The organism is Butyrivibrio sp. XPD2006, from assembly GCF_000420865.1.
GTDB lineage: Bacteria > Bacillota > Clostridia > Lachnospirales > Lachnospiraceae > Butyrivibrio.
In genome coordinates this window covers 1-435104 of the sequence record NZ_ATVT01000002.1, presented here as the reverse complement: position 1 = coordinate 435104, position 435104 = coordinate 1, and the positions used below count along the sequence as shown (strand labels likewise).

The following is a 435104-nucleotide window of genomic DNA, read 5'->3' as shown; positions in this document are numbered from 1 at the left end:
ACTTTTGGTGCAAGGCCATTTGTGATAAAGGGAGGGGTGATCAAGTCGATCAACCAGCTTTACAACAAGGAGATGAAAAGACTCTCTTCCTGTGCCATGACATGTAACAAGAGGTACAGGACAAGAAAGATGAATGCTCTTACCGAGAAGAGGAACAGAAGGATAAAGGATCAGTTCCATAAGGTGAGCAGACAGCTAGCAGACTATGCAAGGGATAACCATGTCGACGTTGTTGTGATGGGACATAATACATACCAGAAACAGGAGATAGGTATAGGACATGTCAATAACCAGAACTTTGTGCAGATACCAATGCTGATATTTGCAGACATGCTCAGATACAAACTTGCTGAATATGGTATAAAGTTTGTCCTCACAGAGGAAAGCTACACATCAAAGGCAGACTTTCTTGCAAAAGACTATATTCCTGTGTATAAAAAGAATAGCCTGGAAAGCTACTCTTTTTCAGGAAAGCGGATACAGAGAGGACTTTACAGGCACTACGATGGTACAATAACAAATGCAGACATAAATGGAGCTGCAAATATCTTGAGGAAAGTATTCCCAAAGGTAAGCCAATGGGATAGAGGCATAGTGGACATGCCCTGTTCTGCAGGATGCATAGAGCATCGTGCAGGTTCATGCCGCTCTGCGGCATAACAGAAACCCTTTCCGACGTGGAGTCGGTGAGGATAGTTCATGGAGTATGCTAGAGATAAGGGCCTTGATAACGTTCTGCTAAGTCTTGGAGGTAATATTTCCTGCAATGAAAAAGAATGATGTGATCCTCATCGCGGTTTTGCTGGTGGCAGCAGTGCTTACAGCGGTCGGTATGAGGATCTGGCAAATGAATAATACCAAGGATGCCGCGAAAGTTGTGGTGACCATAGACGGGCGGGTTTACGGAACTTACCCTCTTTCAGAGGACAGGACCGAGAAGATTGAACTGCCTGATGGCTCATACAATATCCTTACCATTTCAGACGGATATGCCGATGTGACGGAAGCCTCATGCCCCGATCAGATCTGCGTTAAGCACAACCATATCAAGTACTCCAAGGAGTCGATAGTATGTCTTCCAAACAAGGTTGTGGTAACGGTAGAAGGCGGCGAGGATAATGAAATTGATGGGTCGACATTTTAATATGCACCACGGAGTAGTTTGCGATGAATAACAGGAAGATAGCCTTTTTAGGACTTTTTGTGGCGCTGGCATTTGTACTTTCATACATTGAGTACATGCTGCCACTCAATATAGGAATACCCGGTGCCAAACTGGGACTGGCCAATCTGGTGGTCATGGTGGCACTCTATACGGTTGGCGAGAAGAATGCCATAGCTCTTTCCATCATAAGGGTGGTTCTGGTGGGACTGACCTTCGGAAATATCTCTATGATGATGTATTCACTGGCAGGGGCGGCTCTGTCTCTTTGCGCCATGCTGATTGCCAAAAAAATAGGCAAGTTCTCGGTTACAGGTGTAAGTGTACTTGGCGGTGTTTTCCATAACATCGGTCAGATAATAGTGGCCATGCTGGTTCTTGAGACACAGAGTCTTCTTTATTACCTCCCGTTCCTGATGGTGATAGGAACAATCACCGGTGTGCTCATCGGATTTGTTGCAAACCTGATCACAGTCAGGGTTAAAGGCGTTTTTAAGATGTGAGATATTGGCAAATAAGAAGAGAGCGTACAGAAAAACTGTACGCTCTCTTGTATATGTATAGCGTGTTTTGACAGGATTTATGATTTGAAGAACTGCATTTCGTTATTGAGCTGTTCTGCAATTTCTTTCAGGTTGTTTGCGGAACCTGCAAGTGTTGTAACTGTTGCGGAGAGTTCCTGCATGGATGCGCCTGTCTCTTCTGAAGAAGCTGCGTTCTCCTCGGAAATGGCAGAGAGTGCGCTCATGGTATCAACAACTGCATTTTTGGATGATTCGCATGTGTCTGCGCCATCGGAGATGAGCTGTACACCGCCTACAGTGCTGTTGATGTCGCCCAGCATTCCGTTTACGGCATTGAGTGTCTCGCCGAGAGCTATCTGCTGATCCTGGTTGCCCTGTTTTACATCCTCTGCGGCTTGAACTGCAGCTTTGGACTGTTCGAGAAGGACATCCATTTCTTTTCTGATATCGTCTGCCATAGCCTTTGAGTCATCGGCAAGTTTACCAATCTCTTCAGCAACAACCGCAAATCCTTTTCCTGCTTCACCTGCTCTTGCAGCCTCGATGGAAGCATTAAGTGAAAGGAGGTTGGTCTGTGTTGCGATGGAGGCAATTCCTTCTACCTTGTCATTGATATTTGTTACGGCATCCTGAGTTGCGCCGATAGTTCTTGAGATCTCATCGATCTTGGCTGTCATCTCTGATGAAGAATCCTGCAGGGATGCAAGAGAACTGCTGGAAACTTCAGATGCTTCTTTCATCTTGCCGGCAAGATCTGAAAGACTTCCTGTTGATGTCTGAACTTCGCCTACGGCATCACCGATCTTTCCGACATTCTCGGATGCACTCTGGATTTCATCAGCCTGCTGTGTTGCTCCTGATGCAATTTCCTGTACTGCATTTGATACATCCTCAGCCGTCTGTGAAATCTGGTTGGCCATGTCGGAGAGTTCCTCGGAGGATGTTCCTACCTCTGAAGCAGATTCTTTGATCTTGGCAACTATCTCCTTCAGTTTGTCTATTACTGAATTGGTGTTGTTGATCATCAGGCCAAACTCATCTTTGCGGCTGTTGTGTTCGTTGATATTCTTGAAACGTCCGTCTGCGAGTTGTGATAAAGAATCGCTTACATGATTGATTGGTTCTACAAAAACTTTACCCATCATAACAGAGATTACTGCAGCTATAATCGCCATGATGATACCGATTATTATGATGATCCTTGCAGTGGTTCTTGATGAAGCAAGAACAATTTTTGAGTTTGATGCTACACAGATCGTGTACCCGGAAGTGGGTTCTTTTATGTAAGAAACATATGCATGATAGCCTTTGCCTGTGTCTACGAAATAGAAGCCCTGGTTTTTCCCGGAAGTCATGAATTCAGATTTTGATCTGTCATCTTCTTCATGTGCACCTTCGCCGATTTCATACTGTGAGTGAGCTGCAACAAGACCTGCTGTATCAACGATGAAAGCATCATCTGACTCTTCGGCAAGTAGCTTATGGAAATCGTTGAGGTCGTAGTTTCTCTGAACTATTCCGTATATGTTTCCGCTGCCGTCAGTTACAGGAGCTGCAAATGTTACCTGTCTGACACCGGTTGAACTGCTTACAATGACATCAGATACATTGGGAGTTCCTGCCATGGCCTTTTTAAAGTAGTCTCTTTTACTTACATCAACAAGCTTGCCGTTATCAGAACGCATTATCTGCATTCCGTCTGCTCCCGTAAGGGTTGTGTTATTGCCGTCATTTAAAACGTCATCAACACTTTTAAGAGTGGCGAAAATGACATCATCACTAATACCGGCCTCGGGTGCTGTAATATAAGCTATGATAGTCGGGTTTTCACCAACCTGACGGCATAAGTTGAGGTTCTGGGTTACCAGTGATGAAAATCTGGATTGTATATATTGCGCTTGCCATGCCATGGAATCCTGAGCATCACTCATCGCTTTATTTGTAGATGTCGTATAACTGATGATGATCGACACTGTAAGTGGAATGATGGCTACGGCCAACATGATTGCTACAATTTTCGTCCTTACACTGTTAAAAAATGAAATGCCTGAACCTGAGTTGTTTGTCTTTGCTTTTTTTTCTTTTGCCATAACACGCCTCCATGATATTTAGATAATTCATGCACTTTATATTATACAACTCGGCGCGGAAAACGAGGCGGTGATATACGTAAATATAATAATGTTTTAATGATTTAATATATATTCATTTTTGCGTGACGACGATGAATTCGCGGTGGGGAGCGGCTTTCTCTCTTAAATAAAAAAAGAGCGTACAGAAAACTGTACGCTCTATTTTGTATATTTATAGCGTGTTTGACCGGATTTATGATTTGAAGAACTGCATTTCGTTGTTGAGCTGTTCTGCAATTTCCTTCAGGTTGTTTGCAGAACCTGCAAGTGTTGTAACTGTTGCGGAGAGTTCCTGCATGGATGCGCCTGTCTCTTCTGAAGAAGCAGCGTTTTCTTCGGAGATAGCCGAGAGTGCACTCATGGTATCTACTACTGCGTTCTTTGATGATTCGCAGGTGTCTGCGCCTTGGGAAATGAGCTGTACGCCGCCTACTGTGCTGCTGATATCGCCAAGCATTCCGTTTACTGCATTCAGCGTCTCGCCGAGAGCTATCTGCTGATCCTGGTTACCCTGCTTAACATCTTCGGCTGCCTGAACAGCTGCCTTGGACTGTTCAAGAAGTACATCCATCTCTTTTCTGATATCGTCTGCCATAGCCTTTGAATCATCAGCAAGTTTGCCGATTTCTTCTGCAACAACCGCAAAGCCTTTTCCTGCTTCGCCTGCTCTTGCAGCCTCGATTGAAGCATTCAGTGAGAGGAGGTTTGTCTGTGTTGCGATGGAAGCGATACCCTCAACCTTGTCGTTGATGTTTGTAACAGCGTCCTGAGTTGCGCTGATGGTTCTTGAAATATCATCGATCTTTGCAGTCATCTCAGCTGAGGAATCCTGAAGTGAAGCGAGGGATGTGCTGGAAACTTCTGAAGCTTCTTTCATCTTGCTTGCCAGATCTGAAAGGCTGCCTGTAGAGTTCTGGACGTCTCCGACTGCATCGCCGATCTTTCCTACATTCTCTGAAGCGCTCTGGATCTCGTCTGCCTGCTGAGTCGCTCCGGAGGCAATTTCCTGTACTGCATTTGATACATCCTCAGCCGTCTGTGAAATCTGGTTGGCCATGTCGGAGAGTTCCTCGGAGGATGTTCCTACGTCTGAAGCGGATGCCTTGATATGGGATACTATTTCTTCAAGTTTGGAGATGACTGTGTTGGTGCTTCTTACCATTCCTCCAAATTCATCTTTTCTTTGGTGGTGCTTATCTACCGGCTTAAATCTACCGTCAGCAAGAGCTGAGAGTGAATCATTTACATCGCCGATAGGATCTGTAAATGCTTTTGACATGAAGAATGAGATAATACCTGCACCTATTGCAAGTATGATACCGATGATGATTACAAGCCAGGCAGCTGATGTGGCGGTTGATTTGATCTGCTTCACGCTTCTTGCGCACGCGATAACAAAGCCTGATGAAGATGATCTAACCCAACATATCATGGACTCGCCGTTACCTGCATTCTGCTGATACATTCCGCTCTCGCCTGTGTCACTCATAAAAGGAGCACCTGAGAGATCGATATCTTTTTCATTTTCAGGAGTGATCTCCATGGCGGACATGGCTGCTACCATACCTGTTCTGTCAGAAACAAAGGCATCTTCAGCTTCTGCTGCAAGGATTTCATGAAGAGCATCCATGCTGTAGTTACGCTGAACCATACCTACGATAGTTCCGTCGTCGGCATATACCGGAGCAACGATGGTGATCTGTCTTGCACCTGTTGAAGCGGAAGTTATAACGTCTGATACATAACAGTTTCCTGCCATAGCCTGCTTGAAATATTCTCTTTGAGATACATCTACAAGTTTTCCGGAAGCGCGAAGCAGCTGCATTCCGTCTGCACCTGTCAGAACGGAGATGTTTCCGTCGTTAAGAGATGCATCAACGGTATTCAGATAAGCCTGAGCTTTGGAAGCCGCTGTGAGATCCGTTGGATTAATATAAAAGGTCTTTGTAGAAGGTGCTGCTGCAATAGCCTGCATTGCAATGATGTTTTTCTGGATCACGGTTTCGAATGATGACTCTATGTACCATGCCTGCCAGTCCAGAGCATCAACAGCGTCGGCTGTAGCTTTTTTGGTGGATGTTACATAGCTCACGATTATTGCGATCACAAGAGGAACGATCGCAACAAGCATCATGACAGATATGAGTCTGGTCTTAATGCTGTTGAAAAATGAAATACTGTTTGAAGATTTACTTTTTTTCTCTTTTGCCATAACACGCCTCCATGATATTTTGATAATCCGTGCACTTTATATTATACAACTTTGAGCGGAAAAAAGTGCAATATCCTTCATAAATATAATGAATATTTAATGATTTAAAGAGTATGCACATTATGATATTTCGGCAATTTCACAAAAAGCTTTATACCCTCTTTTATATTTGGAATATTTTTTGTAAAATAGCGGAGTTGATATCATGAATTTTGGGGAGAAAACATAATGGTTAAGGTTTTATACAGTCTTGATGAGGGAGTATTAAGAGCCTGTGAAGCAGAGCTTGCGGCGCTGGGAGCCAGGGAACTGTCAGGGTGTGAGAATCTTCTCAAGCCTGAATATATTGACGGCGATGTTACCTGCAGTCTTGTCGCTGACGACAAGCAGGTAAGGTTTATTGTGGCCGGAGCAGAAGGCGTGTTTAAAGATGTCTTTTTACCGCTTAATAAATCGGTGAAGTTCTATGCAGGTGATGCCTACGATTTTATCTGTTCACTTGAAAAGAAGCTTATTCTTACCATAAAAAACGACTCATATACTGAGGGAAACAGGGAAGCACTCATAGCTTTTCTGAGGGCAAGAAGCGGTGATATGACAGATGCGGAGATAGCGCAGCAGAAGGCACATCAGGAAGCGATGGAGCAAAATGAGCAGAGGAAGAACGCTGAGAAGTTTTATCGACCCAAGGAGGCCAAAGGCTCACTTCCAAGAAACAAAACTCAGTTAAAGGACAGATTCAGGACTCAGGGATATTTTGCAATAGCTTTTGCGATTTTTGGGATGATCGATAGCATTGACGGCATGTTTTTTGGGCGTGGCGTGTTTGATCCGATGAATACCCTGTTTGCCGGGTTAAGAGGCCTGGTGATAGGTTTCTTTTTCAGTTTTACATACACATTTTTCAGGGCCTGGTTTGATAATCAGAAGGAGAAAGTGAGGATTGGCTCCATAGTTCTTTTCTTCATAACATTTCCTGCCTTTACCATAATGGGCGTTCTGGGGGCTATTCCCTACAGCGTATATCAGATTGTTGATGGTAAAAGGACCAGAGGTGTGACAAGGGTTATAAACATAGCCGTTCCGATTTTTATGGGTCTTGTGCTCATTGCTGAGCTTGGACTTTTGTACTTTATATTCGGTATGGGAATGTTTTTATAAAAAATATAGATTATTTTTATTCGTTGTGATATAATCTTTTAGCGACTGTGCCCGGACGGGTAATTTAGCATTATATTAAAGGAGAAACAAAAATGAGCGTAACAGTTGAGAAGCTTGAAAACAACATGGCCAAGCTTAAGATCACAGTTCCTGCAGAACAGCTTGAGAAGGCTATTGAGAAAGCATACCAGAAGAACAAAAACAAGATCCAGATTCCTGGATTCCGTAAGGGTAAGGCTCCTCGTAAGATGATCGAGCAGATGTACGGCAAGGGAGTATTCTATGAGGATGCTGCCAACGATCTTATCGAGGAAGAGTATCCTAAGGCAGTTGAAGAGTGCGGCGAGGATGTCGTATCTTCACCTAAGATTGATGTTGAGGAGCTTGAGGCAGGTAAGGATTTCGTATTCACTGCTGAGGTAGCACTTAAGCCACCTGTTAAGCTTGGAAAATATAAGGGAATCGAAGTTGAGAAGATGGACCTCGATGTAACAGATGACGAGGTTGACGCTGAGATCGACAAGCAGAGAAACATGAATGCAAGATCAATCGACGTTACAGACAGAGCAGTTAAGGACGGCGATACAGTTTCTCTTGATTTCGAGGGATTTGTTGATGGTGTTGCATTTGACGGCGGTAAGGGAACAGATTATCCTCTTACAATCGGTTCAGGCGCATTCATTCCCGGATTCGAGGAGCAGCTTGTAGGCTTCGAGATCGGTCAGGAAGGCGATGTAAACGTTAAGTTCCCTGAGGACTATCAGGCAGAGAATCTTGCAGGCAAGGATGCAACCTTCAAGTGCAAGGTTAATTCAATCAGAGCTAAAGAGCTTCCTGAGCTCAATGACGAATTTGCATCAGATGCAGGTTTCGATACAGTAGCTGAGTACAAGGAAGATGTTAAGAAGAAGCTTGAAGAGAAGAAGGCAGCTGATGAGAAGGCTAAGAGAGAAGATGCAGTTGTAAGAGCTGTCATCGAGGATTCTGAGATGGAGCTTCCTGAAGCTATGATCGAGACCCAGCAGAGACAGATGGTCAATGAGTTCGCTCAGAGACTTCAGATGCAGGGCATGAACATGGATCAGTATCTTCAGTACACAGGCGGATCTGTAGATCAGATGCTCGCACAGGTTAAGCCACAGGCTATCGAGAGGATCAAGAGTAGACTTGTTCTTGAGGCAGTTGCTGAGGCTGAGAAGATCGAGGTTTCTGATGCAGATGTTGATGCAGAGATTGAGAGCATGGCTCACCAGTACAGAATGGAAGTTGAGAAGCTCAAAGAGATGATGTCAGATGCTGAGAAGAAGCAGCTTAAGAGCGATCTTGCAGTTCAGAAGGCAGCAGACTTCCTTGTAGAGAACGTTAAGGAAGGCGCCAAGAAGGCAGCTAAGAAGACAACTGCTAAGAAGGCAGCTGCAGCTGATGGCGAGGAGAAGCCCAAGAAGACAGCAGCCAAGAAGACTACTACCAAGAAGGCAGCTGCTGAGGATGGCGAAGAGAAGCCAAAGAGAACAACAAGAAAGAAGAAGACTGAGGAAGAGGCTTAATCAATTCCCGGTTCGATAAATAAAAACAAAGATAAACCGCGGTAGTTACAGGAAGTAACTATCGCGGTTTTTGATTAATTTTATAAGTATCCGTTTTCTTCCAGGAGTTTCTTCATAAATCCTGTATATTCCTGCAGAGCATCTTCACAAGGGCCCATCATTTCTGCGTTCAGATCAATGGCTTCCTTTGAATCCTTGATCTTGTCGAAGGCGTCCTTGCTTCTTCTGAAGTACTTGGTGTAGTCAACCTTGGACGGATCAATTGCATGGGAAGCTCTTGCTGCACACATTACCAGCTTGTTGTCCTTGTTGAATAGACCGCCGGCTTCCTTTGGGTAGATGATTACATCCCAGTTTTCAGTGGCCGGAAGAACAATATACTCAAGATCGCCATTTCGCTTTGTGGTGGTTCCGAATTCTGACATGTTCTCTCTGTCCCAATGTGCCTCCATAAAATGGAGAATATCATCGGGGGTCATGGACCTGTTTATCTTAATAGTCTGACGTCCCTTCATTTTCGTTATCCTTTCTTGATCATCACTGGCGCTTTCCGCTCATAACTCCTTCGGCAGTATACTGCGCTGTTGTATAACTGAATGGAGCAGTTACATAAGTGATGTTACCATTGGAATCATAGGAGAAGGTGAAGGTTACGCTTACCGGTATACCTTCCATTTCCAAAGTACAATTAGTTACACCTGTTGATTCGTTGTAGTTTGCCATGATATCACTGGTGATGAGGATTACAGGGAAATCTTCCTCGCCTTCAATAGTCTTTGTTTCACCGTTGACTTCACCGGTGAGTTTCATCTTTCCGTGCTGTGTAAAGATTTTGCCTTCAATTTCGGATTTAGGCGGATGAGCAGGTCTTTCAGCCTCTGTCTTGGCAGGTTCTGTGGCCGTATTATCAGCTGCAGCATTGGTCTTCTCTGAAGAAGCACTGTCTGTCTTCGCAGAAGTACTGTCTGCCTTTTCAGAAGTACTGTCAGTCTTGGTCGAAGCCTCTTTATCATCCTTGCTTGCTTCTGAGGATGCTTCTGTGGATGCATCAGCCTTGGCTTCTGCAGTTTCTGTGCCTTCTGCGGTGTATTTGACATCTGACAAAAGATTTGCCAGCAGTGTCTTGCTGGTCTCGCCAACCAGATAAGGTTCGGTGATGCCATAGAAGTAGTACTGGTTCTCAACAATGAACATATAGCAGAACATGGTCAGAGGGATAGGGAATCCATCCGGTGTGAAAGCCATCTCAAAGCAAAGAGCAGGATTTCCTGCAAGTTTGAATGATTGCTTTCTGAGAACATCATCACCTTCATCTACATAGCTGTCTGCCAGATCTGAAAGTATACTATCCGGATCAACTTCGTCGAAACCTGAATTGGCATTTTCTATGTAATTGTACATTACAAATGAAGCAAGAGTGTCTTCCGGGAATCTGTAATAGTGGGCGTTTTCGCTGTCGTCCTTTGTCCAGACAGAAGGCATCTTGTAGGTGATGTTGATAAAGCTTTCGTCCTGATCAAACTTAGGGATGCTGACGATGTAATCAACCTGAGTCAGACGGAAATTATTATCAACACTTTCCAGACGGAATGCGTATTTCTGGAAATCCTTGGGCTGGAAAGCCATTGATGGCATTCCATAGTCGGCTTCATACCCGGTATATACTCCGAATACTCTTACGAACTGATCTACAGTCTTTTCTACAAGCTTGTAGTAATCATCTGTTCCTGAGGCGCCAACTGACACGATCCAGTCGCCGTCCTTAGTCTTTACGGTGATAGCCTTGGCCTCTTTGTCATAGCCGGTAACTTTGCCCTGTATCCAGATCCTGCTGCCTGACTTTACACTGCTGTCTTCGAGGTATGCAGAGTAGTCTTCGACTTCATCAAAATCGTCAGTGAACTGGGGCTCAACCACGTTATCGGGCTCTTCCAGTTCCGGCTCTGCAGGTTCTTCTTTGACTTCCTCCACAGGGGCTTCAGTTGCAGCTTCAGTTGCTTCTTCTACAGCGGTATCTTCCGGCTCGGGAGCGGCTGGTTCTTCCTTGGCTCCTGCACAGGCTGTGGATGCAACCACCAGGGCCATTATTAAGGCTAAGTATCGTAGTCTGTTTTTCATGGGAGCCTCCTTTTTAATTAAAAATTCATAAGTGGGGACCACTATTTCAGTTATACTATTAGTATAAACGGATAATTATACATGAAAATATCGAAGATACAAACATTGTCTTAATTTTTTATAAACAGGAGAAGGTTTATGTATAGACCAAAACACACTGTTTCAAAACGTAGAGCGGGCAGGATTCTAAGGGGAATCTATGCCTGCTTTTTTGCTGCGCTGGTGATTGCCTTTCTGACGATGCCATCAGGAAATGTAAAGGCAGCCGGGGGTGGAAAAGGATACCCGGTGGATGCCTTTAATGGGGTATGGAACCTACACCTATAATGAGGAGACCGGTGAGCTGATATCAAATTGTATTTCAAACAGTCTTGATCTGGCCATGGGAACAATGACCGAGAAGGATGCCTGGTATTTGACTGATATCAATACCCTGGAGCATCATACTCTGGAATTTAACGGAAACGTAGGAGGAGATGTCGTTTCTTATTACACACGACTATCATGTAAAATAGGCCAAAAACGAATTAATGGTGTGACAAAAGTGTGATATGAGGTCTGATAATATCAAAATCGAAGCAGACTACCAGAAATAGAATGAGAGAAAAGCCAGGAGGTAAAGGAAATGGCAGAAACAGGAATGGTATGGACAGAAGACTTCGAGATGGGGTATTGCAGGTTTGGTTTTGGTAACAAGACCTTTGTGATCCTGCCGGGGCTCAGCGTTCAGAGCGTGATAAGGGCAAAAGAGGCTGTGGAAGCAAGCTATGCTATGATGGGCGGCGATTTTACCACATATCTTTTTGACAGAAAATATGAGGTATCAGAGGGGTACACTATATATGACATGGCGGATGATACAGCGAAGGCTATGAAAGAACTGGGCCTTAAGGATGTATATCTTTTTGGCGCATCCCAGGGTGGAATGATCGCAATGACCATAGCGATTAGGTATCCTGAACTTGTTAAAAAGCTTGTTCTTGGAAACACATCGTCACATGTTAAGCCTGAGCAGCGCGCTGTCATCGATCATTGGATCGAGCTTGCCAGAGACAAGGCCCCCAGAGAACTGTATCAGGATTTCGGAAAAGAGGTCTACCCTGCCGAAGTTTATGAGCAGTACAGGGAGTACTTTGACAACGTGGCAGAGACTGTCAAGGAAAAAGATCTGGAGAAGTTCGTGGTCCTTGCAGAAACGATCAAAGATTTTGACGTCACAAATGAGATTGAGAAAATTAAGTGCCCTGTACTTATCATCGGAGCATTTGACGATGCGGTCCTTGACAGTGATGCTACGATGGAAATTGCTGAAAAACTGGATAACAGGACCGACTGTGCGCTTTATATGTACAACGGATACGGACATGCATCCTTTGATACGGCGCCTGACTACAGGAAAAGAGTGTATGACTTTTTGATGAAAACAGATGATAAAACTGTCTGAGTACTGTATATTATAGGTACTATGTTAAAGACAGTAATTAAGCGGATCCTTGATGATCTGTATCAAAACAAAACACCAATAATTGCCCTGTTTATATTGTGGGCCATAACAGAGCTTATTTTCCACAGATTCTGTCCGGTGGTGATAATGTTCGGGTTCCCTTGTCCGGGCTGCGGCCTTACGAGAGCTCTTTTCGAACTGATCACATTGCACCCCATAAGGGCACTTGAGTTTAATCCTTCATATCCGCTCTGGGTGGCGCTGGCAGTGGCATTCTTTATTCGCAGGTACGTACAGGGCAAGAGTGTAAGCGTACTTAGACATCCTGTGATAGCTGTTTGCCTTATTACTATAGGGATTTACATATGGAGAATGACACATGTTTTTCCGGGAAAAGAGCCTATGGTGTATTTTCACAGCAATGTTTTTGCAAGGCTTATTCCATTTTATGATAGTGTGGTGACACGCTTTATTCGTTAAAAAGTTTACAAATGTATAATTATCAATATATAATATCTTAGTGAATAAAAATATATGTTTAGAGGAGATGGATATTATGGACGACATGAACAATCTTAATCAGAACCCACAGCAGATGCCAACTTACAGCCAGCCTGAGGTTGAGCCTGTAATAACACTTGGTGAATGGGTACTCACAATTCTGATCACATGCATTCCTTGCGTGAACATCGTAATGCTTCTTGTTTGGGCATTTGGAAGCAGCACACCCAAGACAAAGGCTAACTGGGCTAAGGCACAGCTCATCTTTGTTGTTATCGGAGTTGTGGTTTCAATAATCCTTTCAGCTGTTATGGGTGCTTCTTTAGCTGCTCTTTACGACTGATACCGGTATTTTGAACAGACAATAAAAAGCTCCATCCGTACTATAAAAGGATGGAGCTTTTTTATGCTTAAATCACTGATTTATAACTCAATCTTTGAGAGCCATTTGAGCATTGCATCTGCTTCTGCATCATCTGCGCCGGAGAAAGTAATGAACATACCGTAATCTCCGTTTATCAGAACAACCTGTCTCTGGGAGATGGTGACCTCGCCTATTGTTACAGATGTTGCAAGGATATCATGTTTACTGCCGGCTACTTTTTTGTTCAGGATTTCTATTTTGTTTAAAGTGATACCTTCGGATAAGTTTGCTTTTACATCAGCCATACCTTCCTCAAGAACGGATTTTTCCGTATAACCGGTGGCACCGTTTGTAAGGATTATGTTCATGTTGGCGATGCCGGTAGTGGATTCGGCTTCTATGATGGTTATTCCTGCACCGCTATTGACCAGAGCCATCGCTGTTTCCGGGCTGCCGAGCTCTGAAGCACAAAAAACATAGCCATCGGGAAGTGTAATGCGATATCCGAAGTAGCTGTTTTCGTATGTGTTAACAGTTGCTGTTCCGAGATCGAATTCTGCAGCGCTTATCTTCTGGGCAGGAATAAGGCACAGTACAATTGCTGCCGAAATGATAATTGCAAATCCTTTTCTTAATACATTTCTCATAGCGTGACTCCTTTCCAAAATATTCCGATCATGATATTAGGTATATTTATTCTTACATTATGAGGGCTTAATATCAATTAACCTGATATAAACAAATCCAATTATTCTATGTCATATCATAAAAAAGTATAAATTTTGGGTAAATGGCGGCCATCATAGGATATATGGGCAGGGCCGCCTGTCATGTGAACTATGATAAAGTTGTAAAGGGTGCATAAAATGCGGTATAATATAATTTGGTTTAGAATGTAATCTAAGCAGACTGGAGGAATAGTAAGATTATGAGTTTAATACCTTATGTCATTGAACAGACCAGCCGTGGAGAGAGAAGCTATGATATCTATTCAAGGCTGTTAAAAGAGAGAATCGTATTTTTGGGGGAGGAAGTTAATTCAACTTCTGCAAGCGTTGTTGTAGCACAGCTTCTTTTCCTTGAAGCAGAAGATCCCAACAAGGACATTCACATGTACATCAACAGCCCCGGAGGAGAGATCACATCCGGAATGGCTATTTACGACACGATGAATTACATCAAGTGCGATGTCAGCACAATCTGCATCGGTATGGCAGCCAGCATGGGAGCATTCCTTCTTTCAGGCGGTGCTAAGGGCAAGAGAATGGCCCTTCCCAATGCAGAGATCATGATCCATCAGCCACTTGGCGGAACACAGGGACAGGCTACCGAGATTGAGATCGCAGCTAAGCATATCCTGAAGAACAAAGAGAAACTCAACAGAATGCTTGCAGCCAACACAGGTAAGCCTTACGAGGAGATCTGCAAGGATACTGAGCGTGACAACTGGATGGATGCTCAGGAAGCTCTCGACTACGGCCTCATTGATCAGATCGTTGAGAACCGTCCAAGAGAGAAGGATGACAAGAAATAATTAAGGAGAAATTATGGCAAAGAATTCCGGAGAGATCAGGTGCTCTTTTTGTAACAAGACACAGGATCAGGTAAAAAAGCTTATCGCAGGACCTGCGGGTGTTTATATCTGCGATGAGTGCGTAGACATATGTGCGGATATCATCGAGGAAGAGTTTGAGGATGAACCTGTTCAGGCCAAAGACCAGCAGATCAATCTCCTTAAACCTGTTGAGATCAGAAATTTCCTTGATGAGTATGTAATCGGTCAGGAGGAAGCCAAGAAGGTTCTGGCTGTATCTGTTTACAACCATTACAAGAGAGTTCTTGCACCAAGGAATGATGACAGAAATGATGTTGAACTTCAGAAGAGTAACATCATCATGATCGGACCTACAGGTTCAGGTAAGACTTATCTTGCACAGACTCTGGCTAAGATCATCAATGTTCCTTTCGCCATCGCAGATGCCACAACTCTTACAGAGGCAGGCTATGTAGGTGAGGACGTTGAGAACATTCTTTTGAAGCTTATCCAGAATGCAGACTACGACATAGAGAGAGCTCAGTACGGTATTGTTTATATCGATGAGATCGACAAGATAACCAAGAAGAGCGAGAACGTATCCATCACCCGTGATGTATCAGGTGAGGGCGTTCAGCAGGCACTTCTTAAGATAGTAGAGGGAACTGTTGCATCTGTTCCACCTCAGGGCGGAAGAAAGCATCCGCATCAGGAGCTTATCCAGATCGATACCAGCAACATCCTCTTTATCTGCGGAGGAGCTTTCGACGGTCTTGATAAGATCGTCGAGGCAAGACTTGACCGCAACTCCATCGGCTTTAACGCTGAGATCGCAGACAAGTCAGAAAGAGAGATCGGAGAAGTTCTCAAGGAAGTAACACCTCAGGATCTTGTTAAGTTCGGACTTATCCCTGAGTTTGTAGGTCGTGTGCCTATCACTGTAACCCTTGAGGGACTTTCCAAGGAAGCACTCGTAAGGATCCTTACAGAGCCCAAGAATGCTCTTGTTAAGCAGTACCAGAAACTCTTTGACTTCGACAACGTTAAGCTCACCTTCGAGGATGAGGCAGTGCAGAAGATCGCAGCCATGGCTTACGAGAGAGAAACCGGAGCCAGAGGACTTCGCTCTATCATGGAGAAGTCAATGATGGATGTAATGTATGAGATTCCATCAGATGACACCATCAGCGAGTGCGTCATCACAGACGCTTGTGTAGACGGCACCAGCCAGCCTCTCATCGTAAGAGGCAAGGAGCCCAAGAAGCTTAAACCGGCTAAATAATCAGAAACGATCCCCGGCTATACAGAATGGCCGGGGATATTCTTACTAAGTATGAATAAAGACAACACCTTGTTTACGAAAAGTATGCGGAAAACTCATACTATATATATGCCTGATATGCTGCACTATCACAATGAACTCCTTGGTGCGGCTTTTTCACTTGGCGGATACAAATTGGATGTTGTGCCGGAATATGAGCATTTCCCGAAGGAGATGCTCTCTTTGATTAATCCGAGTTACTGCACCTGCGCTATGGATATAATAGGAAACCTGATGGCGCATCTAAAGAACCCGGACATTGATATTAACAGCGTAGCGATTCTGGAACCTCAGGCCGGAGGCGCATGCAGAGCGGGAAACTACTATGACCTGATCATCCAGTGTGTGAAAAAGAGCGGCTACAGGATTCCTGTTCTATCTTTGAATTTCACCGGCGCGGAGTCCCACCCGGGATTTAAGATAACGCCGATGATGCTCTTTGGCGCTGTGGCAGGGGTGTGCTACGCGGATCTTCTGATGGCTCTTTTTCAGCAGATAAGACCCTATGAGAAAGAGAAGGGAGCTACAAAGAGAGTCTACGACAAGTGGATAAAGGCCTTGTCCGAAGACGTTTCTGCTCGCCGTAATCTCTTTTTCAGGGAAAAGAAATATCAGGAGATAATAGATGATTTCCTTGAGATTCCAAGGTTCTCCCGGGAGGAAAAAACCCTTAAAAGGGTGGGCATCTGCGGAGAGATTTACATCAAGTGCTCTCCCATAGGAAACAGGCACCTGGAGGATTTTCTGCATGAGAATGACATGGAATCCAGGATGGAAGGGTTCCTTAACTATTGCACCTATGTTGTCTATACCGAGATGAAGTCGGCAGAACTAAAGGGTGCGTCAAAGGCCATGCTCAAGGCATATGCCTTTGTGATGAATTACCTGATTGGGGCACAGACACAGGTGAGAAAAGCTCTTTTGCAAAACGGATTTCTCGCGGATGGCCTGTTTGATAATATGAAAAAGAAGGCAACACCGATACTCAGTGAGTACTACAACATCGGTGACGGCTGGCTTGTGATGGCGGAGGCCATGGACATGATAGAGCAGGGGTATGACAAGATACTGATCGTTCATCCGTTTGGCTGCCTCGTCAGTCATGTGGCAGAGCGCGGAGTCCTTAAGAAGCTGCGTCAGCTTTACCCCGGAGCCAATATCAATACAATTGAGTATGACTACGAGCAGTCCAAGGCACTGAGGGAGAGCAGGATCATGCTGGCAACTTCGTGAGGCGGGGGTATGAAATAAATGGTATACTGTTAGTATGTTAAGAGAGGAAATATAAATATATGGTAATTAAGAATGTAAATCTTGAAACAGTCTGTGGTATAACCAGCACACTTCCGGATAATGCGCTTCCGGAGTTTGCTTTTGCCGGCAAATCCAACGTGGGTAAGAGTTCACTCATCAACGGTCTCATGAACCGCAAGAACTATGCAAGAACATCCCAGGAGCCTGGTAAGACACAGACCATCAACTACTACAATATAAATGGAGAGTTCTACCTGGTGGATCTGCCGGGGTACGGTTTTGCAAGGGTTTCCGAGAAGACCAAGCAGCAGTGGGGCAAGATGATCGAGAATTATCTTCACACCTCAAGGCAGCTTCGAAGGGTCTTTTTGCTGATAGATATAAGGCACGACCCTTCTGCCAATGACGTGCAGATGTACAAATGGATCGTACATCAGGGCTTCCAGCCTGTCATCATTGCTACTAAGGCTGACAAGATCAAGCCTTCCCAGATGGAGAAGCATCTGAACATGCTCAGGCAGGGACTGGGGCTTCCGGAGGAACTCAGGATCTATCCGTACTCGGCGCTTAAGAAAACCGGAAGAGATGAGATTTACGAGCTAATGGACAGCATTCTGGCTGAGGATAAAGAGACTGATGAAGGAGGCACAGAACAGTGAAGGATTTTTTCAGAAAAGTGAAGATGGAATATGTGGTACAATCTCTTGTTATTATCGCGATAGGCGTTGTGCTCATAGCATGGGCGCCAGCAGTTATTCCACTTATGGCAAGGATTCTTGCTGCTCTTCTTTTTGTTGTCGGAGTACTGTTTGTGCTTTCATATTTCTTTAAAAAGGAAAGAGGCTTTGTGGATTCCGGTTCCTTTGCTTTCGGAATCATAGTGGCAGCAGTCGGCGTTTGGATTTTCCTTAATCCTGTTGCATTCACGGATTTTATTCCTAAGATCTTCGGTGCTTTTATTCTTCTTAGCGGCATTAGAAATCTGGGACAGACATTCTCGCTTGTGAGATATAAATACGGCCTTTGGTGGCTGTCTCTGATATTTGCACTGGCAACTGTTGGACTTGGCGCAGGACTGATCTTCAAGGCATCACAGGCCAACGAACTGATTGTAAGGCTTATCGGCGGATTCCTGGCCTATGACGGCGCATCAAACCTCTGGACTGCATCAAGGCTTGGAAAGTATGGAAAGGCATTTGAGGCGGCTAAGCAGGAGGCTGAGGCCATTGATGTAGAAGCTGAGATCGTGGACACGAATGACTCAGCGGAGAGATAAGATAGAAATTTAAGATGAAGATCGGAAACATAAATCACATTTTTGTCGGTTGAATCGCATTGATTTGCCGACAAAAATGTGATTTAATTTTTATAGGAGGAATTTATCCTATGAAAAAATATATAACTCCTGCCAAGATAACTTCAGATGAGATCAAACTGCTAAGAGAGATCACAGGCATGACCCAGAAAGAGTTTGCCGAGTTTGTCGGCGTATCCAAGCGCACAGTAGAGCGCTGGGAGTATTCGGATGATGAGATAACAGGGCCGATCACTCTGATTGCTGACATGCTCATCAAAGACCATGATCTTCCGCAGAGGCTGCAGGTGCCGGAGAAAAAATACAAATTGAGACTATGGTACATGTATCACAGCTTTGTCTGTTCGATAATTGATGTGGATGAGATGGAACGGAAGGTTGAAGTTCACAATTTCATTTCCAATCCGCTGTATCGTGCAATGGGCGTGAACACAGAGCCCACGTTTGAAGAATACGAGGACTTTGTAAAATCAAGATGTTTTCCTGAAACCAGAGACAAGCTAAAGCTTGAACTTAAGAGGTTGGACATACCGTTCTATGACCCCATCATGATTATAGAAAAGACTGAGGGTCGCATGGCGGACGATGATTTCTGGATAAGAATAGAGAGATGATATATGGTGAAGCTGTTTGATGAGGACATTAAAACTACAGATCGAAGGTCATCTAAGGGAAACCAGCTGAAATTCGAAAGAGACGGATTCTGGTACAAGGCCGATAACCTGGGTTATGAGGGACTCGCTGAGTGCGTTGTATCATCTCTTTTGCATAAGTCTTCTCTTGATGAAAAAGAGTTTACCGACTACGAGCAGGAATCCATAGAATACAACGGCAATATATACAGGGGATGTAAAAGCCCGGACTTCACTGATGGATGGAAACTTATTACTTTGGAGAGACTCTTTTTACAGACATATGGAACTTCTCTTAATAAGATGATCTATAGCACTGCTGATCATACTGAAAGACTAAGACTTATCGTTGGTCAGACAGAGAGGATTACCGGCATTAGTGATTTCGGCCCTTATATGAACAGGCTTCTTACTTTGGATGCGCTCTTTCTTAATGAAGACAGGCACACTCACAATATGGCGGTTCTTATGAATGATAGAAAAGAGTTCCGCTTATGCCCGATATTTGATAATGGAGGAGCTCTGCTTTCGGATACCAAAATGGATTATCCGTTGGGACGGGATGTCTATGAACAGATGGGGCACGTGAAGCCCAAGACTTTTGGCGAAACCTTTGAAGAACAGCTCGAGATTTCAGAGAAACTGTATGGAAACAATATCTCTTTTACCTACTCGGAAAAAGATATTGATATGGCCATGAAAGGCTTGCCGGATTACAGCACGCAGGAAAAAGAGCGCGTTAAGGAGATAATACTTCAGACAAGAAGAAAGTATGGATATCTCTTTTCAAAATAGGTTGACGCTCACTCACTTTAGTGCTACAATTTGCTAAACCAATGAGAAAGAAGAGTACTTCATTTGTGAAGCTCACAGAGAGTATCCGGTGGTGAGAGGATGCAGTGGATGGATGAAGGAATGGACTTTTGAGGGCGAAGCGAAAGGGAAACAGCCTTAGTAGTATTCGACGGGAACTCCCGTTACAGAGTAGAGGAAGTGTTGGCTTTCTCATGAGAGATCGGATATTCCGATAAGCAAGGTGGCACCGCAGGATAACAGTCCTGTCCTTGTATGAAACTTCATACAGGGACAGGATTTTTTTATTACATAAAAAATCACTCCCTGTACCAACACATTTTGATAGCCGCATAGACGGCAAGGAGGATTAAAAATGGACGTACAGAGCACAGCAAAAAGAGAAGTATTGGTTGAGGAAAAGAAGGGACTTGCTAACACAAGAAACCTTATCCTGGTTGGAGTTATGATGGCGGTAGGCATCGTTCTTCGTATGTTTGCGGGAGTTATCGCACTTGGTAACATGCACCCTAACTTCCTGATCGCAACATACTGCCTGGCTATTTTCATCATTAAGCCAAACCTCAAAGAGGCAGCAGCTATCGGTCTTATTTCAGGAGCAATCTCACAGATCGGAACATCAATGCCATGGCTTGGACTTGGCTCTGAGACACTTGGAGCAATCGCTATGTGCCTGCTTATAAGGCTTGCACTTCCTAAGTATGTTAAGCCTGTTGTATGCACATTCCTGGCAACACTTATCTCAGGATTTGCATTTGTCGGCCTCGCAGCACTTACATATGCTAAGCCGATGCCCGGTGCACAGTTTGTAAGCATGGCTATTGTGACTGTAGTGACAGCACTTCTCAACATGGTCATCGTTACAGTACTCAGCATTCCGGTTAACAAAGTTATGGGAAATAAGGAAGAAGAATGATTTCAGTTAAGAATTTAGGTTTTGTCTATAAAAACAGTAAAACAGCAGCTCTCGATGACATCAATATCGAGATTGCAGACGGAGATTTCGTAGGAATTACCGGCACTTCAGGTGCCGGTAAAACTACGTTTACCTTTGCGTTAAACGGAATAATTCCCCAGAAGATAAAAGGGGATTTTTACGGAGCAGTGACCATTGACGGTGTTGATACTGCTGAGCACCCGGCTGAGGAGTTTGCAAGGAAGGTCGGAGAGGTTTTCCAGGATATCGACTCACAGATGGTGGCTTCAGTAGTAGAGGACGAGATACTTTTTGGACTTGAGAACTTCGGCGTTCCTCACGAAGAAATTGGTGAGCGCGTAGACAGAGTGCTCAGGGATCTGGGAATTGAGGATCTTCGTGACCGCGAGATTTCAAGCCTCTCAGGAGGTCAGAAGCAGAAGGTGGCAATAGCATCAATGCTTGCGCTTGAACCGGAAGTGATAGTTCTGGATGAGCCCACAGGCGAGCTGGACCCCGAGAGCAGCAGAGAGATCTTTAAAATACTTACTGCCCTTAATAAAGAGAAGGGCATCACTGTAATTATTGTCGAGCAAAAGATCATGCTCCTTTGCGAGTATGTTAAACATATGATGGTTCTTGATAAAGGCAAGGTTGCCTTTTACGGAACTCCGAGAGATATGGCAGCATCCATCGATACCTTCAAGGACCTTGGCATAAACGTGCCAAGAGTAACCGAGCTTTCAGCAGAGCTCATCAGGGAAAAGATATATGACGGTGAGGTTACGCTTACCGTGGACGATGCAGAAAAGATGGTCAGGAGGATCCTTGAATGATACGTTTTGAAGATGTGAGTTTTGGATACTCCGAGAAAAGACCTATTTTGAAAGACTTAAACTTCCATATTGAAAAGGGAGATTTTGTGGCACTGATCGGTGCCAACGGTGCGGGTAAGAGCACCATAAGCCGCCTTACCAACGGACTTTTGCATCCCACGAAGGGACATGTATATCTTAATGGAAAAGACACTTTAAAGACCCCTTCGAGTACGCTTGCAAGGGACTGCGGATTTCTTTTCCAGAATCCCGACAGACAAATCTGCGAAAACACTGTAAGGGATGAGATAGCTTTTTCTATGAAAGCCCAGGGCTGGGATGAGGAGCGGATTAAAGAGAGGACAGAGAAAGTTCTTGAGACCTTTAATCTTGATCCCGAGTGGTTTCCTTTTTCAAGAAGCCGAGGAGAGAGGCAGAGGATTGCACTTGCAGGAGTGATTGCCTGTGAGCCCGAGCTGCTTATTCTCGATGAGCCTACAACAGGACTTGATTACCTTGAGTGCATCCGCATCATGGACTATGTTACAAGGCTCAACGTGGAAAAGGGTGTGACTGTCCTTATGGTCAGCCATGACATGGAGCTTGTGCAGTCTTATGCAAAGAGCGTTCTTGTGCTCAATCATGGCGAAATTCTGGGACAGGGCCCTACAAAAGAGATGATGAAAAATGTAGATATCCTCAAAAAGGCCAGAGTTCTGCCTGCTCAGATTCCGGAGCTTGCGCTGCGCTTCGGTGATGAGTTTAAGGATGTCTTTACAGTAGAAGAGATGCTTGACGCCCTTCGAGGGAAAGCTCAGAAGGGAGGCGCGTTATGAATCTTTTGAACTATGTGCCGGGAGATAGCTTTCTTCATAAGTTAAATCCCGTGACCAAACTGGCTGCGGCTTTTATGTATGGAATCGCAGCAATACTGTGTGAGAATGTTTTTGCGGAAGTTTTGTTTATCGTGGCGATGATTCTGATATCCGCTACAGCTGGGCTTTTTAAGAGAGCTCTTTTCCTTACGAGAAACCTGATGATTCTGGGACTTATTATGTTCGTGATACAGCTCTTTTTCGTAAGAGACGGAAGTCCCTTATTGGTGATCGGGGGCGTGGTGCTGTTCACGACTGGTGGACTTAAGAGTGCGCTGCTCTTGTCACTTAGAGTTATCGCTGCGATGCTTCCTCTTATGCTGCTCTTTGCCATCACAAGGATGAATGATCTGTGCAATGCGCTGGTTAAGAGGCTCCATCTGCCATACAGGTATGCGTTTATTGTTACCACGGCCTTCAGGTTTGTGCCGATATTTGCAACCGAGTTCCATGACATTCAGGATGCACAGAAGGCCAGGGGCGTGGATTTTGATACAAAAAACATCTTCAGGAAACTGGGACTTATTGCGCCGCTGTGTGTGCCTCTTTTGGTATCAAGTCTTAAGAAGGTGGATGTATCTGCTATGTCTGCTGAGATGCGTGGATTTGAACTGAGGGGCTATAAGAGCGGGTACAAGGAGTATCCCTTTGCAGCAAGGGATGTGGTCACTGTCCTGGTGCTTGTGTCGCTTATTGTGGCTGTTGTTGTTTTTAAAACTGTTTTGTGAGTGAGAGAAAGTTATGGATAAATCTGTTAGTTTGAAGTATGGAACTGAAGTGGTGGATATCGAGATAAAGGGCGCGAAGTCCATTGAGTTTTTAAACCCTGATCCGATGCCTGAGATAGAGGATGTTTCGGAGGCTTTCAGAGCGTGTGTAGAGGAGGGGGCGATTGGTTCTGCTCCGCTTCGCGAGAAGGTTTCGGCAGGTGATGAGGTTACGATAGTTGTTTCCGACATCACCAGGAGCTGGATGCATCAGGGAGATATAGTAACTCTTCTGGGGCATTATCTTCATGATACTTGTGCTGTTCCTTTTGAAAATATCTGCGTGCTTATCGCACTTGGTACTCACAGGAAGTCTTCTGAACAGGAAAAAGAGATAATTGCAGGCTCCTACATGTACCGGAATGTTACCGTTGTGGATCATGACTGCGACGGAGAATGTGTGCTTGTCGGGCAGACTTCAAGAGGCACCGATGTCCGCGTAAATCCTTTGGTTGTGGGCAGAAAGGTCATCGTAGTCGGAGGAACCGTGCACCACATGATGGCAGGCTTTGGCGGCGGAAGAAAGAACATCCTGCCCGGAGTTGCTTCAAGGCAGACCATAAGACAGAACCATCAGAGGGCGCTGGATCCCAAGCTTGCTCATTCAGACCCCAGGGTTGGATGCGCTCTTTTGGATAATAATCCTATTAACGAGGATATGAATGAAGCTGCAGCTCTGGTGGAAGTGACTTACGGTATCAATATCGTGGTTGCTACCAGTGGCAGGTACAGCGGACTCTTTGGCGGAGACTTATACGAGGCCTGGAAGGAGAGCTGTCTTTTCCAAAAGAAGTGTTACGAGAAGTGGATCGACGAGGAAGCTGACATTGTCATTGTCAGCAGCGGCGGAGCACCCAAGGACATGAACCTGTACCAGGGCTGCAAGGGCATGCTCAACGGTATGAGAGCCATGAAGGAAGGCGGACAGATGCTTTGGCTCTGTAAGTGCCCGGAAGGATGCGGAGCGCCGGACTATACAGCATGGCTTGCACCTCTTAAGGAAGGCAGACTCGATGAGGCCCTTCGTGCAGACTTCACCATCGGCGGATTTATCTTTTACCTGACTGTCGAGAACCTGAGGAAGGGTGAGTGCAGGATTCTCACCACCATTGACGGGGATACGACAGGGCCTATGGGAATGGAGGCTTATACGGATGCAGCGGAGCTTGTGAAGGGCGTTGATTTCACAGATAAGAAGGTTTATGTGATTCCCTATGGCGGATCTGTAGTGCCCATGGTTGAGGGGAAGGACTGATGAACTTTTAAATGCCATTTATGCTTTTACATCTGAAAATGTGATATAATCTAACCAAGAAGCAAAGACGCTTACTGAAAAGTTGGCGTACTTTGCTTTTTTATTTTGTTCAAAAGGAGGTGTTGGCTATGGCAGCATTTGAACGTATACTGTCAGGAATACCGGAATTTGATAAGGCTCTTGATAACATCAGGCTTGGTGATAATGTTGTTTTCAGGGTTTCTGACCTTTCAGAGTTTAAGCTGTTCGTGGATCCGTACATAGAACAGGCCAAGAAGGATAAGCGAAACATAATCTATTTCAGGTTTGCCAGCCATGAGCCGCTGGTGGAAGACTGTCCTGAGGTAAAGACCTGCCTGGTACCACTGAGCCATCATTTTGAGACGTTTACCGTTGAGATACATAATATCATCGAAAAAGAGGGAAAGGATGCCTTTTATGTATTTGACTGTCTGTCAGAATTGCAGATACGCTGGGCAACCGACCTTATGATGGGAAATTTTTTCAGGGTTACATGTCCGTTTCTTTTTATTTTGGATACGGTTGCGTTCTTCCCGATAATCAGAGGAAAGCACTCTTTTCATGCAGTCAACAAGATCCTTAATACAACACAGCTTTTTCTTGATGTTTATTCTGATTCCCAAAAGGTGTATGTCCGTCCTGAGAAGGTCTGGAACAGAGACTCGGAGACGATGTTTCTTCCGCATGTATACAACAAAGAGGAAGGAACCTTCAGGCCTATTTTGGACGGAGTGCAGTCCAGCCGTTTTTACCAGCTTCTGGACAATTTTCAAAGACCCGGGGAAGACCAGTACATTGATTTCTGGGATAAGTTTTTTAACACGGCAAAAATGCAGTTTGACAGTCATATGGACATGACAGAGTCATGCAATATTATGTGCAATATCATGATGACCAGGGACGATAAGATGAGACTTATGGTAAAAAAGCATTTCAAACCGGAGGATTATTTTGTAGTCAGAAATCATATGATAGGAACGGGGCTGATTGGTGGAAAGGCCTGTGGAATGCTTTTGGCCAGAGCAATTATCCGCAATTTGAACCCGAAGATAAATGATGTATTGGAACCTCATGATTCATTCTTTATGGGCTCTGATGTCTACTATACCTATATTGTAGACAATGAATTCTGGGATCTGCGTATCCGCCAGAGGACAGATGAAGAGTATTTTTCGCTGGCAGATGAGTTCGCGGAAAAGCTCAGGCAGGGCTCTTTTTCCGAAGAACTTCGAACTCAGTTCAAGCACATTCTTGAATACTACGGACAGGATCCGTTTATCGTAAGGTCAAGCAGTATCCTTGAGGATGGGTTTGGAAATGCATTTGCGGGAAAGTATGAATCGGTATTCTGCGCAAACAGGGGAACGCTTGAGGAGCGTCTTGAGGAATTTGAAGACGCCATCAGGACAGTCTATGCAAGTACAATGTCTCTCTCTGCGCTTGATTACAGAAAAAGAAGGGGACTTGATAAAAGAGATGAGCAGATGGCGCTGCTTATTCAGCGTGTGTCCGGTTCCTATTATGGTCCGTACTATATGCCATGCGCTGCAGGTGTTGGCTATTCCTACAGCCCGTATAAGTTCCTGGCGGACATTGATCCTAAGGCAGGAATGCTCAGGCTGGTCATGGGACTTGGAACATCTGCTGTGGACAGAACCATGGGCTCGTATCCCCGATTAGTGAGTCTTGATATGCCTGAAGCGACATCAGCGGTTACAGTAGCGGAGAAACATCAGTTTTCGCAGAGAGCTGTTGAGGCCATGGATGTAAGTGAACATGTGCTAAAGAGGCTTGAACTTAAAGATATTGAAGACAAGCTGCCAAGGTATCTGATAAATACGCTGCTTGAGCACGACTACGAGGTCGAGGATTCGCTGAAAGAACGAGGAATCTATAGGGATATAAGATTTATATCCTGCAGGGGTCTGGTGAAAAAGCAGGAAATAATGGATCAGATGAGGCAGCTGATGCAGTTGATCCAGGAGGAATATGAGCAGCCGGTAGATATTGAGTTTACTATGAATCTTTCAGAGAACGGCGAATATTCAATAAATCTTTTGCAGTGCAGACCGCTTCAGGTCTTCATGGATAACGGAGGGGTAGTGATACCCGATAGTGTACCAAAGGACAGTATTATCCTTGAAAGTATAGGTTCTTCAATGGGACTTTCGAGAAATGTTTCAATTGATCTGATAGTCTATGTCGATCCGAAGGCCTACTACAATATGCCATATGCTGATAAAACAAGGATTGCAGGGATAATCGGCAAGGTGAACTGGACATTCAGGGAACAGGGGCGGCATATGATGCTGATTGTCCCGGGACGTATAGGTACATCATCTCCTGAACTTGGTGTACCGACAACCTTTGCTGATATCAGTGAATTTGAGGCTGTATGTGAAATGGAGGAAAAAGAGGCCGGCTATAACCCTGAGCTTTCCTACGGAAGCCATATTTTCCAGGATCTGGTTGAAGCTGACATTCTGTATACAGCTGTTTTTGTCAATGAAAAGACACTTCACTTTTCGCCGGATAAACTATCGACATTTAAAAATATTACTTCGGAATTTATTGAAGCCGGCAGCGAGGCAGATATCGTAAAGATATTTGATCTGAAAGATAATGAGGGAACTCTTTTTTATGATCTTGAAAAGAATCATCTGTTGTTACAGATATAATGGTGATAAATGGTGATAAAATTATTGTTAGCACTCTCTTGACGAGAGTGCTAATTTGTGTTATACAAAGAATAGAACAAAGAACACAAAGCAGGAAATCCCTTTTGCCTGCGGAGAGGAGTGTTTATGAATATACAGAAGTTTACCCAGAAATCAATTGAAGCTGTGCAGAACTGTGAGAAGGTCGCGGTTGAGTACGGCAATCAGGAAATTGAACAGGAACACCTTCTATATTCTCTCATGACAATTGAGGATAGCTTAATTGCCAAGCTTGTAGAGCGTATGGGGGTCGACACAAGGTCTTTTATCATGAGGATAGAAGAGGCTATCGGCAAGAGGACCAAGGTATCCGGAGGCCAGCCGTACATCGGCGCAGATCTTAATAAGGCGTTGCTGTCCGCTGAGGATGAGGCCAAGGCTCTTGGAGATTCATATGTTTCCGTTGAGCATCTGTTCATGGCAGTGATCAAGAAGCCTAACAAGGCGGTCAAAGAGCTTTTGGCGCAGTTTGGAATTGACAGGAACAGATTTCTTCAGGTGCTGTCAGAGGTTCGAGGCAACAGAAATGTAACAACGGACAATCCTGAGGCTACCTACGATACTCTTAATAAATACGGAACAGAGCTGGTTGATAAGGCAAGGAAGCAGAAGCTTGATCCTGTAATCGGCAGGGATACTGAGATCCGTAATGTTATCAGGATTTTGTCCAGGAAGAGCAAGAACAACCCTGTTCTCATCGGTGAGCCGGGTGTTGGTAAGACTGCAGTTGTAGAAGCTCTTGCCCAGAGAATAGCAAGTGGCGATGTTCCGAGTGCGCTGAAGGACAAAAAGATCTTTTCCCTTGATATGGGCGCGCTGGTGGCAGGTGCCAAGTACAGAGGTGAGTTCGAGGAGAGGCTTAAGGCTGTCCTTGAGGATGTAAAAGAGTCGGATGGTGAGATCATTCTTTTCATAGATGAGCTGCATTTGATTGTCGGCGCAGGTAAGACTGATGGCGCAATGGATGCGGGCAACATGCTTAAGCCAATGCTTGCAAGGGGCGAGCTTCACTGCATCGGTGCTACAACTCTTAATGAGTACAGGCAGTACATTGAGAAGGATGCGGCTCTTGAGAGACGTTTTCAGCCCGTTATGGTGGATGAGCCTACCGTCGAGGATACCATCAGTATTTTGAGAGGCCTTAAGGAGAGGTACGAGGTCTTTCACGGAGTAAAGATCATGGACTCGGCGCTGGTGAGTGCTGCGGTTCTTTCTAACAGATATATTTCGGACAGGTTCCTTCCCGATAAAGCCATCGACCTGGTGGATGAGGCCTGTGCGCTTATCAAGACCGAGATGGATTCAATGCCGGCAGAGCTTGATGAGATGAATCGTAAGATCATGCAGATGCAGATCGAGGAGGCGGCTCTTAAGAAGGAGGATGATTCTCTTAGTATTGAGCGTCTTAAGAATCTGCAGAAAGAGCTCTCGGAGCTGCGTGAGGAGTTCGATACCAGAAAGGCTCAGTGGGACAATGAGAAGCAGGCGGTTGATAAGCTGGCTGCCATGCGTGAACAGATAGATACCATAAATTCTGAGATTGCGATCGCTCAGAGAGACGGTGATTACGAGAAGGCCGGAGAGCTTCAGTATGCTAAGCTCCCTGCTCTTAAGAAACAGCTGGAGGAGGCTGAGGAGGCTGTTAAGGCCGGTGAGAACGAGACTCAGCTTGTGCATGAGAGAGTATCCGATGAGGAGATCGCAGGTATCATCAGCAGATGGACAGGCATTCCTGTGAATAAGCTGACTGAGAGCGAGAGGAACAAGACTCTGCATCTGGCAGATGAGCTTCATCATCGTGTCATCGGTCAGGATGATGCTGTGACCAAGGTTTCTGAGGCTATCATGAGATCCAAGGCAGGAATCAAGGATCCTAGTAAGCCAATCGGTTCCTTCCTGTTCCTCGGACCTACCGGTGTAGGTAAGACAGAGCTTGCCAAATCGCTGGCACAGGCACTGTTTGATGATGAGAACAACATGGTCAGAATTGATATGAGTGAGTACATGGAGAAGTTCTCCGTGTCCAGACTCATCGGAGCACCTCCCGGATACGTCGGATATGAAGAGGGCGGACAGCTGACAGAAGCTGTAAGGCGTAAACCTTATGCGGTAGTTCTTTTCGATGAGATTGAGAAGGCTCACCCTGATGTATTCAACGTACTGCTTCAGATCCTTGACGACGGACGTGTTACGGATTCACAGGGCAGAACTGTGGACTTCAAGAATACAATCCTTATCATGACTTCAAACATCGGCGCCCAGTATCTGCTAGATGGAATCAGGGACGACGGAACAATCAGCGAAGATGCCGAGAATATGACTATGGAAGACCTGCGCGGCCACTTCAGACCTGAGTTCCTCAACAGACTTGATGAGATCATCATGTTCAAGCCTCTGACCAAGGACAATATTGGAAATATTGTAGGCCTCATTGTTGATGACCTCAATAAGAGACTTGCCGACAGAGAGATCAGCGTGCGCCTGACTCCTGCAGCAAGACAGTTCGTCATCGACAACGCGTACGATCCGATCTACGGAGCAAGACCTCTTAAGAGATTTGTTCAGAAGTATGTTGAGACACTTTCGGCTAAGCTGATCCTTGAAGACAGGGTAGCTCCTCATGATATAATTGAGTTTGATGTACAAGGCGGAGAACTTGTCGCTTCCGCAGTGAAGGGCTGATAAAAAATGGTCCCTGGGGACGGAGTCAAGGGGTCATTTTTTCAAAAGAATCGCACTAATGCAAAGTTTTTCTCAAAAAATGACCCCTTGACTCCGTCCCCAGGGACCAAAATTGCAACCCACTTATTCACAGGTTCTATCAAGAGAAAGGAACATGCAATATATGGACAACAGCTGCAAGAGATGTCTGCTCAGAGATATGGCGGGCAACGAGGACATCAAATCCCAGCTTGAGAAAACCAGAAGCCTTATGTCTGATGAAGAAAAGGCTTCCGATGAGAAATATGAAAAAAGGTTGTCACAGTGTAAAAGCTGTGACAACCTTCTTGATGCTACATGTTTAAAGTGTGGCTGTTATGTTGAGATAAGAGCCCTCGCAGACGGCGCAAGGTGCCCTGCGAAAAAGTGGTAATTATTTCAAATGTCTTTTTATTAGATTTCTGTTGATCCAAGGATTGACATAAGTCTTAAGAATCCACAGTAACCAGATTCATCGAGGAGAGATTCAACATCATATCCGGCAGGGATAGTAACCTTAAGTCTCTTTCCACCGTATGTAAATACTACATTTACGTCAATGTCAGGACGAGCCTTGATTGCTGCGATCATTTTTGCATCGAAGCATGCAACTCTGTCTGTCTGGATGTTCAGTGCGCCGCCCTGAGGTGCAGCAGCTACGTTAGAAATGATAGCTTCCTTGTACTGGATCGGAGTGATCTGTGACATATTGAAGCTAACCATTTTAGCAGGCTTATCACCGCTGATTGCAGCTGATGCTGCAGCCTGTTCAGCTGATGCTGATGTGTTTGTTACTACGATTGCGCCGGCAGGAGCCTGGTTGGGGTCAGCATATGCAGGTGTAGGGTTAACTACAACTTCTGCTGTGTTGCCATCCTCTGAAGGACGTACAACTGCCTTGATAGTTACATTGATACCGCCTCTGATATCAGTGAGTACAAGTGTGTATGTACCATCGCCATTTGGTGTAACTGTGACATTGTTGTTGTCGCCACCGCTGAGCTCATATCCCTCAGGAACGTTAGCTGCCATTTTGAAGGCTTCGTTGATGTTTACTGTCTTGAATTCTTTTCCGTTAGCAGCTGTGACAGTCTTTATGTTCTCATTACCATCGGCAAAGCTTACATCATCGCTCTTTTTGATGATGAAGTTAATGGCATTTATAACGTCGTTATATATTTCCTCACTAGTGACTGTTGTGTCTTCTGTAGTTCTATTAACGCTTACAAAAGGCTTATCCATTTCATATATGGTAATTTCAGGAATGGAATCAAGGAGTTCCTGCTTTGTGGCATATGTAGCTGTTACCATCTGTCCTGTTGTTTCGTCATATGAATTGTGGTTGCTGATATTGATTCTCAGTTGATTATCTGAAGAGTTTGCAATTGTGCCCTCAATCACGATTTTACCTGAAGGCTCATTGTTCTGCTGATCTTCTCTGCCCTTGAATATTCCAACAGATGCGGTTCCTATTCCAATGACATTTCCACCGACATAGATATTGGCGCTGCCATCGGTCTCTATACCTGCTCCGGAGAAAGTTTCCCATTCTCTATCATAGGTATGTGTATCGGGATTCCAGTTACCGGCAGACATTTTATTATGCATACCTGTAGAAATGGCATCTCCCGCAACGATAACTTTGGATTGATCTTTTGCGTATATTGCATCATCTGCGGAATTTACGTTGCCGTTCACAGTAACTTCTGAGCCATAAGCCGTTATACCTGCAGCGTTCGCAGAAACATTTGCACCTACAGTTACCTTTGAATCATTTGCGACGATACCTTTCTGATCATCTCCGTTTGCATTTAAGCTGCCTTCTATTGTAATGTTGCTGTTGTTGGCAATAACAGCGTTGTCAGAATTGGAATATGTTTTTGGCCCATCTGTATATGATACAGAATACTGAGTGCCGTCATTGCCTGATGATGTTACATCACCTGTAACGGTAACTACATTATTAGTGGAATTGATTGCAGTCTGACCATTGTCAACTGTAATGCTTTCAACAGTAACTGAAGCATCGGTTGGTCCGACAATTACCTGAGTATCCTGCGCAAATGCAGTTATACCAGGTGCAACAATCATAGAAAATGCTGTTGCAGTTGCTGTTAATGAAACTAAAATATTCTTTTGCATGACACTTATTCCCTCCTTAGAATTAAATGTGCATATTTACTCGCTAGTGATGGGAAGATTATCACAGCGCAAAATAAAAAACAATAGAGCAATTGTTCGTGTTAAACTGAAAGTGGCATGGTACCTGAATTTGTGCATGGATATTAAATTGTGATTAACTAAATATTATGAATTTATAAACAAAAGTTGACACTTTTTCGTGGTAAAATGGTACTGAGATGAAGATTAATAAAAACTGTTTGGCATGGATATACATATTGGCGGTATTCTTTGTGGTGCCTCTGTACAACGAGGGATCCTTTGATAACATTACCCAGCGTAAGATTGTGGCATATCATGTGATATGCATCTTTGCGCTGATTTTTTATTTTGTTGTTTCGCTGATCGGAGATATAAGAAAGTCAGATGACGGCGAACCCGGGAAACAAAAAAAGCCACTGCTCATGACTGATATCATGATGGCGGCCTTTGTCGGTGTATCTGCGGTCTCGACACTTCTTTCGGATTTCAAACAGGAAGCAATCTACGGCGTTCCCGGGTTTGGAATGGGTCTTTTGACAATAGTGCTCATGGCGCTTTCATATTTTCTTATATCAAGGGAGCTGGTCTGTGACGACAGGATATTGCATATTATTGCAGCTTCCTCTGTGATTCCGACTGTGCTTGTTATTGTGAATCGCCTGGGCTTTGACCCGCTTCACATGTATCCTGAAGGCGCAGATCCCGCGTATCATCTGTATGTTTCGACAATAGGTAATTATGGCTGGTACAACCAGTACATGTCAGTTATTATCCCGATTTCAATTTATATGATCTTTGTGGCAAAAGAGCTTTTGGTGAAGGCTATGTATGCTGCCCATCTTTTGCTGTGTCTTGTTGCATGGTGTCTTGCAGGAACAAAATCGCTTATGATTTCCGTGGTGGCGGTTCTCTGCGCCATGCTGCTTTGGAAAGTTGTTTGCAGAGACGGAGTTAAAGTGACATCAAAGCTACTTACTCTGCTGATGACATCTTCTGTTATTTCTTATATAGGTATTATTCTGGTCTGTATGTCCAATGACAGCTATGCCAACGGCCGCGGATATATCTGGAAACTTTCGGGAGGACTTCTTAAAAACTTTAATATCAGAGAATTACTGCTTGGCGTGGGGCCCAACTGTTACACCTACGCTTTGGATGAATTTCTTTTGACGGATCAAAATCTTCTTGCGGAGTTTAATGCTAATTTTGGCGGACTTGCATTGACATCGTCCCACAGCGAATATTTTGATTATCTTATTGGAATAGGAATCATCGGCGTGGTTATTTATATTGTCATGCTCGGGGTGTTCATCAATTCTTTTGTCAAAAGAGATATTACATCCCGCTGCCAAAACGCAGCAATGCTTTGTGTCATTTCATATATAGTATATGGAATGCTCAGCTTTTCTGTTGTGGTGGCGACACCGATGTTTTTCATCATGCTCGGAATTGCAGGCGGAGACAAAGAAAACCGTCCCCGATGACTTTATAAAAATGGTCCCCTGACTCCGTCCCCAGGGACCAAAAATGGTCCCTTGACCCCGTCCCCGGGGACCATTATGATTATGCTATGACTAAGAAGAAGCTTGCTCTTGAGGTGATCGAGAGATTAAAAAAAGAATATCCGGATTCCAACTGTACCCTGGCGTATGACAAGGCGTGGCAGCTGCTGGTGAGTGTGAGACTTGCTGCGCAGTGCACAGACAAAAGAGTGGACATGATCACACCGCTATTATATGAGAAGTTTCCAAGCGTTGAAGCGCTGGCTGAGGCGCCGGTGGAAGAGATAGAGGAAATAGTTCGTCCCTGCGGACTTGGTAATTCCAAGGCAAGGGACATTTCGGCATGCATGAAGATGCTGCATGAAACCTATAATGACAAGGTCCCGGATACCATGGAAGAGCTATTAAAGCTCCCGGGAGTTGGCAGGAAGAGCGCTAACCTCGTCCTCGGTGATGTCTATGGCAAACCAGCCATCGTGACCGATACCCACTGCATCAGGCTCTGTAATCTGATCGGCCTTGTGGATGATATCAAGGAACCTGCCAAGGTGGAAAAAGAGCTGTGGAAGATAATCCCGCCGGAAGAAGGAAACGGACTTTGCCACAGATTTGTTGACCACGGAAGAGCGGTGTGCATCGCTCGTCGCCCCAACTGTGCTGAATGCTGTCTCAAGGACATCTGCAAGACCGGCAAGAAGGCATGACAGGCGTTGGACCGGCGCCGGATAATCCAAAATCACAGCTGACAAAAAGATAACGAGAAAACTTGACCAGACTCAAAGACCAGCAAACGTTTTCGTAGAGATAATTTATGATATAGATGTCAAAAAGTCATAAATTTCTGTTTGTTAACGGGGGATATTATGAAAAATATCGAGTATCTGCGTCTACTTAGTAAGGAGTTTCCCAATTCAAGGAAGGCAGCAGCGGAGATCATCAATCTTCGTGCAATCTGCGCGCTCCCTAAGGGAACTGAGTATTTCTTTTCCGACATTCACGGCGAGTACGAGGCGTTTTCGCATCTGCTTCGAAGCTCGTCCGGTATCATAAGGGCCAAGATTGAAGAGACCTTCGGCAATCAGATGACGGAGGCGGAGCAGCTTCAGCTGGCCAATCTTATTTATTATCCCAGAGAAGTTATAGATGAAATAAGGCATGACGACAGCTATTCCCTGAAGGACCTTCAGGAGCATCAGAAGATAACCATAAACAGGCTTATCTCTATTTGCCGTGTGGTGAGCTCCAAGTACACAAGATCCAAGGTCCGCAAGAAAATGCCTGCAGATTATGCATATGCAATAGATGAGCTTCTTCACCTCGACATGAACGACTTTAATAAGAAGCTCTATTACAGCGAGATCATAAACGGCATCATTGAGATCGATTTTGCCGATGAGTTTATCATAGCGCTCTGCGAGCTGATCCAGAATCTCACCATCGATTCTCTTCACATCATCGGAGACATTTTTGACAGAGGTGCAAGACCCGACCTTGTTATGGAAGAGATCATGAACTTCCACGATGTCGATATCCAGTGGGGCAATCACGACATAGACTGGATGGGTGCTGCCTGTGGCAATACAGCCTGCATCGCCAACGTGCTACGCATCGGAACAAGCTACAACACCTTTGATGCGCTGGAGGACGGCTATGGTATCAACCTTCGTCCGCTTTCCATGTTCGCTGCGGAAGTTTACGGCGACGATCCCTGCGAATGCTTTAAGACCCACATCCTTGACGAGAACAAGTACGATGCGGTAAACCCCAAGCTTGCTGCCAAGATGTGCAAGGCCATCAGTATCATTCAGTTAAAGCTAGAAGGACAGCTCATCAAAAAGCACCCCGAGTACGGCCTTGAGGAGAGACTCCTTCTGGACAAGATCGATTACGACAAGGGCGAGATCACCATCGGGGAAAAGACCTATAAGCTTAACGACACAAACTTCCCGACCATCGACCCGTCAGATCCCTACAGGCTGACAGAAGCAGAAGAAGATCTCATGAGAACTCTGAGATTTTCCTTCATGCACTCGCAGCTCCTTATAAAGCACGTCCAGTTCCTGTACTCCCACGGCGGAATGTACAGAATAGTCAACGAGAACCTTCTTTACCACGGCTGCATTCCCATGGATGAGAGCGGAAACTTTGTTCCCATGACCACAACCGACGGAAGTTTTTCGGGAAAAGAGCTGATGGACTACATCAACAAGAAGGCGCACGATGCGTTCTTTTTGGACGGAAGGGATGATCCGAAGAAAAAGCAGGACGCAGTTGATCTTATGTGGTATCTGTGGTGCGGACCGTATTCACCACTCTTCGGAAAAGACAAGATAACCACCTTTGAGCGCATGTTCCTGAAGCATGAAAAAGAGCTGACAAAAGAGAACTTTAATCCTTATTACAAGTTCTCCGGCATGGAACCTTACGCTGAAAAGATATTAAAAGATTTTGGCCTTGATCCTGAATGGGCTCATATCATAAACGGCCATGTTCCCGTAAAGACCGCAAAGGGTGAAAGCCCCGTCAAGGCAAACGGCAAGCTCTATATCATAGACGGAGGAATTTCCAAGGCATATCATGAGCAGACCGGAATTGCCGGCTATACTCTTATCTATAACTCCCATCATCTGGCTCTTGCCCAGCACAAGCCTTTTGTTAAGGGAAAAGAGAATACACCGACCATTCAGATAACTGAGAAAACCAAAAGACGAATACTGGTCCGTGACACCGATATAGGTAAGGGTTTGCAGCGCCAGATCGATGATCTTAAAGATCTTTTAAAAGCCTTTGAGAGCGGACTTATCAGAGAAAAGAACTAGAGTATTAATATACTGTTTATAAAAATGTTATTTGACGATATATAGAGTGAATAAGTAAAATGCTATTAGGAAAAGTTTGAAAGGAAGCTCAGCACATGGATGCAAACGGATTAAGCCCTGAACAGCAGGAACTTCTTGCCAGCATAATGGGAAAATCTTCACAGGCCGGAGGCGGCGGTGGTTTCAGCCCGGCTTCTGTTCCTACGCCTGCAGCTTCGGCACCGGCAGCAGCTGCGCCTGCTGACCCGGGCAAGATGCTTTCACAGGCAGAGATCGATGCGCTGATTGCGTCGATGGGTAATTAAATACAGGATTATGGCCCCTCGTCAATTTGGTTGGCGAGGGGATTTTTGTCTTCCGGATTATCGGCTGAGTGTTTATTAAATTATTGTAAAAACGAACAAAATTAATATATATGCATTATAATGTAACTTGAGAGGGTGTAACTATGCCCTCATGCCGAAACTGTTAAATTAGCTACTAATTTAAAGGAAGGTGTATTTCATATGGAGAATAAGGTCAAGAAGGCAAAAAAGAGTGTCAGCGGTAAGCTGCTAAGGATTGTGATTCCTATGATCGCAATTTCTATCATCGTGATCATGCTCATCGTGGCGACTCAGGCAAGGAGTGTGATCATTGAACTTGCCGAGAACAATCTTGAGAAAGAGTCTGAGTATTATACAGAGAAGATTGGACGAGAGATAACCAATATTGTTGAGTACCTCGATGCTTCGGCAGAAGCCCTTGGCGCTGTGTCATTCCCGAATGACAATGCTATGGCCAGCTTTCTTATTCCCACGCTGACCAAGTCTGAGTACATGCCTAACGGTATGTATCTTGCGACATCGAACGGTGACTGGATCGATCCTTCCGGATGGGTTCCGGATCCCGATTATGTTCCTCAGGAGAGAAGCTGGTATATTGAGGGACTTGAGCACAAGACCTTCCTTCCCGGCGAACCCTATGTGGATTCAGATACCGGCAGCACCGTTGTGTCTTTTACCAGAACTGTCAAAATTGCAGATGCAAGAGCTGGTGTTGCGGCAGCAGACTATACCCTGGACGGTATTGTTGAGGAGATCGGTGCTATCAAGCCTGTCAAGACCGGCGGCGCAATGCTTCTTTACAATGACACGGTCCTTTCATATTTTGATACAAGCTTTAACGGGACAAGTGTGAGTCAGCATCCGGAGGCTCTGTTCCTTCAGAATGCATATAAACTTGCCCAGAGCGGATCAACAGATGTAACTGAGCTGAAGAATGAACATGGTGACACTTATTATGTTCGCGCCAGCATAATCCCGGGAACTGACTGGACTTTGATCTGTTCAGTTTCCAAGAATGATGTCCTGGCGGGACTTAACAGATTCCAGATCATAGCTTACGGTCTTATGATCATCATGGTGGTTGTTATTTCGGCAGTTCTTTATATGCTCATCAGAAATATCGTATCCAAGCCTGTGGGAACACTTACAGAGAATATCATCAGGATCACAGACGGTGACTTTACTGCTGAGATTCCTGAGGGCGGAGATGATGAGATCGGCCTTATGAACAACAACATGAGAGAGTTCATAAGTCATATGAGAGGAACTCTCGGAAATATCAAGGACGAGACTGACAGACTTGCTGTTGAAGCAGAGAACAGTAAGGATGCATCGGGCAAACTCAATATTCAGGCTACAGAACAGTCTACAAACATGGGCCAGATCAGAGACGCCATGAACGGAATGGCAAGTGCTGTAGCAGAGCTTGCAGAAAATGCTACAGAGCTTGCTAACGAGGTTGCGGATCTTACCGAGCAGGGCAATGCAGCCAGCGAGACCGTCAACAACCTGGTTGTTAAGGCAAAAGACGGACAGCGCGACATGGAGGTTGTTCAGAGAGGCATGGAAAAGATTTCCTCATCCATGGGCGATATGAACACCGACGTTCAGGCAGTAGGAGAGTCTGCGCAGAAGATCAATTCCATCATAGAGATCATCAATTCCATCGCATCGCAGACCAACCTTCTTTCACTGAATGCTTCAATTGAGGCAGCAAGAGCAGGAGAGGCAGGAAAGGGCTTTGCGGTAGTTGCTCAGGAGATCGGACAGCTGGCAGCAAACTCAGCAGAATCCACCACAGAGATCGGCAAGATCATAGCTGAGATCACACAGCAGATAAAAGACCTTTCGGAGAAATCCCAGGCTAACATGGATGAGATCACAGCAAGTTCAGAGGCTGTACAGACAGCCGGCAAGACCTTTGAGGAGATCTTCTCAAGTCTTGATGAGACAAGCGAGACCTTCAGGGAGATGATCGACAAGATAGGCAATGTAGATACTATAGCTACATCTGTAGCGGCTATTTCGGAAGAACAGTCCGCAAGTACACAGGAAGTTACAGCAACAACCGATAACCTTGCAGTCAGCGCTCAGCAGGTTGCTGACGAGAGCCAGGGTGTCGATGAAAGTGCAACAACAGTTTCATCAGCAGCAGCAACTATTGAAGACTTTGTAAAAGACTTTAAGATCTAACAAAAATGGAGGTGAACCATGTATATTTCGATGCAATGCTCAGATAACAGTGGAATGCTGAATACAGAGATATGTACCTTCTATGGTATCAGGTATGTACCAAGATTCAGATCGGCCGTGATCTCTACAGAGCATCTGAATCATGAATACGTAATCCCCATGACTCCACAGGATTATGAGGCTGCAGTCAAGCAGATAAATGAGGCTATGAAGGCTCATGCGACCATGATCTCAATTGAAAGTGGAATGGTTTGCCGCGGCCGAAAGGGCGAGATAAGAAATATGGAGCCGCAGAAGCTCACAATAGCTGCTGTATAAATTAACAGGACAAAATAAAACCGTCACTTTTTTAAGTGGCGGTTTTGATTTTCAGTCCAGTCTGAAGACCTGTTTCATTTGCTTTTGTGCCCCGGTCTTTTCGTCCTTTTCAAGGATGAGGATTCCTTTCATGCTCTCATCCCATCTAGCGACGACATCGCTCTCTGCCTGGTATCTGCCGGCATATTCTATGCCCTTTTCGCACTCATAATATCCAAATACCTCAGCGTCAAATTCGGCATCGTCAAGCTCGTACATGTAGATGCTGTAGTTGCAGATTCCGGCGGCCTTTAAGACTTCCTTCATCTCAGGCCATATCTCGTCATGTCTTTTGATATATTCGTCTTTCCTGCCCTTTAATACCATGCCTTTCCATGCATATCTCTCCATTGTCATTCCTCCTTAGGCTGTCCGTAACTGCTTCTTGGACACTTTGTTATATTTTCAAAAACAGGATCTGTTGTATATTCAACATGGATATCCTCTATGCCTTCTGCAGGCTCTTCCAGCTCGATGTCCCTGAAGGTAATGTCCTTAAGCTCATGCCCCGGCTCATCAAAACCGCAGAGCTCGATGGAAGGGCAGTCGTGCCAGTCATTTTTCCCTGCGTTGTTATCAAGAAATCTTCCGAGAAGATGCATCCTCTCAAAGTGGCAGTCCTCGATGACGGGAGAGATTCCGGCACTTTCGCCATCGTCGTTGAAGGTGACAGAATGTATCATTACGTGGGAAGCTGCTATATCTCTGACGGATACGCCCCTTACATAGCCTCCGCGTTTTTTGGTGGATTTGATCTCAATGCCTGACCAGGTGGGCCTCATGTCACAGTCCCATAAAAAGACATTCTCTACGCCACCGCTCATTTCGCTTCCGATGCACAGTCCGTGACCAAAGTGGCATATGCAGTCAAAGACCCTTATGTTCTCAGTGGGACGGGCAATAACGTTTCCTTCAGGGTTCTTACCTGATTTGATGGCAACTGAGTCATCCTCGGTGTAAAAATCACAGGCGTAGATGGTGGAATTTGTTGAAGAATCGGGATCCCATCCATCGCCGTTCCACACGCCCTGTGACTTGATGGTGCAGTGGTCCGTGACAACCTGATCCGAGTAAACAAAATGCAGGTTCCAGGACGGAGCAAAACCAAGGATAAGGTTGTGTATCCAGATGTTTCTGCAGTTATTCATGCCTATGAGTCTGCCCCTGACTCTGTGAGAGATGGTCTCGGGCTTCTCATACTCTTTTATTTTATCACCAAGTGATGCGATATAGTCCTTGAGCCTCTCTGCTTCCAGCTTGGCGCAGGCCTTGGCAAGAGTCCAGCCTCCGCCCATTATGGTTCCGCCACCGCGTATCACCACGTTTTCGCAGTTGTAACCTGAGGCGTGATCGAGCCTTCCGAGGTTTAAAAGACTTCTGTAGCACTCCCTTTCATATCCCTCAAACCTGCTGGGTATCATAGGCAGGTAATCGGAAGGATCATCGCTTCCCTGAAGAACAGCTCTTTTGTCAACGAAGAGTTCTGTTCCGGAGTGCATATCAAGTGCGCCTGTAAGGAAGGTACCCTCAGGAATATACACGTACGAGTTCTCATCGCAGTCATCCAGCGCCTTCTGAAGCGCCTTCGTGTTCATGGTCCTGCCGTCGCCAACTGCATTGTAGGGCGGGAAAGTCACGTCGATAGGGCGCTTTAAATGCATAGTCCTGACGGTGATGGTCCCAAGCTGTTTGGAATTGCCCCTCGGACAGTGCATCAAAACATCTACCTCATATTCTTTATCCGGCAAAAGACCTTTAAGCGTGAAGTGGGTTTTGCCGGTGCCTCCCGCAAATTTGCCGTCCACATGGATGCGGTAGGAACAGCGCATATCAGCGCCATCCGGAAGATCCCAGAATATTTCGGCCTCGCTTCCTGTTGCTCTGTAGTCTAACAAAAATTCATGCTTCAAAGTTTATGCTCCTTGTTTTTATGCCCTCGGCCAGGTCTATGAATCTTGCAAGGGCTGTATATACTTCGCCTCTGGAGATCCATTTGCCGGGTGCGGTATTGTTTCTTGTATCGATACCGAGTTCCTGAGCTTTCCTGACGCATTCATCGAGTGAGATATTTCTTTTGCCCGGATCGTTCTCTAAAAACCTTACGAGAAAACTGTCCAGTTCCTCGTAAGTAAGGGATTCATCGGGACGGAAAAAGAGCTTGTCCTCTTCACGGCGGATTGTAGCAGGATCAATAAGATTCTCATTGATGAGCGTCTCCACGTATCCGCTGTCCCATTCGTCAGGCCTGAGGTCTGAAAATCTTCCTGTGTAAGGCCGTGTGCCTGCTATGCGAAGAGCCTTGAACAGGACCATTAGAAGCTGAGCTCTCGGCATTGGAGAATCGGGGTGAAGATGCATCACACACGGGTCTAACAGGCAGTACCTGAAGGCTTTTTCAAGGCCCTTTTTGTCCTCGAAGCCTGCAATGTCCATGTAGGGCAGGTTGATTGCAAATATGTCGGGTTCCGGCTCCTGGGCAGGAATATCCTTTGTGTCGGAGTTTGGACTCCAGAAACTGCAGGTAAGTCCGTTGTCGCAGCGGCCGGGAAGAGTCTCTTTTCCCTTATCGGTGCTGCGGAGTGTGTTCATAAACATGTCGGAGATCATGACACTTCCGTATTCGTTGGTGTGTGTCACATCGCCCGGCATGAAGAAGTCTTTTGCTTTTTCGGAGAATTCCACCCATTTCTCAAATGTCTGTCCGTGCAGATCTATGAAGGGTACATCGAGCTCTTTTGCAACCGTTTCTGTAGCCCTTGCGTAATCTGAAAGGAGAGAGTAATGGGAGCCGAGTGAGAGAGTCTGTGCCTGTCCCGGGGAAAGGGATAATGGTATCCGGCTGATTGGAGAGCACAGGATAGCCTCAGCACCCATTACTTTGGTGAAACTTATGAAACTGCGAAGATTATCTGAGTAGCCGCCAAAGGCCGCGAGATTTCTGCGCTTCTGGTCATTGTGACCAAACTGCAGGATCAGGCAGTCTCCGGGCTTTATCATCTCTTTTATAATGTCGAAGTGGCCGTCGTCCCTGAAACAGTTTGTTGTAAGGCCTGAGTGGGACATATTGCAGACAGCTGCGCCCTGAATGTACCTTGGCAGTGTCTGAGCCCATCCTGAGAAGCTTCCGTAAGGATAATATGGAATCCCTGCGTTTTGATCCGTTACTGTGGAATCGCCTCCTACCCAGATCACAGGGACTTTTTCCGAGGTTACGGTCACTTCTGCTGTCAGGTTTTCGGAACCGATATTGCTGCCCGAATAGCTTATAAATATATCTTTATCTTCACATCTTACTGATGAAAGTGCAGGGATGAAGGGTGTTACGGCGGTATGATAGGTCTTTTCCCAAGTGTTGCCTGCGGGGATGGATATATCCCGGGCTATCATGGCCCTTCTTGAGGAAAAGAGCGTCAGGTTCTCTATATCGTTGTCCATGGCGGTAAGTCTTACAGTGACCCTGTAGGTGCCAAAGGCAGGAACCGATACCTTTATTATCTGCACCTGCCTGCCTTCGTCAGATACCTCTTCATAGAAGTGTCTGGTGTTCCAGCCTCCGCTCTTTAGGGCCTCTTCATGGGCAGTACCGGAGGTGGTGACAGCCATCTCCGGTGTAAAAAGGCCATAGCCTCTCTCCTTGGAGTAGAGGCTATCGGTATATGGATTGTGAAGTTTAAAGTGTGTTGAAAACATTACATTTCCCCAAATGAACATGTTTTAAAGTTTGTAAATTGCTGTGGCCAGAGGAGCAAGGTCTTTTACCTCAAAAGGCCCGTTGTCAGTGGATATGGATACTGACTGCGCCTCCTCCGAGTTGTTGATTACTATTAGGCTGTTGCTGCCGGCAAAGTAAGCACATTCCACCATCGGATTGTCAGAGATGTACTTCTGATCAGGGGAAAGGCCTGCGCCGTACAGCAGGATATTGAGAAGCAGTCTGTAGTTCTCGGGTGCGTTTTCAAAGGTTGAAAGATAGATGCCTTTGCCGCGACCGAAGCTGTTGACTGTCAGGAGCGGATAACCATCCTTGGATTTTACTACTTTGGCTGCTCCGTCGGTCAGATGGACTTTGCCCCTTAGCGGGATACTGCTTACAGCAGGAATCAGGCCGTCTGAGTTATCGTCAACAAAAGCCCATTTGCCCATGCAGGACTTGTAGTCACTGTCTCTGTTGACGCCGAGAACGCCTGACATCTTAAATCTGAAATCCTTCTCGCCGGTGGAAGAGGGCTCGTTGACGCCGATAAAGCATCCGCCTGCGCTTACCCACTCGGTGAGGACTTCTTCAACTACAGGATCGTTCCAGCTCTCTGCTCCGCACCAGGCGGTTCCTGCTGAGCCTGCGTTGATGATAACGTTTGTGTCACTGAGATCCATGTTCTTGAGATCGTCAAAATCAATGTATGTAACATCCACAGGCAGACCTGAGAGGGTCTCGTTGATGTGGATGAGGTCGTGCATATAGGTCTCGTGGAAGTGACCTGAAAGGGTCCAGCTCCTGAGCTTACCCCAGGAGTGGAGCACAGCAACCTTGATCGGGAGGACGTAAGGTTTGCCTTCTTCATGCAGTTCCTTTATTTGTCTGAACTCATCTGAGATGGTTGCGATATATTCAACAAAGTCAGGGAAATCCTGCACCAGATGCAGGTATCCGCCAAGACCTATCCTGTCGATTTTGGCTCTTAATAGGGCACGGCGTGCGCTTCTCCAGTAGAGAGCGGCGTCTTTTGCCGGATCTCCGCCCTTTGAGAAGGTGGGAAGTCCGCCGAGTCCCACAGGGAAAAGATACGGATGAAGTCTTATCTCATGAACGGGAACATCAACTCCTGCACAGAGCCTTACTTCATAGCCTGAGAAAATGCACTTGATCAAGCCGTCAAAGCCAAATTCCTTAAAGCGCTTTCCGTATGGTTCAACACCAACCCAGCTGTCATCGTAAAAGACATATGCCTTTTTGCCGAAGCTGTGAACGATGTCCACGAGCTCTTTTCCGAATGAAACAACGAACTGATTGACGAAGTTCATGTAGTCGCGTTGAGTCTTGACCGGCGGAAGATGTGTGGGATGGAAGAGCCCTGTGTTGATGAAATCTTCGGCAGTAAGCTTGTAGCCATAGCTCTCGGCGAAGTCATCCAGCATCTTGGGGCTGACGGTGAAGTCGTAAGAACCCCAGTCGGTAAAGAGATAGCGGTTTCTCACATCGCTTCCCCACATCCATACAAAGTTGTAGAACATGGAAGTAAAGCGCACCACGGTGGTGGCGGGATGTTCCTTGCACCATTTGGTGAGCCAGTCCTTGAGGTACTCTCTGGTCTGAGGGTATACAGGATCGATCTGCATGAGATGCTCCTTGTCCCAGCCGTTGGTGACGTGGTTGTACATTGAAATCTCTTCCCAGATCCTGTAAGCCAGAAAGCTCACGGTATATTTGTGCCAGGGGATAATGTTGTTGACTATGACGTTCTGGGCCTCTTTCTCGTAGGTCCAGAAATTTCTGTTGACTTCTCTGCCTGTGGTGCGGTCGTAGACCTGCCAGTACTTCATGGAATCAGCACTGTCATTGACTTTGAACTGCTGATCGAAGAAATCGTCCATCAGGTGGAAGGTGAGAAAAGACTCCTCTGCAACCTTGGGAGCTGTCATAAGGAAAGTCTGCTGAAGCTTGTCTTGATTGGCTCTGGCCCACTCGTTGTGGTCCCTGATTATGCAGATGGTGGAGTAGATCCCGTATCCTGAATTTGTTATTTCGTCTGAAAGGACAGTGCCGTCACTGTCTCTGATAACATCAGCGCCCCATTTTTGGGCAAGGTCAAGGGTGAGCTCTTCGTATCCCGCCTCCCCCGGCAGGGTAAAGCTCCCCGTTGTATGCTTTAAGATGTTCTCCATTTTTGTAACCCCCACAAAATTATAATGCGCCGTCGCTTCGGATCTTGTCGTAACTGAGAATTCCTGCAAAATATGCAAGGGCAAGACCCTGTCCCCAGCCCTGAATCCAGTCTCTTGAAATGTTCCTGTAGCCATCTCTGTCCTTCATGACAGCGGTGCCTCCGGAGACGTTGAGCACACGTCCATCGGGAGATACATTCTCCAGGATTCCCTTGGTTGACTTGTTGATATATTTGATGTGAAGAGGATTGCCTTTGTTTATCATGGCAGCGGCAATACCGCAGCTGGCTGATATTTCTTCATAGGACTCCTCGTCATCAAGTATTGTTCTGAAAAGACCGTCCTTGGTCTGAAGGAGCTTGATGCTTGCAAGCTGCTCATTGAGTGAACCTACGATGTCCAGGAACTTGGGATAGAGGTAGCACTCCGGAAGGATACGACCCACCTCTGACATTGTGTATGCTGCCCAGGCGTTGGCTCTTCCCCAGAAGAAGCCCGACATGTGGTCCTTCGTGATGTTGTTGTATCCATGGTAGAAAAGACCTGTCGCCGGATCCTGAAGATATTTGATGTGCCAGTAGTACTGGTTTAGAGCATCGTCAATTAGCTTTTCATCTTTTAAAAGAACTCCCGCCCTAAGCAGGAAAAACGCAGCCATAAAAAGTGTGTCAGCCCAGCACTGCTCAGGGAAATCGTTGTTCACCGAAACCGTGTGCTGAAGGACGTTGTCGCCAAAACGAAGCGCTTCATTCTCCAGATAGTCGATTTTGCGCTTGGCTATATCAAGGTATTTTTCATCGCTCGAGTACTCATAAAGTGACAAAAGAGCATGTCCCATGGCACAGGTATTTACTGTAAAAGAAGGAATGCCGAGCTCGTCGATATACTCATCGATCCTCTCCTTGAGAGCAAGGATGTACTCCTCTTTGCCTGTAGCCTTAAAAGCTTCGCATACACCGTAATACGCAACTCCGCCCGGCCAGTCCCAGGTCAGGTCCATTCGCATGGTGCGCTTTACTATAGCGTCAACTGCTGCTTCGATTTCTTTTTTGTCATATATAAGATTGCCCATACTATCGCCCCTTTATGGATATTTACAAAAAGTATATTTTCATATGGTCGAAAAATCTCTCCAGATACCAACAAAAACTTTGCAATTTCAACTATTTGAGGTTAGAATTTCTTTTAGGTGAAAAAGTCGCCGGTTTGAAATGTATATTTATTTAAATAATTAATTAAGGAAAAGACATGTCGAAACCAAAGAAAACCGTAATTGAGTACAGAAATTATGAGCTTCCCATCAATTTTCCCGTGCTGGTGCTGACGGGAGACAGATGGTACATATCGGATGTAAAGTCAGGCAAACTCCACTTTCACAACTGCCTTGAAATCGGCATATGCCACCAGGAAAGCGGCTTTATAGAGTTTGCTGACACTCCTGTCCCCTTTAAGGCCGGGGATGTCACTTTCATTTCCAGGAATGTGGCACACACGTCATACAGCACCAAAGGCCAGTCGAGCCTATGGTCCTACATCTTCCTTAATCCGGATGAGCTGTTTAAGGGAATCTTTGGGCCTGCATCGCCCTATGGAGAGATATATTATGATATGACGCAGAATCTCCAGATGATACTTCACGGGGATGAGCACAAGGAGATATACAGCCTTGTAACCCAGATCCTTGCTGAGCTTGTGAACAAAGAGATGAATTATCAGATGTCTGTTAAGGGACTGATGCTGGCTCTTTTTATGAAGCTTATGAGAGTGTATGCGGGGCAAAAGAAGGAGAACCTTGCTCAGAGAGTGGCGCATGACAACGATATCGCAATAATGCCTGCGCTGGAATATATAAGAGAAAACTACATGCAAAACTTTCCTATAGAAGACCTGGCAAACATGTGCCATCTCAGTCAGACTCACTTCAGAAGAGTGTTCCACGAGATCATGCAGACAAGCCCTTTGGACTATCTCAACACCACCAGGATCCTTCAGTCATGCATTCTTTTAAGAACTACAGAGGAGTCTATCCTTTCCATATCGGAGCAGGTGGGGTTCCGCTCTGTGTCCAGCTTTAACAGGCACTTCTCTGAGAAAATGGGTGCACAGCCGGGAGAGTGGAGACGGAAGATGGTCAAGATCGATAACGCCTCAATAATGAAGTATACAGGCTGGACTCAGGCTGAGAAGCTGACTGAGCCCAAGAAATAATATGCAGTTCTTATGAATATCGAATGCATAAAAAGAGCCGATGAGGCTCTTTTGTTTTGCGCATGACGGGAAATCGGTGTTTGTGCAAAATGCACAATTTAGAAAACGATTAAGTATAAATAATAAACATATCAACAATAAAACTCAAAAATAAATGGTTGATAATGCAAAGCTTTTTCGACTAAGTGATTAGATGGAGAGTCTAAATTACTTTAGTATTGACCGTAGAAAGGGGCGAGATATATATGGGAGCAAAAAGTAAAAGTAGGGGAGCAGTCGCTACAGGGTCAACCTGGAAGCATTCTCTGAAAAGAGACTGGCAGTTATATCTTCTTCTGCTTATTCCACTGATTTTAGTTGTAGTATTTAGCTTTGGCGCATATCCGGGCCTGCGAATGGCCTTCATGGATTACAAGCCGGCCAAAGGTTATGCGGGTTCCAAATGGGTAGGCTTTGATACCTTCAGAAAGGTATTCAGAGATGCAGACTTCTCAAGAGCCCTTAGAAATTCAATAGTATTTAACTTGCTTGATCTTTTCGTGGGATTCCCGATGCCGATCATCCTGGCGTTGATCCTCAACGAACTCAGGTACAAGAGATTCAAGAAGGTTTCACAGACAATCCTGTATCTTCCGCATTTCTTATCCTGGGCCATCATCGGAAGCGTGGCACTTACAATGTTCAAGCCTACAAGCGGTCTTGTAAACATAGCCATGATGAAGATGGGAATGATCAGTCAGGGAATACCGTTCCTCAATGAGAAATGGCACTGGGCAATAACCTATCTCCTCATCGGAGTGTGGCAGTCAATGGGATGGGGCACGATCCTGTACCTGGCAGCCATAACCGGTATCAGCGGAGAACAGTATGAAGCAGCCATGATCGACGGCGCAAACCGCTGGCAGAGAATGCTTCATATAACACTTCCGGGAATCAGGAGCACAATTGTAACGCTTCTTATCATGAACCTGGGACGTGTAATGGGAAGTAACCTCGAGAGGCTTACATCCCTCGGAAATACTCAGGTAAAAGAGTTCCAGTATCAGCTTGCTGTATACATCTTCAATAAAGGTATTGGAAATAACAAGTTCAGTATGGCTACTGCGGTAGGTCTTTTCCAATCGGTTATAGGTGTGGCACTGGTTCTTTTATCAGACAGAATAGCCAAGAAGCTTGGCGAAGACGGATTACTGTAGGAGGAACTTTAAAGTGGCAAAGACAAAAGAAATAAACAGAACCGAAGAGAGTTTCTCCGCAGGCGGAGCGCATGCAGTCAACAAATTCAGAATAAGCGATGCCATCATGATGCTGGTAATCATCCTGCTCTGTGCAACCTGTGTGCTTCCTTTCCTGCATGTGGCAGCCAAGTCGATCTCAGGCAACACAGCAGTAATGAGTCAGTCGGTGTACTTCCTGCCCAAGGACATCACCTTTGATGCTTTCAAGCAGGTGTTCGCGGATTCGTCCATGACTTACTCGATGATATTTTCAGTAATCGTAACACTTGTGTTTACACTTCTCGGAATGATCGTCTGCACCTGTGCAGCGTATCCGCTTTCGAAAAAGAGACTTAAAGGACGCGGAGTTCTGGCATTCATCCTGATGGTGCCAATGTACTTCTCGGCGGGAATCATTCCTCAGTACATTCTTTATTATCAGCTGGGAATTCTGGATACCGCATGGGTACTGATTCTTCCGCTTATCTATTCACCTTACAACATGCTGATCATGAAGAATTTTTTCCAGAGCACAATTCCTGACAGCTTGGAGGAATCAGCATTTCTGGACGGCGCAACCAACTTCCAGATTCTTTGGAAGATCGTGCTTCCGCTTTCAAAGCCAATCCTGGCTACACTGTCACTGTTCTATGCAGTTGGAAGATGGAATGCATACGCAGACAACATGTACTACACAAGATCTTCAGAGCTCAAGATGATCCAGTACAAATTGTATCAGCTTGTTGCATCTGCCACTGAAGCACAGAACGCATCACTGGCAGATACCGGCGGAATCACACAGGCTACACCCGAGGTTCTGCAGGCAGCATGTATCATGTTTGTTACGGTACCGATCATCATAATATATCCGTTCCTGCAGAAGTACTTCGTACAGGGAACTATGATTGGAGCGGTAAAGGGCTGAGAGGACTTGACGAGGTATTTTCGAGTCTAGTCCGAACGTGTTCCGGCGAGGCAGCTCTGCTGCCGAGAGCGGAACTACCTTGTGAATGTAATGTGCATTATTCAAAACACTTTTCAAATATTAAGGAGGATCACTATGAAGAAGAAAGTTTTAGCATCCATACTCGCAGCAAGTATGGTAATGGGGCTTGCAGCCTGCGGAAACAACGGACCTGTTCCTACAGCGTCTGATGATTCACAGCCTGCACAGACAGAAGCGCCGGCAGCTGATGCACCTGCAGCAGATACTGCAGAAGCACCTGCAGACGTGGTTCCCGGAGTTGACGGATTTGAGCCTTTTGCAGATCAGGTTACTCTGAGAGTTGCTGTTTACGACAGAGGAGATAACGGAAACGGATGCTCTGATGTTGAGAACAACTACTGGACAAACTGGGTTCAGGAGAACTTCGGCGACAAGTACAACATCAAGGTTGAATACGTTGGCATCACACGTTCAGACGTTATGACTGACTACGCTATGCTTGCATCAACCAACACACTTCCTACTCTTTGCATGGAGTACGACTATGACAAGCTTGCTACATGGGCATCAGACGGATATCTTCAGCCCATCGATCTTGAGCAGTTCAAGACCATTGCTCCCACATACTGGGCAAACATGGAAGAGAACGGCCTTACAGGCTACACACAGTTTGACGGCGAGGACTACATCGTTCTCGGCAAGAGACCTTACGGTAACACAAACTACACCTTCGTAACATGGTACCGCAAAGACTGGCTCAAGGAAGCCGGCTATGACGGATCATATCCCGCAACAAACACAGAGCTTCTTGAGGCTCTTGGCAAGATGGTAGAGAACGGACATCAGTATCCTATGAGTGGATCAAAGGTAGCAGGTGCCGGAGCTGACCAGAACTATTCATTCAGAGATTATCCTCAGGATGAGCTTACATGGGCAACAACAGGTGACTATCAGGTACCGGCTCTTTCAACAGAAGCTCAGAAGAGACTTCTTAAGTGGAACAACGAGCTCTACAACGACGGTTACCTCAACCCTGAGTATTACCTCAGAAGCACAGATGACGTAAATGCTGACTTCATCAACGGTAAGGCATTCCAGTGGTCAGGTTACGTTTCATCAACAATGGACGTTCTCAATTCCTTCTATGAGACAAATCCTGATGCAGAGCTTGGCGTAGTTGTTTGCGACAGCAAGTTCGTTCAGGATCCTACATGGGGATCAAGCAACGCATTCAGACCTAACAACATCTTCGGTGCAATGGTTGGTTTTGCTAACAACGCAACACCTGATGAGGTTAAGGCCGGTGAGATGTACCTTGAGTGGATGGCTCAGGATGAGAACCTCTTCACAATGACATGGGGTATCGAGGGTGTTAACTTCAACTATGACGAGAACGGAAATCCTGTAGCAGTAGGTGATCAGTCAGGTCTTCCTGAGCAGCAGGGTCACAACAACAACGTTGACTACTGGATGGTAGTTACAGCTTCCAAGTCCTTCGGCGACATCGAGTCAGACATCAAGGCTATAAATCCTCAGGGACTTCCTCAGGACTTCTACGAGGACATCCTTGCTAACTACAAGGGACAGCTTGCACTCTATGAGTCAGGCAGCGTTAACGTAGATTGCCTCTTTGGTGGCGCTCTTGAGTCAGTAACAGAGTATGGCACTTCCCTCAAGGAAGAGATCTACCCTGAGTACCGCGATCAGCTTGTAATGTGCAAGCCTGATGAGTTCGATGCTCTTTACGATGAGCTTTCACAGAAGTACCTCGATGCAGGTTACCAGGAGATCATCGACGAGAGACAGGAAATGTTCGAAGCAGGCGAGACAACCAAGCTTCAGTAATTCTACTTTAAATCTGTAATTGCATAACTCCTATCTACATAAAGAGCCTCCGCGGGACCCCGATTCCCGGAGGCTCCCTTTTTGTGACTAAATCAGTGAAAAAATCGCCCGGATAAGTGTAAAGGCAGATAGATCTGCCCTTTTCTGATATTATTTGAGTCACCGAGGACGTTTCAGATTGACTCATTGTTGGCCTGCGCCGGCGCTGGGAGTTATCTGTGGCAGAATGGCAGGTTATCGCGCCCGGGACATGAGAAAAGCAAGCATAAGGGTCTTATCCCGGCCGAGATCTGTGGCAAAATGGCAGGTTATCGCTCCCGGGACATGAAAAACAGTAAGCATCAAGAATCAAACAGAAACAGCGGTGGAAATTCATATGACGCATAACCTGAATTCTGTTACCATATATAAAAAAGATGAGAACTGATAGTGGAATAGCAAAGCAAGATGAAGGAAGGCATAATCCATGAAACTACGGGCATACGAAAAAGGCGATTCACCAATCATAGCAAAATGGCTTCGCACCGAGGAAGAGCTGTACAGATGGTCGGCTGACAGGTATGGATTCTTTCCGCTAAAACCTGACAGCGTAGATGAAAACTACGCTCCGGCACTCAAGACCGGAAGATTCTTTCCGCTGACGGCAATAGATGATTATAACAATGTCATAGGACACCTGATCATAAGGTATCCCAATGATAACGATGATTCTTCAGTCAGGTTCGGCTTCGTGATCGTGGACCCGGAGATTCGCGGAAAGGGTTACGGGCAGGAGCTGTTGAAGCTTGCAATAAATTATGTTAAAGAGAATTTGACCGCCACCAGGATTGACCTGGGCGTATTCGTCAATAACCCAAAAGCCAGGAAATGTTATGAAGCAGTAGGTTTTACCGAGTATGGTGCGCACGTCATAAACACGCCCTTCGGACCATGGGACTGTGTCGACATGGAGTTATTCCTGGCGTGATAATTAACAGGAGGCATAAAGATGGTCATTTGCAGTGCAAATGCTCCTTTTTCAACAAGATAATTCAGGAAAAAGGAGCGAATTAAAATGAAAAACAGAATAAAGAATTTAAAAGATTTTTACGTGCTTTGGAGTACACAGAGCCTGTCACAGCTTGGAAGTGCCATAACGCAGTTTGCGCTGACACTCTGGATTTATGAAAAGACAGGATCGGCGCTGAGCACGGCGACGCTGACAATCTGCACTTATGCGCCGTACGTTATAATGAGCATTTTTGCCGGCGCACTTTCAGATAAGTTTGATAAAAAGAAAACCATGCTTATCTGCGACCTTTTCGCGGCGCTTACAACGGTGGTTGTATTTGTGCTTTATAAGACGGACCTATTGTCCATGTGGCATCTGTATGCCATTAACATGGTGTCGGGACTTATGAATACCGTTCAGCAGCCGGCTTCCGAGGTAGCATACACGCTTATTGTGCCCAAAGACGATTATCAAAAGACAAGCGGGCTTCAGCAACTGAGCAGATCACTTGTATCAATCGGAAACCCGATCATTTCAGCGTCTCTTTATGCGCTGGCGGGGCTTGATGTTGTTATCGCTGTTGACCTTCTGACCTTTGCCGTTGCCTTCTTTTCACTGCTGCTTTTCGTGAGAATTCCCGAAATCAGCAGCAAGGCGAACACAGAAGGAAATGTTCTGACGCTTGCAAAAGAGGGACTTGTCTTTTTGAAAAAGACACCGATGATACTCCATGTGATATTGTTCATGTCGGGAGTTAACCTGATTGCATCTGCGTTTGACGCAGTGCTTCCGGCACTTGTAATTCCAAAAGCCGGAAACAGTGTCTTTGGAATAGTGACTGCATGTTCCGGCATAGCCATGGTTGTAGGCAGCTTTTTGCCGACTGTTCTTCCAAAGCCCAAGGACAGAGTAAGAGTGATATTCCTCACAATGCTCTTTTCCCTGGGAACGGAAAACTTCGTTCTGGCGTTTTCGGAAAACCCGGTGATATGGTGCATCGGACAGTTTGTGGGATGGTTTTTTGTCCCGCTCATGGCGGCCAATCAGAACGTCATCATGCGAAATACCATACCTGTTGGACTTCAGGGAAGGGTATATGCGTGCAGAAATACACTGCAGTTCTTCACGATTCCGATAGGTCTTTTCCTGGGAGGGCTCTTTGTTGACAAGGTCTGCGAACCGTTCATGGCTATAAGAGCCGGCAGCGCTTTCTGGACCACGTTGTTTGGTACTGGCAAAGGCTCGGGAGCTGCTCTTATGATGCTCATACTGGGCATAGCCGGTGTGGTAATGTGTCTGGTTTCCAGAGGGTTTATCAGGAAATATACCTATATTGAAGATTGAAATTGACAGACATTTAGGAGAAAACCCTGCATTTTTTCTGAAAAAATGGTATAATAAGAGATGGTTACGTTATTTATTTAACAATATTTTAAAGGAGGGTTTTTTCTTATGTCACGTTTTACACTGCCGAGAGACGTCTACCACGGAAAGGGCGCACTTGAGGCGCTTAAAACACTTGAGGGTAAAAGAGCTATCGTATGCGTTGGTGGAAGCTCAATGAAGAAAGGTGGATTCCTTCAGAAGGTAGAGGATTACCTTAAAGAAGCAGGTATGGAGGTTGAGCTGTTTGAGGGTATTGAGCCCGATCCTTCAGTTGAGACCGTTATGAAGGGTGCTGAGGCTATGCAGAAGTTCCAGCCTGACTGGATCGTAGCTATCGGTGGCGGATCACCTATCGATGCTGCCAAGGCTATGTGGATCAAGTACGAGTATCCTGAGACAACATTCGAAGATATGTGCAAGGTATTCGGACTTCCCAAGCTCCGTACAAAGGCTCATTTCTGTGCTATTCCTTCAACTTCGGGAACAGCTACAGAGGTTACAGCTTTCTCAATCATCACTGATTATGACAAGGGTATCAAGTACCCTATAGCTGATTTCGAGATCACACCTGATGTTGCTATCGTTGATCCCGAGCTCACACATACAATGCCTATCAAGCTCGTTGCTCACACAGGTATGGATGCTATCACACACGCTATCGAGGCTTATGTTTCAACAGCTAACTGCGACTACACAGATGCACTTGCAATCCATGCAATCGAGATGATCCAGGCTAACCTGGTTAAGTCATACAACGGTGATATGGATTCAAGAGATGCAATGCACAACGCACAGTGTCTTGCAGGAATGGCATTCTCAAATGCTCTTCTCGGAATCGTTCACTCAATGGCACACAAGACCGGTGCTGTATTTGCTGACAAGGGTGCACACATCATTCACGGCGCAGCCAATGCTATGTACCTTCCTAAGGTTATCGCATTCAACGCCAAGGACGAGACAGCCAAGAAGCGCTACGGCGTTATCGCTGATTACATGAATCTCGGCGGATCAAACGACGACGAGAAGGTTAAGCTTCTTATCGAGTATCTGCGCAAGATGAACGACGACCTCAACATTCCTCACTGCATCAAGAACTACGGTGCAGACGGACTTCCTGCAGAGCAGGGCTTTGTTGCTGAGGACGTATTCCTTGACAGACTCCATGACATCGCAGCAAATGCTATTCTTGATGCCTGCACAGGATCCAATCCTCGTCAGCCAAGCCAGGAAGAGATGGAGAAACTCCTTAAGTGCTGCTACTACGACACTGAAGTTGATTTCTGATAAAAAACAAAATGCTAAAAGCGCTCTGCATATGCAGGGCGCTTTTTTATGACCCCTAACCCCCGTCCCCAGGGCTCATTTCGGGTGGATCATGTTGCGATACTGGGTGGGTGTCATTCCCTTCTCTTTCTTGAAGAGCCTGGTAAAGTAAGTCATGTCGGTGATGCCGCAGACTGATGCAATGGTGTGGACGGGATAATCTGTGGTGTTGAGCATGAAGATTGCATGATCTATACGCTTTTTATTAACATAATTTGTAAAGGTGCTGCCTGTCTCCTTCTTGAAGAGGGATGACAGGTAGCTTTTATTAATGCCAAGTTCAAGAGCCGTACTCTGAAGTGTAAGATCAGGCTCTGACAGATACTGCGATATGTGGTTCATGACCTTTTGCATAACGGGAGAGAAGCCGGAGGTTGAATGCTGCTGAACCATCAGACAGTATTTCCTGAGTATCTCGCGGTGAACTTCCTTATCTTCGCCGGGAGCTGTCATGTTTTCGATACGGATTGCCATACGGCGGGACATCTCATCAAGATATACAGGGTGAACATTGCCTCTCTGGGCGGCTTTTCTGCAGAGCGTGTTAAAAACAAACAGGAAGTTTTTTCTGCTTCTGAGTGTGCTGGATGCTCTGTTGTCAAGACCACTGAAAGACTTATCGGTGCTGTAGTGCATGGCCTTGTCATAATCTCCTTTTGCGATGGCATCCATCATCTTTTCTTCCAGCACGTATCTGTGTTCCAATTGCTGGACCGTGCTCTCGTTGGAAGTGCTCTCTGCGCTGGAGAGATACTCAGTATTTTCTGAAGAGTCCTGCTTTAAGTATTCAATGCTGTAGTTGCTCGCTCCATATATCTTTTCCGCAACAGTCTCAATGAAATACTCCAGTGATGAAGTGTTATCCAGATAAGTGGTGGAGGAGTAGTACTGATTGATAAACTGTGTAAGTCCCTGTGGAATGCCATGCTTTTTGCATATATCCTGAGTCCTCTGTATACTCGGTATCTCAGTAAGATAAGGCCCGAGGATCATGGCAACAGGAAGCTCCTGTTCGGGAACAGGGATAAAGATATAGTGGCAGCTGTAAATGTCTTCGGCGAAGTATATGCTGTTGTTTTCGGCAAAAGACTCTGCGATGTCTTTTAAGGATACTGCTTCATTATCTCTTTTGCTCACAATGGTCTTTCTGAGCCCCATATCAATTTCATCCGAAAGGGGCTCGCTCAGATTGGCAATATGAGTAGGAATCCCCATTTTATCGAAAAAACTCTTGGTAAACTCCAAAAATGCGTTCTGCATATTCTCTCCTAATAAAACAATATTTGTAAAATATAGTACTAAATTTATTATTTCGAAAGAACTGTAAATATAATACTACAATTAACAAATATTGTCATTGTTACGCTCCGCCCTCATGAGTATTATGAGAATACAAAAAAGTGCTCTGAACTGCAGCAGAGCATGAAAATCGTTAAAGGATAACGCGGAGGAAAAATAATGGGAAACAGTAAATACGATGTCGGAAACGGAATACACAGAGTTCCGACATGGCGAATTGCAGGATATGCGCTTAACAACACAGCAACAAATCTTTATTTATTTCTGATGAACTTCATCGCCTACTACATCACCGGATGGGTTGGCCTGGGAGTTGTTCTGGCAGGAAGCTTCTCAATGATCATGAGAGTCTGGGACGGAGTAACAGATCCGTTCATCGGTTACATCGTAGACAAGACAGACGGCAAGCTCGGTAAGAATCGTCCGTTTATGATAGCAGGAAATCTTATCCTTGCACTGGCAAGCTTTTTGATGTTCTTTGTAACACCTTCTCTTCCTGAAGGCGCACCGAGGATATTCTTCTTTATCCTTATCAACGCCATCTACTACATTGGTTACACTTTCCAGTGTGTAGTTACAAAGTCAGCTCAGTCATGTGTTACAAACGATCCCAAGCAGAGACCTTTGTTCACAGTATTTGATGCAATCTACAATATGATCCTTTTCACAGGCGGACAGGTTTTCGTTTCATCATACCTTGCACCTAAGTACCACGGTCTTGGAAAAGACATTGCGATGTTCCATGAGTTCTGGGCAATCGTTGCACTTATCTCAGCAGTATTCACAGCTATCGCAGTAATCTCAATCTGGCCTAAGGACAGAACAGAATACTTCGGAACAGGTAAGGCACAGAAGATCACCTTCAAGGATTACTTCGAAGTTATCAAGAACAACAAGGCTATTCAGATGCTGGTTGTTTCAGCTTCAACAGATAAGCTCGGTACAGCAGCAAGAACATCTACAGTTACACTTATCATGTACGCTATCGTAGCAGGTAACTACGCTCTTTCAGGCGGCTTCCAGATCTATACAACCATCGGTAATGTCCTGTTCATCATCCTTGGTGTCGGCGTGATCGCAACCAAGTTCGGACAGAAAAAAGCAATGGTTATAAGCAGCTGGATAGCTCTTATCGGAAACGTACTGATGATGCTTCTTTGGGGCTTTGGAGATCCTACAACACTCAACCTTCCCGGCTATGAGGGATTCACAGGATTCAGCTTCTTTACAGTAGCTCTTTTCATCCTGACAGTTGTAGCAGGCGGATTCCAGCAGGTAAGTTCAAACATTGTTATCCCTATGACTGCTGACTGCGCAGATTATGAGACATACAGATCAGGCCGTTACGTTCCCGGACTTATGGGTACACTCTTTAGTTTTGTAGATAAGCTTGTTTCATCACTGGCACCTTTCGTAGCAAGCCTCTGTCTTGCAGCTATCGGATTTACAACAGTAATGCCTGACGTTGATACACCTTATACACCTCAGCTCAAGGTAGTGGGAATCTTCCTTATGTACGGACTTGTTTCAATAGGTCTTTTGGCAAACGTTATTGCTATGAAGTACTATCCGCTTACCGCTGAGAAGATGGAAGAAGTAAGAGAAAAGATTTCTGAGATCAAGAATCAGAACGCATAAAGAAAGGAACGACAAATGAGAGTAATGAGCACAGAAAAAGATAAAAGACTCTGGGTCAGACTCGGAGAGAAATACTTTGAGCTAAAAGAAAAACTTGATGAGCCTAAGACTGTAAACAGAAAGAAATATCTCTGGCTCTGCGCTCTTTCAATTGTCGGCGCAAACCAGTTTTACGCCGGGCACTTTGCGAAAGGCGTGTTTTATCTGATCCTGTCATGGACAGGAATCTCGGTTGCCATGGGACTTTTGGACTGGATGACAGCAGTGCCCAAAGAAGCTGATGAACACGGAAACATAGAGATCTGAGAGGAGGAAGAAAGATGTTATATCCGATAATTACAGGCTCAAGAATGGTCATGGACCTTTCGGGAGTATGGGATTTTGCGCTGGATAACGGAAAAGGCTTTGATGAGAAGTGGTATGAGAAGCCGCTGGAGAATTCGATAACCATGCCTGTTCCCGCTTCATACAATGATCTTAAAGAGGGCGCTTCTTTAAGAGATCACTACGGTTTCGTTTTTTATCAGAAGAAGATTTCTGTTCCGAAGGCAGTGCGAGAGGGACAGAGAGTAGTGCTAAGGTGTGATGCAGTGACGCATCACGCCATAGTGTATTTAAACGGAAAAGAGCTTGTAAGGCATGAAGGCGGTTTTCTCCCCTTTGAAGTTGAGATCGGGGATGAGCTTACAGACGGTGAAAATCTCCTGACCATAGCTGTATCAAATATCATAGATTACACAACCCTTCCCGTGGGCGGAGATGCCCCTATGATGGGCGGACCAATGGCTTCGCTCGCAGGCACAGAGAAAAAGAAGACCAACAATCCAAACTTTGATTTCTTCAACTACTGTGGAATCACAAGACCCGTGCGCATCTACACTACTCCAATGAACTACATTAAGGACATATCTCTTTTGCCAAAGATAGAGGGCGAAAACGCAGAGCTGTCCTACAGCGTGGAAACGGTCGGAGAAGATGAGAAATGCCTTGTTGAGATCTATGATGAAGCAGGCGCAAAGGTCGGAGAGTGCAATGGTGCAACAGGAAAGATTGAGGTTAAGAACGTACACCTCTGGCAGCCTCTTAATGCATATCTCTACAACATAAAGATCACTTTCGGAGAGGATGTTTACGTGCTTCCTTACGGCTTCAGAACCGTTGAGGTAAAGGGCAAGCAGTTCCTCATTAACGGAAAGCCTTTCTATTTCAAGGGCTACGGCAAGCACGAGGATACCTTCCCCAACGGACGCGGAATCAACATTCCGATGTACATCAAGGATGTCACCCTTATGAAGTGGCAGGGAGCAAACAGCTTCAGATGCAGCCATTATCCCTACAGCGAAGAGATGATGCGCATCGCGGACAGAGAAGGTTTTGTTGTGATAGATGAGACCACTGCCGTTGGTATCAATTTTGATTTCGGCGGCGGCGCGAATTTCGGCGGACAAAAGGTTGGAACCTATGACAAGGAACATGGGGTAAAGACTTTTGAGCATCACAAGGATGTTATCCGCGACCTGATAAACAGAGATAAGAACTACGCATGCGTAGTCATGTGGAATATAGCAAACGAGCCGGATTCCTACTCAGAGGGGGCTTACGAATATTTCGAGCCTCTCTATAAGCTGGCAAAAGAGCTTGATCCGGAGAAAAGACCTTGTACCCTCACCAGCGTGCAGATGGCAGGCGGAACTGACAGAGACATTTCTGCAAAGCTTTCCGATGTTATCTGCCTGAACAGATACTATGGCTGGTACTATGCAGGGCCTGATCTGGAGGCGGCTGAGACAGCTCTCAGAAAAGAGCTTGAGCAGTGGAAAGAGCTTGGCAAGCCGCTTATGTTTACCGAGTACGGAGCTGATACGGTCATGGGGCTTCACGATACAACACCTGTGATGTTTACCGAGGAATATCAGGTCGAGTACTACAAAATGAACAACGCAGTCTTTGACGAGAATGATTTCGTTGTGGGTGAGCATGTCTGGAACTTTGCAGACTTTGCCACAAGTCAGAGCATCGTAAGAGTTCAGGGCAATAAGAAAGGTCTTTTCACAAGAGACCGCAAGCCCAAGCTGGCTGCGCATTACTTTAAAGACAGATGGACAAAGATTCCGGATTTCGGATACAAGAATTAAGAAAGAACGGTGGAATAATGGTAGATCTTAAGGCAAAGCCTTTTAATCTTGATGATAAGAAAATTAAATGGGTCGAGGATACGATTAAGGACATGACCATGGATGAAAAGATCGGTCAGCTCTTTATCAACCTCACTCTCAGAAGGAATGAGAAGACCCTGGATGAGCTTGTGAACAAGTATCATATCGGTGGCGTTCGCTGGCAGGGAGGAACTCTTGAGGAAGTCTATGAACAGAACAGATTTTTCCAGGAAAAGAGTAAGGTTCCTGTGCTGATTGCAGCAAACTGCGAGGCCGGTGGAAACGGAGCCGTAGGTGAGGGAACATTTGTGGCAACAGGTGCTGCCTGCGGAGCGAGTAAAACCCTTGATACAGTAAGAGATATGGCCAAGGTCGGCGCAGCAGAAGCCAAGGCTGTCGGCTGCAACTGGAGCTTTGCGCCGGTGTGCGATGTGGTATCCAACTGGAGAAATACGATTGTTAATACCAGAGGCTTTGGCAATGATCCGGAGGCTGTGGCAGAGAGATCCCTTGCCTACATGGAGGAGATGACAAAGGCAGGAATTGCCTGTGCTGCCAAGCACTTCCCCGGAGACGGAAGCGAGGAGAGAGATCAGCACCTTGTGATGGGCTGCAACGATCTGTCTGTTGATGAGTGGGATGCGTCCTTCGGAATGGTTTACAAGAAGCTTATAGATGCAGGACTTCCAAGCATCATGGTTGGTCACATTGCTCAGAGAGCTTATACAAAGAAGTTTAATCCTGATATTAAGGATGAGGACATTATGCCTGCTACTCTTTCACCTGAACTGCTTCAGGGACTCCTCAGAGGACAGCTTGGATTTAACGGACTTATCGTTACCGATGCTACTCATATGGCAGGACTTACGGCAGCAGCTGACAGAAAGAATGCAATGCAGAAGGTGATTGCGGCAGGCTGTGACATGATCCTGTTCTTTAATGATCCTGCAGAGGATATCGAGTATGTAAGAGAAGGAATTGAGGATGGCACGATCAGTGCAGAGAGACTTGATGATGCTCTTCACAGAATCCTTGGACTCAAGGCTCACCTTGACCTTGACGAGATGTCTTTTCCTAATAAAGACATGCTCTCGGTGGTGGGCTGTGATGAACACCACGCACTAGCAAGAAAGGCTGCGGATGAGAGTATCACTCTGGTAAAAGACACTCAGCATATTTTGCCGGTTACTCCTGCGGATAAAAAGAGAGTTGTGCTGTACTTTGTGGAGAGCGCACCTGTATCGCTGGCCGATGGTCCTGACCCTGCTAAGGCTCTTTTGGTAAAAGAGCTTGAGAAGGCGGGATTTGAAGTGAAGGCGTCGAAGGACTACTACGAATACGAGATGGAAGGCCCGTCGAAGTTTAACAGATTCAAGATGATGGAGCACGAAAACAGGGAAGAGTTCAAGAAAAACACAGATCTCGTGTTGTTTGTCATCAGCATGAAGGGCTATGCCAAGGAGAACAACACAAGGCTTACCTACTCGGTTTCACACTCCTGCGAGATTCCGTGGTTTGTACATGAGGTGCCCACGGTTGCAGTGTCGCTCAATTACACCAATCATCTCTTTGATGTGCCTATGATGAAGACTTTTATAAATGCTTACAGCGGAAGCGCTGAGTACATTGAGGCGCTGGTGGAGAAGCTCACCGGACAATCTGAGTTTAAGGGTGAGGCGAACGACCTTGTCTGGTGTGACAGATGGGATACAAGGCTTTGATGAAGGAAGGATATGTTATGTCCGGTTTGGATTTTGAAAAGAAACATGATCATATAGTCTGCATCGATTCGGACGGATGCGCCATGGATACCATGAACATCAAGCACTTCAGGTGCTTCGGTCCCTGCATGATCAGGGAGTGGGGGCTTGAGAAATGGGAAAAAGAGATCCTTGATAAGTGGAATGAGATCAATCTCTTTTCCATGACAAGAGGTATCAACAGGTTTAAGGGACTGGCGCTTTGCCTTTTGTATGTTGATGAGAATTTTACTGAGATTGAGGGAGTCAAGGCACTTAAGACCTGGAGCGATGATGCGCCGGAACTCAGTAACAATGCGGTTGCCAGGATGACTGAGGTTTCGCCTGTGTTTGGAAAAGCACTAAGCTGGAGTAAGAGCGTCAATGAATCGATTGAGCAGCTTCCCGAGGAAGAGATAAAGCCCTTTGACGGAGTGAAAGAGGCTTTTGATGCAATTTACGGAAAGTGCGACATCGCAGTTGTTTCCAGTGCTAACCCCGAGGCTGTAAGAGCTGAATGGGGGAGGTTCGGGCTTCTTGATATGGTTGATATCGTCTGCACCCAGGAGATGGGCTCAAAGAGCGCATGTCTTGGAATGATCAGAGACAAAGGGTATGAAGCCAATCATATTCTGATGATCGGAGATGCCCCCGGAGATCTTCAGGCTGCTTTGGAGAACGGAGTGTTCTTTTATCCGATCCTTGTAAGGCACGAAGCAGAGAGTTGGAGCAGGTTTAAGGATGAGGCGCTGAAGAAATTTGCATCAGATAACTACGCAGAATACGGCGCTCAAGTGATCGAAGAATTTAAACAGAACCTTGCCTGAATGGCCCCTGGGGTCAGGGTTGCGGTTCAGTTTTGGTCCCTGGGGACGGGGGTTAGGGGTCATTTTCATACAATTAGCTTGAAATGGCATGATTTTTCTGAAAATGACCCCTAACCCCCGTCCCCAGGGACCATTATGTCAGGGTTTTGAACTTCCATTTCCCTGAGTAGTATCTGACAACAGGAATAACACATCCGCAGGCCCAGGAAAATGGCGTTGAGATCCATATTCCGAGAGGCCCAAGGAAAGGCGCAGCCGCGTAGGCGAATATTATCTTGCCTGCAAGCTCGGTCATTCCGGCGACCATACAGGTGTTGACATCACCCGCGCCTTTTATTACGTTCTGATAACTCTGCATGATGGCGCAGATAAGATAGGCAACGCCTACGATTGAGAGGTACTGGGCACCTGTATTTAGAGCAATCGGATTGGCATCGGCATCCAGGAATATCCCAACGATGTAGTATCTGAATGTATAAGCACATATAGCAATTACAATGGCACTGAAGAACATGATTATTCGTGACTTCTTCAGTGCCTTTTCTATTCTGTCAAGATTGCCGATCCCGATGTTCTGGCCCGTGAAGACGCACAGTGCATTGCCGACGGAGAGGATCACCTGAATTGCCAGTGAATCAACCTTGTTCGCTGCAACATATCCCGCCATTACATCGCTGCCGAAAGAGTTGATAAGTCTCTGAACAGAGATTCCGCCAAGAGTGATGAGGGATGACTGAAAAGTCGAAGGCAGGGACGTTCTGATGATCAGAAGTGCGGTGTGCGCATCAGGCAGCAGGCTTCCGGTACCGTTAAAACCGAGGTCAGCTCTTTTCCTGATTATGATCACAAGGCAGATAAGGCCGGATACAAACTGGGAAATCACTGTTGCGTAGGCTGCACCGGCAACGCCCATACCGAGCTTCAGGATAAAGAAAAGGTCCAGTCCGATGTTGATAAAGGACGCGGCGATGAGGGCGTAGAGCGGAGTTTTGGAATCGCCAACGCTTCTGAGGATCGATGATGTGAGGTTGTAAAGGACAGTGCCGATAGAGAATACGAAGATGATCCTGATGTAAGTGACGGAGTACTCCAGCACGTTCTCCGGCACCTTCAGGAACACCAGGAATTTTCTTGAGAAGATGAACCCGGCAAAAGACATAACGGCTGCCAGAAGCAGCATGATATAACTCATGGAAATGATGGTGCTGCGCAGCTTTTCATAGTTTTTGCTGCCATAACACTGCGCGATGATAAGACCTCCGCCGGCGCCCATTCCAAGCGCTATGCAGAGCATCAGAAATGTCAAAAGGCCTGTTGCACCAACTCCTGCCAGGGCATCAGGTCCAAGGTATCTGGACACAATATAAGTATCCACCAGTGAGTACAACTGCTGGAAGATGCTTGAAATCAGCATTGGTACAGAAAAAGAAATGATGGCACCTATAATGCTGCCCTTTGTCATGTCTTTCATGAGGTTTCCTCTTTTGTTGGTGACTCTTATTTGGCGTAGACTACTGTCCCGCGATAAATTTGTTCTGGAGACAGTAGTGAATTACACTTTATCTGGTACAGGGCTACTGTCTCATGAGAATTTTAATTCGCAGACAGTAGTGTTTACTCAAACATAATGATCATAGCTACTGTCCCTGAACAAATCTCAATACCAGACAGTAGTATCCGATGAAAAAACAAAATAAGAATAAATAGCAAGACATATTCCAATTGGCATATTCTACTATTAAATAGTCTAAATCATTAACAGGTATCTTTTAGTTCATTCAGAATTGAAATCTTATAAAAAACGACCAAGTTAGCGTTAAACAATTATGTAAATTGGGGGCATCTGTTATCCTTGAATATATAAGAAATTCTATAAAGTTATTTGTTTAATTTACCGCGCCGGCAGGAGGCAAAAGAGCTATGATCATCAATTCAGATTTAACAATAATAACAGGCAAGGCAAGCGAGCAGGTTTTACATGCATTAGGACACTTAAAGAGAGATTTTGGTGAGTCATTGGGGACGTTACAGATTGACTCATTGCGTGCAATGAGTCAATCTGTAACGTCCCCGGTGACTCATCCGTTGACTCCAAAGCTTGTCCTGGAGAAAGACAATTCCCACGAAGCTGAAACCTACACACTCTCATGCGCAAATAATACCCTGACTATAACAGCCTCCGACGATCTTGGCTTCATCTACGGAATCTATGAGATAAGCAGACGCTTTCTAGGTATACAGCCGCTGTGGCTCTGGAATGACCAAAAGATCGAGAAGCGTAAGAGCGTTGAAATACCGGAAGGCTTCATCTACAGGGCACCAAGGCCAAGAGTCCGCTACCGTGGATGGTTCATCAACGACGAAGTTCTGTTGGCAAAATGGAGCATTGACGGAGATCCGGAAAAACCCTGGGAAATGGCCTTTGAGGCACTTCTGCGCCTGGGCGGAAATATGACCATTCCGGGAACGGACAAGAATTCAAGAAAGTACCGCAACCTCGCAACCAGGATGGGCCTGTATATAACGCACCATCACGCAGAGCCTCTTGGTGCAGAGATGTTTATCAGAGCCTATCCGGATCTAGAGCCCTCTTTTGCAAAGCACAGCGATCTCTTCATCGGACTTTGGAAGGACGCGATCAAGGAGCAGTCAGATAGCAACGTGATCTGGAACATTGGATTTAGAGGACAGGGAGATAAGCCCTTCTGGGCAGACGATCCAAGATATGACACGCCTGAGGCCAGAGGGGAACTCATGAGCCGCATTATCCGTATGCAGTACGACTTGGTCAAAGAAAACGACAAAGCCGCCGTCTGCTGCACAAACCTCTACGGAGAGATTATGGCGCTTTACCGAGACGGCTATCTTGAAATCCCTGAAGACGTCATAAGAATCTGGGCTGACAACGGCTATGGCAAGATGGTGTCACGAAGGCAAAACGACGATGACCCCAGGGTCTATGCACTTCCTACAGAAAGCGATAACGGAAGACACGGAATATACTACCACGTATCCTTCTACGATCTTCAGGCCGCAAACCACATGACCATGATGCCGAACTCTCCCTCTTTTATAAGAAAAGAGCTTACAGATTGCCTTTCCCACGGCGCAGAGGACTTTTGGGTCATTAATTGCTCGAACATCAAACCACACGTGTATTACCTTGATTTTGTGGCAAAACTCTGGCAGCAGGGTGACGCCAATGAAGCGCACTTTGCGCCGGATTACGCGAAGACGTACTACGGTCCTAATAATGCAGAGGCTGTTTCAAAGCTCTTTTCCCTGTGGCCCGAGTATTCGGTGAAATTCGGCCCTCACGAGGATAACAGAGCCGGTGAACAGTTCGCAAACCACATCACCAGGATGCTTGCAACGAACTTTGTTGTAGACAGAAATAGGCCTGCGCCACATCTTAATTGGGCCACAAGCGCTACCACCTTCCGCGATCAGATCATTTGGTATAAAGAGCTTGTGGAAGCGGCAGCTAACAACTATGAACAATATTTAAAACAATGTGAGACTACAGAAAAAGCTCTCTCCGATACAGGAAAAGAGCTTTTCAAAGATTCTCTGCTGATGCAGGTAAAATATCTGTACTATGGCTACCTCGGAGCAACCCTTGCCTGTGGGAGCATGCTCCTTGGACTTTCCGGAGAATACAAAAAAGCCTTCTATCAAGCCGGCCTCGCCCGTGAAGCCTTCCTCGCAGGAGACAAAGTTCAGCGGGAAAGAGAGCACGACAAGTGGCGGGGATTTTATGAGAATGATTGCGAAGCTGATATCAAACAGTCCGCATATGTTATGGAATACCTCATGTCTACCTTAAGGGCAATCGGTGACGGCCCTCATTACTGGGCCTGGCAGCGCGATGTGCAGGACAGCACAGAAGACAGGAAGGTGACGCTTCTTCTTAGCACCACCAATCACCTGAAAGATTCTGAATTGTTTGAGCTCATGAAACTGAGGAAGCTTTGATACTTAAGCTATAAGCTCCATGAAATTGACTCTGAACAAAAATTTCCTGATGATATCCTCGTAACGATCTGCGTCAGTAAGAATGTTACGGGTATGATCGGCGCCTTTAAATATGTGTGTTTCAGTGTAGCCTGTAGTTGCGCTTTCAAGTTCCATAGTATCTGATACAGGTACAACGCAGTCGCTGTCGCCTTGAATGAAGCATATCGGAACTGTATTACCGCCAAGGCTGTCTTTTGTAAAGATCTTTTTATAGGAGAATCCGAACATCAGCTTGAAAAAGATCACAGCCGGATCAAAAAGTACCGGTGATACATGTGCTATCTGCTGAGCAAGCTTGCAAAGAAGTGAATAAAGTGAGTTGTAGCAGCTGTCAGCGATTACAAAAGAGATATTGGGATGATACTTAAGAGCGGTAAGAGCAGTTACGCCTCCGAGGCATTCGCCGTGTACGCCGATCTTGATATCATCGCCGAAACGGTTAACAGTATCGTTTATTACACAGAGAAGATCCTTGCTTTCCTTGATACCCCATGTTGACGGAGACTTTTTGTTATCACCGTGACCGCGAAGATCAAAGAGAATACCGTTATAACCCATTTTCCTGAATATGTTAAAGTATTTGATTCCTCCGATCCTGCAGTAGGTTGATGAGTGAACCAGGATGACAAATCTTTTGGAGGGAACGGCTGAAGGAATATAAGTCGTATGAAGTTCATAACCGTCAAAAGATTTTATTATGTATTCTTCACTTTTCCAGTTCTTATAGCCATCAAGAAAATGTCTTTTGTTTTCTTTCTGATATGCCTTGATTGGATCGATGCACTTAACTATTCCCATTGATCTTGCGAATATTGCACAGACTAAAAGATATAAAACCACTAGTATTACTATGTTTGTTATTGCGATTACCATATAACGTTACTTCCTTCTAAAAAATCAAAATGTTTCTTTGCCGACAAAGTATAATATCACGAAATTTAAAAAATGCAAGTCCCGATTGTTGTCAATTTATCATTTAAAACTTGCCATATACAGACGAATTGAGGATAATAGCATCTATAGAATAATAGGACTAAAGGTAATTAAATGAAGAAGCATATTATTTGCGCTGTCTTGCTGGCATCACTCATGCTGTGCAGTTGTGGCAACGGTGATCAGCAGGGAAAAGATATTTCTGAAGAAGATAAGATTGCAGAACAGGCAGCCGATGAAGCTGCGGCCAAAGAGTCTTTTTCCTCAAATGACAATCTTGAATTCCTGCCGGAGAACCTGGCAGCGCTATATGAAAACAGAAAAGCGGTAACAACTCCGTCAGATTTTTTGGGAACATGGAACAGGACAGCGGTACACTCTTCATGTGAAGCAAGCATTGAGATTTCTGCCCCGGACGAAGATGGGTTTGAGTTCTCGGGAGAGTTTTATTATTATTCTCATTCAGGAGAAGTATCCGGAAAAGCCTATTTTGTTTCTGATGATGAAGCTGTTTTTAAGCAGTTTGATGAAGGCGACATCGATGGTGAACCGGCCTATATCGGATTCAAGCTCAATGAAGCTGCATTGTATGTGATCACTGATGGCTTTGTCGAAGGGCTGGGCATGAATGTCTCAGTGGATGGCGACTATATAGATGATGAGCCGTTTTACACTAATGCCAACATCATAGATGAGACATTTACGCAGGATGACCTCGATACCATGAAGGAGCTTCTGGGAGAAGATTCCTATCGTGACCTGTTCATAGCTGATACTGAAACAGGCGGTGTGACTACATCTCTTGTTAAGCTGACAGATGATTCCATCGCAAGGTATATAAGCTGCGTGGTTCCGACCATGGGCGGTTCTATGGGCTATGAAATGCTCATATCCGAAGACGGACACTATTACTTCCTTCATGAGACAGATATCTTCGTTACCAATGATACCGATTATGAAGACTGGAAACTTCCCGACTATACTGCGCTGGAAGATGAGGAAGCCGATGCGGATATGTCTCCGTTTATCCTGTGGGAATATGTAGGATATCTTGATGAATGTGAGGGATATATCTGGCGGGAAGAATTCATGGACTGCGATTATGATGGTGACAGTCTGTATGACAGGGTAAACAGAAGCTGGAATGAGCAGGAGGAGACTGCAGTTTATACGATAGAATTTGGAAATGGCGACAAACTGGTCACTCCAATAGGATGGGAGACGGGTTTCCCGCATGTACAGAGCGGTGACCTTGACGGAGATGGGGTAAAAGAGATCCTTGTAACCCTTACATATGACACCAGCACAGACCCCTTATCCTTTGGCGATATGTGGCTGTTTGATAAAGATTCTTCCGGAAAATACAACGAGGCAGAGCTGCCTCTTGCAAAGGGAGAAAACGGTGCAAAGTGTCTTACGATAAACTACGAAGAGCCGGATGGATGTGTCATCAGATACTCAATCCGGGAAGCCGGTCTTACAAGAAGCGAGGATGTGGGAGATGACTATGTAAACTACTGGTGGACAGAGGATGCAACAACCATGTTGAGAAGTGTTTACTGGGCGGAGATCATAGAAGGAACCAATCCGGCGATAAGATGCTATGTAGAGCCTCTTCCAAGAGGCGGTGCAAGCATGGGCTTTAATCTTTCATACAGAAACGGGAAATATGAAATAGGATATATGGAACTTGATTCTCCGGATGATTTTGGATAAGCCGGTTAACTTTCTATCCCAGCACACTGACCTTCTTACGGTAATCCCTGGGTGAGCAACCGTACTTCTCTGAGAACTTCCTGTAGAAGTAAGCGCTGTTCTCGTAGCCGATCTTCTCGATGATCTTCTCGGTGGTAAGTGTGGTGTTCTCCAGATAATATGCGGCTTGCTGGAGTTTACGTGTCTGCAGGAGCTGCTTGAAATTGCTCCCGGTGTGGCTCTTTAACAGGCGACTTAAATAAGCTGTTGAGTAGCCGGTGACAGATGCCAGCTCCTCAAGAGTTCCGTTCTTATAGTTGTGATCGATGTATTCAAGAGCGCTGATGGTGGTCTGCTGGCCCTTGGAGCCCATGTCTTTTAACGTATCCGAAGACAGCGCGGAGAGATTCATCAGTAAAAGATTCATCGTAGTATTTACAATCTGGTTCATGCCCTTGTGGCCTGAAGTGAGTGTCCAGATAAGATTTTCAACAAGATTATCCACAGCGATCATATCTTTTGTGTGATACAGAAGATAGTCGCTGTGATTTTTTTTCTCCGACAGCGAAGTGATGATGAAGTCGCGAAGCACGTTTTCGCGGTCGTAGGAGACATCGCTCCTGGAAAAGAACTCCGGGAGGATAATAATGTTTACCGCTATATCATCGCTGCTGCAGGGCATGATCTCGTGTCTGGTGTGGCGGTTCATCAGCAGGATATCGCCTTCTGATAAAAAGAGTGTATCGCCGTCCACAATCTTCGTGGTAAGATTCCCCTTTATCATAACCAGCATTTCTATATAGTTGTGCCTGTGCACAGGAAAGTATGCAAACCTCGTGTGTGGGCGGATCGCAATAAGCTTACCCTTCTCAAGGAGCTTGGCGGCATCGATGACAAACTCATCCTCAGAGGTGTAAAGCTCTTTTGAAATAGCGCCGTTTTCTTTGAGGATACGCTCCTCTTCCTCAGTCATTTTGCTCAGGGTTTCAACAAGTTCTTTTCTCATAAAATCACCAATAAAAATTATGTCAAATAAGGTCCTGTTTTGGGAGAGATTTGGTCCTAGAAAGTCCCTCACATATCCCATATTATAGCATTGTTGACACTAAATGTATTGGAGTTTCGATATGAATAAATATTTTCTTGCAATTGACATAGGCGCATCCAGCGGACGCCACATAATCGGGTGGCTGGAAAACGGGCAGATGAAGCTTAAGGAAATGCACAGATTTGAGAACAGGCAGCTTCAGAGAAACGGGCATCTTGTGTGGGATACAGATAATCTTTGGAGCGGGATCATAGACGGACTTAAGGCCTGCAAGGCTCAGGGCATGATTCCTGAAGCCATCGGAATCGACACCTGGGGCGTTGACTACGTGCTCCTTGATGAAGACGGGGAGATGCTTGGTGATGCGGTTGCTTACAGGGACCTTCGAACAGAGGGCATTGAGGAAGAGGTTTTTTCCCTGATCGGTGAAAAAGAGCTTTATGAGAGGACAGGAATTCAGAAGCAGCCCTTCAACACGATATATCAGCTGATGGCTCTTAAGAAAGAGAGCCCGGAGCTTTTAGAGAAGGCTAAGGCTCTTTTGATGATGCCTGATTACCTGGGCTACAGGCTGACAGGCGTGCGCAGGCAGGAATACACCAACGCCACGACATCAAACCTTGTAAATGCAGCAGGCAAGACCTGGGATATGGAAGTTATCAAGAGGCTGGGACTTCCCGAGAGACTCTTTGGGGAGCTTTCGATGCCCGGCACAACAGTCGGTAATCTGGCAAAAGACATACAGGAAGAAGTCGGATTTGATGCAAAGGTGATCCTTCCCGCAACCCACGATACTGGCTCAGCATTCCTCGCAGTTCCTGCAAGGGATGACTCATCGGTGTTCTTATCAAGCGGAACCTGGAGCCTTTTGGGACTTGAGAACAAAGAGCCTATAACAAGCGAAAGCGCAAGGCAGTCAAACCTCACCAACGAGGGCGGAGCCTGGTACAGATACAGATTCCTTAAAAACATCATGGGACTGTGGATCATTCAGTCCATCAGGCGTGAGCTTAACGGCACTGAGTACGTGGAAGGCAGAAAGAGCAAGTACGCAGACGGCAGGAATTACAGCTTCCCGGACCTCATCGAAGAGGCAAGGAAATGTGCGGACTTCGGGGCAGAGATAAATGTAAATGATGATGCATTTCTTTCGCCCGAGAGCATGATCGATGCCATCAAAGAACACTGCAGAGAGCATGGACAGCCGGTTCCGGAGAAAGTGGGAGAAATCATGCAATGTGTCTATCGCGGACTTGCAAAATGCTACGCGGACACCATACAGGAAATTTCCGCCATCACAGGAAAAGAGATAACTTCAGTGAATATAATCGGCGGAGGATGCCAGGATGCCTACCTTAACGAGATGACGGCAAAGGCGACAGGTCTTAAAGTCTATGCCGGACCCATCGAAGGAACGGCCATCGGAAATATTGCCATTTTGATGATCGCATCAGGAGAGCTTCCTGATCTTAAGGCAGCCAGAGATGTGATCTATGACAGTTTTGAGATTAAGGAATTCAGAGCATAAAACTATTTAAACGGAGGAAACACGAAATGAGTTACGAACAGGCAAAAGAGAGATACGCTGCAATAGGCGTTGATACAGAAAAAGCGATCGAGAAGCTTAAAGAGGCTGAGATCGCGCTTCACTGCTGGCAGGGAGACGACGTAAGAGGTTTTGACACAGACCCGAGCAAGCCCCTTACCGGAGGAATCCAGACAACAGGTAATTATCCCGGAAGAGCAAGAACTCCCGAGGAGCTCATGGCTGATATCGACGAGGTTTTAAAGCTGATTCCCGGACGCGCCAAGATGAATCTTCACGCAAGCTATGCAATCTTTGACGATGAGAACGGCGGATGGGTAGACAGAGACAAGCTTGAGCCCAAGCACTTCAAGAAGTGGGTAGATTTCTGCAAGGAGAGAAAGCTCGGATGTGACTTCAACCCTACATTCTTCTCACACCCTAAATGCGATCCGCTCACTCTTTCTTCTCCCGATGAGGAGACCAGAAAGTTCTGGATCGAGCACGGCAAGGCATGCATCAGGATTTCCAATTACCTCGCTGAGGAGCTTGGCGAGACCTGCGTTATGAACATCTGGACAGGCGACGGCTTCAAGGATATCCCTGCAGACCGCAAGGGACCGAGAGACCGCTACAAGGATTCCATCGAGCAGATCCTCTCAGAGCCCTTTGATTTTAACAAGGTTAAGCCCTGCGTTGAATCCAAGGTTTTCGGAATCGGCGTAGAGTCATATACAGTAGGCAGCGCGGAGTTCACATTGTCTTTTGCCGCAACACATTCTGACAAGTGCATTCCGCTTATGGACAACGGTCACTACCACCCGACAGAGGTTGTAAGCGACAAGATCCCTGCACTTCTGTCTTTCTATCCCAACATCGCACTTCACATCACAAGACCTGTGCGCTGGGATTCAGACCACGTTGTACTCTTTGATGATGAGACAAAAGAGATCGCGAAGGAGATCGTGCGCTGTGGCGGCCTCGACGGCAGAGTATTCATGGCACTTGATTACTTCGATGCATCAATCAACAGGATCGGTGCCTGGGCAACAGGCTTCAGGAACACTCAGAAAGCTCTTTTGAATGCCTTGCTGATGCCTCATGAGGAGCTTAAGAAGTTACAGGATAATTCGGAGTTTACAAAGCTCATGATCACACAGGAAGAGCTTAAGACCATGCCGTTTGGAGATGTTTGGAACGAGTACTGCAAGAGATGTGGCGCTCCGGAAGACGGCAAGTGGTTTGAGGAAGTTGAAAGATACGAGAAAGAAGTTCTCTCCAAGAGAGTTTGAACTTTGAATGATAAATGATAGGAGATGAGTATTACGATGAAAGTTTTAGACGCAGAGTTTACACAGGGCTTTATCCGCATGGCAAACGACGGATGGGAGCAGGGATGGCACGAGAGAAACGGTGGCAACCTCTCCTACAGAATGAAGCCTGAAGAAGTTGATATGGTAAAAGAGGAATTTGCTGCAGGCGAGTGGAAGGAGATCGGAACAACAGTCCCTGACCTTGCAGGTGAGTTCTTCATGGTTACAGGATCCGGTAAGTTTTTCAGGAACGTTATCATCAAGCCCGCCGAGAGCTTCGGCATCATCGAGATCGATGACAAGGGTGAGAAGTACCGCATTATGTGGGGCCTTGAGGGCGGTGCAAGACCTACCTCAGAGCTGCCTTCACACCTCATGAATCACGAGGTTAAAAAGCGCGTAACAGGCGGTAAGTACAGAGTAATTTATCACGCTCATACAACCAACACCATCGCTCTTACCTTTGTGCTTCCTCTTACAGATGAGGCTTTCACAAGAGAGCTTTGGGAGATGGCAACAGAGTGCCCTGTAGTATTCCCTGACGGTATCGGCGTTGTGCCCTGGATGGTTCCGGGCGGTAGAGAGATCGCAGTTGAGACCAGCAAGCTCATGGAGAAATATGACGTTGCAATCTGGGCTCATCACGGAATGTTCGCAGCAGGAGAGGACTTTGACCTGACCTTCGGCCTTATGCATACAGTTGAGAAGTCAGCAGGGATCCTGGTTAAGACTCTTTCCATGACAGGCGCCAAGAGACAGACCATCACACCTGATGATTTCAGACATCTTGCTAAGGACTTCGGAGTTACACTTCCTGAGAAGTTTCTTTTTGAAAAATAATTTTATATAAAGGAGGGTTTCAAAATGGCAGATCGTATCGTTTTAAACACCGTGTCTTACCACGGAGCGGGGGCAATCAAGGAGATAGTTGGCATTGCTCAGCAGAAAGGATTCAAGCATGTATTCGTTGCTTCAGATCCTGACCTTATCAAGTTTGGGGTAACAGCTAAGGTTACAGATCTTTTGGACGAGGCTAAGATTCCTTACACTGTTTACTCAAACATCAAGCCCAATCCCACAATTGAGAACGTTCAGAGTGGTGTTAAGGCATTCAAGGAGTGCGGTGCAGATTCAATCATCACCATCGGCGGCGGATCCTCAATGGATACAGCCAAGGCTATCGGCGTTATCATCACAAACCCTGAGTTTGAGGATGTAAGAAGTCTTGAGGGCGTTGCTCCTACCAAGAACCATGCGGTTCCTACAATCGCAGTTCCTACAACAGCCGGAACAGCAGCTGAGGTTACGATCAACTACGTTATCACAGATGTTGAGAAGAAGCGTAAATTCGTTTGTGTAGACACCAACGATATCCCTGAAGTTGCTATCGTTGATCCCGATATGATGAGCTCAATGCCTAAGGGCCTTACAGCTTCAACAGGTATGGATGCACTTACACATGCTATCGAGGGCTACACAACAAGAGGTGCCTGGGAACTCACAGATATGTTCCACTTAGAGGCAATCAAGCTCATCGGTGCTAACCTTCGTGATGCAGTTGAGAACAAGCCCGAAGGAAGAAAAGGAATGGCTATGGCTCAGTACATCGCAGGAATGGGCTTCTCAAACGTAGGTCTTGGAATCGACCACGCTATGGCACACACTCTTTCAGCATACTATGACACACCTCACGGTGTTGCCTGCGCTATGTTCCTTCCAATCTCAATGGAATTCAACCGCGACTACACAGGCGAGAAGTACAGAGAGATCGCAAGAGTTCTCGGCGTTAAGGGTGTTGATGAGATGAGCCAGGAAGAGTACCGCGATGCTGCAATTAACGCTGTTAAGCAGCTCTCCAAGGACGTTGGAATCCCTGAGAAGAACGAGAAGATCAGAGAAGAGGATCTTGACCAGCTCGCAACAGATGCTCTTGCAGATGCATGCTATCCCGGAAATCCGAGAGAGGCTACAAAAGAGCAGGTTATCGAGATGTTCAGAATGCTCATGTAATATTTTGACTGACAGTTATTGCGCGCTCCGCTCATGGCGGGGCGCGTTTTTTATGTGCCTGATTTTGGTCCCTGGGGACGGAGTTATGGGACCAAAAAAATGAGCCCTCGACTCCGTCCACGGGGGTCATTTTTGACTCGTAAATGAGTCTTTTCCTACGAAATTGTCCTAAAATATGAAATGCAGTGGCTGTCAGACGGGCATATAGAATGCTTTTTCCACTGCATATGAGATAACGAATCAATTGTAGTGGACGAAAAGCCGCAGGTCTTTATTCGTGATAAAATAAAGATGAATAATGTATGGTCGGAGGGTAGTACATGAAGCTTAACCTGAAAAGACTTATACTTGTCTATGCTGCGATGCTGGCGCTGGTAGGAACCTGCATGATGGGTGGTTGTGGAGGAAAAGAGACAGCTGAAGAAACTTTAAGTGATACAACAAGCAAAGCATCAGAGGCAGAGCAGTTTAATACAGAAGACAGCACAGACGGTAAGTCTGAGGATAAAACGGAAGACAAAGAAAAAGATGATATAGAAGTCGATCCAATTGACGAGAAAACAGATAAGAAGCTTGACAAAGTCGTCGCCGGAATGTCTATGGATGAAAAGATCTCTCAGATGATAATTCCTGCGATCCGCACCTGGAATGATGTCAACGTAACTGAACTTGGCGCAGCTCCTGAGCTTGCCAGTGCGCTCAGAAACCACCAGTACGGCGGGATCATACTCTTTGGCGCCAATATCACAGGAGCTGAGCAGACTACAAGACTTGTTTATGACCTTCAGGAGAACAACATGCAGATAGAGGATGCATCTGCCCACATTCCATACCTGATGCCCATTGATGAAGAGGGTGGAATTGTCATCCGGCTAACCACCGGAACCAGAATGACCGGAAACATGGCAATCGGAGCTACGGAAGATGCAACTGCAAACGCAGAAATGACAGGCAGCATCCTTGGTGAAGAGATGGCTGCAATCGGCTTTAATATTGACTTTGCGCCGGTAATAGATGTGAATAATAATCCGGCAAACCCTGTCATAGGAACAAGGTCTTTTTCCGATGATCCACAAACCGTGGCGAGCCTTGGAGCCGCTTATTCAAAGGGACTGGCTGGGAACAATATAATCGCTACCTACAAGCACTTTCCGGGACACGGCGATACTGAAGTGGACAGCCACATAGGAACGCCTTCGGTGGAAAAGACCTATGAAGAGCTTCAGCAAAATGAACTTGTACCGTTCAAAAAAGTAATAGAAGATGGCGCAGATATAATAATGACGGCGCATATAACTTATCCTCTGATCGACGAGGAAAAGACCTTTGGCGATGGGAAGACAAAGGGATTTTTCCCGGCCACCATGTCAAAGAAGATGATTACTAATATTCTTCGTACAGATCTTGGATTTGACGGCGTAGTTGTTACCGATGCACTTGAGATGGATGCAATTGCCACAGCGGGTCTTGTTCCGGGAGAAGAGAATTCGGCGGAATACGGAGTAGGAATTGCCACAGAGGTTATAAAAGCAGGGGTGGACCTGCTTTTGCTTCCGCTTGATCTTAATTCGCCCGAGGCTGCAACTTATTACGATGAGTACATAGCAGGGATTATCGCAAAGGTCGAATCTGGAGAGATCAGTGAAAAGAGAATAGATGAGAGTGTAAAGCGCATCTTAAACCTCAAGGCTGAGTACGGAATCTATGATCCTTCAGGAGTGCAGAAAGATGACATTTCTATTGATGATAGAGTGGCAAAATGTAAGGAAATTGTTGGATCAGCAGAACATCATGAAAAAGAGATGGAGCTTGCAAGGCAGGCTATTACTGTAGTTAAGAATGACGGAGATGTCCTGCCGATTAAAGATGATGCAAAGAGAGGCGTGATCTTAGGGCGCCAGTCCGGCGATGCAACGGCCATAAACTTTGCGCTAAGTGAGCTGGAAAAGCAGGCAGATGTTGATTATTACTATGATTCTTCTTTGGCTATGACGCATTACACAGATACTATCAGGAAAAAGATTTCTTCTGCTGATTATGTTCTGGCCTTTTCTTATGCATCCGGCAGCAGTGTGCTTAATAAGGATGACCCTCAGTTTATCGCCCTGCACGAAGCGATGTCTGACACACATAAGGCAGGAGGAAAGTTCATCTTTATCAGCGAGAATCTGCCTTATGATGCAGCAGTTTATCAGGACGCCGATGCAATTGTAATTGCATATCTGGGGGCCGGTCTTAACATAGACCCGACAAAAGACAAAGAGAGCGCCACAGGAATGAGTGCCAGAAACGCCAACGTGGTCGCTGTCATTGAGACAATCTTCGGGGCCAATACGCCAAAGGGCCATCTTCCGGTAAATATTCCTGTTGTCGAGGAAGCGGAAGACGGCACCCTTAAGTATGGCAGTGAATTTCTGTATAAAAGAGGCTTCGGCCTGACATATTAATGGTCCCATACCTCCGTCCCCCGGGACCATTATTTATATGTGTCGGCTGTGATGTTATCCAGGTCGGCATCCTTAGTCTCTTTTACCTTAACAAGCAGAATTACAAGGCTGAGCACCATGAACGGCAGGCAGATGATCATGAAGAGAATGTCCATAGGCAGAAAGTTCTGGCATACAATAAAGATGGCCTGGCCGAGGAACATTCCGGCTCCGATGAGAACAGAGATGGTACCCATAACTGAGGAGCGCATGCCTGATGGAGTTGACTCTGCGGGCATTGTCAGGATAAGCGTATCGGACATGGACCAGAGACCGCCGATTGAGCAGCCGTAGGCAATCCCGGCAGCGACAGGACCAAAGCCAAGTCTGCAGGAGAGGACAAATGCCAGGAGCCCTGCAATTGTCAGTCCGCCTAAGATAAGACAGACCTTTTTGCGCCCGAGCTTGTCGGAAAAGAATCCGCTGAGTATGGTCACAAGTCCGTTGAAGATGGGATAAATAACCAGCGCTGTTGCCACCATATCTGTGGACATGGCACCTTCCAGAACAGTTGCATAATATGATGTGTAGAAGGTTGTTGCAAAAAAGATAAAGCCCGCGATCAGTATCCACCTGAGCTGTCTGTTGGTAAAGATGAAGCGGATAGCTTTGAAGACGCCGCCCTCTTCTGATGTACCGTTTGCATGATCCTCTTTTTTCTTCTGCTCGCGCTCTGCATCTGTCAGCGAAAGATAGCTGATGCGCTGCTCCACAAATACCGGAGTCTCACGCATAAAGAAATATGAAAGAAAGCCGATAACCAGGGCAGATACCACCGGTATCAGATAGACCAGGCGCCAGCTTGAAGGAACAGTTTCCCGGAGGAACATTCGTGAGAACACACCGATGAGTGATACGCTGACAAGCGCAATTCCCTTTGCGATGAAGCTGTAGGTAGCTCTTTTTTCCTTGGGCGCTGTCTCCATGATGTAGAGAACCTGCATGTCATTTGGCGTAAAGAACATCATAAACAGCATTCCCAATATGTACCAGACCACGTTCTGTGCGGTCATGACGATGCACATTCCAAGCCCCATGCCAATTGTGTTTAGCATTAAAAAGAGCTTTCGGCCGTACTTGTCAGACAGTGCCTTGTAGAACGGAGTTATGATAAGAAGCAGGTTGGAAAAGACCTGGATCGGAGCCACAACGTTAAACGCACTTGTGTACTCCGGTGAATTGACGTTTCTTGAAGTGATGTTAAAAAGATCGAATAACACGTAAGGCTGCATTGCAGCATTCATGTTAGAGGTGATCTCATCTACGATGTAAATAATAGTGAGAACCACCATAGCCAGTCCGATGTAATGGAGTGGCTTTTTTCTTGCTGCCTCAGCCTTTAGCTTTGACAGCTGTTTTAGTTCTTTTTCGTTATTTGCCATATGTTTCCCCTTCCCCCTTTTTGGCGGTTTTCCGCCTACTACTATTATATTCTTTTTTGAAAAAACAGGAACCAAAATTATTTTTTAAGTTTCTTTTAGGTTCGGGTGTGATAATGCATTCAAGATCAAATACGACATGTTTCAAACATGGATGAATAGACAAGGAGATTTGGCATGAAGAAAAGAGATATCAAAAGAATTTTATCAATAGGAATGGTTACTGTTATGTGTGCGGCAGTTACTGCCTGTGGCGAGGCAGGGGCAAGCACAGCCGGTACGGCAACAACTGTTTCGGAAGACACTGCAGCTCCGACAGGAGAGGTGACGGATGGTCAGTCATCCGACAAAGAAGCACCCGAAGGCGGAGCTCCTGATGGACAGGCTCCTGATGGACAGGCTCCTGATGGACAGGCTCCGGGCAACCCGCCGGAAGGTGGAGCTCCGGACGGACAGGCACCCGGAAATCCTCCCGGAGGCGGATTTGGCGGCGGAAGCAGCAGTGCAGATATAGATTACACAGGAGTTGAAGAGATTACTTCAGCAGACACACAAGAAGATAAGACTTACGCCAGCACAACAGCAGATGAAAGTGCACTTCTCATCAGCACATCAGATGATGTGACAATTACCAATCCCACAGTCACCAAGACCGGCGACTCAGATGGCGGAGATAACTGCAACTTCTACGGACTTAATGCAGCAGTTCTTGTAAAAGACGGTTCCACAACAACTATTACAGGCGGAACTGTGACATCAGATGCCGATGGCGCCAACGGTGTCTTTTCCTACGGCGGAAACGGCGGCCAGAACGGTGCTACCGGTGACGGAACAAAAGTTATTATCTCAGATACCAAGATCACAACAACAGGCGATGGATCCGGCGGTATCATGACTACCGGCGGCGGAATCACAGAAGCTTATGACCTCACGGTTGAGACCAGCGGAAGATCTTCAGCAGCCATCAGAACAGACAGAGGTGGCGGAACAGTTACGGTTGACGGCGGATCATATACAACAAACGGCCTTGGATCACCTGCAATATACTCAACAGCAGATATCACAGTATCCAATGCAACACTTACTTCAAATCTTTCAGAAGGCGTATGCATTGAGGGTATCAATTCAATTACACTTAATGACTGTGATATGACAGCCAACAACACCGACACAAACGGTAATGCAACATTCTACGATACGATCATGATCTACCAGTCAATGTCGGGTGATGCAGACAGCGGAACTTCTACATTCACCATGAACGGCGGAAGTCTTACCAGCAAGAACGGTCATGTCTTCCACGTTACAAACACATCTGCTGTGATCAATTTAAGCGGTGTGAATATCATCAATAAAGATGCGGACAACATCCTTCTCTCAGTCTGCGCAGACGGCTGGACGGGCGATACCAACAAGGCTACTTTAAATACCGATGCTCAGGACCTCGAAGGAACAATTCTTGTAGGCAGTGATTCAGAGCTTACACTTAACCTCACAAATGGTTCAAGCTTTACCGGAACTGTTGACGGCAACATAACAAATGCCAAGGGCGAAACAGTATCAACAGAAGTCGGAACTGTCTCCGTCTCCATCGACAAGGACAGCACCTGGACTCTTACGGCAGATACCTACATCACATCTTTTGATGGTGATATTTCAAGCGTAAATACAAACGGATATACTCTTTACGTCAACGGCGTAGCAATGTAAAAAGACAAGCCGGTTCCATGATATGGGGCCGGCTGTTTTTACGCTGATAGGATTTTTATTCGGCGGAGTAGTAGGCGCCGGAACCATCGTGTGCGTTGCGCTGGTGGGACCTGTCGCCGGATTCTTCCTGCCAATCAATGAGAAGATGATAAAAAAGATACTGGTGCATTGATGCAAACCGGTATGAAAAACAGTTTACAATTTCATCGTGGTATGTTACAATACCGACAGGTTGTCGGTGATACTGTTTCTGTAAAAGAAATTGCATCTTTCCTAAAGGAACTCAGATCAGATGAGAGTTGTAAAAACAGCAGAAGAGAGAAAAAACGAAATACTTGATGTGGCTGAGCAGCTGTTTGCCGAGAAAGGATTTGATGCTGCCAGCACAAACGATATCATCAATCGGATCGGAATTGCGCGCGGAACTCTTTATCATCATTTCGCGTCCAAGGAAGAGATCCTGGATGCAATAGTTGACAGAATGACCAGGCTGGCAATTTACAGAGCAGGGATCATCATAGCCGACAAGAGACTTAGTGTCATTGAACGCCTCACGGCTACGGTGAAAGCGCTGAATATCAAGAGTGATACCGGAACAGAAGTACTTGAGCAGCTCCATAGGCCGCAGAACGCACTTCTGCATCAGAAGATGCAGGATAGGCTTGTAAAAGAGGTGGTTCCTCTTTATGCAATACTTATCAAGGAAGGTAATAAGGAGGGAATTTTTAATTCCAAATATCCTGCAGAAGCGGCTGAGATGATCATGATTTACAGTAACGCAGCGTTTGATGATCTCGCAGAACTTACGCCGGGGGAAAAGCTGTCCAAGGGCAAGGCTTTTGTCTATCACATAGAGAGGATCCTCGGAGCCGAGGAAGGAAGTCTTAGTAAGACGATAATGAGTGCCTTTAAGAACTGACACAATTGTATAAACAGCATGACAAGGGACTTGTATGCTTGATCGCAAGCAGGTCCCATATTTTAAACACGCTGACCGACAGGTTGTCGGTTGAAGCGCAAGTGGAGGTAAACCATGGATCGAAAATCAAACTTTAATAAATTTCTGCTCCTTTGGAGTGGCGAGATCATATCGGCAATAGGCGGAGGACTCACAAGCTTCGGCCTTAGCGTATATGTATTTAAACAGACCGGGAGCGCCGGATTTCTGGCAGATGAGATCGCTAAGTTGAGACATGTAGGCGTTGGCCGCGGAGCAGCAGTTGTGATCATGGCTTCAGGTGCACTGCTTACTGCAACAGCAATAATACTTTACCTGTTTAAAGATGTCAGGGCCTTGGAGGGCAATGAACAAAATGAAGAAACAACTACTGATTAACAGCATAAAATCCGAGAGATTCGTGGCGGCTGCAACATGTCTTTTTATGGCGGCATCGGCCATGCTCCTTAGCCTCTCGATCATCTTGTTTGCAGGATTGATGGGCTCTGTTGACAGGCTCATGGAAACGGCCGGTACGCCTGATTTCCTGCAGATGCATGCAGGTGACATATCGGCAGAAGACATCTCGGAATTTGCCGGAGGCAGAAACGATGTAGAGGAAATGCAGATCGCCGGATTTCTGAACCTTCAGAATTCAGACCTTAGTCTGGGAGAGAAATCTCTCTCTGAAAATACGCAGGATAACGGCCTTTGCACACAGAGCGATAAGTTTGATCTTCTGCTCGATGCTGAAGGCAACGTGATCTTCCCAAGCGAAGGGGAGGTCTACATTCCTGTCTGCTACAGAGAGGAATACAAAGTGGAAATCGGCGACACAATGCATATAGGATCTGAATCGCTTACCATAGCAGGCTTTCTTCGCGACTCCCAGATGAATTCCATGATGGCTTCATCCAAGAGGTTTTTGGTAAGCAAACAGGATTATGAAAGGCTGAGACCGCATGGCAGCGAGGAATACCTGATCGAATTCAAACTCCGCGAGGGCAGTGACCTAAACGCTTTTGCAACAGCTTATCACGAGGCACAGCTTCCCGAAAACGGCCCGACGATCACGTTTCCTCTTATCCGCATGATGAACGCGCTTTCCGACGGAATTATGATCCTTGTGATACTGCTTGTCAGCGCTGTTATTTTGTTCATTTCTGTTTTGTGTATCCGAACACTGATCATGACACAGCTTGAGAAGGACAAAAGAGAAATCGGAATAATGAAAGCTGTCGGAATCTCCGGGGGCGGGATCTGCAGTATGTACTTTTCGAAATATCTTTTGCTCTCAGCCGCGGGCTCGCTTATTGGGCTTGGCGCAGCTATGATCATCTCGGGACCCCTTGGCGCCAGGATGAGAGAGTTGTACGGCAATCCGGGTAATATGGCGATGATCATCACCGGGGCGATCCTGGGAGGTGCAGCGGCAGAGGGCATCATTCTTCTGTCGGTACTGCGGACGCTTCACAGGATGGACAGGCTATCAGCGGTGGAAGCACTATATGGTCGGGGTGCCTTTGGTCGGGAAAAGAGCTTGCTGCTCCCTGTCAGTGTGATCACGGCAGCAGCGGTATTTATCATCCTTGTGCCCTTCAACATGAACAGTACAATAGCTTCTCCGGGATTTGCTACATACATGGGCATTGGAGAGAGCCAGATCAGAATTGATATCAGGCAGAATGCCAATACAAAAGTGAATGTAGATGCAGTTACCGGGACATTGGAGAAGGATGAGAGGGTAAGTGGCTTTGTCCTGATGCAGACTTCCGCGTATGGAGTCATGCTTTCCGATGGCACAACTTATGACCTGATGATAGAGACCGGAGACCATGGCAGGTATCCTGTGAAATACACGGAAGGAAGATATCCGGAAAAAGAAAATGAGGTAGCCCTGTCAATACTCAACGCAAGAGAGATGAATATCAAACTCGGAGATGAACTTCAGATTATCAGAAACGGTGACGGCGCAGGAGCTGAGACGATCACATGCAGAGTATGCGGAATATACTCCGATATAACCAACGGCGGAAAGAGTGCAAAGGCGTGCTTTAGCAAGTCGGAGAACACAGGCAGCGTGATGTGGAGTATTATCTACCTCTCGCTTAAGGATGGCTACTCACCGGGTGACTGGGTGCGCGAGTACAAGGAGAGTGGTTTTGTTGCAGGCTCTGACAGAATAAGTGACGGACTGCGCATCACTCTTATAGAGGATTATCTTCAGGGAACATACGGACAGACAATCAGGAAGATATCTTCAGCCTCTGTCATATGCGGAACACTGGCATGCCTCATACTCTTTACGGTAATCCTTCTCATGACCCGCCTCATGATCTGGAAGGAGAGAGGTGAGAGTTCTTTGATGAAGGCCCTGGGATTTACGGCAGGCGATCTTAAAAAGCGCTATGTAAAAAGAAATCTTGCAGCTGTAGCCATAGGACTTTTCTTTGGAATCTTTGCGGGCATTGTACCGGGCGAAACTCTGGCGGGACTTCTTCTTGGCACAATGGGAGCGTATGGCTTTCATTTTATCTTAAAGCCGGCATTCATATTTACGGTGGTCCCGCTTGTGATATTGATAACCGTGCTGGCAGCTCTTTTTATAAGCCTTCGTGAAGTTGACGGTATAAGAGCTTATGAGTGTCTTGGCGAGTGATCGTGCATTGGCGGGATGTGAATAGAAAGGAATCGATATGGCAGAATTACTACGGGTAACTAAACTTGGGAAAAGAGGCATACTGGAAGCGGTCAGCTTTAGCATGCAGGAGGGCGAGATGATTGCTGTCATGGGGCCTTCCGGGTCAGGAAAGTCAACGCTTTTATATAATGTATCGGGAATGGACCGGGCAGATGCCGGAGAATCCGTGCTTGCAGGTCAAAATCTAACCGGACTTAATGAGGATGAAAGAGCAGCGCTGAGGCTGACAGAAATGGGCTTTGTCTTCCAGCAGATGAACATGATCAAGAACTTAAATCTTGTGGACAACATTGTTCTGCCGGCTGTTCACGCTGACCGGAAGAATAAGAAAGAACATTACAGACGCGCAGCCATGCTGATGGAGAAGTTTGGAATCGGAGACCTTGCAGAGAGAAGGATAAATGAAGTCTCCGGTGGACAGCTCCAAAGAGCCTGTATTTGCCGGAGTATGATAATGAATCCGAAGATTCTTTTTGCGGATGAGCCAACAGGAGCATTGAACCAGGCTGCAGCCACAGAAGTCATCGATGCCTTTCTTGAGATCAACCGTGAAGGCACCGGAATCCTTATGGTCACCCATGATGGAAGGATGGCCAGTATGTGCGAGAGAATTCTCTATATATTGGATGGTGAGATAAGGGGAGAGCTAAGGCTTGGCAAGTTCAGCCCCGAGCATGCAAAAGAGCGCGAAAAGAAAACCACCGGGTGGCTGGAAGCTATGGGATGGTAAGGTACCATTCCTGACTCACAATACAAAGTCTGCGAAGTGCGGATTGGCGCTGAGCGGGTGCCGTGCTTCGTTGAGCATCCTGAACTGAGATGGCGGATAGCCGGTGCTTTTCTTGAAGGCTCTGGTAAATGCAGTACTGCTGGCAAAGCCTGCCTGATATGAGATGTCAGTAATTGAAAACTCCGGATTTGAGAGGAGCGTCTGGGCGTAGTTTATGCGCATCTGCTGGAGATACTGATAAAAGGTCATGCCTGTATAATCGCTGAATATCCTCTCAAAATGATATTTGCTGAATCCTGCATATGCAGAAATGCTCTCAAGAGTTATATCCTCGGTAAAGTGCTCCGAAATATATGCGCATACTTTGCTTAAGGATATGCTGTTCTTGAAAGTCGCTGTGGTAGTTGCAGAATCCGATTCATGGAAAAGACCTATATTCTTGCCGCAATATGCAATGAATTGTAAAAGCACAGAATATATCTCAAGTTCAACATACGGTTCGAGCTCAGAAAAAGTAAGAATGCTGTCGTCATCTGGAACTTCCTGTATCTGCGAGTTGAGTGCGGAGCCAAAATACAGATGCATTATCTTATCAATATAGTTACAGATCCTGTCGTATACATCCTGTGGGCAGGAATTTTTCTTTATGTGAAGAGCCGGCGACATAAGCCTGAATGCCTTCTCAATCTCTTTTAACGTAATTATTCCTGAAAAATCGGCCTGAATGTACACTCTGGAACCCGGAGTCGGAGAAAATATCTCATGAAGAACAGCCGGGCAGATCATAAGGATATCACCGATCTCAACATTATAGGACTGATTGCCGCAGACCACTTTGTAAGGGGCTTCTTTGGGAATTATTATCTCAATGTCTGTGTGCCAGTGAGGCGGAAAATCAGCATGCAGACGGTTGATGAACATGCGAAGATTGGTGTTTTTCTTATGATTGACGGTTTCTTTGGCACTTGATGATAGTTCAAGCTCGCTTTTCATACTTATGGGTCCTCCATAGGCTAAAAATTGCCATAATTATAAAGAAATTGTTAATGAAAAACTCAAAACATGTCTGTTTAATGGGTATTATAACATACAAATAACAGATTCATTTCAAAAATATAAGCATATTGTACATCCAATATAGCAATTTTTGCGTGTTGCGTAGCAATTTTTTGTGAGCGCAAATCCGTAAACTAATTTAGAGTTATAGATATATCGGGGGCAGAGATAATCTGCGAACAAATAATAGGAGGTATAGTATGAGAAGGAATAAAGTATTAGGTATTTTCTTTGCAACAGTGTTAACTGTAACTACTCTGGCAGGCTGCGGAAGCCAGCCAACAGCTCCGGCAGCAGGCGGATCTGACGGTGGACAGACGCAGAGCGCACAGACAGATACAGCTAAGTCAGAGGCTACTACAGCTGAGGCTCCGGCTGCTACATCGGGGAAGCAGACGGATGGCAAGAACGTTCCTGAGCTTACAACAGAGCCTATGACCATCACTCTCTGGGACATCTCTACAGAGGATCCCAACAAGGGAATTTCAGAAGGTGCCGTAGCAAGATTCATGGCTGACTATCCAAACATCACAGTCAACCAGGTTCATCAGCAGAACGATAACTACAAGCAGCAGCTGGTAGTAGCAATGAGTTCAGGCCAGTGCCCGAACATCTATTGTCACTGGGGCGGCGGTCCTATGGCTGAGTACTACAAGTCAGGCTTTGCAAATGACATCACAGATATGTATGCAAAGTATGATCACCCTGAGTTTGTTGACGCTGCTGTTGCACAGTCAACCTACGATGGCAAGATGCTTGCCATTCCTTTCAGCGGACTTACAGGCTGCGATATTTTCTACAACAAGACAATATTTGCACAGCTCGGAATTGAAGTTCCTACAACCATCGATGAGCTTGAGGCAGTTTGCGAAAAGCTCAAAGAAAACGGAATCATTCCTTTCTCACTTGCTAACGCATCCAAGTGGACAGGATCCATGTACTACATGTACCTTGTAGCACGTCATTCAGGAAATGCTGAGTTCGATGCAGCTTACACACAGGAGAACGGCGGATCATTCACAAGCCCTGCATTCATCTTTGCAGGTGAGAAGATCCAGGATTGGGTAAAGAAGGGATATTTCCCTGATGGTGTTAACTCACTTTCAGCTGATGATAACCAGGACAGAGCACTTCTCTATGACGGATCTGCAGCAATGATGCTTCACGGCTCATGGCAGGTTGGCGGTATCAAGTCTGATAACGAGGAGTGGTACAACGAGAACATCGGCGTATTCCGTTTCCCTGAGGATACAGAAGCTAAGGCAGCAGGCGTTCCTCAGAACGTAGAGATCGGAACAGCTATCGGTATGGGACTTACATTCAACTGCTTCAAGGAAGACGGATCAGTTGATCAGGATATGCTCGATGCATGCTATGTACTTGCAACACAGTATTTCAACGATGACACTTACAATGCTGAGCAGGTTGCAGCAGGAACAGTTCCTTCAATCAAGGGCTTCAACGAGAACATCGAAGATCCTAACAACAAGTACATCATCGATGAGTTCTTTAAGGCATCAAACGTTCAGCTTTGGTACGACCAGTATCTTCCTGCATCTGTAACAGAAGTTCACAAGAACTGCATGACAGAGCTCTTTGGTCTTGAGAAGACTCCTGAGGAGATCGGACAGGAACAGGATGCAGCAATGCAGAAAGCACTTGCGGAATAACACACATCTTAATATATAAGACGACTGCCCACGGGGGAGATGTTTCCTGTGGGCAGTTTCCCATGATAAGAATACTAACGCTTTAATCAGGAGGATATATATGGGGAAGGGGAGTAGTAATATGGGGCTTGCTAAGGCCAAGGCCAAGAGTACAGCCCGGGCAGCAACGGTATTTCTTTTACCTGCGTTGATACTTATAGCTGTTTTCATCGTATATCCCGTCATCGATACTTTTTTGATCAGCGGATTTAAATGGAACGGCATTTCATCAGACAGAGTTTATATAGCTCTGGATAACTGGAATACTCTTATTCATGATGAGATGTTCTGGAAGTCTTTTACACATAATCTCATCGTAATGGTTTTCTCAATTCTTTTGCAGATTCCTATTGGTATGCTTCTGGCTACGTTTCTTGATGCCGGAGGCAAGAAATTCAATATTTTTAAGATCATATGGTTTTTGCCGTATCTTATGAGTTCGGTTGCCATCGCATTCCTTTTTGTATATGCACTTGCAACCAATGGGGGACTTATTTCCTCTCTTGCAACGATCATTCAGGGCAAAAGAACTACCATCGACCTTCTGGGTACTGCACCCAATGCTCTTTATACCATTATCGGGGTTATGGCATGGCAGTTCACACCTTTTTACATGGTTTACTTTATTGCCGGTTACGGAAATATCGACACGACCATCTATGAGGCTGCAATCATCGACGGAGCAACAAGAGGACAGTACATCCGCCACATCGCAATACCTCTTCTCGGACCAATCTTCAAGACAGCCTGCACCATGTCACTTATCGGATCACTCAAGTATTTTGACATGATCTGGAACATGACACAGGGCGGACCTGCAGGCACTACAGAGCTCATGGCAACTTACATGTATAAGCTCTCATTCCAGCAGTTCAATATGGGCTACGGCTCAACGGTTGCTGCAGGAATGTTCATACTTATTACAGCCATTGCTCTTGTCTTTAACAGGGTATTCAAGGTTACGGAGGACTATTGATATGGGGGAAAAGACATTTCAGGATGATTATCGTGCATCCAAAATAAAATCAAGGATTGCCTGGACCATAGCGATTATTTTAGCTCTGATTTGGCTCATCCTTACGCTTACGCCGTTTTTCTTCATGATAATGAACTCGTTCCGTAAGCAGTTTGATATGCTTCAGCAGGGTGTTTTCCATCTTCCGGATCCCTGGTTTTTTGAAAACTACGTTGAGGTTGTTACACACGGATTCTTCGGATATTTCCTGCGAAGCGTTGTCGTAGTTGCAATTTCACTCGTGCTGATGCTGGTGATATCTGCGTTTGCAGCATATCCGCTGGCAAGAATGAAGTTCAGATTCAATGCGCTTATATATGCGGGCATCGTGGCCATGATGTCAGTACCGATGCATGTTACGCTGATCCCTATCTTCAAGCTTACAACATCGGTGGGACTCTACGATTCACTCGGATCTCTGATCGGCCCCTACGTTGCATTTGCACTGCCGATGTCAGTCTTTATCCTGACTGCATTTATGAAGACAATACCAAAAGAGATCGAGGAGTCCGCAGAGATAGACGGATGCAATCGCTATCAGAATTTCTTTAAGATGATACTTCCGCTCTCCAAATCGGGACTGTCGACACTGGCAATTTATAACGGTGTTTCAATGTGGAATGAGTTTGCTTTTGCCAATACATTCCTTATTACACCTGAGAAAAAGACTCTTCCTCTGGCGCTGGGTCAGTTCAAGGGTGAGCACTCCCTTAATATTCCAATCAACATGGCGGTTCTGACACTTTCGGTTCTCCCCATGATCATCCTGTTTATTGTTTTCCAGGATAAGCTTGTCAAAGGTATGATGGCAGGAGCAGTTAAGGGCTAATACAAACTAATCGAGAAGAAAGAGGTCTTTTTATGATAATTTATGTTGATGTCAATGCGAAACATGACGGTAACGGAAGCAAAGAGCTGCCATTCAGAAGGATTAACGAGGCAGCAGCTGTTGCACAGCCCGGGGATGAAGTGCTGGTTGCACCGGGTATCTACAGAGAGTATGTAAATCCCGTCAATGCCGGATGCGAGGATGCGCGCATTGTCTATAAGAGTGAGAAGCCACTTGGTGCGGTAATCACAGGTGCAGAGAAGGTTGGCGGCTGGACGAATTATAAGGGTGACGTTTGGACTGCAAGAGTTAAGAACGGAATCTTTGGCGGATATAATCCTTATACCACGCTTGTTTACGGCGACTGGTACTTTGCAACTCCCAACAAGCATACGGGATGTGTGTGGATAAATGACAGGGCGCTCTATGAAGCGCTGAGTGTCGAAGAGTGTGTGGCAGCAGAAGTCTATGACTGCTCCTGGGATCCGGAGAATTCCAAGTGGAAATGGTTCGCTGAACAGGACAAAGAGAATGATGAAACCGTATTCTACGCTAATTTTGGCGGCGCAGATCCGAATAAAGAGAACGTTGAGATCACGGTGAGGCGCGAATGCTTTATGCCTGAAAAAGAGGGCATTGGATATATTACAGTAACAGGCTTTAATATCAACAAAGCAGCCACAACATGGGCTCCGCCTGCAGCTTATCAGGATGGAATGATAAGCCCTCACTGGAGTAAGGGCTGGATCATCGAGGACTGCGAGATCTGGGGAAGCAAGTGCGCTGGAATCTGTGTCGGACGCTACTACGATCCGGAGAACAGTAATTTCTATACAACCAAACACGTTAAGAGTCCTACCCAGATGGAGAGGGATTCTGTCTGCCGCGGTCAGTACTATGGCTGGCTCAAAGAGAAGATCGGCGGACATATAATTCGCAGAAACAATATCCATCACTGTGAGCAGGGCGGAATCATCGGACGTATGGGCGGTGTATTCAGCATTATCGAGGACAACCACATTCATCACATCAACAATATGATGGAGCTTGGCGGTGCTGAGATTGCAGGAATCAAGATGCATGCAGCCATCGATGTTGTTATGAGAAGAAACCACATCCACCACTGCACCATGGGAATCTGGTGCGACTGGGAAGCACAGGGCACCAGGATCACACAGAACCTGCTTCATGATAATGAGCGTCCTTCCTTTGCCAAGCAGCTCCAGGGCGGAATGACCTGTCAGGATATTTTCGTTGAGGTCAGCCACGGACCGACACTTATTGATAACAACATTCTTTTGTCTGATGTTTCACTCCGCATCGCAACTCAGGGTGTAGCTATGGTGCATAACCTCTGTGCCGGTGCCTTTACCATGGTGGGCGAGGGAACGACCTGGAGATACACACCTTACCATATGCCTCACAGAACCGAGGTTATGGGCTTTATGACAATACTTCACGGAGACGACCGCATCTACAACAACATCTTTATTCAGAAATGGCCGTCTGAGGATCTTGTGTTGGAAAATGACTCAGACCCGAGCATGAAGCAGATTGAGAACAGAAAAGTCGGAACGTACTGCTTTGATGAGTATCCTACCTATGATGAGTGGATAGAGCAGTTTGATATGGATGAAGAGCATCCAAACATGATGAAGCATGCTGAGCCACACTTCGGACATCTTCCTGTCTGGATTGACGGAAACGCATACTTCGACGGCGCAAAAGCCTGGAAGAATGAGAAGAGCTCTTTTACCGACAATTCAGGTAAAGTATATGTCGACGTTGTGGAGAAGGATGGAGGATACTTCCTCGATACCAATATCTATGAGGTACTCGGCGGCTTTAAGACTGACATGATCTCTACGGATGTGCTGGGTGAAGCCTTTGAGCCTTCACAGAAGTTTGAGAATCCCGACGGAACATCTATCACCTTCAATGTGGATTATCTTGGCGGACATCGCGGAGCTGATGTGATCCCCGGCCCGTTCGCCACAGCAGATGCGGCTAAGGAAAAGCTGTACTAAATTGAACATGTTTATGTTATATCTCGCCCGGTCATTTCGACCGGGCGATTTTTGGTCCCTGGGGACGGAGGTAAGGGACCATTTTGCGGAGCGCAGGCCTATCAGCTTGTCGCCTGAATGTAGAATGCAACAAATCAATTTGTAGAATTGTGTAGTTAATGTATAATAAAGCACGATTGACGAAGGCAAGGGAAAACATATGAACAATAAGAAGAAATTGAAAAAGTGGCATAAATACATACTTATAATACTGCTGCTCCTGATCGGTATGACGGCGTGGTATGAGATCCCCGTCACTGAGTACATCACGATCAGCGGCGGTGGCAAGGTAAAAGAGCCAGTGAAGCTCGCCCTGGTTACAGACCTGCATTCGGGGTACTATGGCAAGGATGAAGCCGAGCTTATAAATATGATCGACAAAGCAAATCCGGATGCGGTCCTGCTTTCGGGCGATATATTTGATGACAGGCTCAGCATGGACAACGCCAGGATTTTCTGTGAGCAGATCGCCGGCAAATACCCGTGCTTCTATGTAACAGGTAACCACGAGATATGGAGCCCGAATGAAAACAAGATAAAAGAGTACTTAAGATCCATTGGGATTACTGTCCTGGATGGAACAGCTGAAACTCTTACGATAAATGGATCCGTGATAAGTTTCTGCGGAGTAGATGACCCCACGTACATGACAGACGCCGAATGGGAAGCACAGCTGACAAGCTCCGAGACAGCCGCAGATTCAGCAAGTGAAAGCGCCCAAGCCCCCTACAAGGTCCTTTTATCTCACCGCCCGGAGAGGACTAAAACCTATGAAGCCTACAACTTTGACCTTATCGTGTGTGGACATGCACATGGTGGGCAGTGGAGAATCCCTTTTACCAAGATGGGAGTGCATGCACCGGATCAGGGGCAGTTCCCGCGCTTTGTAGACGGACTGTATGAACTCGGTAACGGAAGCAATATGATAGTAAGCCGCGGGCTTGCCCGTGAGAGAATGCCCTATCCGAGATTCTTTAATCATCCGGAAATTGTGGTCATCACAGTTGAATAACAGATAGTAATGAATTGGAAGGTAATATATATGGAAAAAGAAATTCTGAAAGCCATTGCAGGAGTTATGGCCGCAACGCTTTTTATATCAGGCTGCGGAGTGAAGGAAAAACCGGATACCATTGACGAGGCAGATGAGCCAAAAACAACGGAAGTCGCTGCAGAAGCATCAACAGAAGCATCAACAGAAGCAAGTGATGATACTGCCAATAAAGAGGACGAGCCTGCAGATCTTTTGCCGGAAGTACAAGAAACCTTTGCAGATTCCGATGAAGAAGTTTTGCATCCGGAAGTTGGTTCAGAGCTTTCATTCCGCGGCTACTACAGCTACCAGGGACCGGAGATGCCAAGATTCTTTGTGTTTGAAGATTCTGACTATGACGTTGATTTTGATTCCATGATCGGTGTCGACCTTACAAGTGAGCAGGGAGATTTTGTACTTGCCAATCCATATGAAGAATTTGAAATAACCTTTGTTCTCACAGAAAAATCAATGTATGGAGGTGAGATTTACCATGTGACAGCTGAAAACATCGAAATTGTAAGAGAAAGTCCGGCCGCCGCAGCATACTACGATGCATCAACGGACCCGCTAAACGGCCTTGTTGCGGACGATATTCTTACAAAATTCCGTGCCACCAATCGTGTGAAAGATATGGATTCCGTCAGCGAAGAAGGTATAGCACTTGGCCACTGGGCCCAGAGGACGATCGGAAAAGACGGTTTCTCCGATGAGGTCAGAGAGATGGGCAGACATATAGGAAACCGTTACGAATTCTGTTTCGGAACAGATATAGGCAATAATTTTGACAACAACGTTCCCTATATGTACGGAGTTTACTACGCTCTCAAGGACTACTTCACCTCAGACGGTAAGAACAGCAAAGAGTACTATGAGGGCCTTGTAGAAGACAATGAAGGCCTTGGAACCGGTGATCCCGAGTGGATAAAAGATATGTATCTTGATCTTCAGGAGATCATCTCAGTATTCAACGGCATTATTAGAGAGCAACAGTAAAAAATGAGCCCCTGACTCCGTCCCCAGGGACCAAAAAATCATCAAAGCTTTAGGGCTTTTCTGCCGGGGCACAGTCTTGACCTGATCTCCTTTTCATCAAGGCCCTGTCCGATGACCACGCATTGGCACTTGTCGTCGGGAGAACCTGAAATGATGTACATCCTGTCTGTCTGATAAGCTCTTTTATAAATGTGGTCTTACCTGCTCCCAGGAATCCCGAAATAAGTAAAATCTTCATGTACTAACTCCCAAAACAAAATCTATTATAAAAGGACGGCCAAAGACCGTCCTTCTGATTTTTAAAAGATTGCCTTTTCTATCAAGGCTGGTTGTCAAGAATAACTACAGGCTTGATAAGATCAGCAGGCTTGTCCTTCATAAGCTGAAGAGCTTCCGGGATATGCTCCCATCCGTGGAATACGTGAGTTGAAAGTTTGCTTACGTCGAGCTTTCCTGAAGTAACAAGTGCTCCGAGCTTCTCCATACGAAGTCTTGCGCCGGCTACTGACATAAGACCTACAGGTCCGATACCGATAACAAGAACTGACTCACACATGCTATAATAGTTCCCAGAGGAGAAAATTGTATTATGAAGATTAAATGTGATTATTGCGGAAACACATACGAGGATACCCTGCATCAGTGTCCTGACTGTGGAGCTCCCAACCCATCTCACAAAAATGAAAAGGGACCAAAGACCATTGAGGAGCTTAAGCAGTGGTACAAGGACAGGAATCTCCCTGCACCTGAAGTTACGCGCTTTTTTATAGGCGAGGATTACAAAGAGCCCAGAGCCTTTGGTATTTATAAAGATGACAATGGAGGTTTTATTGTCTACAAGAATAAGGGTGATGGCTCAAGGGCTGTCCGTTATCAGGGCAAAGATGAGGAGTATGCTGTAAATGAGATTTATCAGCGCCTTAAGGATGAGATTGTTCATCAGAAAGCAAGCAATAAAGGCGGCGCAGGCACCCGTTCCATAGGAGGATCATCCTCCGGCGGCGGTTCCGGTTCCGGCGGCGGATTATTTCGCGGTATAAAGAGCCTCTTTTACATAGTAGTTGTCATCATAATGATAAGTGTCTTTTTCAGCAGTCTTCGTGAAAACAGGCACAGAGGCTATTATAAATACGATAATGATGTCTACTACTACATCAGCGATGACTGGTACATGTATGATGATGGCTGGCATGAAGTCAGCAGTACTGCCCCCGGGCCTGCAACGATATCGGAAAACTATGATGAATACTATGTTTCAGATACCTGGGATTCTTCCATGGGAACAACTGACTGGGATAATTCGTCATACTATGACAGATATCATTCCTCAAGTGATGACAATGATTCAGACTATGACTGGGGTAGCGATGACAGCTGGGATTCCGGCGGAACAGACTGGGATTCCGATTGGTAATACATGCATTTAGGGGGGACTGACATGTCCGAAAAATACAGCCTTATCTTTCCTGATCAGAAGCTTGAATACAAGAAATTAAGTGATCTCACTGTCCATGACATAGGCATGGACAGTGTTCTTTTGAAGCTCTCCAAGGAAAAGAATGAACAGACCTATATCACAAATGTCATGAAGCTTGTTACCTGCGATGCCCACAACGCGCAGTACAGAAGCGATGTCTTTGACGACATTTACAGGAACAAGGCTATGAGAGATGAGCTTTTAGAGCTCCTGGACAGAGTTAATTTCCTGAAAGAGTACGGAAGCTACAAGCATGACGGCGACCATGAACCCGGCATCTGGGATCTGGTCCACAGGCTTGAAGAAATAAGGGATTATATAGACAGCATCGAGGCAATACAGAAGTGCCTTGGCAGTGCGGATCTTCATTCGGAAGGACTTCTTGGACTCAAGAAATATGTCAGCGACCTCTATGAAGATAACGGCTTTGAGGGTCTCAAAAAAGACATTGCAGAGCTCAAGGCAGACACCAACAATTTAAAGAGTGTAACCGTCGGCATTAACTTAAACGAGAGATTCGAGGCCAGTGGAATAGGCCTTATTTCCGTAAACAGCAAGCCTTTTTCCAAGTCCACCATGGTCAAGCATTTTGTGGACAAGGTTTCGGCAAAAGACATTGTCAGGGACGATACGGACTGGAACGAAAATTACAAATTCGATGAAATTCAGGCAAAAGGACCTCTTGGTGGAAGAGATGAGTTTATTCCTCCTGTTTTCAGCCCTCTTGCCATGATGAGCATGATGAAGGTGTCGGAAGCTGATGATACGACAAAGTCCGTCACAAACTACATGGACAAGATTACCGACAGGATGCTGGGCCAGACGGTCAAGCACCTTCGAAACGTACTGAACAAATATACCATGGTCACCGTGACCGATATAACCGACCTGATGCCCGAGTTTATCTACTACATCCGCTGGGCTGAATATGTCGAGAACATGACGGAAAAGGGCGCAGTCTTTTGCAAACCCTGTGTCATTGAAGCCGGCAGCAGTACTAAATCTATGGATGCCCGTGGCATATACAACATCAAGCTCCTGACTGAGCATGCCGGCGAGACCGCTGCGGACATAGTTAAGAACAACCTTGATTTTACAGACGAGCACACTCTCTACATACTGACCGGTGCCAATATGGGCGGCAAGACTACGATAACCCAGACCATCGGACAGCTCTTTTTCATGGCTCAGGGCGGAATCTATGTGCCCGGAACCAGATTCGAATATGTGCCGATAGATTCCATTTATACGCATTTTCCTGCGGATGAGGACAAGACTATGGACCTCGGACGCCTCGGTGAGGAGTGCAAGCGCTTTAAGGAGCTGTATGAGCAGGCTACGGGAAAGAGTCTTTTGCTGCTGAATGAAACCTTCTCAACCACATCCTTTGAGGAAGGGTATTTCATTGCCAAGGACTGCTCTAAGGCAATCCTGAAAAAAGGCATCAGAACCATCTACAACACTCACATGCACAAGCTTGCCATCGAGATAGACGAGCTCAATGACGACACAGTTACTGCCAAAGCCGCTTCTCTGGTGGTCAAAGCCGATGAGGGACGCCGCCTTTACGAGGTGGAGGTTGGTCCGCCGAAGGGTCTTTCTTATGCAAAAGACATTGCGGAAAAATACGGCGTAACTTATGATATGCTATGTGATTAAAAAGCTGTGGGAGTGGTAGAGAAAAATGGTTTTGTTACAGCAGATGATAGTTCTGTTCATTCTGATGGGGATCGGATTTTTTTGCGGGAAAAAGAAATTTCTGACGGATGAGGGTTCCAAGACCCTGTCCTGGATTGTGGTGAATGTCGCCACTCCTGCGATGATCCTGTCGGCAGGAATGAATTATGAGAGCGCCATCAGAGGGAGACAGCTGGCTGTCGGATTTTTGGTGGCTGTTCTTGTGTATGTATTTTTGATCGTTATGTCTTTTATCATATTGCCGCTTGTCAGGGTGCCGGCTGAAGATAAGGCAGTCTATCGCGTGATGGCAATATTCTCAAACATTGGATTTATGGGGCTTCCGATTATCCGTGCCGCCTACGGAGAAGAGGCGGTTCTCTTCGGAGCTCTTTTCCAGTTTCCTTATAATTTCCTGATGTACACCTATGGAATAGCGGCCATTAAAGGTGAGAATCCCTTTAAGGGCGGAAGTCTGAACAAGATTCTTAACGTCGGAGTTATCTCAAGTACGCTGGGAATCCTGCTTTTTGTGTCCGGAGTACACATGCCAGAGGTCCTCAGAATTTCGGCAAAGCACCTGAGCAACCTGGCTGCACCCCTTAGTATGATGGTTATAGGTCAGTCCATGATCCATTTTAAATTTAAAGAAATGTTTGAAGATGTAAGGCTTCTTGTCTTTTCACTGATAAAGCTTTTGTCTCTTCCGATTATCGGTGTGCTTCTTCTAAGGCTCTTTATAGATGATCCCATGATCATAAGCGTCTGCTACATAATGCTTGCAACGCCCATCGGATCAATGACAGCCATGGTGGCGCAGCAGTACGATAGCAATTACGGACTTGCATCGAGAGGAGTGGCCTTGTCCACTGTTCTTTCAGTTGTGACTATACCTCTTTTGTCCCTTGTGCTACAATAGGTAAGAATGTGCTTTGAGTACATATCTTCTTATTAAATGAAAATCGAGAAAGAGAGGAATATTTTAATTGAAAACACTTGCAATAATCCTGTTTGTGGCAATGTACGTGGGGCTGATCACATTTCCCAAGAGACGTGCGATCATAGCGCTGGCTGTTGCTGCAATATATATAGTAACGGGGATTCTTCCTTACAATACGGTATTCTCCGTTGTCGACTGGAACGTGCTCCTGATGATCTTTGGAACACTGCTGCTGGTTGATTATTTCATTGAATCCAAGATGCCGAACCTGATTGCGGATTACCTGCTGGATCTGGCACCCAATGTAATGTGGGTTACAATCTTCATGTCACTGTTCTCAGGACTTATTTCAGCATTTATCGATAACGTGGCAACACTTCTGATGGTTGCACCTGTTGGTCTTGCGGTTTGCAAAAAGCTTAAGATCAATCCGGTACCGATGATCATATCCATCGCTGTTTCTTCAAACCTTCAGGGAGCAGCAACACTTGTCGGTGACACAACATCAATCATGCTTGGCGCATATGCCAAGATGGACTTCAACGACTTCTTCTGGATGAACGGAAGACCCGGTATCTTCTTTGCTGTAGAGCTGGGCGCACTGCTTACAGTACCGATCATGATGATCCTTTTCAGAAAAGACAAAGAGCCTGTATCCGCAGAAGAAAAGACAAAGGTTACAGATTATGTTCCTACAATCATGATGGTTGCTCACGTCGTTCTTCTTATGGCTGCATCATTCATTCCCGAGAAGCCTGAGATCACAAACGGTCTTATCTGCCTTGGATGCTCACTTGTTGGTATGGCCTGGGAGTACCTTAAGGACCACGATGCTGACCGTATCGTGAGAGTTGTCAAGAACCTTGACTATGACACTGTACTTCTTCTTACAGGTCTTTTCATGGTAATCGGTGGTGTTACAAACGTTGGACTTGTTGATGACCTTGCAGGCTTTATTGTTAAGGCCGGCGGAAACAACCTGTTCCTGCTGTTTACAATTGTAGTATGGGGATCAGTTCTTATTTCAGCGTTTATTGACAACATCCCTTACGTTGCAACAATGCTTCCGGTTCTTCAGGGAGTTACAGCATCTCTTGGAATTGCTCCTTACCTTCTGTATTTTGGACTTTTGTGCGGAGCAACCCTTGGCGGAAACATCACTCCTGTTGGCGCAAGCTGCAACATCGCAGGTGTGGGAATGCTCAGAAAGGAAGGCCACGAGGTTTCCTTCTGGGATTTCGCAAGAATTGGAATTCCATTTACTCTGGCAGCAGTTATCGGAGCTTATGTTTTCCTTTGGGTTTTGTGGAGATAATGGTATAATCGATTTTAATATTTTGAATATAAAGAGGAGTTAAGTTATGGCAGAAGTTTACAACCATCACGCCATTGAGAGTAAGTGGCAGAAATATTGGGAAGAGAACAAAACTTTTAAGACAGATGTTTGGGATTTTTCAAAGCCCAAGTATTACGCACTTGATATGTTTCCATATCCTTCAGGAGTAGGCCTTCACGCAGGCCATCCCGAAGGTTATACAGCTACAGATATTATGTCCCGTATGAAGCGCATGCAGGGATACAACGTGCTTCATCCCATGGGATACGATTCCTTCGGACTTCCTGCTGAGCAGTACGCTGTAACAACAGGTAATCATCCTGCAGGATTCACAGAGAAGAATATTGAGACTTTCTCCAAGCAGCTCAAAGAGCTCGGCTTTGACTACGACTGGTCCAAGATGATTGCAACAAGTGATCCCAAGTTCTACAAGTGGACACAGTGGATATTCAAAAAGCTCTATGAGGCAGGATATGCCAAGCACATCGATATGCCTGTTAACTGGTGTGAGGAGCTTGGTACAGTTCTTTCCAACGACGAGGTTATCGACGGCAAGTCAGAGCGTGGCGGATACCCTGTTGTCAAGAAGATGATGAAGCAGTGGGTAATCGATCAGCAGGCTTTTGCTGAGGAGCTTCTTGACGGACTTAATGAGATCGACTGGCCTGAGTCAACCAAGGAGATCCAGAGAAACTGGATCGGCAAGTCAACAGGTGTAGAGGTTGATTTCAAGATCGTTGGCGGCGGAGAGTTCTCTATCTTCACAACATGTATCGAGACAATTTACGGTATCACATTTATGGTTCTTGCTCCCGACGGAGAGATTGTCAAGGGACTTATGGACCGCGTTGAGAATCCTGAAGAAGTTCAGGCATATATCGATGAGACACTTAAGAAGAACGACCTTGACCGTACAGATCTTAACAAGACCAAGTCAGGCTGCCCTCTTAAGGGGGTTTACGCTATCAATCCTGTAAACGGCAAGGAAGTACCTCTTTTCATCGGTGACTTCGTACTTGCAAGCTATGGTACAGGTGCTGTTATGGCTGTACCTACACATGACCAGAGAGACTTTGAATATGCTGAGGTTCATCACCTTCCTCTTATTCAGGTTATCAATAATGCAGAGGGAACAGTTGATGTTTCCGGACATGCATTTGAAAAGCAGGATTACCTTGGCAAGGGCTGCGTCCTTATGAATTCCGAAGAGTTTGACGGAATGGTTGTTGAGGATGCCAAGAAGGCTATTACCAAGAAGCTCGTAGATATGGGCGTTGCCAGAGAGAAGGTCAACTATCACTTCCGTGAGTGGATCTTTGCAAGACAGCGTTACTGGGGCGAGCCTGTTCCATGTATTTATAAAGAGGACGGAAGCATTGAATTCCTTGATGACTCCGAGCTTCCTGTTGTTCTTCCTGAGCTTGAGGACTACAAGGGCAAGAACGGACAGGCACCTCTTGAGAATGCAACTGAGTGGAAGGCCTATGACAAGAACGGACTTAAGGGCACAAGAGAGACATCAACAATGCCCGGTTCTGCAGGATCTTCCTGGTACTACTTCAGATATATCGATCCCGATAACGACAACGAGTTTGCTAATCAGGAACTCCTTAAGCACTGGATGCCTGTTGACCTTTACATCGGTGGTCCTGAGCACGCTGTAGGACACCTTATGTACTCACGTATCTGGAACCGCTTCCTGTATCACAAAGGTCTTTCTCCTGTAAAAGAGCCTTTCAAGAAGCTTGTACATCAGGGAATGATCCTTGGTGAGAACGGAATCAAGATGGGTAAGAGATTCCCTGAGTTCGTTGTTAACCCAAGTGATATCGTCAAGGAGTACGGTGCTGATACACTTCGTCTCTACGAGATGTTCATGGGACCTCTTGAGGTTTCAAAGCCCTGGAACTCCGCAGCAGTTACCGGAGCGAGAAAGTTCATCAACCGTGTATATACATTCTTCACAGAGCCTGCAAACATCACTGACGGTGGCAATGCAAACCTCGAGAAGGTTTATCACCAGACAGTCAAGAAAGTTTCAGGCGACTTCGAGGCACTTGGCTTTAACACAGCCATCGCTCAGATGATGATATTTGTAAATGCAGTTTACAAGGAAGGCAGCTGCCCAAGAGAGTATGCTGAGAGCTTCATCAAGATGTTCTCCTGCATCTGCCCTCATGTAGGTGAGGAAATCTGGCAGTATCTCGGACATGACAAGACTATTGCATTCGAGCCATGGCCAACCTATGATGAGTCCAAGTGTGTAGAGGACACTGTTGAGATCGCAGTTCAGATCAACGGTAAGGTAAAAGAAAAACTCTCCATCTGCAAGGAAGATCCTAAGGACGAAGTTATCGCCAAGGGTAAAGAGCTCATTGCTGATAAACTTGAAGGCAAGACTATTGTAAAAGAGATTTATGTGCCCGGCAGGATTGTTAACATTGTTGTAAAGTGAGCCATGCAAATAAGTGAAAAAAGTGCGACTTGAGTTTACTCAGTAGTCGCACTTTTTTTGCTTATTTATACGGCGAATGCCGTCAAGCGAGGAACAAGCGCAGCGGTTCCGAGCGTGCATGGCGGGGTAGTGGGAATCGCCGCGCGATTTCGAGCGTGCATGGCGGGGTGAGAAGCCCTAATCCTGAAATTACATTACAGACTTTGAAGCTATATTGCATAATGGGCTGTGGAGTCATGTTTTTGGCCTTTTTTTCTAAAAACATGACCTGCATTGATCCGATGAATTAGGAAAAGTCATGTTTCTAAAGGTTTTTGATTATAACATGACTTTTGAACCATCAAAAAGTCATGCTCAGTAGGAAAACTCTAAAAAACATGACTATAGAGTCATGCTACAGAGAACAAATGCAAATAACATGACTTTTTTTGCAAATTAATTCATGTTTATAAGAAAAAGGCCAATAAACATGACTGCAGCAATTTTGCTAGTCATGTTTTTAGAATATTTTCTTATGAACATGACTTCTATTAACATAATATCGTACGCTATTGATCATAGAGCTCTTTTAACATAATTTTACTTATATCTAAGGCCTGGCATGCCATAATAGTGTGCAGTTAATATCCTGTCCATGGCTAATATTGATGCAATCCCGCAAATTTCTTAAGATTACCCTCCGTAAAATTAATAATTCTTCATAGAATCTTAAAGACTATTCAATCCCAATTGTGCTAATATCATCATCAGTCCTATACAGGCTGAGAATCAGCTTGGTCTTAATCAAACTTGATACCGGTAGTGGTGCTCTGCCATGATTCATCAAATTTCTCTTTTATGCATTTTCGTGTTTATCTCAATATGCATTACATGAGAATCATCCGGATTACCGGCTTATCCACGATTAAAAAAATATTAAAATCAAATAAAGCAAAGGAACAACTATGGATGATAACAAGAGAGAACTGGAAAAACAACTTATGCTACTGAAGAGATTAAAAAAGCTCTCAGATGAGCATTTGAAAAAGCTGAAGAATGTGCCTGATGAATGCATCCGTACGTCTTCAAGAGGAAGTTTTCATCAATATTATCGAATAGATCCTGATTCAGGCAACATGATCTATTTAAGAAGAAACAATCTAAATGAGATACGCCAGATTATCCAGAAAGAATACGAGTTAAAGGTCAGCAGAGAAATAAATGATCTGATTGGCAGATTCGAGAAATTTATAAAGAACGGTAATATAAATTCCATTATGAATATCTATGAAAATACCTGCAATGCCAAGAAGGCTCTCATAACTCCGATCATTTCATCTGATGAAGACTATATCAACAACTGGCTTGCATCACATCCCGGGTGCCAGAATCCGTATCCGCCGAAAAAGCCGCATGAAACCATGAACGGTGAAATCGTAAAAAGTAAGAGTGAACAACTAATCGCCAATACGCTGTTTTGCAGGAAGATTCCATATGCGTATGAGCCTCGTCTGATTTTAGACAATAATACTGTCAGATATCCGGATTTTGTGACTTTGAATGTAAGAACGAGAAAAACCGTGTATTGGGAACATTTTGGCAGACTGTCGGATGCCGCATATTGCGCGGATAATTTTCCAAAGCTGATGCTCTATGAGCAAAATGGAATTATCCTTGGGGACAACCTTGTTATAACAATGGAGTCCGATGAGGAGGTGCTGGATATTCACAGCGTATACAGAAATATAGAAAAATATTTGATGTAAAAAAGTACTTGAATTCTAAAATAAATGTGATACAATTAGATTGCGTAAAATACAAGACTGCAATCAGGAGGCAACGCAATGAGCACATTAGTAACATTTTTCAGTGCAGAAGGCACAACAAAGGCTGTGGCAGAGGAATTTGCAAGGAAGATCGGAGCAGACTGCTTTGAGATCATTCCGGAAGAGCCTTATACAAAGATGGACATTAACTACCTCAATCCACTTTCAAGATGCAACAAGGAGCAGATCGGTAAAAAGGATGTTCCTGTAATGGGCAAGGTTGAGGATTTCGATAAATACGACGTTATCTACATTGGTTTCCCTATCTGGTACGCAGCAGCGCCAAGAGTAGTATACACATTCTGCAAGGATTATAACTGGGAAGGCAAGAAGGTTTATGCCTTTGCAACATCCGGCGGAAGTGGAATCGGCAAGACAGCCGAGAAGCTCGGAGAGTATATCAAGGGCGCTGCAGTATTGGATGCCAAGATCGTTCATAACGCAGACGAAGTAGCTAATTGGTAAAAGAGATATTATAACAATAAACATTCAGGAGGAAAGATAATGATCTACGATTACACACTTAAGACAGGAGAGGGAAAAGAGCTAAAACTTGCAGATTACAAGGGAAAAGTCATCATGGTTGTAAACACTGCAACAGGATGCGGATTTACACCTCAGTATGCTCCGATTGAGGAGATGTACACCAAGTACCATGACAAAGGTCTTGAAATCGTTGATATCCCATGCAATCAGTTCGGTGCGCAGGCTCCCGGAACAGATGAAGAGATCCATGAGTTCTGCACCCTTCATTACAACACAACCTTCCCTCAGATGGCTAAGTCTGATGTAAACGGAGAGAACGAGCTTCCTCTTTACACATATCTTAAGTCACAGAAGGGCTTTGAGGGCTTCCAGGAGCACGAGTTCAAGGCACTTCTTGAGAAGATGTTCGCTGAGGCTGATCCTGATTGGGACAAAAAGCCTGATATCAAATGGAACTTTACTAAGTTTATCATTGACCGCGAAGGAAACGTGATTGCAAGATTCGAGCCTACAGCCGATGTGGCTGATGTAGAGGCTTGCATCTGCTCACTTCTTTAATAATTTACACATCACACACAAAAAAGCTCACGGATTATTGTCCGTGAGTTTTTTGTTGCAATCAGATTTCATAATTCTTTAAGATTTATCTCCTGTTAAGTGGTGTAACATATATACTGTTGTGATTATTTCGATGAGGAAAGTGTTATGAAAAGGAAATTAATATTAGCAATGGCTTGCTGCATGGTACTTGGTCTTGCAGGCTGCAGTTCTGAGACAGCACAGGATACAGACAAGACTGAAAATACAGAGAAATCAGGCCTCATCACAGAGGATCAGGCGTGTGAAGCAATTAAGAAATACTGTATCGAAGGCTTCCCTGATCTTGCTGACATGGTTGATTCAGATGACTACACCATTTACTGGGATGCATCTACAACCGAGGATGGCGAAATTTGCGTTCTCTACAGGGCATATACCGGTGCTCTTATCCGTTACTATGTAAATCCTGAAACCGGCGATACCTATGTGACAGAGCAGGTTCCGGGCATTATCGATGACGAACAGAAAACGGAAGAAACTCTTAATGTAAAAGACTATATAGAATAACGCATAAATACTTATTTTTCCTTTCAACAATTCTTGACTAACACGCTTTAAAGCGTTACAGTATTAAATAGAATGTTTGTTGGAGGGAAAAACTTATGATTATCAAAGCACTGTTACTGGTGGTGTTCTTTGCTGTGATGTTGACAATCGGCTTCATCTGCAGAAAGAACTCCACTGATGTCAATGGTTTCGTTTTGGGCGGAAGATCTGTTGGCCCCTGGGTTACAGCTTTTGCATACGGAACATCTTATTTTTCAGCGGTTATCTTCGTTGGTTACGCCGGACAGTTCGGATGGAAATACGGAATAGCATCCACCTGGGTCGGAATCGGCAATGCCCTTATCGGATCGCTTCTGGCATGGGTGATCTTAGGACGTAGGACCAGGATCATGACCCAGCATCTTAATTCAGCAACAATGCCGCAGTTCTTTGCAGCAAGATTTGGCGGAAGATCTCTTAAGATAGCAGCATCTATCATTACCTTTATTTTCCTGATCCCATATACAGCATCACTGTATAACGGCCTTTCAAGACTTTTTGGAATGGCTTTTAATATTGACTATTCAATCTGCGTTATTGTTATGGCAGTTCTCACCGGAGTTTACGTTATTGCCGGCGGTTACATGGCTACAGCCATCAATGATTTCATTCAGGGTATCATCATGCTGATCGGTATCTGCGCAGTTATTTTATCTGTTCTTAACAGTCAGGGCGGATTCATTGCAGCACTTGACGGTCTCGCAAGGATAAGCGATGAGAGTGTTTCAACAACACCCGGTATATTCGCATCTTTCTTTGGTCCTGATCCGCTTAACTTACTTGGAGTAGTACTTCTTACATCTCTGGGTACATGGGGACTTCCTCAGATGGTTCAGAAGTTCTATGCGATAAAGAGTGAGAGAGCAATCTCCAAGGGAACCATAGTTTCAACATTCTTCGCATTTGTAGTTGCAGGCGGATGCTATTTCCTCGGCGGCTTTGGAAGGCTCTTTTCCGATAAGGTTGATATCGCAAACGGAGGATACGACTCAATTATTCCTGCAATGCTTTCGGGTATGCCTGATATCCTCATAGCGGTTGTGGTTGTCCTTGTTCTTTCTGCATCTATGTCTACACTGTCATCACTGGTTCTTACCAGCAGTTCGACCCTGACCCTGGACCTTCTTAAGGGCCATGTTTATAAGGAAATGGATGAAAAGAGACAGCTCCTTATCATGAGAGCTCTCATAATTGTATTCGTTGCTATCTCAGTTGTTATTGCGATCATTCAGTACAAGCAGAACGTGACCTTTATTGCTCAGCTCATGGGTGTTTCGTGGGGAGCACTGGCAGGCGCATTCCTTGCTCCTTTCCTCTATGGACTGTACTGGAGAGGCACAACCAAGGTTGCTGTCTGGGTTAACTTCGTATTCTCAACTGTTGTGATGCTGGCTAACATGATGGTAAGAAGCAGCTTCCCTAAGCTTCTTCAGTCACCTATCAACGCCGGTGCATTCTGCATGCTGGCAGGACTTATTATCGTTCCTGTGATATCTCTTTTCACAAAGAGACCGGATGCTGCGCTTGTGGATGGAGCCTTTGCTTGCTACAACAAGGAAGTCATGGTTCATCAGAGCACATCACTTTCAGACGACGAGGAGTAATACAAGAGTCTATGACGTCGCCCCGGGGAGACCTGGGGCGATTTTATTCTGATTCAGGATGAATTTTGCGATACGGATGGAGCGGTTAAAAGACATGGTGATTGATATTCACACACATACATTTCCGGATAAGATTGCAGCCGGAGCAATAGATGCTCTGAGCAGGGAAGCGCACATAATACCTCATACAGATGGGACTATCAGCGGGATTCTCTCTTCGATGGATGATGCTGACATTGATGTCGCAGTGGTGGTGCCTGTGGCGACAGCGCCCTCGCAAGTGGTAAAAGTCAATGATTCATCGCTAAGAAACAATGAGAAGTACTTCGATGGCCATGAAGTCGGAAAAAGAAGAGTTCTCTCCTTTGGATGCATCCATCCCGAGTTTGAGGATTACAGAGCCGAGCTTAGAAGGATTGCAGAGCATGGGATCAAAGGTATCAAGCTTCATCCTGTTTATCAGAAATGTGATATAGATGATGTGAAGTTCCTTCGCATCATTGATTGTGCAGCGGAGAACGGGCTTATTGTCATTACGCATGCGGGAATAGATATAGGATTTCCGGGTGTCGTGCATTGTTCGCCGCAGATGTGCAGAAATGTATGGGATAAGATTGGTGATTTTAAATTCATCCTTGCCCACATGGGGGGATGGACTAACTGGGATGAGGTTCCGGGGCTTTTGGCCGATACCGGAGTGTATCTGGATACATCTTTTTCTTCGGAATCTATAGAGCCGTTGAACGATGGATACTGGGATGACAAAGATACGAGGATGATGGACGAAGATCAGTACATGGAGATCATAAGGGCATTTGGTGCGGAGCGCATTTTATTTGGCTCCGACAGCCCCTGGACTGACCAAAAAAAGAGCAGGCAGTTTATTGAAAAACTGCCTTTATCTGAGAGAGAGCTAATGCTTGTTCTTGGTGGTAATGCAGAAAAAATAATATTTTAAACGTGCTATAATGGTGATTGTATTTTTCAATGAGGAGAAATGTTATGAATAGAAAAGCAATAGCCATTATCACAGCTGCATCACTTATAGCAGTATCGCTATCAGCCTGCGGCAAGAATACAGCAGATACAGATAATGCTCCTGAGAATGTCACAGCAGAGAGCAGTATCGAAAATCCGGAAGGCAGCACAGAAGCTTCGGGTGCAGGCGAGAGTATTGCGGATGAAGCTGAAAAGGATAAGCCCATCACTATCGTGACTCACCCCGTAAGCTGCGAGGTTTCGGGAAAAGAGGTTGCGACAGGAAGCTACCCTGAAATCGTGATGACTCCTGAGTTTTCCGGTCAGTACCTGAATCTCTTTTCCGAAGTATATGATCTCAATTCATATTGGAAAGACTCGGTTGAATACAGCGTAGGTGAGTACGGCTACTATCAGATTGACAGTGCAGAGCCGATTGAGAATCCATACTCATCTGAGATTACTGCAGATGTAGTAAGGGCGGACGATGCGCTCTTTTCCGTTATGGTCAGTTACTATGACTACTCCGGTGGAGCTCATCCGAATCACAGCACAGGATCTGTCAATATTGACCCTGCCACCGGCAAAACTCTTGAGATTAATGAGGTTATTAATGACAGCACCGCTGCGGCCAAGGCAATCAAGGACGAGCTTTACGCCGCATACCCCGATCTTGTAAGCGAGTTTGAGTCCTTCATTTATCTTGAGGAGGGCGAGACTATCCTTGATGTTTATGAAGCTAAGCTGGACAACAATCTCTACACCTGGACCATTGACACAGAGGGGATGAGAGTTTATTTTTCGCCCTACGAAATGGCGTCATATGCTGCCGGATATCAGGAGATTCTTTTACCATTCAGTAAGTATCCTGACCTGATAAAGCCTGAGTACATTCCGACAAGTGACCTTGACAAAGAGGCTATGGTAGGGACAAGAGAGCTGGAAAAAGAGATGGTTGCAGCCGCTGAGCCCTCTTATGAGGAGGATGAGAACGGCGAATTCCACGTAGTAAATAATGAGGGCAGCACTCAGGTTGTCAACAAGAGCTGGAATGCCTTTACTGAGGACGGAAGAGGCCCTGATGACGGTACTCATATTACACTTGCCAAGACCAAGGAGGAAAAGACAGACTGGCTCGACACAGAAGTCTGGGCAGATCAGCACGGGTTTGAGGTTGAAATGCTTCCATACTCGGATGATGACTACACCTACGTGGGCGATATGCCTATGGATTATCCTTACATGTATAACCGCCTTGATGTTTACGACAAGGCCGGTACCAGGATGATATACAGCCTTGATCTGTATGCTCTTTGCAACGGACCTGACGAGGAGACCGGCACATATTCAAGGACAACCCAGTTCATCAAATGGGCCAAGATATATGACGGAACACTTTACGTATCTCTCATACATAACGGATATTCATCAGAAGAGCCAAACAGCAACTACATGGTCGCCATTGATCCAAGCACAGGATATGTCCTTTGGAGAAGTGAGCCGCTTGTAGCCAACAGCGACAACTTCCTGCTGATAAATGACACGATCGTGTGCGGATACGGATTTACAGCGGAGCCTGATTTCATATATCTTCTGGACAGATTCACCGGACAGATCATGGAAAAGATTCCCGTAAATTCCGCGCCTGATCAGTTTAATGCTGTTGGGGACACTCTTTATGTGGCAACATACAATACAGCATACGAGTTCAAGATATCGACTTATTAAAAATATTATTGTTTTTTAATACATTTAGCATTCCAAATATCGTACAATTTTACTGTGGCAAACTATGTAAACTGCTGCGCCGAAATGGATTTATAAGGCGCATAAACGGAGAAAATACGTGGGATATTGGATTGCTGTTGTAGATGATGATGCATTACTGCTCAGAAGCGCAAAGAATCTTCTTGAAGGATATGCTATGCGCGTTAGTTGTTTGCGCTCCGGGCCTGCACTTCTGAAATTCATAGAAAATAACACACCGGATCTGGTAATCCTGGATATTCTCATGCCTGATATGGATGGATTTGAAACATTCCATGCACTCAGGGAGCTTGAGGAGAAACTGGGAAGAAATACCACTCCGGTGATTTTTTTGTCCGGAGATAATGATTCGGCTACAGAGAGGCGAGGCCTCAGGGATGGAGCAGCGGATTTTGTAAGGAAACCGATAGATAAGGAAATCCTTATAAACCGTATCTTCAAAACGATCGAAAGTCACAAGACCATAGAGATACTTACTGAAAAAGCGACTTTGGATAAACTGACCGGCTTTATGAACAAGGCCAGCGGAACAGAAAAAATAGCGGAGATGTGCCTTGATCATACGGGGGCACTCATGCTCTTTGACCTGGACAATTTCAAACTGGTCAATGATATCTATGGCCATGACATGGGAGATGAGGTGTTGATCGCCTTTTCTGAGATCCTGAAGCATAACACCAGAGATGAGGATGTCGTAAGCAGGATAGGCGGAGATGAGTTCCTGGGGTTCTTTAGCGGTGTAACTTCCGAAGTTGCCGTTAAGAGCCTGACCGGCAGACTGAATGTGCAGATTATCAGCAGATGCATTGAGCTGATGGGGGATGATTTTGATCTGCCAATAGGCATCTCGGTAGGTGCAGCTTTTGTTCCAAAGCATACCAGAGACTACACGACGCTTTTTAAATGCGCCGACACCGCCATGTACGGGGCAAAAGAGAACGGAAAGCACGGAGCTCAGATATATAATGAGGAGCTCGTGGTAAAAGAGTCTGAGAACGAAAATGATCTGGCTGCTGACCTGGCAAGAATAAGCCGGATCATGGAAGAGCGAAATGAAGCAGACGGCGCAATGGTTATAGGAAAAGAAGCTTTTTACCAGATGTACCAGTTTTCAATACGTTTTATCCGCAGGTACAAAAAAGGCGCAGCCAAAATGCTCTTCAGCCTGTCAGTCGGTGAAGACGACAATTTGTCCGAGCTTTCATCCAGGTTTATTGAAATGCTCAGAAAGAAGCTGAGAATAAGCGATGCCATTGTACAGATAAAGTCAGACCAGGTTTTAGTATTTCTTCCGATCATCACCAAAGATGAGACAGAGATTGTTATAAAGCGAATAGAAGAGTCTTTTGCTGAGATCGGTATAGGATCGGCAAAAATGGAGTATGTAACTGAACACATATCTTGTGATGCTAATGAGGAATAATGATGAACCAGAGAAATAACGAGAGATTTATCATTCTGATAATATCCATCGGCTGCATGGGACTTTCAATCGAAAGCATTCTGTTGGGATGGGAATTCTGGGTTCCGCCGCTTATTCTTGTCGGAGCTGTAATAGTCTGGGGAATGCATATTTCCGGAAATCCTGAATACAAGACAAGGCAGCTTGCGTATCTTGGTTATGTGATGCTGCTTGTATTTTATCATGGTGTCCACGGAAGCTCTTATTACGATGTCGGTATAGTAATAGTCCTTGCTATGGTGGCTCTTACGCTGTTTGACCGCGTTTATATGTTAAATCTGCTTTTCGGAGAATACTGGATTATTCTTGCAATCCAGCTCTTTATTGTAAGCAAAGAACACAATGTTGTCTTCGATGATGTCAATATATCCAGATTATTCCTCCATATGAGTATAGTATTTATGGTCTATTTTATCTGCGTGAAACTTGTCCGAGACAAGATTGATATGGATAACAGCGATGCTGAAAAAGAAGCGCGTATAGAGGCCGTAGATGCTGATATGGAGGACTTTCTTTCTAACATTTCCCATGAGCTGAGAACGCCTGTAAACGTTGTCCTCGGAATGAGTGAGATACAGCTCAAGAAGAATCTTGGCGAGGAAGCCTTCTCAATAAAGCAGGCGGGAACCAAGCTTGCTTATCAGATTGAAGATATCCAGGATTACACTGAATGCAAACGTGACAACATCATCCTTGAAGAGGATGAATACACATGCACGTCACTTATAAATGATGTGGTTGTGGAATTCAGAATGCTTGAAAATGAAAGAAAGCTGGAACTTGTTGTTGATGTGGATCCAAGGGTTCCGCTAAAGATGCGCGGAGATATAAAAAAGCTTCATAAGATATTCAGGCATCTTTTGGATAATGCTGTAAAATTCACCAAGAAGGGGGGAATCTACGTCAGGGTATTTGCTGAGGATACTGATTATGGAGTAAATCTTTGCATTGAAGTTACGGATACAGGAATAGGTATTGAACGTAAATTCATAGCAATGGTATCTGAGGGCATGTATCAGGTCAATAAAAAGAGAAATCGCAGTTCGGGAGGAATTGGACTGGGACTGTACATAGTTTATGGATTTGCGCATAGCATGGGAGGCTTTGTCAAGATTGAGAGCATACCCAAAAACGGAACCACAGTCAGGGTGACAATCCCTCAAAAGGTTGTGGATGCTTCTCCGTGTATGTCTTTGGCTGAGAATTATAGTGGAGATATTATATTCCATTCACGTTCTGAGAAGTTCAAGGTTCCCAAGGTGCGTGAATTCTATAAGGAGATGGCTATGAATCTTGCATCGGGATTGAAAGTCACTCTGTATTCAGCCGATTCAAGGAAAGAAATTGAACAGCTTATCGAGAAAAGAGAGATATCTGCCATCTTTATGGGGCAGGAGGAATATGAAGACAATACCGCGTACTTTGAGGAACTTAGTAAAAGCGATATTGTGGTTGCTGTATCTGCAAAATCCGATTTCAAAAAGGCTTTGGGAAGTACTGTTATGGTATTGCCAAAACCGCTGTACGGATATCCTGTTACCAAAGTCATTAATGAGGGTTATAACGCACAGAATCTTGACAGTGAAGATAATATCGCACACCCGAATCTCGCCGGGCTGAAGGTACTTGTTGTTGATGATGAGCCAATGAACCTGATAGTTGCGGAAGGCATTTTCAGGAATTTTGGTATGAGTACCGATCTTGCGGGAAGCGGACAGGAGGCTGTCGCCAAATTCAGAAAGAGCAACTATGATGTTGTGTTCATGGATCACATGATGCCTGAAATGGACGGTGTGGAGGCTATGAAGCTCATCAAAACAGCGGCAAAGGAGAGAAATAAAAAAGCCATCGTTATTGCACTTACAGCCAATGCTGTCTCGGGTGCAAGAGAGATGTTCATGAGGGAAGGCTTCGATGGGTTTATTGCCAAGCCCATGAGTATTCCGGAGTTTGAGCATGTTATGCTCAAGGTACTTGCCCAAAACGGCAAAGGCAGAGGAGGGCAGGCATCATGAAGAAAGACAATTTTATTTCCAGAGTAATAAAAGCAATAGAGGATCCGAATAGGGAGGTTAAGGAAAGAGTATATCTGGCATTGACCATTGTCTGCGAGATAACGATATTTGCTGCCCTTATAGGTGACATAATCACACAGGAGAACCCGTATGAGATATGGTTTATTGTTGTGACGCTTGTCTGTACACTGGCCATTATGATCATATGCTTCCGCAAAAAGAAGGTCGGACATGCGATAAAGCTCACTATTACAGGCATGGTGTTTTTAATACTTCCGGGAGTTTACTTCTTTGGCGGAGGTATAAGGGGAGGTGGTGTTTTATGGATCATCTTTACCTATACATACGCAGGACTTGTGCTTACAGGGGCATGGCGAATAGTGATGTTTATAGGCATCACACTGATGGCCTTTGTTTTTTATACGATTGAGTATTTTTACCCGCAGCTTGTATATCAGCACTCCAAAGAAATGTTCTTTATTGACTCGTTTATATCGCTGGTTCTCGTAGGTACTGTATGTTTTTCCATGACGTGGATTCAGAACAGCCTGCATATCAGAGCGAATAAAAGAGCTACAGATGCAGCCAAAAAGGCAGAAGATCTTTCAAAGACACAGAACAGATTCTTTTCCAGCATGAGCCATGAGATCCGTACGCCCATAAATGCAATTCTCGGGCTAAATGAACTTATCCTCAGAAATCAGAATGCGCCCGACGAAGTTGTAAAGGAAGCAATGGGAATACAGGGCTCAGGTAAAATGCTCCTGACTCTTATAAATGATATTCTGGATTTTTCAAAGACAGAAGCCGGAAGCATGGAGATTGTTCCGGTCAACTACAGTGTTGGTGATCTCTTTTCCGAGATCATAAATATGTTCTGGGCCCGCGCCAATGAAAAGGGACTTAGATTCAATGTCATTATAGATCCAAAGACACCTGCGATGCTGTATGGCGATGAGCTTCGTATTAAGCAGATCCTGGTAAATCTGATAAACAATGCTGTTAAATATACAGCTGAAGGTTCTGTTGATATTCGTGTTGAAAGTGAATTTTTAGATGAAAAGACAGTTGATCTGACTATATCGGTATCCGACACCGGAATTGGCATCAAAAAGGAGTCGCTCCCGTATATTTTTGATGTCTTTAAGCGCGTGGATGCAGATAAGAACCGCTTCATAGAAGGAACGGGACTGGGACTTTCGATAGTAAAAAGACTTACGGAACTAATGGGCGGAAAAGTAACTGTAAACAGTGTTTATGGCGAAGGATCCACGTTTACGGTTTCGTTTAATCAGGGGATTGCAGATACTGCAGCTATTGGTGAGTTGAACATCCACAATGAGGCTGATGTTAAGAGAAAGGCGTACGAAAGTCTGTTCAGGGCGCCTGAGGCGAAGGTACTTATTGTTGATGACAATGAGATAAATCTTGAGGTGGAGATGAAACTCCTTGAAGGCACGGAGATGGTGATTCATGGTGCCATGAGCGGAAAAGAAGCTCTGGAGCTCTGCCTTAAGGAAAAATATGATGTAATCCTTATGGACCATATAATGCCTGAGATGGATGGCATAGAGTGTCTTAATAACATCCGTAATCAGGAGGGCGGACTTAACAGATCCACGCCGATAGTGGTTCTTACTGCTAATGCCGGATCGGTTGACAGGGATACCTATTACAGAGCAGGATTCGATGGATATCAGGTAAAACCTGTTTCCAGCGAGTCTCTTGAAAGTACGCTGATAAAATTCATAACTCCCGACAAGGTTATTGTAAAGAGCCATAAGATCATGGTGGACAATACGGAAATCAATACCGCTGCAGGGTATTCAGGGAAAATGCCGCTGCTTATAACATCCACCAGTATGTGTGATCTGCCGGATTCCCTTACCGAAAGGTTTATTCCTCTTTTGCCTTTCCTTATAAAAACTGAGGAAGGCGTGTTTAAAGACGGTATCCAGATGGGAGCCGATGAACTTATCCGTTACATAAGTACCGGTAAAACCGCCGAATCCATGCCTCCTGACGAATCTGCTTACAGGGATTTCTTTGCTTCTCAGCTTAAGCAGGCTCATCACATTATTCATATTGCGATAACCAGCAGTATGAGTGATGATTACAGACTTGCCAGGGAGGCAGCAAAATCTTTTGATAATGTAGTAGTCGTAAATTCAGAGGCTATTTCATCAGCAACGGGAATTCTGGTCCTTGTTGCCATCAAGCTTGCCAGAATGAATATTTCCGTTGAGGACATTGTTGCTGAGCTTGAGGAAGTTAAGAAGAGACTCAGATGCAGCTTTATCATCGGAAATACGGAATTCATGGCCAGAAAGGGCTTTATAAGCAATGAGATGGATCAGGTTGCCAGGAGCTTAAGTCTCCATCCATGTATGAAAGTACAAGATGACAACATTAAAATCGGTGGTGTCTGGATGGGAAGAAGAAAGAGGGCATACCGCAAATATATAAACAAAGCATTTCCGGTGGATGTCATTCCCGATCCTGAAGTTGTATTTGTAACTTATGTTGATGTTCCGATTGAAACCCTCAGATGGATCAAAGAAGAAATAAGCAAGAAGGCATATTTCGAGAATGTTGTGTTCAAGCAGGCTTCCGCAGCTATCTCCACCAACTGCGGACCCGGCAGTTTTGGTATTCTTTACTTTGTTAAGTCTAACAAGTCCTATAATCTCAATGCATACTTTAACGAAAGTATGCGCATGTTCGGTGATGAGCAGGAAGAGGACGAAAATGAGCAGGAAGAGCCGGAGATCATTGAACCTTTAAAATGGTATGAGTCCATAGAAGGAATTGACGGCAAGATAGCCATTAAGAACAGTGAATCTGAGGAAGGCTTTAAGACCATCCTTAAGTTTTTCTATGATTCAATAGACAGCAAAGCCGAGGAACTTGATGGATACTATGAAAAGGGCGATTTTGACAACTATGTCATCAAGGTACATGCGCTAAAGAGTTCATGCCGGCTTATAGGAGCCACGGGCACTTCAGAAAAAGCGCAGCTGCTTGAAAATGCAGGAAAAGAAGGAAGATTTGAATATATCAGACAAAATCATGCGGTATTTATGCGCGAATATCGTGGATACAAGAATTCTCTGAGTGAGATATTTGATGAGGATACTGCAGAACAAGAGGATAAGCCGGCAAAACCTGTTGCTGACAAATATCTTATGGAGAGCGTTTATGAGGGCCTTCAAAGCGGTGCAGAGGCCATGGACTGCGATGCCATAGATGCTGTTTTCAAGGAAATAGAAGACTATGAAATTCCTGAAGATGAGGCAGGTAAGATCAATGACCTTCGAAAGATGGCCGATCAGTTTGATTATGATGGAATACTGGAGATATTAAATGGAGACGGTAATTCGGCTGAATAATGCAGTAAATGAATTTGCATGGGGGTCCTTTGGCCTTGCTCTGATCGTAGGAGCAGGGATTATCTGCACGCTGGCAACAGGCTTTTTTCAGATTACAAAAATCGGACACTGGTTTAAGAATACCTTTGGAATAATAAACGGCAGAGGAAGGATCATCAATGACGCCGGCGCTCTGTCGCAGCGCAGAACTTTTTGGACAACTAATATACTCTGGGCTATAGGAGCAGTTCTGATGATCGCCATGGCAGCTATCCTGATAGGAGGATTCAGACGTCTGGCTGCAATATCGGAAGTGATCATGCCGTATCTGTGCGCAGCGTACGTAATAGGCTGCTTGCTGGTTGTCACAGTAAATATAGCAAGGTTTCCCGAGGCATTTGCATCAATATTCAGATTTGCTTTCAGAACCAGAGCGGTTGCCGGAGGAACAGCAGGTACAGCACTTGCCATGACTATCAATACTATACAGCATGGCTGTAAAAGAGGAGTCTTTTCCAATGAAGCAGGAATGGGATCTTCGGTTATGATACATGTTACCAGCTGTAACAGAGAACCGGTTCATCAGGGACTCTGGGGTATTGCCGAAGTCTTCGTCGATACCGTTGTTATCTGTACATTCACTGCGCTTGTTATATTGTGTTCGGGATTTATTGACCTTCGGACAGGAGTGGCGCATGATATAGTTAATGATGCTACACTTGTGACAGAGGTTTTTGGAGCAAGCCTGGGTAAGCCCGGAGAGTGGTTTATTGTGATCATCATTACGATGTTTGCTTTTACATCAGTTCTGGGATGGTCATATTACGGATCCAAGGTCACAGAGTATTTGTTTGGCGTTGTTGCATCCAAAATATACAGGGTTGTATTCCTGCTTTTGATAGTTGCAGGAGCAGTCATGGAATCATCCCTTGCCTGGGATATATCGGATACGTTTAACGGTCTTATGATGATACCGAATCTGATAGGAGTGCTGTCACAGATACCGCTGATCATAAGACTTACAAAGAACTACACAGACAGAAAGATAAAGGGAAAAGACATTGAACCTGTTCTTTCATATAACAGCGATATACAGGCTGAGGCACTGAGGGCTATACAAAAAGGGGCAGACTGACATTTAAGCCTGGAGTGCCATTGGAGGACTGATATGGTAGGAGTTAATCTTAACATCATAATGCTTTTGTTCCAGCCGAGTGTTGTGGCAAGGGGGCTTGCAAAAAGACTTGCTGAACTGGGCCATAATGTCACGCCTATTGTAGGCGACGTTATGAATCTTGATCAATATATGGATACAACGGATATTTTTATATTTAATCTTCCCACGATGATAGTAGAATACAGTGATGAAATTGAAGCGCTCCAGGTGGTTTGTGACAGGATGATTCAGAAGAACAAGAAAATGATACTGGTCGGAGAAAGAGAGCTGCATCAGGAACTTGAGAGAATATATCACGATGTCTACAGATTTGGCTGGGTATCCAGACCTGTTGAAACTCAGGATCTTCTTAATGCAATAGATATGGCTCTTTTTGGAACCACTGCTCCTGATGTGGATATAAAAAAGAGAGTACTGATAGTTGATGATGACCCCGACTACGCCAAAGTAGTCAAAAGCTGGATCGGGGATCATTATAAGGTAGACATAGTCACTGCGGGAATGCAGGCTATAAGCTTTCTTCTTAAACTGCCTGAGAATGAAACGGTAAATCTTATTCTGCTTGACTATGAAATGCCGGTGGTCAATGGCCCTCAGATGCTTCAGATGCTGAGACAGGATCCCGCAACAGCGCATATTCCGGTGGTATTCCTTACGGGCGTGGATACAAGGGACGCCGTCGCCAAGGTAATGGCGCTAAAGCCCGACGGATATATCCTTAAATCAGCAACAAAAGATGAACTGCTGAACTATCTTTTTAAAAAGCTGGGGCAGTAGTATCAGGAACCGGCTCTTTCACGATATCTGCTGGCATTCATTCCGTAGTACTTTTTGAATGCAGTTGAGAAGTGTTCAACGGATGAATAGCCAAGTTCATCAGCTATATCGGTTATGGTTTTTTCCGGAAGTCCAAGCATGAGTGCGGCAGCGCTCATCTTGGCTTCTGTTTTTTTGCTCTGAAAATTCATGCCGTAATGCTCGGTCAAAAGCCTCTGCGTCTGCCGTGAGCTAAGACTCAGTCTTGCTGAAAGATCTGTCAGTGTCAGGGTGGCGTACTCGTAGAGAAAGGCCTCCTCTATGATGAGATACTGGCTCTCGGCGGTTTTGAGGAGTTTTAAATCTTTTTTCTCTGTCTCGACAGAGTAGTTCCTCACGCAGGAGATTATGATCTGTTTTATAAGTGACTCCACAACTGTTCTGTATCCAAGGCTCTGTCTTTCCAGTTCTGAGAAAAGAGATTTCATAAGGCTGTGGATATCGCATTTATCACTGCCATACCAGAAGCTCATATTTCTGAAAGCGCTCATAGGGGATAATACTCTTTTACCTGCATCTTTGTCCGCTGATAATTTGAGGTATACGCAGTATTCAGACAGAGGGTTGTTCTTATCGGGAACCATGGAATGTTTGATATGAGGACCGGTGATATACAGTGTTCCGGGCAGAGTATCGTATTCTTTTCCCTCTACAGTTACCTTCCCATGGCCGGAGGATATATAGTGTATCTCATAGCTGTTGTCGGAGTGGGAGTGCATGGGTATGGATCTGTGGAAGCATTCATACACTATGTTGCCGACATATACTGATTCTCCGTCCATCATAAAGGCAATGCCACTGTCATGATATGCAATTTTGTCACTGCTTTTTGGGATGTCTTTTTCCAATGAATTCTTCATGCGATTATCATAACATATTACCTGCGCAAATACGACATAACAAAAAAGAACCTGTCACAATAATCTCTTATTAATCTAGCCCGGAATTCATATACTTCCAATTAGGGGTACAAAGTTTTCTGTCTGAAAGGAGGAGGTATTATGGCAGTAAAAATGAGAGGAGCTATCCTTCCGGGGAATTCCACTGTGGAACTCAAAGACTTTGAGATTCCAAAGCCCGGATTTGGACAGGTTCTTATTCGCACGAAGGCAACCACTATATGCGGAAGCGACATAAGATGCATATACAGAGAGCATACGGGTAAAGGTGCCGAGGGGTATATTCCCGGAATGATCGCAGGACATGAGCCATGCGGACTTATCATCGAGGAAGGGGAAGGGCTTAAGCGGTTTAAAAAGGGTGACAGAGTTATTGTCTATCACATCTCAGGCTGTGGAGTGTGCAATGACTGCAGAAGAGGTTATTACATTTCATGTACTTCAAAATTCCGCGCAGCATACGGATGGCAGAGAAACGGAGGTATGGGAGAGTACATACTTGCAGATGAAAAAGATCTGATTGCTCTTCCGGACGAGCTTACCTATAAGGACGGAGCTCAGGTTGCCTGTGGATTCGGTACGGTTTATGAGGCTATCGAGAAGATCGGAGTCAGCGGAAATGACGCAGTTCTTGTAACGGGTCTTGGGCCTGTGGGACTGGCTGCACTTATGCTCTGCAAGGCACTTGGAGCAAACATGCTTATCGGCATTGAGATGAACGATTACAGAATAGATCTGGCTAAAAAGCTTGGCCTTGTCGATCACGTATTTAAGCCGGGAGAGGATACTCTTGATGAAATATTAAAGCTGACCCGTGGACAGGGCGTTGAAAAGGCTATCGACTGCTCGGCTTCAGATCCCGGCAGACAGCTTGCAATACGTGCGACTCGCTCGTACGGCAAGATTGCATTTGTCGGAGAGGGCGGAACCTGCACATTCAATCCAAGTCCCGACATTATCCACGGTCAGAAGACTATATACGGATCATGGGTGACTTCTCTGTGGAAGATGGAGAAACTTGTGGATAAGCTGGTTCGCTGGAATATCCATCCGGATAAGCTGATAACACATGAATTTCCGCTTGCTCAGGCGCCTGAAGCCTATGCACTTATGGCATCCGGAAATTGCGGAAAAGTAGCCGTTGTTTTCGGAAATCAGGATGAAAAATAAGGAGGGACTGATGAGCGAATTTATCACAAATGTCCCGACATATACGCTTAATACCGGAGCAGTTATGCCTGCTGTGGGACTTGGCACTTTCGGATCGGATAAGTATACGCCGGATCAGATAGCAAATGCGGTATCCGGTGCAATTAAAGCCGGTTACAGAATGTTGGACTGTGCATCTGTATATCAGAATGAAGAGCAGATAGGAGGAGTATTAAATGGTTTATTCAGAGAAGGAATCGTTAAGAGAGAGGAGCTGTTCATAACCTCCAAGGTATGGAACGACCGGCACAGGGAAGTAAGAAAGGCATGTGAAAAGAGCCTTAAGGACCTGGGACTTGACTATATAGATCTTTATTTTGTTCACTGGCCATTCCCCAATTACCATGCGCCCGGATGTGACGGGGATTCACGCAATCCGGATTCGAAGCCGTTTTCTGTTGATGAGTTTATGGATACGTGGCGGCAAATGGAAGAGTTATACGATGATGGACTTGTGAAGGCCATAGGAATGTCCAATATGACTATAGCCAAGCTGGAGAAGGTACTGCCTCTGTGCAGGATCAAGCCTTCGGCTCTGGAGATGGAATGTCATCCTTCATTCCAGCAGCAGGAGCTTTTTGGCTATGCAAATGCACATGGCATTGTTCCTATAGGTTTTTGCCCTATAGGCTCTCCCAGCAGACCGGAAAGAGACAGGTGCAGTACAGACGTTGCGGATACTGAGCTTCCTGAGGTGGTGAGTGTTGCCAAAAATCATGATGTACATCCGGCCGTTATCTGCATAAAGTGGGCTGTTCAGCGCGGTATGTGCACGATTCCGTTTTCGGTCAAGGAACCTCAGTATATTTCAAATTTAAAATGTACAACTGAGGATCCGCTTTCGGACGAAGAAATGGAACTGCTTAAAGCTGCTGAGCGAGGCTGCCGACTTGTAAAGGGACAGGTGTTTTTGTGGCCCGGAGCTACAGAATGGACACAGCTTTGGGAGTAGGACATCACACTACAGGAGGACTTGAAATGCTAAAAGGAATACCTAAAATTTTATCTCCGGAGCTTCTAAAGGTTTTGTGCGAGATGGGACATGCTGACAGAATTGTGATATCAGACGGTAATTTTCCGGCAGAGTCTGTAGGAAAAAATGGGATTGTGGTACGACTTGACGGGCACGGGGTTCCGGAAGTGCTTGATGCCATACTTACAGTATTTCCGCTTGATACCTATGTTGAACATCCGGTAAATCTCATGGAAGTCATGAAAGGAGATCCGGTGGAAACACCGATATGGGATACATATAAGGATATACTAAAAAAGCATGATGACAGGGGAGAGAGCATGATAGGCCAGATAGAGCGTTTTGCTTTTTATGAGGAGGCATCCAAGGCCTATGCCGTTGTTACTACAGGTGAATCGGCCCTTTATGCAAATATAATGCTGCAGAAGGGTGTTGTTACTTCATAAATTATCCCTTTATACATAGTTACCCACATTAAAAGGCACAGGATATTGGTCAAAAGACCTGATCCTGTGCCTTATAGTTTTGAATATAAATGAATTAAATGTTTGAAATGTCTTCCTGTGTAAGGATCTTGACGCCGGCGCTGGTAAGCCTTGCTTCAGCTGCCTTGGTGTCAGCTACTCGGAAGATCATGCAGGCTCTGTCGGTGTTCTTGCCACCGGGGAAAGCATACATATACTCGATGTTTACGGATTCATCGGTAAACTTATCAAGGAGTTTGTCCAGTCCGCCTGCTTCATCCGGAATCTCGATCGCAAGTACAGGCGTAAGGCTTGCAACAAAGTCATGCTCTTTCAGAGTACTTACAGCTTCAAGAGCATCGTCCACGATCAGTCTTGCAATACCGAAGTCCTTGGTCTCTGCAAGGGAAGTGGCTCTCATGTCTATTCCGTGAGCTGCCAGAACACCTGTCATTTTTTTGAGAGTTCCGGGTTTGTTTTCAAGAAAAACAGAAATCTGCTGTACGCTCATTCTTTTATCCTCCTGAATTAATTATAACATCAGATCTTTCTCTTATCGACTACTCTAACGGCTTTTCCTTCGGATCTTGCAATGGACTTGGGCGCAAGGAGTGAAACCTTGGCCTTGATTCCAAGCATGGACTTGAGGTCTGCCATAAGCTTCTTTTGTCTCTCCTCGATTTCACCGACGTTATCGTTGAACATCTCGGGAGTCATTTCAACCTGGACATCAAGTGTATCAGTGTTGTTTACGCGGTCAACAACAATCTGGTAGTTAGCAGCATAACCGTTGTTGAGAAGAACTGTCTCGATCTCGCTCGGGAATACGTTGACACCTCTGATGATGAGCATGTCATCTGATCTTCCCATGGGCTTGGCCATTCTGACATGGGTTCTTCCGCAGGAGCACTTCTCTCTTGAGAGCCTGCAGATATCCTTGGTACGATAACGGATCATCGGGAAAGCTTCCTTGTCAACTGCGGTGAAGACAAGTTCGCCCTGTTCACCCTCGGGAAGCACTTCGCCTGTATCGGGATCGATTATCTCTGCAATGAAGTGGTCCTCGTTGATGTGCATGCCGTGCTGAGCTGAGCACTCAAATGCAACACCGGGACCGGAGAGCTCTGTGAGACCGTAAATATCAAAGGCTTTGATTCCCATGGTCTTTTCGATGCTCTGTCTCATTTCTTCGCTCCAGGCCTCAGCACCGAATATACCGGCCTTAAGAGGAATATCATTGGGACCGTAACCAAGTTCCTGCATTCGCTCACCAAGGTAAGCAGCATAGCTTGGTGTACAGCAAAGGATAGTAGCATTAAGGTCTTTTATAAACATGATCTGTCTGTCGGTATTACCGGAACTCATGGGAACGGTGAGACTTCCTACCTTGTGTGAACCGCCGTGGAGTCCTGCACCACCGGTAAACAGACCATAGCCGTATGAAACCTGCACAACATCCTCATTGGTTCCGCCTGCAGCCATGATGGCTCTTGCGCAGCAGTCTTCCCAGAGGTCTATATCATGCTGTGTATAAAAGGCAATTACTCTTTTTCCTGTTGTGCCTGACGTTGAGTGGATCCTGACAACTTCGTCCTTGGGAACCGCCAAAAGTCCGTCCGGATAGGTTTCTCTAAGATCGGCTTTTGAGAGGAAAGGAAGCTTGTGAAGATCATCAACGGACTTGATGTCATCGGGTGTGACTCCCTTTTCTTCCATCTTTTTGCGATAATAGGGGACGTTGTCCCAGACATGTTTAACCTGTTTTACAAGCTTTTCCGACTGAATCTTCCTTATCTCTTCATAAGGGGCACATTCAATCTCGGGTTGATAATAATGCTCCATAAGATACTCCTCCCAAATAAAAGAATTACTGATTCTTACCAAGCTCGAATGCTTTCTTGTTCATCTCCAGGAACTTGGCGGGTACATTTGCCTCAAGAGACTTCATCCATGCTTCTTCCGGAAGATCGAAGTAGTGAGAGAGTCTTCCGAGAAGAACAATGTTTACGGCCTTGGCTGAGCCTGCCTCTTCTGCAAGTGAGAGACAGTCGAGAGCATCAACTTTGGCTCCGGAATCTTTCAGCTTTTTAACCAGGTCAGAAGGATACTCCGCTGCGCCTGTGATAACGGGCATTGGATCGATCTGCTGGGTGTTTGTTACGATCTGTCCGTCCTTCTTGAGGAACGGAAGCCATCTTGCGGCCTCCAGTATCTCGAAGGATACGATATAGTCTGCCTCGCCCTTGTCTATTACAGGGGAAAAGACCTTGTCCCCATATCTTACGTATGTGACAACGGATCCGCCTCTCTGGCTCATTCCGTGTACCTCTGAAACCTTAACGTCATATCCCTGGCTCATGAGAAGGTGACCAAGGAGTTTACTTGCAAGAAGTGAGCCCTGTCCGCCAACGCCCACGATCATAATGTTCTTTGTTTCCATCTTATTATTCTCCTTATTCTTGTCCCGCTGCACTAAACTCGAAAATACCTCGTTAAGTGCACGTGACTGGTTCGCACTAGGCTCGATAATACCTCGCCAAGTGCTCTACACAAAAGCCCCTACAGGACAAAGCTGACTGCAAACGTTACATCCTACGCAGAGAGTATTGTCGATGGTTGCCTTGCCATCCTTCATGGAGATGGCGGGACATCCGATCTTCATGCAGCTCTTGCAGCCGACACATTTGTCTCTGTTAATGCTAAGAGGCGGATTGTGCTTGACGTACTTAAGAAGTGCACAGGGACGTCTTGAAATGATAACTGAAGGAGCGGCAGCTGCGAGTTCTTCCTTGAGGACTTCATCGCACTGCTTGAGGTTGTAAGGATCAACAACTCTTACACGCTCAAAGCCCATAGCCTTGCAGAGAGCTTCAAGATCGATCTTGCCTGCAGGATCACCCTTGATGTTGTAGCCTGTTGTGGGATTCTGCTGATGGCCGGTCATACCTGTAATTGAGTTATCTACGATGACGATTGTTGAGTTTGACTGGTTGTAAGCTACGTTTGCAAGGCCTGTCATGCCTGAGTGCATGAAGGTTGAATCGCCGATTACGGCAACAGTCTTATTCTCGCTTTCAGCGCCTCTTACCTTGTTGAATCCGTGAACAGCACCGATTGAAGCACCCATGCAGAGTGTCATCTCGATTGCTCCGAGAGGAGGAACGGCACCAAGTGTGTAGCATCCGATATCACCAAGAACGGTGCAGTTGTTCTTTTTGAGTGTGTAGAAAAGGCCTCTGTGAGGACATCCTGCGCACATTACAGGAGGTCTGTTGGGAATTGCATCTTCAAGTGCAAAGGAATCTGCAGTGTCTTTTCCGAAGGCCTTGGCAATGAGATTCTGTGAGAACTCATCGCATACAGGAAGAAGGTCTTTGCCTGTAACAGAAAGTCCCAGAGCCTTTACGTGATTCTCGATTATAGGATCAAGTTCTTCCACAACAAAGAGTTTGTCTACCTTGGCTGCGAAGTCCTTAATAAGCTGATTGGGAAGAGGATTGGTCATGCCGAGCTTGAGAACAGATACGCTATCACCAAAAACCTCTTTTACATACTGATAGGAAGTTGAGCCTGTAATGATACCAATTTCTGTACCACCCATTTCAATGCGGTTAAGAGGGCAGTTCTCAGCGTACTCGATGAGCTTGGCTGTGCGCTCTTCAACGATGGGGTGACGCTTTTTGGCATTGCCGGGCATCATAACATACTTGCCGATATTCTTTTCATATGGGAAATCCGGAACGTTCCTGTCACCTGTCTCTACAAGGGACTGGGAATGAGCAACTCTTGTGCACATCTTAAGAAGGACCGGAGTATCGAATTTCTCTGAAATCTCGTAGGCGAGCTTGGTGTACTCAAGGGCCTCGGCTGAGTCGGAAGGCTCGATCATGGGAACCTTGGCAGCGATGGCGTGATGTCTTGAATCCTGCTCGTTCTGGGATGAGTGCATTCCTGCATCATCAGCAACTACGATTACCATTCCGGCATTTACACCGGTATAAGACATTGTATAAAGCGGATCTGCTGCAACATTAAGTCCAACGTGCTTCTGGGCACAAAAGCTTCTGCGTCCCGCAAGAGATGCGCCAAAGGCCGATTCCATGGCTACCTTCTCATTGGGAGCCCACTCACAGTAGATCTCGTCATATTTAGCAGCTTCCTCAGTAACTTCAGTACTGGGTGTTCCGGGATAGCTGGAAATAAAGCAGACTCCGGCCTCATAAAGACCCCGGGCAACAGCCTTATTGCCCAGCATGAGCTGCTTGTTCTCATTATTGTTCATTACATAAACCTCCTACCTTCATATCCGTGCTTTAAAGCACTAAAGTAAAGTATACATAATTAATGTAAAAAGGTCAAACCGGAAATGAGTGCAATTTGATCAAATTACGGTTTCAAGTGTTTGATATTTGCATTTTTTGTAAAAAGAAGGTATACTCTACTTTAGTGCTTTAAAGCGTATTAGTGCGCTTGCGAGTTTTTATTTTAGGGGGTTTTACAAAAAATGCCAATTACAGATTTACTTGAGAGAAACAGTAAGCTCTACGGGGATGAAGTGGCTCTTGTGGAGATCAATCCTGAGATCAGGGAAGAACAGAGGGTTACCTGGAAAGAGTACGAGCTTATCCAGCCGACATCAACCAATTATTACAGAAGGCAGATCACATGGTCCGTATTTGATGAGAAGGCCAATCGTGTTGCCAATATGCTTATTGAGAGAGGAATCAAGAGAGGGCAGAAGTGTGCCATTCTTCTTATGAACTGTCTTGAGTGGCTGCCTATCTACTTTGGAGTGCTTAAGGCCGGAGCGGTGGCAGTTCCGCTGAATTTCCGTTTTGATTCTGAAGAGATTGATTACTGTCTGAAGGCTTCAGATTCAGACGTTCTTTTCTACGGCCCTGAGTTCATCGGCCGTATCGAAGATATTGCCCAGAAACTGAAAAAAGAGATGCTGCTTCTCTTTGTAGGAGATCAGTGTCCTTCATATGCTGATGACTATTACAGATACGCATCCAACGCTTCATCGCAGGCACCCAAGATCCTGGTTGAGGACAAGGATGATGCAGCAATCTATTTCTCATCGGGAACGACAGGTTTCCCCAAGGCTATCCTTCATATTCATACTGCACTTATGCAGTCTGCCAAGATGGAAGCTATGCATCATGAGACAACACACGCCGACAACTTCCTGTGCATTCCGCCTCTGTATCACACAGGCGCCAAGATGCACTGGTTTGGTTCGTTATACACAGGTTCGAGAGCAGTTCTTTTGAAAGGTAATTCGCCAGAGGCTATTTTCAGAGCTGTATCCGAGGAGAGATGCACAATCGTATGGCTTCTTGTTCCGTGGGCACAGGATATTCTGGCAGCCCTGGATTCAGGCAAGCTCAAGATGGAAGATTACAAGCTTAAGCAGTGGAGACTGATGCACATCGGTGCTCAGCCGATCCCGCCGTCACTGGTTCGCCACTGGCTTGAGTACTTCCCGAATCACAAGTACGACACCAACTACGGACTTTCAGAGTCAACAGGCCCCGGCTGCGTACACCTTGGAATGGAGAATGTCCACAAGGTCGGCGCCATCGGTATTCCGGGATATGGCTGGAAGGTTAAGATCGTCGATGAGGACGGCAATATTGTTAAGCAGGGTGACATCGGAGAGCTCTGCGTAAAGGGACCGGGTGTTATGGTTGAGTACTACAAGAACCCTGAGGCTACCGCAGAGATACTGAAGGACGGATGGCTCTTTACCGGTGATATGGCCCGTCAGGATGAGGACGGATTCATCTTCCTTGTTGACCGTAAGAAAGACGTTATCATCTCCGGAGGTGAGAACCTGTATCCTGTACAGATCGAGAGCTTCCTGATGAAGAACAACAAGATTCACGATGCAGCGGTTATCGGACTCCGCGATCAGCGTCTCGGTGAGATAGCAGCAGCTATTATTCAGGTAAAAGAGGGAATGACTCTTACAGAAGATGAAGTAGAGGAGTTCTGCCTTGATCTTCCAAGGTATAAGAGACCTCGAAAGATTATTTTTGCAAATGTTATAAGAAATGCTACCGGAAAGATAGACAAACCTAAGCTCCGTGAGATATACTGTGGATTGCATATTGTAGAAGAGCAAAATCAGTCATGATATTTATAGGCTGATTTGAATGATTGGAGCTGTATAAATGGGTAGTTTTGAACCGGTATCACTACTTAAATGTGAGACATATGAATACAGTGAAGTGAGAAAGGCTCTTGAAAAGAGCCTTTCTTTTATTCATGGGCTGGATTTTGTTAAGGCCGGCATGAAGGTTGGTATCAAGGCCAATCTTGTTACCGGAATGGCACCTGAAAAGGCTGTAACAACACACCCGATATTGATCAAATGTCTGTGTGATATGTTAACGGAAAAAGGAGCAACGGTTGTTATTGGTGACAGCCCGGGAGGTATTTATACATCAGCCTTTTTAAAGGGTGTTTACAAGAATTGCGGACTTTTTGAACTGGAGAGTGACAAGGTTAAGCTTAACGACGATTTCTCTGTTAAGGATGCTGAGTTTCCGGAAGCTGTATCCATCAAGAACTTCATTTATACCGGATGGCTTGATGAGTGCGATGCTATTGTCAATATCTCCAAGCTCAAGACCCACGCCATGATGGGTATGAGCTGCGCAGTCAAGAATATGTTCGGTACGATACCCGGAACCACCAAGCCTGAGTATCACATGAGATTTCCTGTGGAGAAGGCCTTTGCCAACGTCATGGTGGACCTCAACGAGTTCTTTAAACCTGTGCTCTACATCGTTGACGGAATCGATGGTATGGAGGGCAATGGTCCTACAGCCGGGGAAAAGAGACATGTAGGAGTTCTGCTTACTTCTAAGAAGCCTTACGCTCTTGATATGGCTTGTGCAGACATCATCGGAATGACTATGAATGATGTGGCAACCATTGGCGCTGCTTACGAGAGAGGCCTTGGCCCCAAGGATATCAGTGAGGTGGAGATGCTCGGCGATATTGCCCTTTCTGACGTCAGGATTCCTGATTTTAAGAGAGCTACCGAGCACCAGAGCATTACCTTTGAGGGGAACGGAGCATTCAATGCTGTTAAGGCATTTGCTTTTAAGATTGCTTTCAGTTCCAAGCCACAGGTTAAAAAGAATGAGTGCATCGGCTGCAGGAAATGCTTTGAGACCTGCCCTGCCTCTGCTATAACAATGGTTGATGCAGAAAATAAAAACGGCAAGAACGGCAAGATTCCACAGATTGACAGAAGTAAGTGCATAAAGTGCTTCTGCTGTCAGGAGTTCTGTCCTGTAGGAGCCATGAAGGTCAAGAATAACGTCCTTGGCAGACTCGTTAAGAAGATAGGTTGATCTGTATGTTCACGTATGAGATTAAGTCTGATAAAAAAGATGAACATAAGTATATAGAGATTACGGGCTACGAGGGAAGCGTAGCCCATCTTAATATTCCGGATGAAATTGATGGGATTAACGTTGAGGCTATCGGCAATCACTCTTTTTCCGGAAGAAGCGACCTCGTCAGTGTTTCACTTCCTGAGAGTATTAGGACTCTTTACGGCTTTGCGTTTCATAACTGCAGAAATTTAAAAAAGATTTCTCTTTATGACAGCATCGATGATTACTACGACGGAGTCTGCAGGCAGTGCGACAGCTTAAGGGATATCGAGATTGTTTTAAACCGTGGGTGGTTTGAGGTTGTCAGAAACTTCCTCGCGGATTATGATGGTAATCTACGCTTTATGTTGACTCTCCCTGATGGAGAAAAAGCGCTTCTTACATTCCCTGGGTATGTCTATGACTTTAACGAGAACACCATGGCCAGGACCATTCAGTTCTCTATTGCAGGTTCGGGAATGTTTTACAGGGAGTGCGTAGACAGGCGTTCCATGGACTACCGCGGCTACGACAGGCTTTTTGAGAAGGCGCTTATTGATGGAAACGCGGTTTCCGAGGATATTGCTATAGGAAGGGTACTTTATCCTGTGGAACTTGCAGATGGTTTCAGTGACATGTACGAGAGCTATATCGGCAAGAACTCGGAATCGATACTCCTGAGGCTTGTGGAGAACTTTGAGACCGAGCCGGATACATTGGAGCAGATTAAAGCTCTTTTGACATATAAAAAGAAATCTCCGGAGGGAGAGATGCTGCTTAGTGATGACGGCATTGATAAGGCCATAAGAATGGCTGCTGACAAAAAGCTGACGGTTCTTTCGGCATTACTTATGGAGTTTGGAAAGAGCGGACCCGGTTCCGGACCGGAAGTATTTGAATTTTAAGAAATTAGTTTTAGAAGGATTGGATTTGTTTTATGAATAGTAACCAGCGTGAGGGCTTCGGCTCAAGACTCGGATTTTTGCTTGTTAGCGCAGGATGCGCAATTGGAATCGGAAATGTATGGAAGTTCCCATATGTTGCGGGAGAAAACGGCGGCGGAGTATTTGTTGTGTTTTACCTGCTGTTCCTCCTCATTATGGGAATACCGGTTCTGACTATGGAGCTTGCCATCGGAAGATCCAGCAGAATGACTCTTGTAAAGGGATATAAACTCCTGGAGAAAAAAGGCCACAAGTGGCACATCCACGGATGGGTTTCCATGGTTGGAAGCTATCTTCTTATGATGTACTACACAACGGTTTCCGGTTGGATGATGAACTACTGCTATAAGTTTATGGTGGGTGATTTCAGGGGCCTTGGTGAGGGGCAGGTTTCAGAGGTGTTTGATGCGATGCTTCAGAATCCCATTGAAATGGGAATCTTCACGATAATAACAATTGTTACCGGATTTTTGGTGCTTTCCTTTGGAGTTCAGGGCGGACTTGAGAAGGTCAACAAGTTCATGATGATGGGACTCCTGTTGCTTATCGTGATTCTGGCGGGAAACAGCCTGACCTTGAAAGGCGCTGCGGAAGGAATGAAGTTCTTCCTTCTTCCTGATTTTGAGCAGGCAAAGAGCGTTGGCCTGCCACATGTGATAACAGCTGCTATGAACCAGGCGTTCTTTACTCTGAGTGTCGGTATGGGATCCATCGAAATCTTCGGAAGTTACATGTCCAAAGAAAAGACTCTGATGGGTGAAGCCAGACGTATTGCGGTTCTTGATACTATTGTTGCCATTGCTTCAGGTATCATTATTTTCCCTGCATGCTTTTCCTTTGGAGTTGCACCAAGCCAGGGACCTTCACTTATATTTGTTACTCTGCCCAATATTTTCATCAACATGCCCCTTGGTATGGTTTGGGGAACGCTGTTCTTTGTGTTTATGTCTTTTGCCAGCTTCTCAACTGTAACGGCTGTTTTCGAAAATCTTGTTGCATGTGTTACCGATAACTTTGGAATTGAAAGAAGAAGAGCAATTGTTATTAACTGCATCTTTATGATATTTGCCAGCCTTCCTTGTGTACTGGGATTCAACAAATGGAGCGGCATTAATTTCTTTGGAAAAGGAAATGTTCTCGATTTTGAGGACTTTATCGTAAGTAACCTTATTCTTCCTATAGGATCTCTGATCTTTGTCCTGTTCTGTGTGACAAGCCTTGGTTGGGGTTTTGATAAATTCCAGGAAGAAGTCAACACGGGTGATGGCTTTAAAATGCCAAGGGCACTTAAGCCATACCTGTTATTTGTCCTGCCGATCATGATCCTTGTGATCATCATCAGAGGGCTGATGTGAGTCAATGGGGTCAGAGAACCAAAAAACGCCTCCGGCAGTGATTTGCCGGAGGCGTTTCTTTTATCTTTCTTTTCCGTAGAAGAACAGGCCGAGCATTCCCGGGCCTACGTGGGCGCCGGAGAAGGGCTCATGCATTGCGATAGTAATTGGAACATTCGGAACAATCTCTTTTACCATCTTCTCAAGAGCCTTGGCATCTTCAAGGCAGTCGCCGTGGGAGATGCAGATGTGCTGATCAGGAGTATCCATTACTTTTTCTTTGAATTTCTTGACCAGAGCACTGATAGCCTGGCTTCTGCCTCTTACTTTGCCGCAGGTTACAATATGACCTGTGCTGTCTCCGTAGAGAATAGGTTTGATGTTGAGCACAGTACCAATGCTGGCTGCAACACCGCTTACACGTCCGGTTCTCTTAAGGAAGTTAAGGTCATCAACTGTAAAATACTGACAGGCATGAGGAACAGCGTCATCAAGAATAGATGCAGCTTCCTTTACATCAGTTCCGCTTCCTGCCAGTGCAGCTGCCTTAACAGCAAGCAGACCGTTTCCGAAACCGCAGCCGTGTGAATCAACGATATGAATAAAACGTTCCGTGAACTCCTCCATAAGTTCATCTGCTGCGATCTTGGCAGCATTGTAGGTTCCGCTGATACCTGAACTCATGGAAATATAAATGATATCCTGTCCCTGCTCAAGTTCGGGACGGAAGTGTGTCTCAAAAAGGTGAGAGTTTAGAAGAGATGTCTTTGCGACTTTTCCTGATCGCAACTGATCATAAAATGTGTGACCATCAAAATGATCTATATCTCCTGAATAAACCTGTGGCACATCATCCAACAAATAGTCGTTTGGAATCAGTTTGATTCCTTCAAGCATTTCTTTTGGAAGATTTGCACAGCCATCTGCAAATACAACAAAACTATAGCCCATAATAATCCCCATTTCTTTTGATTAATTCTTATTGAACATATAGTATTATAATGCATAGAGCAATGATGATACACATAAAAGTTAAAAAAATGGTGTAATAAATGACGGATAAAGACATTGGGCTTCGGGAAAATCTGGAACAGACAGGCAAAAGCGTTCTCGGAGCATCCAGAACAGAACTGTATATAGATATGAGATTTATGGCTTCGGCCTTGTCTTCTCTCGGCTATGAGATGGACCTCTCAACAACTTCCGTGGGAACCGATGCGGTAAACATCAGGTTTAATCCCACTTATGTGCTAAGGCTCTTTGTGGAGGAGCCGGGAAAGCTCAACAGGACTTACATACACATGCTTCTTCACTGCATATTCAGGCATATGTATACGTCCAAGAATTATGAGGATACAAGGCTCTATGACCTGTGTGCGGACATTGTGGTGGAGTCAATTCTTGACGGGATGGACTATCAATGCATTTACAGGGTGGCGTCAGACTATCGCGATCGCTGGTACACTCTTTTGGAAAAAGAGCTGAAGGTCCTGACGGTACAAAAACTCTACCGCTACTTCTCCGATCCCGGGCATGAATTAGAGACAAAAGAATATGAGAAGCTTGAACGCGAGTTTAAGCTGGATGACCACAGCTTCTGGCTGCGCCTTCCCGAGCAGGATCCTGAAGAGGAAAAAGACAAGCCTCCTTTGGATGAGGATATGGACTCGCCTGAAGGAAAGCCTGAAGACAATCCGGACAATGGCCCCAAAAAGGAAAAGTACATAACTCCCAGGCGCCTTAAGCAGATAGAGAGAAAAGAAAAGGACTGGGACAAAGAGGCAAAGCGCCTCCAGACTGAGATAGAGACGATAGGCAAGAATGCATCCGACAGACTTGGTAAGCTTGACTGGATACTGAAGTTTGAGAATACTAAAAGAACCGATTACAGAGAATTCCTGAAGCGCTTCAAAGTCCTGCGAGAAGAAGGCGGGATCGACATGGACAGCTTCGATTACGGAATGTACTCTTTTGGCCTTGAGCACTATGGCAATATGCCTCTTATCGAGGAGAACGAGTTCAGGGAAGTCAAGAAGATACAGGAACTTGTGATCGCCATAGACACCTCCGCTTCCTGTAAGGATGAGATGGTACAGCAGTTCCTCAATGAGACTGCATCACTTCTTCTGACCGGTGACAGCTTTTTTCAGAGGATAAAGATAGTTATCATGGAGTGCGACGATCAGGTGCAGCGGATTGAGACCATATCTTCGATAGATGATATGAAAAGATATTCCGACGGGATTCACGTTGAAGGCGGCTATGGAACGGATTTCAGGCCGGTGTTTGAAAAGGTTGAAGAGCTCCGCAAAGAAGGAGAGTTCGAGAATCTTAAAGGGCTGATCTATTTTACCGACGGTTACGGAACCTTTCCGGATACACCTACCGGGTATGACACAGCTTTTGTGTTTGTGGAAGATTCGGATTATGAAGATGAGAACGTGCCGGACTGGGCATACAAATTATACGTATAAAGAGGAAAAGACATGAACATAAATCAGGCAAAAGAAGAAGTTAAGAACGCAGTGAGGGTGTATCTTCAGAAGGACGAGGCGGGGCAGTATGAGATTCCTGTTGAGAGGCAGAGACCTATCCTTCTTATGGGACCTCCCGGAATCGGTAAGACAGCCATCATGGAACAGATAGCCCATGAACTCTCTGTAAATCTTGTGGCGTACACAATAACTCATCACACGAGGCAGAGTGCCATTGGTCTTCCGATGATATCTGAGAAGGAGTTCGGAGGAAAGGTTTATTCTGTAACCGAGTACACCATGAGTGAGATAATCGGTGCTGTATACGAGCAGATTGAAAAGAGCGGAGTGCAGGAAGGTATTCTTTTCCTGGATGAGATAAACTGTGTGTCTGAGACGCTGGCGCCCACTATGCTGCAGTTTTTACAGTATAAGACTTTCGGAAGTCACAAGCTCCCTGATGGATTTGTTATTGTAACGGCAGGAAATCCTCCTCAGTACAACAAGTCTGTAAGGGATTTTGATATCGTTACTCTGGACCGTGTCAGACAGATAAACATCGAAGAGGACTTTGATGCCTGGAAGGACTACGCTTACAAGGCTTCTGTTCACGGCGCTATCATGGCTTATCTGGAGATCAAAAAAGACAACTTCTATAGTATAAAGACTGATGTCGAAGGCAGGAGCTTTGTGACGGCACGAGGCTGGGAGGATCTTTCAAGAGTCATGAAGGTCAGGGAAAAACTTGGTATTCCCATCGATGAGAACCTGACAGCACAGTATCTGCAGAACAAAGAGATTGCAAGAGATTTTGCTACTTATTATGAGTTGTATCAGCGCTACAATGAGCTCTACAAGATCCCGGATATTCTGGAAGGCAGATTCCCTGAGGATAAAGAGAGCATCAGGAAAGGCTCTTTTGACGAAAAACTCAGTATTATCGGACTTCTTACAGACAGGCTGATGGAGGAGTTCAGAAACTACAGCCAGCAGCAGGCTATTCAGAAGTTGTTGTTCGAAACGATCAAGGAATTCGGCACATTCTCTGAGGATGAGGAGTCCAAAAAAGCTAATGCTGCCAGATGGTTTAAGGACCGCATAGGAGTCATGGAGCTTAGACTCGAAAATGACAAAGAGGCGAAAATGGTGAGCCGCGAGGATGAAAAGATAAGAAGCATGGCTGTTATGGCGCTTGAGGACTGCGTATCATACCTCACATCCAACATGGGTCCTACGCCTGAGGTGACGAGCGCCTTTGTGCTTGCCAAGAACTGGTTCACCAAGAGGGAAAATGTAAGACAGGAAAATATCAAAAAGACAGGAGAGCATCTGTCCAACAGCTTTAAGTTCCTGGAGGAGACCTTCGGGGATAAGGAGTCTCTCACGGGAAGCCAGGAGATGGTCATCTTCCTCACAGAGCTTTCAAGTGCATATCACAGTCTTAAGTTTGTAAAAGAGACGGGGAACGATGCGTACTATGAATATAATAAGCTCCTTCTTTTATCGGACAGAAAATCAGAGCTTAAGGAAATAGCTGAGAGCCTCATTTTTGAGTAAACCATTAAAAATTTAATGATAAACATTAAAAAATAGTTGACAAAGGATAAAAGTAATTGTATTATCTATTTAACGATAAACATTAAATTATAAATGTTTTTTGTTAAACCCGGGATTGAAGTTCTGACAATACAACATGAATTTATTTGACATTAGGAGGAAACATCATGAACAAAGATAATACAATCAGCAAGATTAACAAAATCGGAAAAGCAGGAAGGGTCCTCAGCAAGATAGCGATGATTGCCATTGAAATAGGATGTGTGGCAACAATTGTCAGCGGAATAATCTTCCTTACAATACCAAAAGAAGATTTTATGATGAAGATGGGCAATGAGGCTACTCTGACAGTAAATACCAGATCCAAGATGCTCGGCGGTTTGACCGGAGATGCAACAAGTGATCTTCCGCAGGGCAGTATAGATATCAACGGAACAGATTATTCTTTTACCGATGTTGCCATTAATGAGAGCGATGCGATAGCTACTTATCAGCTCAATGGCAAAGATGCAGTCATAACACCCGGCAGAATAGCAGCTGTGTGCTTTGTGGGAGCAGCATATTTGGCGATATACGCAGTTTTGTTCTTCTATGTAAAAAAACTCTGCAAGTCCCTGGAAGTTTGCAATTCACCTTTTGAAGAGGAAATCATAAAAGGCATTCAGAACTGCGCGTGGGTACTGATCCCCTGGTGTGTACTCGGAGGCTTGCTTGAGGGTATTCTGACTACAGCGTTTACAAGCAACATAAGGACCGGATTTAACATAAGTATCCCAACTGCAGTTGTAATCCTGCTTCTCTTCGGACTTGCATATGTTTTCAAGTACGGTGCTGTTCTTCAGACAGAATCTGACGAGACACTTTAAGGAGGCGCTTATGGGTAAAATAGTTTTAAGACTGGACCGTGTTATGGCCGATCGCAAGATGAGCCTTAACGAGCTCTCTGAAAAGGTCGGTGTCAGCAACGTAAACCTCTCCAAGATCAAAACCGGCAAGATAAGCGCTGTGCGCTTTTCGACTCTGGAGGCCATATGCGAGGCTCTGGACTGTCAGCCGGGAGATATCCTTGAATATGATAAAAATGAATAGAGAAAATAAAAAGGCAGCAGGGAATCATAACGTTCCCTGCTGTCTGTTTTAATTATCTGAATTATTACCTGCTGCTGCTTCTGTACTGAACAGGAGTCATTCCGTATTTTTTCTTAAAGAGTCTGTTAAAGTGCTCGACGTTCTGATAACCTGCTGCCTCAGCAACCTTCTCAACCTTCATGTTGCCGTTCCGAAGGAGCGTGCTGGCTTTGTTGAGCCTGATCCTCTTTACATTCTCGCCGAAGGTCATACCTGATTTCTCCTTGATGTACTTGGAGAGATAAGGCTTGGAGAGATAGAACTGGCTTGAAAGGTCGTCAAGTGTTACGGTCAGGTAATTCTCCTGAATGTAATTGATGATGGAATTGATCCTCTCATCTTTGCTGTTCTTAATGCTCTTAACAGCGTCAATCTGGTTGACGGCGATTACAAGAGCTCCGATTGATGATTTGATGATATCTTCATCTATTCCAACACCCCAGAACTTCTGGCCGTTGTATGTGATTCCCACATATGAGCAGGCCTTTGAAGATGATCCTCTTGAGAGGGCGTGCTCTTCGTAGGTTGAAAGCTCGTAGCTGATATTGAAGTACTGCTTGATCGCATTACTTACCGCATCAAGACGTCCGTTACCGTTGGCTTCAACAACGTGATCCTTGTCTGCGTGAGAGATTGTAACTTCAGCCAGGATACCGTCTATCTGTTTAAAGTGTACTTCAGGGATTCTGAATACATTGTCATTGTGTACGTATTTATCTTCAAAGATCTGATAGATCCTTGCAGGTGAAAGCTCAGCATGCTCTCTGTCTGAGATATCCTTGATGGTGTAGCTGACATCTGCCTGCATCTCCTTGGGAACCATCATGCCGTAGTTGGTCTTGAGGATGTAGCTTACGCCGCCCTTACCGGACTGGCTGTTGATCCTGATAACATCGCCGTCGTATTCTCTTCCGAGATCCTTGGGATCGACAGGAAGATAAGGTACGGACCAGATGCCTTTATCCTTCTTCTGGTCATGCCAGGAGAAGCCCTTTGAAATGGCATCCTGATGTGAACCTGAGAAAGCTGTAAACACAAGCTGTCCTGCGTATGGCTGTCTCTCGTAGATGCGCATTCTTGTAAGTCTTTCGTAGGTCTCGCCGACTTCCATGATATGTGAGAAATCAAGTCCCGGATCTACGCCGTGGGAGTACATGTTGATGGCAAGAGTAACAATATCAACGTTACCGGTCCTCTCGCCGTTTCCAAAGAGTGTACCCTCGATTCTGTCTGCACCTGCAAGGCATCCGAGCTCTGCATCGCTGACTCCCGATCCTCTGTCATTGTGAGGGTGGAGTGAGAGAGTAACAGCATCGCGGTACTTGAGGTTCTTGCTGATGTACTCAACCTGTGTTGCAAACACGTGAGGCATAGCAATCTCAACGGTTGTAGGGATGTTGATGATAACTTTATTCTTCTTGGTCGGTTTCCATACATCAAGAACTGCGTTGCAGACTTCAACTGCGTAGTCAACTTCTGTTCCCGGGAAGCTCTCGGGTGAATATTCAAAAGAGAAATTACCGTTGGTCTCTTTTGCAAGCTTATCAAGGAGCTTGGCTCCGTCTACGGCAATCTTCTTGACTTCTTCCTTGCTCTTTTTGAATACCTGCTCACGCTGAGCGACCGATGTAGAATTATAGAGGTGGATGATAGCCTTTGGAGCGCCCTTGACGGCTTCAAAGGTTCTTTTTATGATATGCTCTCTTGCCTGAGTAAGAACCTGGACTGTTACGTCATCGGGAATCATATTCTTCTCGATAAGAGTTCTTGCGAATTCAAACTCAGTCTCTGAAGCTGCCGGGAAGCCTATCTCGATCTCTTTGAAACCGAGGTTAACCAGCATTGTAAAGAACTCAAGCTTCTCATCGAGACTCATGGGCTCTATAAGGGCCTGGTTGCCATCACGAAGATCAACGCTGCACCAGATTGGCGGATGATCTACATAGTCCTTCTTGACCCAGTCATATGTGGGCTTGGGCGGCATAAAATACTGACGCTGGTACTTCTCAACATTCTTCATAACTGTGCTCCTCTTTCTGTCATTCATTTGCTAAATCTTGATTTATTTTCATCTGCCACATTAAATATATCGTGTAATTTTTGATATATATTACAGCAGATGTATAAAATTTAATCAATTTAGCTGATGGATATTATCATAGCACAATTATGCACAATTACATCATGGTGAAATTAATCACTTTTCTTGATATATTTTAACAAAATGAGTCAAAGTGAAACGTCCCCAGTGTCTCATTTTGAGACAACGGGGACGTTTCACTTTGACTCATTCATCTTTATGAACTATTACTACAGTTCCTATGTCGATCATATTGAACAGCTCCTCTGCCTTGTCATGAGGCAGGTTTACGCATCCGTGGGAGCCGTTGGTCTTGTAGATCTCTCCGCCGAATTTCCTGCGCCAGGTGGCATCGTGCAGTCCGCAGCCGCCTCTGGTAAAGGGCATCCAGTAATCAACCCAGTTGTGCCAGGTGGGGCCTGTGAGATAGGTTCCTGCCACGTGGCCAAATACCGCGTAAACTCCGGTGGGAGTGCTCCTTCTCTTACTGACATCGCCTGATACGCAATCGCTTTCCCACACCGGATTTCCGTCCAGAACATAGACTACGTGCTGGGTTGTGAGATTGATATCTATATATGTGTTCAGAGGGGTTCCTGCCGCTTCTTCCGCAGCGTTCTGATATCTGCCCTCACCGATTCCAAAAGTAAGATAGTGATTTATAAGTGCCTGCTGGCTTGTGCCGACAGCTGCTGCAACATCCGGATATCTTTCGGCATAGTAGACGGGATCAAATCCGCTTGCAAAAGCCTGAACCGGGAAAAGAATGACTGTAATAAATGCAATCATACAGCTTAAAGCCAGACTTAGAAGTCTTTTCATCATTTTTGCGCTCCCTGTATTTGAGTAGTAAGACAGTGAATCAAATATTCATTTAAAAATAATCGATACACCGCAACAAAATTATATCGCAATATTTCTAAAAAATGTATTAATATTGACTGTTTGAGCCTCTTTTGACATCTGCGCCTCAATGGAAATTATGTACGAAATTTGGTATAATACAAGTCTACCGGTTGTTGCACAGACGATTAAGAGGTGATCGTTTTGGATATAATAAGGAAACAGGAAACAAGGTCCGGGTTGGAGAAGACTATAACAATGCTAGCCCTGGTCATAGTATGCATTTTTATCAACAGCGGAGGCGCGTGGATATGTAATCGCCTGGGGCTTCCACTGTATCTTGATCTTATAGGTACTATGATAGCGTCCATGCTGGGCGGATATATTCCGGGAATACTGGTGGGGCTTGCAGGACCTCTTTTAACAACTGTAACCTCTGACCCCATGGCTATTTCATATGGCGCACTGAATGTCTCTGTTGCTGTTGTTACAACATTCTTCCACAATCGTGATTGGACTAAAAAGCTTGCCGGAGTCATTTCCATGATCATCATCGATGCTTTTATCGGTGGTGTGGGCGGAGCTCTCATTACCTGGTATCTGTACGGCTTTGGAGCTGAGGATACTTCTTCTTCGCTTGTCAGGTCTATCCATGCTCTTGGTATTTTTTCTGCTTTTACGTCAGAACTCATAGCGGATTTTCTTATTGATGTGGTTGATAAGATTATCAGTGTCTCTTTTGCCCTGATAGTCATACAGATACTGCCTGCCAAATTTAAGGGGCGCTTCCATGTACATGCCTGGAAGCAGGCTCCGCTCACATCGGAGATCGTAAGGGAATTCCACAAAAAGAAGAGCAGGACCATGTCCCTGAGACTAAAGCTGGTGTCCCTCCTTACCGTTGCGTCGTTTCTAATCGGAGCTTCGGCCATGCTCATAAGCTATTACATCTACTATAACAGCATGGTTGACAGAGAGACTGAGCTTGCAGAGGGCATCGCCCAAAGAGCTGCCGCCTGCGTTGACGGCAACCGGATAGATGAGTTCATCGAAAAGGGCGAGGCAGCAGAGGGCTATAATGACACCTATAAAGAGCTTGAGGAGATACTTAATACTTCAGACTCCATAGTGGAGTATGTCTATGTATATAAGATCATGGAAGACGGATGCCATGTCGTTTTTGATGTGGATACGGAAGATGTTCCCGGCGGAGAGCCCGGAGATATAGTGGGCTTTAAGGAAACAATCGGTGAGTACAGATCGGGCCTTTCTGAGGCTGAAGAGATGGAGCCCATAGTGGTTAACGATAAGTTCGGATGGGTTCTTACGGTGTTCGAGCCTGTCATGGATTCGTCGGGAAAAGTCAGAGCACATGCGGGCGTTGACATATCCATGCATCAGATAATGATGCAGGCAAGAAGCTTCAGGGTGAGGATGATTTCGCTGTTCTTTGGAGTCTTTGCACTTATTCTTGCCGTGAGTCTTTTCTTTGTTGAGTATCAGATGATCCTCCCTCTGAACACCATGGCCTATACGGCATCTATTTTTACCCAGGACAGGGAAGAATCGCTTCATGATACCGTAGAGCTCTTTAACAAGATAGATATCGAGACCGGTGATGAGACTGAAAATCTGTATCTCGCATTTTCCGAGATGACGGAAGATAACCTGAATTATCTTGATGACATAAAGCGCAAGAACGAGACCATAAATGATATGCAAAATGCTCTTATTCTGGTGCTTGCAGACATGGTGGAGAGCAGAGATCAGAATACCGGAGAGCATGTTAAAAAGACTGCGCTCTACACCAGGATCATAATGGAAGAGTTGAGAAAAGAGGGAATTTACTGTGATAAGATTACTGACAAGTTCATGTCGGATGTATTTAAATCAGCGCCTTTACATGATATCGGCAAGATCAAGGTGTCAGACAGAATATTAAATAAACCTTCGAGACTGGACGATGAAGAGTATAAGAAGATGAAGAATCACACAATAGCCGGAGCAGAGATCATAGATCAGGTTATTGAGAAGGTTCCCGAATCGGATTATCTGAATGAAGCAAGAAATCTTGCTCTTTATCACCATGAGAGATGGGACGGCAAAGGTTATCCTATGGGACTGTCCGGAGAGAACATTCCGCTGTCCGCAAGGATCATGGCTGTGGCGGATGTCTTTGATGCACTGGCATCTGACAGATGTTACAAAAAAGCATTTTCAATTGAGGAGTCCATGGATATAATATTGGAGGGCTCCGGAACACACTTTGATCCAAATGTCGCCAGGGCGTTTGCCAATGCGGCGGACAAGGTGAGAGAAGTGGTAGAGAGCACCAAAGCAATTAAGAGGAGTATTTATGACTAAGAATTATGATGTAGTAATTATCGGCGCAGGTCCCGGAGGAATTTTCTGTGCCTACGAACTTATGGAGAAAAGACCTGATCTTAAGGTTCTCATTGTTGAGAAGGGCCGTTCAATAGAGAAAAGAAATTGCCCCAAGCGCGTGACCAAGACCTGTGCAGGTTGTAAGCCATGTTCCATCACCACGGGCTTTGCAGGTGCGGGAGCTTTTTCCGACGGTAAGCTTTCTCTTTCGCCGGACGTTGGAGGAAATCTACCTGAGATCCTTGGATATGACAAAGCCACTGAACTCATTCACGAGTCTGACGAAATATACCTTAAGTTTGGCGCAGACAAGAACGTATACGGAATAGATAAAGAGCTGGAACTTCGCGAGATCAGAAGAAAAGCCATCGGAGCAAACCTCAAGCTCGTAGAGTGCCCCATAAGGCACCTCGGTACCGAGGAGGGCTACAAGATCTACTCAAGGCTCCAGGAACACATTCTTTCAAAGGGTGTGGATATTGAGTTTAACACCATGGTGACGGACATTGTGGTTGAGGACGGAAGAGCCACAGCTGTAACCACCGATAAGGGTGATACATTTACGGCAAAAGAGATTGTCAGCGCTGTTGGACGTGAAGGCGCCGACTGGTTTAAAGACAAATGCGAAGAGATCGGGATTGAGACCAAGCCCGGTACCGTTGACGTGGGCGTAAGAGTCGAGGTCAGAGATGAGGTTATGCAGTTCCTCAACGAGAATCTCTATGAAGCCAAGCTCATCTATCACACACCTACCTTTGATGACAAGGTAAGGACTTTTTGTACCAATCCTTCCGGAGAGGTTGCAACCGAGTACTACGAGGGCGGACTGGCTGTCGTTAACGGTCACGCCTACAAGGGAAAAGAGTTCAAGACCAGCAACACTAACTTTGCTCTTTTGGTGTCCAAGAACTTCACCAAGCCTTTCAAGACACCTATTGAATACGGTAAAAAGATAGCGGAGCTTTCAAACATGCTCTGCGGCGGCAAGATCCTGGTTCAGACCTACGGAGATTTTAAGAGAGGCAGAAGAACCACAGAGGAGAGACTGTGCAGGAACAACCTGATCCCGACACTTAAAGACGCTGTTCCCGGAGATCTTTCACTGGTATTCCCTCACAGGATCATGGTTGATCTGGATGAGATGATCCAGGCTCTGGACAAGGTTACGCCCGGTATTGCATCTGAGGAGACGCTGCTTTACGGAGTAGAGGTCAAGTTTTATTCGAACAAGGTTATCGTAAACAAAGACTTCGAGACCAGTATCAAGGGGCTCAGAGCCATAGGAGACGGAGCCGGAGTCACAAGAGGACTTCAGCAGGCAAGCGCCAACGGATTGTCGGTTGCGCGCAGCATCATAAAGGATCTTGAATCATGAGAAGACTGATACCTGTACTGACACTTTGCTTAATGCTCATGATGACCGGATGCTCCGCGGCGCTGCCTTTTAACAAGGTTGTCTTTACAACCGGCTTTGAAAAGGATGAGGTCTTCAGGATCGAGGATTCCACCTGTACTCTATCGGAAGCAATGGTTTACCTTGTCGGCACTCAGGGCGGATATGAGAAGACCTTCGGAAAAGACATCTGGAATGCCGATACGGACTCGGGGACGGTTGAACAGAGATTAAAAGATTCGGTCCTTGCCAAGATAGCACAGATAAAGGTGATGAATCTCCTGGCTCGTGAAAACGGCATTGAACTCGATCAGTCTGAAGAACAGCAGGTTCTTGAGGCAGCACAGGAGTACTACGATACGCTTACGGATGCGGACATAGCTGCTATGAACGGCGTGACTGTTCAGGATATGGAAGGGATCATAAGAGAGCAGGCGATTGCCGATAAGCTCTATGATTACATCATAAGGGATATAAATCCCGAGATATCCGACGATGAAGCCAGGACCATTACGGTTGAGCAGATATTTATAAAGACATATTCGCTCGATGGCGAGGGCAACAAGGTTCCTTTCAGTGACGACGAGAAGGATGCTGCATACAGAAGATGCAGGGAGATTTTCAAAAACCTCTTGAACGGTGGCAGTTTTGAGGAACTTATGGCCCAGTACAATGAAGCGGATGAAGGCACAATCTCTTTTGGTAAGGGCGAAAAGGATGCTGAGTTTGAGACGGCGGCCTTTAATCTTGGAACAGAGCAGACCAGCGAGATCATAGAGACACAGGACGGTTATGCGATATTAAAGTGCATCAGCACCTTCAACAGGGAGGAGACCGAGGCCAACAAGGTCAAGATAGTTGCCCAGAGAAAGAGAGAAGTCTTCGGGGCACAGTACGATGCGTTCGTCGCAACACTGACCAAGCAGCTCAACCAGAAGCTCTGGGACAGTGTGGAACTGGTTGATGATGAAAATGTGACCACCACCGGTTTTATGGAAGTCTATGAACAATATTTCCACTCTTAAGCATTTTTTTGACCTTTTTATGACATTATGAACAACGGTTTAGCACTTGTGTAAAAACAAGTGCTTTTCTTTTTGTGCAAAGCGCATAAAAAATGATAATAAAGAATGAACTTTCTGTTAAAGAAGTAAAAAATGTGCTAAGAGAGGTAAAAGAAATCCATTCTATCTGAAAACTTGATTGGATATATTGTAATTGTATTAAGTTTTACATCTGCAGTGGGGAAAAGAGTATGAAGAAAATCAAAATATATTCCACGTTAATTTCAATTATTTTTATTATGAGCCTTCTTGGCGGATGCGGAAGTAAAACAGAGAAATGGGCTTACAACCATGAGCCGCTTGTTGCTGTAATTGCTCTCTCGGATAACGGTAAGGCTACTTATAAGGGGAATGAGTATACTTACACCAAGGATGACACTTACATCACTCTTAAGAATGAGAATGGAGAGCAGAGCATCAGGTATGAGATGGACGGAGACAATATGACCCTGTATGAAGAGTCAACCTATACCCGCGTCGGTACGGGTGAGGGAGTTGTTGGGACCTGGACACAGTCAAACGGCTGGTCTTATGTGTTTACTGAGAACGGCGAGTTCAGTGAGGAGGGTATTTTCTACGGACATTACACGGTAGAGGAAGAAAACTCCAGAATTAAGCTCATGTATGACGACCCGATCGAGGATGCGTATCTGTATTACACTCTCGACGGCGACAAACTTACGGTTGCTTACCCATGGCCTATGGTCAGGGTTCAATAAAATAATAATATATTTCAACAAAGGAGAGGTGTGTTATGAAAATGAAGCGAATTGTTTCAACCTTGTTGGCGGGAGTTATGGCTATGTCTCTCGTCGCATGTACCGGATCTTCAGCACCTGCTGATACCGGAGCAGCTGAGCAGCCTGCAGCTGAACAGCCTGCAGCAGAGCCTGCAGCTGAACCCGCAGCAGAACCAGCTGCAGTAGAGAGTACAGACTCATCAGAGCCTATTTCTCTTACAATGTGGTGTATCGCAACTGAGAGTGATTCAAACCGTCATTCTTATGAGGCAGCTATAGCTGATATGCAGGCTAAGTATCCTGATATCAACTTTACATGGGAAGCTTTTGAGAACCAGTCTTACAAGACCAAGATCAAAGCTGCTGTATCTGCTAACGAGATGCCTGATATCTTCTTTACATGGTCATGTGCATTCCTTGGTGACTTCGTAGAAGCAGGCAAGGTTTACTGCCTTGATGATGCTTATGAGAACTACAAGAGTGAGCTTCCTGAGGTTATGCTTGGCAACTCAACATACGACGGCAAGCACTACGGTGTGCCGCTTACAATGAACATCGTTGGTCTGTTTGCTAACATGGATCTGCTTAAGCAGGTTGGCTATGATGAGATCCCCGGAACATATGAAGATTTCATCGCATGCTGCGACAAGCTTAAAGCTGCAGGAATCATTCCTTTCGGATGTGCAGGAAAAGAGACATGGTGTGTAACAGAGTATCTTGAGTCAGTTATCGAGAAGAGCGCAGGCGCAGATACACTTAACGACATTTTCCTTGGAAAGAGCACATGGAACAACCAGGACGTTGCAGATGCTGTTGATACATTCCAGTCACTTGTAACAAACGGTTACTTCGATCCTTCAGGAATCGGTCTTACAAACGACGAAGTTAAGAACAACTTCATGGCCGGCAAGTACGCATTCTACATGAACGGAACATGGAACTGCGCAGACTTCGCAGCAAACGAAGAGTTCAAGACAAAGGTTAAAGTTGGTGAGTTCCCTGTAATCAATGCTGACAAGTCAAAGCTTGGACAGCTCATCGGTGGACCTTCAGATACACTTGCAGTAGCAGCTTCTTCACCTAACGCTGAGAGAGCAGCTGATTATGCTTTCGAGCTTGGTAAGTACATCTGCCACTACGGATATCTTGATGGATGCGGACTTCCTGCATGGACACCTTACGGTGACACAAGCTCAGTTAACGAGCTTACACAGACTGTAGCACAGATCGTTGCAGGCGCAGATTCAATGGTTCTCTTCGGAGATACAGCTATGAGTGCTGATTCTGCAAATACATATCTTTCATATGTAGATCAGGTTTACGGATGCCTTCTTGATGGAACACAGTTCATCGAGGGCCTGGCTAAAGACATTCAGTAAGAATTAGATTTTTTAGTCCTTCCTGTTTCCCCGGGGGATACGGGAAGGACTATTTTTTGGAAGGTTGTGTATGAATGAAGACTAATAAGATAGATTTTAAAAAGGGGATCACCATCTTTTTGTTCCTTCTTCCGGGACTGGCTCTTTTTGTCAGCATACTTATAGCTCCTATTGCTGTGTCTTTGTACAGAAGTATGTATGACTGGAACGGCTTTTCCGAGGGAACATTCATAGGATTTAACAACTACGTCGAGCTGTTTACAAACGGCTCAATCAAATTTGTTACAGCCCTTAAGAATTCTATGTGGCTGGCATTCTTTTCTGTATTTGTACAGCTTCCGTTTTCTCTTTTCCTGGCACTTCTTCTTGGAAGAAAGCCAAAGAAGGAGAGGGCTTTCCTTTCAATTTTCTTTATGCCCGTGCTTATTTCGACGGTAGTTATCGGTCAGTTATGGCTCAAGATCTACAATCCTGACTACGGTCTTTTGAACAGATTCCTTGATGCCGTAAGACTCGGAAACTTAAAGCATGTATGGGTAGGAGATGTTAAGACAGCTCTTGGAAGTATCATTGTGCCTACAATCTGGCAGTACATCGGTTATCATATGCTGCTTATGTATGCGGGTGTAAAGGGTGTTTCAATGGATCTTCGTGAGGCAGCAATGCTTGACGGAGCAACACCATGGCAGGTTGACAGATATGTTGTCATCCCGATCATCAAGCCTATTATCAGAGTAAGCGTTATCTTTGCGGTAACAGGATCTCTTAAGGCTTACGACTTTGTTCGCATACTTACTGAAGGCGGTCCTTTCCAGTCTACAGAGGTTCCGAGTACTCTTCTTGAGAACATGCTGTTCCTCAGAAACAGATATGGAATGGGAAGCACAATATCCGTTATGCTTATCTTCCTGTGCTTTGCCTTTGCGTTACTTATAACTGCAGCATTTAGGGAAAGGGATGTATGATTATGGAAAACTCTAAAGCCCTGACGGTCAAGGAAACAAATCCCGCCGTCAAAGTGTTAATGTATATATTCCTGGTGTTCTGGGCAGTGGTCAATCTCTTCCCTATCTACTTCATGTTCACGTTTTCACTGAAGTCCAATGAGGAGATCTTCGGCCAGAATATCATAGGTCTTCCCAGAGAGTGGCTGTTTAAAAACTATGTATCAGCCATGAACACAGGAAACATGGGACTTTACTTTGTAAACTCCCTTATAGTCACGATTTCGGCTATCGCAATATCAATGATGGCTGCCATGATGGCAACCTACGCCATCACAAGAATCAGCTGGAAGCTTAATAAGCTGACCAACGCATTCTTTATGCTTGGACTTACTATTCCTATACAGGCATCAATCGTACCTGTTTACGTAGTTTTATCCAAGCTTCACTGGCTCAATAAGTACTCAACACTTATCGTGCCATACTCAGCATTTGCGCTGTCAATGTCCATACTTATCTGTACGGGCTTTATGGTAGAAATACCGAGTGCGCTTGACGAAGCAGCAAGAATTGACGGCTGCGGACTTGCCGGAACCTTCTTCAAGATTATCCTCCCGCTTATGAAGCCGGCAGTTTCAACAGTTGGTGTTTATTCTTATCTGCAGTGCTGGAACGAGTTCATGTTTGCCAACGTTTTCATTTCAGATTCCGTTCACAGAACTCTTCCTGTTGGTATCAAGGCACTTTCCGGACAGTACACGACAGAATGGGGACCTATCGGTGCGGCCCTGTGTATTGCGACATTCCCGACATTGATCTTCTACCTGTTCCTCAGCGGCAAGATTCAGGAGAGCTTTATCGCAGGAGCAGTTAAGGGGTGAAAACCTCCGGGAAAAATGTTATTCTTTTATTTATGAAAACAAACACTTCAAACAAAAAGACGATTTCTCTTTCATTAAGATTACAGAGATTGATTTTCAGTATTGTCTTTGTAGTAACTGTTACATTCCTGATATCCGTGTACCTTATCACTGCCAAAGAGAGAAGGGACTATGAGATCAGGGAGTCAGAGAGGGTTCTCAGGACTCTCTCCAATAACATTGCTTCAGACATAGACAGCTATCGTGAAATCTCGAGACTGATAATGACAGAGGATCGTCTTGTTTCTTTTTTAAGAGCAGATGTAAATCAGGTGGATATCAGTATGATAAATGATGCAAGATACGGCATCATGGATATCCTTAATGTAACCGAAGGTGTTGATACGGTCATGGTCTTCAGAGAGGACATGATCATGCTGTCCACCAACAGATTTACATATGTATATGACTATGATCTTATGCAGAAGGACTCGTGGCGAGGTTACATCTACGATGCCAAGGGTGCTGCTGTTGTCTCTTTAAATTCCAACGGAGTTGCGCATAAGCTTGGAAATAAGCCCATGGTTACCATCGGAAGGGCCATCTATGATATCGATACCCAGCAGAGAAGCGGACTGATGCTTATGAACATCAGCGCCAGGGTATTTGAGAAAATGCTGGGAGATCTGAGGTACAATGATATCTGTATCATGGGTACCGATGGCTCTTTTATCGCGGGTAACAGGAAACTTGCGCCCTATTATGAGAGCTCTTTTGTCTCAACGGGCATAACACATAAGGATATAACAATAGAGGGCGAACGCAGTCTTTTATCCGGCTGCAGAGTTGCCAATATGCCAATTGTTATCTTGAAGACCTCCTCCTATGGCAACGAGGGAGTACCTTTTACTGCGATCAACGTAATGATCTTTATGCTGATAATCTTCATTATCCTTGCGTTCTACACAGGCTCTTTTATCAGTAAAAACGTAACGGATCCGGTGTTCGAGCTCTCTTCGGCCATGGATAAGAACAGGTCATCGGGAGATCTCAAGAAGATTGATGTAAAGGTAAACAGCAGTGAGTTTGAGATGCTTGAGGGCGATTACAACAACATGATCGACCATGTTAACGAACTGATCGACAGACTTATGGAGAAGGAAAAGACCCTTCAGAGAGCTGAGATGCGCGTGCTTCAGGAACAGATCAAGCCGCACTTTCTGTACAATTCCATCGAGACCATCGGTTTTATGGCGCTGGATGCAGGCGCTGATAAGGTCCATGATGCTCTGGAGACCATGGGAAGCTTTTACCGTAACTTCCTGAGCAAGGGAGGAAGAGAGATCCCGCTCTCAAGGGAGATCAGTATAGTTAAGGACTACCTGTCCCTGCAAAAACTCAGATATGGGGATATAATAGAGGATGAATATGACATTCCGCCTGAAGCGGAGTACTTTATTGTGCCCAAGCTGATCCTTCAGCCACTGGTGGAAAACAGTATCTATCACGGCATAAGGCTTAAGGGCGAGAAGGGTATGATCAGTATTTCGGCGTATGTCGATGAAATCGAAGGAGAGGAATACCCTGAGAGAGAACTCCACATTGTGGTCAAGGATACCGGTATCGGAATGGATCAGGACAAGATCGACAAGATCCTCTCAGCAGATGAGAAGGACAGACCGCAGGAAGCTGATGAGAGCTTCGGACTTTGGGGAACCATTCAGAGGATCAGGATGTACACCGGCAAAAAGGACTGCGTCAAGATTGAGAGTGAACAGGGTGAGTACACTCAGATAGAGATAACTATTGGAGCAAAATAATGAACAGAGCAATAAGGGTAATGATAATAGATGATGAAGAATCCGCAAGGAAGCTGATGCGTGCTGCAATTGACTGGGACAGCCTCGGAATGGAGGTTGTGGGTGAAGCTGCAAGCGGTATCGAAGCTATCAATATCATTGATGATCTTCGTCCGGATATAGCTTTTGTGGATATTTCCATGCCCTTCATGGACGGCATTGAGTTTACAGAGGTTGCAACAAGCAGATATCCCAATCTGATAATTATCATCATGACTGCCATTGATAAATTTGAATACGCCAGAAAGTGCGTAAGTCTTCCGGTTTTTGACTATATGTTAAAGCCTATGGTAAGGGCAGAAATCACTCCGGTTCTGGAGCGCGCAGCGGAGAGGCTTAAAAAGGAAAAAGACTACTGGGAAGATCAGAAGGAGAGCGAAGAGGCACATTCCGAAGAGAGTGATACCGATCTGATTACCAGATATCTGGAGGAGAATTTTACGGACAAGGAACTCAACCTTGCGTTTATAGCCCAGCACTTTGGCTTTTCGGCAAGCTATTTGTCCAGGAAGTTCAAGCAGGATACGGGGAAAAAATTCGTTGAATACCTCACGGATCTCAGAATGAAAAAGGCCATGGAAATTGCCAAGGGCAATGTTAAGATGTATCAGGCGGCAGCAGAAGTCGGAATACCCGATCCCAATTATTTCAGCAGGTGTTTCAAGAAATATACGGGAATGAGCTACTCTGATTATGTGGCTGAACATACCAAATAAATATGAAAACACATTTGTTAGCACTCGCCATTGGTGAGTGCTAAATTTTTATTGACTTTTGGTTGTCGGGGTCTTAAACTATTCTCTGTACGGCGATAGATGTACATATTTTGCCTTGATGGGCGAATGCAATATATAGAAAAGGGAGTGAGAATTATGGCTTCAAAAAAAGGTAACTTATCAATCAACAGCGAGAACATGTTTCCGATCATCAAGAAATGGCTCTATTCAGACCACGATATCTTTTACAGAGAAGTGATCTCAAATGCCTGCGATGCCATCACCAAGATCAAGAAGATGGACATGATGGGCGAGTACCAGCTTTCCGATGAGTTCAAGCCTCGCGTGGATATTATATTAAATGACAAAGACAAGACCATCAAGATCACTGATAACGGTATCGGTATGACAGCTGAGGAGGTTGAGGAGTACATCAACCAGGTGGCTTTCTCAGGTGCTACAGACTTCCTTAACAAGTACAAGGACAAGGCCAATGCAGATCAGATCATCGGTCACTTCGGACTTGGATTCTATTCTACATTCATGGTTTCAGATTCAGTAGATATTGATACTCTTTCATATAAGGGAGGTACACCGGTACACTGGACATGTGACGGCGGATCAGACTTCGAGATGGAAGACGGCACCAAGGCAGAGGTTGGAACAACAGTAACACTTCATCTCTCTGAGGACTGCCTTGAGTTCTGCAACGAATACAAGGCTAGAGAAGTAATCCAGAAATACTGCTCATTCATGCCTTATGAGATCTATCTTTCAAAAGAGAATGAAGAAGGAACAGAGACTATCAAAGCTTCAGAGAAGCTAGATTCAGATACTGTTATAGAAGAGGTTCATCCTGAGAAGAAGGAAGGCGAGACAGAGGAGCCTGAACTTCAGTACAAGATAAAGAGAAGACCTGAGCTTTTAAATGATATCCATCCTCTTTGGGCCAAGACTCCCAAGGACTGTACAGATGAGGAGTACAAGGAATTCTACAGAAAGGTCTTCAGAGATTATAAGGAGCCGCTTTTCTGGATCCACCTCAATATGGACTATCCTTTCAACTTAAAGGGTATCCTTTACTTCCCTAAGATCAACATGGAGTTTGAATCCATCGAGGGAACAATCAAGCTTTACAACAATCAGGTATTCATTGCTGATAACATCAAGGAAGTAATCCCTGAGTACCTTATGCTTCTTAAGGGCGTTATCGATTGTCCTGATCTTCCTCTTAATGTATCAAGATCAGCCCTTCAGAACGACGGTTTTGTTAAGAAGATTTCCGAGTATATCTCCAAGAAGGTTGCGGAGAAGCTCGCCGGTCTTTGCAAGACTGACAAAGAGAACTATGACAAGTACTGGGACGACATCAGTCCATTCATCAAATATGGCTGTCTTCGTGATGACAAGTTCTGTGAGAAGATGACAGATTACATCCTCTTTAAGAACCTTGACGGCAAGTACCTTACAACACCTGAGGCTCTTCAGATCAATAAAGAGGCTGAGGAAGAAGCTAAGAAGGCTGAGGCCGTGGATGAGAACGGCGAGAAGGTAGAGGCTGAGGTAGTAGACGAGGGCAAGAAACCTGAAACAGCAGATGCTGATAAGAAGGAAGAAGAGGACAAAGAGCCCCGTACCATCTACTACGTAACAGACGAGCAGCAGCAGAGCCAGTACATCAACATGTTCAAGGCTCAGAAGATGGAAGCTTTCGTAATGAAGCACAACATCGATGTTCCTTTCATGGAGCAGCTTGAGCGCAAGAACGAGGGCATCCGCTTTAAGAGAATCGATGCTGATCTTACAGATACCTTCAAGTCAAGAACAAGCAAGAAGGCAGCAGCTGAGCTCGAAGAGAAGGAAAAAGAGCTCGCTGAGAAGATCAAAAAGGCTCTTAAGAACGACAAGCTCACTGTTAAGCTTGAGAAGCTCAAGGACAAGAAGGTTTCATCAATGCTTACCGTCTCCGAGGAGTCACGTCGTATGGCTGAGATGATGAAGATGTATGCCATGAACGGAATGGGAATGGGAGATTTTGGAGCAGAGGGACAGACTCTTATCCTCAATGCCAACCATCCTCTTGTTCAGTATGTGATGGAGCATGAAGACAGTGATAATACCAAGACTATCTGCGAACAGCTCTATGACCTGGCACGCATCCAGAACGCACCTCTTGAGGGCGATGCAATGACAAAGTTTGTTCAGAGAAGTAATGAGATCATGATGATCCTTGCAAAATAATTTTAGTTAGTTTAGGGAAACGCTCTCTAAAGCGTTTCCCTATTTTTAGATTGGAAATTTATGTGGAATTATATTAAAGGACTGTTAAGAATAGGAATACCATTTGACGTGGGGATAATAGGCTTTATGACTCTTTTTGCAGATGTCATGGCACTATCTTCTGCCATAAGCTTCTTTACAAATCCAAAGACAATGTTAGAGGCTGCTATATTGTTTCTGGTGATGTGTCCTGTTGCTGTGTTATTTTCATACGCTTTCTTTATGGGGTTCAAGGACTCTTTATCCCCTGTTCCATACTGGGGCAAACATTTTGGCAAAGATAACATTTTTAAGCTCCTTGCGGAGGATAAGTTTTCTCCTTATGTAACCAGAGATGGCTATGTATGCCACGACCTCAAGGTCAGCGAAAGCGGCAGATGGATGAAGATTGCGGGACGTTACTATCCAATCCCTCTCGTTAAGGGCCTTAATGTGCGGGAAGACCACCTGGAGCTGATAAACGGTGATTCTATTGAAATTCGCGGAATGAAGTCAAGGGCAACACTGCTGAAGGAAGGACTTAAGGAGATGTTTCCTCCTACCATGTCTCTTGCTGCTACTTTGAGCTATGACGATATTCCAAGCAATGCAGCGGAAGCTTTTAGGAGAGTATGGAAAAAGGATTATAAAGAGCTGGCTCAGGCAGACTGGTTCGAAATCAGATACTTGTGGGAGGAGGAATACTCAAAGCTTCTTGCCAAAAGGGTTCCGGGCAAAAAACGCAAGAAGGCACTTGATGACATCACCGAAGAACATCTGGTTTATAAGCATATGTTTCGCAGAGTTTTGTATGACGATGAAATTGCTGCTGTGGCGAAAGCTGTTAAGAATAATGAAATTGAAAGACCATATGCGTTGTTTGACATCACTAACTATGATGATGAATATTGCGTATGTAATGCAATAAAGGTTCTTGGCGTTGTTGGATATCCGGATAATATGGAGTGGATAGAGTTTTTGTTTAAATGCCTTAAAGATGTTCAGAAGTCATACTGTGATGATGCAGTACTGGTATTAAAAGAAAACTATCCAAGAGAAGTTCTTATTGAGCACATCGATGCTGAAATCTTAAAGGCACATGAAGCAAATGACCTTGTATGGGCAGCAGGCCTTATCAGTCTTGCCAAGGCAATTGACTATGAGATATCTCTGGAAGATAATAAGGCGGATAAAGATAAGGAAAAAGAAGTAAGTGTATGTGGAACTATTTAAAGAGCTATTTTAAGATCGGAGAATTATTTAAAAAAATATTTTGGATAGTTGTTTCGTTTGCAACTGTTGGGGGAGTTTTTTTCTCACTTCCTTTAGGTTTATTTGTTTTGGGACCTGCAGCCGTGGCGGCTATCAAGCATACGGCCAAGAAGTTTACTCAGGATGCGGTTGTACCTTATTGGGGAGAGTGGTTTACCAGAAAAGAGATATTCAGGCTGCTTTCAGGAGAGAAATTTAAGCCTTATGTCACCTCGCATGGGGAAACTGTCAGACAGGTCAAAGTGAGCAGCAGCGGAAGATGGGTATGCATAAAGGACAGATACTATCCGCTCGCTTTAGTAAAAAGGTTTTATTTCAGCGGTGGCGTGAACAAATGCAATGTGTGCATGATCGATGGCACAGATATCGGAATGCAGGAATGGAGCGGAAGTAGTGAGATTAAGGATGCGGTTACTGAGCTCATGGGTACAGTCGCGGATTACCCGAAAGATTTGTGTAAATCTGCATTTAATGCCGCCAAGGCTGATATGCGCGTTAGTTACTATAAACTGGCCACTGCAGACTGGGGCGAATTCAGGTACCTCTGGGAACAAAAATGTCGCGAGCTGGATTTTGGGAAAGGAGGAGAAAAGGTTGGCAAAAAACGCATCAGAAAGCTGACTGATCCTAACAATATAAAGGACTCGCTGTACAACAAGACACTTTCGGAAACAGAATTGGATGCGATATGCAACAGAATAAAATTCGACAAGGATTTGGATGTACGCGCGTTCTCATATTTGAACCGGTATCAAAAGGATATCTATGTGCTCAACGGAGTAAAACTTTGTGAGAAACTGGGATATCCCGAGAATATAAAGGCTGAGGATTTCCTCTTTGACTGCATCAGGGATATCGAGAAGCCTTACTTTGATGATGCTGTCAGAGTTTTGTCGAGATTCCCGAGAGAACATCTTATTTCAGAAATAGAAAGGCACGTGGAAATAGCGCATGAGAAGGGAGACTTTGTCTTTGGCGCAGGTCTTTTGGCTCTTGCCAGATCAATAGATTATGAGATCAGTCTGGAAAGAGAGACTGATGAAAAAGTTACAGATGAAGTCTCTGAGAGTAGCGGAACTTTGGGAGGCTCATCTGAGGCTGTAGCTCAGCAGGGCGGAGTGGCCGTGAAATTTGAATTGTAACGGAAAGTCAGTGTGAGTCAGTGGGGACGTCCTCACTGACTCTCGTAATTTACTTAAACTGATTCGCTTCGGCGTCATACTTATATCCAACGCCTTCAAGCTTATCCACAATCTCTTTTATCTCATTCTCACTGAGATCAAGTCCGTCAGCAAGCTTATCGAGGCTGCTGTAGTTGTCTCTTAGCTGTGTATTTACATAGCTTAGAAGTATAACAGGATCCTGAGGAATCATAGCATTTTTCTCCTTTTTTCTTACATGGTTTTGATCGCAAATTAATCATACCATATCTTGATAAAATTTCTATAAATCACCACAGAATGTTGAAACCACGCGATTTGCTGTAGTATAATTATTATGATATATTGTATTATTTTATAACAATTTATGGTGAGGAATTTCTTTTCATCCATTTATGAGTAATTTACAGCCGACTATTGATATACATTGTCACATCATGCCGGGGGTTGATGACGGATCTCCGGACATGGCCACCAGCCTGGAAATGCTGAGAATTGCTGATAAGAATGGGATCACGCATCTGATACTGACGCCGCATCACAAGCCCATGCATCACAATGTCAGCCCGGAGCATAACGTGGCTTATAGGAAGAGGCTTCAGGAAGCCGCTACAGAAGCCGGGATCAAGGCAAAGCTCTTTTCCGGAAATGAGATCTACTATAGCGATGAGACCATGGAAGAGCTGGAGGCAGGCAAAATATGCTCTCTCGCAGGTAGTGACTATGTTCTGGTGGAGTTTCATCCGACAAATCCTTACAAGGCAATTCAAAATGCTGCAAACAGAGTTCAGGCAGCAGGTTATATTCCGATAATAGCCCATGTGGAGCGGTACAGCGACATTGTATCCCATCCGAACAGAGTCGGTGATCTTATAGAAATGGGATGTTTTATACAAGTCAATGCATCAAGTGTAATGGGTAAGTATGGCTTTGGCATAAGCCATTTTACGAAGAAACTTCTCAAGGAGAAAAAGGTGCATTTCATTGCATCGGATGCTCACGACACAGGGCGAAGAGCACCACAGCTTCTTGACTGCAGGAATTACGTAGAGAGAAAATTTGGCGAAGATTACGGGAAAAAGCTCTTTTTCACAAATCCCGCCAATGTGATAAGAAACGAACTAATCTAAGAGGAGTGTCCATGGGGAATAGGGACGACATAATTGAAATCAATCTGGGGGAACTATTTTCGGTACTTCTGGGCAGAGCATTTCTGATAATCAGCGCCGGAGTCTTTTTTGGACTGGCGGGTCTTTTTATCAGCAAATTCATCATGCATCCTGTCTATGATTCAACCACCAAGATCTACATCCTCAACAAAGAGGAGAATCAGACGGTAACATATTCCGATGTGCAGATTTCCACACAGCTCACTCAGGACTATGCTGAGCTCATAAAGAGCAGATACGTTATTGAGGAAGTTATCCAGAGACTCAATCTTGTGGATGCGGACTATGAGGACCTTTCGAGGGTTCTCAAGGTTGATACTCCTTCGGATACCCGAATAGTTGCAATAACCGCCAGGGACGAAGATCCGCTTATGGCGATGCAGATAGCAAACTGCATCAGGGAAGTGGCCAGTGAACATATCACAAACGTTATGGATATTGATGCCATCAACGTTGCTGAGACGGCCAATGTTCCCACGCAGAAGTCAGGCCCCAGCGTTACGAGATGGACCATAATCGCAGGCTTTTTGGGAGCAGTGCTGGTGGCATTCTTTGTAATACTGGAGTATCTTCTCGATGATACCATCAAGAGTAATGACGATGTTGAGAGATATCTTGGCCTCAGCACTCTGGCTCTTGTTCCTTTAACCACAGAGGAGACCGACAAAAAGAAAGCCAAAAAGAAATCAAAGAACAAGACTAATAAATAAAAGGGAGGGTATATGCAGAACGCCAAGCTTCATTTCAGTCAGTCGGAAAACAACTATCAGATAAAAGAAGCATATAAGACCCTCCGAAGCAACGTGGAATTCAGCGGACAGAACGTCAAGGTCGTTTCTGTTACCAGCTGTACTCCCGGAGAGGGCAAGACAACCGTGGCTATGGCCCTTGCCAGAGCTTTTGCGGAAGCAGGTAAAAAGACAGTACTGGTGGACGCCGATATGCGTAAGTCCGTGCTGGTCGGAAGATACCGCACAGGTTCCGTAAGACTGGGGCTTACACACTGTCTGGTAGGAAGAGAGAGGCTCTCCAGTGTAATCTGTGAGACCGACACTCCTAATCTCTATGTTGTTTTTGCCGGGCCTGTTCCGCCAAACCCCAGTGAACTTCTGGGCGGAAGGATTTTTGGAAAAGTCCTTGAAAATATGAAACAGGTATTTGATTATGTCATCATCGATACTCCGCCTCTCGGAAGTGTTATTGACGCGGCGGTTGTCGCCAAACAGTGTGATGGCACGATCATGGTAATAGAGAGCAATTCCATCAGCTACAGATTTGCTCAGAGAGTCAAGGATCAGCTGGATAAAGCCGGAGCCAAGATGCTGGGCGTTGTGCTCAACAAGGTTGATATCTCCGGTAAAGGGTATTACGGTCATTACGGCAACTACTATGGCAAGTACTATGGCAAGTATTATGGCAAGTACTACGGCAAGTACGGAGAAGATAATTCAGAGACTGCAGGAAGGCCAAGACCTGCACCGGCAAAAGACATTGAACCTGACGACGATGATTTAAATGAGCTTAACTATTTAGCCGGAGTCACAAGAAAAGACTAAGGCGTCTAAGGAGGAGCAGGTGAGAGGAAATATTCTTGGAATATTCTTTTCTATATTGAGTGGGGTACTGATCTTTCTCATAGTGGTGGCTTACGGAAGAAGTGATCGCTCCGCACCTGAATTCAGGTTTTCGGCGACGGACATCATCTATGATTCAAAGACTACGGACAATAACCTCAAGGTGGGGATCAACGCATATGATTCCAAGGACGGAGACCTTACCGGCAGGATTGTTGTAGAAAAGGTAGTGCTTAACAGGGAAAAAGAGACAGCGGTTGTCTATTATGCAGTCGCTGATTACAGCGGAAATGTCACCAAGCAGTCAAGGGTTTTTCCGGCTGATATCGCAGACATAGACAGTTTAAGCGATGCCTCCGAGACTGCGGAAGAACCGGCGTTTCCATTCATAGTTCAGCCCGAGGGAGAAGAAATGACAGGTGAAGCAGAGCCGGCTTTTGGGGAGCAGCAGGACAGTACGAACAATACAGACACCGGTAGCGGTACCGAAAATCAGGAGCCATAAATATGCGAGGAAAAGGCAGAGTTTTTCTCATTATCTGGGCCAGCTTAATGACTTTAATTGTTTTGGGCATGGCAGGGTTTGAGGTGATGAGGATCTTTGGAAAATCGAATTTGAGTTCCAAATCTGCAACCAGCACACCTATGCTTGTGCAGGATGAACCCGTCGCGGCTGCGAGTACGGACGTGGCATGGCAGCCGGACTGGGTGAGATATAACGGATCTGTTTACGATTACAACGAGGATATAATAACCTTCCTTATCATGGGTATAGACAGACGTGATGAGACCATGACGCCAGTTGCCGAGGGCACCGATGGCGGACAGGCAGATTCATTGTTTTTGCTGGTTTTAAATCCTCATACCCAGTCCATCAAGGTGATAGGTATCAACAGAAATTCAATGACGGATGTTGATGTTTATGATGAGTACGGGCGTTATCAGACAACGGTAATTGCCCAGATTGCAACTCAGCACGGGTTCGGGGACGGAATGGAAAAGAGCTGTGAATATCAGGTAAAGGCTGTTTCAAATATGTTCTATCAGCTTCCGATCCATGGATATGCTGCAATCAACATGAGTGCTATTCCCACTATCAATGACAAGGTGGGGGGAGTTGATGTAGTGGTGCTTGAAGACCTTACTAAGTATGACAAGGTACTAAAAGAAGGTGAAAGCGTACATCTTGAAGGCAGAGACGCATTATACTATGTCAGGACCAGAGATACCAGCGTATATGGGTCCAGTGATACAAGACTCGAGAGGCAGCAGCAGTATCTGAACGGTTTCATTGAAGCGGCAAGGAAGACTGCCAGTGAGAACAACAATGCGGCGGTTGAACTATTTCAGGCAATCAGTGACATGATGGTCACTAATATTTCTGCAGATGAGATAAGTTATCTCGCACCATACATTGTAAACTACAGCTTTGACAGCAGTGATATTAAGATGATAAAGGGTCATAATCAGAAAACGGGTGAGTTTGAGGAATTCATTGTTGATGATGATGATCTGTATCAGACAATAATCGATGTTTTTTACGAAAAAGTTGACAACGTGGACTAAAGATATGAGGACTTTTGGCCGAAATATAAAAGTAGATGGGATAAGTGCGCTCAGAATTGCTGTGTGCGTATTTTCGTTAATTTCTTTGGTGAGCTGTGGGTTAAAGACATCAAAGGAGGATGAAGGCGCTGTTAAAGGCGGAAGAGATGAGTCTGCGGCTGATTCACACATTGACATCGCAGAACTTAAGAAGACTAACGGAGATATATTTGCATGGCTGTATATCCCGGATACGGAAATTGATTATCCTATTCTTCAAAGCGATCAGGGAGATGACTCTTTTTACAAGGATCACAATCTGCTAAAAGAGCCGGATCCAAAGGGAGCATTATACATCGAAGCGGCTAATCTGACCAATATGTGTGACTTTAATGAAGTTGTGCATGGATCAAGTCCAAGCGATGGAACAATGTTTGCCGGACTGAGTAAATTTTTGGACAGAACGTATTTTGAGGATCGGCCTTATATTTATTGCTATATAGAAGGAAATGCGCTGATCTATTATACCTTTGCCGCTTATACAAGAAATAGTAACAGAATACTGGAACAGTACGATTTTACGAATGCTTACGGATGCCAGGAATTTCTTAATGAAATATACAGTTCCAGAAGTATGAACAAGATAATCAGAAACGGCTGGGAATACGCTGTGACGCCAAAGAACTTTATCATTACGTTAACGACGCAGGACCCGGCAGATCCATCCAAAGAGATAGTGCTTGTTGGATGTCTTGTGGGAGATGTCGCAGGCACAATTGACAGAGATATTGACTATTCAGACCCAGACTCTGAGTCCGGATGGTAACAATATAGGAGCATAAACAAATATTAGATATGGAGGCGTGTTTATGAAAAGGATACTAGCTACTATTCTTACATCTGTCATGTTGGTTTCTTCTACCCTGGCAGTATGTGCTGCGGAACCGGCAACGGGTTCCAATAGTATTACTGCGGAAGACATCCAGAAGCTTGTGGAAGCCATTGAAGCTCTTCAGAAGTCCAATGAGAATCTGCAGCAGTCTAATATGAATCTGCAGCAGTCCAATTTGAATTTGCAAGAGTCCAATTTAAACTTGCGGGAATCCAATTTGAATCTAAGAGAATCAAATCAGGATCTGATGAATTCAAATCAGGATCTCGTAAATTCCAATGATGCTCTGATCAGTTCAAATGCTGCTCTCCAGTCAAGTGTGGAGAGACTTACGTCAGCCATTAACGGAAAGCCTGCACCTTCAGGTGGCGGCTCAGGCGGCGGCTCAGGAAAAGTATCAAGCTCCGGAGGCAGTAGCAATTCAGCATACTACAACGGAAGTGTTATCTATCCGGTTAGAAAGATTGAAATCAACGGCGTTAAAAGTAATGCCACATTTATGGTGGCTCAGCCCGATGGTGGAACAGTTACTTCTGCCAAGAATCTTGCTGCCAGTGTTGGTGGAAACCTTATCAACACAGTAACAACAAGTTCGCCAGGTGTAAATTTCGCAACTGCCAGAGTTAATTTCTTTGTCGGTGGCGTTACAGATAACGACAATATTGCTGTTTATCAGCTTCAGAATGGCAAATGGGTTCAGCTTACGGTATCTGAGATCCGTAAGGACCACGTTATTGTCAATATGACAAGACATGGTGTGCTTGCGTTTATAAGAGTTCCGGCTCTGGCAAGTACAAACTGATAATACGCGCTTCCTGTTTATAAATAAAATGATAGACCCGGCATTTAAGTATGCCGGGTCTTCTTGATGTTATTGCCTTGACAGTGGTATGGCAATCCCGTAATATTAATTTTGAAATCGGTTTCACAAAAACTTATGACGGAGTTTTTTATGGACAAAGACAGGACAGGCAACTCAAAAACGATGACAATCTATGATATAGCTGAGGAAGCAGGTGTTTCTGCGTCAACAGTTTCGCGTGTTCTCAACGGAAGTGCTTCAGTGCGCAAGGAAAAGAAAGAAAGAATACAAAAGCTTATTGAGAAGTATAACTTTAAGCCTAACGCACTTGCAAAGGGCTTGTCCGATACCGCCACCAAGAATATCGGTATTATAGCTGCTGATGTCAGAAACCCTTACTATTCCGCACTTTTTGTAGCCTGCGAGCTGGCAGCTGAGAAGGCCGGATACAGTGTTGTGCTATCTAACAGCCTTGGCGAAAACGAAAGAGAACGAGCTCAGCTTGATATCATGCTGCAGCAGAAAGTAGATGCCATCATCCAGATGGGCGGAAGAGTTGATGACCTCATTACAGACGAGGACTATGCTCTGAAGGTCAGAGGCATCTGCGAGAAGACACCGGTCATTGTAACAGGTAAACTGGATAAGACCTCTGTCCACAGCGTAGTCATCGATGAATCCGGAGCCATGGATACTGTAATGGAGCATCTTATCCGGCTTGGTCATGAAAAGATTGCTCTGGTTGGCGGAGAGATGAGAGTAACCTCCACCTATTACAAGTACCTCAAATATCAAGAGGTTCTCAGAAGACATGGGATAAAAGAAAAGGGTGAATATGTAATAAACGGTACATACGATCCCGAATCCGGCTATGAGTGTACTAATCAGATACTGGAGCTCGAAGACAGGCCGACAGCCATTGTGGCTATCAATGACTTTGCTGCCAGTGGAGCAGTAAGGAGCATCCGTGAGCACGGCCTCAGGATTCCGGAAGACATATCTCTTGTCAGCTTTGATAATACTTATATTGCGGAACTTACTATTCCCAAACTCACCAGCATTGACTATGATTACGAGAATTATGGCAAAGTCCTCATCGATACAGCCATAGCAGCTGCAAGGGGAGAAGAGGTTGAGCAGGTTCAGATCATTACTCCTAAGCTCGTAATTAGGGAGAGCTCAGGTGTGGCTAAAAAATAATATTTGCAAACGATAATTTGATATTGGACATAATTACGGCGAAGTCAACAAATTGGCTTCGCTATTTTGTTGCATATCGCTAAAATTGCAATCGGTTTCAGAAAATCTGTTGACTTATCTAGTGCAAATATGATTAAATCAAAATATGAAATCGGTTGCAAATAGTAATAATGCACAATAAATATATCGTCAATGTGCATGCGGCCGTAAACATGGCAGTGGGGAGGAAGATATGAGTAACAAGACAGAGAAGGCTTCTGCGGGTGTTAAAAAACGTGGGATTTTGGAAACGATCTGGAGATACAGAGTCCTTGAACTTATGTGTCTGCCTGCGATAGTCTTTTTCTTTATGTTCAGTTATATGCCGATGCCGGGCATCTGGGTTGCATTTGTTAAGTACAACTACCGCAAGGGCATATTCGGAAGTAAATTTGTGGGACTTCAGAATTTTGAATTCCTGGCAGAGTCGGGAAAGCTCTTTTCCCTTACAAGAAATACTGTTCTCTACAACCTGGCGTTCATTATTCTCGGTAATCTGGTAGCGGTTATCATCGCAATCCTTCTAAATGAGATCAGAGCCAAGATGTTCAAGAAGGTGTCACAGACACTGATGTTCCTGCCGTATTTCATCTCACAGGTTCTTGTAGGTCTTCTGGTTTACTCTCTTTTGAACTATGATACAGGTTTTGTTAATGAGATACTTGTAGCTTTGGGCAAGGCTAAATGGCAGCCGTACTCAGATCCGTCGGTTTGGCCGTGGCTTATAGTGCTGATCCATCTGTGGCAGCAGACCGGTTACAATTCAGTTGTTTATTTTGCAGCCATCTGCGGAATTGACGCCGAGATAATCGAAGCTGCCAAGGTTGACGGAGCCAATGCTTTCCAGCGTATCAGGTACATCATCCTGCCATCGCTTCGTCCTACAATAGTAATCCTTATCCTGTTTGCTTTGGGCGGAATTGTAAGAGGTAACTTCGGACTGTTCTGGAACATAATCGGATCCAATTCGGTTCTCTACGAGACAACGGATATCATCGAGACCTTCGTTTACAGAGCTACGATGTCAGACTTTAATTTCTCGACTGCATCTGCGGTTGGTTTCTATCAGTCTCTGGTAGGTTTTGCAATTGTAATGCTTGCCAACTTTGCGGTTAAGAAGATAGATCCGGACTATTCATTATTCTGATGATAAAGGAGCTTTTAGATAATGGCTAAGAATAAAGATATTGAGTTTGAAGCTTCAAATTCAAAGATAAAACTTGGAGCGTCGGATTACGTAGTAAGAGGCATCGGATATGTTCTTGTAACACTTTATGCTGTAGCGTGTGTTTTTCCATTCCTCATCATAATCGGCACTTCATTCACCAGTGAATCATATATAAGAAACAACGGTGTTCAGCTGATTCCGAGGGACTTTACACTCAAGGCTTACGAGATGGTAATAGGAAGCGGTAATATCTGGAAATCTTATCTGCTTACAATCATTCTGACGGTTGTAGGTACTGTATGCGGCCTTTTGATCATCGCCATGACAGGTTATGCGCTTCAGAGAAAAGACTTTCCGTTTAGAAATGCAATCTCTTTCTACATCTATTTTACGAGCTTATTCAGTGCTGGACTTGCACCCTACTATCTGCTCATGACACAGACCTAAAAGCTGCTTGACAGCTACCTGGCAGTATTGTTTCCGCTTATGATGTCACCATGGCTCATTATTCTTATGAAGAATTTCATCAAGCAGATTCCTCATGAAATAACTGAGTCCGGCAAGATTGACGGCGCGGGGGATATGACGATTTTTGTGCAGCTTATCCTGCCAATGATCAAACCTGCCCTTGCTACAATAGGTCTTTTCCTGGCTCTGGGTTATTGGAATGAGTGGTATCAGTCTTCACTGTTCCTTACAGCTAAGGTAACGGTTAAGCCTTTGCAGTACACACTTTATGAGATTGTTAATAAGCTTGATGCTCTGCGCAATTCAGTTGCCGGTCAGTACGTAACTCTTACAGACATTCCTGAGCAGAGTGTTAAGATGGCCAATGCGGTTCTTGCCACCGGCCCGATCGTACTTCTTTATCCTTTCGTTCAGAAGTACTTTATCGGCGGAATTACAGTTGGAGCTGTAAAAGGCTGAGAACACTTGCTGAGAACACTTCCTTGTAAAACAAGGTAGAAATATAAAAGAAAGTTTCAAAGGAGGAAAGAAATGAAGAAAAAGTTATTGGCAACATTACTTAGCGTAAGCATGGTAATGGGAATCGCTGCCTGCGGTTCATCTACTGCTGACAGCACAACGACAGGAGCTGACAATACAGCAGCACAGACTCAGTCAGCAAGTACAGAAAATGCGGATACATCTGCCGGGGCAGATGCTGCTGCAATCGATACATCCGAGCATGTGGTTATCTCTTACATGACCACAGGAGATCCGCCGGAGTCAGGAAGTGAGAAGGAAGCCAATCTTAATGCAATGCTTGATGAGCTCAATGCTATTCTTACCGAGAAGGTAAATGCAGAGCTTGAGATCTACTATATTCCTTGGACGGATTATCTTTCAAACTACAACCTTACACTTGCACGTATGGACGGAAGTGTAGACCTTGTAGGAACAGCTTCTGACTGGCTTGATGCATGGCCAAATGCTAAAAACGGAGCTTTCCTTGAGCTTTCAGAAGATATGCTCAAGACATACGCACCTCAGACATGGGCAAGTGTTCCTGCAGACCATTGGGAGCTCTGCAAGTACAATGGTGATATTTATCTGATGCCTGAAGATAACTATGCACAGTGGACTAACCATGGCTGGATCTATCGTCTTGACTGGGCTAAAGAAGCCGGTCTTGCAAACGGTGTTCATAGCTGGGAAGATATGACAACCTATGTTAAGTGGTGCAAAGAGAACAAGACAGATCTTAAGTATGTATGGGATTCAGACGGAACACAGTACTCACAGATGGCTAACGGATGGATTGCTTCACATACAGACTTCGTGCCTATCGATGGTATCTGCTCAGGTGCTCTTTGGGGCGGCTCTAAGAATGACCTTTACACAATCACAACACCTGCTCTTACTGAGACAGATTCACTTGTTGAATATGCTAAGCTTATGAAGGAATGGGCTGAGGCAGGAATATGGCCTACAGACGTACTTAACAACACATCAGGAAGCAATCGTGATGAGTTCCGTGTAGGCGATGTTGCTGTTGAGCAGCACCACACACAGACATGGACAGATCTTTGCTCAGCTACACCTGCAAATACCATTTTCCAGGATGATCCTAAGGCTGAAGTTGGAATGTTCTACTGGGGCGAAGAGACAGGTAATGTGATTGCACTTTCAATCACACACGGTGCAATGGCTGTTTCTGCAGGAAGTGATCACCCTGAGCGCGCTCTTATGGTTTATGACCTTCTGAGAAACGATCCTGAGTGCTATGATCTCTTCTGCTATGGTATCAAGGGAGTTTCATGGGATCTTGATGACAACGGACTTCGTATTACACCTGAGGGATTCAATGCAGATACACAGAACATCAATGGTATGACCAACTACTGGTGGGGCAGAAATGATGATCTTGAGATCAAGGATGCTACAAGAAACTGGGATGCAATCGATAAGCTTTACGCTGAATACGACAAGATCAAGATCGACTACCCATACGGACAGTTCGTTCCTGATGTAGACAGCATCCAGGGCAAGATTGATAACTGCAATGAACAGTATACAAACTACATGAAGCAGATTTCTTATGGCCTTTACAATGGAAGCGCTGAGGATATCGTAGCAGAGATGCAGGCAGCTCTCAAGACTGCAGGTATCGAAGATGTTACAGCAGAGCTTCAGGCTCAGTTTGATGAACTCTATAAGTAATTGACTGCCAAAAAACATAAGTAAAAATAAAAAAGGAATACTGTTTCATCATTGGAGCAGTATTCCTTTTGTATAGAGTAGAGAAAAATGGGAAAATTTGAGATCAGAGATACTTTTTACCTTAATGATAAACCTTTTAAAGTGATAGCAGGCTCTTTTCACTATTTCAGAACTGTGCCTGAATACTGGAGAGACCGACTGGAAAAACTGAAGGCTCTTGGATGCAATACGGTTGAAACTTACATTCCATGGAACCTGACAGAGCCAAAAAAAGGCGAGTTTAATTTCAAGGGGCTGGCTGATGTGGAAAGCTTTATTAAGCTGGCAACTGAGATGGGGCTTTATATTATACTAAGGCCCTCACCATACATCTGTGCAGAGTGGGAATTTGGCGGACTTCCGGCATGGCTTCTAAAGGATAGGAACATGCGCCTGAGGGTCAGTTATAAACCCTTTATGGATGCGGTGGAAGATTATTATAAAGTACTTATGCCTGTGATCACCGGATACCAGATCGACAATGGCGGCAATGTTATTCTCATGCAGGTCGAGAATGAGTATGGATACTATGCCAACGACCATGAGTACATGAGCTTCATGGTGGATCTTATGAGAAAGCTGGGCGTTACTGTACCGCTTATTACCTCAGACGGACCATACCATGAAAGTTATCGCGGTGGTTATGCAAAAGACGCTCATCCTACCGGGAATTTCGGATCAAGAACCGAAGAGAGATTTAACGTATTAAAGGAATATACCGGTGATGGTCCTTTGATGTGTGCAGAATTCTGGGTTGGCTGGTTTGACCACTGGGGCAACGGCGGACATATGAAAGGCAACCTTGTCGAGAGCAGTAAGGACCTTGATAAGATGCTGGAGCTTGGAAATGTGAGCATCTATATGTTCCAGGGCGGCACTAATTTCGGATTCACGAACGGATCAAATTATTATGACGAGCTTACCCCTGACGTTACTAGTTATGACTATGACGGTATCCTTACAGAGGATGGAAGGATTACCGAGAAATATAAAAAGTACAAAGAGATCATTTCAAAATATGCGGATGTTCCGGAAGTAGAGTTTACTGCAGATATTAAGCGAAAAAGCTATGGCAGGCTGACTTGCAAAGATAAGGTAAGTCTGTTCTCTGTAGTAGATGATATCAGCAACGCAGTGCATCTTCCGTATACGGTAAACATGGAGGAACTTGATCAGAACTACGGATATATTCTGTATAGGACAACGCTGCATTCCGAGGCAGGAATTGCCAGGTTAAAACTCTGGGAGGCAGCAGACAGAGCTAACGTATTCGTCGATGAAAATCCTCTTATTACTCTTTATGATCATGAACTGGATGTTGAACACAATATCCCTCTTGGGAAATATCTTGCATGCAGCAAACCCGCGCAGTTCCTCGCCGGTAAGTTTATGATGGAGAGGGGACTGACTCAGGAGGAAGCTCCTGCAGCAATAGGTGAGGCCGGACTTTCTACAGGTTCACTTGTTGGACTTAACGAGAAGTTTGATATTCTGGTTGAAAATATGGGAAGAGTCAATTTCGGCCCACGTATGGAAACACAGAGAAAAGGCATTGGAAGATGCGTTCAGATCAACGGCCATATCCACAACGATTGGGATATTTACACGCTTCCCCTTGATAACGTGGATAAGGTGGATTTCAATAAGGATTATAAAGAAGGAACTCCTGCTTTTTACCGCTTTACATTTGATGTAGACGAAAAAGGCGACACATTTATTGACTTTGAAGGCTGGGGAAAGGGTGTTATTTTCGTAAATGGATTTAACCTCGGAAGATTCTGGGAGATCGGCCCTCAGAAGAGATTATATCTTCCTGCACCGCTCCTTAAAACAGGAGAAAACGAGATCATTGTCTTTGAGACTGAGGGAAAACACACAGACAGCATAGAACTAAAGGATGAGCCGGATATAGGTTGAGACTATGGATACAAAGAGAATTATCCTTACAGATAACTGGAAATTTCATTATGGCGACTGCGAGGATGCCTGGTACAAGGGCTATGATGACAGCAGCTGGGAGAAGGTTACGCTTCCTCATGATTTTTCTGTGATGGCGCCTTTTTCAAAGGAGTATTCCAGTGGAACGGGATATCTTCGCGGCGGAATCGCATGGTACAGGACGAGCATCTGTATTCCGGAGGAGTACCGCGGCAAGAGGATCACACTCATATTTGATGGGATCTACAAGAACAGCTATGTATGGGTTAACAGTTATTTCCTTGGGAAAAGACCCAGCGGCTATGCGCAGATCAGCTATGATATTTCCGAGCAGGCATGCTTTGGGGATGAACCTTTACAGATCAGTGTCAAAGTGGTTCATACAGATATTGCGGATTCAAGATGGTTTACCGGCAGCGGCATAACGCGCAAGGCCAGTCTGATGATCTCTGAGAAGACTGCACCGTCTGTGGATGGGATATTCTTCAGGTGTGACAGTGTTGAGAGAGACGGCGATTTGTCTTTTGCCAAAGTATCTGTCAGAAATGAATTACTGATAGATGCGGCTGATCGTGAGAAAGAACAGGAAAGCGTTGTCGTACAAAATATGCTCTTTGATGAGGAAGGAAATGCTGTCCTTACCATGGAGAGTGAGAAGGTGCCGGCAGAAGGTGGTACGGGAGTGATCGAGGTTTTCGGGGAATTAAGCGATCCAAAGCTGTGGAGCCCTGATTCTCCGTATCTGTACACGCTGGAAACAAGGATCACTTTGGGAGATACGAGCTATGTTGCCGACAGGAAAAAGGTTGGCTTGAGGACATTTTCTTTTGATCCGGATGAAGGTTTTTTTCTTAACGGAAAGAGCATGAAGTTCAAGGGCGTATGTGTTCACCATGACGGTGGATGCCTGGGCACTGCCATGAAAAAGGAAGTGTGGAGAAGACGCCTTGAACTTCTGAAAAGATCGGGATGCAACGCAATAAGGTGCAGTCACAATCCGCACATGCCCGAGCTATATGACCTGTGCGACGAACTTGGTTTTATGATGATGGATGAGGCTTTTGACGAGTGGGAAAATCCGAAAAACAAGTGGTCCACAGGACATAATGTATATCCGCCCAAACATCAGGGATATTACGAGGACTTTCCCGCGTGGCATGAGGCAGACCTAAGGACTATGGTCCGGAGAGACAGAAACCATCCTTCAGTGATCCTGTATAGTATAGGTAACGAAATAGATTACCCCAATGATCCTTATTGCCACCCGATGTTTTCGGAGATGACAGGTAATAATGACAAAAACAAGCCGGCTGCCGAGAGACAGTATGATGCCAATAAACCTAATATGGAGAGACTTAAGGTTCTGGCACGTGAGCTTGTATCTATAGTAAAGGATGAGGATGACACAAGGCCTGTAACCTTAGCGGCTGCATTTCCCGAGCTGTCAACCAGGATCGGATTTATAGATGAAATAGATGTTGTAGGCTATAACTACAAAGAGCATCTATACGCTGAGGACCACAAGCGTTTTCCGCAGAAGACCTTTCTTGGAAGCGAAAACGGTCATAGCCCTGAAGCTTGGAAGATTGTAGAAGATAACAGATACGTGTGTGGACAGTTTATCTGGACAGGAATTGATTATCTGGGTGAAGCCGCCGGATGGCCCATCAGAGGATCTTCTGCCGGATTTATCACTACTGCGGGCTTTGCCAAAAAAGAGTTTGCAGAAAGAAGCAGGCTTTGGGAAGGTGTGGGCGTTTCTGAAGAAAAAATTGATGAAATGTCTGTAGAGCTTTGGAAGCCTGAGCTTTTGAACACTGCTGAAGCAGATACGGAATTCGCGGAGAACTCCAATGATATAGGATATCTTTATCAGATACTTCTAAAAGTTCCTGACAGTCTTCCGGAAAAAGATATTCTGGTACAGGTGAGCGGAGCAGGAGAACTAGCGGGAATCGACAACGGCGATTTATCCGACCTTACCCCTTATACTTCGGATCACAGGAAAACATTGGATGGAAGGCTTGCGATATATATAAGGCGGATGGCTGCCGGAGATATAGATGTTTCTGTCAAGGAACTGTTAAGTGATAAGACGGAGCTTATTACAACGGTAAATATATAATGAAGAAACTGAAATTAGAAGAGACTGCTCAGCGGCTCAGGGCTAACATTGGTTTCGTATACTGCAGAGCCCTCTTTGTTTACATGCAAAATCCCCGACATTCTTGCGAATGCCGGGGGTTCTTTATGTATATATGAAAGAGATTCCGTTGTTATTAATAAGGAAGTTAGCCCTTTACCGCACCCTCAATCATTCCTTCCATAATCTGTTTCTGAGCGATAAGGAAGATGATGATCATCGGGATGATAGCAAGCAGTGCAGCGGGAAGAATTCTGTCCCAACGCTTTACGTATGATCCAACGAACTTCTGGATGGCGATAGGAATAGTCATTACTTTGCCGTTCTGTCCAAGCATCATGGATGGAAGAAGGTAGTCGTTCCAGATCCACATACCGTTAAGGATTGTAACGGTTGTGATAACCGGTGTAAGCAGCGGGAAGATGATCTGGAAGAATGTCTGCTCCGGTGTACATCCATCGATTGAAGCAGCCTCTTCAAGGTCGAAAGGAACGCCCTTGATAAAGCCGTTTAGGATGAATACTGTCATAGCTCCGCCGAATCCCAGATAAGCAAATACAATTCCGGGTACTGACTGAAGCATCGGGATTCCGATGAACTTACCCACATCACGGAAGGTAGAGATAAGTGGAAGCATTACTACCTGGAATGGGATGATCATTGATGCGATGAATGTAAAGTAAATGATTGTTGACCAAACTGTCTTGTTTCTGCAGATAACCCATGCTGCCATTGCTCCGAATAAAGAAAGAAGAACAAGGGATACAACGGTGATCAGTGCTGAGTATCCGAAGGATCTCCAGAACAGGAAGTTAGGATCGTTGATAACTTCGTGTATGTTGAACTTAAACTGTCCAAGGCTTGATCCTACAAAGCTTACAGGATTAGCTGTAATGTTTGATGTCTCTTTTCCTGAGTTAATAACCAGAAGGAAGAATGGGAACAATACATAAGCTGCGATGATTACTGCAATAACAAGTCTGATTGCAACGGTTACGGGCTTTTCTTTTGTATGCATTATAATTCCACCTCCTTCTTATTAGATATACGTACCTGCATGATAGATACAGCTGCCAGGATGATAAAGAACAGGACTGCCTTGGCCTGGCCCAGTGCATAATCGTTATTGATTACCGCTGTGGAGTAGATGTTAAGTGCGAGCATCTCTGTACCGTTAGCGATATACTCACCGAGGAACTGAACTGATCCCTTACCGTTTGTGAGTGCAAGGTTTACATCGAACTGTTTGAATGCTGATGTAAGTGTAAGGAATGTACATATTGTAATAGTAGGAGCAATCATAGGAATCTTGATGTTGAAAAGAGTCTGCAGAGGATTTGCTCCGTCGATGGCTGATGCCTCAAGCACATCTCCCGGGATGGTATTAAGTCCGGTGATGTAGATGAGCATTATGTAGCCTGCATACTGCCATATATATACGATGATGATAGCAACAAATGCTGTCTTTGTGTCCGAAAGCATTGAGTATGTACCGGTAAACTTGGTGACAACGTTACTGAAAATGAACTGCCAGATGTAACCGAGTACGATTCCTCCGATAAGGTTGGGGAGGAAGTAAGCAGCCCTGAAGAATCCAAGGCCTTTGATCCTTGATGTGCACAAAAGTGCAAGCAGGAAAGCTACCAGATTAACAAGGATCATGTTAAATACAACGAATAGGAATGTAAGAAGTATTGACCACAGGAAAGCTGTCTGGCCAAACATTCTTGTGTAGTTGGCGAATCCCACGAACTTGTGCATTATGATTCCGTTCCAGTCGGTGAAGGAATATCCGATACCAAGGAACAGAGGAATGATTACTGTTACTCCGAATGCAAACAGCAGTGGGAACAGGAAAATAACGTTTACAATGGCGCGGTGATGTTTAAATGTCGGGAAAAGATACAGGCCTACGAAGAACAGGACTATACCAATTACGAACATAGCACCTCTTCCGAATATAATAGGTGTTGGTGTTCCGTTAATGGGCAACGTACCTAAGATAAGGTCGCCTGCTCCGGTCATGGAAAGTCCAAGCCCGGCAATCGTAAGCACAAGTCCCAGGATAAGGCTACCAAAAGAAGCAACCTTTCTGCCGGTAGAAAATGTACCCATTAGAAAATCCCCCTTTCTGAGTTTGGAAATAAATAATTAGTTGATATTTATATAAACGGGCAGGGTAGAAAATATCCCTGCCCGTAAATATACCCTATAGTTTAGAAATACCTTGTGAAAAAAGACTTATTACTGTGCGTAGTAGCTTGAGATTACCTGAGCCATTGTAGAAACAAATCCGTCAGCGTCAAGCTTGCCCTTTGCGTAATCTGCAAATACGTTACATGTCTGGTTCTGAAGGCCGTCCTTCTTGAGCATTGTGTGCCATCCTGAGTAGTTGCCTGCTGTGATGTAGCTGTTCATGCTCTTGTAGAATGGGTTAACTGCCTCATACTGGCAATCATCGAAAGGTGATACAAGACCTGCATCGTTTACAAGGATGTTCTGAGCTGAATCGCCTGCGCACCAGTTGAAGAATGCCTTAGCGCCTTCAACGTTACCGTTTGAATATGCTACCCAGTATGAAGGTGGTCCTGCGATGATTGTGTTGATTCCATCCTCAAATGCATAAGGAGCGAATCCGCACTCGAAGCTTACATCATCAGGAGATGTTACACACCAGTTACCCTGTGTGATGAATGCATACTTGCCTTCCTTAAATCCTGCAACCTGTGTGTCATATGTTCCGTCGATAAGAAGAGCAGGATCTGAGTACTGGTTCATCATTCCGATGAACTCTGCAAAGTTCTTCATTCTTGCTTCATCAATCTTTCCACCGTCGTTAAGAAGATCGATGTATGTTGTGTCGTCGGCCTTAAGACCTGCATCAAGATACTGACCAAATACGTGTGTACCTGAAGACCATCCAAGGTTTGTAGGCTCTGCGCACCATCCGAATACTGCTGTGAGACCAAGTTCATCCTTCTTGGAATCAAGTGTCTCGCAAGCTGCCTTCCAAGCATCAGGGCTTGTAAGAGAAGCGGGATCTACACCTGCAGCCTTAAGGACATCAGCGTTGTAACCAAGAGCTGTAGCCTCAACTGTGTAAGGGAATCCGATTGTTCCCATTGTCTCGTTTGTAAGTTCGAAACCTGTCTTGTTTGTCCAGTCTTCACCTGAAAGATCAGCAAGCATGCCGTCCCAGTTAGCTGCCTGGTTAGCTTCGATTACGAAGATGTCAGGCATGTTGTCAGCCTGATACATTTTCTTGAGCTCGTCAGAAGCGTTTGTGTCGCCACCGATTGTCTCAACGATAAGAGTGTTTCCTGTCTCCTCGTTGTACTTAGCTGCAAGAGCCTGCATCTGATCATTGATCTCAGGCTTACCGTTAAGAAGACGAACCTCTCCGAGATCACCTGTAGCTTCTGTGGCAGCGGGAGCCTCAGTAGCTGCTGTGTCTGCAGGAGCTGCTTCCTGTGTTGTAGCATCTGCGTTTTCAGCAGGTGCTGCTGTTGTGTCGGTACCGGTAGTACCTGTAGTTCCACAAGCTGCAAGTGAAAGAACCATTGCGCTTGCAAGAACTGCTGAGATGAGTTTCTTTTTCATTTCTTTTCCTCCTTTTGTGCATTCTGCCATAACATGCAAAAGTTTTGGCGGTTACTTTTGCGCATAAGTTGTACGCTAAATTCAAAATATCACACATCTGCACAAAATTCAATAGAACAAATCTAAAAAGTCTTGTCTCTTTGCATACTTTTGCGCATAAGTTGGCGTGCCTAGTGGGCTTAAACGATTACGTTAAAAACTAAAAAAACAATAAAACATTTATAAAATTTATGAAAAAGCATAAAAAAGACCAACTTATGCGCATAAGCTTAAGTTGGTCAAGTTTAACAATGGGTTATGGATCTTTTAGTCAATCTTTCTGACAGTATCACGAATAACCAGGTGAGTTGGAAGCTTTATCTGGTTAGGGGTCTTATGCCCTGCAAGCTGTTTGAGAAGTGTGTCTGCAGCAGTGATACCTTTTACTTTTACATCCTGATGGACAGTGGTGAGCGCCGGTCTGTGGAGCTGCCCCAGCATATTGTCATCAAATCCGACAATGGAAATTTCCTCGGGAACGTTAATGCCTCTGTCTGTCAGGGCACTTATAAGAGTTACTGCATAGAGGTCTGATACGCAGAAGATAGCGGTAAACTCTTTTGACCTGTCGCAGATCTCCGCGAGGGATTCGTCAATCTCATCACTCTTTGGATGAATCTGTAAGAAGTTTGAACTCTTGTACTTGATGCCTGCATCCTTCAGGGCTTTTTTGTAGCCGTTCAGCCTTGCCAGGTCGACGCCGCTCTGGTTATCTGAGAGGAATGCGATCTTTTTGTGACCCTGGGAGATCAGATATTTGATCATGTCGTAGGTACCCTGCTCATCATCGAGTCCGACATTGGTGAAGTGCTTAAGGCCTTCAAGTGAATAGGTGTCGATACAGACGATGGGCTTTTTGTATTTCTCGCTGACTCTTATTCCGTCATCGTTTAGCATACCAAAGAGGATCAGTCCGTCTACGTTCCAGGTTGATACATGTCTCATGATCTCATCTGTATCACTTGAGATATAAAGCATCATAAAGTATCCGGCATTTCTGATGGTCTCCTCAACACCTCCGATCAGTACCGAAACGAAGGGGTCCATTATCAGGTTTTCGTATTTATCAGCACGGGCCTTCAGGGCAAGTCCGATGATCTTTGATTCATTCTGTGCGAGATTTCGGGCGCTTATGTTTGGAACATAGTCGACCTTTTTTAGAAAATCCTCGACTTTTTTCTTGGTGTCATCAGAGACTTCGCCGGCTTTTCCGTGAATAACATTTGAGACCGTCGTAGTGCTCATATTTAGTTGTTTGGCGATTTCTTTGATCGTGATCATTTTTTCAATTGGCTCTTTACAAACAAAAAAAGTTAGTGTATTTTGTCATCAGCACGAGGGGAATTTTTTCACCCCGTCTTTTTTTTCAACATAACATGCAATAATATGAGTTGTCAAAAACTAAATTTCAAAGAGGAGAAATCAAAAAACATGAACACCAAATATAACAAAGTGACTGTTTTTAAAGACACTGAAGATAAGCTTTCAAAAGCTGCAACAATTGTTACTGATATAAGTATTCCTGATGACATTCCTCACGGCGATATGCCCGGAGATAAGATAGAGATCGGAGAGAGCCACATCGCCAAGGCCAAAACAATCTTTCCTTTATTGGTAAAAGAGCTTTCTGAAAAAATGGCAGCTAATCCTTATAAAAGAGCAGTCGTTGCTGTATGCGGAGGATCCGGAGTAGGAAAATCCGAAATTGCATCACTTCTGTCATATTTGCTTGAAAGTGCCGGAATAGGCAGCTACACAATGTCCGGTGACAATTACCCACACAGAATTCCAATGTACAATGATGCTGAAAGACTTCATACATTTAGAAAAGAAGGCATCAGAGGAATGGTTGACGCTGGTGTCATGAATGCTGAAACTGTAGCTAAGATCAGAGAGTGGCAGGCAGCTGACGATGATGCAAACAAGGCACATTTGGAGACTGACACATGGTTCAGAAGTTACCTTGAGGCCGGTTCAAAGGGACTTGATGAGTACCTTGGTACACCTAAAGAAACAGACTTTGCAGAAGTAGATCAGATAATGAAAGCGTTTAAGGACGGAGCAGACAAACTCTGGCTTAAGAGAATGGGACGTGATGAGGCATCCCTCTGGTACGACGAAGTGGATATGTCAGAGAAGCAGGTTCTTATAGTAGAGTGGACTCACGGCAACAGTGACTACATGAGTCAAGTTGATATTCCGGTTCTTTTAAACAGCACTCCTGCTGAGACTTTGGAGCACAGAAGATCAAGAAACCGTGATGGCAAGCTGGATAGCCCTTTCACAATGCTGGTTCTTGAGCTTGAACAGGCTAAACTTGTTAAGCAGGCTCACAAGGCTAAGATAATCATTTCAAAGGCTGGAGAGATAATCAGTTTTGATGAATTCCAGAAACTTATGAAATAACATTTTGACAGGTTTTGATCTGCCAAAATCAGCAACATAAACTGCCTTATATAAATAATGGAGTAAATAATTATGAAAAAAAATTTCGTAGACAATGGTCCGATGCTGAATGCCTACCCCGATAGTATGGGTGGCACCATGGGAGATATCGTTTCTGTTCTTTCAAAAAAAGAATTTGAAGATGTTTTTCAGTCTTTTTATATCCTGCCCAGTATTTTTAATACAGATCTGGACAGAGGCTTTTCTGTAATTGACTACAGTATAAATGAGGAGATGGCTAAGGCTTCGGATATAGACAAGCTCGGTGAGCTCGGAATTGACTTAAAGCTTGATTTCATCTTAAATCATGCATCGGTTCTTTCGCCTCAGTTCCAGGATCTTCTTAAGAACGGTGAGAATTCCAAATACAAAGATTTCTTCATTAACTGGAATAAATTCTGGGAAGGCTACGGAGAAATGACTCCGGAAGGCTACATTCAGCCTGATGAGAAATACATTAAGGACATGTTCTTCAGAAAGCCGGGACTTCCTATCCTTATGGTAAGAATGCCTGACGGCAAGGATGTTCCGTACTGGAATACCTTCTATCAGGAAGTACAGTATAAGCGCCCTGATGCTCAGGATCTTATGGAGAAGATGGATATTCAGTATCTGACTGCTCAGAAGATTTCCGAGAGAGTATGCGCAGCGCTTGATGAGGGCAAGAAGCCTTCAGAGATTGATTTTACCGGATATGAGAAATACAAGGATGCGGTTGTTGAGCTTCTTGAGTCCGGCAGACGTTATCTTGGTCAGATGGACCTCAATATCAAATCGGATCTTGTTTGGGAACACTACAGAAATACACTTAAGGCTCTTTCAGGATACGGTGCAAGGATTGTAAGACTGGATGCCTTTGCTTACGCACCCAAGGAGCCCGGCAAGAAGAATTTCTTAAACGAACCTGACACCTGGGATGTTCTTGAGAAGGTAAAAGAGCTTGCTGATGAATTTGGAGTATCACTCCTTCCTGAAATACATGCAAGCTACAGTGAAAAGATATATGAAACAGTTGCAAATAAGGGATATATGACCTATGATTTCTTTCTTCCGGGACTTCTCATCTATGCAATCGAGAATAAGGACGGGTCGGTTCTTAAGAAGTGGGCTGAGGAAATCCAGGATAAGAAAATTCGTGTAGTCAACATGCTTGGATGCCACGATGGAATTCCGCTTCTCGACCTCAAGGGAATCCTTGCTGAGGAAGATATTCAGAAGATGATTGACACTATCGTTGGAAGAGGCGGATTTGTTAAGGATCTCCATGGTGCCAAGAATATGTACTATCAGGTTAATGCAACATATTACAGCGCTCTTGGAGATGATGACAAGAAGATGCTCTTTGCAAGAGCAATCCAGATGTTCATGCCCGGTAAGCCTCAGGTATGGTATCTTGATCTGTTTGCGGGCAAGAATGACCATGAAGCTGTTAAGAGAGCAGGAGCCGGCGGACACAAGGAGATCAACAGAACAAATCTTACCATGGATCAGATCGCTGATGCCATGAATAAGGATGTTGTTAAGAAGCAGCTTGAGCTCCTTAAGTTTAGAAACACAAATCCTGCATTTGGCTTTGATTCAAAGCTGGATATAAAGACAGAAGGCAGCGCTATGACCTTCACCTGGATAAGCGGTGATAATAAGGCAAGCCTTAAAGCAGACTTCTCAGACTACAGCTATACAATAGAATAAATGAAAAATGGCCCCTGCAGGGGGCCATTTTTGTTTTTCAGAACTTACCTTGTGCCTGAACCATGGGCTCAGGCTTATCGCGGAAGATTGCTGCTATTGGGTCATCCAATGCAACACTGCCCTGTGCCAGAGAAATCGTATAACCGATCCTCTTTGAGAGGTATAAAAGGCCTGCGCCCCAGAGTACATCTCCGGTGGCGTGGGCTGTTTCTACGTGGCTCTCTATTATTGGCACGAGCTCATCTATAGGGAACTTTTCAAGCGTGATCACAGCATCTTCAAAATATGGCTTTTGAATATCACGAAGGCAGTCAAAGAGGAACAGAGTTCCAACTTTGTTCGTGGGATAACCCAGATCTTTAAGGAGCGAGACTCCGTTACAGACACACATATCGTCCTTGAAGGCATTAAGTTTAAACCAGTCTGAGATGTCTTTTATCTCATCATTTCGAATTGCATGTGCAATAACGTTTATTTCTTCGTCCATCAGAACTCTGGTATGAAGAGCTTCACCTGCAATACTTTTATCCCTGAGTGCCTTGGCGTGATCTCTGGTGTTCATCCTGTTCAGGTTAGCTACTTTGATTTCCGAAAGCTCTTTTTCCCATCTGTACCTGAACTCGTCCCAGTCTGAAGTTGCCAGGTCTTCATAGTTTCCCTGAAGGATCCTTTTAAAAGCTCTCGAGCAGTCACCGGTAGTGATCATGTCATGACTGGTGTTATCAAGCCTGAGATTTCTGTCAGTGTTAAGATATTCGTTAAGAGCCTGGGTAATCTGGTAATCGTACTTCCAGTCTCCTGAATCAATCTGAGTTCCGTCAATCATAGTGATCTCAGAGGAACTGCGGTTGTAATCAAAAACCAGGTAAGTAGGGTAGTACTGCCCGTTTATGCAGAACCACCTTCCGCTTTCGCTTACGGAAAAACCGCGAACCTTCTGGCCTTTTTTATTCACATAAGGTTTGAATTTATCCTCCGATAAGAGTCTTATACAGATGTCGCGACCGAATTTGTTGCCCCAGTAGGGGACGGTCTCCACATTTTTAAAGAAGTTTGTAAATCGGTCCTTGTAACGTTTGAATGCGGCGAATCCACCGATGGCAAGGAATGAAACTGCATCCTTTCCGGAGTTGTTCGCCAGCGCCAGAAAAGTCACTATCACAATAAATAAAAGCGAACCTACTAAAAATTTGGACAATAAACTTCCGTTCCTGATAAGTCCTTTTATATAGTTCCACATTGATACGATTGTTCCTTTCTTTCGAGGGATATCTCATAACCGATCCTCTTAGACAGATATATTAGGCCTGCACCCCAGAGTACATCTTCAGTGGCGTGGGTCTTTTCTACGTACTGCTCAATAATGGCAATAAGGTAATGGTAGGGAAGCTTCTCTAAAGTAAGAACAGCATCCATAAAGTAAGGCTTTTGGATGTCCCTTAGACAGTCAAAAAGAAAAGGGGTTCCCATACTGTTATTGGGATAGCCCATAGCTTTGAGTATTTTGATACCGTTGCTTACACAAATCTCGCTTTTGTAGGAATCAAGCTGAAACCATTTTTCTATGTCATTTATACTGCCGGAGGAGATGGCGTCCGCGATGACCTGTATCTCTTTATCCAAAAGAGCTCTTGTAAAGATGGTATCACCTGCAAAATCTGCGTTTTCAAGAGCTTTGGCATGTTCTTCGGATTCTGCGGGGGTAAGCACTTTGACTGCCAGATTTGATATCGTAAGCTCCCAGATATACCTGAATTCATCCCAATCGGCTTTGGCCAATTCCTTGTAATTTCCGCCTGCGCATTTCTCAAAAGCCCAGGCACATTCATCGGGGGTTATGTCAAGATGGTATTCGTTATCGATTTGGAAGGCTTTGGCGCCATTTATATATTCTTCAAGAGCTCTTTTGATCTGCTCATTATCTGCCCGGCCTCCGACATATACCTTGGCACCGTCAACCATTGTAAGTTCACCTGTAGATGGATCGTAATCAAAAACCAGATAAGTGGGGTAGTATTGACTTGCAATCTTAAACCATCTCCCGCTCTCACTGACCTCAAACCCTTCTATGGGGTCGCCTTCTTTGTCTACATAGGGTTTGAAACGATCTTCGGCCAACAACCTGATACACTGCTTTGTGCCAAACTTTTCGCCCCAGTATGGAACGACGGGACGCGTTTCTTCCGGGGGATCGATGGCTAGGTTAAAACCAAAAAAACCTGCCACAGCAAGAGCGCAACAAAAGGCTTCCATCAAGCCCATTTTGACCGTCGGTGATACCAAAAATAAAAAGAAGAGGCCGGATATAGCAAAAATAAGTGATGTATATAAACCACGAGTGCTATGTATAAGCCCCTTTAAATAATTCCACATTTCTAAACAATCAATCCTTTAAATAAATCAAATAATACATTGCTCCCACGCAGAGAGCGCCACCTATTATATTCCCAAGTGTAACGGGAATCAAGTTGGTGACAAAATATCCAAAGAGCGAAAGTCCGTCTGCAGCGATTCCGTAAACTGATGTTGCAATCATGCCTGCAGGAATAAAGTACATATTTGCAACGCAGTGCTCAAAGCCGCCTATGATAAAGAGCATTACAGGAAGCCAGAGTGCCAGAACCTTACCTGCCAGTTCGTCTGCTGCAAAGGAGCACCATACAGCCATACATACAAGGATGTTGCAGAGAATTCCCTTAAGTACTCCGTCGGCAAAAGAGATACCGGACTTGGCCACAGCTGTGCTGACAACAGCATTAGCCAGAGCACCGTCAGCAAATGCATAGGTGTGTGAGTAATTTGCAAGGAGAGCTATAAGAAGTCCTCCCACCATATTTCCGAAATAAACTATAAGCCAGTTTCTCAGCATTCCCGAGAGCTTAGCCTTTTTACTAAGAACCGGAATGATGATAAGGCAGTTACCTGTAAAGAGCTCAGCACCACCCACAAGCACCATGAAAAGACCTATCGGGAAAACCACGCTGCTTACAAGCCTTGCGGTAGAGGGATCCGGAGCACATACAGATGCGATCTGGCTTCCAAGCCCTCCAAGAGCAATGAATGCGCCTGCCAATATTCCTAAAAGGAACGTCTTTCTGAAATTCATGTTGGTCTTGGCGGTTCCGATGGTTTCATAGGTGGTTGCTATAGCAGCAGGTGATTTCATGGAGTTCTCCTTTCGGCTTTTGGTCCCCAGGGGCCATTTCTTATACATCATATAGTAGCTTAAAAAACGATAAAACACAAGATATAGTTATCGCTCCTTTTTTCGCAGCTGCTTCATGACGAAAACATAGAGAATGATAGAGAACACGCCTGCTGTGACCCAGGCAGCAGCATCACCTGCAACAGCCATATTAAAGCTGTGGAGTTTCATAGACAAAAATGCAGTTCCGAATCTGGCAAGGAGCTCCACGATGCCAAGCATAAGAGCAGTCTTACCATATCCACAGGCCTGCATAGCGTTTCTGTAAATGAAAATCATGGCAAGCGGAATGTAGAAAGGAACACATGCATAGACATAAGCTCTTGCATATGGCAGATAGGAAGCCACATCAACACCGGGATCAAAGAAGAATCCGATGATTATCGGCAGTAAAACCACGCTCAAAATACCGTTCACTATAGAATAAACAGCTGCAATTTTCATGGCATCCCGTGTTCCCTGATCCACTCTGTCCAGATCTCCGTAGCCAAAGTTCTGCCCGGCGTAGGCTGCGATGGTCTGACCGATAGATGGCATTCCGGCGGTCATGAGGTTCACAACTTTGCCGGCAGCAGTAAATCCTGTAACCGCTGTTGAACCGTAGATGTTGATCGATGACTGCATGACCATGGTTCCCGAAGCGGTTATACCAAACTGGAGCGCCATAGGAATACCGATGTTAAGCTGCTTAAGTGAATACTCTTTGTGCAGATGCCAGTCCTTGGCCTTGGGACGAAGCACTTTGACTTTCCTTACAATGTAGATCATACACAGGACTGCGGAGGCTGCCTGGGAAAGATCTGTAGCAAGTGCGGCGCCGAATGTTCCAAGGTGGAATCCGACTATAAATACAAGATCCAGCACTATATTCAAAAGAGCTGAGAATATCAGAAAGTACAGAGGGGTTCTGCTGTTTCCGATGGCTCTTAAGGATGCTGCCAGAAGGTTATACCCGATCAGCGCTATACTTCCTGCGCAGATTGTTGAGATGTAAGCATAGGCATCATTGTAAATATCTGCGGGGGTATTCATGAGCCTAAGCAGTGGGTGCATTACAGAAAGTGCTGTAACAGTAACCACTGCGGTACTGATTATTCCGAGAAGTATGGCATTTACAAAGGCAATCCTTGTGCCCTCCGGATCGTCCGCACCGTATCTCTGGCTGATCAGAACCGTGTAGCCTGTAGTCATCCCATTGGCGAGACCCATTATCATAAACATGATGGTTCCTGTTGAACCAACAGCCGCAAGGGCAGTGGGAGACACATATCTGCCTACAATTACTGTATCCACCATGTTGTAGAATTGCTGAAAAATGAACCCCAGAAATATGGGGAGAACAAACTTTAGTAAAAGAGTAAGCGGCCTACCCTTGGTCATAGATGATTCCATAACATTCCTCCGAAAAACAGTCAGCTGATTCTGTCCAAAATAGTATCAAGTGCCTTTTTGTGATAGTCTTTCTTATCATAGGTCGACCACTTTGGCAGTTCTTTTTTCTGCTTCAGAGCCTTCTCGATATGACCGTAATAATCAAGCTTCTTAAGAATATGCTCATAGGACTCATAGGCTTCTGCAAACTCCTCCAGCATGATCTCGCTCCTTCTGCGAAGAAGACGCATCATATCATCAATGCTTTTAGCCTCGTCTTTTTCATATTCAAAAAAGTCCCTTATCTCATTTATTGACATTCCGGCCTTTTTGAAGCAGTTTATTGCCTCGAGCTTTCCGACATGATCGTCTGAATAAATTCTATGTCCGCTTTCAGCTCTTTCGACATTACGCAAAAGTCCAAGGTCTTCATAGTATCTTAGAGTAGACGCTGCAACGCCGAATTTCTCTGATATCTGCGCTATTGTATAAGTCATTTTGGGCCTCCCTGAATTTACCTGTTGACTTCAAGTGTACTTTAAGTATTATGCTTTGTAAAGAATCGAAAAAATGACATAATATATATCTATAAGGGAGGTTTACAATGTATACAGCAAACGAAAACAGATACGACAAAATGCAGTACAATCGCTGTGGAAACAGCGGACTCAAGCTCCCGGCAGTTTCTCTGGGACTTTGGCATAATTTCGGAGATACCGGTAATTTTGAGAATATGAAGCAGATGTGTTTCACAGCTTTTGACAACGGTATCACACATTTTGACCTGGCCAACAACTATGGACCAGCAGAGGGAAGTGCTGAGAGGAACTTTGGTAAGATTTTAAAAGAGGATATGGCAGCCTACAGAGATGAGATGATCATCTCCACCAAGGCAGGCTACTACATGTGGCCGGGACCTTACGGTGAGTGGGGAAGCAGAAAGTATCTCATCGCCAGCCTCGATCAGTCCCTTCAGAGAATGGGCCTTGAATATGTTGATATTTTCTATCATCACAGACCCGATCCTGAGACTCCGCTTGAGGAGACCATGGAGGCTCTGGCGCAGATTGTAAGAAGCGGAAAGGCAATATATGCCGGACTTTCAAACTACGATGGTCCAAGGCTTGAGAAGGCAACAGAAATTCTGACAGATCTCCATGTGCCCTTCGTGATCAATCAGAATCGTTACAATATCTTTGACAGGACCATCGAGAAGAACGGTCTTAAAGAGAAGGCAAAAGAGCTGAACAAGGGTATCATCTGTTTCTCACCTCTTCAGCAGGGACTTTTGTCCGACAGATATCTTCAGGGAATTCCGCAGGACAGCAGAGTCCGTACAGACGGAAGATTCCTTCAGGAGAGCAGGATAAATGAGGAGGTTCTTGCCAAGGTAAGAGCCCTTAACGATATCGCAGCAAAGCGCGGACAGACTCTTGCTGAGATGGCACTTGCATGGATTCTTAAGGACGGCTATGTGACTTCTGTACTTGTTGGAGCTTCCAAGCCTTCGCAGATCCTTGACAACATCAAGGCTATCGAGAACATCACATTCACTGAGGAAGAACTCAAAGAGATCGACAGAATCTCTCAGGGCTAACTTAATAGCGAAGACAGTAATAAAGGGGCTATCGCTATAGATGATTAAATCATCTGGGCGAAGCCCTTTCTTCATACCATGAATTCTGGATTTGATGAATGGATATCTTTCCTGTTGTTAAAAATAATGTACTTTAATAAGCCGATGTACTAATCGGGGCAACGTTGACTTTTCTATTTTGAAGTATCAAAAATTATGAGGCTTTTTTCAATTCAAACAGGTGTGTTCCTGTTCGCTCAGCAGCAATCTTATGATGTAGCTTATTTATATCATAGCCGATTGCCAGAAGTATGCTCTGTGCAAGAACATTTTCTTTTCCACGATACAGATATCTTCTGAAGTTCATGTCTTCTTTCACGTTTGCGAATGATTCTTCCGCCTGAAATCTCACCAAGTTCCAGCAGTATGGTTCCTACCTGTGCCATGATCTGCTTGGCGCACTGTGAGAGATGAATTGATATAAATCTTGCGATGGTGGAATGGTCAGGAGCAGGCGCTCCGTCCAGAAGGTACATGAAATTGATGTCTCTCTTGCAGGCAGACTCAATATCACGACTTGAATATATTCTGTTCATTGCTGCATAGATGACAATCTTAAGCATCTGACGCGGTGTGGCCTGATTCTTTCTGGTACTGTCATAAGTCCCATATAGATCAGAAAGATTCATTTCCTCCACAAATGCACTAACCAGGCGTACCGGATCATCGGATGGGATAGAAATCTCTATGTCGAGCGGAAGTTTGATTTGATGATACAAGGAAGAAACGGTATAATCTCCTTGTAAGATTTTGTTTAGTCGCATAAACATATTTTACAGCAAAAACCAGGCTTTTCGAAGTCTGGTTTTTGTGTTATATGAAGATATTTATTGACATAACAGCCCCTTCAACTAAAGTGACAAGAAAATGTCAATGACAAATGCATGTCACAAACGATGTCGGTACACTAATTTGACTAAAATATTTATAGGGGAAGCTGTCAAGATGAGGTCGTCAAATCAAACGATACAGACCAATAGGTCTTTTGACAGATAACCAGGAGGAACTTACATATTTCAAGAGAAAGGCGTGAAGAATGATAAAAGTACAGATGGGTATACGAGCTGGATATGTTGAAAAATCCCATAATTCTTTTTACAATCTGGCAGGCTCTGGGTATTTCCATATTGATCATGGCATTAATTTTGTTTCTTATTGAGCTTTTTGATGGCAACGTAAAAAACTGGATTGATGGTTTCCTTCTTACCCCGGAGCTTCTTATAATCGCGGGAGTAATTCTGCTGCTGTCTCTTATAGGTTATGCAATTGTTGCAATCATGTATGGATGGAAATACATGGTGCTCTTCGAGATGGATGAGAATGGGATTGTTCATAATCAGATGCAAAAGGAGTTCAAAAAACCAGAGGCTATGTCCTGGCTTACGATTATGGCAGGTGTTGTAGCCGGTAATCCAACCACCATGGGAGCAGGGATTTTGTCAGCTACAAAAACCGCATCTTCCTCATCATTTAAAAATGTAAAAAAGTTATCTCCAAAAAGAGATTGCATATAAATGCAGCATAGACACTATGTCGGAAAGGGAAGTGAAATATGAAAAAAGCATTTAGCATCTTTATCTGTATTACAATTGTGACGGTTCTTCTTTACGGCTGCGGAAGTTCTGCATCAGGTGACACGTCTTCAATAGGACAGGGAAGCGGTGCGCAGTCAGGAACAACAGCTGCGGACGAAGTATCAGGCACAGGTTCATCAGATATCGTCAGCATAACCGAAGTTCAGATCCCAAAGCTCGCCAGGGATCAGCTCCTTGTAATGGATGCCGTGAGCATGTCTGTAAAGGCACACGCCAATGCCATGATATGGACCGAGAGGCTCTGCCGCATGGAGGAGGAATCACTTAGCGAAGAGGAGAAATTGCAGATACTCGATAACTGCATCGAGGCCTGGAGGATTACAGATTCTGTTGCAACTACTGCTGAGAGCATGGCAGATGTCCTTGCTGAGGCAGAGGAGCTTCCCGAGTATGAGGGACTAATGTCCATGATCATAAAGGAGGACGAGGGAGGTAACCTCTATGGTGCAGTAAAGAACGATATTGCTGGTGATATAGAGGATCTCTTTTTTACTAAAGTCTACGCTGCTGATAATGAAAACAGAATGGATGCCAAGACATGGGCTGAAAGCATTACAAAAGCCTATGACGAGGGAAAGAATGGGCAGAAACTTAAGCATATCGCAAACACGATGGGGCTTAATGGCGATGACAAGGAGGACTGCAGGAAGGCATACAAAGCACTCCAGACAGCCCAGGGCATCATGAAAGGCGTATATGAAGGAGAGCAGGCCCAGGCAGAGGCAGCAAAGTGGGATGATCTGTATAAGACAGCAAAGGTTCTAAAGACAGCCGGAAAGGTTGCAGGCTTCGCTGCAGGAGTTTTAAGTCTTGGAACAACATCAGGACTTTCAGCGGCACTTGAAGTCGGAGGCGTGGCAGTTGACGGCGTAGATGCCACCCTTGAAGTGGTGGATACGGGAGCCATGTTGATCATTGGGGAGAATAATTCTATAAGTGCAAAGGCACAGGACCTTAGCAACAAGCTGGCACCAATATCTGCGACTTTGGGACTTGCAAACGTAGGAAGAACACTAATAGGTTTAAAATGGAAAGACGGTCTTAGTGCCATAAATAAGGGACTTTCAGATAATGATGGCTACTGCACAATGGCATACCTTGGAAACAGCCTCTATGATTACCTGACTGAAGGAAAGTTCATGGGAGGTGCATTTACGCAGGCTGCTGACGGAACATTCAAATGTAATATCGTTGAGATTTACTCCAATCCTAAGCCTGAGGATAAAGCAGCAATTGAAGAGAAGCTCAAGTCTGCAGGATTTAAGGAGGATACCATCACTGAGATCATGAAGCCTGCATCAGAAGCATCCCAGGAAGCCTCCCTTAAGGGATTTGATGAGCTCACAGCAGACCAGCTTGAAGAGATCGCCATTATCACAGATGTTCTTAAAGAGGAGAACAACCCAGAGAAAACTGTAGCAGATCTCTATAACGAGATGAAGGACATCATGAAAGAAAGCTACAATATCGTTGTTGGAGGGGATGTTGAGAGGTTTGTTGGTTTGTATGAGGGTAGCTATATTACAACTGAACAGGGATCGAGAAAAGGGGAACAAAGGAGCCACAGCGATTCGATGGGAGTTGAGATCGTGGAAGATTATCCAATTTTTTTCCGCACGTACTATCTGGATAGCGATAATGTATTGAACAAAGGATTAGAGAATCTGTTTGATAGTACATCATTGAAATATGATTCAGAATCAGGTACTTACTATGGTGACAGATATGTAAGCAATACGTATCGAGTAGTTACTACCTGGCATTTTTCAGAATCTGCTGACGGGGGAATTCAACTACATTTTGAAGAAAGTGGCTATTTTGCCAATGACAACGAGTGGCACAGTGCCGGCGATCTGGATTATACGACCGTTGGAGATTATCATAAAGTCAGTGATGAATACTAATAGTGTCAATGAAAATGCAGCTTACAGAAAATGTGGGCTGCATTTTTACGATTAAGATTTTCCTTGCCTTATTGCAAATATGAACTTACAGGGATTGTTCACGTTTTCAGCATTTCTATCTATATGGGAAAAAGTTGCCCGTGGGTGTAGAAAATCTTTGATCATGGAATTTTCTGTATATATGAGAAAAAGTGAGCTTGTAGTATGGAAAAAGCCGTGATTGTCTCATGTAGCCTCTTTTAATCGGTACCATTCATCTATGACTTTACCCATATGTTTGTAAATCTTGGCGGTTACGATGCCTTTATCGTCTTCAAACATTGACTCGATACCTGACACGGCTCCGGCACCGGTTGAATCGAATGAGTAAGCTTTATCATCTGAAAAATAAAATCTTACGCTGCTTGAGAGCTCATTGCTGGATACTGACTTGTCATAGAGATTAGCCAAATCCCAGGTTTCTTTTACGCAGGCTTTCATAGCGGCATCATCGCCGAGACAGGAGAGCCACCAGGACTTAAGCAGGAGCATGATGGATTGCAATTTATGAAAATATGTCACCTGGTCGGGTTTACTGTAGAGCTTTGTGAGAGCAATGTTCATGTCAGCCAGCTCGATTGCTTTTTCAAGGTCTTTTTTACGACCGCTGGCTGCAAGAGTCATGGCCATGTTGGTGATGATGCCGTATTGATCGGCGCATAACCTGATCATGGCTGCTGTTCCGTATTTTAAGGATTCCTCAAATTTGCCGGAGTTCATAAGGACGGAAGCAATGGAGCTGTTGTTACATCCGTCGTAATTGATCTGTTTGAGCTCCTCCAGAGCTTTCTCCGGATCTTTTTTTGTATAGAGCTTCGCAATCCTGTAACGGATGGAATATTCGCTTATCTGCGGATCCGTATTCTGCGAAAGGTGTTCCATACTGCGCTGGTAAAGGCTTATGGATGTATCCCGGTCCTTCTCGTCATCACCTTCTATATATTTAAGGAAAAAGAGCTCTGCGCAGCAGTACAGTATCTTGAAAGTGTGAGGATAGCGTACCAGCGCATTGTTTGCTTCACTCACTGCCTCGTCAAATCTGTAGGCATGATACAGGTCTTCTATGGAATCAACCATGTCATCAATATTCTTCGAGGACATATCGTAGCCAAGAAGTTCATCTACAGATACGTTAAAAAAGTTTGCCAGCTCCATCAGTGTCATGATATCCGGTACATTATTGCCGTTTTCCCACTTGGAAACCGCACCTATGGTCACTCCGAAAGCTTCAGAGAGTCCTTCCTGTGTGAGACCCATTTCTTTTCTGTGTTTTTTGATGTTGTCCGATAGCTTTAGCTGCATAGTATCCTCTTTTACATTATTGTCCTTGATCTCATGGAGTAGTTGAAACCACCGTTCATGAGGCTTCTGTAATTTTCCTGTTCGCGGCTCTTATCTGCTGCAAATCCGTTTGTTAAGTTCCTGATCATTGTCTTGAAATTTACCATCTTTGTCATAACCTTCACCTCATCCTTTCGTGTGCTCTCGTGAGCAGTTCTTTGTTATGACTTAATGATACAGGGCTCTATAAGGAATATTAACACACTATTTGTACAATTGGTATATAAAAAACTTTCCGATACGGAAAGTTATTAAACCGGTGCATTTTATAAAATTTTAATATGTTTGTAAACGTTTTCGCTTTCATTTATTATAGTAATGAAGTAAAATGATAAGTTGTACACAATCTACATTGCGAAAATGTGGATATGGCGCGGCTTTTTGCTTTTACAGTACCGCGATATGTTATAGAGGAGAATTATGAAGAAACTTGTAGAGATAAAGGATGTATGCAAGATATACAATCCCGGAGAGAATGAGGTCAGGGCTCTTAACCATGTGTCACTGACCATAGGCGAGGGTGAGTTCGTTGCAATTATCGGACAGTCAGGTTCCGGTAAGTCAACTCTTATGAACATGCTCGGATGTCTCGATACGCCCACCAGCGGCAAGTATTTTCTGCATGGCCAGGATGTATCCCATATGACCGATGACGAGCAGTCTGATATCAGAAACAGAGAAATCGGATTTATTTTCCAAGGATTCAATTTAATACCTTCTCTCACAGCGCTTGAAAATGTTGAGCTTCCTCTTATTTACAGGGGAGTCAGCAAGAAGGAGAGAGTAAGGCTTGCCAGCGCGGCGCTTAACAGCGTAGGACTGGCCAAACGAATGACTCACAAGCCCAATGAGATGTCCGGCGGACAGCAGCAGAGAGTTGCAATAGCAAGAGCTATAGCTCAGGCGCCGCCGATACTTCTTGCGGATGAGCCCACAGGTAACCTGGATACAGGCTCAACCAAAGAGATAATCACGATAATAAAGAGGCTTTACCATGAGGGCAGAACTGTGATCATCATCACACATGACCCCGGCATTGCCAAGCAGGCCAAGAGGATAATTACAATATCCGACGGAATGATAAAAAGTGATGTTATAAATCCGGATTATAAGGATGAAATCTGATAAAGAAAAAAGTTTTGCCAAATGAAAGTAATGGAGGAATATTGATGTCTGAGAATAAGAACAAGAATAAAGACATACAGAATGAAACTGTGGAAAAAGAGGTAGTGCAGAACACTGAAAGCGCTGTGACTGCTGCTCCCGAAGTAAGCAATGAAATCAAAGAGACCACCGGCGTAGACATGGAAGTTTATGACGATTACGATGCAACAGATCTTGCGGATTCTGTTAAGAAGAAAAAGAGATTTAAGAAGAGATACGTGGTCCTCGGAGTTGTGGCACTTATTATTGCAGCATACATTATTTACAGCCTGAATGCTGCCAAGAATGCCGTAGTCATGGTTGAGACTCAGGACGTGGCGCTGGGAACCATCGAGAACGTTCTGTCAATTTCAGGTACCGTGCAGAGCGGCGAGACCAAGAACTATTATTCGGATGTTACCGCTCCTATTGCATCTCTTAACGTTAAGGTTGGAGATAAGGTATCAGAGGGAGATGAGCTCTTTTCCTATGATACAGAGGCACTGGATCTTGCACAGAAGAATGCAGAGCTGGCAATCAAGCAGGCTAAGGGCAATTACAATGCTCTATACAGTCCTGTTGGAACTGCTGACAGAAAGTATGCAGAAGGAATGTCAGCCCAACAAATCAATGACAGAATTGATGCCATAACTGCAGAAATAGATGCTCTCAACAATAAGATTACTGAGAAAAAGAATCGTATTAGTCAAACGTTGACTGATCTTCAAAAGACAGCAATGGATATTAACCAGAATGGTGTAGCGGATGGTACATTGGGCGACAATGATTATTTAAACAGGAGAGAAAATGACAACAATAATTCAGATATGTCAGAGAGTAATCGCCAGATGTCCCTGGCTGTTCAGCAGTCAATTCAGGATGTGACATACGCACTGAACAATGATCCTGAGATGCAGGAATGGAGTAATCAGATTACTGCACTTAAGGAAGAACAGACACATCTTAGTTCAGCAAAGGCAGCCCAGGTTAATCCCGGATCTGCATCAGCCTCAAAGGCTACACTGGAATCAACCCAGCTTACTCAGGAGGATACAATCTCCAAGATTGAAGCGGCCAAAGAAGGTATCAAGGCAGAATTTGACGGCGTAGTTACAGCAATCCCCGCAACTGTTGCTGAGGGAGCAACTGTCGCAACAGGTACTCAGATCCTTACAATGGCAAACCTTGAGGATGTGCAGGTTACAATTCAGGTGTCAAAGAGTGATCTTCCCAAGATTTCAATGGGACAGAAGGTTGACATCACTATCAACGGTAAGCCATATAACGGAGAAATTACCAAGATTTCAGGAAATGCCACCAAGAACGCCAACGGTGTTGCAGTGGTAGATACTGTTATCAAGGTTCTTAATCCTGACTCAGATATTATTTTCGGAGTTGAGGCAAACAACAAGATCCATGCTCAGAAGGCAGATAACACCATCGTGCTTCCTTATGAGTATGTTCAGACGGATTCAACAGGTGACTATGTGTATGTTCTTGCAGCAGATGGCACTGTACAGAGAAAAGACGTTGTGATCGGAATTTCAACATCTACTGATGCTCAGATTACAGAAGGTCTTGAGGTTGGCGACAAGGTCATTACCTCAGATGTTTCTACTCTTACAGAGGGCATGGCAGTTGTAGAAATGCCGGTACAGTAAAGCGTATTTATCATGGGAAAAGTATCAGAGTATTTAAAAAGTGCAATTAAACAGATAATAGGTAACGGGTACAGGACCCTGATGACAATGCTGGGTATTGTCATAGGTATTGCAGCGGTTATCGCGGTAGTCTCTCTCGGAAACGGCATGAGCAGCTACGTTAAGAACTCTCTCAACGATCTTGCCGGCAATTACGGTATGCTCAACATAAATACTGCCAAAACATCGGAGAGGTTTACCAGAGACGATATGCTTGCGATTGAGGAGGCGCTTCCTGATGCCAAGGGAGTTTCGCCCAATCTTTATGCCTACGGCAAAGTTAAGGGCAGAAAGGGAACCTTCAGTGCAAGCGTAAACGGAGGTACCGAGGCACTTCGCTACTCGCTCAGCAACGATATTGTAAAGGGACAGTATTTTACCAGATCTCAGGTGGATTCAGGGCAGAGAGTGTGCGTCATGCTTCTGGATGATGCCAAAACGATCTTTGGAACAGAGGACGCGGTCGGCTTTGAGATAGAGCTGACAATCTGGGGCAAGACAGCCAATTATACGATAGTAGGTCTGCGCGATCACATGAATGATATGTACCAGTTCATCATGGAAGGGCAGGACTATTCTGCTCAGATTGAAGTACCCTATACTGCTCTTGCTGCGGACTTTGATCTGGAGTCGGATAACTTCACTCAGCTTATTCTCTTTGATTCTCAGGATACCCTGTCGAAGTCGGTTGATACGGCAAAAGACATCCTGATAAACGCCCACGGACTCAGAGGATCCTCGGCGCTCACAGCACAGAGTATGGCTGACTTTTCGGATCAGCTCAATCAGATTTTGGGCTATGCCAGAAGCTTTCTGCTCCTTGTATCTGTTATATCCCTTATTGTTGGCGGAATCGGTGTTATGAACATCATGCTGGTTTCGGTTACAGAAAGAACAAGGGAGATAGGTATCAGAAAGTCTATCGGTGCCAGTACAGGGGCTATCATGACTCAGTTCCTGGCAGAGGCGGCTATCTTAACTCTCCTCGGGGGAATTGTGGGAATCATCCTCGGAATAGTAATGGCTACAGTTATCTGCAGCGCAATCGGATTTGATGTAATAATCACACCGACTTCTGTTATAGGCGCTGCGATATTCTCGGTGCTTATAGGTCTTTTCTTCGGAATCTATCCCGCAAGAAAAGCTGCCAAAATGAAGCCTATTGATGCACTGAGATTGTAAATGCACTTATGCTGTGATGAGCTTAAAAAAGGAATTATAGATGGGAACATTTGGAGAGTATATAAAAAGTGCTCTGTCAAGCATTCGAAACAATAAGGGAAGATCGTTTCTAACCATGCTTGGCATCATCATAGGAATTTCGGCTGTCCTTACCGTGCTGATAATCGGAGATGGCATGAAGGCTACCGTCAACAGTGAGATTGATTCACTTGGAGCTGCCACGATCACAGTATCACTTGACGATACCAAGACTGACAAGACTTTTACAAGAAGTCAGATGAAAGAGATAGAAGCGAGTATCGACAATATCTACGGAGTATCTCCCAGCTTTTCGGTGTGGGGAACCGTCAAAGGTAAGAAGCAGGACGAGTACGAGCTGTATATAGATGGAGGCGATGTTGCCACTGAAAAGCAGGCAGGCATAAAGATGCTTCATGGCAGATACTACAGTGAATCCGATGTCGATGACGGTAAAAAGGTTCTGGTAGTGAGTCAGACATTTGCCAATACTGTTTTTGGTTATGAGGAGGTTGTAGGACAGACTTTTGAAATGACTGCTTATGACATCACGCAGGAGTTTACCATAGTAGGAGTCAGAGAGGACACGACTCTTGATGTGGCTTATGCGAGCTTCGGTGAAGACGCTATACTTACTGCCGGCGGCCCGTACACATCTCTGGCGGAAGCCTTTAATTTCGATGTGGATTCATCGTTCAGTTCATTCAAGATATACCTTGACAGTGATTATAAGGATGAGGTTCTTGCTAAGACCAGATCTGTTGTTGAGAATGTTACAGACCTTCGCGGAGAAAACTGCGTGAAGATCTCTTCGGGAGCAGGATTTGACCAGACTACCAACAGTATTCTTAACATAATCACATCTGTTGTAGCCATAATAGCTGCGATCTCTCTTCTTGTCGGCGGAATCGGAGTTATGAATATCATGACGGTTTCTGTCACTGAGAGAACAAGGGAAATCGGTATAAGAAAATCTCTTGGTGCAAGGACTTCTTCAATACTGACACAGTTCCTTGCAGAGGCAGCAATCCTCACCTTTACCGGCGGTATCATAGGGATTATTTTCGGGATCAGTGTTTCGTTTATCATATGCAAGGTGATTGATTTTACCTTTACAGTAAATCCGATGCTTGTAATCGCAGTTGTTGCAATATCCACGGCCATTGGCTTGTTCTTCGGTATTTATCCCGCCAAAAGGGCGGCCAACCTTGATCCGATAGAGGCACTTAGAACGGAGTGAAAATTATTTCCCACGGCTGAAAAAACACGTATAGTTCAAGGCGAAATCTTTGGCTAATATATGGTATACTATACTGTATAAATTGTTTTTTGGGGTGAGTCGTGAGAGAGATTATTGATCAGCTTTTACAGGGGAAATATATGTATGCCCAGAGGAGCCTGGACTTCTCAACGGGCCGTGTTGAGCTGAGCTTGGAGCCCGGCGAGTCTGTCGAAGGCTCTTTTACCATATTCGGTCCTGAGAATACGCCGGTATATGGTCATATTTCATCAACAGAGATTAGAATGGAAGTCCTCACGGGGGATTTTTCGGGATCCCCCTACGAGGTCTCTTATAGATTCAGCGCCAAGGGAATGTCCCAGGGGGATGTTCTTAAGGGGCAGTTCAGAATCATTTCAAACCAGGGAGAGTATGTTATTCCCTTCGTAGCCACTGTTCGCCTGGATCACATTGCATCCAGCCTCGGTGACATCAAGAATTTATTTCATTTTGCAAATTTAGCCAAGACAGATTGGGATGAGGCGGTAGACCTCTTTTATTCACGTGACTTCATTTCTGTATTCAAAGGAAATGACGCGCAGTTTGAGAGTCTTTACAGGGGACTTTGTGTCAATCCTGACAATATCCAGAATGTGGAGGAGTTTCTTATTTCCATCAACAAGAAACAGCCTGTTCAGTTCATGCTGGATCAGGAGGAGATGCAGATTGATTTCACGGGGCTTTCCCATGAGCATGGCATCATAATAACAAGAAGCGGCTGGGGATATACGCATCTGCTGGCGGATGTCGACGGAGATTTCATATCCCTGGACAAGTATGAGATCGGTGAGGATGACTTTACCGGATCCTCCTGCAGACTTAAGCTCCGCCTCAGGACCGACAAGCTCCATGAGGGCAACAACTTTGGACGGATCACCTTCTACAACAACTTTGTAAAGGTGGTATTTCCTGTAACCGTATCTGTTGAGCTTGAGCAGAGACACCTTACAGCTGACTATCAGGAGATGAAGAAGCTCACTGTTGAGCTGGTCAAGGTGTATGAGAATTTCAGCTGCAAGAAGATAACTTCAAGAGCGTGGCTCTCAGAGACCGGCAAGATAATCGCCAAGATGAATGCCATCGATGACAAGAATCTGGAAGTAAGGCTCTATACAGCGCACTATTACATCACAGCCGGCAGGACCAATGAGGGTAAGTGGATCCTTGATCAGGCAGCAGGGGAGGCACTGGATGCCCCGGGAGATACACTTTACAGTTATTATCTCTACCTGACAACACTCTGCAGCAGAGAAGATGCTTTTATAAACGATGTTTCCGAGAGACTTGAGGGAATTTTCAGGAGAAACCCCGATAACTGGCGAATTGCCTGGCTTCTCCAGTATATTTCGGAAGAGTATACGTCCAGCACCCCGAGAAAGTGGATGATGCTGGAAGAACAGTTCTCACTGGGCTGCAGGAGTCCGATACTGTATCTGGAGGCGATGAATCTTCTCAATGATTCACCTTCAATACTGACACATCTGGACGATTATGAGCTCTATGTTTTGGAGTATGGCGCCAAGAAACAGATAATAAGTCTGAACCTGATAGACCAGATTGTCTATCTCTCTATTCGTGTGCGCAACTTTAATCCGAGGCTTTTCAGAATACTCAAGGCTTGTTATGAGATCAAGGAAAACGACGAAGTACTTGAATCCATCGTTTCCCTGCTGATCAAGGGCGGCAAGACCGACAATTTCGCCTTTGAGTGGTACAGAAGAGGCGTTGACAGGGAGCTTCGCATAACAAGGCTCTACGAGTACTATATGATGTCCATCTATACTGACGAGGACGGTCTTTTGCCGTGCGAGATCAATAAGATGGTGCTGATGTATTTTTCGTACCAGAGCGATCTTGAATATGACAAAAATGCAATACTTTACAGATACATTCACGAACACAGAGAGGATTATCCTGAGCTCTACGAGTCGTACGTTCCTCAGATAGAGAAGTACCTCATGGCTCAGCTGGACAAGGGAAGAGTAACCAAGGACCTGGGTTATCTTTACAAGAACCTTCTCACAAGGCAGATGGTCGATGCCGCCAATGCATCCAAGGTGCTCTCGGCTCTTTATACCTCTCAGATCGTTGTTCATGACAAAAGAGTTAACGGCGTAATTGTAGTCTATGACAAGTGTGAGAGAGAAATGCGCTATCCGGTAGTTGACGGAGAGGCCTTTGTTCCGCTCTATGGCAGTGATTATGCGGTTCTTTTAACTGATCACGAAGATAACAGGTATGCTTCCAGCATTCCATATTCCAACATAAGGCTCATGCTTCCGGGTAAACTTGCCTCTTATGCTATTCCGTACATCCAGAAGGGAAAAGAGAATCTGGATCTGTTTTTGTGTGACCTGGGCAAGAATGCCTATACCATCGATATGGATAATGTGGGCAGGTACCGCGATCTGGCGAGTTCAGAGCTTGTGCGCGGCAGCTGCAGAAATGAGATCAGAGGCAACCTCGTTCACTTCTACTACGACAACGACTTTACAAGACAGCTCACTGAGTATCTGCTTGATATAGACCCACGAGACCTTACGACTGCTGAAAGGGGAGAGATCCTGGAACTCATGGTAATGGCAGGACTCTACGAGAGATCTCTTGAGTGGGTCAAGGAATACGGAACCTATGGCATCGACGCCAGAGTTATCTTAAGACTGTGCGTAAGACTTATGGACAGAGGATTGTTTGAGTACGGGACAAAAGAGCTTGAGATTGCCCACTACTCATTTGTCAACGGCAAGTATGACGAGCAGCTCCTTGGCTATCTTATAGCAGGATTTAACGGAACCATCAAGGAGATGAGGGATATCTGGAAGGCTGCCGAGTCCTTCAGCCTTGACAGCTATTCGCTCTCGGAGCGCATGCTGGTTCAGATGCTCTACAGCGGTTCTTATATAGGTGAGAAGATTGATATCTTCAGGAATTACGTAAACAGCGGTGCCAATACCGATATCGAGATGGCCTTTCTGACACAGAGTTCCTATGATTACTTTGCTCATGGCACGGTCACTGACAAATATATCTTTGACCGCGTTGAGAAGCTTACGCAGGAGAACCTGCCGCTTCCTGAAGTTTGCAAGCTGGCATATCTGCGCTACTTTGCAACAGACAGAAAATCAGACGAAGAGATCAATGAGGAAGTGGCTAAAGGCTTCATGAGGAAGCTTTTATCCAGAGATATCTTCTTCCCGTTCTATACGGAGTATGAGGATCTGCTTCCTGATATGGTGCAGTTTATTGATAAGACCATGATAGAGTACAGGACTGCTCCCGGAAGACACTGTATCGTGCATTACAGGTTGGACAATGATGCTTACGGAGAATACAAGATTGCGGAGATGAGAGAGATGTTTGACGGTATTTTTGTAACGGAATTCATTCTCTTTTTCGGCGAGCAGATGCAGTATTACATCACTGAGGACGGACAGGAGGAAGGTGCTCTTACAGAGAGTGGAACCATTCAGAAGAGTGATATCATGGGTGGCCATTCTGTGGGCAGATACAACCTTATAAACGATGTCATGATAGGTGAAACTCTTCAGGATTACGATACTGTTGATAATCTGATCTCGGAGTATTTCAAGAAGAAATTCATTTGCGAGAAGCTGTTCACCCCGCTTGATCAGCAGGATGAATTGCAGTAAGCACCCTGAGGCGTTATCTGCAACTGAGGAAGGATGATACTTTATGCTTTTTGGAAATTCTGATACAAGGCGCTTTGTGCTGGGATATGATCTGGGAGAGAAGGTCTCTCAGATAAGCTATCTGGCGTCCGATGCGGACATGCCTGAAACCCTCTCAGTACTGGCCGGCTCAGAACTTTATAATATTCCCACTGTCCTCTGCAAGAGAAAAGAGGTTAATCAGTGGTTTTATGGCAAGGAGGCCGTAAGACATATCGATGACGGCGACGGATATGAAGTCAGAGGGCTGCTTGCGGCGGCCAAGGACGGCAAACCTGTTAAAGTGGGGAACACGGAATATGATCCGATAGCTCTTTTGACATTGTTTGTAAAAAGAAGCTTATCCCTCCTTTCAATGGAGGTCTCACTCGATAACGTTGATGCGATAATGTTCACCGTAAGAAGCCTGGATCACAGGATGGTACAGGTACTCAATGCTGTAACAACAGCTCTTGAGCTGGGAACTTCAAATGTCTTTTACCAGAGCCACGAGGAGAGCTTCTACAACTACATGCTATATCAGCCGGACGATCTGACCCACCACACGATCCTGGCATGCGACTATGACCATGAGGATCTCTCTGTTTATGAGATGGATCTCAACTACAATACCAAGCCGGTGGTGGCAACTATAGATGTTAAAACCTTTGATGATCTCCGGATGGATGAAGAGGGCTTCCCTACGGATGCAGCTCTTTTCCACAAGACATGTGAGAGGCTGGATGATGAGTTCCTGACAATAATGCAGAAAGTCTGTGGTGAGAAGGTGATCTCTACGATTTTCCTTCTCGGAGATGGCTTCAGGGAGAAGTGGCCCAAGAGGTCCCTTGAGTTTCTCTGCAGGACCAGAAGAGTTTTTCAGGGCAACAATCTCTTCAGCAAAGGGGCCAGTATTGCGGCGAGGGAGAGAATTCGTCCCAGCGGCAATGCATCAAGGTTTGTATTCCTCGGAGAGGACAAGCTCAAGGCAAATCTCGGAATGAAGTTATTGAAGTGTGGAACGGAAGTGTACCATGCGCTTCTTGATGCCGGTGTAAACTGGTATGAGGCAGGTACAAGCTTTGACATAATCATGGATCCCAGCGGGATTCTGAATATTGAGGTGACTCCCCTTACCGGCAAGATGCCAAGAATAGTTCAGCTGTATCTTGACGGACTTGAAAAGAGGCCACCCAGGGCTACAAGGCTTCGCATAGCGCTCAGCATGGGAAGTGTAAATGAAGTGAACGTCAAGGTCACTGACCTTGGCTTTGGTGAGCTGTTCCCGGCTACAGGCAAGGTGTGGGAACAGACGATAGAGGTGTGACAGTTTATGAGCAAACCAATTCTTTGCATAGGACGATATGCAGAAAATCCATATCACATAGAGAAGATTGGCAGAAATGTGTACTGCATAGAAGAGCTTTGCTACTGCATAGTTCAGAATGCATTCCTTCTTGATGAGGAGAGCTTTGACAGAGAGCTCTTTGACTGGATCGACAGGGAATGCTGCCTGGAGAAGCTTGCCGATGAATTAAGAGCCATGTCCGCCAAGCACTGCTCCATGGCTTCCCTTGCAGGAACCATCCTTGATTATGTCGGCTACAACACCAGGAAAGAGGTGGATAAGACTGAGGAGATTCTCAGGGGCAATGCAGGAATGGATATCTACAAGAAAAAGCTCCAGAGGGCGGATTTCCTCATGAAGAACGACAGGTATACAATGGCCTTCAGGGAGTATGAATTTCTTTTGAATAACACTCCCGATATTGATCGCAGTTTGCGAGCGCATATTGAGCACAATGAAGGTGTGATGTACGCAAGGCTCTTTTTGTTCGAGAAGGCAGCGGAGAGATTTAAGGCGGCCTATGAGGACAGCGGAAATCATGAATCCTATTTACAGTATCTCTCAGCTATCAGGATGAACCTGACAAACAAGGAATATGTGTCTTTTATCGCAGATTCCGATGAGGCTTATGAGGCTTCAATGGAGCTTGAGAGCAGGATGAATGAGGCAGAAGAGCTCTACGCAGCAAGTAAGGACAACCTGATGCTGAGAACTCTGGCACTATATAAAGCAGAGAGTAAGATGCATGAGTACTACGACGGGGTGGGCGAGATCACCGAAGAAATGAAACTCACATACAGAGATCTTGTAAAAGATAAGGTGAAATGATGGGCTTATTTGATTTCTTTAGGAACGAAGACAAACAGGAAGATTGGGTCAAGCAGACTAAGCTCCAGGATTGGAACGATATTGTCTATACCAGAAAGGATGTGGATATAGATGATCCGGTTCAGCGAAGGGAGTATATAGGAAGCTGCCTTCAACAGATGCAGGAGGCATCAAAAGAGCTTGATGCCCTGGAAATGGAGTACAACGATGTCACTTCACATCTTCGCGACATGGAGGAGATCGATGCGCTTCCGCCTGAACAGAGGGCAGAGATCAACGAATGCGCCAAGAAGATCCTCGAATCCCAGGAACAGCAGGAGAAATTCGACAAGCGCAAGAGTCGCATGAGCGATGAGGAATTTGAGCATATGGAGAGACTTCAGTCAGGAGCCAAGGAGGGCGCCAAGAAACTGGCTGAAGCTGAGGAATACCAGAAGAAGATAAGGAACGATCTCAAGCGCCTCGACAGTGAGCATGAGGCCTATCTGTTCCAGGAGGATGAGATCCTTACAGCGGTTGAAAACGACAGAAAGCTTATCATTGCCATATCCATTGCACTGGTGGTGATCGTGGCATTCCTTCTGTTTTTACAGCTGGGACTTGGGCTCAATGTTATCTACGGATTTATGGTGACCTTCCTTTTGGCAGCAATATCAGTTACTTATTTATATATTCATCAGAGTAATGCGGCATCTGAACTCAAGGTGGTTACCAAGTCCATCTCAAGGCTCATCATGCTTCAGAACCAGGTCAAGATCAGATATGTCAACAACACCAATCTTATTGATTATCTGTGTCTTAAGTATGGTGTAAGTACGTCCAAGGAACTTACAGGCATGTACAGTAAGTATCTTCAGGAGAGAAATGAGAGAGCCAAGGTCGAGGATGCCAGAAAGCTTCTGGATTCCAATCAGAAGGACCTCATCTACATGCTCCGTCATTTCAGGGTCAAGGATCCTGATATATGGATACATCAGGTAGAGGCTCTGATTGACCACAACGAGGAGGTTGAGATCAGACACAGCCTCAATGTACAGCGCCAGTCCCTCAGAAAACGCATGGAGTACAACCGCGACATCGTAGCCGGCAATGCCAAGGCGGAGATTGAGGACATGGCAAGGCAATACCCCAAGTATACTCAGGAAATTCTGGATATGGTCTCAAGGTATGAGGACTAAAACTATTTAATAAAACCGGAGCTTTTGGCTCCGGTTTTTTGTGTGACAGTTGTGTGATAATCGCGGTGATAACATTACATCAAGATAAAACAAATCAAACAAACCATTCAAACACCGCAAAGAAAGGGAGAACAAATTATGAAGAAGATTATCACATTGGCATCGGCAATTATCGCATCTGTAGTTATTGCATTACCGATCATTCCACCAATGACAGCACTGGCAGCATCATCTGTAACAGACAAGATAGTTAAGACAGTAGCTCCTATGAAGGATACAGGAGTAGCCTCCGGAGTCACAAAAATGCAGGCTCTTGACATAGCATTAAAGCATGCAGGCTATGAAATGGATGACACACTCTATACAAAAGTTAAAAAAGACTATGATGATGGCATGGAAGTTTACGAAGTAGAATTCAGAGTTGGATTCGTTGAGTATAACTATAATATTGAAGTAGCTTCCGGTCAGATCATAGACTTTGAAATAGATGATTGAGAAAATCTCAACACTACTTAAATTTACGGAATTACCATACACTTCTTAATCATAATTTTTCTCTCTCTTAAGGAAGCAGGGAGCACCTGATTGGTGCTCTCTGTTTCTGCTTGGGCATGATATTTTATCATTGGGGTAACATCTAAATTACGTTTGTGATAAAATGATATATAGATAATGCTTTGCAAAATGTCGGAGGCGTTAAGTGGAAAGATATAAATATGACAACACGACATTCAAAATATTGGAGAGCACCAGTGTACCTTACGCAGTCTATCAGTATTTAGACAAGCGTCTGGTGACGATTCTCTTATCTCAGGGTTTCCTTGATTTTTATGGCTATGAGAATAAACAGGATACCTATGACCTTATGGATAACGACATGTTCAGGGATATTCATCCGGATGATGTGGCGTTTATTGCTGATGCTACTCATAGTTTTTTAGAGGATAATGCGCCCTTTGATGTTATCTACAGATCCAAGATTCATGAGGAATACAGGATAATTCATGTCAATGGAAGGCATATCTACAAAGAAGACGGCACAAGACTGGAAATGTGCTGGTACACAGATCATGGTCCGTTTATAGAGAATGCGGAATTTGAAAGCGATGGAGGACTCTCCACAGCACTCAGTATTGCCATAATGGACAGGACCGCAAACAGGACTCTGAGCTATGACTATCTGACCGGCTTTCCTTCAATGACCAATTTCTTTGAGCTTGCAAATGCAGGCTGTAAGGGAATGAGGGAAAAAGGCAGGATACCTGCTATTCTGTTCCTTGATTTCAACGGAATGAAGAGCTATAACCAGAAATACGGAATGGAGGAAGGAGACCGTTTTCTGGTTGCTTTTTCAAAGATTCTCATAAAGCATTTCAGCAATCAGAACTGCAGCAGATTCAGCGCAGATCATTTCTGCGTCTTCACTGATTCCGAAGGAGTCGGAGAAATCTGTGAATCTATAATCGAAGAGTCCAAAAATATCAACGGCGGCAAGAGCATGCCTCTCAGAGTCGGCGTCTATTACTATGACAGTGATGATGTCACGATCAGTGCGGCCTGTGACAGAGCAAAGCTTGCCTGCGATTCCGACAAAAAAACCTTTGATGGCCACGTATACTATTTTGACAAATCAATGGTGGCTCAGCTCGAGAAAGAAAGGTATATTGTTGAGAATCTGGACAGGGCTCTTGAAGAGGAGTGGATTCAGATATATCATCAGCCGATATTCAGGGCTGCCAATGACCATGTGTGTAATGAAGAAGCTCTTGCCAGATGGATAGATCCCGAAAGAGGAACTTTCAGTCCCGATGAGTTTATTCCCGTACTTGAGGAGGCCAACAGCATTTATAAACTCGATCTTTATATGGTCGACAAAGTTCTGGAAAAGCTGCAGGGACAAATGGGGCATGGAGTATTTGTTGTGCCCGAGTCTGTAAACTTCTCAAGATCAGATTTCTATACCTGTGATCTTGTTGAGGAGATTAGAAGACGTGTTGATCAGTCAAAGCTTGGCAGAGACAAGCTGATCATAGAGATAACAGAGAGCGCCATTGCTGATGATATCGACTATATGGCTCAGCAGGTGGCGAGATTTAAGGAACTTGGTTTTACGGTATGGATGGATGACTACGGAAGCGGATATTCATCCCCTGTTGTTTTGCAGAAGATTCCCTTTGATCTCATTAAGATAGATATGCTTTTTGTCAGTCAGATCGGTGAGACAAAGAGCAGTAAGATCATAATCACAGAAATTGTAAGAATGGCTATGGCTCTTGGAATGGAAACCATTGCTGAGGGTGTTGAGAATGAAGAGCAGATGGATTTCCTAAAGGAAGTAGGATGTACCAAACTTCAGGGATTCTATTTTGCAAAGCCTCTTTCTATGAAGGAAATACTTGATAAGAGACTGACTATCGATGCTGAGATGTTTGAAAATCCTGCAGAAACGGATTACTACGTTCAGATAGGTAATGTCAACCTGTATGATCTTTCGATATCAAGGTTCGATGATGATACGCTTTCCAACTACTTCGATACAATGCCAATGGTTTTGATGGAAGTGGATGATAAAACCATGTCCATTATCCGTTGTAATCAATCCTTCAGGGAGTTTTTTGAAAAAGCATTCCCGGGACGCCTTTCAAGAAAACAGTTTAAGATAGGCGAATACACCGGATTTCCGGGAGGCTATACATTAAAATCGATAGTTCAATGTGCGCGGGACGGTCGCAGGAACTTCATTGACGATATAAGTGCAAACGGCATGAGTATTCAGATGTTCATGAGAAGAATTGCAGTAAATCCCATAACGGATGTGGCGGCAGTAGCGCTTGTCATTTTGTCAATTACTGACAATTCCAAGAGTAATGCAGGACTCACATATAATTATATAGCAAGAGCCCTGACGGAGGACTATGTAAACCTGTACTTTGCAAACATAGAATCAGGAGAATTTACCGAATATACACCTGACGGCCTCAACCGCGAAGTTACTGTCGAAAGACACGGTAGTAACTTCTTTGAAGAGTGCAAAAAAGATGCTGTGGATAAGATCTTTAAGGATGATCTTGATGAGTTCTTCAGGGTTTTCAATAAAGAAAACATCGTAAATAGCCTTGATACAAACGGCAGCTTTACGCATACCTACAGAATCGTGACAGATGATAATCCCGTTTACGTCAACATGAAAATAGTTCCTGTCAGAGACAGAAGAAACGAGATCATAATAGGCATAAACAATGTTGATGCTCAGATGAAGCAAAAAGAGGCAATGGAAAAGCTCAGGGAAGAGAGCCTTATTTATTCCAGGATCAGTGCTCTTTCCGGAGATTACATGGCTATTTATATTATTGACCCTGTTAGCGAAGACTTCTCTCTTTACAGTTCAAAAGAGTATTATGATACGCTGGGTACTTCTGCACAGGGAACAGACTTTTTTGCAGAGACAATTAAAGCCGGAGAAAGAGTGATATTCAAGGATGATTATCCGGTTTTCTGCAGCAGACTTCAGAAAGAAATTGTATTAAAGCGCATAGAGGAAGATGGAATTTTTACTTTGAATTATCGGCTTGTGCTGGATAAAAAGCCTGTATATGTACAGATCAGAGCAAATCTGATCCATGAAAACTCAGAAGATAAGATCATCATGGGCCTTTTAAATGTCGACCGTGAGACAAGGAAAGAACAGGAATACAATTTCAATCTTATGGCAGCAAGAGAAGAGGCGAATATTGATGAGCTTACAGGCGTTAAGAACAAGCATGCCTACGCGGATATGGAACAGAGTATAGACAAAGAAATCTCCCAGGGGGCATGTCCTGAATTTGCAATTGCGGTATTCGATCTCAATGACCTTAAACTCATAAATGATACAAAAGGCCATCAGGCCGGTGACAGGTACATCAAGGATGGCTGTAAGATCATTTGCAAGACCTTCACTCACAGCCCGGTATTCAGACTCGGAGGCGATGAGTTTGTAGTTGTTGTTGACGGAGAGGATTATGAGAATCTCGATGAAAAAATGGAAAAGATTGAGAAGATCAACCGGAAGAACAAAGCAAACGGAAAGGTTGTGATCGCAGCCGGAGCCGCCAGGTACAGGAGGGATAAGAAGGTATCCACCGTATTTGAAAGAGCGGACAAGAACATGTACAAGAATAAAGCGGACCTGAAAAAGTAAACAGAACTGATACAAAAAAGCAGCCGATCATTTCGACTGCTTTTTGATCTTATACATCTGTTCATCTGCATAGTTTATTGCTTTGTTCAGGTCAAGTTCGTTGTCAAACTTTGTGACGTATACTCCGATGCTGGCGGAGACCACAATGCCAAGTCTTTCGGTATCCTTTTTCAGGCCCTCGTCAATGCCTGCCTTTATCCTGTCAGGATCACAGGGACCAAGTATCAGAGCAACCATTTCGTCGCCGCCGTGCCTAAGACACAGTGCATCTTCAGGACAGTTTTCTTTTAATCTTGTTGCCACAGCCTTGATCGCTTCGTCACCCGCTGAGTGTCCAAAGTTATCGTTTATCTTTTTCAGGCCGTTTAAGTCGGCCATGATAACAGTGACGTCCTTTCCAATGTTGGAAGGATCTTCTTTGAGATCCTCATATTTGGAGTAGAACGCAAGCCTCGTATAAAGACCTGTAAGAGCATCGTTTTGGTACATACGCTGGATCTTATCTCTGATAAAGAGCTGGTAGCGCATGTTTATATAACTTCCAAGACCCATGCTGATGGTGCTGGTAAGAGAGGCGGTCTTGGAGTAATCGATCATCTCATATCCGGTAAAAGAGTAGCATATAAAGCCAGGAGACTTTCTCATATATTCAAGGGCATTGAATATCAGAGGATAACCCTTTTCAAGCAGCTCATCCAGGTGAGGTACTACGCAATCCATATCAAAAGGCGTTACCCTGTCTTCATCGATATAGGAGTCATAGATAAGAACCTTTTTATCGGTATCGGTGTCCTCGAGGAAATAGTTGATTTCCTCGTTCAGGCAGGCAGCGTCCAGTACAATGCACATGTTGTTTGAAATTGGGCTGCGCAGGTAATCAAGGCAGTCCTCAAGCGATTCGCTGCTGATGATCCTTGATGTGAAGTCCTGCATGATATGTTGATCATCCTGATGATGATAGAATCTGTTGTTAAAGCTGTGCACTGCAGAGATGGCGCTGGGAGCGCAACGCGGACAACCGCAGGACTCATTTGGGAGAAATTCCGGAATGACATCTATGTGCCGCACAGGTTTGCCTTCAAAAGCATCTTTTACAGCTTCTATGACGGCTTTTGCCAGATCCACGCTGCTGCATTTGGCCGTAGTGACACCCGGAGTTGCAAGAGAGGCTTCATCAAGCCCGTCAAAACCTGTGACCATGACTTCTCCCGGAACCATTTTCATGTGGGTAGTCAGGACATCGCAGACATTGATGGCCATGATGTCGTTTGCACAGATGATCGCATCGGGAAGGACGTCTCTTTTCAAAATCTCCTCCGTTGCTGCACGCGAAGGAATAGACCAGAAATCTCCGTAGCTGAGCATCGAATCGTCATAGGGGATGTTATTATCGGCAAGAACTTCCTTGAAAACTTCAAATCGCTCAATGGAATACTTATTGTTTCTCTTACCTGCCATGAAATGCGGACGGATCGATCTGTGGTCCTCAATGACGTGTCTTACAACAGTTTCAAATCCTGTCCTGTAGTCAAAGTTTACGGTATATACATCTTCGTACTCGCCGTCTACGACTATGACGGGAATATCAGCTTTTTTGGCATTTCCTATGATCTTAAGAACAGTCTCCCGGCTCTTTATCTTCTCATCCATGATCACGACCAGATCTACTTTGTCAAAGGGGATAAGGTCATATACTGAAGTCTCTGCAAGGAAACCGCATCTGTTGCCAATCTCAGCGTTTATGGCATAGACAAACAGACCGGCGTCAAGCTTCTTTAAAAGGTCATTGAACTCCGTTATAAAGGTAAAAACCTGGGAATCATGTATTCTATATGTGCATAAAGCAACTATTTTTTTGCCGTTTATCATGACAATTACCTCTGATAAAAATTATAACACAAAAAGCGCAGAGTAAGATTTCTCTACGCTTTAGTGTAATAGTTTTTATCATGATCTGAGCATAAATTTTCTGACCAGGTTTATACCGATCTTGTAGGGAAGAGGACGTATAACTCTGTCAGCTTCCTTAAGTTTTTCCCTGATAGGAATGCTCTGAGGGCAGTGCTGTTCACACTTTCCGCAACCGATACACTGAGTTGCAAATGCAGGATCTTTTTTCAGTCCGACATACTGGGCATATTCGAATCTGGCGGCTGATTTGCCCTCTACTGTGGTCATGTTGTAGCTCCTGAACAGCGCCGGGATGTCAACGCCTCTTGGACATGGCATACAGTATCTGCATCCGGTACAGCCGACAAGTTCGGTCTCAGAGATTATCTGTTTTACCTTGTCTATAACTTCAAAATCTTTTTCGGTAAAAGAGTCTGCTTTTGCCGAAGATGCGATCCTGCAGTTTTCCTCTACCATATCGATTGAATTCATTCCTGAAAGAACACAAGTTACTTCCTTCTGATTCCAAAGCCAGCGAAGGCCGTATTCTGCAGGAGTGTAACCGTTGTCCTGGGAAGCTATAAGCTCTTTTGCCTTCTCGGGAAGCTGGTTTACAAGCTTACCTCCGCGAAGAGGTTCCATGATGACAACAGGGATATTCTTCTCTGCTGCATGCAAAAGACCCTTTCTGCCGGCCTGTGTGTGTTCATCAACATAATTGTACTGAATCTGGCAGAAGTCCCAGTCGTATGCATCAAGGATTCCTATGAAATCCTCTGTGTTTCCGTGGTAAGAAAAGCCTATGTTCCTGATCTGGCCTGATGCCTTCTTCTCGGCCACCCACTCTCTGATACCGACGTTCTCAAGCTTGTCCCACTGGTTCATGGCAGTCATGTGGTGCATGAGATAGTAGTCAACATGGTCGGTGCGAAGGCGCCTGAGCTCCTCATCAAAATACTTATCCAGTGCAGCTCTGCTCCCTACAAGATACTGCGGAAGCTTGGTTGCAATATTTACCTTGTCTCTTATGCCGTTTCTCTCAAGAATCTCGCCAAGGGCTGCTTCACTTCCCGAATAAACATAGGCAGTATCATAATAATTGACGCCGGCGTTATAAGCCGCCATTATCTCTTTTTCTGCCTTATCAATGTCAATGCCGCCACCCTTGGTGGTGAATCTCATACAGCCGTAGCCCAGTATTGATATGGGCTCTCCGGTTTTGCTCTGCCTGTACTCCATAACCTGAATTCCTTCCTGAATTATCAAACATAAACGTGCCGAGATGTGTACAATATAATTGCACAAAATATATGAATCATTATATAATATTAACCGGTCATATTCAAGGTGATAATCATGGCAGTATGACAAAAAATAGAAGCGTATTTATATGCAAATTGATATGATAAAATATTATATACAGTAGCCCTTTAACTGCGGAAAGGACAGATAAAAGGAGAATGACTATGAGTATTGATCTGAGCAAGATGCCAAAGCTTGGCTTTGGACTTATGAGACTGCCTGAAAATGACGGTGTTATCGATCATGAGCAGGTATGCAGAATGGTAGACAAGTATCTGGAGGCAGGGCTGACCTATTTTGATACTGCTTATGTTTACCACGGAGGAAAGAGTGAAGTTGAGGCGAGAGAAGCTCTCGTTAAGCGTCATCCCAGGGACAGCTTTACACTGGCAACCAAGCTTCCTGCATGGGAGATCAAGAAGGAAGATGATGTCGAGAGAATCTTTAACGAGCAGCTCGAGAGAGCCGGAGTAGATTATTTTGACTTCTATCTGCTTCACTCCATCGAGGAAGGAAACAACTACGATACTTACGTTAAGTACAACTGCTTTGAGTGGGGTGTTAAGAAAAGAGAAGAGGGCAAGATAAAGCACTTCGGATTCTCGTTCCACGGAAGCCCTGAGCTTCTTACAGAGATTGTTGATAATCACCCTGAGATTGAGTTCGTACAGATCCAGTACAACTATCTGGACAGAACAAATCCTGTTGTAAGGAGTCAGGAGCTCTATGAGATCCTCCGTGCAAGAAACATTCCTATGGTCATCATGGAGCCTGTCAAGGGCGGAGCTCTTGCAAAGATGGTACCTGAGGCAGAGGCAATGTTTAAGGCAAAGAGACCTGATAAATCAGTAGCTTCCTGGGCTCTCAGGTTCGTAGCTTCCCAGCCGGGGATCATGACTATCCTTTCAGGTATGTCAGATGAGGCACAGATGGAGGATAACTTAAATACCTTTAAAAACTTCGAGCCTCTTACAGATGAGGAAACAGCTGTAGTAAATGAAGTTACTGCAAAGCTCCTTGAGGTTCCTCAGATCGGATGTACAGCCTGCAAGTACTGCACTCCCGGATGCCCTATGCAGATCAGCATTCCTGATGTATTCAGGACTATCAACACGCTGCGCCGTACTCCGGATGACTGGAGATCCAAGAACTTCTATTCAGGACTTATCCAGAGAAGCGGTAAGGCATCAGATTGTATTGCCTGCGGACAGTGCGAGGGAGTATGTCCTCAGCATCTTCCTATCATAGATCTTATGAAGGAAGCCGCAGAAATACTGGGTGAGTAAACAATTAATGCATATAAAGCGGAGAAGGTCTTGCGGCCTTCTCCATTTTAGTGCTTTAAAGTATAGAAATTTCACCGCAGTGGTTATATAATTGTTTTCATATAGTATATAAGGGGGAGAAATAATATGTTTGTAAACAGCTTCTGGTCACTTCTGCCGGCGATCATTGCCATCGCTCTGGCTCTCATCACCAAAGAGGTTTATTCATCTCTTTTTATCGGAATTGTTGTCGGAGGAATGCTCTATTCGGGCTTTTCATTCACCGGCACAATCGAGCACGTCTTTGTAGACGGTATGATCACCCAGCTCTCCGACAGCTGGAATGTGGGTATTCTCATATTCCTTGTGGTTCTCGGAAGTATGGTAATGCTTATGAACCGTGCAGGAGGCAGCGCAGCCTTCGGAAAATGGGCGGTTGAGCACGTTAAGACCAAGGCGGGTGCTCAGATTGCCACAATTCTTCTCGGTGTTCTCATCTTTATCGACGATTACTTCAACTGCCTCACAGTAGGATCGGTTATGAGGCCTCTCACAGACAAACACAAGATTTCAAGAGAAAAGCTCGCGTACCTCATTGACGCAACAGCAGCTCCTGTCTGCATCATCGCACCTATCTCATCATGGGCGGCAGCAGTTACAGGCTTCGTTGACGGGGCAAATGGACTTACTCTTTTCGTAAGGGCTATTCCCTACAATTTCTATGCGCTCTTAACAATTGCAATGATGTTTACGCTTACTCTTGCTGACTTTGACTTTGGTCCAATGAAGAAGGTAGAGAGAGATTCGCTTAAAGAGCTTAAGGAAATGGCAGAAGGCAAGGAGCCGAGTTCAAGTATGACAGGAGCTACAGATCAGCCTCATCCACCGGTTTCTTCAAAGGGTAAGGTTATACACCTTGTACTTCCGATCATCACACTTATTATCTGCTGTGTTATCGGAATGATCTATACCGGCGGTTTCTTTGACGGTGAGAATTTCGTTGATGCTTTCTCAAATTCAGATGCTTCTGTCGGACTGGTTTACGGTTCGGTAGTAGCTCTTTTGATAACAGTTATATTCTATCTGGCAACCAGAGTCCTGAGCTTCTCGGAGTGCATGAATGCCATACCGGAAGGCTTTAAGAGCATGGTTCCCGCTATTCTGGTTCTTACATTCGCATGGACACTGAAGACAATGACAGATTCTCTTGGTGCCAAGGACTATGTTGCCGGAATGGTACAGAATGTAGCTGGTAACGGAGCGTTTATGAACCTTCTTCCGGCTATCGTATTTGTGGTTGGTGCATTCCTTGCATTTGCAACAGGTACTTCCTGGGGAACTTTTGGAATACTGATACCTATCGTTGTTAATGTTTTTGGCGGAGATATGAACAATGAGCTTATGATCATTGCGATTTCAGCATGTATGGCAGGCGCTGTCTGCGGAGATCACTGCTCACCGATTTCCGATACAACGATCATGGCAAGTGCCGGTGCTCAGTGCAATCATATCAGCCACGTTTCAACGCAGCTTCCTTATGCGCTTACAGCAGCTGTGGTTTCCATGGTGGCATACGTATTTGCCGGATTTATCAGGAACTGGCTTATATGCCTGCCTATAGGTATTGCACTTATGGTTGTAACACTTCTTGCGATCAAAAAGGCTGATGTTTAGGAGTCTGTAAATGGTCAGGATAGATCTGATAACAGGTTTTCTCGGATCAGGGAAAACGACATTTATTAAGGAATATGCAAGGTATCTCATTGAAAAGGGTGAGAGGATATGCATCATTGAAAACGACTACGGAGCCGTGAACATCGATATGGTGATGCTTCAGGACCTTCTGGGGGATAACTGTAATCTGGAGATGATTGTTGGCGGAGACGGTAAGGAAGCTCACAGGAGGCGCTTTCGCACCAAGCTGATATCCATGGGAATGAGCGGATACGACAGGGTTCTGATCGAACCTTCGGGTATTTATGATGTAGACGAGTTCTTTGATGTCCTTTACGATGAGCCGCTGGACAGGTGGTATGAGATAGGCAACGTCATTTCACTGGTGGATGCCACGGCGGTGTCTGATCTTGGTGATTTCGAGAGATATATATTTATGTCCGAGGTTGCCTGTGCCGGGAAGCTTGTCTTTTCCAAAATGTCTGAAGATGATGATCCTGTCAGGATCCTTGGCACAGTCAATAGGATCATGGAAGAGTTTGGAGGCAAGAGTTTTGATGCGGCAAAAGACATTGTGGCAAAGCCTTTAAGCGATCTGACCAAGGCAGATTTTGATGTGCTTAACAGCTGCGGATACCGGCATGCGTCCTATGTTAAGCTGCCGATTGAGGACAAGCAGTTTACACCTCTTTTTTATTTCGATGTTAAGATGCCGCTTGATAAGTTAAAAGAGATATCGAAAGGTCTTTTGGCAGATAAGAGAGCAGGGCATGTCATCAGGATCAAGGGCTTTGTACAGATTTCAGATGATGCTCAGACGGAGCTCAATGCCACTGAAAAAGAGATAAAGCTGAGCCCCATAGTAAGTAGCAGAAATGTTCTTATCATTATTGGGGAAGGTCTGGATAAGGAATACATTAACAGTATTTTCAAGGATTACTGTTCAGTAGTGTCATTATAAGAAATACGGATAGACAAATGGGAGTCTTTGCCTGGCAAAGACTCCCATTTTATGAGGGTTGTGTTATGTGGAGTGTGTAGTGAAAAGCTAATTAAAGTGCCTCATCAAGCATTTTAGCAAGTGCTGCCTGAGACATTGCTCCTGTTGAGCTGTTTACAACTTCACCGTTTTTGAAAACCATGAAGCTGGGGATTGACATTACACCGTACTTGCCGGCAATAGCGTTGTTTTCATCAACGTTGAGCTTGCCAATCTTGATCTTGCCGTCGTATGCTTCTGCCATCTTCTCGACAACAGGCATCATCATCTTGCAAGGTCCGCACCAGTCAGCGTAGAAATCTACGAGAACAGGTGTATCACTGCCAAGTACTTCTGTATCGAAATTTTCTTCTGTAAATCTATATTCCATTTTGATAACCTCCTAAATTACTGTGTGTTGTTAGTGGTTTTTGTTTCGTTGTGATGTAAATGTAACACACAACAATTAAATTGTCAACAATTAAATTGCAAATAATTTTAAAAATGTTATAATAGGGTTGTAACCGCCGATGAATCAAGGAGGTAACCAATATGATAAGAGTATTTCATACAGGATACGAAGAGATAAAAGAACCTGATGTTTACAGAGGACGCAAGAATGCCGATCTTGGACAGGGATTTTATACAACAGATAACAGTGAGTTTGCAAACAGATGGGCCAGAGAAAAGAACGGATCTGATACCGTGGTAAACACATATGAGCTGGACCTTGACGAACTGAAGGTAAAACGCCTTGAAAGAAATGAAGAATGGTTTAGATATGTCTTTTCCAACAGAAGATCCATGCCTGATAAATTCAGCGAGTATGATGTGGTAATCGGTCCTATTGCCAACGATACAATATTTAATACTCTGGGAATCATTACCAGCGGATATTTAGCTGATGATGAGGCAATGAAGCTTTTATGTATCGGACCCTGCTATCAGCAGATTACTTTAAAGACAAAGAAGGCAGTAGAGAATTTAAAGTTTGTATCTTCGAGAATCCTTGAAAAAGCTGAGCTTTTAAGCAATAAAAAGATAATTGAGGCTGAACAAGAGCAGTACCTAAGCGAATTTGCGAAGGTGATGGAGGAATTAAGTTAGTGTAATTCGCAAAATTAGGGGTTCTATTTATAGCAATCTCTTGTATAATCAAGTTTATAAAAAATAAACTTGTGTTATGAAAGGGGAAAATACATGGAAGATATGGCAGTACTTGCAGCACTTGGAGGATTTTTAATGGTTCTTTTTCTGATCCTGATTGCTCTTTATCTTGTGGATGCTATTGCAAGATACAAGTACCTTAAGGTTCGTAATTATCCAAATCCTTGGATGGGATTCATTCCGATTGCAAACGTATATGCTTGCGTAGAAGCTACTTACGGACCTGTAAATTACATCAACCTTTACGGTTGGAGAGCACCGGCAGTACTTTTAAAACTCTGGGGAATAGTTACATATGTTTTAACTGTAGTATGTAATCAGATTCCATATGTTGGTGGATTTCTTTCTTTAGTAGTTACAATCATCAATATAGCAGTTCTGGTGCAGATATTCAGAGATATGATGGAGAGACTTGATGATCCTCAGACTGTAGGATTTGCAGTTCTTGCCAACATTATCAGCATCATCGCCAGCATCAAGCTCCTTACTACAGCCGGAAACAGAGCACCCGGATCACAGGATTGGCAGACAGATCCAAGAGTGCTTGAGTCACAGAAAGTAATTGACGGACCGCTTAGCTTCATGAACGGATCAAACGGTGGAGCACAGGCAGGCTACACATATACAGCACCTCAGAATCCTGTAGCACCTGAAGCACCTGTAGAGCCTGCAGCACCTGCAGAATTTACACCAGCTGCACCTGAAACTCCTGTTCAGGGATTCACAGCAGATGAGGCACCTGTAGCACCGGAAGCTCCGGAAGCACCGGAAGCACCCGTTGCACCTGAGGCACCTGCAGCTCCTGAGCTGAACTTCACAACAGACGATACAAATCAGCAGTAATCGGCTGCAAATATGAATTATGGGAGCGTGACACCAATCGGTGCCACGCTCTTTTTTGCAATTATTAATGTATTAGCAGTCGTTAAGTTTGATATAATATAGGTGTTAACGCAAGTGGGAGGCGACTGTCATGGAACAGGATGTAAAAAAGATAACCAATCAGATGGCTTTTGTGGGAATTCTGGGGAATGTGTTTTTGGCGGTGTTTAAGCTGATAGCCGGAATTGTCGGCCATTCTACGGCCATGATCTCTGACTTTGTACATACGCTTTCCGATGTTTTTGCTACATTCATTGCGTATATCGGGGTTATCCTTTCAAGAAAAAAGGCGGACGATAAGCACCCTTACGGTCACGAGAGAATAGAGTGCGTGGCTTCGCTGATCCTGTCATTTATACTTTTTGCAACAGGTATTGAAATAGGGAAAAAATGTCTTGGAGCTATAGTGGATGGAAGCTACAGGCAGTTCGCTACGCCCGGAATGCTGGCTGTTATAGCAGCTGTCGTTTCCATTGCCACCAAAGAAGCTATGTACTGGTACACCATGTACTATGCAAAAAAATTAAAGTCCAGTGCCTTCAAAGCTGACGCATGGCATCATCGTTCCGATGCACTTTCCTCAATAGGAGCACTTATAGGTATTGTAGGAGCAAGACATGGATTCCCGGTTCTTGATCAGGTGGCGGGTATTGTGATCTGTCTTATGATCATGTGGGTGGCCATAGAGATATTCCGCGGAGCAGTGGACAAGATGCTTGATACATCGGCGGACAGGGAAATTGAGACGCAGATAAGGGATTTGGTTTATAACTTCTCAAGGGATGAGAAACTGGGAGTCGGAGTAGATCTTCTCAGAACCAGGACTTTCGGAGAGAGAGTATATGTTGAGATGGAGATCAATGCGGACGGGAATATGACTCTGCAGCAGTCTCATGATATTGCCGAGAGAGTCCATGACAAGATAGAAGAAGAATTCCCTGATGTTAAACATGTTATGATCCATGTAAATCCTACGGGCTATAAGCATCACTCAGATGAGAATCGATAAAGGAGTTTACTTTATGCCAAGAAAGTATAGTAATGATGATCTGTTTATATCGGATTCCGGAGTGACAACCTCCAAAAAGCGAATGCATATCTCGCTTTTTGTGTTTGTTTGCAGGTTACTTAGCGTAATTTTGGCTATTCTTGGAATTTTTTGCTTTTGGAAAGGAACTTTTTAAACTCACACCATATACTTTTGCAGCGGAGGCCTATGGAAGCGATTAAGAGAAGAACGTATGAAGTAATTGAAGTATCAAGTATAGGTGATGCGTCCAGCAGAGCCTATGATGTTTTGATGACGACGACGGTTATTGTCGGTCTTGTTCCGCTTACTTTAAAGACTGATAACTTCTACACTACGATCATTGAAATAATGACTGCTGTGATCCTGTTCATAGATTACTGCGCTAGGGTTTACACGGCTGATTATAAAATGGGATATAAGAGCATAAAAGCTTATATCGCTTATATTTTTACGCCTCTTGCAATCTTTGACCTTCTGTCAATAATCCCGGTCATTTACCTGATCTTCCCGATAGCATCATTGAGACTTTTAAAGCTCTTCAGGATATTCCGCGTGCTTAAGCTGATCAGATATTCCAAGACAATGATCGTCATAGCAAATGTCCTCAGAAAAGTAAAAACACAGCTCCTGGCTGTGCTTATACTCATAACAATCTATATTTTTGTTTCGGCAATGCTGATATTCCAGCTGGAACCGGATCTTTTCGATGGATTTTTTGATGCTCTTTACTGGGCTACGATTTCCATAACCACCATTGGCTATGGAGATATTTATCCAACAACTGATATAGGCCGCTTTATAACTATGATATCAGCACTGATGGGAGTGGCTGTAATAGCACTCCCATCAGGTATGATCACTGCTGCTTATATGAACGAGATTAGTAAAAAGAAATCCAAGTATGAACTCTGATTCTGTCAGAGGAGTCTGTTTGCTACTCTGTGCTCTGCCTTACCTGTCTGGTAGAAGTGTGTAAAGAGTGCATCTCCGTTGGTTCCGAATGCGTTCTGAAGATCAGGGTAGTTCATGTAGTAATCGTATGCATTGAACTCACCGTTGTTGTTTGCGTACCACTTAAGTGGTGCTGCCATATCTGCTTTCTGTGCGTAGGTAGGATCGATATTCTGTACGTAAACTTCGATGCAATCGTAAAGGCTCTTGTCGTCTACCTGTTTGTCATCAACGTAGAAGTAGAAGAATACGTTCTTTTCCTGCTCATCAGGACCGATATGAAGAACTACGCGCTGTGAACCTGATTTCTCAGAACATTCAATATATGTCTTGCTGCTGGTGTGGCTGCCAACGTATGCGTCGTAGTTGTAGGTTGCTCTCATTCCGAGGTCGATTGAACTTCCGGCATTAACTGATACACAGCACTGCTCGAAATCGAAGTATTCCGGAATCTCACTGTATGCCAGTGACTTGAAATTAAAAGCTGTAATGCTAAGAGCGATAATAAATACTGTTGCGATTATTCTTTCAATCTGTTTTCTCATAATGAACACCTCCATACTTTCATAATTTTTATTATTGGTAACGTCTTTGTTTTTCTCTCTTGTTTGATTCTGATTAAACTATACTCCCCTGTTTATCACAAAATTATCACACTTAAAATTGCGGTTCTTCATTGCGACATTATGATTTTGTGATATATTCTTTTAGGAAAAGATTTTGCTGACCATAAGGTCGGTATATGGGGGAGAGGGAAATATAATGATCAACCACTTTAATGCCTTTATTTCTTACAAGCATGCTGATCTGGATAATAAGATAGCTGCGTCTATTGTGAGAGACCTGGAGCACTTTCATATTCCGAAGAAGATACAGAAGGCAACAGGAGTTAAAAAGATAGAAAGAATATTCAGGGACAAGGATGAGCTGCCTATTACAAGTGATCTTAATGACACTATTTCTATGGCGCTTCATAACGCTGATTATCTTATAGTAATATGTTCAACAAATACCAAGTATTCTACATGGGTAGAAAAAGAGATCGAGGTATTTCTGCAGAACCATTCCATGAACCAGATTCTTACGGTTCTGGCCGATGGTGAACCATATGAAGTTATTCCAAAGATTCTTTTGACAGGAAAAAAAGAAGTTGTGGATGAAAACGGTGAAGGGCACGTTGTGGAAATGCCCTTTGAGCCGCTGTCCTGCGACTACAGGCTTCCTTACAGGAGAGCCAAGGCTGAGGAGCTTCCCCGTATGGCGGCCGCTATCATCGGCTGTTCTTATGATGAGCTGATCAACAGGCGCCGTCAGTACAAGATGAGGAGGCTTACTGCCATCACTACAGGTATTATGGCGCTTTCTGTGGGCTTTGCAGGCTACATGTTCTATAGCAATACCCTTATTCAGAAGAACTATCTGGAATCCCTTAAGAACCAGTCCAGAAACCTGGCTAATCAGTCCACACAGCTGCTTGAGGATGACAGATGCCTTGATGCGATGCAGCTGGCGCTGGAGGCCCTTCCTAAGGATGAGACTGATGAAAGACCTGTTACTCCGGAGGCGATAAAGGCCATAACTTTGGCATCCAGGGCCTATGAGACTATTACCGGCAGTAATGTTTCGGCTGTATGGAACTACAAGATGCCCAATCATGTCAGTGAGTTCAGTCTTTCTCCCAAGACAACATATCTTGTGGGGCTGGATCAGAGCGGCGTAGTCATCGGATGGGATACCAAGACTCATAAGCAGGTACTTTACCAGGATAACTACGGCGATGATACTCAGAAGTTTTTCTTTTACGGGGATGACAGGCTCCTTATTCTGTGCACTCATAAGCTTTCAGCCTATGACCTGGTTACGGGAAGAGAGATCTGGACCCTTGAGGACAAAGATTACGACATTCTCTATACAAAAGAGATATTCCCTTATGGGGATGAAACAATCCTTCTGGTCGGAAGCCGTGGAAATGTGGATATTGTTTCCATGCAAAACGGCCGTGTTAAGGATAGCTTTATGATAGATGATGTGGAAGCCAGAGAAGGCTATTCCTTCCTTACAAACTTTGCCATTTCAGAGGACAAAAAACATATCGCCTGTGTCCTGGAGGATCGCGGCGATTTTACAACAACAGATTACTACCTGCTGGAGTATGACATTGAAACCGGGACACTCAGTATGAAAGAGGATGTCATAAACGGATGGATCGCTGCTCTTAAATATGTGGGAGATAAGATATTCATCGCCTGCAATGATGAGGGCAATGATGGCAGCGTTAAGGGATATGACTTCCACTATATCACCGAGAATAAGGTCTATATCAAGTGTATCTCATCAGGGGATCTGAACCTGTTGTGGGATTCCGAATTCACATACTCAGATGTGCCTGAAAAGACAGATTTCCTGGCTCTTTCTGATGACAAAGTAGCATTCTATAAAGCAGATACCTGTGAGATCTGGAATATAGAGACCGGTGAAGTACAGGGTGTGTACGGAGTCAATGATATTATCGTTGATGTCAGCGATGTGGACCGAGACGGCGTTCCCATGTTCATAACCAATAAAGGAGCCACCGGAATGCCTGCTGATACAGAAGAAAAAACCGCGGTGTCACTGATAACAAGATTCCAGGACAACATCGTGGATGCATGTGTGGGTAATGGTGTTTATACCCGTGGCTATCTCAGCAGCGAGATAATCTTCTACAACTCGAATGTTCACGATGAGGAATGGACTCCCATTGAAGATGTCCCTGCTTTCAGCACAGCCTCCAACTACTACATGGATGAGAAGGTCCTTGCCATCATCAATAAGGAGAATGATGGGTCAAAGGCAATCCTGATAGATCCAAAGGACAAGAAAGTTCTTGGAGAAGTTTCTTTAAGCGACAGTATCATGCCCTCCAAATACAGGCTCCTTGGAACCTTTGAGGAAAAGCTCTATCTGGCGCTTTGTGACAACAGATGCCTTGAGATCATAACCATTGATCTTGGGACACTTAAGATGGAGCACGAGGTTATAAACAATGACTTCTCCGGCTATGATCCGGTATGCGCCATGGGCGGTGGAAATCTTGTCTACTATGACATGGTGAGCTTTGAGCAGTACTATGTTGTTAAAAGAAATCTTGCTACCGGAGAGGAAACGAGAGTAGATTTTGAAGGCGACATAAATAACTTGTTCTACTTTGCAGACCAGGATCGCGCTTATCTTGTGGCAGATCAGTCCTATTCACTCTCCATTAAGACAGATATTCTGATAAACTTCGCAGACGGATCAATGACAGAAATTGAGATGCCTGAGGACTGGGGAAAGACCACTTTCTGTGCCATGGATAAAAAAGGTGAGAGACTTGCCATCACCAACAATGTTTCAGTAAGACTTTTAAGCGCTGGAAATGAGAATCTTGGGGAGGCGTCCTGCCATAACGTAGAGCCTCTTGCCATGAGCTTTTTTGAGGAAGATGGAAAAGATCTGTTGCTGGTAGCCTACGCGGATGGAACCCTCTACAGATATGATGCGAAAAACCTGCAGTTTGTAGGAAAGAGCGATCTGACAGTTTATTCAACAGCATCTATGTATGAATCGTCCATCGACTATGATTCTGCTTCAGGTTATCTCTATGTACAGTGCGGAAATCTGATGGATATTATTGAGACCAATACCTGGATAGAGCTTACAAGAGTTGTATCCTGCTTTGGACATGAAAAGACAACTGATACCTTCATAACTGCCAGTTATGAAAGTTCATCCAATGAGGCAACAGCGGGCTACTTCAGACACTATACGGTTGACGATCTGATCCGCAAGACCAAAGATTATCTTCAGGGCGAAGAGATGTCTGAGGACCAGAAGTCAATGTATGGTATAGATGGTTAAGACGTTTTTTTATAGAGACTATCAAACAGTCTTGCTTTGATAATGTAGATATCGTGGGGATCATCGGCTCTGCAGGCGATGTAATCCCCTACATTACCAAGGAAATAGTTTTCGTTATCAAAGGCGGTAAATACCTTCACACTCTTTGTAACAGGCTTCGCATATATCTTTGTTGAATCTGTGGTGCCTGCTGTTTTTACAAATTTAAGAAGGTTTCTTTTTTCGCTGGTATACAGGTCTTTCACGCAGGGAGGATACTCAAAGGTATTGATATAGGGAGTATCCTTTCTGATGTAACTCTTAAACAGTTTATCCTCATGAATGGGATAGACCTCACCTTCGATTCCGATCATGATGTACAGGTCTTCTTCAACCGTAACATCTATATCACCTTCCAGAGTTCTTATAAATACAGGCCTTCCCACAGGGAAGATATCTGAAAGCTTTGCATATCCCCTGTCATGAGGGATTTTTTCATATAACTGCATATCAGATGTATCAAGAGTGGCGGAGCTTGCATATATTGTGTCAAAACTCTCAAAGTAATCCCGCATCCTTTTATTAAAGACTTCTTCTGCGGACTGATTTCCTATATTTTCGGGGCGAATAGAGCCGCCGGCTTTATAGATGTGACCGCCTCCACCGCCGATTCCGTCCGCTATAAAAGCAGCCAGCTCGTTTGCGTGAACTTCTTTGGTGCAGCTTCTTACAGAGAATTTGATCTCTTCATGTCTCTCATAGTAAGCAAGGCAGATATCAACACCTGCCGTCTCCAGAGAGAAATCACTCATTACACCCAGAATATTCGGGTCACAGGGCTCGGCCTTGATTATCATATATTGTCTGTCACTGAAATACTCATAGCCGAGAATGGCTTTTCCTGTTATCTTAAGTTCTTCCAGAGAAATATTGGAGTTGGTCATTTTTACGATCAGACCTTTGTCCACATATAGCTCATCTCGCATGTCTTTGTCCAGAGGATGAGAGATTTCCGACATTTTTCCTGTGTCTGTATAAAGACCGTAGTACAGGGCGGTAGACAGATCCCTGTTGGAGCTTATCAGCTCTTTCCCCTCTTCGGAGTCATGACAGATCATGTCCCAAACAACAGTAGAGGCGCTTCCTATGTTGCTGCGAACCTCTGAGAGAGCAGGGAGATCCACTGTTTTCTGGTGATGGTCGATTATGGCAATATTTTTGGCCCTGGTAGTTGTTACGTTTCGCTGTCCGTACTGGCAATCTACAGTAATAAGCAGCTCGGGTTCCTCATCAAAGTCAGGTTCATAGCTGATGGGAATATTGAGCTCTTCAAGCATGATCATCAGATTGCTCTTCTGGATCTTATTATTGCCTCTGTAAATAAATCTGACGTCTTTTCCCTTGGACTTAAAATATGTATAAAGACCAAATCCTGATGCCAGAGCGTCCGCATCCGGATTATCATGGCACTGGATGACTATTTCGTTGAATGAGCTTAAATCTTTTAATTTCATGTGTTCTATCCTTTTTTCATGGTTAAAGTAAAGTAGATTTTAACACATCAAACCAACCATTGCCACAACCTTCAAGATTTGCTATTATGTTCGTGTTTGTGGCAGTTTTTTTCTTTATATAAAGAGGAGAAATATGAAAGATTTAAACAGGACTGAGCCATACAAGCACTTAGGGGAAGAGTGCGGTGTATTTGGCATGTATGATTTTGACGGCGGAGATGTTGCTGATTCCATATATTATGGACTGGTCTCTCTGCAGCACAGAGGTCAGGAGAGCTGCGGTATAGCAGTCAGTGACACAAATGGGCCAAAAGGGAAGGTCCTTAGCTTTAAGGATATGGGCCTTGTAAATGAGGCTTTCACCCCGGAAGAGATAGACAAGCTCAAGGGTGATATCGGCGTGGGACATGTGCGCTATTCCACAGCCGGAAGCAGTACCAGAGAGAATGCGCAGCCCCTTGTTCTCAATTATGTAAAGGGCACGCTGGCAATGGCGCACAACGGCAATCTTATAAACGCACCGGAACTGCGGCACGAGCTTGCATATACCGGAGCGATTTTCCAGACCACTATTGATTCTGAGGTCATAGCTTACCACATTGCAAGAGAAAGACTGCTTTCCAAGTCTGTAGAGGAAGCGGTCGGAAGAGCGATGCTCAAGATAAAAGGTGCTTACAGCCTTGTGATCATGTCTCCGAGAAAACTTATCGGAGCAAGGGATCCTTACGGCTTTAAGCCACTGGTTATAGGAAGAAGAGAGAACTGTTATATTCTTGCTTCCGAGACCTGTGCCCTTGATACGATAGGAGCTACCTTTATTAGAGATGTAGAACCGGGAGAGATCGTGACCATATCTCCCGAATATGGAATACAGTCGGACAAGAGCCTGTGCATAGATAAGAACAGACAGGCCAGATGTATATTTGAGTATATTTACTTTGCAAGGCCCGACAGCACTATAGACGGCATCAGCGTTTATGATGCCAGAATTGCAGCCGGCAGATTCCTTGCCAAGGATTCGCCTGTTGATGCAGATATGGTTGTCGGAGTTCCGGAATCGGGAAATGTAGCTGCTCTCGGCTATGCCCTTGAGTCAGGAATTCCTTACGGACAGGCCTTTGTCAAGAATTCATATATTGGAAGAACCTTTATAAAACCTAAGCAAAAGAATCGTGAATCCAGTGTTCAGGTCAAGCTGAACGCACTGAGAAGCGCGGTTGAGGGCAAGAGGATCATCATGATAGATGACTCTATTGTCCGCGGTACTACCTCTGACAGGATTGTCCGCATGCTTCGTGATGCGGGAGCCAAAGAGGTTCACATGAGAGTAAGCTCTCCGCCGTTCTTGTGGCCATGCTACTTTGGAACGGACGTGCCGGCAAGGGATCAGCTTATTGCATACAACAGGAATGTAGATGATATCTGCAAGATCATCGGAGCAGATTCTCTGGCATACCTTGAACTTGGCAGACTTGAAGAAATGGTGGGAGGCAAGCTCTCCATCTGCAAGGGATGCTTTACAGGAAAATACCCTATGGATCCGCCAACAGAGGATATCAGGGGAGACTTCGAAAAATAACTATACAGAACATAAACCATAAACCAGGAATATCAGGAGGATAAAAATGAGTACAGATCGTTACACCAGCCCATTGTCAGAGCGCTATGCAAGCAGCCAGATGCAGTATATCTTTTCACAGGACATGAAGTTCAAGACCTGGAGAAAACTCTGGATTGCCCTTGCTGAGATTGAAAAAGACCTTGGTCTTAACATCACACAGGAGCAGATTGATGAACTTAAAGAGCACGCTGATGACATCAACTATGATGTTGCAAGAGCACGTGAAAAGGAAGTACGTCATGATGTTATGAGCCATGTATATGCATACGGACAGCAGTGCCCCAAGGCCAAGGGTATCATTCATCTTGGCGCAACAAGCTGCTACGTTGGCGATAACACCGACATCATCATAATGACTGATGCTCTGAGACTCGTCCGCAAGAAACTTATAAATGTAATAGCCAAGCTCTCCGAGTTTGCTGATAAATACAAGGACCAGCCAACTCTCGGATTTACACATTTCCAGCCTGCACAGCCTACAACAGTAGGTAAAAGAGCCTGCCTCTGGCTTCAGGATTTTACAATTGACCTTGAGGACCTTGACTATGTGCTGGATAACATGAAGCTCCTCGGATCCAAGGGAACAACAGGAACACAGGCATCCTTCCTTGAGCTCTTTGACGGAGATCTTTCCAAGGTTGACCAGCTCGATCCCATGCTTGCCAAGAAGATGGGCTTTAAGGGATGCATGGCTGTTTCCGGCCAGACCTACAGCCGTAAGATTGATATGAAGGTTATCAATGTTCTTTCAGGAATCTGTGCTTCAGCCACCAAGATGGCTCAGGATATCAGACTTCTTCAGCACCTCAAGGAGGTTGAGGAACCTTTTGAGAAGAGCCAGATTGGTTCATCAGCTATGGCTTACAAGAGAAATCCTATGAGAAGTGAGAGAATCTGTTCGCTCTCAAGATACGTAATGATAGATGCTTTAAATCCTGCAATCACCGAGGTTTCACAGTGGTTTGAAAGAACTCTAGATGATTCAGCCAACAAAAGAATTTCAATTCCCGAAGGATTTCTTGCAACAGACGGAGTCCTTGACTTGTGTATTAATGTAGTAGATGGTCTGGTGGTTTATCCTAAGGTCATTGAAAAGCACATGCTTGCTGAGCTTCCTTTCATGGCAACAGAGAATATCATGATGGATGCTGTTAAGGCAGGTGGTGACAGACAGGAGCTTCACGAGAGGATCAGAGAGCTCTCAATGGAAGCCGGTAAGACTGTCAAGGTAGAGGGAAAAGACAATAATCTCCTTGAACTTATCGCTGCAGATCCTGCATTCCACTTAAGTCTGGAAGAGCTTCAGGCTTCAATGGATCCCAAGAAGTATGTCGGATGCAGTGCACATCAGGTTGAGAAATTCCTTGATGAAGTAGTAAGTCCTATTCTTAAGGCCAATGAGAAAGACCTTGGTGTGACAGCAGAGATAAACGTGTGAGATATGGGGATAAGTATGAAAATAAGTGATTTATTCAAAGAAAAAGAAGTCACTCTCTCTTTTGAGGTATTTCCTCCCAAGACAGATGCAGGCTTTGAAGCTGTAGAAAAAGCAGCTTCTGATATTGCGGCTCTTTCACCTGATTTCATGAGTGTTACCTATGGAGCAGGTGGCGGAACCAGCAAGAACACCGCAAGGATTGCCGGGGATCTTCAGGACAGATATAACGTTCCGGTTCTGGCACACCTGACCTGTGTTTCATCCACCAAGGATCTTGTGAGAAGCGTGGTGAATGAATACAAGGAGAGAGGCATAGAGAACATCATGGCTCTTAGAGGAGATATTCCTAAAGAGGGAAGGATCTGCTTTGACTATGATCATGCAACTGAGCTTATCTATGACATCAAGTCCATAGATGACAGCTTCTGTATCGGCGGAGCCTGCTACCCGGAAGGACATATTGAGTGTGCAAGGCAGTCAGAAGATATCGCGCATCTTAAAGAAAAAGTAGATGCGGGATGTGACTTCCTCACAACACAGATGTTTTTTGACAACTCCACTCTCTATCAGTTCCTCTACAGGATAAGGGAGAAAGGAATTGAAGTCCCGGTGGTTCCCGGAATCATGCCAATAACCAATGCCAAGCAGGTTGCAAGGAGCGTTGCGCTTTCAGGTTCAACAATTCCGCAGAAGATGAAGATCATGGTGGACAGATTTGCCGATGAGCCTGACAAGATGAAGGAGGCAGGTATTATATATGCCTGCGACCAGATAATAGATCTTATCAGCAACGGAGTCAGCCACATACACGTCTACTCAATGAACAAGCCTGATATAGCTGCCGGGATCATGGATAACTTAAGGTCAATAATCAGGTAAAAGAGATTTAGAAACAATAAAGAAAACGGAGAAATAAGATGGAAGTACAAAGCAGTAACATAACAATCACAGAAGAGGAGTTCGGCTATTCACAGCAGGTTATCAGGAAGCTTTCCGATTACTTTGATGCCAAGGTTGTGGGGCAGCAGCAGCTGAAGTTTTCGCTGATCGGTTCAATACTGGCAGATGGACATATCCTTATTGAGTCAGTTCCCGGTCTTGCCAAGACAACAGCAGCCAAGGCAATTTCGGATGCTGTTGATGGTAAGTTTGCAAGAATCCAGTGCACACCGGATCTTTTGCCCGGCGATATTATTGGTACACAGATTTACAATCAGGCAACAGGTAAGTTTGAGAATATCTTAGGACCTGTATTTGCTAACTTCGTACTTCTTGATGAGGTTAACCGTTCCAGTGCCAAGACTCAGTCAGCCATGCTGGAAGCGATGCAGGAAAAACAGGTTACCATCGGTGGCAGGAGCTATCGCATGCCTGAGGATATTTTCATTGTTATCGCAACTCAGAACCCTATTGAGCAGGAGGGAACATATCCTCTTTCTGAGGCTCAGACCGACAGATTCCTGATCAAGGAAGTAATAACATATCCTACAGCAGCCGAGGAAGTTGAGATTTTAAGCCGTATGGAGACAGGCGCTATTTCAAGAGTTGATCCTCCGGTTCTTGCTATCAAGGATATTGACAGGGTTCAGGACATCGTTGATAAGGTCTATGTTGATAATGCCATCAAGTGGTATATCTCAAGCATTGTAGTTGCCAGCAGACGCGCAGGACAGATACAGGGACTTGAGGTTGGCAGATATGTCCGCATCGGAGCAAGCCCGCGTGCTTCCATAGCATTTCTTAAGATGGCTAAGGCTACCGCTCTTATCCAGGGCAGAACCTATGTAACACCTGAGGATGTTAAGCAGGTAAGCCATCAGGTACTGCGCCACAGAATCGGACTTAATTATTCGGCAGTTGCAGATAATGTGCCTGTAGAGGCAGTTATCGATGCACTGGTTAATTCAGTGAAGGCACCGTAATGAAAATTGATTATGAGTATTTATCCAAGATAAGGAGAGCAGTAGCTCTTTATACAAAGAGGAAGACCTCCAATATCCTTGACGGTGATTTCCACTCAATCCACAGAGGAAGGAGCATGGAATTCGACGACCTGAAAGAGTATGCGGTCGGTGATGATGTCCACGATATCGACTGGAAATCTTCATCCCGAATGGGCACTATCCTTGTGCGCCGATATATGACTGACAGAAGACACAACGTTATGTTTATCTGCGACAGAGGAAGCAAAATGCTGGGTGATACCACCGGAGGAGAATCCAAGAAAGAGCTTATGCTCATGACCTTCGGAACCCTTTCCTACATAGTCGGAAGGAACGGGGCTGATTATGCCATGGCTGTTCCCGGAGAACATAATGCCGGTATCAGTTTTTTTAAGTCCGGAACTGATCACCTGGAAAAGCTCCTCTATGACTATGAGAGCAAGGTAGCTGTGGATTGTCCGTATACATTGCCACAGACACTTACTGAGGTTCTTAATACGGTACACAAGAGGATGATCATATTTCTTTTGACTGATATGGAAGGCCTCGCGCAGTTAAACGAGGGAATGATCAGGAGCATAACCAAGGAACACGATCTTCTGATCATAAATGTCGACGACGCTTTCCTTACGGGAGACACCGTATTTGATAATGATATAAGCCGCTATGAGAGATTTTTCCTTTCTCACAGCAAAGCTCTTCACAGGGAAGAAATGCGAATTCGAGAAGAGATCATTAAGACGACTTCCGAAATCTGCAAGAGGAACAAGGCCTGCCTTGTGACTATTTCCAAAGAAGAGGAGATAATCGAGAGCACGATTTCGCTGCTCGAAAGGTACAGAAATGGTTACTACGGTTAAATTACAACATCCATTTGAATATAGCTGGTGGGTTACACTCATCGCAGTGGTTTTGGGACTTATAGCTCTGAGCGCAATTGTCTTTTTCCTGATAAAGCTCTTTTCCGCACTAAGGAAAAAGAAGGAGGCTCCAAGGCCTGTTGCCAGAAAGATAGCTATGTCTCCCGAGATGATTGCCAGAGTCAAAACACAGTATATCGGTAAGGTTCAGGCTCTGCTTGGCAGCTATAATCAGAACCGGATTGAGAAAAGAGAAGGATACCAGCAGCTCAGTGCAATCATCAGAGAGTTTGTGCACGAGGTTACGGGTATCAACGTTGAGAATTTTACCATCAGGGAAGTAAAGGCTTTTGGGATCAAAAAGCTCGATACCCTTATGGAGGAGTATTACGTGCCCGAGTTTGCTGAGGATGAAAAAGCGCAGGACAAGGATTTTCTGCAGTCCTGTAACAGGGCAATGGGAGTGATCAAGGCATGGAGTTAATGTATTTGAATGTTGTCATCATCGGCATTGTGATTCTGATGGTGACACTTCTGGTTATCTATTTATTACACAGGCGATACAAGGCCAGCTATACAAGCGGAATCAAGGCAGCCAATACTGCCAGGATCAGAAGCTCCAAGCTCTACAAGAGCCTCAATATAAGATACAGGCTTTTGTCGGTAATTATGCTTGTGGGAATGATCGGAAGCATTGTGGCATCTCTTTTCCTGGCTGCAAGGCCGTACAGGACTGATGATGTTGTCAGTGGGGTCAAAAAGAGAGATATCATCCTGTGTCTGGATGTTTCTTATTCATTGTATGATCTTAATTCTGAAATTACTGATTACCTTAAGAATGTAGTTTCGGGGCTTGAGGGTGACAGATTTGGAATAAGCATTTTCAACACATCTTCGGTAACATACGTTCCGCTTACAGATGATTACGACTATGTTCTTGACAGACTGGATGCCCTTCATGAGTACTTTGTTATGCAAAAAGAGTACGAAGAGGGCTATGTAGAGCTCTATGAAACCTACGATGAGATCCCTGATGATAAGAAACAGAGATTTGATGAGCTCCAAGACAAGCTGGACTACTTCGAGGCGGGAACTCTTTACGACAACTATTACAGAGGTTCCTCGCTTATTGGAGAAGGCCTCGGCACAGCTCTTTACTCTTTTCCCTATCTTGGAAATTCCGAGAGGACAAGAGTTATCATCATGTGTACCGACAATGAGCTCAACGCTTACGGACGAGAGGTATTGAATCTCAAGGAGGCATCAGAGTACTGCAAAAAGAACAAGGTGACGGTATTTGGAATCTTCCCCTCCGAGGAGAAGTTCTATATGCCTGATGAATATGACTATTCATCATGCCTGAACGGCTTTAAGAATGCGGTTGAGTATACAGGCGGTAAGTTCTACATCAGGACTGCATCACAGTCTGTGTCGGAGATTGTTCAGGATATACAGAAACAGGAAGCCATGCTGGTCAAGATTGTTATGACCAGACAGACTGTGGACCTTCCTAGAGTTCCGTTTATCATTATGTTTATTTGCCTTGCGTTTGGATGCGCGGCAGGATTGGTATTACAGAAATGAGCATACAACCTATTTTTCCGCTGGGCGCAATGCTGGCTGTATTTGCAGTATTGTTTTTGGCTACAGCGTATTTAGTAATCAGAAATAAAACAAAGACCGGTGACAGGATTGCGACACTTGCACGCCTTAGCTTTATTTATGTGCTTGCACTTATTATCGGCATCAGACCTGTTCTGGTGGAGACCAAGTATGAGTTTGCCACCAAGAACCTTGATGTTTTGTTTGTTGTAGATAACACCATCAGTATGTGGGCGCAGGATTACAACGGCAAAAAGGAGAGAATGGATGGTGTCAGGAAGGATGTGAATTTCATCATTGACGAACTGGCCGGAAGTAATTTCGGACTGGTGACTTTTGATGATACGCCTCATGTCCTGGCTCCGTTTACGCAGGATCTTCAGTACATCAGGGACCTGATGGATACCTTCACAACTCCCGACAGCTACTATGCCAAGGGAAGTGATCTGTCCATTGCCTATAAGGACATAGAGAGCCTTCTTCTGTCATCTAACAGAAAAGAGAACCGCAAGACAATTGTCTTTTATATCAGCGACGGTGAGATCACCAACGGCAAAGAACTCAAGGATTTCAGTGATCTTGGCCAGTACGTGGATGCAGGAGCTGTTCTTGGTTACGGAAGTGCTGATGGCGGCAGGATGAAGGACAGCTACGGCAGTGGCTATATATACGATTACAGTACTCACAGGGACGCGGTATCCAGGATTGACGAAGAGAATCTGAAGAAGATCGCCGAAGGCCTTGGTGTTGAGTATATGAACATGAATAACGGCAATTCATCTCTTGTCGGCAGTGTAGAGCTGATAAAAGAGAGCAGCAAGACCATCATTGAAAACGGAAATGGTGCAGAGGTGAAAAAAGATATCTATTTCTATTTTGCATATCCTCTTATGCTTATGATCCTGGTTGAGATCATACTGGTTGCCAGAAGGGGGAGGCTGTAATTATGAGAAAAATTCCTCTGAAGTATTATTTTATTGCACTGGTGGGAATTATCATTCTTATCGTGGCAATAATGCTTGGTACAAGACTGGTTACAAATCATTTATTTGTTAACGCATATAACAAGGGCGAGTATGAAACGGAAGCCGAGGAGAAGCTCCTTAAGATGAACTTCCCGGAGAGCTATCTTCCATATTACAACCTTGGTAATGCAGCATACAAAAAGGGTGATTACAATTCGGCTATCGGCTACTATAATCAGGCTTTGCAGAACTATCCGCCGGAAGATAAGGACTGCCTTATCAGGATCAATCTGGCGCTTTCTCTGTGCAATACAATAGATTTTTACAATCTGGATTCACAGGAAAAGATTGATACGGCTCTTTTCATACTGTATAAGGCACGAGATGTGCTTCTTGAAAATGGCTGTGCAACCAATGAGGGCGACGGACATAATGCAGATGCCCAGCAGCTCAAAGAAGATATCGATGCAATGATCGAAAAGCTCAAGAACCCCGACAGCACAAGTGGCTCTGACCAGCCTCAGGATCAGCCCCCTCAGGACAACAGTGACGGAGACTCTTCCGGCAGCGGTAAGGGCGGAAACGACAGGGAAAAGAGAATCCAGAACGAGCTCGAGGAAAATAAGAAGGGCGCTCTGGAAGACAGAAAAGACCAGCAGGATGACCTTCAGAAATGGTCTGACTACGTCGGCGGCGATGAGGACAGCTTCGGAGGCGGCGATGACAGCGACGGCTCCGGCGGAAACGGAGACGAAGAAGGCGGCAGCTCAGGCGGCAAGAATAATCCTTGGTAATAGGACAGGATAAATGAAATTGCAGCGATAAGCTTAAATATATTGTGTTCGACAAACTGATATCACCCTACTTCACAACATACCACAATATGATGTATAATTTATCTGTAAAATATTGATATTTTGTGTGTGAAGTTGCGAAGGGGGTTCTATGAAGAAGATAAATTCTATAATGATGAGTGTGGTATTACTGTTATCCTGTGTGGTTTTGGGACTGATCCGACTTCCTGCAACATCTTTTGCTGCGGAAATGACTTATTCCGGAACGGTTTCAGATAAGACCACAGCTGATAAGCTATACCTTTCAACCAGTGGAGGTACAGTTGAGATTAAGCTTGATGGAAATACTGAAATTGTAAATGCCAAATTCCTGTTGCCCGGCAATACAGTAACGGCAAATTGCTATGTGGGCGGCGATGAGTACTGGCATGCATCCAAGATTACCGGCAATTCATCTGTCGGAAAGGTTGCTGTTGACAGTTCCAACAAGGCTACGGTAAAGGGAACGATTGCAAAGGGAACAACAGAAGAGCTTCTCTATCTGGTAGTTGATAACGGAACCATGCAGATCAAGATAGACGAGAGCACAGATGTAAGCAATGTTAAGCTTCTTATTATCGGTAAGACTGTGCAGGTTGTTGTGGCAAGAGGCTCAGATGCATATATGCATGCGTTGTCAATTTCCGATGTTGCAGGATCTTCAACTTCTGCCGGATCATCAACAGGAGTTGCAGCTTCAGGTTCAGGTATAAGCGGAACAGTTGAAAAAGGCACAACAACTTCACTTCTCTATCTGAATACATCTGGCGGAACAATGCAGCTTGTGCTTGATCTTGCTACAGATGTCAGCGCATCAAGAGTTCTTATCCCGGGACAGAATGTAACTGTTAATTTCTACAGAGGAAGCGATGCATGGAATCATGCTTCCAAGATAGTCAATAATAATGCGAGTGCAGCTGAGGAAGTTACACTTGACTCCAATACCAGATTTACTGTATCCGGTACTGTTACAGGTGATACAACGGAGAATACACTTTTCCTCAATACCAGCGGGGGTGTGATGCAGATAAGACTTGATGCTGCAACAAACTTCTCAAGATGTCCCGTACTTTTGCTTGGCAAGAATATCCAGGTTACATGCGAGCGCGGAAGCGACGAATATAATCACGCAGTTTCAATAATTGCGAATTAAGGAGAATAAAATGGCACAGAATCCAATAGTTACAATAACAATGGAAAATGGAGATGTTATAAAGGCAGAGCTCTATCCGGAGATTGCACCTAACACAGTTAACAACTTCATTTCACTTATTAACAAAAAGTTTTATGACGGACTTATTTTCCACAGAGTCATTAAGGGATTTATGCTTCAGGGCGGAGATCCTGAAGGAATCGGAATCGGTGGTCCCGGATACGGCATTAAGGGAGAGTTTTCATCAAACGGATTTAAGAATGATCTTAAGCACACCGAGGGTGTTCTCTCAATGGCAAGATCAATGATGCCTGATTCAGCAGGTTCACAGTTCTTCATCATGCACAAGACATCACCTCACCTTGACGGTGATTATGCTGCTTTCGGTAAGGTTACTGAGGGCATGGATGTCGTAAACAAGATCGCAGAAACAGATACTGACTGGAATGACAAGCCTGTTAACGAACAGAAGATGAAGACCGTTACGGTTGAGACCTTTGGTGTTGAGTATCCTGAACCTGAGAAGGTTTGATGTAGTTAGTCGGAGCGATATGATATAAGAAAGATGGGCCATAGCTTTGAGAAATTCTTGAAGCTATGGCTTTTTTTGTGGCAATGGGGAATTTGTTTGGATTGTGGTAGACGTTAGGAATGGTTTATGGCAGGAAGGCGCTATCATGGCAGTTAGACAGGTAAAAGACTTGCACAAAATCTTTTTCTGGGCTGTATTTTATGGCAAGAGGGAACAGTCTTGGTAGCTAGACAGGTAAAAAGCTTGCACAAAATCTTTTTCTGAGCTGTGTTTTATGGCAGAGAGGAGCCTTCTTGGTGCATAGACAGGTAAATTTCAGAGGAAGAACTTTTTTACAATCTCCTCGACCAGCATAGGATCCAGAAGATGCTTGCTGTCCTCGTAGGTTGTGATGAAGTTTACTCCTGGCAGATAACCGGCTCGGATATATCGATACATTTTAAAATCAACAGTCTTCTGGTAGCCTGGATCATCGCAACGTCCAAAGTGCTCCCAAAGAATGATCTGACCGGTCTTTGGATGCATTACAGTAAAATCAGTTGCGATGGAATATCCGTATATATCATGTATTTCTTCGTATCTGTAGGGAATACCGTGAGAGTATAAGATGTAGGCAATAGTTGCTTCAGATTTTGATCGGACTAATTCATTTTTTGGAGCCGGAGTGTTGAGATGCTCTGGATGGTCAGTGCTTTTGTTGTAAGGGAGATATTCCCAATTGTCTAATAAAGGATCATTTTCCAATAACAGCTTTCTATAAGGCGAGCCTATGGACAAGAGTTTTGAAGAATCCTCAAACTTACGATTGTTGATATAGTAATTTACACAAGTCAGCTCGTTTTGCATATCTGCAAGTTGTTTTGAAAGTAATAGTTTATGCGCCAGAATTTTAGTTTCGGCAGTATTCTTATGCGAAAGATACTGTCTCCTTGCTTTTCCGTTTGCCACAATCTGTTTGTAGAATTGCGGGTATTTCTTATTACCAATCCTATGTTTATAACATACAATAGTTCCTTCCGGCATTGAGGATAGCTGACTCTCAAGCTTCTTGATGGATGTTTCCAATTCCAGTTTACGTTCAATATAGATTTGCGTTTGATTCAATAGTACATACCCTTTCTAATGATTGCTTTTCAATAAGAGGCATAACCTCTGGTAAAAGTTGGAATGTTCCTGCGAATGCAGGTGGACATCTGGTGTGTGTGGTTGAAGCACCGCACATGGATACACCGGAACACAATATAGCAAATGTTGAGAGGAAAGTAAATGACATTAAGAAAATCTTAAGTAATTTACGATATAGCGGAATTTATAGAAAATTTACTATGTTTTCTGACGAATTTGGGCGATAATATATGTGTGTAATTCCGACTATTAATACTTTCAAATATAATTGCTAGCATGAAAGGAGAATCAGCATGGAAGGCATGAGCACTCAGGATATTCTTAATGGACAGGATCTTTCGACTGCGAATGTAGATGATCTTTTAGCGGCTATGGGAGCGAATGAAGCTCCGGCAGAGGCTGCGCCCGTTGAGGAAGCACCAAAGCCTAAACGTGGGCGCAAGAAAGCTACAGAGCAGGCACCAATAGAAGATATCCCTAATCTTGAAGATATTCTGGCGGCTCCGGGAGCTGATGCTCCAAGTCCGGCAGAAGCAGCAGAAGCAGACGCTATGGCAGCTGCAATGGCAGCAATGGCTGACGCAGGAGCAGCTCCTGCAGAAGAAGCACCTGCTGAACCTGTCGATGTTGATGCAATGATGGCAGCAATGGCAACAGCTGAGAGTGCGACTGATGTTGATGCGATGATGGCGGCAATGGCAGCAGCGGAAGCAGCGCCTGCAGCGGAAGCTCCGGTAGAGATGCCGGCTGATGTTCCTGTAGCAGAGGCAGCACCTGCAGAAGAAGCGCCTGTAGATATGGATGCAATGATGGCGGCAATGGCGGTAGCAGAGGCAGCACCTGCAGCGGAAGCGCCGGTAGAGATGCCGGCTGATGTTCCTGTGGCAGAAGCAGCGCCGGCTGAAGAAGCGCCTGTAGATATGGATGCAATGATGGCGGCGATGGCAGCAGCAGAAACAGCGCCGGCAGCGGAAGCGCCGGTAGAGATGCCGGCTGATGTTCCTGTGGCAGAAGCAGCACCGGCAGAAGAAACACCTGTAGATATGGATGCAATGATGGCGGCGATGGCAGCAGCAGAAACAGCGCCGGCAGCGGAAGCGCCGGTAGAGATGCCGGCTGATGTTCCTGTGGCAGAAGCAGCGCCGGCTGAAGAAGCGCCTGTAGATATGGATGCAATGATGGCGGCGATGGCAGCAGCAGAAGCACCGGTAGAGATACCGGCTGATGTTCATGTGGCAGAGGCAGCACCTGCAGAAGAAGCGCCTGTAGATATTGACCCTGTGATGGCAGCAATGATGGCAGACGCAGCTGCGGCGCAAGCAGCAGAGGCAGCTCCCGCAGCGGAAGTACCGGTAGAAATGCCGACTGATGTTCCGATAGCAGAAGCACCTGCAGAGGAAGCTCCTGCTGAGATGGACGCTGTAATGGCAGCGATGATGGCGGCAGAGACAGCACCTGCAGAAGAAGTTCCGGCAGAGGCCCCAGTTGAAGAGGCACCTGCAGATATGGATGCCGTAATGGCAGCAATGGCAGCGGCAGAGGCAGCACCGGCAGCAGAAGCACCGGTGGAAATGCCTGTAGATATCCCTGCATCTGAACCTGAGATCCTTGTAGTGATGCCTACTGAAACACCTGTAGAAGCCCCTGCAGAGGATGCGGCAGCAGGCGAGAATCTTGATGCTATATTAAACGCAGAAGTAGATGCTCTGACTGAGCCCGTTATTGAGGAAGCACCTATGGAGGAAACTCCTGTAGAGGAAGCACCGGCTGAGATGGACGCTGTAATGGCAGCAATGATGGAAGCAGAAGCAGCCCCGGCAGCAGAGATGCCGGCAGATGTTCCTGTAACAGAGGCAGCCCCGGCAGAGGAAGCACCTTCAGAAATTCCTATGGAAGACTTCGCGGCAGAAGCAATTACCGAACCTCCTGTAGAGGAGACTCCGATGCCTGAAATTCCTGCAGAGGAGATTCCTGCAGCTGAGACCGCAGATCTTGATCCTGTGGCAGCAGCAATGATGGCAGCTGAACAGGCAGCAGCTGAGGAAGCACCGGCAGAGATGCCTGCTATTGAGGAACCTGCAGCAGAAGCTCCCGTTATCGATGTCGATACTGCAGAGATAGATCAGACCCCTGTTCCGATGGATATGGATGCAGCTGCTGATGCTATGGAAGGTGCGGTTGAGGATATTGAGAGCTTCCTGTCTTCGGAAGATTACGAATACACTACTGTAAAGAGTGGCGACAGGACCCTCTTCCTGATGAAGACTTCTGATAATAACTCAATGGCAATAGTTTATGAAGGCAATGATTTTGACTCACTTGAGACCTCTTTTAACAAAGAAGGCAAGACCGGCTACAACGACATCATGAATGCATTCGTCAAAGAAACGATCAAGAATGGTGGATGCAGTGCCATCGTAAGGCACAAGGGCACAAAGGTTGTGGCTAAATAAATGAGCGAAAAAGGTCTGGCTTTATGGCCGGACCTTTTTAGGTACATTATGATAAAAGTAAGACGCTGCTTTGCATTGACAATTTTAGCAATGATCATTATTGTTTCCTGCGCGCCGAAAGCCCACGCACAGGATGACTTAGAGCGGCAATTTCGAGTTCTTTTTATATCTTCTTACAGTTATTCTAACGCCACTGTTCCCGATCAGCTCGAGGGTTTTAAAAAGGGAATGGAAGGCATCAATTCGGACATCACCTATGAATTCATGGATTCAGACAAATACTACGGAGCCATTGATATTCAGAATTTTGATAAGTACGTTAAGTACAAGGTCTTTTCTGCAAGAGATTACGACCTTATTGCGGTGGCAGATGATACTGCACTGAGATACGCCATAAATAACAGGTCTATGATGTTTCCGGATCTTCCCATGGTCTTTATGGGAATAAACAACAAAACAGAGGCTGTTACGGCTGCAGCTATGAAAAATGCAACGGGAATCGCTGAAAGTCCGGACTTTGAGGGTAACTATGCCCTTATGAGAGCTCTTTTCCCGGAGAGGTACCATATGGTGGTGGTCCTGGACTCGTCAGTTGCCGGTCAGGGTGATTATGTAGAGTTCATGAAGTTTAAAGAGAATCATCCGGATCTTGAGTACAACATCGTAAACACATCTTATTACACGGCGAAGGGCCTTGAAGACGTGTTTAAAGAGCTTGGGTCAAAAGACATTATCCTGTTTCTTGATTTTACAACAGACGGGGAAAAGAATAATTACTCCCTTCAGAATGCAGCTGACTTTATAAGTGACAACGCTCCAAAAGTGCCAATCTTCAGGCTCTCATCCGCGAACATTGAGCATGGCGTTTTTGGCGGAATCTCATATTCTAATTACGAAGCAGGGAAAATAGCGGGAGAGACAGCTAAAAGGATCTTAAACGGAGAATCTGCAGACAACATGCCGCTTCAGACTGATATGCTGACTGATACATATTTTGAGCAGAGTGTACTGGATAAATTTGGAATCAAGTATTCCCAGCTTCCTTCCGATTCGGTAATCCTTAACGAGCATTGGCACTTTACCAGATTCTATCGTGATAACAAGATGATAAGCAATCTGGTGTTTGTAATACTGATCCTGCTTGTGGTGATGATCACTTTTCTTTACTCTTCAAACAGGCGCAGGAAGAGAATGCTCAGAACAGATTTCCTTACAAAGATGCCTAACAGGATGAAGATAATTGAGGACATGAATCAGGCAATAGGACAGTCTCAAGCCTATGGCCTTATCATGCTGGATGTCGACCATTTTAAGGATATCAACGACACCTACGGTCACAGCGTTGGCGACGAGGTAATAGTAGGAGTTGGTCAGAGGCTGAAAAAGCTTACAGACAGGAATCTGACATTTGCAAGGCTCGGAGGCGATGAATTCTGCGGATTATTTACTAAACCCGATCATCAGAAGGCAAGAAAGATCTGCGAAGAGATATTGGAGAGCACAAAAAAGCCCTTCAAAACATCGAAGGGCGATTTAAAGCTAACTGTAAGTATTGGCTGCGCGATGTATCCGATTGACACCGATGATTCGGAAACTGTTCTTGAATGCGCGGATAAGGCTCTTTATGTCACAAAGGGAAAAGGTCGAAACGGTTATACTTTATTCAACGGCGTAGATTAAACCTGCGCCGTTTCTTGCGTAGTAGCCGGTATCGAACAGTTCCTCCTCCAGATTGTCTTTTGTTACAGTGATCGGACTTAGGAGGAAAGAAGGAACAATCTTGCTTCCGTTGTCGTAATCAGTAGTGTTATAGGTGCAATCAAACCCCCAACCTGAGTTCGTTATAAGCTGTCCGTCAGGAGTATCATCCGATAAGATTGCAAGGCCCAAAGCAACGGCTACAACAGACTCGTCTCTGAGGGCTTTGAACACGGTCATACTCTGCTTTCCTTCAATGATGCTGTAAATGTTGGGAACATCGGCATCCTGACCGGTAACTATCACTTTGTTGGTGCCGGTATAATCTGATTCAAGCGCTCTTGTTGCGCCCAGGGCAGTGGAATCGTTGGCGCATAGAACAGCATCAAGTTTAACATTTTCCGGATAATATGAGTTTAATATGATCTGAAGTCTCTGCTGTGCGATGTCAGTTGACCACTGTGCAGTTGAAGTCTCATAAAAGCCCTGTTGATTTGAAATCACCCGGAGTTTGCCGTTTTCCAGATAAGGATGCAGGGTATCAACCGCGCCCTGATAAAAATATCTTGCATTGTTATCTACAGGATCCCCGGTTACAAATTCTATGTTTTTACTGTCTCTTGAAGTCTTAAGCCTCAGGGCTTCAATGATATATTCTGCCTGTAAAACTCCGACCTTATAGTTATCGTAGGACACATAATAATCCACTGCATCTGAGTTCATCAGAAGTCTGTCGTAAGCTACAACTTTTATACCCTGTGATTTAGCCTCTTTAAGAATCGAAGAAAGAGCGGCACCATCCACGGCTGTTATCACCAGAAGATCTGCTCCTTCATCAATCATTGAACGTATATCGTTTATCTGTGTGTCTATCAGATTGTTGGCAAATTTTAAAACAACTTCGCAACCCTCTTTTTCAAAGTGTTCTTTCAAAAAAGTTCCGTCGTGATTCCAGCGTTCAAGCAGCTTATCAGGCATAGATATGCCAATTACGGTTCTGCCGTCGTCAGGGCGCACTTTAACAGAACTCTGATCGTAGGTCTTGGGCAGGGGTTCGTCTGTGGACTCGGATGCCGAAGGCTTCTGCACAGCGGAGTTAGTGCCTATTTCCCCTGCAACTTGTGTAGAACCGCAGGATGAGAGTATCAGAGAAAGTATAATTGTAATTGCGATAAAATTTATCTTTTTCATAGTTATAATTATATCATTACAAGGCGCTATATTGCTTTTTTTATAGATATTTTATGGACAAATAGTGCCACAGGTCATATAGTAGTACTATGCCTGGAAAACGCTTTCCTGGCAGATCTAAAAGACAATCCGGCAGGTGGGGTAAAAATGGTTTCAATCAAAGATGTGGCCAGAGAGGCTGGAGTTGCCATTTCAACAGTCTCCAAGGTCCTTAACAATTATCCAAACGTCAGCGAGAACACCAAAGCCAAGGTAATGGAAGTGGTGGACAGATTAGGCTTTGTGCCCAATGCAGTGGCAGCAAGTCTTTCTTCCAAGAAAACCGGCAGAGTAGCGCTCCTGATAAAATTCAATTTAAATACTGAAGCCAGCGATGAGATCAGCATGCAGTATATCTCCGGTGCGGTTCACCGGGCAAAAGAGCTGCAGCTGGATGTGATCACTGTCTTCACATCGATGATTGAAGACATGAATGTGGAGGAGGTCACAAGTTACTTTGAATCCCAGGGTATCAAGGGCATTATAGTATACGGCCTCACAACCAAGGATAAAGTGGTCCACAAGCTGATAAAGAGTGAGCACTTCAAGATGGTGGTTGTGGATGCGCCAATGACGGGAGCTTCGACATCATGCATAAGTGTGGACAACGTACAGGCTCAGTATGACGTGGCCAAAAAGACCATCACTGAGAACAAGTGTAAAAAGGTTCTATATATTTCCGGAGATGAAAACGGCTATGTTACAGCACAGAGGCTCGAGGGCATCAAGAAGCTCTGCAGTGAAAAGAACCTTAAGCTCACTGTACGCAGTGGCAAGTTTTCCGAGCTCAAAGCCCGGGAGATCACAATGAAGTTTGCCAAAAACCACCATTGCGTGGTTTGCGCATCCGACCTTATGGCCATCGGAGCCATGAAAGCACTTATTGATATGGATATATTCCGCCCGGTATGCGGATTTGACGGAATAATACTTATGGGGTATGTGGGGAAACAGATGAATACGGTGAAACAGGATTTCGTCAAGATATCCGAAGAAGCTCTGGATGAGCTCAGCCGCCTGATGCAGGGGCAGCCCGGCAGAGAAGTTATCCTTCCTCATACTCTCGTGAGAATGAAATATGAGGACATAATCAAATGAAGCTGATAAAGAAATTTATACCGTATTACAAGCCGTATATCGGCGTGTTTTTAATGGATCTTTTGTGTGCATCCATTCTCTCAATCATAGACCTTACATTTCCTCAGTTCCTCAGGATACTCAGAAGCACTCTTTTCCTGGAAGAGAGCAGTGTGATACTGAGCAGACTCGGGATTATAGCATTCCTGCTTATAGCGATGTATGTGGTAAGGCTTTTGTGCAGATACTATGTTACTTACCAGGGACACATGATGGGAGCGAGGATCGAGTCTGGGATGAGGAGTGAGCTCTTTGACAGGTTTGAAGCATTCTCTTTTTCCTATTACGATACGCACAATACCGGCGAGATGATGAGTAAGCTCGTTTCCGATCTGTTTGATATATCGGAGCTTGCACACCACGGCCCTGAGAACATTTTTATTTCAATAATCAAGATAATCGGATCATTCATACTTCTGATGCGCATCAATGTGCCGATGACAATGTGTCTTGTTTTTGTTGTGGCATGCATGGCTGTATTTGCCGTGACGCAGAATAAACGCATGAGAGCAACATTTTCCGATAATCGTAAGAAGATAGCAGGTATCAATTCTTCTCTTCAGGACACTCTTGGAGGAATCAGAGTTGTTAAGTCCTTTACAGGAGAGGATATTGAGAAAAAGAAATTTGACCGTTCCAACACAGCGTTCCTTGATTCAAAGAAAGCTAACTACAGGCAGATGGCGCTGTTCTTTTCGGGCAATAACTTCTTTGAAGGAATGATGTTTGTAACTGTCCTGGTGGCCGGTGGTTATTTCATTGCCAAGGGACAGATGACCGGCGAAGATCTGGCAATCTATGCCCTGTACATCAACATTTTCATCAATCCTGTAAATGTTCTCGTGGAGTTTACGGAGCAGCTTCAGAAGGGCATGGCGGGATTTGAGAGATTCTGTGAAGTAATGGATACCATGCCCACGATTGTTGACAGACCTGATGCAAAAGAGCTTTCGGACGTCAAGGGCGTTATAGATTACAAGGATGTGTCTTTTTCCTACGAAAAAGAAGAGACGGTCCTTAACCATGTTGATCTTCATGTGGATGCCGGCAAAAACGTGGCTATCGTCGGACCTTCCGGCGGCGGAAAAACCACGCTTTGTTCACTCCTTCCGAGGTTCTATGAGGTTACCGGCGGAAGCGTGATGATAGACGGAACCGATGTAAGAGATGTTACACAGAAATCACTGAGGTCGTACATCGGTATTGTTCAGCAGGATGTATATCTTTTTAACGGCACCGTAAAAGAAAACATCGCCTACGGCAAAGAGGGTGCAACAATGGAGGAAATTGTGGAGGCGGCGAAAAATGCTGACCTTCTGGATTTCATTGAAACTCTTCCAAAGGGCTTTGATACTGAAGTTGGAGAGAGGGGAGCAAGACTCTCGGGCGGACAGAAACAGCGAATCGCTATAGCCAGAGTTTTCCTGAAGAACCCGCCTATACTTATTCTTGATGAGGCTACAAGTGCTCTTGATAATGAGAGCGAGAGATATATTCAGGAGAGTCTTGAAAAGCTCTCTGTGGGCAGGACGACTATCACCATCGCTCACAGACTCTCCACTATCCTCGGAGCCGACGAGATCATTGTTCTTGACGGCGACGGAATTAAGGAGAGAGGCAGGCACAAAGAGCTTATCAAGCAGGGCGGCCTGTATGAGAAGTATTACAGGATGCAGCTTGGCAGTGTATAAACAGCAGTCAGCACTGTGTTGTAGATTTTTGAAATGATACTTGCGGAAAACGTTTTCCTGTGGTATTCTTAGGAAGTCAATTTGAGAAAACGTTTTCCACAGTAATATGTTTTATAACACTATTGCTAAGGATTCATATGAGAGGAGATACGCAATGGCAAAGCACACAAACATGCAAAGGGATGTACTTGTAACCAATCTTGAGGGACAGCTTGAAGACATCGCTAATGAGAAATTCGGAAAGAATCTTAAGGAGCTGTCAGATCAGGAGACATACTATGTACTTCTCGAGATGACAACACGTCTTATGGATGTGGCAGAGGTTTCCAACGGAGAGAAGAAGGTTTACTACATTTCAATGGAGTTCCTTATCGGTAAGCTTCTTTCCAACAACCTTATCAATTTAAGAGTTTATGACAGGGTTAAGGAGATCCTTGAGAAGAACGGCAAGAGCCTTGCAGCTATTGAGGAGTGCGAGCCTGAGCCATCTCTTGGTAACGGCGGACTTGGAAGACTTGCAGCATGCTTCCTTGACTCAATTGCAACTCTTGGCCTTGCAGGCGAGGGAATCGGACTTAACTATCACTTCGGACTCTTTAAGCAGGTATTCAAAGATCATCTTCAGTGCGCAGAGAAGAACGACTGGATCGAGGATCAGTCCTGGCTTGAGAAAACCGACACTACCTTCGAAGTGTCTTTTGGCAAAGAGAAGGTAACATCACGCCTCTACAACATGAACGTTGTCGGCTATGACACAGGAGTTAACAAGCTCCGTCTCTTCGATATCGAGACAATCGATGAGAGTCTTGTTAAGAAGGGTATCGACTTCGACAAGACCAAGACTGATAAGAACCTTACTCTGTTCCTGTATCCCGATGATTCAGATGAGAACGGAAATCTTCTTCGTATTTACCAGGAGTATTTCCTTGTATCAAACGCAGCTCAGCTCATCTTAAGAGAGCAGAAGGAGCGTCAGTACGACCTTCACGAGCTTCATAACCACGCCGTAATTCAGATCAACGACACTCACCCTACAATGATCATTCCTGAGCTCATCAGGATCCTTGTAGAGGAGAAGGCATTCTCAATGGATGAAGCCATCAATGTCGTAAGCAAGACCTGTGCATATACAAACCATACAATCCTTGCCGAGGCTCTTGAGACATGGCCTCTTGAGTACCTTGAGAAGGTTGTTCCTCAGCTTGTACCTTATATCAAGGAGCTTGATAAGAGAATTCGCGAGAAATATAAGAGAAGACCTAAGATCCAGATCATTGATAAGGATAAGAGAGTCCACATGGCCTTCATCGATATCCACTACGGCTTCTCAATCAACGGTGTAGCAGCTATCCACACCGATATCCTTAAGGACTCTGAGCTTCACGAGTTCTACAAGATCTATCCTGAGAAGTTCAACAATAAGACCAACGGAATCACCTTCAGAAGATGGCTCCTTTCCTGCAACCATCCTCTGGCTGACTTCCTTTCACAGACCATCGGCGATGGCTTCAAGAAGGATGCAAATAAGCTCGAGAAGCTCCTTGATCATATAGATGATCCGACAGTTCTTGATAAGCTCGAAGAGATCAAGATGGGCAAGAAAAAAGAGCTTGCTGCTTATCTCAAGGAGCACGAGGGAGTAGAGGTTGATCCTGATTCTATCTTTGATATTCAGGTTAAGAGACTTCACGAGTACAAGAGACAGCAGATGAATGCTCTTTACATCATTCACAAGTATCTTGAGATCAAGGGCGGCAAGAAGCCTGCAAGACCTATCACCTTTATCTTTGGTGCCAAGGCAGCTCCTGCTTATGTTATTGCAAGAGACATTATCCATCTCATTCTTGTTCTTCAGGAGATCATCAATAACGATCCTGATGTTAACAAGTATATGAAGGTTGTCATGGTAGAGAACTACAACGTAAGCTATGCTGAGAGACTGATTCCTGCCTGCGACGTATCAGAGCAGATTTCACTGGCATCCAAGGAGGCATCCGGAACAGGTAACATGAAGTTCATGCTTAACGGTGCTGTAACTCTCGGAACAGATGATGGCGCTAACGTAGAGATCCATGAGCTTGTAGGTGATGACAATATCTACATCTTCGGTGCGAGTGCAGAAGAAGTTATCGAGCACTACAAGAAGGCTGATTATGTTTCTAAGGATTACTACAAGAAGAGCAAAGTGGTTAAGCAGGCAGTAGACTTCATCACAAGCAAGGAAGCCCTCAAGGTTGGTCACAAGGAGAACTTAAAGAGACTCCATGACGAGCTTCTTAACAAGGACTGGTTCATGACTCTCCTTGACCTCGAGAGCTACATCGCCAAGAAGGATGAGATCTTTGCAGATTACGAAAACCGCGATAAGTGGAAGAAGATGATGCTTACCAATATCGCTAAGGCAGGTTACTTCTCATCAGACAGAACTATAAAAGAGTATAACAGAGATATCTGGCATCTTAACTGATAAGATCAGACAGGAAATTTGGCAATAGAAGCCGGAATACAAACCAGTAAAATGGGATGTATTCCGGCTTTTTATTGGACGAAATCATTAAATACTTTAGACCAATAAAAACGTTTTAATAAATAATACACCGTTAAATCGGGAGATAATTGTGCGATATTAATAAAATGTTAACTGTATATTGCAAACTATAAAACGTTATGGTATGATTCATATCACTTAATCATAAAAACGTTTTTATTTTGTATTTGTGTTTGAAGTTTATGAGGTTTTATGAAATGAAGAAGAGGTTTTACAAGGCATGTAAATCTATAGCGCTAATGAGCCTTACAGCATTTATGCTGGTTTCACAGTTTAGCACAACAGTTTATGCAACAGAAGATATTGATCCTAAGCAGGATATCATAGAAGAGCCTGTTACAATTCCTGCACAGGATGATGTAGTTGTATTACAGCAGGTTCAGCCTGCTCAGAATGTAGTACCTGAGGAGGATAAGGTACCTGAAGGAAATTCATTTCCTGAAGAGAATCCAGTACCTGCTCAGAGCACAGAGCCTGTTTCGAATATTCAGAATCCTGCAGATGACACGAAAGATGAAAATAAGCAGGAATTGAATGGTCAGAACAATGCAGATGGTCAAAGCGGTGATAATGCTCAGAACAATGGAGAAGGTCAGATAACATCATTATCTCTGGAACCGGAATACACACTCGTTGAGAACGAGGAGCAGCTTCGCGAAGCACTTAAGAAGGGTGGAGCGATAAAGCTCACTCAGGACATAACAGTTCAGCAGGGATGGGTTAAAGTCGGAAGCGGCCTTGATGGCGTAGCAGGCAAAGATGAAACAATTCTTAACCTTGATGGCAAGACGATTACTGTAGCTCAGTCCACAGCTACTTTTGCTGTTGATGAAGGAAAGAGCCTTACTGTACTGAATGGTACTGTAACCGGACAGCAGGAATCTGAGGATGTCGGAGCTGCATTTGAGTGCAACAACGGTTCAAGCGTAAGCCTTCAGGGAGTTACTGTTTCAAAGCTTAACAATGCCGTGTTTGCAAACAATGCGCAGCTTAAAATTGAGAACTGCAATTTTACAGATAACAGCAATAAAACAAACGGCGGAGCTATTTTCGCAACAGGATCCACACTCACAACACTGGGAAATAACACTTTTTCGGGTAACAAGGCAAAGGTTGATGGTGGTGCTATCTACGCCGAGAAATCAGTGTTTTTATCTGATGCCGAAACGAAAAACAGCTTCACGGATAATACTGCCGGATTAAAAGGTGGTGCAATCAGCTTACGTGACTTTGAAGATGATCTTGTGCTCAGTCAGATGACTTTCACAAACAACTCTTCGTATCAGGATGGCTGGGGATCCGGTGGTGGAGCCATTTATTACAAGGGACAAAAGAATCTTACAGTTGATCAGAGTAATACCTTTGCAAATAACTATGCGCTTTCCAGCGGAGGTGCGATTCTTTTCGAGGGAAATGAGCTTTATATCAACGGAACTTATAGCGGTAATATCGCTGAGAAACATGAAGGCGGAGCAATAGCAATTATCGGTAATTTCAGAGGTGGTAACAATTCAGCATCTCTTGAAAGCGGATTACTCGAAGGTAATAAGACCGGATACGACAAGAATGGAAATCCGAATGAATCCTATCAGGACTGGGGCGGCGGAGCAATCTTCGTATCTGACGCATCAAGCATAGTCGTACCTTCAGAAACTCTGATAACAGGTAATACTGCAGGAGGCTTTGGTGGCGGACTTGCAGGCTGTTCAACAGGACGTGTATTTGTCTTTGGTGATGATGACAGTCTTGCCATGGTATTTAACAACAAAGGCGGAGACAGGAACAACATACATGTTTCCGGAGAAGGATCAGCCAAGCATGATGATCACACTTATGCAGAGCAGAATCCTACATTCATGGAGAGCGGATACGATGACTATTTCTGTGCTCTGAACAGTATTGTAGAAAAGTCTGTATTTGGAGGTGCCGATGTAAAGGGAAGCGTAGATCAGTCTCAGATTTCAGAAGATGACAGCCTCTATGTTGCCAGCTATGTTATGGGAATTACCGCTCAGCTTGTAGGTGATGATGCGCTTCAAAAGGCAAAGAAAGATGCTCTTGTTAAGATCATAAATAATGAATCATATACACACGGTGGGGGTATTCTCAGTAACGGATATATGATAGTGGGTAACCCCAGAGCAAATGCTATCTCCGTAGGTAAGTCACTGCAGATTTCAGCCACAAAAGCGCTCTTCACACCGGAGGGAGAACAGCTTTCCATGGAGAACAGAGTGTATTCATTCTCAGTGACTGATGAAAACGGCGAGAAAGTGCTCAGCGGAATGAATGATTCTCAGGGACAGATCGGATTTTCCGGCAAAATCTCTTTTAACCAGAAGAATTTCACCGGAGAAGGAGATTCTGCAACATACAATTACTTCCTTGCTGAAGATGAAGTTGAGGACAGTAATGTTATAAGAGATGAAACAAAGTACAGACTTGAAGTTAAGGTCCACAAAAATGCCACTGCCCAGAAGGTCGGAGGTAAAGAATTCAGTCTTGATAAATATGAGATAGAAAAAGTAAGTATTTACAGAATATCAGATGGCACCGAGACTTTGATGGATGAGAGCGATTATTCTTTCAAGGCAAACGATGAGATGCACGCAGCGCTGATCTCTTTCCTTGGTACAAACAGAGCTACATTTAACAATATCCTCAAGCCTGAGGACCCTGTTGATCCTGAGGACCCTGAAGATCCGGTCGACCCTGTAGATCCTGCAGACCCTGTAGATCCAATAGATCCTGATGATCTGATTGACCCGGTTGATCCTGTTGATCCTGAAGATCCGGTCGATCCAATAGACCCTGCAACTCCGGTAGACCCTGTTGATCCGGTAGATCCAATTGATCCGGTAGATCCCGTAACTCCTGAAGATCCGGCAGATCCTGTAGTTCCTGTAAGCCCTGCAGAACCTGCTCAGACTGAGAATCCTTCATCTCCTCAGGAGCCAGTAACTTTCGAAATCCCTGATGGGGAGCCCGTTGCGCTGGCAAGTGAGCCTGTTACGTTGACCGGTGAGCCTGTTGCGTTGGCAAGCGAGCCTGTTGTAATGGGAGCAAGCAGAAGTGCAGACCTTCCGGAGGTACTTGGTGCAAGAAGAGGTGTGACCTCAGATGACGCCATGGGATATATCAGAGTGGTCATCATCATAATGGCAGCTGCAGCAGCCCTGATAATGGCAATTCAGAAAAAGAAAGACTAAGCAAAATAAACGATTCTAAGGTCGGAGCATAAGTGTGCTTCGGCCTTATTATTTTCTTGCATCCGTACCGATTTAATCATAAAATCTTAGTGTACCCATTAATGATTTACTGTTTCTTTTTGTTCGTTATAGCGAGGTGAATTTATGGGAAAAAGGTTTCATGACGCAGGTATCAGTGGTATTATTCCAAAAGGTCTGCCGGGAGGATTTTTTATCTATGAGGCCACGGAGATCGAGAGCGTTTTGTATGCCGGACCCAATGTTCTCGAAATGTATGAGTGCGAGAATATGGGCGAATTCATAGAACTCACCGGTGGAACATTTAAGGGTATGGTGCATCCTGATGATTACAAGAGAATCGTCAATCAGATCCAGGCCCAGACTATATTTGGGGAAAAGAAACATGACTATGTCCGCTACCGTATTGTGACCAAAAGCGGGAAGGTACGTTATGTGGAGGATTTTGGACATCTTCTTCACAGGGATGACGGCAAGAGCTATTACTATGTCTATATCGTTGATGTAGATCAGAACGAGTACTTCAATAAGAATCGTAATTCCTTCGCCGAGGCAGAAATCCTCTCTGCCAATCAGGAGACGGATGATCTTACGGGACTTCTTAACATGTCCTTTTTCTATCAGAGAGCTCAGATGTTCCTTGGGTCCTATGAGAGCTGGCATGAAGATATTTCTTTTATCCATTTTGATATCCCAAACTTTAAACTGTTTAATGAGAGAAACGGATTTAAGCTTGGCGATGAGCTTTTATGCGATCTTGCCAAAGCTATCAGGGAAACCTTCCACATTGGAGGTATATGTGCAAGATTTTCAGACGATCACTTTGTGGTATGTACAACAGGCTCAAGAGAGAGCGTGGTTGAGAAGGTTGAAAAAGTCTACAGGACCATGCTTCTAACTGAAGATGTAAACAAAAAGGTAAGGATCAAAGCAGGTATCTATTACCTCGATGACAGGCGCGCTGAGATTGGCCTTGCCTGCGATCATGCCCGTCTTGCCTGTAACAGCATCAAGCACAGACATGACGTCAATTACTGCGTATACGATGAGATGCTAAGAGAGAATCTGCGCAAGCAGCAGTACGTCATAGACCATATTGATGAGGCAATCGAACATGAATACATAAAGGTCTTTTACCAGCCCGTTATCCGTGTTAAGACCGGAGAAATCTGTGGTTATGAGGCGCTTGTTCGCTGGATAGATCCCAGAATGGGAATGCTGTCTCCCGGCGATTTTATCAACACTCTGGAGCAGTTCCATCTGATCCATCTGGTGGATACTTTCGTGGTCAAGCGCGTATGCAAGGACTATGTGCAGATGAGAGATGAGGGAAAAGAGCTTGTTCCTATCTCTGTAAATATCTCAAGACTGGATTTCGAACTGTGCGATATTTTCGGAGTTGTGGAAGAAACCAGGGCTGGGTATGATGTTCCGAGGAATATGCTGGATCTCGAGATCACTGAGAGCTCTCTGAATGAGAACGAGGGCTATATCAGATCTCAGTGCGATAAGATGAGAGAGATGGGATATCACGTATGGATCGATGATTTCGGAAGTGGATATTCGTCCCTGAATACAATAGCAAACTATAATTTTGATGTACTGAAACTCGACATGGTATTTCTCCGCAGCTATGATAATAATCCGAAGACCGGTAAGATTATGGGGTATATAATAAAGGGAGCCAAGGCCATGGGCGTATCTCCTTTATGCGAAGGTGTTGAGACTCAGACGCACTTTGAATTCCTCAAAGAGATTGGCTGTGAGAGAGCGCAGGGCTATTATTTCGGAAAACCGATGCCTATGGAAGAGAGCAGGAAGTTTACTTCCGAGAAGGGCCTTGTCTGGGAGAAAGTTAAAATCTGAAAAAGAAAAGCCGGTGCACACTTTCATGAATAGAAACAAATCTGTAGTATTAGCTGTGATTATTGCTCTTTTGTTAAGTGCTTGCGGAGCCACGTTACAACCGGAACGCGACTATGGTGTATTCCTTGGCCTTGAAGGCCATGCCGATAAGCTTAAGGAGTACAATACCGTTGTCATAGATGCGCAGTATTATTCGGAAAAAGAGATACAGGAAATAAAGGACAGCGGAACAAAAGTTTACAGTTACATCAATGTCGGATCGCTGGAAAACTTCCGCGACTACTATGACGAATATAAAGACCTGTCTATCGGAGTTTATGAGCACTGGGAAGATGAGTGCTGGATCGATGTTTCTGACGACAGGTGGCAGAGATTTATTACAGGCAGGCTTATGCCTGAGCTTTTGGAAAAGGAAATTGACGGATTCTTTGTAGACAACTGTGATGTTTATTATGTAAACAACACGGAGGAAATCCTGGAGGGACTTGCAGGCATCATGAGAGCTCTTGTGGATACAGGCAAAGAAGTCGTGATCAACAGTGGGAATGACTTTCTTGATGCGTATTGCGCCGGGGACGGAGACTGGGATGATGTTATAACCGGAATCAATCAGGAGAGCGTGTTTTCAAAAATAATCTGGGATGAAAACAGATTTGGAACGGCAGATGAAGATGACAGAGAGTTCTTCACTGATTATATCGAGAGGTATGCTGCCAAAGGTGCAGATATTTATCTTCTTGAGTACACAAAAGACAAAAAGCTGATTGCTGAAATAGATGAATACTGTAAAAACAAGGGTTTTAAATACTATGTTTCCGATTCGCTTGAATTAAAATAGTGGCGTGGATGACTATCGGATCAGTCCGGTTCATCCCGCCACTTTTACGTTCATTTTCCTGTTATATTCAAGTCTTTTCTCTGCGACATACAGGGTGATGTCACTGTCGATGTCACTTATAACGCACCCTGCAGCGTTGTAGATTCCTACCTTGAAGAGCCTTACTACTTTGCATCTGGTATTGATCCTCTTCATGGTTCCGGCTTTGAAAAAGCTAAGGTTTATCTCGTCGCCCATGTTTATGGACTGGTCCTTGCCGATAAGGAGAGAAATTCCGCGTACTGAAATGTCATTAACAATGACATTTATGGTCTTTCTGTGATTGACCACTGCCTGTCCCATGACCTGGACCATGTATCTCTCAGCCTTTCTGTTCCTGTCGGAGAGAATGATCTCTTTTCCCCTGATGACATGAAAATCAGTGCCGTTGAAATCTGTCCTTGCTATGGAATCCGACTCAAAGATGTGCTTAAGTCCCGTGGCTGGCTCTGTATATTCAATCCTTGCCTTGGAGCAATAATCAACGGTTTGATTTCCGCAGGTAATCGGTGTTACCAGGATTCCCTCGCCGTAGGTTGTAAGCACTCTTGTCTTGACCGAACACTCGGAATTGTTATGAACCATTTTTATGGTTATTTCTGCCATTTGTGGTATCTCAACTATTCTCATGATCACAATGATAATACATTGTCAAGTAAAAGTCTTCTAAAATTTATTAAAAAAATACTAAAAAACGCCAATTTTGAAACTGCGTTTCATCAGCATTGCACCGGATGAAATTTATTTATTTCGAGTGCCTTGATTTTATGCTCAAAAGAATCATAATTAGAGTATTGGTCTACTGAATAAATAATGTATACAGAAAAGGTGACATGCTATGACAACAGATTATTCCATAAGAACGGCTACGCCGGATGATGCAAAAGAGCTTGTGGCTATCTATGATTACTATGTAAAAGAGACTGCCATTACCTTTGAATATGAAACACCTTCCATCGAAGAATTCAGAGGAAGAATAGAGAAGGTTCTTCAGAAATATCCGTATATCGTTATAGAGAAGGGAAAAGAGATCCTGGGATATGCCTACGCGAGTACCTTCAAGGACAGGGATGCCTATCAGTGGAGCGTTGAACTTAGCATATACCTTGCGAAGGATGCAAGGCGTGCGGGGCTCGGTCGCATGCTTTATGAAGAACTGGAGAAGAGGCTTAAAGCGCAGGGAATCTTGAACCTGTATGCGTGTATCGGTTATCCGGATGATGAGGATGAACATCTTACATTAGACAGCGTTAAATTTCATGAGAGGCTTGGCTATTCCATGATAGGCAAGTTCAATAAATGCGGCTATAAATTCGGTACCTGGTACAGCATGGTCTGGATGGAGAAGCTGATAGGAGAGCACAAATAATTAATTGATTTATTGCATTAAAGTGCTTGGATTGTTATGATACTACTAACGGTTTTTTGATTGGAGGTAATTTAATGAGCACAATACCATATAAGATCTATCTTGAAGAGTCAGAGATGCCAAAGGCATGGTACAACGTCAGGGGCGATATGAAAAAGAAACCCGCTCCGATTCTCAATCCTGCAACACTTAAGCCTGTGACCATAGATGAGCTCTCAGGAATATTCTGCCGTGAGCTTGCAGAGCAGGAACTTGATGACACTTCAAGATTTATTGAGATACCCGAAGAGATCAGAAACTTCTACAGAATGTATCGCCCGTCACCGCTTGTACGTGCATACTGTCTTGAAGAAAAACTGCAGACACCTGCACATATTTATTACAAATTTGAAGGAAACAACACCTCAGGAAGCCACAAGCTCAATTCAGCTATTGCTCAGGCCTACTATGCCAAGAAGCAGGGCCTTAAAGGTGTGACAACAGAAACCGGTGCCGGCCAGTGGGGTACAGCTCTTTCAATGGCATGCTCATACTTTGACCTGGACTGCCAGGTGTATATGGTTAAGGTTTCTTATGAGCAGAAGCCTTTCAGACGTGAAGTTATGCGCACTTACGGTGCCAAGGTAACACCTTCTCCGTCAATGGAAACAGAGGTAGGAAGAAGGATCAATGCCGAGTTCCCCGGAACAACAGGATCTCTGGGATGCGCTATTTCAGAGGCCGTTGAGGCTGCTACAAGCCAGGAAGGTTACCGTTATGTTCTGGGATCTGTTCTTTCTCAGGTACTTCTTCATCAGTCAGTTATAGGTCTTGAGACAAAAGCGGCTCTTGATAAATACGGAATTAAGGCAGATATGATCATTGGTTGCGCAGGTGGCGGATCTAACCTGGGCGGACTTATTTCTCCTTTTGCAGGAGAGATCCTCCGAGGAGAAGCTGATTACGAGATAATCGCAGTTGAGCCTGCATCATGCCCGTCACTTACAAGAGGAAAATATGCTTACGATTTCTGCGACACAGGTAAGGTTTGTCCTCTTGCCAAGATGTATACTCTCGGAAGCGGATTTATTCCATCAGCCAATCATGCCGGCGGACTTCGCTATCACGGCATGAGCAGTGTTGTATCTGAGCTTTATGATCAGGGAATCCTCACTGCAAGATCCGTTGAGCAGACAAGTGTATTTGAGGCAGCAGAGATGTTCGCAAGAGTTGAAGGTATTCTTCCTGCTCCTGAGAGCAGCCATGCAATCCGCGTTGCTATCGATGAGGCACTTAAGTGCAAAGAGACCGGAGAAGAGAAGAACATTGTATTTGGTCTTACTGGAACCGGGTACTTTGATATGGTCGCATATCAGAAATACAATGACGGTGAGATGACAGACTATGTTCCTACCGATGAAGAGCTTCAGAAGTCTTTTGCAAAGCTTCCTAAGGTAGAATGATCAGAATTACAGGGAGGGAGTTACTATGGCTAAGATAGCTAATCCTGAGCAGTATGCACAGTCAACTGAGTCCAAGGGAGAACTCAAATACAGAGAGCGCAGCAGATGGCTCTTATTCGGACTTCCATGGACATTTACCAAATATGAGATAAGAGAGAATGACTTTACCATAATCAAGGGATTCTTTACCGTAAGGGAGAATGACTGCTACATGTACAAGATCAGTGACGTGGAGATCACAAGCAGTCTCCTTCAGAGAATGGCAGGTCTTTCAACTATCGTTCTCTACACTTCGGATGTTACGGACAGAACCATTATCATGAAAAACATCAAACACGGTCGTGAGATCAAGGACTTTATTCTTCAGGCATCAGAAGCAGCGCGTATTAAACGCCGCACCATGAATATGCAGAATATTGGATTTGGAGCAAATGACATCCACGATGTCGATGAGATGGATGAACTTAGCTGATTGATTGGGCTTAGCATGTTTTGCATGCTAAGCCTTTTTTAGAAATTTCAAAATTCCTCTTGCATTTTTTCTCCGGATATGTATAATCATTTTTCGTCGGTATTCAATCGACAAGAAGTCACAGGTGTTCACCTGATGATTTTTCCACTTTTAAACAATTTAACTATTAACGAGTTGGCGCAGAGCCATGTCTTTTTTGCTCTCTGCTGCCAAAAACAGAAAGGGAGATGTTATGAATTTTAAGGAGAAAATGTCGAAACAGAACAATTCAGTTAAGGTACTTCTCAAAAAACTGAAGAGACATGACACTGTTGTAGTTGCGATTGCGGTAGTGATAGCGCTTGTTTTATGCGGAGGTCTGATCTACCTGACAACTCCGGCAGTTACGGCTACAGCCAAGGAGGAATTTGAAGAGGCAGAAAAAGAGAACAATGAGAAGACAATTGAGAAGCTTGATGAACTGGGCAATTACCTGACAGGAATTGACAAGTCAATCGAAGAGAGTCAGAAGAGCATAAATACATTCAGTGAAAAGAACGGAACAGATTCAAATCTTGTGAGTGAAAAGGTGACAGGTCTTGGTAATGACATGAGTACTCTCCACACAACCATTACTTCAACTCAGACAAACATTGAGAAGCTTAAGGAAACTATCGAGAAGGGGACAGAGCAGTCAAGCAAGGAAAGAGCTGACAGCCTCGCTCAGATCGATAAAGAACTTGATTTAATAAAGGATCAGTATGCTTCAACTCAGGAGAGCACAAAGAGCCTTATTGATGAGATTCAGTCCAAGGTGAAATCAGGGGATGAGAGCATTTCACAGGAGATGAACGATCAGTACAATGACCTCCTTGATAAGCTTGCTGCATTAAACGTAAAACTTACTGAGGATAACAGTAAGACAATCAACAATTTCAAAACTGAGATTTATAATCTTGATTCCGAGATCAAAGAGCTCTCTGAGAAAATGGCTTCGGATACAAGTGCAACCAACAACAAGATAGACCAGATCAGAGAGAATCTTGGAAATGGTATCAGTGCCATGAACGATAAACTTGGAAAAGACATCTTTAACATGAACGAGAGTCTTGGAAAAGACATCAGTAGCATGAATGAGAATCTTGGAAATAACCTTGATACCATGAATGAGAACCTCGGCAATAATATAAACAGCATGAACGAGAGCCTTGGGAACAATATTAACACCATGAATGAAAGCCTTGGAAACAACATAAACACCATGAATGAGAATCTTGGAAAAGACATCAGTTCAATGAATGAAAATCTTGGTAAAGATATCAGTTCAATGAATGAGAGTCTTGGAAGCAATATAAATTCTATGAACGAGAACCTTGGCAATAATATCAGCTCTTTAAATTCGAGCATGGATGATAGTTTCAGCAACCTTAACACAAGTATTTCAAATCAGTATAACAGCATTGTTCAGGGTCAGAACACCAACACACAGGAATTAAAGCAGCTTCTTTCAGAGTATCATCAGTCGGTAAAAGATTCTTTTACATCTGTCGCTAATGGAAAACAGTTGGTGGCTTCTGCATTAGCGACAAAAAACATCCAAGTTGCCAGTGATGCTACTTTTGAGGAATTAAGCAACGCTATAATGAGTATTCAGACTGAAGTAAAGGTTGAAGAACTGGTGGGCAATGTAAGTTATACATATCATCACCACACAAACGGCCAGGATGGAATAGGAGATAATGGTGATATGCATGGTGATCAGTATGGAGACGATTATTTATCTCCTGTACAGGGTGGCTGCTTTACAAGACCATACTATCATGTCAGTTATTCGGGTCCTGTATACAGATATTATGAGCTTATGACTACGACGGATGACAGACAGAATGAGTTCCAATACTGGGGATGCAGATACTGTGCTTCGACAAAACGTGCATGGGATGATTATTACGGCTGGGATATACCCGATACTCATCTGTGCGGAACGGAAACGGTGGATAAATGGACTTTTGACCTTTCCGGAGAAGATTCTGCAAATGTAGTTGAAGTTATGTATGCACGTGGATGTGAAAAGGTTGCGAATCAGATAGTTGGTGCAAGCGTATCGTACTGATGCGATGTTATGGGCTTTCTTGACATTCAGAATCCATCTGCATAGAATAAATGTGTTGTAGTGGTTATAGCACAAAAATGTGCAGATTGGAGAAAACATGACAAAAATAGATATTATTTCAGGCTTTTTGGGAGCCGGAAAGACTACTCTTATAAAGAAACTTTTAAAAGAGGCTCTCGCCGGAACTAAGGTAGTACTTATAGAAAATGAATTTGGTGAGATCGGCATTGACGGCGGATTTCTTAAGGAATCAGGAATCGAGATCACAGAGATGAACTCAGGTTGTATCTGCTGCAGCCTTGTGGGAGATTTCGAGACATCCCTTAAACAGGTAATGGATCAGTATGCACCTGAGAGAATCCTCATTGAGCCTTCAGGTGTAGGCAAGCTTTCTGATGTAATGAGAGCTATCCAGAATATCGCCGATGCCGATGAAAACATGGAGCTTAACAGTGCTGTTACGGTTGTTGATGCAACTAAGGCTAAGGTTTATATCAAGAACTTTGGTGAGTTCTTCATTAATCAGATTGAGAATGCAGGAACTATTATTCTTACAAGAACTGACAAGGCTGATCAGGCCAAGATTGAAACTGCTGTAGAGCTTATCCGTGAGCACAACAAGAAAGCAACTATTATCACAACACCTCTTGCTGATATTACAGGAAAAGAAATTCTGGATACTTTTGAAGGTAACAATGATCTTGAGGCAGAGCTCTTAAAGCTTGTTATGGAACAGGAGCATCATCACCATCACCATCATCATGATCACGGCAGCCATAAGATCGTAGCTGAGGATGGCTCTGTAATCTACAGTGCGCATCCCGACGGAGAGTGCGATGATGAGGAGTGCGAGTGCCATCATCACCATGATCATGACGAGGATGAGCACGATCACGAGCATGAGCATGAGCATGAGCACCATCATCACGACCATGACCATGATGAGCACGATCACGAGCATGAGCATGAGCACCATCATCATGACCACGACCACGATGAGCACGATCATGATGAGCACGAGCATCATCATCACCACGATCATGACGAGGATGAGCACGAGCATGATCACGACCATGAGCATCATCACCATGATGCAGACGATATCTTCATGAGCTGGGGTATGGAGACTCCGCTTAAGTATACTAAGGAAGAGATAGAAGGAATGCTCTCAAAGCTTGAGGACGATGAAACATACGGCATTGTTCTTCGTACTAAGGGTGTAGTTCCATCTACAGACGGATCATGGATTGAGTTTGACTATGTTCCCGGAGAGTCTGATGTCAGAACAGGAGCAGCTGATGTCACAGGTAAGTTCTGCGTAATCGGATCTGAACTCAATGAAGATAATCTTCAGAAACTCTTTAGAAGGCTTGCATAAGGTCTTTTACAAGTGATTAGCAGAATTATTGAGGTATGAGATGATGAAACCTGTATATATTATTAATGGATTTTTGGATGCGGGAAAGACTGACTTTTTCCGCTATACAATAGCTCAACCTTACTTCAGGACAAAGGGCAAGACTCTTCTTATTGTCTGTGAAGAGGGTGAGAATGATTATGAAGAGAAGCTCCTTAAGAGCACCAATACTGTGATTGAGCGCTTTGAAGAGGAAGATGAGTTTACTCCCGAAGCACTTATAGCCCTGGATGCCAAGCATAACCCTGAACGTATTCTTATCGAGTACAACGGTATGTGGAATTTCAAGGAGATGAAGCTGCCTGTAATGTGGAATCTTGAGCAGCAGATCACAGTTATTGATTGTTCAAGTTTTGAACTCTATTTTAGCAATATGAAGTCTCTTCTGGCTGAACAGATAAGAAATTCTGATCTGATCCTGTTTAACAGATGTGACGGACTTACGGATAAACTTCCCTCATATAAGAGAAATGTTAAGGCCATCAATCAGAAGGCAGATATTATCTTTGAGGACAGGGACGGAGAAGTGGATGTAACTCTTGATGAGGACCTTCCTTTCGATCTTAACCAGGATCCTATCGAACTTAACAACTACGGATACGGAATGTTCTATCTTGATGCGCTTGATCACGTTGAGAGATATGAGGGTAAGAACGTCAGGTTCAAAGGCCTTGTGCTCAAGCCTGAAGAGTTCCCTGACAACAGATTCGTGCCGGGTAGAATGGCAATGACATGCTGCGCTCAGGATATGCAGTTCTTGGGCTTTGCCTGTGAGTACGATAAGACTGATGAACTTAACGAGAAAGACTGGGTTACTGTGACAGCCAAGGTGGTTAAGCAGTTTGTCCCGGAATATAAGGGCGAGGGCCCTGTTCTTCAGGCTATATCTGTTGAAAAGACAACAGAGCCTGAGAATCCTGTTATAGATTTTTCAAATCCACAGCAGTGACCGTAGGAGAACGAGATGTTTAATTATCAGCCAATGCAGTGGCTTTTCCTGTTCTTTTTTTACAGCTTTTTTGGCTGGATTTTTGAGACAATTTATGTATCTGTACATGAAGGGCATTTTGTAAACAGAGGGTTCATTCGTGGACCCTTTTTGCCGTTGTATGGATGTGGCGGAATCATGATGCTGCTGGCATCCAAGCCTTTTTATGAAAATATAGTTCTGGTATTTATTTCCGGATGTATCGGGGCAACGGCGCTTGAATATATAACAGCCGTTGTGATGGAAGCCCTTTTTAAGGTCAGATACTGGGATTATTCTCACAAGAAAATTCATTTTCAGGGGCGAATCTCACTTGAATCAACACTTGCCTGGGGCTTGTGTACTGTGGTTTTCACACACTGGCTTCAGATCCCTATTGAGAGGATTGTATTGTCAATTCCTTACAATATAGTTACCGTTGCAACCACTATCGTTGTGGTGATGTTCAGTGCCGACTTTATGCTGGCATTTAAGACTGCTCTTGATCTTAAGGATGTGCTCATATATATGGAGAAGGCCAAGAGCGAAATGGCGAGGATGCAAAAGAGACTTGATGTCATCATTGCCTTTAAAGGCGAGGATGTACGCGAGAGCATCGGAGATAAGATCGATGGAATCGGCGACAAGATCGGTGGAATAGGAAGTACAGTGGGAAATACCGTAGGAGCTATCGGCTCGGGTATTTCAGTAAGACTGGACAGCCTCAGCGATTCTCTTGAGAATTCATTTAAGACCATCAGGGATAAGATAAATCTGGATCCCGCAGCTTATGTCGGCAATGCGAGAGAAGAAGTTCTGGAACTCTATGCCAAGTACAGAGTTATCATGGCCAGATTTACACCCGGACCTGTTAAGAATTTCTTCGTGTGGTACAGAGAACGTACTATTGAGGGAAATCCTACAATGTCATCTGAATCTTATAAGGGAAACCTTGAAGAAGTGAAGGAAAAAGTAAAGAAAAGAAGAAAAAAGTAAAAAAATAAGACCTTAAGCAGCAGCCATGCTTAAGGTCTTTTCTTTATCGTTATGATTATGAAAGCTTGTTTACAGCAAGAGCGAGTCTTGAAACTTTTCTTGAAGCTGTGTTCTTCTTGATAACGCCCTTTGACTCAGCCTTGTCGATTGCTGATGTAGCAGCAAGAAGTGCCTTAGCAGCCTCTTCCTTGTTACCGGCCTCAACAGCAGCTCTAACCTTCTTGATCTCTGTCTTAACTGCAGACTTGATCATCTGGTTCTGTGCAGCCTTCTTCTCGTTTACTAAAACTCTCTTCTTGGCAGATTTGATATTAGCCATAATTACCTCCGATAATAATCAATGTAATAGTTTTTATAATAATGTTCGTGTGTGCATTAAGCCGGACACGGACAGTTAATGCCACATACGTAGAAATATTTTAGATGAAAATGATGGCGATGTCAATAGAGTTTGTGTTATAATTCAGCGTACGAGATTTATTAAATAACATACAGAGGAATAAATTGTGGATCAGAGTAAGATAAGAAATTTTTGTATTGTTGCCCATATTGACCACGGCAAGTCTACATTGGCTGACCGTATGATCGAGAAAACAGGTGTGCTTACACTTAGAGAGATGCAGGCGCAGGTTCTGGACAACATGGATATAGAGAGGGAGAGAGGTATCACCATCAAGTCCCAGGCTGTAAGAATGATCTATAAGGCGAAGGACGGGCAGGAATATACCTTTAACATGATCGATACTCCCGGACATGTGGACTTTGGATATGAGGTTTCAAGATCTCTTGCAGCCTGTGACGGAGCTATTCTTGTAGTTGATGCTACCCAGGGTGTCGAGGCCCAGACCCTGGCCAATGTATATATGGCACTGGATCATGATCTGGATGTATTTCCTGTCATAAACAAGATTGACCTTCCCAGCGCGATGCCTCAGGAGGCCAAGGATGAGATTGAGGATGTCATCGGAATTGAGGCTCAGGATGCGCCTCTTATTTCAGCCAAGAACGGCATTGGAATCGAGGAAGTACTTGAGGCTGTAGTTCACAAGATCCCTGCACCGCAGGGCGATGCATCAGCTCCTCTTAAGGCTCTTATTTTTGACAGTATATATGATTCATACAGAGGAGTTATCGTATTTGTAAGAGTCAAGGACGGCGTTGTCAGAAAGGGAATGAAGGTCCGCTTTATGGCAACAGGAGCAGAGGCAGAGGTTGTTGAGGTCGGATATTTCGCACCCGGAAGTTTTGTTCCGAGTGATGAGCTGACAGCGGGAGAAGTTGGATACTTTACTGCGTCCATCAAGAATATTCAGGATACCCGTGTGGGTGATACCGTTACTGATTCTGCAAAGCCATGTGCAGAGGCACTTCCCGGATACAAGAAGGTCATGCCTATGGTATACTGCGGACTTTACCCTGCAGACTCGGCTCACTATTCAGATCTTCGTGACGCACTTGAGAAACTTCAGCTTAATGATGCATCTCTTTTCTATGAGCCGGAGACTTCACAGGCGCTCGGATTTGGTTTCAGAGCAGGCTTTTTGGGACTCCTTCACCTTGAAGTTGTGCAGGAGAGACTTGAGAGAGAATATGACCTGAACCTTGTTACTACAGCGCCTTCTGTTGTTTACAAAGTTCACAAGACAGACGGAGAAGTGTTCGATCTTACCAACCCGACCAATCTTCCTGATCCGTCAGAGATAGATTACATGGAAGAGCCTATCGTAAACGGCGAGATCATGGTAACAACAGATTATGTCGGTGCCATCATGCAACTTTGTCAGGAGAGACGAGGCAAGTACCTGAGTACCGATTATATAGAGCAGACAAGAGCAATCCTTAAGTATGAGCTTCCTCTTAACGAGATCATCTATGATTTCTTTGATGCGCTTAAGTCAAGGTCCAGAGGTTATGCATCCTTTGACTATGAGCTCAAGGGCTATGAGAAGTCAGATCTCGTTAAGCTTGATATCCTCATCAACAGAGAAGAGGTTGATGCCCTGTCCTTTATCGTTCACAAGGACGGAGCATATGAGCGCGGTCGCAAGATGTGTGAGAAACTCAAAGAGGAGATCCCAAGGCACCTGTTTGAGATTCCTATTCAGGCTTCCGTGGGTGGCAAAGTCATTGCCCGTGAGACTGTCAAGGCATATCGTAAGGATGTCCTTGCCAAGTGCTACGGCGGTGATATAACCCGTAAGAAGAAACTCCTTGAGAAGCAGAAGGAAGGTAAGAAAAAGATGCGTCAGATCGGTAACGTAGAAGTTCCGCAGTCCGCATTCCTTAGTGTCCTTAAGCTCGATAACGTAGACTGACCGGGGATATAGATGATTAGTATGTTACCAAAGACTTTGTCTTTATATGTACACATACCGTTTTGTGCGAGGAAGTGCAATTATTGCGACTTCCTCTCTTTTAATGCGGAAAAAGAGCTGATGGATGAATACTTTGATGCTCTTGAAAAAGAGATATCGAAGTCGGCGAAAGAGTATAAAGACAGAACAGTTACTACGATATTCTTTGGAGGAGGCACTCCTTCTTTTGCAGATGAAAAAAGAGTTTGCGGCTTACTTCAGAGGATCAGGGATGAATTTAATGTCAGCGCGGATGCGGAGATCAGCATTGAGGTCAACCCTGCATCAGCTATGAGAGATAAGCTTGTTTCTTACAGAGCAGCAGGCTTCAACAGGCTCAGCATCGGATGCCAGTCCCTAAGTGATGATGAACTTAAGATTCTGGGAAGACTCCATAGCAGCAGTATGTTTGTTGAGACCTTTAATAACGCCAGAAATGCAGGCTTTGACAATATCAACGTGGATGTTATGAGTGCTCTTCCGGGGCAGAGTCTTGATTCCTATGGCAGTACACTGAAAAGGGTGCTGGAGCTGGAACCGGAGCATATCTCGGCCTACAGCCTTATTATCGAAGAAGGTACTCCTTTTTATGACATGGAATTGGATATTCCTGATGAGGACACCGACAGGGCAATGTACCACGAAACCAAGAGGATTCTGAAGGAACATGGTTTCCACAGATATGAGATATCAAATTATGCCCTTGGTGCCGGTGATGATGATGCCTATGAGTGTCGTCACAACAAGGTTTACTGGCAACGCGGCAATTACCTTGGCCTTGGCCTCGGAGCTGCTTCAATGGTGGACAATGTCAGATGGAGTAACATCCGGGACATTGGTACTTATGTAAAAGAACTTGCGGACGCCGAAAGCTCTTTTGACAAAATAAGAGAGAATGTGGAGGAGCTAAGTGTCAAGGCCCAGATGGAAGAGTTTATGTTCCTGGGGCTTCGCCTTGTCAGAGGCGTTAATGTCCGGCAGTTTAAGGAAACTTTTGGAAAAGACATCTCGGATGTATACGGCAATGTGATAGATAAATATCTTGGGATGGGGCTCTTGCAATACGCCGGAGATGAGGAAAATTATTTGAGCCTTACCGATGAGGGCCTTGATGTCAGCAACACAGTCATGGCAGATTTTTTGTTATAATGGATATTAGCTTCACATTTATGAAAAGGTATGAAGGGGGATTACTATGAACTACAATTTTTTCGCGCTTATATCAAGAATGAAATATATAAACCGCTGGGCACTTATGAGGAATACCAGGGAAGAGAATCTTTGCGAGCATTCCATGGAGGTTGCGATGATAGCCCACGCGCTCTGCACTATAGGTAATGTCAGATACGGCAGGAATCTTGATGCCAACAAGGCTGCGCTTATAGGTCTATATCACGATGCGTCCGAGATCATCACGGGCGATATGCCTACACCCGTTAAATACTTTAATGCCGATTTAAAGCACGCCTACAAAGAGGTTGAGGCAATTGCCGATGATAAGCTTCTTGAAAAACTCCCCGACGATCTGCGTCCGTCCTTTGAAGAGATTTTCAAACCTGAGGATTCAGAGGAAGAGAAATACATGAGAAAACTTGTCAAAGCAGCAGATAAGCTCTCTGCACTCATTAAGTGTATCGGCGAGACCAATGCAGGCAACTCGGAGTTTCGAACAGCCAAAGAGAGTACAGGTAAGGCAATAAGGAGCCTGTATCAGGAACTTCCTGAGGTTCTGGATTTTGTAAATGAGTTCCTTGCCTCTTACGGAAGCACCCTGGATGAGCTGACCTGAATATAATCTTTGTTTTAGCGATATTTAATTGATTTTTTGGCGATTTAGCATGATAATTAATTATGAGTAAGTTTATACAGTTAAAAAGCCATCTTCATTAAACGGAGCAAACAGGATGAAATTCATAAAATGTGAAGAGCTTAAGCCGGGTATGCGCCTTGCGAAACCCATATACAGTAAGAAGGGAGTTCTTTTGTATGATCGTGCTTCTGTGCTTAAAGATATGCAGAGCATTGAGAATATCAAGAGCTTCGGTCTTATTGGTCTTTTTGTCTTAGAACCTGCTGAGCCTGTTCCGCCGATGACTCAGGATGATCTGGAGTTTGAACGTTTCCAGACTGTTATGTATAACGAGATCATGGAGGAACATGCCAGGATCATCAAGAACCGAAAGCAGGAAAAGTTCCCCAATATATGTGCACAGATAATTAAAAACTACGGTAATCTCAAGAAAAAGATAACATTCCAGCAATCGCTCAGAAGCGCGGATGACTATATTTATAAACACTCTCTCAATGTTGCAATACTTGCTGCCATGATAACTCATACAATGAATGTTCCTCTCTCGGAACAGAATGAAGCGGTAATGGCAGCTGTAATCCATGATATAGGAAAGCTTACCCTTCCTGTGGAGCTGCAGTCCAAACAGCAGACAACGGAGGATGAGCGAGCCATCATTGACGGCCACGAAGTTCAGGGATATCCAATAATTGATGAGGCCTTTTCTACTCAGCCCAACATTAAGAGAGCATGTAATCAGGCAAGAAGAATACTTCTGGATTACTGGAATGGAAATCCGATACAAAACCAGAAGACGCTGACCGCGGCCAAGGTTCTCGTGGTTGCCGGAATATTCGACAAGGAAACAGCTGTGAGAATTGATGATTCACCGGTTTCGGAGGTCATGGTCATCAGAAAGATGATGCATAGAAGTGATGTCTTTGATCCGAAGGTTGTAAACGGCCTTATCAATTCGCTTAATATTCTGATTCCGGGAATCAGTGTAGAGCTCAATACAGGAGAGAAGGCGCTGGTAATAAGGACCAATGATGATGATTTCTTAAGACCCACGGTACTCAGCTTCAGAGATAATTCCATCATTGACCTGTCAAACAGAAGAGCCTACGGAGATCTGGAGATTGTTGATATCATGAAGACCATGGACAACAGATGCATAATGGACACCTCCAGGATGAAGGCTTTGGGCATTGCGGTGGAAGAACCGGAATACGTATAAGGAGAGTTTATGTCACAGATTACAGATATACTGAAGAAGGCAAAGGATGAGGGAGCATCTGACGTACATATCACGGTAGGTATTCCGCCCAAAATGAGAGTAAACGGCAAGCTGATCACCATGGATGAATATGGTAAAATGCTGCCCAAGGATACAGCAGCTATCGCTGAGGAGATCATGTCGGAAAAGCAGCAGGCTGCTCTTGATGAAAAGGGCCAGCTTGATATGTCTTTTTCCATTCCTCAGGTCGGAAGATACAGGTTGAATGTTTTCAAGCAGAGAGGCTCTACAGCCATGGCTTTCAGAGTAGTGGCTACGCAGATACCATCGGCGGAGAGCCTTGGAATTCCCGATTCTGTAATAGATCTCTATCAGAAAAAGAGAGGACTGGTGCTGGTTACAGGCCCCACCGGAAGCGGAAAGTCTACAACTCTGGCATCCATCATTGATACGATAAACGCTAACAGGGAAGCCCATGTTATCACACTGGAGGACCCTATCGAGTTTACATATCAGCACAATATGTCAATCGTCAATCAGCGTGAGATTGGCACGGATTCAAACAATTATGCCAGCGCTCTGCGCGCAGCTCTTCGTGAGGATCCGGATGTTATCCTTGTTGGAGAGATGAGAGATCTTGAGACTATCAGTACAGCTATTACTGCAGCCGAGACCGGACATCTGGTGCTTTCGACGGTTCATACAATCGGCGCATCCAATACTGTTGACAGACTTATAGATGTATTTCCGTCGCATCAGCAGCAACAGGTCAGAATACAGCTGGCGGGTGTACTTGAGGCCATCGTGTCACAGCAGCTTATTCCCATGAACGATGGTGTGTCCAGAATCGCAGCTTTTGAGGTGCTCCATATCAACAGTGCCGTAAGAAACCTTATCCGTGAGGGAAAGAGCCATCAGCTCATTACCTATATGCAGACCTACAGAAAGCAGGGTATGATCACGATGGATGATGCAATCCTTGAACTTTACAGGGCTCAGAAGATCGGACGCGAGGCGGCTCTTACCTTTGCACAGGATCCGGATACCATGCAGAATAAGATGCTCAGATAAAATCATAAAATTTTTCAATCTTAAGAAAATCTTAAAGATTTTTAAGGTCGACCTGTTGTATAATCAGCAGGTCGATTTTTGTTTTATATCTAAAATTCTGATATTTCTGTGTTTGTCTACAAGGGAATCCCACTATTTGTAGAAAAGAGGAAATTTAATGTTTAGTTCTGTAACTTCGGGAGCCGTGGGTGGTATCTCTTCCTACCTTATGCAGGTAGAAGTGGATGTCAGTGACGGACTTCCGAGCTTTAACATGGTTGGCTTTATGAGCGGAGACGTGAGAGAGGCCGGCGAGCGTGTCAAGGTGGCACTGAGAAATGCCGGGACAAAGATTCCGCCCTCAAAGATAACCATCAATCTGTCCCCTGCGGATATAAGAAAGAGCGGCGTTGTGGTGGACCTGCCGATAGCTGTGGGCATCATGGCAGCCATGGGCGAGATAGATACTGATTCTTTAAAAGACACAGTGGTTCTCGGAGAGCTGGGCCTTGACGGAGAGGTGAAGGCAGTAAAGGGGATACTGCCAATCGTTACAAGGGCGAAGGAAATGGGCTATAAGCTCGTTATTCTCCCGGACAGCAATGCCAGAGAAGGTGCTGTGGTCGATGGAATTAAGATAATAGGAGTTGGCTCTCTACAGGAGGCCAGCCAGTATCTGAATGCCCCGGAGGAAGAGAGGGACAGGCTCATTGCACCGACCGTTGTTGATGTGAAAAAGTTGTTTGAAGATGCTGAGTATCTGGATGAAACTTTGGATTTTGCGGATATCAACGGACAGGCAGGAGTTAAAAGAGCTACTGAAATAGCGGCGGCCGGTTTTCATCACATAATGCTGATCGGGCCGCCGGGGGCAGGAAAGAGCATGGTGGCAAAGAGAATTCCTACAATACTTCCGCCACTGACACTGGAGGAAAGCCTTGAGGTTTCAACCATCTATTCGGTGGCAGGAATGCTCTCGGATGAAGAGGCACTTATAACAAAAAGACCTTTTATGAGTACTCATCACCTGGTAACTGAGACAGCACTTGTGGGAGGTGGATCGACTCCCCGCCCGGGTATTATATCCCTGGCTCACAGAGGAGTTCTTTTTCTGGATGAGATGCCGGAATTTCCCAGAGCCAAGCTTGATCTGCTTCGTCAGCCGCTTGAGGATCGCAGCATCCATATCGTGAGAAACAGAGGGACGTATACATACCCTGCGGATTTTCAGCTTGTGGGTGCCTTGAATCCCTGTCCTTGCGGTTATTACCCCGATAGAAACAAGTGCAAGTGTACACCTGCAGATATTAAAAGGTACCTGGGACACATATCCGGACCTATTCTTGACAGGGTTGATATCTGCGTTGAGGCTCCGAGAATAGATATCGCAGATCTTGCAGTGAAGAATAAAAATGCCAATGAAAGCAGCAGGAGCATCAGGAAAAGAGTTTTGGAAGCCAGAAAGATACAGGAAAAGAGATTTGAAGGAACTGCCATCAAGTTCAATTCGGAGATGACACCCAAGGATATTGAGAAGTATTGTGTCCTGGGACCCAAAGAACAGGCTTATCTTGAAAACGCATTCTGCAGCATGGAGCTCAGCGCAAGAGCTTATCATAAGATCCTGCGTGTGGCCCGCACTATTGCTGACATCGACGGCTCTGAGGAAATCAGGCAGATACATCTGATGGAAGCGGTCGGATACAGGATCACAGACGGAAAATACTGGCATCAAATGGAGGAATAAAAATGGAAATAAGTGAAAAAGATTATGCATACTGGCTGTTCAATGTTCCCGATGTGGGAAACGCCAGTGTGGACAAGCTTCTTTGCAGTGGACTTAGCTGCAAGGATGTATATCAGTTAAGTTCAAAAGAACTGTCAAAACTGCTTTCAAGGAAGAAAGTTGAGAGCATAGAAAGATCAAGGTACAGCTGGGATTTTGAGGGCGAAAAGAAAAAGCTGAAGGACAAGGGCGTGCGATTTGTGTCTAGAATTGATCCTGAATTTCCGGAAAAACTAAAGAACATACCAAACGCACCGTTCGCAATCTATGTAAAAGGGGACCTCCCCGATCCGGCGATACCTTCTGTATCCATCGTAGGAGCCAGGATGTGCTCCGAATACGGAAGATATATGGCAAGACAGTTCGGAAGAGGGCTTGCTCTTTCCGGCGTACAGGTGATAAGCGGAATGGCAAGAGGCATTGACGGTATTGCGCAGGGAGCTGCGCTTGAGGCCGGAGGAAAATCTTTCGGGGTACTGGGGTGCGGAGTTGATATCTGCTATCCGCCGGAAAATAAGGTGATATATGATGCGATGCTCAAGAATGGCGGTGCTGTTTCAGAGTATCCTCCGGGAATGGAACCACTGGCCAACTTCTTTCCGATGAGAAACAGGATCATCAGTGCACTTTCTGATGTGCTTCTTGTGGTGGAAGCAAGACAGAAATCAGGAACACAGATAACAGTAGATACTGCGTTGGAGCAGGGAAGAGAGGTGCTGGCTGTGCCGGGAAGAGTAACAGACAGACTTAGCGATGGCTGTAATTACCTTATAAGTCAGGGTGCCGGGATTGCCACCACAGTTGAGGACGTACTTGACAGGCTTTGGGGGATTGAGAATCTGAAGCAATCAGAAAAATCCACTGAGGAAAAGGCTGTATCGCCGACGGCTTGCGCATCTGACAATGAGTTGGAAGTTAATAAAGAGTTAACGCTTGAAGAGAAGATTCTGGAAATAGTTGACATCATTCCGGTTTCGACATCTTTCATTGCCGAGGAGCTTTTTAAAAGAGGAGAAAACCTTTCTATGCCTGCACTTTTGACCACTTTAATGGACATGACCTGTTGCGGAAAAATTGCGCAAAACGGTGCATATTATCGCAGAATCGCGTAGAGAAACCGAGTGCGCAAAACGTTACCGACAACGTTTCCGGAAACGTTCCCACTAAAATAGTCAATGTGCATTTTGTATAATTTTTTGGCAAAAATATGTAACAAATTTCTTAATTGACAAAATATTGCACAAAGCATAGACTCATTAATAGAGCAACCGATTGCGCAAAGTTGCGCAGTCATTTTTAACAAACGGAGGGATTTATATGAAAAAGAAATTGGTATCTGTTTTAATGACAGCTGCTATGGGTGCAACACTCCTTGCAGGATGCGGCGCACAGGAAGCAGCACAGACAGCTCAGGAGACAGCAGAGACTGTTGCTGAGACAGCTACAGAAGTGGCAGAGACAGCTCAGGATGCAGCAGAGGCTGTAGAAGAGATCACAGATTACGGTACAGGCGACATTAAGGTTTGGGTTGCTGATAACGTAGTAGATTTCACAAACGAGCAGATCAAGGCATTCCAGGATGCACACCCTGAGTTCTCAGGATACACATTCACAGTTGAGGCTGTTGGTGAAGGTGATGCAGCCGGAAACATGATCACAGACGTAGAGGCCGGTGCTGATATCTATGCATTCGCACAGGATCAGATCGCAAGACTTGTTACTGCAGGTGCTCTTGAGGTAGTTGAGGATTCAAACGCAGAGGCTGTTAAGGCTCAGAACGATGCCGGTGCAGTTGGTGCAGCTACAGTAGGTGGAACACTTTATGCTTATCCTCTTACATCTGATAATGGATATTTCCTTTACTATGATAAGAGCGTTGTAACAGATCCTTCAACTCTTGAAGGCATCATTGCTGATTGCGAAGCAGCAGGCAAGAACTTCTACTTCGAGATCAACTCAGGTTGGTATCAGACAGCATTCTTCTTCGGAACAGGTGCTGAGCTTACATACGATACAGATGATTCAGGTAACTTCACAAAGTGCAATTCTACATATGCATCTGATGCAGGTGTAGTTGCTCTTAAGAAGATCGCAGAAGTTGCTTCTTCAAAGTCATTCCAGAACGGTTCAGCTGTTTCAAACGCAACTAACTGTGGTGCAATCGTTGATGGTACATGGGATGCACAGGCAGCTAAGGATATGTTTGGTGACAACTATGCATGTGCTAAGCTTCCTACATTCGAAGGCGCTGATGGCAAGACATATCAGATGAGCGGTTTCGGTGGATTCAAGCTCCTTGGTGTTAAGCCTCAGGAAGATGATCTCAAGCTTGCAGTTTGTGATGCTCTTGCAGCATTCCTTTCAAGCGAAGAAGTTCAGCTTGCAAGATACAATGCAGTAGGTTGGGGCCCTTCAAACCTCAATGCACAGAAGTCAGATGCAGTTCAGGCTGATGAAGCTCTTTCAGCTCTTGCTGATCAGCTCCAGTACACAATCCCTCAGGGACAGTACCCCGGAGATTACTGGTCACTTGCTACATCACTCGGCGATTCAGTTATCTCAGGTGAGATTAAGGCTGATTCTTCAGATGAAGACTTCATGAAGGCTCTTACAGATTTCCAGACAACATGCGAGAGTTATGCACAGTAACCTCCTGTTAAACTGAAATATCGACAAACATATCAGGCCCGGATTCATTAAGTTTCCGGGCCTGTTTTAAACTAAAAACGCTTGCGCATTGGTAAAAGGAGGCTGATTGTATGGCAAAGGGCGCAGATAAAAACAAAAAAAGTGCAGCGTCTTTGTTTTTTGAAGCTCTGGGAAAGGGCTTTAAGGAAATAGGGGTGACATTTGTTGAGGGCGATATAAAGACTAAACTCTCATACATCATCTTCGGACTTGGTCCGATTCTCAGGGGACAGATACTCATCGGAATTGCACTTCTGTTGTGCGAAGTACTGTTCTTCTACTTTATGGCCGGATTTGGCTGGCAGTATCTATCCAAGTTTTCAACACTTGGAACGATCGCCACCAAGAAGGTGGGACGAAAGACTGTTTACGGTGACAACAGCTTTTTGATCCTGCTGTTCGGCGTTTTATGTATCTTTGCCATAATTGCATTTGTTGCTATCTGGTATATCAACGTAAGAGAAAACCGCAAGGAAGAACTTCTTTTAAAAGCAGGTAAAAAGCTCCCGTCCAACAAAGATGTCTTTTTATCACTCTTTGACAAGAATTTCCATAAGACACTGTTGGCACTTCCTGTAACCGGAATCTTTGTATTTACGGTACTTCCGATTGTATTCATGATTCTGGTGGCATTTACCAACTATGATAAGAACCACCAGTCACCATCCAATCTGTTTACATGGGTTGGACTGGAGAACTTTAAGAATCTTGTTTCTTTCTCCGGAGCAGGTATTGGCGGAACCTTTGTACAGGTTCTGTTATGGACCCTTGTATGGGCTTTGTTTGCGACATTTACAAACTATTTCCTCGGCTTGGCAGTAGCTATGCTGATCAATAAAAAGGGAATAAAGTTCAAGAAGCTTTGGAGAACAATTCTGGTGCTTACAATTGCTGTTCCGCAGTTCGTATCACTTCTTTACGTAATGAAGATGTTCGCCAATGACGGACTTATCAACGGATATCTTATAAAGTGGGGAATCATCAAGAATTATATTCCTTTCTGGACAGATCCGATGCTGGCAAGAATTACCATTATCGTTGTCAATATCTGGATCGGTATTCCTTACATGATGCTGATCGCAACGGGACTTCTTATGAACATTCCGGAGGATCTGTACGAGAGCGCAAGAATTGACGGCGCAAATCCCTGGCAGATGTTCAGAAGCATTACCCTTCCATATATGCTGTTTGTTACAGGACCGTTCCTGCTGACACAGTTTACAGGAAACCTCAACAACTTCAACGTTATTTACCTTCTTACTCAGGGTAAACCACAGTCAGTTAACCTTGCAGAGAAAGCCGGATATTCAGACCTTCTTATCACCTGGCTCTACAAGATGACTGTAAACGACACCAACTATCGAATGGCAGCGGTAATCGGAATCATGGTATTCGTAGTTACAGCGGTGATTTCACTGGTTGTTTACAACATGCTTCCGTCAGTTAAAGATGAGGAGGGCTTCCAATAATGAAATCATACAAGACAAAAAGAGCCATCGGAAACGCTATTGGCTATATCATACTGATACTTATAAGCATTATCTGGCTGTTCCCGTTTGTGGGACTTGTCCTTCAGAGCTTCAGATCCTATGCCACAGAGTATGGCGGAATGGTAGATTATCTAGTGCCCAAGCATTTTTCACTGGACAACTACAAATTCCTTTTTGACAGCAGTCAGACCAACTACCTTTTATGGTATAAGAACACCATTATTATTGCGGTATTTGTTTCGCTTTTCCAGACAATCATTCAGCTGTGCGTAAGCTATGCACTTTCAAGAATGAGATTTGCAGGAAGAACATTCCTTATGAGATTTTGGCTTATCCTTGGTATGTTCCCCGGATTCCTTACTATGATCTGCCTGTATTTCCTTTTGAAACAGTTTGGACTTACACAGGCAGGCGCTATCCCCGGTCTTATTCTTGTGTCTGTGGCAAGCTGTGGAATGGGTTACTATGTCTGCAAGGGATACTTTGATACAATACCCAAGGCACTTGATGAAGCGGCTATGATTGACGGAGCAACAAGGTCAAGGATATTCTTCACAATGATCATTCCTATGTCCAAGCCGATCATTATCTACACTGCATTGGTTGCTTTCATGGCTCCGTGGTGTGATTACGTATTTGCTTCTTACGTTGCATTCGGACATGACACAAGCTACAACGTTGCAGTAGGTATGACAAGATGGGTTTGGACCAACGATTATCAGGGTTACTTCACTAGATTCTGCGCAGGCGGCGTACTTGTAGCAATCCCTGTAACATTGTTGTTCATGTTCCTTCAGAAATACTATGTTGAAGGTGTAACGGGTGGTGCAGTAAAAGGTTAAGAAGGTTATTAATATGGCGGATGGCAAAATTACAATCGATGATGTTGCCAGAGCTCTCGGTATCTCAAAAACCACTGTTTCCCGCGCTATTTCCGGCAAGGGAAGAGTGGGCGATGATACCAGGCTGAGAGTTCTGGAATACATTGAAGAACATAATTACAGGCCTAATTTGATGGCAAGAGCCCTTGCACAGCAAAAGACCTATAACATCGGCGTTATATGGCCTGATGATTATAATGCTGTGGATCTTCCGTTCTTCCAGCGCTGCATGATTGGAATGAGTGAGGTTACTTCCGGCTATGGCTATGACATAATTGTGTCGCTGATTAGCGGAGATGATTTTACGGGCTTAAGGAGGATAATCGATAACCACAAGGTTGACGGAATTATTCTCACCAGGACCCTTGTGCATGACAGACCGGCCAGATTCCTTAAGGAGAGCGGAATACCCTTTGTGGCTGTCGGAAGCACAGACGATAAGGATATTATCTATGTGGATAACGACAATTATGCTGCATGTAAGGAACTGACATCGATTCTGATTGCAAAAGGGCTTAAGAGGCTTGCACTCATTGGGGGATCAACTGAACACATTATTACAAGAACCAGATATAAAGGCTTTGCTGATGCCTTTAAGGATGCGGATATCAGCATCGACAGCAGCCTGGTATATCTTGATGTTGAATCTATGTCCAAGGTTGGCAATATCCTCAAGGATCTTCGCAAGAAAAACATCGACGGTGTTATCTGCATGGATGACAATATTGCCGGCGAAGTTATTTCAAGATGCAGGGATGAACACGTCAAGATCCCGGAAGACCTTCGGGTTGCTTCCTTCTACAACAGTTCAATACTGGAGAGCGCAATACCTTCAGTTACATCACTTAATTTTAATGACAGAAATCTTGGTGCGGTAGCTGCTAAGACTCTTTTGGATATTATCGACAATGTGCCCGTTACGAGCAAGATGCTGGGAGGATACGAGGTAATACTAAAGGAAAGCACCAAATAAGAGGAGTTTTTATGAATATCACGTCAAAATCGAGCATTACCTTCGATCCCATAAGTCTGATTGTCGATGGTAAGCGCGTCTTTCCGATGATGGGAGAGATGCATTTTTCCAGATATCCCCGCAAATACTGGGAAGAGGAACTGCTTAAGATGAAGGCAGGAGGGATCGATATTGTATCCCTCTATGTCATCTGGATCCACCACGAGGAAATACAGGGTGAGTACGATTTTACAGGCGACAGAGACCTAAGGGCTTTCCTTGAGACAGTTAAAAAATGCGGACTCTACAGCATTTTGAGAATCGGACCGTGGGCGCACGGAGAAGCAAGAAACGGAGGCTTTCCCGACTGGCTGCTTAAGGATGCGAAGGCTAAGGGGTATGAGCCCAGAACAGATGCTCCCGAGTATCTTGAACACGTAAGACGTTTTTATGAAAAGACCTATGAACAGTCCAAAGGATTTTTTATAAAGGACGGCGGACCTGTAATAGGCATTCAGATTGAAAATGAGTACGGCCACTGCGGAGGCAAAGGCGGAGAAGAGGGCGAACAGCACATGAGAACTCTTCTTGCCATGGCAAAAGAGATCGGATTTGAAGCGCCGATCTACACGGCAACAGGATGGGGCGGAGCTGTCACAGGCGGCATGATCCCTGTTATGGGCGGTTACTGTGAAGCTCCTTGGGATCAGAGGACCACAGAGATTGAGCCAAGCGGTAACTACATTTTTACCAGAGAGAGGAATGATCACAATATTGGTTCGGACCATGGACTTGGAGCCGGGATCACCTTTGATATGGACAAGTTCCCCTATCTTACAGCAGAACTTGGCGGAGGACTTCAGGTTACAAAACACAGAAGGCCGATTGCTACAGGCACTGATACCGCGGCGATGACCATGACCAAGCTGGGAAGCGGAGCGAACCTTCTTGGCTACTATATGTATCATGGCGGAACAAACCCCAAGGGCAAGCTGACAACTCTTCAAGAGACCAGAGAAACCGGATATCCCAACGATCTTCCGGAGTGTTCCTATGACTTCAATGCACCTCTTCGCGAGTATGGACAGATGGAAGATACCTACAGACATGTAAGGCTTCTTTCTACCTTTATTCATGATTTTGGCGATGATCTGACTGATATGGCATATACCGAGCAGCCCGGCAATCCGGCCAAGCCCGAGGATTTACAGAGCCTGAGGACGGCAGTCAGATTTAAAAGAGCTATAGGACCTGATGGAGAAAATGCTCCAAGGGGTTACTTCTTTGTTAACAACTATCAGCGAAGATACGAGATGGCAGTCCACAAGGACGCTGAGCTTAGTGCTTACGCTGAGGATGGAAAAGAAATACTGGCTTCTTTCCCGAGCAGAGATGTGGAGGACGGAGACTATTTCTTTTATCCGTTTGGAATGCCTGTGGGGGAGAAAGCTCTTTTGACCATTGATGCAACACCTGTATGCATCTTACACGGTGCAGGAGCCGGCGGACATGATGCTTATGTCTTTTATACTGATGAAGGAAGACAGGCAAGTGCCGATGTTAAGGGGGATCTGGACGGCAATACGATCATAACCCTGACGGCTGCAGAAGCGCTTCATGCGGCCAAGGTGACTATAGGAGGAAGAGAGCATCTGATCATATCCGACGCAGAAGCAGTAACTGATGCGGACGGACATGTGCAGCTTTACTTTGAGGTTTCACAGGAAGAGAAGTTCAAGACTCCGCAGTTCAGGATTTATCCCGATATTGACTATGAGCCTCAGGGATTTGAAAAGGAAAAGAAGGCCGGAGATGTGCAGGATTTCCTGAGCGGAGATGTATTTGCGTTATACCGGGGCAAGAACAGGATCGGAAACACTCTTTCTGCGGAATTTACTCAGAAAAGCGAGACAGCCTATGAGATAAGACTTCCGGGCAGACTTGACGGCTTGGGAGAGATCTTTGCTTGTATAGAGTATGAGGCAAATACTGCTAAGCTCCTTAAGAACGGAGAGGTCCTGGATGATAATTTCTATACCGGACAGGATTTCGAAGTTGGTCTTAAGAGATATTTTGACAAATTCGGAGAAAGTGATGAGCTTATCTTCGATTTGGAGCTTGAACCTCTCTATGAAGGTGACAAGATATATCTCCAGAATTGGCCAACCATGCGGGATGGAAAGGCATGCCGACTTGTTAATATACTTTTAATAGTTCAATATTGTATCAAAATATCATAACTTGACGTATAATAGTGTTATCGGACTTATGCCCTCCGATAACACTATTTTTATGGGATTATAAAGACAGAATATGCAGTATAATTATTACTTTGATATTTGTGCATTGTGCATCTTGGGAACTGTTGCTATAACCTCTCTGTCAAGACGCTGGGTACCGGCGTATAGGCAGAGAGCTTATGTCATGCTCTTTTTGGCCACATTTGTAGCTACTCTTGCCGAAAGAATGGAGACCTACCTTCAGATGAGGCCTTTTTCCGGTGCCTGGTATCATCCTGCTGAGATGTTCTGCGGTTCCCTGTATTTTATTGCACATCTTGGAACAGGTTTTTGCTATCTGAGATATATTCTTGCTGTTCTTGATATTTATGTCGATGCCAGGAGATTATCGGATTTTCTCGGAGTTATGCTTGGATACTACATCGGCATTGCTCTTGTTGTGATCAATCTTTTTGTGCCTGTTTTGTTCAGCTATACAAAAGATGGCCTTTATCAAAGAGAGAAATTTGTTTTCCTGTATTATATCCTTGCAGGCTACTACGTGGTCTATGGAATCTCCCTTCTTTTCAGATACAATGTTTTGATGCGACTTAGAACGAAGCTGGTTGTGCTATCATTTGTACTGCTTACTCTTTCAGGCATGGTTGTTCAGTTTATATGGCCGACGGTGCTTATTGAAAATCTGCTAAGCACAATCGGAATAACTCTCGTTTATATTTCTCTTCAGAATCCCAGTGAAATGGTTGATGAGAATCTGAATATTCTTAACAGAAAGGCTTTCCTTGAGGGCCTTGATCTGAAGACCGGAAGAAAAACATCACAGAGCACTATCTTTGTGACAATAGACAATATCAGGGCTCTCAGTGATGAGATCGGTTATGCACAGGCTCAGGCCGTAATGAAAAAGATTGCTAGATATCTGAAGTATGTGGGAAGAGTGGAGTACAGACTTCAGTGCTATGCATACAGATACTCTGAATACGTATTTGCGGTTACAGTGCATACAATTGATAAAAACAAAGTACTGGCGCTTTTGAACAGTATTTCAAAGAGACTTCAGCAGTCATGGAATTTTTCCAACATGGCAATCAGGGTTGAATCCCACTGTTTCCTTATGGAATATCCTGAACATTACAGGACTGCTACCGAACTTCTGACGAGACTGGATCTGATTGTTGAACATGCCGCTTCGGATATGGACCAGATTATTGATGTCAACAAGCCTGAATATAATGAGCTTAAGAAGATAACCGATTATGATATGCTGGCCAGGACCAACCTGGATACCAAGAGCTTTGTCATCAGATATCAGCCTGTTCTGTCAAAGATATACAGGATAAATTATTGTGCTGATGTACTGTGCTTTTTAAAGGATGATTACGGGAACGAGATTGACATGCGCGGACAAATACCGGATGTCAATGGTACTCAGGCGCTTATGGATATGGATGAAACTGTGTACAGAAGAGCCTGCAGAGCGCTGGCTTTTTGGAATGCCGGAGATAAGAACGGCAAGTACAGAGCTGTAGTTGGTATGTCTCAGGGCGAGATTTCCAAGAGTGACTTTATCAGAAGGATTAAGAAAATTGCCAGAGAGGAAAAAGCGGAGAATTCCTGGATCACACTTAAACTCACCGAGACCACCATCACGACGATGAATTCTGTAGCTGAGCGCAATCTTAAGCTTATGGGCGAGCAGAAGTGTACCATTATCGTCGATGATTTCGGAAGCGGCTACGGAGATCTGGATAAAATCATGGCGCTGCCTGTTACTCAGGTTAACATTGCTCATGACATTCTGGTTAAGGCCCGTGAGTCCGAGAGAATGAGAACTGTAGCCAAAGGAATAGTAAATCTGTTCCATGACATAAGTATTTTTGTGGGCGCAAAAGGCATAGAAAATGAGGAAGATAAGCTGATGGCAGAAGAACTTGGCTGTGATTTCCTTATCGGCGATTACATGGGATATCCCATGAAGGACAGCTCTTTTGTCAAATATATTGATGCTTACTTTGAAGAGGGATAAGGATGGGACTCATCACAAATCCTGAACATTATAATGTCTGTTTTGGTATTGCATCCTTGCTTGTGATCATTGTTGTGCTTATTATCCACCTGGCGGAGGAAACACACAGCAATAAGCAGAAGCGGATTTTTGGGATGCTTCTTTATGATGCCCTGATTTTGAATGTTGCAGGTCTTTTGCACAATATTTGGCTTTACAGCGATTATTTCAGGCTTATCGTACCGGCTGTTGGCAATGACTGGCTTGTGCTTGTGGAAAAGATCTGTTCTTATCTGCTTGCGTATATCTCAATGATATATGTCATGACAATCTACCGTATTGAACTTGACTCTTCTACAAGGAAGATACTGCTCTTTGTTCCGACATTGTTTTCAGTTCTGTTTTTCCTCAGTGGTCTTATAAGTGACTTCTTCTTTACGTTTTCACCGGAAGGAGAACTTGAATACAACTATCCTCAGGGGGCGCTCGTTAATTTCTCGCTGTACGTCTATTTTATTTACGCGGCTTATTTGTATGTAAAATACGCCAGGTCACTCAGCTCGGAGAAATTCATATCCCTTGTTGTTTATTATGTGCTTATGCTGTCCGGAGTTCCGATAAGGATCATAACCAAGTCCAGCTCTATCTTTGAGTTCAGTGTATCGCTGGCTCTTCTGCTCTGCGTGTATACGGTGCAGAACCCCGGTGAGTTCAGGGACGGAGTAAGTGGCGCAGGAACCAAGAATGCACTTAATTTTGCTATCTCCAGTAACCTTCTTCAGAAAAAGATATTTACCGTATTTGGTGTAGCTTTGGAAAGGCTTGAGGTTTTAGTTGGAGGAGAGTCTCTTGAAGCTATCTCGGAGCTCTTGTCGCAGATTACATTTTATTTAAAACAGATAAGTCCGGAGGGAGAAGTCTATTATACTGATGACGGACATTATATGATGCTGTTCCCTGATGTTGATCCCGATGATGCTGTTATAGAGAAAGCTACCGAACAGATAAACAAAAGATTCAAAGATACCTGGACTATGAAGGGACGTGATGTAAAGATATTCCAAAGTTCCTATGTTTTAGGTTTCCCGGATGAAGTGGACTCACTTGATAAGTTCAATGAGGTGAGGGAGGTTATTAAAAAATCTCTTATCCATCATAATCGGGATATTCTCAGAGTGTCAGACTTGAATCTCAAGCACATTGAGCATGATAAGAAGATAGATTTGATAGTAAAGCATGCATTGGATGATGACCTTTTGGAGGTTTATTATCAGCCGATTTATGACCCCAAGACCGGTTTGTTTTCGTCCTGCGAAGCTCTTTTAAGACTCAGGAATCCTCAGATGGGATTTATTTCACCTGCTGTTTTTATGCCTGTTGCAGAGAGAAACGGTATGGTTGTATCAATAGACAGCTTTGTACTTGATGAAGTATGCAATATGCTTGCAAATACAGACGCTGCACAAAACGGTCTTGATTATGCGGAGGTCAATCTGTCGGTGGTTGACTGTATCCAGGCTAACCTGTACGAGAATGTTATAAAGACAATGGAAAAGCATGGCGTAAAGCCCGAGCAGCTGAATTTCGAGATAACCGAAACCTTTGAGGAAGGAATAACTTCGGTTATGGATGAGAATATAGGAAAACTTATCAGCTATGGAATTCCATTCTCAATGGATGATTTTGGTACGGGCTATTCAAATCTTGCCAGAATAGCAACCCTTCCGGTAGAGATTTTTAAGCTGGACAAGAGTATCATTCAGTCAGCATTTGAATCGGAAAACTCCTATATGGTAATGCTTAATCTTGTTAAGATCATCAAATCTCTGGGAAAAGAGATTGTGGCAGAGGGTGTTGAAACTGAGGAACAGGCCGAGCAGATCATCAGAATCGGATGTGACCACATTCAGGGCTTTTACTATGCAAGGCCAATGCCCAAAGATCAGTTCCTTGAATTCCTCAGAGAGAACAATAAGCATTAAAACGCTTGTGCTTACTGCTAAATAATAGTAAAATCTAGCAGTATATAGTATTTTGGAGGATTTTTAGAGATGGCACTTGTGAAAAAGCCCGTTACGGGCATGAAGGATATACTTCCTGCTGAGATGCAGCTCAGAGACTACTGCATCGGAGTGATCAAGAAGACTTACGGTGAATTCGGATTTACATCCATTGAGACACCGGCCGTTGAATCCCTTGCAAACCTTAACAGCAAGCAGGGAGGAGAGAATGAAAAACTCATCTTTAAGGTTATGAAAAGAGGTGAGAAGCTGAACCTGGCTGAGGCCAAAGAGGAAAATGACCTTACGGATTCAGGACTTCGTTATGACCTTACGGTTCCGCTGGTACGTTTTTATGCAAATCATGCCGGAGAGCTCCCTTCACCTTTTAAGGCCCTGCAGATGGGCAATGTGTGGAGGGCTGACAGACCGCAGAAGGGCAGATATCGTCAGTTCATGCAGTGCGATATCGATATTCTCGGAGAGGCATCAAACCTTGCGGAAATCGAACTTATACTTGCTACAACAACAACTCTCGGCAGACTTGGGTTCAAGGACTTTAAGATCAGGATCAACGACAGAAGGATTCTTAAGGCTATGGCAGCCTACAGCTCTTTTCCTGAGGAGGAATACGATAATGTATTCATAACTCTGGACAAGATGGATAAGATCGGAATAGAGGGAGTTTCTGAGGAACTTGTGGGGGCTGGCTTTGCACAGGAGAGCGTTGATAAGTACCTTGATCTCTTTAAGGCAGCAGAGGGCAAAGACTCTTTGGAAGGACTTAAGGTTATCGCAGATAAGATAGGCGATTTCCTTGATGCCGATACCAGAGAGGGGCTTTCAGAGATCATAAGCTCTGTAGAGAGCACCAAGACAGCACAGTTTGAGATGGTGTTTGATCCTACACTCGTGCGCGGTATGAGCTACTATACAGGAACAATCTTTGAGGTGGCGATGCCTCAATACGGCGGAAGCTGCGGTGGCGGCGGAAGATACGACAAGATGGTAGGCAAGTTCCTTGGACAGGATACTCCTGCCTGCGGATTCTCCATCGGATTTGAGAGAATTATCATGATCATGATGGATGAAGGCTTCAAGATTCCGGGAGCTGATCAGAAGAAGGCTTTCCTTATAGAAAAAGGAATCGCCGGAGACAGACTAGCTGAGATAATTAAGGAAGCTCAGGAAGAGCGTGCTAAGGGTTCACAGGTTCTTGTGGTTCGCATGAACAAGAACAAGAAGTTCCAGAAGCAGCAGCTTAGTGATCAGGGCTATGAAGATTTCAAGGAATTCTATCTCAATCCGCTCAGTTAAGACCTGTTAAGGAGAAAGAAATTGGACGTACACTTGTTAAGGATAATAATTCTTGTTGTTCTGGTATTGTTATCCGCATTCTTTTCATCGGCAGAAACAGCGCTGATGACATGTAATAAAGTAAAAATGAAGGCACTTGCCGACGAGGGCAGCAGGGGCGCCGCAAGGGTGCTCAGGATATGTGAAGATACCCAGAAGATGCTCTCGGCAATACTTATCGGCAACAACATTGTCAATCTGAGTGCTTCGGCGCTGATGACTGTTTTTGTCACAGACTTATTCGGAAGCTTCGCCATTGGAATAGGAACAGGAATATTGACACTTATCGTTCTTATTTTTGGCGAGATCATTCCCAAGACCATAGCAACTGCCTATGCCGAGAATATTTCCCTGTGGTATTCGGGGATAATAGTTGGGCTGATGGCTGTAATGGTGCCATTTAGTTTTGTTATTAACGGTATCGCAACGGTTATACTGAAGATCCTTCATGTTGATACAGACAACCGTCAGGCCATGACGGAGAATGAGCTTAAGACTTATGTGGATGTAAGCCATGAGGATGGTGTTATCGAAAGCGGCGAGAAGGAGATCATTTACAATGTATTTGACTTTTCCGACGCCGTAGCCAAAGACATCATGATACCAAGGATCGATATGAGCTGTGTAAGCACACAGGCTACATACGATGAGGTCATGAAGATCTTTAAAGAGAATATGTACACCAGAATTCCCGTATTTGAAGGGAATGAGCAGGATAACATCATTGGCCTTATAAACGTCAAGGACCTCATTCTTCTCCAGGATCATGAGTCGTTTAAAATCTCGGATCACCTGAGAAAAGCATATTATACATATGAGTTTAAAAAGACTGCCGATCTTCTGGTGGAGATGAGAGAGAAGTCACAGAATGTGGCATTTGTATTATCTGAGTACGGAGCTACCGTTGGAATGATAACTCTCGAAGATCTTCTTGAGGAGATCGTGGGAGAGATCAGAGACGAATACGACTCGGATGAGATCAACCTCATCAAGAACGTCGGCGGAAGACGATATCTTGTAGAAGGTAATATGAAGCTGGACGATATAAACGATGAACTGGGGACAGAGCTAGACTCTGAGGACTACGATTCCATCGGAGGACTTATGATCGAGGCTCTGGACAGACTTCCGGGATATGGGGAAACGGTCACTTTGGATAACGGTATAACACTTACCGCAAGAGGCATCAAAGGAAACCGAATCACCAAGGTTCTTATTACCGTTACCGCTCCGGCACAGGAAAAAGAAAAACTTTAAAAGTCCACTTTTATCTTTGGGTAATTTATGATATACTAAATCGACATAAAACTCGAAGTGCGAAGAATGAGCATTTTCAAGTAGGAGGCAATATTATGAAGCATGTAAAGTCATTAGTAACCAGAAATCTTAAGGAATCAATGAAAAAGGGCGGATGCGGTGAGTGCCAGACATCATGCCAGTCAGCTTGCAAGACATCATGCACAGTAGGTAACCAGAGCTGTGAGCAGCTTAGCAAGTAATTTTTACCGATAAGTTAAGCAATCATGTTGGGCAGCGACCCCATTCATCGGTCGCTGCCTATTCTTGCGTTATATGATTTTATTAGTTAGGAGTTTTTATTTTTATGGTTCACGCGTACACAAACAACGGCTACAACATAGTTCTGGACGTGAATTCGGGATCTGTTCATGTTGTGGATGACGTTGTTTTAGACCTTGTTCCCATCGTAGAGGAGAAGCTTGTAAGTTATCATGGCACAGCGGCTGCACCTGAAGGTGAGGACAGGGAAGGAGATGAGGATTTTCAGAAGCTCTTTAACGAGATAATCCTCATGCCTGAGATATCTTCGAAGTACTCGCCTGAGGACATCGGAGAAGCTATTTCCGAGCTTTTGGAGCTCAGAGCAGCAGACGTTCTTTATACAGACGATGTATATGAGAACTATGTAGAAGAATTCCAGGAGAGAGATACGGTTGTTAAGGCGCTCTGCCTCAACATCGCACACGATTGCAATCTTCGTTGCAAGTACTGTTTCGCCGATGAGGGTGAATACCACGGAAGGCGAGCTCTTATGAGCGAGGAAGTCGGCAAGGCAGCTCTTGATTTCCTTGTTAAGAATTCCGGAAACAGAAGAAATCTTGAGGTAGATTTCTTTGGCGGAGAGCCTCTCATGAACTGGGAGGTTGTCAAGAAGATAGTAGAATACGGTCGCAGCATTGAGAAGGAGCATGACAAGAACTTCAGGTTCACGATCACTACAAATGGAACGCTTCTTAATGATGAGATTCTCGATTATGTTAATAAAGAGATGGGGAACATTGTTCTTTCCATCGACGGCCGCAAGGAAGTCAATGATTTCATGCGCCCCAGAAAGGGCGGACAGGGCTGTTATGACGATATAGTTCCCAAGTTTAAGAAGGTTGCGGAATCCCGTCATCAGCTTCGCTATTTCGTAAGAGGTACATTTACTCACAATAACCTTGATTTTTCAGAGGATGTTAAGCATCTGGCAGACCTTGGCTTTAAGCAGATTTCTGTTGAGCCTGTTGTTGCCAAACCGGATGACTGGTATGCTTTGAAGGATGAGGATATTCCCAAGCTCTGTGAGGAATATGATAAGCTTGCGAAGTTCTATTTGGAGCGACGCAAAGAGGGAAAAGGTTTTAACTTCTTCCACTTCAATATAGATCTTGAGGGCGGTCCATGTGTGGCCAAGAGACTTTCCGGCTGCGGATCGGGATGCGAATATCTGGGTGTTACACCGTGGGGAGATCTCTACCCGTGCCATCAGTTTGTAGGCAATGAAGACTTTATAATGGGAAATGTCTTCGAGGGAATTAAGAGAGACGACATCCGTGAGATGTTCAAAAAGAGCAATGTTTACTCAAGACCTGAGTGCGAAAAGTGTTTTGCCAGATATTATTGCAGCGGCGGTTGTGCTGCCAATGCTTATAATTTCAACGGCGATATCAATACGACATATAAGCACGGATGTGAGCTTCAGAGGAAGCGCATCGAGTGTGCGATTATGATAAAAGCAGCATTAGCTGAAGAAGGTTAAATGGAGGAATAATAAGTCATGAAAAGGTTAAAGTATGTATTGGCGCTGATCCTTACCCTTGGACTTCTTGGGGGAATCGGATACTCAGCAGTTTTCGGACTTGGCGCCGATAAGTCAGGATCACTCAGCAGTATTGATCTCGGACTTGATCTTGCAGGTGGTGTCAGCATCACTTACGAGGTAGTTGGTGATGGCACTCCCAGCAAAGAGGATATGTCAGATACCATTTACAAGCTGCAGCAGCGTGTGCAGCAGTACAGTACAGAGTCTCAGGTTTATCAGGAAGGTACAAACCGTATAAACATTGAGATTCCCGGTGTGTCAGATGCTAACAAGATCCTTGAGGATCTGGGACAGCCCGGAAATCTTTATTTCATAGCCCAGACTGATGCAAACGGCAATGATAACTACACATATCATTCCGGAATCACAGAGGATGGAAATATTGAAGTTGATGAGAACGGCGTGATGATCTACGGCTATCAGCTCAACAAGACAATTGAAGAGCTTCAGGCTGAAGGATCAATTGTTCTTGGCGGTGAGGATGTAGAAGCTGCTCAGGCAGCATACCAGCAGGATTCATACGGAGCACAGGAGCCGGTTGTTTCTCTTGAGTTTACAGAGAACGGAGCCAAGGCTTTTGCAGATGCAACAACCAAGGCTTTTGCAAACGGTGAGAGCATCGGTATCTACTATGACGGACAGTTCATCAGTGTTCCTAATGTTCAGGCTGCCATTACAGACGGTAAGGCGGTTATTACAGGAATGAGCTCATTTGAAGCGGCAGATAATCTTGCTTCAATGATCCGTATCGGTGGACTTAAGCTTCAGCTCAATGAACTTCGTTCAAACGTTGTAGGTGCTCAGCTTGGTAGCGATGCTATTAAGACAAGCCTTTATGCAGCAGCTGTTGGATTTGCGCTTATTGCAATCTTTATGATCGTATTCTTCAGACTGCTTGGCTTATCTGCAACACTTGCTCTTGCATTTTACTCAGGACTTATGGTATTCCTGTTATCTGCCTTTGAGATGACACTTACTCTTCCGGGTATTGCAGGTATCATCCTTTCAATTGGTATGGCGGTTGATGCCAACGTGCTTGTATTCTCCAGGATCAAGGAGGAGATTGCAGTCGGTAAGCCTGTTGATGAGGCAAGAAAGAACGGATATAACAAAGCGCTTTCATCAATCCTTGACGGTAACATTACTACTCTTATCATTGCAGCCGTATTGCTGTGGAAGGGCACAGGAAGCATTAAGGGATTTGCAGAGACTCTTATCCTTGGTATTATCCTTTCAATGTTTACCGCACTTGTTATTACAAGATGGATCACATCTATACTTTACGGAATCGGACTTCAGAGCCCTGTTCTTTACGGTAAGGCCAAGAAGGTTAAGAAGTTTGACTTTGTTGCTAAGAGAAAGATTTTCTACGCTATCTCATGCGCAATCGTTATTGCCGGTGTAGTAGTTATGGGTGTTAATGCATCAGCAGGTAAGGGTGCATTTAACTACAGCCTTGATTTCGTTGGTGGAACATCAACAACTGTTACATTTGACAAGGCATACACTCTTGCTGAACTTGAGTCAGGAGTAAAAGAAGATATCAAGAGCGCAGCAGGCATCAATGAGGTCCTTATCCAGACAGTTACCGGAACAAATCAGGTTATCTTTAAGACATCAACTCTTACAGTTGATCAGAGAGAAGCTGTTGATCAGATACTTGAGGCCAATTACGGTGTAACACCTGAGAATATTGCTGCAGAGACAATCAGTGGTGTTATCAGTTCAGAGATGAGAACAGATGCTATTGTTGCTCTTGCTATTGCGCTTGTCTTGATGCTGATCTACATCTGGATCAGATTCAAGGATATCAAGTTTGGTGCAGCAGCAATTATAGCTCTTGCCCATGATGCACTTATTGTGGTTGTATCTTACGCATTTACAAGACTTGCAGTAGGTAACACATTCATCGCAGTAGTACTCACAATCATCGGTTACTCCATCAACGACACAATCGTAACCTTCGACCGTATCCGTGAGAACCTGCACCTTGCTACTGGCAAGAAGGAACTGGAAGACCTGGTTAACACCAGTGTATCCCAGACTGTTACACGAAGCCTCTTTACATCAGCAACTACATTCTTTACAGTATTTGCTCTTTACATTTTCGGTGTAGCTGATATCAAGGCATTTGCTCTTCCTCTTATGGTTGGCGTAATCTGTGGTACATACTCATCAATCTTCATTGCATCACCTATGTGGTATGACCTCAAGACAAGCTTTAAGAACTTCATTGGAAGCAAAAAAGCTGAATAAGGTATAAAAATAGGACACCGTTCATGTTTATAATAATATGAACGGTGTTTTTTTACCCTTTTGAGCATTTTATGCAAGGGTATAGACATCTTTTAGTATGGATTTGGGGAGTGTTTGTATGTCAAAATGGATGGTGAAGATGAAGAAGGCTGACTTTGATGCGATAGCTGATAAGTTCGGAATAAACAGGATCACAGCCAGGCTTCTTACCAATAGAGGGCTTTCTACTGATGAAGAGATAATGCGATATCTCTCGGGAGATGCTTCAATGCTTCATGACCCTGCGGAACTTTTTGATATTGAAAAGGGAGCGGAAGTGATACTAGGAAGGATTTCCGATGGAGCACATATCAGGGTGATAGGAGATTACGATGTAGATGGCATTTGTTCTTCTTACATTCTGGTCAAGGGCCTTGAGCTTTTTGGGGCTGATGTGGACTATGTTCTTCCTGACAGGGTCAAGGACGGATATGGCCTTAGTATCAAACTGGTAGACGACGCAATTGCAGAAGGTCGTGACACCATAATTACATGTGATAACGGAATTGCTGCATTTGAACAGGTCAGACATGCCAAGGATGAGGGCCTGACAGTGGTTGTCACCGATCATCACGAGGTCCCTTTTGAAGAAGGAAGTGACGGCGACAAAGAGATACTTCCTCCTGCAGATGCAGTCATAGACCCCAAGAGAAGAGAAGGAAGCTGCAGCTTTAAGGAGATATGCGGAGCTGTTGTTGCATACAAGTTTCTTCAGATGATGGCCAGAATCTCTAAGAGGGATAAAGAGGAAGAAGTTAAGGCTTTCTTTGATGAAATGCTCATCTTTGCCGGAATCGCAACAGTCTGTGATGTTATGGAACTTCGCGATGAGAACAGGATAATCGTCAAGGAATCATTAAATCGGATAGCGTACACACAAAATGCCGGCCTTAAGGCCCTCATTAATGTTAATGATCTTGATGCTAGAAAACTGTCTGCATTCCACTATGGCTTTGTGATTGGTCCCTGTCTTAATGCCACAGGACGACTTGATCTGGCATCACGCGCTCTTTCTCTTTTTCTGGAAGAGGACATCAACAAGGCAGCACGTATGGCTCAGGATCTCAAGGATATGAATGATTCCAGAAAGACTATGACCGTTCAGGGTGTTGATGCTGCGGTTGCCGAAATAGAGAAGATGACTGAGGGGGGAGAGCTTCCCAAGGTTCTTGTTGTATATCTCCCTGATGTTAACGAATCTATTGCGGGAATCATAGCAGGAAGGATCAAGGAAAAATATTACAGACCTACGATCATTCTTACCAACGGAGCAGAGGGGGCAAAGGGATCCGGAAGATCAATAGAAAGTTATGATATGTTTAAGGCGCTTTCAGCCTGCAAGGATCTGTTTACGAAATTTGGCGGACACAAGATGGCGGCAGGATTATCACTTCCTGTTGAGAACATAGATATTCTGAGAACAAGACTTAATGAGCAGTGCATGCTGACTGAAGAGGACTTTGTGCCGGTGCTTAAGGTAGATATGGTTCTACCGTTCAGATATGCTGACATGGATTTTGTCAGGGAACTTGAGAGACTTGAGCCCTTTGGGAACGGCAATGGGAAGCCTATATTTGTTCAAAAGGACATTAAACTCCTCTCTGGTAGGATTCTCGGCAAAAACAGAAACTGCGGGAAATACAGAGTATGTGATGAATCGGGCATGGCCTGTGATATGATGTATTTTGGAGATCTGGATGGCTTTAATGAATTTCTTGAAAGTGAGTTTGGAGCAGAAGGAGTAGAGGATCTCTACGCCGGAGATGTTAAGAACGCAATGACTATTAAGGCAGCTTTCTATCCTAATATTAACAGCTATATGGGAAGAGAAAGCGTTCAGCTGGTAATGAGCGATTATTCGAAAAATACTCCATAAACCACAAAAACACACGCGAAGCGTGTGTTTGCGGTTTCTTATGAGGGGGAGATGTGAGCTAGTTCACATCTATAAGAATAATATAATACACATTTGTGTCGTAAATGTGACGAAAATATTAAAAATTGGAGGTCGACAAATGAAGCTAGAAAAACTGCTGGAAGGGCTTGAATACAGAATTACTGCAGGAAACAGTGAAAAAGAACTGAATGCAGCTGATATTGAGATTAAAAATGTAATAAATGATAACAGGAAAATTGAAGAGGGATCTCTTTTTATTTGTATTAAGGGCGCTAATTTTGACGGACATTCCTGCGCAGCAGATGCAGATGAGAAAAAGGCAGCAGCTATAGTTGCAGAATCTGATGTTGAGCTTCCCGAAGGGTCAGAGCTGCCTGTTATAAGAGTTGCAGACACCAGATATGCAATGGCATTTATTTCTGCAGCATATTTTGATCACCCGGCTTCCAAACTTAAGACAATCGGTATAACAGGAACCAAAGGCAAGACCACTACTACATATCTCATCAGGAGTATGCTTGAGAATGCCGGATACAAGGTAGGACTTATCGGAACTATTGAGGTAATAATCGGCGACGAGCATATTCATGCTGAGAATACAACACCTGAGTCATATACCCTTCAGGAGTACATGTCCAGAATGGTCCAGGCAGGATGTGATGCTGTAGTCATGGAGGTTTCTTCCCAGGGACTTATGCTTCACAGAAGCCAGGGATTTATTTTTGATATCGGAATCTTTACAAACATTGAACCTGATCATATTGGCCCTAATGAACACAAGGACTTCGAAGATTACATGCATTGCAAGGGACTTTTATTTAAACAGTGCAAGGTGGGTATCTGCAACGGAGACGATATCCATACCGAGGATATCCTTGAAGGTCATACCTGTGACGTTGAAACCTATGGATTTAACAAGGATGTGGACATTCGTGCCATCAATCTTGCATATATCAGAAAACCGGGCAATCTCGGAGTCTTCTTTGATACAGAGGGACTTATCAATATGCATGCAGAGATTACAAACCCCGGCAAGTTCAGCGTCTACAACGCACTTTGTGCAATTGCTGTTGCAAGGCACTTTGGCTGCAGTCCTGAGCAGATTGCTCCTGCACTCAAGGATGCCAAGGTTAAGGGCAGAATAGAGATGGTCAAGGTATCTGATGATTTCACACTGATGATTGACTATGCCCACAATGCGATGGCTCTCAAATCTCTTTTGACAACACTTCGTGATTACCGTCCCAACAGACTTATCTGTCTCTTTGGCTGTGGCGGCAACAGAAGTAAGCTTCGCCGCTTTGAGATGGGAGAAGTCTCCGGAAGATATGCGGATTTCACCATAATCACATCTGACAATCCTCGTTTTGAGGAGCCTCTCGACATTATTAACGACATCGAGACCGGTATCAAGAAGACAGATGGCAAATACATCAAGATTACAGACCGCAAGGAAGCCATAGCTTATGCCATCGATCACGGCGAGCAGGGTGACATCATTGTTCTCGCCGGCAAAGGTCACGAGGACTACCAGGAGATCAAGGGCGTCAAATACCACATGGACGAGCGCGAACTCATCCAGGAAATACTCGACGAACGCAAATAATGAAGGACTTGGGGCGGCTCTGCCTGGGGGCTCCCGGCCAATATATGTGATCATTTTCTCGTTGTCCTAAGCGCTCCACTGAGCCCTGGACATCAATTTCTACGTGCATAGGCACTAAGAAATTGATAGGTCTCATCTCCGCAGGACAAGACTCAAAAATGCTCACATATATTGGCCGGGAGCCCTCCAGTCAGAGCCGCCTTCAAATAATTTACGTTTAGATGAGATCGTCTAAGGAATCAGATTAGGGCGTGGTATAATAGCCTATATGTTTTTGATACTGAATACGTAAAGGAGTTACACTTGGAAAGAGAAGCAGCACTTTACGCGAATATAATTATTGATATATCACATGAGAAAGTTGATAGACTTTTTCAGTATAGAATTCCGGACAGGCTGAGGGGAAAGGTGGCTGTCGGGGACTGTGTTATTGCGCCTTTTGGTAAGGGAGATACCCAGAGGAAGGGGTATGTGATCGAGCTTACGGATGAGGCTAACTGGGATCCGGATAAGATTAAGGAGATCATAGCAGTGTCCGGTGATATGACTTCTGCTGATGATATATCCATTAAGCTTGCGGCCTGGATGAAGAGGAACTACGGCGGTACCATGAATGCTGCTCTTAAGACGGTGCTCCCTTCCGGCAAGAAGATGAAGAGGCAGGTGCATAAGTTTGTGTCCCTGCGGATGCCACTGAGGGAGGCAACGGAGACGTACTACGAGTGTATCAGGAAGAAGCAGAAGGCCAGAGAGAGGATTCTGAAAGAACTTCTTGATAACAGCGATGAGAGGATTCCCTATGAGCTTATAACGGATAAGCTCGGTGTGAGCTCACAGACCCTTAAGAGCATGAGCGAAGCAGGGATTATCAGGATAGAGAGTGAAGAGTATTTCAGAACTCCAATGGCAGGAACTTCTTCAAGATATGAAGATAAGGTGCTAAGTCCTGAACAGCAGAGTATTGTCGATACTGTCAGTTCGGACTACGACAATGGCAAAAGAGATACCTACCTTATCCACGGAATTACGGGAAGTGGTAAGACAGAGGTTTATATAGCGCTTATAGATAACATGATAAAACGAGGGAAACAGGCAATTGTCCTGATCCCTGAAATTGCCCTGACTTATCAGACCTTGATGCGCTTTTACAGACATTTCGGAGACAGGGTTTCCGTAATGAATTCATCGCTTTCTCCCGGTGAGAAGTTTGACCAGATGGAGAGGGCGAGGTGTGGAGATATTGATATAATCATAGGGCCGAGATCAGCTCTTTTCACACCGTTTCCAAATACAGGAATAATTATCATTGACGAGGAGCATGAGCAGACTTACAAAAGCGACAATGCTCCCAAATATCATGCGAGAGAAACAGCGATTGAGCTTGCAAGGTTGTTGCCGGACGGAGCATGCGTTGTGCTGGGTTCTGCCACTCCATCGCTTGAGTCATATTACCGTGCCAAGTCCGGTGAGTATCATCTGTTTGAACTAAACAGAAGACTTACAGGAGGTACGCTTCCGGAGGTTGAGATCGCTGACCTCAGGGAGGAGCTAAGAGCCGGTAACCGATCAATTTTCTCATTAAGACTTCAGGAGCTGATGACAGACAGGCTCTCAAAGGGTGAGCAGGCGATGCTCTTTATCAACAGAAGAGGTCTTGCGGGATTTGTCTCCTGCAGATCATGTGGCCATGTGTTTAAGTGCCCTCACTGTGATGTGTCTTTGTCAGAACACAGAGGAGGAAGACTTGTATGTCACTATTGCGGACATGAGGAGCCAAGACCCAAGATATGCCCGAAGTGCGGCTCTAAGTATGTATCATCCTTCAGGGCAGGAACACAGCAGATTGAGGATGAAGTTAAGAAGTTCTGGCCACAGGCAAGGGTTCTTAGGATGGATGCTGATACTACCAGAACCAAGGGCAGTTATGACAAGATATTATCTGCCTTTGCAAACAGGGAAGCGGATGTCCTTGTGGGAACGCAGATGATAGTAAAGGGCCATGATTTCCCGGATGTTACGCTGGTTGGTATACTTGCAGCGGATATGTCACTCTATGCCAGTGACTTCAGAGCCAGTGAGAGAACTTTCCAGCTCCTGACTCAGGCGGCGGGAAGAGCCGGAAGAGGCGTGCGACCCGGAAACGTAGTGATACAGAGCTATCAGCCTGAGCACTACAGTATTCAGACGGCATCGAGGCAGGACTATTTGTCTTTTTACAGGGAGGAAATATCCTATAGAAAGCTTCTGCGCTATCCGCCTGTATCGCACATGATGTGTGTTCAGCTCTTTTGTAGGGACGAAGATGAGGGAATGGAGTTTGCAACAAGACTCAGGGCTGTAATGGAACAGCAGAAGGTAACCAGCGCGGTCTTCATCGGACCGGCATTTGGCAGTATAGGTAAGATTAACGATGTATTCAGAATAGTATTGTATGTTAAGCTTGATGACTACAATGCTCTGGTAGGCCTTAAGGATATGCTTGAGAACTATATCAAAGAGCTTGAAGCTATGGGCAGGTTAAAGACAATTACAGTGCAATTTGACTTTGACCCCATGCATACCGTATGATTAGGTTACGTACAATTTAAATTAAGTTTTTAATATTTATATAGGAGTAAAAAATGGCTTTAAGACAAATAAGAGAATATGGAGATGACGTACTTGCCAAGGAGTGCAGGGAAGTCAAAGAGATAACACCAAGAGTGCGTGAGCTGGTAGAGGATATGCTCGATACCATGTATGACGCAAACGGTGTGGGACTTGCAGCACCACAGGTTGGTGTTCTTAAGAGAATCGTTGTAATTGACGTATCCCCGGAAGCAGATCAGCCGCTTGTAATGATCAATCCGGTCATCCTTGAGAAGGACGGAGAACAGACGGGATACGAGGGATGTCTTTCACTTCCCGGTAAATCCGGTATCGTAACAAGACCGAATCACGTAAGGGCCAGAGCGATGGATCTTGACGGCAACGAATATGAAATTGAGGGCGAGGAGCTTCTTGCCAGAGCAATCTGCCATGAGCTTGACCACCTTGACGGTCATATGTATGTTGAGAAGGTAGAAGGAGATCTTGTGGACAACGAAGACCTTGTAGCTCAGCAGGAAAAAGAATACGAAGAAAACGGAGATGCAACCTGATATGGGTTGCATCTTTTTTGCGTTAAAAAGTCATGTGAAATTAAGTTTCTGTTGTGCACGTTTTTTAGTGATGATGAGTTGCGGTTTAGGGTGAATTTTATGCTTTTTTAATAGATTCCACATACCTCGAAGGCTTATTATGACTTTGCTGCGTGAGCGCAGCTATGAAAATGGTTAATGAAAAAGTCTTTATAAAAAATGCAAATCAATCGGAGGTATTTGTGTGATGTACAGAAAGGTTTTAGCTAGTATTACTGCAACAGCAATGGTTATTTCAATGTTAGCAACTGCAGGATTTTCTTCTTATGCTTTTGAAGGGGAGCCTGCAAGAACTGAGACGGTACAGGGCAGCTCTGACACTGAGCAGGAGCCTATTGTTATTGTAGGTGATGTTGTTGTTGAGGCTACTGAGAACTATAGTTCAAGTGCCATTAATACTTATGGTCAGGATGTCAGTGTGAACGGATCTGTTGAAGGTCAGGTTCTTGCTCACAATAATAGTGATGTAAATATATCCGGTGATGTGGTTTCTAACGGAGATAACTCTCTTGCAATCGGCGGAAATTATAACGGACTGGTTACCGCTGGTAGCGGCGCAACAGTTAATATTGGCGGCAATGTGGATGGATCAAGAATTATCACAGACAGGCATGAAATGGGCGGATATGACACCATGTATAATCGCGAAACCGGTAATGTGACTAAGTTATGGGATTATGAGACTGAAACAGTTTCAGGTGGAGCAGGCTCAGGTGTCAGTGTAGATAATGGTGGAAGTGTAAGCGTCGGTGGTGACGTTGTGGCCGGTATGAATGGAGCTTATGTAATGGGCGAGTCATCTCTTTATGTAGGAGGAGATGTTGTGTCTAACGGTCAGGAAAGAGTAGATTCCGGATGGCTTTATGATGCTAATAACGGTGCAGTCATCAAAATGAGAGATGCTGTAGATGAATATGGCAATGTGAGGAGATACGAAAACGGAAATATCGTCAGGGAGCCCTATGTTGAGTCATATACTAACAGAGAGCATTTCGGATTTTCATATACGAACGGTAACGGTATATATACTGATGGAGAGGGTAATATTGTAGTTGGCGGTAATGTATCAGGACAGGACTACGGAATCAGTATAACAACCAGCTATCCTGATAAAAACGGCAGATCCGGTTCAATTGTGGTCCTGGGTACTATAAAGGCTGACGAAGTTGGTATAAATATCGGCAGTGATTATGAAATGGGTCACTATATTGAAGATGAGACCGGTACTACTGAAGAAAAGAATGAAAAGGCCGGCAAGGCTTTTGCAAAAGAGATTCCTGAAATCACAGTATATGCTATTGATGCACCCAAGGCGATAACAGATGGCAGATATGAAGACGGAGATACTATTCGGAATTATGATGCATACAAGGTGGCATATAACACAATCGTAAATGCCATCAACTACATCATTAAGCAGGATGATTCATCCAATGAGCAGTATGGTATCAGGGTAAATGCTACACAGACCACTGTCGCAGGGCAGGATATCCTGACTACAAAGATCAATCAGGCATTTAGTGTGGCAGCAAATCTTCCTGAGGGATATACCATCGATGGTGGTAACAATGTATCTGTAGTAGAAAACGGTGACGGAACATTCACACTTACTCTTACCGATGTAAAGGGCGGAATCAACATTAAGGCTAAACTCAGACCTGTTTCTGATTCAAGTCAGGATAATACTTCTGCTGCGGTAGTAGTAGAGGAAGTTAGTACTTCAGCTCCTGCAGGAGGCGTAGTGGTTACAAATGCAAGCTCAGCACCTTCTGATCAGCAGACAGCAGAACTGATCTCTAAGATAAGTGGAGACAGACCTGCCCAGACAGCTACATTTGACTTTGGCAAGATTTCAGTTGCGCAGTATAAAGAAGCAGTTATTTCAAATGTTCAGTCAGTTCCACAGAACGGAGCGTTAAATATCGTTTCCAACAAACTCTCAGTATTTGATACATCTATGATGCAGGCCATTTCTGCCAGAAGCGATATTGATGTAAACGTAGTATTCAGCTATGGCGGCAAGCAGTACAAAGTTGTTATTCCTGCAGGCTATGATGTAATGAGCCTTCTGGATGAGCATGGATACTGTGGATATTTAAGACTTTTGGCAATTTTGGGTGGACAGGAAATTGCATGATAACAGAATAAAATGAAAGGAGCTCGGGATGACATATTCATCCCGGGCTTTTTTCATATCCGGGGCATGAATGGTAAAAACGTGATATAATTGAGGCTGTCATAAAGGAGAGAGATTATTATGAAAATAGTATTTATGGGCACCCCTGATTTTGCCAGGTCAGCCCTTGAAAAAATAATTGAAGCCGGACACGAGGTTGTCCTTGTGGTAACACAGCCGGATAAGCCAAAGGGAAGAAGCGGAGAGCTTCAGCCCTGCGATGTTAAGGTGTGTGCTCTTGAGCACAATATCCCGGTGTTTCAGCCTGTTAAGATCAAGCAGCAGGAGCACGTTGATTATCTTAAGACTGTCGATGCTGATATATTCGTAGTTGCTGCATTTGGGCAGATTCTGTCACAGGAGATATTGGATATTCCGAAATTTGGTTGTGTCAATATCCATGCATCCATCCTTCCTGAGTACAGAGGAGCTGCGCCTATCCAGCAGGCAATCATTGACGGCAAGAAGACCACAGGTGTTACCATCATGCAGATGGCAGCAGGAATGGATACCGGAGATATCCTCATCCAGAGAGAGATTAAAATTGATGAGGAAGAGACCGGAGGAAGTCTTTTTGACAAGCTTTCTAAACTTGGAGGAGAACTTATTGTTGAGGCTCTTCCTAAAATAGAAAAAGGTGAGCTGACACCAATCCCTCAGGATGAAGCACTTGCGACCAAGTGTGGCAAGCTCTCCAAGGATATGGGCAAAATTGATTTTTCAAAAGATGCTGAGACTATCAGAAACCTTATAAGAGGTCTGAACCCATGGCCATCAGCCTTCACAACCCTTGGAGGCAAGATGCTCAAGATCTGGCATGCCAAGACTCTTTCACCTGTTGATTTCGGAGCGCTTTGTAACAATCTTGCTCCTGAAGATATTTCTAAGGCAAAAGAGCTTGAAAATGCGAGAGCATATGGAAGCATTATTGCGGTACTAAAAGATTCTTTTGTTGTCATTACAGGAGACGGATATCTTAAGATCACAGAGGTACAGCTTGAAGGCAAAAAGAGAATGGATGTTAAGTCTTTCCTTCTTGGCAATAAATTGGAAATCGGTACAGTTCTGAAGTGAGGTAGAGAATATGTATTACAGATATGGAATGGGAATAGACCCGATGTATATTCTGACAATCATAATGGCTATTGTTTGTATGGTGGCCAGCGCAAGAGTGTCGTCTGTTTATAAGAAATACAACAAAATACGCAGTATGAGCGGTATGACAGGGGCTATGGCTGCAATGGAGATCCTAAGACGCAACGGAATAACCGATGTGGCAGTGCAGCATGTTCCGGGTAATCTTACCGACAACTATGATCCCAGGACAAAAACTGTTAATCTCTCAGATGCCACTTACGGATCAAATTCAGTTGCAGCAGTAGGTGTTGCTGCTCATGAATGTGGTCATGTTCTGCAGCATCACACCGGTTATGTTCCGCTTCAGATAAGATCGGCAATATTACCTGCTGCGAGCATAGGGTCAAAGGCAGGGATTCCTATTATTTTATTGGGAATGTTCTTTAGTTTTTCACCGCTTATCACTATCGGCATCTGGGTTTTCTCTCTGGCAGTTCTGTTCCAGGTTGTAACGTTGCCGGTTGAGTTCAATGCTTCTCACAGAGCTCTCGTAATGCTGGAAGACTATGGGATTCTTGGGAATGAAGAGGTTGATTCTTCCAGGAAAGTCCTCACTGCCGCAGCCATGACCTATGTTGCCAGCGCTGCATCAGCGGTGATACAGCTCCTTAGACTGGTCCTTTTAAACAACAGAAGAAGATAAAAAGCAATAAGCCTGCGGAATGATCTCCGCAGGCTTATTTTTATTGATGGTTTTGTATTGATCCTGTTGATTGCCTGTAAATGATATCGGTTTCTATGTAGGTCTTTTTATAGGGCATACTGGGAGTTGCAATCCTGGCAAGCAGAAGGTCTGCAGCTGTATAGCCCATAGAACTGCTGTGTATCTTAATGGTGGTGAGGTTTGGCTCGATGATGGTTGCTTCGGGCGAATTATCGAAGCCGCATACCAGCACGTCTTCAGGAATTCTTTTTCCAAGAAGCTTAAGAGCTTTCATCGTGGATGTGGCCAGGAAATCATTGGCACAGAAGAAAACCTCGGGCAGCGCATTAAAGGATCGGATTTTTTCGGCTATAAATGCCGGGTCATAGTAAGGACTGGAGTCATCATCGAGAATGCACAGATCGTTTCTAACGCCTATGCCATTATCTGTAAGGGCCAGAACATACGCCTGCCATCTTTCGCTGAAGGACTGACAATGGAATCTGTCACCCACAAAGGAAATGTTTCTTTTACCCTCTGCTATCAAAGAGTTTATCAGGCGGTAGACGCTGGAGAGATTCTCCATGTAAAGCGTATCTGCCTCCAGACTGCTCGTTTGCATTATCGGAGTATCGACAAACAGAATTGGTATATTCTGTGAGCAAAGGAATCTGCTGTAATCAAGAGAAAAGAGCTCAATACACAGAATTCCGGCAATGTTATCCAGATTGAGATTGGCCGGAAAACACAGATTATCTATCTCGTAGTCCTTGATTATGTTTATGGAAAGCTTGTAGCCAAGAGAATCTATCTTGTTCTGAAAGGCCTCGAGCAGCTTTGTTCCTGAGTGGGATGCACCGGGAAAAGAGTGGGTGAACAGTGCAATCTCCATTTTGTCTTTTGATGCAAATAAAGCGTTTGCTGTCTGGGCAGGAGCAGCTTCTATTGTTGTGAACTGCTTATAGCCCATAGCAGTCGCCATCTGGCATATCTTATTTCTTGTATCGGCTGATACGCTTCCTGAGTTGTTGAGTGCTCTTGATACTGTGTTTCTGGACATCCCCAGTGCGTCAGCTATTTCTTGTAGTGTTACTCTGTTTCCCATAATTCCCCCCAAAAATTATCTGTACTGGATAATATGATACCTTGAGCGGGTGCAATGTGTCAAATGCAACATTGCTCGGCTTCTGCAATGTACAAAATGCACAAAAATGTCACGTGCAACAAGTAGTATTACACGAAAATATGCGGCATATGCACTTTGTAATTGATACAAATGAATCATAATGATATTATAATGCTGTCAAAAGATGGTGCAAAAGCACCAAAGGAGGGACTATGAAAAAGATAAAGGCGCTTATAGTGGCCGGGGTAGTTGCAACCTGTTGTCTTGGTTGTGCCAACGAAGTACCGGAAGCAGAGAATGTGGAAGTACCGGATGAGCGGTATCTTGGAGAGAGTATTGAAGATCATGTTTTGTTTCCTTCATCAAGTGAAGGTTTGATCGGAGATACGATGCCATTTTATGATGATGGGACTTTTAATATTTTCTTTCTTGCGGACCAGAGAGACGGTAAACAGGGATATCATCCCTGGGGACTTATGCAGACTAAGGACTTCACTACTTATGAGGACTGCGGAATTGTCATAAACTACGCAGATGACGTTGAAGATCAGGATATTGCTCTTGGTACCGGAAGCGTGATCAAGGGGAATGACGGTAAGTATCATGCTTTTTACACAGGTCATAATGACATGTTTGAACCCAAGGAAGCAGTTATGCATGCAGTAAGCAGTGACCTTAAGAACTGGGAAAAGATTCCCGAGGATACGCTCTACGCCGGCGATGTATACTCGCAAAACGACTTCAGGGATCCCTATGTATTTTACACGGATTCAGAGAACTGCTATTCAATGCTGGTAGCCACCAGGAAAGACAACATGGGTGTAATAGCCAGATACACATCAACTGATCTGAAAAACTGGGAGGACGCCGGAGTATTTTTTGAAAATGATATGGGAACGGACTCCAATCTGGAATGTCCTACGCTCCTTGAGTACCAGGGAAAATGGTATCTGTCCTTTTCGGATCAATGGCCTCACAGGCTTGTACATTATCGAATATCGGATAGATTCGACGGACCCTTTGAAATACCGGACAGAGATATTTTTGACTGCAACGGCTTTTATGCGGGAAGGATGGAAACTGACGGAGAGAACTTGTACATAGTCGGATGGAATGGTACCAAGAAAAGCCATACCGATTCTGAGGAATACGACTGGGGTGGCAATATGGTCACACATCTTTTAAAGAAGCATGAAGATGGAAGTCTTGCTCCTGTTCTGAATCCGGAGATTGAAGCTCTTTTATCAAATGAAATAAAGGCTGAGCCGGTAAAGATGTCTCAGTCAGCATCCTTTGACGACGGAAGCATCTCTTTTTCGGGGGAAAAATATGAGATGGCAGGGTTTAAAGAACTATCCGGAAGTTACATAGTAAGTACCACTGTTAAGGATTTTGATAAAGAGGGGATGTTTGGTTTTTGCTTTAACACAAACGAAGAAAATGTGGGAAGACTGAACATAATATTCAATGCGGCAAACAGTAGGATCGAGTTCTACAACGGAAGCAATATCATGGAGAGATCGGCGCAGTCCTATGTGGATTACGATATTGCGGATAAGGACGAACTCAATATTTCAATGATGATAGCTGATGGCGTTGTGTGCATGTACGTAAATGATGAGATTGCTTTTACAACAAGGATGTATTTGTCACAGGCGTCAGACTGGGGAGTTTTCAGCATAGGTTCCAAGGCATGCTTTGAACACATCAGGGTTTGCAAGTGAGTATAGCTTTTTAGCTGAAGGGAGAAACTTATGGGGAATATTACTAAAAGAGCTTTAGGCATAATTTGGGGGCATAAGAAGGTTTCGGGAATAATTATGCTGGGTATTATGGCCTGTGCAACTGTCGCTGTTTCTGTGTTTGCAAGGGGAGAGACAAAGGAAATCATAACTATAGAAGATGAAATAGTTGCGCTGGCAAATATATGGCCTGCATCTTTTACAGATGATGCGTACGTTGAACCGGAATTTGTCGATGATGAGAACAGGACAAATAATGCATTCAATGTGGCTGATTTCGGAGAACAGGGAGAAAACGGCTGGTTTTACAGATATGGCTCGCCGCTGGATCCGGTTAAGTCAAAAAGAATAGAATCTTTTGACGGTGACAGGTATTTTCAGCCGGGGAAAACAGGGCTTGAAGTCAAGTCAAACTTCATTCATACGGCTGAAGGAACAGCTCCTGTTCTTGAGTGGAGAGCCGCAGAAAGCGGAGATGTCAACATAGAGTTTGCTTATGTTAAAAATGTCAATAATGACAAGAACCCCAACTATCCGGATGGAGTGACTTTGTACGTCTATAAGGGAGAAGAAGCTATAGCAAGATACTCTGTCGATGCCAAGACCGATAAGGAAGAGGTAGTGGAAGAGGCAATAAAAAACGTGCATGTTGAAGAACTGGAAAGCCTTTATTTTGTTGTTGATCCAAACATGAACAATGCCTACGACGGTGGATCACTTTATGTGGCAATAGCTGACGTTAATGCTAAGGGGGCTGTTGCAATAAGAGATGGAAAAAGAATTGATAACAACGCATACTATGTCGATGATTTCGGACCTCAGGGAAGCAACGGCTGGACTTACATGTGCGGTAAGAGCGTTTCGGATGCAAAGCTTGTATCCACTGAGAAAAACGGTGAGTACATGAACTGCACTTCACCAAATCTCACCATCAGTCAGTTCTTTATCCATCCGGCGATAAATGATGCTGCGATGCTGTGCTGGCAGCCTTTTACTGATGGAGCAGTTGAAATCAGAGGTACTTATACAAAGTTTGAACAAAATGATGGTAATCCCGACTGGCCTGACGGAGTTACGGTTTCTGTTTATAAAAACGGGGATAAGCTCTTTTCCCAAAAGGTATCTGCCCCTGCGAAGGGAACAAATGAGATATCTTTCAGAGAAAAAAACGTGGCAATCACTACTAAGGACAGGCTTTACTTTGTGGTTGATGCCGGAGAAAATGCGTCTTACGATGGCGGAAGCTTTGATATCTCCATTCTGGACAGGACTAACGTCACGACAGAAAATGATGTTGTTATTGAGGGGAATGATACAAGGGAAAACTATGCTGATGTAAAGTATGACTTCGGGAAACAGGGAGAAAATGGCTGGTTTTATCAGGAAGGCTTCGAGGATGAGGCTGTTGGAGCCATAAACATGACCCGCTTTGAGGAAGAAGAGTACAGATATTTTGACAGCAGTTATCTTGAGATCAAAAACGACTTTGTAAATCCGGGTAAGGGCAAGTCTGCTGTTATTAAGTGGAAGGTTGCCAGGGACGGAAACATAAAGATTGATGCCTCATATACCAAGTTTAAAAACGAGGATAAGAATCCCGGCTGGCCGGATGGCACAAGAGTTACGTTGTATCATAATGAGACGATGCTGGTTCGTGAGGAGTTTGCAGCAGACAGAAAGCAGGAAGTAACAAAACGTATGGATGTGCAATCTCTGGCTGTTAAAAAGGATGATTGCATCACAATGGTGATCAACGGAAAAAACAATAATGCGTATGATGCCGGTAAATATGAGTTTTCTATTTTTGATCTTGCAGGTGCTGTTACCGAAGAAGATATAACAATCGATGAAAGCGAGACAAGACAGAACTTTGCTGATGTCAGGTATGACTTTGGACAGCAGGGAGAAAACGGATGGTTTTATCAGGAGTCTAAGGGTGACGCTCCGTTTGTTGCCTACAATATGAGAAATTATGATCCGGGTGAGGAACGCTATAAGGATAAAAGAGATCTGGAGATCAAAAGAGATTTTGTAAATCCGGGTAAGGGTAAGTCGGCTGTTATAAAGTGGAAGGTTGCTCAGAGCGGTGTGATAAAGATTGATGCTGCTTACACCAAACTTAAAAATGAGGACAAGAATCCAAGCTGGCCTGACGGAACAAGGGTTACTCTTTATCACAACAAAGATGTTTTGTTGCAGCAGGAATTTGAAGCTGATACGGAAAAAGAGATAACAAAGCGCCTGGATGTTTCATCACTTAATGTCTCAAGAGGCGATTACATTGCCATGGTGATAAACGGTAAGGAAAACAATGCCTATGACGCCGGTAAATTTGAGTTTTCAATCAAAGGATTATCACCGCTTGCCGGAGAGACCGAGGATAATGTGATTGATTGGGGAAGTGCCCGAACAAATAACGCCTCTGTTCAGGAGGATTTCGGAAAACAGGGCAGCAATGGATGGTGCTTCCAGTCGGGATACTATCTTGACCCGGGTTTTGCGGTAAATGTAGAGAGGTTTGTGGATGATGATAAGTACATCACCAGGGACGGAATAGAGATAAAGCGCGATTATATCATGCCTGCCAATAAGGGTAGGAGCGCTAACGTGAAGTGGGTGGTTGCTGAGGATGGAACAATTGATATCCTGGCATCCTACACAAAGCTTAAGAATGAAGATGCCAACCCTGACTGGCCTGACGGGGTGACGGTATACCTTATGAAAAACGGAAGCGTACTCCGTCAGGAGGATTTTGAGCCTCTGACTGACAGAACAGTGACAAAGGATTTTACTGTTGAAGGACTTGATGTAAACAAAGGAGACCGTATTACCCTTTTGGTGGACGGAAAAGAAAACACGGCATACGACGGTGGTAATTTCACTTTTGTGATTGAAGACGCAGAGCTCAAAACGATGAAAATGGTGAATAACAGCGGAGAGAATCGTGCAAATCTTGCTTATGACTTTGGTGAGCAGGGAAGTAACGGCTGGTATTATCTTGAGGGCAGAAGTATAGACAGAGCAGAAGTTCTCTCGGTCAAGACAACTGACAATGCCGGATATGTTTCAAGAAAGCAAAAGAACCTTGAGATAAAAAAGGACTTTGTACAGCCAAGACTTAACGCTGATGCAATGTACAAATGGGTTGTGGCTGCAGACGGAAACATCGATGTTACGGGCCGGTATGTAAAGTTCGGACATGAAGACCCCAACGAGAACTGGCCGGATGGTGTTACAGTTAACATCTACAATAACAGTACAAATATCTACAACACTGTTTGTGAATGCTCCAAAGGTGAAGGAAACGATAACGTAAGAGACATAGATATTAAAAAACTTCAGGTGAAGAAGGGCGACATCCTGACATTTGATATCGGATGCAATGATAACAATGCATGGGATGGTGGAAGACTGGAGATTGATATTGCCGATTCCGATGAGATTAAGGTTGTTGTCGGAGATGAAGTAAGGACGAATAAAACTGTACTCGGAAAACTGTCGGATCTTAAGCAGGGCACAGACGGATGGTGGTTTTTGGAAGGCAGCAGCCTTAGCTCTGCAAGAGTTCTGAGCTATATGAATGAAGATAAGACTGCGTTTGTCTCACCTGCAAATAATGGTCTTGAGATGAAAAAAGACTTCGTTCACCCCGGGGAAAAGAAAGCAGCCATATATCAGTGGGTGGTATATGAAGACGGACAAATTGATGTGCTGGGGGATTATACAAAGTTCGGTCATAATGATGAGAATCCCGACTATCCTGACGGAGTAAAGTTTGGCGTTTATTTGAACGACGAAAACCTCCAGTCGGAAGAGGTTCATGTTTTAAAAGGTGATGGCAATGATAATAAGATAACCTTCATGTTCGATAAACTTGAGGTGAAGAGAGGAGATAAGCTTTCTTTTGTTATCGATGCGGGAAGTAATATTTCTTTTGACGCAGGAAGACTGTCTGTTTCTGTCTATGAAGTGAAGCAAAATCCTGAAGGAGCAGAAGAAAGGACCAATAATACAAGTCTCTATGAAGCTTTCGGCGAGCAGGGATCGGACGGCTGGTACTACGGAATGTGTGACTGGAATGGCGAAAATTTCGAAAGGCTTGACTATGACAGTGACAATGAGAGATATTACAACAATGGAAAGCCTGAGCTTAAGCGCGACTTTGTTGAACCGGGCAATGGACGAAATGCCGCATATCAGTGGGAGGTCGCACAAACCGGCAAGATAAGGGTACTTGGAGAATATGTCAAATTTGCCAATGATGCTGATCCTGACGCAAATGGCGTATGCATGAGGATTTTTGTAAACGGAGAAGAAAAGAAGTGGATCGGTGGAGATACTCAGGGTAACTTCTCTTCTGAAATAGTCAAGGGCTTTGATGAAGTATACACCGTTCATGAAGGGGATATTATTACATTTGCGATAGATCCTGACGGCAATGACAGTTACGATGGCGGAAGACTTACAGTAAGCATTGGCAATGCTGACGGAGATATTAATGAAGCCGAAGATCCGAAAGATATACCTGACGATAGTAACGATGAACCTGAGGACATTTCTGATGATGTAGATGATGATTCAAATGATGATGCAAATGATGATGATAGGACCAACAACACGAATTTGCTGACTTCTTTCGGAGCACAGGGTCAGGATGGCTGGTATTACGGAATGTGTGACTGGAATGGAACAAACTTTGAAGAACTGGATTATGACAGCGATAACAACAGGTATTATAATGACGGAAAACCTGAACTGAAAGCAGATTTTGTCGAGCCAGGAAATGGCAGGAATGCAGCCTATCGGTGGGTAGCAGCTCATGATGGCGCTATAAAGGTTATGGGAAACTATACAAAGTTTGCTAACAGTGATGATGCCGATGCAAATGGCGTGTGTATGCGAATTTTCCTTAACGGAGAAGAAAAGAGATGGATCGGCGGTGATACACAGGGGAATTATGACTATGAAATAGTAAAAGACTTCTATGAGGAATTCACCGTTTCAAAAGGAGATGTCATCACGTTTGCCATAGATCCTGATGGTAACGACAGTTACGATGGCGGAAGACTTCTTGTTACAATCGAATCTGCCGAATAAGGTGAACAATTTGTGAAGTCTGCGGAATAACCCCCGCAGACTTCTTTTTTATGATATTCTAAATTGAGTGTAAATTCCGCTCAAATCAGTGTAAGGGGAACACAATTTATGGTTTGGGTGTTAAATTGTATATTCAAGGAGAAAATGAAAAGATGAGTGTTAATGAGAGAAAAAAGTTATATGTCTTTTTTGCTGTAGCCTTCGGTGTTACAGCAATCATGAGTGTATTTATGTTCATCGGTCTCAGGGGAGGAAAAGATCTGACAGCCTTTGTAAATGCGATGATGACTTACCCTGCATGCGGAGTAATACTGGGAATGTTGTTTTTTGACAGGAAGGAAAAGAAACTTCCGATGGTCGGCTTTGGGGCATTTCTTGTTACGGCGCTTATAATGATGATAATCGCTTTAATATCTGTATTTGCGCCTGAGCAGATGATCGACAGCGGAGCCGGAATCGTCTCCAACTGGAATCTGTACAGTCAGTATGTACTTATCGCAGGAAGCGTTGTTTCTTATATTGCCTTTTGGGCATGTGGAAGAGAAAAGAGAGAAAATACGGGACTTTGCAGAAAGAACATTGTTCTCAGTATAGTGATGATCCTTGTTTTCCTTGTTCTGTTCTTTGGCAGGTTTTATACTGCACAGCTTGCAGCCAACGTTGGAGCCGGAGAGGGAATCGGTGATTTCTCAGATTTGAATGCCATGGTCTTTAATCCTATGAACTGGCTTAATGCAGCGATGATCATGATCAATTTCCCTATAACCATGATCGCGTTTCTTGGTGAAGAGTACGGCTGGAGATACTATTTACAGCCCATTATGCAAAAGAAATTCGGTCTCAGACTCGGCGTTATTCTGGTCGGCGTTATCTGGGGAGTATGGCATACAGCTGCTGATTTCATGTTCTATAGCACAGATTCTGGTCCGCAGCTGTTGGTAACACAGATTATAACCTGCGTTACAATGGGAATTTTCTTTGGCTATGCATATATGAAGACGCAGAATATCTGGACAATCGCGATCATGCATTTTATCAATAACAATTACGTTGTTATATTTACCGGCGGAGATGTTAACGTACTTCAGAACCAGAGCCTGGAGTGGTCACATCTGCCGATCATGTTATTCAGAAGCCTGATCTTTGCACTGTTCATCTTGGCACCGATCTTCAACAAGAAAAAGGTGGCAGATGACATCAATACTTTAGATACTGCTGTCTGATTTGAGATGATTTTGGCCCCCGGGGACGGAGTCAGGAGGTCATTTTCAGAATATTCTGAAAATGACCCCTTGACTCCGTCCCCGGGGGCCATTTTTGTTTGACAAAAATCCATAATACATCAGATAATTGAATATATATAAGTACTTGGAGATTAGCATGGCAAACATAAGAGAGATAGTTCTCAATATCCTTATTGAATACGACAGGGATGGCATCAGGAAGCCATCCCTTTTAAAAGACAGCCTTAATAAATACGATTATCTGGAGAGCAGGGACAAGGCCTTCATGAAGAGGGTTGTGGACGGCTGTATCGAGAGACAGATACAGATCGATTATATCCTCAACTCTTTTTCCAAGACCAAAGTGGACAAGATGCAACCCTTCATAAGAAGCCTTCTGAGGATGAGTGTGTATCAGATCATGTTCATGGATGCGGTTCCGGATTCCGCGGCATGCAACCAGGCTGTTAAGCTGGCACAGAAGCACAAGTTTGCAGGGCTTAAGGGCTTTGTTAACGGAGTGCTTCGAAACATTGCCCGTAATAAAGAGAAAATCGAATATCCCTCAAAAGATGAAAAGAACGGCATAGCATACCTCGAGGCTCTTTATTCCATGCCCGAGTGGATATGCGAGATGTGGGTAAGCACTTACGGCTTTGAAAAAACAGAGGAAATACTTAAGTTCTTCCTGCAGCCAAGGCCTACAACAGTGCGCCTTAAAAACGGCTGTGACAAGAAAGCTTTCGTAAAAGAACTCGAATCAATCGGAGTGGTTGTAACAGAAAGTGACATCCTTCCGTATGCACTCAATCTTGAAAAGACCGACAATATCAGATTCCTTCCGGGGTTTGATGAGGGTCTGTTCTTTGCTCAGGATGTCAGCTCCATGATGGTTACAGAGATTGCGAATCCGCAGCCCGGACAGGTGGTTGTTGATGTCTGTGCCGCGCCCGGAGGAAAGAGCCTTCATGCAGCTGAGAGAGTATCAGGAGGCGCAGACGGCGCAGAGAGCAGCCAGGGTGTGGTGATCTCCAGAGATGTATCTGAGCACAAATGCGATCTTATCAGAGAAAACGCTGAGAGAATGGGATGTGCAAATGTGAAGGTTGAGCTTTACGATGCCAGGATCCACGACCGCAATATGGAGAACAAAGCCGATATTCTATTTATGGATCTTCCATGTTCAGGTCTTGGGATAATCGGAAGAAAGAACGATATAAAATATAACGTAACACGACAGAGTCTTACCGATGTGTCAAAGCTTCAGTGGGAGATAATAAAGACAGCCTGGGATTATGTTAAGCCCGGCGGAATCCTGATGTATTCGACCTGTACGGTAAACAGGGATGAGAACGAGGCCATGGTCAGCAGGATATGCTCAGAGCTCCCTTTTGAACCTGTAAACATTAAGGATATGCTTCCGCAGGCATTTAATGGCGGAGAGCTTGCAAAAACCGCTGAAAACGGTTATATTCAGCTTCTGCCCGGACAGTACGGCACCGATGGATTTTTTATCTCAAAGCTTAGAAGAAAAGAAAAATAACGGTATCAGACAGTGTGATTGCATTTTGTTAAGAGGGGTAACGATATGCTTTTGATGATCATCAAAATGTCCGGTATAACCTTGGCAATAACCATTCTTACATTGCTTTTGTGGATTTATCTGAGGGACAAAAAGATAACCTGGTCGATCAGGATACTGCTTGCGTTTGTTTACGCCGGATGCGCAATTTTATCCACCCATTTTGGTGTGGACTACAGCCATATGCTGATAAATGTCAGAGATATGGGCCCTCTCTGTGCAGGACTTTTCTTTGATCCGCTTGCGGGAATAATCGCAGGACTTATAGGTGGTATTGAGAGGTACATAGCCGGAGCTTATTGGGGCATCGGTTCCTACACCGAGGAGGCATGTGCCATTTCTACATGTCTTTCGGGATTTGTTGCTGCTTTCATGAGCATATTTATCTTTAAGAGAAAAAAGCCTTCTGCAACCTATGCATTTTTCATGGGTGCGGTTATGGAAGTTTTCCATATGTATGTTGTGTTCATCACACACAAAGATGACATGAAGATGGCTTTTTACGTTGTAAAGGTCTGTGCACCTCCGATGATCATATTCACCGGATTGGGACTTGCGTTATGTGCGAATGTGCTGAAGATCTATGCGGGGGAATGGAAGAATCCCTTTAAGAGACGCAAGGACTCTGAGATTCAGGTAGCCCAGAAATTTCAACGCTGGCTGTTTTTGGTAAGTGCAATTATCATTGTTGTCGGATTTTGCTTTTCTTTTGCGGTTCAGACTGCCTCTGCGGTTCAGAATACAGATGAGAGGCTTGAAACAGCATCAAAAGATATAATAGAGACCTATAACGAGGTTCGTGAAAAGAACTATAACATAAATGTTCTGCATTCCCATGTGGGCGAGACGGGGGCCTTTGATATTCTGAGAGAGTCAGGTCTTAGTATTACCGGAGGGCATAAGGGCGATTCATTGTCTGATGCCGAGATGGCAGCTGTAATGGCTAATCTTGACAAAGGTATGTTCAGAGGAAATGTATTTGGCTTGTATTCGTTCTGCAGAGCAGATACGCTTGCCAATGATGAGATACTTCTGGTAATGCTCCCGTCTGATGAGGTTTATGACGACAGGGATGCAGCGGCGTATGAAACTGCTCTTGCCGATATCATTTTGTTTACGGTAATCTATGTTCTGATATCCATGCTGGTTCAGGAAATAGTTGTAAATAATCTGGATCTTGTAAACGAATCCCTCAACAAGATTACAAACGGTGACCTTAACGAGACGGTAAATGTCTACAATTCATCGGAATTTGCATCACTTTCCGATGACATAAACCAGACAGTTGATGTTTTGAAGGGCTATATTGATGCTGCCGAAAAGCGAATAGCCCAGGAGCTTGAATTTGCCAAATCCATACAGGAATCTGCGCTTCCGCAGAACTTCAGGATTCCAAGAAAAGACGTAGAGGTCTTTGCAACTATGGATCCTGCCAAAGAGGTGGGAGGCGACTTCTACGATTTCTTCTTTTTGGATGCCGGTGTTATGGCACTTGTTATTGCTGACGTATCCGGAAAAGGTATTCCTGCATCTCTTTTCATGATGAGAAGTAAGGCTGCCATAAGAAGTACCGCAGGAGCGGGCTCGAGTCCTTCCGAGATACTTGCCAAAGTCAATGACGTATTGTGCGAAGGCAACGATGCGGACATGTTCGTCACAGTCTGGATCGGTATTATGGATCTTAAGACCGGACTTATGAGATGCTCAAATGCCGGATATGAGTATCCGATAATCAGGCATAAAGGCGGAGACTATGAGCTCTTTAAGGACAAACACAGTATTGCGCTTGCCACCATGGAAGGCGTAATGTACAAGGATTATGAGCTTCAGCTTGAGTACGGAGATGAGATCTTTGTTTACACAGATGGTATCCCTGAGGCAATAGATATGGATGTACAGCAGTATGGTACCGACAGACTTCTTGACGCTCTCAATGCCAATAAGGATATTCCTCTGGACAGACTTCTTCCGAGAGTCAGAAATGACCTTTCCGCATTCGTTGGCGAAGCTGAGCAGTTTGATGATGTCACAATGCTCGGATTCAGGTATATAGATCCGAATGCATAAATTTATTTACAGGAGTTATAGATGTACGATTTAAATAGAGATATAAAGTCTCTGAACCTTGATGAGCTGACAGCTGTAATCAAGGAGATGGGAGAGCCCGCGTTCAGGGCAAAACAGCTCTATCAGTGGATGCATGTAAAGATGGCAAGAAGCTACGATGAGATGACCAATATTCCTGCATCTTTAAAGAGCAAGCTGATGGAAAATTTTGACTTCACATCCCTAAAGCAGGTGGATCTTCAGGAGTCAAAGCTGGACGAAACCAAGAAGTTTTTATTTGCACTCTCCGATGGCAATGTCATCGAGAGTGTTTTCATGAAATACAAATTCGGAGTCAGCGTATGTATCTCTTCTCAGGTTGGATGCAGGATGGGATGTAAGTTCTGTGCGTCAACCATTGACGGAGTGGTTAGAGGTCTTTTGCCATCAGAGATGCTTGACCAGATATATGCAATATCCAGGATCACAGGGGAGAAGGTTGCCAGAGTTGTTGTAATGGGAAGCGGAGAACCGCTGGATAACTACGACAATGTCGTGAAATTTGTAAGACTACTGAGTGATCCGAACGGACACAACTTAGGCCAGAGGAACCTTACCATATCCACCTGCGGAATTGTTCCAAACATATACAAGCTGGCGGATGAAGATTTTGCCATAAACCTTGCGCTCTCCCTTCATGCATCTAACGATGAGAAGAGAAAAGAGCTTATGCCTATCGCCAATACTTATACCATCAAGGAAGTTCTTGATGCCTGCAGGGCATATTTTGACAAAACAGGAAGACAGCTCACCTTTGAGTATTCGCTGGTGAGCGGTGTAAATGACACTGACAAAGACGCGGCTGAATTATCAGATCTTCTAAAGGGGCTTAACGCGGTTGTAAACCTTATTCCGGTGAACCCGATCAAGGAGAGGACCTTTAAGCCCACAGACCGCAAGGGCGCTGAGCAGTTCAAAAATAAGCTTGAAAAAAGCCATATAAATGTTACTATTAGAAGAGAAATGGGCAGGGATATAGACGGAGCCTGTGGACAATTGCGCAGACGCCATCTGGAAGAGAAATAGTACCACCTGCTTTTTTTCCATGAATAAATGTACTCTCAGGAGGCAGTTTTGCTTAAGACTTTTTCCATTACGGATATAGGAAAAAAGAGAAAATTAAATCAGGATTATGTCTTTTCATCCGACACCAGGATCGGTAATCTGTCCAACGTGTTCATTGTTGCAGACGGCATGGGTGGTCACAATGCAGGTGACTATGCGTCCAGATTTACCGTAGATACCATGGTGGAGGAGATCGAGAAGTCTTTTGAACAGAGTCCTGTCAAGATTTTGGAGAATGCCATTAAGACAGCCAACAGGAAGCTCCGCGAGAAGGCAGCAGAGGACCCTAATCTTTTCGGAATGGGTACAACTGTAGTTGCAGCCACGGTTCTTGGCAGATATCTGCAGGTTGCCAATGTCGGAGACTCAAGGCTTTATGTAATTAATGACAAGATCACTCAGATAACCAGAGACCATTCCCTTGTGGAAGAGATGGTCCGTATGGGGGGAATAGACAGAGAAACCGCAAGGACTCACCTTGATAAGAATATAATTACCAGGGCTATCGGTGCCACTGAGACAGTAGACATCGACTTTTTTAATGTGGAATTAAACCGTGGGGACATCGTTCTCATGTGTTCTGACGGACTTACAAACATGCTTGAGGATGAAGAGATCCGCATGATAGTAAGCGGTCAGAGGGATATTATCGAAAAGGCGCAAAAGCTCGTTGACCACGCCAATAACAACGGAGGCAAGGACAATATAGCGGTTATTCTTATTGAGCCTTATGCAGATGAACCGGGGCACATTGGAGGACTAAATGGTTAAGATTGGAATGGTGATCGGAGATCGCTATGAGGTGCTTGAAAAGATCGGCACCGGCGGCATGTCCGATGTTTACAAAGCAAAAGATCATAAGCTTAATAGACTTGTTGCTGTTAAAGTGCTCAAACAGGAGTTTTCCGAGAATGAGAACTTCGTATCCAAGTTCAGGGTAGAAGCACAGTCAACTGCAGGTCTTCTGCATCCTAACACTGTTAATGTGTATGATGTAGGCGATGAAGACGGAATAAATTATATAGTAATGGAGCTTGTTGACGGAATTACTCTCAAGAAATACATCGAGAAGAAGTCAAGGCTCTCAGTCAAGGAAGCGGTCAGTATAGCAATCCAGGTGGCTATGGGACTGGAGGCTGCTCACAATAACGGTATCATACACAGAGATATCAAACCGCAGAATATCATGATCTCAAGAGACGGTAAGGTTAAGGTTACAGACTTTGGAATTGCCAAGGCTGCCACCAGCAACACCATTACCTCCAATGTCATGGGATCGGTTCATTATACATCTCCGGAGCAGGCAAGAGGCGGATACAGCGATGCCAAGAGTGATATCTATTCACTTGGAATCACACTCTTTGAGATGCTCACAGGAAGAGTTCCTTTCAATGGGGACACAACTGTTGCAATTGCCATCAAGCATATTCAGGAGGAGCTTCCGAGCCCTGCTGAGTTCAATGATGAGATACCGATAAGTGTTGAGAAGATCGTGCTTAAGTGCTGCCAGAAGAGCCCGGACAGACGTTATCAGAATGCGGCTGAGCTTATTGCAGATCTTAAGAGATCACTTATCACCCCGGACAAAGACTTTGTGTCTTTGGTGGATCCCGACGAGGAGGGAGCTACGAGAGTTGCCTCTGAGGAAGAGGAAGAGATGCTTCACAGCTCCGGCGGAAGATTGTCCGATACAGAGCAGATGAGGCTTAAGTCCGATGTGATGAAGGACTATGACAGAGACGATCACTACGATGATTACGATAAAAAGAGACCTAAGAGAAGAACCTACGACGATGACGATGACGAATTCTACGGCTATTCCAAGTCATCAAACAGGAGAAGGTCAGGTTCAGGCTCGAGCTCTTCACAGTCAAAAGTTGAGAAGATGACAATAGTAATGGCGATCATCTCAGCTGCTCTTGTAGGCTTTATCGTTCTGCTTCTTCTTGGAAGAAGCCTTGGAATATTCGGCGGAGAGGAAGAGCCGGTAGAGGGAGCAAGCACGGAGCTTAGCAGTACCGAGACAAGTTCCGATTCAGCTGACGGAATTGAGATTCCCGATGTTGTAGGCAAGACTGTTGCAGAAGCTGTTTCCATACTTCATGACGACAAGGGTTTTGATGTAGAGAAGGCAGCGGACTCTGCCAATACTGCAGCCAAGGACACTGTTGTTTCAATGAGTCCGGCAGCAGGCAATAAAACAAAGAGCGGATCAAAGGTCACAATTTACATAAGTGACGGTTCCAATCACAGTACTCAGGCAGCAACTGCCGAGGTTTCAACAGCCAAGTCAGAGGGACAGGTTACTGTGCCCAATATAATCGGCATGACTTCTGAAGATGCTGTTATTACTCTGGTAGAAGCAGGACTTGAGGCAGGTAAGGTCGTAGAGACCACCAATGAGGACTCCAATCTGACAGGTCTTATATGTGCTCAGAGCATAGCTCCTCAGACTTCAGTATCACAGGGAACTGTTATAAACATGGAACTTTCAACAGGCCCCGCCAAGGTAACATACAGTTACAATGCAGAGATTGCAGCTCCCACCGAGGGAGAAAATTATACATACGGAATTCCTGTGAGGGTGACGCTGGTAACATCAGACGGAACAACGCTTCTTAGCACGACAACAACTGATTTCCCTGTACAGGGTACGTACAAGGGAATAACAGCTCCAACCGGAACACTCACTTTTGTTTACACAGCAACTGCTCCTACATCCACCAATCCCGAAACCGGAGAAACAACAGGTGGAGAGACTCAGGAGTACACAGTAACCAGAGCGGTTACTTTCACGCAGGAGAACTAACCCTTATGCGAGGTAGGATACTTAAGGGCATCGCCGGGTTTTATTATGTGGAGACCAGAGATCTCAAGGTCTATGAATGTAAGGCCAAAGGGATATTCAGAAGGTCCGGTATAAAACCAATAGTAGGCGATAATGTTGAGATTGAGATTATTGATGAAGAAAACAGGCAGGGAAATCTTACGGATATCCTGCCTCGAAAAAATTGTCTTTACAGACCGCCTGTTGCAAATGTTGACCAGGCGGTTATTTTGTTCGCTATTGTTAAGCCGGATCCCAACTACAATCTTTTGGACCGCTTTCTTATCATGATGAGGCAGCAGAATCTGCCGGTCATTATCTGCTTCAACAAGCAGGACATCGCCACTGAGGAGGAGCAAAAAGAGCTTCATGACGCCTATGAGAAGTGCGGATATAAGGTTCTTTTTGTCAGTGTAAAAGAGGAGCGCGGCCTTGATGAGCTCAAGGAGCTCTTAAAAGGCAAAACTTCAACTCTGGCAGGACCCAGCGGCGTCGGCAAGTCATCTCTTTTAAACAAACTTGTTCCCGATGCGGATATGCAGATCGGTGAACTCAGCAGGAAGATTGACAGGGGCAAGAATACTACAAGACATTCAGAGCTCTTTTTCGTAAAAGAACTGTCGGAGGACGGGCAGGATACATTTATTATTGACACACCGGGCTTTACTTCACTGGAACTCAGGGATGTCAGCGCCGACGAGCTTATGGGATATTATCCTGAATTTGAGGAATTCGAGCCCTTTTGCAGGTTTGGAGGATGCTCACATATTGCAGAGCCTGATTGCGGCGTGAAGTCAGCTCTTGAGGAAGGAAAGCTCTCCGGAGTGAGGTATGACAATTACAGGATCATCTACAAGGATCTGAAGAATGCAAGGCCTGATTATTCAAAGAAGAAATGAGGTTTTTACCCGATGAAGATTTATGTCGTAAGACATGGTCAGACAGACTATAACAAACACAGAATGATGCAGGGAAGAAGCGATATTCCCTTAAACGAAGCGGGACTTTCTCAGGCCAGAGCCAAGAGAGAGCTGCTTGGAGATTTAAAGTTTGACGCTGTCTATTCAAGCCCTCTTATAAGAGCGGTCAGGACGGCGGAGATAATAGGAAATGTGTCCGAAGATGACATCATCAAGGATGAGAGGATCATCGAGGCAAATTTTGGCAAATATGAACTCAAGAACTATTATATGACGGGACTCCCCATGATGTCATACTGGTCTTTTCCGGAGATATTCAAGGCTCCTAAGGGAGTTGAGACCCTTCGGGAAATGATAGACAGGACAAGCTCTTTTCTTAAGGAGCTGGAGCAGAAGGACTATGAAAATGTACTTGTTGCCTGTCATGGCGGAATAATAAGACCCATAAGGGGATATCTTGAAAACAGAAAAAGCGGAGTCATCTGGAGGCCAAGGCCCAAGAACTGCGAGATTTTTGTCTACGAATCTATAGACGGCAAACACAGACTTTTAGAGGATATCAGATAAAAGGAGGATCAGCGTGAAATCAGCAGAACTTATTTCAAAAATGACATTACAGGAAAAAGCATCTCTTCTTTCAGGAGGAGACTTTTGGCATACACAGGCCATAGACAGGCTTGGCATCAAGGGATACATGATGTGCGACGGACCTAACGGCCTGAGAAAGCAGGAGGGCAGCCCTGATCATCTCGGAAAGAAGGAGAGCATAAAGACTGTCTGCTATCCTTCAGCCAATACACTTGCATCAAGTTTTGATGTGGATCTGGAGAAAAAGCTTGGACAGAGCCTGGGCGATGAGTGCAACAGGGAGCATATCAGTATGCTTTTGGGACCGGGACTTAACATGAAGAGAAGTCCTGTCTGCGGAAGAAATTTTGAGTATTTTTCAGAGGATCCTTATCTTGCAGGTAAACTGGCTTCGGCTTTTGTAGAGGGCGTTCAGTCAAAGGGCGTGGCAGCCTGCCCCAAGCATTTTGCCACCAATAACCAGGAATACAGAAGAATGTCCGGCAATTCCATAGTTGATGAGAGGACACTTCATGAGATATATCTGACTGCATTTGAGATGCTGGTAAAAGAGGCGGGACCCAAGTCCATTATGTGTGCTTACAACCAGCTCAACGGAACCTATCTTTCAGAGAATAAATACATGCTCACCGATGTCCTGAGGGACAAGTGGGGATTTGACGGATTTGTTGTAACTGATTGGGGCGCAGGAAAAGGACCTGCAAAGGGAGTTGAGGCAGGACTTGATCTTGTTATGCCCGGCGGACCAAAAGACCACGAGAAGGCAATTATTGCTGCTGTGGAAGCGGGAGAGCTGGATGAGGCATTGGTTGATAAAGCAGTAGGACGCATACTTGATGTGTTCTTCTGGAATGATGACAATGCTCCAAAGGATGCAGCTCCATCCAACGAGGCTACAAGTAAGGCTGACTATGAACTGGCAAGAGAACTGGCAGAAAACAGTGCGGTTCTTCTGAAGAATAACAGAGTACTTCCTCTTAAGAAGGATAAAAAGATCCTCTTTGTGGGTGAGTTTGCAAAGACTCCGAGATATCAGGGATCAGGTTCTTCACACATCAACAGTATCTGTGTTTCCAATGCTCTTGATGCGGCAGCAGACAGAGGTGTTTCATATGTGAGAGGATATGACACGTCAAATACCAAAGACAGTTATATTCTCAGGGAAGAGGCAGTTCAGGCTGCTGAGAATGCAGATGTTATAGTTATATTTGCCGGTCTTCCCGCATCTTACGAATCGGAAGGCTTTGACAGAGATGATATCAATCTTCCGAGGGAGCAGGATAAGCTTATCGACGATCTCGCCCATACCGGCAAAAAGGTTGTTGTGGTACTCCATAACGGTGGTGCTGTGGCAATGCCATGGATAGATAAGGTAGATGCGGTGCTGGATATGATGCTTGCGGGAGATGCTGTAGGAGAGGCAACCGTAAGGCTTTTATGGGGAGAGGCAAATCCTTCGGGAAAACTTGCTGAGACATATCCCATCAAGCTTTCCGATAACCCAAGCTTTTTGAATTTCCCGGGAGAACATGGTAACCCCGTTTATGCAGAGGGCATTTATATCGGCTACAGATATTATGAAAAGAAGAGAATGCCGGTACTGTTCCCCTTCGGACATGGACTTACCTATTCTGAATTTGAGTATTCCAATATAAGCATAGACAAGGACAGCATCACGGATCAGGATACTGTAAATGTCAGCATTGATGTTTGGAACGTTGGAAGATATGCAGGCAAGGAGGTTGTTCAGCTCTATGTTTCAGAGAATGCTCCAAGGGTTTCCAGACCGCATAAAGAGCTGAAGGGCTTTAAGAAGATTGAATTAAACCCGGGCGAGAGTACAAGGGTAACCTTTACTCTGGACAAGAGGTCTTTTGCCTACTACGATGAGAGGCTCCATGACTTCTACGTACCGAGTGATGATTACAGCATCATGGTTGGTGCTTCCTCAGCTGACATCAGGCATACCGTTCAGGTTCATGTTGAGGGAACAGTTGACCTTCCCGGAAACTTTATCACCTTTACTCCTATTGAGGATATCCTCGAGAACAGAAAGGGAAAAGAGATACTCGGACCTGTCATCGATAAGGTGCTTGCAGCAAATGACCAGGAAGGCGGAAATGATGAATCCCTGGGCGAAGCAGGCAAGAAAATGTTTGAAAAGATGATAAAGGAAATGCCTGTCCTTAGTCTGGCAAGCTTTGGAATGATGAGTGTAGACGATGTTCAGAAATTGCTGGATCAGATTAATTCTGTGGTAGAATAATATTAGGTTATTATGCGCTGATTATGGAGACATACTATGGATGAGAGAAGCGTCAAGGAGCTTTTAAACCTTGTAAGATCAGGTGAGATTTCAGTTGATGAGGCAGTTCTGAGTCTGAAGGAAGAGCCTTTTGAAGATATGGGGTTTGCAAGACCTGATTTTCACAGAGGAATAAGACAGGGTAAACCGGAGGTGATCTATGGTGCCGGCAAGACTCCCGAGCAGATCTTTGAAATATCAAAAGCGCTGCTTGGTCATGGCCAGAACAGGGCGCTCATCACAAGAATGTCAAAAGAAGCTGCGCAGTACTATGAGAGCAATTTATCGGAAACAACTGGCTTTTTTATATATGATGAGTACAGCAAAGTCGGAATAGCCTATACAGATGAGGGCAAACCCGGGTTTTCCGTTCCTCACGATGTTAAGGCTTCTCCGTTTGAGGGCGATGGCAAGATAGTAGTTGCCACGGGCGGAACAAGTGATATTCCTATTGCTGAGGAAGCTGCTCTTACTGCTGAGTTTTTCGGCAATAAGGTTGTAAGGCTTTATGATGTCGGTGTTTCAGGTATACACAGACTTCTTGCACAGGAACCGATGGAAGAGATCATGACGGCCAATGTGATCATAGCGATTGCCGGAATGGAAGGCGCTCTCCCGAGCGTCATAGGAGGCCTTGCATCAGTACCTGTCATTGCTGTGCCGACTAGTGTCGGATACGGAGCTTCTTTCGGAGGTGTTGCAGCTCTTTTATCCATGCTTAATTCCTGCGCAAGCGGAGTGAGCGTGGTAAATATAGACAATGGTTTCGGTGCCGGCTATCTGGCAGGCATGATAAACCAGAAATAAATACGGAGAGACTGGAGTTTATACACGAAAATGAGAATGAACAAATCAAAGAGAATACTGTCAAGTGTGGCCCTTATACTCATTCTGGCTATGGTTATCGGAACAATCGCCAGTGCACTTATGGGGTGCGGGGCTGTGGAAAAGAAGGATGACACAGTCATTCGGATCGGAGGCATGAAGGGTGCCACCACAATAGGACTTGTAAACCTTGTTGATAAGATAAACAAAGGAGAGGCTTCAAATTATAGCTTTGAGATGTACACTGTAGGCAGCGATGTCATGGCAGCAATGGTGGCTGGAGAAGTTGATATAGCTACTGTACCGGCCAATGTAGCATGTGTAATGAACACTAAGGTTGAAGGCGGAGTATCGGTAATTGATATCAATACCCTGGGAGTTCTTAATTGCATATCGGCCGGCGATCAGATTACATCTGTATCAGATCTGTCCGGTATGACCGTGTACACAACCGGTCAGGGAGCGGTTCCTGAATATACAATCAGATATCTTCTTGAGGCAAATGGCGTAACAGATTGCAATCTTGAGTTTAAGTCAGAGCCTACTGAGATTGTTTCAATATTTGCAGATAATGCTGATGCAGTTGCAATCCTTCCTCAGCCCTTTGTGACCGCAGCACTTGCTCAGAATGAGTCGCTGAAGATTGCATTTGACTTAAACGATGAATGGGCAAAGGTTAATACTGACTGTAAGATCGTCACCGGTGTTACGGTTGCGACCAATTCCTTCATCAAGGAACACGGAAGTCTTGTGGATGCGTTCCTCAAAGAGCACAAAGAGAGCGCTGATAAGGCACTTTCAGATGTGGATACCACTGCGGCTCTCGTGGTGGAGCAGGGCATCATAGCCAAGGAGCCACTGGCCAAGAAGGCTATTCCAAACTGCAACATTACATGTATTACGGGAAAAGAGATGAAGGATACTCTTGCAGGGTATCTCAAGGTTTTGTTTGAACAGGATCCCAAATCCGTTGGAGGAAGTATCCCCGGCGATGAGTTTTACTATGGGGCTTGACCGGGGGAATGGACTTGTTGAAAAAAGTTTTGAAGAAGGGCATTCCGGTACTTTTATGGCTTGTGATCTGGCAGCTGGTAGCCCTGATAATACATAACAAAATACTTTTGGCCGGACCTTTGGAGACTGTCAGAGCGTTGATCAGTCTGTCCGGAACAGCTGATTTCTGGGAATCGATAGCAGAGAGTACATGGCGTATACTCCTGGGATTTTTGGTGGGGACGGTTCTTGGAACAGGAGCCGCATATCTGGCATACACCAAAGAGTTTATAAGGGATTTTCTACAGCCTTTTGTTGTAACTTTGAAATCCGTACCTGTGGCGAGTTTTGTAATACTTCTGCTGATATGGTTCGGAAGCAAAAATATATCTGTGATAATCTGTGCGATGGTGGTTTTTCCGATACTCTACCTCAGCACTTTGGAGGGGCTTCTTTCTACTGACAAAAAGCTCCTTGAGATGGCTGAAGTTTTCAGGATGCCGGGTGGCCGGGTTATCCGATATATCTTTTTGCCGCAGCTGAAACCTTTTTTCCGGAGTGCATTTAAACTTGCTATCGGAATGAGCTTTAAGAGCGGAATAGCTGCAGAAGTTATAGGACAGCCCCTTCACACAATGGGCAACGGCCTGTATCTGGCCAAGGTTTATTTGGAGACCGGCGAGCTTTTTGCCTGGACTATAGTTATAGTCCTGATCTCTTTTATCTGTGAGAAGATACTTGCCCTGGCATTGGGGGAACGAAATGACAATTGAAGTAAAAGATGTGAAGAAGTCGTACGATGGCAAGGTCGTACTTGAAGACTTCAACCTTAATATAGAATCAGAACACAGCTACATAATCACAGGACCTTCGGGTTGTGGCAAGACAACTCTCCTGCGTCTCATACTGGGGCTTGAGAAGCCGGATGCGGGAACAGTGAAGCTCCTCGGTGATTATAAATATCCGTTCATCAATTCCGGAACTGTTTTTCAGGAGGACCGTCTTTGCGAGGAATATGATGCAGTCACCAATGTGACGATGGTCAGCAGGAAGGTCTTTAAGGAGACGGTAACGGAGGAACTGCTTAAGCTCCTTCCGGAGGAGGCAATTCATAAGCCGGTAAAAGAGCTGTCGGGAGGCCAGAAAAGACGCGTGGCAATCGTCAGAGCCTGTGCCATTCCCAGTGATATTCTGATCATGGATGAACCTTTCACGGGACTTGACGATGAGTCCAGGGAGAAGTGCATTGAATATATCAGACACAAGCAGGGTTCGGGACCACTGGTTCTTACGACCCATGACACAAGAGGACTTGGCTTTGGCCGTGTAATTCAGATGGTATGAAAAAAGGAGATTTTTTATGGTAACAAATGATGCGAGTATGAACAGCTTCAAGCACAAGATCATGGAGGAAGTGTGCAGACTGGAGTGGAATGGCGAAAATGATCAGGAGCACATTGAGCAGCTTGTGCTCAAGATGATACCGGGACCCAAGCCGGAGTATCGCTGCTGCGTATATAAGGAGAGGGAGATTGTAAGGCAGAGGATCAATCTGGCAAATGCCAAGGCTCCCAGCTACAATCCTGAATCTGAGAATATTGTGCAGGTTATCGATCCGGCATGTGACGAGTGTCCGATCGCTGCATATTCTGTAACTGATAACTGCAGATTCTGTATGGGTAAGGCCTGCCTGAGTTCCTGCAAATTCGGTGCCATCACACCGGGTGATACACATATGCACATCGATCCTGCCAAGTGTAAGGAGTGCGGAATGTGTGCAAATGCATGTCCTTATAACGCTATCGTTCATCTCGAGAGACCTTGTAAGAAGGCATGTCCTGTAGGCGCTATTACCTACGATGAGTACGGATATTGCAAGATTGACGAGGATAAGTGTATACAGTGCGGACATTGTATCCACAGCTGTCCGTTTGCAGCTATCGGAAGCAAGACCTTCCTCGTAGACATCATAAAAGAGATCAAAGCAGGCAAAGAAGTTATTGCAATGTGTGCACCTGCAACCGAGGGACAGTTCGGTGAGGAAATCACCATGGGTTCCATCAGGGAGGGACTTAAAAAGATCGGTTTTGCGGATATGGTAGAAGTAGGACTTGGCGGTGATATGACAGCTGCCTATGAATCTGCAGAGTGGTCAGAGGCATACAAGGAAGGCAGAAAGATGACAACTTCATGCTGTCCTGCATTCATCAATATGTTAAAGAAGCATTTCCCCGAGCAGTACAAGGAGAATATGTCATCAACAGTTTCTCCTATGTGTGCTATTTCAAGATATTTAAAGGCTACAAGACCCGGATGCGTAACGGTATTTATCGGACCATGTATCGCCAAGAAGTCTGAGGCTCAGGATAAATCAGTTCCGGACAATGCGGATTACGTTGTAACCTACGGAGAACTCAGAGCTCTCATGAGATCCAAGGATGCCAAATTTGAGCCTGTTCCCGAGGATTATCAGGAGTCTTCAATCTGGGGAAAGAGATTTGCAGCCAGCGGCGGAGTTGCAAATGCTGTTATCGAGTGTATGCACGAGAGAGGAGAAGATACCGAGGGTATCAAGCTTCACAGAGCAGCAGGCGGAGCAGAGTGTAAAAAAGCTCTTACTCTTCTTAAGGTTGGTAAGCTTCCCGAGGACTTTATCGAAGGTATGGTTTGTCCCGGAGGCTGTGTAGGCGGACCTTCAAGACACAAGAATATCAGTGATATAAATAAGCCCAGAGAAGCTCTTCTTGCAAAGGCAGATGACAGAAAAGTTTTGGAAAATCTCAAGAATTATCCTATGGATAAGTTTTCGATGCACAGAGACGGTCATATGTAATACTGAGGGTGCCATATATGGAAATAGCCGGAATGTTCAAACGACCCCGAAATCCGAAACAGATCACAAAGAGAATCATAACAGCTCTGATGGTGCTGCTGACTGCAGCTTTTATCATACTGTACAATGAAAACGTACTTTATGTTGAAAGGACAGGCTATTTTAAAGCAGGACTTTTATATGCCATCAGATATATTCCGTTGGTTGTTGTTACCGCTCTTGGCGGTAACATACCCGGGATGATATGCGTCCTTTTGGTGTTTCTTCACAGGTCTTATGTCAGCAGCTCTTTTTCATATATGACATTCGTCTACCTTCTTGTGGTATGTGTAGTGGATATGCTTGCCAGAAGGAGGTTCTATGCCAAAAAGTACAAGGTTATTCTGGCATCTGTTTTCCTGCAGATACTGGTCGGTAATTTTTGGGGTATTATTCTTATACTGCTTAGTGATGAGGGGATTGCTGTTATTTCATTGAAACAGCAGTTGTTCTTTTTCTTAAATGAGCTGCCGGGATGTCTTTTAAGCAGCTTTATTGTCTATTTAATATTCAAAAAACTTCCTGATAAGATCAAACTTTTATTTGGTAACGGCAAATACTATGTGGATACCTCCAAGCTCTCGGAAGATGAGAGATATACTGTGGAAGCCACTTCCAGGATCAGCCTTATCATTATGAATATCATTATTTTTGAAGCTCTGGTTATCGGAATATCAGCAGAGCTTGCATCCAATACAATTCTGCCGATCATTAAAAATGATAATGCCCTGGAGCAGCCGGTGAGTAAGAATTCACTGTCTGATGTCGGAAGCGCGGCCCGGATGGAACTGATCGTCAGCCGTGAGATGGAAGGCGTGTTCCAGGATGAAACAACATATTTTAATGAACAGGTATCAGGACAGAGGAGGGTGGATTATAAATTCAGTATTCAGCTGGCTATGCTGATTTCTGTTATTGTTATTCCGATGGCAGTTTTTATGAACAGATATGCCCAGTGGAGGATTGCAAGACCAATCAGGGCTCTGTCCAAGGCCATGACAAGTATATATAATTCCAATGACAAAAACCTTAATACGGCAGTTGAAGAGGTTCATAATCTGGAAATCAATACCAAAGATGAAATAGAAGGCTTGTATCACGCCGTTGATCTTACGGTATACAGGCTTGTAGAGTATATCGAACTGGTTAAGACCAGACAGAATATCGAAGATCAGCTCCAAATAGCCAAGTCGGCCAATGAAGCAAAATCCAGGTTTCTGTCTGCTATTTCTCATGAGATCAGAACACCTATCAACGCTGTTCTGGGTTTTGATGAGATGATCCTCAGAGAGTCTGCGGATGAGACAATACTTGATTATGCAAGAGACATACAGAGCTCAGGCAAGACTCTTTTGGCACTGATCAATGATATCCTGGACTTCTCCAAAATTGAGGCCGGCAAGATGGAGATCATTCCGGTTGAATACGAGCTTGGTTCATTGCTCAACGATCTCTTTAACATGTCCGATGTCAGAGCAAGGGAAAAGAATTTGGACCTTTCCATCAATGTTAATGAGAAGATCCCGCATATTCTTTTTGGCGATGAGATCAGGATCAAACAGTGTATACTGAACATTGTGACAAATGCTGTCAAGTACACTGAGGCCGGATCTGTTGTGCTTGATGTGGACTATGAGGAAGTAGAACCCGAGAATCCTGAATACGATGATGTTCAGGACATCATGCTGAAGATCAGCGTTCGAGATACCGGCATTGGAATCAGGGAGGAAGATATGGATAAACTCATGTCTGCCTTTGAGAGAATCGATGCCAAAAAGAACAGGACTATTGAGGGCTCGGGGCTTGGTATAAACATCGTAGTATCACTTCTTGAACTTATGGACTCCAAACTGGATGTCAGCAGTAAGTACGGGGAGGGAAGCATATTCTCTTTTGCCATAAAACAACGTGTTGTGGACTGGGAACCTGTTGGAGATTTTACACAGAAAGCAGGTGAAGTCCAAAAAGCAATGGGAGCATATCAGGAGAGCTTCCATGCAGAAAAAGCCAGGATACTTGTGGTTGATGATACCAAAACAAATCTTACTGTTATCAAGGGCCTGTTAAAACAGACCAGAATGCAGGTGGATACAGCTATAAGCGGTATGGACGCCCTTGAGATGGTAAAAAACAATAAATACGATATAATCTTTTTGGATCACAGAATGCCTGAGATGGACGGAATCCAGACTTTCCATGCCATGGAAGAGATGTCTGACAATCTGAATAAGAATACACCGGTTGTGGCGCTGACAGCCAATGCAATTTCCGGCTCCAGAGAAATGTATTTGGGCGAAGGATTTGCAAATTATATGTCAAAACCTGTGGATCCTGAGAAACTTGAAGAAATGATCATGTTGTATCTGCCAAAGGACATGGTTACTAAATCTTCGGATGAGGGATTTATCTCCGAAGGTGCAGAGACTGATGAAGAAGATAAAAATGCATTCCAGGATCTTCTCAAGATAACCGGTGTGGATATAAATGCAGCCATTGAGCGATGCGGATCAGCAGTTCTTGCCAGGGATGTAATGAAGGATTTCTGGTTGTCTATTGATGAGAGAGCCGGAGCCATTGAGCGCTATGAGACGGAAAATGATATCAAGAACTATACCATTTATGTTCATGGCCTGAAGAGCTCAGCCAGAGCGGTGGGTGCTCTCGACCTCGCTGAAAAAGCAGAATTTCTTGAGAGTTGCGGAAACAACGGAGATGTTGATAATATAAGAATGTTGACTCCGGATCTTCTTTCGATGTACAGAAGTTATAACACAAGACTCGAACCTCTGTTTAAAGAAGATGAAAATAAAAAAACCGAAATATCTCCTGAAGAGCTGGAAAATGCCTTTGCTACCATAAAAGAATTTGTATCGGCATCATATTTTGACAGCGCGGATGATATTATGAAAATGCTTGAAGATTACGCTATTCCGGCGGAATACAGAAACAAATATCACGAAGTAAAAAGACTTATGGCAGCAGTTGACAGAGATGGACTTTTAAATATATTGTAGAGTAAATATAAGTGAGAGGCACTGGCGGATGGACAAAAGAGTATTGCTTATCGGAATACAAAAGAGCTTTATGATAAATGCAATAATGATTGGACTTCTCAAAGAGGATTTTCAGGTAGAGACTGCGGGCCCTACCAAGAGCGCGATCAGTGAGATTGCTGATAAGCCCAAGGTATATATTCTGTATCTGGGGGATTTTACCGAGGATCATTTAAGTGTTCTGAAGTACCTCAACGAAGCAATCGATTCAGAGAGATTCATGCTCTACCTTATTGGTAACAAAGAGGAGCTCGACCTTGCGATGTGCATTATTCCCAAGGAAAAGATCCAGGAGACATATCTCAGACCTCTTGATGTCAAACTCCTTGTACAGGATCTTAATGTAGTATTTGATTACAGCGCAGTGGACGAAAGCCTCAGGAAAAAAGTGCTTATCATCGATGACGACGGAGCAATGCTCAGAATGATGAGAACATGGCTCTCCGTTAAGTATCACGTTTATATGGCAAGCTCCGGCAAAATAGCTATGAGCTTTTTGATGCAGAATTCGGTGGATCTCATTCTTTTAGACTACGAGATGCCTGTCATGAGCGGGCCCGATGTGCTGAAAGAGATCAGAGAGACCCCTGCTATCAGAGATATTCCTGTTATTTTCCTTACAGCCAAGGATGACAAGGAAAGCGTAATGAAGGTTATCAGCCTAAAGCCTGCCAAATATCTTTTGAAATCAATGCCCAAAGAAAAGCTTATCGGGGCAATAGATGACTTCTTTACGGTTCTTGAAAACAGGAACAAATCTAATAAATAAAAAGGAAAAGGTAAAATTTCATGATCTCCAAACTTATTGACAAGATTCAAAAGACTAATGCTCCGATTGTAGTGGGGCTTGACCCGAAGCTGGATTTTATCCCGGACAGGATCAAGGACAGATGCTTCGAGGAAAAAGGCAAGAACCTGGAAGGTGCAGCTGAAGCCTTCTGGCAGTATAACAAGGAGATCGTAGACAGTATATGTGACATTGTTCCGGCTGTTAAGCCTCAGATAGCAATGTATGAGGAACTTGGTATACCGGGACTTATTACTTACAAGAAAACAGTTGATTACTGTAAGGAAAAGGGGCTTGTAGTAATCGCGGATGTCAAGAGAGGAGACATCGGTTCGACATCTCTTTCATACGCACAGGCTCATTTGGGAGGAGTAAAAATCGGGGATTCTACATTCAGCGGTTTCGATGCTGATTTCGCCACAGTAAATCCCTATCTTGGAACAGACGGCGTTAAGCCTTTCATAGATGTTTGTAACAGTGCCGACAAAGGCATATTTGTGCTGGTCAAGACTTCAAACCCTTCAAGCGGAGAGTTCCAGGACAGACTCATAGACGGCAGACCGCTCTATGAGATAGTCGGAGAGCAGGTTGATAAATGGGGACTTGATTCCATGGACGGTTCATACAGTAATGTCGGTGCGGTTGTCGGTGCAACCTATCCCGAGATGGGCAAGATCTTAAGAGAGATAATGCCAAAGGCATATATACTTGTTCCGGGCTATGGTGCTCAGGGCGGCAAGGGAAAAGACCTGGTTCATTTCTTTAACAAGGATGGCCTCGGAGCCATCGTCAACTCTTCAAGAGGTATAATTGCTGCATGGAAGAGTGATGCGTACAAGGAATTTTCAGATGGAAGAGTCGGAGAAGCTGCTAGAGCAGCTGCTCTTGATATGAAAAAAGACATTGAAGATGCATTACAAAGGAGAGTATAGTTATGGAGAGATACAAGGAAGAGTTTATTGAGTTCATGGTGGACAGCAATGTTCTCAAGTTTGGGGAGTTCACACTTAAGAGCGGGCGCAAGTCTCCGTTTTTCATGAATGCGGGAGCATACGTTACAGGTGCTCAGCTTCGTAAGCTTGGTGAGTACTATGCAAGAGCTATTCATGATACTTATGGTCTTGAGTTTGATGTGCTCTTCGGACCTGCATACAAGGGTATTCCGCTGGCAGTAGCAACAAGTGTTGCCATCAGCGAACTTTACGGCAGAGAGATCAGATACTGCTCTAACAGAAAAGAGATCAAGGATCACGGCGATAAGGGTATACTTTTGGGCTCCAAGCTTCGTGACGGTGACAGGGTTCTCATCATCGAGGATGTTACAACATCCGGTAAATCCATTGAGGAGACAGTTCCTATCATTCAGGCGCAGGCTGACTGTGATATCGTGGGACTTATGGTTTCGCTTAACAGACAGGAGAAGGGTCAGGACTCCGATATGAGCGCTCTCGATGAGATCAAAGAGAGATACGGTTTCGGAGCTCATGCAATCGTAAATATGTCAGATGTTGTTGAATATCTCTACAACAGACCGATTGACGGCGAAGTTCTTTTGACAAAAGAAATCAAGAAATCTATTGATGAATACTACGCTGAATACGGCGCTAAATAATATGGGAGGCTATTATGGACGAGCATGTATATAAGGTTTTGGGAGGATCCGGAGCACTTAATATCGCTTTCGGAATAATCTCAATAATTGTGGGAGTTGCAACAGGAGTTCTTCTTATCATCAGCGGAGCTAAACTCCTTGCATCAAGAAAGAAAATTATATTCTGATATGAAAAAGTTTAAGTTTCGTATTAAAAAATTTGAACCGGTCAGAGACCGATATATGTTTACCGATAACAGACATCCCGAGAAAGGCGTAATGTCCGCAATCTTGGGATGTATATCTGTTACGGCACTGGTTGTTTCCGTCGTTTTTACTTACAGGGACGGAGGCCAGGCGCAGATCAGATACGCCGCAGCGGCTTTAGTTGCGGCCATTTTTTCTGTTGCGGGAATTGTTCTCGGAATAATGTCAAGATTTGAACGGGATATTTTCAAGCTGTTCCCGAATCTGGGAATCATACTAAATCTGTTATCCATTATATTCATCGTGTTTTTGCTGGTTTTGGGCTTTATGTGACCCGGATTTTTGCAGTCGTAAATGTTAATTTTTTTGTAAGATTTTAGTGGCACAATATTTAGTATTATGTTATGATACGTGTGACTAGATATAGGAGGATATAATGCCAAAAGTAGGAATTGTAATGGGCAGTGATTCAGATATGCCCGTAATGAGTAAGGCAGCAGATGTTCTTGATCAGCTGGGGATTTCTTATGAGATGCGGATAATTTCTGCGCACAGAGAGCCCGATGAATTCTTTGAATACGCCAGGACAGCTGAGGAAAAGGGCTTTAAAGTTATAATAGCAGGAGCAGGTATGGCAGCTCATTTGCCGGGTATGTGCGCTGCAATCTTTCCGATGCCCGTTATCGGAATACCAATGCACACAACTTCCCTGGGCGGAAGAGATTCTCTGTACAGTATAGTTCAGATGCCTTCAGGCATTCCTGTTGCAACCGTTGCAATTAACGGCGGTGCAAATGCGGGATTACTTGCTGCTAAGATCCTTGCAACATCTGATGATGAGCTTCTTGGTAAACTCAAGGATTATTCAGCATCTCTCAAGGACGCGGTAGTAGCCAAGGACAAGAAGTTGCAGGAAGTCGGATACAAGAATTACAAATAAATAGGAATTAAGAGGAGTGAATGATGGCACTGGATTACAAATCAGCTGGAGTAGACATTGAGGCAGGCTACAAATCAGTTGAACTTATCAAGGATTATGTTAAACAGACAAACAGGCCTGAGGTTTTAGGCGGGCTTGGCGGATTCTCGGGAGCTTTTTCTATGGCTTCGTTCAAGAATATGGAGGATCCGGTACTTTTATCGGGAACAGACGGTGTCGGCACCAAGATCAAGCTGGCATTTCTTATGGATAAGCATGACACTATCGGAATTGATGCAGTTGCAATGTGTGTAAACGACGTTGCATGCGCCGGTGGTGAGCCATTATTCTTCCTTGACTATATTGCCTGCGGCAGGAATTTCCCTGAGAAGATCGCAGCAATCGTAAAGGGTGTTGCTGAGGGCTGCAAGCAGTCTGAATGTGCACTTATCGGCGGTGAGACCGCCGAGCATCCCGGACTTATGCCTGAGGATGAGTACGACGTTGCGGGATTTACCGTAGGTGTTGTTGACAGAAAAGATATGATAGACGGCAGCACAATTAAGGCCGGCGATGTACTTATCGGAGTTGCAAGCAGCGGTGTTCACTCCAACGGATTTTCACTGGTTCGCAAGGTCTTTGATGTAACCAAAGAAAACCTTGAGACATATTATGATGAACTTGGACAGACTCTTGGTGAGTGTCTTCTTACACCCACAAGAATCTATGTAAAGATGATGAAGTCACTTAAGACTTCAGGAGTTAAGGTTAAGGGCTGCTCACATATTACCGGTGGCGGATTCTACGAGAATATTCCGAGAATGCTTCCGGATGGAATCAAGGCAGTTATTAAAAAAGACAGTTACGACATTCCACCTATCTTCCCGCTTATGCAGAAGAAGGGCGGAATTGATGAGAAGATGATGTACAACACCTTCAATATGGGCCTGGGAATGGTTCTTGCAGTTGATAAGGATGACGTACAGGCTGCTCTGAAGGCTATTGAGGCTTCAGGAGACAAGGCATGGGTAGTAGGCTCATGTGAGAGCGGCGAGAAGTGCGCAGAGCTCATATAAAGAGGTGACGGATTTGAAAATTGCAGTTCTGGTGTCTGGGGGCGGTACTAATCTTCAGGCTATTATCGATGCTATAGAGAATAAAACTATTACCAATACCGAGATCTGTCTGGTATACAGCAACAATCCGAAGGCCTATGCTCTGGAAAGAGCTAAAAAGGCAGGAATAAAGAGTGTTTGCAAGAGCCCCAGGGAGTTCGAAAACAGAGAGGACTTTAATAAAGCTCTTTTGCAGATACTTAAGGATGCTGATCCGGATCTGATCGTACTGGCAGGGTGTCTGGTTGTTATTCCGGATATCGTTGTCAAAGCCTTTGAGGGCAGGATAATCAATATCCATCCTTCTCTTATCCCTTCTTTCTGTGGAACAGGCTATTATGGCCTCAAGGTTCATGAGAAGGCTTTGGAGAGAGGCGTAAGAGTTTCAGGGGCAACCGTTCACTTTGTGGATGAGGGCACCGATACAGGACCGATCATTTTACAGAAGCCTGTAATGATAAGACAGGATGACACTCCTGAGGTTCTTCAGAAGAGGATCATGGAGCAGGCTGAATGGAAGATACTTCCTATGGCAATTGATCTGATTGCCAATAATAAAGTTCAGATCAGGGGAAATAAAGTATTTATTGAAGGTTATGAAGAGGAGACAGTTTTCTGATGAAAGTTTTGATTGTTGGCGGAGGCGGACGTGAGCATGCGATTGCCGAAGCAGTTTCAAGATCGCCCAAGGTAGACAAGATATACTGTGCGCCGGGAAACGGCGGAATTGCGGAGCTTGCCGAATGCGTGCCCATCACTCCAATGGAGTTTGATAAGCTCACTTCTTTTGCAAAAGAAAAAGAGATCGATCTTACAATAATTGGAATGGATGATCCGCTTGTGGGCGGTATTGTTGATGCGTTTGAGGCTGAAGGCCTCAGGGTATTCGGACCGCGCAAAAATGCAGCGATACTTGAAGGAAGCAAAGCTTTTTCCAAGGATCTTATGAAGAAGTACAATATTCCTACAGCTGCTTATGAGACCTTTGATAATGCTGAGGATGCGCTTAAATATCTCGAGAGCGCCAAATTCCCGATTGTTCTTAAGGCTGACGGTCTGGCTCTTGGTAAGGGAGTTCTTATCTGCCAGGACCTTGATGAAGCAAAGGCCGGTGTTAAGCAGATTATGCAGGATAAGAAGTTCGGAGATGCCGGCAATCACATGGTAATCGAAGAATTCATGACAGGCAGGGAGGTTTCTGTTCTGTCTTTTGTGGACGGTAAGACATACAAGCTCATGTCCAGTGCTCAGGATCATAAGAGAGCAGGGGATGGAGATACAGGACTTAACACAGGCGGCATGGGTAACTTCTCACCCAGCCCGTTCTATACAGATGAGATAGACAGGTTCTGTCGCGATAATATTTACGGCAGGACTGTAGAAGCTATGGCCAAAGAGGGAAGGGAGTTCAAGGGAGTTATTTTCTTCGGACTCATGCTGACTGAGGATGGCCCTAAGGTTCTTGAATACAACGCCAGATTTGGGGATCCGGAGGCTCAGGTAGTGCTTCCGAGACTTAAAACTGATATAATTGATGTTTGTAATGCCTGCATCGACGGGACACTTTCTGACCTTGATCTTGAGTTTGAAGACAAGGCAGCGGTATGTGTTGTACTCGCCAGTGACGGATATCCGCTCAGCTATGAGAAGGGCAAGCTCATCAGAGGCCTTGAGAATTTCAAGGGCAAGGACGGATATTACTGCTTCCATGCAGGAACAAAGCTCACACCTGAAGGCATTGTTACAAACGGTGGCAGAGTGCTTGGCATCACAGCTAAAGGTGACACTCTCTCAGAAGCCCGCAAGAAGGCTTATGAGGCTACAGAGTGGGTAGACTTTGACAATAAATACATGCGTCATGACATTGGTAAGGCGATTGATGAAATGGAGGAGTGAAAAATGAAAAGAATAGGAAAGAGACTGATGTCGCTCGGCCTTTCAGCCGTATTATCAGCGACTATATTCGTGTCAATGGGAGTACAGGCATTTGCCTATACTGAGACTACCGGAACTGTTGCTACATCAAATGTTAAGGTCAGATCCGAAGCAAGCACAACAGCTTCTCAGATTTCAAGTCTCAGAGAGGGAGATACCGTAGAGATCATCGATGAAGCAACAGATGCTTCAGGATATGTATGGTACAAGATCCGTGTCAACAAGAGTGAAAAAGGTTATGTAAGAAGCGACCTTATCAAGAAGTCCGGTGATTCATCAGCCAAGGCTGAGACAACAACAACCACAACCACCAATACTACAGAGAGTAATGCAGCAGCAGCTTCACTCCCTGCAACAACAGTAACAGCTACAGAATCCAGACCTGCAACAATCACACAGGACAGTGTAAATGTTCGTGAAGGCGCAGGTACAGCTTATAATTCAGTCGGCAAGGTTACTAAGGGCGATACCGTTACAATCACAGGTGAGGCAACAGGTTCAGACAACAAGACATGGTATCAGGTAACTTTCGGAAGCAGCAACAAGACAGGATTTATCAGAAGCGACCTCTTAGAGGTTGGTGAGGCAGCTCCCGCCGAGAACACAGAGGCTCCTGAGGGTGGAGAGACACCTGAAGCAGTAGAGGGCGAAGGCGAGAACACCGAGGCACCTGAAGAAGGACAGTCAGAGGAGAGCTCACAGCCGGCTTCAGCAGGAGATGCAGGTGACGGACATTACTCACTTGTATACCTTGAGGACGGAGAGAATGGTGCAGTATGGTACCTCTATGACAATGTTGAGGGATACAGAGTTAAAGTCAATGAACTCATTGATGCAGCTAAGAGCAGCGATGAGGTTAGTAAACTCGTTAAGTCAAACAATAATTACAAGACAATTCTTATCATCCTTGCAGTAGTGATTGCAGCACTTGTAGTTGGACTTATCCTTCTTGCTCTTAAGCTTCGCGACTCACTCTATTATGAGGATGACGAGGATGAAGAGTACGATCGTTACTCACAGCCTTCCAGAAGAAGAGCACGTGATGACGATGACGAAGATGAGGAAGAGCGCAGACCTGCAAGAAGACAGGCTGCTGAAGAGAGAACAGTAAGACCTTCAAGAGATGAAAATGCAAGACCTGTAAAGGCCAGAAGAGAAGAGAATTCTGAGGAAAGACCTGCAAGACCGAGAAGATCTGCTGAGTACGATGAAGAGCGTCAGGAGCGTCAACCCAGGAGAAATCCTGAAGACAGACCTGCAAGAAGACCTGCAAGGGACGATTCTGAAGAGCGTCCTGTAAGGAGACCTTCAAGAGCTGAAGCAGAACAGCCAAGAAGAGAAGAGGCGCCCAGACGTAAGACCAAGAACTTCATCGGTGATGAGGATGATTTCGAGTTCGAATTCCTCGACCTTGATGATGAAAAGTGAGCTAGGAAATCTTAGATTTCCGTAAGCGAACTTTGTTCCGGCGAGCGTAGCGAGAGCGGAACTTCCGAATGAAATATACTAGAACCTCCGCATATGCGGAGGTTCTTTTTCGTAGTGGGAAAAATCTGTAATATGTGTTATACTAAATGTGTCACACCAGGCAGAACTTCTTTATCAAGGAGATCGAAATGATAATAGAAATTGATTTTAACAGCGATGAAGCGATTTACGTTCAGCTCTGTAATCAGATCATATTGGGAATTGCGACGTCCCAGTTCAGAGAGGGAGAGCAGCTTCCAAGTGTGAGGCAGCTTGCGGAGACCATCGGCATTAATATGCATACGGTCAACAAGGCCTATTCTATCCTGCAACAGGACGGATTCGTCAAGATCGACAGGAGAAGGGGAGCTATCATAGCCATCGATATCAACAAGCTCAAAGCCCTTAAGGAAGCAAGGGAGGAGCTGGCAGTGGTACTTGCCAGAGGAATATGTAAGGGTATCGGAAGAGAGGATATCCATGCACTGGTAGATGAACTCTATGACAATTACGAAGCTAACACAAACCTTTAACAGAAAGGATTAATATATGGAATCTAAATTTACAGCAATGGCAGCTGATGTTCTTAAGCTCGCCAAGAAGACAGCCAGAACACTCAAGCTCAATTATGTCGGCACCGAGCACATCCTCATGGGACTTATTCTTGAGGATGGATGTGTGGCATCCAGGATCCTGATCGACAACGGAATCGATGAGAACAGGATGATGGATATGATAAGGGATCTGATCGTACCGGACAGCAATGTCAGGACTCTCGACAGAGACGGATTTTCTCCGAGGGCAGAGAAAGTTCTTGAGGAAGCTCACAAGCTTGCAGAGCGCTTCCACTCCGACAAGACAGGAACAGAGCATATTCTTCTTGCACTTATCAAGGAAGGGGAGAATGTAGCTGTAAGGCTTATCAGCACCCTCAATGTGCCTGCTCAGAAGATTTATGCTGAGACTCTGGCAGCCATGGGAGAGGACCCTAATCTTGTAAAAGAGGACCTTGGCAAAAAGACAATGTCTCCCAAGGCCGGCAAGAAGGCGTCAATCCTGGCTCAGTACAGCCGTGATATGACAGCGCTTGCTATGGAGGGCAAGCTCGATCCCGTAATCGGAAGACAGAGGGAGATAAAGAGAGTGATCCAGATACTCTCCAGGAGAACCAAGAATAATCCATGCCTTATAGGTGAACCCGGCGTAGGTAAGACAGCAGTTGTAGAAGGTCTTGCACAGAAGATTGCCTCCGGAGATGTTCCGCTTACAGTGCAGAATAAGAGACTTGTTACTCTCGACCTTTCGGGAATGATTGCCGGATCCAAGTACAGAGGTGAATTTGAGGAGAGGATCAAGAAGGTCATCAAGGAAGTAGCCGATGATGGGAATATCATCCTCTTTGTAGATGAGATGCATACACTTATCGGAGCCGGTGGCGCAGAGGGCGCAATCGATGCTTCCAATATCCTGAAGCCTTCTCTTGCAAGAGGCGAGATACAGATGATCGGTGCTACTACAATCACAGAGTACCGCAAATACGTTGAGAAGGATGCAGCTCTTGAGAGGAGATTCCAGCCTGTCAATGTGGATGAACCAACCAAGGAAGAGGCTACAGAGATTCTCAACGGCATCGTGAGCAAGTACGAGGAACATCACAGGGTTACAATAACACCTGAGGCTATTAAGGCTGCCGTGGAACTTTCTGAGAGATATATCAACGACAGAAACCTTCCGGATAAGGCCATTGACCTTATAGATGAGGCGGCTTCAGCAGTCAGACTCCGCACCATGGGTGTTTCATCCAAGGTAAAAGACCTTGAGCAGCAAATCAAAGACCTGGATATCAGTATAGAGACTGCTCTTAAGGAAAGTGATTTCGAAAAAGCCGGTGCCTACAACAAACAGCAGAATCTTCTTCTTGGCAAGCTCCAGAAGGTCAGAAATGCGGAGAAAAAGAAAAATCAGACATCGGGATTTATTGTAAACGAAAATGATATCGCAGAGGTTGTGGCTGAATGGACCAGAATCCCTGTCAAAAAGATTGCAGAGAAGGAAACTGAGAAGCTTCTTAAGCTTGAGTCCGTTCTCCACAAGAGGGTTATCGGACAGGAAGACGCTGTTAAGGCTGTATCCAAGGCTATCAGAAGAGGAAGAGTAGGACTTCAGGATCCTAATAGACCTATCGGATCATTCCTTTTCCTCGGACCTACCGGTGTAGGTAAGACAGAGCTTTCCAAGGCTCTGGCAGAGGCTATGTTCGGTGATGAAAATGCACTTATAAGAGTTGATATGTCGGAGTACATGGAAGGTCATTCGGTATCCAAGATGATCGGATCACCGCCCGGATATGTAGGATTTGATGATGGCGGTCAGCTCTCTGAGAAGGTGCGTCGTCATCCATACTCAGTTATTCTTTTTGATGAGATTGAGAAGGCACATCCCGATGTGTTCAATATCCTGCTTCAGGTGCTTGATGACGGACATATCACAGATTCCAAGGGCAGGAAGGTAAGCTTTAAGAATACCATCCTCATCATGACTTCCAATGTCGGAGCTCAGAGGATTGTAGATCCCAAGAAGCTTGGTTTTGGCTCAGGACCTGATGCCAAGAGAGACTATGAGGACATGAAGTCCGGAGTAATGGATGAGGTCAAAAAGCTCTTTAAACCGGAGTTTATCAACCGTATTGACGAGATCATGGTATTCCATACTCTGACTGAAAAAGAGATGATGGATATCGTTACTCTTCTTTCATCCAATCTGGCCAAGAGATGCAAAGCGCAGTTGGATATAAATCTCACAATATCTCCTGCTGTCAAGAAACATCTTGTTGCTAAGTATTCAGATGCCAAGATGGGTGCAAGACCTCTTAAGAGAGCAATCCAGTCGACTGTTGAGGATGCAATGGCAGAAGAGCTTCTCAGGGGCAATATAAAGGCAGGAATGGATGTGACGGTAAGTCTTAAGGACGACAAGATCGTCTTTGTCGGCAAGGACGGCAAGAGTTCATCAGTCAAGAAAGTGTCCGTAAAGACTACCAAGGCTAAGTCTGCAACCAAGACAAAGACCACAGTTACCACAAAAAAGCCTGTTAAGAAGACTACAAAAAAACCGGCTAAAAAATAAGAAAATTTTAATTTAATAATGTGTCGGAGTAGGATATACTTTATATATGAGTTACTTATAAAAAGTGCAACATGCTTAGGAGGGCTACTATGGCTGTCGTAGAACAGTTGATCAAAGCTGAAAGTGATGGCACTATAAGCTTTGGCAATTACAAGCTTCCGGAAAAGAAGAAGCTGGAGAATTTTGAGCACAACGGTAATATTCTCAAGGTAAAGACCTACAAGGATATCACGAAGCTCGAAAGCAATGAAAACTTTGTTTATGAATCAGTTCCCGGAACTGCTGTTACAGGATTTAAGGAAACTGACAACGGAGTAGAGTTTAGTGTTGAAGGTGACAATGATGCACAGATCACATTAGGACTTTTGGAGAACACTGAATACAGTGTATCCGTTGGCGGAAACAGCATCGGTAAGATGACAACAAATCTTGGAGGCAAGCTGAACATCAGCGTGGAACTCTCAGGCGAGGGACCGGTAGAGGTCAGGGTCTGTAAATAACAAAATAACATTTTAGAGCTTTCCCTTACAGGAAAGCTCTTTTAAGTTTATTGGGGATGTGGAGGATAAATGGCTACAAAGATTAAATCTGTATTTTTCTGCCAGAATTGCGGGTATGAATCATCCAAATGGATGGGACAGTGTCCGGGGTGCAGGGAATGGAATACGTTTGTCGAGGAAACGGTCAAGCCTGCGGCAAAAGCAGCCAAGGGTATAAGTGCAGCATCAGCACAGCCCGGGACATATGAGGCACCTAAATCCCTGTCAGACATCGAGATGAATGACGAGGAGAGATATGATACACATATTGGGGAGCTGAACAGGGTTCTGGGAGGAGGACTGGTCAAGGGCTCTCTTATTCTTGTTGGAGGAGATCCCGGTATAGGTAAGTCTACAATTCTTTTGCAGGTAGCAGGAAATATTTCAGCAGACGGCCGCGATATATTATATATTTCAGGTGAGGAGTCCCTCAGACAGATCAAGCTAAGAGCCAACAGGATAGGGGATTTTTCTGATAAGCTGAAATTCATGTGCGAGACTAATCTTGGTAATATAGAGGAGGCTATCACAAGGGCCAAACCCTCTGTTGTCATAATTGATTCAATCCAGACTATGTATAATGAGGCTGTGTCTTCAGCACCGGGCAGTGTCTCTCAGGTAAGGGAGTCCACATCGGTGCTTCTTAGGATTGCCAAGAGTATGAATATTTCCATATTCATTGTCGGACATGTGACCAAGGAGGGACAGGTTGCTGGTCCCAGAGTCCTTGAGCATATGGTTGATACAGTGCTTTATTTTGAGGGCGATCGGCACGCATCCTACAGGATTTTACGTGCGGTCAAGAACCGATTCGGATCCACCAACGAGATCGGTGTTTTTGAAATGCAGGAAAAGGGACTTGTTGAAGTGACCAATCCATCGGAGTTCATGCTGGACGGAAGACCGGAAAATGCCAGTGGATCAATTGTCACCTGCTCTGTTGAGGGTACAAGACCCATTCTTATAGAGATTCAGGCTCTTGTATGCAGGAGTAATTTCGGCTTTCCAAAGAGACAGGCCAACGGAACTGACTACAACAGAGTCAATCTTCTTATGGCTGTTCTTGAAAAGAGAGTCGGGCTTCAGATGGGAGAGTCTGATGCCTATGTAAATCTTGCCGGTGGTATGAGGATTGCTGAGCCATCACTGGATTTGGGAATCTGTCTTGCGCTTATATCAAGCTTTAAGAATAAGCCCATAAGCGGAGATGTGATCGCATTCGGAGAGGTTGGACTCTCGGGAGAAGTGCGCTCGGTCAATATGGCTGAGGCCAGAGTATCGGAGGCAAGAAAGCTGGGATTTAAGACCTGTATTGTTCCGAAAGCGCTGGAGGCCAAGCTTAAGAGCGCCTTTAAGGATGTGGAGATAATCGGTGTTTCTTCGATTTCCGATGCTATGAAGATATTCTGAGTCTTACAAAAAAATGCCATATTATGATGAATGATATGATAGAATATTTGGTATGATATTTCAGTATGTTTTATATAGATTATGGGAGTGTAATTCGTTATGAAAGGCTTTGCCGGGAATGCATTTAGCGTTCTGATGGCATTGATGATCTTTGTTGCCGTGCTGGGGAGCAGAGGCATGACCATCATTGCCGGTGCAGAAGAATTAAATAACGAGCAGGATGAGATTCAAGCTGAGGTTCAGGTTGAGGATGTTGATGCTGATGCTGATGTCAACGAGGAATTCTTAGACGTATGCTTTTTTATCAGAGGCAGAGGCATCGGGGCAGATATACCGGAGGAACCCGGGAACTACTCCTCAGACCTGTATTCATCAGCTATCAGAGTAAACGGGGCGCTGTCATCGGCTAAGTACTCTCCGAGTACCGGATCGATTGACGGCTCTGATGAATCTCTTTTGACAGATGGATTTACAGCATCCAACGAGGTTTCACGGATGCTTGATAAACTCCCGCAGGCGTCGGATATCAGCAGCGTTGTCGGAGACTTTGATGAATCCAGACATTACGTGGTTTGGTATGTTGCCAAGACGGCATCTACCGGTTATCCCAACGCTGACGTCAAGATCCATGTAGACGGTGTTATAAGAGAAAGGGCACAGGAAGCGGTTGAAGAGCCGGAGGAACCCGTAGAGCCGGAGGAACCCGTAGAACCGGAGAACCCGGAAGATCCTGTAGGACCGGAAAATCCTGTAGACCCTGTAGAGCCTGTAGTACCCGGAGATGCAGATAATACTGATGATCCCGGACAGATTGTAGAGCCCAAAGAGCCGGTTAAGCCGGAAACACCTGAAACATCTGAAAATCAGGAAGAACCTATAGAAGATCCGGTAGAAGATCCGACAGAAGACCCGATTCCCGATGTTACGATAGAGATCAGGGCTTTGTTTTTGGAAGATGGTGTTGAGCGCCGTGAAATTGAGTTTGATGGCAGAGAGCACATAGTGGGTGGTTTTGAGATCGTTATAAACGACAAAGAGACCGGAAACCCTATTATCGGTTATCTCTATGAGTGCTATGGAAGGTTCATTGGAACCAAAGCATATGCTGATGTGGGACTTGGCACGGAGTTTTCTTATCGTGGACAGGATTTCTGGATCAATGTAGTCAAGGCCTTTGCCAAGGTTACAAATCCCGGAGACTCACAGGAAGTAGTCTTCTATGATGCTGAGGATCATCCTCTGAGGACGGCTGCAGATTTCATAATCAGGGATTCGGCAGGAAATGTTCTACCTGCCAAATTCAATGTACTTCCCACTACCGGGACTGTATGCGTCAAGGCCAGGGATATCACCATAGAAGCCGGTACAACGGTCAGGAACGATGATGGTCAGACCCTCACGGATGACAGTTTTGAGATCACTTCCGGTTCACTGATGGAAGGACACAGAATAGAGAGGGTAGTAATAAACGGAAGCCAGACAGGTGCCGGTAAATCGGTCAATGAGATAACCGGTATCAGCATAGTGGATGAGAATGGTAATTCCGTCAATTATCTTTATAATATCAATAAAGTTAACGGACAGCTTATACTGGTAGATGCAGGAAGTGGAGAAATCGCAGCATCAGGTGATGGTGATACGACTTCTGATCTGAAAACAACATCAATCATATCTGTAGTAAAAACAGATACGGGACTGACGGCAACAACCGGTAATGTAGTCCTGAACAGTTTGGAGGCAGCAGCAACTTACAGTGCCCAGCCGCAGGTTCTGGGAGCCAGAAGATCGGAAACCTCAGATGCAGGAAGACCGGAGCATGCGAGGCTGTTCATATTGCTGTTATGTTTTGCGTGTGGCATGTTCGTTTTAAAAAACGGAAAACATACAAATTAGTATAAACAATTCATAAAATTAAGCCGATAAGATTAATGTATGAAATCTTGTTGGCTTTTTTTGTTGCGTTTTTTTAGCCAAAAAACCTATAGACGGAGGCGAAAAATGTTCTGCAGATCTACACTTACAAGAATTGCTAAAGCAGCTGAGAGTATTGTGCTTGGGGTTTTGATTCTGACATTTCTTTTCCCGGTGACAACTTATGCCACTTCTAATGTGACATATCCCACACCGAGTCCTAACGGAACCACAGCCAAGAATCCCACAACAACGAGCGTAGAAATCGACGAAGATACGTTGCTGGCACTGGAAAAGTTTAATGATACATACAAAGACAAGAAATTTAATGCGTTGTGTTATTTCCTAAACTACCAGGATCTCAGATTTGATGTAGGTGCCGATCCCAATGCTTTATTTCAGCATTATAAGACTTTTGGCTACAATGAGAATCGTGTGGCAGACAGGATAATAAATCCTGAATCCAGACAGTGGAGAAGTAAATTTGAATATGTTGTGCCAAGATATCAGAAGACAAAAAAGCAGCAGGACGGGATGGCGGTTATTCCTGATGAAATCCACAGTAACGGAGGTATGAACAGACGCCAGGAAAACGAGGCAAGAAGTGTAGCCCTTCAGCTTGCAAGACATGTATATGATCGTGTTAATAACAACGGAAGCGGAACTCAGATAGAGATGGTGGCCTACGCCACAGGAATTGTAAACGGGTATTGTGCAGCCGGGAAAGAACTTACTCGTGAGGAGGTCGAAAGCTCTAACAATAAGCTTTACAGAACAGCATATGGTGTTTTTATAGCTCATCAGTATACCTGTGCAGGTTCTACAAGGGCTTTGGGACTTATTCTTGATTATCTTGACAAGTTCTGGTATGCCGATTGGCAGGCAGGAAATAAGGCTGAGTATATACCACTTAAATGGGTACATGTAAATGCAAATAAATGGGAAGACCAGTGGTGCCAAATAGTTTGTGATAACCATGAAGCCTACGCGGATCCTATTAAATCCTGGGCGGGATACGGAGTACATCCCAACTGGGGTGGCAAGAAGCAGGACTTCAGACAGTACTACGGATATGCATTTGAAAGCGACATTATAAACACAAGACCTAGATATGTAGATGGTGAATATCAGTTATTAGGAGATCCTACACATGATAATGCCAATCCAATGGGCGATCCAAATCAATATGACAGCTACAGCACACATGCGGGCGTTCAGAATCCACAAAACCCGTAAAATAGTTTCACTCATTATGGTACTCTTGATGTTTGTCACAAATGCTCGTACCGTACAGGCAAATGATTATGAAGTTTTGGATTACTCAAGCTTTCCTGATCACAGTATCACATCCATTCATATAGGAAGTGATGTATACGAGATAACTTCAACAGCCTTCAGGGGAATGGGACATCTTAAGTACATCACTGTAAGTAAGAACAATCCGTTTTACTCATCTTACAGCGGATGTCTTTACGACAAGATGCAGACAGAGCTTGTGTGTTATCCACCTGCTCTTTCGGCAGCGTATATTCCAAACACCGTAGTTTCCATAAGTCAGAATGCGCTTTCCGGTGTACCTGAAAAACTGCGCAGGGAAATAGTTGCGGTTGTAGAGGACAACGGATCTGTAAACGGTATGGAATGGGATGTGCAGGGAGCTCATTTTCTTCATATTTACGGCACTGTAAAATGGACGACCGGTAATGACGATGTTGTAGACCCGCCATCAGATGTTATGAAGATGGCAGCTGATCTGGTCAACGTCTGCACCACATTTTCCATGACACAGTCCGAGCAGCTGGAAGCTGCTTTTGATTACCTTGCCAAGTCGGTTGTATATGAAAGAAGCATGGAAGTTCCCTCGGGCGACTGGACAGGCTCATACGCAATGAATACCATGAGTGAGCACAAGGGCAACTGCTACGGATATGCTGCAGCGTTTGCATATATAGCAAAAGGTCTGGGCTATGATGCGATGGTATGTACAGGAACAGTTACATCAGCTCTTGGCGGAAGAACAGCACACGCCTGGACAGAAGTTAAGGTCGGAAGAAAATGGTACGTATTTGATGCTGAGATGCAGAGGGCCAAGGGAAGCGGATATTACAAACAGACCTACGAAAGTTATCCTGCCGGACCGATCAAAAAGGAAGCAAGCTACCCGGTAAATTATTAAAGAGGAAAAGATATGAGGAAGATCCTGACATTTACATTCATATTTGCAGGTACAGTATCCTGTGTGTTTATTTTCAACATAGTGCTGTATTCTCTGATGCCGGCCTACAGGCATTTTCTGGCAGGAATGGTGAAAGATGACAATATACCGGTTGTTACGATTACCGAGCAGCCGATAGATAACGAGGATGTGAATCTCGATAATGCTGAGGCTGAATTTGAAAAGAAGCCTGACTCATATTACAAGATTACCTATATTAATAATGAGCCTGTAGCTATGGATGAAAAGCCTGCAGATACCGAAAAGGTTATAATAGACAAGCAGTATCATGAAGATTGCGGTACAGGCAAAGGGTACTGGGTCATAACCTATGACGATGGCACCACAGAAATTGAGTGAAAATTACTGATAATTTCATACAATACTACAATATGACGACACTCCTTTTTGAGAAAACGTTTCCGTAAAGTAAATGTTACCAAAAAGGAGTGCTTTTTGTTGTGTAAAATCCACAATTAAGAACAAAAAACAAAAGGATTTCTAAGATAAAAAGAAGAATTCTCTATGTTTTTGCACAAATGCTTTTGATAAGATTACCCATGTAAACAAACATTGGGGCTTTGCTTAAGCTGTGCTCCAATAACTTACTTTAAGGAGGATGTTACAAATGAAAAAGAAATTGGTAAGTCTTTTAACAGTTTCTGCAATGACAATGGCTATGCTCGTTGGTTGCGGAGAGACAGCAGCAGACACAGCTACACAGACAGCTGAGACAGTTGCTGAGACAGCAGAGACAGTTGCTGATACAGCTACTGAGGTTGCTGAGACAGTTGCTGAGACAGCAGGAAATGCTGATCTTGCAGACAAGAAGGTTGGTGTTTGTATCTATCAGTTCGCTGATAACTTCATGACACTCTTCAGAACAGAGCTTGAGAACTACCTTGTATCACAGGGATTCTCCAAGGACAATATCACAATCGTTGATGGTGCTAACGACCAGGCAACACAGACAAACCAGATTCAGAACTTTATCACACAGGGTGTTGATGTTCTTATCATCAATCCCGTTAACTCATCTTCAGCTGCTACAATTACAGATCTTGTAGTTGGCGCTGATATCCCTCTTGTTTACATCAACCGTGAGCCTGATGCTGACGAGGAAGCAAGATGGTCAGCTAATAACTGGAACGTAACTTATGTTGGATGTGACGCTCGTCAGTCAGGAACAATGCAGGGCGAGATCATCGTTGACCTCGGCCAGGAGAAGGTTGACCTCAACGGCGATGGCAAGATCCAGTACATCATGATCGAGGGTGACCCTGAGAACGTTGATGCTCAGTACAGAACAGAGTTCTCAGTTAAGGCTCTTGAGGATGCAGGTTGGACAGTTGATTGTCTTGATGACCAGGTAGGTAACTGGGATCAGGCTACAGCTCAGCAGCTCGTTGCTAACTCACTTTCAGCTCATCCTGAGACAGAAGTAGTATTCTGCAACAACGATGCTATGGCACTTGGTGCTCTTCAGTCAATCGAGGCAGCCGGACGTAAGGTTGGTGAGGACATCTACCTTGTAGGTGTTGATGCTCTTACAGAGGCTCTTGAGGACGTACTTGCAGGAACAATGACAGGTACAGTATTCAACGATCACATCGCTCAGTCACACGGTGCAGCTGATGCAGCTATCAACTACATCACAGGTGCTGGCAACGATTACTACATCGGATGTGACTACGTAAAGGTTACAACTGACAACGCACAGTCAGTTCTTGATTCACTTAAGTAATCTGAATCAAAATCAGAAGTTTAAAGAAATAATCGGTGGCGCGGATGCCTGGCATCCGCACCACTTTTTAAAGGGAACACAAGATATATAGTGGAAGTAGAAAGGGACACGATATGGCATCAGAGTACAAATTGGAACTACGGGGCGTATCCAAGTCCTTTCCCGGTGTAAAGGCACTGGATAACGTACAATTGGCAGTTAAGCCCGGTACCGTCCATGCACTTATGGGAGAGAACGGAGCCGGCAAATCAACACTTATGAAGTGTCTTTTCGGTATTTATAAGATGGATGCCGGAGAGATCTATATCGACGGAGAAAAGACAACAATCGAGAATCCTGATGAGGCTATGAAAAAAGGTATAGCCATGGTGCATCAGGAATTGCAACCGGTACTTGCAAGAAGCGTTGGAGAGAATATGTTTCTTGGAAGATTCCCGGTCAAGAAAATTGGTCCACTTCAGGTAATCGACCATAAAAAGATGTACGAAGAAACAGAGAAGTGGCTTAAGGAAGTTAACATGGATTTCGATCCTAAGGCGCAGCTTGATACACTGTCAATCGGACAGATGCAGTCAGTAGAGATTGCCAAGGCTGTATCACATGACGCCAAGGTTATTATTTTCGACGAGCCAACATCTTCTCTTTCAGATAGTGAGGTAGAAGCTCTTTTCAGAATCATGGAAATGCTCAGAAACAAGGGAGTTGCCATGATCTATATCTCACACAAGATGGATGAGATCAAGCGTATCGCTGATGATGTAACAATCATGCGAGATGGTACATACATCGGAACATGGCCTGCCAAGGATCTTACAATTGACGATATTATTGCCAAGATGGTAGGTCGTGAGCTTACAAATATCTATCCTCCCAAGGATAGAACACCGGGCGAGGTGGTCATGGAAGTCAACGGACTTTCATCAATCCATGAGAAGTCCTTCCAGGATGTGACCTTCAACTTAAAGAAGGGTGAGATCCTCGGATTTGGCGGACTTGTCGGAGCCCAGAGAACAGAGCTTATGGAAGGTCTGTTTGGTATCAGAAATCTTTCAGCCGGAGAGATCAAAATTCATGGCAAGCAGGTTAAGATCAAGAGCCCAAGAGACGCCATGAATGCCGGAATCGGTATGATCACTGAGGACAGAAGAGGAAACGGTATCTTCGGATGCCTTTCAATCAAAGATAACGTTGGTGTTTCGGTTTATAACAAATATCTCACCGGCGGATTCATTCTTGATCATCCTAAGATCAATAAGGTTGTTGATGACAGTATTGAAAAGCTCAGCATCAAGACACCTAATATGCAGGAGCACATCGCTAACCTTTCCGGTGGTAACCAGCAGAAGGTTATCGTATCAAGATGGCTTGCTAATGATCCTGACATTCTTATAATGGACGAGCCTACAAGAGGTATCGACGTAGGTGCCAAGCATGAGATTTATGAGATCATGACTGATCTTGCCAAGCAGGGTAAGGCTATCATAATGATATCTTCCGAAATGGCAGAACTTCTTGGTATGTCAGATCGAATTTATGTAATGTGTAACGGTAAATTACGTGGCGAGATCACAGAAGAGGCAGACATGACCCAGGAGAAGGTTATGAGCTACGCTACTCAGTTCTAAGATTCGCAGGCTATTATAAGAGAGGAAAAAGAAATGGTTAAGACAAAACAGCAAAAAGCAATTGATTTTCTTATAAATAACGGTGTTATCATCGTTATGTTCATCCTGGTTATTTACACAGGTATTACAAACGACAGGTTCCTTACATCTAACAACCTGTTCAACATTCTCATGAATATGAGTTCAAGACTTGTTATTGCCCTTGGTATCGCAGGCTGCGTTATCACAGCAGGATGTGACCTTTCAGCAGGACGTATGATCGGTTTTGCTGCTTGTATCGCAGGTACACTTCTTCAGAAGATGGACTACTCAGGAAAGTTCTTCCCTGAAATGGAGCCACTTAACATCTTCGTTGCACTTCTTATCGTACTTGCAATCACAGGATGCTTCGGTGCAATTACAGGATTCTTCATTGCATTCCTTCACGTTCCTCCATTCATCGCAACACTTGCTATGATGGAAATCGTTTACGGACTTGCTCTTATCTACACAGGTGCTACACCTCTTGGTGGATACACAACACAGTACACAAACATCGCTACAGGAAAGTTCCTCGGAATAAGCTATCTTATCTGGATTGCTATTATTGTTGCAGCAATCACATGGTTCATCTTCAACATGACACGTCACGGTAAGTATATGTATGCAATCGGTGGAAACCCACAGGCTGCAGAGGTTGCCGGTGTTCCTGTTCGTCTTACAATGGTACTCATCTACATGAAGGCTGCTATGATGTACGGTCTTGCAGGATTCATGCTTGGTGCTAAGGCCGGTGGTGCATCAGTTAACTTAGGTCTTGGTTATGAGATGGAAGCTATCGCTGCCTGCACAATCGGTGGTGTATCAGTTACAGGTGGACGTGGTAAGGTTTCAAGTGCCATCATCGGTGTTGCCGTATTCGAGCTTCTGAAGGCAGCCCTTCAGTACCTTGGAGTTGATGCTAACGCTCAGTACATCTTCATTGGTCTGGTTATCTTCGTAGCTATTTCACTTGATATCCGTAAGTACGTTGCTAAGAAGTAATTTACTAAAATTTAATGTATAATTATTAACGAAGTTATCTCAATATCGTTAACAGCGTGATATAATAGGGATGTAGTCTTTTTAGACTGCATCCCTTTTTTATGTTGTTTTGTCTCTTTAAAGAGGGTAACGATTTGAACGAAAAAGCGAATCGGACACTAAGAGCCCACAATGTGGTTGTTGTCATCATCACGATCACTTGCATCGGTGCAATCTTAGAGATCATATCCCAGGGATGGGAGCTCTGGGTGATACCTCTTATTGCTGGTGGAATAATCGCGTGCTGGGCTATTCATATCAACGGTTATGGTGAGGTCAGGTTCAGAGAGAATTTCTTTATGATCTTCTCGATGTTGGTGGCTTTCTTTCATGGCGTTCACTTGACCAGTTTCTACGATATCATTATTATCTCGGTTCTTCTTATGATCACTGCATCTGTTATGGGCAGAAAGAGATTTTTGCCTATTATTCTTGCGGAGTTTTTCGTAATAATGGCAGGCCAGATGATCTATGGACTTATCACAAACAGTATAAAACTTGATCCCTTAAGTATATCCAGGATAATTCTTCATATTGTTGTTGAAATAAGCATTTACAGGGCACTTCATGAAATCCTCAGAAATATGAGCAGGATAGAAGGCGATATAGAAGCTGTTCAGGACACTGAAGAGAACGCCAAAAAAGGTATGGAGGATTTCCTTGCGAATATCTCTCATGAACTCAGAACTCCCGTTAATGTAATAAACGGCATGTCTACCCTTATTCTGAAAAAAGAACCAAGGGCCGACGTACAGGCAATCAGAGATGCCGGTATGCGCCTGTCTAACCAGATCGAGGATATTCAGGATTACAGTGAAATTGAAAGAGGAGATGCGATCTTAGAGGAAGAAAAATACATGATCACATCAATCCTTAGTGATATTGCAGCAAATTATGAGATGCTGTATCAGACAAAGGGCCTTGAATTCACCATTGATCTGGATCCGTCTGTGCCTGCGGTTTTAAAAGGCGATTCCAAGAAGCTCAAAAAGATAATCATGCATCTTGTGGACAACGGCTTTAAGTTTACCAAAAAAGGTGGTGTTCTTTTAAGAGTTTTCTGCATCAAGAAGGATTACGGAATCAACCTGATAATAGAGGTCATGGATACAGGAATCGGTATGACCGAGAAGGTCAGGGAAAGAGTTGCCACGGGAAGTTATCAGGCAGATAAAAAGAGAAACAGAAGCACCGGAGGTATAGGACTGGGGCTTTCAATCGTCTATGGCTTTACAAGGCTTATGCACGGCTTTGTGGCACTGGAGAGTGGTGTAGGGGCAGGAACTGTTGTCAGAATAAGCATTGTACAGGAAGTCATTGATCCAACTCCGTGTATAACAGTAAATACTGATAAATTCCTGGGAGTAGCTTTCCATGTGCTTGCGGATAAACTTGATGATTTCAGAGTTGGCGGAGCCTATGAGATGATGGCAACCAATCTGGCGGCAGGACTCAGGGTTAATCTTTACTCAGCACCGTCTTTGAAAGAACTTAAAAGACTTTTGGATACGGGTAAGATCACACATGTATTTTTAGGGGTTGACGAGTATAAACAGAATCCCGGTTTCTTTGATGAATTATCTGAAAGCGGGGTAACTGTTGCTATGTTCGAAGAACCGGGCTTTGTTATGAAGAGCAAGAACCGGATCATAGTCCTTCCAAAGCCGGTCTACGGATACACAGTGGCTAAGGTTTTAAATGGAGAGGCCGATGTGTCTTCATTTATGAAGACAGCTGAAAACAAGGCACTTAATCTTGAAGAAATAAGGGCTCTTATTGTTGACGATGAGCCAATGAACCTGATTGTGGCAACAGGTCTTTTTAAGGACTACAAGATGGAGGTTGATACGGCTGAGAGCGGCAAGGAAGCGCTGGCCAAGTATGAGCTTGAATCGTATGACATAGTATTTATGGATCATATGATGCCGGAAATGGATGGCGTTGAGGCAATGAAGAAACTCAGGTTCATAGCTGATCAGAAGGAAAGAAAGCTTATTGTAATTGCTCTTACAGCCAATGCTGTCAGCGGTGCAAGAGAGATGTTCCTTAAAGAAGGCTTTGACGGATTCATAAGTAAGCCAATCAATATCAACGATTTTGAGAGAGTCATGATGCGCGTGATGTCTGGAGGCAAGAAGAACCGGAATGGAGGTGTCTCATGATTCATAAGATTGTACAGAAGGTAAAAGACCTTCTTAAAGACCCCTCAAGAAGTTTTAAAGAGCGTGTTTTCATACTGCTCACACTGGTTACGGATTTCTTTATCTTCCTTGCGCTCCTCGGTGACATTATTCTCGGCGAGAACATGGTTGAGATAATTGCGCTGGTTATCATTGTGCTTGCGATTCCGATTGTAACCATAGTATCGATCAGGAGAAACCATGTGTCCATTGCGGTAAGGCTTATCGTGCTGGGCCAGGTTTTTGTTGCCCTTCCTCTGGTATTCTTCTCCGGCGGCGGTATTTACGGCGGCGGAATCCTGTGGATGATATTCACATTTCTTTATACGGGACTTGTTCTCAGTGGCTTTTGGAAGCCGCTGATGCTGGTGGTGCTTACACTTGAGTCTGCTGTCCTGTATGCTATCGGATATTTTTTCCCTGAGCGTGTAGTGGAGCATACAAGAGAAGCCTTCTTTGCTGATTCCCTGATTTCCATTGTACTTGTCGGCATCATCTGCTGCTTCATGGTTTGGTTTGAGGAGTGGCTTTATGATGAGGAGAACAAAAGAGCCAAGGAGGAGACCAAAAAGGTTGAAGAGCTCAACAGGTCTCAGAACAGGTTCTTTTCCAATATGAGCCATGAGATAAGGACTCCCATAAACTCTATCCTGGGACTAAATGAGATCATTCTCAGGCAGGAAGATGCTTCTGACGAAATCATAAATGATGCCAAAAATATTCAGGGAGCCGGCAAGATGCTGCTGTCCCTGATAAATGACATTTTAGATATGTCCAAGATTGAAGCGGGCAAGATGGATATAGTACCCGTAAACTACAATCTGGGAGATCTGATCTCTGAGATTGTAAACATGATCTGGCTAAGGGCAGAGCAAAAAGACTTAACGCTTAATCTCGAAGTGGATCCTACAATCCCCGCCGAGCTCTTTGGCGATGAAGTGAGAATAAAGCAGATACTTGTAAACCTTCTCAACAATGCGGTCAAGTATACGCAGGAAGGTTCTGTTACACTGCGCATTGAAAAAGAAGATAATACAAAAGGTGATGATGTCGTTCTTCTGATCTCGGTAATCGATACCGGTATGGGAATCAAGCAGGATGTTATCCCATATCTTTTTGATGCTTTTGCAAGAATGGATGAGGAGAGAAATGCCAAGATCGAGGGTACGGGCCTTGGCCTGTCTATTGTTAAACAGCTGGTAGAGCTGATGGACGGTAAGATTACCGTAAACAGTACCTATACAGAAGGGTCAACCTTTATCGTGTCACTTAAGCAGAAGGTGACAAGGCGAGAGCCTGTTGGTGAGATAAGCATTGAAAACTACGGTAAGAGAGAGTTAAAGGGCAAATATATACCGGGATTTATTGCACCCGAAGCCCGGATACTTATTGTCGATGATAATGAGATGAATCTGGAGGTTGAAAAGAAACTTCTTGATGGCACGGAGATTGTTATCGACACTGCTTTAAGCGGCCCTGAGGCTCTTTCCATGACATATGCAGAGGCATATGATGTTATTTTCATGGATCATCTTATGCCCGGTATGGATGGTGTGGAATGTCTGCAGCAGATAAGAAAACAGCTTGGAGGTCGGAACAATCATTCACCTGTCATTGCACTCACAGCAAACGCCGACTCCGAGAGCAGGGATTTGTATGACAGAAGCGGTTTTGATGGTTATCTGGTAAAACCGATATCAGGCGAACAGCTTGAAGATATGATTCTTGGTCACCTTCAGGAGTCTAAGATTATAAGGACGGCAGGAGCTGACCTTGAAGGGGCGAAAATGAATTCTTCAAGGGCTTACACCAAGAAGATGCCAATCATTGTTGCCACCAGCAGCATGTGTGATCTGCCAAGGAATACTCTGTGGGAACATCAGATAGATATAATTCCGTTTTCAATTATGTCTGACGGAAAATCCTATTACGACTACGATGAAGCAAACAGCGATGAAGTTATGCGCTATGTATCGGAAGGAGCGATGTTTACATCTTCGCCTCCCACAGTACAGGAATTCGAGAGGTTTTTTGCCCAGGAAGTTAAAAAGGCGCATCAGATCATTTATATCGCGGTATCTGCCGGAATCAGTAAGGAGTATGAAAATGCCCTTGAGGCAGCAAAAGCTTACGGAAATGTATCGGTAATAGATTCGGAAGCCAATTCCAGCGCTCTTGGAATGTTGGTGCTTTTGGCATACAGGATGTCCATACAGGGAAGACAGTTTGACAGGATCATCAGTGATCTTGAAAAGGTTAAAAAGAACTTAAGATGCAGTTTCATAACCGGAGATGCCGAGTTCCTTATGAAGCGCGGAGGCATAAGAAAATCAACCTATGCCCTTGTAAGTACCTTCGGGTTGAGGCCTGTCATCAATATAAAGGGCGGTAAGGTGACTATAGGAAGAATATTCACCGGCGAGATGGATGAGTGCTATCAAAAGTATCTTGATTTTATTCTTCCGAGAAATGTAAAGCCTGACCTGGATGTTGCAATTGTAGATTATATTTCACTTACCGAAGAAGAAAAAGAAATTGTCAAAAGATCCATCAGGAAGAGGCATAACTTTGAACACATTCTCTTCCAGAAGGTTTCTTCAGTCATGTCATTAAACTGCGGCCGGGGAGCTATGGGTATCATGTACCTGTTAAAGAAAGACGAGCCCTACGGACTCAGTCAGATTCTTTCAAATGCTCTTTACCACGGCGAGGGTATTAAGGAATCTGAGTATATAGATACCGGAGATAACCATCAGGCGGTTTCTGAATCTGAGGAAGTATACGAAGAGAAAAAGGCATGGTATGAGGAGATTCCGGGAATAGATTCCGAAAAGGCTATGGAGAACAGCGGATCGGAAGAAGCCTTTAAATCAGTGCTTCAGATATTCTATGATTCTCTGGATCAGAGGATCCTGGAGATTGAGGATTTATATGCTTCAGAGAACTGGAAAGACTATACCATTAAGGTCCATGCTCTTAAGAGTTCCTCAAGGCTGATCGGAGCAATGAGCCTTGGTGACGATGCGGAAAAACTGGAAATGGCCGGTAAAAATGATGATACGGATTATATCCGGAATAATAATGAAAGCTTTGTGGACAGGCTTAAAGAGTATAAAAAGAATCTGGCGGTTTTCTGCAACAGTAAAAAGGATGAGGATGAACATTTTGACAAAATCCTGATCAAAAGCGCATACGACACCATTAGAAAAGCTGCAGAGGAGCGCAATGACAGGATGATCGAAATGACCCTGAGGGATATTTCGGAATATGACATTCCGGACAAGCATCAGGACAAAATGAACAGGATAGCAGTGGCCTTTGAGAGGCAGGATTATGAAGAGATCAAGATGCTGTCAGATATTACGGAAGATATGCTATGAAGAGTAAACAGGCGCTTATCAACTTAATATATGCCGTATTCTTTGCAATCGTTATAGCAACGATCCTCATCGGGATACCTATGTCTACAGACAGGCTGATCACAAGTCATGAGAATATTGACGGATATTCCGATGGATGGATGCTTCCGGACGGCGAGAAGGTTTCTGTCGATGACCTTAATATCAAAGACTTCGGCGGAAGGATTGCGGTAGAAAAAAAGCTTTCCGGTGGCATAACTGACAAGGATGCACTGTGCTTTAAGTCCAAGAATACGAACATAAGAGTTTTCGTAGGAGGAAGGCAGGTATACAGATTCTACAGCATGCCCAATCTCACTGGAATGTGCTACGGAGTGGCATTCCATGAAATAGGGATAAACAAAGACGATGCCGGAAAGATCGTAAGGCTTGAATTTGAAAAGGTCTATGAAGGCCAGAAAAACGGAACCGTTTTTGACGTTTATCTATGTTCTGCTTCGGATTTCATGCAGCTGGTTATCAGGAAAAGTCTGTTTTCATGCATATTCTGCATTCTCAACATTTTCCTGGGACTGATATTCCTCATTGCTTTTGTGGGCTCATCCAATAAATCTGTATTTCCGTTTAATGTTCTTGCGTTTGGAAGCTGCGCTGTACTTACAGGAATCTGGCTGCTTATCGGCACGGATATCTTCCAGCTTATCACAGGCCATATCTATGTTTGCAGAGATATCAACAGAATAATCCCGTTTATGATCGCTTATCCCAGCATTTGCTTTTTAAATTCACAGACAGAGAAAAAGAGGGAGATATATGATCACCTTGGCTTTTGGTTATCAATGGTCACTGCCTTCGGAATTATTACCATACGCTATGTACTAAAGGTTGATATGATGGATTCCTTCCCCTGGTTTGCCGGGGCGTATATCATTATCGGACTGGCAGTATTTATCATAATGGCGCTGGATAATGCTGTTTACTGCAGAAAGACAGGAAAGAAGAACAGACTCAGATATCTGTATGTCAGCGGGATCATCTTTGCCGGCAGCGGTTTTCTGGATATTGCCCAGTACTTTATGGTCGGAAGGACTACTGAGCGATTTGGCCTCTTTACCCGAATAGGTGCTACTGTCTACGTGGCAATTGAGCTGATTGAATTTCTCAGATGGTGGATGAAGGACAGCGCTGCCATGGAGCGTGACCGTTTCATAAACCGTGCGCTTCAGTACGCACTCTCATCCAATTCCCCGGATGCCAACATAAGGTCAATTCTTGCATTTTTGGGAAAAGAGCTGGATGCAAGGCGTATTTTTATATTTGAAGACCAGAAGAACGGAAAATACAAGGGCACTTATGAATGGTACAGAGAAGGAGAGGAATCTTTTTCTCTTGAAATGATGTATTTATCGTCAGAGGATATAATCGACAGGATATATGATGCGTTCAATAAAAATGATCACAGGCTGATAGTCAGGGATCCTGAAGAGTTCAGAAAATCGATTCCGGGCTTTTACAGCCTTCTCAAAACCAATAAAGTAGATAATATGATCATCGGTCCCCTTGAAGTGGGAGGTAATCTTTTTGGCGTCTGCGGCGTTGTGGGTGCAACTTCAAAAAAACTCGAATCAGTATCAGAGATTATTAATCTCATAAGCTATTTCCTTGCACAGCTTGTGCTTCAGAGAGAAGAACAGAGCAGAGCACTGAATTATACATATAAAGATGCTCTTTCGGGTTGCAGCAATTATGCGGCTTTCAAAAAATACTTAGAGCACGGTCTCGATATGACACAGCCATTTGGCCTTGTCCGCTGCGATCTTGTCAAACTTGATGAGATCAATATCTCGGAAGGATTTGAAGTGGGCGATCAGATAGTAGTGGTTGCGGCAAGGATGCTCAATGAAATATTCGGGGAGTCGAATGTGTTCAGAATAAGCGGCACACAGTTTTACGCCTTTGGTTTTGAGGCAGAGGAAGCTTTTTTTGAGAGTGATGTTGAGAGACTTCAGAAGATGTTTAAAGAAAATGCTATTGAAGCAAACGTCTCTTCAGTGTATTGTTTGTATGGGACAAAAGATATTAATATAGTTCTTAACAGGGCAGATGACCTGATCAATAAGAAGCAGGAGAGTGAAAATGAACATACAGACAATAGTTAATCAGATGGGAATTGAAATACTGGCATTTCTGGTGTGCATGTTCTTTGGCATCAGACTTATCGTCACCAGAGATGTGAAGATAATCAAAAAGGATAATCCGGAGAGCATCAAGCATCCCAGAGAGTATACGTTTTATGCAGGACTCATCATTATTTTCCTCGGCGTATCGGCGATAGCAATGGGAATCGTTTCCTTCTTTGATCAGATAGCTGCGCTTATTCTTATTGTTGTGGCTGTTGTGATCATGGGATTCATGTGGAAGTTTGTGCACGAAAAATATGCAGAGTGAACTATCGGGTGAACTATGAACAAATATAAAGTCATGCTTGTGGACGATGAGGAAGATGTAGCACAGGCGATCATGAAAAAACTTGACTGGGAGAACATGGGATTCGAGACTCCCAGGTACGCACATAACGGTCTTGAAGCTTTGGATTTTGCGGAGGAGCTGAGGCCTGATATTGTCATGTCCGATATTAAGATGCCTTATATGGATGGAATGGAGCTGGCCAGGAATTTGAAGCGCCTCTATCCCAATATAAGGATCATTTTCTTTTCGGGATTCGATGAGTTTGAGTATGCTAAGGAAGCCATCAGGCTTGAGGCTGAGGAGTATATACTGAAGCCTATTGATGCCGATGAGCTCAAGGCTGTCTTTACAAGGGTACATGAGGCTCTTGACCGCGACATAGACGAGAAGCTGAACGTAGCAAAGCTTGAGAATTATTACATGGATTCACTTCCTCTTTTGCAGGAGGATTTTTTTGCATCCCTGGTGGAAGGCAGGATTGAGGATGACAGGATTGAGAAATTCATGTCCGATTACAGGATTGAACTTACGGGGCCTGTTTATCTGGCTGCGATAGTGCATGTCAGCAAGTCCAACATTCCTGAGGGGATGAATCCTGTGCTTCTTTCCGTATCGGTGCGCAAACTTTTAGAGGAGAGGATGAACGAGAAGTGGGGCTGTAAGTTCTTTTCCTATCAGGGCAGTACCGTTATGATCGCACAGCTCTCTTCAGAGAAGGATGCATCTGCATTTACCGATGACTGTGACAGACTTTGCAGACTTGCGGAGAGTATCTGCAAGGCGAATATCACTATCGGTGTAGGCAGCGTAACAGATACACTTTCTGAGATCGACACATCCTATCAGGGGGCAAGGGATGCCGTATCCTACAGGGTTTTGTACGGACATACCAAGGCTATAAATATTTCCGAGATCTCTCCCAAGGAAAAAGAGGAGCCTCATTCCGGTGATGAGGACTCTTTGCTTGACGTCTTTAAAAAGATGAAAATGTCGGGTGCAGACGAGGTTCGCAGCGCTGCAGAAAGATATATAGACAATAACACCAAGGCCCAGGCATCGATACAGAATTACAGATTCTTTGTCATGGAGCTGGTGAGCGAGCTGTACAAATTTGCAAAGACCAATCAGCTTGAGCTTTCAGAAATCTTTGATATGAATACCGATGTCTATTCGGATGTTCAACAGCTGGAGCCCGGAGAACTCACAGCATGGTTTGGCAATGTATGCGTTAAAATGCATGAGCTCATCGACTATAAGAGAAATGACACCACCAGGTCTTTTGTCACAAGGGCACAGGAATATGTGGCTGACCACTATGCCGATCAGGACCTGTCGGTGGATTTTATATGCAATTACCTTGGTGTAAGCAGTGCTTACTTCTCCACGGTCTTTAAGAAAGAAACCGGCAAGACCTTTGTGGGATATCTTACCGATTACCGAATGGAGAAGGCTGAGAGGATGCTTCTTGAGACGGATGAAAAGACCTATATAATAGCCCAGGAAGTAGGATACTCAGATCCCAATTATTTCAGTTATGTCTTCAAAAAACAGTTTGGGGTCTCGCCGTCAAAATACAAAAACGGCAAGGAATAAGTCATCGTGCGTTTAAAAAAGTTTTTGAAGAGAAAATTCGATAACTTAAAAATGCAGTGGCTGATCTCAAAATACATGAGGTCCGGAGCCACGAGAAGTATTCAGGCTACAATTGCGGTTTCATTTACAGTTGTAGCTTTAGTTTGTATGCTCGCAATGGGAGTGGCTCTTTATCAGAGATTTGCCGTAAGATCTGAGAAGATGCTGACAGACTCAACGGAACTCACACTGGATCAGAGCGTAATTACTCTTGAGGATTATCTGCGCAGCATGCGAAGAATGTCTGATGCCATCTACTACAACGTGGTCAAGGATCAGGACATCAGCAAGGAAACACCCATATCACAGATGAACCTCTTGTACGAGGCTCACAAGGACTATCTTATAAGTCTTGCCCTTTTCTCGGAGGACGGGACTCTTATAGCCGCATCTCCTGTAGGCGTTGAAAAAGAAGGAGTGGACGTAACCGGACAGACTTGGTTTACGTCAGCTCTTGCCAAACCGGAGAATCTTCATTTTTCACTTCCCCATGTTCAGAATATTTTCGTCGATGACCCTACTTTTAAGTACTACTGGGTAACGTCCCTCAGCAGAAATGTTGAGCTTAATAACGGCGGCGTACCGGAGCAGGGAGTTCTTTTGGTTGATATGAACTATGCTGTCATTGAGGAAATGATGGAAGCAGTCAACAACAACCCTTCAGAGCAGTATGTGTATCTGATGGATAACAGTGGATCAATCATTTATCATCCGATGCTTATGCAGATAAGTGCCGGACTGATTAAAGAGAATAATCTGCAGGCAGCTTCTTACGATGACGGAAGCCATAAGGAGATCTTTGAGGGCAGCGAGAGGATCGTCACTGTGGATACCATGAGTTACACAGGATGGAAACTGGTGAGCGTCATTCCCACAAGTAACTCCTATATGGGAATGAAGGATATCAGATATTTCGTAATGATGGTAATCTCGATAACTCTCCTTGCCATGCTCATACTTAACAGATTGGTTGCAAGGCGGGTTACCAGACCTCTTATAAGGCTCAATGATTCGATCAGAGATATAGAGATGGGCAAGGCTGATCCGAGCGTTTACATCGGAGGACCTTCAGAGGTTGAGCACCTGGGCAGGACTCTCAGAGACAGTTACGATCAGATAAATGAGCTTATGAGGGATATGGTGGCATCCCAGGAGGAGAAGAGAAAGGCAGAGCTTGATGCTCTTCAGTCCCAGATAAATCCTCACTTTTTGTATAACACACTCGATTCCATCGTGTGGATGATCGAGGGCGAGAAGTATAACGAGGCGGTGTTTATGATAACTCAGCTGGCTTCTCTTTTCAGGGTCAGCTTATCAAGCGGCAAGACCATCATCCCCATCGGTGATGAAATCCGTCATGCCAGCAACTATATGAACATCCAGAAGGTAAGATTTAAGGATGCTTTTTCTGTAGAGTTTGACATAGATGAGGAGATAAAAAACTACTGTACTGTCAAGCTGATCGTACAGCCTATCCTGGAGAACGCAGTTTACTACGGCGTAAAAGACATGGAGGACGGTGAGATCGTTGTCAAAGGATTTAAGGGAGATGACGGAGATATCTACATCACTGTTTCCGACAACGGATTTGGAATGAGCAGCAGCCAGACAGAGCTTCTTTTGACTGATGATACAAGAGTAAGGAAGAAGGGCTCGGGAGTTGGGCTTATCAATGTGCAGAGAAGAATTCAGCTCAGATTCGGGCAGGAGTACGGTCTGAAGATTGAGAGTGAGCCTGACGAGGGCACAACTGTGACCATCCATCTGCCTGCAATAGAATACAACGAGGATAACAGGAAAATGCTGGAGTCCGGAAAGGAGAAAGAGGATGAAAAATAGAAATCTGTTTATCCTTGTGGTGGCAATCCTTTTGTTCATTACTTTTCTGGCTTCGACTTCCGCGTTGATACTCAGCGGGATCAGAGAAGACTCTCCTGAGATATCGGTGGTAATTGATGACAGCGGCTCGGGAAGATGGACCTCTTTTATATCGGGACTTGAGCAGGCGGCCAAGGACAAGAATATAAAGCTGAATGTGGTGTCGACAGGCAAAAATCTGTCACTGAGTCAGCAATACAAAATAATCAATGAGGAGATTTCGGACGGCGCAGACGGAATTGTACTTCAGATATCAGGAAGCAGAGGAACCGAGAATCTGATCTCCGATATAAGCTCCAAAGCCGTGCTTTTACTGGTGGATACCAGCGCGGATACCGACGTTGACGTAGAAGGCAGATCAGCCTGCATACAGGTTGATAATGTTGAACTGGGAAGAGCTCTTGCCAATGAGGTGAGAATTGCCTTCGGCAATGATCTCAGCGGCAGGACAGTAGGAATAGTGACGGGCAATCTGAGACAGAATGCGCTCTCTGAGAGACTTCAGGGATTTACCGAGAACATCCAGTCGTCGGGTGCTGAGATTGTCTGGTCCGATTACGATCCTGTAAGCATGACCGACAGACTTGTAAGACGACAGAACGAAACAAGAGCTGATATTATCGTTGCACTTGATAACAACGGACTCGAGGCGGCTTGTGAATACGCACAGAAGATTGAGGATCTGCCAACGATATTCGGAGTGGGAACATCCATTAAAAACGTAAGTTACCTGGACGACGGACTGATAAAGAGCATGGTGGTACCCAATGAGTATTACATGGGATATCAGTCGGTGTCGGCGGTTGCAGGAAGACTTGACAACAGGCTTACGCCCATGCAGGATGAGAAGATTCCTTTCAGGGTTGTGAACAGGGACAACCTCTTTGATGAGAGTAATCAGAGGATTCTTTTCCCTGTAGTGCATTAGTATATCTATAGAAAGTATCGGGATGATGAATATGAAAAAAGTTTATGCTTTGCTCCTTGTGGTGATATGTCTTTTGACAATGTCGATATCGGGCTGTGGGGAGCAGACAGTAAATAAGAACGAATCAAAATTAAAGATCGGTGTCACTGTATATGACCAGTACGATACCTTTATGGGCCAGCTTGTGGATTGCTTTCTGGCTTTTCAGAGTGAGAATGTCGAGATTGCAGTATACAACGCGGCTCAAAGCCAGCAGACTCAGAATGCACAGGTTAAAAAGATGATTGAAGACGACATGGATATCATCTGTGTAAACCTGGTGGACAGGACAGACCCGACAGCTGTCATAGACGCCGCAAGGAAGAATGACGTCCCTGTAATTTTCTTTAACAGAGAGCTTGTTGAGGGAGATATGGGCAGATGGGATAAGCTCTTTTATGTGGGAGCAGATGCGGAGCAGTCGGGAGTTATGGAAGGAGAGCTGGCTGCCTGGGCATGTATTACTCAAAAAGAAGACATTGATAAAAACGGTGACGGCGTGATCCAGTACGTTGTGCTGGAAGGTGAGGCGGGACATCAGGATGCAATAATAAGGACTGAGGCATCCGTTAATACTTTGAAAAAACAGGGCGTGGAAATAGACAAGCTCGGATATGCCATCGCAAACTGGAACAGGGCTCAGGCTCAGACCAAGGCTGCGCAGTTCATAGAAGACTACGGCGATGACATAGAACTTGTGCTTTCCAATAACGATGACATGGCTCTCGGAGCAATCGATGCCTATGAGGCCAAGGCTGTCCCCAGAAATAAATGGCCGGCGATATTCGGGATAGACGGAACAAACGTAGGCCTCGAGGCTGTCAGGGATGACAAGATGCTGGGGACTGTATACAACGACAAGGAAGGACAAGCCTCAGCAATGTTTGAACTTGCAAGTGTTCTGGCCAGAGGGGGCAGTATTGATGAGCTGTCGGACAGATATACAGTTGAGAACGGAAGATATATAAGGCTACCCTACGAAAAGGTTACTTCATCAAATATTATCAAGTATTTAAGCAGATAATTTGGAATTTGAAAATTTAATTTAAAAATGTTGTTGCTTTTATGGCGATGACGTTATATAATAGCTTTTGTCGCTGGTTGAGAAACCTGTGACAACCCAAATCGGGGTGTGGCTCAGTTGGTAGAGCACTATCTTAGGGAGGTAGGGGCCGCGTGTTCGAATCACGTCACTCCGATTCATGAAAACCGCTCAGTTTGAGCGGTTTTTTTGTTGCCCTTTTTTGATCGGGGCTTGATAAAGATAAGTGAAAAAAGGATGGAAATAAGTGAAATGTCACATTTGCTTTTGTATTATTATAATATTGTATAAGAACTAGAATGGTTTGCAGATATGTGACAGTTGACAAGTAATTAGCCAAACGGGGGAGCAGTCTATGAATTTACTTATTCATGATCTTGATGAAAAAGAGTGGGAAGAAATAGCCGAGGATTATCGGGGATGGGAAGTGATTGCTCCGTCAAAAGAGATAAAGCCCTGCGTGGGATGTTTTGGATGCTGGCTTAAGACACCGGGGCAGTGTGTAATAAAGGACGGATATGACAGGATGGGAGCTCTTATCCATCAGGCTGATGAGCTTGTTGTTATGAGCAAATATACCTATGGCGGCTTTAGCAGCTTTGTCAAGAATGTCTTTGACAGGAGCATTGGCTGGGTGCTGCCTTACTTTACGATTGTTGACAATGAGATGCATCACAGGAAGCGCTATCCTGAGGATAAAAAGATCACGGTCATCTTCAGAGGAAATGACCTGACTAAAGAGGATCAGGCTGATGCAAAGCGCTATGTAGAAGCGGTCTGCAGGAACTTCTATGGTGTGATAAAGGACATCAGGTTTGATGAGCTGAAGACGGAAGTGGCAAAAGACATCAGCATTGAAGAGATTGAGAGAGAAGAAGCAAATGTCGTAGCTTTCAACAAAACAATCCTCCTGAACGCCAGTCTGCGAGGGGAGAATTCAAATACCGGAAAGTTCCTTGAAAAGCTTGAGGGCAGCATCGGCGAAGATGTTGAAATCATCAATCTGTCAGCATATATCAACAGGCCTGACGAGCTTGTCAAAGCTCTTTTACCGGTAAAAAGGATTGTCCTCGGGATGCCGATGTATGTAGATGGAATTCCATCAGCGCTGCTGAAAATAATGGAGATGCTGGAAAAGACACATTCTGCAGAAGATAAAAAGATATATGCCGTTGTAAACATGGGATTTTATGAGAGTCGTCAGATAAGGAATGCTCTGAAGCAGGTCAGAAAATGGAGCGAAAAATGCGGCTTCTCATACTGCGGCGGATTGGCAATCGGCGCCGGTGAAATGATGGGATCTCTGATAAAGAGCATAAACGGTGCTAACGGACCGGTGAAAAATGTGGTGGAAGCCATTGAGACGCTTGCAGGCGTAATAAAAAGCTCATCGGCAATCGATGATATTTATGCTGATGCTTACAAATTCCCGAGGTCTGCCTACATGTTTATGGCGGGTATGGGCTGGCCCAAAGCGGCTAAGCAAAACGGCCTTAAGAAAAAAGACTTATTAAAACGGATTGAGGAATAACCTCAATCCGTTGATTGTCTGTAGATAAGATCTGTCTCTGTATAGGTGATGCGATAGTTGAGATCGGGCTGTTCAATCCTGGACATTACAAGGTTGGCGGCGGAGTAGCCGATGATCTGGCTGTGTATGTGGCTTGTGGACAGGGACGGAGTTACAATCTTGGACTCCGGTGAATCGTCAAAGCCAAACAGCTTGATGTCCTGAGGACATTCCACACCCATCTTCTTAAGACCGTATAAGAGGTCGAGTGCTACGAAATCGTTGGCACAGATAAACATTTCAGGTAAGCTCTTCATGTTCTCAAGTGCTTTATAGAGATAGTCTTTGTAATCAGCGCCGTGAGGATGAACCTCTGTGAGACAGTAGTCATCATTAACAGAGAGATTGTTGATGTACATAGCCTCTCTGAAAGCCATAAATCTCTCATAGAAAGAGCGGCAGTGTGTGACCTGACCGACAAAGCCGATGGAGGTTATGCCTCTTTTGCTCATATCATTAACGACTGTATAAATACTTGAAAAGTTATCCATCAAAAGAATGTCTGCATTAAGAGGCTTCCAGTAACTGGCAACCGGAGCATCGATCATAAGTACCGGTATACCGAGGTTGCAGAGCATCTCGCAGTAGGGATGGTTGAACATCTCTATGCAAACGATGGCCTTGGTATTGTCCTGCCTGAAGGAGAGCGGAAGACTTAGCTCTGAAACATTATGCTCGTCAACCCTGTGCATGGTCAGACTGTATCCTAATATAGATATTTCATGCTGAAACTTATCAAGCATGGTAGAAGCAAAGTGTGAATTATTCAAAAAGTTTCCGGTGAAAAGAGCTATCTCTCCGGAGGCTTTTGTTCTTGCTACGGAAGGATTTCTTATTTCTGAAACGGAATTGGCATATGAAAACTGCTTGTAACCCATCTCTATAGCTTTTTCCAAAACTTTCTGTCTGGTTGATTCTGCCAGAACTCCCGTATTATTGATTGCTTTTGAAACAGTGTTGCGAGATACGCCCAGAGCGTCCGCTATATCCTGAAGGGTAACTTTAGTTGCCATTGATTCTCTCCGATATATTTATAGAGTGTGCTTATACATATAAGCGCCGTATTCATTATAAAATGTAAAATAAAGTGTGTCAAATGTAAATTAAAAATGTTACAAATGTAAAATTTATATATTGACACCTATTTTAAGCCGTGTTATATTTTACATACGCAAACAAAACTTTTACAAATGTAAAAAGAAGGGGAGTTATATGAATGCGAAAGCAAAGGACAACAATTTGCATAACACGCTGGTGTATATAAAACAGCACTGGCAGCTTTATGTATTCTTTTTGGGGCCGGCACTGATACTTACCATTGTGTTTAAGTATCTGCCTATGGGAGGAATTCTTATTGCATTCCAGAAATACAATCCTTTTAAAGGAATTCTGGGAAGTGAGTGGGTAGGACTCAAGTACTTCCAGCAGTTCTTATCTTCACCGGATTTCCTTCAGTATCTGATGAATACTTTGAAACTTAGTATTTTCGGACTTCTGTGGGGATTCCCGATGCCAATTATACTTGCACTGCTTCTTAACAGAATTGCCAGCAGCAAGATCAAACAGAAGATTCAGCTTGTACTGTACATGCCAAACTTCATTTCAGTCATCGTCCTCTGTGGTATGGTAAGAATCCTTCTTTCCGTAACAGGACCACTGAACATGATGATGGGAAGCAACATCAACTTCCTGACAATCCCGGCAGCTTTCAGACCTATCTACATTATAAGCGGTATCTGGCAGGGAGCCGGATGGGCTTCCATCATGTATACGGCTGCTCTTGCAAATGCCAGCAAGGAACTCAAGGAAGCGGCACAGATTGACGGAGCCAACATCTGGCAGCAGATCAAAGCCGTTGAATGGCCGGCAATCAAGGATATGGTAGTTATCCAGTTCATACTTCAGGCCGGAAACATCATGAGTATCGGATTCGAGAAGGCATATGCTCTTCAGTCGGATATGAACCTGGCATCATCTGAGATCATAGCAACCTACGTATACAAGAAAGGTCTTTTGAACGGTGATTACAGTTATTCAACTGCCGTCGGACTTTTTAACACCATCATAAATGTAATTCTTCTTATCACTGTCAATAAGATAGTAGAGAAGATGAATGATGGACAGGGACTATAAGGAGGAACTCAGATGGAAAAGACACTTACCATGAAAAAAAGTGAATTTGCGAGAGCCTCCATTGGAGACAAGATATTTCTTTTGACAGGATATATATTACTGGGGCTTTTCGTAGCAGCGATAATCGGACCGGTTGTGTACATCATCATTGCATCCTTCATGGATCCTATAACGCTGCAGAACAAGGGTATAGTTTTTGATACAAGCAAATGGACACTTACAGCTTATGAGAGAGTTATGACAAACTCTCAGATCTGGACCGGATTCTTTAACGCAGTACTTTACTCGGTGCTCTTTGCAGCAATCTCGGTTTTCATCACACTGCTGTGTGCGTATCCCATGTCCAGGGATGATTTTAAAGGGAAAAAGATCTTTAACACCATTTTCATCATAACAATGTTTTTCGGTGGCGGTCTTATCCCTACATATCTTCTTATCAGTAACATGGGACTTTTGGACAGCATGTGGGCTGTAATTCTTCCCGGTTCCTTCAGTGTATGGAACATGATAATCGCAAGAACCTATTACAAAGGAATCCCTACTGAGCTCAGAGAAGCGGCAGATGTAGACGGCGCCAATGAGCTGGTATTTTTCTTCAGAATTCTGCTTCCGGTGTGTACACCCCTTATCGCAGTACTCACACTTTGGCAGTTTGTAGGAATGTGGAACAGCTATTTTGACGCAATGATCTATTTGAACTCGGCTAATAAGCAGCCGCTTCAGCTGGTGCTCAGGGCGATTCTTATTCAGAACGAGCCTGATCCGGGAATGATCGCGGATATGCAGAGTACAGCTCAGAGAGCACAGCTTGCAGAGCTTCTCAAATATGCAACAATCATAATTTCCAGTCTTCCGCTGGTTGTGATGTATCCGTTCTTCCAGAAGTACTTCGATTCAGGAATCATGGTGGGATCGGTAAAAGGCTGAGAACACCTGACGAGGTATTTTCGAGTCTGGTGTGAACGTGTTCTGGCGAGCGCAAAGCGCGAGAGCAGAACTTCCGCTTAATCAGAGTCTCCTTGTAATTAACAAGGATGATCTTATAAAAAAGAAGGTATAAAGGAGAGGAAAATGAAAAAGAAAACATCAAGGTTACTTAGTGCAGCCCTGGTAGCAGCTATGTCAGTTAGCATGCTTGCAGGCTGCGGCAAAGGGGCAACAGGAAGCGGAGCTGCAGAGGTGTCTGCAGATGATATCAGCTTTCCATTGGCAGATCAGGTTACCATAACAGGTACCATCAGCTATCCATCAGGAACAGAGTCAGATCCTAACAAGAGAACAATCTTTAAGAGACTCGAAGAGCAGACCAACGTACATGTAGAGTGGACAGCAATTTCAAACGATCAGTGGGGAGATAAGATCCAGCTCAACATGGCCAACAAGGGAACTCTTACAGACATGGTATTCAACGCAGGCTTCAGCAACTCTGATCTTATCAGATATGCTGATCAGGGCGTTATTCTTCCTCTTGAGGACTACATTGACAACAACATGCCTAACCTTAAGGCAGTATTTGATAAGTACCCTGAGTACCGCACAATGTGTGAGGATTCAGAGGGCCACATCTGGGCACTTCCATGGATCGAGCAGCTTGGTTCAAACAAGACAGCCATCCAGACTGTAGGTAACAACTTCACTTATATCAACACAAAGTGGCTTAACTTCCTTGGACTTGAGAAGCCCACTACAGTTGATGAGTTCGAAGAGGTTCTTAAGGCATTCAAGGACCATGCATCAGAGCTTCAGGCAGAGTTTGGTATCGAGGGTGACATTATCCCTATGAGCTGCATCATGAATGATCAGGATCCCAGCCTTCTTATCAACGGATTTGGCGAAGGATACGGTGACAATGATATAGGACAGCACATTGCAGTAACAGACGACAAGAAGGTTATCTGCACAGCAACACAGGAAGGCTTTAAGTCAGGTATGCAGTGGCTCCACAAGCTCTATGAAGAGGGACTTATCGATCCTGAGTGCTTCACACAGGACTGGTCAACATATGTCGCAAAGGGTAAGTCACACAGATACGGCGTATGCTTCACATGGGATGTTGCTAACATCGACAACCTCGAAGACTTCGAGCCACTTGCTGCACTTAAGGCAGATACAACAAACGTAACTCCTATGAATGCTTCATTCACATCAGGTTTTGACCGCGGCAGATGCGTTGTAACAGCAAAGTGCGACAACCCTGCATTCGTATGCGCATGGCTTGACCTTATGTACGATCCTTTCCAGTCACCTCAGAACAACTGGGGAACATATGGAGAGGATGATGAGTTTGATATCTTTGAGCTTTCAGAGAATGCAAACGGTGAGAAGATGCTTAAGCATGCACCTCTCGGAGATGCTTCACCTGTAGAAGTTCGTGAGGCTGAGGCTGTAGGCGGACCTCTTGCAATCCTTGACGAGTACTACGGTGTATACGTTACATGTCCTGATGATGCTCAGTATCGTCTCGACTGGATCAAAGAGTACTACACAGATGATATGAACTGCAAGTATGTATATCCTAACGTATTCATGACAGCAGATGACACAGAGAAGCTTACAACAATCCAGCAGGATCTTATCAGCTACATTAACACAAGCAGAAGTAACTTCGTAATGAACGGCCTTTCAGACGCAGATTGGGATGCTTATCTTAAGCAGGTTGATTCATACGGACTTGAGAATTACCTTTCAATCTACCAGAAATATCTGGATGAGTTCTACAAATAAGATTTGAATTTTGGGGAGGAGGAATCTCCTCCCCGTTTTAATGAGGTTATTATGAGTAATAAATTAGATAAGGCAAGGGAATATGAAGTAAAAAAGGAGAAGGCTATTCCGGAGGAGCAAAGACCAATGTTTCATCTTACTCCCAGGTGCGGATGGATGAATGATCCTAACGGGTTTAGCACATATAAGGGAGAGTACCATCTCTTTTACCAGTATTACCCTTATGATACGGTTTGGGGACCAATGCATTGGGGGCATGCCAAGAGCCGTGACCTTATAACCTGGGAGTATCTTCCTGCTGCAATGGCGCCGGATACAGACTATGACGGCGACGGATGTTTTTCAGGAAGTGCTATAGAGATGGAAGACGGAAAACAGCTCCTTGTCTATACGGGAGTTAACAAGGTTCAGGCCGAGAGCGGAGAGATCCACGAGTATCAGACACAGTGCGTAGCTGTGGGCGATGGCGTGAACTATACAAAATTTGAAGGCAATCCCGTTATCACAGCAGATCTTCTTCCTGAGGGAGCCGGCAAGTTCGACTTCAGGGATCCCAAGGTATGGAGAGAAAACGGCAAGTACTACATGGTAGTCGGAAACAAGACTCCGGACAGGGATGGACAGATTCTGCAGTTTGTCAGTGATGACGGATTCAAGTGGTCCTATGACAGACTGGTCATCAAGAACAATCACAGATTCGGAGCAATGTGGGAGTGTCCTGATTACTTTGCTCTGGATGATAAACAGATTCTTCTTACAAGTCCGCAGGATATGCTTCCCGAGGAACTTGAGTTTCATAACGGTAACGGAACTTTATGCGTGATCGGAACACTTGATGAAAACGGCAATTTCTGCGAAGAAAATTGTCAGGCAGTTGACTATGGCATAGATTTCTATGCGCCTCAGACCATCCTTACCGAAGATGGAAGAAGAGTAATGATAGGCTGGATGCAGAACTGGGATACATGCGGAATCAGACGTGACGATTTCCCATGGTTTGGCCAGATGAGTTTTCCGAGGGAGATCACTCTTCGAGGCAGTAAGCTGATCCAGAAGCCTGTCAGAGAAATCGAGAATTACTACGGAAAGAGAATAAGCAGACAGAATGTGCTTATTTCTGACAGCGCATCACTCTCAAGTATTGAGGGCAGATGTATTGATATGACAATAAATGTCAGAAGCCTTTCTGAAGAACTTTCTTACAAGAAATTTGAACTTCGTTTTGCTGATAACGGAAAGGCATTCTCAACGATCGAATATGATCCTGAGCTGAACATTGTAAAGATAGACAGAAAGCATTCAGGCAGCAGAAGAGCCATTGTACATCAGAGACGATGCAGAGTTTCCAATAATAAAGGGAACATCAGACTGCGCCTTATCCTTGACAGATACAGCATGGAACTGTTCATCAATGACGGAGAACAGGTTATGTCTATGGTTGTGCTCACAGACATCAAGGCCGAAGGCATAAGCTTCAAGGCGGTTGGTGAGTTGCTTATGGATGTGGAAATGTACGAACTTGAGAGGAAAGACAGATGAGCAGATTTGATGTTGTTGCCCTTGGAGAACTGCTGATTGATTTTACCAATAATGCAGACAGCGAGCAGGGCAATCCGATGTTTGAAGCCAATCCCGGAGGAGCACCCTGTAACGTTCTCTCCATGCTGGGCAATCTGGGCAATAAGACAGCATTTATCGGCAAGGTTGGAGATGACTTCTTCGGCAGGATGCTGAAAGAGCGTGTTGAGAAGCAGGGTATTGATACGACAGGACTTTTTCTGGACAGCGAAGTTCATACTACTCTTGCCTTTGTAAACAAGCTTCCAAACGGCGACCGCGACTTTTCTTTTTACAGAAAGCCCGGAGCTGATATGATGCTCTCAGCAGCAGATGTTGACAGGGTAAAAGATCTTTTGGAAGATACTAAAGTGTTCCATTTCGGTACATTGTCGATGACAGATGAACCGGCAGCTGAAGCCACAAAGCTTGCAATTTCGATTGCAAAGAAAAACGGAGTCTTGATCTCTTTTGATCCGAATTACAGAGCCCCTCTGTGGGAGTCTGAAGAAAAGGCTCTGGATGCAATGAAATACGGGTTTGAGCAGTGTGATATCCTGAAGATTTCTGACAATGAAGTGGAGCTCTTTACTGGATTGAAAGACGTTGAAGCCGGAGCACGCAAGATCAAAGACGAGTTTAACATCCCGCTTGTCTTTGCGACACTTGGGCCGGATGGAAGTATGGCTCTTTACGGCGATATGGTGGTAAAAAAGGATGGCTACAAAAATCCTGCCACGATTGAGACTACAGGGGCAGGAGACACATTCTGCGCATGTGCTGTAGACTATATATGCAGAAACGGACTAAAGGACATAAGTGAGGATATGCTCCTTACATGTCTGGATTATGCAAATGCAGCGGCGTCTATCATAACCACAAGACGAGGAGCTCTGTCAGTGATGCCGACCAGACAGGAAGTAGAAAAGTTTTTATCGGAATAAAGATGGCAGATGGATTATAAGCCCGCTTTTTGGCGGGCTTTTTCTGTTGTATAATTTAAGTAAGACTAATTCATCCGGAGGGATAGATGCAGGAAACGACCCAGGTTACATACGGCGAGGGAACCATAACGGTAATGGTGAGCACAGAGAGTGAAACTGAAGTTTCTGCGCCCGATATCAGGTTTGGAGATTATTATCAGGCTGTGGAGGCGAGTTTTACCGTCAAAGAGCTGGAAGAGATAAGTGAGGGAAGCTCAGCTTTTCTGGATTTTCATTATGTGATGACTGACGAACCGGATAATGAGGATGAGGCTGCGCACTTTGAGAGCGGAATAGAGAGAGCTCAGATGCTGACGGGGCCGCTTAAAACCGGTGTCTATTTTGAGGTGAAAGCAGAAAAGAGCGTCGACGGGGAAGAGGTAAATCCCATCGATACACTTTATGATGATATTGAGTTTCAGTATGAACTTCCGCGCTATCTGGTAGCGGAGAAAAGAGCTTACTATGCGATGACGGACGTAATGGGAGTGTGCGATATAGAGGAAGATGTTGATGAGGATGCAGATACACTCTCGGTAAGCACGCACAATATAGGAACAACGCTTATTTTGTACCAGGACGGCAAAGATAAGGCAGGACAGAATCAGTCGGGCTTTGTACTTAAATCTCAGCATCTTTTTATCCTGGCGATTTTTGCTCTGGGACTTGCATGGTGGGCGCTTGATAAACGATACAGACAAAGGTAGTATGTTTCCGAAAATCTAATAGATTTTATTACAAAAAAACAGTAAAATTATAGTATGGATGCAAATAACCTTTTTGGAAAAAATGCATACTTTGTCGATAATACTGTGGAGCCTTGCGAAATAACAAGACTTCTTAATTTTGGCGTGCAACAGATGGGACTGGGCATACTTTTTCTTGATGAAAACGAAAAGTGTGTCTATGCCAATCGGCACGCTTTTAGTTTGCTTCACGCCGAGTACAGTCTGGATAGCGTTTATAAGGCCTTTGAGGACTGGATGAACAAATTGGGCATTGAACGGAGTTCAGCAGCCTGGACGAGGCTCTTTGAGAATCAGGAGAGAGAAAGGCTGTATAAGGTCCGCTACAGGCATCTGCTTGACGATAACAACAAGACTATCGGTCATATGTATACGATCCAGAACCTCTCCGATATAGTCGAAAACGGAAGCGGTGAGCAGTACAGGCTTACTCATGATGATCTGACAGGGCTCTACAACAGAGAAGGTTTTGCTCAGGCAGCTCAGAATAAGCTCAAGGATGCAACCAAACCGTATCTGCTTTTATATTCAAATATCAGGGATTTTAAGCTCTTTAACCAGCTTTTTGGCCTTGAGAGAGGTAATGATATTCTGATAAATATCGCTGATCTTATGATCCAGCATGTCACTGATGATGATATCTACGGAAGAATAAACGGGGATCACTTTGCTCTTTGCATGCCAAAAGAAGACTTCACGGAGAAGGACTTCAAGAAGATGGTCAGGGAGATAACCAGTAAGGTTACAAGTAAGTCATATTCACTTCACATGCAGATCGGCGTTTATGAGATCAAAGACCCGGCCATGGATATCACGCTTATGTGCGACAGGGCTTATATGGCGTGCAAGTCAATCAAGAAGGACGGCGTATGTGAGATAGCCTGGTACAGTGATGAGATGCTGGTAAATGCTCTTTTGGAAAAAGAGATCCTATCGAGCTTTGACTTTGCCATCATCAACAGGCAGTTCGGAATCTATCTGCAGCCACAGGTTTATGCTGACGGATCACTGTTCGGAGCAGAAGCTCTGGCAAGATGGATACATCCTGAAAACGGCCTGATCCAGCCCGGAGTGTTTATTGATGTACTTGAAAGAGCAGACCTTATCTACAAGCTTGACAGGTATATCTGGGAACTGGCGGCTCTTCAGCTTGCAAGGTGGAAGGATACAGAGAGGTCAGAAGTGGCGATATCAGTAAATGTTTCGCCCAAGGATCTGTACTACCTTGATATCAAAAAAGAATTTACGGAACTTATTACCAGATATAAGATAGATCCAAGGCTTTTGAATATTGAGATAACAGAGACTGCGGTTACATCTGATGTAAACAAATGTGCAAAACTCATTCTCGAGCTGCAGAAAGCAGGATTTAAAGTTGAGATTGATGATTTTGGCTCTGGATATTCTTCTCTTAATATGTTAAAAGATATTAATGCCGATGTGCTCAAGATTGATATGGGGTTCCTAAGGAAGACCGAGAATCAGACAAGAGCGAGGGTTATTTTAAATTATACCATCGACATGGCACACGAACTCGGAATGAGCGTCGTTACTGAAGGCGTCGAGACCAAGGAACAGCTGGAGTTTCTGCAGGATATGGGCTGTACGATGTTCCAGGGCTACTATTTCGACAAGCCGATGCCAATTGAAGAATTTGAGGAGAAGTACAAGTAAGGCAATGAGATTTTACTATGCACCAATGGAGGGGATAACTCTTTATCCCCTCCGTAACATACACAGACAGATTATGGGCGATGGAGTAGACAAATACTTCACGCCTTTTTTAACTGCAACAAATAACCACCATTTCAAGAACAGGGAAAAGAAAGATGTGCTTCCCGACAAGAATATCGCCTTTGATGATTACGGAAATCAGGTGGTTCCTCAGCTTATGGCAGGAAATGCTGCGGACTTTTTATGGGCTGCGGGTGAGATCAAAAAGCTGGGCTATGAAGAGGTGAATTTAAATCTTGGATGTCCTGCACCAACTGTCGTAAACAGACATAAAGGAGCAGGTCTTTTGCAGGATCCGGAGTATTTAAAGCAGATGCTTGATGAGATATTTGAAGAGGCGGCAAAAGACTCTTTTCCACAAATATCTCTAAAGACAAGGCTGGGATTTAGTGACGATAAAGAGGCAGATGCACTGATGAATATTTATGCGGCATACCCGGTAAAAGAGCTGACGATCCATGCCAGAGTCCGGGAGGATTACTACAGTGGAAGCCCCAGGTATGATGCGTACAAAAGAGCTGTTGAAGTATACAGGAAAAGTGGCGGAAAGGCTGATATCTGCTACAACGGAAATGTTGATTCTGTAAAGAGTTTTGAGAAAATAAAGGATCTGCCCTGCGACAGTGTCATGATAGGAAGAGGGCTCCTGACCGATCCCGCTCTTGTAAGATGTTTGCGGGGCGGAGAGGCTCTTAAGCCAAAAGAGCTGAGGGATTATCTCGGTGCGCTCTATGAGGGCTATGCGCAGTATATTCCTGAGGACAGAAATGTGATCTTCAAGATGCTGGAGCATTGGGCGTTTTTACATGTGCATTTTAAGGACTGCGACAAATACCTTAAGGCTATAAGAAAAAGCCGCAGCAAGGGTGAATACCATGCTGCGGTCAATAATATCTTCGCCGGTTGTGAATTTATCGGTTCTGCATACTGATCTTGCTTCCTGCGGGAACTGATGATGTGATGAAGGCGTTAGCTCCTATCACTGAGCCTTCTCCAATGACGGTCTCACCGCCGAGGATTGAAGCTCCGGCATAAATTGTGACGTTGTTCTCGATGGTGGGGTGACGCTTAACTCCCTTGAGCTGCTGACCGCCTTTGGTCGAGAGACCACCGATGGTGACACCCTGATATATCTTGACGTTGTCGCCAATGACGGAAGTTTCACCGATAACAATTCCGGTTCCGTGGTCGATCATAAGGTATTTGCCGATAGTTGCACCGGGATGAATGTCGATTCCGGTCTTGGAGTGAGCATATTCGGTCATCATCCTGGGGATAAGCGGTACCTTAAGAAGATAGAGCTCATGGGCAATCCTGTTTATGGTGGAAGCAGTAAGTCCCGGATATGAAAGGATTATCTCGCCCTTGCTGTAAGCAGCCGGATCACCGTCGTAGCAGGCCTGAAGGTCGGTGTCTACATACTCCCTGATCTTGGGAATCTTTTTGAAGAATTCATGAGTAATGCATCTTGCACCACATTCCAGCGTCTCATCTGTTGCGCTTAAGTATTCCGGACTGTGATGGAATGCTATGGCAATCTGCTTCTGCAGATTGTAGATGACGTCTTCAATTACGACAGAAACTCTGTTGCTGTCATTGTAGCTCTTATATACTTTGTCTCTGTAATAACCGGGAAAAATGATTCGAATGAGCTTGATCACAATGTCTTTTACCGCATCACGGTCAGGCTGATTGTAGACATCCATCTGATCTACATCACGGCCTTTATCATAGTCTGAAAGGATCAGGTCAACGATCTCTTTTATCTCATTCTTGAGTTCTGATGAATTATTATTCTGTTTGAAATCCATAGATATGTGATCTCCCGTAATTCTTAATCTTTCCACCAATTATACACTAACTAAAGAAAATTTATATCAAAAAAATTGGATTTTGTTCTAAAGTTATACACCTGTTTATACGATAAAAAATATGACGGAGTATATCCGTTCTTCTTTTGATATGTAAAAATCTTCAGAAAAAGGATTTCGATTAAGTACACGGACGTACGCAGGAGAGATTACCAAATTGCTTTTGGATGCACAGGGCATCCGGTGATCGGAGGTACGTGTACTATGATGAGATCAATGTGGTCAGCAGTCGCTGGACTTAAAACCCATCAGCTTGAAATGGATGTCATTGGTAACAATATTGCCAATGTTAATACAACTGCATATAAATCTCAGGCAACAGGCTTTGCTGATATTCTTTATCAGACAGTCAAAAACGGTACAGGTGCCGGACAGGCTCTTGCATCAACAAATGCCGCCCAGGTTGGTCTTGGTTCTAAGGTGAGTTCTGTTTATACCAACATTACAAAGACAGGATCCATGCAGACAACTGATAATGTTCTTGATCTTATGATCACGGGAGATGCCTTCTTTACCATAAGCGGTACCAGTGGTGAGGAGCTTTATACAAGAGACGGAACAATGGATATTGATGCAAACGGAAATCTTGTTATGCGCAGCACCGGATATTATGTAAAGCACAATGTCGGTGTTGGACTTGTTGGCAACGGGTTAGCACGATCACTTATCTGCGATGAGACTAAGACGATGCCTGGAACAGCTACTACAGCATCTTTTTGGAAGGGTAATATTGACAGGGATGATACAGACCTGATAGAGGGAAAAAATCTGGCTCTTGAAGTTTATGGAAATGATGGTGAAACATACACACTGAAGTTTACAGTTACAGATAATGCCGATGGAAATGAGAATACATACCAGGTATTGCTGAATCAGATTGTAGATAAAGACGGTAATACAGTTTCCGGGAATAATGAGCATAAGCTGCTTTTTAACTACAATCCCAGTGACGGAACTTTAGATGGAATTATCGATATGTCGAGAATGAAAGTATCCGTTGAAAATAATGCTATAGTAGCCAACGATATTGTATACCCATTCCCAACAATTGAGAGAACAGTAAACGGAGCGGATGGAAATCCCTACATAGTTGATTTTGGCATATATGAAGATGGCGATGGATTCCTTGTAAAGGTCAATCATGTAACAGACACAAACGGATATACAGTCGACGTAGCTGATGAGGGTACAAGGCTTGAATATGATCCTGTTACGGGATTGCTTGTTCGTGCAGGAGAAGGTGGAAGTACATTTACATATGAGTTTCAATCTCCTGTTGATGAAACAGGTGAAAAGCTTGTTGACTGGGAAGTGGGGCCTGTTGCATTTGATTTTTCTGGCTCCCATGTTTCTATAGCTGATGCGACATCGTATACTTTTACATTTAATGGTGATGCATCAGTTATCGGTCCTCTTACAGTTGATTTCTCCAATACCACCAATTATGCAAGCCCGAACGGAGCAGGCCGTTCAAGTATTTATGCATATAAGGGTGATACCAGGGGGCTTAACCAAGGCTATCCTGACGGAGATATGACGGGAATTTTCTTTACAGATGACGGATCGATTTACGGCAAGTACTCCAATGGACAGGATCAGCTTCTGATGCAGATTTCTTTTGCGAGATTCCCTAATGCGATGGGACTTGAGAAGGCTGGTAATAATCTCTATAGTGCTTCCCTTAACTCGGGAGATCCTATGTACTACTATGTAACGGAAAATGGAGGATATTTGTCATCAGGAGTTCTTGAATCCAGTAACGTTGATCTGGCCAAGGAATTTACCGACATGATCACCACACAGCGCGGCTTCCAGGCCAACAGCAGAGTCATCACAACATCCGATGAGATGCTTCAGATTCTAAAGGGATTAAAACGATAAAGCGTTTGCTTTTGGAAACTATAAAAAACTTTACATTCTATTGAAATTAATATTCGTAGAGCTGGAGCGGGCTCCAGCTCTTTTATTGCGAAAACTGTGAAAAAACTGTGAAAAAAAGGTTGTCAAAGTTAAAGTTATGTTATATATTTAACTCACGCGATAGGGGAAAACGTGATTAAAAGTAATTGTGTGTAGGGTAGTTCTATTTTCTTGAGTTAAGTTTTATCTTAGCAGAATAAGGGCAAAGCCATCGTGAGATGGTGACGCAAAGCTAAAGGGTCTTAACACATATATGTGAGAAGACAGCCAGTTGCTGGTGCTGGTATAAAACGGCACCATAGAAAATGACCATGGCTGTTTGTGTAAACAGCAGGTCTATTTTTTTGGGTTTTTAGTACTATCAGTTTGTTCATGGAAGAACGTGCAGTTTGAGGGAACTGCAAGAGTACAAGGAAAACAAAAACTATACCAACATGTGATTGGACTTATTTTTGCGTGCGCCTTTTTTGTGTGTAATTATGAAGACAAGGGTACCATGCACTTAAAGTCCGTGCATGATACCCTTTTTTGATGCAGTTATGAATACCAATAGGCAAGGAAGGCCAAAATGGCAGAGGTAAATCTTAAGAAACTTAGCAGGGCAGAACTCCTTGAGATGATGATCAACTTCTCTGAGGAAGCCGAGGCGGCTAAGAGACATGAACAGGAATACAGAGAAGAACTCGAAAGAGAAAGGCTGCAGATGCAGCAACAGATGGCCGAGGAAAGAGCAGCAATGCTCAAGAACTTCGATGATGAAAAGGCCGAGATGAGAGCCAAGTTCAATGAACAGAAAGCTCAGATGCAGGCGAAATTCGACAAGGACATTACAGGACTTAAGGCCAGACTTACAAGAGAGAAAAATGAACTTCAGCTTCAGGTTGATGATTCACTTTCCAAAATAGAAAACTCCGGAAACCTTGCAGAGGCTTCACTGATGATTGGAGGTATCCTGGAGTCAGCACAGAAGGCAGCAGACCTCTACGTCAAATCCTTACAGGATAAGGCAAAGGCAGAATACGAAGATTTCCAGAGGGATCTTGCAAACGCGAGAAGACAGCTCATTCCGGCACAGCCGGCTGAAACTCCTAAGGAGGAGCCCAAGGCTGAACCGGCTGCAGAGACAGCTGAGCAGGTAGAGGAAGAAAAGCCCAAGAAAAAGACAACAAGAACAACCAAGGCTAAGACAACAACGACTAAAACAACTAAGGCTAAAACAACTAAGACAACTAAGGCTAAGGCAAAAGACAGCGAGGAAAAGCCAAAGACAACAAGAACTCGTAAGAAGAAAGAAGAAACAAGCGAAACTGATGAGTGAAGAACAGAGCTTAAGACCCTCGGTTGATGATCTTAGGAAAGAGCTTAAGAGGGAGAACAACAAAAAAGAATATCGAAAAGTTCTACGAAACACCTTGATAGTAGTAGTTACGGTAGCAGCACTTGCAGTTTTGGTATCGAGTTTCTTTGTAACTGTACTGAAGGTTACGGGAGATTCAATGACACCGACACTGCAGACCGGTGAGATAGTTATAGCTCAGAATCAAAGCTCTTTTGAACCGGGTGATCTTATGGCTTTCTACTATAACAACAAGGTCCTGGTAAAAAGAGTTTTAGGATCTCCGGGAGACTGGATCAACATAGATGCTGACGGAGTAGTATCAGTCAACGGGGTTGAACTTCCCGAGGATTATGTTTCAGACAGAAGCCTGGAACCGACCGATATTGAGTTTCCGTATCAGGTTCCGGAAAACAGATATTTTGTTCTGGGTGATCACAGAAGCGCATCCATTGATTCAAGATCAAGCGTAGTTGGATGTGTTACCAGAGAACAGCTTATTGGAAAGATCTTTTTCAGAGTATATCCGTTTAGCGAATTTGGAGGACTGTAAGATCAAAATTACAGCTAATTTTTTTGGCCTTATGAAAAACCAATGATTTTGGGTCATAATTCAAAGAAAAATTTGCTAAATAACGAGTTTTTATGATTGCTCTCGGGGAGTTTATATAAAGTTTAGAAAGTTCAAGTAAAGTTTAGGGTTTTAGAAGGTTAGGAGCTTAGGTAAATGCGCAAGGTAGATGAGAATCGCGCCAGAAATTACATAACAAAGCACGAGAGATACAAGAAATGGCTGGTATTTGCTCTTTGTATCTCACTTTTGACAGGTACAGCAACACTCTACATGCTGAACAAACCTGCAACAGCTATGACAGAGGATGCTTTAGAGACTGTAGGCGTAGTTGTTCCGACAGCTGATGCGGAATTTGAGCAGGAGCTTATTGAACTCACTCAGGAAAACAAGCTGCAGCAGACAAGTGCTGGTGAGAACAACTCGGAAGCGTCTTTGGAAGGCAGCTCGGGTGACGAATCAGTGGATGGTGATGAGACCGGTGCTGAGGGCGATGATGCGGCTAACCTTAACGGAGAAGATCCTGATGCTTCAGATATCGAAGACGAGAACGGCGAATCAAAAGAAGAGAACAATGCATCTGTAGATGAGCTGACAGACGAGGAAAAAGCTGAGCTCGAGGCAAAAGAGAAAGCAGAGCTAGAGGCAAAAGAGAAAGCAGAGCTCGAAGAAAAAGAGAAGGCTGAAAAGGAAGCCAAGGAAGCAGAGGAAAAACTTAAGAACGCAGAAGCGGTTGAGCTTTCAGAGGATATAGTTCTTACAGTTTCTTATATTGATGAAAACGGTGATGCTCTTGCAGATGAAAAGGAGATCAGTCTTACAGACAGTATCGACTTCTCAAGCGAAGCAAGAGAGATTGAAGGATATGTATTCAAGGAGGCAACCATTGACGGTGCAGTGATAACAGTTATCACTGCCAAGCAGGATGCCGATGAGCATAAATACTACGAAGTAACACTTGCAAGTGGGGACGTAGTAGAGATCAAAGAAAATAAGACAGTAGTTCTCACATATACATCTGAGAATGTTGAAGAGGAAGAGGTTGTCGCTGCAGAATCAGTTAAGCTTACAGCCAGATATATTGATAGCAATGGCGAAGAGATTCAGGAAGCAGCAGAGCTTAATATTACAAAAGAGCTTGAGTTTAACGAAGATTTTGAGGAGCTTATCGACGGATATTTCTACGAGGGAGTTTTCTACGAGGAGAGCGAAATAGCCAGGATCACTCCGGTAGTTGCAGAACAAGAGACAGAAGCTGAGACTGCTGATGGAGATGCTGAGGAAGCTACAGAGAGCAGTGATGAGTCTGAAGAAGCTGCTGAGACTTCAGAAGTTCCTGAAGTAATAGTTACAGGCTATGACATCACAACAAAGAGTGGTGATGTTATCTCAGTTACCGAGGATACAGAGATTACTTTCAAGTATCTCAAGGCTTGTGAAGAAACTGAGTTTGCTTTTGAAGACAGCAAGATAACAGTTAAGATCGCAACCACAAGAAGCGGAGTATTCCCTGAAGGAATCCAGCTCAAGGTTGCTGAAGTTACACCTGAGTCATCAAACTACAATTACGATGCATATCTCGATGCACTTAACGAGAATGCTGATGCTATAGCAAATGAGTCCGGCAAGGACGGTGCAGAGACCTTCAGCGAGAACAACACCCTCATGTATGATATTGCATTCATCTATGAGGACAAAGAGATCCAGCCTAAAGAGGGTTCAGTTATTGTAACCATGGAGTTCAAGGACCAGCAGCTCTCAGACGGACTTGCAGCAGAGAGCAACGAGGATCTTGCAGTTGTACATCTTCCTATCAAAGAAGAAGTTAAGGAAGCTACAGAAATTGCAACAACTGAGGAAGCAACAGATATCACATCAGAGGATATCAAGGTTGAGACCCTTACAGATGCTTCAGCAGAGGTTGGAGATGAGCAGAAGGTTGAGTTTACTTCTGATACCTTCTCCGTATTTGCGGTTATTGCTTATCAGAAGCATGATCCCGGAACGGACACATTCAAGTCGGTTCTTGGTGATGCAGTAAACTTCGGTATTACTTCATATCAGATTTCGGTAAATGAATCTGAGACTAACTTTGCATCAAAGATAGTATATGCAGATTCTCAGACAGGTAATGATATGACTAACCCTGCAGAGCAGACATTTATCGCAGCTTCTATACTGGGTAATTTCAGGCTCAAGGGAGAAGATGCATACTTCATGGTTCCCAGTCAGTACAGAAGTAATGTGAGCCATGAGAAAGGTGCAGACCATATCAAGCTTGATACAACATATACAGAAGCTGAGCTTGGTGGTGTTGTTGATGACATGATGGCATATGTAAGAAATGCTTCTGCAGATCTTGCAACAAGAAAGCAGACCGCTTTCTTCCAGTCAACTACAGCAGGTTCTCTGTTTAATATCATCGATACGACAAGCTATGCTGCAGGAACATATTATGTGACTGTAGATGACAGTAACCTTTACAAGATAACAGGTCAGAATGGCGGACTTACTATTATGAAGAATTCTGATCAGACCATTGTCTTCAATGTAGTGGCTTCGGGAAGTGTTGGGCTTCAGAAGTACATTGTGGTTAACGATGGTGTGGAAGCAGGATCTGATACCCTTGAGGGAACTCATGAAGACAAGGTTGCCAGAACAATTATCTGGAACTTCCCTTATGCAACCGACGTATACAGTGCCGGTAGCGTGGCAGGTGTTATGATCTCCGGACAGCAGAATGCAACCTGGACCAACAAGGAGCCTTCATCCGGATGGGTAGTATTCCCTAATGTAGTGATCGGGGGTGAGTTCCACAATACTTATGATGAGGTTCAGCAGATAAGCGGAACAGCACAGTTCCAGGCTTATAAGAATGTAGACGGAAAACCTTCAAAGGTAAGCGGATTCAAGTTTACTCTTTACAGATGGGATTTTGATGCCAATAAATGGATTGCAGTTGAGACAGTTAAGAATACAGAAGAAAGTCCTGAGTATGTAATATTCGGTTCCATCGGATATGGAAACGAAGCAGATAAAAAGAACCGTCCCAATTACCAGTACACTACACTGGGAGTTGGCGAGACAGATACCTTCTACTATGCTATCCAGGAGACAGATGGTTCTACTGACAGCGAAGGTAAGGCATATTCACCTGATACTACAATTTTCTATGCATCAGTTGATGTGACCTGTCAGAAACTCAATGAATATACAGACACAACCTTCTACAGAGTAAGCGCTCCTACATATTACACAGATCCATCTTACAGCCAGAAGGTTACAGGTATTCCGACATTCAAAAACACAACAAAACGCGGAAGTGTTGGTATTTCACTTTATAAGTATTTGAATGATGGAGATCCCGGAAATCAGAAGTTCAGCTTTACAGTAAGAAAGATCCAGTCAGACGGATCAATGAAGACTATAACAAGTGAACTGACAAATGATGGAAAAGATATTAATTTCTCCGTCGACTATACTTCTGCGGATCTGTACAGATATTTGAACAGTACAGGATATTCAGAAGGTAAGCTTTGCCTGATCATTACTGAGAATGATGTAACCAATGCATCAGGGTCAGATGTAAAGAAGGATAAAGGATATATTTTTGTAAGAGTAGATAATCCTGGAACGTCTAACCAAAAGATAAACTATTACAAGGTTACACAGGAGCAGATTGCACAGGACGTAAATATCAGTAGGATTGAATCTAAAGAATCTCAGTATTCAGACAAAGGTACTTACTTCAAGGCTATTGCAACAGGCACTAAATACTGGATAGATCCGACCCAGTATGCTGAGAAGCTTGCTTTCTTCAATACAGGCGGTGGACAGCTCAGAATCCACAAGATGGTTGTTAATGCCTTTGGTTCGGATTTTGTAAGAAATAATACCAAGACTGCTATGCTAGCCAATATTTACTTCCGTGTCACAAATCTCGATACCGGAACCTATTTGGTTATCAAGGGATTTGTTGATATCAGGAATGGCAGGGATAGAACTTTTTACGATTCGACCGGAAAGAGCTATAAGGTAACGTATAACAATAACGCGCAGTGGACAATATCAGGTCTTCCTGCCGGAAGATATCAGGTGGAAGAGGTTGCTGACGGACTTACTCTTGGATATGATGCTAATTCTAATAGCAGCTATGTGATTGAGAGTACTCCTCTTTCAAGAGTAACCAAGTACGATGTTACAACGGACTCAAATACCGGAGCTGACAATTACGGTACAGGAGGACAGAACCTTCGAAAGGTCTATTCAAAAGATCTTAGTAACCACTATGACACAGCTCCTGAAGCTCATGTTGGCGGAGAAGTTCAGACAGTCCAGGTATGTAACTATTACAGTATTCCTGTAGGACCTATTGAAATCAGTAAGAACTTCATTGGTGGTACTTGGGGAACTGACAAGTCCTTCACCTTCCAGATTGAGGCAGATACAGAAAAGGGCTACAGAGCATGGGATAGCTCTAACAGTACTGTTAATCTCGCTAGTCAGCCTATGCCTGAGAAGACGCAGGTAACAATTACAGGTGATGGAGTAAATAATACTCAGGTAGCAAGCTTTGGGGCAGTACCTTTCAGATATGAGGGTGATTACAACTACAAGATAACTGAGGTTGAGGGTAATACTCCCGGCGTTAAGTATGATAAAACTGTTTATTATGTAGAAATTCAGGTTCGTAAGAAATATACACAGTTCAAGAAGGAATATACCGGCGAGAACATGTCTAATCCTGAGAACTACGACACTAATGTTGATCTTTACAATGAAACCGAGGATTTCTTCTATCTTGGAGCTGATATTTATTATAGGGATAGTGAAGGAAACACATTGGCTGTTTGCAAACTGACACTTCCCGAAAACCTGAAAACGTTTATGAACGCTGATTACAATTTTGATATGACATGGTCAAATACAAACGGCGTTCACGATGTTGCTTTCAATAACACTCTTACAGGTAGTCTTACTGTAAGCAAAGAGTGGATTGATATGTCAGGTAATGTTAATAATAACGGACATTCAGCTCTGCCGCTTGATATCTGGCAGAGATCTGCAGGAAGCAGCGAATGGAAGCTATATACAGGAACAACAGTGGTGCTGTCATCCGATAATGATTGGAAGCAGACAGTTACAGGACTTCCGCTTTATGATGATGCAGGTAATGCATATGAGTACTGCGTAAAAGAGTCCGATTCCTACCTTGCTACTTACGCAGTTGTATATAAGTACAATGGGCAGGAGTACTTCGCTGAAGGTCAGAACAAGATCAAGGTTGGCGGTGTTGAAACCAAAGATACCGGATACCATATGACCTTCAATGAACAAACAGCAAGCTACGGCGATGTTGTTGTCAGCAACAGAAATGTTGTGACAAACGTTATTCCTTCAACCGGAGGAGTAGGAACTACATGTTATGTAGCAATCGGCGCGCTTTTGATAGCGATAGCCTTTGCGGGAATGATGCTCTTTAGAAAGAGAAAGTCATTCTGATATAGAAACAAAAGTAACAAAGCAACAAAAAGCAAAAAACAAGATTCAAAGGAGAGGAAACATGAAAGGAATTAAGAAACTACTCACAGGAATTCTTGCTGCCACCATGATCATGGGTGCTAGCTTAACAGCATTTGCAGCAGAGGACACAGTAAGCATCACAATCGAGAACGAACTCAAAGAGGGTGCTGATGGTGTTAAGACTATCGACTACACCTACTACCAGTTCTTAAAGGCTGAGGTTATCAGTCTTGATCAGAACGGTGCATCACAGAGTGGCAGCGCAGTTTATTATGTAGAGTCAGAAGCACTTGCTGAAGCTCTTCAGAACACAGGAGTATTCAAGTACACAAAGGCTGCATCAAACACAGAGCGTTACTACATCGAAGCAACAACACAGGATGCACAGGCAATTGTTAATGCACTTAACACAGATGATATGAAGCCACTTGCTATTTCAACAGGCACCTTCTCATCAGGCGCTGACAGAACAGCTACAGCTTCAGGTCTTGAGCCCGGTTACTACCTTGTTCTTTCAAGTCTTGGAACAAAGGCAGCTCTTCAGACACTTGAGGATGTAACAATCAAGGAGAAGAACGAGGATACAACTGTTACCAAGGATGATAACATTGATGTTGATGCTATGTTCGACAAGGAAGTTGAGTACACAATTACAATCAAGGTTCCTGAGTCTCCTGCAGAGAAGGACATCGAGGTTGTTGATACTGCAACAGCAGGTCTTACACTTGACAAGAACGTACTTGTAAACGGAGAGGCTTATGACTGGTCAGTATGGAGCGACGGCGTAGCTACAACTAAGGATAACAAGGCTGCATTTGAGTACAAGCTTACAATTCCTAAAGATACAGTAGTTGCAAATGCAGGTGAGAATATCGTTCTTACATACAAGGCAGAGGTTAACAAGAATGCAGTTGTTTATGTTCCTGAGCAGAACACAGCTTACATCGTATATGACAACAACAAGTCTGCTGAGACTGTACCTGTAACAGTTAAGACACTTGGTATCAAGATCATTAAGTACACAATGAACGGTAATGAAGAGAAGAGACTTACAGGTGCTGAGTTCACACTTTGGGATGCTCTTGAGGGCGGAAACCAGATTGCACTTGTACAGGAGACACTTGCAGACGGCAAGGTTGGATATCGTCCCGCTAAGGCAGGCGAAACAGCAGCTACATCAATCGTAGTTGATGAGAACGGTGAAGCTTTTGTAGCAGGTCTTGATGACGATGCTAATTACTACCTCCAGGAGGAAGTAGCTCCTGCAGGATACACAATGCTTGATGAAAGATTTGAAGTAGTTATGGACAGAGACCTCACAGAGTACCAGCCTGTTAAGATCCTTAACAACACTGGTCTTGTACTTCCTTCAACAGGTGGAATCGGAACAACTATCTTCTACATCGTTGGTGGTGTTCTGATCGTTGCAGGAATCGCTTACTTTATCGTTCGCAGAAAAGCTAACGCACAGTAATTTACGATATTTGGTATTATAGTTTTAGGGTATGAAAAAGTTCTAAATAAATTGAATCTTGTTTCGATAAATGAAACTGACTGTATTATCCGGGAAGCCTCCGGGCTCCCGGAAATACAGTGCTGATTCAACAACAAGCGAGAACAAAAGTATATAGATGAGTAAGAAATTAAAAAAACAGATTCCCAATATAATATTCGGAATTATCTTTCTTGTAGGACTTGCGGTTTTTTTATACCCATCGGTGAGTAATTATATTAACAGTAAGAACCAGAGCCGTGCTATTTCTTCCTATCAGGAAGCCTTGAGCTCTTTTACCGAGGAAGATTATTCAAAGCTGTGGGATGCAGCTTATGCTTATAATGAAGCTCTGGTAGATAAGAGAATGAACTTTGAACTCAGTGATGATGAGCTCAAAGAATACAACAGCATCCTTGATGCTACAGAAACCGGAATTATCGGTTATATAGAGATAGAGAACATAGGAGTCAACCTGCCTATCTATCACGGAACAGATGAATCTGTTCTTCAGGTTGGTATAGGACACTTGGAGGGAACATCATTCCCTACGGGAACCACAAGCACCCACGCAGTGCTTTCCGGACACCGAGGACTTCCGTCCTCCAAGCTTTTTTCTGATCTTGATCAGATGATCGTGGGAGACACATTTTTACTGCATATATTGGATCAGACCTTTGCTTATCAGGTGGATCAGATAAACATCGTTCTTCCTGAAGAGACAAGTGATCTGGCAATCCAACCCGGAAAAGAATACGTCACGCTGGTTACCTGTACGCCTTACGGTGTAAATACACATAGGCTTCTGGTGAGAGCAAAGCGTGTTGATTATAATGAAGAAACAAGACTGATCGTTCCTGCGGATGCGATCAGATACGGAAATTTGGTAGTTGCTCCATTTATCGGAGCACCGCTGCTTCTTATAGCATTTATTATATTTATGGTGCTCACCTCAAACAGAGGAAAAAAGAAGAAAAAGGCAGCAAAGAGTTAAGAGGATAGTTATGAAGATGCTAGGAAAGAATATTTATATTCGAATAGCCGCAATTATCACCGCAGTATTTATGGCGTTGATGTTGCCCGGAGAGATGGTTTTTGCTTCTCCTGTGTCTATGGCAAAAATAGACATGTCCCAAAAGGGAAGTCTGACCGTGACACATTTATCGGTGGATGAAGAACTGATGGGCAGTGTCCCTTCACATCTTTATCTGGTGGCAACCATAGACGATAACGGGCAGTATACAATAACGGATCAGTTCAGAGGTTTCTTCTCGGACCCTGACTGCTTTAACAACGGATATAATTACGACGCCTGGAAGAACTATGTGTCATATGAACAGGCAAGCGATTCCGATAACCTGCTCACCTATGTCAGAGATAACAATATTTCTCCGGTGGCAGAGAAGGTGTCAGATGCAGATGGCAAGACACATTATACCGATCTTACTCTTGGAGTATATTATGTTTTAAGCGACAGGGTAGATGCGGATGGTTATACTCATTCATTTGTTAACTTCCTTTATCCGGTACCAATCCTGGAGATGACATCATCGGGAAATATAAACATCAACTACAACCCTTCGGTTTCACCCAAGAAGTCCAAGGTAGGAAACGTACATTGCAACATCCGTAAGAGATGGAATGATTCGGGTTATACAGAAAACCGTCCGTCATCAGTTACTTTCAGAATTTACTGTGATGGCGAGTTCATGGAAGACGTAACACTTTCATCAGACAATGACTGGTTCTTTGAGTGGAGCAAGGAAGGAGATCATACCTTCTCAGTAGAAGAGATTGACGTACCTGCAGGTTATAGCAGCAATATGGAGATCGTCCAGGACGGACATCATTTCCAGTTTGTGGTTACCAACAGCTATAATCCACCATCAACACCACCTGATACACCCGGTAATCCGGGAACACCTGACACACCGGACACTCCGGGATTTCCTGATCTTCCTGAGGTACTTGGTGCCATAAGAGACCTTCCACAGGTACTTGGTGCAAGAAGACTTCCTCAGACTGGCCAGCTTTGGTGGCCGCTTCCAATTCTTGTTATTGCCGGCGTATTTATGATCGTCAAAGGCATCAAGAAGAACAGTAAGAACGCATGAAAAAAATTCAAGGTTATATTTATATAGTAATTGGAGTTATTTTAATATTTACTGCTGCATACATCGTTAAGCACAATTTTGACGAGAATGCCAAGGCCGGAGCTTCATCTGATGCACTCCTTGATGGCGTTATACAGCAGATGCCTAACAAGGTTCTTCCCGGAGATTTTAAAGGACCGATGCCCATTGTTGATGTGGAGGGCAGAAGTTTTATTGGAACAGTACAGATACCGTCACTGGGTCTTTTGCTTCCTATACAGGATGAGTGGAGCAATGACAATGCCAAGGTCTCTGTGTGCAGATATAAGGGATCGGCTTATGACAACGATCTTATCGTCTGCGGACACAACTATGTGGAGCATTTTGGAACTCTTAACGAGCTTCAGACCGGCGAAGAAGTCATTGTAACAGACATGAACGGTATAAGCTTCCACTATGTGGTTGCCAATATTGAAACTCTTGGAGCTTATGATGTTGAAGAGATGGAAGCAGGAGAGTGGGATTTTACCATGTTTACCTGTACCATCGGAGGTTCAAACCGCGTGACTGTGCGTTGCGAGGCAACGGGCGAGATCAGTGAGACAGGGAGCGAGCCTGATGTCATAAAGGCTGCTGAAGAGAGTAAGCACATAAGAAAACAGAATTAAGAAGTAAAGCATCTGCTATTGGTAAAAAGGCCGTGGCAGATGCTATTTTTTTGCATTTGGGAGCCGATATGTATTGTATAAAATCTTAATAGAAATTTTAGTCCTCTATTGTGGACTGCATCTGGGCAGAGTAATATAATTAACTTGAGGAAGAAGCCACATTTACAGAAAGGAGATGATGCAAGTGATCATAGTAAAAATGAATGAAACAACAGTAGAATGCAGTATCGCAGCATCAGAACTCCATGAGATTGGCCTGACTCCGGAAGCGGTTGTTAATGGCGCAGAGAATACCACATCTTTCTTTGCCCAGCTCAACAAGGAAGTTGGAGCTCAGCTCGATTATGACCCTGAGACCGAGGTCATGATGATGAGCAAGAATATGATGATGGATGGAAGTGTCCGTATCTTCGCCGTTAAGATGAGCAATGACGACATCCAGAGAGCAGCTGACAGGATCCGCGGCGCAGCTGAGACAATCCTTAAGACACTTACCCAGGAAAGAGTGGATGAAGTCAAAAAGAAAACCGGAAGAGACAAGGGTGTTGCACTTAATGAAGTGATCACCAATGTCACCGATACGATTAACAGAATTTACGGAAGAGACTATGAAGGTGTGCCCAGCCAGCAGCCCCAGGAGAGCGATTACAGCTACCAGCCTCTTTCCGAATATGCTAAATATATGATGGAGTTTGATGATTTTGAGGATGCAATACGATTCTCCAAGGTTGTACAGAAGCTCCCTATCGTCGATTCAACCCTCTACAAACACAAAGACAGGTTCTATCTCATTGCAGGTCTTATGTCTTCTGATGACAGCACGATCTACGACATGAGAAGAGCGGGAGTAGAGTATTCTGAGATGCTGACGGTCAATGCACCGGAGGCTATGTACATTGAGGAGCACGGAGATTGCATAATCAGAGATGATGCCATTATCCATCTGGCCGATCTTGCGAAGTGATATGAATACTAATGTGACGATACTAAATTTTTCAGGAATCTATGATCATGAGAGCTTTTATCTTCAGGATAAAAGCTCTCGTTTTGTTGACATGAAGGACATTTCGGGAACCAACTGTTATTGCGACGATGAGGCCAAAAAAGAGATTTTGAGCAGGATTTCGGAGGACTATGGGGACGATGAAATGTCTTTTGCCCGTGGTGTGCATTTCATTGATAATGGCAACTATCACTACATTTCAGCACTGTATACCGGAATGATAAAAGAGCCGTTCTCACTTGTTGTCCTGGATCACCATCCCGACATGCAGGCTCCGATGTTTGATATTTTGTCCTGCGGAGGATGGGTGCTGGACGTTATCAAAAATAATCCGTTTGTGAGGGATATTCACATAATAGGAGCTGACAGGGGACTAATAGACGAGCTTGATGAAAAGGACAAAAAAAGGGCAATATTTTACGATCTGGAGGATGTCTTTTATGATAACGGCACAATAAGGCTTCCGGATACAGAAAATCCCGTTTATCTGTCTGTTGATAAAGACGTGCTTAAGAGGGATGAGATCATCACTAACTGGGACCAGGGCGATATGACAACAGAGAGGCTAATGGATTTTGTCAGGGCGCTTTTTATTACAGAGAAAAAGAACTTCGGGCGAGATATAATCGGTGTGGATATCTGTGGAGAATGCACACCTGAACAGGAGGAATGTAATGTCGATGAGGCGATTTTGGGCAACGACCGTTTCAATCTGAAGATGGTACAACATATAGGGAATTTGGTGACGGAATTGCGATGCATGTGATATTATAAAAATGTCTTTTACTATAAACTATATGTTGGAGGGGATATGGAAAAAAGATTCAGAGATTACTTAAGGCATCTTGAAAAACTTGATTTTGACGTTATCTCAGAAGAGGAAATATGGGAAGAGCGCGAAGGGCTTGAACTTAAGCTCACGGAGATCCATCAGGAGATGATGAGGATTCTTATTCCTATGATGACGTTTCTCATCTGCGCCTGCATATTCCTGGCTGTAGCTTTTGTGAATTTCTTTGTCGGAAGCTTTATCGGAGCGGCTGTTATGGCACTTGCATGTGCTTATCTGGGACTGCAGTACAAGAACCTTGCCAAGGTGGTTAAACAGCTCTGCATATATATCGACAAGCTTACTGTGAGATGATATGAACGGTATCAATCTGATAGTTTCACTAATTGCATCTTTTGCACTTGCATCCGGCGCTTCGGTGCCGGAAAGTATTTCTGTAGTGATGGTTGGCGACATCCTTCTGCACACTCCCGTGGAGGAGGCTGCCGTGGACGCCGATGGAAACTACAACTTCGACTTTATCTTTTCCCAAACAAAAGACAGTATAAGTGACGCCGACCTTGCCCTTGTAAATCAGGAGGTGATAATCGGCGGTAAGGAGCTGGGCATCTCAGGATACCCGGCTTTTAATGCGCCCTATGAAATAGGGGATGCGCTATATGGCGCGGGCTTTGACGTGGTATGTCATGCAACCAACCATGCTCTTGATAAGGGTAAGAGAGGTGTTGTAAATACGCTGAAATACTGGGAAGATTCGCACCCGGAGATGACAGTGGTGGGGTTAAACGGATCGCAGGAGCAAAAAGATGCGGTAGATATAGTTGAAAAGAACGGCATCAGGATAGCAATTCTCAATTACACCTATGGGACCAACGGGATTTCGGCGCCTTCAGACATGCCCTATGCTGTGGATATGCTGGATGAGAGCAAGGTGAAAAGAGATCTCGAATATGCTGAAAATAATGCGGATTTTACTATTGTCTGTCCGCACTGGGGGACAGAGTATAATCTTGGCATCGATGGAAGTCAGAAGAAATGGACTGAAATTTTCAGGGCCGGTGGGGCAGATCTTGTTATAGGAACGCATCCCCATGTGATTGAGCCCATTGAGTTTATTGAAGACGATATTCCGGGACACGGCAATAACCATGGCGGCGGAGATGTGCTTGTTTATTATTCGCTTGGGAATTTTGTGAACTGGACTTCCGGGACAGGGGCAGGCACTACCAATCGCATGGTTGGAGGAATGGCACAGATAACGCTTGTAAGGGATCCTTCCGGAGAGGTCGTCGTTGCTGATAGCGGTGTCAAGGCGCTTGTCTGCCATGTGACGCACGGACATGAGGGAGTTGCGGTTTATCCTCTGGCGGACTATACTGAAGAACTGGCGGCATCAAATGCCATCAGGGAGCAGGATAGCTCTTTTACCATGCAGCAGTGTGTTGATCTGTGCAACAGAGTGTGGGGGAATAATTGGAAGTAGAGGACTTTTAAATGAAGTATAAAGCTGTGATTTTTGATATGGACGGAACGGTACTCAATACCATTGAGGACATAACAGATTCCGTCAATTATATACTGAAGAAGTATGACCTGCCTGTGCGCAGCGTGGACGAGGTGAGGCACTTTGTCGGGAACGGTGCAAGGGTACTGATGGATAAGGCGGTTCCTGAAGGAGAGGCGCATCCATTGTTTGATCAGATTCTGGCAGAGTACGAGGCTTATTATGAGGAGCACTGTAATATCAAGACCGGGCCTTACAGGCATATACCTGAATTGTTAAAAGAGCTCTCGGAGCGTGGGCACAAGCTGGCGATAGTTTCGAATAAGCCCATGGGCGCAGTTCAGGAACTCAACAAGGTTTACTTCGGAGAATATGTGCCGGTTGCAATCGGAGTAACCGACAAGCTCCGCAGAAAGCCATATCCGGATGAGTGTCTTTTTGCAATGGACGAGCTTGGCGTTAAAAAGGAAGAGTGTATTTATGTCGGCGATTCGGACGTGGATTTTAAGACGGCGGTAAATACGGGACTGAAATGTATATCCTGCTTGTGGGGATTTAGAACAAAAGATGAATTAATTTCTGCGGGCGTAAAAGATAATTTTTTTGTAAATGATCCACTTGAGATATTGGAGCTGGTATAACAAACCCGCATAAATACTGGGCTTGTGGCGATTTAGAATAATCGTAAAAAAGTTTATAAATTTTTGTTGACGTAATGGCCAGAACTTGTTATTATATAAAAGTCGTCGCGAGCGGTTAACGCTTCAGACGAACGGTTCGCGGAAGTGTCGGAATTGGCAGACGAGCAAGACTAAGGATCTTGTGATGCTTACATCGTGTGGGTTCAAGTCCCATCTTCCGCACTGATGATTAAGGTTGTTTATGTAGATACATAGACAACCTTTTTTCTTTGATTTTATCTGCATTTCAGAACCTACACATTGTTTATGGAGTGATATCTAATATCTTCTAAAATCCCCTGAATTTGAGCAAAATGATGACAGAAATGATGACGGCTTTGATGACAGTAAACCTCAGTATCAATGCGCTTTTACCCGTGGTGTAGGGGTTTATTTTAGGTGTTTACATCGGCGTGGGTAAGCACTCCGAATACTGAAAATATAAAAAAGGTTTACCCATAGAGGTTTTGTTACACCAATAAAAAGAGAATGGGGTGGTGCAAACACTTACCACAAAAGGCATATAAAAAGGATGGTGATTTATGAGAGTGAAAGAACAGGATTAATAGTTAAGAATTAAGCTCTTACTAGGAACAACGCATTCTGTTTAGGGGGAGTTAATCGCTCCTTTTATTTCTGGATATTGATTATCAATCATTTTCAGCTATTGATTCATATATAGTGTCTACATTTTCTAAAATATGTTGTGGAGAATATTTGAGAATAAGAGCATCACTTTTTACGTACTTTCTAATATGTGTTAATTCACTTTCGATATATTTTAGCAGTTGTTTCTTTCCTTGCTTCGTTTCTGATAAAGATTTCAATTCTTGTATGCTAGTGAGAAGCTGTTTAACATGGTGATAATATAGTAAATCCTGTGAGGTTTTTGCATTTGATTTGTATAGCGAATCAAGAATTTGATTGAATAAATCAGATGCGCTGAATTTCAGCATTTCTTTATTTCTAACTGGATCAGTGACAGTTTCGTTTGGAAAGACTTCTGATTTATCTTTTATAGTTGTTTCGAAGTTATGAGAGTGGCTATACTTGTACGATTGGAGCAATAGACTTATAAAGTTTTCATCTTGGATTATTTTCTCAAAGATTTCTCTTGTCGACTCTTTTTCCGATACTTCCATTAACACATCATAAGATTTCTTTGTGAGGGTGGATAAAATGGGTATTGATAGTTCTGACATTCTTGGATAATTGTAATCTCCTAGTAAATACCCAACATCTACGTTTAACAATGTAGCCATATCACGTATTTTATCTAGGCTAGGCAATTTTGCTCCGGTTTTCATATATTTATCATACGTATCAGGAGCAATGTTGAGCTTTTGGCAAAATGTGAATTTATCATATTCCTCAGATTCTTTTATGAGTTTCTTGATTCTGCTTTGGAAAACTGAATCTTCAGCACCATCTTTTCTACTTCTAGGCATTGATTTTCCTCTTTATTAGTACGATATATACCATTGCAAGATAAAATATTGCAATAATGGTGAATAAATGGTTTTTACTATACCAATATACCACGATACACTATAAATAACAAATGACGTGCGCACACAAATTTCAAAAGAAAGGAAAGATTATGAATAAATCTAAAGCAGTTAATCCATCAGGTGATTTTATAACCGCAACACAGGCAGCAGAATCAGCAAATATCGGCATTGCCACCGCAAAGAAGTACGCAGAACAAGCAAATGCGGTTGTGCACATTGGAAGATGTTACCGCATAGACAGATTAAAGTTTCTTGAATACATAGCTAATCAGAATTGAAAGGTGAGGTAAAAGAAAATGCCTGAGAATCTTAAAGCTATTACCAATCATGAGATTGATGAAATTGTTGGAACTATGAGCGGTATGTTCGATATGCCACATGAACAAGAGCAATTCTTAAAAGGTGAATTAGGGAATTTGCTGATTTCATAGCCGAACTGATAACGGAGAGGATGAATGAGTATTGAAGAATTATATGAATACAATATAGCCGAATCAGGCGATATGGCGAATGGTCGTCCACAATGGTATAAGTTATGGGTTGAGAAATATGCTACTGCATTGGACATTGAAAATCTCGATAGTGATCTTAGCCCCACGGAAAAAAATAAGTTGTTTGAGGAAATAGGAAAGGTATTCATAAATAGCCTGTTTTATTTTATGGGGCATGATGAGGGCAAATGGAGCGAATATAAACCAAGAACAAGAGATGGGCGTATTTTATGGAATGCTCTTAAGCGTGATATAGACCAATCATATCGAGATTATGATATGCGTGTTAAAAATGGTGCTAAAGGTGGTAGACCTAAAAGCAATTCCAATGATAGCACAAATGATATATTTCAATAAAACAAAAAAACCATTGGTTAGAATTGGTTAGTATTGGTTAGTATAGCTAACCTAATCAAACAGAAGTAAAGAAGTATAAGAAGTATAAGAGTAGAGGTATAGATAAAGAATTTAAGAATTAAAGAAAAGAGTATATGTATGTGTGACTTTGTAACACACTAAATCTAAAACCCTTATTTCTTCTGTAATCTGGTATTTCAAAACATTATCACATCCAAGCAAAAGAAAGGACAAGTAACAATGAAAAGTATTTCATATAGACAATTCGTAAGAATGAAAACTTCTGATAAATCAGGAAACCTTTTGGAACTAAGCAAACTGAAACGTGAGAATCCTGATGAGTTTAATGCTTACAATGCAGAGTTTGATATGGCTTATGACAGGATTCTTAGAGCCAACAATCTACATTGTGCCAAGTTGGATGGCGGAAAGTTGTTTACGGAAAAAACCATCCTAGAGAATTCAAATAATAAGTACCCTGATATGACTTTTGAGGAACTAAGGAAAAAATGAGAATCAGGACTTATAAATCCTTCAAGGGTTGCATGGAAGTAGTTACTCACTCTAACTTTTACAACACGCTTTATCGTACCCACTATGATGAGTGCGTTAAGCGACTTCACATGCTAGAAACCTTTGAACCTGAACAGTATAAACAATGGCTTTCTAGATGGAAAGCTGAAAGGTAGCGTATGTATTATGAAAAATACAATAACGCCAATATCAGCCAAGAATACAGAGAATACTTACAATCTTCCAAGTGGCAGCAGATTCGTGAGCGGATTCTTTGTCGAGATAATTTCCAATGCAGATTGTGCGGAAGTAAAGAACATTTACATTGTCACCATATCCACGGAAGATATAGATTTCATGAGGAAAATCATCCTGAATGTTTAATGATTCTGTGCGATAACTGCCACAACATGATTCATGATTATTGGAAAATCTGTGATAGTATCAAGGCTTTCTATGAAGAACAAGCACACAGGGAAGCTATGAAACGCGGATATTATAGGTGAAATGCTAAGTATCACGCTGATGATTGACGTTTAAAAAGATTGGAGCAACACATGAGTAACAAAAACAGTAATTACCCATCTAATCAGTTAAAAGACCTAAATGGCTCTGAATTTGTCGGCTCTACTGTTCGGAGTTTGGTTGAATTATCAAAATTGGGTATTCCTAAAAATGATCTAGAATTGGAGCAACGAATAACGGAATACTTTGAGCATTGTATTCAAAACAATTCAAGACCAGGGATTGAATCTCTTTGTTTATCTCTTAGTACCACAAGACAGAGCTTTTGGAAGTGGTGCGGTGGTGAAGGCGGTAAATCTAGAGAGTGGCAACATCAATGTTTACTTGCTCGGCAAGTGATTGTAGCTTTTCTTGAAAGCGCGGGATTGAGCGGAAAACTGAATCCGGCAACGTCCATATTTCTGTTAAAGAATTGGGCGAATTATTCAGATAGCAATAATATGACTATTGAGCCAGAAGATAACTCTCATTCTCTGAATGTGCGTGATTTACCGATTTTCAATGAGGATTCAGGAGAATGGGAAGATGGTACGGAAATGTGAGGTTGTATATGAGCAAGAGGTTAAGATATGAGGATGTAAAAAAATACTGCATTCCGAATCTCAGAGCAATTGATGATGATGGAAATGTTCATCCTGTTATAACTACGATTCAGGCACAATATGAATGGAATATTGAGTATCGTAGAGCAGAGTTTTATAGAAAATGTTGTATTGCAGAAGTAATCATTATTGGACTCTTATCAATAGCGGTTTTACTAAGGGGGGAATAAATAAGATGGCTTTAAGAACACCAATAAAAGCAATTAGAGCAAAGTGCATTGATTGTACAAACGGACAGAATATAGAAATTAGGGAATGCCATATAACAAAATGCCCTTTGTGGGAGTATAGAATGGGGCGTAGACCTAAAATGGATTCGCTACAGGGTACAGATTCAATGTAATACCGTTTTTTGAAGATTACTCCCCACGTAGCTAATGTTTTTTCAACGTTCATGTGTTAGGACGTATAAATCTCCATCCTGATGATTTATCAAAGATGTGCTGCCCTACGTGGGGGATAATCACTTTTTCTTTTTTGACTTCTTAGAATCAGCATTTACGACAGAAATTTCAATAGGCTTTGTTTCTACAGATTCGGTTACTACTGTAATATGCTTTGGCATACTATCTAATCTGGTATCAATAGCTTTCTTGATGAACTCGTTAACCTTTTCATTGCATGAATCGGCAGCAGCCTTTATTTGTTCGTATTTACTAAGCTGAACATCAAGAGGTATTCGCTTATAGTGATTCTTTGTATATTCCTGATTATATGCCTTTTTCTTTTCGTTATATGTCATCTAAATAGCTCCCTTCAAGGTATTCATTGATACTTACAAAAACATACTAACACTGTACAGTGTATTTGTAAACATTGTACATTGTATTATACATTGTACAATGTATAATGGTATTGAAAGGAGAACATAGAGAAGGGCGCAAGTGTTCGCACCACCTACGCCCAAGATGAATGATTAACCACACAAGCAAGTATGATAACCACAATCTGATTTTATTATAGCGGTTGTCATGCTGATTTCAAGAAAGGAATTATAACAATGAGATTTGATGATGTAAGCGTTATTACCGCTCTATACAATGCTTTCTTAAATGCTAAGAGTGATAAGACAGATTTTGAAGAAATTGATATAGAATCATCCGTTTTAGAGGATTTAATCCTTTCTCACATAAATACATGTGATGGAACTGTAAAGGATGAAATAAGAGCTAAAATACTTGATTTTGGAATTATGTGTGAAAAACAGGGCTTTATCTATGGCTTTAGTATGGGATTGGCATTGAGTGAACAAGCTAAATTCCTGAATGAGAGGAAGTGATAATATGGCAAAGAAGAACAAGAAAAAGAATTTATGTGCTGATGGACGACTTCAAAAATCATTCATGTTTAACGGAAAGAGAATCTTTGTACGTGCTAGGGATAGAGAGGAACTTGAGAAGAAGGTATACGAAAAGAAGTTAGAACTGGCAGAGAACAAGGAAAATCACGATAATCCAACTATTGAAAAATTCTTTGAAAGATGGATGGAGAACAGGAGAGGAAGTGTTACACAAGCTACACTACGTTCTCAGCAATGCCACTACAATACAATTTCTATGATTCAGGTAAACGGAAAGGCTTTTAAGGATTATAGGCTTTCAGAAGTAAAGGCAGAGGATATTAGAACAATACAAAGAGCTTTAGCGGAAAGAAAAATCAGATCACAGACGATTAACGATAAGATTAGTTTTCTATCGCATATCTTCCATGATGCGTTAAGAGAACAATATATCAGCTATAATCCTTGTAGTCCTGTTAGACCATTGAAGAAAACAGAGGTAGCAGCTAGGGAAACGATTCACAGAGCTTTAACACCTGATGAAACAAGGTTGTTCTTTGAAAACGCTCAGAACAGTTTTTACTACAACGTGTTCAGGATGGCTATTCAAACAGGAATGAGAATCGGTGAAATTGGAGCTTTAAAGAATAGTGATATCTACGATGGTGCTATTCACATTCAAAGAACTATCACAAGAAAAGAAGATGGCTCTTACTGTATCGGTACAGAAACTAAAACTTGGCATGGAAAGAGGACTATTCCGTTAAATAGTGCTATCTCTGAAATAATCGAGAATCAACGCAAGGTAAACCATATTTTAGATGGAAATATAAGCGGTTTTGACGATTTGATTTTTAAAGCACCTGAAAGAGGTTTACTTATGGCAACTCCGGCAGATAGGGAGATTGGAAGAATCTGTAAGCGCACAGGAATTGAGAAGTTTACCGCTCACGCTTTCCGTGATACTTTCGCCACACGTTGTATTGAACAGGGCGTTGAACCTAGAACACTTCAAGAGCTTTTAGGGCATTCTGATTTTGGGCTGACGATGAATCTGTACGGACACGTTATCGATGATACCAAAGAAAAGGCAATGAATAAGTTGAATATTGCATTGTAAGAAAAGGGACAATAGCAAATAAGCTATTGTCCTTTTTTAGAAATTATCTGAAGCAATCTGCAACAACTTGATTATATATTTCATCAAGTCCCAATATTATTGGACCTCCTTCTGATTCAGGTACATTGTCTATATTAAACCAATCAGGGGCATCCGTCACAAGATTACCATTAGCATCTTTCCAATACTTTTGAGCAAATGAATCAAGTTGCATAAATCCAAATTGCTCATTGGTTTCAGAGCTTTCTACCGCAATGATGTATGTATCAATGCGAGGCTCACTTGAAAACAAGGTATATAGATATAACGCTGAAGCAGTTAACTGATTCCTGCTTCCTGTTTTCACATTACAAGTGAATTGATATGAATCGGTAGCTTTGGTGTAATTTACTTCAAATGTTACAGTACCAATTCCATCATAATCAAAATCATTTTGATAGATTTGTTCAGATTGAGTTTCTTCTAAATCTAGTTTGTAATCAATCTTACACTTCTCACAATATACCAAGTGATCGATTCCCTTTTCATTAACTATAAAGTAAAGTTTAATAGAATCTCCATCTTTTAAATCTTTAAAATCTGAGTATGGAATTATTAGGTAATCGTCATCGTTTGAACTATGAACAAATGTCCTTTCGAATGAATTATTGTCTTTTTGATACAAATAACAACTTGCTTTTGTATCTGTAAATTCAGAGCTGTCAATTATTCCGATACTATAATATGCGCCGGGAGTTTTGTCGGTATCGATAACTTGAGTCATGATTACTTCATCAGCATTATCAGCAAACCAATTTTGAACATATTTTATTGATGGCTTCAAATCAGCTTTCGAGCAAATGGCTTCACTTGTCTTATAATCTTGTATTAGATAGTCGCTTGAATATTTTTCAATCTCTATTGTTGGTATATCGTCATACTTTTTCATATATGTGCCAAAACATCTTACTTTTGTTCCAATATATTTAGTAAGTGCTTCATCACTAGTAATACCAGCTTGACCTATCTTCCACATCCATTTTTTATTATTACCTTCATCAATGATGGCTACTAAATAATCTATATTATCGAATGTATAGAAATCAAACTTAGACAATGTACCTTCAATGTATATTCTTTTTCCTGTATCTGAATAATCAGCAGATGACGAAGCGGTATAACCATCGTAAGATGCATAAGAATAGGCATCGATTCGCTCTTTTTCTTTGACATTTGAACCACAACCAACTAATAATAAGCCGACCAAAGTTAATAGTGAAAACCTAATAAATTTCATAACGACCTCGCATAGAATAAATACTATTTGGTTACATATTAAAGTATATCAGTTGACGGTGAAATGTGATTCGGTTTATCGTATTTTAAGAGATATATAATAAATGCTTATGATGTATGGGGCAAAATGATGACGAATATGATGACAGGAGCATTGAAACTCAGTGAACATGCAAGGTGTAGGATAAAGTCCCATCTTCCGCACGAAAGAAGAGGATCAACTCAAAAGAGTTGGTCCTTTTTCTTTTACATTGAAGATTTTGTGACTCCCCAGTGACTCAATTTGAAATCTTTGTAGCAAAGGGTAAAAATAGTCGAGAATTGTTTCAGGCAACACGGCTATTATTTACTTATAAGGAGTTAAGCCGATGGATCATCAAATACAAGTTGTACGCATGATGCAGGATTACATCAAAGACCATATCAATGAAGACATTTCAATTGATACTATCGCAAAAGAGATTTCGTATTCAGCATCATATGCCAGAAAAATTTTCATAAAGCACCTTGGTATGACACCGGCAGTTTATATAAGGCGCCTTAAACTGTCAAAGTCAGCGCTCAAGCTGCGTGATGAGAATTGTCAGATTCTGGATGTGGCGATGGAAATGGGCTTTGGAAGTGTGGATGGATATCAGAGGGCTTTCAGACGTGAATTTGGCTGTAATCCCAAAGAGTATTCGACCAGCCCTGTACCGATCTGGCTTTTCACTCCTTATCTTGTGGAAGTCAAAGAAAGGAAGAGAGATACTATGAGCGAAACCAGAAATGTCTTTATCCAGGTGATTGAAAAGCCTGCAAGAAAAGTGATCATCAAGCGTGGAATAAAGGCCGATGAATATTGGTCTTATTGCGAAGAAGTAGGATGCGATGTTTGGGGATTGTTAACAAGCATCAAGTCTATCAGTGGAGAACCGGTATGTTTGTGGCTTCCAAAGCACTTAAGAAAGCCGGTAACGAATGAATACGTTCAGGGAGTAGAAGTGGAGCCTGATTACTCCGGCATAGTTCCTGAAGGGTTTGAGACTATTGATCTACCTGATTCAACGTATCTTCTTTTCAGAGGCGAACCGTTTGATCCGGATAATTATGTGGAGGCTATCGGAGAAATATGGGACGCTGAGAAGAAATATAATCCTGAGTTTATCGGATATGAATGGGATGATATGAACCCAAGAATTCAGCTTGAGCCTATCGGAGAGCGCGGGTACATAGAGCTTGTACCGGTCAAGAAACTTTAAATATGAGTCAAAGTGAAACGTCCCCGGTGACTCAAAAGGATCAACTCGAAAGAGTTGGTCCTTTTTTCTTCTAAATGTTATATTTTTCTAAAATGAACGCAAAACCGTCTATGTGTTGTACAATTAATCTAGCATATTATACATATTTGGCTATTCTAAGCGGGCGACAGCTCAGGAGATGGATCAATGCGTTCGTTAAGAACAAGAATAACTGTTACAATGCTCTGCGTAATTTTTGTGGCTCTTTTGTTTACTACGCTGCTCAGTGCGATCTTTATAAGAAGGACTGAGAGTCGTAAGACTGATCAGCTTCTTCTTATGTTGTGCAAGAATGGCGAGCAGAGCCTTGATTATTATTTTGACAGTGTTCAGAATTCGGTAGAAAGAGTTGCTGCCTTTGTTGAGGAGGACCTGGAAGGTACAAGTGATGAGCAGTTGAGAAACCATATGGAGCGTGCCAGAAATTATTTTGGCATGATGGCATCCGAGACCAAAGGCGTTCTTACATATTATTATCGTATAGATCCGACCATCTCCACAAAAGAGAAAGGTTTCTGGTACATAAACCTTACAGGAGACGGTTTTGAAGAGCACGAAGTTACCGATATCACACAATACGACGTAAACGATACATCAAAGCTGGTGTGGTTTACTGTTCCCAAGCATGAAGGGAAATCCATCTGGCTTCCTCCATATATCACTGACAATCTGGATGTGCGCGTTATATCCTATGATGCTCCTGTGTATTATAAGGGAGAGTTTATCGGTGTTGTAGGCATTGAGGTTGACTACACTACAATGGCTGAGGAAGTTGACAGCATACAGTTTTACGATAACGGATATGCTTTCCTTAGCGGCGCTGATGGAAAGCTCTTTTACCATCCGCATATAGACGTGACGGATACCTCTTCGGGCAATGAATATGAGATACCTTTCAGCATGGAAGGAGAGAACTCTTTTGTCAGGTATGATTATAACGGTGAGAAAAAAGAGGCAGTCTGGCTTCCACTGAGTAACGGTATGCGTCTTATTGTTTCCGTTCCTGAATCGGAGACGAAGGGGGAATGGGTCGGACTTGTGCAGAACATTTCTTTAGGTGCTGTGCTTGTGCTGGTGATGGCGAGCCTGTTTCTTATGCTATATACCAAGCGCATAACAAGACCACTTGAGCAGCTGACTGAGGCAACCGAGAGAATAGAGAAGGGAAACTATGACGCAGATCTTCCTTATGACGGGGACGATGAGCTTGGCAGACTTACAAGGTCTTTTAAAAAGCTTTCGGATAACATGGAGGCTCACATCAGCGACCTGAATGAGCAGGTGTTTGTTGATGCACTGACTCATGTAAGAAACAAGGGAGCCTTCGAGAAGATGGCAAAAGAGCTGCAGGAACAGATAGATTACGGATCCGAAAAACCTGAGTTTGCCATTGGAGCCTTTGATTGTGACAGCCTGAAAATAATCAATGACAAGTACGGACATGACAAAGGGGATGTATATCTTAATACAGCATGCAATACCATCAGTAATGTGTTCAAACACAGCCCTGTGTTCAGAATCGGCGGAGATGAATTCGCTGTAATTTTGAGGAAGGATGATTATCTTAACATGGAAATTCTTAGTAAGCAGTTCGATATAGCTGCTGAGACAACCAATGCATCCGCCGCCACAGAGCCGTGGGAATATGTATGCGTATCAAAGGGCTTTGCAGTTTTTGATCCGGACAAAGACAATACAGTCAACGAAGTGCTGCAACGAGCAGATAAGCTCATGTATGAAAACAAGAGAGAGAGAAAAGAATCGGGATATAACCCTTTTGGACCTTGACACCCATTGACTTCCCAAAAAGGTGGCGAAATGTTAAATGCGATAAAGAGATATTTTTTTCCGGTTGTTGATAACGAGGTAAGAGACCTGATGGATGAAAGCTGCGTTAGAACTCTTAAACGCATCTCTCTTATTGTGGCCATTTTTGAGTCTATAACATTGCTCATCTTTATTCTGTCCAGAAAAAGCTTTGGGGAGAATGAATGGACCAGTGTAGCCAGCGTATCATTTTGCGTTGGCACATGTCTGTGTGCGTATTTGCTTTCAAAACATATGCTGAAAAAGCCACCACTGAATCATCTTCAGGTTGTGCTTTTCAATATGTTTTACTTTATGCTTATGTCCTTATGGTCAATATGGTCTTCAAACCGGAAATATGCAGAGGGAGAGCAGATACTGACTTTCTATGCGGTTGAGATCATGCTTGTGTGCTTTATCATTGTAAAGCCATGGATCAGCACGATTCTGACCATTACTTCATATGGAATACTGTATGTGCTTCTTTATAACATTGATAAAGGAGCCGGGATAAATATTATTAACTTCCATATACTTGTACTGGTCTCGGTTATCGGTATGGGCATGCGCTATCATTATCTGAGGAGAACTTCTGAGGCTACCATAAGACTTGCAAAATCCAAGGATTCTGAGATTCAGGATAAGATCAATATCCTTCAGTCTATCGCTGATATTTACGACAAGGTTAACCTGATCGATTTTACAGACCGTACAGAGATGTCCGTCAGGGACAAGGAACATATTAAGCACAGAATAGAAGAGAACCAGACTCATACCATGATGAGCACGAAGATCAGGGAGAGAGTGATGCCGGACCAGCTTCCGAGTTTTATTGAATTCACTGATATCAGTACCGTCAGGGAGAGGCTTATCGGCAAAAGACTTCTCAGTGATGATTTCATTGATGTGGTAGCCGGCTGGTTCAGAGCTCAGTACATTCCTGTGGAAGTAGATGAAAACGGCGTTCCCACTCAGGTTGTCTTTACCACGCGAAATGTTGATGAAGAGAAAAAGCGTGAAGAGCGCCTTGTCAGAATAGCTATGACAGATGAACTTACAAGGCTCTTTAACCGCCGCAGTTATGAGGAAGATCTTGCTGAATATTATGGAAAAGAGCTTGAGAAGGATTTTGTTATTCTGTCTGCCGATGTAAACGGTCTTAAGAGAGTTAACGATACCAAGGGACATATTGGCGGCGATGAACTGATAAAGGGCGCGGCAGAATGTCTTTTGCTGGGCATTGCAAGCAAGGGCAAGGTATACCGAATTGGTGGTGATGAATTTGCAGCGATCCTGCACACGACCGATCCCGGGGCTGTTAAAGCGGATATTGAGAGCTATGTAAGTAAATGGCGCGGAGAGTATTCAGATTCGCTGTCGATATCCATTGGCTTCGCGTCACATGCTGAATTTCAAGATCTGGATATCACAGGACTTGAGAAGAAGGCTGATGATCTGATGTATAAATCAAAGGCCGAGTATTATGCAAAAAGCGGTATCGATCGCCGATCCGGTAACGACAGGACAGTCAAAGAGAACACTCCCCATTGACTCTTGACATGGAGCGCCAAAATAGGTATCATTATTTTTGTCGCTTGCGGAAGTGGCGGAATGGCAGACGCGCATGGTTCAGGTCCATGTGTTGGCAACAACATGAGGGTTCAAGTCCCTTCTTCCGCATTTGAAATGAAAACCCCAAGGCATTAAGCCTTGGGGCTTTTTTGTTTCACAGGGGGGAGCGTCCCCGTTAAAAAATTCCTTAAATTTACATCTTGTGCTAATCCCCTTTGGAATATAGAATGTATAAGAATGAAATCGAATAGGGGAGGAAGATCATGGCACAGAGAACTGATATACACAAGGTACTGATAATCGGCTCGGGACCGATTGTCATTGGACAGGCGTGTGAGTTTGACTATTCCGGAACGCAGGCATGCAAGGCACTTAGGAGCCTGGGGTATGAAATAGTCCTCGTTAATTCAAATCCCGCAACTATCATGACGGATCCGGAGATGGCTGATAAGACTTATATTGAGCCTCTTAATGTGGACCGTGTTGCAGCAGTTATTGAAAAAGAAAGGCCGGATGCTCTTCTACCTAATCTTGGTGGTCAGTCAGGCCTTAATCTATGTTCTGAGTTATATAAGGCCGGTATTCTCGACAAATTCAACGTAAAAGTTATAGGTGTTCAGGTTGACGCTATTGAGCGTGGCGAAGACAGAACAGAATTTAAAAAGACAATGGACATGCTTGGTATTGAGATGGCAAGATCCAAGGCATGCTATAGCATAGAAGAAGCTCTCGCAGAAGCCGATGAGCTTGGATATCCGGTTGTACTTCGTCCTGCGTATACCATGGGCGGAGCAGGCGGCGGACTTGTCTATAATAAAGAAGAGCTTCAGACAGTCTGCTCACGTGGCCTTCAGGCATCCATCATCCATCAGGTACTTGTTGAGGAGTCAATCCTCGGATGGGAAGAACTTGAGCTTGAGGTTGTCCGTGACAAGGACAACAACATGATCACAGTATGCTTTATTGAAAACGTTGACCCTGTCGGTGTTCACACAGGTGATTCCTTCTGTACAGCTCCGATGCTTACAATTTCTGAGGATCTTCAGAAAGAGCTTCAGAGACAGGCATATAAGATTGTAGAGCACATCGGAGTTATCGGTGGTACCAATGTTCAGTTTGCCCATGATCCCAAGACAGGACGTATCGTTGTTATTGAGATCAACCCCAGAACTTCCCGTTCTTCAGCTCTTGCCAGCAAAGCTACAGGCTTCCCGATTGCTCTTGTATCAGCCAAGCTTGCGACAGGTCTTACTCTTTCGGAACTTCCGGATTCCAAGTTCGGAACCCTTGATAAATACGTGCCGAACGGCGATTATGTGGTTGTTAAGTTCGCCCGCTGGGCATTTGAGAAATTCCACGGCGTAGAGGATAAACTGGGAACCCAGATGAGAGCCGTTGGAGAAGTTATGAGCATCGGTAAGAACTTCAAGGAAGCCTTCCAGAAGGCCATCAGATCCCTTGAGAAGGACCGCTTCGGTCTTGGCTGCATACTGAAGTTTGAGGAGATGCCTGTAAAAGAGCTTTTAAGACGCCTTAAGGATGCTTCCTCAGAGAGATACTTCCTTATGTATGAAGCTATGAAGAAGGGCGTTACAGTAGAGGAACTCTGCGACATTACAAAAGTTAAAGAGTACTTCGTAAGCCAGATGAAAGAGCTTGTGGATGAGGAGACAGCTCTTTTGACCAAATATAACGGTAAGGTTCCGGAAAGTGCAGACCTTATTAAAGCCAAGGAAGACGGCTTCTCAGATAAGTACCTGGCTAAGGTTCTCTCTGTATCCGAGGATGACATCAGAGCAGGAAGAGAAGGCGCAGGCCTCACAGAGAACTGGGACGGCGTTCACGTATACGGCACCGACGGAAGTGCTTATTACTACTCAACCTATCAGAAAGAAAGCGCACTTGAGAATCCTATGAAGCTCTCAGACGGCGCTGATAATAAGAAGATCATGATCCTGGGCGGAGGCCCTAACAGGATCGGTCAGGGTATCGAGTTCGATTACTGCTGCGTACATGCATCTCTTGCGCTCAAGAAGCTCGGCTTTGAGACGATAATCGTAAACTGCAACCCTGAGACAGTATCAACTGACTACGATACATCAGATAAGCTCTACTTTGAGCCACTTACTCTTGAGGATGTACTTCAGATCTACCGCAAGGAAAAGCCTCTTGGCGTAATCGCTCAGTTTGGCGGACAGACACCTCTTAACCTTGCAGCCAAGCTCAAGGAAGAGGGCGTAAATATCCTCGGAACAACACCTGAAGTAATCGATCTTGCTGAGGACAGAGACCAGTTCCGTATGATGATGGACAAGCTCGGAATCCCTATGGCAGAGTCCGGAATGGCTTCAAACGTAGATGAGGCCAAAGAGATTGCAGCAAGGATTGGATATCCCGTTATGGTTCGTCCTTCCTTCGTCCTTGGCGGACGCGGAATGGAGATCGTAAGGGATGAGGATTCTATGGAAGGCTACATGAAGGCCGCTGTAGGTGTTACACCTGACAGACCTATCCTCATAGACAGATTCCTTCACAATGCACTTGAGTGCGAGGCAGATGCTATAAGCGATGGCAAGGCAGCCTTTGTTCCTGCGGTTATGGAGCACATTGAGCTTGCGGGAATTCACTCAGGTGATTCAGCCTGCATCATACCTTCCAAGCACATTTCGGAAAAGAACCTTAAGACCATTGAAGAATACACCAGAAAGATCGCTGTTGAGATGAACGTTGTAGGTCTTATGAACATGCAGTACGCCATCGAGGATGACACTGTATACGTTCTTGAGGCCAACCCGAGAGCATCACGTACAGTTCCGCTGGTATCCAAGGTTTGCGGAATCAAGATGGTTCCTGTTGCTACAGATATCATCACATCACAGCTCACAGGCAGACCTTCACCTGTACAGGGACTTATCGACAGCAAGAAGAAGGATGAGCCTCCTTACTACGGAGTAAAAGAGGCTGTTTTCCCGTTCAATATGTTCCCTGAGGTTGATCCTGTTCTCGGACCTGAGATGAGGTCAACAGGTGAGGTACTTGGTCTTGCCAAGACACCCGGAGAAGCTTTCTTTAAGGCATATGAGGCAGCAGGCGGAGCACTTCCTCTTAGCGGCGCAGTACTTATCTCACTGAACAGAGAGGATAAACCTGAGGCAGCAAGCATCGCAAAGAGCTTTGCAGAGGAAGGCTTTAAGATCTACGCAACAGGCAAGACTTACGAGACAATCATAGAAGCCGGAATTGAGGCTACAAGGATAAACAAGAACTATGAAGGCGGAAGACCAAACGTAGAGGACATCATCAAAAACGGCGATGTTCAGCTCGTCATCAACTCTCCTATCGGCAAGTACACTCAGCATGACGACGGATACCTTAGAAGAGCTGCCATCAAGGCAAGGATTCCTTATATCACCACGGTTGCCGCTGCCAAAGCCGCAGCTGAGGGCGTTCGTCAGGTAAAAGAGAACGGTGCCGGCAATATCAGTTCACTGCAGGAATATCACAAATCCCTTGACTGATAAGGGGCTAAAAAGGTGTATACTTAGTTTAGATTTCTTTTAACAAGGAGGGGTTATGGAAGAAACTAATGTAAACGCTAATGTAGCGACACCAAACGCAGAGATTACCGTAAACGGGAATGCTGAGATGCTGAAAGTTGACAAGAAGCACCTCTTCTGGCAGAGAATATCAGCCATGGCCGTGGTTGCGATGTTCCTGGTTGTGCTGGTGACTGCGCTCACGGTAGTTCCGCAGGTCTTAAATACGCTCAATAGTATCAACAAGGTTGCTGTTGACGCAGAGGCTGCTATCGGAGATGTTGAAGTCATGGTTTCCGAGATCACTTCTGCAAGCAAGAATCTGAACAAGCTTGTGGATGACAATGATGAGAAGCTTACCGAGGCTGTCACTAATCTTTCAAGTGTTGATTTTGACGGTCTCAACGCTGCGATCAAGGATCTTCAGGATACAGTGGGACCGATGGCTAATTTCTTTAGCAGATTCAGATAAAAGACCGGGAGGCACCAATATGGCCAATAGGAAAGCGGAAGATAAGATAAAAGAGCTGGCGAGAGAAGTTTCACAGAAGGCAGAGCCCATAATTGATCAGGCCAGAAAACAATCCAAAAAGGCAACAGATGCTGCTGCAAATGTGGCTGCACGTTTTACCTGCAAGGAAGAGATTTTTGTTCAGTACGGCAACTACGAAGTAAGGACCAGAGATATTGTGGACAGAGCCAAAGCTGATTACATCTCAAAAGGCCACAGCCAGAAGGATATAAAGGAGATTCAGGTCTATATCAAGCCTGCTGATAATGCTGCATACTACGTTGTCAACAACATCGATACAGGCAAGCTTGAGGTCTGATACATAAAATGGAAATAGAATTATCATCATTTTTTAATCTGAGCCATTATGAATACGGAGAGGCATATTTTGGAAGCCACAAGGGCATGAGATACCGTCTGGCCAGGGAACCTCTTGAAAATGTCAAGTTTACCCCGGTTGACCAGAGAGGTCCTGCAACCCTTATGGCTACCGTATGGCCTGAGCCGAACGCCTATGGCAAGACTGACCCGTCTCTTATGACCAGTGAGAACTTTGAGGTTTCACAGGAGGGACTGGAGGAGGCTGTGAAATGGATAAATGACCAGTATACCGGCCGCCTTGGCGAGTGGAACAGATAATAAGCACTAAATTTTAAAAAATTTAATTTTAGAAAAAAGGATTTTGAGATCCCACGTCGAATATTACTGATGTGGGGTCTTTTTTTCGTGACGGACCTCATAAATCAAAAATCCGGAAAGAAGAACAGCATTGAAAATTCGCGAAAAACTTGAAGACAGAGAGACCAGGATCTTAAGTAAGCATGCTACTCTCAGCATGAATTCCAAGGGACGTGAAAAAGAAGAAAAGGATTGCGACATAAGGCCTTGCTTCCAGAGAGACCGTGACAGGATACTTTATTCCAAGTCGTTCAGAAGGCTCAAGGACAAGACCCAGGTATTTTTGTCGCCTGACGGAGATCACTACAGGACGAGAATGACTCATACTCTTGAGGTATCTCAGAATGCGAGGACCATTGCCAAGGCTCTTATGCTCAATGAGGATCTGGCAGAGGCCATAGCTCTGGGACATGATCTCGGACATACCCCCTTTGGACATGCCGGCGAGAGGGCGCTTAATGCTGTGTGCTCTGAAGGCTTTAAACACAATGAGCAGAGCCTTCGCATAGTTGAGAAGCTTGAAAACTATGGCAAGGGACTTAATCTTACATGGGAAGTCAGAGACGGCATCATAAACCATGAGATGGAACTTACTCCCGGTACATTAGAGGGCAAGGTAGTACGTCTTTCGGATAAGATTGCATACATGCATCACGATATGGACGATGCTATACGAGGAGGTATCATCACTGAGAGTGATGTGCCTGAGGAACTGGCCAGAGTAATAGGCCATACCAACGGTGAGTGGCTGGATACCTTTATACACGACATAATAGCCACCAGTATGGACAAAGATGACATCAGAATGTCTGATGAGGTATATGATGCTTTTCACAAGCTCCGCAGATTCATGTTTGACAGGGTTTATACCAATCCTGTAGCCAAGGGCCAGGAAGGTAAGGTTGAGGATATGATCAAATTCCTCTACGAGTATTACATTGGTCATCAGGATCTTTTGCCGGAATACCTCAGGAATATCAGGGACAAGGGAGAAGCTACGGGAGAGAGGATTGTCTGCGATTATGTGAGTTCTATGACTGACAGATATGCGGTTTCAATCTTTGAGGAGGTATTCGTTCCTAAGTCCTGGGCAGTATTGTAACTTCGTTACAACAGGCATTCTTTAGTTACAGCATAAAGTGGGGAAAACAAATTGCGATATTCAGACGAGATCATTGAGGAAGTCAGATCGCGCAATGACATAGTGGATGTGGTTGGACAGTACGTCCATCTTCAAAAGAAGGGCGCCAATTATTTTGGTCTCTGCCCCTTCCACAATGAGAAATCCGGTTCTTTTTCCGTATCACAGAGCAAGCAGATATTTCACTGCTTTGGCTGCGGAGCCGGTGGCAACGTGATCAGCTTTTTGATGAAATATGACAATTTAACATTTACGGAAGCCCTGACGCAGCTTGCTGAAAGAGCAGGAGTCAAGCTCCCGGAGGAGGACAATTCTCCTCAGGCAAGGGCTATGAGAGATAAGAGGCAGATGCTCCTTGATATCAACAGAGAAGCTGCCAAGTATTATTACAGGAATCTGAGGTCTAAGAGCGGTGAGAAGGGCATGGAGTACTTCAGAGGAAGAGAGCTTTCAGATGACACCATGAAGCACTTTGGCCTGGGTTACGCCAATGTAACCTCTGACGATCTGGTTAAGTACCTTCGCCAGATGGGATTTGAGGATTCTTTGATAATTGAGGCGGGACTTGCTTCCTTTGATGAGCAGCGCGGAACACATGATAAATTCTGGAACAGAGTGATGTTTCCGATATCCGATGCTCAGGGCAAGGTAATAGGCTTTGGCGGAAGAGTTATGGGAGATGGCAAACCCAAGTACTTAAACTCTCCGGAGACAGCCATATTTGATAAGAGCCGTAACCTCTTTGGCCTTAATTATGCCAAGAGTTCAAGAGCAGGTTACATGATAATCTGCGAAGGATATATGGATGTCATAGCCATGCATCAGGCTGGCTTTGATATGGCAGTTGCATCCCTGGGAACCGCATTTACCATGGGACAGGCCATGATACTGAAGAGGTACACCGACACGGTGGTGCTCTCATACGATAGTGATGAGGCCGGAACCAAGGCGGCTCTCCGAGGAATCGGTATTCTCAAGGAAGTCGGACTAAAGGGCAAGGTTCTTGACCTTCGTCCCTACAAGGATCCGGATGAGTTCATCAAGAATCTTGGAAAAGAGGCTTTCGAAGAGAGGATCAGGAAGGCAGAGAATCCCTTCTTCTTTGAGGCAAGAGTGGAAGAGGCGCGACATGACATGTCAGACCCGGTTTCCAAGACCGAGTTCCACAGGAAGCTTGCCGGGATGCTCTGTGAGTTTGAAGAAGCTGTTGAGAGAGAGAATTATATCGAGGCAACAGCTGCCAGATACGGCATAGCAGTGGATGATCTCAGGAGGCTTGTGACAGCAACTGCTGCCAAGGGAGTGACGGTAAGAGCAGAGGGTAAACCTAAATCCGGAACCGCTGTCAAGAAGACTCCCGAAGACGGAGCAAGGAAGAACCAGAGACTCCTTCTTACCTGGCTTACAGATGAACCGGGGATTCTCCCCAAGATAACCAAATGGGTAACGCCTGAGGATTTCTCAGATGATCTATACAGAAGCGTTGCAAAAGAGCTTTTCGCCGGTATGGAGAGCGGAAACTTTTCACCGGCAGCAGTCATTGACAGGTTTACAGACGAAGAACAACACCGGCAGGTAGCCGAAATGTTCAACACCAATCTTGTGGATATTGAGACACCTGATCAGAGACGCAAAGCTTTTCACGACATTATCTACGCCGTCAAACAGGCGGGATACGAGAGACAAAAAAAGCTTTTGTCACCGGATGATCCGCAATATCTTATGAAGACCATCCAGGGCAAAAAAGATCTGGAGAAGCTGGCACACGCCGACATTTCCCCGGATGACTGAAATGAAAAAATCTATAGAAAAGGATGAATAAAATGGCAACTAAGAAAGAGACCGCTAAGGAAACAGAGAAGAAGACTAAGGCAGCAGCAACCAAGATTGCCAAGAAGGAAGCTCCTGCCAAAAAGGAAGCACCTGCCAAGAAGGAGGCTGCTAAGAAAGAGACACCTGCCAAGAAGGAGACAGCTGCAAAGGAAGCACCTGCCAAGAAAGTGGCAGCTGCAAAAGAAGCTCCTGCCAAGAAGGAAACAAAGGCCAAAAAGGAAGCTTCTCCCAAGGAAGCACCTGCTAAGAAGACTTCTAAAAAGGCAGCAGCAGAGGAAGCCGTCAAGGAGACCAAGGTGAGCAAGAAGGCAGCTAAGGCTGCTGAGCCTGAAGTCAATGCATCTGCTGACGGCGAACTTGATGAAGCTACCAAGGAGCTCTTTTCCCAGAAGATAAAAGAAATCCTTGCTCTTGCCAAGAAAAAGAAAAATGTTCTTGAGTATGCAGAGATCAGTGACTTCTTCGCAGACATGGGACTTAACGAGGAGCAGCTTGATAACGTGCTTGAGGTTCTGGAGAATTCCGGAATCGACGTTCTTCGTGTGTCTGATGATGTAGATGACCTTCCCGATGACGATGACATGATCATCTCAGAAGAGGATGAGGTTGATATGGAGAATATCGATCTCTCTGTTCCTGACGGAATCAGCATCGAGGATCCTGTAAGAATGTACCTCAAGGAGATTGGTAAGGTTCCGCTTCTTACAGCAGAGCAGGAGATTGATCTTGCCAAAGCTATGGAGGCAGGTCTTGAAGCTGAGAAGACTCTTGCAGAGGATGAGGGCAAGAACAAGCTTTCAGATGCCAAGAAAAAAGAGCTTAACCAGATTATTTACGAGGGAGATGAGGCCAAGAAGCGTCTTGCAGAGGCCAACCTCAGACTTGTTGTAAGTATTGCCAAGAGATATGTCGGAAGAGGAATGCTCTTCCTTGATCTTATCCAGGAAGGTAACCTTGGTCTTATCAAGGCTGTTGAGAAGTTCGACTTCAGAAAGGGATTCAAGTTCTCAACATATGCTACATGGTGGATCAGACAGGCCATCACAAGAGCTATTGCCGATCAGGCCAGAACTATCCGTATTCCTGTTCACATGGTTGAGACCATTAATAAGCTCATCCGTGTAAGCAGACAGCTCCTTCAGGAGCTCGGCCGTGAGCCGCTTCCCGAGGAGGTTGCAAAAGAGATGAACCTTCCTGTAGAGCGTGTTCGTGAGATCCTTAAGATCTCTCAGGAGCCTGTATCCTTAGAGACACCTATCGGTGAAGAGGAAGATTCACATCTCGGTGATTTCATTCAGGACGACAATGTTCCTGTACCTGCAGATGCAGCAGCATTTACACTTCTCAAGGAGCAGCTTGTTGAGGTCCTGGATACTCTTACAGAGCGTGAGCAGAAGGTATTAAGACTCAGATTCGGTCTTGATGACGGAAGAGCAAGAACTCTTGAAGAGGTAGGAAAAGAGTTCAACGTAACCCGTGAGCGTATCCGTCAGATTGAGGCCAAGGCTCTGAGAAAGCTCCGTCATCCGAGCAGAAGCCGCAAGCTCAAGGATTATCTTGACTGATATGAATGATGAGAGAACTTTTGATGATGTAGCATCAAGGATGTCCCTGCGTCTTCGGACAGTGGCAGACATGTTAAAGGGAGATACTTCCCATAAATGCACTGCCGATGTGGGATGCGACCACGGCTACGTATCAATCTATCTTGTTCAAAATGGGATATCTGATTCCGCCATTGCTATGGATGTCCGCAAGGGACCCCTTGCCATGGCGGAGAATAATATAAAAGATTATGCTCTGACCGGGGAGATCAAGGTAAGGCTCTCGGACGGACTGACAGAGCTTTCTGAAGGCGAAGCGGACTCACTTGTGATCGCAGGCATGGGCGGCAAGCTCATGATAAGCATCCTTGATAAGAAGGATATTGCTGCTCTTGGAATCAGGACAGCAGTACTTCAACCCCAGTCCGATATATGTCTGTTCAGAGAGTACTTAAGGGACAAGGGCTTTGTCATAATTGATGAACGCATCATCCTGGACGAGGGCAAATACTACTTCCCAATGAAAGTGGTCCCTAGGGACGGAGTCAGCGGTTCATTTTCTGATCTTGAGGAAGCGATAGCTCTTTTGACCGGAGTGTGCGACCGCGAAATGGCGCTTAAAGCCTGCAATCTCTACGGAGAGCACAATATTTTAAGAAGAGATCCTCTGCTAAGAGACTTCCTTCTTCACGGACAGGAAGTTGATCTCGCCATCCTTCAGGGACTGAGTGAAAAAGAACACCCGGAGAGATATCTGGAGGTTAAAAACAGCCTGGATATAATAAGTGCTGTTCTTACACTTTTTGACTAAAATTCAAAACTGAGAGGTGAGAATATGCCTATTATTACTGTTAACGGAATTCAAAAAGAATACGATAAAGGAACTACCTTTGAGGAGATCGCCAAGGATTTTCAGAAGGATTATGATCACAGGATAGCCTGTGTCATATTTAACGGCAAGATCCGTGAGCTTATGAAGACTCTGAAAAAAGACGGCGATCTGACTTTTGTGACGTTTGCGGACACAATCGGCTTTAAGACCATGAGACGAACTGCGGTAATGATGCTCTTAAAGGCAATAAATGATGTGGCCGGCACCAAGAAGAAATCTCCAACCAAGGTTGAGTTTGCGCTTGGCAACGGTATCTACTGCACCTTGAGAGGTATTCCTGTTACAGATGAATTTGTAAAAAAAGTTTCTGACAGAATGAAAGAGATAGCTGCAGAAGCATTGCCTGTAGTTAAGAAGGTATATCCCCTTGATGATGCCATAGAGCTGTTTAAAAAGCAGGGCATGGATGACAAGGTTTCCCTACTTAAATACAGAAGAAGTTCTGAGATCAATATCTACAGACTCGGTGACTTCTATGATTATTATTACGGATACATGCTGCCCAACACTTCATATGTTGAGCTGTTCCAGCTTGATAAATATCACGACGGAATGATGCTGACTCTTCCTACCAAGGCTGCGCCTGAGAAACTCGTACTTTCAGAGCCCAGAGAGAAGCTCTTTAATACCATGTCTCTCTCAACTGACTGGGGAGCTATGATGGGAATTGAGAATGTCGGTGACCTGAACAACATGATCTGCGAGGGCAGGATAAACGAGATGATCCTGGTTAACGAAGCCCTTCAGGAGAGCAGGATCGCAGATATCGCCAGGAAGATATTCCAGAGAGTCGATGTCAAGTTCGTAATGATAGCAGGGCCCAGTTCTTCAGGTAAGACAAGCTTTGCCAACAGGCTTTCAATTCAGCTTCGGACCTACGGACTTACTCCGCACCCCATCAGCCTTGATAACTACTTCGTAAACAGGGAGGATACACCTCTTAACGAAGACGGAAGCTATAATTTTGAGTGCCTTGAAGCTCTTGATGTGGAGCGCTTCAATCAGGACATGACAAGACTGCTTAAGGGCGAGAGAGTCGAGATGCCTGAGTTTAATTTTGTAACGGGCAAGCGCGAGATGAACGGTGATTTCCTCCAGCTTGGCAAGAACGATGTCCTTGTAATTGAGGGAATACACGGACTTAATGAGAAGATGAGCTATGCACTTCCCGCAGAGTCCAAGTTTAAAATCTACATCAGCGCATTAACAACACTCAACATTGACAACCATAACCGTATTGCAACTACGGACGGAAGACTCCTTCGAAGAATGGTCAGGGATGCAAGAACCCGTGGCGCATCTGCCAAGAAGACCATCAGTATGTGGGCTTCGGTAAGGGCAGGTGAGGAAGCCAATATCTTCCCGTTCCAGGAGGAGGCGGATGAGATGTTCAACTCAGCTCAGATATATGAGCTGGCCATCATCAAGCAATACGCAGAACCGCTTCTTTTCAACATCGGCAAGGATGAGCCTGAGTATTACGAGGCCAAAAGACTTCTTAAGTTCCTGGACTACTTTGTGAGCGTAGACAGTTCATTCCTTCCGAGGAACTCCATCTGCAGAGAATTTGTGGGCGGAAGCTGCTTCAAGGTTTGACCTTTATTGACAACAAACGACCGGATGAAACTTTTGATCACTGTTTCAGAGCCGGTCGTTTTTTTATTTCAAAAGACACACTCTTTTCACATTTATACATAGGGCGTTCCTTTACTGGTTTCTGCTTTTTGGTAGAATTAGTAATTGTGCATGAAAGGAGAGTGGTAATATGGACAGAGCGGAGACGATAAATTCACTGGCAGTGGCAATGGGGATAAAGCCGGCAGTGATAGACAAAAAGGAAATCAATAAAAAATATAATACCAACACAGGTACTATATACTGTAACAATAAGACTAAAGGGCCTAAGAAATAATACGCAGGTCAAACTATATAAAAACGTTTTAAAAAAAATCACACTTAAATAAAAAAAGTGTGATTTTTTGTTGCCCTTTTCCTCTCTATAATCAAAACCATCATAAATCTAATTTCACTATTGGGAGGAAAGAGTATGAAATTCAGGAAGATAATGGCTACTTTGCTTGCAGGAGTTATGACACTCTCACTTGCAGCTTGCGGACAGTCAGGTACTGGCTCAGAATCAGCTTCAACTGATTCAGCTACTACTGAAGAGGCTCCTGCAGCAGAAGCAGCAGACAACACAAACACAGAGACAGCCGGAACAGACGGCGAGAAACTCGTTATCTGGACACTTGCAAAAGACCTTCAGACCTTCGCAGAGAAGTATGTTGAAGATCACAACGTTCAGATCGAGACCGTAGTTATCGAGCCTGCTGACTACGTAACAAAGGTTCAGACAGCTCTTAACGGCGGACAGACAACTCCTGACATCATCGTGGGTGAGCCACAGATGCTGGAGGATTTCTATGATGCAGGTTACTTCGAGGGCCTCAACCAGGCTCCATACAACGCTCAGGACTACAAGGGACAGATCGTTGATTACGTATGGGAAGTTGGTCAGGACGCTGATGGAATCCAGAGAGCAATCTCTTATCAGATCACACCTGCAGGCATCTACTACAGAAGAGACATTGCCAAGGAAGTATTCGGATCAGATGATCCCGATGAGATCGGCAAACTTTTCAAAGATTATCCAACAATTCTTGATACAGCAGAAAAACTTAAGAGTGCAGGATACCGTATCTTTGCATCTGACGCTGAGATTGGCTACTTCTCAGGAGATTCAGCATGGGTAGTAAACGATACACTTAACGTAGATCAGGCAAGACTTGACTACATGGATCTTGTTACAGATCTTTATCAGAAAGACCTTACAGCTTATGCAAACCAGTGGTCAACACCTTGGTACCAGGCTATGGCAGGCGAGGTTCCGATCCTTACAGCAGCAGTTCAGAGCTACGCTGATGATTCTATCAACGTATGGGATGCTGAGGGCTTTGCTGAGGCAACCAAGGATCTTGATAAGACACAGGTATTCGCATTCGGTCTTCCAAGCTGGGGTGTTCTTACACTCAGAGATAACGTAGGCGAGACATCAGGAAGCTGGGGCGTTTGCTCAGGCCCTTCATATGGATTCGGTGGCGGAACATTCATCGGTATCTCAGCTATGTCAGAGCACAAAGATCTTGCATGGGATTTCCTTAAGTGGGTAACACTTGATGAAAACACAGCAGAGTGGTGGATTGAGAAGTCAGAAGGTGACACAGTTTCACTTGTATCTGTTCTTGAGAAGCACAAAGATGATGCTAACGAAGTATACGGCGGTGAGCACCTCTACTCATTCTGGCAGGAGCAGGCAGCAGGCATCGACTACTCAAAGGTTACACGTTTTGACAAGATCATCAACGATGCATGGGGTGCAGCTTGCACAGCAGTTAAGACAGGTGAGATGGACAAAGAAGCAGCTATCAATGAGTTCTACGATGTTGTTGAGTCAACATATCCTGAAATCACAATAAACAGATAATGAAGAGATAACTTGTTATGACAAAACCGGTTTCAATGAAAAAAAAGAATAGGGAAAACGCTGCTTATCTATTTGTACTGCCGTTTGTAATTGTATTTTTAATATTCAGTGTTTATCCCGTTTTCAGGACATTGTACCTGAGCTTTACAGAATACAAAGGATATGGCGAGCCCGTTTTTAACGGGCTTGCCAATTACACCAGAGTGCTTAAGGATAAGTTCTTCTGGAGGTCCCTTAGAAACACTGTCAAGATGTGGTCACTCAACATCGTCCTTCAGCTTGGCATGGCGTTTTTACTGACTATCATATTCAGTGATATCAAGTACAAGCTTCGCGGCCTTGCAATATTCAGGGCAGTATACTATCTGCCAAACCTTATCGCTGCAACATCTGTAGCATTCCTGTTCAAGACACTTCTTGACTGGAAGTACGGAACCTTTAACCAGATTCTTCTGGCTACAGGTATTGTGGATCAGCAGATAAACTGGCTTGGACAGAGGACGACAGCCTGGGCAGTTATCGGTGTGATACAGGCCTGGATGTGGTTTGGTAATTCCTTCATCATCCTGATGGCCGGAGTGCAGGGCATACCTACTGATTATTTTGAGGCAGCAGCAATTGACGGCGCCGGAAGATGGAAGGTATTCGGTAGTATAACACTGCCGCTCCTTCGTCCAATCCTTCTGTATGTTGCAGTCACATCACTGATCGGTGGACTTCAGCTCTTTGACCTGCCGTTCCTTATGAACGGAACAGGCGGACCTTCAACAGCGGGAGAGCCCGGTGGAACACTGCAGACAGTTGTTATGTATCTGTACAAGTTTGGTTTTGAAACTCATCAGGTGGGCTTTGCTTCGGCAATAGCATACACATTGTTCTTTATCATTTTATTTGTTTCAATAATGGAATTTAAATTTATCGGTGGAAAGGAGGACTAAGACATGGCAACCAAAATAAAGAGAGCGATTCTCTACATAGCGCTCATAATACTTGGTCTGATGTGCCTTCTCCCCTTCTGGCTGATGATGGTAAATTCAACAAGGTCAGGCGTTGAAATAACGCATTCCTTTTCATTTCTGCCGGGGCACAGCCTAAGAGACAACTGGACGGTTCTCTTTGACTATGTAAACCTCTTTTTGGGACTTTTCAACAGCTTCAAGGTTGCTGTTCCGGCAACTCTCCTAACAGCCTATTTCTCAGCTATCACAGCTTTTGGAATGGCTATGTACAATTGGAAAGGGAATAACGTTCTTTTTAGAGTAATAGTAATATTTATGATGATTCCGGCGCAGCTCTCACTGATTGGTTTTTATAACCTGTGTCAGAAGCTGCACCTGATCGATTCGTACATTCCGCTTATCATACCGGCAATTGCATCACCGGGAATCGTATTTTTCTTAAGGCAGTATACCAAGGCAACGCTTTCAAAATCCCTTATGGAAGCAGCCAGGATCGACGGAGCAAGTGAGATCCATATATTCCACAGGATAGTACTTCCCATCATGGCACCCGGTATAGCAACCATGTCAATCGGAACATTTATAGGAAACTGGAATTCCTACCTCTTACCTTTGATTCTTTTAAACACACCGAAGAAAATGACCCTCCCGGTTATGATCTCGACACTTAATGCAGCAACAGATCTTCAAAAGAATCAGGGTGCTATATACCTGGGAGTTGCAATTTCAGTTGTACCCATAATCATTGCTTTCTGCTTCTTCTCGAAATACATTATCAGCAGTATTTCCGCAGGAAGTGTAAAAGAATAACTTTACCCCCGGACTGACGCATTGTAATAATGCGTCAGTCTTTATCATGCTGTATAATATGGACTATGAAACTTACGAAACTATTGAAAACAAACCTAATATCGGTGCTTCTTGCAAGTATGGCGCTTTCAGGCTGCGCACAGTCCGGTGGTGTAAACTCCGGTGATCAGGCGCCGGTTCTTACCGCTGACAATACTGCCCCGGCAAAAGAGCCTGTGACCTTTGACTGGTATATAAACTATTCATGGTTTACCACCAAGTGGGGTCAGAATGCAGTATCCAAGGCCATTACAGAGAAGACAGGTGTAAATATAAATTTCATCACTCCCCAGGGTAATGAAGAGGAGAAGTTAAATGCCCTCATTGCTTCGGGATCACTTCCTGACCTTATCACTCTCGGATGGTGGGAGCCTCAGGTCAACGAGGTAATCCAGAAGGACATGGTCTATGCCCTCAACGAACTGGCTGATAAATATGATCCGTACTTCTGGACAGTGACAGATGATCAGGCGGTGAGCTGGTATACCCAGGATGATGGAAATATCTACGGATATCCATGTTCGTCAGTAACTCCCGATGATGTTAACTCTGACAACAACATCGGTTCCAATCAGACTTTCCTTGTGAGAAAAGACATTTATGAAGCCATAGGAAGTCCTGACATGACTACCATTGAAGGCTTTGAAAACGCAGTTAAAAAGGCGGCTGAGGAGTTTCCTGTAATTGACGGCAAGCCACTTATTCCTATCGGTGCTCATTATTTTGATGATATAGGAAATGTGTCTTTTGACCAGTATCTGCAGAACTTCCTTGCTGTTCCATATGAGAAGGACGGGATGATCTACGACAGGGATACCGATCCCGAATACATAGAGTGGCTTAAGATGTTCAACCGTCTTTCAAGAGAAGGGTATCTCTCCACAGATGTCTTTATAGATCAGAGAACCCAGATGGAGGAAAAGATAGCTCAGGGCAGATATTTCTGCATGCTGTATCAGTACACCGATATGTCAGCCCAGCAAAAGACTCTTTATTCAAAGGATCCGAACAGTATTTATATAGCAGTTGACGGTCCTAAGAATGAAAACGGCGATGACCATGTACTGCCGACCAATACCGTAAACGGCTGGACCATAACCATGGTATCCAAGAACTGTGAGAATCCCGACAGGGCAATACAGTTCATTGATTACCTCATATCCGAGGAGGGCCAGAAGATGGTATATCTCGGAATAGAGGGTGTGACCTACGATGTCGTTGACGGCAAAGAGGTGGTAAGGCCTGATGTCTTGGAACTGCTTAACACAGACAGAGGCGCTTATGACGAACTCTACGGTGCCGATGATGCCTACTGGATGTTCCAGGACAACGTCATGCAGCAGAAGTGGCGCCAGAAGAACGAAGGACCCACGGCACAGCTTGAGGAGTGGACCTACAAATACTCGGCATACACAGGCCAGTACGATGTCAGCTTCCCGGCCGGAAGCGACGAAGAATATACGGATGAAGCAATAGACAGGTTATGGGGCAGCACGTTAAAAGAACTGCTTCTTGCCGAAAGTGATGATGAATTTAACGCTGCTTTGGCGAAGTTCAAACTAAAAAGAGACGCCCTGGGCTACAGGGAACTAATGGAGAAAAAGTACAGGTATGTCATTGAAGCCAAGGAAAAGCTGGGGCTTTATTAATAGCCAAAAACTTAATATAAGACTTACCGGAATTGTGCTTTTGTTTGTAATTATTCCGGTAGCTATCCTGGGCGGAATTGTCTTTTACAATATGGAGCAGTCGACCATAAGGGAGAATGTAAGCTTCACACAGGCAACCATGGAGAGACGTCGTGATTCCATCAAAAACAACGTTGACTCCATCAATATGTCTACCCAGTTCTTTTTGTCCAATGAGAAGATGAATTCGGTACTGATCGATGCAAGAGTGGGCAATAAGCACAGTACCAGAGAGTGGCTGGAGATCTATAAGAGTGACGTTGCTGCTCTTGAGAGACTTATCAACACAAACCCTGTACTGGGCGGCGTGAGATACTATGCAGTCACGGATAATGTGCAGGAGATGATGCCTGTTCTTTATAACCATGACAGGCTTTTAAGGCAGGAATGGGCTGTGATGGATGAGAGTGGTGGATGGATATTTAATTACACCGACAAACTCTTTGAAAACTCCGACACCACACCGATGCTGGCGCTGATAACACCTATTGTGAACAGACAGTATGGGCAAATCGGAACCATAGAAGCAGCCATGGCTATGAAGACCATGTTTCCTTCCATGTATGAGAATGTTCCGGGCGAGACCAGCTGCTTTGTGACGGATACAGGCAATATCATATTCGGAAGTAATGAAGATACTTCCGTGTCACAGATAGCTACATCGATTTCGCAGCAGATGATGGACACAGTCAGGGAAGGCGAAACTCCCGGTATAACGACCTTTTATGACAAGGGCATAAAGAGCGTTATCTCCGGAATGTACATATCCGAGCTTGGAGGAACACTGGTGTCGGTCAATGACATATCAGGAAGTCTCTCACAGGTATATCAGCTCAGGAACAACTATATCATCGGAATGATACTGATCCTTCTGATGATGGCATTTATAATAAACCTTCTGGTCAATCATGTACTCAAGAAATTCTATGAAGTACTTGCAACCATCAGAGCTGTCAGAAAAGGTAATCTGGATATAAGGACGGCAGAGGACGGCAGGAATGATGAGATGGGAGAGCTGGCGCATCAGGTCAACCGAATGCTGGACAATATCCAGAATCTTATGAATGAGAACATTCAGAGAGAGGTCCTGGTAAAAGACTCACAGCTTCGCGCTCTGCAGAACCAGATCAATGCACACTTTATCTACAATGTACTTGAATCCATCAAGATGATGGCAGAGATGCAGGAGGAATATGATATTTCCGATGCCATTACAAGCCTTGGCAAGCTCCTACGCTACAGTATGAGATGGACTTCCAAGACAGTTCTGGTTTCAGAGGAACTGGAATACATCAAGGACTATATGGCTCTTATTAACCTGAGGTTTGATTACGAGATTTATCTCTCGCTCAATGTGCCTGAAGAGATTATGAAGCAGAGCATCCCCAAGATGAGTCTGCAGCCTATTATTGAAAATGCAATTATTCATGGCGTTGAGGAACTTGCCGACGATACAACAATCTATGTCAAGGGAATTCCCGAGGGCGACCGATGCATCATTGAGATCACCGATAACGGCAGGGGCATGAACGACGAGGAACTTGAGGCGCTCAGGAAAAAGATATCCGGCGAAATTGAGACTAAGGGCGGATCAAGTAACGGTATCGGCCTTAAGAACGTTCAGGACAGGATCCATATGGAATTCGGTGAGCAGTACGGAATTGAAGTGGCAGCCATGGAAGGGTGCTACACCAAGGTATGTGTAAGCATACCCATGAAGAGAGTAAGTTTAAAGACAGAGTAAGGGAGTCTTTTTATGCGTAAGGTTTTGGTAGTTGAAGATGAAAAACTCATAAGACAGGGAATTGCCACCATGATAAAAAGGTGCGGAGTTCCGGTGGAGGAAGTAATAGAATGTGCCAATGGACTGCAGGCGCTGGATGTCCTTAAGGAGCAGACAATCGATGTAATGTTTACAGACATCAGAATGCCCAAGATGAACGGTATCGAGCTGGTGCAGGCAATGAAACAGTTTAACAATCCGCCACTGTCTGTTGCTGTCAGCGGATATGATGATTTCACCTATGCAGTGGAGATGATGAGGCAGGGCGTAAGGGAATACATCCTTAAGCCTGTCGAAAGGGATAAGCTCAGGGCTATCATGGAGAAGCTCGATGCTGAGATCAGTCAGAAGCTGGAGGATGAAAAAAAAACTGAGAACGCAGCCAGACATCTCATAAAGTATCTGCTTATGGATGATGAAGCTTCTGACAGCGAGCTTGAGCTTATCAGCAAGAATATCAGGGATACGGCCGGGGATTCTTTTTACTGCCTCATCGCCGCAGGAAGTGACCCGCTGATGCCCATCCTTGATGATCAGAGTGCGATATCTGGTCCTGACGGCATGGAGATCTTCATACTTGGAAAAGAGAAGATTGAGGAACTTAAGTCAGAGGAGGAAATCAGCTCTTTTGCCGGATTAAGTGATATCTGCACTGATTCAAAAGAGCTAAAGAGGGCCTATAAAGAAGCGCTGGCAAGAAGAGAGAGAGCATTTACCCGCAAAGTGTCATTGTTCTCTGATGACAGGGTGAGTCCGGTAGCGGAGTCATTTTTGGAGAACGGGAAAAGACTCTGTGAAAAAGAAGCTGTATCTGCAAGAGTTCAGCTTATCGGAACCAGCAGAAGAGACGACCTTGAAAAGGAGTGGAACGGATTTTTTACAGCTGCTGAGAGAGGTCATATTACGGCTGAGGATTTCAGAAGGGCCATGCAGGAGTTTGCTGCTGAATATCTGAAGGTATATCAGAAGGAAGCAGACGGTGAGCTTTTAATGCCACTATCATTCCTGACAATAGATGATTACAGGCAGTGCTTCATGGATTTTGCGCTGAGAGCGTCCAGAGAGCAACAGCAGCCTGATAGTGCCGATCAGACCAGGCAGAAGATACAGGAAGCGATCAGATATATCAATGATAACTATAAGACTGATATCAACATGGCAGTGGTTTCAAATGAAGTATCAATGAACTACTCGCTTTTTTCATCGGCCTTCAAAAACTATACCGGAACAAACTTTGTGGGATTTGTAAGAGATTTAAGAATCGGTGAAGCCAAAAAACTGCTTGCGACAACACCGCTTAAGGTGAACGAAATTTCCGCAAGAGTCGGGTATGACAACGAGAAACATTTCATGAAGAGCTTTAAGGCAATCGTCGGTGTTTCACCCAGTGAATACAGGAAAAACATGGGATCGGACAACTGAGCAACCTGTCGAAAAACAGTATAAAAATTTTGCACCTCTCTAAAAAATGAGACCTTAAACGTTATCGGGGAAAATGAGATAATGTTGATAACATTTGGGGACATTTTTAGGGAGGTGTTTTAATGAAGAAAAAATTGTTGTCCACAAGGAAACGGAATTATAAGACAAGGATGGCCATGGCACTGGCATTTGCACTCACTTTGTCGCTTTCGTCTCCTACGCTGACAGGGATTGCGGCTTATGCAGCACAAGTACCGGTCAATGAAGAATTGGCTATACCCTTCGGCCAGATGGCGGAGTACGATGCAGAGCAGGGCATAGGGGTCGTATGGGGAGATGCCGGATACGAGCTGTATACTGTGACAATCTCATGTGAAGCAAATGGCTATGAACAGGTATATGCTGATCAGACCTTGGGATATCACTGGTATCCTGACAGCTATGCTGCAGGGGAATATCTCATTGAGATCCAGGGAAAGCAAGGCGATGAGTTGTCAAATTCATGCACAGCTACAGTAACTGTTGCAGGTGATGCAGCTTCAGACGGATCAGGACAGGAAGAACCCGTTGAAGGCGGAACTGGCGAAAGCGAAACCGGCGAAGGAGAGCAGGTTCAGGGGATAAATGTTCTCGAAAAGGGAAATTGGGATTTCTGGACAGGTGAAGGCGGAGCCGGAGAGCTTACAGACAAAGGGAATGGCGATGTTGACGTCAGAGTTGATGCAACCGGATGGCAGAACTTCGCTGTTCAGTACACACATGCGCTGAATCTCGTAGAGGGTGAGACCTATCATCTTACCGGCGATTTTTACTGCGATGAGGATGCGGTTGTATTCATCAACGTACAGGAAAGTGTGGGCTGGAGTTCCATACTCAGTGAGAGTCCGTACAGACTTGAGATCAAAGCAGGGGAAGTGGCTCACCTTGACATCACAACAAATGCAGCCGGCGCAAACTTTGCAGAAAACGGCAAGCTTGCTTTTATGTTCGGTGATGGAACCGGGAATGCGGGTAAGACAATCACAGTTTCCAACATAGGCCTTTATGGTGCTTATGTAGAACCTGAAACAAACGAAGGCGGCGAAGGCAGCGAAGGAGAAGCAGAAACTCCTGAACTTCCGGGTTCCATGGAAGCAGCGTTTACTCTTGATAATGTGAACAACGAGCTTACAAAGAATGCCTGGGATTTCTGGACCGGAGAAGGCGGAGCAGGTACTTTCAGCACTAACGATGACGGTGCAGGTGTTGTTAAGATTGATGCCGAGGGAGGCCAGCAATGGGCAGTTCAGCTTCCACAGGCTTTAAATCTTACAGAAGGAAAGACCTACAAGCTCAGCGGGGATTTCTACAGTGAAGAAGACGCTGTAGTACTCATAAACATTCAGGAGACACTTGGATGGTATTCAATCATAGAAGGCAATCCATACAGGCTTGAGCTTAAAGGCGGAGAAGTAACTCATCTGAACGTTACTACTTCAGCAGCTACAGCTAATTTTGAGTCAGCAGGTAAGATTGCGCTCATGTTCGGAAACGGAACAGGCAATGCAGGCAAGACTGTTACGATCGCAAATCTGGCCCTGATTGATACTGATGCTGCAGAAGTAGGTAATGGCGGAGAGGTTTCAGGTGACAACCTCCTTACAGCAGACGGATGGGATTTCTGGACCGGAGAAGGTGGTGCAGGAAGTATTACAGATAAGGGTAACGGCGATGCTGATGTAAAGGTGGATGCAGAAGGCGGACAGGTATATGCTGTTCAGTACACACATCTTCTGAATCTGGCTGAGGGTGAAACCTATACTCTTGAAGGTGATTTCTACTGTGAAGATGATGCGAAGGTATTTGTAAATCTTCAGGAGAGTCTCAGTTGGGCCTCAATTCTTGATCCAAGTCCTTATACACTGGATATCAAGGGTGGAGAGACTACTCATCTTGAGCTTCATACAGCAGCTGCAACAGCTAATTTTGTAACTGATGGAAAGCTTGCACTTATGTTTGGAAACGGTTCAGGCAATGCCGGCAAGACCATCACAGTTACAAATATGAGCCTTAAGGCAGATGGCAAGGTTCCATCAGGCGGATCTGCCGAAAAAGGAAACGAATATGACTTTAACAATCCTGAAAACGATACATACAACTACGCAGATCCCGGCACATCAAAAGACGGATATGACCTGATCTGGGCAGATGAGTTTGACGGTAATTATGAGGGAGGAAATGTAGACGAGAGCACAGGTCTTAACCTGGATAACTGGTATCCTCAGTGGGGCGACGGTTCAACAGACTGTGGCAATACCGGATGGGGTAACAGAGAGCTTCAGTGCTACACAGGAAACAGCAAGAACATCGGTGTAAACGAAGACCTTTCAGGTGACGGAGTTGGCGACGGCGTTCTCAGGATCACAGCAGCATATGAACCCGGATATGTTTATGCGGGTGAGAGTGCCAAGAATTACACATCTGCAAGACTTCGCACAACAAAAGGAACTGAAGCACTCTTTAGCACAACCTACGGATACGTAGAGGCAAGAATGTCACTTCCTCAGACAGCAGGAGCATGGCCTGCATTCTGGATGCTTCCACAGAGCAACGATATCTACGGAAACTGGCCTGTATCAGGTGAGATCGATATCATGGAAACCTGTGGTGCATTTAAGAATGAGAAAGACAATATCGCATGTGGAACACTTCACTGGGGCGTTCCAAGCCACACCTATAAAGGAAGCGGATATGTAGATCTCTTTTCACCTTATACATACTTCCACACCTATGCTATTGACTGGAAGCCCGGCGAGATCACATGGTACTATGATGGCGTTGCAATAAATACACTCAGCACATGGGAGAGCGCAATCTCAGGAGCATCTTCATCTCTTGGATTTGATGCACCATTTGATATGCCTTTCCATATGCTCCTTAACCTTGCTGTAGATAGCGGACAGTTTGGCGGCGGTGTTAATGCTGCTGCTTTCCATGATGATATCAATATGTACGTCGATTACGTACGTGTTTATCAGAGATCTGACGGCTATGCTGACAGCGTAACCAGAGCAGCATCAGGTGCAGGCAATGAGAACTGGGCTGACCTTGCAGGAATCAACCAGATCACAGAGATCAAGTCTGACAATATCGAGACTTGTGTCGGCGGCGGAATGGATGATGCAGCAGCTGAGATGGATAAGTGGTATCTCTCATATCAGAATGATGCAACTGATGCAAAGATTGCTCCTTACAAGGATGCAGACGGCAAAGACTGGGCTAAGGTTACAGTTAATACGCCGGGTAGCAATGACTACTCAGTTCAGCTGATCGGTCACTACAATGCAAAGAAGGGATATGTCTACAAGGTATCCTTCGATGCATACGGAACAGGTTCTATCCTTGGCAAGGAAGTTAACTGTGATGCTAAGGAATGGAAGGGATGGAGTGCATACGGTATCCAGACCTTTAAGCTGACAAACACACCTTCAAAGTATTCTTATGTATTCCAGCAGACAGAAGATTTTGACAGATGCAGAATTGAGTTTAACCTCGGTGCAAGAGGATCAGGAGATGTTTACGTATCAAATGTAAAGGTTGAGATCGTTGATCCTGAGGAAATCGGAAGCAGCAGCGAAGGACCAAGAGAGCCTCTTGCAAACGGTAACATTATTTACAACGGATCCTTTGATCAGGGTGACCTCCATCTGGGATTCTGGAATGCTACAAACGGCACAACAGTGGTTGTTCCAAGATTCACAACACAGGCTCTTAAGGATGGCGATAAGTCTGTAGTAGATGTTGCTTCAAAGACAAACTATGAGAACATCGATGGCGGCGTTAAGTTCTATGAGAGACGTGCGCAGATCAGCTCAGAGAACGGCAAGTCACCTGCTGTATATCAGCCGGGACTCAATCTTAAGGCTGATAACTACACTGTAAAATTCGATATGTTCAGCGCAGAGGATACAGTTGTTAAGGCATCTGTTTATTCACTTGAGATGAACGGCGATGCAGTTGCTCTTGGAAAAGAGCTTGGATCAGCCGCAGCTTCTTATAGCAAAGACAGCGGTGTAAGAACATATACACTTACATTTGCTACTAAGGAAGATGCTGAAAATGCAGCACTGGTTCTTACATTTGGTAAAGGTGCAGGTGTTCAACTCGACAATGTATTCATGAAGGGTGAGAATCAGGCATCAGCAGTTGATGAGTATCCGCTCAATAATGAATCCGGCTACAGAGGAGACAATGGTAGCGGCGGTGAGATCGCACTTGAAACTGCAGACGGCGTTGTGACCATGGCAGGTATCGTAAGCGGTGGAACATGGTACACACCTCAGCTTGCAAGCAGTGACTTCAAGCTTGTAGCAGGACAGACATATAAACTCAGCTTTGACTATAAGCTTACAGGAAATTCAAATAATACATTCCAGTACATCATCCAGGAAAACGGCGGAAGCTGGCATGTATATGACGGCAGTGAAAAGACAGTAACATATGATCCGGCAAACGGCGAGTTCAACAGCTACGAGAGAGTATTTACTGCAGACACAACAATCGACGGTGTTCACCTTAACTTCGGATTTGGTAACAGTGCAGCAGCAGGAGATCTCGCATTCAGCTTCAAGAATGCAAGGATTGATCTTGTTAAAGGCTCTGATGGCGGAACAGGATCTAATGATGCTGAAGATGTCGATGATGATAACTTTGACGTAGATACAGGAAAAGAGCCGGGAAAAGAGCCTGTAACTGAGCCTGTAACTGAGCCGGTAAATGGCGGCGAAACAGGCGATAACGAAAATAATAACGAGCCCGGAGAAGGCACAGAGACCGGATCGGGAAATGAAGGACATTCAGGCAGCGGCAACGGATCTGAGCAGGGAACAACACCGGGTGGTTCAGGATCGGGACAGCCTTCAGGTGGAAACACATCAGGTGGAAGCTCATCATCTGATTCAGGCAGCAGCTCATCCGGATCGGGAAGCAGTTCATCAGATTCCGGCAGCACATCTTCTCAGCCTGCAAACGGTGGAGGATCTGTTCTTGGAGCAGGAAGAGCAAATGAAACAGCACCGGCAGCAAGCCAGAGCGGTACTACAGTGGCATCAGCCGGTAAAGCAGCATCTGCATCAGCTTCAAAGAGCAGTAAATCAAACAGCTCTTCAAAGTCTTCAAATAACTCTGAGACAACTACTACAGAGCCTGAGACAGTTGGTACAGTAGAGACTGCACCTGCAGAAGATACAAAGGAGACACCTGCTGTAGAAGAAGCTGTAACAGATAACACGGATAATACACAGACTACAGAGACAGTTACTGATAACACCAAAACTATAGAAGAGAACAAGACAGCTATTTCAGATAAGCCAGCAAGCGGCGGTATTTCCGATGTTCTCAAATATGTGCTCCTTGGAGTACTTGGTGTTGCTGTAGTAGGTGGCGCAGCAGCATATACATTTTTCGTAAGAAAAAGAGTTTAAGAATACAGAAAACGGCCGGTGAAAATGCAGCTGCTGTAAAAATCGTCAAAATCACCAATAAAATAGCCAAAAATTGCGCTTTGTTGCGCATCAGTAAACATGCGGATTTTATGAGAAATTTACAATTTTTTGTGCCTTAAATTGTACTTAGGTGTGAATTGAATTAAGGGAACCCATGGACTAGGATAGTCTATGGGTTCTCTTTTTTATGCTATTACCAACGGTTGCTCATGGTTTTAGGTTTGCGCAAAAAAGTTGCGCAATAGGGTGTGGCAGAGAACTATACAATCATTAGTCGGGAGGAAAACTATGAAGGGGAAAACGTTCAAAAGGTCGTTGTCAGCAGTGCTGATGATGGCTATGGTACTGGGGAATTCTTCAGGTATGACTGCATATGCAGAGACCGGAGAAGACAGCGAAGTAAAAACTGTTCAAAATGAAGAAATAACTCTGGCCAACTCAGATATGTCTTTTGACATATGGGGAGACGATGCCGGATGGAAGGTTGATGTTGATGACTGGGACAGTACAGGCGCCAGCATCAAGTCTTTCACTTACTCTTCGGATGAGTGGATGAACAAGCCGTCCGATGAATCAGATAACGGAGTGAACTTCTGGTTTGGAAACGGAGACGGAGTTCTTACTTTTTCACAGGATGCAGAGCTGGAGGCAGGTGACTATACACTTTCTGCTGAGGCTATGGGCGAAGGTGCAGACTTTTATGTAAGTGCTGCCGACACAGATGGTGAAAAGACATCTCTGACGGGATATAACAACTGGCTTACAGGAAGTCTTGATTTTAGCGTGGAGGAGAATACTAAGAACGTTACAATAAAGGCCGTGTTTGATGTTGCCAAAGATGGTTGGGGATATCTTAACAACGTCAGGCTTGTTAAAAAGATCGAAGATTCATCAGATGAAGAGAGTAGTAGTGATGAAAAAACTGATGATGAGAACACAGAAAATGCAAACACCGGTGATGTAAATTCCGGTGAGACAGAATGGAAAGCAACCACTCTTGTTTCCAACGGAGATTTTGAGAGCGGCGATGCTTCTTCATGGAATGTGGAGATGGCAGATGCTGATGGTGACAGTGTCGGAACACTGGTCAAGACCGATCAGTGGGCAACAGGAAATGCCACCAATTTCTTAAATTACTGGAATAACGGTTCTGAGAGTAAAGCTCTTTTACTGAGTCAGGCTCTTACCTCTGTTCCTGCAGGAACCTACAAGCTTTCAATTGATCTTGAAGGTGCTGATGCAGAGACCGGTCTTATCCTGAAGGCTGAAGACAGTCAGGGACAGGAGCTTGTAAAACTTGAACTTGGCGCAACCAAGGGATGGAACAATTGGTACAGCCTTGAGAGTGATGAGTTTAAGCTTTCCGAAGAAAGCGATGTGACAGTGACAATTTCAGGAGATGTTCCCGGATCATACTGGGGAGATATTGATAATGTAAGTCTCCTTACTCTTTCTGCCAAGGAAGAGGATACTTCTGTGGAAGCTCCCATCTATGTTGAGAAGGTGACAGCAGCAGACGTGGACTTTATTACCGGTGTTGATGTAAGTTCATATGTTTCAGAGAAGAACAGCGGTGTTAAGTTCTATGACTTTGATGGCAATGAATTATCGGATCAGGGATTCTTTGATTTCCTCTCTGATTGTGGCGTCAACTATGTAAGGATCCGTGTATGGAATGATCCGACTGACGGAAACGGCAATTCCTACGGCGGCGGAAATTGTGATCTGGAAGTTGCGAGAAAGATAGGCGTATGGGCATCAAATGCAGGAATGAAAGTTCTTATAGACTTCCATTACTCTGATTTCTGGGCAGATCCCGGCAAACAGACAGCTCCGAAGTCCATGGCGTCCATGAGTATTGATGAAAAGGCAGAGGCGATAGAGACATTTACGAAAGAGAGCCTTGAAAGCCTTATAGACAGCGGCGTGAATGTCGGTATGGTTCAGATTGGCAACGAGACCAACAACGGCGTTGCGGGAGAGAGCAGTTGGGCAAATATGGCCAAAATCTTCTCGGCAGGAAGCAAGGCTGTAAGGACTGTTGCTTCTGCGAAAGATAAGCAGATCCTTGTAGCTGTTCACTTCACAAACCCTGAGACTAGCGGAAGGTATGCAGGATATGCAGCTAACCTTGATAAGTATGAAGTTGATTACGATGTGTTCGCTTCTTCATATTATCCATACTGGCATGGAACTCTGGATAATTTAAGTTCTGTTCTGTCAAATATTGCAAACACCTATGACAAGATGGTAATGGTGGCTGAGACGTCATACCTTCACACCTGGGAAGATGGCGACGGCCATGGAAATACAGAGTACGAAGGCAAATCGGGAGATGCCTACAACTATGATATCTCAGTTCAGGGACAGGCAAACTCAGTAAGAGCGGTAGTTAATACTGTTGCAAATACCAAGAACGGTATCGGTGTATTTTACTGGGAGCCTGCATGGATCCCTGTTCAGGTTTATGACAAGGATGCAGAGAACGCAGCAGAGATTCTTGCTCAGAACAAGCAGATATGGGAGACATACGGAAGCGGCTGGGCAAGCTCTTTTGCAGGAGCATATGACAAGGATGCAGGGGATTGGTACGGCGGATCCGCAGTTGATAATGAAGCTTGGTTTGACTTCTCGGGACATCCGCTTGATTCTGCGAGGATCTACAACTATATAAGAACCGGAGCTACAGCACCTATAGTGGTTACATCCGTAAAGGCAGATGCAGTTACAGTAGAAGTGGGACAGGACGTGAATCTTCCGGATGTGGCAACCGTTACTTATTCTGATGGTACGTCAAAAGAGCTTACGGTTACCTGGAATGAAGAAGAACTGGCAAATGCGGTTTCTGCAGGAATCGGTTCTTATGAGATCGGCGGAAGTGTTTCTGTAAATGAAGATGAGACTGCAGATGTAAAGTGTACACTTACGATTAACCCTGTAAATAATCTGAAAAACCCCGGATTTGAAGATGACGATATGACCATGTGGACCATAACGGATGCTAATTCCTGCGTTGGACGACAAGCTGATTCAAGCAATGTCCGCACCGGTTCATATTGCCTCAAGTTCTGGGATGACGCAGATATTGATTATACTGCAGAGCAGACAGTTACTCTTGATGCAGGTATTTACAAGCTTGGAACATATATTGAAGGTGGAGATGCAGGTGATGCTCCTGAGTTTCTGCTTTATGCCAAAGTTTCAGGCGGAGAGCAATACTCTACTGAGACCGGCGTCACAGGTTGGCAGAACTGGGCTAATCCTGAAGTTGCGGATATTACTGTAACTAAGGACGACACAAAGGTTGTTGTCGGAGTCAGTGTAAAGGCTTCAGCCGGTGCCTGGGGAGCATGGGATGACTTCTACTTATACAGGACAGGAGATACTACGGCAATTGAGCCGGAAGACCCTGAGAATCCGGAAGAACCGGGAAATCCTGAGAATCCTGAGGAACCTGGAAATCCGGAAGAACCTGGAAATCCGGAAGAACCTGGAAATCCCGATGACCCGGGAAATTCGGGAGAGATTGATAATCCAAATACTCCTGACAATCCGGAAACTCCCGACACACCTGATGACCCGGGTACCGGTGAACCAGGCGGTGATGAACCAAACGGCAATGACAGTGGTCACATTGTGGTGATTCCCACGGTCAAGATCATAACCGCGGTTATAAAATCTGTTACCAGGACACTTTCAACAGTAGCTAAGGTTATCAGTAGAATATTCAGATGGTTTTAAAGAATGATAAAAGGCTGAATCCGGTAGGGTTCAGCCTTTTCAGACTGTAGACAAAGTCCACGGCATTCGCCGTGGATTTTTCTTTGTAAAAGTGTCATGAACCCAGTATTTATCTGGGATTGAGGCACTTTTTCTGGTATAATAGAAGTATCAAAGTTGGGAATGGGGATTGCCTTTATGATGACTTCTAATACCGAAAGAAAACGCGAACAGATGCAGTTTGTGAGCATGGATGACCTGGTTCCCCAGGACCACATGCTACGTCTTATCGATAAAGCCATTGACTGGTCATTTATATATGACCTTGTTGAAGATAAGTATTCATCCGACATGGGCAGGCCCAGCATGGATCCTGTCACTCTCATAAAAATCCCATTCATTCAGTATTTAT

General features: G+C 44.4%; 343 protein-coding genes, 3 tRNA genes, 2 pseudogenes, 1 riboswitch and 1 other annotated feature. Of the genes and pseudogenes, 292 read left to right on the top strand and 56 right to left on the bottom strand.

The features are described from left to right. The 3 genes from G590_RS18315 to G590_RS0103780 form a co-directional block, all read left to right on the top strand. On the top strand, positions 1-660 hold a 660-nt coding region (locus G590_RS18315), incomplete at its 5' end, for an IS200/IS605 family accessory protein TnpB-related protein (protein WP_022764347.1). A 106-nt stretch (positions 661-766) separates the two neighbouring features. Continuing rightward, positions 767-1144 carry a NusG domain II-containing protein gene (locus G590_RS0103785; RefSeq protein ID WP_022764346.1) on the top strand — a complete coding sequence of 126 codons (378 nt, stop codon included), beginning with the start codon at positions 767-769 and terminating at the stop codon, positions 1142-1144. 23 nt (positions 1145-1167) lie between these two features. Further along, positions 1168-1665 (top strand): Gx transporter family protein, encoded by a 498-nt coding sequence (locus G590_RS0103780; protein ID WP_022764345.1) that lies wholly within the window; start codon positions 1168-1170, stop codon positions 1663-1665. A 77-nt stretch (positions 1666-1742) separates the two neighbouring features. On the opposite strand, the gene G590_RS0103775 is transcribed toward G590_RS0103780, so the two are convergent. Together G590_RS0103775 and G590_RS0103770 are read right to left on the bottom strand one after the other, a co-directional pair. After that, entirely contained in the window at positions 1743-3776 is a 2034-nt protein-coding gene (locus tag G590_RS0103775) for a methyl-accepting chemotaxis protein (RefSeq protein ID WP_022764344.1), read from the bottom strand. Between the two features lie 235 nt (positions 3777-4011). After that, positions 4012-6030, bottom strand: coding sequence for a methyl-accepting chemotaxis protein (locus tag G590_RS0103770; protein ID WP_022764343.1), 2019 nt, complete (start codon positions 6028-6030; stop codon positions 4012-4014). A gap of 228 nt (positions 6031-6258) precedes the next feature. Here G590_RS0103770 and G590_RS0103765 point away from each other — a divergent pair, with 228 nt between their 5' ends. Both G590_RS0103765 and tig read left to right on the top strand, forming a co-directional pair. After that, positions 6259-7191: a hypothetical protein gene (locus G590_RS0103765; RefSeq protein ID WP_022764342.1), complete on the top strand. Its 933-nt coding sequence runs from the start codon at positions 6259-6261 to the stop codon at positions 7189-7191. Between the two features lie 92 nt (positions 7192-7283). Further along, entirely contained in the window at positions 7284-8738 is a 1455-nt protein-coding gene (gene tig / locus G590_RS0103760; RefSeq protein ID WP_022764341.1) for a trigger factor, read from the top strand. Positions 8739-8818: 80 nt separating this feature from the next. On the opposite strand, the gene G590_RS0103755 is transcribed toward tig, so the two are convergent. Beyond that, complete coding sequence (locus G590_RS0103755) at positions 8819-9253, bottom strand: hypothetical protein (protein ID WP_022764340.1); 435 nt, start codon at positions 9251-9253, stop codon at positions 8819-8821. 22 nt (positions 9254-9275) lie between these two features. Further along, the gene (locus G590_RS0103750; RefSeq protein WP_022764339.1) at positions 9276-10856 is read right to left on the bottom strand and encodes a hypothetical protein; all 1581 of its coding nucleotides are present in this window, start codon (positions 10854-10856) and stop codon (positions 9276-9278) included. A gap of 301 nt (positions 10857-11157) precedes the next feature. Between G590_RS0103750 and G590_RS0103740 the strand changes: the two genes are divergently transcribed. The 4 genes from G590_RS0103740 to G590_RS0103725 all read left to right on the top strand — a co-directional run bounded on the left by G590_RS0103740 (position 11158) and on the right by G590_RS0103725 (position 13144). Next, the gene (locus G590_RS0103740; protein ID WP_022764337.1) at positions 11158-11406 is read left to right on the top strand and encodes a hypothetical protein; all 249 of its coding nucleotides are present in this window, start codon (positions 11158-11160) and stop codon (positions 11404-11406) included. 75 nt (positions 11407-11481) lie between these two features. Further along, positions 11482-12300 carry an alpha/beta fold hydrolase gene (locus G590_RS0103735; RefSeq protein ID WP_022764336.1) on the top strand — a complete coding sequence of 273 codons (819 nt, stop codon included), beginning with the start codon at positions 11482-11484 and terminating at the stop codon, positions 12298-12300. 21 nt (positions 12301-12321) lie between these two features. Then, positions 12322-12780 (top strand): DUF2752 domain-containing protein, encoded by a 459-nt coding sequence (locus G590_RS0103730; RefSeq protein WP_022764335.1) that lies wholly within the window; start codon positions 12322-12324, stop codon positions 12778-12780. A 76-nt stretch (positions 12781-12856) separates the two neighbouring features. Beyond that, entirely contained in the window at positions 12857-13144 is a 288-nt protein-coding gene (locus tag G590_RS0103725; protein ID WP_022764334.1) for a hypothetical protein, read from the top strand. 80 nt (positions 13145-13224) lie between these two features. Here the strand turns inward: G590_RS0103725 and G590_RS0103720 are convergent, their stop codons facing one another. Continuing rightward, complete coding sequence (locus tag G590_RS0103720; RefSeq protein ID WP_022764333.1) at positions 13225-13812, bottom strand: hypothetical protein; 588 nt, start codon at positions 13810-13812, stop codon at positions 13225-13227. 281 nt (positions 13813-14093) lie between these two features. Between G590_RS0103720 and clpP the strand changes: the two genes are divergently transcribed. From clpP to G590_RS0103645, 15 genes are all read left to right on the top strand, one after another. Then, the gene (gene clpP, locus G590_RS0103715; RefSeq protein WP_022764332.1) at positions 14094-14699 is read left to right on the top strand and encodes an ATP-dependent Clp endopeptidase proteolytic subunit ClpP; all 606 of its coding nucleotides are present in this window, start codon (positions 14094-14096) and stop codon (positions 14697-14699) included. Between the two features lie 10 nt (positions 14700-14709). Further along, the gene (clpX, locus tag G590_RS0103710) at positions 14710-15981 is read left to right on the top strand and encodes an ATP-dependent Clp protease ATP-binding subunit ClpX (protein WP_304412283.1); all 1272 of its coding nucleotides are present in this window, start codon (positions 14710-14712) and stop codon (positions 15979-15981) included. Between the two features lie 108 nt (positions 15982-16089). Further along, complete coding sequence (locus G590_RS0103705) at positions 16090-17253, top strand: hypothetical protein (protein WP_022764330.1); 1164 nt, start codon at positions 16090-16092, stop codon at positions 17251-17253. Between the two features lie 59 nt (positions 17254-17312). Beyond that, a complete protein-coding gene (yihA, locus tag G590_RS0103700; protein ID WP_022764329.1) occupies positions 17313-17933 on the top strand; it encodes a ribosome biogenesis GTP-binding protein YihA/YsxC in 621 nt (206 codons plus the stop codon). Beyond that, on the top strand, positions 17930-18550 hold the full coding sequence (locus G590_RS20410) for an HdeD family acid-resistance protein (protein WP_022764328.1): 621 nt from the start codon (positions 17930-17932) through the stop codon (positions 18548-18550). The genes yihA and G590_RS20410 overlap by 4 nt, the downstream gene beginning before the upstream one ends. 110 nt (positions 18551-18660) lie before the next feature. Next, a complete protein-coding gene (locus G590_RS0103690) occupies positions 18661-19203 on the top strand; it encodes a helix-turn-helix domain-containing protein (RefSeq protein ID WP_026493904.1) in 543 nt (180 codons plus the stop codon). Between the two features lie 3 nt (positions 19204-19206). Then, on the top strand, positions 19207-20016 hold the full coding sequence (locus tag G590_RS0103685) for a hypothetical protein (protein ID WP_022764327.1): 810 nt from the start codon (positions 19207-19209) through the stop codon (positions 20014-20016). A 32-nt stretch (positions 20017-20048) separates the two neighbouring features. Next, positions 20049-20290, top strand: a binding site (T-box leader). A gap of 99 nt (positions 20291-20389) precedes the next feature. Then, entirely contained in the window at positions 20390-20950 is a 561-nt protein-coding gene (locus G590_RS0103680) for a hypothetical protein (protein ID WP_022764326.1), read from the top strand. Then, entirely contained in the window at positions 20947-21786 is an 840-nt protein-coding gene (locus G590_RS0103675; protein WP_026493903.1) for an energy-coupling factor ABC transporter ATP-binding protein, read from the top strand. The genes G590_RS0103680 and G590_RS0103675 overlap by 4 nt, the downstream gene beginning before the upstream one ends. Beyond that, entirely contained in the window at positions 21783-22601 is an 819-nt protein-coding gene (locus G590_RS0103670; RefSeq protein WP_026493902.1) for an energy-coupling factor ABC transporter ATP-binding protein, read from the top strand. The genes G590_RS0103675 and G590_RS0103670 overlap by 4 nt, the downstream gene beginning before the upstream one ends. Next, on the top strand, positions 22598-23368 hold the full coding sequence (locus tag G590_RS0103665) for an energy-coupling factor transporter transmembrane component T family protein (RefSeq protein ID WP_022764325.1): 771 nt from the start codon (positions 22598-22600) through the stop codon (positions 23366-23368). The genes G590_RS0103670 and G590_RS0103665 overlap by 4 nt, the downstream gene beginning before the upstream one ends. A 13-nt stretch (positions 23369-23381) precedes the next feature. Beyond that, positions 23382-24662, top strand: a complete 1281-nt coding sequence (gene larA / locus G590_RS0103660) for a nickel-dependent lactate racemase (protein ID WP_022764324.1) — start codon at positions 23382-23384, stop codon at positions 24660-24662. Positions 24663-24790: 128 nt separating this feature from the next. Further along, positions 24791-27361 (top strand): PEP/pyruvate-binding domain-containing protein, encoded by a 2571-nt coding sequence (locus G590_RS0103655; protein ID WP_022764323.1) that lies wholly within the window; start codon positions 24791-24793, stop codon positions 27359-27361. Positions 27362-27487: 126 nt separating this feature from the next. Further along, complete coding sequence (clpB, locus tag G590_RS0103650; RefSeq protein WP_022764322.1) at positions 27488-30082, top strand: ATP-dependent chaperone ClpB; 2595 nt, start codon at positions 27488-27490, stop codon at positions 30080-30082. Between the two features lie 154 nt (positions 30083-30236). After that, entirely contained in the window at positions 30237-30494 is a 258-nt protein-coding gene (locus G590_RS0103645) for a DUF6171 family protein (protein WP_022764321.1), read from the top strand. A gap of 20 nt (positions 30495-30514) precedes the next feature. Here the strand turns inward: G590_RS0103645 and G590_RS0103640 are convergent, their stop codons facing one another. Continuing rightward, positions 30515-32242, bottom strand: coding sequence for a hypothetical protein (locus G590_RS0103640; protein ID WP_022764320.1), 1728 nt, complete (start codon positions 32240-32242; stop codon positions 30515-30517). Between the two features lie 218 nt (positions 32243-32460). On the opposite strand from G590_RS0103640, the gene G590_RS0103635 reads away from it, so the two are divergent. From G590_RS0103635 to G590_RS0103610, 6 genes are all read left to right on the top strand, one after another. After that, complete coding sequence (locus G590_RS0103635) at positions 32461-33747, top strand: O-antigen ligase family protein (RefSeq protein WP_155828722.1); 1287 nt, start codon at positions 32461-32463, stop codon at positions 33745-33747. 86 nt (positions 33748-33833) lie between these two features. Next, the gene (locus tag G590_RS0103630; RefSeq protein ID WP_022764318.1) at positions 33834-34469 is read left to right on the top strand and encodes an endonuclease III domain-containing protein; all 636 of its coding nucleotides are present in this window, start codon (positions 33834-33836) and stop codon (positions 34467-34469) included. 159 nt (positions 34470-34628) lie between these two features. Next, complete coding sequence (locus tag G590_RS0103625) at positions 34629-36584, top strand: fructose-bisphosphatase class III (protein WP_022764317.1); 1956 nt, start codon at positions 34629-34631, stop codon at positions 36582-36584. Between the two features lie 95 nt (positions 36585-36679). After that, complete coding sequence (locus G590_RS0103620; protein ID WP_022764316.1) at positions 36680-36889, top strand: hypothetical protein; 210 nt, start codon at positions 36680-36682, stop codon at positions 36887-36889. A 201-nt stretch (positions 36890-37090) separates the two neighbouring features. Then, positions 37091-39103 carry a methyl-accepting chemotaxis protein gene (locus G590_RS0103615; RefSeq protein WP_022764315.1) on the top strand — a complete coding sequence of 671 codons (2013 nt, stop codon included), beginning with the start codon at positions 37091-37093 and terminating at the stop codon, positions 39101-39103. 18 nt (positions 39104-39121) lie between these two features. After that, a complete protein-coding gene (locus tag G590_RS0103610; RefSeq protein ID WP_022764314.1) occupies positions 39122-39421 on the top strand; it encodes a hypothetical protein in 300 nt (99 codons plus the stop codon). A 51-nt stretch (positions 39422-39472) separates the two neighbouring features. Here G590_RS0103610 and G590_RS0103605 read toward each other — a convergent pair whose 3' ends face one another. Genes G590_RS0103605 through G590_RS0103585 form a run of 5 tightly spaced genes read right to left on the bottom strand, consistent with a single transcriptional unit; the run spans position 39473 to position 46415 of the window. Beyond that, a complete protein-coding gene (locus G590_RS0103605) occupies positions 39473-39811 on the bottom strand; it encodes an L-rhamnose mutarotase (RefSeq protein ID WP_022764313.1) in 339 nt (112 codons plus the stop codon). 2 nt (positions 39812-39813) lie between these two features. After that, a complete protein-coding gene (locus G590_RS0103600; protein WP_022764312.1) occupies positions 39814-41370 on the bottom strand; it encodes a glycosyl hydrolase family 28 protein in 1557 nt (518 codons plus the stop codon). Beyond that, complete coding sequence (locus G590_RS0103595) at positions 41360-43150, bottom strand: GDSL-type esterase/lipase family protein (RefSeq protein WP_022764311.1); 1791 nt, start codon at positions 43148-43150, stop codon at positions 41360-41362. Before G590_RS0103595 ends, G590_RS0103600 begins: the two co-directional genes overlap by 11 nt. Positions 43151-43174: 24 nt before the next feature. Further along, positions 43175-45343, bottom strand: coding sequence for a 1,3-beta-galactosyl-N-acetylhexosamine phosphorylase (gene gnpA, locus G590_RS0103590; RefSeq protein WP_022764310.1), 2169 nt, complete (start codon positions 45341-45343; stop codon positions 43175-43177). Positions 45344-45362: 19 nt separating this feature from the next. After that, positions 45363-46415 (bottom strand): glycoside hydrolase family 88/105 protein, encoded by a 1053-nt coding sequence (locus tag G590_RS0103585; RefSeq protein ID WP_022764309.1) that lies wholly within the window; start codon positions 46413-46415, stop codon positions 45363-45365. Positions 46416-46591: 176 nt separating this feature from the next. Here G590_RS0103585 and G590_RS0103580 point away from each other — a divergent pair, with 176 nt between their 5' ends. From G590_RS0103580 to G590_RS0103550, 7 genes are all read left to right on the top strand, one after another. Next, on the top strand, positions 46592-47551 hold the full coding sequence (locus G590_RS0103580; protein WP_022764308.1) for an AraC family transcriptional regulator: 960 nt from the start codon (positions 46592-46594) through the stop codon (positions 47549-47551). Between the two features lie 245 nt (positions 47552-47796). Continuing rightward, entirely contained in the window at positions 47797-48747 is a 951-nt protein-coding gene (locus tag G590_RS0103575) for an ABC transporter permease (RefSeq protein WP_022764307.1), read from the top strand. 13 nt (positions 48748-48760) lie between these two features. After that, on the top strand, positions 48761-49693 hold the full coding sequence (locus G590_RS0103570) for a carbohydrate ABC transporter permease (RefSeq protein ID WP_022764306.1): 933 nt from the start codon (positions 48761-48763) through the stop codon (positions 49691-49693). Between the two features lie 135 nt (positions 49694-49828). Then, positions 49829-51559 carry an extracellular solute-binding protein gene (locus G590_RS0103565; protein WP_022764305.1) on the top strand — a complete coding sequence of 577 codons (1731 nt, stop codon included), beginning with the start codon at positions 49829-49831 and terminating at the stop codon, positions 51557-51559. A 466-nt stretch (positions 51560-52025) separates the two neighbouring features. Next, positions 52026-52526, top strand: coding sequence for a GNAT family N-acetyltransferase (locus G590_RS0103560; protein WP_022764304.1), 501 nt, complete (start codon positions 52026-52028; stop codon positions 52524-52526). Positions 52527-52613: 87 nt separating this feature from the next. After that, the gene (locus G590_RS0103555; protein WP_022764303.1) at positions 52614-53894 is read left to right on the top strand and encodes an MFS transporter; all 1281 of its coding nucleotides are present in this window, start codon (positions 52614-52616) and stop codon (positions 53892-53894) included. Between the two features lie 108 nt (positions 53895-54002). Further along, positions 54003-55220 carry an iron-containing alcohol dehydrogenase gene (locus tag G590_RS0103550; protein ID WP_022764302.1) on the top strand — a complete coding sequence of 406 codons (1218 nt, stop codon included), beginning with the start codon at positions 54003-54005 and terminating at the stop codon, positions 55218-55220. A gap of 75 nt (positions 55221-55295) precedes the next feature. Here the strand turns inward: G590_RS0103550 and G590_RS0103545 are convergent, their stop codons facing one another. Continuing rightward, positions 55296-56519 carry a helix-turn-helix domain-containing protein gene (locus tag G590_RS0103545; RefSeq protein WP_022764301.1) on the bottom strand — a complete coding sequence of 408 codons (1224 nt, stop codon included), beginning with the start codon at positions 56517-56519 and terminating at the stop codon, positions 55296-55298. Between the two features lie 198 nt (positions 56520-56717). On the opposite strand from G590_RS0103545, the gene G590_RS0103540 reads away from it, so the two are divergent. The 5 genes from G590_RS0103540 to G590_RS0103520 are packed head-to-tail and all read left to right on the top strand — an operon-like array spanning position 56718 to position 62918. Next, positions 56718-58196: an MFS transporter gene (locus tag G590_RS0103540; RefSeq protein ID WP_022764300.1), complete on the top strand. Its 1479-nt coding sequence runs from the start codon at positions 56718-56720 to the stop codon at positions 58194-58196. Between the two features lie 15 nt (positions 58197-58211). Further along, positions 58212-58502 (top strand): hypothetical protein, encoded by a 291-nt coding sequence (locus tag G590_RS18305; RefSeq protein ID WP_022764299.1) that lies wholly within the window; start codon positions 58212-58214, stop codon positions 58500-58502. A 14-nt stretch (positions 58503-58516) separates the two neighbouring features. Then, positions 58517-60331, top strand: a complete 1815-nt coding sequence (gene uidA / locus G590_RS0103530; RefSeq protein WP_022764298.1) for a beta-glucuronidase — start codon at positions 58517-58519, stop codon at positions 60329-60331. Positions 60332-60348: 17 nt separating this feature from the next. Continuing rightward, a complete protein-coding gene (locus G590_RS0103525; RefSeq protein WP_022764297.1) occupies positions 60349-62073 on the top strand; it encodes a glycoside hydrolase family 3 protein in 1725 nt (574 codons plus the stop codon). A 17-nt stretch (positions 62074-62090) separates the two neighbouring features. After that, positions 62091-62918, top strand: a complete 828-nt coding sequence (locus G590_RS0103520) for an HAD family hydrolase (protein ID WP_026493895.1) — start codon at positions 62091-62093, stop codon at positions 62916-62918. A 133-nt stretch (positions 62919-63051) separates the two neighbouring features. On the opposite strand, the gene G590_RS0103515 is transcribed toward G590_RS0103520, so the two are convergent. Continuing rightward, positions 63052-64389 (bottom strand): MATE family efflux transporter, encoded by a 1338-nt coding sequence (locus tag G590_RS0103515; protein WP_022764295.1) that lies wholly within the window; start codon positions 64387-64389, stop codon positions 63052-63054. Positions 64390-64838: 449 nt separating this feature from the next. Here G590_RS0103515 and G590_RS18300 point away from each other — a divergent pair, with 449 nt between their 5' ends. Beyond that, positions 64839-66893 (top strand): glycosyl hydrolase 115 family protein, encoded by a 2055-nt coding sequence (locus G590_RS18300; protein WP_022764294.1) that lies wholly within the window; start codon positions 64839-64841, stop codon positions 66891-66893. 3 nt (positions 66894-66896) lie between these two features. Here G590_RS18300 and G590_RS0103505 read toward each other — a convergent pair whose 3' ends face one another. After that, positions 66897-67808 (bottom strand): alpha/beta hydrolase, encoded by a 912-nt coding sequence (locus G590_RS0103505; RefSeq protein ID WP_022764293.1) that lies wholly within the window; start codon positions 67806-67808, stop codon positions 66897-66899. Positions 67809-67982: 174 nt separating this feature from the next. Here G590_RS0103505 and G590_RS0103500 point away from each other — a divergent pair, with 174 nt between their 5' ends. Further along, positions 67983-69584: a hypothetical protein gene (locus tag G590_RS0103500; protein WP_022764292.1), complete on the top strand. Its 1602-nt coding sequence runs from the start codon at positions 67983-67985 to the stop codon at positions 69582-69584. Positions 69585-69597: 13 nt separating this feature from the next. Here G590_RS0103500 and G590_RS0103495 read toward each other — a convergent pair whose 3' ends face one another. Continuing rightward, positions 69598-70569 (bottom strand): AraC family transcriptional regulator, encoded by a 972-nt coding sequence (locus tag G590_RS0103495; protein WP_022764291.1) that lies wholly within the window; start codon positions 70567-70569, stop codon positions 69598-69600. A 121-nt stretch (positions 70570-70690) separates the two neighbouring features. Here G590_RS0103495 and rhaB point away from each other — a divergent pair, with 121 nt between their 5' ends. The 5 genes from rhaB to G590_RS18295 all read left to right on the top strand — a co-directional run bounded on the left by rhaB (position 70691) and on the right by G590_RS18295 (position 77906). Next, positions 70691-72139 carry a rhamnulokinase gene (rhaB, locus tag G590_RS0103490; protein WP_022764290.1) on the top strand — a complete coding sequence of 483 codons (1449 nt, stop codon included), beginning with the start codon at positions 70691-70693 and terminating at the stop codon, positions 72137-72139. 26 nt (positions 72140-72165) lie between these two features. Then, entirely contained in the window at positions 72166-73428 is a 1263-nt protein-coding gene (locus G590_RS0103485) for an L-rhamnose isomerase (RefSeq protein ID WP_022764289.1), read from the top strand. Positions 73429-73464: 36 nt separating this feature from the next. Beyond that, positions 73465-74289, top strand: a complete 825-nt coding sequence (gene rhaD / locus G590_RS0103480; protein ID WP_022764288.1) for a rhamnulose-1-phosphate aldolase — start codon at positions 73465-73467, stop codon at positions 74287-74289. Positions 74290-74313: 24 nt separating this feature from the next. Then, entirely contained in the window at positions 74314-75459 is a 1146-nt protein-coding gene (gene fucO / locus G590_RS0103475; protein WP_022764287.1) for a lactaldehyde reductase, read from the top strand. Between the two features lie 320 nt (positions 75460-75779). After that, positions 75780-77906: a glycoside hydrolase family 3 protein gene (locus tag G590_RS18295; protein ID WP_022764286.1), complete on the top strand. Its 2127-nt coding sequence runs from the start codon at positions 75780-75782 to the stop codon at positions 77904-77906. Positions 77907-77935: 29 nt separating this feature from the next. On the opposite strand, the gene G590_RS0103465 is transcribed toward G590_RS18295, so the two are convergent. After that, positions 77936-79327: an MFS transporter gene (locus G590_RS0103465; RefSeq protein WP_022764285.1), complete on the bottom strand. Its 1392-nt coding sequence runs from the start codon at positions 79325-79327 to the stop codon at positions 77936-77938. Positions 79328-79501: 174 nt separating this feature from the next. Between G590_RS0103465 and G590_RS0103460 the strand changes: the two genes are divergently transcribed. From G590_RS0103460 to G590_RS0103435, 6 genes are all read left to right on the top strand, one after another. Further along, positions 79502-81034 (top strand): hypothetical protein, encoded by a 1533-nt coding sequence (locus tag G590_RS0103460; RefSeq protein ID WP_022764284.1) that lies wholly within the window; start codon positions 79502-79504, stop codon positions 81032-81034. Positions 81035-81056: 22 nt separating this feature from the next. Further along, positions 81057-81206: a hypothetical protein gene (locus tag G590_RS21280; protein WP_022764283.1), complete on the top strand. Its 150-nt coding sequence runs from the start codon at positions 81057-81059 to the stop codon at positions 81204-81206. A gap of 120 nt (positions 81207-81326) precedes the next feature. Next, complete coding sequence (locus tag G590_RS0103450; RefSeq protein WP_022764282.1) at positions 81327-81953, top strand: TetR/AcrR family transcriptional regulator; 627 nt, start codon at positions 81327-81329, stop codon at positions 81951-81953. Between the two features lie 114 nt (positions 81954-82067). Beyond that, entirely contained in the window at positions 82068-82370 is a 303-nt protein-coding gene (locus tag G590_RS0103445) for a hypothetical protein (RefSeq protein WP_022764281.1), read from the top strand. Further along, the gene (locus G590_RS18290; RefSeq protein WP_022764280.1) at positions 82348-84630 is read left to right on the top strand and encodes an ABC transporter permease; all 2283 of its coding nucleotides are present in this window, start codon (positions 82348-82350) and stop codon (positions 84628-84630) included. Before G590_RS0103445 ends, G590_RS18290 begins: the two co-directional genes overlap by 23 nt. A gap of 37 nt (positions 84631-84667) precedes the next feature. Next, the gene (locus tag G590_RS0103435; RefSeq protein WP_022764279.1) at positions 84668-85402 is read left to right on the top strand and encodes an ABC transporter ATP-binding protein; all 735 of its coding nucleotides are present in this window, start codon (positions 84668-84670) and stop codon (positions 85400-85402) included. Positions 85403-85417: 15 nt separating this feature from the next. On the opposite strand, the gene G590_RS0103430 is transcribed toward G590_RS0103435, so the two are convergent. Further along, the gene (locus tag G590_RS0103430; protein ID WP_022764278.1) at positions 85418-86395 is read right to left on the bottom strand and encodes an AraC family transcriptional regulator; all 978 of its coding nucleotides are present in this window, start codon (positions 86393-86395) and stop codon (positions 85418-85420) included. 263 nt (positions 86396-86658) lie between these two features. On the opposite strand from G590_RS0103430, the gene G590_RS18285 reads away from it, so the two are divergent. The 6 genes from G590_RS18285 to G590_RS0103400 all read left to right on the top strand — a co-directional run bounded on the left by G590_RS18285 (position 86659) and on the right by G590_RS0103400 (position 94106). Beyond that, a complete protein-coding gene (locus G590_RS18285) occupies positions 86659-88128 on the top strand; it encodes an extracellular solute-binding protein (RefSeq protein ID WP_022764277.1) in 1470 nt (489 codons plus the stop codon). A 100-nt stretch (positions 88129-88228) separates the two neighbouring features. Next, positions 88229-89143 (top strand): carbohydrate ABC transporter permease, encoded by a 915-nt coding sequence (locus G590_RS0103420; protein WP_022764276.1) that lies wholly within the window; start codon positions 88229-88231, stop codon positions 89141-89143. A gap of 1 nt (position 89144) precedes the next feature. Beyond that, positions 89145-90011, top strand: coding sequence for a carbohydrate ABC transporter permease (locus G590_RS0103415; protein WP_022764275.1), 867 nt, complete (start codon positions 89145-89147; stop codon positions 90009-90011). A 32-nt stretch (positions 90012-90043) separates the two neighbouring features. After that, the gene (locus G590_RS0103410; RefSeq protein ID WP_022764274.1) at positions 90044-92038 is read left to right on the top strand and encodes a right-handed parallel beta-helix repeat-containing protein; all 1995 of its coding nucleotides are present in this window, start codon (positions 90044-90046) and stop codon (positions 92036-92038) included. A 199-nt stretch (positions 92039-92237) separates the two neighbouring features. Continuing rightward, complete coding sequence (locus tag G590_RS0103405; RefSeq protein WP_022764273.1) at positions 92238-93089, top strand: metallophosphoesterase; 852 nt, start codon at positions 92238-92240, stop codon at positions 93087-93089. Positions 93090-93119: 30 nt separating this feature from the next. After that, entirely contained in the window at positions 93120-94106 is a 987-nt protein-coding gene (locus G590_RS0103400) for a hypothetical protein (RefSeq protein WP_022764272.1), read from the top strand. 49 nt (positions 94107-94155) lie between these two features. On the opposite strand, the gene G590_RS21490 is transcribed toward G590_RS0103400, so the two are convergent. Both G590_RS21490 and G590_RS0103390 read right to left on the bottom strand, forming a co-directional pair. Beyond that, entirely contained in the window at positions 94156-94344 is a 189-nt protein-coding gene (locus G590_RS21490; RefSeq protein ID WP_022764271.1) for a GTP-binding protein, read from the bottom strand. Between the two features lie 81 nt (positions 94345-94425). Then, complete coding sequence (locus G590_RS0103390) at positions 94426-94662, bottom strand: hypothetical protein (RefSeq protein ID WP_022764270.1); 237 nt, start codon at positions 94660-94662, stop codon at positions 94426-94428. A gap of 33 nt (positions 94663-94695) precedes the next feature. Between G590_RS0103390 and G590_RS0103385 the strand changes: the two genes are divergently transcribed. From G590_RS0103385 to G590_RS20390, 17 genes are all read left to right on the top strand, one after another. Further along, on the top strand, positions 94696-95520 hold the full coding sequence (locus G590_RS0103385) for a hypothetical protein (RefSeq protein ID WP_022764269.1): 825 nt from the start codon (positions 94696-94698) through the stop codon (positions 95518-95520). 24 nt (positions 95521-95544) lie between these two features. Continuing rightward, the gene (locus G590_RS0103380) at positions 95545-97242 is read left to right on the top strand and encodes a MutS-related protein (protein WP_022764268.1); all 1698 of its coding nucleotides are present in this window, start codon (positions 95545-95547) and stop codon (positions 97240-97242) included. A 25-nt stretch (positions 97243-97267) separates the two neighbouring features. Then, positions 97268-98179, top strand: coding sequence for an AEC family transporter (locus G590_RS0103375; protein ID WP_022764267.1), 912 nt, complete (start codon positions 97268-97270; stop codon positions 98177-98179). A gap of 67 nt (positions 98180-98246) precedes the next feature. Then, complete coding sequence (locus G590_RS0103370; RefSeq protein ID WP_022764266.1) at positions 98247-99515, top strand: SLC13 family permease; 1269 nt, start codon at positions 98247-98249, stop codon at positions 99513-99515. Positions 99516-99561: 46 nt separating this feature from the next. Then, on the top strand, positions 99562-101991 hold the full coding sequence (gene leuS, locus G590_RS0103365) for a leucine--tRNA ligase (RefSeq protein ID WP_022764265.1): 2430 nt from the start codon (positions 99562-99564) through the stop codon (positions 101989-101991). A 944-nt stretch (positions 101992-102935) separates the two neighbouring features. Next, positions 102936-103736, top strand: a complete 801-nt coding sequence (locus G590_RS20405) for a hypothetical protein (protein WP_022764264.1) — start codon at positions 102936-102938, stop codon at positions 103734-103736. Positions 103737-103814: 78 nt separating this feature from the next. Next, positions 103815-104261: a flavodoxin gene (locus tag G590_RS0103355; RefSeq protein WP_022764263.1), complete on the top strand. Its 447-nt coding sequence runs from the start codon at positions 103815-103817 to the stop codon at positions 104259-104261. 36 nt (positions 104262-104297) lie between these two features. After that, positions 104298-104840 carry a glutathione peroxidase gene (locus G590_RS0103350; protein ID WP_026493891.1) on the top strand — a complete coding sequence of 181 codons (543 nt, stop codon included), beginning with the start codon at positions 104298-104300 and terminating at the stop codon, positions 104838-104840. Between the two features lie 147 nt (positions 104841-104987). Beyond that, entirely contained in the window at positions 104988-105389 is a 402-nt protein-coding gene (locus G590_RS0103345) for a hypothetical protein (RefSeq protein WP_022764261.1), read from the top strand. Positions 105390-105484: 95 nt separating this feature from the next. Further along, the gene (locus G590_RS18275; protein ID WP_022764260.1) at positions 105485-107032 is read left to right on the top strand and encodes a sodium:solute symporter family protein; all 1548 of its coding nucleotides are present in this window, start codon (positions 105485-105487) and stop codon (positions 107030-107032) included. Positions 107033-107126: 94 nt separating this feature from the next. Then, the gene (locus G590_RS0103335) at positions 107127-107990 is read left to right on the top strand and encodes an amidohydrolase family protein (RefSeq protein ID WP_022764259.1); all 864 of its coding nucleotides are present in this window, start codon (positions 107127-107129) and stop codon (positions 107988-107990) included. A 44-nt stretch (positions 107991-108034) separates the two neighbouring features. After that, positions 108035-109738, top strand: coding sequence for a DUF3298 and DUF4163 domain-containing protein (locus tag G590_RS20400; protein ID WP_022764258.1), 1704 nt, complete (start codon positions 108035-108037; stop codon positions 109736-109738). A gap of 118 nt (positions 109739-109856) precedes the next feature. After that, on the top strand, positions 109857-111200 hold the full coding sequence (locus G590_RS0103325; RefSeq protein WP_022764257.1) for a GGDEF domain-containing response regulator: 1344 nt from the start codon (positions 109857-109859) through the stop codon (positions 111198-111200). Continuing rightward, positions 111200-113254, top strand: a complete 2055-nt coding sequence (locus G590_RS0103320) for a hybrid sensor histidine kinase/response regulator (RefSeq protein WP_022764256.1) — start codon at positions 111200-111202, stop codon at positions 113252-113254. The genes G590_RS0103325 and G590_RS0103320 overlap by 1 nt, the downstream gene beginning before the upstream one ends. Beyond that, a complete protein-coding gene (locus tag G590_RS20395) occupies positions 113251-116643 on the top strand; it encodes a DegV family protein (RefSeq protein ID WP_022764255.1) in 3393 nt (1130 codons plus the stop codon). Before G590_RS0103320 ends, G590_RS20395 begins: the two co-directional genes overlap by 4 nt. After that, complete coding sequence (locus G590_RS18260) at positions 116618-117757, top strand: alanine/glycine:cation symporter family protein (RefSeq protein WP_022764254.1); 1140 nt, start codon at positions 116618-116620, stop codon at positions 117755-117757. The genes G590_RS20395 and G590_RS18260 overlap by 26 nt, the downstream gene beginning before the upstream one ends. 33 nt (positions 117758-117790) lie before the next feature. Continuing rightward, positions 117791-118576: a response regulator gene (locus G590_RS20390; RefSeq protein ID WP_022764253.1), complete on the top strand. Its 786-nt coding sequence runs from the start codon at positions 117791-117793 to the stop codon at positions 118574-118576. 2 nt (positions 118577-118578) lie between these two features. On the opposite strand, the gene G590_RS0103300 is transcribed toward G590_RS20390, so the two are convergent. Then, positions 118579-119475: an AraC family transcriptional regulator gene (locus G590_RS0103300; RefSeq protein ID WP_022764252.1), complete on the bottom strand. Its 897-nt coding sequence runs from the start codon at positions 119473-119475 to the stop codon at positions 118579-118581. A 141-nt stretch (positions 119476-119616) separates the two neighbouring features. On the opposite strand from G590_RS0103300, the gene G590_RS0103295 reads away from it, so the two are divergent. From G590_RS0103295 to G590_RS0103285, 3 genes are read left to right on the top strand one after another with little or no spacing between them, the layout of a single operon-like run. Further along, positions 119617-120684: a zinc-dependent alcohol dehydrogenase family protein gene (locus G590_RS0103295; protein ID WP_022764251.1), complete on the top strand. Its 1068-nt coding sequence runs from the start codon at positions 119617-119619 to the stop codon at positions 120682-120684. Positions 120685-120694: 10 nt separating this feature from the next. After that, positions 120695-121675, top strand: coding sequence for an aldo/keto reductase family protein (locus tag G590_RS0103290; protein ID WP_026493889.1), 981 nt, complete (start codon positions 120695-120697; stop codon positions 121673-121675). 26 nt (positions 121676-121701) lie between these two features. Further along, positions 121702-122142 (top strand): RbsD/FucU family protein, encoded by a 441-nt coding sequence (locus G590_RS0103285; protein ID WP_022764249.1) that lies wholly within the window; start codon positions 121702-121704, stop codon positions 122140-122142. 94 nt (positions 122143-122236) lie between these two features. Here the strand turns inward: G590_RS0103285 and G590_RS0103280 are convergent, their stop codons facing one another. From G590_RS0103280 to iorA, 4 genes are all read right to left on the bottom strand, one after another. Next, positions 122237-122671: an ACT domain-containing protein gene (locus G590_RS0103280; RefSeq protein ID WP_022764248.1), complete on the bottom strand. Its 435-nt coding sequence runs from the start codon at positions 122669-122671 to the stop codon at positions 122237-122239. Positions 122672-122700: 29 nt separating this feature from the next. Then, a complete protein-coding gene (locus tag G590_RS0103275; protein WP_022764247.1) occupies positions 122701-124002 on the bottom strand; it encodes a phenylacetate--CoA ligase family protein in 1302 nt (433 codons plus the stop codon). A 25-nt stretch (positions 124003-124027) separates the two neighbouring features. After that, positions 124028-124600 carry an indolepyruvate oxidoreductase subunit beta gene (locus tag G590_RS0103270; RefSeq protein ID WP_022764246.1) on the bottom strand — a complete coding sequence of 191 codons (573 nt, stop codon included), beginning with the start codon at positions 124598-124600 and terminating at the stop codon, positions 124028-124030. A 105-nt stretch (positions 124601-124705) separates the two neighbouring features. Continuing rightward, positions 124706-126442 (bottom strand): indolepyruvate ferredoxin oxidoreductase subunit alpha, encoded by a 1737-nt coding sequence (iorA, locus tag G590_RS0103265; protein ID WP_022764245.1) that lies wholly within the window; start codon positions 126440-126442, stop codon positions 124706-124708. 222 nt (positions 126443-126664) lie between these two features. Here iorA and G590_RS0103260 point away from each other — a divergent pair, with 222 nt between their 5' ends. The 4 genes from G590_RS0103260 to G590_RS0103245 are packed head-to-tail and all read left to right on the top strand — an operon-like array spanning position 126665 to position 131850. Beyond that, on the top strand, positions 126665-128299 hold the full coding sequence (locus G590_RS0103260) for a class I adenylate-forming enzyme family protein (RefSeq protein ID WP_022764244.1): 1635 nt from the start codon (positions 126665-126667) through the stop codon (positions 128297-128299). A gap of 37 nt (positions 128300-128336) precedes the next feature. Beyond that, positions 128337-129527 (top strand): DUF362 domain-containing protein, encoded by a 1191-nt coding sequence (locus G590_RS0103255; protein ID WP_022764243.1) that lies wholly within the window; start codon positions 128337-128339, stop codon positions 129525-129527. A gap of 5 nt (positions 129528-129532) precedes the next feature. Beyond that, positions 129533-130456: a leucine-rich repeat protein gene (locus G590_RS18250; RefSeq protein WP_155828720.1), complete on the top strand. Its 924-nt coding sequence runs from the start codon at positions 129533-129535 to the stop codon at positions 130454-130456. A 32-nt stretch (positions 130457-130488) separates the two neighbouring features. Further along, positions 130489-131850 carry a sodium-dependent transporter gene (locus G590_RS0103245; protein WP_022764241.1) on the top strand — a complete coding sequence of 454 codons (1362 nt, stop codon included), beginning with the start codon at positions 130489-130491 and terminating at the stop codon, positions 131848-131850. Positions 131851-131910: 60 nt separating this feature from the next. Here G590_RS0103245 and G590_RS0103240 read toward each other — a convergent pair whose 3' ends face one another. Next, entirely contained in the window at positions 131911-132780 is an 870-nt protein-coding gene (locus tag G590_RS0103240; protein ID WP_022764240.1) for a DegV family protein, read from the bottom strand. A 101-nt stretch (positions 132781-132881) separates the two neighbouring features. Here G590_RS0103240 and G590_RS0103235 point away from each other — a divergent pair, with 101 nt between their 5' ends. The 4 genes from G590_RS0103235 to G590_RS0103220 all read left to right on the top strand — a co-directional run bounded on the left by G590_RS0103235 (position 132882) and on the right by G590_RS0103220 (position 136949). Next, positions 132882-134303 (top strand): vWA domain-containing protein, encoded by a 1422-nt coding sequence (locus G590_RS0103235; RefSeq protein ID WP_022764239.1) that lies wholly within the window; start codon positions 132882-132884, stop codon positions 134301-134303. 12 nt (positions 134304-134315) lie between these two features. After that, complete coding sequence (locus G590_RS0103230; RefSeq protein WP_022764238.1) at positions 134316-135860, top strand: ATP-binding protein; 1545 nt, start codon at positions 134316-134318, stop codon at positions 135858-135860. Between the two features lie 167 nt (positions 135861-136027). Beyond that, positions 136028-136726 carry a DUF2975 domain-containing protein gene (locus tag G590_RS0103225; protein WP_022764237.1) on the top strand — a complete coding sequence of 233 codons (699 nt, stop codon included), beginning with the start codon at positions 136028-136030 and terminating at the stop codon, positions 136724-136726. Between the two features lie 10 nt (positions 136727-136736). Then, positions 136737-136949, top strand: a complete 213-nt coding sequence (locus tag G590_RS0103220) for a helix-turn-helix domain-containing protein (RefSeq protein WP_022764236.1) — start codon at positions 136737-136739, stop codon at positions 136947-136949. Between the two features lie 64 nt (positions 136950-137013). On the opposite strand, the gene G590_RS0103215 is transcribed toward G590_RS0103220, so the two are convergent. Both G590_RS0103215 and G590_RS0103210 read right to left on the bottom strand, forming a co-directional pair. Then, on the bottom strand, positions 137014-139008 hold the full coding sequence (locus G590_RS0103215) for a 2-isopropylmalate synthase (protein ID WP_022764235.1): 1995 nt from the start codon (positions 139006-139008) through the stop codon (positions 137014-137016). A 267-nt stretch (positions 139009-139275) separates the two neighbouring features. Next, positions 139276-139893, bottom strand: coding sequence for a L,D-transpeptidase (locus tag G590_RS0103210; protein ID WP_022764234.1), 618 nt, complete (start codon positions 139891-139893; stop codon positions 139276-139278). A 222-nt stretch (positions 139894-140115) separates the two neighbouring features. Here G590_RS0103210 and G590_RS20385 point away from each other — a divergent pair, with 222 nt between their 5' ends. The 12 genes from G590_RS20385 (at position 140116) to G590_RS0103150 (ending at position 155924) form a co-directional block, all read left to right on the top strand. Beyond that, the gene (locus tag G590_RS20385; protein ID WP_022764233.1) at positions 140116-142275 is read left to right on the top strand and encodes an HD-GYP domain-containing protein; all 2160 of its coding nucleotides are present in this window, start codon (positions 140116-140118) and stop codon (positions 142273-142275) included. Next, positions 142268-143671, top strand: a complete 1404-nt coding sequence (locus G590_RS0103200; protein ID WP_022764232.1) for an NAD(P)/FAD-dependent oxidoreductase — start codon at positions 142268-142270, stop codon at positions 143669-143671. The genes G590_RS20385 and G590_RS0103200 overlap by 8 nt, the downstream gene beginning before the upstream one ends. Then, positions 143668-144714, top strand: a complete 1047-nt coding sequence (locus G590_RS0103195; protein ID WP_022764231.1) for a peptidylprolyl isomerase — start codon at positions 143668-143670, stop codon at positions 144712-144714. Before G590_RS0103200 ends, G590_RS0103195 begins: the two co-directional genes overlap by 4 nt. Before the next feature lie 230 nt (positions 144715-144944). Continuing rightward, on the top strand, positions 144945-145472 hold the full coding sequence (locus tag G590_RS0103190) for a hypothetical protein (protein WP_022764230.1): 528 nt from the start codon (positions 144945-144947) through the stop codon (positions 145470-145472). Between the two features lie 35 nt (positions 145473-145507). Further along, positions 145508-146872 (top strand): ABC transporter substrate-binding protein, encoded by a 1365-nt coding sequence (locus G590_RS0103185; protein WP_022764229.1) that lies wholly within the window; start codon positions 145508-145510, stop codon positions 146870-146872. Between the two features lie 74 nt (positions 146873-146946). Further along, positions 146947-147837, top strand: coding sequence for a carbohydrate ABC transporter permease (locus G590_RS0103180; protein ID WP_022764228.1), 891 nt, complete (start codon positions 146947-146949; stop codon positions 147835-147837). A gap of 2 nt (positions 147838-147839) precedes the next feature. Further along, positions 147840-148697 (top strand): carbohydrate ABC transporter permease, encoded by an 858-nt coding sequence (locus G590_RS0103175; protein ID WP_035762454.1) that lies wholly within the window; start codon positions 147840-147842, stop codon positions 148695-148697. An 89-nt stretch (positions 148698-148786) separates the two neighbouring features. Further along, positions 148787-150496, top strand: coding sequence for a cache domain-containing sensor histidine kinase (locus tag G590_RS0103170; protein ID WP_196802463.1), 1710 nt, complete (start codon positions 148787-148789; stop codon positions 150494-150496). Continuing rightward, entirely contained in the window at positions 150496-151251 is a 756-nt protein-coding gene (locus G590_RS0103165) for a response regulator transcription factor (RefSeq protein ID WP_022764225.1), read from the top strand. Before G590_RS0103170 ends, G590_RS0103165 begins: the two co-directional genes overlap by 1 nt. Before the next feature lie 156 nt (positions 151252-151407). Then, positions 151408-153492, top strand: a complete 2085-nt coding sequence (gene htpG, locus G590_RS0103160) for a molecular chaperone HtpG (RefSeq protein WP_022764224.1) — start codon at positions 151408-151410, stop codon at positions 153490-153492. Between the two features lie 126 nt (positions 153493-153618). After that, on the top strand, positions 153619-154743 hold the full coding sequence (locus G590_RS0103155; protein ID WP_022764223.1) for a hypothetical protein: 1125 nt from the start codon (positions 153619-153621) through the stop codon (positions 154741-154743). After that, complete coding sequence (locus G590_RS0103150) at positions 154728-155924, top strand: hypothetical protein (protein WP_022764222.1); 1197 nt, start codon at positions 154728-154730, stop codon at positions 155922-155924. Before G590_RS0103155 ends, G590_RS0103150 begins: the two co-directional genes overlap by 16 nt. A 49-nt stretch (positions 155925-155973) precedes the next feature. On the opposite strand, the gene G590_RS0103145 is transcribed toward G590_RS0103150, so the two are convergent. Next, complete coding sequence (locus tag G590_RS0103145; protein WP_022764221.1) at positions 155974-156156, bottom strand: DUF4250 domain-containing protein; 183 nt, start codon at positions 156154-156156, stop codon at positions 155974-155976. Positions 156157-156337: 181 nt separating this feature from the next. Between G590_RS0103145 and G590_RS0103140 the strand changes: the two genes are divergently transcribed. The 14 genes from G590_RS0103140 to G590_RS18225 all read left to right on the top strand — a co-directional run bounded on the left by G590_RS0103140 (position 156338) and on the right by G590_RS18225 (position 171097). Beyond that, complete coding sequence (locus tag G590_RS0103140) at positions 156338-157072, top strand: CpsB/CapC family capsule biosynthesis tyrosine phosphatase (RefSeq protein WP_022764220.1); 735 nt, start codon at positions 156338-156340, stop codon at positions 157070-157072. 11 nt (positions 157073-157083) lie between these two features. Next, complete coding sequence (locus tag G590_RS0103135) at positions 157084-157821, top strand: YveK family protein (RefSeq protein ID WP_022764219.1); 738 nt, start codon at positions 157084-157086, stop codon at positions 157819-157821. Positions 157822-157833: 12 nt separating this feature from the next. Then, positions 157834-158667 carry a polysaccharide biosynthesis tyrosine autokinase gene (locus G590_RS0103130; protein ID WP_022764218.1) on the top strand — a complete coding sequence of 278 codons (834 nt, stop codon included), beginning with the start codon at positions 157834-157836 and terminating at the stop codon, positions 158665-158667. Between the two features lie 19 nt (positions 158668-158686). Further along, the gene (locus G590_RS18240; RefSeq protein WP_022764217.1) at positions 158687-159190 is read left to right on the top strand and encodes a hypothetical protein; all 504 of its coding nucleotides are present in this window, start codon (positions 158687-158689) and stop codon (positions 159188-159190) included. A 110-nt stretch (positions 159191-159300) separates the two neighbouring features. After that, positions 159301-160251, top strand: coding sequence for an LCP family protein (locus tag G590_RS0103120; protein ID WP_242829756.1), 951 nt, complete (start codon positions 159301-159303; stop codon positions 160249-160251). A gap of 4 nt (positions 160252-160255) precedes the next feature. Beyond that, positions 160256-161056 carry a class B sortase gene (locus tag G590_RS20380; RefSeq protein WP_022764215.1) on the top strand — a complete coding sequence of 267 codons (801 nt, stop codon included), beginning with the start codon at positions 160256-160258 and terminating at the stop codon, positions 161054-161056. A 43-nt stretch (positions 161057-161099) separates the two neighbouring features. Further along, complete coding sequence (locus tag G590_RS0103110; RefSeq protein ID WP_022764214.1) at positions 161100-161924, top strand: cell division protein ZapB; 825 nt, start codon at positions 161100-161102, stop codon at positions 161922-161924. A 150-nt stretch (positions 161925-162074) separates the two neighbouring features. Beyond that, complete coding sequence (locus G590_RS0103105; RefSeq protein WP_022764213.1) at positions 162075-163124, top strand: LacI family DNA-binding transcriptional regulator; 1050 nt, start codon at positions 162075-162077, stop codon at positions 163122-163124. 232 nt (positions 163125-163356) lie between these two features. Then, the gene (locus tag G590_RS0103100; RefSeq protein ID WP_022764212.1) at positions 163357-164310 is read left to right on the top strand and encodes an ABC transporter permease; all 954 of its coding nucleotides are present in this window, start codon (positions 163357-163359) and stop codon (positions 164308-164310) included. A gap of 21 nt (positions 164311-164331) precedes the next feature. Beyond that, positions 164332-164778: a hypothetical protein gene (locus G590_RS21810; RefSeq protein WP_330361664.1), complete on the top strand. Its 447-nt coding sequence runs from the start codon at positions 164332-164334 to the stop codon at positions 164776-164778. Positions 164779-164805: 27 nt separating this feature from the next. Continuing rightward, on the top strand, positions 164806-165258 hold the full coding sequence (locus G590_RS21805) for a carbohydrate ABC transporter permease (RefSeq protein WP_330361663.1): 453 nt from the start codon (positions 164806-164808) through the stop codon (positions 165256-165258). A 72-nt stretch (positions 165259-165330) separates the two neighbouring features. Further along, positions 165331-166995 (top strand): ABC transporter substrate-binding protein, encoded by a 1665-nt coding sequence (locus G590_RS0103090; protein WP_022764211.1) that lies wholly within the window; start codon positions 165331-165333, stop codon positions 166993-166995. Between the two features lie 87 nt (positions 166996-167082). After that, positions 167083-168951 carry a glycoside hydrolase family 35 protein gene (locus tag G590_RS0103085; protein WP_022764210.1) on the top strand — a complete coding sequence of 623 codons (1869 nt, stop codon included), beginning with the start codon at positions 167083-167085 and terminating at the stop codon, positions 168949-168951. Between the two features lie 4 nt (positions 168952-168955). Further along, entirely contained in the window at positions 168956-171097 is a 2142-nt protein-coding gene (locus G590_RS18225) for a glycoside hydrolase family 2 TIM barrel-domain containing protein (protein ID WP_022764209.1), read from the top strand. A gap of 166 nt (positions 171098-171263) precedes the next feature. Here the strand turns inward: G590_RS18225 and G590_RS0103075 are convergent, their stop codons facing one another. From G590_RS0103075 to G590_RS0103060, 4 genes are all read right to left on the bottom strand, one after another. Continuing rightward, positions 171264-172133 (bottom strand): carbohydrate ABC transporter permease, encoded by an 870-nt coding sequence (locus tag G590_RS0103075; RefSeq protein ID WP_022764208.1) that lies wholly within the window; start codon positions 172131-172133, stop codon positions 171264-171266. Further along, positions 172133-173230 carry a carbohydrate ABC transporter permease gene (locus G590_RS0103070; protein WP_022764207.1) on the bottom strand — a complete coding sequence of 366 codons (1098 nt, stop codon included), beginning with the start codon at positions 173228-173230 and terminating at the stop codon, positions 172133-172135. The genes G590_RS0103075 and G590_RS0103070 overlap by 1 nt, the downstream gene beginning before the upstream one ends. 129 nt (positions 173231-173359) lie before the next feature. Beyond that, positions 173360-174715 (bottom strand): ABC transporter substrate-binding protein, encoded by a 1356-nt coding sequence (locus G590_RS0103065; protein WP_022764206.1) that lies wholly within the window; start codon positions 174713-174715, stop codon positions 173360-173362. A gap of 306 nt (positions 174716-175021) precedes the next feature. After that, entirely contained in the window at positions 175022-176035 is a 1014-nt protein-coding gene (locus tag G590_RS0103060) for a LacI family DNA-binding transcriptional regulator (protein ID WP_022764205.1), read from the bottom strand. Positions 176036-176185: 150 nt separating this feature from the next. Between G590_RS0103060 and G590_RS0103055 the strand changes: the two genes are divergently transcribed. Both G590_RS0103055 and G590_RS0103050 read left to right on the top strand, forming a co-directional pair. Beyond that, positions 176186-177160, top strand: a complete 975-nt coding sequence (locus G590_RS0103055; RefSeq protein ID WP_022764204.1) for an adenylyl-sulfate kinase — start codon at positions 176186-176188, stop codon at positions 177158-177160. 72 nt (positions 177161-177232) lie between these two features. Beyond that, entirely contained in the window at positions 177233-178891 is a 1659-nt protein-coding gene (locus G590_RS0103050; protein ID WP_022764203.1) for a glycosidase, read from the top strand. Between the two features lie 37 nt (positions 178892-178928). On the opposite strand, the gene G590_RS0103045 is transcribed toward G590_RS0103050, so the two are convergent. The 5 genes from G590_RS0103045 to G590_RS0103020 form a co-directional block, all read right to left on the bottom strand. Beyond that, positions 178929-180089 (bottom strand): hypothetical protein, encoded by a 1161-nt coding sequence (locus G590_RS0103045; protein ID WP_155828718.1) that lies wholly within the window; start codon positions 180087-180089, stop codon positions 178929-178931. A 26-nt stretch (positions 180090-180115) separates the two neighbouring features. Next, a complete protein-coding gene (locus G590_RS0103040; RefSeq protein ID WP_196802462.1) occupies positions 180116-181144 on the bottom strand; it encodes a hypothetical protein in 1029 nt (342 codons plus the stop codon). Between the two features lie 130 nt (positions 181145-181274). After that, positions 181275-182057, bottom strand: coding sequence for a formate/nitrite transporter family protein (locus tag G590_RS0103030; protein WP_022764199.1), 783 nt, complete (start codon positions 182055-182057; stop codon positions 181275-181277). A gap of 87 nt (positions 182058-182144) precedes the next feature. Continuing rightward, on the bottom strand, positions 182145-183488 hold the full coding sequence (locus G590_RS0103025) for an MATE family efflux transporter (protein WP_022764198.1): 1344 nt from the start codon (positions 183486-183488) through the stop codon (positions 182145-182147). Between the two features lie 20 nt (positions 183489-183508). Further along, positions 183509-183964, bottom strand: a complete 456-nt coding sequence (locus G590_RS0103020; RefSeq protein ID WP_022764197.1) for a MerR family transcriptional regulator — start codon at positions 183962-183964, stop codon at positions 183509-183511. Positions 183965-184071: 107 nt separating this feature from the next. Here G590_RS0103020 and G590_RS0103015 point away from each other — a divergent pair, with 107 nt between their 5' ends. Further along, positions 184072-185064 (top strand): aldo/keto reductase, encoded by a 993-nt coding sequence (locus G590_RS0103015; RefSeq protein ID WP_022764196.1) that lies wholly within the window; start codon positions 184072-184074, stop codon positions 185062-185064. A gap of 193 nt (positions 185065-185257) precedes the next feature. Here G590_RS0103015 and G590_RS21970 read toward each other — a convergent pair whose 3' ends face one another. Further along, a complete protein-coding gene (locus G590_RS21970) occupies positions 185258-185410 on the bottom strand; it encodes a transposase (RefSeq protein WP_081640971.1) in 153 nt (50 codons plus the stop codon). A 22-nt stretch (positions 185411-185432) separates the two neighbouring features. Continuing rightward, positions 185433-185867 (bottom strand): annotated as a pseudogene (locus G590_RS18220) (transposase); the annotation flags it as partial. Between the two features lie 306 nt (positions 185868-186173). Between G590_RS18220 and G590_RS0103005 the strand changes: the two are divergent. Both G590_RS0103005 and G590_RS0103000 read left to right on the top strand, forming a co-directional pair. Beyond that, on the top strand, positions 186174-186617 hold the full coding sequence (locus G590_RS0103005) for a hypothetical protein (RefSeq protein WP_022764194.1): 444 nt from the start codon (positions 186174-186176) through the stop codon (positions 186615-186617). Positions 186618-186655: 38 nt separating this feature from the next. Then, on the top strand, positions 186656-188602 hold the full coding sequence (locus tag G590_RS0103000) for a hypothetical protein (RefSeq protein ID WP_022764193.1): 1947 nt from the start codon (positions 186656-186658) through the stop codon (positions 188600-188602). Between the two features lie 225 nt (positions 188603-188827). On the opposite strand, the gene G590_RS20375 is transcribed toward G590_RS0103000, so the two are convergent. Continuing rightward, entirely contained in the window at positions 188828-189943 is a 1116-nt protein-coding gene (locus tag G590_RS20375) for a helix-turn-helix domain-containing protein (RefSeq protein WP_022764192.1), read from the bottom strand. Between the two features lie 11 nt (positions 189944-189954). Continuing rightward, positions 189955-190098 (bottom strand): hypothetical protein, encoded by a 144-nt coding sequence (locus G590_RS21270; RefSeq protein ID WP_022764191.1) that lies wholly within the window; start codon positions 190096-190098, stop codon positions 189955-189957. Positions 190099-190402: 304 nt separating this feature from the next. On the opposite strand from G590_RS21270, the gene G590_RS0102985 reads away from it, so the two are divergent. The 10 genes from G590_RS0102985 to G590_RS20370 all read left to right on the top strand — a co-directional run bounded on the left by G590_RS0102985 (position 190403) and on the right by G590_RS20370 (position 206506). Beyond that, entirely contained in the window at positions 190403-191107 is a 705-nt protein-coding gene (locus tag G590_RS0102985) for an ABC transporter ATP-binding protein (RefSeq protein ID WP_022764190.1), read from the top strand. A gap of 44 nt (positions 191108-191151) precedes the next feature. Then, entirely contained in the window at positions 191152-192786 is a 1635-nt protein-coding gene (locus G590_RS0102980) for an efflux RND transporter periplasmic adaptor subunit (RefSeq protein ID WP_022764189.1), read from the top strand. A 12-nt stretch (positions 192787-192798) separates the two neighbouring features. After that, positions 192799-194007, top strand: a complete 1209-nt coding sequence (locus G590_RS0102975; protein WP_022764188.1) for an ABC transporter permease — start codon at positions 192799-192801, stop codon at positions 194005-194007. A 40-nt stretch (positions 194008-194047) separates the two neighbouring features. Next, positions 194048-195265 carry an ABC transporter permease gene (locus G590_RS0102970; RefSeq protein ID WP_022764187.1) on the top strand — a complete coding sequence of 406 codons (1218 nt, stop codon included), beginning with the start codon at positions 194048-194050 and terminating at the stop codon, positions 195263-195265. Positions 195266-195366: 101 nt separating this feature from the next. Beyond that, entirely contained in the window at positions 195367-198954 is a 3588-nt protein-coding gene (locus tag G590_RS0102965; RefSeq protein WP_155828716.1) for a DUF5717 family protein, read from the top strand. 43 nt (positions 198955-198997) lie between these two features. Further along, the gene (locus G590_RS0102960; RefSeq protein ID WP_022764185.1) at positions 198998-200299 is read left to right on the top strand and encodes a DUF5716 family protein; all 1302 of its coding nucleotides are present in this window, start codon (positions 198998-199000) and stop codon (positions 200297-200299) included. A 6-nt stretch (positions 200300-200305) separates the two neighbouring features. Continuing rightward, positions 200306-201148, top strand: coding sequence for a hypothetical protein (locus G590_RS0102955; protein ID WP_022764184.1), 843 nt, complete (start codon positions 200306-200308; stop codon positions 201146-201148). After that, positions 201145-202326 (top strand): hypothetical protein, encoded by a 1182-nt coding sequence (locus tag G590_RS0102950; protein WP_155828715.1) that lies wholly within the window; start codon positions 201145-201147, stop codon positions 202324-202326. The genes G590_RS0102955 and G590_RS0102950 overlap by 4 nt, the downstream gene beginning before the upstream one ends. A gap of 138 nt (positions 202327-202464) precedes the next feature. After that, positions 202465-202821, top strand: coding sequence for a PepSY domain-containing protein (locus G590_RS0102945; RefSeq protein ID WP_022764182.1), 357 nt, complete (start codon positions 202465-202467; stop codon positions 202819-202821). 205 nt (positions 202822-203026) lie between these two features. Continuing rightward, positions 203027-206506: a sensor domain-containing diguanylate cyclase gene (locus tag G590_RS20370; RefSeq protein ID WP_026493881.1), complete on the top strand. Its 3480-nt coding sequence runs from the start codon at positions 203027-203029 to the stop codon at positions 206504-206506. Between the two features lie 27 nt (positions 206507-206533). Here G590_RS20370 and G590_RS20365 read toward each other — a convergent pair whose 3' ends face one another. Further along, entirely contained in the window at positions 206534-208375 is a 1842-nt protein-coding gene (locus G590_RS20365; RefSeq protein ID WP_022764181.1) for a GGDEF domain-containing protein, read from the bottom strand. A gap of 78 nt (positions 208376-208453) precedes the next feature. After that, complete coding sequence (locus tag G590_RS0102930; RefSeq protein WP_022764180.1) at positions 208454-209635, bottom strand: aldo/keto reductase; 1182 nt, start codon at positions 209633-209635, stop codon at positions 208454-208456. Positions 209636-209862: 227 nt separating this feature from the next. Here G590_RS0102930 and G590_RS0102925 point away from each other — a divergent pair, with 227 nt between their 5' ends. From G590_RS0102925 to G590_RS0102915, 3 genes are all read left to right on the top strand, one after another. Next, complete coding sequence (locus G590_RS0102925; RefSeq protein ID WP_026493880.1) at positions 209863-210984, top strand: aldo/keto reductase; 1122 nt, start codon at positions 209863-209865, stop codon at positions 210982-210984. A 126-nt stretch (positions 210985-211110) separates the two neighbouring features. Beyond that, positions 211111-212637: a Na+/H+ antiporter NhaC family protein gene (locus tag G590_RS18200; protein WP_022764178.1), complete on the top strand. Its 1527-nt coding sequence runs from the start codon at positions 211111-211113 to the stop codon at positions 212635-212637. A 10-nt stretch (positions 212638-212647) separates the two neighbouring features. Further along, positions 212648-213598 carry a GTP-binding protein gene (locus G590_RS0102915; protein ID WP_022764177.1) on the top strand — a complete coding sequence of 317 codons (951 nt, stop codon included), beginning with the start codon at positions 212648-212650 and terminating at the stop codon, positions 213596-213598. A gap of 91 nt (positions 213599-213689) precedes the next feature. Here the strand turns inward: G590_RS0102915 and trxA are convergent, their stop codons facing one another. After that, positions 213690-214007 (bottom strand): thioredoxin, encoded by a 318-nt coding sequence (trxA, locus tag G590_RS0102910; RefSeq protein ID WP_022764176.1) that lies wholly within the window; start codon positions 214005-214007, stop codon positions 213690-213692. 161 nt (positions 214008-214168) lie between these two features. Between trxA and G590_RS0102905 the strand changes: the two genes are divergently transcribed. The 4 genes from G590_RS0102905 to G590_RS0102890 all read left to right on the top strand — a co-directional run bounded on the left by G590_RS0102905 (position 214169) and on the right by G590_RS0102890 (position 217607). Next, positions 214169-214723: a DUF3990 domain-containing protein gene (locus G590_RS0102905; protein ID WP_022764175.1), complete on the top strand. Its 555-nt coding sequence runs from the start codon at positions 214169-214171 to the stop codon at positions 214721-214723. Between the two features lie 93 nt (positions 214724-214816). Beyond that, on the top strand, positions 214817-215626 hold the full coding sequence (locus G590_RS21265; protein ID WP_022764174.1) for a hypothetical protein: 810 nt from the start codon (positions 214817-214819) through the stop codon (positions 215624-215626). Positions 215627-215756: 130 nt separating this feature from the next. Continuing rightward, entirely contained in the window at positions 215757-216674 is a 918-nt protein-coding gene (locus tag G590_RS0102895) for a cation diffusion facilitator family transporter (RefSeq protein ID WP_022764173.1), read from the top strand. Between the two features lie 207 nt (positions 216675-216881). Beyond that, positions 216882-217607 carry an ion transporter gene (locus G590_RS0102890; protein ID WP_022764172.1) on the top strand — a complete coding sequence of 242 codons (726 nt, stop codon included), beginning with the start codon at positions 216882-216884 and terminating at the stop codon, positions 217605-217607. Between the two features lie 5 nt (positions 217608-217612). Here G590_RS0102890 and G590_RS0102885 read toward each other — a convergent pair whose 3' ends face one another. Beyond that, the gene (locus tag G590_RS0102885) at positions 217613-218191 is read right to left on the bottom strand and encodes a hypothetical protein (RefSeq protein WP_022764171.1); all 579 of its coding nucleotides are present in this window, start codon (positions 218189-218191) and stop codon (positions 217613-217615) included. A gap of 217 nt (positions 218192-218408) precedes the next feature. Between G590_RS0102885 and G590_RS0102880 the strand changes: the two genes are divergently transcribed. Continuing rightward, positions 218409-221525, top strand: coding sequence for a toll/interleukin-1 receptor domain-containing protein (locus tag G590_RS0102880; RefSeq protein ID WP_022764170.1), 3117 nt, complete (start codon positions 218409-218411; stop codon positions 221523-221525). Here the strand turns inward: G590_RS0102880 and G590_RS0102875 are convergent. Next, entirely contained in the window at positions 221522-223018 is a 1497-nt protein-coding gene (locus tag G590_RS0102875) for a DHH family phosphoesterase (protein WP_022764169.1), read from the bottom strand. The genes G590_RS0102880 and G590_RS0102875 overlap by 4 nt on opposite strands. 133 nt (positions 223019-223151) lie before the next feature. Here G590_RS0102875 and purF point away from each other — a divergent pair, with 133 nt between their 5' ends. The 11 genes from purF (at position 223152) to G590_RS0102820 (ending at position 233965) form a co-directional block, all read left to right on the top strand. After that, complete coding sequence (purF, locus tag G590_RS0102870; protein WP_022764168.1) at positions 223152-224597, top strand: amidophosphoribosyltransferase; 1446 nt, start codon at positions 223152-223154, stop codon at positions 224595-224597. 46 nt (positions 224598-224643) lie between these two features. Beyond that, positions 224644-226077, top strand: coding sequence for an adenylosuccinate lyase (purB, locus tag G590_RS0102865; RefSeq protein WP_022764167.1), 1434 nt, complete (start codon positions 224644-224646; stop codon positions 226075-226077). A gap of 15 nt (positions 226078-226092) precedes the next feature. Further along, positions 226093-226956 carry a methylenetetrahydrofolate reductase [NAD(P)H] gene (gene metF, locus G590_RS0102860; protein ID WP_022764166.1) on the top strand — a complete coding sequence of 288 codons (864 nt, stop codon included), beginning with the start codon at positions 226093-226095 and terminating at the stop codon, positions 226954-226956. Between the two features lie 38 nt (positions 226957-226994). Then, positions 226995-227999, top strand: a complete 1005-nt coding sequence (locus G590_RS0102855; protein WP_022764165.1) for an AAA family ATPase — start codon at positions 226995-226997, stop codon at positions 227997-227999. After that, positions 227999-228880 (top strand): DUF58 domain-containing protein, encoded by an 882-nt coding sequence (locus G590_RS0102850; RefSeq protein WP_022764164.1) that lies wholly within the window; start codon positions 227999-228001, stop codon positions 228878-228880. The genes G590_RS0102855 and G590_RS0102850 overlap by 1 nt, the downstream gene beginning before the upstream one ends. Then, the gene (locus G590_RS0102845) at positions 228864-229364 is read left to right on the top strand and encodes a hypothetical protein (protein WP_155828714.1); all 501 of its coding nucleotides are present in this window, start codon (positions 228864-228866) and stop codon (positions 229362-229364) included. Before G590_RS0102850 ends, G590_RS0102845 begins: the two co-directional genes overlap by 17 nt. Next, on the top strand, positions 229355-230464 hold the full coding sequence (locus G590_RS0102840; RefSeq protein ID WP_022764162.1) for a vWA domain-containing protein: 1110 nt from the start codon (positions 229355-229357) through the stop codon (positions 230462-230464). Before G590_RS0102845 ends, G590_RS0102840 begins: the two co-directional genes overlap by 10 nt. After that, on the top strand, positions 230461-231426 hold the full coding sequence (locus tag G590_RS0102835; protein WP_022764161.1) for a vWA domain-containing protein: 966 nt from the start codon (positions 230461-230463) through the stop codon (positions 231424-231426). Before G590_RS0102840 ends, G590_RS0102835 begins: the two co-directional genes overlap by 4 nt. A gap of 2 nt (positions 231427-231428) precedes the next feature. Beyond that, positions 231429-232241, top strand: a complete 813-nt coding sequence (locus tag G590_RS0102830; protein WP_022764160.1) for a tetratricopeptide repeat protein — start codon at positions 231429-231431, stop codon at positions 232239-232241. A 151-nt stretch (positions 232242-232392) separates the two neighbouring features. Further along, positions 232393-233433, top strand: coding sequence for a hypothetical protein (locus G590_RS0102825; RefSeq protein WP_022764159.1), 1041 nt, complete (start codon positions 232393-232395; stop codon positions 233431-233433). 10 nt (positions 233434-233443) lie between these two features. Then, complete coding sequence (locus G590_RS0102820; RefSeq protein WP_022764158.1) at positions 233444-233965, top strand: peptidylprolyl isomerase; 522 nt, start codon at positions 233444-233446, stop codon at positions 233963-233965. A gap of 315 nt (positions 233966-234280) precedes the next feature. Here G590_RS0102820 and G590_RS20360 read toward each other — a convergent pair whose 3' ends face one another. After that, a complete protein-coding gene (locus G590_RS20360) occupies positions 234281-234988 on the bottom strand; it encodes a hypothetical protein (RefSeq protein ID WP_155828713.1) in 708 nt (235 codons plus the stop codon). Positions 234989-235383: 395 nt separating this feature from the next. On the opposite strand from G590_RS20360, the gene G590_RS20355 reads away from it, so the two are divergent. Beyond that, the gene (locus G590_RS20355; RefSeq protein WP_022764156.1) at positions 235384-237543 is read left to right on the top strand and encodes a hypothetical protein; all 2160 of its coding nucleotides are present in this window, start codon (positions 235384-235386) and stop codon (positions 237541-237543) included. Between the two features lie 48 nt (positions 237544-237591). Then, positions 237592-239223: an ABC transporter substrate binding protein gene (locus G590_RS0102800; RefSeq protein ID WP_196802461.1), complete on the top strand. Its 1632-nt coding sequence runs from the start codon at positions 237592-237594 to the stop codon at positions 239221-239223. On the opposite strand, the gene G590_RS0102795 is transcribed toward G590_RS0102800, so the two are convergent. Beyond that, the gene (locus G590_RS0102795) at positions 239203-240432 is read right to left on the bottom strand and encodes a substrate-binding domain-containing protein (protein ID WP_022764154.1); all 1230 of its coding nucleotides are present in this window, start codon (positions 240430-240432) and stop codon (positions 239203-239205) included. The two genes, G590_RS0102800 and G590_RS0102795, sit on opposite strands and share 21 nt — an antisense overlap. A gap of 147 nt (positions 240433-240579) precedes the next feature. On the opposite strand from G590_RS0102795, the gene G590_RS0102790 reads away from it, so the two are divergent. From G590_RS0102790 to G590_RS0102765, 6 genes are all read left to right on the top strand, one after another. Further along, positions 240580-241569 carry a LacI family DNA-binding transcriptional regulator gene (locus G590_RS0102790; RefSeq protein ID WP_022764153.1) on the top strand — a complete coding sequence of 330 codons (990 nt, stop codon included), beginning with the start codon at positions 240580-240582 and terminating at the stop codon, positions 241567-241569. After that, complete coding sequence (locus G590_RS0102785; RefSeq protein WP_022764152.1) at positions 241566-243299, top strand: ABC transporter ATP-binding protein; 1734 nt, start codon at positions 241566-241568, stop codon at positions 243297-243299. The genes G590_RS0102790 and G590_RS0102785 overlap by 4 nt, the downstream gene beginning before the upstream one ends. Before the next feature lie 154 nt (positions 243300-243453). After that, complete coding sequence (locus tag G590_RS0102780; RefSeq protein ID WP_196802460.1) at positions 243454-245766, top strand: glycogen/starch/alpha-glucan phosphorylase; 2313 nt, start codon at positions 243454-243456, stop codon at positions 245764-245766. 278 nt (positions 245767-246044) lie between these two features. After that, a complete protein-coding gene (locus G590_RS21485; protein ID WP_022764150.1) occupies positions 246045-249056 on the top strand; it encodes a right-handed parallel beta-helix repeat-containing protein in 3012 nt (1003 codons plus the stop codon). A gap of 144 nt (positions 249057-249200) precedes the next feature. Next, positions 249201-250940, top strand: coding sequence for a bifunctional diguanylate cyclase/phosphodiesterase (locus tag G590_RS18175; RefSeq protein WP_022764149.1), 1740 nt, complete (start codon positions 249201-249203; stop codon positions 250938-250940). A 25-nt stretch (positions 250941-250965) separates the two neighbouring features. Continuing rightward, the gene (locus tag G590_RS0102765; RefSeq protein WP_026493878.1) at positions 250966-251778 is read left to right on the top strand and encodes an endo alpha-1,4 polygalactosaminidase; all 813 of its coding nucleotides are present in this window, start codon (positions 250966-250968) and stop codon (positions 251776-251778) included. A 30-nt stretch (positions 251779-251808) separates the two neighbouring features. On the opposite strand, the gene G590_RS0102760 is transcribed toward G590_RS0102765, so the two are convergent. Next, complete coding sequence (locus tag G590_RS0102760; RefSeq protein ID WP_022764147.1) at positions 251809-252423, bottom strand: PilZ domain-containing protein; 615 nt, start codon at positions 252421-252423, stop codon at positions 251809-251811. Positions 252424-252655: 232 nt separating this feature from the next. Between G590_RS0102760 and G590_RS0102755 the strand changes: the two genes are divergently transcribed. The 7 genes from G590_RS0102755 to G590_RS0102725 all read left to right on the top strand — a co-directional run bounded on the left by G590_RS0102755 (position 252656) and on the right by G590_RS0102725 (position 260572). Then, on the top strand, positions 252656-253186 hold the full coding sequence (locus tag G590_RS0102755; protein ID WP_022764146.1) for a GNAT family N-acetyltransferase: 531 nt from the start codon (positions 252656-252658) through the stop codon (positions 253184-253186). 74 nt (positions 253187-253260) lie between these two features. After that, positions 253261-254628 carry a TrpB-like pyridoxal phosphate-dependent enzyme gene (locus tag G590_RS0102750; RefSeq protein WP_022764145.1) on the top strand — a complete coding sequence of 456 codons (1368 nt, stop codon included), beginning with the start codon at positions 253261-253263 and terminating at the stop codon, positions 254626-254628. A 25-nt stretch (positions 254629-254653) separates the two neighbouring features. Next, on the top strand, positions 254654-255100 hold the full coding sequence (locus tag G590_RS0102745) for a PH domain-containing protein (protein WP_022764144.1): 447 nt from the start codon (positions 254654-254656) through the stop codon (positions 255098-255100). 232 nt (positions 255101-255332) lie between these two features. Next, positions 255333-257192 (top strand): hypothetical protein, encoded by a 1860-nt coding sequence (locus G590_RS0102740; RefSeq protein WP_155828711.1) that lies wholly within the window; start codon positions 255333-255335, stop codon positions 257190-257192. A gap of 97 nt (positions 257193-257289) precedes the next feature. Next, positions 257290-258570: a GTP-binding protein gene (locus G590_RS0102735; RefSeq protein ID WP_022764142.1), complete on the top strand. Its 1281-nt coding sequence runs from the start codon at positions 257290-257292 to the stop codon at positions 258568-258570. Between the two features lie 43 nt (positions 258571-258613). Next, positions 258614-259558: a TIGR03943 family putative permease subunit gene (locus G590_RS0102730; protein WP_026493877.1), complete on the top strand. Its 945-nt coding sequence runs from the start codon at positions 258614-258616 to the stop codon at positions 259556-259558. A 15-nt stretch (positions 259559-259573) separates the two neighbouring features. Beyond that, positions 259574-260572 (top strand): putative ABC transporter permease, encoded by a 999-nt coding sequence (locus G590_RS0102725; protein ID WP_022764140.1) that lies wholly within the window; start codon positions 259574-259576, stop codon positions 260570-260572. A gap of 55 nt (positions 260573-260627) precedes the next feature. On the opposite strand, the gene rpsT is transcribed toward G590_RS0102725, so the two are convergent. Beyond that, positions 260628-260891, bottom strand: a complete 264-nt coding sequence (gene rpsT, locus G590_RS0102720) for a 30S ribosomal protein S20 (RefSeq protein ID WP_022764139.1) — start codon at positions 260889-260891, stop codon at positions 260628-260630. A 184-nt stretch (positions 260892-261075) separates the two neighbouring features. On the opposite strand from rpsT, the gene lepA reads away from it, so the two are divergent. The 26 genes from lepA to G590_RS0102590 all read left to right on the top strand — a co-directional run bounded on the left by lepA (position 261076) and on the right by G590_RS0102590 (position 298436). Then, positions 261076-262887: a translation elongation factor 4 gene (gene lepA, locus G590_RS0102715; protein WP_026493876.1), complete on the top strand. Its 1812-nt coding sequence runs from the start codon at positions 261076-261078 to the stop codon at positions 262885-262887. A gap of 12 nt (positions 262888-262899) precedes the next feature. After that, the gene (gene hemW / locus G590_RS0102710; RefSeq protein WP_022764137.1) at positions 262900-264075 is read left to right on the top strand and encodes a radical SAM family heme chaperone HemW; all 1176 of its coding nucleotides are present in this window, start codon (positions 262900-262902) and stop codon (positions 264073-264075) included. 46 nt (positions 264076-264121) lie between these two features. Next, positions 264122-264715: a 5'-deoxynucleotidase gene (yfbR, locus tag G590_RS0102705; protein WP_022764136.1), complete on the top strand. Its 594-nt coding sequence runs from the start codon at positions 264122-264124 to the stop codon at positions 264713-264715. 115 nt (positions 264716-264830) lie between these two features. Then, complete coding sequence (locus G590_RS18170) at positions 264831-265952, top strand: HD-GYP domain-containing protein (RefSeq protein ID WP_022764135.1); 1122 nt, start codon at positions 264831-264833, stop codon at positions 265950-265952. A 9-nt stretch (positions 265953-265961) separates the two neighbouring features. Continuing rightward, a complete protein-coding gene (locus tag G590_RS0102695; RefSeq protein WP_022764134.1) occupies positions 265962-267023 on the top strand; it encodes a type IV pilus twitching motility protein PilT in 1062 nt (353 codons plus the stop codon). A 157-nt stretch (positions 267024-267180) separates the two neighbouring features. After that, positions 267181-268749, top strand: a complete 1569-nt coding sequence (locus tag G590_RS0102690; RefSeq protein ID WP_022764133.1) for a YifB family Mg chelatase-like AAA ATPase — start codon at positions 267181-267183, stop codon at positions 268747-268749. 2 nt (positions 268750-268751) lie between these two features. Further along, complete coding sequence (gene dprA / locus G590_RS18165; protein WP_022764132.1) at positions 268752-269900, top strand: DNA-processing protein DprA; 1149 nt, start codon at positions 268752-268754, stop codon at positions 269898-269900. 205 nt (positions 269901-270105) lie between these two features. Beyond that, positions 270106-271437 carry an extracellular solute-binding protein gene (locus G590_RS0102680; protein WP_022764131.1) on the top strand — a complete coding sequence of 444 codons (1332 nt, stop codon included), beginning with the start codon at positions 270106-270108 and terminating at the stop codon, positions 271435-271437. 110 nt (positions 271438-271547) lie between these two features. Continuing rightward, a complete protein-coding gene (locus G590_RS0102675; protein WP_022764130.1) occupies positions 271548-272945 on the top strand; it encodes a carbohydrate ABC transporter permease in 1398 nt (465 codons plus the stop codon). After that, positions 272945-273808 carry a sugar ABC transporter permease gene (locus tag G590_RS0102670; protein WP_022764129.1) on the top strand — a complete coding sequence of 288 codons (864 nt, stop codon included), beginning with the start codon at positions 272945-272947 and terminating at the stop codon, positions 273806-273808. Before G590_RS0102675 ends, G590_RS0102670 begins: the two co-directional genes overlap by 1 nt. 13 nt (positions 273809-273821) lie before the next feature. Further along, on the top strand, positions 273822-274820 hold the full coding sequence (locus G590_RS0102665) for a LacI family DNA-binding transcriptional regulator (protein WP_022764128.1): 999 nt from the start codon (positions 273822-273824) through the stop codon (positions 274818-274820). 11 nt (positions 274821-274831) lie between these two features. Beyond that, complete coding sequence (locus G590_RS0102660) at positions 274832-277039, top strand: beta-galactosidase (protein ID WP_022764127.1); 2208 nt, start codon at positions 274832-274834, stop codon at positions 277037-277039. Positions 277040-277112: 73 nt separating this feature from the next. Beyond that, entirely contained in the window at positions 277113-279065 is a 1953-nt protein-coding gene (locus tag G590_RS0102655; protein WP_081640967.1) for an EAL domain-containing protein, read from the top strand. A gap of 2 nt (positions 279066-279067) precedes the next feature. Beyond that, complete coding sequence (locus G590_RS0102650) at positions 279068-281026, top strand: EAL domain-containing protein (RefSeq protein WP_022764125.1); 1959 nt, start codon at positions 279068-279070, stop codon at positions 281024-281026. Positions 281027-281095: 69 nt separating this feature from the next. Further along, a complete protein-coding gene (gene hisS / locus G590_RS0102645) occupies positions 281096-282361 on the top strand; it encodes a histidine--tRNA ligase (protein WP_022764124.1) in 1266 nt (421 codons plus the stop codon). Between the two features lie 21 nt (positions 282362-282382). Beyond that, positions 282383-283657, top strand: coding sequence for an HlyC/CorC family transporter (locus tag G590_RS0102640; protein ID WP_022764123.1), 1275 nt, complete (start codon positions 282383-282385; stop codon positions 283655-283657). A gap of 95 nt (positions 283658-283752) precedes the next feature. Beyond that, positions 283753-283899: a six-cysteine ranthipeptide SCIFF gene (gene scfA / locus G590_RS18160; protein WP_013281386.1), complete on the top strand. Its 147-nt coding sequence runs from the start codon at positions 283753-283755 to the stop codon at positions 283897-283899. 104 nt (positions 283900-284003) lie between these two features. After that, on the top strand, positions 284004-285440 hold the full coding sequence (gene scfB, locus G590_RS0102630; protein WP_022764122.1) for a thioether cross-link-forming SCIFF peptide maturase: 1437 nt from the start codon (positions 284004-284006) through the stop codon (positions 285438-285440). 18 nt (positions 285441-285458) lie between these two features. After that, a complete protein-coding gene (locus G590_RS0102625; protein WP_022764121.1) occupies positions 285459-287759 on the top strand; it encodes a protein translocase subunit SecDF in 2301 nt (766 codons plus the stop codon). 118 nt (positions 287760-287877) lie between these two features. Further along, on the top strand, positions 287878-289674 hold the full coding sequence (gene recJ, locus G590_RS0102620) for a single-stranded-DNA-specific exonuclease RecJ (RefSeq protein WP_022764120.1): 1797 nt from the start codon (positions 287878-287880) through the stop codon (positions 289672-289674). A gap of 139 nt (positions 289675-289813) precedes the next feature. Continuing rightward, a complete protein-coding gene (locus G590_RS0102615) occupies positions 289814-291301 on the top strand; it encodes a UDP-N-acetylmuramoyl-L-alanyl-D-glutamate--2,6-diaminopimelate ligase (protein ID WP_022764119.1) in 1488 nt (495 codons plus the stop codon). A gap of 303 nt (positions 291302-291604) precedes the next feature. Beyond that, positions 291605-293869, top strand: coding sequence for a replication restart helicase PriA (priA, locus tag G590_RS0102610; protein WP_022764118.1), 2265 nt, complete (start codon positions 291605-291607; stop codon positions 293867-293869). A gap of 53 nt (positions 293870-293922) precedes the next feature. Continuing rightward, a complete protein-coding gene (gene def, locus G590_RS0102605) occupies positions 293923-294441 on the top strand; it encodes a peptide deformylase (RefSeq protein WP_022764117.1) in 519 nt (172 codons plus the stop codon). A 223-nt stretch (positions 294442-294664) separates the two neighbouring features. Then, positions 294665-296617 (top strand): hypothetical protein, encoded by a 1953-nt coding sequence (locus G590_RS0102600; RefSeq protein ID WP_155828710.1) that lies wholly within the window; start codon positions 294665-294667, stop codon positions 296615-296617. A gap of 120 nt (positions 296618-296737) precedes the next feature. Then, entirely contained in the window at positions 296738-297730 is a 993-nt protein-coding gene (gene fmt / locus G590_RS0102595; protein WP_022764115.1) for a methionyl-tRNA formyltransferase, read from the top strand. A gap of 10 nt (positions 297731-297740) precedes the next feature. Further along, positions 297741-298436 carry a zinc metallopeptidase gene (locus tag G590_RS0102590; protein ID WP_022764114.1) on the top strand — a complete coding sequence of 232 codons (696 nt, stop codon included), beginning with the start codon at positions 297741-297743 and terminating at the stop codon, positions 298434-298436. Positions 298437-298476: 40 nt separating this feature from the next. Here the strand turns inward: G590_RS0102590 and G590_RS0102585 are convergent, their stop codons facing one another. Further along, the gene (locus G590_RS0102585; RefSeq protein WP_022764113.1) at positions 298477-299541 is read right to left on the bottom strand and encodes a LacI family DNA-binding transcriptional regulator; all 1065 of its coding nucleotides are present in this window, start codon (positions 299539-299541) and stop codon (positions 298477-298479) included. Positions 299542-299774: 233 nt separating this feature from the next. Between G590_RS0102585 and G590_RS0102580 the strand changes: the two genes are divergently transcribed. The 48 genes from G590_RS0102580 to G590_RS20335 all read left to right on the top strand — a co-directional run bounded on the left by G590_RS0102580 (position 299775) and on the right by G590_RS20335 (position 363471). Then, complete coding sequence (locus G590_RS0102580) at positions 299775-301286, top strand: glycoside hydrolase family 32 protein (RefSeq protein WP_022764112.1); 1512 nt, start codon at positions 299775-299777, stop codon at positions 301284-301286. 30 nt (positions 301287-301316) lie between these two features. Further along, positions 301317-306401: a hypothetical protein gene (locus G590_RS0102575; protein WP_022764111.1), complete on the top strand. Its 5085-nt coding sequence runs from the start codon at positions 301317-301319 to the stop codon at positions 306399-306401. Positions 306402-306553: 152 nt separating this feature from the next. Beyond that, the gene (locus tag G590_RS0102570; RefSeq protein ID WP_022764110.1) at positions 306554-307624 is read left to right on the top strand and encodes a CPBP family intramembrane glutamic endopeptidase; all 1071 of its coding nucleotides are present in this window, start codon (positions 306554-306556) and stop codon (positions 307622-307624) included. Positions 307625-307781: 157 nt separating this feature from the next. Continuing rightward, a complete protein-coding gene (gene rsmB / locus G590_RS0102565) occupies positions 307782-309167 on the top strand; it encodes a 16S rRNA (cytosine(967)-C(5))-methyltransferase RsmB (protein WP_022764109.1) in 1386 nt (461 codons plus the stop codon). Between the two features lie 45 nt (positions 309168-309212). Beyond that, positions 309213-311273 carry a SpoIIE family protein phosphatase gene (locus G590_RS20345; RefSeq protein WP_022764108.1) on the top strand — a complete coding sequence of 687 codons (2061 nt, stop codon included), beginning with the start codon at positions 309213-309215 and terminating at the stop codon, positions 311271-311273. A 21-nt stretch (positions 311274-311294) separates the two neighbouring features. Further along, positions 311295-312338, top strand: a complete 1044-nt coding sequence (gene rlmN / locus G590_RS0102555) for a 23S rRNA (adenine(2503)-C(2))-methyltransferase RlmN (protein ID WP_022764107.1) — start codon at positions 311295-311297, stop codon at positions 312336-312338. 48 nt (positions 312339-312386) lie between these two features. After that, positions 312387-313148, top strand: a complete 762-nt coding sequence (locus G590_RS0102550) for a Stp1/IreP family PP2C-type Ser/Thr phosphatase (RefSeq protein WP_022764106.1) — start codon at positions 312387-312389, stop codon at positions 313146-313148. Continuing rightward, positions 313141-315186: a Stk1 family PASTA domain-containing Ser/Thr kinase gene (gene pknB, locus G590_RS0102545; RefSeq protein ID WP_022764105.1), complete on the top strand. Its 2046-nt coding sequence runs from the start codon at positions 313141-313143 to the stop codon at positions 315184-315186. Before G590_RS0102550 ends, pknB begins: the two co-directional genes overlap by 8 nt. A 5-nt stretch (positions 315187-315191) precedes the next feature. After that, positions 315192-316103 carry a ribosome small subunit-dependent GTPase A gene (gene rsgA / locus G590_RS0102540; protein WP_022764104.1) on the top strand — a complete coding sequence of 304 codons (912 nt, stop codon included), beginning with the start codon at positions 315192-315194 and terminating at the stop codon, positions 316101-316103. A 12-nt stretch (positions 316104-316115) separates the two neighbouring features. After that, positions 316116-316691 (top strand): histidine phosphatase family protein, encoded by a 576-nt coding sequence (locus G590_RS0102535; RefSeq protein WP_022764103.1) that lies wholly within the window; start codon positions 316116-316118, stop codon positions 316689-316691. A 13-nt stretch (positions 316692-316704) separates the two neighbouring features. After that, positions 316705-318978, top strand: a complete 2274-nt coding sequence (locus G590_RS0102530) for a glycoside hydrolase family 3 C-terminal domain-containing protein (protein ID WP_022764102.1) — start codon at positions 316705-316707, stop codon at positions 318976-318978. Between the two features lie 36 nt (positions 318979-319014). After that, a complete protein-coding gene (gene larB, locus G590_RS0102525; RefSeq protein WP_022764101.1) occupies positions 319015-319824 on the top strand; it encodes a nickel pincer cofactor biosynthesis protein LarB in 810 nt (269 codons plus the stop codon). Between the two features lie 30 nt (positions 319825-319854). Further along, complete coding sequence (locus tag G590_RS0102520) at positions 319855-320856, top strand: ABC transporter substrate-binding protein (RefSeq protein ID WP_022764100.1); 1002 nt, start codon at positions 319855-319857, stop codon at positions 320854-320856. Positions 320857-320873: 17 nt separating this feature from the next. After that, a complete protein-coding gene (locus G590_RS0102515; RefSeq protein ID WP_026493868.1) occupies positions 320874-321608 on the top strand; it encodes an ABC transporter permease in 735 nt (244 codons plus the stop codon). Then, positions 321598-322179 carry an ABC transporter ATP-binding protein gene (locus G590_RS0102510; RefSeq protein ID WP_022764098.1) on the top strand — a complete coding sequence of 194 codons (582 nt, stop codon included), beginning with the start codon at positions 321598-321600 and terminating at the stop codon, positions 322177-322179. The genes G590_RS0102515 and G590_RS0102510 overlap by 11 nt, the downstream gene beginning before the upstream one ends. A gap of 16 nt (positions 322180-322195) precedes the next feature. Beyond that, positions 322196-323668 carry a 4Fe-4S dicluster domain-containing protein gene (locus tag G590_RS0102505; protein WP_022764097.1) on the top strand — a complete coding sequence of 491 codons (1473 nt, stop codon included), beginning with the start codon at positions 322196-322198 and terminating at the stop codon, positions 323666-323668. A gap of 17 nt (positions 323669-323685) precedes the next feature. Beyond that, complete coding sequence (locus tag G590_RS18150; protein WP_022764096.1) at positions 323686-326721, top strand: response regulator; 3036 nt, start codon at positions 323686-323688, stop codon at positions 326719-326721. A 28-nt stretch (positions 326722-326749) separates the two neighbouring features. Further along, positions 326750-327529, top strand: coding sequence for a response regulator (locus tag G590_RS18145; RefSeq protein ID WP_022764095.1), 780 nt, complete (start codon positions 326750-326752; stop codon positions 327527-327529). 20 nt (positions 327530-327549) lie between these two features. Next, positions 327550-328479: an orotidine-5'-phosphate decarboxylase gene (pyrF, locus tag G590_RS0102490; protein WP_026493867.1), complete on the top strand. Its 930-nt coding sequence runs from the start codon at positions 327550-327552 to the stop codon at positions 328477-328479. A gap of 2 nt (positions 328480-328481) precedes the next feature. Then, complete coding sequence (pyrE, locus tag G590_RS0102485) at positions 328482-329159, top strand: orotate phosphoribosyltransferase (protein WP_022764094.1); 678 nt, start codon at positions 328482-328484, stop codon at positions 329157-329159. Between the two features lie 14 nt (positions 329160-329173). After that, a complete protein-coding gene (locus G590_RS21480; RefSeq protein WP_022764093.1) occupies positions 329174-329326 on the top strand; it encodes a hypothetical protein in 153 nt (50 codons plus the stop codon). 55 nt (positions 329327-329381) lie between these two features. Beyond that, positions 329382-329678, top strand: coding sequence for a DUF6142 family protein (locus tag G590_RS0102475; protein WP_022764092.1), 297 nt, complete (start codon positions 329382-329384; stop codon positions 329676-329678). Positions 329679-329781: 103 nt separating this feature from the next. Continuing rightward, a complete protein-coding gene (gene purE, locus G590_RS0102470) occupies positions 329782-330285 on the top strand; it encodes a 5-(carboxyamino)imidazole ribonucleotide mutase (RefSeq protein ID WP_022764091.1) in 504 nt (167 codons plus the stop codon). Positions 330286-330314: 29 nt separating this feature from the next. Beyond that, the gene (purM, locus tag G590_RS0102465) at positions 330315-331340 is read left to right on the top strand and encodes a phosphoribosylformylglycinamidine cyclo-ligase (protein ID WP_026493865.1); all 1026 of its coding nucleotides are present in this window, start codon (positions 330315-330317) and stop codon (positions 331338-331340) included. A gap of 13 nt (positions 331341-331353) precedes the next feature. Continuing rightward, the gene (gene purN, locus G590_RS0102460; RefSeq protein WP_022764089.1) at positions 331354-331998 is read left to right on the top strand and encodes a phosphoribosylglycinamide formyltransferase; all 645 of its coding nucleotides are present in this window, start codon (positions 331354-331356) and stop codon (positions 331996-331998) included. Further along, complete coding sequence (gene purD / locus G590_RS0102455; RefSeq protein WP_022764088.1) at positions 331998-333275, top strand: phosphoribosylamine--glycine ligase; 1278 nt, start codon at positions 331998-332000, stop codon at positions 333273-333275. Before purN ends, purD begins: the two co-directional genes overlap by 1 nt. Positions 333276-333278: 3 nt before the next feature. Beyond that, the gene (locus tag G590_RS0102450; RefSeq protein ID WP_022764087.1) at positions 333279-334742 is read left to right on the top strand and encodes an SH3 domain-containing protein; all 1464 of its coding nucleotides are present in this window, start codon (positions 333279-333281) and stop codon (positions 334740-334742) included. A 188-nt stretch (positions 334743-334930) separates the two neighbouring features. Then, positions 334931-335314 (top strand): GntR family transcriptional regulator, encoded by a 384-nt coding sequence (locus G590_RS0102445; RefSeq protein WP_022764086.1) that lies wholly within the window; start codon positions 334931-334933, stop codon positions 335312-335314. Positions 335315-335330: 16 nt separating this feature from the next. Continuing rightward, complete coding sequence (locus G590_RS0102440; protein WP_022764085.1) at positions 335331-337907, top strand: ATP-dependent Clp protease ATP-binding subunit; 2577 nt, start codon at positions 335331-335333, stop codon at positions 337905-337907. Positions 337908-337996: 89 nt separating this feature from the next. Further along, a complete protein-coding gene (locus tag G590_RS0102435) occupies positions 337997-338407 on the top strand; it encodes a hypothetical protein (protein WP_022764084.1) in 411 nt (136 codons plus the stop codon). A 69-nt stretch (positions 338408-338476) separates the two neighbouring features. Further along, positions 338477-339856, top strand: a complete 1380-nt coding sequence (gene radA, locus G590_RS0102430; RefSeq protein WP_022764083.1) for a DNA repair protein RadA — start codon at positions 338477-338479, stop codon at positions 339854-339856. A gap of 99 nt (positions 339857-339955) precedes the next feature. Continuing rightward, positions 339956-341749, top strand: a complete 1794-nt coding sequence (locus tag G590_RS21615) for a hypothetical protein (protein WP_022764082.1) — start codon at positions 339956-339958, stop codon at positions 341747-341749. A 105-nt stretch (positions 341750-341854) separates the two neighbouring features. Then, a complete protein-coding gene (locus G590_RS0102420; RefSeq protein WP_022764081.1) occupies positions 341855-343003 on the top strand; it encodes a hypothetical protein in 1149 nt (382 codons plus the stop codon). Positions 343004-343019: 16 nt separating this feature from the next. Then, on the top strand, positions 343020-343943 hold the full coding sequence (locus G590_RS0102415; protein WP_196802459.1) for a transglutaminase domain-containing protein: 924 nt from the start codon (positions 343020-343022) through the stop codon (positions 343941-343943). Positions 343944-343955: 12 nt separating this feature from the next. After that, positions 343956-344342 carry a hypothetical protein gene (locus tag G590_RS0102410; RefSeq protein ID WP_022764079.1) on the top strand — a complete coding sequence of 129 codons (387 nt, stop codon included), beginning with the start codon at positions 343956-343958 and terminating at the stop codon, positions 344340-344342. 268 nt (positions 344343-344610) lie between these two features. After that, entirely contained in the window at positions 344611-345726 is a 1116-nt protein-coding gene (locus G590_RS0102405; protein WP_022764078.1) for a galactose ABC transporter substrate-binding protein, read from the top strand. Positions 345727-345839: 113 nt separating this feature from the next. After that, the gene (locus tag G590_RS0102400; protein ID WP_022764077.1) at positions 345840-347351 is read left to right on the top strand and encodes a sugar ABC transporter ATP-binding protein; all 1512 of its coding nucleotides are present in this window, start codon (positions 345840-345842) and stop codon (positions 347349-347351) included. Between the two features lie 33 nt (positions 347352-347384). Beyond that, positions 347385-348374, top strand: a complete 990-nt coding sequence (locus G590_RS0102395) for a galactose/methyl galactoside ABC transporter permease MglC (RefSeq protein ID WP_022764076.1) — start codon at positions 347385-347387, stop codon at positions 348372-348374. A gap of 134 nt (positions 348375-348508) precedes the next feature. Next, complete coding sequence (locus G590_RS0102390) at positions 348509-350575, top strand: hybrid sensor histidine kinase/response regulator (RefSeq protein ID WP_196802458.1); 2067 nt, start codon at positions 348509-348511, stop codon at positions 350573-350575. Further along, complete coding sequence (locus G590_RS18135) at positions 350572-353973, top strand: DegV family protein (RefSeq protein ID WP_022764074.1); 3402 nt, start codon at positions 350572-350574, stop codon at positions 353971-353973. Before G590_RS0102390 ends, G590_RS18135 begins: the two co-directional genes overlap by 4 nt. Beyond that, positions 353970-356111: a sensor domain-containing diguanylate cyclase gene (locus tag G590_RS0102380; RefSeq protein WP_022764073.1), complete on the top strand. Its 2142-nt coding sequence runs from the start codon at positions 353970-353972 to the stop codon at positions 356109-356111. The genes G590_RS18135 and G590_RS0102380 overlap by 4 nt, the downstream gene beginning before the upstream one ends. After that, positions 356089-356400, top strand: a complete 312-nt coding sequence (locus G590_RS0102375; RefSeq protein ID WP_022764072.1) for a hypothetical protein — start codon at positions 356089-356091, stop codon at positions 356398-356400. Before G590_RS0102380 ends, G590_RS0102375 begins: the two co-directional genes overlap by 23 nt. Before the next feature lie 15 nt (positions 356401-356415). Continuing rightward, a complete protein-coding gene (locus G590_RS0102370) occupies positions 356416-358014 on the top strand; it encodes a response regulator (protein WP_022764071.1) in 1599 nt (532 codons plus the stop codon). A gap of 6 nt (positions 358015-358020) precedes the next feature. After that, positions 358021-359892 (top strand): cache domain-containing sensor histidine kinase, encoded by a 1872-nt coding sequence (locus tag G590_RS0102365; protein WP_330361661.1) that lies wholly within the window; start codon positions 358021-358023, stop codon positions 359890-359892. After that, positions 359882-360859: a substrate-binding domain-containing protein gene (locus G590_RS0102360; RefSeq protein WP_022764069.1), complete on the top strand. Its 978-nt coding sequence runs from the start codon at positions 359882-359884 to the stop codon at positions 360857-360859. The genes G590_RS0102365 and G590_RS0102360 overlap by 11 nt, the downstream gene beginning before the upstream one ends. 31 nt (positions 360860-360890) lie before the next feature. Further along, a complete protein-coding gene (locus tag G590_RS0102355; protein WP_330361660.1) occupies positions 360891-361922 on the top strand; it encodes a galactose ABC transporter substrate-binding protein in 1032 nt (343 codons plus the stop codon). 102 nt (positions 361923-362024) lie between these two features. After that, positions 362025-362097 (top strand) — tRNA-Pro (locus tag G590_RS0102350). Between the two features lie 198 nt (positions 362098-362295). Next, positions 362296-363471 carry a flavodoxin family protein gene (locus tag G590_RS20335; RefSeq protein WP_022764067.1) on the top strand — a complete coding sequence of 392 codons (1176 nt, stop codon included), beginning with the start codon at positions 362296-362298 and terminating at the stop codon, positions 363469-363471. Between the two features lie 2 nt (positions 363472-363473). Here the strand turns inward: G590_RS20335 and G590_RS0102340 are convergent, their stop codons facing one another. Then, the gene (locus tag G590_RS0102340; RefSeq protein ID WP_022764066.1) at positions 363474-364523 is read right to left on the bottom strand and encodes a LacI family DNA-binding transcriptional regulator; all 1050 of its coding nucleotides are present in this window, start codon (positions 364521-364523) and stop codon (positions 363474-363476) included. A 199-nt stretch (positions 364524-364722) separates the two neighbouring features. Here G590_RS0102340 and G590_RS0102335 point away from each other — a divergent pair, with 199 nt between their 5' ends. From G590_RS0102335 to G590_RS0102300, 8 genes are all read left to right on the top strand, one after another. Then, the gene (locus G590_RS0102335) at positions 364723-365643 is read left to right on the top strand and encodes an ABC transporter permease (protein WP_022764065.1); all 921 of its coding nucleotides are present in this window, start codon (positions 364723-364725) and stop codon (positions 365641-365643) included. Positions 365644-365673: 30 nt separating this feature from the next. After that, entirely contained in the window at positions 365674-366570 is an 897-nt protein-coding gene (locus tag G590_RS0102330) for a carbohydrate ABC transporter permease (RefSeq protein ID WP_026493861.1), read from the top strand. A 144-nt stretch (positions 366571-366714) separates the two neighbouring features. Beyond that, complete coding sequence (locus G590_RS0102325; protein WP_022764063.1) at positions 366715-368367, top strand: ABC transporter substrate-binding protein; 1653 nt, start codon at positions 366715-366717, stop codon at positions 368365-368367. A 51-nt stretch (positions 368368-368418) separates the two neighbouring features. Next, positions 368419-369906 carry a glycoside hydrolase family 32 protein gene (locus tag G590_RS0102320; RefSeq protein ID WP_022764062.1) on the top strand — a complete coding sequence of 496 codons (1488 nt, stop codon included), beginning with the start codon at positions 368419-368421 and terminating at the stop codon, positions 369904-369906. Further along, entirely contained in the window at positions 369903-370868 is a 966-nt protein-coding gene (locus G590_RS0102315) for a carbohydrate kinase family protein (RefSeq protein ID WP_022764061.1), read from the top strand. The genes G590_RS0102320 and G590_RS0102315 overlap by 4 nt, the downstream gene beginning before the upstream one ends. A gap of 86 nt (positions 370869-370954) precedes the next feature. After that, complete coding sequence (locus G590_RS0102310) at positions 370955-371614, top strand: hypothetical protein (protein ID WP_022764060.1); 660 nt, start codon at positions 370955-370957, stop codon at positions 371612-371614. Positions 371615-371668: 54 nt separating this feature from the next. After that, positions 371669-373327 carry a putative bifunctional diguanylate cyclase/phosphodiesterase gene (locus G590_RS18125; RefSeq protein WP_022764059.1) on the top strand — a complete coding sequence of 553 codons (1659 nt, stop codon included), beginning with the start codon at positions 371669-371671 and terminating at the stop codon, positions 373325-373327. A 4-nt stretch (positions 373328-373331) separates the two neighbouring features. Further along, complete coding sequence (locus tag G590_RS0102300) at positions 373332-374318, top strand: tRNA dihydrouridine synthase (protein WP_022764058.1); 987 nt, start codon at positions 373332-373334, stop codon at positions 374316-374318. Here G590_RS0102300 and epsC read toward each other — a convergent pair. After that, on the bottom strand, positions 374299-375198 hold the full coding sequence (epsC, locus tag G590_RS0102295; protein ID WP_022764057.1) for a serine O-acetyltransferase EpsC: 900 nt from the start codon (positions 375196-375198) through the stop codon (positions 374299-374301). The two genes, G590_RS0102300 and epsC, sit on opposite strands and share 20 nt — an antisense overlap. Positions 375199-375462: 264 nt before the next feature. Between epsC and G590_RS20330 the strand changes: the two genes are divergently transcribed. The 14 genes from G590_RS20330 to G590_RS0102225 all read left to right on the top strand — a co-directional run bounded on the left by G590_RS20330 (position 375463) and on the right by G590_RS0102225 (position 393021). Beyond that, positions 375463-377139 (top strand): flagellar hook protein FlgE, encoded by a 1677-nt coding sequence (locus G590_RS20330; RefSeq protein ID WP_022764056.1) that lies wholly within the window; start codon positions 375463-375465, stop codon positions 377137-377139. A 230-nt stretch (positions 377140-377369) separates the two neighbouring features. Next, positions 377370-377457, top strand: a riboswitch (cyclic di-GMP riboswitch). 289 nt (positions 377458-377746) lie between these two features. After that, entirely contained in the window at positions 377747-378496 is a 750-nt protein-coding gene (locus tag G590_RS0102285) for a hypothetical protein (RefSeq protein ID WP_022764055.1), read from the top strand. Beyond that, complete coding sequence (gene lepB, locus G590_RS0102280) at positions 378489-379067, top strand: signal peptidase I (protein ID WP_022764054.1); 579 nt, start codon at positions 378489-378491, stop codon at positions 379065-379067. Before G590_RS0102285 ends, lepB begins: the two co-directional genes overlap by 8 nt. A 174-nt stretch (positions 379068-379241) precedes the next feature. Continuing rightward, positions 379242-384587, top strand: a complete 5346-nt coding sequence (locus G590_RS0102275; RefSeq protein WP_022764053.1) for a Spy0128 family protein — start codon at positions 379242-379244, stop codon at positions 384585-384587. A 61-nt stretch (positions 384588-384648) separates the two neighbouring features. Further along, positions 384649-386082: an isopeptide-forming domain-containing fimbrial protein gene (locus tag G590_RS0102270; RefSeq protein WP_022764052.1), complete on the top strand. Its 1434-nt coding sequence runs from the start codon at positions 384649-384651 to the stop codon at positions 386080-386082. Between the two features lie 157 nt (positions 386083-386239). Further along, a complete protein-coding gene (locus G590_RS0102265; RefSeq protein ID WP_022764051.1) occupies positions 386240-387094 on the top strand; it encodes a class C sortase in 855 nt (284 codons plus the stop codon). 10 nt (positions 387095-387104) lie between these two features. Next, positions 387105-388214, top strand: a complete 1110-nt coding sequence (locus G590_RS0102260) for a Cna B-type domain-containing protein (protein ID WP_022764050.1) — start codon at positions 387105-387107, stop codon at positions 388212-388214. After that, positions 388211-388861: a sortase gene (locus G590_RS20325; RefSeq protein WP_022764049.1), complete on the top strand. Its 651-nt coding sequence runs from the start codon at positions 388211-388213 to the stop codon at positions 388859-388861. Before G590_RS0102260 ends, G590_RS20325 begins: the two co-directional genes overlap by 4 nt. 184 nt (positions 388862-389045) lie before the next feature. After that, complete coding sequence (locus tag G590_RS0102250; protein ID WP_022764048.1) at positions 389046-389825, top strand: adaptor protein MecA; 780 nt, start codon at positions 389046-389048, stop codon at positions 389823-389825. A 1-nt stretch (position 389826) separates the two neighbouring features. Next, the gene (locus G590_RS0102245) at positions 389827-390630 is read left to right on the top strand and encodes an arginase (RefSeq protein WP_022764047.1); all 804 of its coding nucleotides are present in this window, start codon (positions 389827-389829) and stop codon (positions 390628-390630) included. Between the two features lie 45 nt (positions 390631-390675). Next, a complete protein-coding gene (locus G590_RS0102240) occupies positions 390676-391008 on the top strand; it encodes a hypothetical protein (protein WP_022764046.1) in 333 nt (110 codons plus the stop codon). Between the two features lies 1 nt (position 391009). Beyond that, positions 391010-392137, top strand: coding sequence for a CapA family protein (locus tag G590_RS18110; protein WP_022764045.1), 1128 nt, complete (start codon positions 391010-391012; stop codon positions 392135-392137). An 11-nt stretch (positions 392138-392148) separates the two neighbouring features. Next, positions 392149-392799 (top strand): HAD family hydrolase, encoded by a 651-nt coding sequence (locus G590_RS0102230; RefSeq protein WP_022764044.1) that lies wholly within the window; start codon positions 392149-392151, stop codon positions 392797-392799. Between the two features lie 138 nt (positions 392800-392937). Beyond that, positions 392938-393021, top strand: a tRNA-Leu gene (locus G590_RS0102225). A gap of 467 nt (positions 393022-393488) precedes the next feature. On the opposite strand, the gene G590_RS0102220 is transcribed toward G590_RS0102225, so the two are convergent. Further along, a complete protein-coding gene (locus tag G590_RS0102220) occupies positions 393489-394286 on the bottom strand; it encodes a hypothetical protein (RefSeq protein WP_022764043.1) in 798 nt (265 codons plus the stop codon). 152 nt (positions 394287-394438) lie between these two features. On the opposite strand from G590_RS0102220, the gene G590_RS0102215 reads away from it, so the two are divergent. The 7 genes from G590_RS0102215 (at position 394439) to G590_RS0102185 (ending at position 397007) form a co-directional block, all read left to right on the top strand. Continuing rightward, positions 394439-394627 (top strand): DUF6462 family protein, encoded by a 189-nt coding sequence (locus tag G590_RS0102215; protein ID WP_022764042.1) that lies wholly within the window; start codon positions 394439-394441, stop codon positions 394625-394627. A gap of 18 nt (positions 394628-394645) precedes the next feature. Then, positions 394646-394780 (top strand): hypothetical protein, encoded by a 135-nt coding sequence (locus tag G590_RS21755; protein ID WP_022764041.1) that lies wholly within the window; start codon positions 394646-394648, stop codon positions 394778-394780. Between the two features lie 24 nt (positions 394781-394804). Further along, complete coding sequence (locus tag G590_RS0102205) at positions 394805-395197, top strand: hypothetical protein (protein WP_022764040.1); 393 nt, start codon at positions 394805-394807, stop codon at positions 395195-395197. Positions 395198-395437: 240 nt separating this feature from the next. After that, positions 395438-395710: a hypothetical protein gene (locus G590_RS0102200; RefSeq protein WP_022764039.1), complete on the top strand. Its 273-nt coding sequence runs from the start codon at positions 395438-395440 to the stop codon at positions 395708-395710. Positions 395711-395896: 186 nt separating this feature from the next. Next, positions 395897-396094 carry a hypothetical protein gene (locus G590_RS0102195; protein ID WP_022764038.1) on the top strand — a complete coding sequence of 66 codons (198 nt, stop codon included), beginning with the start codon at positions 395897-395899 and terminating at the stop codon, positions 396092-396094. A gap of 173 nt (positions 396095-396267) precedes the next feature. Next, positions 396268-396777: a terminase small subunit gene (locus G590_RS0102190; protein WP_022764037.1), complete on the top strand. Its 510-nt coding sequence runs from the start codon at positions 396268-396270 to the stop codon at positions 396775-396777. Between the two features lie 8 nt (positions 396778-396785). After that, positions 396786-397007 (top strand): hypothetical protein, encoded by a 222-nt coding sequence (locus G590_RS0102185; protein WP_022764036.1) that lies wholly within the window; start codon positions 396786-396788, stop codon positions 397005-397007. A gap of 293 nt (positions 397008-397300) precedes the next feature. Here the strand turns inward: G590_RS0102185 and G590_RS18105 are convergent, their stop codons facing one another. Further along, positions 397301-397579, bottom strand: a complete 279-nt coding sequence (locus G590_RS18105; RefSeq protein ID WP_022764035.1) for a hypothetical protein — start codon at positions 397577-397579, stop codon at positions 397301-397303. 258 nt (positions 397580-397837) lie between these two features. Between G590_RS18105 and G590_RS0102175 the strand changes: the two genes are divergently transcribed. After that, positions 397838-398116 carry a hypothetical protein gene (locus G590_RS0102175; RefSeq protein ID WP_022764034.1) on the top strand — a complete coding sequence of 93 codons (279 nt, stop codon included), beginning with the start codon at positions 397838-397840 and terminating at the stop codon, positions 398114-398116. 4 nt (positions 398117-398120) lie between these two features. Further along, a complete protein-coding gene (locus tag G590_RS20320) occupies positions 398121-399236 on the top strand; it encodes a tyrosine-type recombinase/integrase (RefSeq protein WP_022764033.1) in 1116 nt (371 codons plus the stop codon). A gap of 43 nt (positions 399237-399279) precedes the next feature. Here the strand turns inward: G590_RS20320 and G590_RS0102165 are convergent, their stop codons facing one another. Further along, the gene (locus G590_RS0102165) at positions 399280-400512 is read right to left on the bottom strand and encodes a hypothetical protein (RefSeq protein WP_022764032.1); all 1233 of its coding nucleotides are present in this window, start codon (positions 400510-400512) and stop codon (positions 399280-399282) included. Positions 400513-400879: 367 nt separating this feature from the next. Between G590_RS0102165 and G590_RS0102160 the strand changes: the two genes are divergently transcribed. The 23 genes and pseudogenes from G590_RS0102160 to G590_RS18075 all read left to right on the top strand — a co-directional run. Then, positions 400880-401752, top strand: a complete 873-nt coding sequence (locus G590_RS0102160) for an AraC family transcriptional regulator (protein WP_022764031.1) — start codon at positions 400880-400882, stop codon at positions 401750-401752. A gap of 186 nt (positions 401753-401938) precedes the next feature. Next, complete coding sequence (locus G590_RS0102155; RefSeq protein ID WP_022764030.1) at positions 401939-403579, top strand: GGDEF domain-containing protein; 1641 nt, start codon at positions 401939-401941, stop codon at positions 403577-403579. 30 nt (positions 403580-403609) lie between these two features. Further along, the gene (locus G590_RS20315) at positions 403610-405148 is read left to right on the top strand and encodes a GGDEF domain-containing protein (RefSeq protein WP_022764029.1); all 1539 of its coding nucleotides are present in this window, start codon (positions 403610-403612) and stop codon (positions 405146-405148) included. A gap of 46 nt (positions 405149-405194) precedes the next feature. Further along, positions 405195-405277, top strand: a tRNA-Leu gene (locus tag G590_RS0102145). A gap of 155 nt (positions 405278-405432) precedes the next feature. Further along, positions 405433-408687 carry a carbamoyl-phosphate synthase large subunit gene (gene carB, locus G590_RS0102140; protein ID WP_022764028.1) on the top strand — a complete coding sequence of 1085 codons (3255 nt, stop codon included), beginning with the start codon at positions 405433-405435 and terminating at the stop codon, positions 408685-408687. 55 nt (positions 408688-408742) lie between these two features. Continuing rightward, entirely contained in the window at positions 408743-409177 is a 435-nt protein-coding gene (locus G590_RS0102135) for a hypothetical protein (protein WP_022764027.1), read from the top strand. Positions 409178-409196: 19 nt separating this feature from the next. Then, positions 409197-409535: a DUF6465 family protein gene (locus G590_RS20310; RefSeq protein ID WP_022764026.1), complete on the top strand. Its 339-nt coding sequence runs from the start codon at positions 409197-409199 to the stop codon at positions 409533-409535. Between the two features lie 8 nt (positions 409536-409543). Further along, the gene (locus tag G590_RS0102125) at positions 409544-409855 is read left to right on the top strand and encodes a hypothetical protein (protein ID WP_022764025.1); all 312 of its coding nucleotides are present in this window, start codon (positions 409544-409546) and stop codon (positions 409853-409855) included. A 130-nt stretch (positions 409856-409985) separates the two neighbouring features. Next, positions 409986-410996 (top strand): deoxyguanosinetriphosphate triphosphohydrolase, encoded by a 1011-nt coding sequence (locus G590_RS0102120; protein ID WP_022764024.1) that lies wholly within the window; start codon positions 409986-409988, stop codon positions 410994-410996. Between the two features lie 51 nt (positions 410997-411047). Then, positions 411048-412826 carry a DNA primase gene (dnaG, locus tag G590_RS0102115; RefSeq protein ID WP_022764023.1) on the top strand — a complete coding sequence of 593 codons (1779 nt, stop codon included), beginning with the start codon at positions 411048-411050 and terminating at the stop codon, positions 412824-412826. Between the two features lie 434 nt (positions 412827-413260). Beyond that, positions 413261-414433 carry an RNA polymerase sigma factor RpoD gene (gene rpoD / locus G590_RS0102110; protein ID WP_026493859.1) on the top strand — a complete coding sequence of 391 codons (1173 nt, stop codon included), beginning with the start codon at positions 413261-413263 and terminating at the stop codon, positions 414431-414433. 1 nt (position 414434) lies between these two features. Beyond that, positions 414435-415223, top strand: a complete 789-nt coding sequence (locus G590_RS20305; RefSeq protein ID WP_022764021.1) for a tRNA (adenine(22)-N(1))-methyltransferase — start codon at positions 414435-414437, stop codon at positions 415221-415223. A 24-nt stretch (positions 415224-415247) separates the two neighbouring features. Further along, on the top strand, positions 415248-416900 hold the full coding sequence (locus G590_RS0102100; protein ID WP_022764020.1) for a nucleoside kinase: 1653 nt from the start codon (positions 415248-415250) through the stop codon (positions 416898-416900). A gap of 169 nt (positions 416901-417069) precedes the next feature. Continuing rightward, the gene (locus tag G590_RS21250) at positions 417070-417216 is read left to right on the top strand and encodes a hypothetical protein (protein ID WP_022764019.1); all 147 of its coding nucleotides are present in this window, start codon (positions 417070-417072) and stop codon (positions 417214-417216) included. A gap of 135 nt (positions 417217-417351) precedes the next feature. Then, positions 417352-418788: an ABC transporter substrate-binding protein gene (locus tag G590_RS0102090; RefSeq protein ID WP_022764018.1), complete on the top strand. Its 1437-nt coding sequence runs from the start codon at positions 417352-417354 to the stop codon at positions 418786-418788. 17 nt (positions 418789-418805) lie between these two features. Further along, entirely contained in the window at positions 418806-419726 is a 921-nt protein-coding gene (locus tag G590_RS0102085; protein WP_022764017.1) for a carbohydrate ABC transporter permease, read from the top strand. A gap of 3 nt (positions 419727-419729) precedes the next feature. Continuing rightward, a complete protein-coding gene (locus G590_RS0102080) occupies positions 419730-420557 on the top strand; it encodes a carbohydrate ABC transporter permease (protein ID WP_022764016.1) in 828 nt (275 codons plus the stop codon). An 83-nt stretch (positions 420558-420640) separates the two neighbouring features. Next, positions 420641-422245: an extracellular solute-binding protein gene (locus G590_RS0102075; RefSeq protein ID WP_026493858.1), complete on the top strand. Its 1605-nt coding sequence runs from the start codon at positions 420641-420643 to the stop codon at positions 422243-422245. After that, the gene (locus G590_RS0102070) at positions 422208-424028 is read left to right on the top strand and encodes a sensor histidine kinase (RefSeq protein WP_022764014.1); all 1821 of its coding nucleotides are present in this window, start codon (positions 422208-422210) and stop codon (positions 424026-424028) included. Before G590_RS0102075 ends, G590_RS0102070 begins: the two co-directional genes overlap by 38 nt. A 12-nt stretch (positions 424029-424040) precedes the next feature. Further along, positions 424041-425489, top strand: coding sequence for a response regulator transcription factor (locus G590_RS0102065; RefSeq protein ID WP_022764013.1), 1449 nt, complete (start codon positions 424041-424043; stop codon positions 425487-425489). 122 nt (positions 425490-425611) lie between these two features. After that, entirely contained in the window at positions 425612-430951 is a 5340-nt protein-coding gene (locus tag G590_RS0102060; protein WP_022764012.1) for a glycoside hydrolase family 16 protein, read from the top strand. A 309-nt stretch (positions 430952-431260) separates the two neighbouring features. Then, entirely contained in the window at positions 431261-434713 is a 3453-nt protein-coding gene (locus tag G590_RS20300) for a glycosyl hydrolase 53 family protein (RefSeq protein ID WP_022764011.1), read from the top strand. A 177-nt stretch (positions 434714-434890) separates the two neighbouring features. Further along, a pseudogene (locus tag G590_RS18075) lies at positions 434891-435104 on the top strand (IS5/IS1182 family transposase); the annotation flags it as partial.

Bases quoted from the DNA above. Each gene is read 5' to 3' on its own strand.
- G590_RS0103785 (WP_022764346.1), top strand. From the start codon at position 767: ATGAAAAAGAATGATGTGATCCTCATCGCGGTTTTGCTGGTGGCAGCA.
- G590_RS0103780 (WP_022764345.1), top strand. From the start codon at position 1,168: ATGAATAACAGGAAGATAGCCTTTTTAGGACTTTTTGTGGCGCTGGCA.
- G590_RS0103775 (WP_022764344.1), bottom strand. From the start codon at position 3,776: ATGGCAAAAGAAAAAAAAGCAAAGACAAACAACTCAGGTTCAGGCATT.
- G590_RS0103770 (WP_022764343.1), bottom strand. From the start codon at position 6,030: ATGGCAAAAGAGAAAAAAAGTAAATCTTCAAACAGTATTTCATTTTTC.
- G590_RS0103765 (WP_022764342.1), top strand. From the start codon at position 6,259: ATGGTTAAGGTTTTATACAGTCTTGATGAGGGAGTATTAAGAGCCTGT.
- tig (WP_022764341.1), top strand. From the start codon at position 7,284: ATGAGCGTAACAGTTGAGAAGCTTGAAAACAACATGGCCAAGCTTAAG.
- G590_RS0103755 (WP_022764340.1), bottom strand. From the start codon at position 9,253: ATGAAGGGACGTCAGACTATTAAGATAAACAGGTCCATGACCCCCGAT.
- G590_RS0103750 (WP_022764339.1), bottom strand. From the start codon at position 10,856: ATGAAAAACAGACTACGATACTTAGCCTTAATAATGGCCCTGGTGGTT.
- G590_RS0103740 (WP_022764337.1), top strand. From the start codon at position 11,158: ATGGGGTATGGAACCTACACCTATAATGAGGAGACCGGTGAGCTGATA.
- G590_RS0103735 (WP_022764336.1), top strand. From the start codon at position 11,482: ATGGCAGAAACAGGAATGGTATGGACAGAAGACTTCGAGATGGGGTAT.
- G590_RS0103730 (WP_022764335.1), top strand. From the start codon at position 12,322: ATGTTAAAGACAGTAATTAAGCGGATCCTTGATGATCTGTATCAAAAC.
- G590_RS0103725 (WP_022764334.1), top strand. From the start codon at position 12,857: ATGGACGACATGAACAATCTTAATCAGAACCCACAGCAGATGCCAACT.
- G590_RS0103720 (WP_022764333.1), bottom strand. From the start codon at position 13,812: ATGAGAAATGTATTAAGAAAAGGATTTGCAATTATCATTTCGGCAGCA.
- clpP (WP_022764332.1), top strand. From the start codon at position 14,094: ATGAGTTTAATACCTTATGTCATTGAACAGACCAGCCGTGGAGAGAGA.
- G590_RS0103705 (WP_022764330.1), top strand. From the start codon at position 16,090: ATGCCTGATATGCTGCACTATCACAATGAACTCCTTGGTGCGGCTTTT.
- yihA (WP_022764329.1), top strand. From the start codon at position 17,313: ATGGTAATTAAGAATGTAAATCTTGAAACAGTCTGTGGTATAACCAGC.
- G590_RS0103690 (WP_026493904.1), top strand. From the start codon at position 18,661: ATGAAAAAATATATAACTCCTGCCAAGATAACTTCAGATGAGATCAAA.
- G590_RS0103685 (WP_022764327.1), top strand. From the start codon at position 19,207: ATGGTGAAGCTGTTTGATGAGGACATTAAAACTACAGATCGAAGGTCA.
- G590_RS0103680 (WP_022764326.1), top strand. From the start codon at position 20,390: ATGGACGTACAGAGCACAGCAAAAAGAGAAGTATTGGTTGAGGAAAAG.
- G590_RS0103675 (WP_026493903.1), top strand. From the start codon at position 20,947: ATGATTTCAGTTAAGAATTTAGGTTTTGTCTATAAAAACAGTAAAACA.
- G590_RS0103670 (WP_026493902.1), top strand. From the start codon at position 21,783: ATGATACGTTTTGAAGATGTGAGTTTTGGATACTCCGAGAAAAGACCT.
- G590_RS0103665 (WP_022764325.1), top strand. From the start codon at position 22,598: ATGAATCTTTTGAACTATGTGCCGGGAGATAGCTTTCTTCATAAGTTA.
- larA (WP_022764324.1), top strand. From the start codon at position 23,382: ATGGATAAATCTGTTAGTTTGAAGTATGGAACTGAAGTGGTGGATATC.
- G590_RS0103655 (WP_022764323.1), top strand. From the start codon at position 24,791: ATGGCAGCATTTGAACGTATACTGTCAGGAATACCGGAATTTGATAAG.
- clpB (WP_022764322.1), top strand. From the start codon at position 27,488: ATGAATATACAGAAGTTTACCCAGAAATCAATTGAAGCTGTGCAGAAC.
- G590_RS0103645 (WP_022764321.1), top strand. From the start codon at position 30,237: ATGCAATATATGGACAACAGCTGCAAGAGATGTCTGCTCAGAGATATG.
- G590_RS0103640 (WP_022764320.1), bottom strand. From the start codon at position 32,242: ATGCAAAAGAATATTTTAGTTTCATTAACAGCAACTGCAACAGCATTT.
- G590_RS0103635 (WP_155828722.1), top strand. From the start codon at position 32,461: ATGAAGATTAATAAAAACTGTTTGGCATGGATATACATATTGGCGGTA.
- G590_RS0103630 (WP_022764318.1), top strand. From the start codon at position 33,834: ATGACTAAGAAGAAGCTTGCTCTTGAGGTGATCGAGAGATTAAAAAAA.
- G590_RS0103625 (WP_022764317.1), top strand. From the start codon at position 34,629: ATGAAAAATATCGAGTATCTGCGTCTACTTAGTAAGGAGTTTCCCAAT.
- G590_RS0103620 (WP_022764316.1), top strand. From the start codon at position 36,680: ATGGATGCAAACGGATTAAGCCCTGAACAGCAGGAACTTCTTGCCAGC.
- G590_RS0103615 (WP_022764315.1), top strand. From the start codon at position 37,091: ATGGAGAATAAGGTCAAGAAGGCAAAAAAGAGTGTCAGCGGTAAGCTG.
- G590_RS0103610 (WP_022764314.1), top strand. From the start codon at position 39,122: ATGTATATTTCGATGCAATGCTCAGATAACAGTGGAATGCTGAATACA.
- G590_RS0103605 (WP_022764313.1), bottom strand. From the start codon at position 39,811: ATGGAGAGATATGCATGGAAAGGCATGGTATTAAAGGGCAGGAAAGAC.
- G590_RS0103595 (WP_022764311.1), bottom strand. From the start codon at position 43,150: ATGTTTTCAACACACTTTAAACTTCACAATCCATATACCGATAGCCTC.
- gnpA (WP_022764310.1), bottom strand. From the start codon at position 45,343: ATGGAGAACATCTTAAAGCATACAACGGGGAGCTTTACCCTGCCGGGG.
- G590_RS0103585 (WP_022764309.1), bottom strand. From the start codon at position 46,415: ATGGGCAATCTTATATATGACAAAAAAGAAATCGAAGCAGCAGTTGAC.
- G590_RS0103580 (WP_022764308.1), top strand. From the start codon at position 46,592: ATGTCGAAACCAAAGAAAACCGTAATTGAGTACAGAAATTATGAGCTT.
- G590_RS0103575 (WP_022764307.1), top strand. From the start codon at position 47,797: ATGGGAGCAAAAAGTAAAAGTAGGGGAGCAGTCGCTACAGGGTCAACC.
- G590_RS0103565 (WP_022764305.1), top strand. From the start codon at position 49,829: ATGAAGAAGAAAGTTTTAGCATCCATACTCGCAGCAAGTATGGTAATG.
- G590_RS0103560 (WP_022764304.1), top strand. From the start codon at position 52,026: ATGAAACTACGGGCATACGAAAAAGGCGATTCACCAATCATAGCAAAA.
- G590_RS0103555 (WP_022764303.1), top strand. From the start codon at position 52,614: ATGAAAAACAGAATAAAGAATTTAAAAGATTTTTACGTGCTTTGGAGT.
- G590_RS0103550 (WP_022764302.1), top strand. From the start codon at position 54,003: ATGTCACGTTTTACACTGCCGAGAGACGTCTACCACGGAAAGGGCGCA.
- G590_RS0103545 (WP_022764301.1), bottom strand. From the start codon at position 56,519: ATGCAGAACGCATTTTTGGAGTTTACCAAGAGTTTTTTCGATAAAATG.
- G590_RS0103540 (WP_022764300.1), top strand. From the start codon at position 56,718: ATGGGAAACAGTAAATACGATGTCGGAAACGGAATACACAGAGTTCCG.
- G590_RS18305 (WP_022764299.1), top strand. From the start codon at position 58,212: ATGAGAGTAATGAGCACAGAAAAAGATAAAAGACTCTGGGTCAGACTC.
- uidA (WP_022764298.1), top strand. From the start codon at position 58,517: ATGTTATATCCGATAATTACAGGCTCAAGAATGGTCATGGACCTTTCG.
- G590_RS0103525 (WP_022764297.1), top strand. From the start codon at position 60,349: ATGGTAGATCTTAAGGCAAAGCCTTTTAATCTTGATGATAAGAAAATT.
- G590_RS0103520 (WP_026493895.1), top strand. From the start codon at position 62,091: ATGTCCGGTTTGGATTTTGAAAAGAAACATGATCATATAGTCTGCATC.
- G590_RS0103515 (WP_022764295.1), bottom strand. From the start codon at position 64,389: ATGAAAGACATGACAAAGGGCAGCATTATAGGTGCCATCATTTCTTTT.
- G590_RS18300 (WP_022764294.1), top strand. From the start codon at position 64,839: ATGATCATCAATTCAGATTTAACAATAATAACAGGCAAGGCAAGCGAG.
- G590_RS0103505 (WP_022764293.1), bottom strand. From the start codon at position 67,808: ATGGTAATCGCAATAACAAACATAGTAATACTAGTGGTTTTATATCTT.
- G590_RS0103500 (WP_022764292.1), top strand. From the start codon at position 67,983: ATGAAGAAGCATATTATTTGCGCTGTCTTGCTGGCATCACTCATGCTG.
- G590_RS0103495 (WP_022764291.1), bottom strand. From the start codon at position 70,569: ATGAGAAAAGAACTTGTTGAAACCCTGAGCAAAATGACTGAGGAAGAG.
- rhaB (WP_022764290.1), top strand. From the start codon at position 70,691: ATGAATAAATATTTTCTTGCAATTGACATAGGCGCATCCAGCGGACGC.
- G590_RS0103485 (WP_022764289.1), top strand. From the start codon at position 72,166: ATGAGTTACGAACAGGCAAAAGAGAGATACGCTGCAATAGGCGTTGAT.
- rhaD (WP_022764288.1), top strand. From the start codon at position 73,465: ATGAAAGTTTTAGACGCAGAGTTTACACAGGGCTTTATCCGCATGGCA.
- fucO (WP_022764287.1), top strand. From the start codon at position 74,314: ATGGCAGATCGTATCGTTTTAAACACCGTGTCTTACCACGGAGCGGGG.
- G590_RS18295 (WP_022764286.1), top strand. From the start codon at position 75,780: ATGAAGCTTAACCTGAAAAGACTTATACTTGTCTATGCTGCGATGCTG.
- G590_RS0103465 (WP_022764285.1), bottom strand. From the start codon at position 79,327: ATGGCAAATAACGAAAAAGAACTAAAACAGCTGTCAAAGCTAAAGGCT.
- G590_RS0103460 (WP_022764284.1), top strand. From the start codon at position 79,502: ATGAAGAAAAGAGATATCAAAAGAATTTTATCAATAGGAATGGTTACT.
- G590_RS21280 (WP_022764283.1), top strand. From the start codon at position 81,057: ATGGGGCCGGCTGTTTTTACGCTGATAGGATTTTTATTCGGCGGAGTA.
- G590_RS0103450 (WP_022764282.1), top strand. From the start codon at position 81,327: ATGAGAGTTGTAAAAACAGCAGAAGAGAGAAAAAACGAAATACTTGAT.
- G590_RS0103445 (WP_022764281.1), top strand. From the start codon at position 82,068: ATGGATCGAAAATCAAACTTTAATAAATTTCTGCTCCTTTGGAGTGGC.
- G590_RS18290 (WP_022764280.1), top strand. From the start codon at position 82,348: ATGAAGAAACAACTACTGATTAACAGCATAAAATCCGAGAGATTCGTG.
- G590_RS0103435 (WP_022764279.1), top strand. From the start codon at position 84,668: ATGGCAGAATTACTACGGGTAACTAAACTTGGGAAAAGAGGCATACTG.
- G590_RS0103430 (WP_022764278.1), bottom strand. From the start codon at position 86,395: ATGAAAAGCGAGCTTGAACTATCATCAAGTGCCAAAGAAACCGTCAAT.
- G590_RS18285 (WP_022764277.1), top strand. From the start codon at position 86,659: ATGAGAAGGAATAAAGTATTAGGTATTTTCTTTGCAACAGTGTTAACT.
- G590_RS0103420 (WP_022764276.1), top strand. From the start codon at position 88,229: ATGGGGAAGGGGAGTAGTAATATGGGGCTTGCTAAGGCCAAGGCCAAG.
- G590_RS0103415 (WP_022764275.1), top strand. From the start codon at position 89,145: ATGGGGGAAAAGACATTTCAGGATGATTATCGTGCATCCAAAATAAAA.
- G590_RS0103410 (WP_022764274.1), top strand. From the start codon at position 90,044: ATGATAATTTATGTTGATGTCAATGCGAAACATGACGGTAACGGAAGC.
- G590_RS0103405 (WP_022764273.1), top strand. From the start codon at position 92,238: ATGAACAATAAGAAGAAATTGAAAAAGTGGCATAAATACATACTTATA.
- G590_RS0103400 (WP_022764272.1), top strand. From the start codon at position 93,120: ATGGAAAAAGAAATTCTGAAAGCCATTGCAGGAGTTATGGCCGCAACG.
- G590_RS21490 (WP_022764271.1), bottom strand. From the start codon at position 94,344: ATGAAGATTTTACTTATTTCGGGATTCCTGGGAGCAGGTAAGACCACA.
- G590_RS0103390 (WP_022764270.1), bottom strand. From the start codon at position 94,662: ATGTGTGAGTCAGTTCTTGTTATCGGTATCGGACCTGTAGGTCTTATG.
- G590_RS0103385 (WP_022764269.1), top strand. From the start codon at position 94,696: ATGAAGATTAAATGTGATTATTGCGGAAACACATACGAGGATACCCTG.
- G590_RS0103380 (WP_022764268.1), top strand. From the start codon at position 95,545: ATGTCCGAAAAATACAGCCTTATCTTTCCTGATCAGAAGCTTGAATAC.
- G590_RS0103375 (WP_022764267.1), top strand. From the start codon at position 97,268: ATGGTTTTGTTACAGCAGATGATAGTTCTGTTCATTCTGATGGGGATC.
- leuS (WP_022764265.1), top strand. From the start codon at position 99,562: ATGGCAGAAGTTTACAACCATCACGCCATTGAGAGTAAGTGGCAGAAA.
- G590_RS20405 (WP_022764264.1), top strand. From the start codon at position 102,936: ATGGATGATAACAAGAGAGAACTGGAAAAACAACTTATGCTACTGAAG.
- G590_RS0103355 (WP_022764263.1), top strand. From the start codon at position 103,815: ATGAGCACATTAGTAACATTTTTCAGTGCAGAAGGCACAACAAAGGCT.
- G590_RS0103345 (WP_022764261.1), top strand. From the start codon at position 104,988: ATGAAAAGGAAATTAATATTAGCAATGGCTTGCTGCATGGTACTTGGT.
- G590_RS18275 (WP_022764260.1), top strand. From the start codon at position 105,485: ATGATTATCAAAGCACTGTTACTGGTGGTGTTCTTTGCTGTGATGTTG.
- G590_RS0103335 (WP_022764259.1), top strand. From the start codon at position 107,127: ATGGTGATTGATATTCACACACATACATTTCCGGATAAGATTGCAGCC.
- G590_RS20400 (WP_022764258.1), top strand. From the start codon at position 108,035: ATGAATAGAAAAGCAATAGCCATTATCACAGCTGCATCACTTATAGCA.
- G590_RS0103320 (WP_022764256.1), top strand. From the start codon at position 111,200: ATGATGAACCAGAGAAATAACGAGAGATTTATCATTCTGATAATATCC.
- G590_RS20395 (WP_022764255.1), top strand. From the start codon at position 113,251: ATGAAGAAAGACAATTTTATTTCCAGAGTAATAAAAGCAATAGAGGAT.
- G590_RS18260 (WP_022764254.1), top strand. From the start codon at position 116,618: ATGGAGACGGTAATTCGGCTGAATAATGCAGTAAATGAATTTGCATGG.
- G590_RS20390 (WP_022764253.1), top strand. From the start codon at position 117,791: ATGGTAGGAGTTAATCTTAACATCATAATGCTTTTGTTCCAGCCGAGT.
- G590_RS0103300 (WP_022764252.1), bottom strand. From the start codon at position 119,475: ATGAAGAATTCATTGGAAAAAGACATCCCAAAAAGCAGTGACAAAATT.
- G590_RS0103295 (WP_022764251.1), top strand. From the start codon at position 119,617: ATGGCAGTAAAAATGAGAGGAGCTATCCTTCCGGGGAATTCCACTGTG.
- G590_RS0103290 (WP_026493889.1), top strand. From the start codon at position 120,695: ATGAGCGAATTTATCACAAATGTCCCGACATATACGCTTAATACCGGA.
- G590_RS0103285 (WP_022764249.1), top strand. From the start codon at position 121,702: ATGCTAAAAGGAATACCTAAAATTTTATCTCCGGAGCTTCTAAAGGTT.
- G590_RS0103280 (WP_022764248.1), bottom strand. From the start codon at position 122,671: ATGAGCGTACAGCAGATTTCTGTTTTTCTTGAAAACAAACCCGGAACT.
- G590_RS0103275 (WP_022764247.1), bottom strand. From the start codon at position 124,002: ATGGAGCATTATTATCAACCCGAGATTGAATGTGCCCCTTATGAAGAG.
- G590_RS0103270 (WP_022764246.1), bottom strand. From the start codon at position 124,600: ATGGAAACAAAGAACATTATGATCGTGGGCGTTGGCGGACAGGGCTCA.
- iorA (WP_022764245.1), bottom strand. From the start codon at position 126,442: ATGAACAATAATGAGAACAAGCAGCTCATGCTGGGCAATAAGGCTGTT.
- G590_RS0103260 (WP_022764244.1), top strand. From the start codon at position 126,665: ATGCCAATTACAGATTTACTTGAGAGAAACAGTAAGCTCTACGGGGAT.
- G590_RS0103255 (WP_022764243.1), top strand. From the start codon at position 128,337: ATGGGTAGTTTTGAACCGGTATCACTACTTAAATGTGAGACATATGAA.
- G590_RS18250 (WP_155828720.1), top strand. From the start codon at position 129,533: ATGTTCACGTATGAGATTAAGTCTGATAAAAAAGATGAACATAAGTAT.
- G590_RS0103245 (WP_022764241.1), top strand. From the start codon at position 130,489: ATGAATAGTAACCAGCGTGAGGGCTTCGGCTCAAGACTCGGATTTTTG.
- G590_RS0103240 (WP_022764240.1), bottom strand. From the start codon at position 132,780: ATGGGCTATAGTTTTGTTGTATTTGCAGATGGCTGTGCAAATCTTCCA.
- G590_RS0103235 (WP_022764239.1), top strand. From the start codon at position 132,882: ATGACGGATAAAGACATTGGGCTTCGGGAAAATCTGGAACAGACAGGC.
- G590_RS0103230 (WP_022764238.1), top strand. From the start codon at position 134,316: ATGAACATAAATCAGGCAAAAGAAGAAGTTAAGAACGCAGTGAGGGTG.
- G590_RS0103225 (WP_022764237.1), top strand. From the start codon at position 136,028: ATGAACAAAGATAATACAATCAGCAAGATTAACAAAATCGGAAAAGCA.
- G590_RS0103220 (WP_022764236.1), top strand. From the start codon at position 136,737: ATGGGTAAAATAGTTTTAAGACTGGACCGTGTTATGGCCGATCGCAAG.
- G590_RS0103215 (WP_022764235.1), bottom strand. From the start codon at position 139,008: ATGAAGAATGTTGAGAAGTACCAGCGTCAGTATTTTATGCCGCCCAAG.
- G590_RS0103210 (WP_022764234.1), bottom strand. From the start codon at position 139,893: ATGATGAAAAGACTTCTAAGTCTGGCTTTAAGCTGTATGATTGCATTT.
- G590_RS0103200 (WP_022764232.1), top strand. From the start codon at position 142,268: ATGACTAAGAATTATGATGTAGTAATTATCGGCGCAGGTCCCGGAGGA.
- G590_RS0103195 (WP_022764231.1), top strand. From the start codon at position 143,668: ATGAGAAGACTGATACCTGTACTGACACTTTGCTTAATGCTCATGATG.
- G590_RS0103190 (WP_022764230.1), top strand. From the start codon at position 144,945: ATGAAGAAAATCAAAATATATTCCACGTTAATTTCAATTATTTTTATT.
- G590_RS0103185 (WP_022764229.1), top strand. From the start codon at position 145,508: ATGAAAATGAAGCGAATTGTTTCAACCTTGTTGGCGGGAGTTATGGCT.
- G590_RS0103180 (WP_022764228.1), top strand. From the start codon at position 146,947: ATGAAGACTAATAAGATAGATTTTAAAAAGGGGATCACCATCTTTTTG.
- G590_RS0103175 (WP_035762454.1), top strand. From the start codon at position 147,840: ATGGAAAACTCTAAAGCCCTGACGGTCAAGGAAACAAATCCCGCCGTC.
- G590_RS0103165 (WP_022764225.1), top strand. From the start codon at position 150,496: ATGAACAGAGCAATAAGGGTAATGATAATAGATGATGAAGAATCCGCA.
- htpG (WP_022764224.1), top strand. From the start codon at position 151,408: ATGGCTTCAAAAAAAGGTAACTTATCAATCAACAGCGAGAACATGTTT.
- G590_RS0103155 (WP_022764223.1), top strand. From the start codon at position 153,619: ATGACTCTTTTTGCAGATGTCATGGCACTATCTTCTGCCATAAGCTTC.
- G590_RS0103150 (WP_022764222.1), top strand. From the start codon at position 154,728: ATGTGGAACTATTTAAAGAGCTATTTTAAGATCGGAGAATTATTTAAA.
- G590_RS0103145 (WP_022764221.1), bottom strand. From the start codon at position 156,156: ATGATTCCTCAGGATCCTGTTATACTTCTAAGCTATGTAAATACACAG.
- G590_RS0103140 (WP_022764220.1), top strand. From the start codon at position 156,338: ATGAGTAATTTACAGCCGACTATTGATATACATTGTCACATCATGCCG.
- G590_RS0103135 (WP_022764219.1), top strand. From the start codon at position 157,084: ATGGGGAATAGGGACGACATAATTGAAATCAATCTGGGGGAACTATTT.
- G590_RS0103130 (WP_022764218.1), top strand. From the start codon at position 157,834: ATGCAGAACGCCAAGCTTCATTTCAGTCAGTCGGAAAACAACTATCAG.
- G590_RS20380 (WP_022764215.1), top strand. From the start codon at position 160,256: ATGAGGACTTTTGGCCGAAATATAAAAGTAGATGGGATAAGTGCGCTC.
- G590_RS0103110 (WP_022764214.1), top strand. From the start codon at position 161,100: ATGAAAAGGATACTAGCTACTATTCTTACATCTGTCATGTTGGTTTCT.
- G590_RS0103105 (WP_022764213.1), top strand. From the start codon at position 162,075: ATGGACAAAGACAGGACAGGCAACTCAAAAACGATGACAATCTATGAT.
- G590_RS0103100 (WP_022764212.1), top strand. From the start codon at position 163,357: ATGAGTAACAAGACAGAGAAGGCTTCTGCGGGTGTTAAAAAACGTGGG.
- G590_RS21810 (WP_330361664.1), top strand. From the start codon at position 164,332: ATGGCTAAGAATAAAGATATTGAGTTTGAAGCTTCAAATTCAAAGATA.
- G590_RS0103090 (WP_022764211.1), top strand. From the start codon at position 165,331: ATGAAGAAAAAGTTATTGGCAACATTACTTAGCGTAAGCATGGTAATG.
- G590_RS0103085 (WP_022764210.1), top strand. From the start codon at position 167,083: ATGGGAAAATTTGAGATCAGAGATACTTTTTACCTTAATGATAAACCT.
- G590_RS18225 (WP_022764209.1), top strand. From the start codon at position 168,956: ATGGATACAAAGAGAATTATCCTTACAGATAACTGGAAATTTCATTAT.
- G590_RS0103075 (WP_022764208.1), bottom strand. From the start codon at position 172,133: ATGCATACAAAAGAAAAGCCCGTAACCGTTGCAATCAGACTTGTTATT.
- G590_RS0103070 (WP_022764207.1), bottom strand. From the start codon at position 173,230: ATGGGTACATTTTCTACCGGCAGAAAGGTTGCTTCTTTTGGTAGCCTT.
- G590_RS0103065 (WP_022764206.1), bottom strand. From the start codon at position 174,715: ATGAAAAAGAAACTCATCTCAGCAGTTCTTGCAAGCGCAATGGTTCTT.
- G590_RS0103060 (WP_022764205.1), bottom strand. From the start codon at position 176,035: ATGATCACGATCAAAGAAATCGCCAAACAACTAAATATGAGCACTACG.
- G590_RS0103055 (WP_022764204.1), top strand. From the start codon at position 176,186: ATGAACACCAAATATAACAAAGTGACTGTTTTTAAAGACACTGAAGAT.
- G590_RS0103050 (WP_022764203.1), top strand. From the start codon at position 177,233: ATGAAAAAAAATTTCGTAGACAATGGTCCGATGCTGAATGCCTACCCC.
- G590_RS0103040 (WP_196802462.1), bottom strand. From the start codon at position 181,144: ATGGAAGCCTTTTGTTGCGCTCTTGCTGTGGCAGGTTTTTTTGGTTTT.
- G590_RS0103030 (WP_022764199.1), bottom strand. From the start codon at position 182,057: ATGAAATCACCTGCTGCTATAGCAACCACCTATGAAACCATCGGAACC.
- G590_RS0103025 (WP_022764198.1), bottom strand. From the start codon at position 183,488: ATGGAATCATCTATGACCAAGGGTAGGCCGCTTACTCTTTTACTAAAG.
- G590_RS0103020 (WP_022764197.1), bottom strand. From the start codon at position 183,964: ATGACTTATACAATAGCGCAGATATCAGAGAAATTCGGCGTTGCAGCG.
- G590_RS0103015 (WP_022764196.1), top strand. From the start codon at position 184,072: ATGTATACAGCAAACGAAAACAGATACGACAAAATGCAGTACAATCGC.
- G590_RS21970 (WP_081640971.1), bottom strand. From the start codon at position 185,410: ATGAACTTCAGAAGATATCTGTATCGTGGAAAAGAAAATGTTCTTGCA.
- G590_RS0103005 (WP_022764194.1), top strand. From the start codon at position 186,174: ATGTTGAAAAATCCCATAATTCTTTTTACAATCTGGCAGGCTCTGGGT.
- G590_RS0103000 (WP_022764193.1), top strand. From the start codon at position 186,656: ATGAAAAAAGCATTTAGCATCTTTATCTGTATTACAATTGTGACGGTT.
- G590_RS20375 (WP_022764192.1), bottom strand. From the start codon at position 189,943: ATGCAGCTAAAGCTATCGGACAACATCAAAAAACACAGAAAAGAAATG.
- G590_RS21270 (WP_022764191.1), bottom strand. From the start codon at position 190,098: ATGACAAAGATGGTAAATTTCAAGACAATGATCAGGAACTTAACAAAC.
- G590_RS0102985 (WP_022764190.1), top strand. From the start codon at position 190,403: ATGAAGAAACTTGTAGAGATAAAGGATGTATGCAAGATATACAATCCC.
- G590_RS0102980 (WP_022764189.1), top strand. From the start codon at position 191,152: ATGTCTGAGAATAAGAACAAGAATAAAGACATACAGAATGAAACTGTG.
- G590_RS0102975 (WP_022764188.1), top strand. From the start codon at position 192,799: ATGGGAAAAGTATCAGAGTATTTAAAAAGTGCAATTAAACAGATAATA.
- G590_RS0102970 (WP_022764187.1), top strand. From the start codon at position 194,048: ATGGGAACATTTGGAGAGTATATAAAAAGTGCTCTGTCAAGCATTCGA.
- G590_RS0102960 (WP_022764185.1), top strand. From the start codon at position 198,998: ATGCTTTTTGGAAATTCTGATACAAGGCGCTTTGTGCTGGGATATGAT.
- G590_RS0102955 (WP_022764184.1), top strand. From the start codon at position 200,306: ATGAGCAAACCAATTCTTTGCATAGGACGATATGCAGAAAATCCATAT.
- G590_RS0102950 (WP_155828715.1), top strand. From the start codon at position 201,145: ATGATGGGCTTATTTGATTTCTTTAGGAACGAAGACAAACAGGAAGAT.
- G590_RS0102945 (WP_022764182.1), top strand. From the start codon at position 202,465: ATGAAGAAGATTATCACATTGGCATCGGCAATTATCGCATCTGTAGTT.
- G590_RS20365 (WP_022764181.1), bottom strand. From the start codon at position 208,375: ATGATAAACGGCAAAAAAATAGTTGCTTTATGCACATATAGAATACAT.
- G590_RS0102930 (WP_022764180.1), bottom strand. From the start codon at position 209,635: ATGGAGTACAGGCAGAGCAAAACCGGAGAGCCCATATCAATACTGGGC.
- G590_RS0102925 (WP_026493880.1), top strand. From the start codon at position 209,863: ATGAGTATTGATCTGAGCAAGATGCCAAAGCTTGGCTTTGGACTTATG.
- G590_RS18200 (WP_022764178.1), top strand. From the start codon at position 211,111: ATGTTTGTAAACAGCTTCTGGTCACTTCTGCCGGCGATCATTGCCATC.
- G590_RS0102915 (WP_022764177.1), top strand. From the start codon at position 212,648: ATGGTCAGGATAGATCTGATAACAGGTTTTCTCGGATCAGGGAAAACG.
- trxA (WP_022764176.1), bottom strand. From the start codon at position 214,007: ATGGAATATAGATTTACAGAAGAAAATTTCGATACAGAAGTACTTGGC.
- G590_RS0102905 (WP_022764175.1), top strand. From the start codon at position 214,169: ATGATAAGAGTATTTCATACAGGATACGAAGAGATAAAAGAACCTGAT.
- G590_RS21265 (WP_022764174.1), top strand. From the start codon at position 214,817: ATGGAAGATATGGCAGTACTTGCAGCACTTGGAGGATTTTTAATGGTT.
- G590_RS0102895 (WP_022764173.1), top strand. From the start codon at position 215,757: ATGGAACAGGATGTAAAAAAGATAACCAATCAGATGGCTTTTGTGGGA.
- G590_RS0102890 (WP_022764172.1), top strand. From the start codon at position 216,882: ATGGAAGCGATTAAGAGAAGAACGTATGAAGTAATTGAAGTATCAAGT.
- G590_RS0102885 (WP_022764171.1), bottom strand. From the start codon at position 218,191: ATGAGAAAACAGATTGAAAGAATAATCGCAACAGTATTTATTATCGCT.
- G590_RS0102880 (WP_022764170.1), top strand. From the start codon at position 218,409: ATGATCAACCACTTTAATGCCTTTATTTCTTACAAGCATGCTGATCTG.
- G590_RS0102875 (WP_022764169.1), bottom strand. From the start codon at position 223,018: ATGAAATTAAAAGATTTAAGCTCATTCAACGAAATAGTCATCCAGTGC.
- purF (WP_022764168.1), top strand. From the start codon at position 223,152: ATGAAAGATTTAAACAGGACTGAGCCATACAAGCACTTAGGGGAAGAG.
- purB (WP_022764167.1), top strand. From the start codon at position 224,644: ATGAGTACAGATCGTTACACCAGCCCATTGTCAGAGCGCTATGCAAGC.
- metF (WP_022764166.1), top strand. From the start codon at position 226,093: ATGAAAATAAGTGATTTATTCAAAGAAAAAGAAGTCACTCTCTCTTTT.
- G590_RS0102855 (WP_022764165.1), top strand. From the start codon at position 226,995: ATGGAAGTACAAAGCAGTAACATAACAATCACAGAAGAGGAGTTCGGC.
- G590_RS0102850 (WP_022764164.1), top strand. From the start codon at position 227,999: ATGAAAATTGATTATGAGTATTTATCCAAGATAAGGAGAGCAGTAGCT.
- G590_RS0102845 (WP_155828714.1), top strand. From the start codon at position 228,864: ATGGTTACTACGGTTAAATTACAACATCCATTTGAATATAGCTGGTGG.
- G590_RS0102840 (WP_022764162.1), top strand. From the start codon at position 229,355: ATGGAGTTAATGTATTTGAATGTTGTCATCATCGGCATTGTGATTCTG.
- G590_RS0102835 (WP_022764161.1), top strand. From the start codon at position 230,461: ATGAGCATACAACCTATTTTTCCGCTGGGCGCAATGCTGGCTGTATTT.
- G590_RS0102830 (WP_022764160.1), top strand. From the start codon at position 231,429: ATGAGAAAAATTCCTCTGAAGTATTATTTTATTGCACTGGTGGGAATT.
- G590_RS0102825 (WP_022764159.1), top strand. From the start codon at position 232,393: ATGAAGAAGATAAATTCTATAATGATGAGTGTGGTATTACTGTTATCC.
- G590_RS0102820 (WP_022764158.1), top strand. From the start codon at position 233,444: ATGGCACAGAATCCAATAGTTACAATAACAATGGAAAATGGAGATGTT.
- G590_RS20360 (WP_155828713.1), bottom strand. From the start codon at position 234,988: ATGCCGGAAGGAACTATTGTATGTTATAAACATAGGATTGGTAATAAG.
- G590_RS20355 (WP_022764156.1), top strand. From the start codon at position 235,384: ATGGAAGGCATGAGCACTCAGGATATTCTTAATGGACAGGATCTTTCG.
- G590_RS0102800 (WP_196802461.1), top strand. From the start codon at position 237,592: ATGATAAAAGTAAGACGCTGCTTTGCATTGACAATTTTAGCAATGATC.
- G590_RS0102795 (WP_022764154.1), bottom strand. From the start codon at position 240,432: ATGAAAAAGATAAATTTTATCGCAATTACAATTATACTTTCTCTGATA.
- G590_RS0102790 (WP_022764153.1), top strand. From the start codon at position 240,580: ATGGTTTCAATCAAAGATGTGGCCAGAGAGGCTGGAGTTGCCATTTCA.
- G590_RS0102785 (WP_022764152.1), top strand. From the start codon at position 241,566: ATGAAGCTGATAAAGAAATTTATACCGTATTACAAGCCGTATATCGGC.
- G590_RS0102780 (WP_196802460.1), top strand. From the start codon at position 243,454: ATGGCAAAGCACACAAACATGCAAAGGGATGTACTTGTAACCAATCTT.
- G590_RS21485 (WP_022764150.1), top strand. From the start codon at position 246,045: ATGAAGAAGAGGTTTTACAAGGCATGTAAATCTATAGCGCTAATGAGC.
- G590_RS18175 (WP_022764149.1), top strand. From the start codon at position 249,201: ATGGGAAAAAGGTTTCATGACGCAGGTATCAGTGGTATTATTCCAAAA.
- G590_RS0102765 (WP_026493878.1), top strand. From the start codon at position 250,966: ATGAATAGAAACAAATCTGTAGTATTAGCTGTGATTATTGCTCTTTTG.
- G590_RS0102760 (WP_022764147.1), bottom strand. From the start codon at position 252,423: ATGGCAGAAATAACCATAAAAATGGTTCATAACAATTCCGAGTGTTCG.
- G590_RS0102755 (WP_022764146.1), top strand. From the start codon at position 252,656: ATGACAACAGATTATTCCATAAGAACGGCTACGCCGGATGATGCAAAA.
- G590_RS0102750 (WP_022764145.1), top strand. From the start codon at position 253,261: ATGAGCACAATACCATATAAGATCTATCTTGAAGAGTCAGAGATGCCA.
- G590_RS0102745 (WP_022764144.1), top strand. From the start codon at position 254,654: ATGGCTAAGATAGCTAATCCTGAGCAGTATGCACAGTCAACTGAGTCC.
- G590_RS0102740 (WP_155828711.1), top strand. From the start codon at position 255,333: ATGAATTTTAAGGAGAAAATGTCGAAACAGAACAATTCAGTTAAGGTA.
- G590_RS0102735 (WP_022764142.1), top strand. From the start codon at position 257,290: ATGACAAAAATAGATATTATTTCAGGCTTTTTGGGAGCCGGAAAGACT.
- G590_RS0102730 (WP_026493877.1), top strand. From the start codon at position 258,614: ATGAAACCTGTATATATTATTAATGGATTTTTGGATGCGGGAAAGACT.
- G590_RS0102725 (WP_022764140.1), top strand. From the start codon at position 259,574: ATGTTTAATTATCAGCCAATGCAGTGGCTTTTCCTGTTCTTTTTTTAC.
- rpsT (WP_022764139.1), bottom strand. From the start codon at position 260,891: ATGGCTAATATCAAATCTGCCAAGAAGAGAGTTTTAGTAAACGAGAAG.
- hemW (WP_022764137.1), top strand. From the start codon at position 262,900: ATGATTAGTATGTTACCAAAGACTTTGTCTTTATATGTACACATACCG.
- yfbR (WP_022764136.1), top strand. From the start codon at position 264,122: ATGAACTACAATTTTTTCGCGCTTATATCAAGAATGAAATATATAAAC.
- G590_RS18170 (WP_022764135.1), top strand. From the start codon at position 264,831: ATGAAATTCATAAAATGTGAAGAGCTTAAGCCGGGTATGCGCCTTGCG.
- G590_RS0102695 (WP_022764134.1), top strand. From the start codon at position 265,962: ATGTCACAGATTACAGATATACTGAAGAAGGCAAAGGATGAGGGAGCA.
- G590_RS0102690 (WP_022764133.1), top strand. From the start codon at position 267,181: ATGTTTAGTTCTGTAACTTCGGGAGCCGTGGGTGGTATCTCTTCCTAC.
- dprA (WP_022764132.1), top strand. From the start codon at position 268,752: ATGGAAATAAGTGAAAAAGATTATGCATACTGGCTGTTCAATGTTCCC.
- G590_RS0102680 (WP_022764131.1), top strand. From the start codon at position 270,106: ATGAAAAAGAAATTGGTATCTGTTTTAATGACAGCTGCTATGGGTGCA.
- G590_RS0102675 (WP_022764130.1), top strand. From the start codon at position 271,548: ATGGCAAAGGGCGCAGATAAAAACAAAAAAAGTGCAGCGTCTTTGTTT.
- G590_RS0102670 (WP_022764129.1), top strand. From the start codon at position 272,945: ATGAAATCATACAAGACAAAAAGAGCCATCGGAAACGCTATTGGCTAT.
- G590_RS0102665 (WP_022764128.1), top strand. From the start codon at position 273,822: ATGGCGGATGGCAAAATTACAATCGATGATGTTGCCAGAGCTCTCGGT.
- G590_RS0102660 (WP_022764127.1), top strand. From the start codon at position 274,832: ATGAATATCACGTCAAAATCGAGCATTACCTTCGATCCCATAAGTCTG.
- G590_RS0102655 (WP_081640967.1), top strand. From the start codon at position 277,113: ATGCAGTATAATTATTACTTTGATATTTGTGCATTGTGCATCTTGGGA.
- G590_RS0102650 (WP_022764125.1), top strand. From the start codon at position 279,068: ATGGGACTCATCACAAATCCTGAACATTATAATGTCTGTTTTGGTATT.
- hisS (WP_022764124.1), top strand. From the start codon at position 281,096: ATGGCACTTGTGAAAAAGCCCGTTACGGGCATGAAGGATATACTTCCT.
- scfA (WP_013281386.1), top strand. From the start codon at position 283,753: ATGAAGCATGTAAAGTCATTAGTAACCAGAAATCTTAAGGAATCAATG.
- scfB (WP_022764122.1), top strand. From the start codon at position 284,004: ATGGTTCACGCGTACACAAACAACGGCTACAACATAGTTCTGGACGTG.
- G590_RS0102625 (WP_022764121.1), top strand. From the start codon at position 285,459: ATGAAAAGGTTAAAGTATGTATTGGCGCTGATCCTTACCCTTGGACTT.
- recJ (WP_022764120.1), top strand. From the start codon at position 287,878: ATGTCAAAATGGATGGTGAAGATGAAGAAGGCTGACTTTGATGCGATA.
- G590_RS0102615 (WP_022764119.1), top strand. From the start codon at position 289,814: ATGAAGCTAGAAAAACTGCTGGAAGGGCTTGAATACAGAATTACTGCA.
- def (WP_022764117.1), top strand. From the start codon at position 293,923: ATGGCTTTAAGACAAATAAGAGAATATGGAGATGACGTACTTGCCAAG.
- fmt (WP_022764115.1), top strand. From the start codon at position 296,738: ATGAAAATAGTATTTATGGGCACCCCTGATTTTGCCAGGTCAGCCCTT.
- G590_RS0102590 (WP_022764114.1), top strand. From the start codon at position 297,741: ATGTATTACAGATATGGAATGGGAATAGACCCGATGTATATTCTGACA.
- G590_RS0102585 (WP_022764113.1), bottom strand. From the start codon at position 299,541: ATGGGAAACAGAGTAACACTACAAGAAATAGCTGACGCACTGGGGATG.
- G590_RS0102580 (WP_022764112.1), top strand. From the start codon at position 299,775: ATGAAAAAGATAAAGGCGCTTATAGTGGCCGGGGTAGTTGCAACCTGT.
- G590_RS0102575 (WP_022764111.1), top strand. From the start codon at position 301,317: ATGGGGAATATTACTAAAAGAGCTTTAGGCATAATTTGGGGGCATAAG.
- G590_RS0102570 (WP_022764110.1), top strand. From the start codon at position 306,554: ATGAGTGTTAATGAGAGAAAAAAGTTATATGTCTTTTTTGCTGTAGCC.
- rsmB (WP_022764109.1), top strand. From the start codon at position 307,782: ATGGCAAACATAAGAGAGATAGTTCTCAATATCCTTATTGAATACGAC.
- G590_RS20345 (WP_022764108.1), top strand. From the start codon at position 309,213: ATGCTTTTGATGATCATCAAAATGTCCGGTATAACCTTGGCAATAACC.
- rlmN (WP_022764107.1), top strand. From the start codon at position 311,295: ATGTACGATTTAAATAGAGATATAAAGTCTCTGAACCTTGATGAGCTG.
- pknB (WP_022764105.1), top strand. From the start codon at position 313,141: ATGGTTAAGATTGGAATGGTGATCGGAGATCGCTATGAGGTGCTTGAA.
- rsgA (WP_022764104.1), top strand. From the start codon at position 315,192: ATGCGAGGTAGGATACTTAAGGGCATCGCCGGGTTTTATTATGTGGAG.
- G590_RS0102535 (WP_022764103.1), top strand. From the start codon at position 316,116: ATGAAGATTTATGTCGTAAGACATGGTCAGACAGACTATAACAAACAC.
- larB (WP_022764101.1), top strand. From the start codon at position 319,015: ATGGATGAGAGAAGCGTCAAGGAGCTTTTAAACCTTGTAAGATCAGGT.
- G590_RS0102520 (WP_022764100.1), top strand. From the start codon at position 319,855: ATGAGAATGAACAAATCAAAGAGAATACTGTCAAGTGTGGCCCTTATA.
- G590_RS0102510 (WP_022764098.1), top strand. From the start codon at position 321,598: ATGACAATTGAAGTAAAAGATGTGAAGAAGTCGTACGATGGCAAGGTC.
- G590_RS0102505 (WP_022764097.1), top strand. From the start codon at position 322,196: ATGGTAACAAATGATGCGAGTATGAACAGCTTCAAGCACAAGATCATG.
- G590_RS18150 (WP_022764096.1), top strand. From the start codon at position 323,686: ATGGAAATAGCCGGAATGTTCAAACGACCCCGAAATCCGAAACAGATC.
- G590_RS18145 (WP_022764095.1), top strand. From the start codon at position 326,750: ATGGACAAAAGAGTATTGCTTATCGGAATACAAAAGAGCTTTATGATA.
- pyrF (WP_026493867.1), top strand. From the start codon at position 327,550: ATGATCTCCAAACTTATTGACAAGATTCAAAAGACTAATGCTCCGATT.
- pyrE (WP_022764094.1), top strand. From the start codon at position 328,482: ATGGAGAGATACAAGGAAGAGTTTATTGAGTTCATGGTGGACAGCAAT.
- G590_RS21480 (WP_022764093.1), top strand. From the start codon at position 329,174: ATGGACGAGCATGTATATAAGGTTTTGGGAGGATCCGGAGCACTTAAT.
- G590_RS0102475 (WP_022764092.1), top strand. From the start codon at position 329,382: ATGTTTACCGATAACAGACATCCCGAGAAAGGCGTAATGTCCGCAATC.
- purE (WP_022764091.1), top strand. From the start codon at position 329,782: ATGCCAAAAGTAGGAATTGTAATGGGCAGTGATTCAGATATGCCCGTA.
- purD (WP_022764088.1), top strand. From the start codon at position 331,998: ATGAAAGTTTTGATTGTTGGCGGAGGCGGACGTGAGCATGCGATTGCC.
- G590_RS0102450 (WP_022764087.1), top strand. From the start codon at position 333,279: ATGAAAAGAATAGGAAAGAGACTGATGTCGCTCGGCCTTTCAGCCGTA.
- G590_RS0102445 (WP_022764086.1), top strand. From the start codon at position 334,931: ATGATAATAGAAATTGATTTTAACAGCGATGAAGCGATTTACGTTCAG.
- G590_RS0102440 (WP_022764085.1), top strand. From the start codon at position 335,331: ATGGAATCTAAATTTACAGCAATGGCAGCTGATGTTCTTAAGCTCGCC.
- G590_RS0102435 (WP_022764084.1), top strand. From the start codon at position 337,997: ATGGCTGTCGTAGAACAGTTGATCAAAGCTGAAAGTGATGGCACTATA.
- radA (WP_022764083.1), top strand. From the start codon at position 338,477: ATGGCTACAAAGATTAAATCTGTATTTTTCTGCCAGAATTGCGGGTAT.
- G590_RS21615 (WP_022764082.1), top strand. From the start codon at position 339,956: ATGAAAGGCTTTGCCGGGAATGCATTTAGCGTTCTGATGGCATTGATG.
- G590_RS0102420 (WP_022764081.1), top strand. From the start codon at position 341,855: ATGTTCTGCAGATCTACACTTACAAGAATTGCTAAAGCAGCTGAGAGT.
- G590_RS0102415 (WP_196802459.1), top strand. From the start codon at position 343,020: ATGGTACTCTTGATGTTTGTCACAAATGCTCGTACCGTACAGGCAAAT.
- G590_RS0102410 (WP_022764079.1), top strand. From the start codon at position 343,956: ATGAGGAAGATCCTGACATTTACATTCATATTTGCAGGTACAGTATCC.
- G590_RS0102405 (WP_022764078.1), top strand. From the start codon at position 344,611: ATGAAAAAGAAATTGGTAAGTCTTTTAACAGTTTCTGCAATGACAATG.
- G590_RS0102400 (WP_022764077.1), top strand. From the start codon at position 345,840: ATGGCATCAGAGTACAAATTGGAACTACGGGGCGTATCCAAGTCCTTT.
- G590_RS0102395 (WP_022764076.1), top strand. From the start codon at position 347,385: ATGGTTAAGACAAAACAGCAAAAAGCAATTGATTTTCTTATAAATAAC.
- G590_RS18135 (WP_022764074.1), top strand. From the start codon at position 350,572: ATGATTCATAAGATTGTACAGAAGGTAAAAGACCTTCTTAAAGACCCC.
- G590_RS0102380 (WP_022764073.1), top strand. From the start codon at position 353,970: ATGAAGAGTAAACAGGCGCTTATCAACTTAATATATGCCGTATTCTTT.
- G590_RS0102375 (WP_022764072.1), top strand. From the start codon at position 356,089: ATGAACATACAGACAATAGTTAATCAGATGGGAATTGAAATACTGGCA.
- G590_RS0102370 (WP_022764071.1), top strand. From the start codon at position 356,416: ATGAACAAATATAAAGTCATGCTTGTGGACGATGAGGAAGATGTAGCA.
- G590_RS0102360 (WP_022764069.1), top strand. From the start codon at position 359,882: ATGAAAAATAGAAATCTGTTTATCCTTGTGGTGGCAATCCTTTTGTTC.
- G590_RS0102355 (WP_330361660.1), top strand. From the start codon at position 360,891: ATGAAAAAAGTTTATGCTTTGCTCCTTGTGGTGATATGTCTTTTGACA.
- G590_RS20335 (WP_022764067.1), top strand. From the start codon at position 362,296: ATGAATTTACTTATTCATGATCTTGATGAAAAAGAGTGGGAAGAAATA.
- G590_RS0102340 (WP_022764066.1), bottom strand. From the start codon at position 364,523: ATGGCAACTAAAGTTACCCTTCAGGATATAGCGGACGCTCTGGGCGTA.
- G590_RS0102335 (WP_022764065.1), top strand. From the start codon at position 364,723: ATGAATGCGAAAGCAAAGGACAACAATTTGCATAACACGCTGGTGTAT.
- G590_RS0102330 (WP_026493861.1), top strand. From the start codon at position 365,674: ATGAAAAAAAGTGAATTTGCGAGAGCCTCCATTGGAGACAAGATATTT.
- G590_RS0102325 (WP_022764063.1), top strand. From the start codon at position 366,715: ATGAAAAAGAAAACATCAAGGTTACTTAGTGCAGCCCTGGTAGCAGCT.
- G590_RS0102320 (WP_022764062.1), top strand. From the start codon at position 368,419: ATGAGTAATAAATTAGATAAGGCAAGGGAATATGAAGTAAAAAAGGAG.
- G590_RS0102315 (WP_022764061.1), top strand. From the start codon at position 369,903: ATGAGCAGATTTGATGTTGTTGCCCTTGGAGAACTGCTGATTGATTTT.
- G590_RS0102310 (WP_022764060.1), top strand. From the start codon at position 370,955: ATGCAGGAAACGACCCAGGTTACATACGGCGAGGGAACCATAACGGTA.
- G590_RS18125 (WP_022764059.1), top strand. From the start codon at position 371,669: ATGGATGCAAATAACCTTTTTGGAAAAAATGCATACTTTGTCGATAAT.
- G590_RS0102300 (WP_022764058.1), top strand. From the start codon at position 373,332: ATGAGATTTTACTATGCACCAATGGAGGGGATAACTCTTTATCCCCTC.
- epsC (WP_022764057.1), bottom strand. From the start codon at position 375,198: ATGGATTTCAAACAGAATAATAATTCATCAGAACTCAAGAATGAGATA.
- G590_RS20330 (WP_022764056.1), top strand. From the start codon at position 375,463: ATGATGAGATCAATGTGGTCAGCAGTCGCTGGACTTAAAACCCATCAG.
- G590_RS0102285 (WP_022764055.1), top strand. From the start codon at position 377,747: ATGGCAGAGGTAAATCTTAAGAAACTTAGCAGGGCAGAACTCCTTGAG.
- lepB (WP_022764054.1), top strand. From the start codon at position 378,489: ATGAGTGAAGAACAGAGCTTAAGACCCTCGGTTGATGATCTTAGGAAA.
- G590_RS0102275 (WP_022764053.1), top strand. From the start codon at position 379,242: ATGCGCAAGGTAGATGAGAATCGCGCCAGAAATTACATAACAAAGCAC.
- G590_RS0102270 (WP_022764052.1), top strand. From the start codon at position 384,649: ATGAAAGGAATTAAGAAACTACTCACAGGAATTCTTGCTGCCACCATG.
- G590_RS0102265 (WP_022764051.1), top strand. From the start codon at position 386,240: ATGAGTAAGAAATTAAAAAAACAGATTCCCAATATAATATTCGGAATT.
- G590_RS0102260 (WP_022764050.1), top strand. From the start codon at position 387,105: ATGAAGATGCTAGGAAAGAATATTTATATTCGAATAGCCGCAATTATC.
- G590_RS20325 (WP_022764049.1), top strand. From the start codon at position 388,211: ATGAAAAAAATTCAAGGTTATATTTATATAGTAATTGGAGTTATTTTA.
- G590_RS0102245 (WP_022764047.1), top strand. From the start codon at position 389,827: ATGAATACTAATGTGACGATACTAAATTTTTCAGGAATCTATGATCAT.
- G590_RS0102240 (WP_022764046.1), top strand. From the start codon at position 390,676: ATGGAAAAAAGATTCAGAGATTACTTAAGGCATCTTGAAAAACTTGAT.
- G590_RS18110 (WP_022764045.1), top strand. From the start codon at position 391,010: ATGAACGGTATCAATCTGATAGTTTCACTAATTGCATCTTTTGCACTT.
- G590_RS0102230 (WP_022764044.1), top strand. From the start codon at position 392,149: ATGAAGTATAAAGCTGTGATTTTTGATATGGACGGAACGGTACTCAAT.
- G590_RS0102220 (WP_022764043.1), bottom strand. From the start codon at position 394,286: ATGCCTAGAAGTAGAAAAGATGGTGCTGAAGATTCAGTTTTCCAAAGC.
- G590_RS0102215 (WP_022764042.1), top strand. From the start codon at position 394,439: ATGAATAAATCTAAAGCAGTTAATCCATCAGGTGATTTTATAACCGCA.
- G590_RS21755 (WP_022764041.1), top strand. From the start codon at position 394,646: ATGCCTGAGAATCTTAAAGCTATTACCAATCATGAGATTGATGAAATT.
- G590_RS0102205 (WP_022764040.1), top strand. From the start codon at position 394,805: ATGAGTATTGAAGAATTATATGAATACAATATAGCCGAATCAGGCGAT.
- G590_RS0102200 (WP_022764039.1), top strand. From the start codon at position 395,438: ATGAAAAGTATTTCATATAGACAATTCGTAAGAATGAAAACTTCTGAT.
- G590_RS0102195 (WP_022764038.1), top strand. From the start codon at position 395,897: ATGAAAAATACAATAACGCCAATATCAGCCAAGAATACAGAGAATACT.
- G590_RS0102190 (WP_022764037.1), top strand. From the start codon at position 396,268: ATGAGTAACAAAAACAGTAATTACCCATCTAATCAGTTAAAAGACCTA.
- G590_RS0102185 (WP_022764036.1), top strand. From the start codon at position 396,786: ATGAGCAAGAGGTTAAGATATGAGGATGTAAAAAAATACTGCATTCCG.
- G590_RS18105 (WP_022764035.1), bottom strand. From the start codon at position 397,579: ATGACATATAACGAAAAGAAAAAGGCATATAATCAGGAATATACAAAG.
- G590_RS0102175 (WP_022764034.1), top strand. From the start codon at position 397,838: ATGAGATTTGATGATGTAAGCGTTATTACCGCTCTATACAATGCTTTC.
- G590_RS20320 (WP_022764033.1), top strand. From the start codon at position 398,121: ATGGCAAAGAAGAACAAGAAAAAGAATTTATGTGCTGATGGACGACTT.
- G590_RS0102165 (WP_022764032.1), bottom strand. From the start codon at position 400,512: ATGAAATTTATTAGGTTTTCACTATTAACTTTGGTCGGCTTATTATTA.
- G590_RS0102160 (WP_022764031.1), top strand. From the start codon at position 400,880: ATGGATCATCAAATACAAGTTGTACGCATGATGCAGGATTACATCAAA.
- G590_RS0102155 (WP_022764030.1), top strand. From the start codon at position 401,939: ATGCGTTCGTTAAGAACAAGAATAACTGTTACAATGCTCTGCGTAATT.
- G590_RS20315 (WP_022764029.1), top strand. From the start codon at position 403,610: ATGTTAAATGCGATAAAGAGATATTTTTTTCCGGTTGTTGATAACGAG.
- carB (WP_022764028.1), top strand. From the start codon at position 405,433: ATGGCACAGAGAACTGATATACACAAGGTACTGATAATCGGCTCGGGA.
- G590_RS0102135 (WP_022764027.1), top strand. From the start codon at position 408,743: ATGGAAGAAACTAATGTAAACGCTAATGTAGCGACACCAAACGCAGAG.
- G590_RS20310 (WP_022764026.1), top strand. From the start codon at position 409,197: ATGGCCAATAGGAAAGCGGAAGATAAGATAAAAGAGCTGGCGAGAGAA.
- G590_RS0102125 (WP_022764025.1), top strand. From the start codon at position 409,544: ATGGAAATAGAATTATCATCATTTTTTAATCTGAGCCATTATGAATAC.
- G590_RS20305 (WP_022764021.1), top strand. From the start codon at position 414,435: ATGAATGATGAGAGAACTTTTGATGATGTAGCATCAAGGATGTCCCTG.
- G590_RS0102100 (WP_022764020.1), top strand. From the start codon at position 415,248: ATGCCTATTATTACTGTTAACGGAATTCAAAAAGAATACGATAAAGGA.
- G590_RS21250 (WP_022764019.1), top strand. From the start codon at position 417,070: ATGGACAGAGCGGAGACGATAAATTCACTGGCAGTGGCAATGGGGATA.
- G590_RS0102090 (WP_022764018.1), top strand. From the start codon at position 417,352: ATGAAATTCAGGAAGATAATGGCTACTTTGCTTGCAGGAGTTATGACA.
- G590_RS0102085 (WP_022764017.1), top strand. From the start codon at position 418,806: ATGACAAAACCGGTTTCAATGAAAAAAAAGAATAGGGAAAACGCTGCT.
- G590_RS0102080 (WP_022764016.1), top strand. From the start codon at position 419,730: ATGGCAACCAAAATAAAGAGAGCGATTCTCTACATAGCGCTCATAATA.
- G590_RS0102070 (WP_022764014.1), top strand. From the start codon at position 422,208: ATGTCATTGAAGCCAAGGAAAAGCTGGGGCTTTATTAATAGCCAAAAA.
- G590_RS0102065 (WP_022764013.1), top strand. From the start codon at position 424,041: ATGCGTAAGGTTTTGGTAGTTGAAGATGAAAAACTCATAAGACAGGGA.
- G590_RS0102060 (WP_022764012.1), top strand. From the start codon at position 425,612: ATGAAGAAAAAATTGTTGTCCACAAGGAAACGGAATTATAAGACAAGG.
- G590_RS20300 (WP_022764011.1), top strand. From the start codon at position 431,261: ATGAAGGGGAAAACGTTCAAAAGGTCGTTGTCAGCAGTGCTGATGATG.